This is a genomic window from Flaviaestuariibacter amylovorans (genome assembly GCF_039541815.1).
Taxonomy (GTDB): Bacteria; Bacteroidota; Bacteroidia; order Chitinophagales; family Chitinophagaceae; genus Flavisolibacter; species Flavisolibacter amylovorans.
In genome coordinates this window covers 1-458987 of record NZ_BAABGY010000007.1, presented here as the reverse complement: position 1 = coordinate 458987, position 458987 = coordinate 1, and the positions used below count along the sequence as shown (strand labels likewise).

The window sequence follows — 458987 nt, the reverse complement described above, 5'->3', positions numbered from 1 at the left end:
GGCCACTGGTGCAGCCAATCTTTCATGGGCAGGTCCTGCACCGAGAAATGGAAGAGGCCGCTGTGGTTGTACACCGCATCCTGAATGAGCTTCATGCCCTTTGCGTGCAAGGCATCGGAAAGCCGCTTGTAGGCGAGGTGGCCGCCATAGCGCTCATCTACGTTGTAATGGTTGGTGATGGCATAGCCGTGCTCGGTACGGTTCGGCATGTCGTTCTCCAATACCGGCGTCAGCCAAAGAGCCGTGGCGCCGAGGTCCTTCAGGTAGTCGAGCTTGTTGATCACGCCCTGCAGGTCGCCGCCGTGGCGGTGGTACATGGAGTCGCGGTTGAGCGTCTGGTCTTTGTAGTGCGCGATCTTGTCGTTAGCGGGGTCGCCGTTCGAGAAGCGGTCGGGCATCAGGAAGTAGATGAAATCTTCGGAGCGGACGCCCTGCGCGTAGCTGGTGCCATTGCCTTTGCGGCGGGCCTTCAGCTCGTAGTCGAAGGAGCCCTTCTCCCCTCCCTTGCTCCAGCTGACCTTTACGTTGCCCGGCTTCGCGGTGGGCTTCACCACGAGGTCGAGGAACACGTAGTTGCTGTTCTCTACCTTATTCACCTTTACCAGCTGCACCGACGGGTTGGCTATGCTGTAGGAATAATTTCCGGCCCCGGGTGCATACAGCATCAGCTGCAGCTTCGGGTTCTTCATGCCGGCCCACCAATGGGTCGGGTACACGCCGGTGGGCTTGAGGGGCTGGGCCATCAGGCCGGTGCTCCACAGCAGGAGCGATAAGCCAAGTATTCTTTTCATAACGATCATTACGGTTCTTATACGGAGCGGTTCTCGAGAATTTCCATTTCAGCGACCTGGGTTTCGTCTACGTTTTCGTTCTTCTTTTCCTTGATAAAGGCCACGCAGATGATGGCCGCGAGGATCATGAGGTAACCACCGACCTGCACTGCCAATAGGCGGTCGTTGTTGAGGAGGTTGTTCATGATCCACTTGAAGCCGAGGGATGCGATGATCTCGGGCAGTACGATGAAGAAGTTGAAGATGCCCATGTAGATGCCCACCTTGTGCGGCGGCAGCACGCCACCGAGCATGGCATAGGGCATAGAAAGGATGGAGGTCCAGGCAATGCCAACGCAGGTCATGCAGAGGAACAGCATGTTCTTGTCGTGCACCCAGGCCACGCTGATAAGGCCGAGCGCGCCGATGGCGAGGCAGATGCCGTGTGTCCACTTACGGCCAAGGCGATCGGCGATATTGGGCAGTATGAAGGCAAACGCGAAGGTCACCACGTTATAGAAGGCGAGAGTAAGTCCGGCAAAGTCGCGGCCGTTACCGAACGCGGGATCGGTGTCGCTGGTAGCGCCGAAGATGTTGTAGGCCACAGCCACCGAGTAGTAGAACCACATGAGGAAGAGGCCAGGCCAGGTAAAGAACTGCACCAGCGAAATGATGCGCATCCGCGGGGGCATCGTTGCAATCGAGGAGAAGATCTCGCGCGCACCTGATAGAAAACCACCTTTGCCCTCGGCTTTCCGGCGTGCGAGTTCCTCCTCCGTAGGCGGGTATTCCTTAGAGGAGAAAACCGTGTAGAGTACCGCGGCCAAAAAGAAGAAGGCACCGATATAAAAGGAGTAGCGCACGTTATCGGCGATAATGCCTTTGGCGGCGGTGTTCTTTTTGTCAAAAATGTTGGTCATGATCCAGGGAAGCGCCGATGCGATAGAGCCGCCAAGGCCGATCATAAGGCTTTGCATCACGAAGCCGCGGTTCAACTGGCTGTCGGGTAGTTTGTCGGCCACAAATGCGCGGAAAGGCTCCATGGCTACGTTACCGAACACGTCGAGCACCCAGAGAAGGCCGGCGGCGAACCACAGTGCGGGGCTGTGTGGCATGAAGATGAGCGCGATGGAGCTGAGGATGGCGCCGATGAGGAAATACGGGCGGCGGCGGCCCCAGCGCGGGTGCCAGGTGCGGTCGCTCATATAGCCGATGATGGGCTGCACAATAAGGCCGGTGAGCGGCGCCGCCAGGAACAGCAGCGGGATCTCGTCGGGGTTAGCGCCGAGCACGTCGTAGATGGGGCCCATGTTGGCGCGCTGCAGGTCCCAGCCAAACTGGATCCCGAAGAAGCCTACGCTCATATTGACGATCTGGGAGATGGAAAGCCGGGGTTTGTGGGTGCCGGAGGCAAGCGGTGTGTTCGCAGACATAAGCAATCAATCTTGATGGCCGGAAGTTAGCAACTAATCCCAAACAAATGTGTTTTGCGGACACAATTCCCGGTTTGGTAATCCATATGTTCAAATTCGAGTTTACAGAACGGGCTACTTGCTTGACAAGAAGGAGGCGCCCGTCGGGGCGCCTCCTTCTTGTTGAATCAGATGTATCTAATGCGTCTTTACAGGTCTGGTTCCCGTTACCCGAGCGTAAACCCATTGGGCAGCACCGCTCCCTTCTTGATCACCACGATGCCGTCCTTGATGGTATAGAGCGCATGGTCGCCGTCCTCGAGGTGGGCGCCCCCCATGATGCGTACATCGTCGCCGATGCGGCAATCCTTGTCGATGATGGCGTTCTGTATATGACAGCGCGAGCCGATGCCGAGGATGGGCAGTCCGTGCTGCTGGTCATGCGCGATGTCTTCGAGCGTCTCGAAATAGTCGTTACCCATCAGGTACGAATCCAGGATCACCGTTTCGTGGCCGATGCGCGAGCGGATGCCCACGATCGAGTGCTCGATGCGCGAGGCATTGATGATGGAGCCTTCGGCAATGATGGCCTTGTCGAGGTGCGTGCCGGAGATCTTGGCCGGCGGCAGCATGCGCGCGCGGGTATAAATGGCCTTGCTGTTGTCGAACAGGTTGAAGGCCGGCAGGTCGTCGGTCAGCGCGAGGTTGGCCTCGTAAAACGCACGGATGTTCCCGATGTCTTCCCAGTAGCCCTCGTACTGGAACGAGGCCACCTTATACTTTTGAATGGAGTCGGGGATGATGTTCTTACCGAAGTCGGTCGCCTCAGCGTATTCCTTCTGCAGGAGGTCGAACAGGAGGTTGCGGTTGAAGATGTAGATGCCCATGGACGCAAGGTAGTTGCGGCCTTTGGAACGCATCTCCTCGCCCGTGTCGCTCACCCAGTTCTCAAGTCCGCTCTTGGGCTTTTCGGTAAAAGACGTGATCATGCCGTCGGTGATCTTGAGGATGCCGAAATCGGATGCTTCCTTTTCCGTTACGGGAATGGTGGCCACGGTGATGTCGGCGCCCTTTTGCTTGTGCTCTTCCACCATCCGCACGAAGTCGAGCTGGTACAGCTGGTCGCCGGAAAGGATCAGGATATAGTCGGCCGGGAAGGGCTCGAGGTGACGCAGGCCCTGGCGTACGGCGTCCGCAGTTCCCTGGAACCAGGTGAAGTTGTCGGGTGTCTGCTCGGCCGCGAGGATGTCTACGAAGGCATTGCTGAAGGCGCTGAAGTGATAGGTGTTCTTGATGTGCCGGTTGAGCGAGGCCGAGTTGTACATGGTGAGTACGAACATGCGGCTGATGCCCGAGTTGAGGCAGTTGGAGATCGGGATGTCCACGAGGCGGTATTTACCGGCGATGGGAACGGCCGGCTTCGAGCGGGTGGCGGTCAGCGGGTAAAGGCGGGTGCCGGCGCCGCCGCCCAGGATCACGGACAATACTTCTTTCATAACTCGTTTGTTTCGCTAATTGGGATTGGTTTCCAGATTCTTATATAACAATTATGCCTTGTCTTTTGGTTCATTCCGTAAAGGCCTTTCGATTTAAAGATAGTCACCCGCGCACTTGAAAGCAAGCGCCGCGGTTTAACCGCGCAGTTGCTGGTAGAGCGATGTGTACGCTCCGGCAGAGGCGTCCCAGGAAAAGTCGAGGCGCATCATGTAGCTCCGCATCCATTGCAGCAGGTCGGGTTGCGCGTGGTATAGGCCCAGCGCGCGGCCTACGGAGTAGACGATGTCGCTAACTTCGGCGTTATTGAAGCGGATGCCGTAGCCCTGCCAGTCGCCGAAGTCGCGCACTGTGTCGTGCAGGCCGCCGGTGTTGCGCACCATAGGTACCGTGCCGTAACGGAGGGCATACAGTTGATTGAGGCCGCAGGGCTCCACGCGGCTCGGCATCAGCAGGAAGTCGGCGCCCGCGTACATAAGGTGGCTCAACGCTTCATTGTACCCGATGAAGGTATTCATGTACCCGGCAAACTGGTACTTCAATGTTTCGAGCGAATTCTCTACCGCTGTTTCACCGGATCCCAGGATCAGGAACGAAGCCATACCGTTGTGCTCGTAGATCGACTGGCGGATGGCTTCCGGCAGGATGTCGGCGGCTTTCTCGCCCACCAGGCGGCCGATGAAAACGAAGAGCGGCTTTTCGGGGTCGAGGCCGAAGCGCGAACAGAGTTCTTCTTTGTTGCGGCGTTTCCCTTCCTTCACCGTTTCGGTGCTGTAATTTTTCACCAGCAGCGGGTCGGTCTCCGGATTCCACACCTCCGAATCGATGCCATTGAGTATGCCCGAGCACTTGCCCTGTTCATAATTCATAAGCGCCTCGAGCCCGGCCGCGGACTGGCGCAGCTCGTTCATATACGTTGGGCTCACGGTGGTGACGCGCCAGGCGCAGCGGAGTGCAGAGGCGAGCGGGTTGATGGCGTTGTTCCAGTCGAGCAGCCCCCACTTCCAGGTGTCGTGCGGCGGCAGCAGGTTGATGCGGTCCCAGCCGATCTGTCCCTGGTACTGCGCGTTGTGGATGGTGAAGACCGTTGGGATATTGGCAAGCCGGCTGAACGCGTAGGCGTACTGCATCAGGAAGGGGATAAACCCGGTATGATGGTCGTGGCAGTGCACGACGTCGGGCTGGTGCTCCCAGCGGCTCAGCCAATCGCACACCGCGATCTGGAAGGCCAGGAAGCGCTCCGTGTCGTCGTCGTACCCATAGACCTTCTCCCGGTCGAGCAGGCCGTTGATGTCGATGAGGTACAGGTCGAAGCCGAGCACATTGGTCGGCTCCTTGATGACTGCGTAGTTAAAGTAGCGGCCGCCGATGAACTGACCGCCCTCGTGCACGAGTTCCCACTCGTGGTTATACAGGAATTTAGTGCGGTACATGGGCATCACCACCTTGGCGAAATGCCCCGACGCCACCTGGTATTTGGGCAGCGCGCCCACCACATCTCCGAGTCCGCCGGCTTTGGCCACCGGGTAACATTCTGCCGATACGTGAATTATCTCCATACGATTCAACCTGATTTGAAATTAGGGGAATTTCGATTGCCGCGTCAAAGCAGCGATAAAATTCCCTTCCTGATTTGCCCGGCTTTCAAAAATGGGCTGAGCCTCACCGTGACGCGAGCCAACGCCAGACCGACATTTTTCCAAGTTATTGACACAGAACGCACAAACGCAGCATCTTTTTATCAACAGCGCGCCGTGGCCGTCACCGGTAACAATAAAACGCCTTATTTTGGTTGCCGTAAAGGAATTTTCCCAACAAACCATCAACCCTGGCTCATGGCTACTGCTATCAACTCGTCCACCTCCCGTATCGAAGGGTCCGCCACCACCAATTACGGCGCGCTATCGACCCTCGTTACCGTGTTCTTCTTCTGGGGATTCATCGCGGCCGGCAACTCCGTATTCATTCCGTTTTGCAAGCACTACTTCGGCCTCGACCAGTTCCAAAGCCAGCTGATCGATTTTGCCTTTTACACCGCCTATTATATCGGTGCCCTCGTGCTGTTCGCCTACGGCGCCTTCGGCGGGCAGGACCTTGTTGCCAAATGGGGCTATAAGAAAAGCATCGTGTACGGGCTGCTCTTCTCGGCCCTCGGTGCCGGCGCCATGATCATGGCCGTGAACGCCAACACCTTTGCCGGCATGCTCTTCGGCCTCTTCATTGTTGCGCTCGGCTTTTCGCTGCAGCAAACCGCCGCGCAGCCCTTCGCCATCTCGCTGGGCGACCCGGCTACGGGTACCAGCCGTGTGAACCTGGGCGGTGGCATCAACTCCTTTGGCACCTCGGTAGGACCGCTCATTGTTGCACTGGCGCTCTTCGGCTCTACGGCCGCCATCACCGACGAGCAGATCAAATCGCTGAGTCTCGACAAGGTGATCGTGCTTTACTCCTGTGTGGGCGCGCTCTTCCTGGCGGCCGCCGCGCTGTTCTTTTTCTCGAAAAAAGTGCCTTCCGGCATTTCCACGGAAAAGACCGAGCGCGCCAACAAGGCGCTGTACACGCTGCTCATTCTGACCGGACTGCTGATCGTTCTGTTCGTGCCGGTATTCAACAGCTACAAGACCGATCCCGCCACGCTTGACGAGGCCGGCCGTCACGACCTGGAGAACTTCCGTATGAAGCTCCTGCTGGGCGCGTTCGTGGTGGTGGTTGCAGGCCTGTTGCTGGCAAATGCGAGCGCGCGCCGCCGCCCCGAGGGCTGGGGCGCCATGCAGTATCCCCAGCTGGTACTGGGCATGCTCGCCATCTTCGTGTACGTAGGCGTGGAAGTTACGATCGGCTCCAACCTGGGTGAGCTGCTGCGCCAGCCCGACTTCGGCAACCGCTCCGCCTCGGAGGCGACCCCCTTCATCATCATGTACTGGGGCGGACTCATGATCGGCCGCTGGACCGGCGCCATCAGCGCCTTCAACCTGTCGGAGGGCACCAAGCGCGCCCTCCAGTTCGTGGTGCCGCTGGTGGCCTTCGGCCTGCTGATCGGGATCAACACGCTGGCCAAGTACGACATGCGCCCCCTGTATTATTACGTAGTGTGTGTGATCGTTCAGATCATTGCCTTCTATATCAGTAAGGACCGCCCCGCGCAAACACTGCTCCTCTTCAGCTTGCTGGGCGTTGTGGCCATGATCATCGGCCTCATGACGAAGGGCCAGATCGCTATCTACGCCTTCCTCAGCGGTGGCCTCTTCTGCTCCATCATGTGGCCGGCAATTTTTGCACTGTCGATCGCCGGCCTGGGCAAGTATACCACCCAGGGCTCTGCCTTCCTGATCATGATGATCCTCGGGGGCGGTATCATTCCGCCGATCCAGGGGAAGCTGGCCGACTTCATCCAGACACGGAGCGACGTTGCCGGCGCAGGTATTCATCAGTCGTATTGGGTGGCAGTAGTGTGCTTTGCGTATCTTGCCTTCTTCGCGTTCGCCGTGCGGGGCATCCTGCGCCGCCAGGGTATCGACTACGAAACCCCGGTCCGGGATAAAACACCTGCCACGAACCCGGAAGTTGCTACTGAAGCGTAAACTACCTATCAAGAAGATTATGGATCTATCACATGAACTGGCACTCGGCATCGACATCGGCGGCACCAACACCAAGTGGGGCGTCGTCAATCACCGTGGCGAGATTGTCCAGAAAGGCGACCTCCGCACCGATGCGCACGAGACTGTTGAAGGCTTCATCGACGCCATTTACGACACGCTGAAACCGGTGCTCGCAGGCTTTGGCGACGAGATCACGATCAAGGGCATCGGCGTGGGCGCGCCCAACGGCAACTATTACAAAGGCACCATCGAGTACGCGCCCAACCTGCACTGGAAAGGCGTGATCCCGATGACGCAGCTCATGACACAGAAGTTCGGCCTTCCGTGCTCCCTCACCAACGACGCCAACGCGGCAGCGGTGGGCGAGATGATGTACGGTGCCGCCCGCGGCATGAAGGATTTCATCATGATCACCCTCGGCACCGGCGTCGGTTCGGGCATCGTAGCCAACGGGCAGCTCATTCTCGGGCACGACGGCTTCGCCGGCGAGCTCGGACACACCTGCATCCGGCCCGGCGGCCGCAAGCACTGGGGAACAGGGCTGCATGGTTCGCTTGAAGCGTACTGCTCCGCAACGGGCATCGTGCTCACCGCGCAGGAGCTGCTCGCGAACAGCAACGACGACAGCCTGCTGCGCCAGTTCAGCGAGGAAGACCTCGATTCCAAGAAAGTATATGAATGCGCCGTCAACGGCGACCCGATTGCGGCGGAAACCTACCGCTTTACCGGGCAGGTGCTGGGCGAGGCGCTAGCCAACTTCGTGATGTTCTCCTCTCCCGAGGCGATCATCCTGTTCGGGGGCGTCATCAAGGCCGGAGACCTCCTGATGAACCCGACGCGCCAGCACATGGAGGCCAACCTGCTCCCGATTTTCCAGAACAAAGTCCGCCTCGTGTTCAGCGAGCTCAAGGAAGCCGACGCAGCCATCCTCGGCGCCAGTGCGCTGGTGTGGGAGATCAAGGAATAATTTGAAGTTTGGCGTTTGTTGTTCGAAGTTTTCCGGTACCTACAATATCAAAACGCACTTTCCAATACATATTGAAGCTGCTCCCCTGGAGCGGCTTTTTTATGGTGGGACGTCCATGAAACAGCAAAACGCTCTTTTACACCAACCTTCCAAAACCCTTCAAAACCTTTCAAAACCGTCCAAAACCCTTTCCTACCGGATCACCGTCACCGTACCCTTCAGCTGGTACACCCTGCCTTCCCAGTCGATGGCGTGGAGCATCCACACGAACGTGTCGTTGCCTGCTTCCCTCCCTCCTTTCAAGGCGCCGTCCCAGCCAGCCTGCGGGTCCTTGGTTGCATAGACCAATTCGCCCCACCGGTTGTAGATGCTGAAATTAAGGAGCTCGCGGATGCCTTTGAAGAGGGGGCGGAACCGGTCGTTGCGCCCGTCGTTGTTGGGGGTGAAGGCGTTCGGTACCCAAACGTCAGACCCTTTGAATACCTCTACGAACAGGCTGTCGCGAAGCACGCAGCCCTCCAGGGTGGTCACCGTCATCAGGTAGCGGGCGTCTTCGTTCAGCGTCACCGTCGGGTTTGGGATCGAGGCATTGCTCAGCCCCGTTGCCGGCGTCCAGAGTACCGGGCCATTGGCCCAGCCGTGCAGGAGAGCTGGTCGGTTGGACAGCACCACGGTGTCGCGGCCGGCCGAGCCCCGGGCTTCCGCAAAGCGAACGGTCCGGGAAAGCGTATCCGACGGGCAGCCGTTGTTGCCAAACGCCCAGGTACGCACGGAACGGACGGCGGTATCGCGGAAGACGAGTGTGCCCCCCTGCGCGCCGCTCCGCCTGCCGTCGCCGAAATCCCAGAACCACTGGCGGACCGGCTCGGTACCCGTAAGTGTGGCCGAAAAGGGCCAGGCCTGCTGCACGCACCCATCGGCCAGGTCCTGCGAAAACCGCGGTAGCGGCAGCATAGTGAAGGAGCGGGAGAGCAATTGTGGTGCGCTGCAGCCGTAGAGGGAACGTACCGTAAGCTGCAGCCCGTGCGGTCCTTCGGTGAGGCCATTCAGGAGGGGAAGGCTATCCGTAGAAACAAGGGTTCCGTCGACCCGCCATTCGTACGCAACGCCCACATTGCTGCCCAACGGCTGCACCACCGGCGCCCGCTTGAAGCAGGTATCGCGGATTGAAAAAGAGGCGGTAGCCGGCGAAGCCACCAGGATGGGCCGGTGGAGGGTGTCGCTGCGGCAGCCGTCCATGCCGGTGATGGCGAATTTAAGCTCGTAGGGCCCAGGCGTCGGGTAGATGTGCGGCGGCGGATCTTCGAGCGTAGAGGTGGTCCCATCGCCGAAGTCCCAGAACCAGGCGCTTACGGGTGCAAAGGAGACCGAACTGTCGCGGAACCGGATCGGGGTGCCGACGCAGAACGTATCGCGGGCGAGGCTCGACGTGTAGCCCGGGTTGAGCGCGGTACAAAACTTCTGGATGTTGACGGCCCCACCGGTGGCGGCGCTGAAGCCCCAGTACACCATCGGGTCGCCATTGAAGATGCTGCCCACGAGATCCACCTGTTTTTCCACGCGCGGCGCGCCGTCGAACCAGGTGCGTAGCCAGCGGGTAGACGGGTCCCAGGAGATGCGGAGCTGGTGCCAGTTGCAGTCCTCCACGTTATCGGAAGTGGCCGAGACGGGCACCGGCGGCACCAGGTCGCTGCTGTGGTTGGTGATGCCGTTCGCCTGGATACTGATATGATCAAAGGCCGGGTCATTCTGGGTCGGGTTCTGCCAGGTGTCGAGGGCGATGCCGATGGAAGGCGACACGCCGGAAAAGCCCATCCCCTCGCCGGAAGTGCCGACGGAGGTGCTGAGCGGTTGCAGCATGAACACGATGCCGTCGGCGCCGGTGGCGTCGGAGCAGCCGAGGTACACGTTGAACGTAAAGTCGAAAGGAACCAGCAGCGAGATCTTGTTCCCGTTCCAGACAGAGCCGGACTGCGTATTGCGGTCGGGGGTGAGCAGGTAGCAGTTGCAATTGATCCGCTCTGCCGAGCCGTTGAGGATATACTGGGCCCCGGCGGCATAAAAAAACAGCAACCCGGCCAGGGCCAGCGTTACTGTTTTCCAATACATACCTCTTTTCATGTATGTACCAAAGGTACCGAACTTAGAGTTGCGGCACGCCCGATTTCGAGCGCTCCCACTCGGCGCGGCCGAGGCCGGCGAACACGTGCCGTTCGCTGTGGTACGAGGAACGCACGAGCGGCCCGCTCTCCACGTAGTCGAGGCCCATCTGGTAGCCCGCTTCACGGTATTCGGCAAACTCGTTGGGGTGCACGAAGCGCTCCACCGGCAGGTGGCGTTTTGTCGGCTGCAGGTACTGCCCGATGGTCACCACGTCGCAACCGTTGTCTTTGAGGTCCTGCAGGGTTTGCAGCACTTCTTCTTTTGTTTCGCCGAGTCCGAGCATGATGCCGCTTTTCGTGCGCATGCCGCCTTCCTTGAGGGTTTTGATCACCTCCATGGAGCGCCAGTACTTGGCCTGGATACGCACCTGGCGGGTGAGCCGCTCCACGGTTTCAATGTTGTGCGACACCACTTCGGGTGCGGCGTCGATGAGGCGCTGGATATCGTCCTTCTTGCCTTTAAAGTCGGGGATGAGGGTTTCGAGGGTCGTATCGGGGTTGAGTGCCTTTACGGCCTTGATGGTGTTGTGCCAGATGGTGGAGCCACCGTCTTTCAGCTCGTCGCGGTCTACGGAGGTGATCACGGCGTGCTTGACCTTCATGAGGTGGATGGCTTCGGCCACGCGCTGGGGCTCATCCCAGTCGAGTTCGGGCGGGCGGCCCGTAGCCACGGCGCAGAATCCGCAGGAGCGGGTGCACACATTGCCCAGGATCATGAAGGTGGCGGTACCGGCACCCCAGCATTCGCCCATGTTCGGGCAGTTGCCGCTTTCGCAGATGGTGTGCAGCTTGTGGGTATCCACGAGGCCGCGCACATGTTTGTAGTTCTCGCCGATCGGGAGCTTCACACGAAGCCAGTCGGGCTTATTGCGCTTAATGGGTTGGTCCGAAACTGAGTTACACGACATGTTCTTCATTTAGGGTCCCGTTGCCGGGAATCGCAAAGGTACGGCCCCGGCGTTAAGCGCGCAACCTTCGCATTCACCCGGCTGACCCCTAAGGGGCGCTGGGGGCGAAAATTTTCCGTGGGCCGCAATCCGTACCCAAGCATCCAAAGAAAAGCCCGGACCGCAAAGCGATCCGGGCTTCTTGAAATTGGTTCTTTGAGAAAACCCGGAAACCGTAAAGTATGACCGACCAAAGTTCCCCCTACGGGGGACAGGGGGCTGGGACAGGGGGCCTGGCGATCACTTCGTCTACTTTCTCCCTCCAAAAAGGTAGGCCAGGTGGCCCTGGAAGAACAGCCGGCGGGGCTTTACAAGGGCCATCTGCTGGATGTTCTGGGCATAGCCTTCGAGGCTCACGCCAAGCTGTATGGCCTGAACGCGCTCGTTGTACTTGTTGAAGTCGAAGCGGATGGCCGCCTTTACGTAGGCACCGGGCTGGAGCTTCATCTCGTTCCAGCCTTTTCCAAGTCCCGAGGAGCCGATCACTTCGTCGCCACCAAGGAAGGCAGCTGTATCACCGTCCTGGAACTTAATGGCTTTTTTCGTGTTCCCGTCGCGGATGTCGAGGTAATAAGGGCGCAGGAGGCCGAGCGAAAGGCCGCCCTCGCCCACGGCGATCACCGCTACACCGTTCTTGTTGCCCTTCTGGCCGAGGATATACTGGCGGCCGTAACCAAGCTTCAGGGCATAAAAGTTGTTGATCTTCCCGTAGATATACGAGCCACCGATGGAGCCATTCGAATTATTGCTCTTGTCTTCCTTGGGGTGCTTGGTTTCGGTGAGTTCGGCTGTGTAGATCGCCGTCATGCGCGGCGTCTTCATGCGTCCGAGCTCGAAGAGAATGCCATAGCCGTTGGTGCGCAGCTGGGCTCCGAAGATGGTCTGTTTCCGGTATACCAGCACGCCTTCCTCCTCCTGCCGGATCATGGCGTTGATCTTCTGGCGTTTCTCGTTCCGGCGGGTCGTACGGTCTGTTTTCTCCTGGGCGGCACCGTGCAGCGCCAGCCCGCTAAGGCCAAGTATGAAAGCGATTTTTTTCACAACGATGGAGTGGGTTATTCAGGTAAATTTAGGCACAAATCGAATACACAATGACTTCAACGGTAAGATACGACGGCGTATTGCGTACCACCTGCACGCATTTGCGATCCGGCTCCACATTCGAGACCGACGCGCCCACCGACAACAACGGCAAGGGTGAGCGCTTCTCCCCCACCGACCTGCTCGCCACCTCGCTCGCCGCTTGCATGATCACGGTAATGGGCATCAAGGCCCGCACCATGGGGCTCGATCTCGACGGGGTCACCATCGACGTGGAGAAGATCATGAAGGCGGAGCCCCGTCGCGTGGGGGGCATCAACCTTACGTTTCATTTCCCGGAGGCGCTGCGGAATATCGAGCAAAAGCAAAAAGACATCCTGAAAAATACAGGCCACACCTGCCCGGTGGCACAAAGCATCCATCCCGATCTTGAGGTCAATGTGGATTGGGGCGAGTGGGCATAATCCATTTTCGCCGGCGATCTGCGAGCCCCGACAGCACTGCCGTCGGGACTTTTTCTGTTCAGGCTACAAATCAGGCTACAGTCCCCGTTTCAATAACGCATTGCCAACGGCGCACTCAAGGCAACGCTTCCGGCTGCAGTACTCCTTGAACAGCTGGATCAGCGCCTGTGAATCAGCCGCACCTTCGGTGGCCACGCCAATCGATCGGAACGGGCGCAGCACGCTGTTATCTTCCGGGCCCACGCTGCGCAGCAGGTTCAGGGCCGCGTCTTTCCGCTTCGGGTCGCCGGTGAAATGCCCGTATGCAAACAGTACCGGCACCGCCACGTTGATCAGCAGCGTGTCGATCATGGCGGCGCCCAGCTTCTTTGGCGCAAAGGCCGACGTCTCCTCGAACCGGTAGTGGTAATGCCAGTAGTCGTTGGCCGTTACCTGGAAGAGGCGGTGTACCTCGGAGGGGTTGTCCGCTTCGAGGAGGCGCGTAAAGAGCGATCCGCCCTCCTGCAACAGGGCCGCCAGCTGGGCCAGGCGCACGGTCGGAAACGCAGCCGGCCGCATCCGCAGAAAATGCGGGGCCCGGTGTACGGGCGGCAGCGGGTAGAGGCCTTTCAGGTAGCGGTACTCCCGCTGCAGCAGCAGCGGGTAGTCTTCCGTGAAATGTCCGTGCAGGAGGTTCGCCTGCCCGAGCAGCAGGGCCTCGAGCTTGTGGATGGAGCCACGGTGCCGCGCGAGCAGCGACACCGGCAGCGACCGGGCTACCTCCTCAAAGGCCTCCGCGTTTACCCGCACGCCAAACTGCCGCGCTAGCAGCCACCAGAATACCTCCTCCCAGTTGTTGTGCGACGCTTCCAGGTCGGCACCGATCTTTTTCGTTTTCTGCAGGAGGCGCTCCACCACCAGGCGGTCTTTCCAGGCCGTCCACACAAGTGGCGGCGCCGAAGCCGCGTCGCGGGCGCAGGCGAGCGCATCGCCCTGCTCCATGAGCGCCGCATACCGCTCCAGCAGGATGCCGGGAATATGCGGTTCCAGCTCCAGCACGGGTACGCCCGGCGTCACGCCGGCGCGGTCGTGACGGTACACGACATGCAGGATCACATTGCGGTAATTGGGATCGCCGGCGTGGTGGTGGCGGTCCCAGTCGGAGGTGCGCAGGTGTAGTTCTACGGAACCCGCAAGCACGGCCGGCCCGATGCGCACCCGTGCGTCCAGGAAATCGGGGCCTTCGTTGTGGTTCCAGAGCCCACGGGCCAGGATCTGCACCGGCTCGCCGGTGTCCGTGCTTAGCCCGGAATGGTTGAAATAGCCGTACTGCCACAGGTACTGCAGGAGGCGCTCAGTCATATGCGTAGGTGTTGGTACTCAGAGATCCCTGAGCGCCTGCACCACGCGGCTTACCGGAAGGCCCATCACGTTGTAGAAGTCCCCTTGTATCGACTTGATGCCCACCACGCCGATCCACTCCTGGATGGCATAGGCGCCGGCCTTGTCGTAAGGGCCGTACTTATCCACGTAGAATGCGATCTGCTCCGCCGTCAGCGGGTGAAACTGCACCGCGGTGACGTCGTGGAAAAGCACTTCCTGCTCCCCGTTCTGGATCGCTACACCGGTGATGACCTCGTGCGCCGCCCCACTCAGCTTCGTGAGCGTGGCGATCGCTTCGGCCCGGTTGGCAGGCTTGCCGATGATCTCGGAGCCGAGCACCACGATGGTATCGGCAGCGATGACCGGCTTTCCGGGATACTGGCCGGCGATCACGCGCGCCTTTTCGCGGGCGATGTGCACGGCCACTTCGGATGGCGTGAGGCCTTCGGGGTAGCTTTCGTCGGTATTGGCCACGCGGATCTCGAAATCGATCTCTGCCCACTCAAGCAACTGCTTGCGCCGGGGCGACTGGGAGGCCAGGATATAAGATGCCATAGCTTAAAAGTACAACCGGAGAAACAGCATCGACAAGATCCCGGTGAGCATGATCCATTTCGCGAGGCGGCTCAGGGATGCAAATTCTGCAATGCTGCTGGCTTTCGTATGTTGAAAAAACAGGTAAATCAGGGGAATAATCACGCAAGAAACGGAGTAAAACACCGCCCACCACCAGCGGAATTGCAGTACGTAAAGCTGCAGGATGATGAGCGCCCCGAGCAGCACCACGATCCAGACGGTGGTGTAGATCTTCGTGGCCGGCACCCCGCTCACGATGGGCATCGTGCGGCAGCCGTAGCGCCGGTCGCCCTCCAGGTCTTCGACGTCCTTCACCGCCTCGCGGATGAGTGAGAGGATAAAGGCAAAACCGGCATACAGGAACGCTACCCGGAAGTACTTGACCGTTGCGGCGTCATACGTGGCCCCGAACGCGGCGCGAAACGGCACCTGCGCGAAGAAGAGGATCAGCACGGTCCAGGCGGTGAGGAGCGAGATAAGGATATTGCCCACGAGGTAGCGCTTCTTGAGCGAGGTGGAATAGAGCCAGAGCAGCACCACTACCACCACGTTGGCGACAATGAGGTAGCTTTTGTGCCAGCCCACGGCTTTTACGGTGGCCAGGATCCCGGCCACGCTCAGCACGCCGTGCCAGAGAATGGCCCACCGACGGCCGATGACGCGGTTGATGACGTTCTTGTTCGGCTTGTTGACGAGGTCGATGTTGAGGTCGAAATAATCGTTGATGATATAGCCGGCAGCAGCGATGAGGACCGAGGCGGTGATGAGCCAGAACAGCTTTACGGGTGCGGTGGCCGGATCGTAGAGCGGCACGTACACACAGTAGTAGAACAGCAGCTGCGTGATGGCGATGAACAGCAGGTTCTGCCAGCGCATGAGGCGGAAAAACGCAGCCAGTCGGGTCATAGTCCTTGGTTATCGGGAGGTGATCCCGGTTTCGAAGATCCAGTGTTCGTTGAGGCGCAGCACTTTCTCGATGACGTCGCGCACACAGCCCTCCCCTCCCTTTACCGGCGAGATGTAGGTGGCGGCAGCGCGCACTTCGGACACCGCATCGGCCGGGCAGGCTCCGACTCCCACGGCGCGGATCGCCGGCAGGTCGGGCAAGTCGTCGCCCATGAACAACATCTTTTCAAAGGGAATGTTGTGCTGCGCGCTCCAGGTCTCGAGAAATCCTTTTTTGTCTTTTATGGCCGTGTGCACTTCGGTGAGCCCGAGGTAGCGCATCCGGGTTACTACGGGCTCCGAGTGCGCACCGGAAACGATCAGCACCCGGTAGCCGTGTCGGAGCGCCATCTGCAGGGCCAGCCCGTCCTTCGTATGCATCCGTCGTGCCTGCAGCCCGTTCTCGAGCAGCAGCACCGTGCCGTCGGTGAGCACACCGTCGACGTCGAATACAAACGTGGAAATATTTTGAAAGCGTTCGAGCAACTCCATAGGCGGAATGTGCTAATGAGTTAATGTGCTGATTTGCTGATAGGCAACCTCAGGAACAACAAGCTGCAAGGTGAGGTAAGCGACTCGTGGCGGTTGAAAAAAGATTAGCACATTACCCCATTACCTCATTAGCACATTGCTACTTCTGGTTATCGCGCCACTCGTACACCCACGAGCTCTGGATCATCTCGAGGTGACCTTCGTTGCTCTGCTCGCGGGTGCCCACGAAGCCGGGGATCTGGAGTACCCACTCGAGGAGGTCGGTAAAGCGGATGCGGTAGATGCGGCCTTCATTGAAGTCATCCCCGAAGCGCTCATAGAGCTTCAGGGCGATGTCTTCGTAGTCGTTCCAATGAATGGGGGGCTCAAACTGGCTCATCATATCGGGAGTGCGTTTCGGTGTCATTTATTCGCCCAGGAACTGGGTCTGATCGGGCAGGGTCACCTCTACGGCACCGCTGCCTTCGAGCAGGAGGCACTGGCAACCCAGGCGGGAGTTGAGGCGCGGGTTCACGGCGCGGTCGATGAAGTCCTCTTCGCGGTCGCTCAGCTCCTCGAGGGAACCCTCGCCCTTATTGACGTAAAGATGGCAGGTGCTGCAGGCGCACACGCCCCCGCAGTTATGGTGCAGCTCGATATCGTTCATGAGGGCCACTTCCAGGAGGCTGTAGCCCGGCTTGATGCCTTCCAGGGTAACCGGCTCGAGGCCGGACTGCTCAAAATTGAATTTAACGGTATACATCTGGGTGATTGAAAGTCCTTTCGGCTGCAAAAGTAACGCCCCGCGGTTAGAAAGGCCCGGGTATTTTAAGGCCGATTCAGGCGGACCGTGCCGGATCCTTTCTGCGGTTCAGTAAAGCGGCTTCAGGCCTGCCTGGATGCTCCGCGTCATCAGCACGTAGAGCTCCTTCAGGAGCGGATGTTCCTCGAGAAGTGCCAGGTGTCGCTCCAGGGTCACCGTATCATTACGGAGCGCCGGACCCGTCTGGCTCTCCCTGGGCGAAAGGGTCTGTACCCGCTCGGCGGTCTCCAGGATGAGGGGGCGCAGCAGCGTGAAGTCGAGGCCTTCGCGGGCGCACCAGTCTTCCATGAGGGCATAGAGATGGTTGGTGAAGTTGTTGCAGAAGACGGCGGCGAGGTGCAGGCGCAGGCGGTCGGCGTCGGAGGCGGTGACCACCCGGTCGGAGATGCTGTGCGCGAGCCGCTCCAGCTGGTGCAAAGTGGCTTGATCCGACGCATCGATGATGATCGGCGTTTCGGGCAGGCGGATGCTGTTCTTTTGCAGGCTTTGCAGCGGGTAGAACACCCCATAATGGTCGGCGCTTCCCCGCAACCCGTCGAGCGGTACCGCCGCGGCGGTATGCACCACGGTTCCATCAGCAAACTGCAGCTCTTGCTTGACCTCGTCCACCGCCACATCCGAAACCGCGAGCAGGTACAGGTCGGCGTCGCGGCGCACAACGCTCCAATAGTTGGTAGACTCGGTGTCGAGCTCATAGGCGAGTGCCGAGGCCGCCGCAGCATCGCGCCCGTAGACCTGCAGGATGCCGTGCCCGGCGGCTTTGAGCTTTCGTCCGAGGATGGTTGCGGTATTGCCGGTGCCGATGATGACGATGTTCATGGTTTTGCGCGGAGGTTTCGTTGGTCAATGCCTAGTTTTGGCGGGCAGAAGGAAACCAAGAACTCCGCTGCAAATATCCATGTCTTTCAGCAAACGACTGGCCCTGACCTATATCCGCACCAAGTTCCGCGTACTCAGCGCCGTAGCCCCTAAGAAAGCGGCCCGGGACGCCTTCGCGCTTTTTTGCACGCCGCGCCACCGCAATAAAAAAGACCTGCCGCCGGTCTTTTCCGACGCCGAGGTGCTGCGCTTTACGTTCAAGGACTATCACATCCAGGGCTATGAGTGGAACAAGGGGGGTGCACGCACGGCGCTCATCCTGCATGGCTTCGAGTCGAGCATCGTCAACTTTGATCAATACATCGGGCCGCTCGTAGGGCTTGGCTTCAGGGTGCTCGGCTTCGATGCGCCGGCGCACGGCCGCAGCTCGGGCGATTTCGTGAATGTTCTTTTATACAAGCAGTTCATTGAGCTCGTGCACGAGCGCTTCGGACCCGTGGACGCCTACCTGGCGCATTCGCTCGGCGGCCTTTCGCTCAGCCTCGCGCTGGAGCCGATGCCCGGCACGGAGCGCCTGCGGGTGGCCCTCATTGCGCCTGCTACGGAAACCACGACGGCCATCGCCGACTATTTCCGCTTCCTCCGCCTTCCCGGCTCGCTGCGCCCCGTGTTCGACGACCTCATCGAGGAGCGCAGCGGGCAACGGCCCGAATGGTTCTCGGTAGCCCGTGCAGTGCGGCACCTCAAGGCACAGGTGCTCTGGGTACACGACCAGGACGACGACATGACGCCGATCTCCGACGTGCACCCGGTGCGCAAGGCAGGTCACAACAACGTCCGTTTTTACATTACGAAAGGCCTCGGCCACCGGCGCGTCTACCGCGATCCGAATGTGCAACAGAAGGTACTGGAGTTCCTCGACGGCGTAAAGGCAGGATAAGTATAAGAAGCGTTTTTGCCGCCAAGAAAAGAAGGGGCTAAGGTTTTCGCTAAGCGCCTTCTTTAAATGGTTCGTCGATTGGTAAGCAGGCCAACGGCTGAAACACAAGTACGAAATCGCATCGACAGCTTTATAATAAGGGAGATTTTTGACCGGAGCCCGCCGGCTGCGTTCGGATTTGTAGAAAGCTTGAAATTCGATTCGCCTCCATTTTGGAATCCGTTTCCAACTCTCCGATCCTATCTTTTCGTACCGATTAATCGTGCAGATAATTCGGTCGAGCGCAGAAATCATAGTAAAAGGAAACAGTTCTGCGTCCATCGTATCGATCATAAAAAATCGGCGTTCCTTCTCTGCTCCCCCCAGCACGGTGCCTCACACTGCAGATCTGAAATCTGAGATGTGCGATCCTTCGCACATACCTTAGGTTCTTCTTTTCTTAGCGGTAAACGTCTCTTCGCTATCTTCATCAGTCTTAACCCTTCCGCATGGAAAAACTGTACACCTACCTCGCCCTCGGCGATTCCTACACGATCGGTGAAGCGCTGCCGCTCCCGGAGAGCTTCCCCTACCAGGCCGTGCAATTACTGCGGAAGGAAAAGGTGCACATCGCGCCGCCGGAGATCATCGCCCGCACCGGCTGGACCACCGACGAGCTGGCAGCCGCCGTCAACGCACATACCTTTTTGAAGCACTACGATTTCGTAAGCCTGCTCATCGGGGTCAACAACCAGTACCGCGGCCGCTCCGTGGAAGAATACAATATGGAGTGCGGTCCGCTGGTGGAGCGCGCGGTGGCGCTGGCCCACGGAAAGCCCGAGCACGTATTCGTTTTGTCGATCCCGGATTGGGGCGCCACTCCCTTTGCCGCCGGCCGCAACCGGGAAACTATTACGTCGGAGATCGACCAGTACAACACCATGAACCGCGCGCTCGCGGCACAATACAAGACGCAATACATCGACATCACACCGGGTACCCGGGAAGCACTCGGCGATCCGTCGCTAGTGGCTTCCGACGACCTGCATCCGTCGGCCGCCGAGTATGCGCGCTGGGCCCAAAAGCTGGCCGAAGGTATCCGCGCGCAGCTCAAATAGGCGCGTGCTGCCGGGGCTTCAAAATGATGGGCTTCGAAAAATTTCCGTTACTTGCCCTAATATTGCCGTTGGTTCCGATACCATCCGGAAGCAATCCTTACGCCTTATGCCGAAGAATTTGTTGATTGTAGAGTCGCCTGCGAAAGCGAAGACCATTGAGAAGATCCTGGGAAAAGATTTCGAGGTCAAAAGCTGCTATGGCCATATCCGTGACCTGGAGAAAGGCGATATGGGCGTAGACGTCAAGAACGGTTTCCGTCCCCATTATATCATCTCCGACGAGAAGCAGAAAGTGGTGAGCGAGCTGCGCTCCATCGCCCGCAGAAGCGACGAAGTATGGCTCGCGACCGATGAAGACCGCGAAGGAGAGGCCATCTCCTGGCACCTGTGCGAGGTGCTCGGCCTCGACCCGCGGACCACAAAGCGCATCGTCTTCCACGAGATCACCAAGCCCGCCATCCTGAGCGCCGTGCAGCAGCCCCGCACCGTGAACATGGACCTCGTGAACGCCCAGCAGGCCCGGCGCGTGCTCGACCGCATCGTGGGCTTTGAGCTGAGCCCCGTGCTCTGGCGCAAGATGAGCATGAAGAACAACCTCTCCGCCGGCCGTGTGCAGAGCGTGGCCGTGCGCATCATCGTGGAGCGCGAACGTGAGATCAATGGTTTTAATTCGCAAAGCTCGTTCAAGCTCGAGGCACTCTTTACCGCCAACGACGCCGGCGGCCGCCCCGTGACCTTTAAGGCCGAAGGCTCCAAGTTCAACAATGCCGACGACGCACGGGCCTTCCTGCAATCCTGCATCGGCGCCAACTATACGGTGAAAGACATCCAGGTAAAGCCCACGCGCCGCTCCCCTGCCGCGCCTTTCACCACCTCCACCCTGCAGCAGGAAGCAAGCCGCAAGCTGGGCTACGGTGTGGCCCGCACGATGCTCCTCGCGCAGAAGCTGTACGAGAACGGTCACATTACTTATATGCGTACCGACAGCGTGAACCTGAGTGATACGGCCCGCGCCGAGATCCAGAACACGGTACGCTCCATATACGGCGACCGCTACCACCAGTCGCGCCGCTACAAGAACAAGAACGAGTCGGCACAGGAAGCCCACGAAGCCATCCGCCCGACCTACATGCAGAACACGACGATCGACGACCCCGATACCCGCCGCCTCTACGAGCTGATCTGGAAGCGGACGATGGCATCGCAGATGGCCGACGCAGAGCTTGAAAAAACGATCGCGAAGATCAACGTCTCCACCAACGGCGCCGAGCTCCAGGCCGAAGGCGAGGTGATGAAATTCGAGGGCTTCATGAAAGTATACCGCGAAAGCTCCGACGACGAAGAGGCCGAAGGCGACGACAACGAAACCCAGGAAGGCATGTTGCCCCCGCTCACGATCGGCATGGGACTTCCCCTGCGCGAAATGAAGGCCATCCAGCGCTTTACGCGCCCGCAGCCCCGCTACACGGAAGCCTCGCTCGTGAAGAAGCTCGAGGAGCTCGGCATCGGCCGCCCCTCTACCTACGCACCTACGATCTCGACCATCCTGAAGCGTGGCTACGTGGAGAAGCGCGATAAAGAAGGGGTGCGCCGCGAATACGCCGTGCTTACCCTCGCCGGCGACAGCATCAAGGAAAAGACCGAAGCCGAAAATACCGGCGCCGAGAAGAGCAAGCTCTTTCCGACCGACCTCGGTATGGTGGTGACCGACTTCCTGAAGCAATACTTCGACAACATCATGGACTACAGCTTCACCGCCCGCATCGAAGAAGAATTTGACGAAGTGGCGCAGGGTAAGATGCAGTGGAACAAGATGATCGATACGTTCTACAATCCTTTTAAGAAAGACGTAGACAACACGATCGAGAACGCTCAACGGATCTCCGGCGAGCGCGACCTCGGCCGCGACCCGGTGACCGACAAGCCGATCATCGCCCGCATGGGCCGCTTTGGCCCGATGGTACAGATCGGGAAGACGGAGGACGAGGAAAAACCCCGCTATGCACGCCTGAAGCCCAACCAGAGCATCGAAACGATCTCGCTCCAGGAAGCGCTCGACCTGTTTCAGCTCCCCAAAACACTCGGCGAATACGAGGGACAGGAAGTGTCGGTCAACTCCGGCCGCTTCGGGCCCTATGTAAAGTTCGGCGAGCAGTTCGTCTCCATCCCGAAGGGCACCGACCCGATGGACGTGGATATGGACGCGGCCATCGCGCTCATCACGCAGAAGCAGGAGGCGGATGCCCCGATCGGGCACTACCAGGAACAGCCCGTAACCAAGGGCAAAGGCCGCTTCGGTCCCTTCCTGAAGTGGGGCGACCTGTATATCAACATCCCGAAGGCGTATAATTACGATGCGCTCACGCAGCACGATATCAATGAGCTGATCGGCAAGAAGCTCGAGAAGGAGTCGAACCGCTACATCCAGCAATGGCCGGCGGAGAAGATCTCGATCGAGAACGGTCGCTGGGGTCCCTTCATCAAGTTCGGCAAGAAGATGTTGAAGCTGGGCCGCGGTCCGGAAGGCGAAAAGCTGACGCAGGAGCAAGCCGCCGTGTTGCCGCTGGAGGACGTCAAGAAGATGATCGAGCAGCAGGTGCCCGGTGCCTTCGACAAGAAGGTAAAGGCTGCGGCATCGAAAGCGCCGGCCAAGAAAGCGGCACCCAAGAAAGCTGCCGCCAAAAAAGCCGCTCCGAAGAAAAAGCCCTGATGCTCCGGTTTGACTACGATCTTACGAAGAACGATCACTTCGCATTCCAGGAATATACCGTTTGGACGGCGCCGCACTTCCGTGGGCGCCGTCTTCGTTAGTAGGTAACGTATACGCTCAGGATGTGTATCGGTGTGTTTGCGGGGCTGCGTCTTGGCGTGGGCGACCGTCATTTGTGCTTCTTGCCGTTACACCGGCAGGCTCCGCGCTGTACGCCGTTTTGGAAGCGGCCACCGCATCCGCAAACAGGTGGATGTCTTCTTCAACCTTCCGGGAAACGAATCACTGTTCGAGCAGCGCTGTCTCCGGGTAAGCCCGGAGGGCATCGAGGAAACGAGGACAAACGGGTGGCATTTCCTCGCCTGGCGGGCCATCGTGCGTCGCGTCGATCTCGAAGGCCACTACCTGCTGTATACCCCGGCGCTGTCGGCCGCCATCGTTCCGAAGCGCGTGCTGGTACCTGTGGATAATGAGCGGTTTGAGCGTTTGCTATCCGAGCACCTGCCCCTGCAGGCCGAATTACCCGAGACACGGTGATGCGCGTGGAAAAGTTCCGCTCCTCCCCTTCTCTGCCTTCATTTAACTTGCGGTGGATACCCACACCTCGGCTTGGTATCATATTGGAAGGAATGTGTTTATGGAACAAACGAAGGAGATATCGGCCCTGCTGCACTTGATCGACGACCCGGATGAAGAGGTGTTTGGCGCGGTTTCGAGCCGAATTGTGGAATTTGGACGCACCATCATTCCCAACCTGGAGCATCTTTGGGAAAACACGATCTCCGATTCGGTGCAGGGGCGCATCGAGCTCCTCATCCACCGGCTCCATTTCAATGACCTGCGCGAGGACTTCAATCAATGGTCACTGGCCGGGCACCACGACCTGATGGTCGGCGCCCTGCTCGCCGCCAAGTTCCAGTATCCTGATCTGACCACCGCCCCCATCGTGCAGGAGGTGGAGAAGCTCCGGCGGAACATCTGGCTCGAGCTCAACAACTACCTGACGCCACTGGAGCAGGTCCGCATCGTCACCGGTATCCTGTATGGCTATTACGGGCTCAAAGGCACCGAAACGGCCTATACCGACGTCAACGACTTCCTGATCCACAAGACCTTGGAAGCCCGGCGTGGGAACCAGGTGGGCAATGCGCTGCTGTACCTCATTCTCTGCGAGCTGCTCGACATCCCGGTGCGGGCCATCGGCGTGCCCCGGCAGTTCATCCTCGCCTACTTCAAGCCAGGCTACAGCGCCGAAGACCTGGAGCAGCCCGTGTCCAAGATCGAGTTCTTTATCGACCCCTCCTCCGGAATGGTGTTCACCCATAAGGACATCGAGCTTTATTTCAAGCGCATCCAGGTGCCGGCGGTGCACGCCTACTTCCGGCCCTACAGCAACAAGAAGGTGATCCAGAGCGCGCTCGACGAGATGGCGAAGTGCTTCGACAATGAGAAGGATTATTACAAGCGCGAAGAGCTGCTGGAGCTCACGAACCTGCTCGACTGACACCGCTCTGGAACAGTGCTTCCGCGCCCGGAGCGAATGAACTTTGCAATGCAGTTGTCCGTAGTCTCCGACCATTGCTGCAGTTTTGAAACGCTGTTGTCCGTAGGCTCCAACTACGGACGAAGTTTTATTTATCTTCATCCGATGGAGCATATCTCGTGGAATGACTTCGAAAAGATCGACATCCGTACCGGTACCATCGTACAGGCCGAGCCCTTCGAAGGCACCCGCAAGCCGGCGTATAAGCTACAGGTCGACTTTGGAGCAGAGCTGGGCGTGAAGCGCTCTTCGGCACAGATCACGAAGCACTACAACCCGCTCGACCTCGTAGGCCGGCAAGTGGTGGCCGTTGTGAACTTCCCGCCCAAGCAGATCGCTAACTTCTTCAGCGAATGCCTGGTGCTTGGCGTCTATGATGCTCACAACGACGTCGTGCTGCTCCAGCCCGCACATCCGGTCGATAACGGAAAAAAGATCGGGTGATGATCGCTACCTACCCTACACCCATCGGGATGCTGTACCTGCACAGCGCGGAAGGCCACATTACGGCCATTACGTTTTCCGGCACCGGGGCGCCCGATGTACCGGAGAACGACGAGGCCATTCTGCAATGCCGGCATCAGCTAGACGAGTACTTCGCCGGCTCCCGCCGGCACTTCGACTTCCCGATGCGGCAGCCGGGCACCGATTTTCAGCAACGCGTATGGAAAGCGCTCCTGGCCATTCCGTTCGGAAAGACCTGCAGCTACCGCGACCTGTCGAAGCAGCTGGGTGATGTAAAAGCGATCCGCGCCGTGGGCACCGCCAACGGCCGCAACAACCTTGCGATCGTAGTGCCCTGCCACCGCGTCATCGGCTCCGACCGCTCGCTCACCGGCTATGCCGGTGGCCTGCACCGCAAGCAGTGGCTGCTTGAGCACGAGGCAAAGTGGTCTTGTGGGGTGCAAACCCTTTTCTAATGAAAAAGACGCGCCTGCGCGCGTCTTTACAATACATTTTATTGATGCTGCTCAGCGCAACTCTTCGCTCGTAAAGGCCAGCGGCAGCAGCAGCTTGGCGCTGTCGATCACATACACTACGCCCGTCATGCCACCGAGGATCATTTTGATGGGATGACCAAGGCGCGACTCGAACTCCTGGAGCGACTGGCGGCAGATGCCACAGGGGGAGATCGGGTGATCGGAGGCATGCCCCTCACCTTTGTAGGAGATCGCGATCACGTCCACCGGTACCCGGGGAAATACGGAGGAAGCGGAGGCCAGCAGTACGCGCTCGGCGCAAAGCCCTACCGGGAAGGAGGCGTTCTCCTGGTTGGAGCCGGTGATGATCTCGCCGTTGGCAAGGCGGGCCACCGCACCTACCTGGAAGTGCGAATACGGCGCGTACGCGTTCGCCGTTACCTCGCGGGCCTCGTTGAGCAGCCATTGCTCCTGCTCGTCGAGCTCCTCGATGCTGTCGTATACCTTGTAGTTGAATTCAAATTTTGTTTCTTTCATCTTCTTGTCTTTGGGTTGCCTAATCACATTCTTGTTCACCTACGGAGACAAAAATGCCCTCCGGTTCCCGGAAGGCAGTTAAAAATAAGGCATTTCGGGCAGAATCCGCGGAAAGCACTGAATATATTTCATCAGCCCCCACACGAAGAAGGCCCCGCGGTGCGAGGCCTTCAACTGATGTTTCAACGTATTGCGTGCGTGCTCCTGTTTACTTCACGATGCGGAACAGGCGGCTCCAGCGCGGTCCGCCGTCCCAGCTGAACCAGATCATCCATGCCTTGCCCACCACGCGGTCTTCGGGCACAAATCCCCAGAAGCGGCTGTCCTGCGACTCGTGGCGATTGTCGCCCATCATCCAATAATAGTCCATCTTGAACGTATACGAGCTCGTTTCCTGGCCATTCACATAGAACTTTCCGCCCTTCATCTCGAACTGGTTCTGCTCGTAGGTGCGGATCGCGCGCTCGTAGGTACTGTAGTTCTGCGGGGTGAGCTGTAGCGTAGCGCCCTTCTTCGGGATCCAGACCGGGCCGTAGAAGTCGATCGTCCATTTGTAGGCGGAATCGTAAGGAAACAGCACGTTGCCCCAGTAGCGGGCGTCGGTGCCTGCCGGGGACTCAAGTGTGGGACGTGCGTTGCGGATCCAGCCATCGGCCTGCATTTTCTGCAGTGCTGCCGGCGTGATCATCACCTGGTACATATTGCCTCCCTTCGATTCCCATTGTGAAGGATCGCTGGTCACGATGCCATACGTGTTTCCGATACGGACATCGTCGGCGGGTCGGGCCAGCTCCAGTACGTAGGGCATCTGCGAATGCGGAGGTGGTTCCGATGCTTTGCCGTTGATGAAGACCTGGCCACCGCGCACCTCCAGCGTATCGCCGGCGATGCCCACGCAGCGCTTGATGTAGTTGTCAGACTTGTCGATGGGATGCACCACGATCGGGTACTCCTCCGGGTTGGCAAGCACGTACTGCGACTCGGCGTCGCCAAGTGCGGCGGCGCGCTTCACGTCGTAGTAAGGGCGCTGCGACTGGTATCTTGGATGGTTGATCACCGTGTCGCCGGCGGGGAAGTTAAAGACCACCACGTCGCCCCGCTTCACCGGTGCGGCAAACCAGCGTACGTACGGAAGCTGCACGGCCGTGGTGTACGAGCGCATGCTGCTGCCGGGAAGGTAGTTGTGAACGAACGGAACCGAGAGCGGTGTGTTGGGCAGGCGCGGCCCGTAGCTGAATTTGGAAACGAAGAGGAAGTCGTTGATGAGGAGCGTCTTTTCCATCGACCCTGAAGGGATCGTGTAGGCTTCGAACACGAAGATACGGATGAGGGTGGCCGCTACTACGGCGAAGACCGCGGCGTCGACCCATTCGCGCCAGGCTGCCTTCTTATACAGCTTTACGGTTTCCGGTCCGATGTAGCGCGTTTTCGGGTCGTTGCCGACCACGATAAAGAACAACCCGCCGCTCAGCGCCGTTGCGGCATGCGCCCCGAAGCTATAGCGTCCGTAGACCTTAATGAATTCGATGAAGATGCCGAGGGTGATGAACCATCCCACCACCGGGATGAGCTGCCAGAAAAACCAGTGCTTGCGCCGTTGCGCGATGTCGAGCATGTACCAGGTGTTGTATAACGGCACCAGGCCCTTCCAGCCCGGCACGCCTGCCTTCGGAAAGAGCTTGTAGAGGCCGAACGCAGGCAACACGAAGAGCAGCAGGGAGATTCCGTAAACAACGAGGATATGGGTCAACGACATCCGTATATCTTTAAAGCGGACAAAAATATTATTTTAAATAGGTTGCGGGGCCGATATTACGCAAAGTTTTGCTAATTCGGCCTGGCTGCAAACCACCCCTCACGGCAACTATGCAACGCTTTACGATCAGGGACGTCGAGAACCTGTGCCACATCAAGGCACATACGCTGCGCATCTGGGAGCAGCGCTTCACCTTCTTTCAATCGAAGCGGAAAGAAAGTCTCCATCGCTATTACGACAACGACGACCTCCAGGTGCTGCTGCAGGTGGCCTACCTCTATCACGGCGGTATGAAGATCTCGCACATCGCCACCCTGGACGCCACCGGCCGTCTCGATGCCATCGAGGCACAGCGAAGCCATCAGGAGCCTACCAGCGAGCAGGAAGTGCTCTCCATGCTCGAAGCGGCCGTAACGTTTGACGAAGGCAGGTTCCGGGAGCGCCTCGACTCCGTTATTCGACGGCTGGGTCTGGAGGAGGCTGTGCTGAAGGTGGTGTTTCCGTACCTTCAGCGGGTGGGCCTGCTCTGGATGACCAACCGGATCATCCCGGCACAGGAGCACTTCTCGAGCTACCTGCTCCAGCACCGCATCATTGCTGAAACCGAAACGCTCCCTTCGCCTCCTTCTTCAACGGGTGAAGCCGTATTGCTCTTCACGCCGCGCGACGAACACCACGAGCTCCCCTTGCTTTACCTGAACTACCTGCTGCGCAAATACGGTTGGAACGTCATCTACCTCGGCCCGAACGTGGACGTCCGGGAGCTACCCGAAGCCATCGTGGAGCGCACCAGCACTTTTTACATGCACCTGATCACCAACCTTACCGGTTTCCTGGTCGACGACCTGCTGGAGTCGCTCTGTACCCGCTACCCGGGCAAGCGGATCATCGCATCCGGCAGCGCCGTGCTCGCGGCCCAGCGCTCGTTCCTGAACGTGCACCTGCTGCGCACCGACAACGAGATCCTGCGCTTCGTTCATGCGGGGCCGGGGAGCGTGCATCGTCAATCGTGAATCGGGAACGATACTCCAGCAACTCGATCTTTTTTTGTCGATGGGGATCGGGTAACAGTGAACCCGGTAATTGCCATACAAGCAAAAAGGCCGCACAGGGGCGACCTTTCCAATAAACAACTAAACCAATAGACCAATAAACTAATGCGGCAGCACATAGCTGCGCACGTCATCGGCCGTGATCGTTTTGCCGGAGAGGATGATGAGGCGCTCTACCACGTTGCGCAGCTCGCGGATGTTTCCGGTCCAGTTGTGCTGCTGCAGGGCCTGCAGCGCGGCATCGTCGATGCCCTTCTTGGCCACGCCGTAGTCGGCGCAGATATCCTTTAAAAAGAACTGAACGAGCTGCGGGATGTCTTCGCGACGGTCGTTGAGCGCGGGAACGTGAATAAGGATGACGCCGAGGCGGTGATACAGGTCGAGCCGGAAGCGCTTTTCCTCCACTTCGCGGAGCAGGTCTTTGTTGGTGGCCGCCACTACCCGTACATCTACGGAGATATCCTTGTCGGCACCCACGCGGGTGATCTTGCCTTCCTGCAGCGCGCGCAGCACCTTCGCCTGCGCCGACAGGCTCATATCGCCGATCTCGTCGAGGAAGAGCGTACCGCCGTTGGCCTGCTCGAACTTGCCGATACGCTGCTTGATAGCCGAGGTGAACGAGCCTTTCTCATGGCCGAACAATTCGCTTTCGATCAGCTCCGAGGGGATGGCCGCGCAGTTCACTTCCACCATCGGGCCTTCGGCGCGGGCGCTCTTCTGGTGGATCCAGCGCGCTACGAGCTCCTTGCCGGAGCCGTTCTCACCGGTGATCAGGATGCGTGCCTCGGTGGGTGCCACCTTTTCAATGGTATCCTTGATCTTTTGAATGGGCGCGGATGAGCCTACCATGTCCTGCACCTTTTGTGCGCGGCGGCGGAGGGTCTTGTTCTCCCCCACCAGGTTGTTGCGCTCCTTGGCGTTGCGGATAGTAACGAGGAGGCGGTTCAGGTCCGGGGGCTTCTGGATAAAGTCGTAAGCGCCCTTTTTAACGGCTTCCACGGCCGTATCGATCGTGCCATGTCCGGAGATCATGATGATGGGTACGTCGGGATTGTGCTCGGTGGCTTTCTGCAGAAACTCGAGTCCGTCGAGCTTCGGCATCTTGATATCGCACAAAACAACATCGTAGGTTTTCTTCTGGAAGCACCGGAGGCCTTCCTCTCCGTCGCCGGCCTCGTCGATGGCATAGCCCTCAAAAGAGAGGATCTCGGTGAGGGTCTTGCGGATGGCCTTTTCGTCGTCAATCAATAAAATACTGCTGCTCATGGTAGGAGGTTAGGAAGTGGAATCTTGGGTTACACAAAGATGCGTCAGGGAAGCGATGGTTCCGCGGCATCGTGTATGCCACACCAACTATAAAATTTACGGACCAGCTTGGGAGATCTTTGATCTGTGATCTTGGACCTCAGATTTAGGCCATGCGGCGGCAATGGCTACCGGCTTTCAGGCCTTGGCCGTTCCCGGGTAAAGCTTTTATCTCCGCTATTCTCGCCTCGCTAAGGGGCAAAAAAAAAGGCCGGATAGAAATCCAGCCTCGTGTAAAATCCAATATCCTATGAAAAACCGAGACAAAGATGCGCAGAAAAATGGAAAAACAAAACTTTTGGCGCTGTTTTTTTAGGAAGCAACTGGGTGAAAATGAAAAAGTTGCGCATGGGGTGCGCAACTTTTCCGGTTCATTTGCCCGTTCTGAGGAAGGCTTGCCTCATCGGTATCGTTACTTTTTGAGGTACATCACTTCTTTTACGAGTTTCACCGTGCGGGGCACGTCGGGAAGGGCAGCCGCCACCAGGTTGGGCGCGTAGTGCAGCGGGGCGTCGGCGGCTGTGATGCGGCGGATCGGGGCGTCGAGGTAATCGAAGCCTTCCTTCTGGATACGGTACGTGATCTCGGAGGATACCGATGCAAACGGCCACTGCTCCTCCACGATCACCAGGCGATTCGTTTTCTTGACGCTTTCGAGGATGGTCATCCAGTCGAGCGGGCGGATGGTGCGCAGGTCGATGACCTCGGCGGAGATGCCCTCCTTCTCGAGCTCCTGCGCGGCACCCATGGCCACCTTCATCATCTTGTTGAAGGAAACGATGGTCACGTCGCGGCCTTGCTTCTTCACGTCGGCCTTGCCGAGCGGGATATAGTATTCTTCTTCCGGGACCTCGAACTTATCGCCATAGGCGAGCTCGGCCTCCATGAACATCACGGGATCCTCTTCGTAGCGGATGGCTTGCTTCAGCAGTCCCTTCGCATCGTAACCGTTGCTGGTAGAGATCACCTTGAGCCCGGGAATGTTGGCATAAAGCGATTCGAACGCGGTAGAGTGCTGTGCACCCAGCTGCCCGGCGGAGCCATTGGGACCGCGGAACACAATGGGGCAGGTGATCTGGCCGCCACTCATGGCCAGCATTTTTGAAGCCGTGTTGAGGATCTGGTCAAGCGCCAGCACAGCAAAGTTCCACGTCATGAACTCCACGATCGGGCGCAGTCCATTCTGGGCGGCACCCACGCCTACGGCAGCGAAGCCGAGCTCGGCGATCGGGGTATCGATGACGCGCTTCGGTCCAAACTCCGCCAGCATACCCTGGCTGACCTTGTAGGCGCCATTGTACTCGGCGACCTCCTCTCCCATCAGGAACACCCGGTCGTCGCGGCGCATTTCCTCGACCATGGCTTCCCGGATGGCTTCACGTAAGGCGATTGTTCTCATTAGTAGTAATTAAGCGGTGGCAAATTTAGCAGTATGCGGCCATATATCCTTGCGGGCACCCCAAAAGAGTCTTAGCACCGGTTTTGCAACAAGAGGGGCATGGACACAACCCAGATCGTAGGCATCGTAGCCGGTATCCTGACGGCCTCCTCCCTCCTGCCCCAGGTGATCAAGACCTATCGGGAGAAGAAGGCGGACGAAGTTTCGATCGTGATGCTCCTCGTGCTGATGGCCGGCGTCGCGCTCTGGATCGTGTACGGCTTCCTGCGCGATGATATGCCTATCATCGTAACGAACTGCTTCTCGCTCGCCGTCAACCTGACCATGATCGGGCTGCGGTTGAAATACGGGCATAAGAAGTAAATTGTTTATTGGTTTATCCGTCTATTGGTAAAACAGCCCTTTGTTTCGGCCAGTGCCTCGTTTCAAAAAAATTACGTTTCAGTTGGATACGAGACGCCCGAAATGGTCAGGCGAATGACCGCGCCCGGACCAATCTGAAATCCCAAATCTCAAATGACAAAAGCCCCGCTGACGCGGGGCTTTTGTCGTAGCCAATACCTTAGCTTTCTCTGGCCGCCGTAGCCTCAGCGCAGGCGGGTTTTCTTAGCGGTAGAAATCACTTCTTACCGTTTTTCATCCTTACAGCTTCTCGATCACCATTGCTGACGCGCCGCCGCCGCCGTTGCAGATGCCGGCCGCGCCGTACTTGCCGCCCTTGTGCTTCAGCACGTTCACGAGCGTTACAATGATCCGCGCGCCGCTGCAGCCGAGCGGGTGGCCGAGCGATACAGCGCCACCGTGTACGTTAACCTTGGCGGGATCGAGGTTCATCTTGCGGGTGTTGACGATACCTACCACGGAGAACGCTTCATTCAGTTCTACATAGTCGACGTCGGACATCTGGATGCCGGCGCGCTGCACGGCTACCGGAACGGCAATGCTCGGCGTAGTGGTAAACCAAACGGGCTCCTGCTCCGCATCGGCGTAGCCACGAAGCACGGCGAGCGGCCGGATGCCCAGCTCCTCCGCCTTTTCGCGGCTCATAAGCACCACAGCAGCGGCACCGTCGTTCATCGTAGACGCGTTGGCAGCCGTAACGGTGCCTTCCTTGCCAAACGCCGGCTTCAGGCCCGGGATCTTGTCGAACTTCACATTGAACGGCTCCTCGTCCTTGCTGACCACGATCGGGTCGCCCTTCTTGGACGGTATTTCTACGGGCACCACCTCATCGGCGAACATGCCGTTCTCCCAGGCTTTCTGGCTGCGCTGGTAGCTCTCGATGGCGAAGGCGTCCTGCTCCTCACGCGAGATCTTGTTCTCCGATGCGCAGAAGTCGGCGGCATTGCCCATGGCGGTCTGGCTGTAGCAGTCGGTCAGGCCGTCCTTGGCAAGTCCGTCCACCATATTCGTGTTGCCGTATTTATTTCCCCAACGCATGTTCTCGACATAAAAAGGCACCTGGCTCATGTTTTCCATGCCACCGGCCACTACGATATCGCTGTCGCCGAGCAGGATGCTCTGGGCGCCCTGCGCGATGGCCTTCATCCCGGAGGCACATACCTTATTGACCGTCGTGCACACCACGTTATCGGGAAGACCGGCATAGCGCGCAGCCTGGCGGGCGGGCGCCTGCCCGAGACCGGCCTGAATCACGCAGCCCATGAGCACTTCATTCACCATTTCGGGCTTGATGCCGGCACGCTCTACGGCGGCCTTGATGGCGGTTGCGCCGAGGCGGGTAGCGGGAACGTCCTTCAGCGCGCCGCCAAAGGAGCCCATCGGGGTGCGCACTGCAGAAACGATATACACTTCTTTCTTATTCATATAGCTTTATTTGCGCCGCAAAGATAGGCGAACGCCGGGGATACGGAATAGCGCTCCTTTAACAACGGCATCCGCCGCGGCGCTGCGCCGGATGTCCTACCTTTGCCCTTCGCTTTCTACCCGAATGAGCAACCGATCCGCCCTTCCCGACCTGCGCTGCCTGGTCCTGCTTTGCTGCCTGCTGCTGGCGGCCCGCGCGGGGCATGCGCAGTGCAACAGCACCGTCAGCACCTTTCCGTATGTGGAAGACTTCGAGACCAACGATGGCGGCTGGACCACGGGCGGCAACTTCTCCGATTGGGTCTGGGGAACGCCCGGTAAGCGCGTCATCACGGGGGCTTCGAGCGGCTCCAAGTGCTGGATCACCGGCGGCCTGGCCAATGCGGTGTACAACAACGACGAGAACTCGTACCTGATGAGTCCCTGCTTCGACTTCAGCGGACTCACCCAACCCTACCTGAACTTCCGCCTCTTCTGGGAAACGGAGCGCAAATTTGATGGCGCCTCGCTCGAATATTCGATCGATGGGGGCGGCACCTGGCAGGTATTGGGCAGCAGCGCCGACAACGCGTCCTGCCCGGGCAACAACTGGTTCAACACACAGAACGTGACCACGCTCGGCATGGATGGGTGGTCGGGCAATGTGCAGCCAACGGCGCCCTGCCCGGGTGGCAGTGGCGGTGGCAGCGGCGCCTGGGTAACGGCCGGCCGCGCACTTTCCGCGCTTGCCGGGGAGCCCGTCGTCCGCTTCCGGTTTCGCTTTGCCGCGGGCAGCCGCTGCAACGAATACGACGGCTTCGCCGTCGACGATATCTGGATCGGCAACCTGCAGCCGCTCGGGGCCGAGTTCACGTTCTCCTGCAGCTCGGAGCGGACGGCAAGTTTCAGCCCGGTTACCATGGGCTGCGGCAGCACCTACACCTGGAACTTCGGCGACCCCGCATCCGGCAGCTCCAATACGGCTACCGGTGCTACCGCCGCCCATACCTTCAGTGCACCCGGCGATTACCTCGTACGCATGACGGCGACCGGCTCCAACGGGGCCATCGCCACCGCCACGCGCAACGTCCGCATCCTTGGCCTGTCGTCGGTATTGCTGACACCGGTGCGCTGTAATGGCGGCAACGAAGGACGTGTACAGGTGGTGGTGAACCCCGCGGGCAGCTACAATTACAGTTGGTCAACGACACCCGAGCAAACCGGCGCGATCGGCACCGGCCTCCCCTCGGGCACGTACCAGGTGCGGGTCACCGGCAACGGGGCCTGCGCCGCTACAGCAAGCGTGCTGGTCAACGAACCGCCTGCTATTGTACTCGATGTGTTGAAAGAAGACGCCCGCTGCGGCGGCGCCAATGGCAAGGCCCTGATCCGCTCCGGTGGTGGCACGCTGCCGCATTCCTACTCCTGGAGTCCTGTCAGCAGCAGTACCACCAGCAACGAAAGCCTGCTGCCAGGCAACTACAGCGTTACGGTCACCGACGCGCAAGGCTGCACGGCGCCTGCGGACTTCACGATCGGCAATATCGACGACCTGAGCGTTTCGCTGGGCGCCGACACCGTGTTGTGCGCAGGCGAGACGCTGCGCCTGGAGCCCGGTACATTCGCCACCTATCGCTGGCAGGACGGCTCTACGGCTTCTTCCTACGTCGTAACACAGTCCGGAACCTATTCCGTGCGGGTCACCAGCGCCGAGGGATGCACCGCAGAGGACCGCGTGACCGTAACCGTCGATTGCTCGGACGTATACTTCCCGACTGCCTTCACGCCCAACAACGACGGGCGCAACGACGCTTTCGGACCGGTGGGCAACGTGGCCGCGCTGCGCGACTACCAATTGAAGATCTACGGACGCTGGGGCCAGCTGCTCTTTGAGTCGAACAACCCGTTCCGGCGTTGGGACGGCCGGCTCTCCGGTGATCCCGGTGGTTCGCAGGTCTATGTCTGGATCGCGCAGTACCGCCTGCCCCGGCTGGGCCTCGTTACCCGCAAGGGCAGCTTCGTGCTGATGCGCTGATTCGCCGCGAAGGGCATCCGGCGGCTTCTGGCCCGGTACTACTTTTGGGTTTCCGGATCAAACCTTTCTTCATGACCTTTCTCACGGCTGAATGGCGCAACCTGCTGATGGCGAACTACGCCGTTGACCCGGCGGTGCTCCGTCCTTACCTTCCGCGGTTCACCGAGCTCGACACCTTTGATGGCGTACATTATGCGAGCCTGGTCGGCTTCCTGTTCGACAACACGCGTGTGGCCGGGTTCTCCGTACCCGGATACCGCACCTTCGAGGAGGTGAACCTGCGCTTCTACGTGCGGTACCGCGAAGCCGGCGGCTGGAAGCGGGGCGTCGTATTCCTGAAGGAGATCGTGCCGCGACGCCTCATCTGCGCCATTGCCAATACGCTTTACGGGGAGAACTACGTGCGCTTCCCGATGCGTCATGAATGGAAGCAGCAGGACGACGGTCTTTCCGTAGCCTACGAATGGAAGGTGGACGGTCGCTGGAACCACCTGAGGGCGCTCGTTGACCCGGTGGCGCAACCCGCCGCAGAAGGATCGCCTGAGGAATTCATCACCGAGCACTACTGGGGCTATACGCAGATCTCCGCGCGCTGCACTGGCACCTACCAGGTGGCGCACCCGCGCTGGAACGTGCACGCGGTACGCGAATTCTCTGTTGATTGCGATATCGAGCGCATCTACGGCGCTCCCTTCCGCGAGGCCCTGCAGGATGCGCCGCGTACGGTATTCCTGGCCGACGGATCGCCGGTGCGCGTCATGAGCGGAGACCGTATTTACAAAACCCTGACCCTCTAGATGCCCGACCCAATTACTACAATCACCCTGCTAATCGTTGGCGGCGGCCCCATCGGGATCGCCTGCGCCGTGGAGGCAAGAAGGCGGGGCGTCGACTGCCTGGTGCTGGAAAAGGGCACGCTTGTCAACTCCATATACAATTACCCGGTGAACATGACCTTCTTCTCCACTTCCGAGCGGCTCGAGATCGGTGGGGCACCGTTTGTATCACATGGCCCCAAGCCAACCCGGGGTGAAGCGCTCGAATACTACCGACGCGTGGCCAAAGACAATGCCTTGCCGATACGGTTGTTTGAGCCGGTGACATCGGTGGAGCGCCAGGAAGACGGATTCGTGGTGCAGAGCGACAAGGGCCATTACAGGGCACGGTACGTCATCATCGCCACCGGCTTCTATGATATTCCCTATCCACTAAACGTTCCCGGCGAGGAATTGCCGAAAGTGAAGCACTATTATACCGACCCGCATTTCTACGCCTTTCAGAAAGTACTGGTGGTGGGCGCCCAGAATTCCGCTGTGGATGCGGCGCTCGAGACCTTCCGGAAAGGTGCCGAGGTAACGATGGCGGTGCGCGGCCCCGAGATCGGGCAGCGGGTGAAGTACTGGGTACGACCGGACATCGAGAATCGCATCCGAGAAGGAGCAGTGAAAGCCCATTTCAATACAACGGTGACGGCCATCCGGGAACAGGAGGTGGATCTCGACACACCTGAGGGGCGCATCACGATCGCCAACGATTGGGTGCTCGCGCTCACCGGGTATCAACCGAACCTAAATTTCCTGCGCCGTTGCGGGATCAACCTGAGCAACGACGCCGTTTGCCAGCCACAAGTACACGAAACCACCTACGAGACGAACGTACCGGGACTGTACCTCGCCGGGGTGATCTGCGGAGGCATGAACACGCACCGCCTCTTCATTGAAAATTCACGCGAGCACGCGGTGTGCATTCTGAACGATATCGTTTCCAGGAACCGCAGCGGCGCTCTTTCCCAAAAATGAAGAAAGCCGCACAGGGTGCGGCTTCCAATTTCCTGAGTGTATGTGTTGACGGATTAACCCTGCTTCACCAGCTGGATCTCTCCAAGGATCTTGATGTCATCGCTGACCACCACCTGGCCGGCCTCGGTTACGGCGCTCCAGGTGAGCCCGAACTCCTTGCGGCTGATCTTGCCGGAGATCGTAAATCCTGCCTTTGTCTGACCGTACGGGTCTACCACGATGCCGCCGAACTCGACGTTGATGGTGACGGGCTTGGTAATGCCACGGATGGTCAGGTCACCATGAAGCTGTGCCTCATCGCCGCTGCCTTCGTACTTGCGGCCTGCGAAGGTGATCTGGCCGTGCTCTTCCGCATTGAAGAAGTCGGGGGACTTCAGGTGCGTGTCGCGCTGGGTGTTGTTGGTATCGATGGAATCAACATCAGCGGTAAACTGCACGCGCGAAGCGCTGGTGAAGTCGTCGCTCACGGTTTCCACGTCCACGTCGAACTTTTTAAAATAGCCGGTCACGGTCGTGATCATGAGGTGGCGCACTTTGAATTGGATCTCGCTGTGCGTCGGGTCAAGCTTCCAGGTAATTGCCATAGCTGTGTTTTTTGTGGTGATGGTTACAAATCAATGTTACAACATCAAAGCTAATAAAGAAAACCCATTCCGTGCAAAAAAAATCTCGGAATGGGTTTTCTTTAACGGGCGCCGATCAGCTCCGGTCGGGCTGCGTGCTGGTGTTGCGGTTGCTGTCCTGGTCGCGCTCCTGGCGCATCGGCTCCGAAGGCTGCCCACCGGTTTGCTTGCCGTGATTCATCTTGCCTTGCTCTTTCGGGATCGCCTGACCGCTCTGGTTGCTTGCGCCGGCGCCGGAGCTGCCGTTCTTGTTGTTGTCGCCTCTTCCTGACATAATCGTTTGTTTTGTTGAATCGATCCACACAATTGATGCCATAACCTTCTACCTGATGGGCCTAAAGCACGAGCGCTTTGCCCGCGGCCTTAGGCTGCCGCTTCTTCTGCATCGCCCGCTGCACGATCCCCGCCGCCAGGCCGCCCAGCAGGTAGAGGCCTACCGTCATGAGCTTGGTAGCGGTAGTGCGGCTGCTTGGCGCATCATTCAGCCCCATCTTTTCGGGCAACAAAATAGCACCGACACCGGCCGCCAATCCGAGGAGGGTAGCCCGTAATACGATCTTACGGTTATTGACGCCCCCAAGACTATAATACAGCGCATTGCTGACGAGGTCGCCAGCCATTGTATAATAGAAGAGCCGGGTAGGATTCGGAATGTTGAGGCCGAGCTTATGGAGTCCTTTAGCGAGTGCCTGCATGCCGAGCAGGTCCATCCGCGGCGCCTTGGGCACCGCACGCCGCACCGTTTCGTGCACCAGCGTCAGTAACGTGGCGCCGGCAAGCCCGCCGGCCATTGTATCTGTTGCTCTCATGATCTTGCGTTTCGATTACCAAGCGCAAAACCGTGCCGGGAGCCGCTGAGCGGGTTTATTTGTTTATTGGTTTATTGGCAGCACCTTCCACAGTGCAAGCACCAATTCCTGCCGCTTCAACCGTCGAGAAATGTTTCGCAACCTGACGTGCGCGAGCTAAATCTGAGATCCGAGATCCTACTTGATGATCACCGTCCCCAGCTTTGCCGTCAACTCGCGCTCCATGTCCTTCAGGTGCTTGTGCGTGAGCAGGAAGGTCATTTGCTGCTCAGGCGGCGCCTTTTCCAGGTCGGCGTGGTTCTGCAACAGCAGGCGCCGCACCTTGCGCAGCTTCAGGTAATTGACGGCCGACTCTGCCTCTTCGTTGGTGGTATCCTTTTGGGTGAGCAGGTAGTTGCTCAGCTCGTCGTAGTTGTCTTTGTGCACCAGGCGGGCAAAGGTCTTCCAGTCTTGCTTGAACAGCGATTGCTGGTAACCGGCCGACTGGTTCTGCTCCGATTTCCAGTAGCGGCTTTCCTCATGCGGAAAATAAAGAAGGGCCACGGCCATCGACGAGATCGCCGGGTCGGGGTGATAGATAAAGAAGTTCGGATCCACCGGGCGCTGCACGCTTAGCTGCGCGCGGTAGGCATGGATGATCGAGAGTACGGTTGTGTTCTCGATCAGCTCCTCCTCCGGCAGCTCGTTGAGCACATAGTCGGCGATGAGCTGGTCGTTCCAAACCTTATGTCCGTGCTCGAGCAGCACCCGCGCGATCTCTTTCTCCTGCAGTTCGTCCTTGAACAGCAGCTGGAAGGTCTGGTCGTCGAACGATACCGGCGATGTCTCCGCCTGCTCGGCAAGCGCCTGTGCCTCCTGGAAGGGCACTTTCGACTCCTGCTTCGCGATCCGGTCGCGGATGAATTTGTTGACCAGGTTGGTAAAGCCCGACTCGTCGATGCGCAGCAGCTCGGCGCACTTGCGGATATAATCCTGCTGCTTCGTGAAGTCCTCCGCCTTGTCGATCTTGGAGATCGTTTCGGCGATCTGGTTCACCACAATGGCCTTCCGTGCGGCATCGCTCCCTGCATCGCGGAGCGATACTTCGAGCTGGAACAGCACCACGTCCTTCTTGTTGTGCGCAATGAAGTTGCGGAACTCCTGCGCGCCTACCTTCTGCACGTAGCTGTCCGGGTCCTCGCCGTCGGGGATCAATACCAGCTTCACGTTGAGGCCTTCCTCCAGCGCCATGTCGAGGCCGCGCAAGGCAGCCTTAATACCGGCACCGTCGCCGTCGTAGATGATGGTGAGGTTCTTGGTGAACTTCTTCAGGAGGCGCAGCTGGTCGATAGTGAGCGAGGTGCCGCCCGAGGCCACTACGTTCTCCACACCCGCCTGGTGCAGCGAGAGCACGTCGGTATAGCCTTCGACGAGCAGGCACTCATCGAGCTTGTCCATCGACTGCCTCGCGAAGTAGAGGCCGTAGAGAATCTTACTTTTTACATAAAGCTCGTTCTCCGGCGTGTTGATGTATTTGGGCGCCTTGTCGTTCTTTTTGATGAGGCGCGCGCCAAAGCCAATGACCTTGCCGCTGCTGTTGTGCACCGGGAAGATGATGCGGTCGCGGTAGTTGTCGACCCACTCGTTGCCCCGGTATGCGATGAGGCCGGCCTTCTGCGTGAGCTCGCGGTTATACTGGTTCTTAAAGGCCGCGGTGGCGAAGGCATCGCGCTTGTCGGGGTCATAGCCGATGCCGAATTTCCGTAGAATCGGCTCCTGGAAGCCCCGTTGCGCGAGGTAAGGGAGCGCCACGTCCTTACCCTCGGCGGAATCGAACAGCTGCTGCTCGAAGAACTTCTGCGCAAAGCTGTTGATGATGTACAGGCTCTCGGCGGTCTGCTGCAGTTCCCGTACTTCTGCGGATACCGCGGTCTCTTCCACCTGGATCTGGTAGCGCGCCGCAAGCCAGCGCAAGGCCTCCACGTAGGTGAACTTTTCGTGCTCCATCACGAAGGAGATGGAGTTGCCGCTCTTACCGCAGCCAAAGCATTTGAAGATGCCTTTCGAAGGCGATACCGTGAACGAAGGCGTGCGCTCGTTATGGAAAGGGCAAAGACCCAGATAGTTGGCTCCCCTCCTCTTGAGGCGTACGAAGTTGCCGACGATGTCGAGCACGTCCACACGGTCCTGTATTGCCTGTATCGTTTGCTGCGTGATCATAAGGGAGCGCAAAGATAGCCGCCCCGGGCCGTATCTGGCATTGCCTTTGCGACCTGCACCCGGCCCGGCGGTCTCTCAAAATATACGGGTTCGCACGGGAAAAAATATCTTTTTTTTCGGCAGCGGCAGGCGTATATTTAGAAGACCATCCAAGCGCACCTGAGCGGAAGACAAGAAGCACCTTTCTTAACCCTTAAACTTTCTTCCAATGGTTCAGACCGATCTCGCACAGCTCACTTCAGAAACCGCAGAATGGCGGCAGATCCTGCGCAACTACCGCGAGGAATTCCAGGAATGCAAAAAGCTGCTCCAGGACAATTGCCGCGAAAGCCCGCGCGACCAACTGGTCGACATTGAGCATTTCGACAACCAGTTCCACATCCAGCTGGTCAACATCCACGACCTCAAGCAGGCCATCAAGCAGCATGAGCGCCGCGTGGACTTTGAAAAGGCGCGTCCCGACGGTGTGGGCAACGACACCTACACGGAGCACGAGCGGCTGCTGGACGCCTTCCTGGTTTTGGAGAACCGCCTCCAGCAACTCCGCAGCGAGTTCCGCGATTTCATCAACGCTACCAACTGTTAAGGTAGCGTTGCCTTTTTTAGGACCTGCCTGTCCCGCAAAGTGTGGGGCAGGCTGCTCCTATTCCCCCACACCTAAACCTGTTTTATGGCAGAATTTGATACCGCCCATGTCAAGAACGTCGTTCTGCTGGGCCATGCCGGCGCGGGCAAGACCACGCTGGCCGAATGCATGCTGTTCGAAGCCGGCCTCATCAGCCGCAAGGGCTCCGTTGCCGAGCGCAACACGGTCGGCGACTACCACGAGCTCGAGCACGAGCGCGGCAACTCCATCTTCTCCAAGCTGATGCACACCCGCTGGCGGGGCTATAAGATCAACCTCCTCGACACCCCCGGCTACGACGACTTCGTAGGCGAAGTGGTGTCGGCACTCCGGGTGGCCGATACCGGCGTGATGGTGCTCAACGCCACCGCCGGCGTAGAAGTCGGAACCGACCTGATCTGGGAATACACGGAGCGCTTCCGCACGCCGATGATCTTTGCCGTCAACAAGCTCGATCACGACAGCGCTGACTTCGACCGTACGGTGCAGCAGGCCCGCGATCACTTCGGCAACAAGGTGGTGCTGGTGCAATACCCTTTGCAGGTGGGCGCCGGCTTCCACGAGATCGTGGACGTGCTGCATATGGTGCTCTACAAGTTCCGCGATTCCGGTGGCAGACCCGACAAGCTGCCAATCCCGGAGGGCGAGCGCGCCCGCGCCGAAGCCCTCCACCGCGAGCTGGTGGAAGCCGTGGCTACCGTTGATGAAACCCTGATGGAGCATTACTTCGACCGCGGCGAGCTGGAGGAGGACGAATTGAAAGCGGGCTTCCGCAAGGCGATGATCCAACACGAGCTGTTCCCGCTGTTCTGCCTCAGCGCGGAGCGCAACATGGGAAGCGGACGGCTGATGGGATTCATCGACAACGTATGCCCCAGCGCCAACGAGCTGCCCCCTCAAACCACGAAGGCCGGTGAGGCCCTGGAGTGCCGCTCGGATGGCCCACCTTGCATCTTCGTGTACAAGACCGTGTCGGAGCCGCATGTGGGGGAGCTCTCCTTCTTCAAGGTTTTCAGCGGTACCCTGCGGCCCGGGATGGAGCTGGTGAACGAGTCCAATGGGGTCATGGAAAAGATCAGCAGCCTCTTCCTGATGGAAGGCAACAAGCGCCTGCCGGTGACCGAGCTCGTGGCGGGCGATATCGGCGCCACGCTCAAGCTGAAGAACACGCATGTCAACAACACGCTGCACGTCAAAGGCAGGAACTACGAGCTGCACCCGATCGAATTCCCGGCCCCGAACATGACGGTGGCCATCGAGTCGCTGCGCAAAGGCGAGGAGGAAAAGCTGGCGCAGGCCCTGCACCTGCTGCGCGAGGAGGACCCGACGCTGATCGTGGAAGTTTCCGGTGAGCTGAAGCAGACCCTCCTGCACTGCCAGGGTGATATGCATCTTGCGGTTGCCCGGTGGAAGATCGAGAACAGCGCCCGGCTGGAGGTACGCTTTACCCGGCCCCGGATTCCTTACCGCGAAACGATCCGCAGCAGCGCCGAAGCGAAGTACCGCCACAAGAAGCAATCGGGCGGCGCTGGCCAGTTTGCCGAGGTGCACCTGCGCATCGAACCCTGGACCGAGGGCATGGCCGACCCGGCGGGCCTCAACGTGCGTGGCCGCGAGGAGTACGACCTGCCCTGGGGCGGAAAGCTGGTGTATTACAACTGTATCGTCGGCGGCGCTATCGACGCCCGCTTCCTTCCTTCTGTTCTGAAAGGCGTGATGGAGAAAATGCAGGAAGGGCCGCTGACCGGCTCCTCTGTGCGCGACGTACGGGTGTGCGTGTTCGACGGCAAGATGCACGCCGTGGACTCCAACGACATCTCGTTCAAGATTGCCGGCACCATGGCGTTCCGGCAGGCCTTCCACGATGCTGCCCCGCAGGTGCTGGAACCGCTTTACCAGGTGGACGTGCTTTGTCCTGACGATCTTACCGGCGCCGTGATGGGCGAGCTGCAAAGCCGACGGGGCATCGTAGAGGGAATGGACGCCGAAAGCCATTTCCAGAAGGTGAGTGCCCGGGTGCCGCTTGCTGAGCTGCACGACTTTTCCTCGGCACTCCGCTCCGTTACCCAGGGCCGCGCCAAATTCCGGATGCGCCTGGACGGCTACCAGCCGCTGTCGTACGAGCTCCAGAAAAAACTGACCGAAGCCTACAGCCGCACCGAGTCGGCAACTCTTGCCTGATTGGTCAGCCCCACCTCATGATCTTCAAAGGAACGCGCACCTGAAAAGACGCGTTCCTTTTTTTGGTTGGTTCCGTTACGTGCTTCAACCGCTCAACAGTAACTCCCGGCGTTTGTCGGTAAAAAACGGTGGTTCAACGCTAAAATTTACCATTGAGGCTACATCGATTTGGAAAAAAGCGAATTTGGATTAACTTGGGGAAGCAAGCCCGACAATACAAACAAACTAAATCTGATTTCCTATGCACGCCTATTTTCGCAACCACCAGCTTTACCTGGCCGAAAAGTGCGCCTGGCTCGAACGTCAGACGAGCAAGACCAGCAAGCGCGCGATCATGAAGATCGAAAGCTTGAAGCTGATCCTGCAGGCAGGCGACGACCTCGAGCAGATCCGCCTGGTGGAGAAGCTCGTCAAGGACTCGCTGCTTACCACCATCCCCGGCCAATCGGTACTGCACCGCGAGGGGTTCTACAAGTACAACCTGCGCAACTGATCGCACCCGATAACTGATTGAAGCGTCCTCCACCGGGACGCTTTTTTTTGCGGTTCCGCCAACGAAAAAACCCCGCGGAAGCGGGGTTTGGCGTTATCGTTCAATCAAAGTCAGGCGGGAGTGGCTACCTGCACAGCTGCAGGGTTGGTACGGGCCGCGGCGATGAAGCTTCTCAGGAAGTCCACTTCCTCGGGGCGATAAGCTTCGCCGTTGGCGCGGAAGATGTCGTGGAACCAAAGCTCCGGCTCCTGCTCATAAGGCTTTTGCCAGGAGTCCCACGGGCAGTGCGTCTGCGATTTGCCGGCTACGAAGCCCCAGTTGTAGGCGCCGATGCCGTGCTCCCGGAACAAGGGAAGGATCTCCTGGAACGTGTTGCCGAAAGGACGGGCCATGTACTCCGTGCAGAACATCGGGCGGCCAAAACGGCTCAGCTGTTCGATGCGCTTCTTCATCCCTTCGGCATTGGCGTAGCAATGGAAGGAGATGACGTCCGAATGGGTGAACATATAGTTGTCCAGCACCGACGCCGTGGTATCGGAGCTCCAGTCTTCCACTTCCTGCCACGGTGCCATCGTGATGGGCTGATCGGGGCCGATGCCGCGTACCCAGCGGATAGTTTTCTTCAACAGTTCGAGCGACAGCTCAGCTTTGTGGCGGGAATAGTTGTCGTCTTTATAAGACGCGAGGTTCATGTTGTCGGGCTCGTTGTACAGGTCCCAGATCACCACGCGCGGGTCGTGCTTGAAGTGGTTCACGATGCCGTGCACGTATTCGTACAGGTCATCGTAGCGCTCGGGGCTGTTCAGCACGTCGTAGCCGGGGCATTGCACCCAGCCGGAGTTATGCACGTTGTGTTTCGGCTCGCGCTGCTTGCCCAACTTCGGGTTCGGGTCCCATACGGCGTCAAAGAGCACGAACATGGTCCGGATGCCGTTCTTTTCGGCAATGGAGAGAAAGAGTTCGATGCGCTCGAGGAAGCCTTTGGAGTCCTGCTCCCAAAGGAGGTGGTGCAGGAACACACGGATGGTGTTGAAGCCGAGGCCGGCGGCCCAGCTCAGTTCCTTATCGATAAGGAATGGATCGAAGGTCTCGGCCTGCCACATTTCCAGCTGGTTGATGGCATTGTGCGGCACAAAGTTGCAGCCGACGAGCCAGCCGGTGCGGGCTTGCCATTCGGCGGTTTTCTCGATCGACCAGCGGTAGCTCAGTTCGGGATCCTGCTCCGGTCGGGGAGCGTTGTGGTGGTTCGTTTGCATGGCTGTAAAAGGGTCCGTTTATGTCTGTTAGAATGTGTTACAAAGTAATTGAATAGGAGCGCCGGGGCAGTGTTGAATTCGGGCTAAAGGGGTATTCTTGTCGGTGAAGAAACCTTTTTGCGCGGCGGGTCGGATCGCCCGTTTTTTTGTCTGTAACAACGTACCTTTCAACCCCTTATTGCCTTAACAGAACCTTTAAAGATCGGCTTCATGAATCAACCGGAAATAGCGAAGAAAGTAGCCCGTGTTTATACCGAAAACTGGGGTGGAGAGCCGCTCCTGGCCCGCTCTCCCGGCCGCGTCAACATCATCGGTGAGCACACCGACTACAACGACGGGTTCGTGCTGCCCGCGGCCATCGACAAGGCCGTGTACGTGGCCGCCGGCCGCCGCAACGACGACCGCATCGAGTTGAAGGCCGTCGAATTCAATGATAGCTACAGCACGAGCCTCGATGCCATCGCCCCCCGCGAGGGCCAGTGGACCAACTACATCCTGGGCGTGGTAGACCAGTTCCGCAAGCGGGGACACCAGCTCGGTGGGTTCAACCTCGTGATCGACGGGGATATTCCCTTTGGCGCAGGCCTCTCCTCCTCGGCCGCCGTGGAATGTGCCACCGCCTTTGCACTGAGCGAGCTGTTCGGCCTCAACGTGCCGCGCGAAGAGCTGATCCGGGTGGCGCAGAAGGCGGAGCATGAATTTGCAGGCGTTCTTTGCGGCATCATGGACCAGTTCGCTTCTATGTTCGGGAAGAAAGACCATGTGGTGCGGCTCGATTGCCGGTCGATGGATTACCAATATGTACCCCTGAGGCTCGATGGCTATAAGCTGCTCCTGCTCAACACCAACGTCAAGCACTCGCTCTCGTCGTCGGAGTACAATGTGCGCCGGCAACAGTGCGAGGCCGGCGTCGACATGGTGCGCCAGAAATACCCGGAGGTTAAGAGTCTTCGGGATGTTACCGTGCCCATGCTCGACGAATGCGTGCGCGATACGGATGAGCTGGTATACCGTCGCTGCAAATACGTGGTGGAGGAAAGCGAGCGCCTGCTGGAGGGCTGTGCCGACCTCGAGCGCGGCGACCTTACGGCCCTGGGCATGAAGATGTTCCGGACCCACCGCGGACTTTCCGACGAATACGAGGTGAGCTGCCCCGAGCTCGACTTCCTGGTGAACGCGGTCCGTGAAAACGACGCCGTGCTCGGAGCCCGGATGATGGGTGGGGGCTTTGGCGGCTGCACCATCAACATCGTGCGCGAAGATGCCATTGACGCCCTCGTAAACGAGCTGGCGCCCAAATACAAGGAAGCGACGGGCCTTGAGCTCACCCCCATTATTGCCGGCATCGAGGAGGGAACTTCCAGGCTCTGACCGGGGTTACCTGTTGCTTGCATGAGAAAGGGTGGCTGTTCAAGCCACCCTTTCTCTTCTGTATCGTTGGTCCTTACTTAGCCGCGCCGGGGAAAACAAAATCGGTCCGGCTCTGGAACACCTGGCCGGGCCGCAGGAGCACCGAAGGAAAGCCGGGCTGGTTGGGCGAGTCGGGGAAATGCTGGGTTTCGAGGCAGAAGGCCGAGCGGCGCTCGTCGGTCAAACCGTACTTAAGCGTATGCAGCGACTGCAGGAAGTTGCCGGTATACAGCTGGATGCCCGGCTCGGTGGTATAGACCGCCATGCGGATCCCGCTCTGATCCCCGGTAGCGGCAGCGGCGAGCATCAGCTCCTCCCCCGTGTCCATCAGCACGAAATTATGGTCATAGCCGGCGCCATGCACCAGCTGCGGGTTGTCGTCGTTGATGCGGGCACCGATCTTTTCGGGCTTCGTAAAGTCGAAGGGCGTCCCGGTAACGAAGGCCAGGTCGCCGGTCGGGATCAGCGTTTCGTCAACCGGGGTGAAGTGACCTGCATTGATGAATAGCTCGTGCTCCAGCACCGGGCCACTCCCCTGCCCGTTGAGGTTCCAGTAGGCGTGGTTGGTGACGTTCAGCACGGTTGCCGCATCGGTATTGGCCAGGAAATGGATCTCGAGACGGTCGTCGTCGGCCAGGCGGTAATGCACGGTCAGCGACAGGGTGCCGGGATAGCCTTCCTCGCCGTCGGGGCTGATATACTGGAGCACCAGTTCCCGCTCGCTGGCGGACACCACGTCCCAGACCGCTGCGTTAAACCCTTTTTTCCCGCCGTGCAGGTGATTCGGCGCATTGTTGATGGCAAGCGTGTAATCCCGGCCTTCCAATGAAAAGCGGCCGCGGGCGATCCGGTTTGCATAGCGCCCGACGATCGCTCCGTGATAATCGCCGTCGTCGAGATAGCCCTGGAGTTTGTCGAAGCCCAGCACTACGTCGCGCCAGGCGCCGTCGCGGTCGCGCGTATAGAGGGCTACCAGGCGGGCGCCATAGTTCGTGATCGCCACGTGCAGGCCTTTCCCGTTAGAAAGCCGGTAGAGGCGCGCCTCTTTACCTTCGATCGTCTGTTCGAAGGCTGCGGCGTCCAGCGCGGAACCCGGGTCGTTGTGCGTAAAAGACATAAACGTATTTTATTGATCGAGCAATTCCACGGACCGTATCTTCTCCGCAAAGTAACGATGGAACGCGTTCGGTGCATCGGGAAGCAACGGAGCCTTTTCGGACCCGAGCGCGCTGTGCAGGGGGCGCGCCGCCGCATAGTTCATATGCGCCGCCGGCTGCGGGCGGATGAGGCTTTTATCAAGATCCAGTTTTTCGGCTACCATGTAGGCCAGCTCCGACCAGCGGAAGGCGCCTCCGTTCGCGAGGTGCCACAAGCCGCCCTCGGCGTCGATCAGCAGGTCAAGCGCCGCGTTTACCAGGTCGGGTACGTAGGTAGGTGATACGATCATGTCGTCGGCCACCGGCACCGGGTTAGCGGCCTCCAGGCTCATTTGCACCCAGTGAAAAAAGTTGTACTGATCCCAGGGGCCAAAGAAGGCGCTGGTACGAATGATGAGTGCCTGCGGGTACCGGGCGAGCAATGCCTGCTCGAGCAGGTGCTTGCTGCGGCCGTAGCAGTTGAGCGGGCGGGCAGCGTCGCTTTCCACGTACGCTGATCCTTTGGTGCCGTCGAACACGAGGTCCGAGGAGAAAGCCATGTAGCGGATGCCGCGGTCGCGGCAGGCCAGGCCCAGCTGGAGCGGCCCCTCGAAGTTGTCGCGCAGGCAGGCTTCGGTTTCGCGCTCTGCATCGTCCACCCGCACGTAGCCGGCTGCGTTGACCACCGCCCAGGGCTGGTAGAGCTCCAGGGCAGCAGCCACCGATGGCGCCGAGCTGATGTCGCACTCCTGCCGGCTCAGGATTCGGTAAGGTAGTCCACGCACCTGGCAAATGCGCGCAAAAGCCTGCCCCAGCGTGCCGCGCTTGCCGATGATGAGCAAGGGTTGCTCCTGCCCGGTCTGCGCAGCGCGGATCTCGGTGGCAGGCACCACGCAGGCGTCGAGGTACCGCATCTCGCGCTGCCACCATCCGGCCTGGTTGAGCAGGAAATTGTCGGGCGGCGTGCCGCTGCCCAGCGACTGCACGTACCGGGTGAGCGCCGTGGCCCGCGGCGTACCGCCCCGCAGGTCGAACACGCCAGGCTCATAGTCGCCGCCCGGCTGCGTCAGCAGCCGGTTCCAGCCGCGGGACCCAAAGAGCGCCCAGGCGGTCACTGCCTGTATCCCAACGCCTCTTTCGGCAAGCGCCTGGCACGAACCGTAGATATACTGGAACCACCGCAGCTGCTCCTCCCGCGTGCAGTGGAGGTGGCATTCGGTAACGGCCATCGGGCGCCGGTAGCGCTCCCAGGCCTCTTCGAGCAGCACGGAAACACCGGTCGGCTCGTCCACCGGCACCCGAACCGCCTCTACGTCCACGTAGCGGTGCCGCCCGTTGCCGCCAGCCTTTAGCGGTGCATACTTTTTCGTGTCGTGATCGAGGAAGCGCTCCGAGGTCACATAGTAGTTGAAGCCGAAGGTATCCGGCTGGCAGGGATGCTCCTGGAAGAACTCCAGCAGGCCCTGCGGCAGGTCGAAGCGGGTAACATAATTCCAGAGCGGGTGTCCTTCCCTGAGGCGCCCGCAGAGGACGTCGTAGGTGAGCCAGCGGCGCTCGTTCTCAAACTGTGCCTGGTATGCGAGCCTTTCCGTGCTGTACGTTTTGCCGAGGTCCTCGGTTTGCACCAGCTGCGCTTCCGGGTTCACCGCGCGGATCGCCTGCATCGAAAGCACGACGCCTTTGAGCTGGTGCAGCAGCGCCAGCAAAAAGCTGCGGTCGTCGGTGCGGTGCGGGTACCAGAGCCCGTACAACGCGCTGAAGCGGGCTGTGGTGAGCGGCTCATTCACCGGCGTATAGTAGCGCAGCCAGGGAAACTGAGTGGCCACTTTACCCGCATATTCCGCCAGCAATTCCGGAAAGTCAGGGTCGAGGAGGTTGGTGAACGACGGGCCGCTGCCATGGTGCACGAGCCCTGCGATCACGTCGATGCGCTGGTCGCGGAAAAATTCCAGTTGCCCTTGCGTCCAGCTCCAGTCGATATCGGTGCTGCGCTCCGGCTGGTGGCGTTCCCAGAGTACGGGAAAGCGCAGGCGGCGTAAGCCCAGTGAGGCTATTTCGTCCTTGAACGAAGTCGTATACAGGCCGGCCGCTTCGAGCTGGTCAAAGAACCTGCTGCGCACGCGGTTGATCGTACACTCGATGCCGCCCCAGAGTTCCGGCTTGTAATTCCTGTCTTGTTCCATGGTCCTTCCGTTTGGTCAAAGAAAAAGCCGCCTGCAGTATCGTTCATACCGGCAGGCGGCTTCGCCTGGTGTCAGCGATCACCGTATTTATACGGCCTTCGTGGCGGCGAGGTTTGCCGTCACTTCATTCGTGCTCGTGTTACGGGTACCCATCCGGCTCTCGATATGACCGGCCATTTCGCTCCAGGTGCGGTCCCAGGAGTTGCCGGCGAGGAAGGCATCCACTTCCTGCAGCCAGCCGGCGGAGTCCTGCGTGGCGAGGATCGCGTCCCCGGCCTGCACGAAGGCTTCGGTGGTAGCAGCGATGTGAACCAGCTTGTTGTCGCCATAGGGGGATACCACATCGCGGATCGGCGTCGAGATCACCGGCTTTCCTGCGGCGAGGTACTCCGGCGTTTTCGTGGGGCTGATGAAGCGGGTCGATTCGTTCATGGCAAAGGGGATGATGGCCACGTCCCAGCCAGAAAGGTATTGGGGCAGCTCCTTATAGTCCTTGCCACCGAGGTAATGAATGTTCTCGTTCTTGGGCAGGTGCTCCGGGTCGATCTTCACTACGGGTCCCAGCAGCACGAACTGCCAGTCGGGCCGCATCGTAGCCGCCTCGCGGATCAACTCGATGTCGAAGCGCTCGTCGATCACGCCATAGAAGCCGAAGCGCGGGTGCGGAATGTTGGCCTGGTCGGCAGGATCGAGGCGGCTGCTGCGCGCGGAGGCGAAGTGCTCACGGTCGATGCTGCTTGGGAAGGGATAGATATGCGGATGGCGATCCTTCTTCGCTTCGTAGATGCTGTAGCCCCCCGTGAACACGAGGTCGGCGCGGCCCATGAGGCGTTGCTCGTTGTCTTTCAGCTCCACCGGCGCAAACTTGAACGCAGAGAGTTCGTCCATACAATCGTAAACGATCATCAAGGGTTCGAGGTGATCGCTGAAGGGAAGCGCCATCGGTGTATAATACCAGCTGAAATACTTGTTGATCTCCATCATACCGATAAGCTCGCTTACCAGGTGACGCTGACGCGCGTGTACATCGCTGCCTTCCACGTCCTTCTGAAGGTGCGGCACCACAACGAACACGTTTCTTACCGGCTCGCTGATGTGCAGCTTGTCGGCCTCATCATGCCACATCGGCTCCTCGATAAAGAACACGCGGGTATAATGGGCAAAACGGCTCAGGAGGTGTTGGGGGCGTTGGTAAACGAAGTTCCAGCGAAGGTGGCTGAAGCAGAGCAGGTCGGCCTCGCCGATATGTTGCCACGTGGCGGCAGAGGAGTTGTTGTTGGTATTCATGCCGCTGGATGTACTATTTACATGCCAGCACAGGGAATGCGGTAATTGAACCCGGGGCTTACGCAGGTTCGTCAGGCCGTGTAGAAAAAATTCCTCCCGACTGCCGGGCTGCACCGGCTAACCGATTTATCCACAGCATCTTTGGCAAAAAGAAAAAGCCCCGGCGATGAAACCGGGGCTCTTTGAAGGAATTTATCAGGCGGTTACTGCCTTGCGCTTCTTTGCTTTTGGAGCGGGCTCTTCGGCTACCACGGCAACTTCAGCCACGGCCACTTCCGCACGGCAGAAATTGACGGCATTCCAGACGTGGTCGAGCGTGACCTGCTCGGCGCTTTCATAGCCGGCGCTCAGGAGCTTGTGCCAGCTGCTTTCGCGATTGAGGTCTGTGGCGATCTTCGACGTCGATTTCGGATGCGCTACCCAGAGCCGGGTCTCGTCTTTCATAGCCGGCATAATGTCTTGCAAAATGTTGTTCAGCTGCGTCTCGTTCACTGCAAAAATGAGTGCGAAATCAAGCTTACGGGAGCGCAGCAGCGGCGTGAGATTCTTAGCGAAGGATAATTTGGCGAACTGCTTTTCGATGGAGGACGGGAGGCCTTGAATTAGAATAGTCTTTTCGTTCTTTAACTGTAACTTTTCCAGGATTGTTTGTGACATAGTTTGTTACGCGGTTTTGTGAACAAGCAGTTGAAAAGATTTTGGCAGCGGGTTTTTCACACAAACAGATGCGCAAAAGTAGTAATAAATCGTTAAACGGCCAAGGCGAAAGCAAGAAAAAACCCGCCAGAAGCGGGTTTTGACGGGTTTAATCCTGAATTTCTACGGTTTCCAATGAGATTCTAACGGTTACCGGGCTTGTAATACTTCATCGCCTCCGGAAGCCATCCCTGGATATTCTTGATCCGCGTTGCATCGGACGGGTGGCTGCTCAGGATCTCCGGCGGCTTCTGGCCATTCGATTTCGCGGCCATGCGCTTCCAGAGGTTGAGCGCCTCGTTCGGGTTGTAGCCGGCCATCGCCATCCAGATAAGGCCATAGCGGTCCGACTCGGATTCCTGCTTGCGTGAGAAGGGCAGCGTACCGAGCACCGTGGAGCCGATGCCGAAGGCCTGGAGGAATACATTCTGTGTGGCAGCAGGCTTGTTGCTCACCGCCACCGAGAGCGCGGTGCCGAGGCCCTGCTGCAGCATGCCCTGCGACATGCGCTCGTTGCCGTGCTGGAAGAGGGCGTGTGAGATCTCGTGGCCGATCACGGCAGCAAGGCCAGCCTCGTTTTGCGATACCGGCAGCAGGCCGGTATACACTACGATCTTGCCACCCGGCATACACCAGGCATTCACCTGGTCGTCGCGCACGAGGTTGTACTCCCAGTTGTAGCCCTGCAGGCGGTCCTGGATGCCCTTTTCACGGTAATAAGAGTTGATGGCGGTTACGAGACGCTGGCCTACGCGGCGCACCATCTCGGCGTCACGGTCGGCAGACGGGCTCACCACGCGCGATTGGTTGAGGAATTGGCCATATTGCTGCTTCCCCATCGACTGCAGCTCCGACTCGGGGAGCAGCTTGAGCTGGCTGCGTTTGGTAACGGGGTCCGTAGAACAACCGACGAACAAAGCCGAGCTTACGAGGAGGGCCGAAACGGTCTTCATGATCTTCATGTCTGGAATTTTTTTGCTGTGTTCAAAGATGGTACCAAAGAAAGACAAAAAAGGGGCGCACAGGCTTAATGAGAAAGGCCCCGAAGGGCCTTTATTTACGAATTCTTTGACGTTTTCGGTCGCGGTGCTTGAGGATCGGAACCTTGCTTTCGGAGCCATTGAGGATGCGCCCGATGTTTTTCTGATGCGTCAGCAGCACCAGCATGGCCACCGTTACCGCAAAGATCCGGTACAGGTGCTCGGGCTCGTTGAAGATGATAAGGATGAATACCGGGAAGGCGATGGCCGCAAGGATCGAGCTCAGCGAAATCCAGCGTGTCAGGTACAACACCAGGATGAAGATACCGACGCAGCAGAGCGCCACGTTCGGCTGAATGCCGAGGACCATGCCGAAGAGCGAGGCAACGCCTTTACCGCCGCGAAAGTTGGCCCAGATCGGGAAGATATGCCCGATCACGGCGGCAAGGCCGAGCCCGAGCTGCATGTTCACCAGGTACAGGTCATCCTGCAACGCATAGGGAAGAAAATAGACCAGTTTCACGGCTACGATCGCCTTGATCATATCGACGATCATCACGAACGTACCCCATTTGGAGCCGAGTACGCGGTAGGTATTGGTGGCGCCGGCGTTGCCGCTGCCGTAGTCGCGGATATCGATATTGAAGAAATACCGGCTCGTCCATACCGCTGTCGGTACGGAGCCGACGAGGTAAGCAAGCAGGATAATCAGGATTTCACTCATGTGCGAGGCTGGGTTGAAGTGGGCCAAATTTAGGGCAAATTGCGGGGTGCCACCTGTTAATTCGACGAAAGCTTCAGGATTTGTTCATAAAGCCGAGCGTGATCCAGTTGTTTTTTTCGGTATAGTGTCTGAACTCCAGCCCGGCATTGGCAAAGGCTTTTTCGATGACTTCCCGGTCGCTGACGAGCAGTCCGCTCATCAGCAGGTACCCCCCTGGCAGCAGGGCAGCGGCGAGTTGCGCTGCGTATTGCAGCAGCACGTTGCGGTTGATGTTTGCCAGGATGACATCGAACCGCGCTCCCTGCGGAAATTCCGACGACAGCTGTAGATCAATTCGGCTGCAGCCGTTGCGCTCCGCATTCTCCTGCGCGTTTTCAATGCTCCAGGGGTCATTATCGGTAGCCAGAACGGAAGCGGCGCCCAGCTTCTCGGCAAGGATCGCTAGCACGCCGGTGCCGGTTCCGAAATCGAACACCTTCTTTTCCCGGAAATCGATGTGCTCCATCTGCTGCATCACCTGCCAGGTAGTAGCGTGGTGCCCAGTGCCGAAGCTCATTTTAGGCGTGATGAGGAGCTCGTGGCGCACGCCTGCGATCGGATCATGGAAGTGCGCGCGCACCGCCACAAAGTCATGCACGATCACCGGAGGAAAGTTCTTTTCCCATTCGGCGTTCCAATTGCGCTCCCCCAGCACTTCGGTGGTGTACGAAAAGCCCCTGAGCAGCTCCGTTAGTTCCTCGTGCGACAGGCTGCCCTCTTCCAGGTAGGCTAGGATCTGCTCGTCCTGCTGCTCGAAGCCGGTGGCCACATCCGCCAGCAGGCCGATGATCACCTCCTGCTCGGTTTCGCTGGCAGGTATGTTGATCTGAATATGATTCATGTGAATGAAGATTGTAGAAATACGATAAATGATGGTTCGTCCGGAGCGGATCCGAGATCACAGATCCGCGATCTGAGATAAAAAAAGGCTGTCCTTGCGGACAGCCTTTTGATCGTTAATGCATTATCAGAGGAGGTCGTCCGGACCGAGGTCGGAATGACCTGCCTGCGGGGTGTTGCCCTGCTGCTGCTGGGGCTGCTCCGCCTGCTGGCCACCGTTCTCGCGGGGCTCCGGGTTGTTGTTGCCTTCGCCGTTGCCACTGCGGAACTCGCGGCGCTCTTCGCGGCGGTCGTTGCGGCCATGACGGTCGCTGCTGCCTTCGCGACGGTCGCCACGGTCGCGGCGGTCACCGCCACGGTCATCCCGGCGGTCGCGGTCGCGGCGGTCGCCTCCACGGTCGTCGCGGCGGTCACCACGGTCTTCGCGGCGCTCGCGGCGCTCTTCGACATGGCCTTCGGGCTTCTCAAGCAGGGCCTTGCGGCTCAGCTTGAATTTGCCGGTCTTCTGGTCTACACCAATGAGCTTGATCTTTACCATATCGCCTTCGTTGAGCACGCCGTCGAGGGTCTCGAGGCGCTTCCAGCTCACTTCGGAGATGTGCATGAGGCCCTGCTTGCCGGGCATGAATTCTACGAACGCGCCATAGGGCATGATCGACATTACCTTGCCTTCGTATTCGCCGCCTTCTTCCGGTACTTCTACGATGCCTTTCACCCAGGCGAGTGCTTTGTCCACGCCTTCTTTCACGGCGCCGAAGATGGCCACTTCGCCCTGGTCGTTCTTTTCTTCGATGTTGATGGTGGTACCGGTCTCGCGCTGGATCTGCTGGATGATCTTGCCGCCGGGCCCGATCACCGCGCCGATGAACTCGCGGTCGATGTAGATCTTCACGGTACGCGGTGCATGCGGCTTCACGTCTTCGCGGGCTGCAGGCATACACTGCTCCATGGCTTCCAGGATGTGCATGCGGCCGCGGCGCGCCTGCTCGAGGGCCTGGCGCATCACGTCCATCGAAAGGCCGTCCACCTTGATGTCCATCTGCACACCGCAGATACCATCGCGGGTACCGGTCACTTTGAAGTCCATGTCGCCGAGGTGGTCTTCGTCACCGAGGATGTCGGTCAGCACGGCGAACTTGTCGCCCTTCGTGATGAGGCCCATGGCCACACCCGAAACGTGCTTGCGGAAGGGAACACCGGCATCCATGAGGGCGAGGCAGCCGGCGCAAACCGTTGCCATCGACGAGGAGCCGTTGGATTCGAGGATATCGCTCACTACGCGTACGGTGTAGCTGTACTCGCCGCCGGGCATCATCTGCTTCAGCGAGCGGAGGGCCAGGTTGCCGTGGCCTACCTCGCGGCGGCCGGGGGCGCGCAGGAACTTCACCTCGCCCGTAGAGAAGGGCGGGAAGTTATAGTGCAGGAGGAACTTGGAGTATTCCGACTTGGCGGCGCTTTCCACCAGCAGCTCGTCGAGCGGGGTACCGAGGGTAACCGTCGTGAGCGACTGCGTTTCGCCGCGGGTAAAGAGGGCGGAGCCGTGGGGACCGGGAAGTACGTCCACTTCCATATCGAGGGCACGTACCTCATCGAGCTTGCGGCCGTCGAGGCGCACGCGGTCGTTGAGGATCATGTCGCGCACCGTATGGTACTGCAGGTCGGAGATATAGTTGCTGACGAGCTTTTTGGTAGCATCCGGGAGGTCTTCGCCTTCAGGGAGATTCGCTTCTGCTTTGAGGGCGGCGAGCACTTCGTCCTTAACGGCTTTGTAGGCGTCCTTACGCTGGGCCTTGGGCTGGAAGGCGCGGGCGATCTCGGCCATGCGCTTTTCGCCGAGGGCGTTCACGCGTGCACGGAGTTCCTCGTCCTGCTCGGGCTTCGGATAGTCGCGCTTCGGACCAACGCCGATCATATCGCGGAGTTCTTCCTGCGCCTTGATCTGGACACGGATGGCGTCGTGTGCGAGCTCGATCACCTTGATCAGGTCTTCTTCGGAGCACTCCTTCGCTTCCCCTTCCACCATCATGATGTTCTTCTCGGTGGCGGCGATGATGAAGTCCATATCGGACTGCTCCATTTGGGAGCGCGTGGGGTTGATGACATATTCACCGTTGATGCGGCTCACGCGCGCCTCGGAGATGATCTCCTGGATGGGAACGGTAGAAACGGCGAGGGCAGCGGAGGCGGCCAGGCAAGCCATCGCGTCGGGCATGACCTCGGGATCCGACGAAACGAGGGTGATGATCACCTGCACTTCGCAGAAATAGTCTTCGGGGAAGAGGGGGCGCAGGGCGCGGTCCACCAGGCGGGAAGTGAGTACCTCATAGTCGTTGAGGCGGCCTTCGCGCTTGAAGAAGGAGCCGGGGATGCGGCCGGCGGAGGCGAACTTCTCCATGTAGTCCACGGAGAGGGGGAAGAACGACTGGCCGGGCTTCGGCTCCTCGGTAGCCACTACGGTGGCGAGGAGCACACAGTTGCCCTGGCGTACGGTTACGGAACCGTCGGCCTGGCGGGCCAGGCGGCCTGACTCGATGGTCACCTCGCGGCCACCACCGATATCAAATGTTTTTGAGAATTTTTGCGTCAGCATAGAACAAATGAGTTTAGAGTTTGGAGTGTTGATCAGGGGTTAGCAAGCGTACTCCAAACGGATGAGGGAAACAGGCAGGCACGCGAAAAAAGGCAAGGGTTGCCTTAAAGAAAAAGCCCTCCCATACGGGGAGGGTTGGGAGGGACTTTTAATTTATTTGCGGATGCCGAGTTTCTCGATGAGGGCGCGGTAGCCTTCGAGGTTGTGCTTTTGCAGGTAATTCAGCAGGCGGCGGCGCTTACCTACGAGCTGCATGAGGCCACGGTGCGTGGAGAAGTCCTTCTTGTTCTGCTGCAGGTGGGCAGAGATCTGGGCCATGCGCTCAGTGATGAGGGCAATCTGACCTTCAATGGAACCGGTGTTTGCGGCATTGCCACCGAACTGGGTGAAGATGCCGGCTTTCTTTTCTTTCGTTAATGACATCGCTACGAATTTTGCGGAACCCGAGTTAGGCTCCGTTTCTGTTTACTTAATTTGGCGGCAAAGGTAGGGGATTTCCCGATATGGGACAACTTTCCGGGGCTCTTCTCTTGAGAATCAATGCGAAAAAGCAAGGTTTAGGGGGTTTAGAGGGTTTAGGAGGTTGGTTGGGAGCGCACGTCGGGTGTTCCTATCCCCCTTTTTTTGCCCATCTCCACTCCGGCCGGGTCAATCTCCCAATCGCCCCGGGTCCAACTACCTCGCTACTTTCTAAACCTCCTAAACCCCTAAACCCCTAAACCTCCTAAACCCTCTAAACCTCCTCCCCCCTAAACCTTTAGTTTTGCTCCCATGGAACTTTCGGAAGACACCCGTGCCATCCTTGGCCTCGAGCTCCCCACCGACCCGCGCTGGGTGAACCTGGCGGCTCTGGCGCTCGAAGACATCCTGACCGATCATGCCTGGTGCGAACAGAAAGCCGCCGTTACCTGCATTTCGTTGCTCCAGCACTACAGCGACCGCGAAGCGCTCGTCTTTGCACTGGCGCCCGTGGTAACGGAGGAATGGGGCCACTTCCGGCTCGTGCTGGCCGAGCTCAAAAAGCGGGGCCTGAAGCTCGGGCGCCAGCGCAAGGATCCTTACGTGAACGCCCTCCTCGCCTTCACCAAAAAGGGCGGCTCCCCCGACGAGCGCTTCCTCGACCAGCTGTTGCTGATGGCGCTGATCGAGGCCCGCTCCTGCGAGCGCTTCAAGCGCCTTTCCGAAGGATTGGATGACGAATACCTCCGCAAATTCTACCGCCGCTTTATGGAAAGCGAAGCTGGGCATTATGTGTTGTTTATCGAGCTGGCGGAAACCTACCTACCCAAGGAGCGGGTGCGGAGCCGCTGGAAAGAGTGGCTTGCCTTCGAGCGCACCGTCGTGGAAAGCGCCGAGGTGCGCGGCGACCGGATTCATTAAGGTGGCCTCCGGCCCCCAGCGCTACGCGCGCAACCTTCGCTTCGCTCGGTTGACCCCGAGTGGGGGAACTTTGGTAGTTACTTTTTTCATGGAAGGGAGGCTTTTCTCAAAGCACTGATGGTCGAAGTTGGAATACATAAGGACAGGATCAAATGAGTCCATGAGGTGAGGGAAACCACTTTTCTTCCACCTCAATCGCTCAAGTACTCATATACTCGATTATTCAATTGCTCCCCTCAACCCGATTAAGAGTGAAAGTCCCGCCGGCGGTGGGACTTTCGAATAAACAACATTGAAAGAAAACCCAAGTAAAGAGAAGCAGGTTCCACCTAAGTTCCCCCTTCGGGGGACAGGGGGCCGGAGCCGGGGCCGAAGTATTCGATCTCCTGGCTGAAATCGAGGCCGGGATGAAGTTGCTGCAGCTGTCGTGCCTTTTCAAGATGCGCTGCCAGGAAGCTTTGGTGTGCCACCGTGTCGGGGAAAGCTGGTTTATGCCTGCGGGCGATGTTCAGCTTGCGGATCTCCTCGAGCAGTTTCCGGGTTTCCTCCGAGGTGTATGTCTTTAAGAAGTGCTCCAGCACGAAGTTGGTCGCCGTATAATTTGGATGCACGAGATCTTCCGCATAGAACCGGTAGTCGCGCAGTATATCTACAACCAGTTCATAGCTCGGGAAATAATACAGCTTGTCGAATTTGGCCACCAGGTGGTGCACTGCCTCGATCAGGCGTGCCTTGCTGCGGTTGTTTTCGACTACGCCGTCGCGGATGTGGCGCACGGGGCTGATCGTGAAAATGATGCGCAGCCCGGGATTGAAGCGAAACAGCTGGTGCACGGTATTGTCCAGCGCGGCCACGGTTTCATCGATGGTCAGCAAGTGCTTGCGAAACCAGGCGGCCGGTGCGCGGTGGCAATTGGCGACACCACTGCTCAGGGCCAGCGGCGCCTCGGGCCGCGTGCGCTCTTCCAGCAACCGGTAGCTGAAGGAGGAGCCCAGCGTGATGATGAGCCAGCCGGCCCCTTTTAAAAAATCATGCGCTTCCTGCTGCGCCGCGTTGATGCCGGTAAGCACCGCAGCCCGGTCGGTACCGGAAAAACGGCTATGGTGGTTCCAGCTATGCCACACCTCGCCCAGCGCAAACAGGTCTTGCTCCGTGTACGGAACGGGGTCGATGTACGAAAGCAGGCTGCGGCAAACGCTGGCGGGGTCGAAGAGGATGCCATTCGGATTTTGCAGCACGTTGAACTTAAGGTCACGCAGTGCGGTGCCGATGTGCTCTGTGAAGCAGGACCCGATCGACAGGATTCCCTCGGCGTGCGACAGGCGCACCCCGGGGTCGGGTATCTGAACGGGCAGCATCAGTTCCATCTACACGAAGATTTCGTTGGCGAGGCGCAGGCTCTCCTGCAGGGCGGATTCATCGATACCGAGGTCATGCCCCCGCTCTGTGAAGTAGGCGATGAGCCACTCGGTGTTCATGTTGCCGACGAGCTCGTCCTTCGCCATCGGGCAGCCCCCGATGCCCTTGAGCGCACCGTCGAAACGGCGGCAGCCGGCGCTGTAGGCGGCATCCACCTTCTCGCGCCAGCCATCGGCCGTCGCATGCAGGTGCACGCCGATCTCGGTCTTCGGAAGCGCTTTTACCAGGTAGGAAGTGATCCGGCTGATTCCCTCCGCAGTGGCGACGCCCACCGTATCGGCAACCGACAGGATCGGAACCCCGAGGGCGACGAGCGTGCTGGCCCACTCGAGCACCACGTGCTCGCTCCATGGGTCGCCGTATGGGTTTCCGAAACCCATGGACAGGTAGACCACGAGCTCTTTACCGTTCTTCGTGCACAGCCCCTGGATCTCGCGCACCCGGTCGAGGGCTTCGGCGATCGAGCCGTTGGTGTTGCGTTGCTGAAATGTCTCCGATACTGAAAAAGGAAAGCCCAGGTAACGGATCGACGGCTGCGCCACGGCGCTTTCCGCGCCCCGCACGTTGGCCACGATGGCCAGAAGTTGCGACCGGCTGTCCTGCAGATCAAGCGCGCTCAATACTTCGGGCGTATCGGCCATCTGCGGGATCGCCTTCGGCGATACGTAGGAGCCAAAATCGATCGTATCGAAGCCAACCCGGAGCAGGCTGTTTATATAGGCGATCTTGGTATTGGTCGGGATGTTGGTCTTCCAGCCCTGCATGGCATCGCGCGGGCATTCCACGAGCCGGACCACTGTATTCGTATTCATGGTTTCGAATTAAGAAGTAACGCGCTGCTTCATGGCTTCGTACAGGATCATCCCGGTGGCCACCGACACGTTGAGCGACTCGAAGCCGCTGGGCATAGGTATCCTGAATTGCTCGTCGCAGATTTTGAGCAGGGCGCTGTTGATGCCGCGCTCCTCTCCTCCCATCACGATCGCCACCGGCTCGCGGAAGTTCACGTCGAAGATCGGGGCCTTTGCTTCCATCTCGGATGCCAGCACGCGGATGCCATTGAGCCGGAGCTCGTCCACAGCCTTCATGAGGCTGCCGACGCGGCATACGGGGATCTCCTCGAGCGCACCGGCGGAGGTCAGGATGGCATCCTCGTTGAGGGCGCCAACGCCTTTGTCGGGGATGATCAACGCGTGCACGCCCATACTCCAGGCCGTACGCGCAATGCCGCCGATGTTGCGGATATCCGTGACGCCATCGAGGATCAGGAAGAGCGGCGCCTCCCCTTTATCAACCACCCAAGAGATCACCTCCTGGAGGTCCTGGTACTGCACCCGCGAGCGCAGTGCGACGCAGCCGCCATGGTCGCCCACATTGAACCCGTTGAGCTTCTCCACAGGCACATAATTGAGCGGAACGGTGGTCTTGGCCGTTGCCTGCCGGAGCTCCTGCTGCAGGGCTGCCGGCGCATTCTTTTGCAGGTAGATGCGGTCGATGGCCTGCCCTTCGGAAAGTGCCTGCAGAATGGCGGCACGGCCTACGAGCAACATATTTTTCTTCGGGCGCGATTGGGGACGAAAGTGCTTCACGGCCTAAAGGTAAGCCCCCGGCATTAAAGCGCGGGAATCGTAGCCCCGGTCCCGTTTCGCCGGGATACCGCGGTCCATAACAGGAACGCGGCTACCGCCGCCAGGGCGGCAAACTTGAGTGCAGCGGCCAGGGCTGCGCCCTGCAGCGCCCAGGTACCGCTTCCGCCCAGCACCCGGAAAAGAAGCAGGCCATTTTCCACAACGTCCAGCCCGCCGGCAGCAAGGGCCAGGGCCGCAAATACACCGGGCACTGCCGGCTTGCGGAAGCGTGCCCGCATGTGGCGAGCCGCCGTCCAAAAAAACCAGGTGTAGGCTACTATGAAGAGAAAGTCGAGGTAAAAATTGAGCGTGACTTCCCACGGCTTCCAGAGCGCCATCAACTCGGCGAAACGCGCTTCGGTCCAGGCAAACTCAAGGTCGATAATCCCCCGTTTGCTCACCGGACTGTGCACGAGGGCGGCGCCCTGGTACCGCATTACGAGGAGCATCACGATCGTTGCCAATGCCGGAAAGAACAAGCGTCGTTTCATTACCCCAATATAAAAAAACCTCCGCGGTAGGCGGAGGTTTTCATTTGCTATTTCGATGATCAGAGACCGAAGGCCTTCTTCACTTTGGAAACGTAATCGAGCTTTTCCCAGGTAAACAGCTCCACTTTCTTCTTCACGATCTTACCACCGGGGGCCAAAAACTCTTTCGTCACCACTTCCGGCGTACGGCCCATGTGTCCGTAAGCGGCCGTCTCGCTGTAGATGGGGTTGCGCAGCTTCAGGCGCTGCTCAATGAAGTAGGGGCGCATGTCGAAGATGCCGGCTACGATCTCGGCGATCTCGGCATCACTCATCTCCACCTTGGCGGTGCCGTAGGTATTGACGTTGATGGAAGTAGGCTGTGCTACGCCGATCGCGTACGACACCTGCACCAGGATCTCGTCGCACAATCCTGCTGCCACGAGGTTTTTAGCGATGTGACGCGTGGCGTAAGCGGCCGAGCGGTCTACCTTGGAAGGATCCTTGCCGGAGAAGGCGCCACCACCGTGGGCACCCTTGCCACCGTAGGTATCCACGATGATCTTGCGGCCGGTGAGGCCGGTGTCGCCGTGGGGGCCGCCGATCACGAACTTGCCCGTGGGGTTGATGTGGTACTTAATCTCGCTGTTGAACAGCTTCGCGTACTTCTTGTACTTGGCCTTCACGCGCGGGATCAAGATGTTGATGATGTCCTGCTGGATCTTGTCGGCCATCTTCTTCTCGGTATCGAAATCGTCGTGCTGCGTGGAGACCACGATGGTATCGATGCGCACGGGACGGTTGTTATCGTCGTACTCGAGCGTTACCTGGCTCTTGGCATCAGGACGCAGGTATTTGATCTGCTTGTTCTCGCGGCGCAGCGCGGCAAGCTCGATGAGCAGCTTGTGCGCGAGGTCGAGCGCAAGCGGCATGAAATCCTCGGTCTCGTTGGTGGCATAACCGAACATCATGCCCTGGTCGCCGGCGCCCTGCTCTTCTTTCTTCTGGCGATCAACGCCCTGGTTGATATCAGACGATTGCTCGTGAATAGCGGAGAGGATACCACAGGAGTTAGCCTCGAACATGTATTCGCTCTTGGTGTACCCGATACGGCGGATCACGTCGCGGGCGATGTCCTGTACGTCGAGGTAGGCGCGCGACTTCACTTCGCCTGCCAGCACCACCTGGCCGGTCGTCACCAGGGTCTCACAAGCGACCTTCGACTGGGGGTCCATGGCCAGGAAATGGTCGATCAGCGCATCGGAGATCTGGTCGGCAACTTTGTCGGGATGGCCTTCGGATACGCTTTCCGAAGTAAATAGATAAGGCATGCGTGGCTTAGATTAAAAGTGGTTGTAAAAAGAAACAGGTTGCAAATATAGGGTCCTGTGTTTTAAATCAGTCAGGATCACAGGCGCGAGTAAACGATGCGCAGGCGCATCCGGCGGGCACCGTCGGCAAACGCACCTCCGGTAACCACCACACGGCCCCAGCCCATACGCGGGCCTACGGTGACGTTCCGTTGCCGCGCAAAGAAGCGGGCGTCCTTCAACGTGGTGCGGAAGGGTGCGAAGAGGTAAAGCGTGTCGTTCGGACGGCCATGGGTAATGATGTCCTGCACATGGCGGGTCAGGTTGAACCGGTAAGTGCCGTCGGACAGCAGGTTGCCCCCGAAGAGACCGATGTTGACCGAGCCGCTCGGAACCGTCGCCGTCAGCGAGTCGTCGGTAACGCCGCGCAGCGAGTCCACAGCCGAGCCGCGGGCGAGCAGCAGGTTACGGGGTGCCGGGTAGGTTGTGTTCGGCACGTTCGGCTCCTGTGTTACGATGAGCTCGGCGCGGTGTACCACGCGGTTCGAAAGGGTGTTGAGCGCGGGAATATGAATGGTGGCGCCGGAGCCGGGCTCCGACTGCAGGTACACCAGCTCGTCGTCCGGGTTGCCGTTGTTGAGGGCGGCCAGGAACGGACCGGCATGGGTGCGGCGGATCAGGTTAGCCTGTGTGCCGCGGGGCTTCAGGTCGCTGTTGGAGCCGGTCGTCGATTGGAAACCGGAGCTATAGAGGCCGTGGTAGAAGGGCACCGACGTGGTATCGATCTTTCCGCCACGCTTGATCCGGCAATAAACGATGAGGCGCGACTTGCTGGTGTCGGCGAGCGTGTAATAGCCGATGCTGTTGCTCGCGCCGCTCTGCGTTGTGGTGATGGCGAGGCCGGGTACGAGCTTATAAAAATTCGTATAGCTGGCATAGCCGCCAATGACAGAGTTGGTGAGGGTATCGAAGGAAGCAAGGCGTTCTCCGAAGGAGTTGTTCAGGCGCACCCGGAGCACGTTCGCCACCTTAAAGGTGTCGCGGGCCCGAATCATGCGCACGGAGTCATTCAGCTCGCGGAGCGCGAAGGTCCTCGATCCCAGTGAGGCGCCGGTGGTAAATGCGGGATGCTGTACCGAATAGAGCGAGCTGTCTTTATACAAAGGATCGTTGATCTCCGAAACGTTTACCGTAACATCGGAGGTCGTATCGCCATAGTAGTTGCCGGTATAGGCAAGGCTCAGTACAACAGAGTCAACACCTACTACCGAGTCGGCGTTATTGAACGGGCTGCTCTTGTACGCGCGTGGCCCGATGTTGAAATACAGGTCGGCCTTGGTGGTACCGAAAGTGGCGTCGTTGAGGTAGCCGACAGCCATTTCGTCGGTCACAAATACGCTGCCCGTATCGTTGCGGGGAACATTATTGGACCGCACCTGGAGCACGGTATCGAACGTGTTGATATTGTCGACCGGTGGAACGAGTCCACCACCCAGCTCCGTTGCTTCATTGATCTTACGGCAAGAGGAGATCGCCCAGCCGAACGTAACGAATACTGCCAAGGCCACGAGGGGCCAACTGAATTTCTTCACGAAATGATTTTGAGGTGTTGATGGAGGTTCCGGGCAACAGCGGCCTGCAGAAAAATCCGCTCGCCGCAAACGCGCCACCCTGCTGTATCAAAGCAGGGGATCACTTGCCCGCAAGATCGACATACAACTGTAAATAGTCTGTTAAATCAGACTCTGCATTATAGGGCAAGGTCTTCTTGCCGCGCACCTTGGAGAAGGCATCCAGCAGCGCGGGATCCACCGACTCCGAGCCGAACGTAATGGCATCGGCATGTGTGGCACCGCCCTGGAACAGGCCGGCGTTGTTCGCACCCTTGAAGGCATCGAGGTCCTTCTCCTTGAGGGTCTGGTGAATGAGGGCTTTCTTGATGAAATCGTCGCCGAGGCCTTCTTCAAAGGTATTCTCGCCGATCGTGTATACTACCTTGCTGTGTGCAAACACCGGCTCTTTCTTGTACACTGTTTTCAGGTAAGCCGGAATGAGTGCGGTCATCCAGCCGGAGCAATGGATGATGTCCGGGGGCCAGCCGAATTTCTTCACGGTTTCCAGTGCGCCCTTGCAGAAGAACACGGTGCGGAGGCCGTTGTCGTCGTACCAGGCGTCCTTCTCGTCGTTGAATACGGTCTTGCGCTTGAACAGGTCCTCGTTGTCGAGGAAATAAACCTGCAGGCGGGCATTGGGCAGGGAGGCCACCTTGATCTGCAGGGGGAAGTCTTCGTTGTCGACCGACACGTTGATGCCGGAAAGGCGTACCACTTCGTGGAGGCGGTGGCGGCGCTCATTGATGGTGCCAAAGCGGGGCATGATGCAGCGTACCTCGAAGCCATTATCATTTGCCTTGATCGCCAGTCGGTTGACGATCTCCGAGAATTCTGTCAGCTCCAGGTAGGGCGACATTTCATTGGCTATAAATAAAATTCTTTTCTTTGCTGACATTGGTTAAACCCGGTTTTAGCCTTATAAAAGGTGTGCAAAGGTAACTATTTCTTGCCAAAGCCGCCCCTATAAATGAATACCTGCTGCTTCCATGAACATTTTTAAAACGGCCCGCGAGCTCTCCGCCTACCTCGCGCTCCGCCAGCGCGAAGGGCTGTCGGTGGGCTTCGTACCCACCATGGGCGCCCTCCACGAGGGCCACCTTTCGCTGCTCCGGAAAGCCAAGGCCGAGTGCGGCCTCAGCGTCTGCTCCATCTTCGTCAACCCCACCCAGTTCAACAATCCCGACGACTTCAGCAACTACCCGGTCACCATCGACCGCGATGTGGAGCAGCTCCTGGGTGCCGGTACCGATGTCCTGTTCCTGCCCTCCGTCCGCGAGGTATATCCCGACGGGCATGTGAAGAAGCAGTACGACCTGGGCACGCTGGAAACGGTGCTGGAAGGCGCCTTCCGGCCCGGCCATTTCCAGGGTGTGTGCGAGGTGGTGGAGCGCCTGCTCGAGGTAGTGCACCCCGATGTGCTCTACTTGGGCCAGAAGGACTTCCAGCAGTGCATGGTGATCCGCCGCCTGCTCGAACTGATGGGCGCAACCGACCAAATCCGCCTGTCGATCGAGCCGACGATGCGCGAGGAAAGCGGCCTCGCGATGAGCAGCCGCAACCTGCGCCTCAGTGCCGAACAACGCACGAAGGCCCTCGCCCTCTTCCGCAGCCTCAATCGGGTCCGGGAGGATTTTTTCACGACCGACAACCGTGCCCTTGAGGCCCGTGCCACGCAGGAGCTCGAGCAGGATGGGTTTGCCGTTGACTATGTGGCGCTTTGTCGCCCGGCCGACCTGGCACCGCTGTCCGACAAGCAGCGGCCCGCCGTTGTGCTCGTGGCCGCTTCGATCGGGGGCATCCGGCTGATCGACAATATGGTGATCGAGTGAGCGGGTGAGCCGTGAAAGGCTCAACACAATGAGATAAGTTATTGCCGGACGCCACCCGATTACCAATAAACGAATAGACCAATAGACATCCTACCTTTGCGGCCTTATGACCGTGACCGTTTTAAAATCCAAAGTACACCGCGCCGTGATCACCGAGGCCAACCTGCACTACGTAGGATCGCTCACCCTCGACGAGGACCTGATGGACGCCGCCAACATGATCGAGAACGAGCAGGTGCAGGTGGTGAACGTCAACAACGGCGAGCGCCTCGAGACCTACCTGATCAAGGGCAAGCGCGGCTCCGGCGTGTGCTGCCTCAACGGGCCCGCCGCCCGCAAGGGAATGGTCGGCGACGTGGTGGTGATCATCTCCTACTGCTCGATGCCCTTCGAGGAAGCAAAGACCTTCCAGCCCTTCATCGTATTCCCGCGCGAAGGCAACAAACGATAACGCCAAATACTTGGCCGTTGGCCGTGCCCGGGCTATATTGCCGCATGAAGAAAAAGGTACTGACCGTTGTACAATATCTGTTCTTCCTGGGGCTCGGCCTTTTCTTCGTCTGGCTATCCGTAAAAGACATCCACCACGAGCAGTGGCTACAGATCAAGGATGCGCTGGCCCGCGCCCGCCACTGGCTGATCGTGCCGGCCTTTCTCCTGCTCGTGCTCGCACACTACGTAAGGGCCCTCCGTTGGAAGATCCTCATGGAGCCGCTCGGATACCGCCCTTCCAACTTCAACGTGTTCGCCGCCGTTATGATCGGCTACCTCGTCAACTCCGGCGTGCCGCGCCTCGGCGAGGTGATGAAGTGCACCATCCTCTCCCGCTACGAAAAGCTTCGGGTCGACAAGCTCGTAGGCACCATCGTGATGGAGCGGGCCGTTGATGTGGTATGCCTGCTCATCGCCTTTGCCTGCGCCTTTCTCTTCCAGGGCGACATCATCAGCGCGCCGATCCGCGAGCGCTTCTCGGGTATCGTGTCCGATGGCAGCGGGGAAGCATCGGTTCGGAAGATCGCCCTGATGGCGGGTGGCGCACTGCTCTTCGTAGCCCTGCTCTTTTTCGTGCTGAAGCGCTTCGGGCATATCGACTTTATCGGCAAATTAAAAAACGTGGTGCGCGGTATCGGACACGGTCTTTCCTCCATCCGCTTCGTACAGCAAAAAGGCGCCTTTCTTATTCAAACGATCCTCATCTGGGTCTTGTACCTTGCGGGAACCACGCTCGGAATCTATGCGCTCCGCGAAACGGCGCACCTCGGCATCGGCGGCGGGCTCACCACCCTGGCCGTCGGCTCTGTAGGTATGGTCATCACACCGGGGGGCATCGGGGCGTATGCCGTGCTCGTAGGCAAGCTCATGAGCTGGTACGGGCTCGACGAAAACACGATCGGCGTCGCGCTCGGCTGGCTGCTCTGGGTAGTGCAAACGGTGGTGGTGCTGATCGTAGGCGTACTCTGCTTTTCGCTCCTCTCCCGCTTCAACAAAAACCGCGATCATGAAAGCTCCCCTGTCGTACCGCAATAAGATCCTGCAGCTGCCCGAACTGCTCCGCCGCGCCCAGCAATGGCGCCTCCCCGGGAAAACGATCGCCTTTACCAACGGCTGCTTCGACCTCCTGCACGCCGGCCATATCGACTCGCTCTCCGCCGCTGCCGCCGAGGCCGATTATCTGGTGGTAGGCCTTAACAGCGACGCCTCCGTGAAGCGCCTCAAAGGCGAAAGCCGACCGCTGAATGATGAGCAGAGCCGCGCTATGGTTCTGGCTTCGTTGTTGATGGTAGATGCCGTAGTGCTCTTCGGGGAGGATACCCCGCGCGAACTTATTGCCGCGTTGCTTCCGGATGTGCTGGTAAAAGGGGGCGACTACAAAGTGGAAGACATCGCGGGCGCTGCCGAAGTGCAGGCGGCAGGCGGACGCGTGGTGATCAACCCCATCCGGGAAGGGTTCTCCACAACCGGCATTATTGAAAAGATGAAGCAATAGCAAAGGCCCAACCGGCCTCAAACCATAGACCTCAAGCATGGCCATACCCAAAAAACGCATCATACCACGCGACATCAGCTGGCTTTCCTTCAACGGCAGGGTGCTCCAGGAAGCTGCCGACCCTTCCGTGTCGCTTTCTTCGCGCATCCGCTTTCTCGGCATTTTCTCCAACAATCTCGACGAGTTCTTCCGCGTACGCGTCGCTACGCTGAAGCGCATGATCCAGTTCGGCGCCAAGGCTAAAATGCACCTCGAGCAAAACCCGGAAGGCATCCTCGAGGAGATCCAGATGACGGTGCTCAACCAGCAAAGCGAATTCAACCGCATCTGGGACGGCATCCTGCGCGAAATGCGGGAGCAAAAGGTGTTCCTCGTTACCGAAAAGGACCTGAACGCAGAGCAGCGAAGCTTTGTGGAGGACTACTACGACAACGAGGTGAGTCCGAACGTCATCCCGCTCATGATCGAGAGCATCCCCGACTTCCCGTTCCTGCGCGACAAGTCGATCTACCTGGGCGTGGTGATGTCGAAGCAGGAGAGCGCGTTGAAACGCAAGTATGCCCTCATCGAGGTGCCGAAGCGCTTCAACGACCGCTTTATCCTCCTTCCCTCTCCGGATGGCGAGCAGCACATCATCCTGCTCGAGGACATCATCCGCTTCAACCTGCCGACCATCTTCTCCTACTTCGGGTACGACAACTACCAGTCGAACGTGTTCAAGGTGACGCGCGATGCCGAGATCGACATGGACGCCGACGTATCCACGACGCTGATCCAGAAGATCGAGAAAGGACTCAAGAACCGCCGTAAGGGCAAGCCCGTTCGCTTTGTGTACGACAAGGAAATGGACCCGGGCCTGCTCGAATACCTCATTCGCCGCATGAACCTCACGAAGCGCGACAACCTCATTCCCGGCGGGCGCATCCACAACTTCCGGCACTTTATGGAGTTCCCGTTCCAGGTGCTGAAGGACCAGGGTGCGCGCCGGAAGCCCTTCGACCACCCGCTCCTGCTCGAGCGCCGCATTACCGACGTGGTGCTGGAGCGCGATATCCTGCTCAACTTCCCCTATCACTCCTACAGCCCGGTGATCGACCTGCTGCGCGAATCGGCCATCGACCCTGACGTGACCGCGATCAAGATCACCTGCTACCGGCTGGCGAGGAACTCCAAAGTGATCAACGCCCTCATCAATGCCGTGCGCAACGGCAAGCAGGTGACGGTGATGCTGGAGCTGCGCGCCCGCTTCGACGAGGAGGCCAACCTCGAATGGAAGGAGCGCCTCGAAGACGAAGGCGTGAAAGTGCTCATCGGTATTCCGAATATGAAGGTGCATGCGAAAGTGTGCCTCATCCGCAAGCGCCTCCACGACCGTGTGATCCACTACGGCTTCGTAAGCACCGGCAACCTGAACGAAAGCACGTCGAAGGTGTATGCCGACCACTGCCTCCTCACATCGAACCGGGCCATCATGTCGGACGTAAACCGGCTCTTTAACTATATCGAGCATTATAAGACCGGCACCCACTTCCTGAAAGCCTGCAGTACGCTGATCCCGAGCCCGGTGTTCGCGCGCCGCGAGATCCTGCGGATGATCGACAACGAGGTAAAGAATGCGCGTAAGGGAAAGCCGGCGATGCTTATGGGCAAAATGAACTCGCTATCCGACGAGGAGATCATCGAAGCCCTCTACCATGCAGCCCGGGAAGGCGTGGAGATCAAGCTGATCATCCGCGGCATCTTCTGCATGTTCTCCGAAAGCGAGCGCTTTCAGAAGCCGGTAACGGCCATCTCGATAGTAGATGAATACCTGGAGCATGCGAGGGTCTGGATCTTCCACAACGGCGGCAAGGAGAAGATCTTCATTTCCTCGGCCGACTGGATGACCCGCAACCTGGACCACCGCGTGGAAGCGACCTGCCCCATCCTCGACGAGCGCCTGAAGCAGGAGCTCAAGGACATCATCAACATCCAGTTGCAGGACAATATCAAGGCACGGGTTCTCGACAACAACCTGATTAACGAGTATGTAAGAGCTGATCACCAGCCGCCGATCCGCTCGCAGGTGGAGATCTACAATTACCTGCAGAACAAGAAGGAGCCTGAAGACAGCCATATCGATCAACCTCAAAAGGAAACAGACAGTGAGACTGGCAGCAATTGACATAGGTAGTAACGCCGGGCGCCTGCTCATCAACGATGTGCTGCGCGGACCGAATGCAACGGTAGATTTTATCAAGATGGCCCTCATCCGCGTGCCCTTGCGTCTTGGCTTCGACGTGTTCGAGACCGGGCGCATCTCTCCGCAACGCGAAGAGATGATGGTCAAGACCCTTCAGTCGTACCGACTGCTGATGGAGGTCTACGGCGTGCAGCAATACAAGGCGGCAGCTACCTCCGCGATGCGCGGCGCGGCGAATGCGCAGGAAGTGCTCGAGCGCGTGGAGCGGGAGACCGGCATCCGCATCGACGTCATTGACGGTAACGAGGAGGCGCGGCTGCTGCACGAAAGCCACGAGGCGGAGAAGTTGAGCAGCCAGGACTCTTACCTGTACATCAACGTGGGCGGCGGCTCCACGGAGCTCACCTTTTTTTCCGAGGGCAAGCTGCAGTTCAACGAATCCTTCGACATCGGGACGATCCGCCTGCTGAAAGACCAGGTGGGCAAACCCGACTGGGAGAAAATGAAGGACTTCATCAAAGACCGGACGCGCGGCCTCCACGTCACCTGCATCGGCTCGGGCGGTAACATCAACAAGATCTTCTCGCTCTCCAAGAAAAAAGAGGGCAAGCCGCTCAACCTCGAGCAGCTCCGCAACTATTACAAGGAATTCAGCTCGCTTTCGCTCCGGCAACGCATGCAGCTGTACAAGCTTCGCGAAGACCGCGCCGACGTGATCGTGCCGGCGCTGCTGATCTACATCAACGTGATGCGCTGGGTAGCTGCCGAAGACATCTTCGTACCCAAGATGGGTGTTGCCGACGGCCTGATCCACAGCTTGTTCGAAGAACTCACCAAGCACGAGCCGGAGAAGTGGGTATAACGAATGTGCTAATGGGGTAATGTGCTAATGGGGTAATACATTTTCAGAGGGCTTGGCCCATTCGTTCTTTTATCCGTTTAGCACATTAGCAAATTATCTCATTAGCACATTAATTAACTTGCCCGAAATTTCTGCTATGAGCGCTGCCGCCGAGGTGAAACGCATCACCACCGCCACCCTGCAAAAGATGAAGGCCAAGGGCCAGAAGATCTCGATGCTGACGGCGTACGACTACTCCTTTGCCCGTATCATCGACGCGGCCGGCATCGATGTGCTGCTCGTAGGCGACTCTGCCTCCAACGTGATGGCAGGCCACGAAACCACGCTGCCGATCACGCTTGACCACATGATCTACCATGCGCAGTCGGTGGTACGCGGCGCCCCGCGCTGCCTCATCGTGGTAGACCTGCCCTTCGGCTCCTACCAGGGCAACGGCGACATTGCGCTCGCTTCGGCCATCCGCATCATGAAGGAGACCGGCGCGCATGCGATCAAGGTGGAAGGCGGAGAAGAGATCATCGACTCCGTGAAGCGCATCATATCCGCCGGCATCCCCATCATGGCGCACCTCGGGCTCACGCCGCAGTCGATCTACAAGTTCGGCTCCTACAACGTGCGGGCGAAAGAAGAAGCGGAGGCCAACAAGCTCAAGGCCGACGCGCTGCTGCTCCAGGAAGCCGGCTGCTTTGCGCTCGTGCTGGAGAAGATCCCCGCGGCCCTCGCGCAGGAAGTAACCCAAAGCCTTTCCATCCCCACCATCGGCATCGGCGCCGGCCGCTTCTGCGACGGACAGGTGCTGGTGATGCACGATATGCTGGGCATCAACACCGAATTCCGACCGCGCTTTCTCCGGCAATACCTCAACCTGCACGAGCAGATCACGGGAGCGGTAAAGCAATACATCGATGATGTGAAGGAAGGCGGCTTCCCGACGGATGCGGAGTCGTATTAAGGCACCAGAGGTAAAGAAGAGTTTTTCTACCGCTAAGAAAAGAAGGAGCCAAGGTATTCGCTAAGAACAGGGTCGCGCTGACGCGCGACTTTTTTTTACCGGGGTTCGTCAGCGTTTTCTTCTCCTGTTGTTTCTTGTTGAAGGAAAACCGATCGATAGCTGGTGTCAGCCCAACAACGAAACGCATTCGTCGGACCTTGTCGGTAGTCAACGATGGAACATCGAACAGGAACGTGCCTGCGTAGCCCGATGCGCCTATATTTGCGGCGCTTAAACCACCATCATGCACACCCGTATTTCAGCCACCGCCGCCGCGCTGCTTTCAGCGATCGCCGCCGGTGCGCAGACACAACCCACTGAGATCCAACTCGATCCGGTAACGGTCACCTCCGGCCTGGCGCCAATAAACGCTTCGCGCAGCGGCCGTAACATCCTGGTCATCCCCGGCTCCGCCTTCCACAAACTGCCCGTCAGCTCTATCGACGAGCTCCTGCGCTATGTACCCGGCATCGAGATCCAGGCCCGTGGACCGATGGGTGCGCAAAGCGACATCGTGATGCGCGGCGGTACCTTTCAGCAGGTGCTGGTGCTGATCGACGGCGTGCGCGTCAACGACCCGTTCTCCGGCCACTTCACCACTTATTTCCCGGTGGCGCCAGCCGAGATCGAGCGCATCGAAGTGCTGAAGGGCGCCTCATCGGCACTCTACGGATCCGAGGCGGTGGGCGGTGTGGTGCACATCATCACGAAGTCCTTTGCCGCACGCGCCGGCACCGCGCAGAAGGGCGGCAGCGCGCAGGTATCCGCAGGCTCCTACGGGCTCCGCAACGCGCAGGCGGGGGGCATCTACAGCAACGGCCGCAGCACCATCGGCGGCGGCGTGCTGAGCAACAATGCCGACGGTGTGCAGCAGCGGGGCATCAAAGGCTATTTCCACGCGCATACGGCTTCGCTTTCGGCCGGCCACTTCTTCCGCAATGGCCTCCGCCTCGCGGTGCGCAGCAGCTACGACGAGCGCGACTTTGCGGCACAGAACTACTACACCACCTTTGCCAGCGACACCTCGCGCGAGCGCGTGCGCACCGCCTGGAACCAGTTGGCGCTCTCCTACGAAAAAGGCCGCAACCGCTGGTCGCTCGAAGGCGGCTACCGCCATACCAACGACCGGTTCCTGTTCAACAGCGCTTCGGTGGCCAACCAGAACAAAAGCGGTCTCTGGCAGCTGCTGGCGCGTAACGAGCACCGTTGCTCCGACGCGTGGATCCTAAACAGCGGCATCCAGTATTTCCGCCGCAGCATCCGCTCCAACGACCGGGGCAACCACGTAGAAAGCCAGGTGGCCGGCATCGCCACCTTGCAATATATTTCTGTGGACGGCTTCAGTGTAACGCCGGCGCTGCGCCTCGACTGGCAGGAGCGACGCGGCACCGAGCTGGTGCCCCAGCTGGCACTCTCCTACCGGACCAACGGATTGCAACTCCGTGCCTCGGGCGGCAAAACGATCCGGGATGCGGACTTCACGGAGCGCTACAACAACTACAACAAGGTACTCGTGACGAGCGGGCGCATCGGCAATCCCGCGCTTTCGTCCGAGCGCTCCTGGGCCTGGGAAGCCGGCGCGGATTATTTCCTGGCCAAGGGCTTCCGCGTGTCGGCAACCTTCTTCCAGCGCTTCCACGACGGGCTCATCGACTATGTGCCGACGCCCTACGCGCAGATGCCGCGCCGCGACAACCTTTCGCCCACCGGCACTTACGCACTCGCCCGCAACGTGGCGAAAGTGAACATCACCGGCGCCGAGCTCGACCTGCAGTACCGGCACACCTTTACCGGCACGCGCCGCGAGCTGATGGCCTCCGCAGGCCTCACCTGGGCGCAGGCCGAGAGCCCCAACGGCGCAAAGGGCTTCTACCTGAACTCGTTTGCAAAGTACCTCCTCAGCGGACAGCTCGCCTACAGCACACCACGCGTGGTGCTCGGGCTGACGGGGCTCTACAAGCAGCGGGCGGCCGCGCAAAGCGCTCCGGCCATCAAGGCGGAGCTCTCGAAAGACTATTTTGTGCTGAACGGAAAAGCCCAGTTCTTTGTGCTGCCCGAGAAGCTCGGTGTATTTGTACAGGCCGACAACCTGTTCGACCGCTTGTACAGCGACCTGCTCGGTGCCCCGATGCCCGGTCGTTGGTGGCAGTTCGGCGCGCACTTCAAATTTTAAAAAACGATTGTCATGCAGGATATTTTAGCCGCACTCGGCATCAAAGCCTCTAACGGCGGTGCGAGCACCGGCACCCAGTGGATCGCAGCCGGCGGCCGGGAGCTCCCCTCCTTCTCCCCCGTTGATGGAAAAGAGATCGCAAAGGTTACGCTGGCCGACGAAGCCGCCTACGAGGCGGTGATCGCCAAAGCCCAGGAAGCGTTCCTGGAATGGCGGATGTGGCCTTCCCCGAAGCGCGGCGAGATCGTGCGCCAGGTGGGCGAGGCGCTGCGTAAATACAAAGAACCACTCGGTCAGCTTGTTTCGTACGAGATGGGCAAGAGCCTGCAGGAAGGCTACGGCGAGGTGCAGGAGATGATCGATATCTGCGACTTCGCGGTCGGTCTTTCGCGGCAGCTGCATGGCCTTACGATGCACAGCGAGCGCCCCGGCCACCGCATGTACGAGCAGTGGCACCCGCTTGGCATTGTGGGCATCATCTCGGCCTTCAACTTCCCGGTGGCCGTGTGGAGCTGGAATACGATGCTAGCTTGGGCCTGCGGCGATGTTTGCGTCTGGAAGCCGTCGGAAAAGACGCCGCTTTGCGCCGTTGCCTGCCAGAACATCATCGCCGAAGTATTCGCCGCCAACAACGTACCCGAAGGGGTGTGCGGACTCGTGATCGGCGAAGCCAACATCGGCGAGAAGATGGCCCACGACGGCCGCGTGCCGCTCGTATCGGCCACGGGCTCCACCCGCATGGGTAAGTCGGTAGGAGCTGCCGTAGGCGCCCGCCTCGGCCGCTCGCTGCTGGAGCTGGGTGGCAACAACGCCATTATCATTTCGAAAGATGCCGACCTCGACATCGCGATCGTAGGGTGCGTATTCGGAGCCGTGGGCACGGCCGGACAGCGCTGCACCACCACCCGCCGCCTCATCATCCACGAAGACATCTACGACTCCTTCCGCGACAAGCTCGTGGCGGCATACAAACAACTGCGTATCGGCAACCCGCTCGATCCCAACAGCCATGTGGGCCCGCTGATCGACAAAGGCGCCGTGGAGCAATACCTGCAGGCCATCGAGAAATGCAAAGCCGAGGGCGGCAACTTCCTCGTTGAAGGCGGCGTGCTCGAGGGCGCCGGCTATGAGAGCGGCTGCTACGTGAAGCCCTGCGTGGCCGAGGCGCAACCGAATTTTTCCATCGTTCAGCACGAGACCTTCGCGCCGATCCTGTACCTGATGAAATACAAGACCCTCGACGAGGCCATCGCCATCCAGAACGGTGTGCCGCAGGGCCTTTCGTCGTCCATCATGACGCTGAACCTGCGCGAGGCGGAAACTTTCCTTTCATCGGCCGGATCCGACTGCGGCATTGCCAACGTCAACATCGGCACTTCGGGTGCGGAGATCGGCGGGGCCTTCGGTGGCGAGAAGGAAACCGGCGGCGGCCGCGAAAGCGGCTCCGATGCCTGGCGCGTCTATATGCGCCGGCAAACGAATACCATCAACTACAGCACCGCCCTCCCGCTCGCCCAGGGGATCCAGTTCAACCTGGAGTAGAAACGTTTATTCGTTTACTGGTTTATTAGTCTATTAGTAAGAGGCCGCCTGTGGGCGGCCTTTCTTTTATAATACGGATAGCCTTTACTGGACGAACGTTACCACCCATATGAGTGGGAACTGAATCGGCGAATAGAGTAGCGCTTTTGAAATTGATGCATCGCGAAAAGCTGTAGTACGTCCCGAACAGAAACGCCCCTACCGATAAACCAGTAAACTAATAAAACAATAAACACCTCACTTCGCCAGCTTCTCCTTGATAAAGTAAAAGAAGATGAGCCAGGCGATGCCCTTTAGGAGGAAAAAGAGGAAACCGATCCAGCCGATGCGCTTCAGCCAGGTCCTGAATTTAGATTTCGGACGCGGGGCGGGATCTTGCAGATCCAGGTCATCGTTCGGCGGATGCGGGGCGCTCATCGCGGCGTAAGTTACAGTGCTTTCCGGAATCCGGGGTACCCAGGAGGGCAAAAGAAAAGCGGCCGGAGCCGCTTTAAGAATGATCGCATCGTTACAACTGCGCTGCCGTGCCGGCGCCGCTTTCCTGCATCATGGCCTGCAGGGCTGCCTCGTCCATAAAGGCGATCTCCCATTGGTGGCCATCGGGGTCGGCAAAGCTGTGGGCGTACATCCAGCCATGGTCCATCGGGTCGGCATAGCGGCTGCCGCCGGCCTCGAGTGCGCGCTGCACCATCGTATCCACCGCTTCCCGGCTTTCGGCGTCGAGGCAGAGCAATACTTCGGTGCTTTGCGTGGCGTCGGAGATCTTTTTCTTCGTGAAATCGGCAAAGCGCTCGTGGGTCAGCAGCATGGCGTAGATGTTGTCGCCCAGTACCAGGCAGGCGGCCTCGTGGTTGGTGAACTGCGGGTTGAACGAAAAGCCCAGGTGGGTAAAGAAGTCGATTGATTTCTGGAGGTCCCGCACCGGGAGGTTGACGAAGATCTTGGTTGCCATAAAATTTGTTTTTGCTGGTACAAACCTAACCGATCCTGCCGGAAGCCCCCGCCCCTGCCTGCGTCAAAGAAAGGGGTGATTGCGACAGGCCTCAGCGGCCGTCCACCCAGCGAAGCGCCGCCCCGATCACCTCGGCACTGCGGCGGACCCGGCGCTCCTTACCGTCGACGAGCACGTACTGGTTGAAGTGGTGGTCGTAGTTGGGATACACCTTGTAGGTCAGGTTCTTTTTGCCCAGGCGGAAAAACTCGAGCTGTACGTAGTCGGTGCTCAGCACGTCGCCATTGTCGTCGCGCGAGCCGATGGCGATGTACACCGGGATGCAGAGCCGTGTGTAGCTCTCGATCGGCGGCAGCGCGGCAAACGAGGCCCAGCGCTTGTAGGTGAGGCCATACCACGAGGTATCAGTGCGCTGCGGGGCAGCAAAGAGCCCGCGGTACACGGCAAACAGCGAGTCGACGATCCGCTCCGATTCCTCGTAGGTAATATGTCCCTGTCGGGCCTGTTGCCTTGCCTTGATGAGGGGTGTGTAAAGCTGGTTGAGACCGGACCCGCAGATGTTGATGCAATGCGTGACCCGCTGGTTGAGCACAGCCACCCGGGGTGCCACCTGTCCGCCTTCCGAATTGCCCATCACCACCACTTTCTTCGGATCGTGTGGCACGCGCTTCAACAGATCGTTCAGGATCGACGTGGCGTTGCCGGCCCGCCATTCGAGGCTGAGGTGTTCGTTGTATGCGGGCGGACAAGGGCCGCTTTCGAAGCCGCGGAGGGAGTCGTAGCTGGAAACCCGGATCGTATCGGAAAGCGGGAGGCCCGGCTTTGGAAACAGCACTACGTGGTAGTGTTGCGCCAGCGAATCGATGTCGAGGAGCACAAACCGGTGCTCGATGCAGCAGTTCTGCCCGTCGTCATACAGCCGGAACAGCGGAAAGCAGCCAGACCCTTCGAGGTAGAGCAGCACCGGCTTCCGCTCGGTGAGCCCGCGGGTGCTCACGTAGTAATTTATCTTGCCGTACCTGGCGTCGCGGAACGAGAATTCACTCAGCCCGAAGCCGACCTTTTTCTGTGCGGCTAGCGCGGACGAGAGCAATAACAGGAAGTACAGCAGGAAGCGGCTCATGACAGTATTTATGATGCGGCTAAGATACCGGCTCCGGCTCCCTTCACCTACCGGGTCCGGATGAAGGCGTAAAAACGGCCGATCGGCTGTGGCTCCGCACCGTTACCGCAGACCGGAATAGTTTCGGCGCAGGTACTTTTTGATCTTCTTCTTGTCCGCTTCGAGCCGCTGTATCGTTTGCTCTTTCGTCAGCGAGGAGAAGATCAGGTCCACATCCACATGGTCGCGGAGGTTGGCAGTAAAATAGTCGCGGAGGTTGACGACGTAGAAGTGGATCTTGTGATAAGCCTCGAGTGCAATGTTGCCTTCCGACGGCATTTCGATCTTCCGGAATTTGTTCATCAGGAAATGAAGCAGCCGCACTTCCGAGCTGTCGGTATGTTCCGATTGGATCGAAATGTCTTCCGGGAACCCGGCCGGCCCGATCTTGAATTCGATCGTGCCCTTGATATCACGCTCACGGTATCCGAAGGCCGGCGACAGGGCGTCAAGCAGCCTCAGCATGGTGTTGAACGAACTGTCGAATGTCTTTTTAGGGATGTGGATGCGTGCGGTACGGCCCTCGATCAGGTAGTTGAGCAGCGCCGTTTGCGTGGAATCGCCTTCCAGTGCAAAGAAGGCGTCGTACTGCATCTGCTCCGTCACGCGCAGGTGATCCGAAACAAAAGAGACAGGATAAGAATTCTGCGAATTACGGGTATAGTCTGTTTTGAACGAGCTCCATTTAAAGCCGCCGTCCTTTGCATAGCCTTCACCGAAATCGCCGTACTTCAAGTGCTTCGACCCGTTCATGTGGTCGTACTGCCAGTTCTTTTGCCGCATCCCTTTGTCGAAGCTGCCCCGGATGCGGAAGTAGAACCCGGATCTGGTGTATGGATGGCTGGACCATTCGAAATCGCCCACCCCGTTCTCCAGGGTCGCTTTGCCGGTGCTGTCGCGGTAGGTGATGAACTGGAACGACTGCTCGCCTGACGGGAAGTAGATCGAGGCGCGCTCCTTGCCGTTGGGGTAGTACCATTTCCAGATACCGTGTATGGTGTCGCGCTCAAAGGAGCCCTCGTTGAGCAGGGTCCCTTTGTAATTGTAGAACCGGAAGGGGCCCTCCTTGCGACCGGCTTCCGAATAGTTTCCTTCCATGAGTAGGTGATGGTCCATCGTGTAATCCTTCACCGGCCCGTAAAAGAACCAGTTGTCGGTTGTTCCCGCCAGCACGCCTGCCCGGTAGAACGAGGCGACCGGTTTTTCACAGATCTGCCAACGGGCGTTGTAGTACACCGTGTCGGTGATCTTGTACACTGTTTGCGCACCCGCTTGCAGGGCGGCAAGCGCGAAGAGCAGGAAGAGTGTTTGGCGGGCAGAGGCAGGCATGTTCGTTCTGGTTTGCCCGGAAGTTCCGTTTTCTTTCACATTCCACCAAACCGCAGTTCCGTAGAAACCCGGTTCCCCGGCACCGGCCGCAGGAGAAGCGTTGAATTCAGGCAATGCCTTATTTTCCCAAAAAAAAGACATGGCAAAACAAACAACCCGCATGGTGCTGCAATCGATGATCGCTCTGTCCAGCGCTGCGCTCGGCCTCGTGGCGGCGCTCGCCTGGAACGACGCCATCAAGGAAACGATCAAGCGCCTCCTCGGCGGCGACGAGAGCCTTGCCTCCAAGTATACCTATGCCATACTGGCCACTTTCATCGCGGTGCTGGTAGTGGTGTCGCTTGCGCGCTTGGCCGCCCGGCTGGGTGGAGAAGCCGCGATCAGCCGCGAGGCAGAAGGGTGATGGCGCACAGTTTCCCATGCGGCAAAACATATTTGGATAACGGCAGGAAGTGTTCCCGCTTTGGGAAAGTGGACATTCGAACCCCGGTCAGACGCGCAGGAGGCCCGCTTTATAGAGCGTGTTTACCGGCTTGTTGTCCCAGAACAGCTCGAAGTCCTCGAGCCCGGCCGCCTCGTAATCCGCTTTCACGGCGGTGTAGGTGAGGCCTTTGGGCACATCGACCCCGATGCGCGGCAGCAGCCCTGCCAGCCAGTTACCGGCGGCAGGCTCCACACTGACCGACAGCTCCGAGCGCTGGGTGGCGAAGGTCAGCGTACACACCTCCCATTGCGCCCCTTTTTTCGACTTCATGTAGGTTTCCACCCGGGGCGTCTTGCCCAGCCACAGCACGCGCTGGTTGCCGGAACCCGGCGTAAGTTCCGGCTCCTCGATCGCCTTCCGGATATGGTCGGGAGCGATCGTCGTGCGGGGCACCTTGAAGTCGAACCATTTGTGGAGCGGGTAATCGAAGCAGGCGCCGTGCATGTAGTTAAGCAGCGCCTTCTTGAGCCCGTATCCGAAGGCGGCATGGTCGGCGCCGGTAGGATCTTCGTGCTCGATGTCGTTGTTGGCGAAGGTGCCGACGGCCTCCGACACTTTCCGCACCTTGTATTTCTCCGGGTCGAGCCCGACGGGACTGTGGGCCGTCATCGTAAACAGGTGCCAGAAGGCCGACTGCAGTACGCCGGTCTCGAACAGCTGGCGCACCAGCTCGAGGGAGTCGATCGTCTCCTGCTCGGTCTGGGTCGGGAAGCCGTACATCAGGTAGGCGTGCACCATGATGCCCGCCTCGCTGAAATGCTTGCATACGCGGGCCACCTGCGCCACGGTAATGCCCTTGTCGATCAGCTGCAGGAGGCGGTCGGAGGCCACTTCGAGCCCGCCGCTCACCGCGATGCAGCCCGCTGCCTTCAGGAGGAGACACAGGTCGCGGGTGAAGCTTTTTTCGAAGCGCACATTGGCCCACCAGGTCACCACGAGCCGGCGGCGCAGGATCTCGATCGCCAGGGCCTTCATGAGCGCCGGCGGCGCGGCCTCGTCTACGAAGTGGAAGCCATTCTGGCCGGTCTGCGCCATGAGCTCCTCCATGCGGTCGGCAAGCAGGGAAGCGGTGATCGGCTCGTAGTTGCGGATATAGTCGAGCGAGATATCGCAGAAGGTGCATTTGCCCCAGTAGCAGCCATGCGCCATCGTGAGCTTGTTCCAGCGGCCGTCGCTCCAGAGGCTGTGCATCGGGTTCATCACCTCGATGGCGGAGATGTATTGATCCAGGTAAAAATCACTGTAGTCGGGCGTGCCCACCTGCCCCTGCCGGTAGTCGGTGCAGGCCGTGTTGTTGATATAGGACACGGCGCCGTCCACGAGGGTAAAGGTGCGCTTGAGCCCGTCAATACCGATGTGTCCGTTGACATGCGCGATGAGCTGCTCGATGGGCGCTTCACCGTCGTCGAGCGTGATGAAGTCGTAAAACTCGAACACCCGCGGATCGCTGAGCGAGCGCAGCTCGGTGTTGGCGAAGCCGCCGCCCATCACCACCTTCACGCCCGGGTAGTGCGCGCGGATATACTGGCCGCAGCGGAGCGAGGTGTACAGGTTGCCCGGAAAAGGTACCGAGAGCGCTACCAGCCCCGGCTCCACCCGCGTCATCTTTTCCTGCAGGATGCTGATGAGTATCCGGTCGACATAAGTATACGGACCCTGCAGCGCCGCATAAAGCTCGTCGAAGGAGTTGGCCGAGCGCCCCAGGCTCTCGGCATACCGGCTGAACCCGAAATGCGGATCCACGGCCTCCTTCACGAGGTCGCTGAGGTCCTCGAGATAGAGGGTTGCCAGGTGCTTGGCGAGGTCCTGCGTACCCATCGAGCCGAAAGCCCAGGTGAGGTCGTCGAGCTGTGCGAAGCGGCCGGCTTCGGGCAGGAAAGTGCGGCGGGCGATGCGGTGGGCGAGCGTCGGTAGCCCGCCCTGCAGAAAGCGGATCACGTCGTCGATCGAATCAATATAATCGTCCTTGAGCGCGCGGATCCGTTCCGTGTTGGCAGAATAGGTGTTGCCGAGTTCATCGATATGGGCAAACAGCGCCTGCAGTCCCTTCTTGCAAAACAGCGCCAGCGTCACCTCGATCCCCAGGTCGGCCTGCACGGAGGCGATGCCTTTCGTGTTGAGGAAGCCCTTCAGGTAGGCAGTAGCCGGGTAGGGCGTATTGAGCTGGGTGAACGGCGGGGTGATCAGTAATACAGGCGCTTGCAAATCGGCGATTTAAGCCGCAAAAATACCGCTTGGGCGGGAGAACTCTGGGTGGGGGAAGCCTAAGGGGAAGTCAAAATTCAAAAGTCAAAATTCAAAAATTGGTTGGAACAGTTTCTACTGACGCGACATAGCCCTCGGTTGGAGCGCAAAAATTTGAAGGACTGGTCCGTTTACAGACCAGTTTTTTGATTTTGACTTTTGACTTGTCTAAAAGAAGAGACCTCCCGGTTAATTACTCTCCCATCCCCTCCCCGTCGTCGGTCTTGCTGCTGTCTTTCAGCATTGCCTGGATCGCTTCGATCTCGGCCGGGGTAAAGAGGCGCCACTTGCCGGGTGCGAGTCCGGCCAGTGTGATGTTCATGATGCGGATGCGCTTCAGCGAGCTCACGCGGTGGCCGAGCGCTTCGCACATGCGGCGGATCTGCCGGTTGAGGCCCTGCGTCAGGATGATCCGGAAGCGGTTGGGACCTTCCTGCTTCACGAAGCAGGGCTTCGTTTTGCCGCCCTGGATGCGTACGCCCTCGCGCATCGCCTTTACGAAGTCGAGACCGAAGGGCTCGTCGGTGGTCACGATGTATTCCTTCTCGTGGTTGTTACCGGACCGAAGGATCTTGTTGACGATATCGCCATCGTTGGTGAGAAAGATCAGACCCTCCGAAAGCTTGTCGAGCCGCCCGATCGGGAAGATGCGCTGCTTGTAGCCGATGTAGTCGATGATGTTGCTGCGGTCTTTGAGATCGGTGGTGCAGGTAACGCCTTTCGGCTTGTTGAGCATCAGGTACACCGGCGCCTTGCGTTTCGGTAGCGGCTCGCCGTCTACCAGCACCTTGTCGCCGGGTTTTACGCGCGAGCCTTTCCAGGCGAGCTCGCCGTTGATCGTCACGCGTGCGTCCTCGATGTAGCGGTCGGCCTCGCGGCGGCTGCAAAATCCCGATTCGGAGATATACTTGTTCAGGCTCGTTTCCATCCGCTGCGAAAATACCGCTTATCGGCGCGCTAAAACATCACTTCCTCCAGTACCGCCGTATCCGCCGGCCAATTGATATACCGCACCCGGTTCTGGTCTTGCCCGACCAGCTCGTAGGCGGGCAGCTGGAAATAGCGCCCGAATGTCCAGCCGATCGCATAAGGTTGCCCTTCCACGATGAAGTTTCTTGAATAAGCGAGCGGCGAGAACACTTTCGTGGGAAAGCTTACCCGCACTTTGAAGCGACGGCCAAGGGATGCGAGGTCGATCGGATTGCGGTTCGGAAGGGTGCGTTCAAACCGTAATGTGTCACCCGGCGGCACATTGTACTTCCAGTTCCTGTTAAAATATTCCAGGTTTTCGTCAGTTCCCACCCAGATCATGTCCGGGTGAGCCACATCGTCGGCAAGTGCCATCACCGGGAGCGTTTGGTTGCTGCTATTGATGAGCCGGTATTCGAGTTTGCCGTTATCGATCGGCGGCACTACGGCTTCGGTGGTGCGCTTGCAGGCGGCTACCAAAAAGAGGGGCAGGATGGCAAGAGTGGCATTTCTCATGGTGCAGGTTGAGCAGGTAAGAAGAACCGTAATTTTCTTTGAAACGAATGGCTTCCGGGGAAAGTTACAGCTTAGGGACCGTTTTTGGGAAAGGCTGCGAGTACATTTTTAAGGAAGGTATTTTCGTCGATCGGGTGCTGCCCCATGCGCACCACGATGACCTTGCGCGAAAGGATCACATAAAGTCCCTGCCCACCAAAGCCCTTCGCATAGAACAGGTCGGGCGGCGCATCCGGAAAATGGCGCTCGCCCGGCTTGTCCTCCTTCGTTCCGTTGAGCCAGAACTGACAGCCGTAGCGCTTGTTCGGATCAGCCGGCCCGGGTTGGATCGAAGCGGCCACCCAGTCGTCCGGCAGCAACTGCTCCCCGTTCCAGCGCCCGTTGTTCGCGTACAGCAGCCCGAAGCGCGCGAAGTCGCGGGGCGTGGCATAGCTGTACGAGGAGCCGATATAGGTGCCCGAGGCGTCGGGCTCGAGCAGCGCCGAATACATGCCGATACGGTGAAACAGTGCGCGGTACGGGAAGGCTGCATAGTCCTGCTCCCCGACCGTGTGGCGGATGATGCGGCTCAGGATATTACTGTTGCCGCTCGAATAATAAAAACGCGATCCCGGCGCTTCACGCAGCGGTCGCCTCGCCGTAAAGGCCGCCATGTCGTCGCTGCGGAACAGCATGTTGGTGACTTCACAAGGCTTGCTGTAATCCTCCTCGAAATCGAGCCCCGTAGATTGCTGCAGCAGGTGCCGGAGCGTGATCTTTTCCTTGTCGGTGCCTTTCCATTCGGGCACGGGTGCGGGTGCATCCAGGCGAAGGCGCCCCCCCTTCACGAGCACGCCGATCAACGCGCCCGTCAGGCTTTTCGACATCGACCAGCCGATCTGCACCTGCTCCTTCGTGACGCCTTCGGCATAGCGCTCGCCCACGATCTGCCCGTCGTACAACACCAGGAAGGCACGCGTTAGCGCGGGTTTGCCTTCGGAAGAAGTAGCCGACAGGGCACCGTCAATGGCCGCCTGCAGCCGCTGCGCATTCACAGCCGTAGGAATACTGTCGGCTACCCGCTCTCCCAACGGCCAGGGAAGGCTGTCGGCGCGCGGTGGCGCGGAGGGCAGCATAAAACGCTGCGCGCGGACCGCGCTTTCGGGGAGGTCGTTGAGCAGGGTGCAGCCGAGGCCTTTGCGGTAGATCGCCTTGTGGCGGGCAAAGCCCCACACCGACGCCGACACCGACGAATCCCGCAGATCTACGGTATAGGAGGCCATGGAAAAAGGGAAGCCCGACAGGTCCTCACGCTCGATGGCGGCGGGATCGCGGTGCTGCAGGAACACGGCCGAGGCCATGTTCTTGGCAAAGTATCCGCTGATGATGGGGAAGGCGCGCCAGGCATAGACCGTGCCGCCGACGAGGGCAAGCAACAGCAATACAGAGAGGACGCGGAAGATGGTTTTGCGACGGGAGCGTATGGCCATGGGCACTAATGTACGATCCTTAAAGCGGGATTACCCAGGTTACCTGCTGCCGGCAGTGCGGGCGACCGTCAGGAATCCGATTGTACCGCGGCAGCCGGCCCGGCCTGCAGCACGGTCATCTTTTTGAGCAATGATACCTGGCCCAGGTGGTAATGCGTATGCTCAACGATGCCGGCGAGGTTGCGGTACCAGCTGCCGTATTTACCGTCCAGGAAGGGTGCTTCCAGCTGTGCGTCATCCAGCTGTTCCATCGCCTGGGCAAAGGCATCCGCTTCGGACAGCGCCCGGTCTACCAGCGCTTCCCAGTCGGCTGCGCAGGTGATCACGGGTGGTCCGAAACTCAGTTTGTCGCTGGCTTCCAGGGCGCCTCCCCGCAGCACGCGGAGCACGGCGCCCACATAGTAATTCATATGAAATACGAGTACCGCGATGCTGTTCAGGCCGGGCATTGGCGTTACGGCCTGCTGCCAGCTTACGCCTTCCAGCGTGTCCTTCAGGTTGACCGAGGTCCAGTTGCCACCAAAATGGACGGCGCGGAAATGGGCGGCGAGTTCTTTACTGATCGACATGCCCGAAAGTTACCTTCTTTGCCGGTTTGTTACAACTATCACAGCTCACGGGTACGCGGAGCCGTTTCCGGGGCCTGGCCCGGATTTTTCAACGATCACGCGCGTGCACCAACTACCTTTACAACACTCTCAAAACCGCCCGATGAAAGAGATCCAGGACCAGCTCCGCGAACTGTTCGACCGTATTCCCCGCCGGCATACCACCGACAACGTAAAGGAGATCAACAGCATTCTTGACGCGTACGAGGACCTGCTCACGCAGCTCGAGGCCGATGCCCGATACGAGCAGCAGGTAGCGCACTACTTCGAGGCGCTCGACCCGATCCGCACCGGCGTCAAGAAATCGAACGACGGAAAGCTCTCGAAAAAGGGCAAGGACGACCAGTTTGATGAGGCATCCGGCGCCCTCAAGGACACGATGGAGGAGCTGATGGCCCTCCTGGAAAACGCATGAGCCGCTTCGCCCTCGATCCGCCTCCCACTTCCCCGGCAGGCAAGCCCTTCTATTGCGCGACAAGCCATCCTTGCGGCCGCGCCTTTTTACACGGCCACGTCCGGAGCATTCGCTGTTGATGATGCCACAAGGCCTGGCCGTTGGCACGCCGATCCGTCCAAATAGGGCGTAGGTGGTGGCCCGGCCATACACGCGAATTGCTTTTTCGTCGGAAGTTGACCACCCGTGCGCCCATGCAAGACGCTCGAAACAGGCCTTCGGCGGTTCCAGGTATTTTTTACTTCGTTCCAAAACGCTCATCTGGTTTTTAAGGACTTCGCGAAAACCACTGGCTTACCAGCCGTCACGGTAATCCACCGCCCATGCCAAAACAATGTACCATGTTTTGCCTAATAGCTAGTTTTCCGGTGTATTAGTTATGAACAAATAGCGGCGCCGGCTGCTTTTCCCGAACCAAACCCACTAAAAATGCAAGCACCTCCCGTCATCCGTACCACCGGGCTTTCCTACCATTATGCGCGCGGTGTGCAAACGCTTTTCGACATCAACCTGGAAGTGCCCCGTGGCAGCATCTACGGCTTCCTTGGTCCCAACGGCTCCGGCAAGACCACTACTCTTTCGCTCCTGCTGGGACTGCTGAACAAGCAGCAGGGCGACATCGAGATCTTCGGACAGCACCTGCTCCAGAACCGCGAGGCCATCTTATCCCGCACCGGCTCTTTGATCGAATCGCCGTCGCTCTACGGGCACCTCACCGCCCGGGAGAACCTAGAGGTATACCGCGCTACGTATGGCGCTTCTAAAACACGGATCGACGAGGTGCTCGGGATCGTAGGCCTCGACGATACCGGCAATAAGGTCGTAAAAAAGTTCTCGCTGGGTATGAAGCAGCGGCTGTCGATCGCGCTGGCACTGCTCCCTGCACCGGAACTGCTGATCCTCGACGAACCCGCCAACGGCCTCGATCCGGCGGGCATCATCGAGCTGCGCGCGCTCATCAAACGCCTCAACCGCGACCACGGCATGACCATCCTGATCTCCTCGCACTTGCTCGGCGAGATTGAGCGGATGGTGAGCCACATCGGCATCATTTACAAGGGAAAGATGCTTTTCCAGGGTCCGCTCGCCGAGCTGCAGGGATTGCAGCGGCAACGGGCGCGCCTCCTGCTGCGCACATCCGACAACGAAGCGGCTTGCCGCATCCTGCGGGAGCACGCACCCGAGCTCGGCGAAGAAGGCCTCAGCGTGGTGTACGACGATACCGAGCAGGTGGCCCGAATCAACCGCCGGCTCACCGAGGGCGGGCTCGACGTATACCTGCTTCACCCCAAGGAAAGCGACCTCGAACAATTATTCATCGACCTTACATCCGAACACGCATGAAACTAGCCATTGCCCTCAAAGCAGAAATGCTCAAGACAAAACGTACCGCCTCTTTTTATTTTACCCTCGTGGGCGCAGCCGTCATACCCTTCACCTTCCTGCTGAACCTCATCGTCGACGGGCTGGACGACACGCGCAAGGACCCGCTGAATTCCATCTTCCGGGTAGCTTCGGAAATGAACGGGCTCGTGATCTTCCCGATGTTCGTGATCCTGGTGTGTACGCTGCTGCCGCAGATCGAATACCGTAATAATACCTGGAAGCAGGTGCTCACCGCACCGCATACGAAAGGACGCGTGTTCCTTGCCAAGTTCCTCAACATCCATTTGCTGCTGTTCCTTTTCCTGGTAGCCGACCTGATCTTCATGGGAGTCGTGGTGGTGGCGGCTAACTTCATCGACCCGAGCCTCCACCTGCTTCAAAATCCCTTCGACCTGGGCAAGGTGCTGGCGAAATGGGGCAACATGTACCTCGCCGCACTGGCGATCGGCTCCTTCCAGTTCTGGCTCGGGCTGCGCTTCCGGAACTTTATCATTCCGATCGCCGTGGGACTCGCACTGTGGCTTACCGGCACCCTGATGGTGTTCGAGTACAAGTCGTCCTTCGCTACCTATTTCCCCTATAGCTTCCAGACCTTCTCGTTACTGCCCCGTACGCAGCCCCTGCTTGGGCAGATGGCCTGGACATCACTGGCCTATGCCCTGTTGTTCCTCATACTGGGTTTCGCGGATTTCCGGAACAGAAGGATGACGGCCTGACCCGATACAGGACCGAACATATTTCAATAAGGCAATGCGGCAGGAAGCAGGGAACGCCCCCACTCCTGCCGCTTTTTTTTGCACGATTTTCAACTACTTGCAGGATACGTGGCCTTGACGTACGCCACACTTTGTTTGCTGATCTGCTCCAGTACCTCCAGGTCGAGGTCATCCAGCTTTTTGAAGTAGATGCACGCTTTTCCCATCCTGTATTTCCCCAGTCTCGCCAACAGCTCCGGGTCTTCCTTGCCGGGCACCGTTACATACAGGGAGAATTCGGCCTTGCGGGGCGAGAATCCGAGCAGGGGCGCATCGCCCTCGTGACCGCTGGCGTAGCGGTAGTGGTAGCTCCCGAACCCGATAATGGTCGGTCCCCACATCCGGGGCGGCGCCCCCGTCCACGCCTGCATCAGCGCTACGAGTCGAAAGCTGTCCTGTTTTTTCTGCTCCTTGTCTACGAACGTGTTGATGAAGGCCGTCACATCGGCCGTCGTAGCTGCGGTTTTGTTTTTAGTTGCCATATCAGGTCGATCGGTTTATAAGCTGCACCACCTGCGCCCGCACCCGGCACGCTCCCGCCCATCCAGGCTCCGATCCGAAACGAATCATCCTGACCGGCATGCGGCGCGCCGTTCCGGACCGCTATTTCGTAGCGGTACCGACGCGCTTCGTTTTCCAGCAGGCGGACGTTACCATTCGGTCCGGCTCGTTTTTGGCGTACACCTCGTACACCTCTCCCCTCTTAAACGGGATGCCGCAGCAGACCTTACTTAGGCAAGGCGTTTCGATAAAGAGGGTGCGTGTATACTGCCTTCCTTTGAACCACTCCTGCACCCGGAAATGCACCACATAGCTTCCCCCGCCATTCTCGATGCGGCGCACCCGCAACACCGTGCCTTTGAACGCGACATCAGCCTTATCCAGCCCCCCGGCACCGATACAGTCGCAGGCGCTTGCCAACAAACCACTAAAGCAAAACAGGATCACGAGTACGTACCGCATAAGCTTGATTTAATAAAGCTGGACGCAGGCTGCCGGTTGGTCAGCCACCCTCCAGTGCCCTGAAAGGTACACAACCGGCGCCACAGGCGGGCAACCACAAGTGCCGAACGGGTGGCCGGTCGGAACGCAGGTGCATAAAAAGAGCCCCGGCATTGCGGCCGGGGCGTCTTTTATCAGGAACCAAGATGGTAAGTCCGATCAGAGCTTCACGAGGCTCCGAAGCTGCGATTTCCCGGTAGCGACGTGCTGCAATTGAAGGCGATACATGCCCGCAGGAAGACCTGTCAGGTCAACCGTATGCGTGCCGCCGTTGACGGCAACCGGGCGCCCGATGGCCTGCCCGTAGGCCCCGAGCAACTGCACCGTCCAGGTACCGGGCACCGACCAGCGCACGGTGGCCAGCCCATTGGTTGGGTTTGGCGCCACCCGTATTTCTTCGGTGGCGGCCATGCGTAGCGTGCCTCCCTCCGAAGGCACGTCGCCGCGCCCCGTGATGCAGTCGTTGACCGTATAGGCCACCGCCACCGAAGGTCCGATACATTTATTGGCAGACGGCGTAACGGTAAGCGTACTTGCGGCGGCAATTCCGCTGCCGGCAGGGTTGGGGTTCTGCGCCGTAAAGCCCGGCACCGTGGCGCCGCCCGAGGTGGCATAGAGGCCGATGCTGTTGGACGAGTTCACCCAGTACACGTTGGTACCCGGCACCGGCGTGCTGAACGTCAAAGGCGCCACTGCCGTGCCGCGGCAGAACACCTGCGGACCGGGGTCGATGACCCTTGGCGTCGGAAAGACCGTGATGCGGAAGGTCTCCGGTTTGGCCGAACAAATGCTGGTGCCGTCACCGAGCGCCGTCACCCGAACGAATGCATATATCGGCTCGTCGCCCGTGTTGGTAGCGGTAAACGATGCGATGTTGCCGCTTCCGGCGGCGGGCAGGCCGATTGCCGTATTGCTGTTGACCCAGCTGAAGCCCGTAGCGGTGCCGATGAAGCTGAGCGGCGGTACCGCGGCGCCGTTGCAATATACCGCGTTGGGCACATTGGCCAGGGTAGCGCCCGGCAGGATCGTTACGTTCGTAGAAGCACTATTGGGGCAGCCGCCGCCGGTGTTGGGCACCGTGTAGCTCACCGTATAATTACCGGTGGCGGCACCGGTGAGGCTGAGGGTGCCGTCCCAGGGGCTCACTGTTAGTCCGGCAGGAGTCACACTCCAGGTGCCGTTGCCCGACGCGGTAAGTTGTGCGCGTGCGTTGCCCAGCGCACAGAACGAGGCCGCGGCGTAGGAGAGGCTGGCTGCATGCGGGTGCACCGTATACGAATAGCTAACCGGCACGCCCGGGCAACCACCGGCCAGCGGCGTAACGGTGATCGTGCCCGTCTGAGCAGTCCCGGTATTGTTCTGCACGGTAAACGCAGGGATGTGGCCGCCGCCCGTTGCACGCAATCCGATGGCAGGGTTGCTGTTCGTCCATACGAACGTGACGCCGGTGGCGGTGGAACTGAACGTGACCGGGCTGCTGTTGTTGCCGGCGCAAACCACCTGGTTGCCCACGGGGCTCATCGTCGGTTGCGGGGATACGCGGATCTGGAACACCATCGGCTTGGCCGTACAGCCCGTGCCACCGGTGATGCGCACGTTGATGGATGCGGTTTGCATGACGCCGCTCGTATTCACCGCCGTAAACGCAGGCAGGTTGCCGGCGCCATCGGCTGCGAGGCCGATGCTGGTGTTCGAATTGGTCCAGGCAAAGCCGATACCCGGTGCACCGCCGAAGGCCAGTGCCGGCATCTGGGTGCCGCCGCACACGAGCTGGTTGGGCTGCGACTGGATGAGGGTGGCGGGCCGCACGGCAACCTGGGTGGTCACCGGCACGGCGCACGCACCGGAGAGGTAGGATACCGTATAAATACCGGACGCGGAAGCACCGATGTCGATTGCGCCGGAGGCCGCGTCGATCGCGAGGCCCGCGGGCGATGCGGTGAACGTGCCACCCGTCACTCCCTGCAGTTGCACCGTGCCCGTACCTGTGGTGGTGCACCAGGGGCCGGTGGGATAGGAAATCGTCGTGGTGGTCTGTGCGATCGTGATGTCGGCCCCGTTATCGGCGGTGAACCATTCGGGTGCGGAAGCCACTACCCGCACCCGGTATCCGCTGCCGGAGGGAACCGACGGCATTGGCACGGTAACCGCGCCGGAGCCGGTTCCGTTGACGCTGCCCAGTACGGTCGGGTTCGCAAAGGAGCCGTTTGCGTCAGAAAGTTGCGCGGTAAATGTATTGCCCGCCGCAAAGGCCTGCGTCACGGTCCAGGGCACGGTGATCGAGGTGCCGGTGCAAAACGAAGTGGCGGTCAGGGCACCGAGGGTTGCCTTTGCACCTTTGAGGCGCGCCACGCGGTTGCGTCCGATCCCGTCCACCGAGGTAAACTCACCGCCGATCAGCAGGTCGCCGTTGGGCAGGCCGGTCAGCGCGTTGATCCGCGCATTGACGCCGGCCCCGGCAGAGAAGGAAGGGTCGTTGGTACCGTCGGGGCGCAGGCGAACGATGGCGCGGTGCGCAACGCCATTGACGTTGTAAAAATCCCCGGCAGCCACGATATGACCCGACTCCTGCACGAGCAGCGCGCCCGGCCAGTAGTCGAAATCCGGGTTGAAAGCGGCGTCGCGGGTGCCGTCGGCCCCGATGCGGACGAGGCCTTTCACGGGTGCGTTGTTATACGAGCGCAGGTAGCCCCCGACCACGATGCGGCCGTCGGGCTGCTGGGCCAGCGCCAGCACCCAGCTGTCGAAGCCCGTGCCGCTGTTGAAGGTGCCATCGAGGGATCCGTCGGTGTTGATACGGGCGATATACCTTGCGGAAGTACCATTGTAAGTGGTAAACTCGCCGCCGATGACCACCTTGCCGTCTGCCTGTACTATAGAGGCGCGTACGCGACCGTTCGGACCCGTTCCGGCGTTGAAGTTGCCATCGAGCGTTCCGTCGGTGTTCACCCGTACCAGCGAGCCGGTGGGGGTGCCGCCGTAGGTGCTGAAGGTGCCGCTCACGAGCGCCTTGCCATCCGGCAGCAGCTGAACGTGGTGCACTGTACCGTTCGGACCCGAGGCATAGCCGGTACCGAAGCTGGGATCGCCGGTGCCGTCGGGGTTGATCCGTGCCAGGTTTGCGCGCGGCAGGCCCAGGTAGCCCGTGAACCCGCCGCCGATGATCATCTTTCCATTTGGCTGCAGTGCCACCGAATTGGGCCAGCCGTTGTGGGTGGTTCCGGTGATACCGGCTACCAGGGAGCCGTCGTCGTTGGTCCAGGCCATATACTCTTTGTACTGCTGGTGATAGCCATAAAAGCGGCCGGTTACGAGGTTTTTGCCGTTCGGATGCGCCAGGATCCCAAAAACGTAGGAGGAGGCGCCGCCGCCCGTATTGTAGGTCAGGTCTACCTCTCCGTTGTTCTCGAACCGGACGATCCCGCCGCGCACGATGCCGTTCCAATGGCCGGAGCGGGCGATGGCGAGGTACTTGCCGTTGGCGAGCTGGCGGATGGCATATACGGGGCGCGCCACGAAACTGTTCATACGGGTAAACGTCAGATCGATGGACCCATTGGCGAGCACACGGGTCATACTCTGTACGGAGTAGTTCTGGTAGCCCGTGAAGTCGCCCCCGATCATGATCTTTCCGTCGGCCTGGGGCAGGATGCAGTATACGCCGGCACTGGCCCTCGTGGGCGGCCAGGTGGTGCGTCCTACGAGCGAAGCGTCGCGGGAACCGTCCGGGTTGATGCGTACGAGGTTGTTGGCGGCGGCGCCGTTATAGGAAGCAATGAAGCCGCCGAGAAGGATCTGCCCATCGGCCTGGAAGGCGATGGCGCGTACCTCGCCAAGCCCTTCGGCATGCCCGCTGCCATTGACGCCGGCCGGAGCCCAGGAGGCGTCGGGCGTGCCATCGCTGTTCAGCCTGGCGATACCCGACCGCGGAATGCCATTTATTGCCGGGAAGCGACCACCGATCAGCAGCTTCGCATTCGAAAGCACCTTTACCGTGTGGAGGTAATACGAGGTGGTGCTGCCAAAGGCAGGCAGCGCGAAACTGTTGTCGAGCGTGCCGTCGGCATTGAGGCGAATAAGATCGTCGACCGCCGTGCCGTTGTAATTGGTGAAGTCGCCGGCTACAAGGATCTTTCCGTCGGGCAGCAGCACGATGTCGTTCACCTGGCGGTCCACGCCATAGCCCTGGAAGGTATTGTCGATGGAGCCGTTGGCGTTGAGGCGCAGAATGCCGCCGTGCGGGATGCCGTTGAAATTGTTGAAGTCGCCACCGACCAGGATCTTGCCGTCTGGCTGAACCACAAGCCGGTATACGATGCCGTCTACGGACGAACCGGCATTGAAGGACGGATCGAGCGTGCCATCGGCGTTGAGGAGGGCGAGGCGGTAGCGGTAGGCGCCGTTGTAGGTCACAAAATAACCGCCTACGAGCGTCTGGGTGGGTCCGTAGGGCGCCATGGCATAAATCCCGAGGTCGGGCCCGTCACCCTTGCCGAAGCCGGGATCGTTGCTGTTGTAGGATAGGTCTACGTTGCCGGTCTGTGCAAGTGCTGGCCGGAAAAAGCCCGCCAGCAGGAAGAGGAAAAAGAGGGAGCGTCTCATATTGTTGGTTTTGGGGTGTGCGGAGCCGCACGGTCACCAAGAGACTCACTTTCGGGCACAAACGAAGAGCTTTGGGAACAAAAGGCGGGATTGATGGGAAGAAAAAGAGGGAATAGCGAATAGGGAATAGCGCATACCGGATGGTGAAGCAGCGCGCCTCGCGCCAGCATCCGAACCATTCGAAACCTTCTGAAACCACCAAAACCGCTAAAACCTCCAAAACCTTGTTTTCACAAATCCCTATCAACGCTTCCCCTTAATTTTAGGTCTATATCCAAACGATTTCATGAAAAGAACACATTTTCCCGCCCGTAACCTCCTCCTGCTGGCCCTCTCCGCCGGCCTCGGATTCGACGCCGCCGCACAGGCAGAGGCCGCCGGCACCCCCAAAGGCTGGCACACCCGCGACCGCGCCACCGATGGCTACTACGGCATTTCGCTCGACAAGGCATACGACTTCCTGAAGGGACGCAAGAGCCAGACCGTTGTGGTGGCCGTGATCGACTCCGGCATCGACACCCTGCACGAGGACCTGAAGCCCGTGCTTTGGCGGAATCCGAAAGAGATCGCCGGCAATGGCATCGACGACGACAAGAACGGCTATGTGGACGATATCCATGGCTGGAACTTCCTGGGCGGCAAAGACGGCCGCAACGTGAAGCAGGACTCCTATGAGGGCGCCCGCTTCTACCACCAGTACCGCGCGAAATACGAGGGCGTCGACAGCAACTCCGTTCCTGCCGCGGAAAAGGCACTGTACCGCGACTGGGTGCGTGCCCGGAACAACGTGACCAGCGGCGTAGATCCCAACCAGGTGAAGCTCCTCGAGCGGATGTACCCCATGATCAAGCGCGGCGACTCCGTACTCGCCGTTCGCCTCAACAAGAAAGAATTCACCGGCAACGACCTGAAGGCCTACACCCCTCCCGGTACCGAGCCGATGGAAGTGAACGTGACGCGCCAGATGTACATGCAGATCTTTACCGCCAACAAGAACTTCGACATCACCAATACCCAAATCCTCGGTGAGCTTGAAGGCGGGATCATGAAGGCCGAAGCGATTACTAAGGCTCCGCGCAACTACCGCGGCGAGATCACGGGCGACAACGAAGCCGATATCAACGACCGCAACTACGGCAACAACGACGTCATGGCCGCTTCGCCTTCGCATGGCACCCACGTTTCGGGGATCATTGCCGCGGTGCGTGGCAATGAGAAAGGCATGGACGGCGTGGCCGACAACGTGCGCATCATGAGCCTCCGCGCTGTGCCCGATGGCGACGAGCACGACAAGGACATTGCCCTCGCCATCCGCTACGCGGTCGACAATGGCGCCAAGATCATCAACATGAGCTTCGGCAAGAGCTTCTCCCCGCAAAAGCAGTGGGTGGACGATGCGGTACGCTATGCCCAGGAAAAGGGTGTGATCCTGGTGCATGCCGCCGGCAACGACGCCAAGAACCTCGACCAGGATTACAACTTCCCGAACGCTTCTTTCCTGAACGAGGGCCGCGCCACTACCTGGCTCACCATCGGCGCCTCGGGCGACCCGAAGAACGGTGGCCTTGCTGCCGACTTCTCCAACTGGGGTAAGAACGAAGCCGACCTCTTCGCGCCTGGCCGCGACATCTACTCCACCATCCCTGGTGGCAATACTTACGGCTCCAACTCGGGCACCTCGATGGCTTCCCCGGTAGCTGCCGGCGTAGCGGCGCTCGTGTGGGAGTACTTCCCGACCCTTACGGCCCCGCAGCTGAAGTGGGTGCTCGAGAACAGCGTGGTGAAGCTCGATACGAAGACCGCCAAGCCCGGCGACGTGGAGGAAGTACCGTTCTCCAGCCTGTCGCGTACCGGTGGCATCATCAACGCCTACGAGGCCGTGAAGCTTGCCGACGCCGTAACGAGCGGGAAAGTGAAAGTGAAGATCGAAGACAACAAGATCAAAGTAAAGACCGAGGACGGCAAGAAAACCAAAGTGAAGACCGAAGACAACAAGACGAAGACCAAGACGGATGTAAAATCCTTCTAACGAGCGTCTAGCTGTCGGGCCGACCCTGTCGAAGCACATACTGAGCCAGTCGAAGCACCGACCATAAAAGGAACCCCGCCCGTACCGGCGGGGTTCTTTATTTTGCGGCAAAATACCCGATTATGGCTACGATCGACCTGGACCGCGTTCCGGCCTTTTACCACCGCTACATCGCCCGTGCCGAGGCCCCTACCCTGGCCGGCACCCTTGCCCTCCGCCACGGGGTGCTGCCCCTGCTCCGCGCTTTGCCAGCAGCAAAATGGGACTTCGCGTACGCTCCCGGCAAGTGGACCATCAAGGAGCTTGTGCAGCACCTCATCGACGCGGAGCGCATCTTTGCTTATCGTGCCCTCTGCTTCGCGCGCGGCGAGTCGGCGGCCCTGCCCGGCTTCGAAGAAGACGACTATGTTCGGACCAGCGAGGCCGGGCGCCGCAGTCCCGAAAGCATCCTGTCGGAGCTGGAGCGGCTCTTTGCCTCCACCGACGATCTCTTTGCGTCGCTGAGCGAGGAAGCCCTCGAGCGGAGCGGCAATGCCAATGGAAACCCGATCTATGTACGCGCCATCGGTTATATCGTTTCCGGACACGTGCTGCACCACCGCGCAGTGCTGGAAGAGCGTTACCTGGCAGTGCCGGTTGCTGGATAACAAGCGCCAGGAACGTATCGAGACGCCTCACCCGGCGTCTTTTTTTTGGCCCGCCGCACGCCGTCGGTGCGCCGGCGCCGAAGCTATAGTGCAGGCGTCAAAAGCCTTTGGCGCGGAGGCCGAAGCGGCTCGCTTTTCTCAAAGCGGAAGGCGGGTGTCATGCGGGGACGCCCAGATGCGGAGCGCGCAGGGAATAATGCATGAAGCGACGTCCGCTTCATTGCAAACCACAGCGACGCAATCTCCCCCTTTACGCGGAGTGATCGAGAAAATCTGCCCTATGCGGAATTCTGAGAGGAGAAAGAACCGCGCGGTGCGACGCTCCATCACCTACCGTGTGAAGCCGGCTTTCCTAGCCCCGCATTTTTCCTGTGCATCCTGCGCCTTGGCGTTTACGCAGCCTGTCCCGCCAATTGCGGAATAAAACCCGCCTTAATCTTTAGGAAAGACCTGGCGCTTGCGCCGGTTTCGGGAAACAAAAACCCCGACCAAGGGTCGGGGTTTCATTATTGGTCAGTAACCTTAAAACGTCTTCACCGGCTGCTGCTCTTTTTTGCTCTTGGCGAGCGCCTGCTGGTTGCGGATATCATCGATCACGCGGAGGGCCTGGTCGAGGTAGATATCACGGCTCCGGTCTTTCAGCCAGGCATTATAGCGCTCCTGCTTGTTCTTATCCTGGCCAATACGCTCCTGGTCGGCCGGGAGGTAATTGATCACGAGCTCCTGGTTGGCCTTGATGAGGCTATCGGTTGCCTTCGCAAGGGCACGGATCTCTTTCTGCTCCTGGCGGTACTGCTCGATGTTGAGCGTATACTCTTTATCGTTGCGCTGGGCCAGCAGTTCCGTATTTTTCTTGATCTGCTGGAACACCGGACTCGCCGTCACGCGCGAGTTGCTCAGGTTCTTGATCGTCTGGAGGTCGTAACCACCATTCCAGGAGCGGTAGTTCGCTTTGGAGATCTCGTCCCAGGGGAGTGCGTTCTCGTTGTCGCGCTCGCGGTACTTGAGGAGCTCGTACTGGTCGGGGATCACCACGTCGGGGGTCACACCCTTCAGCTGGGTGGCGCCGCCGTTGATCCGATAGAACTTCTGCAGCGTCAGCTTCAGGGAGCCGAGCTCGGAGTTGTTGCTCATGAAATTATCGGGGTCGAGTCCGATGGCGCGTTGCACGGTGCCCTTGCCATAGGTGCTCGAAGAGCCGATGATGACCCCACGGCCGTAGTCCTGAATGGCGGCGGCAAAGATTTCGGAGGCAGAGGCGGAGAACTCGTTCACCATTACCGTAAGCGGACCGTCATAAAGCACGCCGGGGTCTTTGTCGCGCATCACCATGGGGCGGCCGTCGCGGCCACGCACCTGCACCACCGGGCCGTCTTCGATAAAGAGACCCACCATATCCACCACCGCGGGTAGCGAGCCGCCACCGTTGGAGCGTAGGTCCATCACGATGCCGTCCACCTTGGCCTCCTTCAGCTTCTTGATCTCCATAGCCACATCGGTAGCCGAGTTATGACCGTTCGGATCGTCGAAGGAAATATAGAACTCCGGGAGGTAGATATAGCCGATGCGGGAGCCGTTCTGCTCCACGACGGCGCTGCGGGCAAACACTTCGTCCTGCTGGATCACGTCGCGGGTGAGCGTCACACGCTGCAGGGAGCCGTCCTTCTTCTTGAGCGTCAGGGTCACATCGGTGCCCTTCTTGCCGCGGATCAGCTTCACGGCGTCTTCCACCTCGTAGCCGGCAATATCCTGCGCGGAGTCCTTGCCCTGGCCAACCTTGGTGATGATATCGCCCACTTCCACCTGCTTCGACTTCCACGCGGGAGAGCCGGTGAGCAGGGTAGCGATCTTGATGTTGCCTTCGTCGTACTGGAGCGAGGCACCGATTCCGGAGAAGGTACCGCTGAGCTGCTCTTCGAAATAGCGCTTCTCCACCGGCGGGAAGAACTCGGTATAAGGGTCCATCAGGTTGGTGATGGTGTTGACGTACACGGCAAAGCGCTTGTCCTCGTCAAAAGTCTTGCGGTTACGCTCGTAGATCCGATTCATGGTCTTGCGTACACGGTCGCGGGCCTCGGCCTCAAGCTGGGCATCGGTCTTGCGCACCGAGTCCTTATTCTTGTCGCGGCCTTCCTGCAGGTCCACAAATCGTTCGAGGGCCATATACTTGAGCTTCTTGCGAATGGCCTCGCGGCGCTCGGCTTCGGTGGCGGCAAAGTCGGTCTTCTTCGGGTCCACTACATAGGTCTCCTTCGCGGCGAAGTCGAACGGCTTCGAGAGGATGTCCTCGTATACCTTCTTGGTTTCCTCCACGCGCTTGTCGAAGATCTTGCTGACCTCCTGGAAGAATTCTACGGGTGCTCCCTTCAGCTCGTCGTCCACGCGGGTTTCGTGGCGGCGGAGGCTCTTGAGGTCCTCTTTCAGGAAGATGTTCTTCTCCGGGTCGAGGCCTTCGAAATACTTCGCGTACACCTTCCGGGAGAAATCATCGTTGACGTCTTTGGGACTGAAGTGCCCCTGGCGGATCATCTCGGCCACGTTCTGCAGGATACGCTCATATTTCGAGGGAGGTGCGGCGTTGTCGGATCCGAAGCCACGGATGGCCAGGAAAATACCGATCGCCAACATGGTTAGCAATAAAGGGAGTCTTTTCATACTGAATAGGAATTTATAAGCCGGAGGCATATTGCCAAATTTAAAGCAAAAACGATGCGCGTTCCTGCAGAGTGTTCAACTTAACAAACGTTTTTGATGAAAGGAAAAGGCGGCGTGTTAACAGGTTGTTTCACGTTAATCAACGTTACCGGCTATGCTGCTAAAAAAAGTCTGCCATAAAATTTGACCGTAAAGTGCCTTTTTCCCTATTTTTGCACTCCCCAAGACGGTGGTTATAGCTCAGTTGGTTAGAGCACTAGATTGTGGTTCTAGGGGTCGCCGGTTCGAACCCGGTTAGCCACCCAAAACCCTCGCAACAGCGGGGGTTTCTTTTTGCCCCTGCTTACCGTTCATCCAATTTCAGAACCCTTCTGCATTTGAAAGGTTAATAATGGTTAACAAACGGCTGCTCCACCCCCCTTCTGGTCTATTTTTGCGGCCTCAAACCAATCTTCCGTACATGATCCGACTTTATTACCTCTGCCTAGCCCTCATCCTTAGCTTCTCCGCCGTTGCCCAGCAACGCCCGGCAGGCGGAGGCGGCGCCAACCGCGGCGGACCTTCTATGACCGGCCGCTTTTATGGCCGCGTGGTGGACGCCGGCTCCAACAAAGGCATAGAGGCTGCTTCCGTGGTGCTCGTAACGATGCGCGTCGACACCGTGACCAAGCTGCGCAAAGAATCCATCGTAGGCGGTATGCTGACCGCGGCCAATGGCGACTTCAGCGTAGAGAATGTTCCTGCTATGGGACAGTATACCCTGCGCATCACCGGCATCGGCTATAAGACCCTGGAGCAGAAAGTGCAGTTCCAGCGCCCGCAGGGCGGGATGGACCAGTCAGCCATGCTCAACGCGCTCGACCGCGACCTCGGCAATATCAAGCTCCAGATCAACCAGGAAGAGCTCGCCAACGTAACCGTGTCCGCTACCCGCCCCCAGCTGACCATGGGCATCGACCGTAAGGTGTTCAACGTGGAGCGCAACATCACCTCCGCAGGCGGCACCGCCGTAGACGTGATGCGCAACGTGCCCTCGGTGAGCGTAGACATGGACGGCAACGTCTCCCTGCGCAACAACGCCCCGCAGATCTTCGTCGACGGACGCCCTACCACCCTCACGCTCGACCAGATCCCTGCCGACGCCATTGAAAGCGTGGAGATCATCACCAACCCCTCCGCCAAATTCGACGCCTCCGGCGGCACCGCAGGCATTCTCAATATCGTGCTGAAGAAGCAGAAGCGCGTCGGCTATGCCGGTTCGATCCGTGCCGGCATCGACTCCCGCGGACGGCCCAACGGCGGCGGCGACATCAACATCCGTCAGAACAAGATCAACGTATTCGCGAGCGCCAACCTCATGAGCCGCAAGTCGATCTCCTCGGGCATCACCGACCGTACCACTACGGGCTTCGGCAAGACTTCCGTGCTCCATCAGGAAGACAGCACCACGATGAAAGGCGTCTTCGGCTTCGGCCGCGCCGGTTTCGACTACTTCCTCAACAACCGCAACACCATCACGATCAGCGGCTCCTACAACCGCGGCCAGCCCAACAGCGTCAGCACCACCAACATCTTCACCAACCTGCGCTCGTCCGGCAACCCCGACACGCTCCAGCGCATCTCACGCATCACCGACGCCGAGCGCGATTTCCGCAACGTGGGCGTGCAGGCCTCGTTCAAGCATATCTTCCCGAAGGCCGGGCATGAATGGACGGCCGACGTGACCTATAACAAGGGCGACAACGAGAACATCAGCTATATCAACTCCCAGACGAGCCGTGTATCTCCCAGCCCCGAGAACCAGGGTGGCTACCTCCAGCAGCAGAACGTGGCCGGCACCAACAAGGTGCTCGTATTCCAGACCGACTATGCCAACCCGCTTAGCGACAAGTCGAAGCTCGAAGGCGGCGCCCGCATGCAGATCCGCGACATCATGAGCGACATCGGCTACAACATTGGCGGCAAGAGCTCGGCCACCTTCTTCACCAACGAGGAGCGGATCTACGCGCTGTATGGCAACTACTCCGCCCGGATCAAGAACTTCGGCTACCAGCTGGGCCTGCGCGCCGAAAGCTCCACCAACGAGGGCGTGCTCAACCGCAGCCAGTCGTTCCGCACCGAGTTCCCTGTCAGCCTCTTCCCGAGCATCTTCCTGAGCCAGAAGCTGACCGACTTCAGCGACCTGCAGATGAACTACAGCCGCCGCATCAACCGCCCCAACTTCTGGCAGCTTTTCCCCTTCACCGATTATTCCGACTCGCTGAACATCAGCCGCGGCAATCCTGCGCTCGTACCGGAGTTCACCAACTCGGTGGAACTGTCGTTCTCGCACCAGTTCAAGAACCGCGACAATTTTATTGCTTCGGTCTACTTCAAGAACACCAATAACCTGATCACCGGCTACCAGGCGCCCGAGTTCGACACCTTCCTGAAGCGGGATGTGTTCGTGAACTCGTACATCAACGCCAACCGCAGCTACGTGACCGGCCTCGAGCTCGTAAGCCGCAACAAGATCACGAAGTGGTGGGACCTGACGTCGAACGCGAACTTCTTTACCTCGCAGATCGACGTGGTTGGCCAGCCCGACCAGGATCCTTTCCTCTCCTATTTCTTCAAGGTGAACAACCAGATCCGCCTGCCGAAGAACTTCAGCCTGCAGCTTTCCGGCGACTATACGTCCCGGATCGTGTCGGCGCCCGGCGGCTCCAACAGCGGCGGCGGCCGTGGCGGCGGCGGCGGCATGTTCGGCGGCGGCGGCGGCGGTTCTGCAGCCCAGGGCTTTATCCGCCCCAACTACGGTGTGGACGCCGGTGTACGCTTCGACTTCCTGAAAGACAAGAAAGCGACCTTATCGCTCAACGTCAACGATATCTTCCGCACGCGCAAGTACGACGCGCACATCGAGTCTTCGGGCTTCGTGCAGGACGTGGTGCGTCGTCGCGACCCGCAGATCGCGCGCCTCAACTTCTCGTGGCGCTTCGGCAAGATGGATGCTACGCTCTTCAAGCGCAAGAACACGCGCCAGGAAGATGCGGGTGTCGATTCCGGCGGTATGTAATTCAGACGCTACTTCCTTTGAAAAGTCCTGCCACACGGCAGGACTTTTTTTGCGCCGCGCCCGTTACTTTTACAGCATGTACCAATTCGCACTCGTCGGGTGTGGCCGCATCGGGGCCCGGCATGCCGAACAGATCCAGCAGAAGGGCCGCCTTGTTGCCGTTTGTGATACCGACAGCGCAAAAGCGGAAGCCTTCGGCAACCGTTATGGCGCCCGGACCTACCCTTCGATCGATCACCTGCTTGCTTCGGAGAAAGAGATCGACGTAGTGGTAGTATGTACCCCCAATGGGTTGCACGCGGAGCACTGTATCAAAAGCCTCCAGGCCTACCGCCACGTGCTGTGCGAGAAGCCCCTGTGCCTCACATCGGCAGGCGCCTGGGAGATGTTGAACACGGCGCACTTCTTCCGCCGCAAGCTGCACATTGTAAAACAGAACCGCTACAACGAGCCTGTGCGCTTCGTGAAGGACCTGCTGGAGCGCGGCGCACTCGGCCGCATCCTGAGCTTTCAGCTCAATTGCTTCTGGCAGCGCCCGGAGAGCTATTACAACGGCGACTGGCACGGCGACCCGAACCTCGACGGTGGCCTCCTGTACACGCAGTTCAGCCACTTCATCGACCTGCTCTACTGGTTCCTTGGCGATATCACCTGGGCGCAGGGGCGACGCAGCAACCACGGCCTCCGCGCAAACCTGAAAACCGAAGACAGTGGCGTAGCGCTGCTGCGTACCGAAGGCGGCGTATCGGGCACCCTTCATTACACCATCAACAGCGGTACCCATAACCGCGAGGGCTCCCTGACCCTGTTTGGCGAAATGGGCTCGGTTAAGATCGGAGGTGAATACCTCAATCTGCTTGAATGGAGCTCCGGTATCGATACTTCTGGATACGAGCCGGGCAGCGGTACAGCAAACGATTATGGGGCGTACACCGGCTCGATGAGCAACCACCACCTGGTTTACGACGACCTCCTCCGCGCGCTCGACGGCAGCCCCAATAGCCTGCCCTCCATCCTGGAAGCGGTGAAGGTGGTCGAGATCATCGAGCGGATCTACCGCCATTCCGAACTGGATACGGCTTCATGAGAACGATCGTCTTTACCGTCACCAACGAGTTGAGCTTTGACCAGCGGATGATCCGGATTTGTTCGTCGGTGGCGGAGGCGGGTTACGATGTATTGCTGGTCGGTTTCCGGCGAACGGGCGCCCCGCCGCTTGGTGCGCAGCCCTTCCGGCAAAAGCGCCTGCCCTTATGGATCCAGAAGGGCCCGCTCTCCTACCTCGAGATCAATCTCCGGCTCCTCTTCTTCCTGCTGGTCTGCCGCCTGCACGCGGTGTGCGCCATCGACCTCGATACGATCCTGCCGTGCTGGGCCGCTTCAGCCCTTCGCCGCGTGCCGCGTGTGTACGATGCCCACGAGCTTTTTTGCGAGATGAAAGAGATCGTAACGCGCCCCCGGGTCTACAAAGCCTGGAAGGCCATCGAGCGCTTTTCCGTACCGCGCTTTCCGCAGGGGTATACGGTGAACGAGCCGATCCGCGACATCCTGCGGCAAGACTACGGCGTGCACTACGAAGTGGTCCGCAACATAGCCGTACTCCGGGAGTTGCCACCCGCGGCACCGGAACGCTTTGTGATCTACCAGGGCGCCGTTAACGAAGGGAGATCCTTCGAGACGCTGATACCTGCGTTCAAAGGACTCGACGTGCCCTTCCATATTTACGGCAGCGGCAACTACCTGGAGCAAGCGGGGCGGCTCATCGCGGAGCACGGCCTCGCCGAAACCGTGCAGCTGAAGGGACGGGCCTTACCGGCAGACCTCGCCCGGATCACGCCCCGCGCCCTGCTTGGCTTCACCCTCTTCGACGACCTTGGGCGCAGCAACTACCTTTCCCTCGCCAATCGTTTTTTCGACTATATCCATGCCGGCATCCCGCAGGTCTGTGTCGACTACCCGGTGTACCGCGCCATCAACGAGCAGTTCGAAGTGGCGGTGCTGGTTTCCGATCTCTCTGTGGAAGGGCTGCGCGAAACCTTGCGGCGCACGCTCACCGACGAAGCACTCCTTGAGCGGCTCAGGGCCAATTGCCTGCGGGCGCGACAGGAGCTGAACTGGCAGCGCGAAAGCGAAAAGCTCGTGGTCTTCTACAAAAAACTGTTCGATGGGCGCTGAGCACCTCCATATCGTGTGCCTCGACGCGCCGGCGCCTGCCAACTACGGGGGTGCCATCGACATGTTCTACAAAGTGAAAGCGTTGGCGGAGTCGGGCCGCAAGATCCAACTGCATTTTTTCGAGTACAAGTCAGGGCGGTCGGCCAAAGGCCTGGAGCCCTACTGCGCCAGCATCCGGGCCTACCGGCGCAAGGGACCCGTATCGAGCCTGCTGCAGGGACTACCCTATATCGTCGGCTCCCGTATAAATACGGACCTTGCCGAAGTGTTGAACCGCGACGGGCACCCGGTACTGCTGGAAGGCATCCACTGCGCCGGCCTGCTCCCGCTGCTCCGCCCGGGCCGAAAGCTGCTCGTACGGATGCACAACGATGAGGCCGCCTATTATGCCGGGCTGGCACAGAACGAGCCGGCACTGCTGAAGCGCCTTTTCTTCCTGCGCGAAAGCAGGCAGCTCGCAAAGTACCAGCAGCAGCTTCCGAAGGACGTGCCGCTCGCCTGCGTGGCGTACAACGATATTGAGGTACTCCGACAGCAATACGGGTTCACGCACCTCCCCTTCATCCCATCGTTTACACCCTGGCAAACGCTGGAGGGAAGCCCGGGCCGCGGTACCTATTGCCTGTACCAGGGAAATCTGGAAGTAGCCGAGAACATGGAAGCAGCGCGGTGGCTGATCCGCGAGGTATTCGCCTTCCTGCCGCTGCCCTTCGTCGTCGCCGGCAAGAACATACCGGAGGCACTGGTGCAGGCGGGCGCGCCCTTTTCACATATCCGCTTCGTCTCCAATCCCGACGAAGCAGCCATGGAATTATTGCTCCGCGAAGCGCACATCAACGTACTGCCGTCCTTCAATACCACGGGGTTGAAGCTTAAGATGCTGCACGCCTTGTTCGCCGGAAGGCATTGCGTCGCGAACGGTGCCGGCGTTGCGGGCACTGCGTTTGACAGCGCGGCAGAGATCGCCGAAACACCGGAAGCCTTCCGGGCATGCGTACAAGCTTTGTGGGAAATCCCGTTTACCGAAGAAATACGGGAGCGGCGGCGGCGCCTTGCCGATGTATACAACAACCGGAAGAACGCCGAAGCGCTTAATGCATGGCTATAGAAGCGTTGTCGATCACCTGGCCGAGCTCCGTTCGGAGCATCCGCGCGGGGAATTTATTGATCACGATATAGTCGTGCGTGGCCATGACGATGGCAGTACCGTAGTCGCGCGAGATATGGAACAGCAGCTGCATGATCTCGTCGGAGGTCTCCGGGTCGAGGTTGCCGGTGGGCTCGTCGGCCAGGATCAGCTTCGGCGAATTGAGCAGGGCTCGGGCAACGTCCACCCGCTGCTGCTCGCCACCGCTCATCTCGAAGGGCATCTTGAATCCTTTCGACTTCAGGCCCACCTTATCGAGTACGTCGGCGATCTTTTCGTTCATGAGCTTCTCGTCCTTCCAGCCCGTGGCCTTCAGCACGAATTTGAGGTTCTCGTTCACGTTGCGGTCGGTGAGCAGCTGGAAATCCTGGAATACGACACCGAGGCTGCGGCGCAGGAAGGGTACCTTTTTCCAGTCGAGCTTGCGGAGGTCGTAGCCGGCCACCGTGCCTTCGCCGTCGCGCAGGGGCAGCTCGCCGTAGAGCGTCTTCAACAGGCTTGATTTGCCGGTGCCGGTCTTGCCTACGAGGTACACGAACTCGCCGCGGTTGACGCGCAGGTTCACATTATGCAGCACCTGGTTCTCTCCCTGGTAGATATTCACGTTCCTGAGCTCGATGATGGATTCCGACATAGCCTGTTTTTTCGAAAATAAATTAATAAAGAATCTCCTGGCCGCCCACGCGGAGGGCCAGCTCCTTTTTAACAGAACCTTCTACCCGGCCGATCACCCCTGCCTCAATGCCGTAGTGCCGGGCGGTGGCGATGACGGCCTCGGCGGCCTGCTCGCTGGTATAGACCTCAAGACGTATGCCCATATTGAACACCTGGTACATCTCGCGCTCGTCGGCGCCACTGGCGGCCTGGATAAGGCGGAAGATCTCGGGGGGCGCCGGCAGGTTGTCCTTGACCACCCGCACGCCTTCCGGGAGGTATTTGAGGCACTTCGTCTGTCCGCCTCCGCTGCAATGGATGAGCCCTGACACCTGATCGAAGTGCTCCTGCAGCAGTTGACGCACCACGGGCGCAAAGGTGCGGGTGGGTGAAAGAATGAGCTGCCCGATGTTCATCAGCTCGCCGCTCACGTCGATGCTGTCGGTTAGGCGGTGCTTGCCGATATAGACCACGTCTTCGGCAAGCGTCTCGTCGAAGGTCTCCGGGAAAGATTTGTAATGTTTGTGGAGCACGTCATGCCGGGCGCTGGTAAGCCCGTTGGAGCCGATGCCGCTGTTATAGGATGCCTCGTAGGTAGCACGGCCGTTGGAGGCGAGGCCAACAATGACCTGGCCCGGTGCGATCTTCTCGTTAGTCACGAGGCCGCTCTTCGGCCAGCGCGCGGCCATGGTGCCGTTGACGGCCACCGTTCGCACCACGTCGCCTACGTCGGCCGTTTCACCGCCAAGAAAACCGATTTTCACACCCATCGAGCTCATGCCGTCGAGGAACTCCTGTGTGCCTTCGATGAGGGCCTGGAGCACCTCGCCGGGGATGCGGGCCTTGTTGCGGTCGATGGAGGAAGAGAACAGGAGGTTGTCGTAGATGCCTGCGCAGATGAGGTCGTCGAGGTTCATCACGATCGCGTCCTGCGCGATGCCTTTCCAGACCGACAGGTCACCGGTCTCTTTCCAGTAGAGGTAAGCGAGGATGCTCTTGGTGCCCGCGCCGTCGGCGTGCATGACGCTCACCCAATCGGCGTCGCCGCCCAGCAGGTCGGGGTAGATCTTGCAAAATGCCCGCGGGTAGAGTCCTTTGTCGATGTTCTGGGTAGCGGCATGCACTTCTTCTTTCTGTGCCGATACACCGCGCCGTGAGTAGAGGGACATGCGGCAAAGGTAATGGTCAATTTGTCTATTTGTCTATTGGTCGATTGGTAAAGAGAAGTAAATAGGTGCGTCGTTCATTGCATCGTCCGCAAGCGAGCCAGGAGAGCCAGACACATTCTGTGTTTCGGAAGAAAGGATCGACTGTAAACGACCCATTACCAATAGACCAATAAACCAATAGACTAATAAACGTTTACCTTCGCGGCCATGCAGGTGCATTTTGATCTGGAGCGGTTGCCGGAGTTCCGTAATGCGGTGGTCACCATCGGAACGTTCGACGGCGTGCACAAGGGGCACCAGCAGATCATCGGCGCACTGCGCGCGGAGGCGGCCCGCATCGGCGGCGAATCGGTGGTGATCACCTTCGATCCCCATCCCCGCAAGATCGTGCACCCCGACGTATCGCCCGAACTCATTACCACACTCGCTGAAAAGGAAGCACTTCTCGCAGGTCATGACATCGATCACCTCGTAGTGGTTCCCTTCACGCCAGCTTTCGCCGCGCAGGAAGCAGAGGCCTATGTGTCGGATTTCCTTGTTGGCCGCTTCCGGCCGCACACCCTCATCATCGGCTACGACCACCGCTTCGGGCACAACCGCAGCGGCGGCTACGAGCTTCTCGAGCAGCTCCAGGAACGCTTCGGCTACCGGCTGATCGAGATCCCGAAACACGTGATCAGCGAACTCTCCATCTCCTCCACCAAGATCCGGGCGTCGCTCAAAAGCAGCGACGTGGCCACCGCCAATGAGCTCCTCGGCTACCCCTTCTTTTTCGAGGGAACGGTGGTGCACGGCGACAAGCTGGGGCGCACCATCGGCTATCCGACGGCCAACCTCCAGTATACCGATGGCGACAAGATCCGGCTCGGCGAAGGTGTTTTTGCCGTTCGCTTCCGGGTGGGCGTCCGCAGCGGCGGCGGCATGCTGAGCATCGGCAAGCGCCCGACGCTGCACGACACGATCGAGCGGGTAGAAGTAAACCTGTTCGACTTCCACGAAGAAATTTACGGGGCCACAATACGGATCGAGGTGTTGGCCTACCTCCGCCCACAGGAGAAATACGGTTCGCTCGAAACGCTGAAGGAGCAACTGCACCGCGATAAGGAGGATTCGCTCCGAATTCTGGGCAGTGAGTGGTAAGGGCTGCGCGCGGGTTTATTGGTCTATTCGTCTATTGGTCTATTGGTAAGGGTCGTCTATAGTGGAAAAATGCTCATAAGCTTTAGGCGTCTGTCATTGCAAGCTCCGCCTACTGCGGGGTAGCTCAGCGAAGCACGTCATTGCGAGCGGAGCGAAGCAATCTCCCGCGTTACGCGGAGTGCTTGTCACGCGTAGTCCCAGCGCAAGCGCCTGGCTGTTCCTAAAGCACAACGCGGATTTCACGCAAAGACGCAGGTTGCTATTCAAGTTATCCAGCAAATGGCGCGTTAGTACGTTGCTGAGATCATCTTTGCTCCGAGATCCCCCTGACATGCGCCAGCCTAAATTTGAAATCACCGATCTGAAATCTGCGATCTTTTACGTGCTTCAGCAATAAATCTGAAATCTGAGATCCGAGATCTGACATCCTAATCCATGATCATCTTCACCACGAGCTCCTTCAACAACTCCCCGTCGCCGGAGCCGGCATCGTCTACCCCTACGCTTTTGAGGTTGTATTGATGCAGCAACAGCAGGTTCTTCTCGACGGTATGCGGCGCGTATTGCTTGGCCGCCTGCACATAGTCCTTCAGCTTCCACTCGTTGATGCCGATGGATGCGGCAAGCGCCTTCTCCTGCCCCGGGGGAGCGCTGTGCACCACCTGCAGCTTGCTGAAGAAGCCGTACAGCGACGGAAAGACAAGCGGCAGCGGCGCCGCCTTGGGGTTGTGATCGAAGTAGTTGACGATCCGCATCGCCTTGTAGTAGTCGCGGCGTGCGAGGGCATCCTGCAGCTCAAAGACGTTGTATTCCTTGGAGATGCCCACGAACTGCTCGATGTCGTCGGGGGTGATGGTCTTGCGCCCGGCCAGGTTGAGGGTCATCTTCTGCACCTCGTTGTAGATGCGGCTCAGGTCGTTGCCGATATGGTCGATGAGCAGGTGCAGGGCCTTGGGCTCGATGGTAAAGCCGGCGGCCTTCACCACTTCCTGCGTCCACTCGGGCAGGTCCTTCTCGTACAGCTTCTTGGTGGTGTACAGCACGCTCTTCTCCTTCAGGATCTTGGCGAGCTTGGTGCGGCCGTCGACCTTTTTGCCTTTATAGGCCACGAAGAGCAGGGTGCTCGGGAGCGGCTTCTCGATGTAGGCTTCGAGCTTTTCGATGTCGCGCATCGACTGCGCTTCCCGGAGCAGCACCACCTGCCGCTCGGCGAACATCGGGTAGCGGCGGCAGGCATTGATGACGGAGGCCCAGTCGGCATCGCGCCCGTAAAAGACCGTCTTGTTGAAGCCCGCTTCGCTTTCCGACAAGATGTGGTGCTCCGCATAGTCCATCACCTGATCAATAAAATATTCCTCCTCCCCCTCGAGCCAGTAAACCGGCTTGTATAGCCCTTTCTTCAGCTCCCCGATGATCTTTTGTGCGCTCATTTGTGAATGGTTGTACAGCGGTTTGTTATTATTTTGGCATGGTTTTCGGAGTCGGGTGCGAAAATTGCGTAAGCAGCTAACCGAAAACCCCTTAACACACATTCCTAACCTTAAATCGATTGACGATGGCAGACACGAATTATCCCTCCGCAAATGAGCCTCAGAAAACCACGACCGTCCGCACCACACCGAATAACAACGTCAAAAATATAGTGATTGGCGTTCTGGCAGCCGGTTTATTAGGCACCTGGGCTTATTTTCTGAAGACGAAGAACGAATCCGACACCAAGATCGCTACCACGCAAACGCAGGCCAACCAGGCCATGAGCACCCGCGACTCGGTGCAGATCCTCTACAACGACGCCCTTACCCGCCTCGACACGCTCACCGGCAACAACAACAACCTGGAAGGACAGATCTCGCAAAGCCAGGGGGAGATCGCGAAGCTCCGCTCCGAGATCGACCGCATCGTGAAGAACCGCAATGCCTCGCAGTCCGAACTGCGCCGCGCCCGTGGCCTCATCGCCACGCTGAACGGCAAGATCGCCAACCTCGAAGCCGAAGTGGCCCGCCTCAATGGGGAGAACCAGGAGCTTGCCTCCAACAACGAGCAACTGACCCAGGAGCGCAGCGTGCTGCAGGCAAACCTGCAGACAACGACTTCTGAAAAAGAGGAGCTCGCTAAAACGGTTGATGTGGCCTCCACCTTCTCCGCCTCCAACATCGCCATCAAGCCGATCGACGAGCGCCGCAACGGTAAAGAGAAAGAAACCACCACTGCCCGCCGCGTAAACAAGCTGGTGATTTCCTTCGATGTGGAGAACCGCGTTGCCCGCTCCGGTCCCGCCGATCTCTATGTGATCGTGACCAACCCCGACGGCCAGGTGATCAACGACCCGAACCTCGGTTCCGGCACGCTCACTACCCGTACCGAAGGCGATCGCCCGTTCACGTTCAAGAGCTCCATCGACTACGAGCAGGGTACCCGCAAGCCGGTGTCTGTTCCCCTGCGCCAGGAAAACTTCAAGACCGGCGACTACAAGATCGAAGTATACCAGAATGGCTTTAAGATCGCCGAAGGCATCCGCAGCCTGAAAAAAGGCGGCATCTTCGGTTGATCCGTACGATACAATCCATCCTCCTCCTATAAAAGCCCTGGCCGAACCGCCGGGGCTTTTTTGATCTCAGCTGTGAGATCTTGGATCCTGGATCTATGACGGCCGCAAGCGGCCTTTCTTTTCCTAAAGTACTACGCGGGTTTCTCGCAGTGACGCAAAGGCGCGGAGTACGCAAAGAGCAATGGAATCTTACTACGAATCCAATCGCTACTTCGGATTGCTGCAACCGGCTCAAGCAAGCACTGTGGATCCCCGCTAACGGCCGCTTGCGGCCGTCCCTTAGCGCTCTTGAAAAAAGCCCCGAGTTTCCGCGGATGTCGCTACCTGTTTGCGGAAACACTGTACTTTAAACGACTCCAGACAAAAGCCTTCGCGCCTTTGCGTTAATAAGGAACCCTGCCCGGCCACCAACCCTCATCTATAAAGCCAGCCTGCAAGCCGGATAACAACTGCAAGCAATTGGGCAGTCACCAGCCAATTCCGCTGCGCACTCGGCAAACGTGCAAGGCCTGAAAATCTCAAATCTAAAATCTCAAACCAAAAAGCCCCGGCGCTTTGGCCGGGGCTTTCGTTATCGGTTCGGATCTCACGATCAGAAGATGTTGTAACCGAAGGAAGCATAGTACAGGCCGCCTACATACGGAGAGCCGTAGCCGGAGCGGTAGTACTCGTTGCCGATGTTGGTACCGCCGATGCGGAGCACCGACTTGGTGTTCGGGATGCGGTAGGAAACCTGCGCGTCGAGGGTGCTGAAGGAAGGCAGGGTGCCGGTTACGAAGGTGCCTTCATAGAACACTTCGTCCTGCCATTTCCAGACCACGTTGAAGCCGATGCCCCGGAACACGTTATCGCTGCGCAGGCCGATGTTGGTGCGGTAGCGGGGCGCGTTGAAGGCGGTGGCGGTGTTGGCCGGCACGTCGCGGAGCTCGTCGGAAAACACGTTCGTGTACAGGGTGATGTTGCGGTACAGGTTGAAGTCAGCCTGCACCCCCCAGCCGAGGGCCTTCACTTCCTGGTCGGTGTTCTGGATGTACGACAGGTTGCGCGAAGAGGCAGCGCTCGGGTTCAGCGCGCCGGCGGGCGTGCCCGTCAGCGATTGTACCACGGCCACGCGGCCAAGGAAGTTCTGGTACTGGCTGTAGTACGCGTAGGCATCGAAATACAGGCGCTTGCCGAGCAGACCTTTGTAGCCTACCTCGTAGGAGGTGACCGTTTCCGGCTTCATGGCCTTGAACGTGTACGCCTGCAGCAGCGCCGGGTTATTGGCAGCGCGGGCGGCGGCTACCGACTCGGAGCTATAGCCCGGGTTCGAGTTCAGGTTGTAGAAGGTCTGGAACGAGGGCAGCGCACCGATCAGCAGGCCGGAGCCTACGTTCAGGTTGATGTACTGGTCCTGGTTGGTGGGGAAGCGGTAAGCGGTCTGGTACGACAGGCGGATGTTGTTGTCCTTGGCTACACGTACCACGGCGGTCACGCGGGGCGTGAAGCGGCCTTCGAAGTTCGTATGCTTGTCGTAGCGGCCGGCGGCGGTCAGCGTCAGGAGGTCGTTGAAAAGACGCTTCTTCAGCTGTATGTAGCCCCCTACTTCGGCGGGCTTCAGCTTGCCGGCGGTGTCGGCGAAGAGGGTACCCTGCGAGTTGAGCACGTACTGCTTCCACTGGGCGCCGGCGATTACTTCCACCATGTTGGAGAAGCCGCCGAGGTTCGATACGTTCAGCTGGCCTTCGGCAGCCCAGAGGTCAGACTGGTCGAGGAAGCGGGCCCCGTTCACCTGGGGGTTGGAGCCGATGGGTGCTGCGGCTACGGCGTTCTTCAGGTCGTTGAAGGCCTGCGTGCCCGGCATGGGCATGCCAGCGTCGGCGAGGCTGCGGGCGGCGATGTGCGAGCCGAGGTCGCTGTTACCGGCAAAGCGGTTGCCGGCATAGGCAACGGCATAGGTCGGATACCAGGTCTGGCTCGGCTTGAAGCGCTCGTTCATGATACGACCGAGCACCGTGGCGTTGTAGGAGTCACCGGCATTTTCCTGCGTGGTGTAGCCGCGCACGAACCAGTTGCGGGCACGTACCTCGAGCTTGTGCTGCGCCATCACGAGGTTCTTCAGCGAGTAGCGGTCGGCGCCGGTGTACACGGTGGTACCCGTACCGAGGTAGGTGTTGAAGGAAGCTTCGATCGACGGCGTGATCTTATAGAACAGGCCGGCGGTGCCTTTGAAGTTGATGGTGTTGTAGTCGACAAGGTCGCGCTCCTTATACCCGGTACGCGATACGTTCACGTTGGCAACGGCTCCGTTGCGGTTGGCCAGGTACAGCGGGATGTATTGCTGCAGCGTCGGGCGCAGGGCTACCGGGATCATCGGGTTGCCGAGGAAAGCAGCGAGCTGCGCGGGCGTTGCCGTGGGGAAGGTTGTGATGAAGGCCTGTGCGAGGTTGTTGGGATCGAGCAGCCCGCCTGTAGCACCAAGCACGCCCTGGCGGATACCCGCCTCGGTAGCGGCACTCACGGCTGCGAAGCTTTGCGAGGTCTCGTCGCCATACACGTTCACCCCGTCGTAGTTCGGGTCGGAACTGCGGCCGCCCTTCGTAACGCGGCTGAACACCGAGTTGCGGAGCACGTTATCGTAGTCGTAGGCTGCCCAGTCGGTAGCCTTGATGAACTGGCCGGAGAATTTGAACGCCAGTTTCTCGTTGAAGGCCTTGCCGTAGCGGGCCGACCAGTCGAAGTAAGGCGAGGGCTTCTGCTCGGGGTTCTGGATGTTCATGATACCCTGCTTCACCTGGAAGGAGAAGCCCTGGTATTTGAACGGGTTCTTGGTGTTGATGAGGAGTGTACCGTTCATACCGCCGGAGCCGTAGAGTGCCGAGGAGGCGCCTGCCAGCATCTCGATGTTATCGACGTCGAGCTCGGAGGGTCCGATAACGGAGCCAACGGAGAAGTTCAGGCCGGGAGCCTGGTTGTCCATACCGTCGATGAGCTGGTTAAAGCGGGTGTTACCGGAAGCTACGAAGCCGCGGGTGGTGATGGTACGGAAGGTAAGGCTCGCCGTATGCATGTCAACGCCCTTGAGGTTGCCGATGGCCTCGTAGTAGCTGGGGGCGGGCACGTTGCGGAGCGTGAGGCTGTTCATCTTCTCCACGGTCACGGGCGACTCGAGGATGCGCTCCGGGCTGCGCGTAGCCGACACGATCACTTCCTGGCCCAGCGTGCTGGCGGGCGAAAGCTGTACGTCGACGGAAGCGCCGGAGGTGGAAACCGTGATCTCGCGGCTGTCGAAGCCTACGGAGCTCACAATCAGGGTCACGGGCAGTTTGTTCACCGTAATGCGGAAGTTGCCGTTGTCGTCGGTATACGCACCCTGCGCGCCGCCTTTGACGGTAACCGATACGGCTGGCACGTTCTCGTTCGAAGCAGTGTTTTTCACCTTACCGGTGAGGGTCACGTTCTGAGCCATGACCACCGACGAAGTGAATGCAGTGGCAACCACTAGCAAGCTTTTTCTCATAGATGATTGATTTGGTTTGGATACACACATTATGATACGGTCCAGGCGCGGGGCCTTCCGACCCAAGTGGTGCATCCTGAATTTGGGCGGAAAAATACTATACCCGGCCGAAGTGTTAAAATTTTGTTTTCCACGAAAACCCGCTCCCGTGCAAAGAAACGCGCGTGCGGAATGCGGTACCGTACCTACTTTCGGCCCATGGCGCCCCACTCCTTTCCCGGCCAGACCGGCTTCTACCGAGGCAAAGTCCGTGATGTATATTTTATCGGCGACGACCGCCTAGTCATGATCGCTTCCGACCGGATCTCCGCCTTCGACGTGATCCTGCCCCGCCCTATTCCCTATAAAGGACAGGTGCTGAACCAGCTCGCCGCCTACATGCTCGCCGCCACGCGCGACGTTTGCCCCAACTGGCTGAAAGAGACACCGGCGCCCAATGCGGCACTCGGCGCCCGCTGCACGCCCTTCAAGATCGAGGTGGTGGTGCGCGGCAACCTGTGCGGGCATGCGTGGCGTACCTATAGCAGCGGGCAGCGGATCCTCTGCGGCGCACTCATGGCCGAGGGGCTGAAAGAGAACGACTTCTTCCCGGAACCGATCATCACGCCTTCTACCAAGGCGAGCGAAGGCCACGACGAAGACATCACCGAGAAAGAGCTTCTGGAGCAAGGGCTTGCAACGCCCGGGGAATGGGCGGCGATCCGCCAATATGCGCTTGCGCTGTTTGCCCGGGGCAACGAGCTGGCCCGCAGGCAGGGATTGATCCTCGCCGACACCAAATATGAATTCGGCACCTACGATGGAGCGATTACGTTGATGGACGAGATCCATACGCCGGACTCCTCGCGTTACTTCTACGCCGATGCGTTCGAAGAGCGGCAGGCGCGCGGCGAGAAGCAGCGTCAGCTTTCGAAGGAGTTCGTACGCGAATGGCTGATTGAAAACGAGTTCATGGGCAAGGAAGGACAGACCGTTCCCGAGATGACGGATGAATGGGTAGCCCTGATCTCGCAGCGGTATATCGAGCTGTACGAAAAGGTAACCGGCCAGTCGTTCAAGCCCGAGGACCTCGGCGACGAGGAAACGTACCGCCGGATCGGAGCAGCCCTATCGGGCCGGAAGTGAATCGAAAGCCGGAACGTCCGGGCAGCCGCAATCACAACTCTTCGGGCGAAGCCGTTCCGCTCCTGATTGTTCCTGCCGTATCTGCTCGTCCAGTGCACGCACTTCTTTTGCGTTCTTTGCGTCTTTAACACCGGTCGTTACATCGTCAAGCGCAAGCGCTGCCATCGCCCGGTCGAAGCCGGCCTTGTCCATTTCCTGCATCACCAGCCGCAACTCGTTGTGGTCTGCCACCGTAAAGGCGACCGAGCCGAACAGGATCGTCCCGTTCTTTTCGCTGATGGCAAATGCTATTGCACGAACGCCCAATGGCAAAGGCGCCGTTCCGTCGGTCTTGAAGAAGCCGTACGCATCGTCCTTTCCCTGGAGACGTCCGCCTTCCGTAAAAATGCGGTACTGCGGGATAGCGAGAAACACGTTGTTTTCCGCACTTACCGATTGGTCGATGGCCACAGAAAGATAGCGGTCCTCCACACCTTCCATGCTCACGAGACGATCAATGTTATGCCAGCCAAAGGCATCGATCTTCACATTGTAATAGCGCGCGTCGAAGCGCTCCGCCTGTACCTTGTCGTTCATGAGCAAGACGCCGGCTCCGGAATCGCGACCGCGGCCACCCTCCTGGTGATACTCCAGCTCAACGCGCGACCCATTATCCCGGATCAACGCCTGCTGGCGCTGCTCCAGCTCGAATAGCTTCATTTGCGCTTCTTTGTACGCCGCACAGCTGTCGATGCAGTTCAGCACCGAAGGGTCCGGCAAGGGGGCGGCCTGTCGGTCAACCGACCCGATGTAGTCGGTGATGGCATCGATCTGCTCCGGCGTCAGCTGCGGGAAAGCCTGCATAATGGACCCGTATTTCTGCTGTAGCGCTTTTGCATAGGCATTGCACTGTATGTACAGAGCGGGGTTGTGTATGAACTTGTACAGCTCTCGGCGGTCTGCCCAGGGCCCGCGCGCCGTGAAGCCCCGAAGCGCAGGGCCGGTAAGCTCCTTGTCGACCGCATGACAGGTTGCACAGTTTTGCTGGAACAGTTGCTTTCCCTGCACCACGGCGGGCAGCGGCTGGGGGTCCTTCCAGTCGATCCTCCCCTCTTCTTCCACACCGGAATAAAGCTGCATGGACGGGTCGTACAGGTTCGTCGGGATCGATACAGAGATCGGCCGCTCGATCTTGATGCCATTCTCCTGAGCGCGCAGCTCGATCATGCCCCCGCTCGAAAGAGCCGCTCCCGATGCCTCGGTGAGCAGTCCGCCGGCAACCATATCCGACATCGAGTAGGCCTCGCGCACGAGCAAGGTCACATCGCCGGAGAAGCTCCCCCTTTCGATGCGCAGGAGCGCACCCTTGGCCGTCCGGAGCAGGGTGTCGCGGTCGTTGGTGATGCGGTAGGATTGCACCGGAAGCGCGTCCTTCCCCAGCAGGCCCGCGAACGAATCTTTCTTCGACGCGCAGGAAATGACCAGGATGAGCAGGAAATATGCGATTAACGGACGCAGCATAGTGAATGGTTGATGCTAAAGGTAACGACCACCGCTTCATCAAACATGCCCCCGCAAAAAGATGCCACCAGCGGAACGCGTCACACAAAAAGCTATTCGTTTGCGCCAGCATACATCACGTCTGTATAGCTACCCGGAGCGATCAGTCTAATGAGATTTTCCGGTCTATAGCGTAGGGTCCAGGTCCCCCAGCCGGGGGCGCAGCGAGTGCCGCCCTTTGCTGAATACGTTACGGCCCTTTTCTACCCCCTTGCGTTTCTCCTTCTGGACCTCGATCGGCAGGTGAATGAAGTCCTGGCATTCGCGGCTGCAGCAATGTTCATACTTCGTCTTGCAGGCATCGCACTGGATGAAGAGCAGGTGGCAGGATTCGTTGACGCAGTTGACGTGGGTATCGGCCGGCTCCCCGCATTGGTGGCATTTGGCGATGATCTCGTCGGTGATGCGCTCACCAAGTCGGCTGTCGAACACGAAGTTCTTCCCATGGAATTTGTTGGGCAGCCCCTGCTCCCGCACCTGGTTGGCATAATGGATGATGCCGCCTTCGAGGTGGTATACTTCCTGGAAGCCACGGTGCAGCATATACGCGCTTGCCTTTTCGCAGCGGATGCCGCCGGTGCAGTACATGATGATCTTTTTCTCTTTGGCATCGTCCAGCATTTCCGCCGCCATCGGCAACTGATCGCGGAAGGCGTCGGAAGGCACTTCGATGGCTTTTTCGAAATGCCCCACTTCGTACTCGTAGTGGTTGCGCATGTCCACCACGATCGTATCCGGGTCTTCGGTGAGGCGGTTGAACTCCTCGGCCGATACGTACCTGCCGCGGTTGCTCATATCGAATGCCGGGTCGTCGATCCCGTCGGCCACGATCTTTTCGCGCACCTTGATGCGCAGCACCCAGAACGACTTCCCGTCATCGTCGACCGCCACGTTGAGCCTTAGTCCTGCGAGCGCCGGGTGGCCGTGCAGGAATTCGCGCAGCGCGTCGAAGCGGCTTTGCGGCACGCTTACCTGTGCGTTCACACCTTCATGAGCCACGTAGACGCGCCCGAACACCTTCAGCGCCGTCAGCTGCTGGTACCATTCGTCGCGGAAGGCCTGCGGATCCGGGATCGGGAAATATTGATAAAACGAAAGCGTGGTGCGTGGCTCGGTCTCGGCCAGCATGCGCTGCTTCAGCTCCTCGTTGGAGACGCGGTTGTGTAGTACTGCCATGGGTTGGAAATTTTAAGGACACACGCCGGGTGAACAAAATTTCGGTTCCGTTTCGGAAGGCGCAAAGATAAAGCGCCCGGGTGGAGCCTGCGCCTGATTTTGCGCAGCTTTAAGAGTCGGCGGAAAGGACCAAAAGGAAAGCCGCCCGTTGCCGGGCGGCCATTCGTTTATTCCGGATGCCGGATCGACTTAGCGATTGTTCAGCAGGAGCAGCAAAATACCGAGGAGCAGGAGTACGATCGCGGCCACAGGCGCCACAAAGCAGAGGATCACAACGGCGACACCCAGCAGGATGTAGATCAGCGTGCGGTTGGAGATACCGGAATCGCGGCGGCCGAACAGGGCGCTGAAGCGGGCTTTCACCAATCCCCACATGGCCCGGCGCTTGAGGCGGCGGAGCTGCCGGCGGCTGAGCTGGGCGGCAAAAACGCTCATCATCACGGCTGCCAGGAGCGGCGCGCTGTGGTTGTCGGGCTGGGTCGGAACAGGTACCGGCGTTTCTGCCTGGGGCTGCACGGTGGTTGTGGTCAAAGACATATGCTGTGGTTTTCGGTTAACTGGGTGCAAATCTAAAGCAAAGCCACCGGAACCCGCTCAATTGCCCCCGCCAAATATTCCGCCGGATAGACCAAAGCGGAGCTCGCTGCGGCGAAGCCCGTTACTCTCGATACCGTAGATGTAGTCGACCCGGAAGAGCCGCAGGATGTTCTCTAGCCCCACGAATGGCTCGATGTAATGCCGCCCCGAACCATAGTACAGCGCATTTGCGCCCGCTACCAGGTTCCACTTGAGCTTGCGGATCACGGGGATCTTGTTGGTCAGCAGGCCGTTGAAGTGGTGCTCCAGGAAGAGGGCCGTGTAAAAACGGCTCGCATTGCTGAAGTAGTAGGGAGAGATCAACTGGAACCGCCCCGAATAGGATTCTGCAAAGCGGGTAGCATTGCCCTTGAAGTGAATATAGTCGGGACTTTGCAGCGAGTCGCGGTTCAGGAAACCGCCGAGGTGCACCTGGTATTGAAATCGCCCGCCGAGGTTCAGGTTGACGCTGTGCGCCACGGTGAACTTCCACTTGCTGTACTGCACATCGCCGCCCGCCACACCCTGCAAGGCCTGGGTGTAATTGAGTCCGAATACAGGGTAGCGCGAGCCCACGCTCACGCGCATACCCGGGAACTCCACGTAGCGGGTTCCGGGTTGCCAGCGAAGGTCCAGGTTCACGAGGAAGGCCTGGTGTTGCGTAATGTTCGTGTCGGCAAGCGGCAGGGGATAATTCGGGGTGAACTCGCGGTTCTTATGCGAGCGGAACACAAAGTCGGTGCTGTTCTCTAGCGGGCGTCGGTCCTGGTATTGCAGACCGGCGCTGGCGAAGAAGCCGTTGTTGAAGCCCTTTGAATAACCGAGCCGGAGAAAGCGCGCCTCGTAGATCTTGAGCTGGTTGATCTTGGAGGTCAGCGTCGCGATCGTATTGACGAATTCCGAAACCGGGTTCTCGTTATTGAACTGGAATACGTCCGAGCCACCGGCAACACTCACCGACTGGTGCTGCTGCTTCCCGAACACATACCGGAAGGAGGCGCTGGGGTTGAAATGCCGGTTGCTGAAGCCATAGCGCAGCGAGGTGGTCACGGAATAGTACCGCCGGCTCATGGTTTGTGTATCGAGTCGCTTGCTGTAGGTTACCGAAGGATCGAGCACCAGTCCTTCCACCGTATTGTACTTAATGGTCCCGATCAGCGGCCGCAGCGAAATGGACGAGCGCGCCTTCTGGTTGGAAAAAGATTGGCCCGTCAGGAGCAGCTGCGTTACGCTGACCTTGTTGCGCAACCGATCGATGGAGTCGAGGTAGCGCGGGCTGTTGTGCACCTTCTCGAGGCTGTCTTTTTTCCGGTAGTCGGCGACCTCCTCGTCCTGCAGGGCAATGGGCCGCGTGCTGGTCCAGTAATCGTCTGGCTTTTTGTTCGACGAATCCTTATACCGGAGGATCGTGTTGTCGAAGAATCCTTTCTGGAACGTGGGGTTCAGATCGTAATCGGAATAGACGTTCACAAACGAGCCATACGCGTCAAAGCCGAACATTTTGATGGCCGGGTACAGCACCTGGCTGCGCATCACCCAGGGGCCCGCCCCCACCGGCACATACAGTTGCTGGATCCGCAAGGTGTCGAACGTTTGCAGGCCGTAATCCTTTACGAGGGTGAGGTCGAGCGAGTGGATGCGCCATTCGTCTTCAACGATATTGACATAACCCTGGAAGAGCGGCTCGAAGCGGCGCTTGGGCAGCACGCGGATGCGGTTGATCATACGGCCGTTCTCGGTGAAGGAGCCTTCGTAGCGGAACTGGTAGTAGTGAAGCGCCTTGTCGGCCACCGGCGATACAAAGCCGCGCGGGTTGAGGCCTGCGCCCATCGATACGAGGTTTTCGTAAAGAGTAAAAATGCGTGGTGCACTCAGCCCGAAGCCGTCCGACTGACCGCTCACCTTGGTGGCCAATACTTCCGCCTTCACGTTGCGCGGTGGCTCTACCGAGTAGCGCGTCACCGTTTCGGAGAAATACAGCATCTTCTTCTTCGAGCTGTCGCCATCCTCGAAATCTACCTTCTGCCCCATGAATTTCTTCGGAAAATCGCGGAGTCGCAACTGTCCTTTCGTATACACCTGGGTGCTGAAGCGGCGCAGCTCGTCGCGGTGTGCGGGGCGTTTTTTGATGGCAGCGCGGATGATCTCGTAAGCCGGGTCCTCTCCTTTCTTCACCACTACTTCCGAGAGCGTCAGCTGCAGTACCGGCAACTGGAAGTGCAGCTCCAGGTCCTCGCTGCCCAGGGTGATCGATTTTTCCTGCTGCTGGTAGCCTACGTGCTGGCAAGTGATGGTGTAGTCGCCAGGCGAAAGCTTCAACGTGAATCGCCCTTCGCCGTTGGCGGTGGCGCCGGCCGTCCGGCCCCGCACCTGGATGGAGGCAAAAGGCAGCCGGTTTCCCTGCTGGTCGGTCACGAGTCCGGTGATCTTCTGCGAAAAAGCCCCCAGGGCCGGGAGCAGGAGCAAGAGGAGCAGGGTGTAGTGGCGCATAAGTCAGTTTATCGGTTCGCCCGCAGCGAGGCGCCGCTGAGTGCGGCGAAGCCTCCCACGAGGCCACCCACGAGCGCGGCTACAAAAGCAAGCAGCACCGGAGCGGCTCCGAGCCCGAAGAGGGCTGCGATCTTTCGCGAAAGTACATGTCCGTTACCGATATCCCACCAGAGCGCGAGCGCCGCCCACAGCAAAAAAATTGCTAAAAAGCCGGTGGCGAAACTGCGACCGAGTCCTTGGGGAACGCCCAGGGCCACGGCGAAGCAAACGATGGCAAGGCTCCACCAGGGCAGGTAGCAGCCGGCGATAAAGGCGAAGAGCACGATCAGCAGGAAGGAAACCAGGAAGCGCATAAATCAGGAAGCGGGGTTAAAGGTCATGGTCCAGCGCACGCGGCGGTCGCGTGCTTCGTCGGGGCGCATGAGCCAGAGCGTATAATATTTACCGGCGGCCCAGTCGTTGGTGAAGTTGTCGTAGAAGCGGCTGCCGGGATTGCCGCTCTGCCCGCCGGGGTAGATCCCGTAGGCCACCGTGGGTGTGGAGAGCTCCACGATCATGCGCCAGCTGGGGCCGTGCTTTTGCGTGATGGCGTTGGGCGTATGCCGCCAGCCGCCTACGAGGATGCCGGCGTGGGCCAGCGCCGGCACACTTTCGCGCAGCAGGTGGTAGATCGTGGTGTTCTTGTGCTTGTACCAGATCAGCCCGTTGCTTGCTTCTTCTTTCTGCAGGTCGGCAGCGGCGAGGGTGAATGCCTTGGTGAGCTGGATACCGAGCGTTTCGGTTTCGGGCGTCCGGATGTCGTCGATGAAGCGGCTGGCCGAGTCGCGGAGCAGGAGCGCTATCATGGTTTCCTCATCGGGCAGCACCTTCGGCTCCGGCACGCGGGCAAACTCGTCTTGCCAGATCACGCTTTCGAGGCTGTCCATCACCGTGGCATAGATGGTCATGGCGCGGCTGCCGGCATCGGCGTGAAAGTTCCACTGCTGCAGCTCCGAGAGGTACTTCTGGCCGGCGGCATCCAGCTGCGACGCATCCACGTAACGCAGCATCAGGGGCACTGCGTCTGCCGCGAGGCTGTTGTAGGTATTGTTCTGCAGGGCCATCATTTGCTGCGGCGTCGCGCGCTGCATCCCCGAGAGGGCTTTGTGGATCGTGCGCCCGCGGGAAGTGATATAGTTTCCGGGAATGAAGTAGGGATAGGATGCGTCCACGGGCCGCTGGTTGGCGCTCTGGATAAAGCCTTCGGGCGGATTCACGACATGCGGGTTCTCTTCCTGCGGGATGAAGCCCTGCCAGGCATACGAACTATCCGCTCCCGGCATCACATAGCTCCCCTGCCCTTCCCAGCGCGCCGGGAACTTGCCCTGCTGCCAGAGCGCGATCTCGCCGGTCTTCGCGGCAAAGAGCATATTCTGACCGGGCGTATGCAGGTCTTTGATGGCCGCCAGGTATTCGTCGTAGCTCTTCGCGCGATCCAGGCGGAAGAAGATCCCGGCCTCGTTGGAGCCCTCGTGGGCGGCCCAGCGAACGGCGATGGCGCCGGTGCCGCTGTTGCCTTTCGTAAAGCCGGCGTCATACATCACGGGGCCAAACGATGTGTAGGCCACGCTGTCGTAGAAAGTATCGCCGCCTTTTACGCGGATGGCCTCCACTTTGATGGTGGTCGGTTCCCACTTTCCGTTGTACCAGTATTCTTTTTTCGACGCGTCCTTGAAGCGCACCGAGTAATAATCTTTTACGTCGCGCATGGCATTGGTAAAGCCGAAGGCGATGTGCTCGTTGAAGCCGATGATGACGCTCGGTGCGCCGGGGAAGGTGGCTCCGTATACATTCATCGTGGGTGTGCTCAGCTGCATCTCGAACCAGATGGCGGGCAGCGAAAGCGTCAGGTGCGGGTCGTTGCAGAGGATGGGCGCGCCGCTGGCGGTGCGGCTGCCGGCCAGCGCCCAGTTGTTGGAGCCATTCTCGCGCACGGGCTTATCCACTTCCTGCACGCGCAGCGTCGTATCGTTGCCGAAGTAGGCCGAATCGGCGCCGGCAGGCTTCACGGGTACGATACCGGCCGCAGCGAAGGGCGTTCCTGCCGGCACGATCGCCACCGACGAGTCGTTGATCTCCGGGAACAGCGTCTGCATATCAGCCAGGGAGAAAACCGATTTCTGGTTGGTGAACTCGAGGTCGCGCTCGTAGCCGGCGAGATCCTTGCTCATCACCTTGATGAAGATGGCCGTTTTCAGGTTGGTCCAGGGCTCTGGCTTATATCCTAGCAGCTTGTACTCCAGCGGCAGCTGGCTTGCGGGCAGGTTGCTGATGTATGCGTTCACACCGGCGGTATAGGCATCGAAATAGGCCTTCTGCACGGGGTCGCTTTCCATAGTCTTCAGCGTGTTCTCGGCGGCGTAAACCATGCCCATGCGGCGCTGCTCACGGTCGACACGGAGGAAGCGCTCGTCTTTCCCGAGCACCTCGGAAATGCGGCCCGCACCAAACAGGGTCTGGAATTCCATCTGCCAGAGGCGGTACTTCGCATGCAGGTAGCCCTGCACATAGTACACATCCTGCTCGTTATCGGAAAACACGTGGGGTACGAGGCGCTCGTCGATGTGGACGGTGGTCTTGCCTTTGAGGCCGGGCAGCTTCAGGTCGGCGCTGTGGCTTTCGTTGAGGGGCTCGGCATTCTGCCAGCAGCCTTGCTGCGGGCTGAGAAAGGCGCCCAGCGCGGGCGCGGGCCCGATCCGGACGCTCAGCGCGTACACAAGCGCCCCGGTAACGAGCGTAGAGAGCACAAAAGGAACAATACGCATAATAAGCAGTTCGGGGGAAAGATAAATATTAATGTGCTAATGGGGTAATGTGCTGATGTGCTAATCGGGAAACAGCAGTTATTAATGTGCTGATTTACTAATGGGGTAATGTATTAATAAACTAATATCAATAGGGGAATCGCGGAGCGTCTTTTTTTAGGCGCCCGCAGTTTTGGGGATAGTTTGGCGGGACTGCCATACCCATATCATTTACGAAACCAGGTTCCTTTCAACTCGAGCCAACCCGTTTTCTTACAAGTGGAACCACTTTGCACTGTAATCAGTATCAGCACATCAGCACATTAACTCATTAGCACATTAACTCATTAGCACATTGCTCAACCGTTTTTCCCTTCCAGCATCGGCACGAAGCTGAATTGCTCGAACACTTCTTCAGTGACGGAGCCGTCGGCATTTTTGTGAAGGCGTTTCATGATCTGTACATCGCCCTCACCGGTGGGGATCACCATCATGCCGCCGGGCTTCAGCTGCTGCACGAGCTTGGGCGGGATAAAGGGAGCGGCGGCCGTGATGAGCACGCGGTCGAAGGGACCGAAGGTGGGCAGGCCCTCGAAGCCGTCGCCGTAGAAATACTTGATGTTGGGGTATTTGCGGAGGAAGGCAAAGGTCTTGTTGGCCTCGAAGAGCGGCTTCTGCCGCTCGATGGTGAACACCTGGGCGCCAAGCTCGGCGAGCACGCAGGCCTGGTAGGCCGAGCCGGTGCCGATCTCGAGGATCCGCTGGAACGGCTTCACGTCGAGGAGCTGCGACTGGTAAGCCACGGTGTAGGGATGGGAGATGGTTTGCCCGGTGGCAATGGGGAAGGCACGATCTTCGTAGGCTTGCTCCTCGAACGCCGAGTCCAGGAAATAGTGGCGCGGGATCTTGTTGATGGCTTCCAGTACGGTATCGCTCTGGATGCCTTTGTGACGCAGCAGGTCCACCAGCTTCTTACGTAGGCCCATGTGGCGGTACGTATCCTCAAACTTCCTCATAAGGAAGCAAAGGTAATCCGCCCGGACGGGGTTCGGGCCCGGCGGCAAAACAATATTTTTATACAGTGACGGAACCGCACCTCCTGCTTGCTCTTCTGTGGATCCTGTTCGGAGTTTTCCACAGCGCCCTCGCCAGCGGCCGCTTCAAGCGCTGGCTCTTCGGCCTCGCTAACGGCGCGCGCCCCTACTACCGGGTGGGCTATACCCTTTTTGCCTTCGTCTCGCTGGGCATCGTGCTCTGGTACCAGCTGGCGCTGCCCTCACCAAGGCTGCTCAGCCCGGCTTGGCAACCCCTCGGCTTCGGACTGGCAACACTCGGCGGCGTCCTGATGGCTGTCTGCATCAAGAAATACTTCCTGTCGCTGAGCGGCCTCAAAAGCCTGTTCCGCCACCGCGAGCTGGCACCCGAGCTCCGCATCGACGGCGTGCACCGCTACGTGCGGCACCCGCTCTACCTCGGCACCTTCGTGTTCATCTGGGGCCTGTTCTTCCTGTTTCCTACATTGTCGGGGCTCATCGCCTGTGTGGCTATCCAGGGCTATACGATGATCGGCATCCGCTACGAGGAGGCGAAGCTGCTGCAGGACTTCGGCCCGGCCTACGGCGATTACCAGGCAAAAGTGCCCCGGCTGCTGCCGCTGCGCAGGCCGCTGCCCCGCTCCTGACACCAACAAAAAAGTGCCCCGAAGGGCACTATAGCATGGTCCAGGAACGCGCTGAGTTTAGAGCGCCAGCTCCCTGACAATGGTCTGGATCTTTTCATCCAGCGAAGCATATACGTCATCGAAGCGCTCCGCAGAAGGAAGCGGCTCCTTTACGCTGAAATAGAACTTGATCTTCGGCTCGGTACCCGAAGGGCGGGCCGAGATCTTGCTGCCGTCGGCCAGAACGAACTGAAGTACGTTGGACTTGGGAAGCGAAATGGGCGTGGTAGCGCCGCTGGCAAGTTCGGTGGCCACCTGCTTCTGGTAGTCGAGCAGCTGCGCCACCGGGGAGCCGGCAAGCGTTTGCGGCGGGTTGCTCCGGAAGCGCTCCATCATCTCGGCGATCTCCTGCTGGCCGTTCATGCCCTTTTTGGTGATCGAGATGAGGTGCTCGCGGTAACAGCCGTACTGTACATACAGGTCGATCAGCTTCTGGTAGAGTGAGCGGCCCTTGTTTTTTTCATAGGCGGCCATCTCACAAAGCAGGGCAACTGCCGAAACGGCGTCCTTGTCGCGGATCTGGTCGCCGATCATGAGCCCGTAGCTTTCCTCACCGCCGATGATGTATTGCTCCTGCCCCTCCTTACTGCGGATAAGCTCGGCGATCCACTTGAAGCCCGTAAGCACGTTGTAGCACTTCACGTTGAGCCCCGCGGCGATCTCGTCGATCATGTTGGTCGTAACGATCGTCTTCACCACCATATCGTTGGCGCCGGCAATGCCTTTCTCGCGGCGGCTCTCCATCATATAGTTGAAGGCCAGCACGGCGGTCTGGTTGCCGTTAAGGAGCACCCACCGGCCCTTATGGTCCTTCACGCCAATACCCACGCGGTCGGCATCGGGGTCGGTGCCGCAGAGAATGTCGGCATCGAGCTCCTGTGCTTTTTTCAGGCCGATGCTCATCGCCTCGGATTCCTCGGGGTTCGGGTACACCACGGTCGGGAAGTTGCCATCGGGCGTTGCCTGCTCGTCCACGATCGTGACGTTGGTAAAGCCGAAATCGGCCAGCACGTCGGGCACCATTTTAATCCCCGTGCCGTGGATGGAGGTATATACGATCTTGAGGTCCTTCTGCGCGGCGATGGCTTCGGGGTACACGCTCAGGCCCTTCACCATCTTGCGGTAGGCTTCGTCTACTTCGGTGCCGATAAGCGTGATGTTGCTTTCGCCGCCACTCCACTTCACGTCTTCTACCGACGCGATCTTCTCGACCTCGGTGATCACGTTCTTGTCGTGCGGAGGCACCAGCTGCCCACCATCGACCCAGTACGCCTTATAGCCATTGTATTCTTTCGGGTTGTGCGAGGCGGTGCACACTACGCCGCCCTGGCAGCCCAGGTGGCGGATGGCGAAGGAGAGCTCCGGCGTCGGGCGCAGGCTCTCGAACAGGAACACCTTGATGCCGTTGGCGCCGAACACATTGGCCACGGTCTCGGCGAAGAAGCGGCTGTTGTTGCGCGAGTCGTGTGCGATGGCCACGCGCACCTCGGTGCCGGAGAAGCTTTGCTTCAGGTAGTTGGCATAGCCCTGGGTGGCCATACCCACGGTATACTTGTTCATCCGGTTGGTGCCGATGCCCATGATGCCGCGCAGGCCGCCGGTGCCGAACTCGAGGTTGCGGTAGAAGGCGTCGGCGAGCTCGTCGGGCTGTTGCTGCTGCTGCTCGCGGATCCCTTGCTTCGTTTCTTCGTCAAAGGCCCCGTCGAGCCAGGATTGTACTTTTTGCGCGATTGCTGCATCCATTTTCCGTTGGTTTTCGTTTGTCCTGATAAATGTAGTCGCCGGCTTCACGATGAGCCGGTGGTTGCGAATTTACAGGTGTATGTACATTTGACGCGTGAAGAAGTTCTCCCTTGTTTTTTTTATGCTCCTGCTTGGCCGGGCCTATGCCCAGGACAGTACCAGCCTTACCCGGATCGACTCGCTCCTGCGGGATACGACACCCTTCACCGGCCGCGTGCCCTCGCTCTGCATCGGCTGCGGGCGTGCCAGCGCGGCGGAGATGCTCGCGGCAAAGCCCACCACCAATGCCCACCTCGGCCGCAAGCTGTTTGTCGACGGGCTCGGGGTCGGGATCTACGGCGGGATGCTCGTCTGGCTCAACGGGGCCTGGTACAAGAACTACCAGCGCAGCTCTTTCCACACGTTCAACGACGCCGGGGAGTGGCAGCAGATGGACAAGGCAGGCCATGCCTGGGCGGTGTATTCGATGAGCCATATCGGCTTCGGGCTCTGGTGCTGGTCGGGCTACAGCAACAAGGCGGCCACGCTGCTTTCCGCCGGCTCCGGGCTTGCCTTCATGCTGGGTGTAGAATACCTCGACGGACGCTCGGCCGAATGGGGCTGGAGCTGGGCCGACGTGGGCGCCAATGCCTTCGGGGCGGGGCTTTTCGCCGCCCAGCAGCTGACCTGGCGGGAGCAAAAGATCCGCCTCAAGTTCTCGTCGCATATGGCTTCCTACCCCTCCGACCTCCGGGCACGGGCCCGCGAGCTTTTTGGCTCTTCGGCACAGAATAAGCTGCTGAAGGATTACAATGCCCAGACCTACTGGCTCTCCTTTCCGCTGCCGGAACGGTGGAAGCTCCCGAAGTGGCTCCGGCTCTCGGTCGGCTACGGGGCGCAGGGCATGTTCGGAGGCTATGCGAACGAAGCGAAGGAACCCGATGGCACGGTTACCTTCAGCCGCCCCGACATCAAGCGCTACCGCCAGTGGTACCTGGCACCCGATATCGACCTGACGCAGATCCGCACGCGGAGCAAGTTCCTGCGCTCGGTATTTTACAGCATCAACATCCTCAAGTTCCCGGCGCCGTCGATCGAATACTCGAACGGCTCCTTCAAGGTGCACGCGCTGCATTTTTAGAGGCAGTACGGAAAGAATAAGAAAAATAAGGTCCTGCCTGCGGCAGGACGTTTTGCACGGTGGCGCGGCGAAGGACGGCGCAGCGGTCTATTCTTACGGCGTCCTGTCTCTTTCCGCGTTGCCGGTTACGTGCATAAAGTCCCAACAGCTGATCCAAATACGCTTGACGGAAATCGCTCATCGATGTTAGAACGAAAAAATGATGCGTCGCTGTGCCGCTGCGTCGGCGCGTGCACCGGTGAGCGCAGCGAACCCGCCCGAGCGTGCCATCAATGCAGCCAGGCTCCCGAGATGCGGTCGCAATCCGTTTCCACGGTGATGTGTTCCTGCAGCGTTGTGGAAACCGACAGGCCCACGTAATCCGGCTGCACGGCAAACTGCTTGTGGCTCCGCTCCACGAGCACGAGGGTCTGGATGGTGCGCGGGTTGTGCGCCAGCAGCGGCCGTAGCGCGTAGAGCAGCGTCTTTCCCGAATTGGCGACATCATCCACTACCAGGATCGCCTTGTCATCGAGGCCGATCTCCCGGTCGAGACGCGCATCCTGCGGCGCCCGCTTGTTGACCAGGATCGTAGCGGAGGTCAAGGTGAACGGTGCGATGCCCTGCAGGGCCGCCCGGAGTTGACCGGCAAGCACGGTACCATTGCCTTCGATACCGAGTACGAGCAGCTCGCGCTCGCCCGCATTCTGCTCCGCCACCTGGAAGGCCATACGGCGGATCTTGCGCTGTGCGGCGTCGGCGGAAAGGATCGAATTCTTTGCAACAATATCGGTAGGCATCTGTTACTTTTACGGCGGTTAAATTAGCTAAAAGAACCTCTGACCATGCAATACCTACAGCAGATACTGTTCGTTGTGCTTGCCGCGCTGGCCGTGTGGATCTTCGCCCGCAAGGTAAAGATGATCCGCCGCAATATCAACCTGGGTCGTGATGAGGACCTGAAGGACAACCCCGGCGCGCGCTGGCGCAACATGCTGCTGCTGGCCTTCGGGCAGAAGCGGATGTTCGACAAGCCGCTCGTGGCCCTGTTGCACTTCGTGGTATACGCCGGTTTCGTCATCATCAACGTGGAGATCCTCGAGATCGTGCTCGACGGCATCTTCGGTACGCACCGCCTCTTCGCCCCCTATCTCGGTGGCGCCTACAGTTTCCTGATCAACTTCTTCGAGGTACTAGCCTTCCTGGTGCTGGCCTCCTGCGTCGTGTTCCTGCTGCGCCGAAACGTGACGCGGGTCAAGCGCCTCAATCAACAGGAGCTCAATGGCTGGCCACGCAGCGACGCCAACTTCATCCTGAGCTGGGAGATCGTGCTGATGACGCTCTTCCTCGTGATGAACGCTGCCGACAAGGCGCTCCAGATAAAGGGCAGCGCGCACTATGCGCCGACGTCCGACTTCTGGATCTCCGGCCTCATCACCCCCCTGTTCGCCAATATGTCGGAAGGCACGCTGATCCCCATCGAGCGCGGCGCCTGGTGGCTGCACATCGCCGGCATCTTCTTCTTCCTCAACTACCTCCCCTACTCCAAGCACCTGCACATCATCCTGGCGTTCCCCAACACCTATTTCGCCCGCCTGAAGCCACAGGGCCAGATGGTCAACATGCCGGAAATCCAGCGCGAAGTGCTGTATGCCATGGAGCCGCAGTCGGTTCCCGCGGAAGCGGCCGCAGAAGAAGGCCACAAACGTTTCGGTGCGAAGGACGTGCCCGACCTCACCTGGAAGAACCTGCTCGACGCCTATACCTGCACCGAGTGCGGCCGCTGCACGCAGGCCTGCCCCGCCAACCAGACCGGCAAGCTGCTCTCCCCGCGTAAGATCATGATGGACACCCGCGACCGCATGGAAGCCATCGGCAAGAATGCAGACGCCAACGGCGGCACCTTCCAGGACGACGGCAAGACGCTGCTGCACGACTATATCACAACCGAAGAGCTCTGGGCCTGTACGTCCTGCCAGGCCTGCGTGCAGGCTTGCCCCGTCCTCATCGACCCCTTGCACATCATCAACCAGCTGAAGCGCTACCTTGCCCTCGAGGAATCGAACCAGCCGGCCGAATGGAACGGTATGTACTCGAATGTGGAGAACAACTTCGCCCCCTGGAAATTCAGTCCTGACGACCGCGCCAACTGGGCGGTGGAGCTGAATGAGCAACAGCGTGAATCGTGACCCGAGGCCTCGGGTCGGCAATCGGTAATCGGCAATGCTGACGCCTGATAAAAAACAACGGATGCCTTTGGCATCCGTTGTTTTTTGAAATCGACTGCAACCGAAGATGAGGCGCCTCCTTCACGATGCTTCCGATACGACGTACCCATCAGAGCTGTGCGAAGATGAGCGGCGCGAAGCAGAGCAAGAAGAGGAGCAGCGAAGCGATTCCATCCCACTTGAACGTGCTTTCCGGCAGGTGTGTGGTGGCAAACATCATCACGGTACGGGCCACGAACTGCACCGCAAAGAAACCGAACACCGGAAGACCGAACTCGTTCCATGCACGCCCCTCCGACCAGCGCCCGTGAAGGAAGGCGGTGAGCGAACGCGTAAGGCCACAGGTAGCGCACTCCTTGCCGGTAGCAAGCTTGTAGGCACAGGCCACGGACATGTTGCCGGACGCAAAAAAACCGGCATACAGGAACATGATTCCTATAATGCCGGCGATCAGTGAATTGAAAAGCAGGTAATGCCGACGATCCATCTTATTGAGCGGCCGCAGGGGTCGGCTCGGCAGCATTGTTCAGCGAATCGATGGCTTTCTGGGCTTCCTCAAACGACTTTTCAACGGACCCGTCTTTTACATCGCTGGCCTGAAGCAGCGAATCGGAACTCTTGCGCAGCTCGGTATCGAGGGCTTTGCTGAGCTCTTCAACGCCTTTGGAGATCGTGATGTACTGGTATACGGCAACGCCGGTACCAACAACCGCAAGGCAAAGTGCGGTGATCGCGATCCCTTTACCGCCATTGGCACGGCCTGCCATCACCAGGGCGATCACAGAAAGCACGAGGCCGGCAACACCGGGCCATACGGCATACATACCAAGGCAGGGCACAAAGGAAAATAAGAAAGCGAGGGAGGCAAGCACAAGACCCACGATGCCGACGGTCTTGTACGCGGTGGACTGATTCTGACTCATAGCGTGAACTGGTGTGTTTTGGTGAACGACAATGTTAACTTTTTTAACTCAAAGCTCAGCAATAAAATGGTCGCTATTCCGTAAACAGAGAACGGATGCCCCTGGCATCCGTTCTCTTGTTGCCGCGTAGTGCGGCTTCTCCCTGCACGATTCATCCCTGTTCATCCGCCGTCGGACCATACATTCCCGGCACCGGAACGCCCAGCAGGCGCAGGTACACGGAGAGCTGCCCGCGGTGGTGCACCACGTGGTTGAAGGCATAGGTGCGGATAGTGGCGATGCGCGGCAGGGTGAAATAGACCTGGTCGCCGGCACGCATCGTCCACGGAGCCATCAGCTGTTCGTCGGTAGCCCCTTCAAGAGCCCTGACCGATGCCGCGGTGTTCTTGTCGTGAATGGCCAGGAGTTCTTCCGAATTCGAAGGCCTGGGCGGGTTGTATTTGAATTCGGCCCAGTTGATCTCCGTGGTTTCGAGCGTAAAGGCCGACCAGTTGACGAGGTCGGCTACATGGGTGGCGAGCTCGCCCAGGCTCATGGACTTCTCGTGCGGCTTCCAGCTCCATTTGTCGAAGGGAACACGCTCGAGCATCCGGCGGGTGGAGGCCGCCTCGTACTTCAATTCTGGCAGGAGGGATTGATTCAGCATATTGTAGTTGTTTTAAGAGCTTTGGATATCGTCCACCTCATCTTCGAAGGGACGTGTGTGCTCCTCGGGATGGTCGATCCGGTGCTCCGCGCCTTTGTTGCGCCACATCTTATAGACCTGTACGAGCGCCGTCACCGTAAAAATACCGCCGATGACCCAGTTGAGTATATGCTGGTTGCCGGCGATCTTGCCCGCAAGCAGCTTGCCGCCGAACACGAACACGAAGTTGCCCATCAGCGTACCGAGACCGATGCCGCCGATATAGGTGTTGTAATGATCGTTGCGCGGAAGCAGGATCTTCTTGGTGAACAGTACGGTGCTCCATCCAAACCAGAAGGGGATCTGCACCGGGTTGACGGCGCTCATGATCACCCCGAGCAGGAAAGGGTGCAGCGTGTTCTTCAGGTAGGGCGGCGCCACCGGCTCACCGGCGCCCGGCTGGCTACTGTGCCAGGCAGCCCAGAAGCTCGAGGCGGCAAGCAACAACACGATGCCGAGCGTCACCCATTCGAGTATGCGGAACAGGCGCTTCTGCCGGCGCACCCAGTCCATAGCCACGAGCGAGAGCCGTACATATACGACCTCCACCGCGAGCGAGCCGGACGAAAACCAGAGGGCTGCCGCTACGCCCTTGTAAATGGCGATCTGCGTGGCTGCCACGTTGAGGGTGCCCAGCGGCAGCGAGCCCAGGAAGGAGATGAACATTCCCGTGATGAATATGCGCAGGAGTTTGGGCATGCAACCGGTTGGGGGCCGAAAATAAGGGAATCTGTTGCTACCCGGTGAGAGAAAGAACACGGACCGGACGGGCGGCACCGATCGAAACGGGTTTGATCCGTACGGATTCGCCCGATCGGTGCCATCCGTGTTTCTGGTCTATGCTTCTATACCCGCTCGTCGAGCTCCTTGAGTTTTTTGAAGTGCCGCCCCGCCTCTTTCAGGAAGCGCCAGCCTTTCCGGAGCGCCCAGGGCTCGATGCCCCGCCGGCGGTTGGCGGCGGATATCTCGTAAAGCGCCTTCCAGTGGCGGAGGATTTCCCGGTGGGCATCACGCAGGCGCATCCCGCAATTATACACATGGTTGGGCTCGGCGCCCGAGCCGTTGTACTCGAGCAGCAGGAAGTTACGCCCCGACTTCAGGTCTTCGAGCGAAGCCGCCTTCAGGTCGTAGCGGCCGTAGTAAAACTCCCTGGAGTACTGATTCAGCCCATCCACTACCGACAGCAGCGCTTCGTCAATGGCATCGTGCAGGTTGATGAAGTGCCCGCCGCGGTTCAGGTTGGCGGCATAGGTCAGGAAGCGCTTCTCGCCGGCAGGCAGTATTTCTTCAAGTGTCGCTTCATGCTTGGTAAAGAGTTCGTCGAGCCGGTACTTCGCCTTCGGATGCGCTTCCATAAGCTGCCGCAGCGAACGCTGCCCGTCGCCCGTGACGCTCATCGGCTCCTTTTGCAGGAAGCCCGTGATGGTGCCGCGTTGCTCCCCGGGATAGCGGTAATAAAAGATGCTGTACTCGATGTCGAAAGGTATGAGGGTCTGCACGATGTAGTCGACCGGCATCTGCGCGTGGTAGGCTGCCAGCTCCTCCCAGCTATGGATCTTCCGGAACAGGATGCCGGCCATGCCCACGTCGGGCTTTACGATGAAGGGAAAAGAAAACCCACCGGCCTCCACCTGAGCCTGCACCCCGGCGAAGGGGCGATACGGCTCGATGTAGATGGTGTCGGGAAAAGTACCCGGGGGCAGTTGCTCGTACATCTCGCGCTTGCTCTCTCCCTCGAAGCCGCCGAACGTCAATGTGGGATTGGACGGCGTAAAGAACCAGGGCGTTCCCGAGCGGATACAATACCAGGCCCACATGGGGGTGATGTTGAGGTACCGCATCCAGAACGGCCATTGCTCCCAGTTGGTCAGGCGGTCGAGGAATTTTGTCATGGGCGAGCAAAGATAATGGGCTAATGTGCTAATGGGGTAATGTGCTGATGGCGAATATGCTGATGGGGTAATGTGCTGATGGGCTAATGGGGTGATGGGGTAATGAGGAATGAAGGAGGTTGGGCGGGAGGTTCATGGGGATACCGGTTGGATGACAGTACGGTTTCGATAAACGGTGCGTGGCGAAACAGCTTAACCCTGGACCATCAGACAAACAGACCAATCCACGAATAGCGCTGTTATCCCCTATTTTTGGGCCCAAACGAACATAGGGGTTGCACGGTTGTTTGGATAAAACAGATCTGACATCTGCGATCCTAGATCACTAAATCCTTTCTATGCTGGTACGTACCATGGCCGAACTGACGGCTGCCGGGGAAACGCCCGAAGTGTTGTTCTGGGTCGGCTGCGCCGGCTCTTTCGACGGGCGGGCACAAAAGATCACGAAAGCCTTTGCCACCATCCTGCACAAGGTGGGTGTGTCCTTCGCCATCCTGGGTCCCGAGGAGCTCTGCACCGGCGACCCGGCCCGCCGTGCCGGCAACGAGTTCCTGTTCCAGATGATGGCCTACCAGAACATCCAGACCCTGAACAACTACGCAGTGAAGCGCATCGTGACCACCTGCCCGCACTGCTTCAACATCTTCAAGAACGAATACCCCGTGCTGGGCGGCAACTACGAGGTGGTGCACCACACCACCTACCTGCAGGAGCTGATCAACGCCGGCAAGATCCGCATGAAAGCCGGCGAAACGTTCAAGGGCCGCAAGATCACCTACCACGATTCCTGCTACCTGGGCCGCGGCAACGACATCTATGAAGCGCCGCGCCAGGTGCTCGAAGCCCTCGACGCCGAGCTCATCGAGATGAAGCGCTGCCGCAAGAACGGCCTCTGCTGCGGCGCCGGCGGAGCGCAGATGTTCAAGGAGGAAGAGAAGGGCGATGTGCGCATCAACATTGAGCGTGCGTCGGAGGCCATCGATACCGGCGCCCAGATCGTGGCCGCCGCCTGTCCGTTCTGCAATACGATGCTTACCGATGGCGTCAAGAACCACGAGAAAGAAGGCGACGTGCAGGTGCTCGACGTGGCCGAGCTCGTAGCGGCAAGTATGGAGTAAGCTTGTTTGATGTTGCCTGTTAGCGGCCATTGTGGTGCCGCTTGCTTACTGGAATCACATCAGGTACAGCCATGGGTCACTCGGTTAAGGTGAAACAACAACGATCGCAAAAGGGCAACGGGAGCGGGAAAACGCAGTATGCGCTCCTGATCCTGGTCATCCTGCTGTTCGTGGTGTACCGGCTCTCTGTCCGCATCCACCAGGTAGGCGGCAGCAATTTGTACCGGGCACTGGTCTTTTTCATCCCGGTCGCGACGGGCCTGCTGTTGCTCGGGTACTGGCAACGGAACGCGCTGCTGAAATCCTTCGATGGCCTCAACTGGTTTGAAAAAATCGTCATGGCGTTCCTGCAGCTGGCAAAAGGCGCGGTCGTCAGCTACCTCGTCGTAGGCTTTCCGATCGAGGTAGCCTGGGACCTGGTCAACCGATCGGTGACGGGAGGCCGTCCAACGGAAACGCTGGAGTGTCCGGTCGAATCCTTCTCCACCAGCAAAAACCCGAAGATCTGGTACCGCTTCCAGGGAGGACTCGAGCAGGTGCCCATGGTAAACTCCTGGCGCGAGCTGTACGAAGACGAATCGCCCGAAGGACACTTCATCGTTCTGAAAGCCCGCCCCGCGCTGCTAGGCACCTGGCTCGTGGAGGATTGGGACCTGCAGAGCCATCGCTGAGTGCGGCACGCCACCCATTTGCGGAATCGGCAACTCCTGGCAATCTTCCCGGCACTTGGAAACCCGCAGCGGGAACCGGCCGTACAAGATCTACCCGATATGCATTCCTTATCTAAAAAAGTGCAGCGCGGCCAAAAGGACCGCAATGAAGCCCGGCTCATCCAAACGGTAGATCGCCGGTTCCACTGGATCGTGCTGCTCGCCATCGTTTTTGTGATCGCCTACCAGCGCTTTTTCGGCTACCTCCAAATCGGCGGCAACACCACCTAGTACCTTCTCCTGCACGTGCTCCCCGCCCTGCTCGGAATCCCCCTCCTGCTGCTCTGGCTCCGGTCCGACATCAGCGCGCGCTTTAGGGAAGGAACGCAGCGGGGCAAAGCCTGGACGATGGTCGTCCTGCTCGGCCTGCTTGGTGCCGTGCTCGGGTTCTTTGTGCTTGGAGCGGCCGGCACCGTGCTCTTTGAACGCATCAACCTGCGGGCAGCCGTCGGCGCGCAGCCAAAGTCGTTGGAGTGCCGCGTCGTCCGGTTCCGCCTACGGCGCAACCCCGGGATTGAAGTAGAATTCGAGGGACGCCGTACGGACCTGCCCACGGCCTCCGCATACACGAAACCCTATGGGTCAGAAAATCCTTCGGACTACCGCGTGGTGGTTACTGCACGCCCCGGACTGCTCGGCACCTGGATCGTAGACGACTGGCAGCTCGAACGCCCCTGAGGGATCTCAGATCGCAGATCGCGGATCTCAGATTTTGGATTTCGGATTTAGGATTTGCTTATAGATCTAAGATTTCTTCGTCTACTACGCCCCGTTATTCATGTTACACCTGCCGGACCGGGCAGCGAGTGGAACGATCCTGGAGAGCATGCCCGCACGCAGACGCTACCTTACCAATATACAAATAGACCACTAGACAAATAAACCAATACCTAGCTTTGCGCCATGAACCTTGAATTCCGGCACCTCCTTCCCGAAGACTTCGCCCCCGACTCGCGGGTCTGGATCTACCAGAGCAACCGCCGCTTCTTTATGTCCGAAGCCCTTGAGATGGAGCCTAGGATCGAAGAATTCTGCGCGCAGTGGCGCTCACACGGGGCGAAAGTGAAGGCATACGGCAACCTGCTGTTCGGTCAGTTTCTCGTGCTGATGGCCGACGAGCGCGCGGCGGGCGTGTCGGGCTGCAGCACCGATTCTTCGGTGCATTTCGTACAGGAGCTGGGCAAACAATTCAATGTCGACTTCTTTAACCGCACCCACCTTGCCTTCGTGGTAAAGGAAAAGATCGAGACGATCCCGATGGCGCAGCTGCAGCCCGCCCTCACCGCAGGCTTGATCACGCCCGACACGCTGTATTTCAACAACACGGTAGGTACACGGCAGGAGCTCGAAACAAAATGGCTCGTGCCGGTAAAGGAAAGCTGGCTGGCCACCCGCCTGAAGCTCTATTTGCCCTAGGTTCGATTTCCTAAAAATCTGCCAGAATGTCACTTACTGAGCCGGCATCCGTTATCTTTGCCGCTCAGAAACCGTGTTATGCTGGAATTGACCGAAAAAGTGATCGATGAAGGGCGTCAGGGCGAGGCCTATGCCCCCTTTGCACAGGACCCCAACACCTTTAAGCGCCGTTTTTATATCGAGAGCTATGGCTGCCAGATGAACTTCTCCGACTCGGAGATCGTGGCCTCCATCCTCTCCGAGCAGGGCTTTGGCGCTACCCGCAACTTCGAGGAGGCCGACCTCATCCTGCTCAACACCTGCTCCATCCGCGAAAAGGCCGAGCAAACCGTGCGCAAGCGCCTCACCGAGTTCCGCAAGCTGAAGCAGCAGCGCCCGGCCACCCTCGTAGGCGTGCTGGGCTGCATGGCCGAGCGCCTCAAAAGCAAGTTCCTGGAAGAGGAAAAGCTCGTCGATATCGTGGTGGGTCCCGACGCCTACCGGACGCTCCCCCAGCTCATCGAGGAGGCCGACGGCGGCCAGAAAGGCGTGAACGTGCTCCTGAGCCGCGAAGAGACCTACGCCGACATCGCGCCGGTGCGCCTCAACTCCAACGGCATTACGGCCTTCGTTTCCATCATGCGCGGCTGCAACAATATGTGCTCCTTCTGTGTGGTGCCTTTCACCCGCGGCCGCGAGCGTAGCCGCGACCACGTGTCGATCCTCAACGAATGCCGGGAGCTGCTGCGAAACGGCTACCGCGAAGTGACGCTCCTGGGCCAGAATGTGGACTCGTATTACTATACCCCCGACGGCGGTACACCCGTGACTTTTGCGATGCTGCTGGAAGAAGTGGCGCTGCTCTCGCCCGAGCTGCGCGTGCGCTTCTCCACCTCGCACCCGAAAGACATCACCGACGAGGTGGTGCACACGATGGCGAAGTACGAGAACATCTGCAAGTACATTCACCTGCCCCTGCAAAGCGGCTCCACCCGCGTGCTGCAGCTGATGAACCGCACCTATACACGCGAGTGGTACGCCGCCAAGGTAGACCGCATCCGCGCCATCATGCCCGATTGCGCACTATCGTCCGACGTCATTGCCGGCTTCTGCACCGAAACGGAAGAAGACCACCAGGACACCCTTTCGATGATGGAGCACGCGCAGTACGCGATGAGCTATATGTTCTTCTACAGCGAGCGCCCCGGCACCCTGGCCCAGCGTCGCTACAAAGACGATATACCCGAGGACGTCAAGAAGCGGCGTCTTAAGGAGATCGTAGAATTACAGAACCGCCTCTCGCTGGAGCACAACCGCAAAGACATTGGCCGGACCTTTAACGTGCTGATCGAGGCGCCGTCGAAGCGCAGCGAGGCCGACTGGATGGGCCGCAACTCCCAGAACAAGGTGGTCGTGTTCCCGAAAGGCAACGGCAACCATAAGCCGGGCGACTACGTGCAGGTGCGTGTACTCGAATGCACGCAGGCAACGCTTTTGGGTGAAATGGTGGCTTCCTGAACATCGTGAGGCATCAGAAGAAGGTGCTGGCGCCGGAAACGTCACCTCCCGCCTGACGCTTCACGACCCAGCACGGCCCCATCGAAACAGCGACTACTCTCAGCATAAACCGACAGAATGGATCAGCAAAGCATCAAGAACAGATTCGGCATCATCGGCAACTCGCCCGCGCTCAACTACGCCCTGCAGGTAGCTACCCAGGTATCAAATACCGATCTCACCGTGCTCATTGTAGGCGAAAGCGGCGTGGGCAAGGAAGCGTTCTCTCATATCATCCACTCGCTTTCCGCGCGCAAGCACAATCCCTTCATTGCCGTTAACTGCGGCGCCATCCCCGAAGGCACCATCGACTCGGAGCTGTTCGGCCATGAGAAGGGTTCCTTTACCGGGGCGGTCGACAGCCGGAAGGGCTATTTCGAAACTGTCAACGGCGGCACCATCTTCCTCGACGAGATCGGCGAGATGCCGCTCGGCACCCAGGCCCGCCTGCTGCGCGTGCTGGAGACCGGCGAGTTCATCCGCGTGGGCTCCTCCAAAGTGGTGAAAACCGACGTGCGCGTCATTGCCGCCACCAACCGCGACCTGCTGCAGCAGGTGCAGGCCGGAAAGTTCCGGGAAGACCTGTACTACCGGCTCAACACCGTGCCCATCCGCGTGCCCGCCCTGCGCGACCGTAAAGAAGACATCCCCCTGTTGTTCCGCAAGTTCGTGGTGGATTTTGCGGAGCGCTATAAGACCACGCCCGTGCAGCTCGACGAGGCCGCGCGCCACCGCCTCGTGTCGTACACCTGGCCAGGCAATGTGCGCGAGCTCAAGAACATCGCCGAGCAGATCTCGGTGCTGGCCTCCGACAAGAATGTGAACGCCCAGGAACTCACCCGCTTCCTGCCCGAGGCCACCATGAACCGGCTCCCGGTGCTTGCATCGGGCGGCAATGGCGGCGGCGGTGAGTTCGCCAACGAGCGCGAGATCCTGTACAAGCTGTTCTTCGACATGAAGCGCGACGTGACGGAGCTGAAGAAGCTGTTCGCGGAGATGCTCCAGAACCCGGGCGCGGCGGCGCAGCATGGCGCCTTGTTCCGCGAGCTGCAGGAAGTGCATCCGCACCACGACGATGCGCCGCTGCAACCGGTGCTGGTGCCGCACAACCCGAACCTTGCCCCCGGCAGCCCGGTGATCGTGCACCACGACGGCATCCACGAGCACGAGGAGGTAGACGAGAGCCTCAATATCATGGACAAGGAAAAGGAACTCATTATCAAGGCGCTCAAAAAGCACAAGAACAAGCGTAAGGATGCAGCCGCCGACCTCGGCATCTCCGAACGTACGCTTTACCGCAAGCTGAAGGAATATAATATCGATGAGTGAATGGCGAATGGTCAATGGTGAATGGTCAATAGGCACCACACAATTAGGGCTTCGTTAAGAAAAGCGTCGTTTAGCTTTGGAAAAAATTATCGGCAAATACATTTTATAAACGATATGTTGAACGGGAAGAAAACGCATTCACCATTGACCATTCACCATTCGCTGAAACGCTGGTCCCCGGTGCTCGCGCTCGTGCTGTTGCTGGCGATCGCGTTCACGAACAGCTCCTGCGGCGTTTACAGCTTCCGCGACGTGGCGATCCCCGACTCCATCAAGAGCATCCGCATCCAATACATCGACAATAAGGCGCCTTATGTGAACCCGCAGCTGAGCCCCGCCCTCTCCGAGCGCCTTCGCCGCAAAATCCAGGGCCAGACGCGCCTCTCGCTCACCAATGCCGACAACGCCGACTACGACGTAAAAGCCGTCGTGACCGATTACGCCGTGACGACGTCAGGTATTTCCAACAAAGAGGCAAACCTGAACCGCCTCACCATCACGGTCCACATTTCCCTCACCAACAACCGCAACCCGAACAGCCCTCCGGTCGAATATGACATCAACCGCCCGTTCGACTTCGGCGCCTCGCTTTCCCTGCAACAGGCTGAAGCTGCGCTGTCGGAAGAAATAATCCGCAACCTGACGGACGATATTTTCAACCGCCTGTTTTCGAATTGGTAAATGAATGTAATTTGGCGGCATGGCAGCGCCGATGCAAGCACTTACCGAGCCCCTTCTGAACAAGTCTTTTGCCGACTGCAGTCCCGGTGAGCTGCGCCAGCTGACGGAGCAATATCCCTATTTCGCGCCCGCGCACTTCCTGCTCCTCAAGAAACTCGACCCGGCCTCCGAAGAGTACCGCATCCAGTACCAGAAGGCCATCCTGTATTTCCACGACCCGTTGTCGTTTGAACTCCTGCTCAACCGCGAGCTTGTGCCCGGCACAACGGCACCGGAGCCAGACGCCCCTTCTGGCATCGCCGCGGCTGAGCCGGAAGTTACCCAGCCTGAGCCTGCCGGGATCACCGCGGAGGAAGGCGCCTTACCGGTGTCGTCAGAAGAGCACGAGGGGGCCGAACCGGTGGCCCTTGAAATGCCGGAAATTCCAGAACCCGACGCGCAAGTGGCGCCGCCGCTGCTCTCCGATGAGCTGACCGAGGGCAGGGACGAGATCGCAGACGAAGAGGTAGCCGCACCGCCTCCGGCTGACGAGCCGGCCTCCCTGCCGTCGTTTTCCATCGACCTCAGCGCGCCGCCCAAAGGCGACCTTAGCTTTGAGCCCTTTCACACGGTAGACTACTTCGCCTCCCAAGGCATCAAGCTTACCGCCGCGGAAGAAGTGCCGCGCGATAAGTTCGGCAAACAGCTCAAAAGCTTTACCGACTGGCTTAAGACCATGAAGCGACTGCCCGAGGCGGCGACGCCCGATCCACTCGACACAAAGACCGATGAAAAGGTGGACCACCTTGCCGACGACTCCGTGCAGCAGGCTGATATCGTCACCGAATCGATGGCGGAAGTGTGGCTGAAGCAGGGAAACAAGCGCAAAGCGGCGCAGATCTACCGCAAATTAAGTTTGCTCCATCCCGCAAAAAGCGCTTATTTTGCAGACAAAATCAATAGCCTCAACGACTAATCTCGCTTTATGACCACCTTGTTCCTGATTCTGATCATCATCGCCGCTGTGATTCTTGGCTTTATTGTGCTGGTGCAAAACCCGAAAGGCGGTGGCCTGGCCGGCAACGTGGCCGGCTTCAGCAACCAGTTCATGGGCGTGAAGCAAACTACCGACGTGCTCGAGAAAGGCACCTGGATCTTTGCCGCCGTTATTGCGGTACTGTGCCTCACCTCCACGTTCTTCATCTCCGGCACACGCAACGTCGCCGGCGACGACATCAAGCTCGAAGCGCCTGCACAGCGTACCAACACTACCACTTCCGGCAGCCAGCCCCAGGTACCGACGCCCGCAGCTCCGGCGCAGCAACGCTAAGGGCAGGCCCTAACAAATCATTAAGAATCACCCTGCCACAGCGGCAGGGTTTTTTTATTTACTTTACCCGTATGCGACGCATCCTGCTTATCGTTCTCGGACTCGGCCTGCTGGCCGGCCTCGTCATCGGCTGGATCCTGTTTGGGTCCGGCACCGGATTCAGCGGCCGGAAGGCGACCCTCTACATCTCCTCGAAAGCAGCCACGCGCGAAGCCGTGCTCGACTCGCTGCGCAAGAACGAGATCGTTAGCAATGTGTCGGCCTTCGAGTTCCTGGCCAACCGCCTCGGCTACTGGGACCATATCCGCCCCGGCAAATACGAGTTTCCGAAGGGCACCGGCCTCCTGCGCATCGTACGCACGCTGCGCAACGGTGCACAGACGCCCGTCAAGCTGACGATCACGAAATACCGCACCCTCGGCGATTTCGCGGGCGACGTGGGCCGCAAGTTCGAATGCGACTCAGCCGACATGATGGCTTTCCTCGCCTCGGCCGACTCGCTCCGCCCCTTCAATGCGACGCCCCAGACGGCCATGACCCTGATCTTCCCGGATACCTATACCTACTATTGGAACAGCTCCCCCCGGCAGGTGTTGCGCAAGCTCGCCGATGTTTCGGCGGGTTACTGGACGGCAGCCCGGACCGGCAAAGCGAAGGAGCAGGGCCTTTCGGCCCACGAGGCCTATACCCTCGCTTCCATCGTGGAAGAGGAAACGAATGCGCAGGCCGAGAAAGGCACCATCGCGTCTGTGTACCTGAACCGCCTCCGCAAGGATATGAAGCTGCAGGCCGACCCTACGGCCAAGTATGCCGTTGGCGACTTTACCATCAGGCGGGTGCTGCACGAGCATATCGCCGTTGCCTCGCCGTACAACACCTACTATGTAAAAGGGCTACCACCGGGCCCCATCTGCACGCCACAGCGTAAAACGCTGGATGCCGTGCTGGATGCGCCCCGCACCAACTATTACTTCTTTGTGGCCAACCCCGACAAGCCGGGCACGCACCTGTTTACGGAGACCTACGGCGAGCACCTGACGAACGCGAAAGCTTACCACGAGAACCTCAACGAGCGTGCCCGCCGCAACGCCAACACTTCCCGCTGATGCCCACTCCCTCGCTGAAGCGCCAGTTCCTGACCCGTACGCCCCTCCGCCATGTGATCGAGGGGAGCAAGCATGCATTCGTGCCGGGGATCCGGCATTTCAGCCTCTATGAGCTGACACGTGCCTTTCGCCGGCAACTGGGGCGCACCAGTCTACCGGAGCGGGCGTCCGCCATCTCGTTCAACGTGTTCATGGCCATCCCGCCCACGTTCCTGTTCCTCTTCACACTCGTGCCCTACCTGCCCATTTCCCGGCAGTTCATCCGCGAGCTGTTCGGCATCATCCGCGACGTGATCCCGGGCGAAAAGAACCACACCGCCATCATCGGCTTCCTGCGCGATCTGCTGCTGCGCCCCCGGGGCGGGCTCCTCTCCTTTGGTCTGTTGCTGGCCGTCTTCTTCTCGAGCAATGCCATGATGGGTATCTTGCGTTCCTTCGACAAGAACTATGAAGGCTTCCGTAAAACTACGGGGCTACAAAAGCGCAAGCTGGCGCTCCGCATGACGCTCATCCTGCAGTTCCTCGTCTTCACAGGCATCGCACTGCTCGTGGCCCAGGGCCAGGTGCTAAAATTCATCGGCATCGAAAGCGCCCAGGTGCGCGAGATCATCGCTACCACGCGCTGGGTGGCCATCGTACTGATGGTGTTCTGGTCGGTGTCGTTCATCTACCGGCACGGTCCGGCCGTATCGCAGAAATGGCCCTTCCTGACGCCGGGCTCGGTGTTTGCCACCTCGCTGATGGTGCTGGCATCGGGCATTGTTTCGTATTGGGTCAACAACTTCTCGAGCTACAACAAGCTGTACGGCTCCATCAGTGCCGTCTTTATCCTGATGTCGCTCATTTTCATCAACGCCCTCCTGCTGCTGATCGGCTTCGAGCTCAACGTGACGCTGATCAACCTGAAGCGGGAAAAAGAAGTGGCGCACTTTGGCGTGGCCGGTCCGGTGCCCGACACGGAAGACGGTAAAACCAGTGCAAAAAAGGACGAGCGGTGAACAACGGCGGCGGAACTTTCCGAACTTAGGGTCACAAAAAAACACGCATATGAAAAAACTGGGCTTCCCCCTCCTTTTGGCCGCACTCGTCGGCCTTTTCGCCTTTACCGAGGTGCTGCCCATCGGCGCATCAATGCCGAAGGCGGAACTTAAGATGACCGACATCAGCGGCAAGCAGGTATCGCTGAAGGATGCTGTTGGCACCAACGGCCTCCTGGTCATGTTCTCCTGCAACACCTGCCCGTTTGTGGTGAAATACCAGGAACGCACGATCGAGTCTAGCAATTATGCGCTTGGGAAAAAGATCGGCGTCATCGTGGTGAATTCGAACGAAGCGCAGCGCGGTGCCGACGACTCGTTTGACGCGATGAAGGAGTACGCAAAAACGCAGGGCTACAAGTGGAATTACGTGGTGGACAAGAACTCCGAGCTGGCTGACGCCTTCGGTGCCAACCGCACACCCGAGTGCTTCCTCTTCGATAAGTCGGGCAAGCTCGTATACCACGGCGCCATCGACGACAACGCCAACGACGCCGCAGCGGCTACCCGCAAGCACCTGAAAGAAGCGATGGACGAACTGACCTCCGGCAAGGAAGTGTCAGTGAAAGAGACCCGCTCCGTAGGCTGCACGATCAAGCGTGTGAAGTAGTCAGAAAAGAATGGATAGAAAAAGCCCCGACGCTAACGTCGGGGCTTTTTCTATGGCTTCGGAGCAACCAGTTTTTTAAGTTCCTGGTGGAAACGTTCTTTCGATAATCCTTCCTCGTAAAACGCCCGGTAGCCGGTGGCCGGATTGAGAAACAGGGTGGCCGGAATCGACCCGGACCATTTCGGATCAACGGGCGGGCAGAAGCGGTCGGCGTTGGTTTCGTCGAGGAAGACGATCGGTGCCGTGAAGCCACGTTTTTTGGCAAAGGCCGGCAGCTTCGGGTAAGCTTCGGTGAGGTCGAGGCTCACGAGCAGCAGGCGCACGCCGGCGCTGTCGTAGCGCTTCACGAGCTCCTGGAAATACGGTATCTCGGCGATGCAGGGCTTACAAAACGTAGCCCAGAAGTTGATGACCGTGGGACGGTCGGGCGCCGCCATAGCCGCTTCGAGGTCGGCGAGCTTCCATTTCGGGATCGCCTTTCCCTGCGCACTTGCCCCGATGGAGCCGCACACAAAGGCAGTTGCAAGTACCAGTTTATTGATCGTTTTCTGCATAAAGTCCCCATTGTTGTGCCAGCGCGCCATAATGCGCATCGGGCAGTTGTTGCTGCGCATAATGACCGGCGACGCTTTTCTGGCGGTAGGCCTCGTAGAGGGTGACCGCGCAGGCCACCGAGATGTTGAGCGACTGGATCATGCCCACCTGCGGAATGATGAAGTTGCCGTCGGCCTGCTCACGGAATTCGTCGCTGACACCGGCGTGCTCATTGCCAAAAACGAGGGCCGTGGGCACGGTGAGGTCGCAGTCGTATAAACTTACGGCATCGGTCGACAAGTGGGTTGTTAAAATGCGCCCGTACTTGCCGCGGAGCTTGCGGAAGCATTCGGCCGCATCCGTGAACTGGTGCACTGTGAGCCATTTGGCGGCACTGCTCGATGAGCGGGCGCCCCACTTTTTATGGCGCGGGATCTTGGTATTGAGCACGTAAATCTCCTGCACACCAACGGCGTCGCAGGAGCGCATCACGGCGGAGATGTTATGCGGGTCAAACACATTCTCCAGCACAATGGTCAGGCCGGCCTGTCTTTTGGAAAGTACGGCTTCGATTTTTTCGCGTCGTTCGTTGGTCATATGCCCTGCAAAGAAAATCTTTGTCGCCTGATTTTGAATATACTATTTCCCTTAAATTTGCACCCCGTCGCGGAAACAACGCAAGGCGTTTCTTCGATTCCCCGGTACGGGTGGTGGCGCAGCCCGGTAGCGCACTTGCATGGGGTGCAAGGGGTCGCTGGTTCGAATCCAGTCCACCCGACTTTAAGAAAAGCCTCAGACGAAAGTCGGAGGCTTTTTTCATTACCTATAGTCCGGTAGCGCATCCCGCCCGTTGGGCGGGAAAGTCGCTGTCCCGGGGCTTCGGGGCGAATCCAGTCCACCCGACTTCAAGAATAAAAGCCTCAGACCGAAGCCACGCGACTTTTTTCTTGTTGGCTGATCGCAATGCGGCGCATCGCGTCATGGCAAGAATGGTTGGATTGCGACGTCAGCACTGGTGCGCCATAACGAACCTTCCGACGCGTTGTGATCACGTGCATCAGGTCATAATCGATTGCCGTATAGAAGCGCAACGATCCGTCGACTTTTCTTACATCGCACGACACGCCCAAGCAACCAAATTGATTGCCTTCAGGAAGATTTTTCATCCACGGTACTTCGCTTCAATACGCTGTCAGTGCAAGTGCTCCCCGGAACGCCTGGTACCGGCACGGATGGCCCTGCACCGGGTCGCAATAGACCTCGACATAAAAATCGTAAAGACGGTAGCACTGCACGAGGTAGCCCTTCACCACCTTCTCTGCGACCGGTTGTGCCCAAAGTTCCAGCTCTTCGGCCTTCGCCGCCAGGGTGAGTCCCGTAAATTCTCGGAGTGTCATGACCTTGTTTTTATTGCTGTTATGAACGTTGGATTACAGGTAGGGCTTCAGCCCGACCGGGCTCCGGAACTTCCGGCTCGAGAGGATCCGGTCGCCCTTGCTGGTAAAGTAGACTTCTACGAACGTGGCGCGTAGCTGGAAAAGCAGGATGTGCTTGTTTTGCTGGATCCGCTCCCCGATACAGGCGCCATTCAGGAGCAACCCCCGGAGCTGCTGATGGGCATTCAATGCCTGAAACTGTCGTGCTTGCATAGATGACGAATGGACGGGAGCACGCACAGGAATGGTGCCATAAGCGCCTAGCGCCGTGCTTCCAAAGCAACAAAATGTTTATCGACATCACCATACGCACCACAATCTCCTCAACAAAAAAACGATGCCCGCTGCGGCAATGCCCCAGAAGTGCGGCCGGGCGAACTTTTCCGTGTCCCTTGGCCGCGGCACTGGCTTTGCACCTATGGCAGTGGCCGCGATCACTGGGAAATGGTCGCCGGCCTGGCGTAGAGGCGGCTTCCGGGAGAGGTCGCCTTTTTTTTCAATACGCCGCATCCGTATTTTCACGGCACCAAAGCACTGCCATGATCACCGATGCCCAAACCAATTTGCTCTACCTTTCCGACCGGCTCAGTACCAAGCAAAAGCCTTTCTACGACCGCTTCACGGCACTCCTGGAAGCAAACGGGCTCCGGTATGCAGCGTTGCCCGCCACCCGCGACATCTGGGCCCGCGACTATATGCCGGTACAGGTGGCCCAGCAGAAATTCGTCCGGTTCGTCTACGATCCCTCCTACCTGAAAGCTCAGAAATGGCGGCTCACGATCACCGATGCGGCGGAAGTCTGTGCCGCGATCGGCATCGAGGCAGCCGCGGTGCCGATCGTGCTCGACGGCGGCAACGTCGTCAAGGACGCGCAGCAGGTGATCGTGACTACGCGTGTGTTCGAAGAAAACCCACAGTACACAGAAAAAGAGCTGCTGCGCGCGCTCGAAGCGGCACTCGAGGTGGAACGCGTGATCGTGGTGCCCCGGCAGCCCTACGACTATACCGGCCATGCCGACGGCATACTGCGCTTTGTCGATGCACACACCGTGCTGGTGAATGCGTATAAAGCCGGTGAGAACGCGACCTTTCTCCGGAACCTCGCCCTCTCCCTCCACAACGCCGGACTGAAGACCGAAGAGATACCCTACGCACCCGGGGACCTGCTGCAAAAGCTCACGGGTGCCGGCGGCCTGTATATCAACTACCTCCACCTGGGCGATACGATCGTGCTCCCGGTGTTTGGCATTGCGGCCGACGAGATCGCAGAGCGCCGGATGCATGCCCTTTTTCCGGGCCACCGCATCTTAACGATCGACTGCCGCGAGCTGGCTCCCGAGGGCGGGTTGCTGCATTGTATCAGCTGGAATATCCTGCAGTAATCGATGTGGCCCGTGTTCCGGAGATTCTATAAATTTTTTATGGTTGATTGAAACTCATTTCGTTATTTTGCACCTCCCCAACGGGATGTAGCGCAGCCCGGTAGCGCGCTTCGTTCGGGACGAAGAGGCCGCTGGTTCGAATCCAGTCATCCCGACAAAGCCCTGAGGTATTCCTCGGGGCTTTCTCTTTTTCACCACTTGATGCCCCGGCTGATTAGCTTTACCTGGAAAGATCCTTGTGCTTCGGAATAGCCAACCGGAACCAGTGCCACCATTGCCTCTTCATGGAATCAACAAAAGCACCGATAGCTTTCCTTTTCCCGCCGCCAAGCTCAAACTTCCGTCTCCCTTTCTGCTTTCTTATCTTCGCGACCCATGGACATCCTCATCCGGCACGCCACCATCGTTGACCCGGCTTCGCCGCACCACCTCCAGAATGCCGACCTGCTGCTGCGCGACGGCCACATCAGTCGCCTGGCGCCGTCGCTCACCGAAACGGCCGCCCAGGTCATCGACCTCGAGGGACTGCACCTCTCCCCCGGCTGGATCGACCTCTTCGCCCACTTTTGCGACCCCGGCCAGGAGCAGCGTGAAACGATCGGCACCGGCACTGCCGCCGCGGCTGCAGGCGGTTACACCGACGTGCTGCTGGTGCCCAACACCGCTCCCTGCGCGCACAACAAATCCACCATCGAATACATCCGGGCCAAAGGGGCCGCGTCGCCCGTACAGGTGCACCCGCTCGGCGCCATCAGCAAAAACACCGAGGGGAAAGAGCTCGCCGAGATGTACGATATGCACGCAGCCGGCGCCCCCGCCTTCACCGACGGGTGGAACCCGGTGCAGTCGGGCGGACTCATGATGAAGGCACTTCAATACGTGCGGGCGATCGACGTGCCCCTCATCCAGGTGCCCGACGACCGCTCCTTCAACCCCGGCGGCCTCATGCACGAAGGGATCGTATCGACGCAGCTCGGGCTACCCGGCCGGCCTGCGCTTGCCGAGGAGCTCATGATCGCGCGCGACATTGAGCTCGTACGCTACACAGGCGCCCGCCTGCACTTCACCGGTATTTCCACGGCCCGCTCCGTGGCCCTCATCCGGGCGGCAAAGGCGGAAGGGCTCCCGGTTTCCTGCTCGGTTACCCCCCTACACCTGCTGTATACAGAAGATGATCTCCGCAGCTACGATACGAACCTGAAGCTCGTGCCGCCGCTCCGCACCGCTGCCGACCGCGACGCGCTATGCGAGGGCCTGCGCGACGGCAGCATCGATTGCGTGGCGGCGCACCACCTGCCGCAGGATACCGACCATAAGATCGTGGAGTTCGAGTATGCCGGTCCGGGCGCCATCGGTCTCCAGACGACCTTCGGGGCGCTGCGCACCGCGCTGCCGGAGCTGGACGTCACGCAACTTTGTGCCTTGCTCGGTGCCAATGCGCGCCGCCTGTTCGGGCTACCGCCGTTCCCGATCCGGGAAGGCGCCCCGGCACGCCTCACGCTGTTCGTTCCGGACGCCACCTGGTCGTTCATGGAAGCCGCAAACCGGAGCCGCTCGGCCAACTCGCCATTTTTTGGAAAAGCCTTAACAGGACAGCCCGCCGGTATTATTACCACGGGGGGTGTATTTTTGAATACTTTTTAAACTGCTTATGCCCACCGTAAAGCCCATCTCCCAGGTTGTTGCCGGACTGATCATCGCAGCGGCCATGATCGCCGCCCACATCGGGATCCATGTGTCGGGGAACTTCCTCAATACGACGGCTGTGTACCTGGGCTACCTGCCGCTTCCGCTCGGCCTGCTGTACTTCGTGCGCCGGCACGCACACGCGCAAGGCACAGGCGCCACCTTCGGCAACCTGTTTGCCTACGGCTTCCGCATCACCGCGGTCGTGATCGTGATCATGGTGATCTATGCCGCCCTCTTCTACACCGTGCTTCCGCAATACAAAGACCGCATCATGGAAGCGAGCATGAAAGCGCAGGAGTTCGGTAACAAGCAAACCATCGACGATGAGGCCGGCACCGAAAAGCTCGCCCGACGCGATGACCACTTCATCCAGTGGACCGTTTCCTTCACCCTCTTCCGCTTACTTTTCATCGGAGCGCTCTCCTCGCTGCTGGCTGCCGCCGTCAGCCCGAAGCACGCCAAATCCTAAAGCATCCTATGGACCTTTCGATCGTAGTGCCCCTGTTCAATGAAGAAGAATCGCTGCCCGAGCTCTGCGCCTGGATCGACCGGGTATGCACCGAGCACCAGTTCAGCTACGAGGTGATCCTCGTGGACGACGGCAGCACCGACGACTCCTGGGAGGTAGTGACGCGGCTGCGGGCGAACGACGACCGGATCAAAGGCATCCGCTTCCAGCGCAACTACGGCAAGTCGGCGGCGCTCAACGAGGGCTTCAAGGCCGCCTCGGGCGACGTGGTGATCACCATGGATGCCGACCTGCAGGATTCGCCCGACGAGATCCCGGGCCTGCGCCACATGATCCTCGTGGAAGGGTTCGACCTCGTGAGCGGCTGGAAGAAGAAGCGCTACGATAACAAACTGACTAAGAACCTGCCGTCCAAGCTGTTCAACGCAGCCACGCGAAAGGTGTCGAGTATCCACCTGCACGATTTCAATTGCGGCCTCAAGGCCTATCGTCGCAAAGTGGTGAAGAGCATCGAGGTGTACGGAGAGATGCACCGCTACATCCCCGTGCTCGCCAAGTGGGCCGGCTTCCGCCGGATCGGCGAGAAGGTCGTGGAGCACCGGGCCCGTAAATACGGCGTCACCAAGTTTGGCTGGGAGCGCTTCGTCAATGGTTTTCTCGACCTCATGTCGATCACCTTCGTGGGCAAGTTCTCGAAGCGGCCGATGCACTTCTTCGGGCTTTGGGGTTCGCTTTTTTTCCTGGTCGGCTTCATCCTGACGCTGTTCCTGCTGATCTCCAAGATCGCCGACCCGGAGGCACACCCACTCACCAACCGCCCCGCGTTCTACCTGGCGCTCACCTCACTCGTGATCGGCATGCAACTGTTCCTGGCGGGCTTCGTATCGGAGCTCGTGGCGCGCAACGCACCGGGCCGCAACTCCTACCTGATCGAAGAAAAATCCGGACTCTGATGGCCAGCATCGTGATCATTGGTCCCGCCTGGCCGCTGCGCGGCGGACTCGCCACCTTCGACCAGCGCCTCGCTACCGAATTTCTACGGGAAGGGCACGACTGCTCGCTCCTCTCCTTTTCGCTGCAATACCCGTCGGTGCTCTTTCCCGGAAAGACGCAGTACAGCGACGAGCCCGCTCCGGAAGGCTTGCGCATCCGCTCCCTCATCAACTCCGTGAACCCACTCAACTGGCTCTCCGTGGGCCGTCGCCTGCGCCGCGAGCGCCCCGACCTCGTGGTGGTGCGCTACTGGCTGCCCTTTATGGGGCCCGCGCTTGGAACCATCCTGCGGCAGGTACGCAAGAACCGGCATACCCGGGTGGTGTGCATCGCCGACAACGTAGTGCCGCACGAAAAGCGCGCCTTCGACACCGCGTTTACCAAATACTTCCTGCCGTCCTGTGATGCTTTTGTAACGATGAGCGACAAGGTGCTCCGCGACCTGCGCATGTTTGAAGGCAGCAAGCCCGCGGTGCTCGTGCAGCACCCGCTCTACGACAACTTCGGCAGCAAGCTCCCGAAGCGCGATGCGCGCAAGCACCTCGGCCTTCCCGAAGGCGACCGCATCATCCTCTTCTTCGGCTTCATCCGCAAGTACAAGGGCCTCGACCTCTTGCTGCAGGCGATGAAGGAAGCGCCCATCCGCGAGCAGGGAATCAAGCTGCTGGTGGCCGGTGAGTTTTATGAAGACGAGGCGCCCTACCGGGAGCTCATGGCGCAGGCGGGCATCTCGGCGTCGGTGATCCTCCATACAAAGTTCATCCCCGACCCGGAGGTCCGCTATTACCTGTGCGCCGCCGACTTTATCGTGCAGCCTTACCGCAACGCCACCCAGAGCGGAGTGACGCCCCTCGCCTACTACTTCGAGCGACCGATGGTGGTGACCAATGTAGGTGGACTGCCCGACCTCGTACCCGATGGCCGCTGCGGCATCGTGTGCGCGCCGGAGCCCGCCGCCATCGCCGCCGCGGTTGCCGAATGCTACCGGGTGGGCGAAGCGCATTTCATCCCGCACCTGCAGGAAGAGAAGAAAAAATATGCGTGGAGCCACCTGACGCGCGCAATCCTCGAAGTGGCCCACACTCCAAAGCCCTAAGCACATGTATCCCGGAAGACCCAGCATCGTTATTCGCCTCGTGTCCATAATCCTCGATTATCTGTTCGTGACGATCCTGTTCGCGACAGTGATCGTACTGTTTCGCAAAGACCTCCTCGCCGACCCGAAGCTCCTGATGCAGCCGAAGGACGATGCGACGCGCATGTTCGCCTGGGGCATGATACTCGTGTTCATGCTGAAGGATACGATCGGTGGCCGGAGCCTGGCGAAGCGCATGCTCGGCCTCCACATCATCGACAACAAGGGCGGCTACCGAGCGCAGGCCGTGCAGTGCTTCGTTCGCAACATTCCCATCATGGTCTGGTTCGTGGAGGTAGTCGTGTTGCTGTTCAGCCCCGACCGCCGCCTCGGCGACCTCATGGGCGGTACCCGTGTGGTGACCGACGAATACCTGCATGAGCAGGAGCGCCTCAACAGCCTTACGGAGGATAGCGGCCCCTTCTAAGGCGCGGCTCCGATTTTCCACCTAACTTGCCCAGGGCGCAGCATGCCCCTTCACACATGATCTACAGAAGCAAAGCACCGCTCCGCATCGGCCTCGCCGGTGGCGGCACCGACGTAAGTCCGTACAGCGACCTGTACGGCGGCACCATCCTCAACGCCACCATCTCGCTGTACGCGCATGCCTCCATCGAGCCGCTGCACGAGCCGAAGATCATCCTCGAAACGAACGACCGCAGCGAGCGCCTCGAGTACGATTTTGCAAAAGAGCTTCCGATCGACGGCCAGCTTGATCTGCTCAAAGGCGTGTACAATGCCGTGCAACGCGATTACGGCTCCATCAACGGCGGCTTTCGCCTCTCCACCTTTGTAGACGCGCCTGCCGGCTCCGGCCTCGGCACGTCTTCGACGCTGGTAGTGGCCATCATCGGCGCCTTTGCCGAATGGATGCGGTTGCCACTCGGCGAGTACGACATCGCGCACTATGCCTATGCCATCGAGCGCAACGAGCTGAAGATGGCCGGTGGCAAGCAGGACCAGTATGCCGCGACCTTCGGAGGCGTCAACTTCATGGAGTTCTACGAGGGCGACAAGGTGATCGTGAACCCGCTCCGCATCAAGCAGCATTACCTCTTCGAGCTCGAGAACAACCTGGTGCTGTATTATACCGCTACGAGCCGCGAGTCGGCGAAGATCATCGAACAGCAGACAAAGAACGTGGTGGCAAAGAAAGAAGGCTCCATCGAGGCCATGCACCAGCTGAAGCAGCAGGCCCAGATGATGAAGGAAGCGCTGCTCAAGGGCCGTATCCACGAGCTCGGCGAGATCCTCGACTATGGCTACCAGCAAAAGCGCCTCATGGCCGAGGGCATCTCCAACCCGCTGATGGAAGACATCTACGACACCGCGAAGAAGGCAGGCGCCACCGGTGGAAAGATCTCCGGCGCCGGCGGCGGTGGCTTCATGATCTTCTACTGCCCCGGCAACACGCGCTTCTCCGTTATCAAGAGCCTCGAGCGCTTTGGCGGCGTGCATCGTCCCTACCAGTTCGTGGAGCACGGAATGAAAAGCTGGTGCCTTTAAGCGGATGGGGTAATGGGGTAATGGGGTAATGAGATAACCAAACTGCCCGGATCGCATCGCGATCCGGGCAGTTTTTTTTGAACGGATTACTTTAGAGAACCAGTACTGCCGTAAGGACGCTAAGTCCTAAGTTCCCCCTACGGGGGACAGGGGGCCGGGGCCGGGGCCGGGCAAACTGTCGAATAGAGCCCGTAAATTCGCTGCCTGTTCAAACACAATACATGGAAAAGATCAGGAACATCATACAGGCGTCGATCGATGTAAAGCAGCAGGTGCTCGAAAACGAATCGATGCTGCAGACGGTGGCCACCATCGCCAACGAGATCGTCGCATCGCTCCAGGCCGGCAACCGCATCTACTTCTGCGGCAACGGCGGCTCGGCAGCCGATGCGCAGCACCTCGCCGCCGAATTCTCGGGCCGTTTCTACACCGACCGCAAGGCGCTTCCTGCGGAGGCGCTCCATTGCAATACCTCCTACCTTACTGCCGTCGCCAACGACTACAGCTACGACGTGATCTACGCCCGCCTCGTGGAAGGCATCGGCCGGCCGGGCGACGTGCTCATCGGGCTTTCCACATCGGGCAACTCCGCCAACATCGTGCGTGCCTTTGAAACCGCGCGCCATATCGGCATCCGTACCGTCGGCTTTACCGGGCAGGCCGGGGGCCTCATGCGCGGCCTCTCCGACCACCTGCTCAACGTTCCCTCCTCCGACACGCCGCGCATCCAGGAAAGCCATATCCTGCTAGGACATATCATTTGCCAATTAGTAGAAGAACAGTACTTCACGCACGAGGGCAACTAACTATTTCGGACCTCAGATTTTTGATTTTTCGGGGAACTGGTCAAATCTGAAATCTGAAATCTGAAATCGCAAATCTGAAATCCAGATGATTCAAATAACAGAAGCTGTTGTGCTCGCCGGAGGCCTTGGCACGCGGCTCCGCTCCGCGGTGCCCGACCTGCCCAAGTGCATGGCTCCCGTGGCCGGCCGGCCCTTCCTGGGTTATGTGATCGACTCCCTGCGCCGCGAAGGGGTGCAACGTTTCATCTTTTCGCTTGGCTATATGTACGAGGCGATCGAAGCCTGGCTTTCCGAGGCTTATCCTACGCTCGATTACGTATCCGTCATCGAAGCCGAGCCACTGGGCACCGGGGGCGGCATCCAGTTGGCCCTGCGCGCGGCGGTTTCGGAACAAGTGCTGGTTGCGAACGGCGACACGCTGTTCGAGGTGAGCGTAGCCGACCTGGCTGAAGTGCATGCCCGCACTGGTGCCGAATGCACGCTTGCACTGAAGCCCATGACCGATTTCGACCGCTACGGCGTGGTGCGCATCGACGGCGCGGGGACCGTGATGGCATTCGAGGAAAAAAAACAATATGCCGAAGGGTTGATCAACGGCGGGCTGTACCTGGTCAACCGGGCAAGCCTGCTTGCTCTGGGGCTACCGGAGAAATTTTCGTTTGAAAAAGAATACCTGGAGCCGTCCGTAGCACGTCGTGCCCTTGCAGGTGCGGTGCAGGAGGGTTATTTCATCGACATCGGGCTACCCGGGGACTACAGCCGCGCACAGACGGAGCTGCAGCCAAAAACGCTCGACCTGGCAGCCGTGGACAATAGCTGGACCCTCTTCCTCGACCGCGATGGCGTCATCAACGACGAGATCGTGGGTACCTATGTGCTGAGCTGGGAAGGCTTCCGCTTCAGCACCGGCGTACTGGAAGCGATGCCCCTATTGGCCAGCAGCTTCGGGCGCATTGTGCTCGTAAGCAACCAGCGCGGTGTGGGCCGTGGCCTTATGAGCGCTGCCGACCTCGACCGTATTCATACGGAAATGAGGAGCAGCATCGAAGCGGTCGGCGGCCGGCTCGATGCGGTCTATTTTTGCACGGAGAAAGAGGAGCGCTGCTTCTTCCGGAAGCCCAACCCGGGCATGGCCGTGCAGGCGCGGGCCCAATTCCCCGATATCGATCCGAAGAAATCCATCATGGTCGGCAACAAGCCGAGCGATATGCGCTTTGGCCGCGCCGCCGGGCTCTACACGGTATTTGTCACCACCACCAATCCCGGTCAGCCCTTCCCCCACCCCGACATCGACCGGATTTATCCAACGCTATTGGACTTCACCCGGGACCTCGAGCGTGCGAAGGAACGCTGACTCCTATGATCATACGACCTACGCAGATTTGCTTGCGCACGGGCTTGGACCGGATCGTTGAGTGTTCGCCGGTCGGCTAGCGGCATTACGTACGGAACGTGCCCTTCGCGAAAAGTCAGTGCCAACCGTATAAAATCATAAAAATCTGCGTTCCTTCTCTCCGGCCCCAATCTTAAGATACTTTTTAAACGCTTTTACCGTTCTTAGAGGTGCCCAAAAAGCACACCGTGAAGAAACCGTTCCTGTTACTTTTTATACTGGCCGCCCTTGCATCCGGCCTATCGGCTCAGAAGATCGCCGCTTCCGACCTTCGTACCTTACGTGCGAAGGAAGATTCGCTGAAGCAACTGGCCATCAACCTCCATACCGACACCTTACCGGAAGGCCGCCTCCGCAGCGACTCGATCTTCATCCGTACGCTGGTTCGCAGCCTGCAGACGAAAAACTCGTTCTACTATCCGTTCGATTCGGTACTCGGCGTGTCGCGGCTGTATGCGCCCGATAGCGCCTTCCGCATCTTTACCTGGGCCGTAGAGCTCCCCAACCTCGGCTACCAAAGCCGCAAGCGCGGGGCCATCCAGATGCGCACACCCGACGGTTCGCTCCGCCTCATCCCGCTTCGCGACGTTACCGGGTACACCGAAGGTCCGTCCGACTCGGTACGCGGCAAGGACAACTGGATTGGCGCCGTATACTACAACATCGTCAAAACATCGTGGAACGCGAAGCCCCACTACACCCTCTTCGGGCTTGATGTATACGGCCCCACCAAGCGTAAGTGGATCGAGGTGCTGACCTTCGACGAGCGCCAGCAGCCCCAGTTCGGTGCTACCGGTGGTCTGTTCGACTTTACGCAGGATTCGATCCCCGGCAAGGCCCGCGACCGCTTCTACATCGAGTACAAGCGCGAGGCCAGTACGCTCGTCAATTACGTCGACGAGCAGAAGATGATCCTCTACGACCACCTCGTCTCCGAATCCAACCAGCCCGACCTTCCGTATACCATGATCCCGGACGGCGACTCCGAAGGCTTCAAGTGGGAAAGTGGCCGCTGGGTGCACGTGAGCAAGGTGTTCGACTACAAGATCGATATGAACGGCGCCGACCCCCTGCTGGGCAAGCCGCCTGTGGGCGATGCCCTCCTAGACCGCGATGGTAACGTGGACGAAGAAAAGCTCCAGCAAAGCACCGATCGCAACACAGGCGACGACGGCGCCAAGGAAGATGCGAAAAAGAAAAAGAAGAAAAAGGGCGAGTAGCCCTTTTTTCATGCCGGTTTAGCCCTACGGGCGCGAAGGGCATTCCCCTATCTTTATCGCCCAAACACCCTTGCCCATGCCCCTCGAGATCGAGCGTAAGTTCCTGGTAAAGAAAGACGAATGGGCCGCCTGGCCGAAAGAAGCCCCGCATTACCTGCAGCAAGGCTACCTCACCAAAGACCTCATCAAGACCGTCCGCGTGCGCGTCAGCGATGAAACCGGCTACCTGACGATCAAAGGCAAAGTGCAGGGCATTTCCCGCGACGAATTCGAATTCGAGATCCCGCGGCCCGAAGCGCTCGAGCTGCTGCACAAGTTCTGCGATACCGTGGTCAGCAAGAACCGATTCATTATTCCCTACGAAGGCAAGCTCTGGGAGGTGGATGAATTCCTCGAAAAGAACGATGGCCTTATCGTAGCCGAGATCGAGTTGTCCGCTGAAGACGAAACCTTCGCACTTCCTCCTTTCATCGATCGCGAGGTGACGGGTGAAAAGAAATATTACAACGGGCAACTGTCGCGCGTTCCGTATTCGGAATGGCCGGTGGAAGAACGGTGACCCGCAGACAAGGCTTCGCGCGCAATAATCACCTTCAGTCATTTATATTCAGCGCACTTTTTTTTGAAGCCTCCGTGATGCGGGGGCTTTTTTGTCATTGAGAACCACGTGCTCTTTCGCAAACTTCCCGACAATTCGGGAGTTTGCTTCGCTTCGCTCGCAATGACCGCAATGCGCGGTAAGGCTTCTCCACGAAATAGGAAACGATAAAAAAGAAAAAGGTCGCACAGAGGCAACCTTTACTAATAAACTAATAGACCAATAGACTAATAAACCCGTTAGTCATCCAGCTTCAGCACGGCGAGGAAGGCCTCCTGCGGCACTTCCACGTTGCCGATCTGGCGCATGCGCTTCTTGCCTTCCTTCTGCTTTTCAAGCAGCTTGCGCTTACGGGAGATGTCGCCACCATAACACTTCGCGGTCACGTCCTTGCGGATGGCCGAGATGTTCTCGCGGGCGAGGATCTTGGCGCCCACGGCCGCCTGGATGGCGATCTGGAACTGCTGGCGCGGCAGGAGCTCCTTCAGCTTTTCGCACAGCTTGCGGCCGAAGTCCTGGGCACGGCCGCGGTGTATGAGCGCGGAAAGGGCATCTACCTTGTCGTTGTTGAGGAGGATGTCCATCTTCACGATGTCGGCCTCGCGATAACCGATTGGGTTATAATCGAACGAAGCGTAGCCGCGGGTCTGGCTCTTCAGCTTGTCGTAGAAATCGAAAACGATCTCGGTCAGGGGCATCTCGAAAATGAGCTCCACGCGCGTGGTGGTGATGTAGCTCTGGTTGATCAGGATGCCGCGCTTGCCAAGGCAGAGCGTCATGATATTGCCGACGTACTCACCTTTGGTAATGATCTCGGCGCGGATAAAAGGCTCCTCGATGCGGTCGGTCTTTACCGGCTCAGGCATCTCGGCCGGGTTGTTCACGATCACCTTCTCACCCTTAGTGGTATAGGCGATGAACGATACGTTCGGAACCGTGGTGATCACCGTCTGGTTGAACTCGCGCTCCAGGCGCTCCTGGATGATCTCCATGTGGAGCAGGCCGAGGAAGCCGCAACGGAAGCCAAAGCCGAGGGCCTGCGAGGTCTCGAGCTCGAAGGTGAGCGAGGCGTCGTTGAGCTGGAGCTTTTCCATGCAGTCGCGCAGCTCTTCGAAGGCGTCGGTTTCCACTGGGAAAATGCCGGCGAACACCATCGGCTTTACTTCCTGGAAGCCCTTGATCATTTCCTGCGTGGGTCGGGAAGCGGTGGTCAGCGTATCGCCCACTTTCACTTCCTTGGCGTTCTTGATACCGGTGATGATATAGCCTACGTCGCCGGCGCACACTTCCTTCGTGGGCGAAGGCTTCAGCTTCAGCACACCCACCTCACTAGCTTCGTACTCCTGGCCGGTGCTGACGAACTGTACCTTTTCGCCGCTGCGGATGGTACCGTTGAGTACGCGGTAGTAGACGATGATGCCACGGAAGGAGTTGAACACGGAGTCGAAGATCAGCGCCTGCAGCGGGGCCTCGGGGTCGCCCTTTGGTGCGGGTATGCGCTCTACGATGGCTTCGAGGATACCGTCGATGCCGATGCCGGAGCGGCCGGAGGCAAGCAGGATATCCTCGGGCTTGCAGCCGATGAGGTCAATGATCTGGTCCTTCACCTCCTCGATCATCGCGCCGTCCATATCGATCTTGTTGATGACCGGGATGATCTCGAGGTCGTTCTCGAGGGCGAGGTAGAGGTTGGAGATCGTTTGTGCCTGGATACCTTGGGTGGCGTCCACCAGCAGCAGGGCGCCTTCGCAGGCAGCCAGCGCGCGCGACACCTCGTAGGAGAAGTCGACGTGGCCGGGTGTATCGATCAGGTTGAGCACGTATTTCTCACCCTTGTGGACGTGGTTGATCTGGATCGCGTGGCTCTTGATGGTAATGCCTTTTTCGCGCTCAAGGTCCATATCGTCGAGCACCTGGTCCATCATTTCGCGCTCGGAAATGGTGTTGGTGGTCTGGAGCAGGCGGTCGGCCAGGGTACTTTTACCGTGGTCGATGTGGGCGATGATACAGAAATTACGGATATTCTTCATTGCAAAACCCTCCTTTGGGAAGGTCGGCAAAGGTAACAAAAAGCCGTGGCCCTCAATGAATTTGCTGTTAATTCCTATCTTGACGGCCCCGCTTTTCGACCAGCGGGTGCCAATGCGCCATGAAACAGGCCTTCAAGCGGTTCCTGCACAGCCGCGGCCTCTATGAGCCGCTCAAATACAGCGCCCTGTTCCGCGCCTGGCAGCGCCTGTTCAAGCCGGCGGTGATCGCGGCCGAACGCCACGAGATCGCCTTCTACCAATCCTTCGTTCCGCCCGGCGCGCTCATCTTCGACATCGGTGGCAACGACGGCCACAAAACCGAAGCCTTCCTGCACCTCGCCCGAACGGTGGTGACCTGTGAGCCTGACGCGCAGAATGTGCACACGCTGCGGGTCCGATTCCGGAACCGGCGGCAGCGGGTGCACATCGAGCCCGTTGCCCTGGGCGCCGCGCCCGGCACCCTCCCCCTCCAGGTGCACCACCCCGGCTCGGCCTTTAACACGCTCAACCCGAAGTTCCGCGCCATCACCGAGGCCGACCGCGCCACCCGCTGGAACGAGGAGATCGCCTTTACGGGTACTACCGACGTTCCGGTCACAACGCTCGACGCCCTCATTGAAAAATACGGCGTACCGACATTTGTAAAGATCGACGTAGAAGGCTATGAGCTCGAAGTGGTGAAGGGCCTCTCCCGCCCCATCGCCTTCCTGAGCCTCGAATGTCTCTTCCCCGAGTTCCGTGACGAGCTACAGGAGAGTCTTTCCCTGCTTACCGGGCTCGATGGCAGCTGCACCTTCAACCTCTCGGTGCACGAAAAGCTGATCTACCCTCGTTGGTTGTCGCGCACCGGGCTCCAGCAGGTGCTCGATACCTGGACGGAGCCGCATTTCGAGCTCATCGTGCGGATGCCGTCTGCGGACTGAGCTGCATCCTGAAACATCACTTGTTGTAAGGGCAAAAGTCAAAATTCAAAAACGCTTAATATGATAACATAGCCCTTCGGCGATGACCACCGGTACAGAGCTTTTGACTTTTTACTTTTGAATTTTTACTTTCCTAATTACCCTAGATCCGCAAGCGCATCCAACAGGCAGCGTCCCGTAGAAATACGTTCCGCCAGCGGTTGCATCCGGTTCCTCATGGCTGCATACTTTACATCCGTCATTCCGGCGATTCGCGCGCCGATATTGGAAAGCGACGGTACCGAAAAACCGATGCCGTACCTGGCGACCAGCGCTGCGGCCGCACTTTCGTCGTGGCAGATGATGGGTAGGCCGGCCAGTATGAACAGCGAAAGCTTGTGTGGACTGATATACCGCGCATAGTCGCCGAGCGGCCCCTTCAACTCCGTGCTGCTCTCCCCGTCCCAGACGAGCCCGAACGATCCAGGCAGTAATGCCGGAAGCCGGGCCGGCTCATGGGCGCCATGGTACACGCAGTTGCGTGCCTGCGGCAGCAACGACGATGCCTCGCCAAACAGGTGAAAGGTGAGCGTGTTGTAACGGGGCAGTTCCTGCAGGAAGCCGCTTTTGAACAGGTTGCCGGCAAAGACGATCTCCATGCTTTTGGCGCGGCCCGACCCGGATGGCAGGGCCCTGAAATCGAAGAAGTCGATGGTGGCGATGCAGGCTTCGGGGAAGTGCTCCTGTAGCCACGCCCGCATGGTAGCGTTGTGCGCGATGAAGCGGTCGAACATGCGGAAGCAGGCAAGCTCGCGCCCGAGCAGTTCGGCATTTCCATCCTTGATGCCGTTGATGTCGGTAACATAGCAGATAAAGCGTACGTCTTTCCGGAACCGTTTCAATGTCTGCAGCAGCAGGCGATTCATCCGTGCATAGAGCGGCCATTGCAGCAGTACCTCAGCACCGCGCGGCAAGGTGCGCGCCAGGTGTCCCAGCTGCCAAAGCCGGCGAAACTTCGCCGCAGCAGAGAAGTTGTGATGATCACGGAAGCGCAGTTGGCTCCAGCCATGCTCCAGGAGGATCGACTCGATGTCTTTATTGCCGATGCCACCGTGCAGCACGGGTTCGCTCAGGAGGTGCTCCTGGATAAAGAAACGGAACTGTTTGTTTTGCTCAGGCGGCACCGGCAGCGGGTTTAGAACGAACAAAGGAAAGCGCCATCTGCCACACTTCGGGGCGCAGGGCCCAGAGCAGCAGTACATACACAAGGGCACAACCGGCGACCAGCAGGAGCAGCTCGGGCATCGGAAGCAGGTCGGCCAGGGCCACGCAGGCACCAATGGCTGCGAACAGCAAAGGTGTCAGCGCAACCACGAGCAGCACACGTGGCCGTATTTTTACGGGCTTCCATCCGCCGCGTCGGGCAAGCAGCAACAGCACCAGCAGTACCGTTGCCTCTCCGGCCACCAGGCTCCATGCCGTACCAAGACCACCGAAGCGCGGCATCAGCAAGCAGGCGGCGGCAACGAAAACGAGCGCCCCGGCAAGAAGTCCCTTCAGTACCGAACGCTCCCCGTTACGCGGCATCAGCACCTGCTTGTTCAGGAAGAGGGCGGAAGCATTGATCAGCGGAAACAGCGCAAGCACCCGCAGGTGCGGGCCCACCGGGCTGTAGTCGGACCCGAAATAGACCGCCGTGAAGACGTCCGCCACCACCCAGATGCCGCAGCATACGGGTACGGCAAAGAGGAGCAGCCCTTCGGCCGAGAGTTGCAACCCGCGGGCTGCCGCGGCCTCACCTTCTTCCTGTAACGCGACACTGCGCGGGTAGAGCACCAGGAAGGCATCGGTGACGAGCGCACCCAACAGCCGCACGATCTTCGCCGCAAGGGCATAAAAGGCCACCGCGGCGCTGCCTGCCAGCACGCCGAGCAATACGTTGTCGAGCAGCAGGGGAACACTGTATACCAGCGAGATGCCGTAGGTGACCCGCGTCACACGAAGGTGCCGCTTCCAGTTCAGCGCCCGAAACGAGACGCCGGTCTCGCGCAGCATCCGCGCCAGGTTGAGCAGCAGTATGGCGGCCGCAGCTGCCACCATGATGCCGTAATAATACGGATAATGTTCCGGTGCGCGTACCAGCACAAACAAGGCGGCCAGCGCCAGTGCCCGTACCGCGAGCGAGCGGAGCGCGATGTACCGAAAGTTCTCGGTGCCCCAGAAATACCATTCGCAGGCAAAGCTGTTGAGCAGCAGGAACATAATGCCGCAGGCCAGGAGGCGCCCGTCGCCGATGCGATCGTACAGGAAGTAGAGCGCGATGCCGTAGCCGGCCATCGAGATGATGGAGGTGACCAGGTGCAACGACAAGAGCTCGCTCACGAGTGCACGCATGCCTTCGGGGGCGCTGCGCTGGCGGGCCACGGCGCGCACGGCATGGGCAACGATGCCGGCTTCGGCAAGCGCAATGAAGAAATACGTAAGGCTGTCGACGACCTGCACCCTTCCGAGGCCCTCCGGGTCGAGTACGCGCGAGATCCAGGGTATCGAAACCAGGGGGAACAGCACGCCGCCCATCGACAAGAGGAAGTTATATGCCAGGTTCTTTTTGACGCTCACGGGCGGGCAATGGGGCGGATTTGGCACCGCGTACCTGCAAACATATATATTTAGCCCGCTGTAATGACGATCGTCCTTTACGATACCGAGCATTTCGAGACCGTTGAGACCCAGGTGCGGCTGCTCAACACGGGGGGCCACCGCATCATCGTGCTGGCGCCTGAGGCCGTGCAGGTGCAGCTGGTGGCCGCCGGTGTCATCCCCGGAGCCCATATCCATTTCCGCACGCTCCCGGCCCGCACCTGGGAGCATCCGGGCGCTGTGTACCGTACCTGCCGTACCGAAAAAGCGGGGCTCCTGATCCTGGCCACGGTGTCGTATCAACACCTGCTCTTCGCCCGTGCCTGCCGGCGCCTGCGCCCACTGAAAATACTCCTGGGCGTGCATGACCTACACGACCTCTTCGCGCCGGTGCGCAAGGCCAGCCTCCGCGGGATGGTCCAATACGTAGGCCGGAAGCAGCTTTCCTCCGCTGTTTCGGGCTACGTAGTGCTGCTCGATGAGCTAAAGACGCTTCTGCGAAAAAAATTCGGGGTGCGGAAGCCGGTGCACGTTATTCCAGGGAGTTTCTACCGCCCGGCCCCTCCCGCCGACCTGGATGCCCCCCTGCGCATCGTGGTGCCGGGCTCCATCGACCCGACGCGGCGCAACTACAACGATGTGCGGCAGCTGGCCCGCGCCCTCCACCGGGAGGTACCGGCAACCATCACGGTGGTTGGTGGCAACCCCGACGGCTGGCGTCCCTCCTGGTTCAACGACTACGAGGGCACCCTGCAGGTACATTCCGGCACCTTCGTGGAAGCGGAGGTATACGAAAGGGAGCTCGCCCGGGCCGAGATCGTGCTGGCACCCTTGCCCGAAGTGTTCCGGCGGTCCGGTCACCCCGACGAGCGCTACGGGGAAAGTAAAAGCTCCGGCAGCTTCTTCGATGCGGTGCGGCACGGGAAGCCGCTGCTGCTGCCCGCTGGTGTGCCGGTGCCTGAATTGCTGGCGCCCATGACGCTTTCCTATATCGACCACGAACACCTGTATTACCTCGTGCTGGCGCTCCTGCAGAACCCCGCAGCGCGGGCCCGGCTTCGTGACGTGGCCGCGGCACACGCTGCAGCGCAGACGCCGGAGGGAGTACGCGCACGCCTCCTCCCCGCATTGACCGGCAGTTCCTAATTTTAGCGCATGGCCTTCTACCGACAAAAATTCAAAAGCGAGCTCACTACCGGCTTTGGTACCAACAGCGGCACGGGCCGCTTTTACCGAAAAGACGGATCCGCCAACGTAGAGCGCCGCGGCGTACCCCTCCTGAACCGGTTCAGCTGGTTTCATACGATGCTGTCGATGCCGTCCTGGAAGTTCTGGACCTACCTTATCGGCTTCTACGCGGGCATCAACCTGTTGTTCGCATTCGTTTACTACTGCATCGGCGTCGAGCATCTCAACGGCACGCAGGGTGGGTCGGCCCTTCGCCAGTTCGTGGACGCCTTTTTCTTCAGCGCGCAGACCTACACCACCGTCGGCTATGGGCATGTTAGTCCCAGCGGCTTACTCACCAGTTGTGTGGCAGCATTCGAATCCTTTCTCGGGGTGATGACGCTGGCACTCGCGAGCGGTATCTTCTTCGGCCGCTTTTCGATGCCCCGCGCCTATCTGCGTTTCAGCTCGGTGGCCCTGTTGTCGCCGTATAAGGGCGGGCAGGCGCTTATGTTCCGCATGGTGCCGGAAAAGAACAACCAGCTCACCGACGCCGAAGTAAAGCTTACGCTCGCCATGCAGGTACCCGATGGAACCCGGAAGAAAAACGAGTTTTACAGCCTCGAGGTAGAATTCAGCCGCATCAATACGCTGGTACTGAACTGGACCGTGGTGCACGCCATTACGGAAGACAGCCCGCTACATGGCCTTTCGCTCGTTGAACTGCGCGACATGCAGGCAGAGCTGCTGGTATTTGTACGGGCCTATGATGAAGTGTTCGCCAACAGCGTGGTGGCCCGCACTTCCTACACGGCGGATGAATTCGTGCCGGACGCCCGCTTTCAGCCGATGTACCACGCTCAGGACGGCACCACGATCCTGCACATCGACAAGCTGGACGATTATGAGCCGGAACCGCACCCCCGGCACCTCTCCGGGGGAGAGGTCCGGGGCCGGGGGTGAGGTCACACCGGCTGAAAACGCAGGAAGGCCTTGCGGTTGATGTAATAGAGAAAGAGGAAATAGAGGATCGGCACGAAGCTGAAGAGCATCAGGAAAAAAGTGCCTGACGTAAGGCCGATGATATAAAGCAATCCAAGGAGCACGAGGCCGGCAATGAGCTGGTCGTCCTCGATCACGCAACCCACCTTGAAATAGTACGTTTGCTGCTTCAGGTTCTTGAGCACAAAGGGCTGGGTATGATGATACCCGTCGGTCGCAACCAGTAACGGCTTATGCGGACCAACGGGTATCACCGCGGGTATCTTCTTGTCCAGCAGGTAAATAGCCATCCCGTCCACCACTACCCGGACTTTCAGGAACCGAAGCAGGAACTGGTCTTTCCGGATCAGGACGATGCGGTATGGCTGCTGTACGTTGTTTATGATTTCAGAGCTTTAATGATCTGTACGAAATCCTGTGCCACAAGCGCTGCGCCGCCCACGAGGCCACCGTCCACATCTGGCGATGCGAAGAGCTCTGCCGCATTGCCGGCTTTTACCGAGCCGCCGTACAGGATCGGGACGGCATCCGCTGTTTCTTTTCCCCATTTCCCGGCCAGCACGGAGCGGATGTGCGCATGCATTTCCTGGGCTTGCTGGGCCGATGCCGTCTTGCCGGTACCAATGGCCCAGATCGGCTCGTAGGCGATGATCACCTGGCGTACCTGCTCGTCGGAAAGCTGGAACAGCGACTCCTCGATCTGCCGCTGCACATACGCATTCTCCGTTCCGGCTTCGCGGATGGCAAGCGCCTCGCCGCAGCAAAACAGCGGCTGGATGCCGTATTCAAGACACAGTTCGACCTTGCGGGCAAGCTGCTCGTTGCTTTCGTTGAAATACTCCCGGCGCTCGCTGTGGCCAAGAATACAATATTTGATACCGATCGATTGCAGCATCTCCACCGACACCTCCCCGGTGTAGGCGCCATTTACTTTCGAATAAGCGTTCTGTGCGGCGATGGCGTAGCCGTGCACTTCGTCCACTTCGCTCTTGGCCAGCACCAGGTACGGGAACGGTACGGCAAACAGCACCTGCTGGTCGGGGCCGAGGGCAATCTTCTCCTGCAGGATCTCGTCGAGCAGGCGCTCGGCCTGCTGGTAGGTCAGGTTCATCTTCCAGTTCGCGGCGGCAATTTGTTTCCTCATGGTGAAAGGTCTATTGGTCTATTGGTTAATTGGTTTTTTAATGAGGGTCGCCCCTGTTCATCTGGACGCCAAGGATCGACCTTCCATTCTGTGCCGCAACTTATTGAATAAACGCGAAGTACGCAGCGCTTTAGTACGAATGGCCCCTGAGAATTCCGGAGCCGGGAACTTGCCGGCGTTAGCGAACTACAAACTGCAAACTGCTTCAATAACGCGCATGCACCGCCCGTAGTATCTCGATCTCGCGGGCGGAGAGCTCCTGCCCTTTCATCTTTTTCCAGTTGCCGATATGCTCCAGCGCCTTCTCGATCTCGTAGCGCTCGATGCCATCGTGGCTCCAGGAAAACGAGGGAATGTATTTGGGCGGGATGCCGGTGCCGTACACATTGCAGCAGGCGCCGATGACCGTACCGGTGTTGATCGACGTGTTGATGGCGGTGCGGCTGTAATCGCCCATGAACATGCCGCACTTGGTGCCCGCCTCACGGATGCCCACCGGGGTGTATACGCGGATCACCGATGCGTTGTTCTTGACGTTGGAATTGGAGGTGCCGGCGCCGAGGTTGCACCACTCGCCCAGCACCGAGTCGCCGAGGTAGCCGTCGTGGGCTTTGTTGGAATAGCCCGACAGCACCGAATTCTTGATCTCGCCGCCCACCGTGCACCAGGGCCCGACGGTGGTAGCGCCATAGATGCGGGTGCCCATCTTCACGGTGGCCCCCTCCCCGATCATCACCGGCCCGCGCAGGAGGCTGCCCTCCATCACCTGAGCGCCATTGCCGATATAGATCGGCCCTTCGGTGGCGTTCAGGATGCAATGGTCCACACGTGCGCCTTTTTCGATGAAGATGCGCGCGGCATTGACCATGGAGGTGGTGCGCGGAGCGCCCTGGCTCTTGCGCTTGGCGGTTAGCAGGTTGAAGTCCTGCTCGATGGCCCAGGCATTGTGCTTCACGATGTCCCAGGGATACCAGAGTTCCCGGAAGTCGGCACTGACCTCCACGGCCTTGTCCAGCCTGATGCGGGCCGGATCGAGCACCTGCTTGCGGGTGATGCAGCAGATGAAATACTCCTTTTCGGGCAGGCTAAGAAATTCGCCCGGCCGCAGGCCATGCACCTGCTTGGCCAGCGCCGGCGAAGGCAGGATGTTGCCATGAATGAGGTAGATCGTGTCCTTACCGATGCTTTCGTCGATGACGAGGGCTCCTTCCCGGGCTTTGTAGTCGCCCTCCTGTTTGTCGAACGAAGGGAAACCAAGGAGGCGCTCCCACTTTTCGCGGATCGTGAGCAGGCCCACCCGGAGGTCCTGGATGGAGCGGGTGAGGGTGAAGGGAAACAACTGCTCCGGCCGGCAAAACTCTTCCGTAAAAACGATCTTCTCCATGGTCAGGGTTAAAGGCTAAAAATAAAAAATCCCCCCGGCAAAAACACGGGGGGACTAAAAGAGGGGGGCCGAAGCGGTTAGGCTTTCTTGGCGTATTTCTTCTTGAATTTGTCGATACGACCGGCGGTATCCACAAGAACGTTCTTACCGGTGTAGAAGGGGTGCGAAGTAGAAGAGATCTCCAGCTTGATCAGCGGATACTCGTTCCCATCCTCCCACTGAATGGTTTCCTTGGTAGCGGCGGTGGAGCGGCTCAGAAAGGCGTGGCCGTTACTCATATCTTTGAAAACCACGTAACGGTAATTCTTAGGATGAAGGTCCTTTTTCATAATATCTTGTTTTAAAGCGGCGGCTGTATTTTTATCAATTCGACGCGCAAAAGTAAGGAGAAAGTCGATCCGGGCCAAAGATTCCGCTGTTAAAATTTTAGGAGCGCATGTTCTCGAACTGGAGCGGGATCCCGAGGTCCCAGCCCTTGGCTGCCTGTATAACCGATTGAAGGTCATCGATCTTCTTACCGGTAACCCGGATCAGGTCGTCGTTGATAGCCGCCTGTACCTTGAGGCCGGAGTCCTTGATCTGCTTTACGATCTTCTTGGCGTCCTCCTGCTTCAGGCCGTTCGACACCGACACCTCTTGCTTCCACACCTTCCCGCTCTGGAACCCCTCTTTCGTCGTATCGAAAGCCTCCGGGGCAATGCCCTGCTTGTGTGCCCTGCTGATGAGCACATCGATGAGCTGGTTCATTTGCATCTCGGAGTCGCACTCAAGGGAGATCTTGAAATCCTTCTTGTTGAGGTCGATAACGACGTGCGAATTCTTGAAATCGAAGCGGTTGGTGATCTCCTTCCGGGTCACGTTCACGGCGTTGTCGAGCGCCTGGGCGTCCACCTTGGACACGATGTCGAATGAAGGCATTGGGAGTTGGTTTCGGGCAAAGATAAGAGAGAGGATCTCAGATGTCGGATGTGATGATCTCAGATTTCTTTCCGTGCGGACTCCCCGCGCCTTCGGACACTTGCTTCGGTTGATTCGGTTCGTAAGGGCAACACATCGTGCATCATCACATCTGAGATCCGACATCTTCCATAAAAAGGCCCCCTTGGAGAAGGGGGCCGATATGCACATGAGAAACTAAAGACTATTGTGGATCTCAGATCTGAGATCTGAGATCTTACTGTTGGCCGCCGCCGACGCGATTCAGCTCGTCCTGGGCGGAGGAGGTGCGGCGCTTTTGCTGCGGCGCATTCTGGCCCTTGCTGAAGCGGTAGGAGAACGACAGGCCCACGCGGCGGTTATCCCAGCGGTTCTGGATCGAAGTGCTGATGTTGCCGAAGTTGATGTTGCCGCGGAACTGCTGGAGGAAGAAGGGATCCGATACATTCAGCTTCAACGTGCCCTGGTTCTTCAGGATGTTCTTGCTTACCCCGAACGATACCACGCCCATCGGCTCGGCGAGCATGAGGCCGCCTTCCTGCGATTTCGAACGGAACCAGCCGCTCTGCTCGATCGTCCAGCCCTTGTTGAGGCGGAACTGCTGGCTGAAGTTGACCATGAAGGCCGTAAAGGAAACATCCAGCGGGCGCTCGTTCACAATGCCCTTGAACTGGTTGTTGAATACGTTGGTATATAGGTTCACGAACCACCACTTCTTCACCGGCATGTTGAGGCTCACGGCAAGGCCGATGTTGCGGCGCGACGCGATGTTCTCACGGGTCTGGAAAGTCTTCTTCTCCGCATCGTTCTGCTTCAGCACCTCGGAGATGATGTCGTCGGTGTAGCTGTAGTTCAGCACCGTGTTGAGGGCGCCGCGGAAGTTGTGGCTCAGCTCCACGTTGTGCGAGAACTGAGGCGTGAGGTACGGGTTGCCCTGCTGGTAGGTATACTGGTCAAGTATACGCTGAAAGGGGTTCAGGTCCTGGTAGTTGGGGCGCTCAAGCCGGCGGCCGTACGAAAGGCCGAAGGTGTTCTTGTCGTCCACCTTGTAGTTCACGAAGGCAGTCGGGAACAGCTGCACATAGTCGCGCGTCACCTTGTTGGCGAGGGCCACCGACGTACCTACCGAGTGCGTATGCTCGAGGCGCAGGCCCACCTGGTAGCTCCACTTCTTCAGCTGCTGGCTCCAGTTGGCATAGGCGGCGTTGATGTTCTCCTCGTAGATGAAGTGGTCGCTGCGCTTGTCCGTCGTGTCGATCTTGCGAATGTGGTCAAAGGATTTATACGGTGCGTTGTTGTCGGTCTTTACATAGGAGCTCTTGGCGCCGGCCTCGAACTTGCCTCCCTTGGCCGTCGGGGTCACGAAGTCCATCTTGGCGCTCAGGATGTCGATGTTCTGCGTGAGGGTGCCGTGCAGCAGGTACGGGATGCCGGTCGGGTTCTTGGCGGCGTCGAACTCGTTGTTGTCGGAAACCTGGCGGCTCTCGGTGCGGTACAGTACATAATCGGCGTCGGCGGAGAACTCGGCGCCCTGCTTCTTCAGCTGCTTGCGGAAGTTGACGTTACCGCCGAAGTTCTTCCACTTGTCGCGGTTGCCCGAAAGCGCTTTGTTGGTGCGCACCAGGTTGCCGTTGCCGGCGCGGATGTCGGAGATCGACTCCGCGTTGTGGCCGCGCGGGTTGGTACCGCCGTTCACCATGAAGCCGATCGACGTCTTCTTGTCGATGTTGTAGTCGAGACCGAGGCGGGCGTTGTAGTTCTCACCGTACCAGCGGCCGCGGCTTTGCTGGATGAAGGTGGTATCGAACACGCCGGCGCTGTTCTTGAAGCGGCGTGTCAGGTCAAGCTCGTTGTACCCTTCGAAATACGAGGCACTGAGGCTGCCGAACATATTGACCTTGCCGGTACGGTAGTTCAGGTTGAAGGAGTTCGGTGTCTTCGGGTGACGGCCCTGTACATACGAAAGGTTGATCGATCCGTTGAGACCTTTCTGCAGTCCCTTCTTCGTACGCAGGTTCAGCACGCCGGAGTTGCCCGAAGCGTCGTATTTGGCCGAGGGCTGCGTCATGATCTCGATCTGGTCGAGCTGAGCGGCCGGCATGTTGCGGAGCATGTTGCTCAGATCCTGCCCGGAGAGGAAGGTTTGCTTGCCGTCCACGAGCACGATCACGCCCGACTTGCCCTTGAGCGAGATGTTGCCGTCGCGGTCGAGGGTAATGCCGGGCGACTTCTCGAGCACGTCGAGGGCGCTGCTGCCGGCATTGGTGGGCGATGCGTCCACGTTCACCACCATCTTGTCGAGGCGGGCCTCCACCAGGGGCTTGCGCGACTGCACCGTTACGCCGGCCATGGCCGTAGAAGTACGGGAGAGGGTGGCCACGGGCACATCAACGGAAGTGTTCGCGTCGAAGGCGGGAACGATCAGTTTGTCGTGCCCGACGGAGGTGATGGAAAGCAGGTAGCGGCCTTCCTTGATACCTGTGAACTCGTAGTGACCGTTCTTGTCGGAAACGGCGAGCTTGGCGAGCGAGGAGTCTTTGACGCGCAGCAGGGAAACCGTAGCAGCGGCCATCGGCTTGCCTTCACTGTCCTTGACGGTACCGGCGATGCGGGCACCGGTCTGTGCCTGTGCGGAGATCGCTACGGTGGCGGCCAGTAAAGTGAGCAACTGTTTCATGATTTTGGTATTGAAGGTGTAAAACTCAGACGTTTGCCGAGTCTGTAAAATGGGTTGATGCTTGAATTGAGAGAAAGCCGTTACAGATCGCAGATCTGAGATCTCAGATCTTATTGTGCTCCCTTGACGCGGTTCTGCTCTTCGGAGGCGCCCCCGCTGCGGCGACGCTCGCGGCCGTCCTTGATCGGCTTGCCGAAGCGCCAGGTGAAGGAGACCGATGCCTGGCGGGTGTCGCGCGTCTGGAAGAAGCGGGCCTCGGTGCCGTCAAAGTCGATCTCGCCCTTCACCTTGTTGGTGAAGAAGATGTCGCGCATATTCGCCTTCAGGGTACCCTTTCCTTTGAGCACCGTCTTGCCGAAGCCGGCCTGCATCGCGCCCATCGGCATGATCACCAGCTGTCCTTCGACGCCGCGGGTGCGGTACCAGCCACTCAGTTCCGCGGTCCAGCCCTTGCCGAAGTTGAACTGGTTATTGATGTTGGTGGTGAGGTTCGTAGCCTCCATGTTGATCAGCGCGCCGTCCTGGTTGAGGCGGCCGGAGAACTTGTTGTAGTTGAAGTTGGTATACAGCATCGCCGTCCACCACTTGCGCACGGGCACCTGGGCGTTCACCGAGATCCCGGCCGACTCGCGGCGCCCGATATTCCCGTCGCGCACGATCGTGGCGTACCCGTTGCCGCCATTGGCAACACTGGCCTGCTCGAACGTCTCGCTCATCATATCACGGGTACTGCTGTAGTTCAGCGTCGTGGTCAGGAACCCTTTGAAGGTGTGCCCAAGCTCGAAGTTGTGGGTGAACTGCGGACGCATGTAGGGGTTGCCCTGCTCCAGCGTATATCGGTCGATGAAGAACAGGAAGGGATTCAGGTCCTGGTAGTCGGGCCGGTCGATGCGGCGGCCGTAAGAGAAGGAAAGCTGGTGGCTCTTGCTGGCGGCGAAGCTGACGAAGGCCGTCGGGAAGAGGCTCCCGTAGTCGCGCGAGAACGAAGAGTCAGGGTGCAGCACCTTGTCGGGCGAGCCGTACTGGTGACCGCGGTACGAAGTAAGCTCGTAGCGAAGGCCGGCCTGCAGGCCCCACTTACCGATCGTCTTGTTCAAATTGAGGTAGGCGGCACCGATCTTCTCCTCGTAGCGGAAGCGGTTCGTTTTGCCCGTGTCCACGTACTCGGTGTTGTCGAAGACGTTGTAATAAAGCGCGCTGTTCACGGTGCGCACGTAGGACCCCTTCAGTCCGCCCTCGAGCTTGGCGCCGCCTTTCAGGGGCTGCACGTAGTCAATCTTGGCGGAATAGATGTTGATGTCCACGGGCAGGTCGCCGCGCAGCAGGTCGGCGGAACGCTTTACCCAGCTCGGATCGTAGGCGCCGTTGGTGAATCGCTGGTCGTTGCCGGTGCGGTACGATACGACATCCACGTCGGCGCTCAGCTCGCGGCCGGTGGAGTCGAACTGGTGCCGGAAGTTCAGGTTGACGGCCTTGTTCTTCCAGGTTTCGCGGGTCACGCTTTCGGCCGTCACGATGGAGTCGGTGACGCCCTGCGCATCCTGCAGGAAGCTGGTCGAAACGCTGCGGCCCTTTTGCGGGTTGGTGCCTCCGGAAAGCACGATGCCCAGGGTGCTGCGCTTGCTCAGGAAGTAGTCGGCACCCAGCTTCAGGCCCAGGTAGTTGTTGTGGCCGCGCTGGCGGGTTTCCTGCGCAAAGATGGCGGTGGTTTGCCCGTTATCGCGGAACCGGCGGTTGATGTCGAGGTTTTGGTGGCGCTCGAAGTAGCTGTGGCTGCCGTTGAGGAACAGGTTCACCTTGCCGGTGCGGTAGTTCATGTTCAGGCTGTTGTTGGAGCGCGAAGCTTTGCCGCGGCTGCCGCCAACGGTTACGGAGCCGTTGAAGCCTTTTACTTTGTTCTTCTTCGTTTTGATGTTGATGATCCCGGAGTTGCCGGCCGCATCGTAGCGTGCCGACGGGTTGGTCATGATCTCCACCTGGTCGATCGCCGTGGCGGGCAGGCTCTTGAGGTAGTTGGCCAGCTCCGTGCCGGTGAGGTAGGCGGGACGGCCGTCCATCAGCACCAATACGCCCTGCTTGCCTTTAAGGGAGATGCCGCCATCCTTATCCACGGTAACGCCCGGCGATTTTTCGAGTACCTCGAGCGCCGAGGTGCCTGCGTTGGAGGCAAAGGCGTCCACATTCACGACCATGCGGTCGGCCTTTTGCTCGATGAGCGGGCGGCGGGCTACCACGGTTACACCGGTCAGCGACTTGCTGGCGGGTTGCAGCACGAGCGCCGGCACATCGGAAGTGGCACTGTTTACGTCCAGGGGAGCGCTCCACGTCTTGCTGTGCCCGGCGGCGGAAACGGCAACGAGGTAGCGACCGGCGGAGAGGCCTTCGAAGGCGTAGCGACCGCTTTTGTCGGCAGCCGCCAGCTTCAGCACAGCAGAGTCGGTTGCGCGCAGGAGGCTTACCGTGGCCGATTCGACTGCCTTGCCGCCGGCGTCGGTCACGGAGCCACGGAGCGCTCCGGTACGGTCCTGGGCGAGGCCGAAAAAGGAGGCGAGCAGGAGGGCGAAGAGTAGGGCGATGCGTTCCATACGTATATATTTAGTACTTGTTCTTAATAATTACAGGACGAAAGTAGGTACTATGGTATGCATAGTACATTGTTTTGTAATCAAACGGTATAAATCAGGGATGACCGGCGCAGGTGGGCTACCCGATAAGACGCGCCTGCGGCAGGGAGGTTACAGGGGCTGAAGGGCATTGGATAAGCGGAAAGAAGAGGCGATGACCGGAACCTGCCGCCGTCGGCGGCTCCTCCGGGCTGCCTATATTTGGAAACACTAAACTGCCTCCCATGCGCATCGCCTCCCTCCTCCTCTGCCTCCTTCACTCGCTTTGCGCCGGCGCCCAGGAGCGGGTGGATGCGGCATCGCTCCAGCAAATGAGCTGGCTTGTGGGTTCGTGGAAGGGCACCGCCAACAAGAAACCGTTCTACGAGGCCTGGCGCTTCGCCAACGACTCCACCATGGTCAATTTTTCCATCGAAGTGACGGGCACCGATACGTTGGTGAAGGAAAGTGGCGCGCTACGCGTACGGGGCGGGCTCCTTTACCTGGGCGCAGCGCCTACCCAGTGGACGGCCACCCGCCTCCGGGCCGGCGAACTCGTGCTCCGCAACGACTCGCTCCGGTTCTCGAACACCATTATCTGGCTTCACAGCCCGGAAGACCATTGGCTCACCATCCTGGAGCACCCGAAAAGCACCGTGTTCTACGATATGACCCGCGATGCCACCCTCGACCGCAAGGTCACCGACTGGATCGCGCAGCGCCGCGGTCGCTGAAAGTGTCGGCCGCAAGCGCCCTTTACCATGCGGCCACGCAGCGCCCCGAAGCCGCGTCCGGCGGCGTGCGGCCGGTCATTTCAAACGTTGAGGTGGAGCGTTTTAATTTGAACCGCTTCTGATCTTACCGCAAAGCACCCGCCCACGCGCGCCCGCGTAAATCTGAAATCCGAAATCGGCGATCTGAGATCCCTCCTCCGGGTTATTTTTGGGGCATGACGATTGATTTCCGTTCCGATACCGTTACGAAACCGACCCCGGCGATGCTGGAGGCGATGATGCGTGCCCCCGTGGGCGATGATGTGTATGGTGAAGACCCCAGCGTGAACCGCCTGGAAGCCCTCAGCGCCGAGCTATTCGGGATGGAGGCTGCGCTCTTCTGCCCTTCCGGTACGATGACCAACCAGATTGCCATCAAGGTGCATACCGTGCCGGGCGACGAGGTGATCTGCGATTTCAATGCACATATCTATCAATATGAAGGGGGCGGCATTGCTTTCAATGCCGGTGCCTCCGTGCGCCTGCTCCACGGCGACCGCGGCCGCTTTACATCCATACAGGTCGCTGAAGGCATCAACGCCGACGACGTGCACAAGGCCCGCACGAGCCTCGTTTGCCTCGAGAATACGACCAACCGCGGCGGCGGCGCCTGCTATGAGCTGAAGGACGTCGAAGACATCCGCGCCCTCTGCGACCGCCAGGGCATCGCCCTCCACCTCGACGGCGCCCGCCTCTTCAACGCACTGGTGGCCAAGGGGCAGAGCGCCAAAGACTACGGGCGCCTGTTTCACACCATCTCCATTTGTCTCAGCAAAAGCCTGGGCGCACCCGTGGGCTCGCTCCTGCTCGGACCGAAGGATTTTATCCGCAAGGCCCGCCGCGTGCGCAAGGTATTCGGCGGGGGCATGCGCCAGGCCGGTTTCATCGCTGCCGCCGGTATTTACGCGCTGGAAAACAACATCGACCGCCTTTCCGAAGATCACGACCGCGCCGCGCAGATCGCCTCGGCCCTCGACGGCCTCTCCTACGTGGAGCGCGTGCTGCCCGTGGAGACCAACATCATCATTTTCGAGGTAAAGGCGCCGCTTACCGCGGCGGCCCTCGTGGAGCAGATGAAAGGTGCCGGCATCCTGGCTTACGCTATCGAGCCCCTGAAGGTGCGCCTCGTGCTGCACCTCGACATCACTCCCGAAATGGTGACCCGTACCATCGACGTACTCTCCGGGCTCAATCCGGCGTCATGATGCAGGACCGGTACGGAGGCGCCTACGGTTTTCACCGGCACCACTTCGCCAACAACATCCTGGTGCGGTGCCCGCGCTGCCACCGGCAGGCCTTCGTGTGTCAGCGGGAGGCGGAGCGGATGGCCCGGCTTTCCTGCGCGCACTGCGGCTACAACCGGCAAACCAGCTCGAAAAAGAAATTCTTTGTGGTGGGCACCATCCATATGGGGGCGCTGCCCGAATGGTCGGTGCAGCACTTTGGCGGCCCCTACGACCCTTTTTTCCGGCAGGAGCTCTGGCTGTGCGCCCCGTTCGAGGGATAGTATCTCTGGGCGTATAATGCCGCCCATCTGGACGTGCTGGAGCAGCACGTGGCAGCCCTCCTGCGCGACCGCTCCAACCTTCCAAAGCGGAACGGATCGATCGGGAGCCGGCTGCCGGGCTGGATGACGGCGGCGCACAACCGGAAGCCCGTGCTCAAGCTCATTGCGCGGCTGCGCGAAACGGTCTGATTCGGCGTAAGTTTACGCCGCCTTTTCAAGCGATAAACCCATACCATGTTCCCTCGTATCAATCCCACTACGACCTCCGCCTGGCAACAGTTGCAACAGCACGCCGACGGCCTGCGCGGCACCCACCTCCGCGACCTCTTTGCCGCCGATCCGGAGCGCTTCAATAAGTTCTCCCGCTGCCTCGACGAGCTCATGATCGACTTTTCGAAGAACCGCCTCACCCAGGAAACACTCGACCTCCTGCTTCAATTGGCGGAGCAGTGCCGCCTGAAAGACGCGATCACAGCCATGTTCGAAGGAGACTATATCAACGAGACCGAAGGCCGCTCGGTGCTCCACGTGGCCCTGCGCAACTTCTCGGGCCGCCCGATGTACGCCGGCGGGAAGGATGTGATGCCGGACGTGCAGCGCGTGCTGCAGCAGATGCGCGACTTCTGCGACCGCATCCACAGCGGCGCCTGGCGCGGCTATACCGGCAAGCCGATCCGCCACATCGTCAACATCGGCATCGGGGGCTCCGACCTCGGTCCGCTGATGGTTACGGAAGCACTCCGCCCCTATTGGAAGGAAGGCATCCAGGCGCACTTCGTCTCCAACGTAGACGCCAGCCATATCGCCGAAGTGCTGAAGAAGGTGAATGCCGAAGAGACGCTCTTCCTCATTGCCTCCAAGACGTTTACCACCCAGGAAACGATGACCAATGCCGGCACTGCCCGCGCCTGGTTCCTCGAAACGGCGAAAGACGAGGCACACATCGCGAAGCACTTCGCGGCACTGTCCACGAACGGCAAAGCTGTTACCGAGTTCGGGATCGACAAGGCCAATATGTTTGAATTCTGGGATTGGGTCGGCGGCCGCTACTCGCTTTGGAGCGCCATCGGGCTTTCCATCGCGCTCACCATCGGCTACGATCAATTCGAGGACCTGCTCCAAGGCGCGCACAGTACCGACGAGCATTTCCACAAAGCGGAGTTTAGCGAGAACATCCCGGTGCTGATGGCCCTCATCGGCATCTGGTACACCAACTTCTTCGGGGCGCAGACCGAGGCCATCCTCCCCTACGACCAATACCTCCACCGCTTCGCTGCTTACTTCCAGCAGGGCAATATGGAAAGCAACGGCAAAAGCGTGGACCGCAACGGCGAAGCCGTGACCTATAGCACCGGACCAATCGTGTGGGGCGAGCCGGGCACCAACGGACAGCACGCTTTCTACCAGCTCATTCACCAGGGCACCAACCTCATTCCCTGCGACTTTATCGCACCCGCGCAATCGCACAACCCGATCGCCGACCACCACGCGAAGCTGCTCTCCAATTTCTTTGCGCAGACCGAAGCGCTCATGAACGGCAAAACCGAGGAAGAGGTGGAGGAGGAAATGCTCGCTGCCGGCAAATCGGCAGAGGACATCGCGCGCCTCGCGCCTTTCCGGATCTTCGAGGGGAACCGTCCCACCAACTCGATCCTGCTGAAGAAGATCACGCCGCGCTCGCTGGGTTCGCTGATCGCGCTTTACGAGCACAAGATCTTTACGCAGGGCGTCATCTGGAACATCTTCTCCTTCGACCAGTGGGGTGTGGAGCTGGGTAAACAGCTCGCCAACCGCATCCTGCCCGAGCTCGAAAGCGAAGAGCCCGTGACGGGGCACGACGCCTCCACCAACGGGCTCATCAACGCGTATAAGAAAATGCGCTAGACCGAAGGAGCCGGATCGAGCTCCGTATAGGTTCTCAGGGTACGGTAAAAGGGCCTGACGCCAGCCTTACCCTGGATCAGGATTGCCCCCGCCGCCACGCGCGCGGGGGCTTTTTTGTGCCCGTCGAACGGAACGAGCTCCAGCTGCCAGAGGTAGTTGCCCGCGGCCGCACGGCGCACGATCGGGAGCCCGCCCTCTTTCGTTTTTCCAACGTTCAGCTCAGTAACCCGGGTGGCAGCGATCGTATAAATACGGCCACCACGCCAGGCGTAGCCCCAGTTCATTTTGGTGGTGCGCGTTTCCGCCACGATCGTCCAGGCCGAGTCGACCCCGCGCCGCATCGGGTTGCCGGCATCATCCACCGGAATGGTACCCGGGTAGCGGATGGCGAGGTAGGCATCGAGCCGGCGCACCTTCGAGGGTGCCTGGGCACTGGCGAACAGTGCGGTGCAGCAGAGCAGCAGGGACAGGATCGTTCTCATGCGCATAAAGATCGTTTGTTATAGGATGCGCCACCCCTGTAAAGGGATGCAGCCGCATAAAAAAAGCCGGTCGCAAGCGACCGGCTTTAACATGTTCAATAGGATCAGTATTTCACGAACCGCAGCGTTCCGGCATTTCCTTTCGCCGTGGTGCCTACCAGCAGGTACGTACCGGCGGCCAGGCGACCGAACTGCACCGGCAGGTCGTTCACACCGGCGCTTACGGACTGGTTGAAGCGGAGTACGGTGCGGCCACGGCCGTCCACGACCTGCCAGTCGATCCGCATGGCGCGGCGGCTGCGCACGCGCAACAGGCTTTGCGACTGGATGCGGTTGGGCATCAGCGTGGCATCCGAGATGTCGGCATCACGGGTGGGGGCTGCCGTAGTACAACCCGGGCTGTTGTCGAGGGTCAGCTGGGCAACAGCCGACGTTACTACTCCGCAGGAATTGGTTACCGTTACGCTGTAGCTGCCGATCGTCAGGGCTGTGGTCCCCGGTACGGTGTACGATGCCGAAGTGGCGCCCGGGATCAGCGAAGAGCCGTGCCACCACTGGTACTGAAGGCCTGTGCCGGTTGCGGAAACGGTGAACGTTGCCGGAGCGGTATTGCACACTGCCTGCGACGACGGCTGCGTCGTGATCACCGGGGCACTGGCGCTGCAGGTATTGACGATGCCCACACCGAAGCCCGAGAAGCCGGTACCGAAGGTATAGGTGAGCGTATAGTCGTTGCCGAATCGGCCGTGCACCGGGCGCACCACCTCCACCGGCGTGCCGTCAGGGTTAGGCGTGGCCACGGTGTAGTTCGAGATCGCGCTCTTCACCTTGATGATCCGGACGCTGTCCCACAGCTTGCCGGTGGCGGCTTCCCAGCCTACCTTTTCTGCTTCCGTATAGTACAGCGTGATCTGGTACTGCCCGTTGGGGAAGTTGGTGGCCGGCACTACCTTATAGGTCTTGGATGCTACAAAGGTGGCGGCAGTGCTTTCGTTGAAGGGCAGTGCCGTGGTGCCGGCACGGTCGATCGATACTTCCGTACAGCCGTAGTTGATGCCGCCCGGGTTTTTGAGGCTCGCGAGGATCTTACCGGAAGGGGTGTAATAGTGTACCATGCCCCCGCCGTGTGTAAAGGTCTGCGTGCGGGTGGCGCCCAGCGCCGTTTCGGTGGGGTTGCCTGCCAGCTGGCCATTGAGGCGCACATCGGGGCGCAGGTAGGTACCCCCGACGTTGGTGTACTGCGCCGCCAGGCTGCAGCCGGTGCCGGTAGCTGCGCGGTTCCAGATGCCCTTCATGTCGGGCGTGGCGCTCGACATCACGTTGTCGCCGCCTCCGCCCGGGATCGAGGTATTGTCGTAACAGAACTCCACGAGGATATTCGACACGCCATCCCAGTTGAACGGAGTCGTGAACGTGAACGTATTCAGCCCTACGAAGCTGCTGTAATTGGCAGAGTAGCAGGTCTGCGCCCCGTCTTCGAAGGTGGTGGTGGTGAACGAGGAGGCCGTGGTGTGCTTAAGGGCGATGCGGAAACCGCTGAAGGAGATGAGGCTAGTCTTCGACGTTACATTGAGCCCGAGCGAAGTGATATTGCCCGCGCCAAAGCCCGCTGCACGCAGCTCGGTGGCCAGGTAGATATACTGGCTGCGCGCTTTCTCATAGCCGCTGCGCAGGGGCTGGATATAGCCGCCGTAGGACCCATCCCCTACCGTAGCCGCACCGGCGCCGGGCACCACGGGGTTCTTGTCATTGTCCTGCAGGGTGAGCTCCATTTTATTGTACGCGCCCTGCATCGCATTGGTTGTACCCGACAGGTAACCCGATACCGTGAAGGACACGCGGAAGAACTCGGTCGGCTCTACCTCGGCATCGTCGTAGATACGTACGGTCAGCGTTTTCGGGGTCGTAGCGCCGCTTGCGAAGATGTGTTGGTTGGTGGGACTGGTGAAGCTGCCATTCGCGGTGAAGTCGTAGTCCACTCCCTGGATCGCCGAGCCTGCTTCGATGGAATAGGTCGCGACCGCGTCGCCCGTAGGCGCGCTGGTGATGCCCACGCTGTAGGTGTATTCTTTGTACGGGCGGCAATCCACCGTGCCGGTGCTGCTCTCCGTGTAGTTCGCGTAGCGCGACGAAAAGCGCACCTCGGGTGCCGACGGCAGCTGGGCCGTGAACAGGCCGCGGCCGTGGGTGGCGGCCACGATCGTGTTGTCGCTCAGGCGCAGCTTCAGCATATCGGTACGTACCATCGGGAAGTTGACGTCGTTGGTCCAGGAGGTGGCAGCGCCGCTGATCGCTTCCGTGTAATAAATGCCCGCCTCTGTGGCGAGGTACATTTTGGAGTTGTCTTGCGGATCGATGAGGGCCCAGCGCACCGGTATGTCGGGGAGGTTGCCGCTGATATTGGTCCAGTTGCCGCCGCCGTTGACGCTGTACCAGACATGCTGTACGCCGTAGTTGGAGAAGGTGGCCACGAGCACGTCATCGGTGTTCCCCGTGTTGACACAGCTCACGTAGGCATTGGGCAGCTGGGTGCCCGACACGTCGGTAACCGATGCGTTTACGTTGCCGGTGGTCACCGTGCTGGCATTGTCGAGGCGTACTACCTTACCGTTGCTGCCGCCGATGAACACGCGGTCGCGGGTGTGGTTCGACACCTTGAAGGCGGTGGCGTTGCCGGCAGATCCGCGCGTCAGCGCAGCAATGGTGAGCACCGTATTGGTGCCGTTGGCGTGTGCATTCGCCCAGCGGTTGATCTGGCTGGCCGGGGTCGTGGCGTTGCTCGCGTAGAGGATGTTCAGCGCGTCGTCGTAATCGAAGGGGTTTACGAAGTAGCCGTTGTCGCCGAGGCTCTGGGAGCGCCACGTGTTGCCGCCGTCTGTAGAAATACGATACGTGTTGTAAACGTACGATCCGAACTGGATGTTGGGGTCCTGCTGGTTGATGTGCACGAAGCAACCGTCGCCGCCGTATACCTCGTGGGAGTAGCTGAGGCCGGGATTGGTCAACCGGTGCACGCCATTGTCCTGCGCGCCAGCCAACAGCACGGGGGATCCTGCGTTGGGGTGGATGGCCGCGGAGTAAAACTGCTTGATGTTGAGGTTGCGGTTACGGTCGGTAAAGCTGGTGCCGCCGTTGTTGGACAGGAAGAGACCACCGTCGCAGCCGATCACCATACGGCTCTGGGTACCGGCTTTCCACCACTGGATGAAGTGGTGGTCGGCATGTACATAAGGGGCGGTGCCCACCCAGTAGGTCATGCGGGTCGGCGCTGCGGTGCCGCTGGAGCCAAACCGGTAGGCGTCCAGGCCACCCACGATGAACTCGTTGCTGTTGTCGGGGTTGATGGCCAGCGTCAGGTTGTACCAACCCTGCCCGTTGAGTACGCCGGAGGGATAAGCCGACGTGTTCTGCTTGGTCCAGGTGGCTCCACCGTCAACCGACTTGTAGGCGCTGTCGAGGTTGTTGGCAGCTACGGTGACCCCGTACATCACATTGCCCTGCGTAGCCAGCTCGAGGCGGTAGGCCGAAGCGGTGGACAGGCGGATGCCACCGCTGGCCGTCCAGCTGCCGTTCGAAACGTTGGCGGGGTCGTTGGTATAAAGGTGCTGCACGCGGGTGCCGGCATAGCCGAAGGAAGCGTGCATCCGGCCGTTGCTGCTGAACTCGATGTCGGTGCAGATGCTGTTGGAAGCGGTGAGGCCACTGGGCGTGATGTTCTGCCAGGTGCTGCCGCCGTCTTTGGAGCGGTACAGGCCTGACGCAAAGGAGCCGGCCAGGTTGGAGCTGCGGTTGGCGACGTAGATGTTGCCGGCCGCGTCGCAAACAATTTTGAATGCGCGTTGGAAGCCGATGCTCGAGGGCAGGCGGTTCCAGGAGTCGCCCCCGTTCTCCGACTTCCAGATACCGGCGCCATATACGGCGTCGGCGTTGCTCGTCGGCTCGCCGGTGGAAAAGTACAGGCGCACCGGAGCGCTGGGATCCTGGCAGATGGACGACACGGCCAGGTTATCGAAGCGGTCGTCGGCATGCGTCCAGTTGGGAACGGCCGCCGACATAAAGTTGGTGCATTTCCAGAGGCCACCGGCCACGCCGCCGGCGAACACGGTGTTGCCGGTGATGTCGCGCAGGGTATCGATCAGCACGCCGCGGATCCGGCCGGAGGTATAAGCACTGCCGGGACGGCTGTTGCCGCTTGGGCCTACGGAGTCGTAGCTCGGGCCGCGCTCCGTCCAGGTGAGGGGCGACTGCACGCGGCCGCCAAGGCGGGCCGAATGGTTGGCCTCGAGGGCGCGGATCATACGCTCGCCGGGCACGTACCCGAGAGAGGGGTCCTTGATCCGTTCGAACTCGAATTCATCGCGGCTGGCGGCGCCGTCGTAGCCGTCTTCCTCTTCGTTGAGGTCTTTTTCCGTGTAGGCGACGTCGGAAAGGCCGATAACCGGGGTTTGGGTGGTACGTTTCAACAGGAGCAGTGAAACAAGGGCAATGCCGGCAACCGGCAGTAATAAGGTCTTTTTACGCATGAGTTTTGGTGTGTGGCTGGTGGGGCCGGGCTTTGTGCCGGCTTCGCGTAAAGTTACGGAAAACCGGTGGGCGAACCGGCTCGTAAGGGGGTACTATTGTGTCATTTAAGCAGTTCCCTTTACCCGGGGCCAACTGGATGCACCTGTTGGCACCCGCTGGCTATTTCCGGCACGGACCCGAACCCGGTGTTCCCAGTGGATTAAGTGGCACCCGGCCTGTGCGCATGATGCGAAGCATCTTCCGAACGATGGTGCGCGCTTTCGGTGCCGGGAAGCATGGCCTCTGCCGGATCATACAGGAAGCATAGCCACGAAAAAGCCCCTCACCAGGGAGGGGCCGTATTGAAGTTCGTAGGGATTACCATTTGTCGGTTTCCTCGGGAGCAGCGGCTGCTGCGGTGGGAAGCGTCACTTCGGGAGCTGTGGCGGTCTTGATCGATACCACCGGCGCGCCGTCGATATCGGAGTGGACGTGGTGCTGATGGTCCATCTCGTCGCCATCGTGATCGTCGAGCACATCGTCGTGGTTGAAGGCGTCGAAGTCGAAGTCGGGCATCAGCTCGGTCTTCACATGGTCCACGGCTTCGATCAGTGCCTTGATGAACTTGTTGAAGTCCTCTTTGTATAGGAAGATCTTGTGGCGGTCGTAGCCGTTGTCGTTGAAGCGCTTCCGGCTTTCGGTGATCGTGAGGTAGTAGTCATTACCCCGGGTAGCCCGTACATCGAAAAAATAGGTACGACGTTTCCCCGCACGGATCCGTTTGCTGTAGATGCTGTCCATCTTCTTGTCGTTGTTTTCGTACGCCACGATCAGAGTTTTTACAGTGAGCTAATAGGTTAGTGAAATACGCTCTTACAAATATAATTATGTTTTTGGATCAGCCAAATTTGCCTAAATGGCCGTCCGGTCGTCCTGCGCAAGCTGACTGCGGTACATTTCGGCGTAGATTCCGTTCTGCTTCAGGAGGCTGTCGTGCGTGCCGCTTTCGGCGATACGGCCCTCGTCCAGCACCACGATCTGGTCGAAGCCGGAAAGGCTCAGCACCTTGTGGGTGATCACGATCGACGTGCGCTCCCTGAGGTAGGCCTCGATGTGGTCGAGGATGGCGCGCTCGGTGCGCGTATCCACGGCGCTGAGGCTGTCGTCGAGCACGAGGATGGGGGATGGCTTTGCCAATGCCCGGGCAATCGACACGCGCTGCTTTTGCCCGCCGCTCAGCGTCACTCCCCGCTCCCCTACCAGCGTTTCATAGCCTTTCGGGAAACTCATGATCTCGTTGTGCACCGCGGCGGCCGTAGCGGCCGAGCGCACGCTTTCCATATCCACCGTTCCGGAGCCGAAGGCGATGTTGCGCGCCACCGAATCGGAAAAGAGGAAGCCGTCCTGCGGCACGTAGGAGATCCCGCCACGGAGGTGCGCCAGGTCGATCCGGCGCAGCGGCACGCCGTCTACCAGCACCTCGCCACCGGTAGGGTCGTAGAGGCGGAGCAGCAGTTGCACCACCGTACTTTTACCCGAGCCGGTGCGGCCTACGAGGGCCACCTTTTCGCCGGGCCGGATGCTGAGGCTAAACTCGTGGAGGGCCCGGATGCCCGTATTCGGATACACAAAGCTGACGCTCCGGAATTCGATCGCCCCGTGCAGGGCCGGCTTCTGTGCCTCCTCCGGGTTTACGATCAGCGGCTCGGTGTGCAGGAACTCATTGAGGCGCTTCTGCGAGGCGGCCGCCCGCTGGATCATGGAGGCCGTCCAGCCGATGGCGCTCACGGGGAAGGTGAGCATGTTGATGTAGATCACGAACTCCACGATGGTGGCGAGGCGGATCTCCCCGCTGATCACCTGCAGGCCACCGATCATGATGGTAAGCAAGGTGCTGATGCCGATGAAGAGGGCCATCGACGGGAAATAGAGTGATTCGATCTTGGCCAACTCGGTGGCGTCGCGGCGGTACTTCTCGCTGTTGGCCTCGAAAAAGCCTTCCATCGCCCGCTCCTGAACGAATGATTTGATGACGCGGATGCCGCTGTACGATTGCTGCGCGTTAACGGTGATGGCAGAGAGCGTCGCCTGCAGCGCTTCGCTGCGGCGGTGGATCACCGTATTTACGCGGTAAATGGTGAACGCAAGCAGCGGCAGCGGCGACAGCACGTACAACGTAAGCTCCGGGCTGCGCTTGTACATGAAGAAGACCGTCATGGCGATCAGGGCTACGAGGTTGGTGAGGTACATGATGGCCGGGCCGGTGAACATCCGCACGCGGCTCACGTCTTCGGCCATGCGGCTCATGAGGTCGCCGACGCTGTTGGCCTTGTAAAAGCCGGCGTCGAGCTTCTGGTAATGCGCATACACTTCGTTCTTCTGATCGTACTCGATGCGCCGGCTCATCACGATGATGGTCTGCCGCATGAAGAACATGAACAGTCCGCGCAGCAGGGCCAGCACGAGGATGGTGACGCCTGCGATGGCCACGATGGTACCCACGGAGTATTCGCGCCCTTCGACCGTATCGATGAACCGCTGCACCAGCACATCGTAATTGGCGGCTTCCGCCTTTGGCTGGTAGCCGGGCAGCTTCAGGGCACGCTGCACATAGTCGATGATAAAGCCCGTAACCTGGGGCGCCAGCACGCCAAAATAGTTGGACACCAGGATGAAAAAGATGCCCACCGCGAGCCGCCAGCGGTACCGGACGAAATATTTGCGCAGGTGCCTGAGATGCTTCAAATGAGAAATTTGGGCAAAAATACGGATAGGGCGAGGGTTCTGCGGGCGTTGATTACAAGGGCCAACGCTTCCTTGTTTCCTGTTTCTTATTCCTTGTTCCCACGACTAAAGTCGTGGGCTGGTACCTATCGAAAACCCACGGCTAAAGCCGTGGGCTGGTTGTTGTCTTGCTATTTCGAATTCAAACGCGTTCGCCAATCATCCCATTACCCCCTTAGCACATTAGCAAATTATCCCATTAGCACATTAATAAGCATTCTCCTCGCCCTTGATGATATTGTACACCGTAAGGAAGATGATCTTGACGTCGAGCCAGAAGTGCCAGTTCTCCATGTACCAGATGTCGCGCTCGATGCGGCCTTCCACGTCCTTGAGCTCCTTGGTTTCGCCGCGGTAGCCGTTCACCTGGGCCCACCCCGTGATGCCGGGCTTCAGGAAGTGGCGGATCATGTATTTGTTGATCACCTGCTTATAGGTGTCGTTCATCTTCAGCGGGTGCGGCCGGGGCCCGCAGATGCTCATGTCGCCGAGCCAGACGTTGAAGAACTGCGGCAATTCGTCGAGGCTGGTCTTCCGGAGGAAGGCGCCCACTTTGGTAATGCGGTCGTCGTCCTTGGTGGCCTGCTTGTACTCGGCGTCCTTCTCCGCCACCTTCATGCTCCGGAACTTGAAGACCTTGATGATCTTTTTGTCGCGCCCGAGTCGGTTCTGGGTAAAAAAGACCGGACCTTTCGAATCCCAGCGGATCACCAGCGCAATGATGGGCACGAGCCAGCTGAGCAGGAACAGGATCACGCAGGTGCTGAACACGAGGTCGAAGGCGCGCTTCTTGATCTTGTTGCCCAACTCCGTCAGCGGCTCCTTGCGGATAGAGAGTACCGGCACGTCTTCAAGGAAGTCGACGTGCATGGTACGGTTGATCAGGAGGTTGTAATCGAGCACGAATCGTACCCGGATGAAGTTGTCTTCGGCCACCTCGGCAAGCTCGTAGAGGTATTCGTTGTCTTTTGGCAGCAGCGTGGAATAGATCTCCGACACTTCATGGGCGATGGCGTAGTCGAGGCAGTCGCGCAGGTTGCCCAGGATCGGGTACATCGAAAGCTCCTGCACGCGCTCCTCGTCTTCGAAATACCCGAGGATGCTGGTGTTGCGGGCCTCGGCCGAGAGCATGTTCGCAATCTTTTTCCCGATATCGTTATAGCCCAGGATGACCACTTTCTTCACCAGCCGCTCCTCAAAGTCGACATAGCGGGCGATCCAGATGTAGAGCAGGCGCGTAAGCAGCAGGATGCCCCCGAAGCCGAGCAGGCTGGTGACCAGGAAGGCCCGCGAGAACTCGTAGCTGTAAAAGAACATGAACAGCACCACGAGCTGGAGAAACAGAAAATAGGCCTTGGCGGTAGACCGGATGAAGTTTTCCGTACGGAAAAAGGTACGCTCCGAGTAGATGGAGAACAGGGAGCAGCTGATCACCCAGGCCAGGTTGACGAAAAGAAACAGGAGCAGGTAGGCCCGGTCAAGCTGCTTGCCGGTGTCGTACGAAAACAGGTACAGCACATAAGCGATGTTCAGTGCGGCGAGGTCGAGAAAGGAAAACAGGAACTGAAAAGCACTGAAAGGTCGTTTATTCATCTTTTTGTCGGTTGGTTAAGTTAATTGGCACTCCTCTTGCATAATGCATTCTGAACACTAGAACACAGCCTTAACCGTTAAAAAATTTGTGCCGTCCGACATAGCCCTTCAGAGGCCGGTTTGCTCTGCCTTAACGGGCATCAGCCTCCCCAACCGATGTATGCGGTCGTGTCGCTCAGCACCTCACCTCTCAACGAAACCTTGTATGACACCGCAAACCTCCACTCCCATGATCAGAAAGAACAATTGGATGCTCGCCCTCGCTGCCGCCAGCACGCTCCTTTTTGCCTGCAGCAAGAAAAAAGATGACCCCGATGCCGGAAAGGCGACCATCAATTACCAGGTAACGAGCTCCAATGCCTCCAGCACCGACTTTACCTTCACCTCGGCGAAGGGCTCCGGAAAGCAGATCGCCTTCAAGGGCGACGGCTCCACCCGCGTAGAGGAGTACCTGCTCAACTTCAATAACGTCGATTTCTTCAGCAACGGCGCCGCCGGCGCCATCGCCTCCATTAAGGTGCCTGCCGGCTCCTACACCAACGCGCAGTTCAACTACCAGATGATCCCGTCGCGCAACCCCGCCCTTGAGATCCGCGGCACCTACAATGCCAACGGTACGCCGGTGCCGGTACGCATCAACCTCGACCAGTTCGTGGAGATCTCCACGAAGATGCCGAGCGTTACCCTCGAAGCCGGCAAGACCTATACCGCTACGCTCAATCTCGACCTGGCCAAGGTAGTGGAAGGCATCACCGCCAGCCATATGACCAACGCCACCCGCACCAACGGCGAGGTCGTGATCGCCTACTACTCCAACCCGGCGCTGCTGCAGACGGTGGTCAACAACATCAACAACGTGATCCAGCACAGCGTCACGATCCAGTAACGGCTTCACCCTTCAACCATCAACCCCGGAAGACGCAGCTTGCTGCGTCTTCTTTTTTTACCCACCCGTACCGACAAAAAAAAGACGCACCGTGGCGTCTTCGTTGATTCCTTGCTGCATGCGCGCTTACAAGAACTCCTCGATCGAGTGCAGGAGCTGCGCCGATGCATGCGCGGCGATGGCCGGGGCCGCGCGCAGGTTGCCGCTCAGAAACCGGCCGATCGCGCTGCGGAACTCCTCCGCCGTTTCCGCACCCGCCACATAGCCCTGGCGCACGAACGCGTGCATCGTAGCCACCTGGTGGTCGTCGCGGGTCTCGCGAAAGGCGGCTTTCCGTGGAAATACGATCAGCGGCTTCTCCAGCTCCAGCACCTTAAGCATGGTGCCGATGCCTGCATGGCTGACGATGAGATCAGCCTCCTCGATGTATTTCCGGAATTGTGCGGGAGGAATGAAGTCGAGGATGTGGATGTGCTTTGCCGCGAAGCCGCCTTTGGTTGTTTGCGCCACGAAAGACACACCAGGGAATTCCGGCGCCAGGTTGTCGGCGATTCGCAACAGGCGATCGAAGGGCTCCTGGCTGCCGATGGTGATGAAGATGTTCATAGTACAGTGCCTTGATAGATGACCTTACCTCCGGCCAGGTGCGGCCATTGCGTATACACCCGGTCGCAGAACCGGAGCGCCATCCGGCCTGAGAGGGAGATCTTCTCGGCATGGCAAACACTTTCGATCCAGATGGTACGGGCGCCCAGCATTTTGCCCACGAGCAGCCCAAGCAGGCCCGGGGCGGCGCCAGTAGAAATGACTACCGACGGCCGGATGCGCCGGAGGATGCGGGCCATCTGCCACATTACCGGGATCACCCTGCCTTTGTTCCAGCGGCTTACCTCGGGTACGAGGTGAAATGGCTTGCCTTCGACGGTGGCGGCAAAACCTTTGTTGGTGGAGAAGTACTCCACGTCGTGCTTGTCCAACAGGGGGCGAAGTCGAACCAGTTCAATCCAGTGCCCGCCACCCGACGCAACGGCGGCGATCTTTTTCTTGGTTTGCATATGAGGACGTTTTAAGTTGGTTAAGATGCGTCTTGGTTGGGCTAGCCCCTCGCCCACCGGAACCGTAGCTCCGCTACGCGTAGCAGGAAGAGCACGTTCCCGATGATGTACCGGCGGAACATACGGCGTGGCTCGAGGCGCAGCCGGTACACCCACTCCAACCCGGCGCGGCGCATCCAGAGCGGCGCCCGCGACACTTTTTCGCCCAGGTAGTCGATGATGGCACCGCCGGAGATGAGCAGGCAGGGAAAATCCAATTGTTCTTTCAGTATCGCGGCCACCTTCTCCTGCTTGGGGTTGCCCATGCCCAGCACTACCACGTCGGGTCGTACCGAGCGTAGCTGCGCCACGTATTCCCCGGCTTCCAGGAAGCCGTGCTCGAGGTGAACGACGTCTACGCCCCTTTTGGCGAGCACGGCAGCCGCCCGCTCAAGGTAGGGCGCCTGGGTGCCGAGCAGCGCCACGCGCTTTCCTGCGAGGTGCTCGAGCACGTACGGGATGAAGTCGGTGCCACAGAAGTTCTGGGCCGGCGCCTGCCCCATCGCCTTATAAAGGAGCGACATCCCCGCACCGTCGCGGAGGATCATGTCGGAGCGCAGCAGCGACTGTAGAAACACGGGATCGGTATGACACAGATTGAACCCGTGCGCGTTGATGAACGACAGGATATATGGGCCCCGGGCCCGCTCCAGCTCGGATCGCAGTCCGGCAAGGCCTTCCTCAAACGAATCGAAAAGAGAAACCCTGCCGGCGATGACCGCGGGTGTTTCAAGCGTTGCACTGATTTTCATGGTAGCTATACGAATATTGATGGTGCCCTACCAGTCCACTGACGTGTCAGGCGGGTTGTCCGAAATAAAGGTTCTTAATCGTTTTCACACGCTCCTCCCAGGAGTTGCTTTGCGAGAGCCCGAGACGCTGCTGCGAAAGAGCGTCCGTATCTTCCTGGTAGGCCCGGCGGCAGGTCTCAACAAACTCCTCGTTGGCACATTTATACACCGTACCCTCCGGGAACTTCCAGCTGCGGATGTTCGGGATGTTGGTGACCACCGCCGGCTTGCCCATGGCGAGGTAGAGCCAGAGCTTGTTGGGCGTAGCGCCCTTGTTGATTACGGCTTCGTCGTAGGGAGCGATGCAGACGTCCACTTCCTGGAGCGCCTCGTAGAGCGCCTCTCCCGTTTTTACACCAAGAAATCGGGCATGCGGGAAGCGACCGAGCCGCTCGCGGTTGGCCGGACTTACCGGCCCGATGAAGTGGACGATGAATTCCTGCAGCAGGCTTTCGAGCAACGGGTAGTCGAGGTTGGAATCGAGGTAGCCTACGAGGCCCAGTACCGGCGTGCCTTCGCGCGGACGCGGCGGCCGGGCGCCATGGTATATGAGGCTGGGCGCTCCGAGGGGTACCACATGCGTGGCGGGATTGTACTTGTTGATCTTGCCCTGCATGTAATCGGAGGTCACGATGCAGAGGCGTGCCTTCTCGGCTACGAGGCGCTCGGTGCGCGTGTGGTAGCGGTTGATGAAGAAGGGATTGAACTTGCCGAAGCCCACGTTGTCGTCGGCGCAGTAGAAGATCACGTTCTTGAAAAAGGAATGGATCGCCGGCGCCGTATAGTCGAAGCAGATCACAAGGTCGAACTGGGGCCCGAGGGCCTTGATCTTCGTAAGGAGCCAGCGATGATAGAGCTCGTTGAGTCCGGGGGTGCGGTAGCGCACCTTGTAGTTGACCGGGAAATACGGCGTCACTACGTAGATGCCCGGCTCCGCGAGGCGCACCTCCACACGGGGCATGCCCGTGCGGTTCTTTTCCACAAAGTAGACGTCGCCGTCTTTCTTGAGCTCGTGGGCCACCTGGTGACGGGCGCGGGGCGGCTCGTCCCAGCAGGTGACGGTCGGGTAGATCAGGTAGTTATTCGGTTTCATAGCGGATCGGTTCAATTACTTTGTTGCAGCAACGGTGCCTCGGACTTTCGCTTGCGCATCGTATGCACGAAGCCTTCGAGGCGTCCGCGGAACATGTTGTAAAAATCACCGGAGCGCTTCCGGTTCATCGAAAGCACCATCTTTACCAGCGGCGCCATCATCCCCTTCAGGATCACGTGGTAGGGAATGTCGTAAGCGGCGTAGACCATGCCCATGCCCCGCTGGCGGGCGCGGATCACATCGGCCTGGCGGGTAAGCACCGGGATGTAATAGTGGTTTACGCGGATGTCGGCATCGAAAAAGATCCGGTAGCCGCGCTGCATGGCGCGGAAGGTCAGCTCGCTGTCTTCGCCGCCGCCGATGAACTGGCCGATGCCGACGTTCTCGAGGAAGCCGCCGAGCTCATGGAACACGGCGCTCCGGTAAAACTGAACGTACGTAACATAGCCCACCGAGCGGAAGGAGAACAGCTCCTTTTGCGTCACGAGGCGCGACACGCGCTGGGTAATGGGGCCCTGCACCCAGTTGATGATCAGCAGGTCGGCCGCCTTCGGGCTCTCGAAATGGCGCTGTACGGCCTGGAGGGCGCCGGGATCGAACCAGCAATCGTCGTCGGGGAAGCAAATGACATCGTACCGTGCCGCCCGGGCGCCGAGGTTGCGGGCCTTCGACTGGTTGGCTTCTTCCATCTTGATGTGGCGCAGGGTCAGCAACGGCGTGAATTCGGCAATGAGGTCGTCGAGCAGGCCATCACGGTTCTGGTCCACGATGATCAGCTCCAGGTCTTTGAGGGGGTACGCGAGAATGGAATCAAAAAGTCGCCGCAGCTCCTTTTTGCGCTTGTAGGTTGCTACAACGGCAGAAATACCTTTCATAAACGGGGTCGGTTGCACGGTTGAGGGTTGAATTTCTACACCTTAAGTGTCGTTCATCCTAGTACAAAAGGCGCTCCGGAATGGCCGGGAAGTGGTAGCCCTGCCGGGAAAACTCGGAAAGAAGCCTCGGTAAAGCGGCGCGCAGGTTGGCTTCGGCCGCATCGTTATCGTGCAGCACCACGATCGAGCCTGGCCGCAGGTGGTCGGCCACGTTGCGGAAGCATTGCTCCGCAGAGGTTTGGGGGTCAAAATCCCCACTCATGATGCTCCACATGACCACCTGGAACTCGTAGCCGCGGGAGCGGAGGCGCCGCACCTGGAAGGGAGTTACGTGGCCGTGCGGCGGGCGGAACAGCCGCGACCCGATCAGGCCCGCAGCCTGCTGTACGTTGGCGTAATACCGCTTGTTGGCCGTACGCCATCCATCGAGGTGATCGTGGGTATGGTTGCCGACGCCGTGCCCTTCCGCCCGGATGCGCGCGTAGATCTCGGGGTACCGCTCGATGTTGGACCCGATACAGAAGAAGGTTCCTTTCGCCCCGTACTTTGCCAGCTCATCCAGCACAAAGGGGGTCAGCGAAGGGTGCGGACCGTCGTCGAACGTGAGAAAAGCTTCCCTGCGTCCGGTATCGAGCTCCCAAATGCAAGGCCCGTAGAGCTTCCGCATCCAGCGCGGCTTGCTGACCATATACTGCATACACGAATGATTTATGCGCCCTGAACCTGCAGGTTGCCACCTGGTACCAACCGGGCGCTTGCGCGGGCCGATTGGGCGGCCCTATCCAGAAAGAGGTACCAGAACACCAGCATGAGCAGTACGAAGTAGAGGTGCTTCTCCCGGAAGAGGCTTGCCTCCGTGATGTTGTTGAGCAGCAGGATCAGCGACAGCAGGTAGACCACCGGCTCCGAGTAATCGACTCTCCGGAAGAGGCTCCCGATCATCCAGGCAAGAAAGATCAGCACGAGCACGAGCCCTACGATGCCGGTGTTCACCATCACGTCCATATAGCCGTTGTGCCCCTGCCCGGGCGACCATTCGAGCTCGCTGATGGTGGAATACGGATTATATCCTTCGCCCGGGAGCCAGTACCCGCCCGACCCGAAACCTGTAGTGAGGCGGTCGCGGGCCTTGAGGTCCATCATCATGATCTCCCAAACATCGGTACGGCCTGTAAAGGTCATGTCGCGGTTATTGATGCCGATAGAGGCTGTGGAGGGTCCAAGGATCGCATTCAGGTGCGGCACGATGAGGCCGGCGGCGATAATGACCAAAAAAAGCGGGCGGAGCAGGAACTTGAACTGGTAGCAGATCGAGACCAGGATACAGCCCGTAAGCGAGGTCATGGAGTCGCACTTGAAGAGCTGGAACACGATCGCAGCATTCAGCCCCAGCCACACGTGGGTAGAAAGGGCCTTTCGATTCACAAAGTTGACGACGATGAAGGCAAAAGCAAGGAACTGTCCCATGTTGTTTGGCGACGAGAACATGCCCTGCGTGCGGCTGGCATCGTCCATGAACCAGGCGGCCTTCGACGGGAACAGGAAGATAAAGGCGAGGTTGGCGAGGGCCGTCACAATGGCAATGCCTTTCAGCGTCTTGAAGAGTTCCTCGCGCCCGAGGATGTTGACGATCACGAAGGCCTGGAGTACCGTGAAGATGGTGCGCATCGTCACGTGCGAGCTATGGCTCTTCATGGCGGGCAACACCCATATGGTAGACAGGGCCAGGAAAGCGAGGAACAGGAAGAGCGGGAAGGCGCCGCGAAGCGACACCTGGATCTGGTCGGAGAAAAGCACATAGGCCAGGGAGCCGACAATGCCGACAAAGCTCAGCACATTGGCCAGCTTTTCCACCGGGGCGAGGCCAGGGAAGGCCATCACCAACGAGGTGAGCGGGAATATGAACAGGATGAGCTGCAATTTCCCCAACAGGAAGGATACGGGCTTGCTCGTAACGAAGTTCATGCGGCGAACGATTCGGTTTTGTAGGTTTCGCGGACCTGTACTACAAGAACCCTGCCTTTACGCCGCTTTCCCCAGGCTATTTTCCCCAGGCCCCTCCTTCCGGGCGTTCAGCTTCCGGATGCTGGTCTTCTCCGCGTTCAGGTACACCTCGCGGTACTGGTCGCTGGAGAGAGCGGCCACAATGGCCTTTGGAGAGAGGTGGTGCTCATAATAGGTCTTCACATTCCGGACGAGCTCGTTCACCTTTTCCTCGGGGTAGGTCAGGGCCTCCTGGAGCCGCTCGGTAAAGTTGTCGTTATTGTAGAGCACCGCGTTACGGCCGTGCTCCAGCGCCGGGGCAAAAAGCTGCGCATATTCCTCGTGGATGATGGGCACCGTTCCGACCGACATGGCCTCGTACACGTTGTGCGATTGGGGCATGAACACGCCCGGGCAGGCGATGAAGAACGAATAATTGGCAATGACGCTCCGGAGGTCGCTTTGCTCCACCACAAAGTTGCCCTTGTCCACGATGTCGATGGAGCCGTGCTTCGCGCCACCCTTCAGCTCGTCGAACGACTTGGGGAAACGGGTCTGCTCCATCGTCAGGAGCTGCTTCTGCAGCTCGAGGCGGTCGATCATCTTGAATTTCCGGGACGACGAGAAGATCTTGTAGTCATTAGGGTCGAAGTTGCCGGCGAAAAATACGGAGCGCTTCCGCTGCGACTCGTCGTAGGGCGCGTTCCACCAGCCGTATTTGTACATATGCGGGTGCATCCCGATGGGTACATGGTAGCGGTGCGAGCCGGTGTCGGGGGTATGCAGGAAGTAATCGTTCGACAGCTTGCGGCGCACGCGGCTATTGGAAACCCGGTCGGTAAAAGCGATAGCACCCTCAGGCACTTTGGAGGAGAAACGCACGAATTCCTCTTCGATCAGGAAGCGGGAGTAGTCGTCGCCCAGGCTCAGCAGGAAGCGGGGGTTCTCGCTCAGGTACACCTGGTAGCCTTCGGCCTGGAAGTATTTGACGAGTATATAGAGGTAGCGTACATAGGAATTGTCGTGCAGGTCGATCCACACGGCCTTTTGCCCGGGTGCGGGGCGGGGCGTGCGGCCACGGCGGCTCAGGTAGGCGCGGAACAACTCCACGTCGCGCAGCTTTTTCTTCAGCTTACGCTTCACTTTGAACAGCAGGCGGGATAAGGAGTCCATGGGAGTAGGTCGGTTTACGGTTATCGTTTCGAGGGTCTCAGCTTGAGTGCGTTAAGGTAGAACTGGCGGGGCTTGTAGTATTCGAGGTCGATGATGCGCACGCCCTTATGATGCAAATACGCGGCCTTCATCAGCAGGATGCACAGCTCGGCGATGGGCCAGGCGGCAGCGGTGCCGGCAAGACCGTACAGGTGATGCAGCCAGAAGAGCAGGCCGATATTGGCGGCAAAGCCGGTGACCATGATCCGGATATAGACCGCATCGAGCCGCAGGTTGAGCATCACGTGCTGGCCGAGGGCCGTGTTGAGATTGGAGAAGAGCAGGCCAAAGGCAAAGATGCGGAGCAGGCCTGCGGCGCCGGCGAACTCGCGCCCGAACACAAAGCCGATGAGGGGCTCGGCGAAGAGCAGCACGAATACCGACATGCCGAAGGTGATCGCGAATACGTAGGGCAATGTTTTGCGCAGGCGGTCCATCCCGTTCTCGTGGGAGCCGGTGAACGCTTCTCCTACATATGGAAAGAGTACCGTGTTGAGCGGCATCGCGATGATGCTCTGAACGATGATCACGATACGGAGCGCCGCGGTGTAGAAGCCGGTGTCGCGGATGCTGAGCATGGTGCCAGCGATGATGATGTTGGTGAGGTGGGCCTGGTTGCGGATGAGCTCAATGAAGGAGATGTGGCGGATGTCCTTGAACGTCTCCCCGATCGCACGTGCCTTTGCCCAATGAACCTTGATACCATAGCGGCGCAGGGCATAGCGCAGCGATATCCACGATACGCCAACGTGTGCCAGCGAGGTGATGAGCGGGTGGTAGATATAGTCGCTCCGCTCCTGGATCGACAGCACGATCGCAACCGAGAAGAACAGCTTCGAGAAAAAGCTGAACACGGCAAACTTGCGGGTCTCCTGTTTCGAATGGTATACCCAGCTCGGGTTGATGACCCAGCCGAGGCAGTACAGGTAGGCGAACAGGCTCACGAGCTTTTCGCCCGATAGCTGCGGCACTGTAAACACCAGCACCGTGAACACGATGGTGCACACGGTGAGGATATACGTTTTCGCTACGAGGATGCGGCTTACGATGCTGTCGATGGCGGGTTGATCGCCTTTAGCTGCCACCATCTGGCGCACCCCGTAGAGATCGAACCCCGCATTGATAAACAGCACGAAGTAGTAAACGTAAGCGAAGATGTAGTTGATCACCCCGTAGTTCCCCGGGCCGATGATCCGCGATACCAGGGGCAGCGTGATCATGGGCAGTACGAAGTTGCCGATCTGCAGCAACGACAGGGATAGGATGTTGGTCAGTATCTTTCGCTTGTTTCCAGCGGGCGTGTCCATCTTTTTGCGGGGGTCGGTTTTGGGTGCGGGCTTTTATTAGCCGGCATCGGTATAACGGAAATACGGGTAGATCATCGGCACTTCGCGGGCAGGTACTGCCTTCGGCTGCTGCACAGGTGCTACCAGCATGTAACCAAGGGAGGCAAGCAGCACGCGCTCGGTGTTCTGAACGTGGGCCACTTTGAGGTCGGCGGCGGCCGTTACGGCGGAGCGGTCGTTGCTGTCCGACATACGCACCGGAACGTGTACGGTCTGCACCTGGTTGTGACGGGAGAGGAACTCGCGGATACCGGCGATGTCCTGCTGGCTGATTACGGCGGGGGCGTTGAGCCAGTAGAGGAAATTCACAACACCCTTGGTGCGGCGGATCTCATCGAGCTGCTCCTGCGAAGCCCGTACAAATACTATAGAGGAAAAGAGCGCTTCCTGCTCGGTCTTCCGGAGGAAGCTCCAGGAAGAAGATACGGTCTTAACGGGGAGGAAGGTTTCAAAGCGGTTGCGGGACAAGGTAGAGGCTACTTTCTTTTCGCACTTAGGACGCGTGCATACGGCGTACCATTGAACAACGGGTAAATTGGTGTTCATAATCACAGGTTTTGTAGGTTAGCAATACTGCCAAGTAGCAGTAGTATATTAAGTGAGGCGGTTCTTTTTTCGGACGTTGGATTTTACCCTATGTGGTGTCGGAGGCGGTGTTCTTGTGATTACTATTACAATCTTCAGGCCTTTTTTAAGCCTTTTTTCTGAAAAGATAGCTGGCGGAGAAATTTTTTCAGTCGGCTGTCGCCGGCTGCATCCTGTCCGTAGCGCATCTCGTGCCCGTAGCCGTAGCCATAGCTGCCCGATCCGAAGCCGCGGGGCTTCACATCGTTGAAGACGATGGCCAGGTTGTTCAGCGCCTTGATGCGGTTGTTCGCATCCAGGTTCTGCACAAAAGCTTTCGGCGTGTAGGCATGGCGCACCACGTACAGGGTCAGGTCGCTCCATTCCGTGAGGAAGTAGGCGTCCGTCGCCGGGTGTACCGGGGCGGCGTCCATGATGATGAAGTCGAAAGCTTCTTCCAGGTAATCAAAGAGCGGGGCCAGTTTTCCATTCAGTAACAATTCCGTTGCATTCGATTCGGTAGTGCCGGCGGAAACGAGGTAGAGATTCTTATACTCGGTGCTCTTGATAATTTCGTAAGGCTCTACTTCGTTCTCCAGGTATTCAGCGAGACCCATGGCCTGGGGCGCTCCGAAGTTCCTGGAAGCCTGCGGGTTACGCAGATCCATATCTAATAAAACAACTTTCTTGCCAGAGAGCGATAAATTAACAGCAAGATTGGAAGCAACGAAGCTTTTGCCTTCACCGGCGACACTGGACGTTACGAGGAGGCGTTTTTTGGGGTTGCTTTTGCTGAAAAGTCCAGCAGCGACGCGCAATTGGCGGAATTCTTCCCCGACGCGGGCATCCTTCTGTGCCGATAATAATTTTCCTTTCAAATGGTCTACATGGGCAATTTCGGCAAGCACGGGCACACCCGTATAAGTACCGATCTCGTCCCGGAACAGCACGTTACGGCTGAAGCCTTCCTTCCACGCTACATACGCTATGCTGAGGAGCAGCGCGAACGCGATGCCGGCGCCGAGAATAAAGGGCTTATTGGGGCCAACCGGCAACACCGAGGCACGCGCCGTCTCCACCACCTTGCTGTCGGGGATATTCGACGCCACGGCGATGGCCGTTTCCTCGCGCTTCTGCAGCAGGAACGAGTAGATGCTGTTCTTGATCGACTGCTCACGGCTTACATCGAGCAGCTCGCGCTCCTTTTGGGGAATCGTGTTCAGCATGCTGTTGTACGCCGAGTTGGTCGAGGCCAGGTTGCGCTGCGAGGCGCTGAGGGCCGAGCGCTGGCTGCGGATGTTGTCGAGGATCCCGGGACGGAGTTTCTCGATCTGCTCGTCGAGAGCCAGCATAACGGGGTGATTCTCGGCCGTGGTGCGGCTGAGGCGGTCGCGCTCGAGGTCGGCCTGGTAGAGCTTCTCCAGCAGCCCGGAAAGCAGCGGGTCTTCGATTCCCAACGTGGAGGGAACGAGGGAGCCGTCGCGCTGCTTGGCAGACACGTATTGCTCCACCTGGCCCAGCACGGCCATCTTCATGTTCACCTCGGCCAGCTTCTGGTCGATCTCGCCCACGTTCTTCAGGTAGAGCTTGCCCTGCTCCGAAAGGTCCACCACGTTGTTGCGGGCCTTGAAGCTCTGGATCTGCTTTTCCACGGCGTTGAGCTCGCGCTGCACGATGCGCATGCGCTCGTCTACAAAAGCTATGGTATTGCGGGCAACCGAGTTCTTATAGTCGATGGAAGCGGCGTTGTAATCACGCACCAGGTTGTTGAGGATGTCTTCGGCGCGCTCCGGCGATTCGTCGGAGTACTTGAGGCGCACGATGCTTGACAGCTTGCCGGCGGGCGCTACGTCCAGCTTTTTTTGGAGACCGGCAGCCACACTCTTGGGGTCGACAAGGCGGAAGTGGAACGGACCGTTACTGCCGGGCTTGTAGCGCGGGTTGGGCGAAAAGGTAAGCGAGCCGTAGGGCGTGGCCACGAGCTGGTCGAGCGGGTAGGCCGCGCCTCCAACGAGGACCTTGCGGGCAGCGGCATCATAGGTGAACGGGATGTCCTGGGTCGTTTGCACCTGGTCGAGGTTGAATGCGGTCACCACGATGGGTGAGCTCGTATAAGCGGTGCGGTTGCCTAAGCGGCCCGATTCCGAAATGGGGGCATAAAGGCGCAGGCCGGCCACGATCTTATCGGCCAGGTTCCGCGACTGGAGCACCACGACCTCGTTCTCGACGATCTTCTTGGAGCTCAGCACGTTCATCGACTCGGAGAGGGAGCTTTCTTCGGCGCCTTTCTTCTCATCCTTTATCAGGATGGTGGCGTTGGCTTCATATACGGGAGTAGCGTAGCGCAGGTAACCGACCGAAAGGGCGGTAAAAATGACGGCCAATACCGCAAAAAGGGGCCAGTAAGGCAGGTAGCGGTATACGAATGCCTCTACGAAAGGCGTGTTTTTCTGGTCAGGACGGTTGTTCATGGTCACGGTTTTCTTATCGCGTGGCGCGATCGAAGATGATGGCAACAAACGACAGGCCACTTAATATGATGGGAAGCAACTGCCGGGAGTTGGTAGCGCTGGCCACTTTTGCCTTGTTGGGCTCGGCATAAACGATGTCGCCATTGCGGAGGTAGTAGTACTCGGAGGAAAACAGGTCTTTTGAGTTTAAATTGATGCGGTGCATCGTCCGTTGCCCCCCCTCTTCACGGATGAGCAGGATGTTGTCGCGCCGGCCGAAGATCGTCAGGTCGCCGGCCATGCCGATGGCTTCCAATAACGAAATTTTTTCATTTGGTACCGGCACTACGGTCGGGCGGGCCACCTCGCCGAGCACGGTCACGCGAAAATTGAGGAATCGGACGGCCACAACGGGGTCCAGGAGCAACTTTTTGTCTATGAGCTGGTTACGCAGCGTGTCGGTGAACTCCTTTTTGGTAAGCCCGGCGGCCCTGATCCGGCCCACGAGGGGAAACTGAAGGTAGCCATCCGAATCAACGAGGTAGCCGGTCGTCTGCTGGTTGTTGGTGCCGGCCACGGTCGTCACCCCCGGGGCATTGAAGATGGCCGTCGCCTCCGGGTTCGGGCTGGTGACCTGGATGTTGAGGATATCGCTCGGGGCGATCCGCTGCTCGATGATCGGGGGAGCGTTCATCACGAGGTGCGCCGGGACATCGTTGAGGTAGGTGACCTTCTTCGTATTGACACAGGAGCAAAAGGTGGCAATGAGGAGCAAGGCCAGGCAATGAGGGGCGGAAGCAAAGCGAAAAGACATGGCTGTAGGTTTAGGCGGCCGGTGGCCGGTTCATCTGTATGGGCGCATTTTTACAATTGCTGTGCCACCGGCTCATCCGTAGCGAGCTGTCTCCGTTTCGCAGCAATCGCGCCCCGGAAGCCCTGCCATAGCCCAGTTGTTTAATATATAGCCAATGGTTGTAAAACAAGCCGCCGGTTTTGGACGGCCCGATGGCGCTCCGTTACTTCGCGTACCAATGAAAAAAGCCGTCGCCATTTTCCTGTTGCTCCTCTTGTGTGTGCAGGCCATCCCGGTCGCACACTGGCTGGAGGCTGCCGACGGTGTCCTCTTTACCTGCGTAGACGAGGACAAGCCCGGTGAGCCGGAAGCAAAGGCCAAGAAAGTAGTGAAGGAATACCTCGCTGCGGCACCTGCTCCTGTTGTCTTTACTGATTGTCCCCTCCCCTGGGCCCGGCTCGTCGTACGGTTTAACCCGCCGCCGGACCTCGACACCCACACCCCTCCTCCCGACCGCGCCTGTTAGCCAGCCTCTGATTCCCTATCTTTCACGCTAACAACTCTGCTTTATGGTTACCAAACCCGGCCCCGCCGCCCGGATCTGGAACCTGCTGCGGGAAGAACGCTCGGACATCACCCCGATCTATGTGTATGCGACCCTGAACGGTCTTATCCAGCTTTCCCTGCCAGTAGGCATCCAGTCCATCATCGGCTTCGTGCTCGCCGGCACCCTGTCGGCCTCCCTCGTACTGCTTATTTCCCTCATCGTCACCGGCGTGTTGCTCGTCGGCGCCCTCCAGATCGGGCAGATGCGGGCCATCGAAAAGATCCAGCAACGCCTGTTCGTGCGCTACGCCCATGCGTTCGCCACCCGCATCCCCCGCCTCGACCTCCAGAAGGCCGACGGCGTCTACCTTCCCGAGCTCGTCAACCGCTTCTTTGAGACGGTATCGCTGCAAAAAGGCTTCTCGAAGCTGCTGCTCGACCTGCCCACGGCGCTCATCCAGATCCTGTTCGGCCTTATCCTGCTTTCCTTTTACCACCCCTCTTTCATCCTCTTCGGCATCGTGCTGGTGCTGCTGCTTTGGGCCATCTTGTGGGCCACCGGCGAATCCGGCCTGCACAGCAGCCTGGAGGAGAGCCGGCATAAGTATGCCGTAGCCAGCTGGTTTGAAGAACTGGCCCGGGTGGTAAAGCCGTTCAAGTTTGCCAGTGGCGGCCTACACCTCCGCAAGGCCGACGAGCATACCGTGCGTTACCTCGGCTCCCGTACCCGGCACTTCCGGGTGCTGCTCGCGCAATACCGCACCCTGGTTGTCTTCAAGGTGGGCATCACGGCCGCAATGCTCATCGTGGGTGTGGTGCTGCTCCTGCGCCAACAGATCAACATCGGCCAGTTCGTAGCCGCCGAGATTATCATACTTACGGTCATCAATGCCATCGAAAAAATCATCATCAACCTCGACAGCGTCTACGACATCCTGACGGCCGTTGAAAAGATCAGCAAGCTCACCGACAAGCCGGTGGAAGCCTCCGGCACTTACATGCCCGACCCCGGCCAGGGATTCCGCGTTGAGGCGAGCGGGCTCCGCTTCGGGTACGAGGGCCGCCAGGTCCTCAACGGGCTCAGCTTCCGGGTGGAAGCCGGCGAAAAAGCCTGCCTGCTCGGCCCCGAAGGCGCCGGGCGCTCCACCCTGCTGAAGCTGCTGGCGGGCCTCTACCCGCGCTACAACGGCGCCCTCACCATCAACGGCGTGCCGCTCGGCAACTACGACCTGCCCGCCCTACGGCAGCACCTGGGCATCTTTCTGCAGCACGAGCAGGTGTTTCACGGCACCCTCTGGGAGAACCTGACCATGGGCCGCGAAGTTGACCGTGCCTATCTCCAGCAGCTCATCGCCGAAACGGGCCTGCAATCTTTTGTGCAGAGTCTCCCCGAAGGCTACGACACCGAGCTCGACCCGACGGGGCGGCGCCTTGCCGGCCATGTGGTGCAAAAGATCCTGCTCGTGCGGGCGCTCGCGCACCGCCCCCGGCTCCTGCTGCTCGAAGAGCCCTGGCGCGGCATCGAGGAGCCGTACAAAAGCCGCATCCGCTCCCTCCTGCTCGGCCTCGAAGGCACCACTGTGGTGCTGAGCACCGCCGACCCCGAATTTACCGCAAGGGCACAGCGCGTCATTCAACTCTAACGGAAAAACACAAACGAACTTTATGGAACCCGAATTCTCGGCTTACCGGCATGTGTACGGCCACCAGATCCCGCGGCACCTGCGCCGCTGGCTACTGTTCCTGCTTTTCTTATGCATCGTGCTCCTCCTGCTCCCCTGGACCCAGAACATCCGTGCCCGCGGCACCGTAACGGCGCTCCGCCAGGAGCAGCGGCCGCAGGAGATCAACAGCATCATCGCCGGCCGCGTGGAGCAGTGGTACGTGAAGGAAGGCGACTACGTGCGTCGCGGTGATACCATCGCCCGTCTTTCCGAGGTAAAGGCCGACTACCTCGACCCTGCCCTGTTGACGCGTACCGGCGAGCAGATCAGCGCCAAGAAAGCGGCGATCGACTACTACGGCGGTAAGGTATCCGCTGCCGAAAGCCAGATCGGCGCCCTCGGCGGCGCCCGGAGCGCGAAGCTGCAGCAGCTCACCGGCAAGCTCCTGCAGCTCGAGGCCAAGCTGCGTGCCGACAGCATGGACGTTCAATCGGCCAACAACGACTGGAGCATCGCCACCGCCCAATACAACCGGCAGCGAGCGCTGCACGACAGCGGCCTCGTTTCGCTCACCCAGCTCGAAAGCCGCAATGCGGCGCTGCAGCAGGCGCTCGCCAAAAAGACCGGCGCCGAGAACAGGCTTCTCGCCACCCGCCAGGAGATCGGCATCGTGCGGATCGAGTTCAACGCCGTTCAGCAGGAGTACCTCGAGAAAAAGGCAAAGGCGGAGAGCGACCGGCTCGGATCCCTCTCGCAGATCGCGGGCGGGCAGGGCGAGATCGCGAAGCTGCAGAACCAGTACGCGAGCTACGTGATCCGCAACGGCATGTACGCCATCCTCGCTCCGCAAGACGGGCAGGTGGTGAAGGCGCGCGCCAGCGGCATCGGTGAGATCCTGAAAGAAGGCGACATGCTGGTGCACATCGTTCCCACCAAGATCGACCCGGCCGTGGAGCTCTTCGTGCGCCCGGTAGACCTCCCGCTGGTATCGGTGGGCCAGAAAGTACGCTTTGTATTCGACGGCTTTCCCGCCATCGTGTTCAGCGGCTGGCCTTCTGCCTCGTTTGGCACTTTCGAAGGCATCGTGTCGGCAGTGGAAAGCGACGTAAGCGCCAACGGCACCTTCCGCGTGCTGGTGCGCGAGCACCGCGACTACCGGCCCTGGCCGCCCGAGCTCCGCATCGGCACGGGTGCCAACGGCATCGCCCTGCTCAAGAACGTACCGGTATGGTACGAGCTGTGGCGCAACATCAACGCCTTCCCGCCGGATTATTACAAGCCGTCCGGGCAGGACAAAAACAGCAAGAAATGAGAACGTCGCTCCTGATCCTGCTCCTGGCGCTTTTTGGGCCGGCAACGGCACAAACGGTGTTCCGGGAAAGCGAGCTCCTGGCGGTGGTGCGGGAGCAGCACCCGGTAGCGCGCGTGGCGCGCACCGAGGTGGCCGTGGCCCGCGCGGGGCTGCTTTCGCGGCGCGGCGCCTTTGACCCCGTTATCGGTGGCAGCAGCAACCAGAAGGACCTTGTGGGAACCACCTACTACGACCGCTGGCAAACGGAGCTGAAAGTGCCCACCTGGTATGGCATTGACGTAACGGCTGGCCTCGAGGAGGCGCGCGGATCCCGGCTGAATCCGGAGGTGACGCCGGGCGCCCTCAGTTATGTAGGCGTGTCGGTGCCGCTGGGGCAGCGCCTCCTGTTCGATAAGCGGCGGGCCGCACTCCGCACCGCACAGGTGCTCGTGGAGGCATCGGAGGCCGCGCGCCGCGAGGCGCTCAACAACCTTCTTTACGACGCACTGACCGCCTACTGGCATTGGTGGGAAGCCTATACCGTGCTGCAGCAGTCCGACAGCGCGCTCGACCTCGCGGCGCAGCGGCTCCGCATGGTGCGTACCTACGTGCAGCTTGGCGACCGTGCGGCGCTCGACACGGTGGAAGCAGCTACGCAGGTGCAGGCCTTCGCCTTTGCCCGCGAGGAAGCGCTCCTCCGCCTGCAGAAGGCCCGCCTCGAGTTGGCGGCCTACCTCTGGAAGGATGGAACAACACCCGTAGAACTACCGTCGGACGCCGTGCCCCAATTACTCTCCCCGGGCACGCCCCCACCCCTCAACGACCTGCAGCAACTGCTCCCCGATCACCCGGGGATACTCCAATACCGCTTCAAGCTGCAGGCACTGCGGATCGACCGGCGGCTCAAGTTCCAGTCGCTGCTCCCCGAGGTGGACCTTAAATATCAATGGCTGTACAAGGGGCACGATATCGGTAAAACGTTCAACGCTCCGCTCCTCGCCAACGACTACCGCTTCGGCTTGCGCGTCTCGGTACCGCTCCGCCTTTCGGAGGGCCGTGGCGCCTGGCAGGCCGCGCGGCTCAAGCTACAGCAGGCCGAGCTCGAAGCTGCCAACAAGCAGGTGCAGCTGCTGACGAAACTGCGCCAATACGATGCGGAATGGCTGCAGACGGGCCGCCTCCTTACGCAGCAGCAGGCACTGCTGAATTCGTACGTGGCCCTGCAGCGGGGTGAAGAGCTGCGCTTCCGCAACGGCGACGGATCGCTCTTTCTGGTGAATGCGCGGGAGCAGAAAACCTGGGAGGCGCGGCGAAAAGTGGCGGAGCTGCAGGCAAAAAAAGAACGTGCGCGTATTTCTGTAATTTGGGCCGCAGGACGTCTGCCCGGATGATTTTTGAGTGTTGCCTGAACTTTGTGCGGCGCTCCGTGTTATCCGGACGTCACTTCTTCCACAAAACGACGCAACATGCCAGGATCCGCCATCCGCCGCTACCGGGAGCTCAAGAATTATTCGCAGAAATACGTGGCCACGCAGATGGGCATCTCGCAGAATGCGTACAGCAAGATCGAGAACAACCTCACCCAGCTGACGGTGCACCACGTAAAGCAGCTCTCCGAGATCCTGCAGGTGCCGGTGACCGACCTGCTGCGCGACGACTTCGAGATCCACAAGCCCCTGCTGGTACCGGGCAAACCGATCCATAAGGACGACGTGATCCACCTGTGCGAGCACCTGATCGAAAAGCTGAAAACAAAGCATGCCGCCAGGCACGATTCCTACCTGGTCAGCGCATCGCTACTGCAGACCGTCGACAACCTCATTACGCACGTGTACTAAAGATCGTACGCACCAGTGCGGCAGGACTATTCGTAGGCGGTGGCCCGGTATCAAACAACGAGCGCCCGTTAGCATGCGCCCGCAAGACAGCGATCATTTCCGGCGCATCCCGGCATCCGGCTGATCGGCGTCAACGAGGGATGTACTGCGCGAGATGCCGATGCAGCCACGCTTTTCTATTCCGGAGGCCAGGTCTCTTTCCAATAGAGCACCGGCTTTTCGTCCTCGAAGGTGATCGGCAGCCAGATGTATTTCCCTTCGGCGGCATTGTCGGGCGTCCACCGGTCGCCCAAGTAAACGAATGCATCCTTCTTTCCGGCAACCTTCAGCACATAGGTGCTTTGTGAGCGAAAGGTCGTGGCCCGCTCCTGCTCCGTGCCGCGTACGGGATTGCCCAATGAATGCCAGGGACCGTACAGCGACGTAGCTACAAAGGACCGGCCCGGGTTCGGATCCCAACCCGTAGTACCGGATGCGACCAGGTAGTACTTGTTCCGGTGCCTGAAGATGGCTGGTGCCTCATTGCTTTGCCCGGGAAGGATGCGGTGGTATTCGCCGGTGAAGCCGGTATAGTCTTCCGTGAGCCTGGAAACGTGCAGGGTCTGGTTATCCTCGGAAGAGGCAACGTGGTAAGCGGTACCATCATCATCTACGAACAAGGTCATATCCCGCGACATCTGGCCCTTTTCAAAGTCTCGGCGCACCAGCATTCCCTCGATCACCTTCCCTTGCCAACCGGAGTCTTTTCTTTTCAGCAACGTGTAATCCAGCGCACGCTTCTGGTCTTCCGGGAAGTTGGCAGGCCATACATTCCTGTTGGGCCGCAGGCTTTTGACATACCGGTACGGCCCGGAAGGATTATCGGCAATGGCTAGGCCGGTCAGCGCCGCGCTGTAGCCCTGGCCTTTCAATTCGTGGTGAAACCACATCACAAACTTCTTTGTCTGCGCGTTGTAGATCACCTTGGGTCTTTCGAGCACACAACCGGGCTGCAAAAGACTATTCGTATCGGCGATCATCTTCAGGGCCATGCCCTCGTTTTTCCAATTGACCAGGTCGCGCGACGAATAGCAACTTACGCCATCCATCGCCAGGTTACCGTCTTTCCCCGTACCCTTGAACTCACCGAACCAATAATAGGTATTCTTGTGATAGAGCATGCCGCCGCCATGCGCGTTGATCATCTTGTTTTCCGAATCAAACCACAGCTCACCGAGCTTTTTAGGCTGTGCCGATGCCGCAGCGCCAAGCAGGCAGGTGAAAGCGCATAAAAACAGGAATCGTCGCATCAGGTTATTACAGTTGGATAGAAACAGTGAAAGCCATGTGAGGGTAGGCCGGTTGCTGCTGTAACCCCGGCCGGGCACAGCTCACCACGGCGGTAAGCGGGCATCCGGTCGTCTTCAAAAAAGTACAGAAAGCGGGCTACGGCATCACTGCCAGGCGGGGTTCTGGGTAAGATTGGAATTCGCATCCAGCTCACTCTGCGGGATGGGGAAGGTCGAAGACTTCAGTCCGCGGTATACGATGTTCCGGTAGTTCACCACGTTATCGGCGGCTGCAGCCTGGAAGGCCTGCTGCACCGTGCCCCAGCGCTTCAGGTCGAAAAAGCGCAATCCCTCCAGCGCCAGCTCCACCCTCCGTTCGTGCCGGAGTATGTCGCGCAGGGCCGCTTGTCCCAGGTTGGTGCCTTCCACTGCCTGGATACTGGGCATGCTCACCCTTGCGCGAACCTGGTTGATCAGGTCGTACACGGGCGTGCCCAACTGGTTCAGCTCGATCAGCGCTTCGGCGCGCATGAGCAACACATCGGCATAGCGAAGCACAATGAAATCCTGGCCGCCCGGGTTGAACACCGCCACACCGGCTGCGGACGTGTTGAGGGTTCTCAGGTATTTCTTCAGCCCATAGGTCGTAGAGGTGTTGCCCATGAACACCCGGTTGATGTCCGTAAGGAACACATCGTTCCGGAAATAGACCGAAGCTGCCAGCCGTGGATCCCTGTTGTTTTTCGGATTGGCAGCGTTGTACAACGGCGAGGTGGTGATCGGCTTGCCATCGGTGCAATAGTAGTCGCGGACCAGGTTCGGCATTGGCTGGGAATTGATCTTCGGAATCCCATTGAACGTGGCGGAGAACAATTCTCCATTTGCCGTTACGTTGTTGTCCTGGAAGAAGCGCACGGAGAACAGAATTTCCTTGGAGTTCTCGCCGGCCTCGGTGAACAGCTGGGCATAGTTGCTGTTCAGTACATACCCTAAGGTGAGGATGGAGGCGGTGGCGTCCAGCACGCCCTGGTAATCCTTGTTGTACAACTGGAACCGCGCCAGCAAACCCAACGCCGCTCCCTTCGTGGCGTACCCGTACTGAGCCGGAGGGTAGGACGCTGGCAGCAGGTCGGCCGCCTCTTTCAGGTCCCGGACCACCTGTGCGGCCACTTCCTGATAGGTATTCTTCCTGACGTAAGCTTCCTCCAGTGATTGCACCTTGAGGATCAGCGGCACATCCTGGTAATAGACCGCCAGGTTCATGTAGAACAACGATCTCAGGAACAGCGCCTGGCCGTGCAATACTTTCTTCTTCGCCTCGGAAATGGCCGACGCGGGCATTTTCGCGATGTTCTCGATGGCTACGTTGGCCCGGGCAATACCCTTGTAGGAGGATACCCAAAGTGGCGTGAACAGGTTGCGCGCGCCGTCCGAAGGATCGAGGTTTCCCTCCATGTAATTTCCCGGGCCTTCGAACTTGTACGAGTTAAAGCAGTTGTCACCGAAATTGTCGTACATCGGAAAGCCGGTAACGCCGTTCAGGGAGCCGCTATACATACTCCTGTCCTGCAATACATCATAGATGCCGTTGATGCCGAGCAGCGCATCGGCTTCGGATTTCCAGAAATTATCTGCGGCAATCTGGGTCAGCGAATGCTTGTCGAGAAAGTTCTTGGAGCAGCTGCTGATCGCAAACACAAAGGATATAAGGATCAATTTTTTCATCGCAGTCAGAATTTGAGGTTTACGCCCAGGGTATACACTTTATACAGGGGAGTCAGCTGGTCGGTGCCCGCACCCCGCGCCCGCTCGGGGTCGAAGTCTTTCATTTTCGTAAACGTCAGCAGGTTTTGACCGCCGGCATAGAACCTTAGTTTGGACACCCCGAACTTCTGGGTGAACGAGACGGGAATGGTATACCCGATCTCCAGGTTCCGGAGCCTCAGGTAGGATGCGTCCTGCACGTAGAAGGTGGAAACGAGGGCGTTGTTGACGCCTCCAAGCCGGGGCAGCTTCGCAGACGGGTTCTCCGGCGTCCACCGGTCCACCCAATACGCGAGGGCATTGTTCCGGTCGCCCTCCATCGGTAGCTGCCCGTTGTCGTTGAGGATGCGATCCAGGCCACCGATCCCTTCAAACTGGACGCTCATGTCGAAGGCCTTGAACGAAAGATTGGTATTGAAATTATAAATCAGCTCGGGGTATGGGTTACCGATGATGGTCCGGTCAAACGCGTCGACCACACCGTCGGGTACGTCCTTGGGTCCGGAGATATCCGCGTACCGCAGGTCGCCCGGCGCCGTTCGGGTACTGCCGAATTGCCTGGGCGCCGCGGCCACCTCGGCGGCCGTCTGGAATACGCCCAGCACCTGGTACCCGTAATACGCATTGAACGGAGCCCCCAGCCGGATGATGCTTTGGCCACCGATCGTTTCGAGGCCCCGCTCGCCCAGGCTCGTGACCTTATTGGCGCCAAATAGGGTGAGGCTGCCGCCGAAGCTGTAGTTAAATGTTTTGACCTTTCCGCGGAAATTAGCGGCGAGCTCCACACCGCTGTTCACCATCGCGGCGGCATTCTGCGCGGCGAGGTTGGGCACCCCGATGGTGCTGGGGATGGGATAATTGCCGTACAACAGGTCGGAACTGGAGCGCTTGAAGTAGTCGGCGGTGATCGAAAGGCGGTTCCTGAACAGGCTCGCATCGAGGCCGATGTCGTACTGCTCCACTTTCTCCCAGCTGATGCCCGGGTTGGCAAGCGACGTGATGGCAACGGCGCCGACCACGCCGGTGCCGAGGTAGTAATCGATGCCGGCGTTGTAGGTCTGGTCAAAAATGTAATTGCCGATGTTGTCATTCCCCGTGATCCCCCAGCTGGCGCGCACTTTCAGGTCGGAGATCCAGCCTACCTTGTTGAGGAAAGGCTCCTCGCTGATCTTCCACCCGGCGGAGGCAGAGGGGAAGGTACCATAGCGGTTCGACTCCCCAAACTTCGACGAGCCGTCTCTCCGTACGTTGAATTCAAAAAGATACTTGTTGTTCAGGATGTAATTGATCCGCCCGAAGAACGATTGTACGGCTTCTTCCGTTGCGCCGCCCGAGACATTCGGATTGAGGACGCCCCCCGCATTGAACTCCTGCAGGCTATTCGACGGAAAGCCCTGTAACGAACCGGCAAATCCGTCGTTCCGGTTATAGTTCAGCGAGTGGCCGAGCAGCACCGAAACATCATGCTTGTCGCTGAAGACACGGTGGTACCGCAGCAGGTTCTCGTTGAGCAGCCGGTAGTTGAAGTTGGTACTGTTGCTCAACGCATTCACCGGTGTCGTGTTGATCAGGTTGCCTGCCCAGTCGAAGGTGCTGTTGGTAGGGCTGAAATTGGAAACCATGTCATAATTCAGGTTCAGGCTCCCGCTTGTTTCGAGTGAAAGGTTCTTCGTAATGTCGGCTTTGATCTCAAAGCGGTTCGCGACGTTCAGGTCGTCGCTCGTGTAATCGCCCAGCTCGCCCCGCTGCAAGGGATTGGTGGCGGGAAAGCTGAAATTCACATTCTGGTAGGACCCATCCACGATGCCGTAGTTGCCGTTGGAGTAGTAAGCCGGAATGGTGGGCGCCGAGCGCTGGAAATGGTTGATGATCCCGGTCTCGCCCGTGATTGCCGAGGGTCCCCCGAACGGGCCTTTGAACCGTGCCCAGTAGGCGTTGGTGACGTTCGAAATGGTCAGCCAGCTCTTCACCTTCGAGCTCAGGTTCATGCCCAGGTTGAACCGGTCGGATTTGAACTTGCCGCGCACCACCGCCTCCTGTCCCAGGTAGCCCAGCGAAACGCGGTACGTCGTCCTGTCGTTCCCACCGGAAAATGCCAGGTAATGATTCTGGATCGGCGCCCTCCGAAGGATCTCCTTCGCCCAGTTGGTGTTGGCATACCGGTCGCGGTCGGTGCCGTTGATGATGGCCTGAATATCGGCGTCGGAATACCGGATGGAGGCAGTGGGACCGTTCAGGTTGATGTACTTCTCCCGCATGAGGCGGGCATAGTTTACGGCATCCAGGTATTTGGGCACTACCGTCACTTCCTGAAAACCGGTGTAGGCATTATAGAGCACGCTCATCGCCCCGTTCTTACCCTTTTTGGTCGTAACCACGATCACGCCGTTGGCGCCGCGGGCGCCATAGATGGCACTCGCCGAGGCATCTTTCAGAACGGATATCGTTTCGATGTCGGAAGGGGCCAGGTTGTTGAACGCGGTGAGGCCGATATACTGTATGTTGTCGATCACCACCAGCGGGTTGGTGGAACCGAAGGTGCCCACGCCCCTGATGATGACACTCGAGGCATCATTGCCGGGAAGCCCGCTGCCCTGGGTGATCTGGACTCCGGAGAATTTACCGTACATCAGCTGTCCGGAGTTGGTGACCGGCTGGTTCACGGCGTCATCGAACTTCACCGTTTGCGTGGAGCCGGTCTGGTTCACTTTCTTCTGCACGCCATAACCCACCACTACAACGTCCTGCATGGTGGTAGCGGAAGGCTCCAGTTTGATGCCAATGGGCGACGCGCCGTCCCAGGTAAAGGTATAGGGCTGATACCCGATATTGCTGAACGTGATCACCGGTTGAGCGGAAGACACGCGCAAGCTGAAGGCGCCCTTTTCGTTCGTGGTTGTTCCGCCCTTTGACCCCTGCTCCACCACCGACACCCCGGCCAACGGCGCATTGTCGGCACCGCCAACAACCGTTCCGGTAACCACCGTGCCTTGAGCAAATACTTGTGCGCCGAGCAAAAGCAACAGGCCGAGGAGGCCAAGATGGGTAAGCAATCTTTTTTTCAACACAAGCATCGTGGAAGTTTTAGTTGTTCGGTAATGGTTGGTCTAAGTACGCATTATTCATTGATAAGGCAGGTCGGCGTCCGATTCAATAATACGGTGCGTTTCATTCAGCATTGGGCCCGGCAAACGGCGGCGCACGGCGCGTGTCGGCTCCTCACTGAAACCGCCGCTTGCGAACGACCTTCGGCGCCCAAAAAGAACGAACCGGAAGCGGGTGCAAGAAGGCCCGGGCAACGGCAGCCAGCAGAAATTTACCGGTTTTTCCAATTTGTACAAATACGGTCACTTCGGAAGCGGTTTCGCTGCGGACGCCGGATTCGCTACGTAACCCGGGTTCTTTGCTGGCCGGGCCGCACGGTGCGCATCCAGCCATTGAAACAGCTTCCGCTTCAGCCTGCCGGCGATGCGCCGGTGGGTAGTGGCAAGGTCCTTTTTTTCAGCGATATCCGCATCGATGTTGAACAGTTCTATCGCATCTTCTTCGTAATGATAAACAAGCTTGAACGCACCTTCCCGGATCGCCGCGCCGGGCCTGCCGCCCTGGTTGCTGTAGTGCGGGTAGTGCCAGAAAAGCGGACGGCTTTTGGACGCTCCGGGCCGGGTGAGCAGCTCAAACAGGTCCTCGCCATCGATGCCCGTTCCTTTCCGGTTCCGGGCGTTGATGGCCTTTGCAATGGTCGTGAACAGGTCGGCGCTGTTTACAGGTAGCTCCGACACGGCGCCCGCTTCGGCCCTGCCCTTCCAATACACGATGAGGGGCACACGGATCCCACCTTCATACAGCCAGCCTTTGCCGGCGCGCAACGGCGCGTTGGTGGTGGGGCTTCCCTCGGCCGTGCTGAGCCCGCCGTTGTCCGACGTAAAGATCACCAGCGTATTGCTATCGAGCCCGGAAGCGCGGAGCTTGTCGATCAGGCGGCCGATGTTCCAGTCCATGTTCTCGATCATGGCCGCATACGCAGGGTGGTCCTGCACCCGCCTACGACGCCACCCGCTTTCGTGCCGCATCCAGTCTTCATCCTTCGCAAAGCGGTCGTTGGCCGGAATCCCCAGCGCTTTTTGCCGCGCGGCATATTTCGCGATCAACGGCTTAGGCGCCTGCAGCGGGTTATGCACGGCGTATAAGGAATAGAACAGCAGAAAAGGCTGTTGCTTGTGCTCTTCGATAAACTGCAGCGACTCCGCGGTCAGCGGTCGGTAAGGTATTCGCCAGCGGGGCCGTCGGTGAGCGTCGGGTTGGCGTAGGGCGTGAAAAAGCCGCCCGTGCTGTCGTTGATCCTTCCTGTCGGGGCGCCGTTGCTCCACCCGCCTTTGTTGACCTGGAAACCCTGCGCCGCGGGCCAGTACGCTTCCTCTTCGCCCAGGTGCCACTTGCCGGCAAAAAAAGTCTGGTACCCTTGTTCCCGTGCGGTTTCCGCCAAGGTTTTCTCCTCCAGCGCAAGTTGATAGGCTGTTTGTTGGGCCACCAGCTTTTCGAAAGGCCGAGCCACTCCTGCCTCCTGCCGGCCGCGGATCCAATCGGTAACCCCCGTTCTCACCGGGTACTTGCCGGTGAGGATGCTGGCGCGGGTAGGGCTGCACACGGGGCTGGTGGCATACGCTTGTGTGAACCGGGTGCCGGCCGCTGCCAGCCTGTCGAGGTTGGGTGTTTCATAAAAGCTGCTTCCATAACAACCCAGGTCCTTCCAGCCAAGGTCGTCGGCCAGGAGCACGATCACGTTGGGCGCACGGGTATTGCCCTGCGCCCCCGCCCGGGCAGCGGTCAGCGCAACCAACAGTAATAACAAAACGGGCTTCCACATATATATGCATTTGGTTGAGTGCTTCCACGGCGTCGTTGCCGCGCTCCCTAACGATTTTCGGAGGGGCCTACGACGTTCCCACGCTTCCGGCCTGCATCCGTTGGCAGCGCGAACAGCGCCCTGATCAGCAACAACATTGTTACCTGCGCTTAGGTTTTGAGTACAGCTCGATGGCCCCGATATCGGGCAACCCGCTTACCGGGTTGCCGAGAAAGTCGCGCGCTACGTGCAGTCCGGGGAACAGCCCTTTGCTGTCGCCGGGTATTTTCCGGATCATGATCCCTTTGTCCTTTATGAGCGACCCATCGACGGGTATATAGTGCTCCGGATCAAGTCCGCCGCTCTTGACGAACTTCAGCGGACCGATCGAGGGCAGGCTATCCACGAACAGCTGCTCCGGCCATGCCGACCTCCGCAGGAAAAAATTGTTTGTGAATACCACGTCCGCTGCATATTGACTGGCGGCCTCATTCTTCTTCTGGTCGCCGGTAACAATGATCGCATCCCTCCCGAAGTAGAACAGGTTGTTGGCGATCAGGATGCCCCTGGCGCTGCTGCTGATCGAGATCTTCGGCGTGATCGTCGTATCCACGAAAACGGTATTGTTGTAGAAATAGCTATTGAAAGGTCCATGTGGCGTTTTCTTTTCGCCCTGGTAGCCGCTTAGCCAGAACACCTTGCCCTCCTGGAATGCGCCGTTCTGCCCTTTGATGCGGAACCCGTCGTTCACGCTGATGTTGTACCGGTAGGCGCAGTTGTAGTTGTTACCGAGGATCTCGCAGAATCCACCCGCATTGTTTGCGCTGAAATTATATTGTACGATCACGTCGCTGCAGTTGAAGTCGATGTGCACGCCGGCCGAATCGCCGGGTCCGTTGGCATGCTCAAACCGGTTGTGCTCGATCAGGATGTTGCTGCAGCTCCAGGTCCACAAGCCACTACCCCGCCCCCAGTTGCGGCTATCCTGCACCGAGCCGGAATGGTCGATTCTGTTGTGATGGAGATGCCCGCCGGTGACCCCGGATAACTGCATGCCTGGCCCCCCGGTGTGGCGCACCCTGCAATGGGCGACCACTACGTGCTGCAGCCCGCCGGCGGGCGCGGTAAACTTGAGCCCGGTATGACTGACGTTGTAGATCTCCGTATTGGTGACCTTGATGTGGGTTAGCTTTCCGCCGGTGCTGTTGTTGATGAACCGCACGCCCCAGCCATAGCTTTGCGTGCCATTGGCTGTCCTGATCTCTTCTGCCGAACGCCTGAACCCGAGTGGATGGAAATACACGTCGTGGATCAACAGGTTGTCGAGCTCGATGTTGCGGTGCTGCTCGTTTCTCGTGAGCTCCACCAGGATGCCGCAGCGCATCAGGTTGGTGCCGGCCGGATGCACCCCTCCGTACGGAACGCGGGCCGTGATCTCAAGTCCGGTGATCTTCAGGTACGACGAGTGGCGCACCAGTATCGTGTACAACGAATCGCCGGCGTCCAGCACGGGCCGGCGTTTGCTCCCGCCAAAGAAATAGCTGCCGATCACCACCGGTCTCTTTTCGCGGGCCACTACATTTTCCAGGTACAACATACCGGTGAAGGATTGTCCCGTCGCAAACAGCACCGAGTCGCCGGGCTTCAGTTGAACCTGCTTCAAAGGAGCCGTCGTTTTCCACGGGCTACGTTGGTGCGTGGCCTTATTGGCGTCGTTACCGAGCACCGAATTGATATAGTAGTTCGTGGCCCCGGCGTCCTGCTGCTGCAGCAGGAGCAGCAGTAAAGCGAGCCACCTGGTCAGCGGTTGCCGGCGCCCGGCGCTGCGCATCGTATTCATGGTCGGAAGCAGTTTGTTGATGGAGCCACTAAATTCTCGGTCCCGGTTCAAAGTTGCAGGGAAAATGTGACTGCCGGTGGCCCTGGTTGCAGGCTGGTTTTGCTCCGGCAGCTTGTTCCTTTGCTGGATGGGGTAAAGCTAAACCGGACTCGTCAGCGGCGGGCCTGCGAGCCGCGCAATAAACAGGTACTGTTGTGTCAAGAACAGGCCCCGCTCCCACACAGGCCGGGGAACCCGCCGGAAGATGCCCGCTTTAGGGAACAGCTGCTGTGCGCGAAGTGGATACCGGTCGGCAATCATCTGGACTTGGTGGCCTGAAAAATACAACAGCCCCCATTTTTTAACTTGTTTGCCCCCTCCGCAAAATGAGGAAGCCGGATAGCTTTATCGGATCAATTGATAAAAATTCCGCATGCCCGTTTAGAGAACGCGTTGAGACCAGAACAGCAGTCCCAGGCTCAAGTGCTAAAGGGCACAGTCCCCGGGCCTGTAAGAACCGATGATCATTTGCCGATACGATCGTTATGAAAGCAACACCTATGACCGACCCGCTGCTGCACCAGGAACCCGCCGACAGGTCCGGACATGAAACAGCCGCCGCACCGCTTCTTTCTGACGACGACCCGCTACTATTTTATCCGTTCCCGGTCATCGCGGATAGTCCTTGCATATTTGCCCTGAACGCCAGCGCAGCTATCAAAGGAGAAATCGAGGTGAGCATTTCCGATGCGTGTGGAACATTGATCCTTAGCAGAAAGCTGAATCGGGCGAATAATGTTGCGGTAAGACTGAACGATGGCCTGGGCAGGGGATCTTACCAGATCACGATCGTACAGGGCAGGGAGACGATCATAAGAAGATTAGCTGTATGTTAGACACCATCACTTTTCCACTTTTCAAAGCAATCGTTGCCGGGTCCTCTTTCTAGGGGACTTTCTTTTGCACGGGCGTTCATGTACGCCGGATGCGACTGTTGCACAGGCTTCGCGGCGAATCAAAAAGAAGCTAAACGGGGTTCCTCTTGATTTTCGAAGCATTCCCTATGGCTTCTGGTATACGCGAACGTAGTCGACTTCGAAGCGGTTCGGAAATCGCGTGGCGTTCATGGGACCTCCGCGTTGTCCGCCCATCGCCAGGTTCAGCAGCAGGTAATGCGGCTGCCGGAACGGATTGACCCCACTGCCGTCTTTGTTCACCAGCTTGTCCAGTTCCACCCGGTTGAGGAGTTGATCGTCGACGTACAGTTCGATGGCCGAGGAGTCCCAGTCCATCCGCCACACGTGAAACCGCGACGCCCAGGCCGCTCCGCCCAGGGAGTCGGTATTAAAAGTATTACTGTACCACTCGGCTTTCCGATCGGGCCCGAGACAGGCCACATTGGCCAGCAGCTTGCCGCTGTAATATTCCATGATGTCGATCTCCCCGTTCGCCGGCCAGCGGCCCGATGTACCAAGCGTCCACCACGCCGGCCACAGGCCGGGGCCGATGTCGATTCGTCCCCGCATCACAAAGCGCCCGTACTGCCACGCATGTTTACCATTGGTATGAATACTGGACGCCGTGTAATCGATCGACTTTCGCCGCTTGCGCCAGTCCTGGCTGCCCTCTTCATAAAGCGGGTTTGGCAGGCTTGCTTTTCTTCCTTCGATCACCAGCAGTCCGTTGGCACACCAGGCGTTTTCCTCGGTGTACCACTGCGCTTCGTCATTGCGCACAAAACCCTTTTCGTAACGCCAGTTGCTGGCATCCGGTTTCCCTTCCCGGTTGAATTCGTCGGCCCACACCAACCGGTAGCCTTCGCCCCGGAATGCTGTCTCCGTATGGGCGCTGCCGCCGATCGGCCGGCAACCGCTTTGCGCCACTACGATGCTACCCAGGAACAGGGCCCTTGCTATGTTCATGATCGCTCCCATGTTCTAATAGTCTTTGGTTTACCGAAAGCCCAAGCTGATGCCCTGAGCCGGTTATCGCTCCAGAAAACGATACATTTCGCAGGCGGCCAGGAGAAAGGCGCCTACGCCGAAATTCGACGTGGAGTTTTGATTCACGACCTGTCCCGGGATGGCCCGTTCGCCGATCGGCTGCACGTATCCCACTTTGCCGCCGGCCTGGAGTGCCGTGCGGGAGAGGTAGTTCCAGCTTCGCTGTACAACCGGCAGGTAGTCTTTTGCCTCTAAGTAGCCGTTATTGACGCCCCAGAGCAAGCCATAGGTGAAGAACGCGGTACCGCTTGTTTCGGGACCGGGTGCATGCGCCGAATCCAGCAGGCTGCGTGTCCAGTAGCCTCCCGGTTGCTGCGTTGCCCTGATGGCCACGGCCATACCTTTGTACTTCGCAATATATTCGTCGCGGTGCTTGTCCGTAGCGGGTAGGTCGCGCAGCACCTTGGCCAGGCCGGCAAATACCCATCCATCTCCACGCGCCCAGAAATCTTTCTTTCCGCCGGTGCTCTTATGCTTCGGATAAACGTATTTGGCATCGCGATAATACAGCTTCGCTTCAGGGTCGTATATGATGCTGTTGGCATAGGTGAAATATTCGTGAAGCTTCTCGAGGTAGAGAGGGTTGCCGGTGAGCTTATGGAGCTTCGTCATCACCGGCATCACCATGTACAGCCCGTCGGCCCACCACCAGTAGTCGTTGCGGGCTGTGCTCATCTGGTATTCCATCACCTCCCGTGCCCGGGCCACCCTGGTCGAATCCGGTTGAAGGGTATAGAGATCGACATAGGTCTGAAAGCAGATCTGCCAGTCGCCAAACAGCACGTAGTCGTCCTTCTCCCCGTACGTGAATTTCCATTCCGACTTGTTATCACTCTTCGCTCCTTTCCATTCGTTGTGGGTTGCCCATTCTTCGGAATACCTCCGGTAGGCCTCTTCCCTGGTAAGGAAATAGGCCTCCATATTGCCGGTGTGGTAGGCCGCCACATCCCAGAACGATCGCTGCTTCGGCGAATTGCCTGCCTGCCAATGATCATTTACCTGCCGGATGATGCCCAACACCTCTTCTTTCGACGTGCCCATGGTTTGCCGGGCCGCGTTTTTTTGCACGGAACAGGAGGCCAGCGCCATCAACACCGCCATAACACCGAAATAGAATCCTCTTGTGCGCATCTGTTTGAACGTTTAAGTCTGGTCATAAAATTGGCTCGCCGGCTACTTCGTCACCACATCCTTCACGCACCGGAAGCCCGTATGCTCGAGGCCCGTATCCGGACTGCTTTTCATTCTGCGGGCCACGCGGTAGCCGGAGCAGTAGCTGTCGTTGCACAAAAAGCTCCCGCCGCGTAAGACCCTTTTTGCAGCGTAAGGATCCTGCGGGTCGTGGCTTTTTTCCGGGCCGGCGGGGTTTACGCTTGTCCGGCCCGACAGCGCTTGGTAATGGTCTGCCGCGTACCAGTCGTTGCACCACTCCCATACATTGCCTGCCATATCGTACAAGCCCAGTTTGTTGGGCGTGTAGCGTTTTACCGGGGCCGAGGTGACGTAGCCATCCCGCTGCTCGTTGAGATAGGGAAACTTCCCTTCCCAGCTGTTGGCCTTCGGTGCACCGGCATGCACGTGCTCGTTACCCCAGGGATAGACCTGGCTTTCCTGCCCTCCCCTCGCGGCATACTCCCATTCCGCTTCGGTCGGCAACCGCTTGCCTGCCCACTTGCAATAGGCAAGGGCATCGAACCAGCTCACATGTACCACCGGGTACTCCTCTTTTCCGTCGATGGAGCTTCCTGGTCCTTGCGGATGCCGCCAATCGGCGCCGGGCACCCAACTCCACCAACGCGAAAAATCGTTGAGGTCAACAGGGCCGTTGCCGGGCCGGAAGACCAATGAAGCCGCCACCATAATGCTGTCGGGTGGTCGTTGCGCGCCGGCTGGGAGGGTTTTCTTCAGCTCTTCCCAAACCGGCCTTTGTTCAGCGGTAGTGATATAGCCGGTTGCGGCAACAAACGCCCGGAACTGTGCGTTGGTGACCTCCGTGGCATCCATATAAAATGCAGATACCTGCACCCGATGCTTCGGGAACTCGTCGGCGGAGGCCTGGCTGTTGTCACCGCCCATGTCGAAGCTTCCGGCAGGTATCAGGACCATTCCCGCAATAGAGGTATCGTTTCCCTGGGCCAGATCCATGGGAACGGGTCCGCCTGCAAACCGCGCGGGTGCGGCCATACACGAAACAGTGGAATCGTGCGTTGCCAGAGCCTGTTGGTCTCGTCGGTCGGCCTGACAGGCCGGAGCACCGGCGATCAATATCCAAAACACGAATACATATACTGGATGGAAATGCTTCACTCGGGTCAGCCGGTTATGATCAGAAATCTTGTTTTGAAAATGCTACCTGTTCTGCCTGATGTTTTCGAGCAGGGCTTTCATCTCCGCTACTTTACCAGCATGCGACGCAGCGAGGTTCGTGGTTTCGCCCGGGTCTTCGGCCAGGTTGTAGAGTTGCGGCTCCGGCAGGTTGCCCAATTCCGTGTTCGTTTCCTTGTTTATTCTCGGCCCCTTCGAAGGCTCGATGTACTTCCAGTGCCCGACGAGAAGCGAGAGCGTGGAATGGAGCGATTGCTCCACCAGAAACGCCCGTGGCTGCTGACTTTGGTTCAACAGAACCGGCAGGCTGTTCTTACTGTCCGGAGCCTGGCCGTTGTCGACGGCTACGCCAGCCAGGGCCGCCAGCGATGCATACAGGTCGACCTGGCTGAACAGGGCATCGTTCACTTTTCCGGAGCCGATCGTTCCTTTCCAGCTTACGATGAACGGAACCCTCGTTCCGGCCTCGAAGGCGCTGTATTTACCACCCCGGTAGATGCCGCCGGGCCGGTGACCACCCAGCCGGTCCACCGCCTCGTCTTTGTACCCGTCGTCGACCACCTGCCCGTTGTCGCTGGTAAAAATGACGAGCGTATTTTCCAGCAGCCCGTTTCTTTTCAGTATTTCTTCGATCTGCCCAACGGTCCAATCCAGCTGCAGCAATACGTCGCCCCTCGGACCGAACCCGCTTTTATTGGCAAAGCGTTCGTGCGCGATCCGGGGCACATGTATGTCGTGCGTTGAGAAGTAGAGGAAGAACGGGTTAGCCTTCTGCTCACTGATGAAGGCAGCCGCTTTTTGTACGAGCACATCCGCGAAGTCCTCATCCCTCCACAACGCCGACTTGCCGCCGCTCATGTACCCGATCCGACTGATACCATTGACGATCGTCATGTCGTGCCCGTGCGAAGGGTGCAGCCGCAGGATCTCTGGATTTCCTTTGCCCGTCGGGGCAGCCGGATCTACCGGTGTCTTGTAGCTGACGGTGATCGGGTCGTCCTTGCTCAGGTTCTGCACCCGGTGATTCTCGACAAAGACGCAGGGCACCCGGTCGCCGGTGGCCGGTATCAGGAATGAGTAGTTGAACCCGATCTCCAAGGGACCCGGTGCGATCTTCCCGTTCCAGTCGGGCCCTTTCTCGTCGCCAAGTCCCAGGTGCCATTTTCCTACCACCGCGGTGCGGTACCCGGCTTTCTGCAGCATTCCGGGAAGTGTGGTGGTGGTAACCGGTATCAGCAGCTTTGCATCGCCCGGTGCGATTCCCGTCCCCTCTTTCCGCCAGGCATATTTGCCCGTCAGCAGCGAATAGCGCGAAGGCGTGCAGGTAGCCGCGGTAGCATGGGCATTGGTGAACCGCACGCCCTGCTTCGCCAGCCGGTCGATATTGGGTGTCGGAATGGCCGAAGTGCCGTAGCTGCTCACGTCGCCATATCCGAGGTCATCGGTATAGATCAGGATGATATTGGGCTTTTTCCGCTTGCCGGCCTGTGCCTGCACCGTGTGGGCAATGCCCAGCGCCATCCACACCAACAAGAGGCGGGTCACTGTTTGCATATAGTTAGTTTGAGAGCGGCTCGATGATGTAGCTATACGTGTACCTGGGCTTCGTAAGCAGGTAAGGCTGATGGGGAGGCGCGCCCCAGCTGTTATCTCCCCCAACGCCGCGCTGCGCGAGGTCGATATGCACCGACGTGAATTTGCGCTCGTTGAGGTTGGACGGATGCTGCTGCTTCTTCGTGACACCGGGATCCAGGTCTTCGGCCAGGTAGGGCAGCGCGCTGAAGCAAATGGGCTGCAGGCCGGTGATCTTTAGTCCCCTGTTCTGCGCATCATACAACTGCACCCAGCGGATATCGGTCTTATACCCGTTCTCCTGCGGGCGGACGTAATTGGCCACGAATTGCTCGCCGGCCTTCTGCCGGTACCTGCCCACAAAAGCGGCGGTGTTGCGATCGCTGTAGTTTTCCCAGGGGCCCCTGCCGTAAAAGTCAATTTGCTCGTAGCTTTTCGGAACGGAGAGCCGCATACCGAAGCGGGGCATCTCCGGGAGCTTTTTGTCTCCCATATCGATGGAGGCCGTCACCTTGATCGCGCCGTTGTTCAGGAGCTGGTACACGAGGCTATACGGTACGGAGGTGGCTTGCATCAGGTACCGGCACTCAATCCGGAGGCCGTCGTTGTCCTGTTGGTGCACGATCACGGTATCGAGTTGCAGCAGTCCATGAGCGCTGCGCCAGAAACCGAGCCTGGCGGGCATCTGGCTGCCGAAGTCGTTGTCGGTGGGCGCCCGCCAGAAGTACGGCTCGGGGAAGCCTGCCATCACGGAATGATTCCCTGACCGGTACGCGGTCAACTTGCCCTGCCGGGTATCGAAGCTGCCTTCGATGCTGCCCGACCTGAAATGGATCCGGTTATCCGCCTGCCGCACCTCCAGGGTGCCTTTTGCCGCAGCGACACCGGCAAAGAAAGAACGGCTGCTGCTTCCAAACTGTTCCCGCGCCACTTCATGGCCAGCCGGAATCATCTCGGTCGGCGCTTTCGCCATCGCAAAAACATTGAGCATATACTCGCCGTCATTTCCCATCACCGGCAGCTTCACGGTCACCTCCGACGAAAGGCCCGGTGCGGTGGACAGGGAGAACGTATCCGAGGAAACCGGCAATCCATCTTTCAGCAGTTGCCATTTGAACCCGTAGCCGGACAAATCGGTAAATGCAAAGTTGTTCTCCACGAGCAAGCGTCCGTTCCGCCAGTCTACATCTTTGAAGATGATATCCTGGTAGACCTTTTTCACCTCGTAGATGCCGGGGTGCGGACTACGGTCGGCGGCCACCAGCCCGTTGGCGCAGAAGTTCTCGTCGTTCTGCAGATGGCCCGCGCCGAAGTCGCCTCCATAGCCCCAGAAGGCCCGTCCATGCTGATCCTTGGTTTTGATTCCCTGATCCACCCAATCCCAGATAAAGCCGCCCTGCATGTGCGGACTTGCCTTGATAATATCGAAGTAGGTCTGGAAATTACCGCTGCTGTTGCCCATGGCGTGCGAGAACTCGCACATGATGTACGGCCGGCTCTTCGTCCTGTCGTTGGCGTATTTCTTCATGTGCTGGATCGAGGGGTACATCGGGCTCACGATATCCGTATTCCAATCTTCGTCTGACTGCTCGAACAGCACCGGCCGCGCCGCATCGCGGCCCTTCATCCACAGGTAGGCATCATGAAACACCTTGCCGTTGCCGCACTCGTTGCCCATGCTCCAGATGACCACCGATGCGTGGTTCTTGTCCCGCTCCACCATGCGCACGATGCGGTCCATGATCGACGGTGCCCATTCGGGCAGGTATGCCGGGTGCACGGTGGTGTCGAAATTGCGTTGCGGCAGCACACCCATACCGTGTATCTCCACGTTTGCCTCGTCGATCACGTACAGCCCGTACTCGTCGCACAGCTTCAACCAATAGGGATCGTTGGGATAGTGGGCCGTACGCACCGCGTTGATGTTGTACTGCTTCATCAGCCGGATGTCTTTCAGCATCAGCTCCCTTGTGGGCACATGACCTAACAGCTCGTCGTGCTCATGGCGGTTCACCCCATGCATCATCACCTTCTTCCCGTTCACCAGTAGCTGGGCATTCCTGATCTCTACTTTACGGAACCCGACCTTGGCAGCGGTGCTTTGGATCACTTTGCCGGACGGTTGCTGCAGCGTGAGCACGCAGTTGTATAAATGCGGCGTTTCCGCACTCCATTTCAGGGGATTCGGGATGCTGGCGCTAAAGGCAACGGAAGCGGACTTTTCGCTGCCGGCTTTTACGCGCTTCTTCTGGCTGAACATCAATTGGCCTTGGGTATCGAACAACTCCATCAGTACGTCCGCATCGCCGGCCACTCGGTTGTCGAAATTCCGCAGCACGACATCGGCAGACAACGTTCCGTTCCGATAGCGGGCATCCAGGTCGGCTTTCACGAAGAAGTCCCAAAGAGAAAGGGAAGGCAAGGCATACATGAATACGTCGCGCTCGATACCGCTCAACCGCCAAAAGTCCTGGTCTTCGAGGTAGCTGCCGTCGTGCCACCGGAATACCTGCACCGCCAGTACGTTCCGGCCCTTTTGCAGGTAGGGAGTGATATTGAACTCCGCTGCCGTTTTCGACGCTTTCGACATACCGGCTTTCTGCCCGTTGACATACACGAAGGCGCAGCCGGTTATCGAACCAAAATGCAGCAGCACCTGCTTCCCGCTCCAGCCTTCCGGTACGGTGAATTCTTTCCGGTAGGATCCTACCGGGTTATCGTTGCCTACGAACGGGGGGTTCTTCGGAAACGGGTAGATGATGTTGGTATAAATGGGCAGCCCGAAACCCTGCAGCTCCCAGTTGGAAGGTACCGGCAGGTTGCTCCAGGCAGCATCGTTGAACCCCGGCGCGTAAAAGTCGACGGGCCGCCTGCGGAAATCATCCGTGTATAAAAATTTCCAGGTCCCGTTCAACGATTGAAAAAAGGGTGACCGAGCGACGTCTCCGGCAAGTGCGTCGGCTTTGTTGGCATAGACCATAAAGGGCGCATGGGCCGCCTCCTTACCTTGTTCAAACAGCTGCGGGTTCTCCCAGTCGGCATGCTGCCCGTTGCCTTCCTTGGAAAGTAATAATCCAGGAAGGATCAGGACAAGTGTGAGGATCCGCGAAGCATGCAATCGAAGGCGCGTGGTCATCGTCTGGAGTTTTAAGTTCCTGCAATGCCAGCGGATGGTTGCATCCGATCAACAAGCAAAAAAAATGGCGGGAGATGCACCGGCAGGAGACGCGACTAAATTAGGACAACCGGGTCGCGGCGCTATTTCAAAATGAGGGGTGTAAACGTGCAAACTCCATCCGATAGAAATCGAACCTATTTTTTGTATTCCGAAGGAGAAACACTGAATTGCTCCTGGAAGCGTTTCCGGAAATACTTGATGTCGTTGAAACCCGCTTCGTATGCGGCATCCGTCACGGAGTACTTGCCGCTTTCCAGCAGCTTGACGGCATAGTTCAACCGGGTTTTCCGGATAAACTCGTTCCCCGACATACCCGTAACTGCTTTCAGTTTCCGGTAAAAAGTGGAGCGGCTCATGAACATGAGGCCCGCCAGTTCGTCGTTGTTGAAATTGCTGTTCGAGATGTTTTCCTCCACCAGCTTCATCAGCTTGTGCAGGAACTCCTCCTCGAAGGTTTGAATTTCGAAATTGCCGGTGCCCAGGAATACCTTTTTCGCATACAGCTCCTTCAGCTTGTTCCGGGAGTTGATCAGGTTGTGCACGTGCACCAGCAACAGTTGCGAGTTGAACGGTTTCGGCAGGTACACATCGGCGCCCTCGCGGATGCCCTGAACATGGTGCGTCATGTCGGACAGTGCCGTGAGCAGGATAATGGGGATGTGCGAGGTCAGCTTATCCGACTTCAGCTTGCGGCACAACTCGATGCCATCCATTTCGGGCATCATGATATCGCTGACAATGAGGTCCGGTACAATCTCGAGCGCTTTCTCCACCCCTTCCCTTCCGTTTGCCGCCGTTACTACCTCGAATGAGGTGGACAGGATCTCATAAACGTACTGCTGGATGTCCGCATCGTCTTCCACCACAAGGATGATGGGCTGCTCGGGAGCAGCGTTCACAGGCAGGTTCTCTTCGTACATAATTCCAGTATTTAGCAGGTTTTCATTATGTTGACTTGCAGGTTGAATCGGTGTGGGCACGCTAACCGTGGCGACCTCCGGTTCGAGCGTCGCAGGCAGCGTCAGGGTGAACAGGCTGCCCGAGCTCCCGTTGCTTTCGGCGCGGATGGTGCCCCCATGGAGCGTCACCAGCTCGCGAACAAAGGAGAGACCGATGCCGGTGCCGGAGATCGTGGTGCTGTCCTCTTCCTTACCCCGGTAAAACCGGTCGAAGATCCGGTTCAGCTCATCGGGCGGGATCCCCTTTCCGGAATCGTGGACGCATATCTCGCAGTCGCCGTTCTCCGTTCTGCCGACGCAGACCTTGATGCTGCCTCCGTTTGGCGTGAACTTGAATGCGTTGGATAGGATATTGAACAGGATGATCTCCAGCTTATTGGGATCGAAGGTTACCGAATGGAACTTTTGTTGGGTCTGGAAGCTGTAGGCGATGTTCCGGCGGCTTGCCTCGTCGGCAAACAGCAGGTACACGTCGCGGCAAAAGGAGACCATTTCACCCGCCTGCAGCGAAAGCTTCAGGCTTCCTGCCTTGGCCTTCTGGAAATCGAGCAGCTGGTTCACCATACGCAGCATCCGCTTCGATTGCTTTTGAATGAGGCGCAGGCTTTTCTCCACCGGCCGCTCCAGTTGCCTGGTTTGCAGCAGGTCGTCCACCGGTCCGAGGATCAGCGTCAGCGGCGTCCGGAACTCGTGGGAGATATTCGTGAATAACCGCTCTTTGAAATCGGCCAGCTCGTTCTCCTGTTGCCGGGCCAACTTACTCAGCGAGAGTTGGTTCTTCAGCGCTACCTGCCGCAGCCCGAAATAGCGGGTGAGCCAGAGCAGCAGGGTAAACACTGCGACGTAGATGCTGTAGGCCCACCATGTTTTCCACGGCGGCGGGATGATCACGATGCGGAGCTCGTGCGGCGCAGGGTTCCAGATCTTATCGCTGTTGGTGGCCTTCACCTTCAGCGTGTAGGTGCCCGGCCGCAGGTTGGTAAAGGAAACCGAACGGCTGTTGCCGGCATACACCCACCCGGTATTGAACCCTTCGAGCTGGTACATGTACTCGTTCTTGTCGGGCGCCCGGAAATCGAGTGCCGCAAATTCTATTTCAAAAATGTTTTCCCGGTAGTCGAGAGCGATGCTCTCGGTTTCATAGAACGGTTTCACCAAGATACCCGTATCGGTTTGCACCTGCCTGAATTCATAAGGCTGGTTATTGACCTTGAGGTTGGTGAAATAGATCGGCGGCGCAAAGCGGCTGATCGAGATGCTGTCTGGCAAAAACCAGGTGACGCCCTCAACCCCACCGAAAAGGAACCGGCCGCTTTGCTCCCGGAAGGAGGCATTCTCGGCAAAAACGTTCGACTGGATGCCATCACGCTTGTCGAAAACAGAGACCGCCTTGCTGTTCCTGTCGAGCCGCACAATGCCCTTGTTGGTGCTGGCCCACACATTCCCCCGGTCGTCCGGGATAATGGCATGAATATAATCATTCGGCAGGCCTTCGCGGGTGGTGTAGTGCTGCACCACAAGCTTGTTGCCGTCCACCCCCGAGATCTTGTTCAGCCCGTATTGGGTGCCGGCCCATACGTTGCCGAACCGGTCTTCCGCAAGGGAGAGGATCGTGTTGTTGCTGAGCGTTCTTCCCTGCTCGCCCGTTTGCAGGAACATGCGGAAATTATCGGCGGAAGCATCGTACAGGTAAAGCCCTTTATACGTACCCACCCAGAGCCGGTTTTTTGAGTCCACCAGCATGGCGCTGACGCGTGCATTCTGCAGCGCTCCCTTGATGCCAAATCCCGGCAAGTAGTTCCGGAACACGGGCCTGTTTCGCTTGTCGAACCCGGTGATACAGCTCAGGCCGTTCTCCTGGGTACCGATCCAGATCTTACCGCTCCGATCCTTGACCAATACATTGATCTTCCGGTCGCCGATACTGTTGGTACTGCTGTCGGGAACAAACAGATCCTGCGGTACCGGAACGCCGCCTTTATTCCGGACGCGCAACAACCCTTTGATGGTGCCGATCCACAGGTCATCGCCGTCCTGCAGGAACGCGCGGCTCAATATGCTGTTCGAAGGCACGGCAACGGTGGGTGTAACGGTTAAGGTGTTGAAAGTTTTCCAGTCGGACGAGTACAGGATCCCGCCGCCTCGTGTTCCCAGCCACAGCTTCCGGGCCGGATCCACATACACCGACAATACGTGCGTGCCCCCGTGCAGCTCGCCACCCTTTGCGCCGATATTGTTGAAGGGCTTCTGGTGAAGGTCCAGCTTGAACACGCCGGCGCCGTCGGTACCGATCCAAAGCAGGCCCGATGCATCTTCCTTGATGGCCAATATGATCTTGCTGTCGTGGGTGAACAGCCCCGGGGTATTCAGGTCGATCCGTTCAAACGAGCTGTCGGCCCGCCGGAACTTGTTCAAACCCTGGCCCCAGGTTCCCACCCACAGGGTTCCCCGCGAATCAAGCGCGATCCGGTAGGCGTTGTTGGAGCTCAGCGACGCCGGGTCATTGTCGTGGTGGCGGTAGTTGACGAACCCTTTGGTTTGCGTGTCGAACCGGAACACCCCCTTTTCCCAGGAGCCGATCCATAAGCAGCCCGACGACGAATCGGCCACGATACAGGTAATGTCCAATCCAGGGATACCGAAGTCGTAGGACCGGTCGTTCACCAGGGCCTGGTTTAGGTGCTTCAGCCCGCTATCGGTTGCGAGCCAGTAGCCCTTCTTCCCGTCGGGCTGAATATCGAATGTTTTCCAGGCGCTGTTTAGAATATGGAATCTCCCCGTTTTCTTATCGAGGTATTGAAAGCCCTTCCAGGTACCAACGAACAATTTCTCGCTGTCGGTATCCAGGAGCGAAAGGATATAGTCGGCATCGAAACCGCCTTTGTTTGCATGGGTGTTCGGGTAGTTGGTGATCATCCCGGTTTCGAGATGGTAGGCGCTGAGGCCACCCGACTTGGTGCCGATCCACAGGTTGTTGTCCTTCCCGTTGTGCAGTACTTCTACGGATTGGCTCAGCAGGTTGTTGCCCTTTCCGATGTCGTACTTAAGCAGCTTTTTCTCGTACCCGTCGAAGCGTTGCAAGCCGCCCCTGGTGCCGAACCAGGTGAACCCTTTCCTGTCTTGTAGTATGGACGTGACCTCGTTGTGCACCAGGTCTTCGGACATGCTGATGAACGAGCTGGCCTGCTGGGCGTAACCGGCAGCGGTTACCCAGAGAAGCATAAGCAGGCAAAGGTATTTTCTATTGGTAGCGGGCAAGCCCTCGTAAATTAAGCATTGTTGTGAATCGAACACGGCAATTGCCGCTTCGTTCATTCTTCCGGCGAAAAAAGCCGTTTTTGCTATAACAAAAACAGCAACACAATAAAGATCAGCAACAGCATGGCATAAATGAACAACAGTTTGAAGCCCAAACGCCGGGTGTCCTTTTCGATCGGATCGCTCTTTTCACTCGATATCATGGCTGATTTTTTGGGATTTGGGTAGTTGGTGTTGCGTGCGTAGTTGCTCCAGTTCACCGGGATTGGTGACGCGTATCCTGCGATTGTTCATGAGGTCGTCGTGGATCATCAGGGTAATGGTATCCCAGGTGGCGCCTTCGGTCCAGCGTGGGACCGTCTTGTCTTTTTCCCATTGCTCCAGCTTCCTGGCCAGCAGGCCGAAGGTCTCCGGCTTTTGGAAACGCAGGTCGTTCTGCTCTTGCGGGTCCGTTTCCAGGTCATACAGCCGCTCGCCTAGCCCCCTCACGCGGATCATCTTATACTGGTTGAACCGGATCGCAGCTTCCGCGTCTTTGCGCCAGGCCAACTCCGCGTGCGGTGCGTCCGCCCGCGGCTTTGTCAGGAAGGGCAACAGGCTCACGCCATCCAGGGAACGCGGCTTTCGGGGAAGGCCAGCTGCATCGAGGGCCGTAGCAAAAACGTCCAGCGAGGAGGTCAGGCCACCGAAGTCTGCGCCGCCGCGGAACTTCCCCGGCCAGCTTACCAGGAATGGCACCTTCAACCCGCCTTCATACTTGTTTCCCTTGAACCCTTTGAGCGGACCATTGCTTGATTGATTGTTGTATGCACCGCCGTTATCACTCAGGAAGAAGAGCAGCGTGTTGTCGTAAATGCCTTGCTGTTTCAGCTCGGTGATGATTCGGCCTATCGACCGGTCGAGGGCATAGGTCATGGCCGCCAGCTTCTGGCGCGGATGTTTTTCGAACAGCTTGAGGTCTTCCGTGGTGGCCTCCATCGGTGTGTGCACGGCATTAGGCGCCCAGTACAGGAAGAAGGGATGTTCCTTGTTTTGCCGGATGAAGCCCGCGGCCTTATCGCCCAACACATCCGTCAGGTAGCCCTCGAAGCGCACGGGCTTCCCGTTTTCCTCGAGCGCGTTCCGGTCGCCCTGCCGGTCGTCTTTGGCGGGATGGTAGAAATAGCTCCGGCCGCCGCTCAGAAAACCGTAGTAGTAGTCGAATCCCTGTTGCAACGGATGCTGTGCAGGTTCGAAGCCCAGGTGCCATTTACCGAACGCAGCGGTTTTGTAGCCGCTTTCCCGAAGCACGCTCGCCAGGAGGGTCTGCGTGGTATCGATCCCGGTATAGCCCGCTCCTTCGTTGCATTCATAGCCGAAGCGCTGCTGGTACCTGCCGGTGAGCAGGCCAGCCCGTGACGGACTGCAAACGGAAGCGGTAACATAGGCATTGGTAAACCGGACGGAGCGGGCAGCGAGCGCGTCCAGCTGGGGCGTTGGCAGGTCTTTGGAGCCCATAAAGCCAAAATCGACGTAGCCAGCGTCATCGATCAGGATAACGATGATATTGGGTTTCCGGCTACCGGGCTGCCTCGAGAAGCCGGTGCTGAGCAGCAGAAACCCGGAAACGGACACAGCGAACAGTACCGGGAAGATGCTCTTCCCGATGCGCTGGCTCGGTTTCCTGGAACTGCGTTTCATTCGATCGGATTTTCGGTGAGGCAAAAGTTGGTTAAGGGCACCGCCTGCTGGTTCTGTGTACGATCGTGCGCCGGTAGCTGCGGCAGACGAAGGTTTAAGGCGATTCAATCGAAGGATTAAAGCTACCACCCGTATCCCGAGCCCGCTGTAAGGATGCCTTCAAAAAAGGGTGTCATTTCAGTCAAAGCAATTAAACATGGTATTTCCACCATCATGTGCGCGCACCGGATGCCCTACTGTGCTAGCTAACCGGTTCAAATTGTGTGAAACAATTACGCTCAGAGCCTTCTTGTTTGTAATCCTGATCAAGGCAGGCAGTAAAAACAAGCAGAAAAAAAATTGCCGTATCGGCATTTGCAAAAAGACAACCTCATTGAGAAACGGATACCGCTCTCCATCTGGCCAGGATTTGATGAACGTATCAGAAAATGAACTCTCGTTCTGCTGACCTGATCCCCTTTAGCGCTGAGTTCCTATCATCGGCTTGCGTTGCTTTATTTCTACTGTTTGCGATCCGCGTGTTCAGACTTGGTGTGTAGCTTCGACGGCAAACGCGATTTTACCCACCTCCGCTTCGTGCCAAAACGATGGCTTAAGAAGGAAACAACGGGGACAGAGTTGTGCAAATAGGCGCTCGAACTTCTTCTTGCAGCAGCAGGCTGTTCCGACACAAAAAAATTGTAAACGATTCCCGCAGAATGGTTCCATGGCGAAAACGTTCGCCCAGTTGATTGCACGGGAATAGTTCGCGTCTGGTTGCTTTACACCGCTTTTCTGGTTGATCTGTCACCACTACTGCGGCAACACTTTAATAGTTTGCTTATGGAAGCTATTGTGCGATTGCGCCATCAAAACCACTACCACCTTTTAATCCAAGTTTATGCTGCAGCTATTGAATCCTGGAAACCACAGGCTGGGTTTTCCAAAATCTGCCTTTTGCTCTTCATTCATAAAGTGCTGTTCAACGCTTGTTTGCCTGCTGCTTGCGGCAACCCTGTACGCACAGGCGCCGCTGGTATCGTTGCAGAATAACAGGCTGGTGTATAACAAATATGCAAACCGGGGCCAAACAAACCTTGTCAACCAGATCCCTGATTTCTCCAACGCAGGATACAAGGGCGGAGGTGTAAGGCTTCCCGATATCCCGGTGGCCGAAACCGTAACGGCCATACCGGGTGATTGCCGCCAGCTGATCCAGGATGCGATTGACCGGGTGTCGGTGTTGGCGCCGGATGCAAATGGCTACCGCGGTGCGGTATTGTTGAAAGCCGGTATCTACCCGGTAGAAGGGAGTTTGACGATCAAAGCAAGTGGCGTGGTGCTGCGGGGCGAGGGAAATGGTGTGAATGGAACCGTATTGATTGCCACGCAAAAAACACAACACGACTTTATCCTTATGGAAGGAACCGGCAGTGGCTATGCCGCAGTAAGCGGTTCCAGATTCCGCCTTGCCTCCGCATATGTGCCCACAGGGACCAAGATCGTTGAAGTGGTGGCAGGGCATAATTTCCAGGTGGGAGACAACGTGGTGTTGCAAAAAACGCCCAATGATGCCTGGATCAACGTATTGAATATGGCCCAGTATGGCTGGACCGCCTCGGCTTACAGAACAACCTATGAGCGTAAAATCGTTGCCATCGAGGGAAATACGCTGACGCTGGATATTCCGGTGATGGATCCCATCGAGCCACAATATGGCGGTGGTGAGGTCTATAAATCCAATGTCACCGGCCGCATCAATAATTGTGGTGTCGAGAACATGCGGATCGAGTCGTACTTCGCAAGCCGCACCGATGAAAGTCATGGATGGAGCGCAGTGCTGCTGAGCAGGGTGGAAAACAGTTGGGTACGCAATGTGGTGGCTAAGTTTTTTGGCTTTGGTGCGGTCAACATCACCAACATGTCGCGATTCAACACGATTGAAGATTGCGCCATGATCGACCCGGTATCACAAACGACCGGTGGACGGAAATACTCCTTCAACCTTGAATCAAACAGCACCAGTAATCTTATTCAGCGTTGCATGGCATGGGGCGGCCGGCACGATTACGTAAGCGGCTCAAAAGTGCCGGGCCCCAATGTATTTCTTGACTGTGTAGCCGATAACACCTTCGACGATATTGGTCCTCATCACCGATACGCAACCGGGCAGATTTATGATAATATCTATGGCGGGCAGATCCGTGTGCAAAACCGGGGCGCCTCGGGAAGCGGCCATGGATGGGCAGGTGCGCAGGTGCTGTTGTGGAATTGCCGGTCGTATAAAAGCGATATCGAAGTGGAAAGTCCGCCAACGGGGAGAAACTGGGGTATTGGCTGCATTGGCCTCACTCAAACAAACACCGGCTATTGGGAAAGCTGGGGCACGAATGTGTTGCCGCGCAGCCTTTATTTACAACAATTACAGGATCGTCTTGGGGCATCGGCTGTTACGCAGATCGCGACGGCCGATCAAATCAATAACGTACTGCGGCAAAAATTACTGACCCGTGGCAGAGCCATTGCTGCCGAACCACAAGTTTTCTACAATGCCAACGCCAATACAGGTGCCTTTGACCTGACGGACAATGGCGGCATATTGACGGCGCAGTATACGACAACCAGCCGCCCGGATCAAACCTATGAGAAGATCATCGATAACGATTACACTACGGCTTACTACCAGAGCGGCAGAAATGCCTTATGGGTGCAATACCGCTCTTCCGTTCCCGCTGTCGTTACCCGCTATACCATCACGTCATCATTCGAGGTACAGGCAAGGGACCCGGTAGACTGGAATCTCCAGGGATCAAACAACGGCACAAGCTGGACAACGATTGACACAAGAACAGGTGAGGTTTTTCCCACGCGCTCACTAACACGCACGTTCCAGATCAACAACACCCAGTCGTTTACCTTCTACCGTCTGAATATCACGAAGAACGCCGGTAATGCGAATACCCAGTTCAACGAATGGGAATTGTTCCAGCGAAAACAACAACAGATCAGTGTCGGTGCGCTGCCGCCGCTACATTATGGCGATGAACCGGCAGAGTTGATTGTAAGTGCCGGATCCGGATTGCCCGTTACGCTGGCAGTCGTATCAGGCCCGGGCTCGATCGTTGACAGCAATTTTTTAAAAATAGAAGGAACGGGCAATATTCTTATTCGCGTAACACAAGCAGGTAATGAGAACTATTTTCCGGCAACGAAAGATTTTACAGTCGTTGTAAACAAAGGCGATCAAGCCATTGAGTTTCCGGCGCTATCCGCTAAAGTCTACGGCGACCCTGATTTTGATTTAAGTGCCACGTCGGATTCGAAGCTGCCCGTTACGTACACCAGCAGTGATCCATCGATAGCGTCTATTACCAGCGGCAACAAAGTGCACATTTCAAAGGCAGGCCAGGTTATCATCACCGCCACGCAGGCTGGCTCACCATTGTATAACGCCGCAGATCCGATTGCGCAACTTCTGATCATTGACAAGCGCGCTTTGACCATTACCGCGTTGCCGCAGGAAAAGGAATACGGTTCAGCGAATCCGGCCCTGACCGCAAGCTTCGAGGGCTTTGTTGATGGGGAGGATGCCCAATCACTCACCGCGCAGCCAGTGCTTGCCACCGATGCAAATGCCGCCTCCCCTGTCGGAATTTATCCCATCTCTGTTTCCGGAGCCGCTTCACCCAACTACGCGATTACCTTTGAGGATGGAACACTGACCATTAGGCCGAAACAATTGGTGGTTACTGCAGACAACAAGCAAAAGCAATACGGCTCGCCCAATCCTACACTGACGGCAAGCTATGATGGTTTTGTCAATGGTGATAGCGCAGCAACACTGACAGCGCAACCCGTGCTTGCCACCGTGGCCGACCCTTCATCGCCGGTTGGGCAATATCCGATCACCCTATCGGGCGGTATATCCGGGAATTATTCACTGGTGTTGCAAGAGGGTGTCTTAACCGTCACCAAAGCTTCATTGACGATATCAGCCGAGGATAAAAACAAAACATACGGTTCCGCAAACCCACCCCTCACTGTGGCTTATGAAGGCTTTGTCAACGGCGATGATGCTGCTTCTTTAACGGCCCAACCTATTATAACTACAGCCGGTGATGAAACGGCTCCGGTTGGCCAGTATCCAATCACTGTTTCGGGAGCAGCGTCTGACAATTATGAGATCACCTATGAGCCGGCTTCATTGAGCATCACGCAGGCGGGCCAATCAATCAGCTTCAGCGCTATCGCTGACCGCTTTGAAGGGGACCCGGCATTCGACCTGGACGCTTCCAGTACCTCCGGGCTTCCGGTGAGCATTATTTCGTCCGATCCCTCGGTTGCTTCCGTTTCCGGAAAAACGGTAACCATCCATTCGCCAGGCACGGTAACCTTTACGGCGGGCCAGGACGGTAACAACAATTTCGCCGCCGCTCCGGATGCAGCCCAGACCCTCACAGTAGCGGCGTTGCCTGTGCCCACGATTACGGCGACCGGTCCGGTATCGTTTTGCCCCGGGGGGTCGGTGCTGTTGACTTCATCCGAGGCCGCTTCCTACCGGTGGCTTCTTGATGGATCAGGTATCAACCAATCAGAGCGCACCCTCACCGCTACAAGTTCCGGCAGCTACCAGGTAGAAGTGACCTACAGCAACGGGCTGAAGAAGACATCAAGCCCCTTTGCAATTGTAGTGAACGATGTCGACCCACCCACGGTAGTAGCAAAGAATGTCACGGTGGTGCTCGATGGTGGCTCTGCTACCGCTTCGCCTTCGGACCTTGACAATGGCAGCTACGACAACTGCTCGGCTTTGACGTTTACGCTTAGTAAAACGAATTTTGATTGCTCGAACATTGGAGAAAATACGGTTGTGCTGACGGCAACAGATGCAGCCGGCAATAGCTCCTCGGTTACGGCTACCGTTACCGTAGCCGGAACGGTACCGACGCCCGTAATCGCCATTACGAAGTCAAACACGACATTCACAGGCCTGGCAGATAATACGATCGCGTTAGGATACGGAGCGCAGACCCTTATATTGTCGTCTCCTTCCGGTGCCAATACCTATATCTGGAGTGGATCGTCGTCGCTAAGCGCAACCAGCGGCAATGCTGTTGGTTTCGCGCCCACATCAGCCGGAAACTACACGATCGTTTTAACAGCTGTCAGTCCATCCGGCTGCTCTGCTTCCACGTCCACGGTTGTCGAGGTTCTGGACGTTCGGTGTGGTAATAAACTGGAAAAAGTGGTCTTGTGCAAGCGGACCGGATCCGGCACGAATTCATTTGTGGAACTATGTGTCGGAGCGGCTGCTGTCGAGGCCCATTTAACTCAAGGTGCCACACTCGGCACCTGCACGCAGGCGAACGGCGCTACTACGAAAACAACGCAGCTGGTTGGCGCAGATTCGCCATTGGCAAAACATGGCGAGCGGGCAATTCCTGTCGATGAAGAAAAGAAAGACGACGTTCCAATCGTCATTTATCCGAACCCGACCCAGGGCGTATTTAGCGTAAAGGTCGAAGACAGAAAAGATTTGCCTTATCGATTCATTCTTTTTGATGCGCTAGGCCGTCAAATCAAAAGTGCTTCGATGCAACAAAATCCAAAAACGTCGGGAGTTTCATTCGACCTCGAAGGGAGAACGCCTGGGCTGTACTTTCTGTATGTGTCAGACGGGAAAAATGTCTGGGTAAGAAAGATTACAAAAATGTAACCCTATCGGTTCACGAACATTAGCTCAAGCTATTGCTGTTGCAACGGAAGTCATCGAGAGTAACCGAAGGATCGTAGCCGTTCGCGATGGTTTCGTTCGTTCAGGTTTTCGAGGTTTGAGGGCTCGGAACTGCAAGTGGCTCTTCGGTGCTGATCATTGACCTGGCAACGGATACAGCGAAAAATGAAAAAGGGACAAATCATACCAGTGATGATTTGTCCCTTTTTTGCGGAGAGAGAGGGATTCGAACCCTCGATACAGTTGCCCGTATTCCGGTTTTCGAGACCGGCCCATTCAACCGCTCTGGCATCTCTCCGGGGCGGCGAAAATAAGGCAGTTCGCCCAATCTGCGAAATCTCTTCGGGAATACCCGCTGGCAGTAGCTTTCGCCGCATTTGTGCAGGCATTTTGCAGTGCTGCTCGCCCGTTCTGCCACAGGAGTGCCCGAAAGGCGCTCCGGCACAGGATTTGGCCCTGTTTACCGCACCGGTTCCAAACAGCGCGGTTGCCCGCTTCTATGCGCACAAAGAAAGCTCTTGCCGCACCGGCACACGACACTCCGGAAAACCGTGAATTCGTACGCCTCATACACGAGCGTCTTTCCGAGGTATACGGGCGTAGCATCAAGTATTTCCACGACCTCGACCCGCTTTCCGAGCTCGTATCGGCCCTGCTCTCCCACCGTACCAGGAACAGCGATTCGGGCCGGGCTTTCCGCCAGCTGGTGGCCACCTTCGACAGCTGGGAAGCCGTGCGCGATGCGCACACCGCCGACGTGGAGTCCGCCATCGCCCCCTGCACCTGGCCCGAGCAGAAGGCGCCGCGGATCCGGCAGGTGCTGCAGCTCATCACCGAAAAATGCGGTAGCTTATCGCTGGATTTTCTCGCCGACATGGACGTACCCGCGGCCCGCCAGTGGCTGGAGGAACTGCCGGGCGTTGGCCCGAAAACGAGCGCGGCGGTGATCTCGTTCAGTACGCTCCGCGGAAAGGCCCTGCCGGTAGATTCCCACCACTTCCGGGTGGCGGTACGCCTCGGGATCATCGACGAGCGCATCGGGGAAGCGAAGGCCAACCGGGTGCTCGAAAGCCTGCTCCCTCCCGACTTTACCGCACAGCAAGTGTACGACCATCACCAGGTGCTGATGCGGCACGGGCAAAAGGTCTGTTTTCACTACCGCCCCGACTGCCGCAACTGCGCCGTACTTGACCTCTGCCCCACCGGCAAGGCGCTCCTGCAAAAGGACGGAGAAAAGGGAGATGCGTCAGCCGGCAGCTGACTGGGGCCTACTGCTGAAACAGCACCTAACCAGTTGGAACAGAACTTTTTTTGCGAAATGGGGCGCCCCCCCTACTTTTGCCGCGGAGAGATGGCAGAGCGGTCGATTGCGGCGGTCTTGAAAACCGTTGAGGGTTACACCTCCGGGGGTTCGAATCCCTCTCTCTCCGCTTAGCCCCGGCAACACGCCGGGGCTTTCTTTTTTGCCCTCCCTAAATCCACCAGCACCTGCATTTCCCGTGACCGGCAGGAAAACAAAAAGGCTGACGCATGCGTCAGCCTTTTTGTTTTCCCGGGTGAATGGGTCAGTTATTGAAGATATACCGCAGTCCGAGCTGGATCTGGTAGCGGGAGCCTTGTCCGGTGCTGCTCTGGAAGGTCGAGGTCAGCGGGATCTGGCTGGCCGCATCGAGGTACGGATAGCTGAATCGCGGCTTGCCCTGGTTCGGACCGGCAGCTGTTTCAATACCCTCGTAGCGCAGGAGGCCGGTACGGTTGGTGGTGCGGAAGGTGCCCCAGTTCTTGTTCAGCAGGTTGCCAAAGTTGAAGATGTCGGCGGTAAAGCGCAGGATGTTGCGGTACTTGCCGGCCTTCACCATGAAGTCCTGCGTGAAGTTCAGATCGAGGCGCTTATAGAACGGAAGCAGCAGTCCGTTGCGCTCGGCATACTGTCCCCGGCGGGTGCTCAGGTAGGGGTCCTGGTTGATATAGGTATTGAGCTGGTTCCACAGCACCTGGGCACTGCGCGTATCGCCCGTGGGCGCTACCAGCAGAATCTCGCTCTGGTCACGCGGTACGTAGATCAGGTCGTTCACCTGGCCATCGTTGTTCAGGTCGTTGCTGTACACGTAGCTCGCCGTACCACCGTTGGCGGCCTCGAACGTGAAGCCGAGCGAGGTCGCGAAATATTTCTTGTACTCCTTCCGGTAGAAGGCAGCAGCCACGACGCGGTGGGGCTGGTAGAAGCTGGAGAACGAGGTCGTGTTCTCGTTGGGGTCGTTGGAAACGAAGCGGTCTCTCCAGATGGATTGCGCAATGGAGCCTCCGTCGTTCACCGAGCGGCTGTCGCCGTATGTATAGGCGATCATCGTATACAAATTGTTCACGTTGCGCTGCAGCTGCAGGGTGATGTTGTAGGAATAGCCCTTCGACGTGTTCGTCATCAGGATGGCATCGGTAATATCGGGGTTCGACAGCGTGGCTCCGCCAGCGCCGCTGTAGATCTTCGCGGAATTGAAGCGGAAGCGGTTGTCGGGGCCACGGAAGCGTACGGCAGCGCTGGTGTCGGGCAGGTTGATGTTCTGGTGGTACACCGCGTTGATATCCTTGGTGTAAATACCTTCCAGGGTCGCCGTGATGTCCCAGAAGATCTTGCGGTCTACGGCCACGTTGGTGCGGAACACCTGCGGGAACTTGAAGTTGCGGTCGGTGATGGCCAGGTTGTACTGGGTGTTTGCGACGGCATTGGCCGGGCGGTAGGCATTCACATCGTCGTCGAAGGTGACACCTGTTGTACGTACAAAGGAGCCGAAGTCCACGCCGTTATTGCTCGCCTGGTTGGAGATCCACACAAAGGGCGGAGCACCTGCGAAGATGCCGAGGCCGCCGCGCAGCTGTGTTTTCTTGTTACCGTCCACATCCCAGTTGAAGCCCACCCGGGGCGACCAGAGTACGCTCGTCTTCGGGCCTTGCCCGGTCTGGATGCGCACGCCGCGGCGCCAGGTCAGCGAGTCGGCAACGCGATTCTCGTTGAAGATGTCCTCGAAGATCGGAATGTCGGCGCGGAGGCCTGCCGTGAGGGTGAAGTTGTTGGTCACGTTCCAGCGGTCCTGGGCGAAGAAGCCCAGCTGCCAGGAAGCGATATCGGCATAGGGGAACGCGCCGTCCTTGCGGGCTGAGTAGCGAAGCTCGTAGCGGCTGCCTGCAGGGCGACCGGTGTTGACGGCATTGTAGAACGAGTCGATATTGCGGAAGCGATAGGCACCGTAATAATTCGGGGCAAAGCCGTTGCGGAACTTGTTGTAGGTGTTCTGCGTTCCGAAGGTGAGGGTGTGCTTTCCTTTGAACACGCTCACGATATCGTTGAACTGCCAGGTGTCGGTGCTGAGGGTGTTGAAGGCGGTAAACGGCTCGTAGCCAAAGGAGGTCAGCGACGCTCCGGCGTTGTTCTCGATGTCCACGAAGGGGAACACGCCGCCGGGGCTGGAGCGGTAGTCGCGCAGGCGGTTGTAGCCCACCTGCAGCTTGTTGCTCCACTTGCCGAAGCGGCTGTTCAGCTCGGCGATCACGATGTTGAAATCGTTGTTGATCACATAGGAGCCAGCGAAGAAGGGCAGCGCGGTGTTGCTCGCCTGGCGGCCGCCGGCGGGCGATCCGCTGTTGCTCGGAGGCACGTTGCGGAAGGACTTCAGGTAGTAGTAGTTGACGTTCAGCGAGTGGCGGGTATTGATATTCCAGTCGACGCGGGTCGTCACCTTGTCGCTGTACGTCTCGAAATTATAGTTCTCGTAGGCGCCCGGGTCGTAGTTGAAGCGATCGATCAGGAAGGTGCGCAGGCTGTCGAGCTGCTCCCCTCTCGCCTGCGATACGTTACCACCGGCCGACTGGGAGCCGCGACGTGCTGTGAACGAGGTAGCCGGAGTCGATTCGCGCTGCTGCTCGCCGCTCACGAAGAAGAACAGCTTGTTCCTGATGATCGGGCCGCCGAAGGTCACCCCGCGGTTGTTAAAGTCGAACTGCTGGCGCGGAACCGTAAACGTGCCGACCTTGGTGCCCGTGAGATCCGGACTTTTCCAATAGTAATACAGGGAGCCGCGGAAGTCGTTGGTGCCGCTCTTCGTGACCGAGTTGATGCCGGCGCCGGTAAAAGAGCCGAGGGTTACGTCGTAGGGGGCAATGTTCACCTGGATCTGGTCGAGTGCATCGATTGAAATGGGTTGCGAGTTGGTCTGGCCGCCAAGTGTTCCGCTGAGGCCGAAGGTATTGTTGAAGGAAGCACCGTTTACCGTCAGGTTGTTGTATGAGCCGCTGCGGCCGGCAAACGAACTGCCGTTAGCCGAGGGCGTCAGCCGGGTGAAGTCCTGGATGCTGCGGTTGATGGTGGGCAGGCGATCGAGCTGCTGGCGGGTGATCACCTCCGAAGCGCCGGTGCGGCTGCGGCTGAACACGCGGTCGCCGCGGGTGCTGACTACGGTCACCTCGGAGAGGCCGCCGCTGGCGGAAACCAGCGCGAAGTCAGCCTTATAAGCCGTGCCGAGCGCGGTAACGACATCGGTCTGGCGGCCGGCCTGGTAACCAACATAGGACACCTGGATGTCATAAGGGCCGCCGACGCGCACGTTGGGGAGATTATAGCGCCCGTCTTTCCGGGCCAGGGTACGGTATACGGTGCCGGTAGGCAGGTGGGTGGCGGTTATAGTCGCCCCCTCGAGCCCGCTGCGGTTGTCGCCACGGACCACGCCGTTGATCTCGGACGTGGTTTCCTGTGCAAAGCCGGCAAGCCCGGAGAAAAGAATCAGTAGAACAGACAGTAGTGTCTTGAGCCTCATAGATCGTTTTTTGATTTCGGGCGCAAAGATTCACCGTTACAGCCGGCGCGCGGCTGAATTTGTATTATCAATTCGTTAACGCAGGCCACCTGGCGCGTACTTGCAAAGCGGCATACACTACTGTTGTACAAAGAAGAGCCGGGAACGCGAAAAGGTCGCACAAAACTGATCCTTAACCCATCCTTATCCTCGCCCTGGGGCCCACGGCAAGGTGTCGTTCAATGTCGAAAGGAAAGCAATCAGCTGCTGCTGCTCCTCCCCCGTCAGGCGCAGCGGTTCGGCTGGCAGCGTCTGGTTGGGCACTTCAATTCCGCTCCCGGCCCCGCCGCCCTGGTCGTAGAATTCGATCACCTCTTCGAGCGTTGCGAACACCCCGTTGTGCATATAGGGCGCCGTGCGGGCCGCATTACGCACCGTTGTGGTCTTGAAGGCATGCAGGAAAGGAGCCACCGGCGTCAACGCATAGCGACCGGGGTCGGGATCGGGACGCCGCCCTCCCTTTTGGTCCGGAACACCCAGCACCTCGGATTCAATCTTCTGAAACGAAGGCGGAACCGTGCCGTTGAACAGTGGCAGAAAATGGCAGGTGCCGCAACGCGCTTTGCCGAGAAAGAGGTTGAAGCCCTTACGCTCCTCCACGCCCAGCACAGCTCCGGGCTCCCCGCGCATATACCGGTCGAAGCGGCTGCTGAGCGTGCTGAGCGATCGCACATATACGGCCAGCGCATGCTGCAGGTGCTGCTCCGTATACACGTCCACACCGGGAAAAGCATGACCCATCAGCTCGGCATAGGCCGGGGTGGCGAGCAGCGACTTCAGCGAGCGCGCCAGGTTGCCGTGCATCTCCTCAGGGTCGCGGATGACCGCGGCCGCCTGGTTCTCCAGATTGGTGGCGCGCAGGTCGTAAAAGTAGCCGGGCTGCAGCGCGGCGTTGAGAAGGGTGGGTGTATTTCTACGGAGCCGGCTCCCCGACAGGCCACTATTGCGCGCAAGGCCATCGGCGAAGCCTTTGTCGGGCCGGTGGCAGGAGGCGCAGCTTCGCTTGCCGTCGCCGGAAAGCACCGGGTCGTAGAACAGGCGCTTGCCCAATTGTGCCTTCAGCGGCGTGCTGCGCAGTTCGCTGCCGGCCACGAATGCATCGGGATCGAAAGCGTCGGCGTCGAAGAGCGTGGCCGCCTGCGGCCGCAGCAACCGGTTGTCGGCAAGAAAAGAAATGCCCTCCCGCAGCTGCCATTGGAGGAGGGCCCGCGACAGCGGGCTGCACCGCTCGCGGATGAAGTGCAGACGGTCAAACCCATCCAGATTTCGGACGCCGGCCAGCTCGGCATCTGCCGCGCGGAAAAACGGCGCGGCAAGCGACTGCTTATCGAGCAATTGCACCAGCTCCGCCACCGACCCCAACGCGGCCCTTGCCTCTTCCACCGTAGTGCCGGCGAGCGGCGCGTCAAAGCCACTGATCCCGAGCGTCGTGACCCGGAACACCTCGAGGCGCAGCGCGTCGGCAATCTGCGGGAGCCCGAGCGGCAGCTCGCTCCAGTACTTGCGGTAGTACGTGCTACGCGCCAGGAGGAGCCGCACCTGCCGGCTCAGTTCCGCCCGGTCAGGGATGTTGCCGGAAGCAGGGTAAAGCAAGGCCTCAATCACCTGCAGTCCTTCCGGCGCCTGTACCTTCTGCTCTTCCACTTCCACTTCGGGCACCGGCGGGCCGTTCACGAAGCGGGTAGTGTTGCCCATAAAATACTCGGCCGCCCACTCGACGCTCTTGAAGCGAAGCCGCGTTTGCACAAAGCAGTGGCGAAGGCGCTCCGGTGAAGCGCCCCCCTGCACCACCGGGAGCATACTATCGGAGAGGTAGTAATGAAAAGCTTCGAAGTGAGCGGCACATCGTTGACGCACCTGCTCCTCCGGAGCCATAGGAGGCGCGCAGCGAAACAAGAGGCCCAGGACGATCAGGAACACAGGTATAAATACGGTGGTGGTCTTTTTCATATCCACAGCAGCATTACGGAAGAAGCCTCCCCGGCAGGGAGGCCCAGATTGGTTCATGGGGAAGCGCATCAACGCGGCACACCGGTGAGGATCATCGTTTGGCCGCCTTCCCGGTTGGTGGTGAGCCCGCTGCGGTCGGCATTCGCGAACGCAGGATTCTGCCACGTGTGCGGGTGGATGTTGAGCAGGAAGGTGTTGGGTTTGCCGATCGCGTCCGAAATGTCGATCATCGCACCCCATTCCCAGCTGCCCTTGCGCATTTCGCCGGTGGTATTGAATTTTGCGTTCCAGGCGGCATCCGTACGGTTGTGGGCGGGCACGATCCAGGGCTTATACTGGCCGGTACGAAGATCCATCTGCCACACGTACGAATCGTGCTGCGCCGCGGCATAATACGAGTCGCCATCCTCCTGGATGTACATATAGTTCTCGGTCACGCAGATATTGTCTGGGTTGATCAGGTCCTGGCCCGGGTTACTGTCGCCCTCGGCCACCACCTGCAGCTTGCCCTTTGTGGGGTTGGCGGCGTCGAGCTTCAGGCTGTACACGCGGCCCCACATCGTATAGCCGGGCTCGGGGTTGGCGCCGCCCACGGCTTGCCCGGTGGCGGTGAAGAACACCTCGCGGTTGTTGGCGGCGCTGCCTTTGCGGTAGTCCACATCCTCCACCCGCGAGAAGCGAATGGCGCCGAGTCCGTTCACGATTGTGTTGATCTCGGCGCCGGTTTTGGAGCGGATGTTCGGCAGCTTCACGAACTCGACATCGTATTCGCTGCCTTTGCTCATGTTCATCTCAACCTGGTCGCCGCCCATGCGCTTCAGCGCATAGAGCTCGCCCGTCTGCAGGTCGCCTACGATGTCGCTCAGGTACATCAGGAGCTGGCCGGCACTCTGGTGCCCCGCGGAGTAGGATTGATCCTCACCAATAAAAACGACGGTGCGGCCCGGGTAGGCGGCTTTGGGGAGCGGCACCGCGTTCTCCATATTGGCTTTGCCGAGCGCCGGCAGCGTGCGGTCGTTGCGGCTGCGGTCGGATACCGACCCGAAGGGATTGATGGCATGCACCATGCTCTCCTGGCTCGACTCGCCCGCTGTTAGAAATACGGGACCGAAGCCGTGCTCGTCCATGGTGGCCATCGTGGCGGAGCAAAGGCGCATACCGCCACCGGCGGCATCCACCAGGTATTCGCCCTGAACGGGCTTGAAGCTGTTATCGAGGTGCACGCGCGAAACGGAGAAGATGATCTCGTGGTTGTTGAGCAGCACGTAGCCGGTGCCGTCGGGCTTGCGCAGGAGCCCGGCGCCATCAGGCTGCGGACCGAATACAAAGTCGGGAGAAGCAGCCAGCCGGTCTTCGCTGCTTAGCAGGGGCAGGATGTCGACGCCGGTAACACCCGGTGCGGTGGCGGCCAGGGCGGCAGTGACCGAGTGCGCCTTCAGCTGCACGGGGCTGACGGGCTCCGGGGTGGAGTCGCTGTTGGTTTTTTTACAGGCCGGAACGAGAGAGAGGCCGGCTGCGAGCAGGCAGGCAGAGCCGAGCGGGAACAGGTATTTCATGCCAGAGATTTTGTTGGCGCAAAAATGCCCGGGCCCGGTTTCCAAATCGTTACCGCGCGGTGAACACAACATGAAGGAATTGTAACCCGAATGCGTCGCCGCTCCCCGCTCCCGACCGATGATCCCGCAGCTACCGCCCGTGGCGGCACAATACCGTCAGCCCCAAAGCCGTTTCCCTTATCGTCATTCCCCGTAACTTAATGCACGAAAGGGGTTTGCCGCGCAGGCTGCCGGCGCCCTTCGCCTTCTAACCAGCTACTGCCCATGCGAAGCACACCGCTCCTCCATCTGCTGATCCTGCAGCCCCTGCTGCTGGTGGCGCTTGCCGGCCAGGGGCAACTGCAGAAGATCTACCTGCACCCCAAAGCTCCCGGTACCGAGCGGCAGTCCGCGATCATCGACTCACTTTCTTTTCTGCCCCTTGCGCACAAAGTCAGCTTGAGTAAAGGCGGCAACCAATACCTGATGCTGGCCACCGACCACTTCCTCATCACCGACTACCCCGAAAAGGCGATCCATGTATTTACGAAGGAAGGCGCTTTCGTAGGAACGATTGATTACGGGAAAGCAGACGGCCTCTCGCCTGCCTATGAGGCGGCGGGCAACCGGGTGGTGTTCTATGGCGACAACAAGCAGTTCAGCCTCACGCGCAAAGACCGGATCCAGATCGCGCGCGACTGGGCACGGCCGGGCAACCGCAAGTATTTCCGGAAGTACTGCGTCAGCCTCAGCGACCCGCAGCTCGCGCTTCGGCCCGAAACGCCAACCGGGCAAGACCTGCTCCAGACGCGTCCTCTCTACGACGGACTCTCTTGGAGCGGGCAGATCACGACGAGCTCGTTGTACGACGACAGCATTGCCTATGAGCTCAAGCTTTACAGCGGCGACCAGTTCCTGAAAGGCTACTTCCCCTACAACCCGGAAGATGAGCCCTGGTATCGCTACACACAGGAAAACCTCGCGCTCACCGCCCTGGGCGGGAAGGGGCACTACCTGCTCACCCGCCCTTATTGCGATACCGTGTACCGGATGCAAGGCGACAGCATCGTTCCCGCCTACCAGCTGGTGCTGCCGCTGGAAAATTCGCTCCCCGCTTCCTTCTTCAGCAAGTCATTCCGCAACAGGACGGAGCGGGAGAACTTCATGCGCAACAATGGCTGGATGCTGCGCCAGCCGTATATCTACGAAGAGACGCCGCGCCAACTCTATTTTGCCGTGCGTTACCTGGCTAACTTCGACACCTATGTCTATAACAAGCAAACGGGAACCACCTGGAAGGCAAAGAACATCCGGGCCGACAGCAGCCACTACAACGTGAGCGTGTTTGGCGGGCAGGGCCTTCCCCGGAGCGGCAGGCGCTTCTACAAGTTGCTGCGTGCCGGTGAGCTCGTCCAGTTTTTTGAGAAGCATAAGTCGGTGCCGGTGCCCGCGCCATTGGAGCGCTTTCTCGCGGGCCGGCCGGATGCCGAAGCGCCGGTGATCGTTTCCTTTACCTTCAAAGACTGACCCGATGAGATTCCTGTTGTCCTTGCTGATGATGATCGGGTGCGCAGTTTCTGCGCTGGCCCAAAATGGGAAGCTCTCGGGGCGTGTGCTGGATGGCGACACCCGGGCAACGCTGGAGCTGGCCACCGTAAGCGTTCACGGACCGGATTCCGCGCTCGTCACCTACCAGCTCACGGATAAGCAGGGCGCCTTTGCACTTGGCAATCTGCCGCTTCGCCGGAGGCTGCAGGTGAGCGTGTCCTACGTCGGTTTCAGCCGGCGCGATACCGTGGTCGTGCTCGCCAATGACAAGCCCGTCACCCTTGCATTCCTGCTTACCCCGAATCGAACCGATACCAACGCAGTAGTAGTGACCTCGACAGTGCCTGTGCGCATGAACGGCGACACGCTGGAGATCAACCCGGCGGCCTTCAAGTTGAAGCCGGGCGCAGTGGTGGAAGAATTGCTGAACGCGGTGCCCGGTATCACCATCTGGTCGGACGGCACCATCACGGTGAACGGACAGAAGGTGCAAAACCTTTTTGTTGACGGCAAGCCTTTCCTGGGTTCTACCGACCCGCGCGTAGTGACGCAGAACTTCCCGAAGACCGCCATCGAGCGGATCCAGCTGTACCAGGAATACGACCGGAGCAGGATGGGACAGCAAGGACAGCAGGGCGTACCCGAAGACTCGGTGCTCTCGATGAACATAAAACTCAAGGAAGACAGCAAGAAGGGATACTTCGGCAAGGCCGGCGCTGGTTATGGCAGCTCCGACCGGTTCGAGGCCGACCTTTCGCTGCAGGCATACAACAAGAAAAGCAGCCTGGGTATCGGCGGGGGTATCAACAACATCAACAAGCAGATCGGAAGTATCCAGGATATGTTCCGAAACAATACGTTCCGGAACCAGAATCCCAACCTGTACCACGCAGGTCGTTTCGGGGCAAGCGGCATCAACCGGAACCACGCTGCCGGCGCCCTGTACACGCACAATTTCGACGAGATCGCCAACAGCCGTCAGAACAACCGGATGACGGTGAACTATATGACCTCCGGAACCAACTCCTACACCACCGACCTGCACCTGCAAGCACGTACCACACTAAATAATCCGCAACAGGTGCGCGAGGAAGGTGTCCAGGAGGGCCGGGGTAGCCGGCACGACCTGGGCATCGGCTACACCCGTACGAACAGCTACAACGACAACTTCCACGTGAGCGGGTCGGCAGGCAGCGGCACCGACGAGGGGCAGTCGACGCGTTTTTCCGAAGTGCGCGATCCGTCGGGGGTATCGCAGAACACGAACCGGATCCGCACACAGCACCGCCGCCGTAATGAAAGTGCGTCGCTGGGCCTCAACTATTCCCGGAACGATTACGAGGAGCCGCTGCAGAACTTCAGTTTCCAGGCAAATGCGCGTCATACGAAAGGATCATCGGAACGCTTGGTCAGCAGCGTCTTTCAGTCGCTCACCGACCCGGGGCGGAATACGTCCCACGACCGGCGCTACAGCACTGCCAACAGCGCCACTACCCTCAATGCCACGCTCGACTATTCCGGCTTCAAGCGGCTCCTCTTCGGCCGCTTCAACCTGTTCGGCATTAACCTGAGCTTCAGCCAGTACCTGAATCTTTCCCGCATAGCCGACGAGAGCCTGGTGAGCGACTACGATACCACCGCGAAGCAGTACCGCGCCAACATATCTATTTCCAACCGGAACGAACGGCACTATTTCGAATATGTGCCGTCGTTGTCGTTGTCGAAAGGGTTCTCGAAATGGAACGGGACCTCCACGCGCTATGGGCAGGTACAGGTACGGCTTCAGGAGGAGTGGAAGAGCGACAAGATGGGCTCGTCGGTAGCCAAGCGGAACCTCGGGCGCAGCTTCAACTTTTTCCGCTACGAGGGAAGCGCCTCCTTCGGCTACCACCGGCGGGAGCGGTACCAGTATAATCTGTCGGTGAATTACAGCCGGAACTTCGATTACCCTTCGATCGAGCAGCTCTATCCGGTGGTGGACGATATCAATGCCTACGAAGTGCGCGTTGGCAACCCGAACCTGCGCAACCGGGTCAATCACCGCACCAATGCCCATCTCTCCTTCCAGACGCAGAACCCCCGGTCTTTGTACACCGTGAACGGCTCTGTGAGCGGGGGCATCGGCCATACGGTGAACCAGGTCACCGACAGCGTCATCAACGACCCATCCGGAAAGCGGATCACCTACTACACCAACGCCGGTGAAGGCAGGCAGATGAACGTCAACTACAACCTTAATGTCGCGCGGCGGCTCGCGAAAAGCCAACTGCAACTCCAACTGAACGGGCAGTTCACCAACAGCAATAACCCCAACTACATCGACGGCGCCTATAACTCCAGCACCAACCGCAATGCCTCGCTGCAAGGCTCCCTCCAGTTCTCGCTTCGCTCCGTGCTTATTCTGAACGTGGGTCAGCAATACCAGCGCTTCACGACACGGCAGACGGCCGCCGGATTGAACGCCTTCTCAAACGCAACGGGCAGCACACGGGTCGGACTGACGGTAAACGCGCCGGAGCACTTCAGCTTCGGCAGCACGATAGACCGGGTGGGCAACAGCTCCCTCGACCGGCCTACGGTGCTCTGGAACGCCTTCGCCACCTGCCGCTTCCTGAAGCAGCAGGGAGAGCTCCGGTTCTCCGCAATGGACCTGCTCAAGAAATACCAGAACATCAGCAATAGCGCCAACGCCTACGGTACGAGCACCCGCATCACCAACGGGCTGCAGCAATACTTCCTGCTGACGCTTTCGTACTACCCGCGCCGCTTCGGCAAAACGGAGATCAAGGCGCAGGAAGGAAACCGTTAGTATGTGCCGATGAGAACGGCAACAACTACCTGCCGATAATCACCGTGGCGTGCTGCCTCCCGGTACCGGTACTCACCTCCAGGAAGTAGAGGCCCGGGCGATAACCGTCGCCAAGACGGAGCGGGCTGCCGCTGGGCACCGCTGCACGCTGCTCCACGAGCTGACCGAGTGCATTGAGCACCCGCACCTGCATCGTGGGCCGGCGGGGCGCGGTCAGCCGCACGTAGAACGCGCCGCGGGTTGGGTTCGGGTATACCAGCAAGGCTCCGTCGAGGCCGTTCCTGCTGCTGACGGAGGTAAGGGCGGCCACCTGGCGTACCTCGGAGCGGCGGCTTTCATTATGAAAGCGGTCGAGTGCCGTCACGGCGTAGAAGTAGCCGAAACCAGGACCGCCCGGGATCGTTGTATCGCGGAAGCGGGTTACATCGCCATTCACGATCCCAACGAGCTGACCCGGATCGCTGGTATCCACGGCTGCCGTAGTATTACGGTAGATGGCGTATTGCCGCACCTGTTGCAACGGATCCGCTGTGGCAGGTGGCGCCCCCCATGCGAAGATGATGGAATCACCCTCAAGCAATGCATAACCTGCTGTTGGCGGCTCGGGCCCCACCTCATCGCGCCAGGGCATCCGCGGCTGCAGCGCAGGCCGCTTGAACAGGTCGTTCTTCAGAGAGTCGCGGTGGCCAAGGGCGTTGCCGATCAGGTGCTGTGTGCGGAAGAAGAGACTGCCGTGCACGTTCGGGTACAGCGCGCTCCGGTTCATGCGCACCTGCCCCGGCAACTGCGCCGGGTTGGCCCAGTTGGCTCCCTGCGCCGGATCGTTGACCTTGTAAGACGCCACGCCGATGTAAATATGCCGGCCGAAGGCGTTGTTGTTCCACCAGGGCACCAGTACGTCGTAGTCGGAGCCGGTTTGCCCGCGGTACCAGTATAACTGCGGTGCGATATAGTCGACCCACCCCTGCTGCAGCCATTTCTTACTGTCGGCAAAGTAGGCGCTGTAATGCTGGAGCGCGCCGGAGGAGGTGTTGGAGCCGATGTTAGGATCCGTGCTGCTGCGGTAGATGCCGGAGGGCGAAACGCCGAACTTGACCCAGGGCTTGATCGTACGCACCGAATCGTACACACCCTGAATGAACAGGTTGATGTTGTCGCGGCGCCAGTCGGCGCGGCCTGCCGTAGTATTGGGAAACCCGCGCGGATCGGCCGTATAGGCAGCGTCGTCGTTAATGGTGCCCGAAGGATAAAAGTAGTCGTCGAAATGAATGCCGTCCACATCGTAGCGGCGGAGGATATCGGTGATGACCGAGAGGATATGCGCGCGGGCAGCGGGGATGCCGGGGTTGATGATCTGCACGGTGCCTACGGTGAGCATCCAGCCCGGCTGCGTGCGCGAGATATGGCCAGCCGAATAGAGCGTATTGTTACTCGCATTGGCGGTATTGGCCACCGCCCGGAACGGGTTGATCCAGGCGTGGAACTCAAAGCCGCGCTGCCGCGATTGCTCCAGCGCAAACTGCAGCGGGTCCCAGGCCGGGTTCGGCGCCACGCCCTGGGCGCCGGTAAGGTCGTACGACCAGGGCTCCAGTGTGCTCGGGTACATTGCGTCGCTCTGGCTGCGCACCTGGAAGTAGACGGTATTCATACCGGTGGCGCGGTGATGATCGAGCTGGGTCAGGAGTGCCGCCCGCTGCTGCGTCGGCGTCTGCGTGCGCACTGGCCAGTCCAGGCCTGCATAGGTCGTGATCCAGGCGCCGCGGACCTCGCGCTTCAGCGTCTTTTGCGCGTGTGGGGAGAAGGTAGCCAGCAACAGGGCCAGCGAGCAAAGCAATCGCAACATGGTAACTTGGTTTTGGGACCGGCCGGGCCGGGATACCGCTAAAATACCGGATGCAGCGAAATTCACGCAGAAACCTGCAGGATTTCTGCAAAAACCGCAAGAAAAAGCCGCAGCAGGTGCTGCGGCCGGTCCGGTTATCTGTCTTGATGAGTCAGTGCACCTCAGCCATCCTCCCCGTCCTTTTCCTTCACCAGCACGAGGTTGGCCAGGTCTACCTGCATGGGCAGCAGCCCGATCTTGACCACGGCGCGCTTGCCCCGCAACTCGAGCACCTCTCCCACCTGCAGGTTCTTTTTCATCTTCACCTTGTCGCCCACCTTGATGGCCTCATCCTGCAGCTCCTGGTATTTCTCGTTGAGCTGCTTCTGCTTTTTGCTTGCTGCTTTCGTTTCGTTCTTCCGGAACAGGAGCGCCGCCATTTCCTTCATCACCTCGTTCTTGTTTTCGGCCTTGCGCCAGTCGAGGGTGAGCTGGCGGAGCTTACGCTCCATGTCTTTAAGGTAGGCAATGCGTTCTTCGGATATGCGGTTCTGCTCCCGGAGCAACTCCACCTGCTGGCGGTGCTTCTCCTTGTCGAGCGCCTGCTCCATCTCGCGCTTGAGGCGCTCGTTGTCTTTCAGGAGCTTGTTCAGGTCCTTCTGTTTCTGTTCCACTACGTGCAGGTCTTGCTCGGTGCGGTTCAGGAGCTTGTCCAGCTGAAAATGATTCTCATCCACGAGGCTGCGCGCGCGATTGATGAGGCGCTTGTCAAGCCCGATGCGCTCGGCTATGGAAAACGTATACGATGAGCCGGGCTTGCCCACGATCAGCTTGTACTTTGGCAGGAGCGCCTGCTCATCGAAGGCCATCGCGCCATTGAGGATGCCTTTCGTTTTGCCAGCCATCACCTTCAGGTTCAGGTAGTGCGTCGTTACGATCCCAAAGGCATGCTTGCGCGCAAGCTCCTCCATGATGACCTCGGCAAAGGCGCCGCCCAGGTTAGGGTCGGAGCCGGAGCCGAGCTCGTCGATAAAAAAGAGCGTGCGGCCGTTGGCGGTCTCCATGAAGTGCTTCATGCTGAGCAGGTGCGAGCTGTAGGTACTGAGCTCGAACTCGATGCTCTGCGTGTCGCCGATGTGGATCATGAGCTGCTTGAAGATGCCGAAGGTGGACGACGGATGCACCGGCACGAGCAGTCCGCTCTGTACCATGATCTGCAGCAGGCCCACGGTTTTCATCGTCACCGTCTTACCGCCCGCGTTCGGGCCCGAGATCACGAGGATGCGCTGGTCGCCGTCGAGGGTGAGGTCGGTGGGGATGGTCTTCTTGCCCGAGCGCTGGTTGTATAAATACAGCAGCGGGTGGTAAGCGCTCACGAGGTTGATGTGCGGTTTGTCGTGCACCACCGGGAACTCGGCATACAGCGCTATCGCGAGCTGCGCCTTGCCGAGGATAAAGTCGTACTCGCCGGCGATGCCGTGGTACACCGTAAGCAATGGCGCATACACCGAAAGCTGCTTCGTGAGGGTCTTCAGGATGCGGTACACCTCCTTGCGCTCGTCGCTTTCGAGCTCGTAGATCGAGTTGTTCAGCTCGATGGTCTCTTCCGGCTCGATAAAGGCGGTGCGGCGGCTGTCGCTCTCGCCGTGGAGGATGCCTTTCACCGTACGCTTCTGCTCGGCAAAAACGGCGATCACGCGGCGGCCGTTCATAAAGCTTTCCTCGATGTCGGCGAGGTAGCCGTTCTTGTTCATCTTCGACACGATGCGATCGAACACGCGGCGCAGCTCCTGCCGCTTCCGGAAGAGGCTCATGCGGATCTGCTGGAGCTCCGGGCTGGCATTGTCCTTCACGTTGCCGGTCTCGTCGATCACCTCGTCGATCAGTTCCTGGATAGTCTTCTCGTAGTAGGTACCGGAGATGACGGCCGACAGGCCTGGGAAGGCGGTACGGCGCTCCGTATCGAACCAGCGGAAGATGCGCTCCATCATGATGGCCAGCTTGCGCAGGCCCGTAAGCTCCTCACCTCCCAGCATGGAGCCTTCGATCGCCAGGAGGCGAAGCTCGCGGCCAAGGTTGAGCACGTAATCGTTCGGGAAATACTGGGCGTTCTGCACCAGTTGCTTGTACTCGTGCGTCTGCAGGAGCTCCAGCTCGATGATGTCCTTCTTGGTATGGATACGCAGCTGCAGCGCTTTTTGCCGCGCCCATTCGGACCGGCAGCGCTCGTGCAGCAATTGGCGGATCTTATCAAATTCCAGCTGCACCGGGGCCGACTCTGGATATAACTTCATTGAGTAATACAGTCTTATGTAAGTGTGCAAAGGTACGAAGCCCGTTTTGCTTGTCTTAAAAGAAAGCCAAACAACGTGGAAAACCCTTGTTAAAAAAGACGTTTTGCACTTTATTTGTCGCACCTTCCGTGAAATTTGCAGGACAAGTGACCCCCAGCATGTACCATAGAATCTTTGCCGCGTTCCTTTTCTTCGGGGCCATCATCGGCTGCGTTGCCGAAACGCAATCGAATAAAATGAGTGCATCCATGACGAATTTCGCAGAACGGACCGATACCGCCACGTTTGCCACCGGTTGCTTCTGGTGCACCGAGGCCATCTTCGAGCAGCTCACCGGGGTGCTCCGTGTTACCTCGGGCTATTCGGGCGGCAAGAAGCCCAACCCAACCTACGAAGAGGTTTCCACAGGCGAGAGCGGCTATGCCGAATGCGTGCAGGTCGTTTATGAGCCCGACAAGATCTCGTACGACGAGCTGGTGAAGGTCTTTTACGAGGTGCACGATCCGACCTCGCTCAACAAGCAGGGCGCCGACGTGGGCCCGCAGTACCGCAGCGCCATCTTCTACCACGACGCCGCGCAAAAGGAAAAAGCCGAATACTACCGCACCGAGCTCGATAAGAGCGGTGCCTACAACAAGCCGATCGTGACCGAGATCGTTCCCTTCGCCCGCTTCTATTCGGCTGAAGATTACCACCAGGATTATTACCAGAACAACAAATACTCGAACCCCTATTGCGCCATGGTGATCCGACCAAAACTGGAGAAGTTCCAGAAGGTCTTCGCCAAAAAGCTGAAGACGGCGAATTAAACAGCTTGCCGTCTGTTGTTTGAAGTCCGCTGTCGACGATATTTTCTCTTCCACCGGTCCCGCCCAATGGCGGGACTTTTTTTTCGCTACAGACCGTTCCCTGTTCCCTGTTTCTTGTTCCCTGTGACTTGTTCCCTGTTCCTTGTTCCTTGTTCCTTGTTCGGTACCAGGAGACGCATATGATGCGTCTCTACGGGTCTCCACGATGTTCGATATTCGCCATTCAATATTCGTTATTCAATTTTCCCCATTCCTATCTTCCCCTCATGAAACCTTCGCTCCTCTTCTTCCTGCTTCTCCTTGCCCTGGGTGCGCGCGCACAGTCGGATTCTTTTTACCTGCTGAAGCCGGCACGCGTATTCGACGGCGAGGCGATGCACACCGACTGGATCGTGCTGGTGCAGGGCGACCGGATCGTCGAGGCCGGTCCGATGCGCTTCAAGCTACCGGCCAATACGCGTGTCGTGGACTTACCGGGCACAACACTGCTTCCGGGACTCATTGAAGGGCACTCCCACCTGCTCCTGCACCCGTATAACGAGGTCTCCTGGAACGACCAGGTACTCCGGGAGAGCCGTGCCGAGCGCACCGCGCGGGCCGTGGTACACGCTGCGGCCACGCTGCGCGCCGGCTTCACCACCGTGCGCGACCTCGGTACCGAAGGCGCGGCGTACGACGATGCGGGGCTCAAAGCGGCGATCGAGAAAGGCGTCATTCCCGGCCCACGGATGATCATCGCCACACGCGCCATCGTGGCCCGCGGAGCCTACGGACCTTCCTACGCCAACGCCGACATCGACCTGCCGCAGGGAGCGGCCGAGGTAAGCGGTGTGGAAGAGATGCAGCGCGAGGTGCGTACGCAGATCAGCCGTGGTGCCGACGTAGTGAAGCTGTATGCCGACTACCGCTGGGGCCGCGACCGGCAGGCCGCGCCGACACTCACCGAGGAAGAGATCCGCGCGGCCGTGACGATTGCCCGCGCCGGTGGCCGCCCGGTGGTGGTACACGCTTCCACCAAGGAAGGGATGCTGCGGTCCATCCATGCTGGCGTCTCCACCATCGAGCATGGCGACGACGGCGACGAGGACCTGTTCCGGCTCATGAAAGCCAAAGGGGTAGCCCTTTGCCCGACCATTGCCGCCGGCGACGCCGTGACGCAGTACGCCGGGTGGAAGAAGGGTAGCGACCCGGAGCCTGCGCGCCTTGCAGGCAAGCGGCGCAGCATGGCCGCCGCGCTGCGCGCAGGCGTCACGATCTGCATGGGCGGCGATGCCGGTGTGTTCGCTCACGGCGACAATGCACGCGAGATGGAGCTGATGGTAGAATATGGCATGAAGCCGCTCGAGGTGCTGCGCTCGGCCACCTCGGTCAACGCCGACGTTTTCGGGTATGCCGACCGCATCGGACGTGTCCGGAAAGGCCTGCTGGCGGACCTTGTTGTGGTAGCCGGTGACCCTTCGGCAACGATCAGCGACCTGCGCCGCGTACACCTGGTCATGAAAGGCGGAAGGATCTTTTAATCTAACCGGCACTTTCTTATGGCGCTGATGTTCATTTTCCTGATCCCGACCGCGCTTTTTGCGGCCTTCACTTATTTCGAGTTCTTCCGATACCTGTGGTCGGGTCCGGAGCCGGGACGTGTATTGCTCCCGAAATATGTGGAATGGTGGATGGTAGTGCTGCTGCCGCTCGTTTTCCTTTCTTCTTTTGATCTACCGGAGAAGAATAATTGCTGCACCGACAGTGCCGTATTTGCACCAGGTGACCGGGCGGGTATCTACACCCTGATCTTCTGCTGTATAGCGGCCTACGTCTACAGCACCTTCCGCAGGCGGATCGCACCGCCGATCCCCGAGCTGCTGGTCAACACGCTGTTACTGATCGGAGCCGGGCTCAACGTGTTCCTTTCGATCCATATGTACGCGGTCGAACTGGGAAGCGCCTTTTGCGTTCTCGGCACGGTGCCCATCCTCCTGCTGTTCTGGATGCGCCTGCACCGCAACCAGCGGGCCGTTCTCGAAGAACTGCGCACCAACGAGCGTGCGCGCCCCGCACACAACCTGCTGCACTCTGTATTCCGCAACCAGGCTACCGCCACCGCTGCGCTCCTGCTGCTGGCGCTCCCGCTCACCCTCCTCTTCACCCTGATCCTGTACCTGTTGGGGCAGGAGCCCGACACCCTTTCACGAGCGTTCAGCGAAACGTATAAACACGGGTTCTCCCGGCTCGACCACGAATGTGCCAACGTCGATTGCGGCGGGCATTATCTCTGCTCGGTAGCGGCACTGGGTCATCCCCGGCTCGTGCGGCCACTACGCTATGGGTGGCGCCGGGGCGGCCGGATCATTTGCAACCGGCAGTTGCTGGTTTCCAATGCGTTCGAGGAGCTGGTAGCCGAGCGGGCGCCTTCCCTTCACCGGGCGGTCCGGCGTCGCTACGACCGCGTCGGCAGCCTGATCCACCGTCATTACGGGATCTTCCGCGTTCGCCTGGTATCCGATGCCGTGTACCTGCTGATGAAGCCCCTCGAATGGAGCTTTCTGTTCGTGCTCTACTGCTGCGACCATGCACCCGAGCGGCGGATTGCCCGGCAGTACCGGGAGCAACGCTGATTTAGTAAAAGCTTAACGCGAAACTCCCAGGGCGTCGTTGCAGTGACCGGGAGTATCGATTAATTTGGTTGCAGCCGTCATCACTAGCTGGCACACGCATATGCGCAAACGTAAATGGCTCCTGTTCGGTTCCGTACTTCTGGGCACCGCCCTCCTGCTGATTTTTTATTGCGACCATGCCGTCCGTTCGGCGGCCTCGGGGCGCCTCTACCACGATGAGTCCCAGGTTCCCTACCGGAAAGTAGGGCTGTTGCTCGGCACCAGCAAGCAGCTCTCGAATGGGAATGTCAACCTCTACTACCGGTACCGGATCGAAGCGGCAGCACGGCTCTGGAAAGCGGGAAAGGTGCGCTACCTCGTAGTTAGCGGCGACAACGGGCGCACAGACTACAACGAGCCGGAGCTGATGCGGCAGGACCTCATCGCGGCGGGGGTCGACTCGGCCTCGATCTTCCTGGATTTTGCCGGCTTCCGCACCTTCGACTCGATGCTGCGGTTGCGGGCCATTTTCGGGCAGGATTCAGCTACGGTGATCTCGCAGCCTTTTCATAACGAGCGGGCACTGTATATCGCGGAACGCGAAGGGATTGCTGCCATCGGGTTCAACGCCCGCGACGTAGGCAGCCGCTACGGCTTCCGGGTGCAGGTGCGCGAAAAGCTTGCCCGCGTCAAGGTCTTTGCCGATTACTGGTTCCGGAAAAAGCCGAAGTACCTCGGCAAGCCGGTGGCACTTCCTTCGTAGTTCCTTTCTACATTAAGGCATGCGCCTTACAAGCCTGTGCCGAACGCCATCGCTGCCGGGCTTCTCCCCTCACGCCTGACGACCAAGTGCGGAATGATCCGATCAAGGACAATTTCTATTCCGCCGCCTCGGCGGCCGGCTGGTTTGCCATTGCATGCTCGAGCAGTGCGGAGAGCAAGGCTACCTGGGTGGCACGGAAAAAGAACGTTTCGCGTTGCATCACCGTGGCCAGCTCGTAGAAATACACCGCGCTGCGGAGGTCTTTCTCCCGCAGGCTGCGCAGCGTGCGCACCAGGAACGCATCAAACAGCTCGGCCAACGTTGTATTATGCGCGGCGCCCGGCGTGAGCGCTTCGGCGTACAGGGATGCAAAACGGGCCTCCGGCTCCTCGGCGGCGAGCAATTGCCGCAGCAGGATCGTCAGCTGCGCCAGCGGGTACTGATCAACCATGCCTTCGATAAGCTCGGCTGAGCGCTCGAACGCCTTCTTGAGCTCCTCGCTATAGCTGCGCTCATACATCTCCACCACTACGAGCGGGTTGGCCGCAAACTGGTTGAGGTGCTTCAGGAACATCGGTTGGCGCTTGCGCTTGTCTTTCATTTCTGCATCCTCGGCAGCCACATACAGCACCTGTAAAGCCTCCAGTGCCTCTTTCTGCTGCTCCGGTGCGACACCTACCGGGAGTGCCGTGGCGGCCTCGATCAGTTGGTATTCGGGCCGGGCCTCCGTTGCCGAAGCATCGTACAGGTCCGGGAACTGGCGGCCCAGGTTACGCACCAGGAGCTCTACCTGGATGGTCACCTGCTCCTCCATCGTGCGCGCTTCTACTTTATCCTTATCGATCAGGTCTTCGGTAGCAATGAACTCCACCTCGTAAGCGCTCAGCTGCCCGGTCGGAATATCGTCCAGGCGCCCCAGCGACTGTTCTTCCTCCTCTGCCGGGCCCACCTCTTCTTCGTCGCTGCCCGGCACCGGGAGCACCGTATAGTGATAGTTGCCTTCGCCGGCATTCTTCCTGAGCTTACCCAGGGCATCGGCGAACTCCCCGGCACGGAACTCGATCAGGTGCGGCAGCCCGTCCTCGCGGTCGCCCACCTCGATCTCGATCACCGGAACGGCATCCGTATCCGGCTCCAGGATGTACCTGGTCAGGCTAAAATCCGCGTGCGGTGCGATGCCAAATTCAGCCGCGAACTCCACGCCGGCATACACGATGTTGTGTGCGAGGTCGTAAGGGATCTCCTCGGTTTCGGTGCCGTAGTAAGGCAGCTTCGGCACCACTTCCGTTTCCTCCACGTTGAAGAACTCGAAGGTGCGCTTCACGCCGGTGCAAAGTAGGTCCACCACGTAAAAAGCGCCCGTAACGCGTCCGTTCACATGACGCCGCGTTACGGTGACCGATGCCATGCCGGCTTCCTCCCAATCTATGTTTACGAGGCACTTGTATACGGGCAGGCTGCGGGCTTTCGACTGGATGTATTTCTTCGGAGACAGCTGTGTCATGTTCACGTTTTTTGATGCACGCCCTTGGTGTTTGGCCGGCGGCAGGGGGCCGAAATTACAAAACCCCTTTGGTTGACGGAAGGTAATCCTTCAACGGATCCTTTTTTACGGCCATCTTCAGCGCTTTCGCAAAGGCCTTGAAGATCGCTTCGATCTTGTGGTGCTCGTTATCGCCGCGGCATTCCACGTGCAGGTTGCAGCGAGCCGCGTCCGAGAAAGACTTGAAGAAATGATAGAACATCTCGGTCGGCATATCGCCCACCCGCTCGCGCCGGAATACGGTATTCCACACGATCCAGTTGCGCCCGCCGAAGTCGAGCAGCACTTTCGCTTCGGTTTCATCCATCGGCAGCGCAAAGCCATAGCGCTCGATCCCGCGCTTGTTGCCCAGCGCCTTCGAAAACGCTTCGCCCAATGCGATACCGGTGTCTTCGATGGTATGGTGCTCGTCGATGTGCAGGTCACCGGCTACCTTGATGGAGAGGTCCATGCCGCCGTGCCGGGCGATCTGGTCGAGCATATGGTCGAAGAAGCCGAGGCCGGTATGGATGTCGGCCTTGCCGGAGCCCTCGAGGTCGATGCGGATGTCGATCTTCGTTTCGGACGTCTTGCGCTCATGGGTGGCGCTCCGCTCCTGCCGGCGCAGGAACTCGTAAATATCTTTCCACTGCGTGGTGCTCAGTGCCGTCACTGCCTCCAGCGCACGCTCGTCGTCGCTTACCTCGGCGCCACCCAGGCTCGGGTCATTGCGCAGCCAAAGCGCCTTGCAGCCCAGGTTCTTGGCCAGCTGCACGTCGGTAATGCGGTCGCCGATCACATACGAGCCCGGCAGGTCGTATGCAGGGTTATCGATGTAGTTTCCGAACATACCGGTTCCCGGCTTGCGCGTGGGCAGCCCCTCGTGCGGGAAGCTCCGGTCGATGAGTTCTTCCTTGAAAATGATGCCCTCGTTGGCAAAAGCGCCCATGATCAGGTTATGCGGCGGCCAGAAATCGGCTTCCGGAAAAACGTCGGTGCCGAGGCCGTCCTGGTTGGTCACGAGCACGAGCTCGTACTCCAGCTCGCGCACGATACGGCCCAGGTAATGGAATACCTCCGGGTAGAAGGAAACCTTCGTAAAGGCATCGATCTGGTACGTAGGTGGGAACTCGGCGATGAGCGTTCCGTCCCGGTCGATAAAGAGGACACGCTTCTTATTCTGTGTTGCGTCAGACATGGTTGAATTCTTTTAAGGCGGTAAGGAGTTGCGCATCCTGCTGCGGCGTACCCACGGTGATGCGGAGACAGTCGTCGCACAGCAGCACGTTGCTGCGGTTGCGCACGATGATGCCGCGGTCGCGCAGGTATTCGTATACGCGGGTAGCCTCGCGGATCCGCACCAGCACGAAGTTGGCATCGGTGGGAAAGACCCGCTCCACGCCGGGCACTTCGGAGAGGCCGCGCACGAGCACGTCGCGCTCCTGCACCGTTTCGCGGATCATCAGGTTCACCTCGTCGAGCTTGTCGAGTGCCTTCAGGGCGAGCTCCTGCGTGGCTTCGTTGATGTTGTACGGCGGCTTGATCTTGTTGAGCACGTCGATGATGTCGGTGGATGCATAGGTGATCCCGAGGCGCAGCGCCGCAAGGCCCCAGGCTTTGGAAAAGGTCTGTAGCACCACCAGGTTCGGATAGTCCTTCAGCTCCGAGAGAAAGGAGCGCTGGCGGCTGTAGTTGATGTACGCTTCGTCCACCACCACGAGCCCGTCGAAGTTGTTGAGGATCGCCTCGATCGCTTCGCGGTCAATGCTGTTGCCGGTGGGATTGTTGGGCGAGCAGATCCAGATGATCCGGGTGGCCGGGGTGAGCGCATCCTCGATTCCTTCCAGGTTCAGCTGGAAGTCGGGCAGCAGGGGCACTTCGGTCACGCGCACGTTGTTGATGCGCGCGTACACCTCGTACATGCCGTAGGTGGGCGGGCAGATGACGATCTCGTCCACCGCGGGCTCGCAAAAGGCGCGAAGAAGCAGGTCGATGCATTCGTCGGAGCCGTTGCCCAGCAGCATGCCTTCGGCCGGCACGTTCTTGATCGCCGCAATCTTTTTTTTCAGGTCCCATTGCAACGGGTCGGGGTAGCGGTTGTACCACTTCGTGAGCGGCGACCCAAAAGAGTTCTCGTTGGCGTCGAGGAACACACTGGCGGAGCCGCTGTATTCGCTGCGCGCCGACGAATAGGGCTTCAGGTCGCGGATGTTGGGGCGTATGAGCTTATTGAGGTCGAACATCGGAGGAATGTGCTAATGGGTTAATGTGCTGATATGCTAATAGGGTTCTTGGGCTCTGGCTTCGCCCGCCGTTCTACCGAGGCTGAGGGATCAACGCAGGCGCACGCGCACGGCTTCGGCATGGGCGCGGAGGCCTTCGGCCTCGGCCATCTCCGTCACGGTTGCCGCGATGCCTTCGAGCCCTTCGCGCGATAGTTGCTGGAAGGTGATCTTCCGCACGAAGGAATCGACGCTCACACCGCTGTAGGCGCGGGCATAGCCATTGGTGGGCAGCGTGTGGTTGGTGCCGCTGGCATAGTCGCCCACGCTTTCCGGCGACCAGGGCCCGATGAAGACCGAGCCTGCGGAGCGCACCTGCGTAGCTACCTGCTCCGCGTCGCGACACTGCAGGATGAGGTGCTCCGCGGCATATGCATTGGCGAGCTCCATCGCTTCGTCGAGGTTGCGGAGCAGCACCAAACGGCTGCCACCGAGCGCTTTGAGGGCCACGTCGGCCCGCGGAAGCGCTGCGAGCTGACGCCCGAGCTCGGCCTGCACCGAGGTAAGCACCGCTTCGCTGTCGGTCAGCAACAATACCTGGCTATCGGCACCGTGCTCGGCCTGCGACAGGAGGTCGGCAGCTACATATGATGGATTCGCGTCGGCGTCGGCCACCACGCATACCTCACTGGGCCCCGCGGGCATATCGATGGCCACGCCTTCCTGCTGCACGAGCTGCTTGGCCGCGGTTACCCACTGGTTTCCTGGTCCGAAGATCTTGTGCACCTTCGGAATACTTTGTGTACCGTAGGCCATCGCCCCCACCGCGCCGGCGCCGCCCGTGCGGAACACGCGGCTGATGCCACAAACATGGGCGGCAAAAAGGATCGCAGGGTGTACGCTGCCGTCTTTCGCAGGCGGCGTGCACAGGAGCACCTCGCGGCAGCCGGCAAGGCGGGCGGGAATGCCCAGCATCAGCACCGTCGAAAAAAGCGGCGCCGAGCCTCCCGGTATGTAGAGCCCGACCTTGTCGATGCCCACTCCCTTGCGCCAGCACCGGATGCCGGGCCGTGTTTCTACAACCTGGCCGGCTTCGCGCTGCGCGGCATGAAAGACTTCGATGTTCTGCGCCGCGTCGCGGATGGCCGCTTTCAACTTTTCAGGAAGTGCCGCGGCCGCGGCCGCGAACGCTTCTTCCGGCACTTCGAGTACATCCAGCTGCGCCCCGTCGAATTGCTGTGCGAAGCGCAGCAACGCCGCATCGCCGTCGCTTTGTACCTGCTCCAGAATGTTTTTCACCGACGCCAGCAACGAACGGTTGTCGTGGTAGGGCCGCTCAGTGATCGAAGGCCACTGCTCCGGCAAAGGATAACGAACGATTTGCATAAATGCTCTTCTAATAAAAACTGGAGAGTAACCCGATCTTCCGGGCACTTCATGAATCTGAAATCATAAATCTGAAATCCAAGATCTGAGAGCTGACATCCGAGATCTGAGATCTCCCTATTGGATCATTTTCTCGATCGGCACCACCAGGATGCCTTGTGCGCCGGCGTACTTGAGCGCTTCGATCTTTTCCCAGAACTCCTCTTCCGGGAGTACGCTGTGCACGGAGCTCCAGCCTTCCTCGGCCAGCGGCAGCACGGTAGGGCTCTTCATGCCGGGAAGCAGGGCAAAAATCTCATCGAGCGCGTCGTTGGGCGCGTTGAGGAGGATGTACTTGTTGCGGCGGGCTGCCTGCACCGAATCGATCCGGAACAGCAGCTTGCGCAGGATGATCTCCTTCGAGTTTTCGAGCTCCGTGTTCTTGACGAGCACCGCCTGGCTTTCAAGGATGGTTTCCACTTCCTGGAGCCCGTTCATAAAGAGCGTGGAGCCACTGCTCACCAGGTCGCACACCGCGTCGGCGAGGCCGATGCCGGGCGCGATCTCCACGGAGCCGGAGATCTCGTGGATCTCGGCTTCCACGCGGTGCTGGCGCAGGAACGATTCGAGGAGGAAGGGGTAGCTGGTGGCAATACGCCGGCCTTCGAGCGAGGCTACCGAGCCGTACTCGACGCCACGGGGCACGGCCAGCGCCAGCCGGCATTTCCCGAAGCCAAGCGGCTTCACCACCTCCACATTCTTGCACTTTTCATACAAGACGTTCTCACCCACGACGCCGATGTCGGCAACGCCGTCCTGTACGTACTGCGGGATGTCGTCGTCGCGGAGGAAGTAGACCTCTACAGGAAAATTCTCGGCCTGTGTGCGCAGCTTGCTGCCGGCGCTTTTTACAGAGATGCCGCAGTCGTTGAGCAGCCGGAGGCTGTCTTCCGAGAGGCGTCCCGATTTCTGGATCGCAATTCTAAGGTTCATGTTCCGGAATTAAAAAAGGCCTACCCCTTCAGGTAAGCCTATTCGTTTTATGGTTATGCACAAAGCACCGGCTCACCTGGGTAAGGAGGACAGATGGTGGTGGCTATGTGCGTTCAGGATCGTCATTGCGGGACAAATGTACGGGAGAAACCAAAAGACGGAAATCCTTTTTTTACCATTGGTTTCAAAATTCTGTTAAGGGGGCAACCTTTAACGCAGGTGCCTCCTCTATTTGTGGAACTTTACGCTATGAAGAAAGGCCTTTTGCTGCTCGCGCTCGCAGTCGCTTCGGGCACCCTCGGGGCGCAGGGCGTGTCCCGCTTCGATTTCAACCTGTATACCGACAGCCTGAAAAAGGGCTTTTACAACTATATCAACGTGGATGCGCAGCTCACCGACGGCTCCTGGCGCCCGCTCGACTCGACGCAGCTCCGCTTTACGGCCAATACAGGCTTCTTTAAAGGCAATGACCTGTTTATCGATTCGAGTTACCACGGCGACTCGGTGCGCGTGCGCGCCGAGCTCCGCAGCGACCCGAAACAATCGAAGGAGGTCATCATCTACATTCGCCGCCGGCCGTTTGAAGCCCTGCCCTCCGAGCGCGAGGTGATCGACCGGGTGCCGGGGAAGCAGCGTGAGGCGTGAGGCGGGAATCGGCAATCGGGAATCCGCAGATGATTACGCAATGTCTTCCTGACTCCAATACTGGAATATTGTTCATGCATTAAATAGATACGACCGCCAGTACAATTGGCGGCCGTATCTATTGTGACACCTTTCTTACGAGGTTGATTTGTAAAACTGCACCAAACGCCGAGACTCTACATCAGGGCAAACATTGCCGATTCCCGATTGCCGATTGCCGATTCCCGATTGCCGATTGCCGATTCCCGATCAAGCGAACTTCTTCGCATCCTCCACGAACTTGGCCAGGCCGATGTCGGTAAGGGGGTGCTTCAGGAGGCCGAGGATCGACTCGAGCGGCGAGGTGATGACATCGGCACCCATCTCGGCCGCCTTTACGATGTGGTTCACCGAGCGGATGGAGGCGGCAAGGATCTCCGTCTCGTAGCCTTGAACCGCATAAATACCGGCGATCTGCTCGATGAGCTGCATGCCGTCCCAGCCACCGTCGTCGATGCGGCCGATGAAGGGCGATACGTAGGTGGCACCGGCCTTGGCGGCAAGGATGGCCTGGCCGGCCGAGAACACGAGCGTGCAGTTGGTGCGGATGCCATTGTCGGAGAAATGCTTGATGGCCTTGATGCCGTCCTTGATCATCGGCACCTTCACCACGATGTTGGGGTGAATGGCGGCGAGCTTCTTGCCCTCGGCGATGATGGCGTCGTAATTGGTGGAGAGCACCTCGGCGGAGATGTCGCCGTCCACGAGCTCACAGATGGCCTTGTAGTGCGCGTGCACCGCTTCTTCGCCGGAGATACCCACTTTCGCCATCAGGGAGGGATTGGTGGTCACACCGTCGAGGATGCCCAGCTCGGCCGCTTCCTTGATCTGGGCCAGGTCGGCCGTATCGATGAAAAATTTCATTTGGTTGAATTTGCCGCGAAGGTACGGCCCCGGAGCGTGGGGTGCGGCGGCCGCCCGCCAAGAATTATCAAGACCCTGTGGAAACAAAAAAGCCCCTTTCGGGGCCTTTCAATAAGTTGGCAGGCTACTTACATCGCACCGCTACAACCGCCTACCCTTGCTACCTTCCGATCCTGGGGGAGTTCAGCAGGAGCTGGTCGTGCAAGACCTGCCGGTGCAAATATAGGGGAAGTTGAGAAGTGAACTAGTTGATAAGTTGATAAGTTTTTTTCAAGGCTTCAAACCTTTACTGGAAATGGATACCTCACCTTGCCTCCGACCGCGGACTTCAGCCGGTCGCGTTACCAACTGATCCGGTTACCGGCTGCGAACTGATTCCCTTATAAGCCGGCTAACGCAGGAACTGAGCAACTTATCAACTACATTTGAGCCATGCGCCGCATCATCGAGATCACCGGGAGTAGCTTTCGCATGGCCCTGCAGGAGCTGTGGAAGAACAAGCTGCGCACCTTTCTTTCCCTCTTTGGTATTACCATCGGTATCTTCTGCATCATCGGGGTGCTCTCCACGGTACAGAGCCTCGAGCGCAACCTGCAGAACGAGATCAAATCGCTCGGCTCCAACAGCATTTATATCGACAAGTGGGATTACTCGGCTGGCGGTGGCAACGACTATCCCTGGTGGAAATACGTGAAACGCCCCTCACCCAAGATTGAGGAGCTGGCAGCCATCAAGGAGCGCACACCCACGGCCAAATACGCGTCGTTCGAGATCAACGTCCAGGACAAGGTGCAGGTCGGCGATCAGGCGCTTAAGGGTGTCACGATATACGGGGTTACCGAGGATTTCGCAGCTACCCAATCGCTGGAAGTACGGTTTGGCCGGATGCTAAGCGACGCCGAGTATAGCCGCGGCATCAACAGCGTGCTCGTGGGCTACGAGGTGGCCGAAAAGCTTTTTCCCGCCCCCGGGCGGGCCGTGGGCGCCCCCCTGACCGTGCGGGGCAAGAAGTGCGTGGTAACCGGGGTCATTTCGAAGCAGGGCAAGCAGATGATCGGCGGCTGGAACTTCGACCAGAGCGTGGTGATGCCCTACCGCTTTGCCCGCAGCCTTATGGACGAGCGCCGCGCCGACCCGCTCATCATCGTGCAGGCCAGGGACGGCGTGAGCACCAAAGCCCTGCAGGACGACCTCCGCGCCGTGTTGCGCGCGCAGCACCGCCTCAGCCCACGGCAGGAAGACGATTTCGCCCTCAACGACATCAACGACTTCTCCTCGTCGATCTCCGACGCCTTCGTAGCCGTGAATACCGGCGGCTGGGCCATCGCGGCCCTTTCGCTCATCGTAGGTATGTTCGGCGTGGCCAACATCATGTTCGTGACTGTAAAGGAGCGCACCCCGCAGATCGGACTCAAGAAAGCCCTGGGCGCCAAAAGTGGTGTGATCCTTACCGAATTCCTGCTTGAGTCGGCTTTTCTCTGTGTCATCGGTGGCGCCATCGGCATCGCACTCGTATTCGGGCTCACCACCGTCATCAGCGCCGTGGCCGACTTCCCCATTTCCATCTCGAGCTCCCTCCTGCTCCTCGCCATCGGCATCTGCATCAGCGTCGGCCTGCTCGCCGGCATCATCCCCGCCTACCGCGCCGCGAAGCTGAATCCGGTTGTGGCCATACGATCTTAGCAAATGTGCTAATGGGTCAATGTGCTGATGTGCTAATCGATAAAGGCGCCGAACGACAATTATAGGGAGCTGTCACGTGAAAAAGATCACGGCGATCGAGGTGCGAGAGCAGCCCGACAGGAACTCATTAGCACATTAACTCATTAGCACATCAGCACATTACCTTTGCGCATGCCCACGATCCTCGCCATTGAGTCTTCCTGCGATGAGACCTCCGCCTCGGTGTGCCGCGACGGCGCCATCCTCTCGAACCACATCGCCAACCAGGCCGTGCACGAGCAGTACGGCGGGGTGGTGCCCGAGCTGGCAAGCCGGGCCCATATGCAACACATCGTGCCGGTGGTGGATATAGCGCTGAAGCAGGCGGGCGTCACGCTTTCCGACCTGGACGCAGTTGCGTTCACACAGGCGCCGGGGCTGATTGGGTCGCTGCTGGTGGGCGCGCAGTTTGCCAAATCATTGGCGCTCGCGCTCGGCAAGCCCCTCCTCTCTGTGCACCATATGCAGGCCCATGTGCTCGCCAACCTGATTCCCGAAGAGCGCCCCGCTTTTCCCTTCCTGTGCCTCACGGTGAGTGGTGGCCACACACAGATCGTACGCGCCGACAGCCCCACGGAGCTCACCGTGCTCGGCGAAACGATCGACGATGCCGCGGGCGAGGCCTTCGACAAATCGGCCAAACTCCTCGGACTCCCCTACCCCGGCGGCCCCCTTATCGACAAGTATGCGAAAGAAGGCAACCCGAAGCGCTTCGCCTTTGCCGAGCCGCAGATCGAAGGACTCGACTTCAGCTTCAGCGGGCTCAAGACCTCCGTGCTGTACTTCCTGCAGCGCGAGCGGGCGCAAGACCCCGATTTCACGGAAAAGAACATGGCCGATATCTGCGCATCGCTCCAGGCCACCATCATCCGTATCCTCCTCCGAAAATTGAAGCGCGCTGCCCAGGACACGGGCATCACCGACCTCTGCATCGCCGGCGGCGTATCGGCCAACAGCGGGCTGCGCAATGCCTTCACCGAGCTCGGAAAAGAGCAGGGCTGGCGTACGTTCATCCCGGCCTTCCAGTACTGTACCGACAATGCCGGCATGATCGCCATCACGGCCTACCACAAGTTTCTTGCGGGCGACTTTGCCGACCTGGGTGTATCCGCTACGGCCCGCTCTGAATGGTCCTGAACATGGCGCAGCCTTTTTTCCGCTTCAAGCAGTTCACCATCCGGCACGACCGCTGTGCCATGAAGGTGACCACCGATGCCTGCCTGTTCGGCGCCTGGTGCGCCGAGGCGCTGCGCAGCGGACCACCCGTAGAATTACTGGACATCGGCACCGGAACCGGGCTACTCTCGCTCCTCATCGCCCAGCAGTGCGACGTGCGCATAGACGCCGTGGAGATCGACCCGGAAGCCGAGGCTCAGGCCGCTGAGAACATAGCTGCCGCACCATTCGGCGCGATCCGGATTATTGGGGGAGATATATTGGCGACGCCGCTTCCGCAGTATGGAGCGATCGTAAGCAACCCACCGTTTTATGAATCGGAGATAGAGCCGGAAGGCGGAGCGCGTTCCATAGCGCATCACTCGGGCGGCCTCCGCTGGGCGCCACTGTTTGCGTTCCTGAAGGCGCATCTCAAAGAGTCAGGCACCGCATTTCTACTGCTGCCCTACAAGCGCCGGGGCGATCTCGCACGGCTGCTGCAGGAGCAGGATCTTTCGGTACAGGCAGTAGCTACCGTGCACCCAACGCCGGGGCACGAAGCCGCGCGCCTGATGGTGCGCCTTGGCCACGAGTCAGCGACGGTGCAGGAAGAAGTGATCTACATCAAAGAAGGCGATGGGTACTCACCCCGGTTCGTGGATCTGCTTCGGCCATACTATCTCTACCTCTGAAATGCCGGCTATACCCCTGCGGCATAATCCGACAGGTAGGTATACGGCTCCGTCAGTCCGCCGCCTTCGGCAATAGTGGCGCGTTGCAGCACCGTCGAAGTGCCGCGCAGCAAGTCGGGCAATACGTACTTGATCAGCTGCTCGCCGAAATAGCGCGAGGCATCGCGGGGCAATTCGTTGGGCAGGTTGCCCACCGCCATGATGTCGACCGATGTGGGCAGGTAGGGCGCCGTACGCTCCAGGCTTTGCTTATCGACACCGTATACGGGATCCTCGATGGGCTGGTCGCCGAGGTTGATGGGCACCGACCCGTTCGTATCATCGGTAATATCAGCAATTACCTGCAGGCGGAAACCCGGCTCCTGAACGGCTTCGCGCTCAAAGAGGCGGGGCACGAACTGGTCCCAGTACACCCCGTTCATGAGGATGTCGGCAGCAAAAGCGTACCGCCGGAAGCAGCTTTCGTACTCCGACGGCTGTTGATGAAAGTCCTGCCGATGATAGGCCCCGCCGTCCTTTCGGCGGTACAGGTCGCTGCCCTTGAGGTGTACATATACGGGATAGCTGAACTCGCGCTCGAGGAATTCTTCGGGCTCGACCTGCCGCACCTGCATCAGGTTCATGATTTCGAGCGCGCCCTGCGCCACGCGGCCCGAGCCCGTCACCACGGTCTTTACATTGGGCAGGAGCAGGCCGAAGTAGGTATGCATCAGCTTGCGAAAGGTCTTGTGCTGGTGCACCCTTCCGAGCGAGAAGGTACCGGTACGGTTGCCATACACCATCATCCCGTTGTGCGCACCCACGATACCGGCGAAAAAGCCGAAGCCGATGATCCGTTGTCCGTCGTCATGCAGCAGGCATTCGTAATCGATCAGGCGGATCTTGTTCTTAAGTACCGCCTGAAGCAGCTTCTGGTTATGCGGCTGCTTCTTCTTGGTATGCGAGAAGAACAGGTAGGTCTTGCCGGGGATCAGCGCCTCCACCGGCACTTCCTTGATACCAAGGAGGATGTCGGCATCGGTGAGGTCCGCCACCACTTCGATTCCCGCGCGGCGGTACTCGGCGTCGGAGAAGCAGCGGGTAGGCGCCGATTGCACCTTCACCTGCACACCCGGGAAGTGGCTGCGGATCCATTTGCACTGGGAGGGCGTCAGGGGCACCCGGTTATCGGGGGGTGTTTTTCCTTCGCGGATAATTCCGATGGTGATCATAGCAAGGGCCGCAAAATAGCTTTTTCCGCTACACGGCCGACGGAAATCCTGCAACCCGTCTCCTACGGGCTTCCTGGCCAGGTCCCGGGTCGAACCTGAAGCATTTGGTTGTCGAACCAGCGGCGCCGGATTCCGCGTAGCTTTGTACCTCTTTATGAACTACTTCGAACTTTTCGGCCTTCCCGTGCAGCTGCGCACGGATAAGGTAGCCCTACGGAAGCGTTTTTTCGAGCTCTCGCGGGCGGCGCACCCCGACTACTTCGCCCAGGCCGACGCCGCCACGCAGGCCGATGCGCTCGACCGATCGGCGCAGCTCAACAAGGCGTATAAGACCCTCGGCGATGACGACGCACTGCTGGGCTATGTGCTGCAGGAAAAAGGCCTGCTGACACCGGACGAAAAGTACGCGCTGCCGCCCGACTTCCTCATGGAGATGATGGAGCTCAACGAGTCGGTGCCGGAAACACAGGCAGACGATGCTGCGCGTGCGCGCCTGGCGGAGCAATTGAATCAATGGCAAAACGAGATCTATGCGCCTGTTGCGAACATTGTGGAAGGTTATCAGGAAGGTGTTACTTCCGAAGAAGAGCTGCTGCAGGTAAAAGCCTATTACTACAAGAAAAAATACCTGCAGCGCCTCGCCGCGCAGTTAGGCCAAAAGCCGTAATATTGCCGCCCTGCCCCGGTGGCGAAACTGGTAGACGCAGCAGACTCAAAATCTGCCATTGGCAACAATGTGCCGGTTCGATTCCGGCCCGGGGCACCTGCCTCCAAAGCCTTACCCCACAAGGCTTTGGAGGTTTTTCAAACGAGAATTTAGAACCTCTAGCTGGTAGCATTTTTCAGGCACAGTACACAAAATCGTACACACCGTAAATGCTACTGAAATGAAGGACTTACCCAATGGCTGCTTCCGCAGCGAGATCGTAGTGACCCCAAAGGACTGGAAAAAGTCCGCTAAGTCGGTCAAAAAGGACTGGCGGATTTACTACCGCTTCTACGACCCTACCAACCGGGACGAGCGCGGCCGCATCAAGCCGATGCTGGTGCAACTGAAGCACGGCGTCAACCGTTACAAGGACGTGATCGAGCGCCGGATCGCGGTCGACGAGATCATCAAGGACGAGGCCCACAAGCTCGACGTGCTCGGATTCAACCCGATCACCGGCCAGTATGCCTACGGTGCCCCGGAGATCATCTACGAGATCGACCCCTACTCCAAGTTTATTCCGGCCCTCCGTGCGGCCCTGGTACGCCTGCACCTTGAGGAGCGCACCCGGAGGGATATGAAGTACGTCATCGATGCAGTAGAGAAGGCAGCCAAACAGCTGCGCTACTGGGAGCTTCCCATTTCTCAAATCGCCCGGCGGCACATCAAGACCATCCTCACCCACCTCGGCGCCGCCCACAAACCGGACGCGCCAAAGGGCCTGACGAAGATCACGAAGGCATGGACGGCCACTACCTATAACCGGTACCGGGCCTACCTGATGATGCTCTTCAAAGAGCTCGTCGAATGCGAAGCCGTGACTGCCAACCCGGTGCGCGACGTGTCAGAGATGAAGATCTTCAAGAAGCTGCGGGCCGTGCTCACCGACGAGCAGCGGACCCTCATCGATGAGCACCTAGCCAAGGTGGCGCCACGCTTCCACATGTTCGTGAACTTGTTTTTTCATTCCGGCGGCCGTCCGAAAGAGCTGCTCCAACTGCGCGCAAAAGACGTGGACCTGTCAAGGCAGGTATACCGTTCTGTTGTGAAGAAGGGGCGCAGCGCCCGGGAGGTGGAGCGCACGATCAAAACCGTGTCACTCCCCTTCTGGCGCTTTTTCCTCGAGGACTGTGCGCCGGAGCAATTCCTTTTTTGCTCCGCCCGTGGGCGCATCAGCTTTGTGCCGGGCGACAAGGCGATGACGGACAATATCCCCGGCGACTGGTGGCGCCGGCATGTGAAGGCGAAGCGCGAAAAGGGCGGCCTCGGAATAGATATCGACCTGTATAGCCTGAAGCATCTGAACGCCTCGGAAACGGTCACAGCCGTGGGCGAAGAGGCAGCGGCCGAGCAGATGGGACACCTGGGCACCGACATGGTTCGAAACGTGTACGACGTGACCAGAGAGAAACGGGAGCATGCCCGCCTGAAAGCCGTACGTAATGCGTTCGCCCCGAAGGCGCCGGAACAAGGCGAAGGCGGAAAGGCTGCTGCCGGCTAAAGCAGGTAGACCCTTCCGGCGCTGTCTTTCAGGATGCGGCTAAACACAACGCTTTTGAGGTAGACGATCAACGCCGCCTCGACTTTGCCGGCGGCTCGGTGCAGCAGATCAGTCTTCGGGAGGTCGGCACCGTGTTCGATGAATGGTGCCAAAGGGCTCAGGTCGACGGCCTCAGGATGTAGATCAATGGCTGGACGCATGGGAGGGGTTTACACCTCTGGTGCAAAAACCGGGCAATAAAAAGCCCGACCACGTTTGCACCGTGCCGGGCGTGTGAAGCGTTGCGGGTCGCTTCCAGGATGCCAATAACGGTATGAAGGTACAAAAAGCCCCGGGAGAAATCCCGGGGCGTGCTTGCCCTTAACCGTACATGGCCAGAAAAACTATTTGAACAGCTCTGAGGCTTGCTTATACATGCTGGTGATGGTTGCCTTGTTCGCCTCGGGCACCGCAGCTTTCGCATTGCCGGTCACCCATTCGCGGTAATAAGCCAGCGCCAGATCCTCCACCGTCTTCACACGGAGCTTCGTGATCTTCCAGGTGGTGCCGCCTACGTAGAGGCCACGGGCCTGCAGCCGGTGCGACAGGAAGCCCAGGAAGCTCGCCGTGTCCTTGAAGGCAAGAAAGAGACGATCCTTCTGGGTGGTGTTCTCCTTCAGCGCCACGGTGCCTTCAAAGAGGTGATCGTACTCCGCGCCCCAGCGGCCGCTGTCGGCCTGCACGCCGCCGTAGTTGTTATTGATGCCCTTGGTGCCGTTGGCGGATTCGATGCGGAAGATCACGTACGTGGCGCGTTTCACCTCGTTGGGCAGCGGCATGTTGCGCAGGTGGCAGATCACCTCCGCCATCTCCACCTTCGTCTTCATGTATTTCAGAGTGGGCAGATTGGGGTATGAGTTCTTTACGGACATAGCTTACATATTTTGGGCGCCGGAATTGGACATATTCCTGCGCGGGTTATTGGGGTAATGGGCTATCGGGCTATTTGTCTATTGGGCTTATTGGGGGAGTTCCGGAAGGTCCACCGTTTGCCCGGCGAGCGCATGCGTACAGTCGCTGAGGAATTGGATCCGACCATCGGTCACGAAAGAGTGGCAGACCTCGCATCTTGAGGGAGCCGGTTCTCGGAAACGCTGTTCGTAGTCGCACCAACATAGTCCGGGGCCCTCGTTTTCCTTAGCGTAGTGCCCGGAGCGAACGAGAACCGACGGGGTGAATGTGGGGCGAATAAAATCATTGTTGAAGCCCCAGAAATATTTGTTTGTCATCACACCTCCGTTGACGTGCACCGCGTGCTCTTCACCGCATCCGGGACACTCGAATGCGACGATTCTGGCCTGACCTTCTTTTTCTAGAATAGTTCGGAGTCGGTTCATTGGTACATGCATTGGGGCAGAATCTTTGACAAATTCCAGCCGGATTTATTAGTCTTCATTTCAAATCGAATATCACCGATTGTTTGGCGGCCCCGAATCCACACCCATGCATACTTCAGGTTTAGCAATAGGTGCTGCAGGTAGGTCATGCCTTCATAATGGCAGGTCCTTTCGTACAGCTGCCACGGCATCAGCCCATGGTACAGGCAGTTTGCTATTGCACGGAGGGCAAGTAATCGCCCCGACCATTTTCGCGATATGATATGGCGCCGCGACTGGCTCGATCCACTTGCGAATGTGGTACGGGAGTGACGCCTTGCCGGGCTTGTAGTTGTTACGCATGTCATTTAGAATCGAATGAGGTTACGAGAAAGGCCAACGCCCACGTACGGTGCCGGCTGGGCCCCGAGTTGATAGCCGTATCCCACCTGCAGGCCGATGCCCCAGCGCTTTGGTTTCGGTGCCGGGAGCTGCACTGTATTGGTAACGACGGGGATCTTGAAGTTGGCAGTGACGCTCCTCGTGGCCACGCGGTTGTACTGCAGCCGCTCCGAGAGGTGCACGGGACCATACTTGGTCTCGTAGATCGTGTCGTACTCCCTGGTGTTCAGCCAATCGAGATAGCCCTGCACGATGGCAGCGCTGTCGACGCGGATCCGCACGGTGTCGTACACCGTCACCCGGTTCGTGTCACGCTTCACAGTACCGCCGGCGGGCAACCAGGCACCTTGCAGCGGCGGCAGTGTCACGCTTCGTGGTACAGGTGACGCTTGACCGCGGCCGGTGAGCAGGCGCCCGCCTTCGATTGCGGCAGCGAGATCCGCCGGGGGCGTTGTGCTCTTTTCATTAGGTACATGGTCGCCAGTGTTCGCGTGCACGTGATCATAGGCCGTGTCGCTGGCAATCACGGTATAATCGGCTGACGAGGTGCAGGCGTGGTAACAGGTTGCCACGCAGAAAAGCAGCACTACGGCCGTGAAGACGTAGATGCCGAAACGGATGATGGGTTCGCGTTGCATATAACTCAATTTTTGTTGTACGAGGGTCCTCTCTTTGGGCCATGGAGCACCGGCCGCGGGCCGCTTGCGCGCGCCGAGCGGGGGTGTCGCTCCGGTCGCAGGCTCGAAGAGGCCGCCGTGAGCAAGGCGACGAGCGCCGAGAGCACGAGCTCGTTCCAGGTAAAGGAGCCGGACTGGTGCACATTGGTTACAACGCCGGCAAGCGTGCCCAGAATACCCGTCACGGTCACGCCCCGCCCCTTCCACTGATTGGCGATCGCACCGAGTACTGCAATAAACACGGCGAAGCCCACGACCTTCAGTGAGGTTTCTTTCTGGGTGAGCAGCTGCTGCAGCGTTAGCACGACGGCCGAGAGCACGGCGGAGAGCAACACTTGGTTGCGCTGGATGAAACTTTTCATGGATTGCGTTTGAGGAGTTTGGCAATAGCCCGGACGGCAAGACGGTATATGATCTTACAGAGCTGTGTAGTGGCCCAGCCAGCGGCGGCACAAAGCGACGCAGTGACAATAGCCGGTCCCAGCTTTGCCCACATTTCTTCCCACACTGTGCCTGCATTCACCTGCAGGAGCCCGCCGCCTTTAAATAGGCCGTAGGCGCCGGCAAGGCCGGTTCCGACATAAGTACCCCATGAAGGGCTGTTATTGTTGTCCATTGGTCGTTTGTTGCGCCAATGGCCCGTTTCTTGATAAGAAACCATTGGTCGAATTCATTTAAGATATCAGCGGTCGGGCGGTGCTTTTGCGCCGCCTTTTTTTATCGTGGTGTCGTGAACACACTCTGCACCTGCATGTAGTCAGCATCGATGGTCCGTGACGTAGTGCCCAGGCTTTTCTGGACGTAGATAGCAAAGCCGGTAGCAGATGTGGGAATGGTCCCGGTATGTGTGCCCGCGAGCGTACCGTTCACGTAGAACAGCACCTGTGAAGCAGCGGCGTTCACTTCGATACGGAGCTTGTACCAGGTGGCCGTGGAGGCCGTCACCGGCGTGTGGCTCTGGTTGAAGGTCCGCGAGGACGATGCAGCCGTCACCGTCTGCCAGTAGCCGGCGGCCGTCGATCCCGTAGAAACCCCGCCTTCGTCGTAAAGAAAGTACGCGCCGTCCGTTTGGTTCACCGTATTGACCGCGCCAAGGAAGCCCACGAGCAGCTGGTACCGGTCGGTGGCATCCGAAGCCGTCGTGATGCGAACGGCTGTTTCCAGCGACCAGGTGCCGCCGCCGAAGGTGCTGGTGTTGGAAAGCCCGCCGTGGACGGCGTAGCGGCCGGTGGCCGTAGATCCCGTCGATAGGCGGATGACGCCCGGGCGGTTCACCGGCGAGTTCACCGCCGTCACGCTGCCGCCAGAGCTCGTCACCGTCCACTCGCCGGCGGTGGCGTTGAAGTCGGTGAAGTAATCGTACCTGCGGCTCCTATTGAGGGCAGGGATAAGCGCGGAAAGGCTGTCGGCTACCTGCATGACGCGGAGGCGCGTGGCCATGGCGGCCGTGTCAACGGTTACGCCGCTCGAGACCCCGGCAGCTACGCTATCGACATAGCCCTTATCTACAAGGCTGCGTGCAGTGAACCCGGAGCCCTGGTTGCTGTAGTATTCCGCCGGCTTGAAGAAGGTGGCGGAGCGGTTCGTATTGCTGTCGGCTGTTGCTTTACCCGGCAAGTAGGGGAAGCCGAAGAAGGTCTGCCCCTCGAATGTGTTCACGTCGCTGGCGCCGGCCTGCCAAAAGCCCACCGGCCAGTTGCCCACCTCGTTGTACTGCTCCCACTTGGGATAGGAATAGAATCCCACCGCCGTGTCAATCTTTGAGTCTGCCAGGATCGTCGCCTTGCTGTGGCTGGTGCCGTAGGGCCGCTTGTAGGAAACACCAAGCGAGTAGAAGTCGGTCACCTGCCCCACCGACGAGCCGCGTGCAGCCGGCGACCCGGATTGCGCGCTCTTATACATTCCGATGAAGTTGGCGATGCCCTGCTCGCCCGTGAAGATCCGCTGCTTCCCGTCGAGGTTCCGGTCGAAGTCGATGTCGGACACGAAGCCGGCGGCAAGGGGTGTTGGCCGTGTGGCGCTGCCTTGGTAGGTGCGTACGATGTAGTTGCTGTCGGTAGCGAAATCAAAGGTGCTGTGGTAGTTGCCCGCGTTGCGTCCCTGGATGCCGAGCCATACCTGCACATCGGTAGTCGGTCCGAATCGGTAGACCGAATTGAAGCCGCCGGACTGGAGCGTGGGCATCTTCATCACACCGCTGCCCGTGTTGTAACGTGGGTTAGCGTGGTCCATATACAGCGCTGTGAAGGAGCTCAGGGAGGCGTTGTATTGCACCGACGCGCTGTCGCCTTCAGAAAAGTAAAACTCCCGGTTGAGGCTCAGCAGCGTGGAGTTGCCCCTACTCGTCCAGTAATACCAGCCATTCTTCGCCATGTCCTGCTCCCGCGTGCGGTTCGAGATCACAAACGAATTGGCCCAGCGGGTTGTCGTCTGGCCCGTGCTTGCCTTTACAGGAAGGTAAATGTGGTTGATGGTGTCGGTGAGTTGCCCGTTCAATCCTCCCAGCACGTTGAGGCGTAGGGCCTTCAGCGAATCGAGGTAGGCATTTGCAGGTTGCTTCGTCGTGTATTGGTTCTGAATCACGCTATCGGTCAACGCAACCCTGCCCGAGCCGTTCGGCCACAGGATCTGCCGTGTGCCGGTGGCGAGGTTACCCGTTACATAGGTCCAGTGGCCAGCATCGGAGCGGAAGCCTACTGTGCCGTGGTTGTCTTCGGGGTAAAGCCCCAGCACGTCATCGGCGCCCACACGGATGTTGATGTCGTTGGTAGTGCCGTTGCCGCCGTCGGTAGTTTCCTGGAGGTTCGAGGCGCCGGCAGGCGGTCGCCGCCATTTCTGGCCGTCGGTGCTCCACACGTACAGTGTGTCCCCTTTCGAGGAAAGCCAGGGCAGGTGCCGAAGCGTAGCGGGAACCATGAATGTGTCCTTCGGAATGCCGAGGCTGTCGATGATGGCCAGGCGGAATTCGTACCAGGTGCCGTTCTTCTGGGGCACCTGAGCGGCGGCCGTGAGGCTCACAAAGCAGAAAAGCAGGGTCAATAGTCGTTTCATAAATGATGATCGTGTTAGTATTTTATGGCCCAGTAAAACCCGACGTTTGCCATGCGGGTCTTCGTGCCGTGTACCGTCGTTCTGTTCTTGAATTCGGTCACACCGGGGCTCCCGGCGGTATATCCGAGGCCGGTCGAAGTGCCGGTGAGGCCGTCCTGCCCGCCCATGTCGGTCGTGGTGAGCCCAACGCCCGCCGCCTGGTAGCCGCCCGGCTTATTCAAGGGACGGAGCGGGTCGGTGCCGGACTCTGAGAGCACACCGGCGAGCGCCACGTCCATGAGGTCCGGCAAGCGGAAGGTGGTGGAGCCGTCGCCGGTTGAGAAGCAGCCGCGGTACGGGCGGTCGACCCGCTCATGCGCGACACCCGCGCCCGGCGCCGTGGTAGTCCATCCGCCGCTGTAGTAGTATTCCGTGGCCGTGTTCCACTTAGCGTCCGACACGAGCGAGGAGCCGAGCGTCTGCACGTACTCCCACAGGCGCGGGTATGCGGCGCGCGACAGCAGCTGACCTTTGCAGAGCAGGTCGCGGGGGCCGATCTTGAACGTGGGGAATACGGTGCCCAGGGCATCGTAGGAGCGCCAGAAGTCGCCAAGCACGTACCAGCCATCGGTGCCGCGATATAGCCACACCACTTCGCCCGGAGATACGTAGATCGAGTTGTACGACGATCCGCCCAGGCAGATGAACTGCCCGCCGGTGGTCGTGATCTTGTGCTGCACGGAATTATTGATCGTGGCCTCAAACGGGATGATCCCGTTCTCCGGCCAGTCCCCGAGGTCAGGCAGGGTGAAGGTGAGCTGCGTCGAGAGCCCGCGGATCTGTATCAGCTTGCCGGCGTGCGTCGTGGCGTTGAGCGGCAGGTTGGATGGGGCTGTGATAGCCCCTGTGATTAGCGCGGAGCCTGAGCCCGTCCCACCGCCGCTTCCGCCGGTGGTCGACTGCAGCTCGTAGAACTCAAGCAGGTACCGCTCATCCTGACCCAGCGCATCCCCCGGCTGGAGGAGCTTAAAGCCGCCGGCATCGAGGATCTCGTATTCGGCATCCGCACGCGGATAGCCCGGATCCGTAACCGGCAGCTGTGGCTTCAGAGGGCGGCCGCCACGGGTGAGGTGAAAATCGAGGCCAGCAGCTTCGGGGATAGTGGCCGTATCGGTGCCCACTTCGGCCGGCTCGGGCTCGTAGATCAGTTGATCGCCTGTCAGCACCGGCGCATGAGTACCGCCTCCGCCGCCTGTACCGATAAAGGCGAGGAGCTGCTGCAGGGACGCCTTTCGGGTTTTCCCGTCAGCGTTCGTCCAAAGCGGAAACATGTCGTTTAACGACAGGTCTACGACGGGTGAAGGAAGCTCGTTGATGCGTACTGTAGCCATGCGATATCGAAGCTAAAAAGCCCGCTCAGGGCGGGCTTTGTTAATCTGTGAACGCGGCCATCCGTTCACAGATTAAACCTTCCGATAGAGCTTTCCGGTGCTGTCTTCGACGATCAGATCGGAAAAGCCGGAGCCACCGGCCGATGTGGGCAGGCTCTGAAAGTTGAGCGAGCCGATCACGTTGCCGTTCAGAAGGGCGTTGTTCTGCACGGAGGCCTGCAGCTGCGCGATGCCCCGGTCTGCCTCGTACTGCGCGGCCATGATGCGCGCGAGCGTGCCCGGAGTCACCAGGTCGGAAAGTTCGACCGTGTAGCTCGTCTCCTGCAGCAGGTTCCGCGTTGTTTTCACAATCCGGATCTTCCGCTCGACGTTCAGGTGCGGGTCTGCGATCATCACCTCCTGCCCGATGACCAGCGTGATGCCGTACCGCTTCACGTACGTCGGATCGATGGTCACTGCATACGACAGCTGCGGGGTGGCCAGTTGCTCGAGCAGGGCGTCGGCGCGCGCCTTCAACTGCTCCTCAGCCCGGTCGATGTACACCTGCGGCATGGCGATGTCGGTAAGCACGTACTGATCGCCGATGGCGGGCTTCATCGAGGCGTTCGGCAGCTCGAGCACGCGCTCCTCATCATTTTTCAAGATCACGAAGGTCTTGGTGGCATTGTCGAACGAGGAAACCTTGAAAGAGTAACCCGCCAGGTTCCCGGTATTGAACGTAAGGCGAGCCGTGAGGCCGGGCAGCAACTGGTCATTCACGTCGAAGTCGATTGTCGAATCCACGAACCGGTAGATGTTACCTGGATCTACGGCCGTGACCTTCCCGGTCCGCTGCGGGTACACATCGTCGAAGACCTCCGATCCCTCGAGCACCCCATAGTTGATCTGGCCGTTCAAAGAGGCAACAAACACGTCTCCGCCGGGCAGCGTCAGCCGGCGGGCGCCGCCGCGGTAATCAGCCGGCAGGTTCTTATCCGAGCCGCTGGCGTAGAGAATGGTGCACAGGGACGAATTGTTGAAGTTCGTGCGCACGATCTCATACAGCCCCCGGTTGCGGCCGACCTCGAAACGCAGTGCCGTGTCGATGCGCCGCTTAGTGAGGTGGATCGTCGTACCCTCGATCCAGAACTCCGTATCGAAGGCCTCGGCGATCCGTGACAGCGCGTTGTAGCAGTTCTCTTTCGAGAAGGACAGCGCCTTGAAAGGACCTGCGATCACCTGCCCGATCTGCCAAGAAGAGGACGGCAGCCGGGAGGCGTTCTGCAGGAGCAGCGCCATGAACGTGGCCGGGTCGCCCATCAGTGAGAAGTCGCTTTCGAGCAGGCTGTTCGAAGGGTTCAGGAACAGGAACTGTGCCTTTGCGAGGTCCGCACCCACGGCCTCCATCGTGATCGTATACTGGAAGGCATAGGTGCCGGCCTTCTTGATCACCGGCAGCTGGTTGATCTTATACACCTCACCGAAAACGGAGGCGGTATCACCCACGGTGAAATCGATGTATCGGCTCATCTCGAAGTCAAGGCGCAGGACGTTTTCGCCCATGATCTGCTTGCTCTGCACGGCGTTGCTTCCCGGTTGGATGGTTGCCAGCAGGTTGCCGCCGCGGTAAATGTCAAGTGTATCCATATTGGGGTGCTGTGCTTAGGTGATGAGGAAGCGGCCAGTCTCGTCTACGATAAACGTGTTGGTGTTATCCAGTTGCGGCTCGTTTTCGACGAGGTTGAGCGTGAACTTGATGCCAATCAGGTCCGAGTCTTTGATCTTGGTGAACCGGCCGAGGCTGCTCACGTCCTTGTAGTACACGTAGAAAGAGCGATCGCCAAACTCCGCCACCTCGATGCGCCGCTTTTCCGGCTTCATCAGGTGGTTGAGCAGGGCTTCGTACTTGAGCCAGAATTCAGCTTCACTGGCCACGAGCATACCGCACTTGAGCGAGATATTACGGCCCGCGAGGAACCGGCGCGAGAGATCCACGTCGACCCCGTGAGCGTCGGTCCAGTCGTGGGAAATGCCTTCCTTGGCTGCGGCATACTTCAGGAAGTCATCCGACCCCCCTTCCACGAAAAGGCTGTAGACCGTCCACAGATCCATGCCGTCCATAAAGTGCTTCCCTGTTAGCAATGCGTCGTAGTTCATTGTTTCTTTTTGAAGATGTTAGCGATGATCTCAGCTTCCGGAAGGCCGATGCTGTTGTAAAAAGAGATTTCTTCCAGCATTTGGAAATAGGACTGGCCCGCTGCGCGCAACGTTCGGACAATTGGTACGCCTAGTGATGATAGACGCAGGTAGCCATTTCGTACTTCCAGTGCGGCTAATACGTGCAGATTAAGCCCTGGCTCCGGCCACGCCTGGCGGAGGATCGAAGCAACGAAGGTCGGCGCTGTATTGATGGTCTCGGGTGAGATAGGTTTGAGCATCCGTGCCGCATCAGCAACCAAATCACGATCCGGTCCCTTAAGCGCCGCCGAATATTTCGTTTTGAAGAAAACAGTGAATTCTTGAAAAAGCAGCCTAAGAAAGGCTTCGTCATCGGTGTCAGCCGGGACACGTCCAGACAACGGGAGGGCAAAACTTGTGAACTCGAGCGACACGCATAGTGTGTCTGCTGCTTTTTTGATCTCGTGAAGTATGATGTGCTCCATTAGGCAATTACATTGATTTTAGATTGACCGGTCTCGTATCGATCAAAGCGTTGGTTTAGCCGCCTCAATTCAATAACAGTGTTTCCGGTATTTGCAACAATATCGTTTAGGTTGCCTTGCGCTGCACGATGCATCCCCAGCATTTCATTCATCATCATTTGGATCGCTCCGATACGACCTGCCAGAATACTTCCAGTTTCTTCGGTCAGGTTTTTTACTTCACCGGTAAGCGTACGTGCCGCTGCGCCGGCACCACTGAAGTTGAGGCCAGTAAGCTGCTGTAAGCTCTGAAATTGCTGCGAAGCACCGTTGATGATGTCGTTGTACATCCCTTGCAGAGCGGCGATCTCGGCGGAAGTCAGCTGACCATCGGATTCGGACGCGGCTGCGAACTCCGCGTAGAAGTCCTTCAGCGGACCCTCGAGGTATTTGAACTTGAGGGAATTCAGGATGGCCTGCTTCATCATGTCCTCGAAGGAGGACGCGAAGTCTGCCGCCCCGGAAAGCCCGTTCTGAAAGCCTGAAATGATGGTGTCGGCAATCGAGGTTTCGGTAGTGCCGGTGAAAAGCTCCATCGCCTGGCGCTTGTTTTCCTCGAGCATGCGGTCGATGTCGACGCCCTCCTGCTTCAGTTCCTGTAGCTGCTCGAAGAGAGCGCGCGCGTTGTCTTGCAACTGGCCACGGACGAAGAGCTGCTCAAGCTCCTCATAGGACTTGCCAGCGAGCGAAAAGTCTTCAATGAAGCTCCTTACTATGCCGAAGCCGAAGTCTACCCTCTTCGTACTCTTGCCGGTGTGCTTTTGAAGCTCGCCCAGCAGAAAGGCAAACTGCTGCTGCGCCGCGACCCGCTGCTGTTGAAGCAGGGCCTTCTCCGCGTTGAGTGCGTCGATGGTGAGCTTCCCGCGCTTCACGGCCTCGCGTGTGCGCTCGCGCTCAAGCTCCAGCAGATCCTGGGCCCCTAGGAACATGTCGAACTGGAACTGGCGGGCTTCCTGCTCCCGGCGGCGCTCCTCCTCGCGCGCAGCGCGGCCGATGCCCAGTGCTTTGCCGATGCCGCCGATGACTGACGTGACACCTCCAAGGATGTTGCCAGATGCAAACTGCGACACTGCGGTAAACACATCTTGCCCCACACTCGCCATTTGAGACATCGTGTCGAGGACAGAAGCAAGCTCCCCATCGAAGTTGGCCGCGATACCGGACAGGCCGGACATGATGCCCGACACCTGTCCCAACTTATCGGCCATCTTCCCGAATTCCTTGGCCGCTTCACGGGCTTCCGGGCTGATCTTGCTCTGGTCGTAGATCTCCTGCAGGCTGTCGCGCTGGGCCTCGAGCTGCTTCCGCATCACAGGCGACAGGTCTTTACCCGTGAGGAGCCGCTTGATCGCATCGATTTGACCCCTGATCGCTTCACGCGAATAGAAGGTGATGTCCTTATTGAGCTGCTTGTACGCCTCCGATTGTTTATTTACGCTGTCCTGCACTGCGTCGAGCTCGTCCTGCCGTGCCTGGTCAAGCAACTTCTTGCGCTGCTCGAACTCCTCGCCGGCGTAGTTGGCCTGAAGGATCGCGAGATCCTTTGCATATTTGTCTTCGATCTGCTGGCGTCGCGTGGCAGCGGTGGCCGTAGCGGTGACCACCCTCACAATGTTGTTGATTTGCTGCTCGGCCGATTGCGTTCCGATGGCTGTCAGCTTTTTCACCACGTCCTCGAACTTTAATTGCTCAGCGATGTTTGCCACGCCGGCCTTGATCTTCGGCTGCAGCTTAGCGAATTCCATCATCAGGAACTGCTCGTACGACTCAAAGCCCTGAATCTGCTCGCGGTAAAGCTCCGCGGCCTTTACGGAACCGATCTGCTTTTTCGCCTCCTCGTACTTCTCAAAGACGCTCTTCATCTCGTCGAGGTGGGTCTTGTATTTCTCAGCGTCCTCCTTGAAGCCGACGTTTCCGACCTCCTGGGTGCGGGCGTCGTTGATCTTCTTTAGAATATCCTGCCCGATGAGTGGAAGGTTGGTCTTGTGCTCCTTATTGAATTTGCGGATGTACTCGTTGTACTCGGCTACCAGTGAAAGACGCTCGTCCCACTTAGCGTTGACCTTATCCATCTCGGACGCTTCCTTCACCATACCGGTGCGATCGGCTTCCCGCTGCCAGCCGGCGATATCCTCAAGTAGCTTCGTACGCTTCTCGAGCGCCGCGTTGGCCTTGTTTTCCTCGGTTTGCTGCGCTTTCTGCTGCGTTTTCGATTTTCCGACGATGCGCTCGCGCTCCGCTTCGAGTTTCGCGATCGTTTCCTGGTAGGCCTTGTATTGCGCAGATGAAGCAGAAAACTGCTGCTGCTTTTCCTTCTCCGCCTTGATTTCTTTGTCGATCACCTCCAGCGTGCGGGCAGGAGCGTCTTCTTTCTTACCTGAGCGCAGCTTTGCGAGCTGGTTATTCAGCGATGTGATCTGGGCCGCGTACTCCTTGTAGCGCTCGGAGTTGGTGCCAAACATCGCCTGCTCCTTTTGCAGCACCGCGATGCGATCGGTGATGGCCTGCTCGGTATTCTCGACCGAGCTCTTGATCTTGCGCTCGACGTCGAGCACCACTCTATCCGCTTCCCGGAACGCCTTTACAGCTTGCCCATACTCAGTGAGCTCGGACACTACTGTTGCGGCAGCACCCTGCACCCGCGTTGTCGATTCCTGGTTGCTCCCACCCTGCCGCTTGCGCGCCGCCTCAGCAAGCGCAAAGGCATCCTCTCGCTGCTTCCGGGCAGCCTTGTACGCCTCTTGGTTCGCTTCCAGATCGAGGCGCTGACGGAGCGATGCGATGTAGACGTTGGTGGCGTCGGTCAGGTCGGTGGTCTTCGCTGCCTGAAACGTCAATTGGCCGATGATGTCGGGAGCTATGTTCTTCAGTTTCGTATACGCATCGAGGCGCGCCTGCTCGGAAAGATTCTGATTCTTCAGCTCCTCCACGTATCCGCGGATGGCCCCCTCCTGCTCGGCGAACTTCGCCGACGCATCGGATTGGGCATCGTTGAGCAGATCCTGCGCCTGCCTGGCTTCCGTCGCAGAATCCTTGAAGAATACAAGGTAGCTGATCAGTCCCGCAACAGCCGCAGCGACGAGGCCAGCAGGGTTTGCCTTCATCGACAGGTTGAGCGCGTCCATGGCGCGCTTGGAAATAGTTGTGGCGGTTGCCTGCAACGTCTGCGCGATGGAAAGCCCGCGGGTGGCCACGCTGTACTGCACGGTGATCACCGAGTTGGCGATCATGGCTGCACGGTACGCGCCGTAGCTCAGGACGAGGGTTTTCAGGATGTCGACCACCGTACGGTAGTTCTCGACAAGAGAGGTAGCGGCAGCGATCGCAGTAGAGAACACCCCCTCCCCGCTCTGGCCTACATCATTGAGCATGCGGGTCCAGGCGTCGCGCAGATTGGAGATCTGGCCCTCGAGGGTTGCTGAAATTGCAGCTGTGGCGCCGGCAACGCCTTCCACCTTGCCGAGGCTCACCAGGTAGTTGCGGATGGCCTCGTTGGAGTCCTCTACCACCGTCTTCTGGTCGCGGAAGGTGAAGGTGATCCGGTCGCCCTCTTTCGAAGCACGCACGCCGAACTCCTTCAGGCGCTCGAACTCACCGGTCTGGGCGTCGATGATGGCCTCGGCGAGCTGGTCGAACTGCTTGCCGGTGCTGGCGGCCAGGTCGCCGATGGAGGCGATCTCGTCGCGCGTCGGCTTGAAGCCTTGGTTCACAAGCTTCACGTACGAATCCGCCACTTCCTTGAGCTCGAAGGGCGTCCGGGCGACGTACTCCGAAATCATCTGCAGCGACTCTTGGGCAGCCCCCTTCGAGCCGAGCGAATTGGTGAGCACGGCCTCGAGCTTCTGGAACTCGCCGCGCACAGCGATCACATCCGAAAGGAAAGATCCCATTGAGGCGAGCGAAGCGTAGGCGGCGATGGCAGCCACTGCGTCCGATACGAGGCTGTTGGTATCTCCGAAGGCCCCGTTGATCTTCTGCACCTCTTGCTCCACTCCCTGAATGTTCTCCCGCAGCGCCTTGCCGATGTCGCTATCGCGGTCCACGGCAGCAAGGGCGGCATACTCGTTCTTCAAGCGGCTCAGCGTGGCCATCTTTTCATTCAGCGACCCCGCGGCATTGGCGGCTATAGCTTGGAAGGAGCCGTTCAGCGTCCGCACCTCGGCATCGATCTGCTGAATGTTGGCGAGCATGCCGCGGCCGACGCTGCTGTTGCGGTCTGTTTCAGAGAGCGCCGAGTACTCTTCCTTCAGCTTTGACAGCGCTTCGAGGCGGGCATTGATAGAGCCGAGGGCATTTTTCTGCACCGACTGCATTCCTGCATTCACGGCACGCACTTCCTCGTCGAGCGCCTGAATGTTGGTAAGCAGCTTACCGCCGATGTCGGCATTGTTACGGTCAGCCTCAGAAAGGGCGACGTATTGCTCTTTCAGATTGGCAAGCTGCAGCGATTTCTCGAGCAGCGAGCCCGTGGCCGCGCGCATAATGGCGTCGGAGGTTTCCATCTGCTTCGATACCTGACCGATGGCGGCGCTTAGCTCCCGCTCCCTGGCCACGAGGGCGGCCATGCTGCTGTTGGCTGTGTCCGTTCCGATGAGCCCGAGTTCTTTGCGCTCGCTGAGGAGATCCTGAGCCTCCTTCACCTTCGCAAGCTCCGACTGCAGGCTCGTGAGCTGCTTAATCTGCCCCTGCACGCCGGCATCGAGGGCCTTGAAGGCCTGGCCGGTCGAAACGATCATCCGTGAGTACTCAGCCTGCGCCTTCTCAGCCTCCTTGTTCGCCTCGATCTGGCGGCGCACACTCGCCTCTATGCCTTGCTCCAACTTCTGAAGCGATGCGTTGAAGCCCTTGTCATCGATGGCGGCTGTGAACTCCAGCGGCGCTCCGTTTACGTTTACGTTGCCCATTTGGTGGGTTATAGGTTTAAGAATGAAGCGAGATCTTCGAAGCCTTTATCGGGTCCACCCTGAGCCGGCTCTTCGTCCTTTTTCTTTTCGGCAGGCTCGTAGACCGGGATGGTGGCAAGTAGCATCGTGAGGTTCTGAAACGAGAGCTCCCACAGCAGGTAGTCCGGCGTCAGCCGGAAGTACTTCACTGCGCCGCCGAGGGCATGCCAGGGGCTATCATCTCCGCCGGCGTCTCTGGGCTCGTCTCCTCCCTTTTTTCCAGCAGGTTTAGGCCGCGGATGGAGACGATAGCAGTCGTAAAAGACTTGATGTCGAGCTGGTGCATCACGATACCCAGCGTCTGCACGAGTGCTCCGGGGCTGAACTGCTCCAGAATGAACCGCTCCAGGCCTGCTGAAGGCAGCGCGCGCCGGTTGGTGACGGCCAGAGCAATGATGCGTGCAATCGTCGGCGCATGCTTGTCGGCCAGTTCGTAGGACCCGCTCAGCATGCCCTTGCGCAGTGCCTCCTGGTCGATCGTAAGTACGAGGGCAGAGATCCGCTGCAGGGTGCCCAGGGTTGCCGGGCGGATGCAGAGGGTACGCTTTCGCGGCGCCAAGCGCAGGCGCTGCAGCAGCGCATGAAACCGTCCTTGCGGCGTGATATCCACGGTAAGCGTGATCGGATCCTGTACGACGGCTTGGGCCGCGTCCCGGAGCGTTTCCTTGAGGTTGATTTCTTTTTTCTGTTCCATGGTGTGGGAGTAAGAAAAAAGCCCCGAAGCCCGTATCGGCTCGAGGCTCTTTCTCTGTTTGGAAATAGGGTACGGATCTTAGGCGTATGCCACAGTCATCCGCTTGGTGCCGCTCTTCAGCGGCTGCAGGACGTTCACCGTCACGTCGAGCTGGCCCAGCTTCGTTTTCGAGAGGCCGAGGTTCAGCTTTGCGATCACCTTGCCGCGGGGGATGGTGATGACGTTGCCCTTCTTGTCGGTCAGCCGCACGGACTGCTCGATCTCGGGCAGCGTGTCGCCGAGCTCCCACTTGCTCGTGATGGCGCTCACCACGACAGCGAAGCCAGAGCCGGTGCCGCCGATGTTTACGGCTGCTGCAGAGAGCGAGTTGCCCGCAACGTATCCGGAGCCGGCTTCCGTGAGGGTGACGGAAGTAACCACGGTGCCGGCAACCACGATGGTGGCCTTAGCGCCCGTTCCCGCGCCGCCGGTGAGGGCCACGTTGGTGTAGGTGCCGTTGGTGTACGAGGAGCCCGGCGTGATGGTGCCGAAGGTCTTGACGAGGCCTGTGGTCTCGGAGCCGCCAAAGAGCTTCTCGAGCACTTCAGCGCTCACGTCGTAGGTGGAGAAGGCGAGCGAGATCTGCGCCGGCGTGGAAACGATCGTTTCGATCGGCGAGTCGCTCTGCTCGGTGTTGAAGTCGGTGGTCTGCGGATCGGTGGAAGTCAGCGCCATCGAGTCCGACACGGTGTCGCCCACTTCGGTAAACGATGTGGCCACGCCACCATCGCTTTCGATGTCGCCAAATTCGACCTTGGCGAGGCCATAATTACGCTTTGCCATTTTGCTTATTGCTGTTTAAGAGTTGATGGAATAGAATTCTAATCGGATGTTGACGAAATGACCCCCGCCCTCATCGTCCTTGAACACGTTCTGCTGCTGCACATCCCAGGTCCACTCCCCTGCCTCGTCCCAGGTGTCCTGCAAGATGCCGATGGCCTGCGCCGCCAGCTGCTGGAGCCGGGTGTGATGGGGCTGCCCGCCGGTTACCTCGTTGGCCCGTACCGGGAGATCCGGCACATGGATGTTGACGTTTACGACCGCGCCCTGCAACGCCAGGTTATTGACCGGAAGCGACACGATGACCACATCCTCGACCTTCGAGTTCGACGGCCGCTGCATCTTGTAGATGCCACCGGTGAGCGCCGCCTTGAGTGCGGAGCCCGCCAGGTGCTGCCAGATGAGGGTCTCTATTTCGAGGGTTGTCTTCATGTCAGTTTCGCTCCTTTGCGTGCGATGGCGGCCAGTGCCTCGCGGAGTTGCTTTTCAGCGATCTTGCCGGAAGCGGTGATAACGTCCTTGCCTTTTGCCTCCACTGCTGCCGCGTACTCCATGCCGGCTACTACGATGAGGACGTAGCCTGCAGGCACCCGGGTCTTCATGTCGGCGATAGCGTCCTTTATGGCGGCCTCGGCGGCTGTTTTGGCCTCCTTGGTCCCTTCGAGCTTCAGATCGATCTGCTCCCCGTTTTTCAGAATCACGTAGCCGATCGAAGCTCTGAGGTTGCCAGTCTGGTCAGTGTAGGTGCCGTTTGTCCGGGCGTTCGCCACGTAAGTTTCACCTACCCGCTTTAGCCTGAGCAAGATCGCCTGCTCAATGCGCGCGACCCGCTCCAGCATCATGGCGCGGAACTCCGCCGGCTTGAACTTGGGCGTAAGCTTTACAGCCATACCCGTGCGTTGTAGGTTCCAGCGAGCGCCAGCTTTACCGTATCCTCCAGCATCGGGTTACCGCTCGCGTCGAGCACCGTGACCTTCGTCCCGGGTGTAATCGTCGCGGACAGCGCCGGCAGGTAGAGGATCCAGGTGAAGTTGATGGCTACGCCGTCGGCGGTTTTAACCGGATCCTGAGCGGTCCTGATCTCGGCGCGGCAAGGTGCCTCCAGCTCGTTGTGCGTGCCGGGCTCCATATCGCCGGTGTCCGGATCCTGCGTGCCGTCGCTGTACCCATGGAAGGTGGCAGTATGGGGATACTGGCCTACCATTTTGCGGAACCGTCTTTAATCGTGGGGCCAGCTTTCACCGGCGCCACGACCGCCAGCACTTCGGTGACCTGGTGCTTTGTGGCAAGGAACAGGAGACGGGCCTCGAGCTTGCGGAAGATGTCCGGGTGGGACTTGCTGTAGTCGCCTTCCTTCACGTCCGGCCTGGTATACATCCGGTACAGGCAGTCGATCACGCACAGGTCCACATCCTTCGCATATTCCTCAGGGGCGTAGGTAGTCGCACCGTTGAGGCCACGATCCAAAAGGGTCTTCTGGATCGTGGCCGCTGGTACGGCGACTTCATCGAGCTCGGCTACAAAGGCTTCCTGGATCGTCATGTTCAATGAGTCAAAGAGCGTTCAGTTTAGGCGTGCACCGCCACGAGGATGAAGGTCGCGTCGATGGCTTCGAACGCCGGGAAGGCGTTGAGCTCGGCGGCCGTGATCTCGCTCCACGGGTTGTTGGTGCTCCACTTCGAGATCAGCGTGGCGCCCAGGGTTGCGTAGGCAACGCCGGCAACCGGCTTGATCTGCTCGATAGCGATTGCGTTCTTGATCACGCCGAGGGGGCCTGCGGGCACAAACGACACGTTCTCGGTCTTGAAGGGGCTGATCGTCTCGATCACGCCGTCCTTCTCGATGCCGATCACCTCGTCCACCAGCTCGATCACAGGGAAGCGGTTCGCCTGCAGGAAGGTGTTGATGTTGTCGAGGGTGGCCAGGATGGTGCCCGATTGCTTGAAGCCGAGGAAGTTGGACAGTAGGTTCTTCACCTCCGTAATCTTTTGGAAGTTGATGAACTGCGTCGGCGTCATCAGCATCTTGGCGAAGGTGACGCCTTTAGCGCGGCCGGTGGCAACGATGCCCGGGATGTCGACAGTGAGCGGCGTAGCGCTCGCGCTGTCCCAGGATACGGCGGAATTCACCTTGTTGGCCGAGGGCATCAGCAGGTCGATCGTGCCGGCCACGATACCGTCGGGGTTGTTGGTGGCGGAGAGGTCTACCTGGCCGGTGGAAACGGCCTGAAGGCACATGATGTCCAGACGCTTGGCGGTGGAGCTACCCACCTGCCGGATGTCGTTGAACATGAAGGCCAGCAGCTGCGCCTTCTTGGCTTCCTCGGCCACGGGCATGTTCTGCATGGCCAGGAAGTCGCGCATGTCGCTTTCCTGCATCTTCATACCCTCCTTGATGGCGGGGATGGAGCCGGAGAGCTTAGCGAGGCCTGCACGGCTACGCAGCGGGATGCCGGCGTTGCGGTCCACCACGGATGCCGCGGCTTCGATGCGGCTCTGGCCGATGACGGACTCGAAATTGAGGCTTACCTGCGCAGGGGCCTGCGTGAAGTAGTTCTGGTGCCACGTAGGGGCGAAACGGTCGAGGCTGTTGTCGACCATCACCTGCATTTTGTCGGCGTAAGAGCCGAAGATGGATTTTAAGCGTTCCATTGTTTATTCCTCCTACGGGGTTTAGAAGCTTTTTGAGAAAATGATGTTCGGAATGCCGGACTTTACAGCCGACGGGATGGCCGGAATGCGACGCTCGTACACGGTGCCGCGGATAACGGCCGACAGAGGCGCGTTTTCCTCGACGGTGATGCCTTCGTACACCAGGCCGTTGGGCGTAACCATGAGAGCTGCGGCGGAGGCACCGGTGGCGGAGGACTGGAAGAGCGCGTCACCGGCTACCAGTGCAACGCCGAGCGTGGTGCCGACGGTGAAAACGTCGTAATTGGCATTTGACGTGTCGATGGCGGTGATGGGGTACGCCTTGCCGCCGATTACGGCGCCGAAGTTGTCGCCCACCTTGAAGTGGTGGCCTTTCTCGACGTTGTAGGTCGTGGCCACGTTGGTGGCGTTGGCGGCGAGCTTGGCCGTCTTCAGGACGGTAGCTGTGCGGGTGGCCTCATCGAAGGCCACGGGCGTGCCGGCAGCGACGGTGGCAGCAGCGAGCAGGGCATAGCCAGCAAGTGCGAAGCCGCCGGAAGCGGTCTCCGGCTGGCGCTGCCACACCGGTACACCGGCGGCGACTGAAGTCTTTTTCGGTTGAAGAGACATAAAGAGTTTTTGGAGGTGAGTGCCTTATTTTTTCGGGTTATTCTTTTCCGCCCATGCCTTGATATCGGCTTCCGCTCCTGCTGCGGGCGTGCTCTCGATTCCCTTCGTCGGTGCCCCTTGCTGTACCAGGCCCTGGTTGGTCAGTTCCTGCAGGTAGGCGGTGTGATCGGCTTCGATCTCCGCTACTACCGCGTCGAGGTCTTCCGGTTTTTCGATCATGCGGCCTTTCGCCAGTGCAGCCGGGATTTTCTTCTCGGCGAGCTTGGCGTGAAGCTGCTGGGTGAGGTTACCCTGCACCTTTTCTGCCTGCAGCTGCGCGATGGTCTTGTTCTGTTCCTCGACCTTCGTAATGAGTGTCTTGGCCCAGGCGGGTGCATCATCGGGCACGGGATCGACTTTGGGGGGATCGCCAGCCGGCTTGGGATTTTTCTTCTCCCACTCCTTCTGAGCGTTTGATACCCGACGGTCGGATTCCTTTTGCAGCAGGTCTGCTTGATCTTTCAAAGAGAGGGGGAGCTTTTCGAGTTCGCTTACAGCGCCCTCAATGGCCGATTCTTCTGTTACAGTGGCGGCGAGCTTGTCGGCATACTGGCCCAGAAGGAATTCAGGCAGCCCTGCGAATTTCTTGCGCAGTTCTGCGAGGATTTTTTCACGCATAGTGGTAAAAGAGCTTTTGTGACTTCGAAACTATAAAGCCCTTAAGGAGGTGTGAATTCTCATTTGTGAACTGTGGCAAGCGTTCACAAATTGGCTACGTTTGGAGGAAATCAACGCGAATGATCCACTTCTGGGGCTCCCTCATGGCCATGGGGCTCGGCGAAAAAGCCCGCGAGCGCATCTGGCTGTACGAGCGGCCCGGGCAGGAATTCTGCCTCGTACCCTTTTGGGATATGGAGAAGGGTCGGAAGCGGTTTGTGAAGTTTCAGCGCATGCTGGATCAATGGGTGTTCGTCGATCTGGTCGACATCAAGAAGGAGAAGAAACCGAAGCCCCCGAAGAAGGGCAAGAAGTAGGGCTCAGAGCTTCGCGTACTCCTTATTCTGCCGCACCCAATACGGCTTGTTCTTCCACCCCTTGATACGCTCGCGGTTCTCCTCCACGTATGCCGCGAAATCCGCGTGCGGCTCGGTGATCGGGTCGATGGTTGGCTCCTCATCGGAAAGCCCCAGCAGCTGATCCTCGATCTTCTCGTACTCAGCGTCGCTCACCTGCTCCGGCGTCGCAAAGCAGCGGCAGAACGGGTGCCAGCCGGTAAACACAAAATCCTTCGGATACAGGCCCGCCAGCCGGTCGCAGATGTCGTAGACCGGGTGGTTGTTGGATAGGCTCACGCGGATGCCGCGGATGAACGGCAGCGTCTGCCATCGGGCATGATCAGCGGAGCGGTAGGCGATGTTGGTTTCGGTCGCGGAAAGGCGCAGTGCATTCTTGTACGACGATCGATACACGCCCTGGCCGGGGTGGTAGTTCTTGGCGGCTTTCGATAGCCCCAGCGACCCATCGTCTCGGCGCACGCGGCGAAAGAGCTTGTCGGGGTTCACCAGGTGCTGCTTCAGGTCGCGGGCCATGGCGGCCGCGCTCTTGCCCTCGCTGATGCCGGCGCCGAGGCTCAGCTCCAGCTCATTGCGAAAGGGCTCGAGCGTCTTCCATACCCGATCGCTCAGGTCGATACCGGCGTCCTTCCGCTTCTTGAAGGCCTCAAGGGCGCCTGCGTTGGGGTCGTAGAGGATCTGCTGCAGCTTTGGCGGCAGCTTCTTATCCTTCAGCTTCCCGTTTGCGATGCGACGGTCGACGAGGATATCGTTCTTCTCGTTGGAGAGGCCCCAGCTGGTTTCGATGCCGTTGAGCACGCCCGCATAGAGGCTGCCGTGAAGCTTCTTCATTGCCGCCTCCACTTGGCGCTGCAGGGTCGGATACTTGTCGATCCGGAACACCTTCCCCTGATACTTTACGAGCTTAGCCTGCAGCACAACCTCCACGATCGCGCGCTCGTAGGCACGCAGGATCCGCTTCGCGTTGCGGCGGATGGTGCCCCGGAGCTTTTGTTCGTATCGATCGTGGAGGTCGGGCATGGGTTACTCCTCGGCTGCGGCGGCCGTGAAAGGGCTTTCGATGTGAAGGGATACCGGTGGCGTGCCCTGGCCGATCACCATGAGGTACACGCAGCCGGTCTGCTGAATCAGCTCCATCTCCTCCTTGTTGAGACGCCAGCAGCTGACTATGACGGGCGTGCCGTCGGGGTATGCCCCTTCGAAAACGGGTAGGTCGCTGCACTGCTCGTCCGTCCATCCTGCGGGCTTGGTGTACACGAAGTTGCTTTCGGGGAACGTAGTGGGTAGCATGGGAAAGTGTTAGTTAGGCGAAACGGTTACGATTGGTGTGCATGGCCGCACGATCGGCTGCACCGGCTTCGTGGAAGTCAACGTCATCATGGTCGACGCTCTTCGGCTGCGGATTCACCGGCAGCTTGAAGTACTCGGCGGTCTTGCGGGCGATCTTCGCAGGCGCCCACCGGGGATTCTTGGCGAGCATGCCGATGGCATAGTCTACCACTTTGGAGAGCTTCTCTTCCGGCACGAGGTAGCCGGCGGCGAGCGCTTCGGCTACAGTTTGGCCGGCGTTGTTGAAGGTGCGGCGAGATTGCTCGAGGGCGCCGTTGCGCAGGCCAGCAGGGCGGGGTTTCAGTTCGGGTTGTTTACTGGGGGACATATCGGTTACTGGGTTTTGATGACGGGATCGGGTTCAGGGGTGAGCTCGAATTCATAGTGGTGCGATACGCCAGCGATGTAAGACACTTCGTACACGATGCCGCCGCCGGGCTTCACCTGGATCTCGGTGACCTGGCGCGCATGCTGGTCGGGGTCTGTGACCACGTAGACCTTCTGGCCAAACTCGTATTTGTTGTCAATCACCATCATGCTATCAGGCTATTGGCTTATTAGCTTACTGGGGAAGGTCAACCGAGCTCGGCATCAAGAGCGCTGGCGCTGTTGGCTTCCTCCTCGATAGCTTTGATCTCTGCTTCCGGATCCTGCACCAGCGGGTTCTGCGCCACCGCCGTCTTCTGGCTGATGATCGCCTTACCGCCGGCGGCCGTTGAGAGCATGTCGACCTTCTCAGCATCGTTCTTCGGCAGGAAGTACTCGAAGTGCGGCTTGATGGTCAGGAGCGTCGCAGGCTGGAGCTTCAGCTGCAGCACGGCGAGGGCCGATTTCAGGAAGTTGATGCGGCGCTGCACGCCTTTGCCGAAAATCTCCTCCTTATCGGCAGCCTTCATGTGAGCGCCGAGAAACAGCATCTTCAGCGCGATGCCGGAGAACGTACCGAGGCCCTTCATCTGCTCGAAGGAGATGTCGGGCGTATCGGTCATATCATAGATCAGGGAGCGCAGGTTTTGCAGCTCCATCTTCACCGACTCCGGCGCGTTGTCCCACGACATGTACGAGGCCTCGGCATTCGGGTCCAGCTGCAGCAGCTTGCCGGTCTCGCCCTTTTTGGCAAACGACACGATATCGCCCTTGACAAGGATAGTCGGGTCGCCGTTGTAATCATTCGTATCGGCATGGCGGGAAAGGCGCAGCTCGAAGCGGTCGATCATAGCCTGCACGTCGTGCCACTCCGGGGCGTCCTGCCGATAGTAGATCACCGGGATCTTCTTCAGCAGGTTTGGAATGGCGGTGGCCACCCAGCCGCCTTCTCCCTTCTCGCCCTGGTAGATGGTTGTGGCGGTGTAGAGGTCGAAATGCTCCTCTTTCTTGCCGGCATTGTCTACGGTGTAGCCGCGGCCAAAGGCCACCATGTCGCCGTACTTGTTGTAGACCGGGTTGAGGGTATCGCCGAGCGAGCCGGCCAGCACCTGCATCCGCATGCGCAGTTTGGCCCCGTCAGCGGCCGTGCCGGCCCAGAAATCAGCCTCTTCCTGTGCCAGCTCCTCCGGGTACCAGAGCTCCGCCACCTCGCACTCGGCCATCATCAGCTTGGCCAGGCGCTTCGATTCGTAATCGAGCTTGTTATCGTCCCACGTCTTCTGCACTACGGCGAGGAGCCCCCGCTGCAGGTCATCAGCAGGTGTCGCCCGCAGCACGATAGGGTTACCGCACAGGAACTGAGCCGCACGCGACACGATTCGCTTTTGCAGGGGCACGGGGATCTTGGCTACCGTCACGATCTCCGTGCCGGTGTCGGTGGTCACGGTCTTGTCCTGCCGCTTCGTCACGGCGTGCTCCTTCGGGTCCCATTGCTTGCGGGCATCCTCGGGCTCGATGGCGCGTGCCGGCTGCGCAGCGGTGATCTTCTTCTGCAGCTCTTCGTAGTTGCCGACGCCGGCTACAATTTCATCAAGTTCCATATCTGAGAGTTTCGTTTATCAGTTATCGAAAGAAGTTCGCGAGGTTCTTCTTGGGCTTTTGAGTCGGGTCTACATCGGGCACCGGGTAGAAGGTGTTGGCCAGGCCGTCGGCCTTATCGGGCGAGCGGCCGAGGCGCTTCTTGATCTCGTCCTTCTTCTCGATCTGGATGGTACCGTCGGAGCGGAAGAACCAGGTGATCTGCAGCAGCTCCTCGGCGAGTTCGGTGTCCGGGGGAAGCATACCCTTCTCCTTGCCGGCCGGGTTCAGAAACTCCCGGATCCGCCAGAACAGGTAGGCGCGCATGTTCAGGAAGCGGTAGCAGCCGGTAGCGTCGGTGAGGTCCTGCTCGTGCCACTTCGCCCCCTCGGTGCCTTCGGAGAACTTGACCGAGAAGACGCCCTTCACGGCCTGCTCCTCGAGGCGGGAAAAAACGCCTGCGCCCTCGCCGATGGTGTCGATGAAGGCCTGAGCTGTCTTGCCTGAGGCAGCGTCCGTTTCAGCCGCCAGCGTCGCTTTGATGCGCCCGGCCACCTGCATGTGGTTGGTCGTGCCGCCGCTGCGGATCATATCGATGGGACCCACCCAGGAGCCTCGGCGGGGCACAAAGGCGCTGTTGTCGCGTCCCCAGCCGGCCACGTCGACGCCGAGGCGGAGGGCAGGCAGCAGCGGGAAGCCGTTGGCTTGGTGCTCCACCCAGCGCTGCTGCGCGAGCTCGACCCACTCCGGCGGCACGAGGGCACCAGAGGCGACCTTTGGCGCCATGCCGCGCACTTTCACGCGGAAGGGATCATTGGGACGGTAGCAGTGCTTTCCGTCCTCGTTCTCCCACCAGAAATCCCCCTCCTCCTCGCGGAAGTCCTCAGGGGTGATCACTGTGCACCAGTCGCGCACGCGACCGTCCACCCAGTTCCAGTCCACCTGTCCCGGGATCTCGAGGCGCTTGCACTCGGCTTTGGTGAGCTCACCGCGGCGCATACGGGCGTGGTTGACCACGTTCGGGGCGTTAAGCGAGTCGAGGCGAAAGGCCTTCCAGCCCTTCTTGCGCATGGCGCTCGCGGCATAGCCGGTACCGGAGTTGTCGTTGAAGACGAGCAGCAGTCGGCTGTTGCCCTGCAGGTTACCCTCGATGGCCGTAAACACCTCTTCGGGAATGCCCGAGGCCTCGGTGACGGCAAACATGACGTTGACGGCGTGGAAGCCGGTCCATGCCTCCTGCTGGTGCTCGTCGGCCTTGAATCCGGTCAGGAACCATTCCTTGTCGGGCATCCGCACGTCGGAGCCCACGAGGCGGCCAGGCAGGTCGAAGCCGCGGGCACGAGCGCGGTTGATGAGGCGCACCACCTCCGGGTACATGATGTTCTCCACCTGGCGGCCGGTGGGCGCGGTCATAGCTACCTTGGTATTGCCGGTAAGCTCGCCCTGCTCGGACCATTCCGGGGTGAAGTAAAGGAAGCAGCAGCACGCCACGGCGGTGATGAAGTCCTTGCCGCGGGCGGTGCCGCTCTTCACGATGGTCTTGGGGTTGTGCTGCACGGAGTGGAGGATGGCCTGCTGTTCCTCGTCGAGGTACACGCCGAATACTACCTCCGCGGCGCGGGGCCAGTCGGCGAGGATCTCCTCAGTGAGCTTGAGGGCATCGGCGGTGAGGTTTTCAGATGCGTTGCTCATTTTACGGTGCGCGGTTTTACCTCATAGCTGCACGGGAAAGCAACCTTGAAGTGGTTGGTGTCATGGTTGACCCAGTAACGTTCTTCATCGGTGAGGGGCCGGATGTATTCGAAACGGGTAAGTTCCAGGATACCATCGCGTGAAGGATGCGGATCGTGGACCATCACACCGTTCTTCCAAATCGTCACATGCGACACGCCTCGCGCGGAAAGCCCTGAGACGAAATAATATTCATGCTTGAGCTCGACACGGAGTCGATAGTAATGCTCCGGCGTCTCGATCTTGGCGTCAATAGCTTCGCCAAAGCATTCCCATTCTGCTTCAGTCATGTGGAAGACGCGAAACCGATGATCAGTGTCCAGCTTCATTCCTTTTTTCAGGAGGAATCGATCGGTCAGGTACCACCAAAGTCCGTCCTCCCATTCATACCAGACCTCAAAGTTGGGCACTTCTGAAAGGGGCAACTCGAGGATAGATGCAATAGCAGTCGCCCAGCAGTTACCGTGCTGTACCCACTCGCCGGCGGCGTTCTTGAGGCTGAATTTTGTTTGTGTAAGCGGGATCATTAATTCCGTTTCAATTTTTCAGTTTCTTGATAAATGGCCCCTGCGGCGTGAAGGTGGCACGGCCGTTTACGATGTTCACACCTATTGCTGCTTTCTCATAGTTGCTATCCATGAGAATCCGCATAGCGTTGAAAAGACTGTCGGTTGCTTCAACCGTTACTGTCTCGCCATTCTCCAGGCGCTCGAATAGCTTTCCTACTGTCATTGGTTACCTCCTTCTTGCTTTTTCATGCGCAGCTGGCGCACCAGGTCATAAAATCCCTTGTTCGTGCTCTCGCCGTCCGACGTCACGTCCTTCTTGTCAACGAGGCCGAGCAGGCGGGCGATGATGTTGGCGTTATAGGCCCCGACGGATGCCCCTTCGAGCTGGTTGGTGGCGATTGCTTCCCTCACGTACGCGATGACGCTGAGAAATTCGCAGGCTTCGGCGCGCGCTTTTTCAGTCGCCCCTTCTTTCTCCTGCGCCTTCATTCGGCTTTCCAGGTCGAGTATAAACTGCTGATTGAGAGCATGATACACAGCGAATCCGGCAAGCGAATACGGGCGCTGCGTGGGCACCTGCACCATGTAGACCCACTCCATCTGGCCCTTGAGTGGTTGGCCGCTCTTCCCGAGCTTCGGACGCTGGTAGGGCTTCTTGAGGGCTTCGTTCTTTAGCCATGGGTTGGCGTCGGCCCACTCGAAGTAATCGAGGGCGCCCTGCAGGAGGTCTTCGGGGGTGGCGAAGGCACGGGGCCTGCCCACCTGCGGCTTCGCCGGGGGTTTAGGCTTGCGTGCTGTCATGGGAAAGGATTTGGTGAACGATTTGGTCCGCGCGCTCCTCGAGGCTTCCGTAGGTGCTGTCCCAGGGGGCTAGGATCACTTCATGGATGGTACGGGAAACTCCGTTCTTGCCTTGGCGGAATAGCTCGGAGATCGCTTTGGTGAGTCCTGGCGGCATCGTCACCAGCTCGGTTGTATGCGCAAGCGCCTGCGGGTAGTAGAGCCGAAGGATAACTGCGATGAAGAGGCGCCGCACGTCCACCAGCTTCGACTTGCGAAGCGGCCCGATGTAAGCCTTCGGGTCGAGGCCGTGCAGGGTGCAGAAGGTAGTGAAGTAGGTGGGGATGAGGGAATAGTCCGATGCGACCGGCTTGGCCTCGAGGAGCGCGGCGGCAAGCAGCTCTTGGGCAAGCTCCGGGCTATGCCGCAGGAGCAGGCGCCCGAGCAGGGCATACGGGCGTTTCCCGATGTGAGGAGTGGTGGTCGAAAGCATGAAGGACGGCGGTAAGCTTCAAAGCTACTCTGCCGTGTCCGTTGCGAAATTTCTTCGCAAAGGTCATTCGCTGATGCGCTGCGTGAGCAGCACTTCGATGGGCGTGTCTGCGACTTCCGCGACGCGCCGCACGAAGAAGATGGGCGGGAAGGCCTGGCGCTCTTCCCACTTCTGGTAGCGGGGCAGGTTGAGTCCGTGGCCGAGCAGATCGACCATTTTTTGCTGGGTGAGCTTCAGCCGCACCTCGCGGATCATCACGAGGTTGAGCAGGAAGGTCTCCTCGTCCTGGCGTTCAATTTTTCCGATGCTCATAAATCCTTCTCTTTTTTCTTGTTCGTAGGTCGGTATTTGGCTGATGGCGGCAGGGCTTTGTAACTCCATGCGATCGGCCTGCCACAACCGCTGCAAAACCGGTGATCGCGCATTATCTCGGGCCAGCTGCAGGAGGGGCAGAAGTACCCTGCCTTTCGGAAGTGAGAGGAGCGCTCGGTGTATCGCTCTGCGAAAATCGTTACCGGTTGAGGCATCAGTTTTTCCTCGCTGGCACCTATTTCCAGCATGATGCGTTCGGCTTCTTCGGCACAGGCTTCAAGCACGCTACGCAGCAAAAGAGAAGCGCCGCCGAAGCGAGACTCCATACGTTCGCGGATTTCATACCGTGTCGGTATGGGGCTCGGCAACAATAGCGGTTGCTTCTTTTTGACAGTGTCACTCATAACCAGGTTGCGTGTGCGTTGACGTTGAAAATTTTGTTGCTCGTGATGTCACCGACTGGCCAGGTGCGGGGCTCGTCTTTGGGGTTGGAAAGCTTTTCGCCCGGTGCCGGGTTCGGGCTCGTGTTCAGGTGCGGCAACAGGCCTTCGGCGCAAAGCCAATCCCGAACGGTGTTGTGGTGGACGTGAAGCGCCCGGGCGATGTTCCTCCGGCATTCGCCAGCTTCGAACAGGCGTACCGCCTCCGCGATTTTAAGCGCGTGGTCTTCGGGTTCCTGCTTCTGCACGGTGACATCGGAGACAATCTCCCGCACGCGAGGAAGAGAGCCTCCGAATTGGGAGGCGATCGCTCGGAGGCCTTTTCCCTGTTCCCGGGCGGCGCGCATGCGGGTCTTTTCGTCTTCGGAGATCTCGATCGGGCGTCCGGGCTTCCGGCCGCGGCGCGGGTACTCTGTGGTGGGTAGTGGGATCATTGCTGCCATGGGGTCAGGCTTTTTCGATGAGGGTTGAGGTTTCGAGCGTCGGCCGGCCGGTGGTGCTCAGCACCTTGAAGGACACGACCCAGTTTTCGATAGCCGCTCGCTGCTCCTCGGTTCTGTAGTCTGCCGTACTGGCCTGCTTCCGTTCATTACACTTGCGACATAGAGGTTGGAGATTTTCGACTGAGTGCATCCCACCGAGGGCCAGCGGCACAATGTGATCCCATTGCACGCTTTTAGCGGAACCACATTTCAGGCAAGAATCGCCAAGAAGAACCCTCAGTTGGTCGTAGTCAGCTTTACGTACGATGCCGCGTACATTGGCCTTCCGGGCCCGCCTTGTCGCTTCCGCAGCACGCTTCGAAGCATTTGCCTTCTCGCGATCGCGTGTGGAAACAGACGTACGCCCGTGGCATTCTTTGCACTGAGCTTTCAGTCCATTAGGTGTTCGCTTGTCTTTGTGATACTCGGCAGCCGGCTTCGGCAATTTGCAGGTACAGCAAACAAAGCACTCAACTCCGTTGACTGAGACGGGCTTTTTGTGGCGCTTCTTATTTTGCTGCATAGTAGCAGCACGTTTTGCTTTGTGCTCCTTCGTGAAGGGCTTTCCTTTTGGCCAGGGCATATTCAAATATTTGGTTTACCAGTTGTAGACAGAACTTTAAAACTTATGCGCCACACCCACGGGTTGGCGTCCCAAGATTCGGGGCCGTTGATGGATTGCCAGAGGCTGCGGAAGGAGCCGGTAGGATCTTCGAGATATTGGTATGGGTCTGCCGCGTTGTAGTTCCGGAAGCAATTGTGCTCTACAAGCTCGATCCCCTCCGCCTCTGCGTCCGCTTCGCTGATGTCCTGCAGGCGCTCCACGCGCACGTCGGTTACCTCGAGCCAGATGCGGGCGGCTTCCTTCGGCATGAAGAGGCTGTTGCGCTTATACCAGCCTTCCAACATGCTGCCGGCAGGTTCTACGGGCAGCTCGAAACGTTTGCCCAGGCCGGTGACGAATTTTTCAAAGCAGTAGTAATCACTGTACGGGTCGTAAGCGCCTTCGCCAGACGAAACGAACTTTTTCCGAAGCTTGCCGGTCTTCTTGGTCACGCCGTCGTATACCCATTTGCCATAGGCATAGTGCTCTTCCCGCACGTAGAGCAGGTCGCCCGGCTTGCCGTAGGGGCAGCGGACGCTTCCATACTCATCTCCGATCACCTGCTGGAAAATTGCCCGCAGTGACCCGTCAGGGTATTCTTGGAATCGGACAAATTCCACATTATCGGGGTTTGCGTTTACTTCTTCGAGCCCGCGCGTGCGCCGGGTCTTGGTCTTGCGCCCGTCCTTGGTGGCCTGCACCATCGAGGTGCTGAACAGGAGGGGGATTTCTTTTTGCATCAGTATGCGGATTTTGAAAGTGAGGTATTGATTTGCGGCCGGGCCAGGTTGGCGCCGAGCCAGAACAGATCGATGGCGCAATGCTCGAGCACCATCACCCGCACGGTGGCGCCGCCCGGCAACAGATGGTAGCTCATGCCGTAATGCTTGCAGCCTGCCAAAAGGCGCGCTTTCGTTTCGGCGTCGGGGATGGGGATGTCAACGGTGATCATATTTAAAACTTGATGAGGGGTGAATCGGATGGGAGGTATAGCGGATGCTTCGGGTGGCCGGCGGCAGTCTTGCCGAGGCAATAGAGCGCACCGGGGGTAAGAACCTGGAGCACTTCTGCTGCACGCTCCTTAGCCTCGGGGAAGGCGCCCCAGCAGAGCACCACCTTCGGGTACAGCGATACCACAGCGAGCCACTTCCACCCGTCAGGGCCCAGCGGATCAGGATGGGTAAGCAACACCTTGGGATCAGGACTGACCACGTTGAACAAGTTGTACATGGATACGCCGCCGTAGCCTTCGCGCTTGGCGAAGCCGATCACCCTGCGGATGGTGGGGTCGTCCGTCTCCGCGTTGGCCGTCGAGGGGTTGAGGCCCATGAAGGCGATGATGGGTCGACTGCGATCCCAGATTCGCTGCAGCCGGTACCGGTACTGGCCACATGGCGAGAAGTCAGCGGAGCGGATGGGCTCGAAGAGTGTTTGGGTCATTGTTGGTGAGTTAGTGGCCCCCGGAGGGGCCGGTTAAATGTTACTGCCATTCGGGAAGCGCGTCGATCTCCTCCCTGGTCATGCGGCGCACGGTGATCGTGTAGGTGAGTTCAGCACCGTCCTTCATATCCTGCATCTCGGGACGAATCCAGTCGAGGATGACCTGCTCATGCTCAGAAAGAAGATTGGTGTCACCGAAATCCAGCTCGTACACCTTGTACCTGCCTTCGGCGTCGGGCAGCGGCGAAGGGACTGGTTGCGATCGTCCTTCCAAGGCCTGCAGGCGATCGATCTCTGCGGCGATGAAAGCGCCGGCCACGCGCAGCTGCTGCACGCGGTCCTTTGCGAGGATCTTGTCGCGGAAATGTTCGCTCCAGCCATTAGGCCAGGTGAAATACTGGGAGTCGAGGCAGAATGCCGCCGCCCGCAGTAACTCGCCGTTGCCGTAGTCGGCATCGTTGGAGGCATCCCAGCCGTGTTTGTGGATCTGTTCATAACGCTCTTGGGCGATGTGCTGGGCGCCGGTGAGCTGACCTCCTTCAGAGGCAAGGGCGATAGATGCCTCCTCATTCAGCTCCTTCAGCAGATCAATAACCGATTCGTACCAGGCTGCCTTCGTGAGTTTCTCCATGGGGTCGAGGTCAGAGTCGGCAACCTGTTGCTGGATGGCCTCGAGCAGGGCGATGTCGAAGGGTACGGATCCGGGGACGGGCGTGGCCGAGGCTGCAATGCGCGAGAGCGCGGTCTGTAAGTTCTTCGCCATGCCCTCTGCATGGTCTCTATCCCTGAAATCGCCCCAGATATAGAAAGATTGGTTGCCTATGCTGAACTCGGGCCGCAGTCCGTCCCATTGCACAACAGCAACACTGAACGAATTCAGGGCGGGCTGCGCAGACTCTTGCAAGTGGCGCTCGGCGCTATCGGCAATAAGGCCTATAGCGTATTCATCTCGGAAGGGGTCAGGGGCGGGTTGCCCTACTGGCGTGATAATGTATTTTTCCTTTAGTTTTTCAGCAGTCTCCTTGTATGAAGCACAGGCCGCATTGTCCTTTTCAACTGTTTCAACCACCTTCATGTAGATACTATCGTAAATATCCCCGCTTACAGGTTCCCGCTCTACGAGTTGGGCCGGGGAGCCGCTGGCCTCTCCCTTTACCTCTCCTTGGGAGGCGGCGGATAGCACGCAGCGTAGGTCAGCGACCAATGCAGCATCGTTGTGCCAATCTGCAAACTTCTGAAGTCGCTCTTTTGCGGCTTGAAGTTGGGCGGCTGAATACAGGGGTGTAGATTGTTCGTTATTCATAACCTGGTGCCCGGTACCGCCGGGCGGCGGATTTAGATTTCTTGGATGTCAATGCCGTGTATCTGGAGCATCAGCTTCTTCTTGAGCCGGTAGGTCGGCAGCTTGCGGGTCACCTTCGACTTCACGTCCTCCACCACCAGCTCGCCCGCGCGGTAGTACTGGAAGTCGGCCACGTACCTGGCCACCACCTTACCCTCCACCTCGAGGTCGTACTCCACCTGCATACGCAGGTCCTTGATCTCCTTGGTGATGGCGAGCATCTTCAGCTCGGTGTAGCGACGGGCCTCCTTTTGCGAGTCGAACTCGATGCCGTCGATCAAGGTTTTCTTGGCGCCGTACTTGTTCGCGCGCTTCTCAGGCTTGCTGGCGCCAGCTGGTGCCGGCGCGCCGATCTCCTGCCACCCGCGGATAGTGCCCTTCGCCTGCAGCCGCTCGAGGTCTTTTTCGCTGAATCCCATCAGAACGGCCCTCCTTCGAGTTGATCGTCGATTTCAAGTCGCGCACCGGGGTTGAGGTAGGATCCGTTGGTGCCCACAGGCTTCCAGCTACCGCCTCCCAGTGTGGCCGCCATGTTTCGGTTGGTCTGGAAAGTGCGAAACTGCTCCACTGTCATCCAGCGCTGCACCTCGAGCACAGTGTGCATCGGCACCTTCTCAAGCGCACCGTTGCGGTTTTTCTTGAAATGGATGTCGGCCATGTTCTTCAGCGCCGGATCGACGGTGAGCTCAGTTTCTCCGTAATCCTCCCGCGTTAGGAAAGCCACCACGTCCGCATCCTGCTCAATAGCGCCGGACTCCCGCAGGTCGGATAGCATCGGTTTGCTGCCGGCACGCTTCTCGATCTCGCGCGAGAGCTGCGAGAGCGCGATGATCGGCACCTTCAGCTCCTTTGCAAGGCCCTTGAGCCCGCGCGTGATCGTGGCGATCTCCTGCTCCCGGTTGCCGCCCTGGCGCAGCGAGCCGCTCATAAGCTGGAGGTAGTCGATGATGATGAGGCCGATTGCGTGCAGGTTCAAGAGGCGGCGGCACTTGGCGCGCAGCTCGAGAAGGTTGAGGCTGTGCGAGTCATCGATGAAGATGGGATACTGCGCCAACTTCTTCACCCCGTTGTCGTGCAGCGCCTGCAGGCCCGGCTCGTCGAGCTTACCCTTCACGATGCGCTCCAGGTGGATGCCGCTTTCTGCACTAAGCAGGCGGTCGGTGAGCCGCTCCGTGCTCATCTCCATCGAGAACACGGCTACAGGCGTCGGCTTGAACCGGTCGGCGGCAGCATTGCGGGCCAGGTTGAGGGCAAAGGCAGTCTTACCTACCGAAGGCCGTGCAGCAAGGATGATCAGGTCCGTGTCCTGCCAGCCGCCGGTAACCTTGTCGATGGAAGGAAACCCGGTGGGCACGCCCGTAAACTCCACCTCCCGAGTGGTGAGATCCTGAATGTGCACAAACCGGTCGATCACCACGTCGCGCACATGGCGCGCATCGGCCTTGACGCCATGCGTTGCCAGCTCGGAGAGCTCCGAATTCACATGGTCGAGCCCTTCGAAGGCATCGATGCTCATGTCGAAGGCAGCCGCGAGCCCCTCGCCACAGATGCGGATCTGCTCACGCTTCAGGTACAATTCGTGGAGGATGTGGGCGTGCTGCTCGATGTTAGTGGAGCGCACCACGTTCAGCGTCAACTTCGTGATTCCGTAAGGGCCGCCCACGGCTTCGATTTCGCCGCTCTTCGTAAGCTCGTTGTAAAGCAGCACCTCATCGACCTTGCCGCCAGGCAGGGCACGCAGCCGCAGGATGCCATCGTACACCCGCTGGTGCGCATCAACGTAGAACGATTCTTTGCGAAGGATCGGTGTGACGATATCCACGGCCTCCTTGTCGATGAGGCAGGCCCCGAGTACGGCGGCCTCGGCCATCGGGTCGTGCGGCGGCACTTTGCCATACACCAGCGCGCCAGGGTCTGTTTCGATAGGGCGCTGCCCTTTTCTGTTCGTCTTGCTCATGCCTGTCCGTGTTTTCTGTTGAACGCATCGAGATCACGCTGGCGCGCGGCGAGATAATCATCAGCCCGGTCGCCGCCAAATGGCAACGTGCCGGCAGCTGTATTCAGGTTCTCGGGTTTGAACCAGACAGCGATCATCTTCTGCTTCCAGTTCTTGACCGGGTTACCGCGGCTGTCTTTCCATCCAGCCGTTGAATAGTACTCGTGTGCTTTCCGGGCAGCGGCCTTGCTGTACCCCTTCTCCTCGAAGAAAGCTTCGACCTCCTGGACTGGTGGTGGAACTAAAACGCCCTTCTTCTGCTGCCCTTGGTCGGACGAGGGCGGCGGCGAAGCCGGCGGTTCTCCTCCCTTCCTTTCCTGTTCCCTTCCCTTCCCTTCCCCTACTTTCACTAGACTATCATTAGTCGACTCATAGTCTAGTGTTCGAGGAGGCGGAATTTCAGAGGGTTTTTCGTTGGTTTTGTCAATCTTCTGGTGCTCCGTGAACGTAAGGATCTGGATGACTGCCAATTCTTTTACAGGCTGCTCTGGGGTCGATACCCTGCCGTCGGCATTCACATCGACCTTGTACCTGAGGATGAACCCGGCTCGCTGCAAAGCGTCCAGCCCTTTGTCCATATCGTAGTTCTCAAAAGGAAAGATTTCGGCCTTCAGACGCTTTGGCCTGTCGAGCAGCCGGCCCTCCCGGTCAGCTTGCGTCCAAAGCCCGATGAAGAGCAGGCGCGCCATCGCTGGGAGTTCAGCGAGCTCCTCGTTGAAAAAAAACTGCGGTTTGATTGTTCGGATGCGTGCCATTACTATTCTCGTCTATATGTTATCGTTTGTGCATTTCCGTTAAGCGGTTAGCATTTCTTAACAGGCCGGGGCCAAAAAAACGCGGATCGCCCGCTGGTGCTTTTCAGTACGGCCCCTGCTCCGGGTCGCCGCGCAGGTGCGCCTCGCACTTCCTGGCCGCCTCCTCCCACTCGCTTGCCCCGGCCGAGTGATACTGCTTCCGCTTCAGGAACGACCCGTAGAACTCCGTGTTGGGCGGGTACACCATGTAGCAGTCGCCGTCGCGCGACAGGTGCTCCAGCTTGCCGGCGCCGCGGCGGGTGCCGGTGGTATGCCGGTACAGGAAGTCCCGGTCCTGGTAGTAGCTCACGGTAGGCATGTCGAGGGCGGGCGTGGTCAAGGAAAGCGGTTGCTGGTGCATGCTGCAGGTTTTAAGCGGTAGCGGATTTAATGTGGTAGGCTGCCGGCATGGCGTTGTGCTCCACGCCGTCGAGGCGGCGGCCGGCGACCTTCTTGCCGACGTTGTACATGTCGCAGTAGGCCTGTCCCGGGTGGGCAGTGAACGTGTGCTTCCGCCTGGCAGCACGGAAGTCGCGCTCTGCCCAGTTTCCCCACTGCTTGAAGAAGAAGTCGACGCCGGCGGCTGCGCACTGATCACGGAGGGTGCGGGCCCAGTCGGGGTGCATGGGTCGGGCGCCGGGGCCACTCTCGCCGCCGCAGATCACCCAGTCGATGGCTATGCCTGCTTGATAGGGGAACAAGCGCCCTTCCGGCATCTTCCGCGCGTTGAACTTATGGCTACCGCACCAATACCCAGTGCGGCCGCAGTCGGGGCAGGCTTCGTTATAGTCGCCTCCGAAGTAGCCGCGGCACCCGGAGCATTGCCAATCGATCTTCAGCCAGCGGGAGACATCCACCGGTCCCAGCAACGGCTCGCAGCTGAGGAAGCGAACGGCTGCAGGCGTGCGCAGCAGATGCGGGATGCGGGCGTCGGCTGCCTTCTGGTCCTCTACGGACACGCCGAGCCAGACGTTGGGGATTGCGCCTCCTTCGAGCATCTGCGCTTTGGCGTGGAATGCTTTTTTCAAAATGGCGCCGCTCTTCTTCCCAAAGAGGACTTTATCCATTTCGTGCATGATGTTGGCGATCGTGCAGGGCTTTGCGAAATACGCCTCCATCCGCTTCGCCCGCTTCGTAAGCACTTGGTACGTGTGGTCGGTGAGCGCCATTACCGCGAAGGCGCGATCGAGGACAGCATCGGGCACCGACTCGTGGAACAGGTCGCTCATGGAGTTGACGAAAACGAAGTCCGGCTTCTTCCACGAGAAGGGTAGTAGCATGCGGTCTTCGATCACGTTGATCTGGCCGGTCCAGTTACGGGCACCGCTGGCGGTCTTTTCCACGGTACCGTCGAAGATGCCAGCCATCAGCGGGTTGTGCAGCCGGATCCAGGCGGTGTGAATAGCGTAGCAGTTCTTGCAGCCGGCAGATACCTTGTCGCAGCCGATAAGGAAGTTCCAAGTCTTGCCGGTCCATTCGATTGAGGAGTTGTCGCTCATAAAAAGAGGTTGTAGGTTATCGTTTGCTTTGTTCACGGTTGAAGTAGATCATCGCCTGCTGGCCAGCCCATCGTCCCATGTGCACCGGCACCGCGTTGCCAATGAGCTTGTAGGAGCTGCGGGCGTTCTCGAAGTGGAAGTCATCGGGGAATCCCTGCAGGCGAGCATACTCCCGGACCGTGAACGGGCGTACACCATGCGGGGCGGCCGGGTCTTTCACGAGGCGGGTGCCAAGGTCCTTTGCATAGTGGGCTACGCAAGTAGGCGCCAAAGCTGCCGGGTCGGCCGGATCGACGATGATCGGTCGGTCACGGTATTTGCCTGCGAGCCGGTGGTGCACGTAGTCGGGCATGTCGTATACGGGATCGTTCTCGATGATATCCCGGAGCCGAATGCGATTGCCGGGCACCGGCGGCTGGATGAAAAACGGGCGGCGGGTACCCACCAGCAGAAGACGCTTGCGGCGCTGAGGCAGCCAGTAGGCGGCATCCACCGGGCAGAACACATTCACGAAATAGTCGGGCAGCTGCGTCATCGCCTCCATCACTACCTGGAACTTCTTCATGCCGGGTACGTTCTCCACCCAGTACATCTCCGGCCGCTCGATGGCCACATGCCGGAAGAAGTGCAGGAATAGGTCATCGCCGGTGCGAGTGCCGTGGATATCCGCAATGGTGCTGTACCGCTGGCAAGGATAGGTGCCGAGTATGATGTCGCTCTTTGGCTGCTCCTTCACGGTCTTGTCCTTGATGTCGGCGCGCAGCACCTTATGTCCGAAGTAGCGAGGGTTTGCCTCCATGCAGTCGGTGGCATCCTTGTCGAGGTCAAGCGACTGAATCATCTCCACGCCCGCCTCCATCATCCCGATCTCCATGCCGCCGCCGCCGCTGAAATATCCTTTTGCTGTGGGCTTGTACATTATGCTTTGTTGTATTTGTACTCCGTCCAGGAGCAGCTTTTGAATGTTGCGCGGTGATTCACCCACCGCGTAAAGGCTTTTTGGTAAGGGTCGCTCTTGTTGTACGGCATCACATAGGGCATGCAGCCCATATCGGCCAGCGTCATAACCCTTTCGAGGTCCTCCTCAGGCGTCGTATCGAATCCGATCAGGACAAAGAATTGCATCCGTGTGCAGGGGATGCCGGCGGCGTTGCAGCGCTGGATGCCCTCTTTCACGATCCGGCCGTCCTTGTACTTATCCCACGCGAACGTGAGGTATCGCTGGTTGAATCGTGAGTTGTAGTAGCGCACGGTGGCCAGCAGCTCCGCCTGCTCTTCGGTGATAATCCGGATGTTCAGGCCTTGGATAAAGCATACCTTCAAGTTGAGCTCGCGGATGCGCAGCAGGTTGGCTTTCCACTCGGGACCGCCGAAGAAGTCGTTGTCGAGCAGCATCAGCCGGTCGCCGCCTTTCGGATTGAGCAGCAGGCCGTCGATGGTGCTGTTCAACTTGGGGCGGCCTTCCTTCTGGGGCACGCAGCAGAACTTACACACGAAGCGGCACCCTTTCATTGAAAACCCAATGTGGTAGTCACAGGCGGGGTACAGCGAGTAGGAAGGCACACACTCCTCGATCTCGGCCGGCAGCCGGTTCTTAAAGTCGATCCCGGTACCTCCCACCAGCGTTTTGCCCGTCGGCAGTTGCGGCATTTCCGAAAACGAGAAGATCTTCGAGGCATAGATGCGGTCGTACTGATCATCCCACAGCGGCCCCTGGTACCACTCAACGAGGTGTCCCTGCGCCTCGTGAAAGGTCGCCACCTGCATGAGGGCCAGATTCGGGTATGCTCCGTCGACTTGTACCATGCCTATACGCATTGCGCGGGGTCATTTGAGGGGTCAAATAATTCGGTCTGGCCTTTCGTGCGGCCGGCGATCACGTCGCGGATCGGTCCGCCCTGGAACATCGTAAAGCCGATCTGCTGCTCGATGCCGTCGATGATGGCTACCGCTTCAGGGTCGTGCTTATCAACCTGGCGCAGGTCGTGCACCGTCATGTAGATGCAGACGCGGCAGGAGAAACGGCGCAGGTGCTGGTACACCGGATGCAACGGGATGCTGCGCGCGGAGAGGTAAGCCAGCACTTCCACCTCCGTCCAGTCCTTGATCGGGTTCCACTGCCACACGGTGCGCTTCGAGTTCTGCTGGATGCGGCGCAGCTTCGACAGGCGCTTCCGGCCGGTACTTTCTTCGGAGCGGATGCCCATGCAGCTGATCACTACCGGATCCGTTACGTTCCTACGGATCCACGTTTCGATGGGGCCGCGCTTCAGGTCGCTCGTGCACTGGCGCGTCTGCATGCCGGGGAACTTGCCGCGGCGCTCGGCCATCGTGAGGAGGGTCTTGTTCGGGTTGCGGCACACGTCGAGCTCAAGGCCGGAGATCTGACGCACCATATCGCGGCACCACTGCTCGGTGCCCGGATGCTCCCAGCCGGTGTCAGCGAACACCACGCGCTTCGGCATGTCGGGGTAGCGCTCACACAGGTAGGCGAGCATCGCGCAACTGTCCTTTCCGCCGGAGAAGTTGATTACGAGGGTCATTTCAGTATTCAGTGTAAGCGGTGAGAAGAATGATCACATAGCCTTCGTCGCACACGCCTACAACAGCGGTATTGCCCGACCAGCTGGGCTGCGCGACCCATAGGGGCGTATCCACATCCATGAGGAACTCGCCGCCCTTCCATCCAATGAGGCGCTTACCCACCGTCTCTTTGAGCATGGTGAGAAAGGCTGACAATTTGGGTGCTTCGGCTCCGGTGTCGATATCGGCGCAGAAGTCAAGAGCGAGCTCGGCATAGAGGCCACGCCATGAATGCACGCCGTTCGGGAATGAGTAGGCAAAGTCGAATCGCACTTCTGCCTCTTCGCGACCCTCCCGGTTGTATTGATGGTAGTTAGCGATGCGCTCGAGGTGTTCGATAAGGCCACCAAGCGTGAGCTGCGGGAGGCCGCCGGGTTCAGTTATTCTGTTCATCAGGCTGCAGGTTCATTGGTGAAGAGATCGTCGATTAGGAGTAGCTGGTTCTTGCCCTCCTTCGCCGCCTTATGGTTCTTGATGTTGAGGTCGAAATAGGAAGCCTTGAGCTCCATGCTGATCGACTTACGCCCCATCTTGATGGCTTGGAAGCCTTCAGAGCCGATGCCGCCAAAGGGGCTCAGTACCCAGTCACCTGGATTGCTCCACAGGTGCGCAGCGCGCTCAATGGTGGGGAGCTGTAGCGGGCAGATGTGCTTTTCGTCACGGTCACCGCGACCCTTCCTGCCGTTGAGCGTATCACCGTAGTCGATGTCCATCCAAACCGGAGAGGCGTACTTCTGCCACAGATCGACCGGAATATTGCATCGGACGGGGTGCGCGTGCTCACCTGGCTTACGGAACACCATCAGATAGTCCGGCAGCCCGACCCGGCTCATGGCCGCATCCTTCTTCACCTGCTTATGCAGCAGCCCCAGCGCCTTGGTGCGTTGCATCTCCACAACGGGATCTTTCCAGATAGTGACCCGTGAGTGAAAGATGAAACCGGCCCGCTCGAATGCCTCCCGGATCATGGCCGGGAAATCGCGGAGGCCTATGTAGCCCTCCTTTCCCTTCTGCACCGGAAGATCCATACAGTGCACTGCGACATTGCGACCGCTCCAAAGCACCCGGTACAGTTCTGGCACCAGAAAGGAAAAGGCGGTAAAGAACTCGTTGTAGTCTTTGCTGTTGCCCATGTCCTCTAGTTCGTCGGAGTAGGTGTAGAGCTCAGCGAAAGGGGGAGAAAAGATCGAGAAGCCGACCGATTCATCCGGGATCTCTTTGATGCGACGAACGCAGTCCCCCTCCATCAGCCACATATCGGGCGCCTGGATGGTGCGCTTCGGCGTCAGCACGCGGGTCACTTCTTCGGTGAAGCACCCGTTCATGTGCTTTTGCATGGCCTGCTGCATTTCCTCATGCCGCGATTGCTTACGGCGAATCGAGTCGCGCACGTTCTGCATCGTATCGCTCGTGATCAAATGGATGTTGACCGCCTGCGTCTGACCGAAGCGGTAGGAGCGCCGAATCGACTGATACAGCCCCTCAAAGGAAAAGTCAAGGGACGGGAACACCTGGTTACGGCAGTGCTGGTAGTTGAGGCCAAACTGTGCGATGCGTGCCTTCGTGATTAATACCCGGAAGGCACCGGCCGCGAACGCAAGCAGGTTCTTTTTCTTCACTTCCGGCTTGTCCGATCCGCGCACTTCCACTGCATCGGGAATGAGGCGGCGCAGGGCATCGCCCTCCGGATCCTGCTTGATCCAGACGATGAACGCTTCCGAAGACCCGTTCACCAGCTCCGCGACCTTTGCCATCCGCGCATCCATCGTGGCCCGGAGCTCCGCGTTGTGATCGCCGGCCGAGACCGCCTTATCGTTGTACAACTGGCCGTTGTCGCGCTTTTCAGTGATGATCTGGTGCTCATGATATACCAGATCTGGCAGCACGTACCCTTCATCCGAAAACCCGATGTCGGAAGGCCTTGAAAGCATGATGGCCCACGTGCTTACGAACTGCCAGAAGCGATCCTGAGCGTGGCCTTTCAAGCGCCATTGGGAGGTGTCGCCACCGTCATGGATGAAATACATGGCGAGCATCTCCGCGCGGCTCATCACGCCAAGGAATTCAGAATGGTTACCCAGCTCCATCGGGTCATTGGGCGAGGGCGTAGCGGTGCAGCACAGCTTGTAAGGCGTGTCCGAAAAAAGTTCGATGATCAGGTTTCGGGTGGCGCCCTCTTCGTTCTTCAGGATGGAGCTTTCATCGAGTACAATACCGGCGAATAGGGAGGTGTCGATGTTTCCCAGTTGTTCGTAGTTGGTGATGTAGATGCCCGGCTGCACTGTCAGGCCGTCCGCCGCCGGCGGGCATTCCACAACCGGCCCAAGGCCGAAGCGATCTGCCTCCCCTTTCGTTTGCTCAGTGACCGCCAAGGGTGCGAGGATGAGCACGGGCTTTTCGGTATGTGTTACGACTTGGCGAGACCATTCCAGCTGCATCAGAGTCTTGCCGAGGCCGCAATCGGCGAAGACAGCGAAGCGGCCTTTCTTGAGAGCGATCGGTACGATATAACGCTGAAAGGGGAAGAGTGCAGGATTGAGTTGCATGGCTTCTACCTCGAAGCCGCAGTCGATGTGGGCCTTCACTTTTGAGGCCAGGAATTCGTCGTAGGTCTTGTATTTTACTTGCTCCATGGTATGCTTATTCTTTGTCTTCGAGAAAGGCGGTGATGAGGGCGATGAAAATGAGGACGGCGGTGATCGGTCGCTGGAAGCTGATGCCGGTCTCGTCGTAGCGCATCTTGCCGACGAAAAGGGAGGTGATCAGCGCCAAGCCAACGATGAGCGCGTATGTCCAGAAGGGATAGGGCTTCATGTTATGCTGCTTTTGTAAAGGGTACATTGGTAAGCTGGCGGCCGTTGCCATGCTTCACACGTACCGGAAAGAGGTTTTGTTTGGTCGATCGCCGTTCAGGTAACGGCGCAGGTATTGCGGATTGATGCCGGCCACGTCGGCGGCCTCACCAGCGTAGTCGTAGAAGATCCCGGTTTCGAGGTTGAGTACCAGGCGTGCCCGGTTATTGGCAGCGCCTACTCCCTTTGACTTCCCCTGCATCTTGCGCCGGGTCTCCTCCGTGTGCTTCCTACCGAAAAACGGGTTCTGCTGCCCTTTCAGTTCCGGCTTTATGCGCCCTTGCTGGTAAGCTCTGCGAAGTCCTGCGGCGATACTTTGACGATGGTCCTCTGAAAGGGTGCTACCGCTTCGGTGCTGGCTGAGTAAGCGCTTGGTCTCTTCGCTGCGCTTTATACCTCTGGAACTCGATGCCGTGGGACTGGCGTTCACGCAGGTTTCCCAATTGAAGAAGCAGTCAAGGTAGTGCTGCTCCTTGGTATCAAGTTCCTCGGGCAGGCAAGTGCAGAGTATTGTGAGGAAAGGCTGTCCATGCTTATTGTAAACCCGTTGCAGAAAGGTGTTATCGTGATCGCCACGCTTCAGGGCACGCAGGTGCTGGGACCACCGGACGCGGATATCCACACTTTGACCGATGTAGAAGTAATCCACTTCCGGAAGGTCCCAGCCGATTGCGTATATACCTGTTTGCTTTTGCATTGGAGGTCGTTGTTCTTAGGGTAGCAACAGAAACGGGATTACTGCGTGATCACCACGAAGCCCTCGCAGGCTTCGAGCTGCGCGTTGAAGATTTCATCCGTGCGGCGCTGCATCAGTTCGTGCAGCTCCACCGATTCAAACCAGAAGCGAGCACCACCGTCGGTCACGTCGAGGCAGATCTCCACGCGAAAGCGCTCAGGATCCTCGCCTTTGAAAACGGGGATGTTCAGAATGAACTCGGTCGGCACGTTCGTGTTCACCGTCTTCTGAAGGTTGTTCGTTCGGTTGCCTCGGGTATCGCTTGCTTGCTGCATGTCCGTGCTCGCCTGGGCATTGAAGGCCATGTAAGAGGCGAGGAGGCTAGCGTGCTTGTCCGCGTCATTGTCGAACCAGACCTTATTGAAGCGGATCAACTTCACCAAGGCTTCACGGGTAAACGTGGTGGTCGTGTTGATGCCGAATTGCTTCAGCTCGTCGGAAACTTCGAGGCGGGCAACCACTTCGGCGCCATAAGCGTCTTCGGGATCGAGTTCGAGGCGGATCGTGAGGTCCTTTTTGTTCACGATCACGATGGCTTTGGAGAGGTCGACATTCTGGTGGCCGTGGCCACTCTGCCGGCGTACGCTCAGAAAGTCCGATACTGCGGTAATGTTGCCGGCGATCCTGATACTGCGCGGCGGCTTGGGCTCGAGGGCGACCCCTTCCCGGATGACGATCTCGCCTGCCGGAGCGTTGATTTGGAGTTCTGTTTTCATGATTATCCGTTTGCGGTTTTAGGAATAGTGAAGAGGACCTGGCGGCGCTCGTTCGGGCGAAGGCGACGCGATCCTACGAGCTCGCCGTTCTCGTCGTAGGTCTCCATCATACCTTCCTCGTGGTTGGCCATGTGATAGAGTTGTCCGAACACTTTCGCCTGGCGGGTTTTGATCTCGGTGAGCAGCGCCTTGTTAGCCTGCGCCAGCGGATCCATATCACGCTTGAATTCGGCCATCACTTCTTTTTTTTTGTCCTCCATTTCGGAGAGCTTGATGGCGTTGTCGGTGAGGGTCTCGCGTTTTAAGTCGAGCTCCTCCGGGGAGAGCGGCTTGAGATACTCGGTCACTTCGATGCTGTCAGCGTTCTGCTGCATCAGCTGTTTCCTTACTTCCGGGGAAACGTCCGGCATGAAAACTTTGCTCATGGGCTTTAATTATTGGGGGTTTGATGTAGCGGGTTAGAAATCGTTGTCGAAATCATCGGTGTCACGGCCAACAGGAACCTCAGCACCCATGCCGAGGGAGAGGCGCATCTGCGTGTTCTTTTCGAGCATGCTCTTCACGTCCCACGACTCGATTGGCTTTGACTGCAGGCGCTCCGCATAGGCACGCGCCGTTACTTCATCCACGGGATTGATCGCGTAGATAGCAGAGGAGCCCAGGAGGCGGGTGAAAGGCGGCTGCGTGGCCGTTTCAGGCACATCCACGCGGAGCATGTTGGTACCGGCTACGTTCTGCTCAGTGCAGCGGCCGGCAATCTTGGAGTGGCCGAAGAGTTCAACGACGCACCAGAGGTCGAATTTTTCCTGTTGCATATTAAAAAGGGGTTTTACCGAAGTCAGGAATTAGAGCGCGGGCACGGTTTTCGTTGCCGTGAGGCTGTAGGTTTTCAGCTCCTCCACGGGATCCAGCCCCATACGCTCGATGTTGGAGCGGAGCTCGCCCTCATAGTCGCCCCACATCTCGGCGAGCAACTGGCGGCACTTCGTGATCCGCTCCTGGAGCTGCGCGATCTTCTCCTCGCAGTGCGCCACATCCCATACACGGAAGCGAGCGAAGAGCGGCATGCCGTCGTAGTTGTTGCGGTAGCGCAGTTCGTCACAGGCCTCGAGGTAGTCGGGGTCCTCGATCGAGAGGTAGTTGCCGGCATAGAAAAGCTTTTTCTCCTCCGCCACGAGCAGGTGCTCCGGCATGTTGTTGAGGCAGTAGAACAGCGAAGCTTTCTCTTTTGCCCACAGCCACATGTACCCGCGCAGCTGCCACTCGTACTCCCAGGTGAGCGAGGCCTTGCCGAACGTGAACCGATCCCAGGCGTTCTTGATGTCGTACACGATGCCGTCCGGAGCAATGCAATCGGCCTCGCCGTGGATCCAGCCGTTGTGCTTCCGCTCTTTGTTCTTAACGAGCAGGCGGCCGGCATAGAGGGACGCATTGAGCAGCGTGATGCCGTCCTCCTCCATATACTTGCCTTTCTCAAAGTACTTGCTATTGATCTCCTTGCGTATGCCGTTGATCTCGCCGATGAAGAGCTCGTGCAAGTAGGTCTCGTTGGATTGCGTCCACTTGCCCGAAGGGCTCATGATCTTGCCGAGGGCGGAGCAGCGGAATTCGTAGTTGGAAAAGTTCATACGGTAGCGGTTGACGGGGTGATCAATTCGGGGTTCTCGTAGATGTTGCCGACCACTGTCATGGTCAAGACCACAGTCAGTAGAGCCCATCGCCAATTGTTATTTACACATCGGGCAACGTATTGCCCCTTTTCAAATTCCACGATGTGAGCAGGCCCCTTTTCGGTTCGGATGATATCCCCCTCGTAGATCTCGCGGCCACTCCATTCCAAGGGCGTCTTGCCGCTGCGTGTCCAGGCGTCGCATTCGGCCTCTGACAGTTGCTCCCATTTGGTCGCATCCTTGAGTCCGGTGTACTGCATGAGCACTTCGCCATCTATGCCGGCCATGTTTTGAGGAGGTACTTTGACGCCGCCGCCGCTTGCTGCCGAATACATCGTGTGGACGCCTTGCATGCGCCCGTCGCGCCACATCCTAAATTTTATTTCCCTGTTCATTTAAGTAGGTTGAAATGGGCAACTGCCCAGTGAGAAAAGGTTTTGAACGTCTTATTGATGGCCCTAATCTGCCGAGACAATCCTTCTTCGCCGCTGATTACCGGTATCGAGTGTGCTTCGCAATACATATCCATGATGAACTGCTGCAGCTCATGATCTTCCACCGGCACCCCGCGCTTGATGAACCATCGCTGCAGGTGGTAAGCTGCGTGATGGTGCCGGTCGGAGCTTAGGTGAGGATTGGGCAAGCATCGATCGTACATCACGTTGCTTTGAGGTCAAGCACCTTTTGGTTGTACGTCGCCTTCAGGTCCTCGTCGAGCGTAGAGGGATCGATGTCTTCGAGCTGGGCGAGCGTCGTGGCCGCGCCGATGAATTCGGCGATACGCTGGCGCTCCTTCTCGGCGCTGGCCTCCTCGGAGGTGGGCGTAGTGTTGTCGATATACTCCACGTCGAGCGTCTCGGCGTCGCGGATGATGCTTTGATCAGCCAGAGCGGCAGTCTGCATCTCGATGGAAAGCGGCGCGAACTTGGAGAGCAAGGCCTTCAGCACGGTCTTCGTGGCCATGGCGTCGAAGTTGTCCTGCCACATGCCGAAGCCTTTTTTGAAGGTCTGCGAGTACTTCTTGCCGTGGGCGTTGAGCTCCTCTACGGTAGCGTAGAGGGTCTTCTCGAAACCGTTGAGCAGTTGGAAGGAAGCGGCATAGCCCACGATCTTCGTGCCCTTCTTGGTGAAGTCGAACCGAAAGCCGGTGAGCGGGTTCTGCTCGACGATCTGGCCCTCGTAGATGGGCGTGGCTGCGATCGTGCGGAACTGACCGGAGCGCTGGGCCAACTGGATAAAGCCCTTGTACCCCATCTGGAACTGCGCCACATCGACGTACTGGCCGTTCTTCTTTTGCTTGTACGGCACGATATACGCAAAGCCCAGGTTATTGTTAAGGGGAAGATCCAGGGTGGCTGCGACCGCCGCTGCCTGATAAATACTGGTCGGGTCGCAGTTACGGAGCAGGTCGTTCTGGGCTACGATCTGGAGCACGGAGGTGATGAAAGCCGGGGCGCGCTTGCCGAGCATCTCGGCGAACTTGGCCTTAACGTCCTCGCGGGAGAAAAGGCCTTTGACGCCTTGGGGTTGGGTTGTTGTGAGTTCTGTGGACATATTACTGATTTACTGAGTGATGGTTTGCGTGAGCGAAGCGTCGTGCTGACGGGCGAAATGGCGGATCGTAGCCTCTTCGATATCGTCGAGTTTCTCGGTATAGGCTAGCAGATCCTTTACGTCCGCGCCGTTCCAGGCGACGGACTCGAGGTCCACGCTGTAGCGCTCGTACACGTCGATCGGTGATGCACTGGGATCGAAGTAGCCGACGAAGCCGATGTGCAGCTCGCCGATAGTCTCCTCAACTATCTTGAGGTCGCGTACGATCTTGTGCTTGAGCGGCAGTATAAATACCTGCTCCTTAAATTCTTGCTTTTGCATAACTTTATGCTGATTAGTAAATGATCGATGTAAAGCCCCCGGTGTCGCGCTGCAAGCTCACGGGGGCTTTGCTTTTACTCCTCTCCCTCCCCTTCGCCTTCTTCCTCGTTCTCACCAGGCGGCAGGTCTGCCGGAGGTGCGCCAGCGCCTTCGTGGGGGATGGTGCTTTCGGCAGCGGGGGCCGTTGCGGTTTCAGTGTCGGCAGTAGATGTGTCCTGCTGCAGATCTTCGTCGTGCGTACGGTTCTCGTCCATGGGTATTACCGGGTGCCAGAGCCGGCGTGGTTAAATCTTTGTGCTGTCGATATTGTAGTCGCCGCGCAGTTTGAATGCTGCGTGCTCGTCGGGCATGGCATCATCCATCTTCCGCAGTGCGCTGGAGAGGTCACGCAGGCCGGTGCGCATCTGGTTCCAGGTGTTCTTCTCAGAACTGAGCGCAGCATCGCGCAGGCCGCCAGCGTTGTCGTAGAGCGCTTCGATCACGGCGATTTGGATTTGAACAGCTTCGCGATAAGTCATTGTTGGCCGGTGACCGTAGCCGGTGCGGTTTAAAGAAGGTGGCTGCTGCGGGAACTCGTGTATAGTAAGCGGGTGTAGCCCGTTGTCTTGGTGCAGCAGCCAGCCGGTACAGGTTTACTTCATAATTGATAGCCCTCCTGCAGCGGCCTGATATCGTTAAGCAGAGTAGTTGTAGAAACACTGGGGTAGAAACCCCGGTGTGTTGCAACCAAAACTAACTGCATGTGAAATCGTCAAAGAGCGTTGAAAGATGCCGGTCTGTTCCCGGCTGTCAAACCGCTCCACACTCGCTGGAGCACTGCCTTATGAGGTTTCCCCCACGTCACGGAATTGCACCGTGTCCTTCACTCGATCTCGGTTAGCGAGCAGAGTTGCACTGCCTGCGTGGACCCCACGGAATCGAACCGCGATCTTCGACTGCGGAACCAACCAACCGCAACCGACGCTCTACCATTGAGCTATAGGCCCTTCTACCTTCACCGCCCAAACCTGCTGCACGGGGAATCCCTTTGGATCGATGAAGGTGTGCAGCCTCAGATTGGTGTGCTCGGCTGCCACGCACGTATGTTGAGTCAAAGAACTTCGGAGAGAAAGGCCAGCGTCGACACACCAGCCGGGTCGGTAATGCTTGCTTATGAAAAGAGGTTGACTACCATAGCGCCGTTCCTGCGCTTCGCTTCCCGCTCCAGCATCCGGAAGGCCTTGGCAGTGATCTGTGACCGCAGCCCGTCCGGCGCCTGCTGCACATCCTGCAGCAGCTCCTCGACAATCTGGCGGAAGATCTTGTTACCGGGATCGGGACCAAGCAGCAGCGGATGGTAGGCCGCCATTTTGATCTTCGTGAAGTCGGATACCATCAACTGCATGTGCAGCTCCAACTCCCAGGCGTTCAGGTCGCCCGGCTCGCCTTTACGCACGTTGCGCATCGGAGAGCGCCGCCCAGCAGCGATTACGACAGCCATCAACGCGACAATGAAAAAGATCTCAAGCGGTGTAGGTTCGGTATACATCTGGATGGATTTAAGAAGTTGCGGGGTTCGATCAATACAGTTTGCGAACGAAACGGGTGGAGGTCCGTACCGGGCAACGGCCGCGAATTTGTCGGCGCGTCAACGCATCTTCACGCATCACGTGAATCAGCAACAGCATAGAAACAAGGGCGAAGCCATATATAACGCGGGCTATCCGGGAATCGAGATTGTAGATGTCTTCGGAAAGAGTCACCTTAACGGCTTGCCTCTTGGGGCGCTCAGCTGCGACCGGAGCGATCGGCGCGTAGAAGGTCGGGGTAAGCAGTGCCATGGCAGTTAGAAGTGGTGGCGCTCGGCGATCTTGCCGCCAGGGATGCCGGTGATTAGGATGATGTTGAAAGCGATGCCGCTGTAGCAGGGGCGCATCAGGCGGCCTGCGATCTGCTGCTGCAGGCTGTAGGCGGACAGCTCGCGGCTGTAGTCCAGCGATGCGGCATGCTTCACCGCCGCCTCTTCAAGCTTCCAGGCGCTGCCTACAGCTTGCAGGTGCTTCCAGATGCATTCGGTGCCGTTACCGGTCGTTACCTTTTTGATCTTCACGCCGAAGGAAGGGCCGGCGCCAGGGAAGCGGTTAGAGGCGGTGCGAATAGCCTCAGCATGGATCACGTACTCGACCTGCTCAGCCTGCACCTGAAGCCCGGCAGCGATCGTAGCGAGCGGCAAAGTGCACCGATACGTGAACTTTTTTTCTACCTTTGACATCGTAGTTGATTTTGATGTTATCGAAGCCCGCAGCTGAACCCTGCGGGTTTTTTCATTTCACGCGGGTGATAGGGATAGACCACTCACGAAGCACCTGACCAACTTCGAGTTCGTCAATAGCATCAGCCAGGCGAGCGAGATCCTCTTTGTCCATACCATCATAGTTGGCAGAAATGATTTCACCGAGCGTGGCTTCGTGACCGTCTACTTCAAAAAGGCGTTTCATAACAGTGTTGATTTTGATTGGTTTTTATGAACTCTGCGGGATCTTCTATGAGGCTACTTTCAGGTGGCGCTTGTTGTTCTTAGCGCGCATCTCGGCCCGGATCTCGGCCTCGCGTTCGACGCTCACTTTTCCCCGGGGGGAGCTGACCGACGCCCCCACGGCCCCGGTCAGCAGTTGCTCCTCTAGCTGAGTAGCTCCTTCAAGCGCTGCCTGAGCATTGGCCAGGGCTGTCTGCGCACTGGCTTTGATCACGGCGAGCTGCTTCAATATTTTTTTGGAATCCATAACAGAGCGTTGGGAAGGTTTTAAGAGGTTGTGTCGGAATCTTTACGCCGCTGCAAGCTCTCGCTCCCGCTCCTCGATGCGTCTCCGGAAAACCCGTATGAGACCGACCGCCGTATCCAAATCCTTACCCTTGCCCTTTAGGTAGATGAATACAGTCTGCCTGGAACCGATCTGCAATTCCTGCATCGCCGCCTTCCTGTCTGCTGTAGTCACCTGTGCCGCAAGCGCTACCAGTGTAGCGTTTGCTTTGTCCAGTTGGGTGATATTTGTATTTTGTGCGTCCATTGGTAGTAATATGGGTGTCGTGTGTCTGTAAATCTGGTGTAAAATTACAGTCCAATTTCAGACCACAAAATATTTCTGAAATTTTTCTGTAACTATTTTTGCAACAATGTCGCAAAGCGAAGAAAATTCAATAGGGGAAAGGCTTTTAGAGGTTCTGGCGGTACTTAAGCGCAACCGGAAGCTGAAAAATGACATGGACTTGGCCGAGCTGGCGGGCTATAGAACTGCATCGGCTATTACAGAAATGAAGAAAGGAAGGATGGAAGTTTCAGAAAAATTACTGGATGCGTTACAGAAGAACTTCGCGGTCAATCCAGATTACATCCTCTTGGGAGAGGGTTCGATATTCAGTAACGAGGAGCAGCCAGCGTCTTTCATCGAAGCACGTAGGAATGCAAGTGTGAACAAGGATCCATCAATGGTTCCTTTTGTTCCGATAAAAGCGCAAGCTGGCTACATACGGGCATACGATCAAACGGTATTCGTGGACACGATGGAGAAGTATGCGCTGCCCCCTGGCGTTAATCCGCATGGGGCTGTTTGGCGATACTGGGAGATTGAGGGAGAAAGCATGGAGCCGGCATTTTACAAGGGCGACATTATACTCACCAGCCAGGTGCATCAAATGGACTGGGAGAACCTCCGCAATTTTTACCTATACGTGATTGTGACCGAAGACAAGGTGATGCTAAAAAGGGTCTTTTGCAAAACCGCTTTTGAATGGGTGCTGATCAGCGAAAACGAGGAGCAGTTCCCACAGCAGCTGATTACCATTGACAAGGTGAAAGAGGTCTGGGTTTTCAGGAGGAGCATCTTGAGCAATGCCAAGCCGACCAAGGTTTTCGAGATTAAAGTGTAACCAAATACCAACTATATGAACATCTGGATCATTGTTGCCGTTGTCGTCGTACTAGTCTTTGCTTTATGGGTTCTCATCGCCGGTAGTACAGCTGCCGCCGATCGCGAACAGGCCTTGAAAGATGAAATAAAAAGGCTGGCTGATGAAGGCTTCACCTTTACCAATATTGCTTCAATGGGACATAGTGCCCTTGCCTGGGACACACAGGCTCGAAAGTTGGCAATCATTCGAACCAATGTCAACAAAGGCTTTAGCACCATTGTAGATTTCGATACGATACGCAACTGCGAGATTGTTAAGAATGGTCAAACCATAACGTCAAGATCGGCTACCAGGACGATCGGAGGAGCCTTGGTTGGAGGCGCCTTAGCGGGCGGCGCAGGGGCCATTATAGGTAGCTTTTCAGGAAGCACAAAAAGCGAGGAAAAGATCACTGCACTGGGGTTAAAAATTTATTTCAACAGTTTAGAGCGCCCGTCTGAAACTTTCCCATTCATCGACGACCTGACGTTAGAATCGGAGAAGCCTGAAAGAATTCGGGTTGCGGAACTTTGGGCAGACAGAATTATGGCCGTGGTGAGTGAACGCGACATTGCTGCTCAAAAAGAATTAGCTGGAACTGTTAGGCCACAACTGCAGGCCCCAATCAGTCAGGCCGATGAACTCAAGAAGTATAAGGAGCTGTTGGACAGTGGCGCGCTCACCCAGCAAGAATTTGACGCGGCCAAAGCCCGAATTCTACAAGCGTAGTATCGTAGAGTGCGCAGCTTTGCAAGTTTTTCAAAGCCGCTAAAAATCGTACACAAGGCATTTGCGCAACCCACCTCCCAATCAAAACCCCATCCGCCAAAACCCGCTACCAGACTGAGTTCTTAAAATTCGCGCCTCAAACCGGGCATTCTCAAAATCTGCCATTGGCAACAATGTGCCGGTTCGATTCCGGCCCGGGGCACCCATTGGTGCGAACGCCCTGACCTTCGGTCGGGGCGTTTTGCTGCCAAGCCCGGCAGCGCTGCCGTAGCAAGGTTGCGCTTTAACCAGAAATGCATTCGTGTAACTTGCATGGAAACTACCCTTAACCCAAGCATGGAAAATTCGTTTGACCGGAACATCATCCCCCATAACGAGGAGGCAAGGCAGGAGGCACTACAGCGGTATCAGCTGACCCAGGGACTTCCGTCAGGATATTTCAACAACCTCGCCCATATCATCGCGCAGACCTTCCAGACGCCCATCGCGCTGGTATCGCTGGTGCATGCGGACCAGGTCGAGTTTGCCGGCAACGTGGGCATGGAAGATACCGCCTCGGCACCCCGGGGCATCAGCCTCTGCTCGCTCGCCATACTGGAGGAGCATCCAACCGTGATACCGAACGCACTGCAGGATCCCTGCGTACTCAGTAACCCGCTCGTCACCGGCGACTTCGGGCTTCGCTTTTATGCGGGGGCGCCGATCGTGACGACCGACGGGCTGCCGCTGGGCACGGTATGCGTGGTGGACAGGGAGCCGCGCAACTTTACCGACACAGAACGTACGATGCTGAAGGAGTTCGCACGCACGGCCATGGAGGAGATCGAGATCCGTCACCGCATGCTGTATACGGGCGCAGCCTGAGCCCTTCGGCGCCCGGGCAGCCCCGGCACGCAAAGCCCTGATGCCGTAATCATACTGGCACTTTTGCCGTAAATTGCGCCGATGAACAGTCCTTACCAGCCGGAGGCATACTGGAACGAGGTGGCCGGGCAGATCGCCGGCCGCTCCGATGTGCGCGTGATCGCCGGTGATGATGAACCTTATTACCGCTACAAGCGCCGGCGCTTCCTGGAACTGCTCGACACGCTCGACTTCAGCGACCGCTCCGTGCTGGAGATCGGCTCCGGCCCCGGGGGCAACCTGGCGTATTTATACGGGAAAGGATACCGCCGCCTTGCAGGCGCCGATATTTCCGAGCAGATGATCGCCCTTGCAGGTCAGAACCTCGCAGGCAAGAACATCCCGATCACCAAGACGAATGGCCGCGACCTTCCGTTTGCCGACGCTGCCTACGACCTCATCTTCACGTCCACCGTGCTGCAGCACAATACCGATGAGGCCCAGCTCCTGCACCTGATGGGCGAGATCGCCCGGGTCGCGAAAAACGAGGTGTTGCTGTTCGAGCGCATCGAGTCGCGCATCAAGGGCCACGAGAGCTGTCTTGGTCGCCCGGTATCCTATTACGCCGGGATTATGAAACAGCATGGGTTTGAGCTCGAGCGGACGAAGGCCCTGCCCCTGCAGGCGAGCTACTATACCTGCGGCGCCATCCGCAAGCTGTTCAACCCTCGCACCCGCAAAGAAGGCGAACCGTTTACGAAACTGGCGCTCCTGCTCGAAAACGTGACCCTGCCCGTCACGCGCCTGCTCGACCAGGTCATTCCGAGTAAAAGAGACGTGATGCTGCTGCACTTCAAAAGGAAGTAGGCCTCCTGTCCCCGCGAGCTGGCAGGGAACGCAAGTCGAACTTTCCGTTCTTCAATTGTGCTTTTCTCAAAGGTGTTTTATACGAAAGCCCCGACTAAGTCGGGGCTTTCTACTTCAGGAGGATTGAATAGAATACCCGAGCATTTGAATACATGAGCAAACGAACAATCGAGGGGGCTGGCGCCTGCTTTCTATTCTGCTTCCTGTATTTATTTGCTTGTATATTCTCATTTCCGCTCCCGGCGAAAAGAATGGTCGATAGTATAAGTACAGCCCCACCCTAGGTTCTCCTGCCAGCTGGCGGGGACAAGGGGACGGTGGACTCACAAAACAAGTTCCCTGTACAGGCGGTCCAGGGTTTCTACGGGGTCGTTGCAGAGGCCCGGGTGTACTTTGGAGCATTGGAGTACCGTGCTGCGGGTGGCGGTGAGCCAACGAAAGCGGGAAGCGGCGTCGAGGGCAGCAATCGGCCCGGCCCCTGGCTCCCCGTGGCAGATGCGGGCGAAGGCATCGAGGAAGGCACCTATGTTCCCCGCATCGGCGGCGGGAGCCAGCGCCAGCAGGCGCCGCTCGTCGAGGTGAATGCGCACTTCCAGCGAGCGCCGCTGGCGGCAATACAGCACCACGCCCACATTGAGGAATTCCTCACGTTCTACCCGTGGTACCGCACGGAGCACCGCGTATTCATAAAGCAGCGTTCCGGGCATGCAGGGCTTCGTTTACAAAGTGAGAAGAGGTAGCGATGCGCTCGTTGAGGAAGGCGGTATAGGCCGCCCGCATGGTTTCGGGATCTTCTTCCGGGAACGCCACCTGCAGCCATTCGGCGGGGAGCAGGCCGGTTACCGCGGAAATACGGTCGGGTGTCAGCAGGGCGCGGCCTTCGGCGTCGGCTTCCGCGAGCCGCGCCGCCTGGGGCAGCAGCACATGGTCTTTAACGGGCGTAAACGGACGCGAGGCCTGTCCGCTGAAATCGGCGCCCGCGTGGTGGAAGTAAAGAGCGGCACCATGGTCGATGAGCCAGAGCTCCTTTTGCCACATCAGCATATTGGTATTGCGCGCCGTACGGTCCACGTTCATCAGCAGGGCGTCGAGCCAGACGATGCGCGAGGCTTCCTCCTCCCCGACCGGGTTTACCGCGGGATCGTAGGTGAGGGAGCCGGAGAGATAGTGAAGGCCCATGTTAAGCCCTGCGCTTGCCTTCAGCAGGTCCTGGATCTCCTCGTCGGGCTCCGTGCGGCCAAAGGCCGGGTCCACCTCGGCGAATACGAGCTCGGGCACCCGGAGGCCCAGGAGGCGGGCCACTTCGCCACCCACCAGCTCTGCGATCAGGGCCCGCACGCCCTGTCCCGCACCACGGAATTTCAATACGTAGAGGAAGTCGTCGTCACCCTCGGCCAGCGCCGGCAGGGAACCTCCCTCGCGCAGCGGCGTAACGTAGCGGGTAACGTGAATGGTGCGCAGGGTGAGCGACATAGGGGCAAATGTAATGTGCTAATGGGGTAATCGGGTGATGGGGTAATGGGAGAATGGGATGATGGGGGAATGGGGTGATGAATTTCATGCGATAACGTGGACCCGACGCTTTGGCCAGGAAACAGGCCGGAGCGTCCGCAACACAGCGAATGGACAAATCGTTGCGAACGGCCCCTTCACGATTGACGATTCACGATTGCCGATTTTATCCACATTGCTAAAAAGCTTAGTTCTTCTTCCGTACTTTGCCGCAAACCGCATCCCTTCATGCCTACCCATATCAACTGTCCCAGCTGCAACTCCAAGATCGACGTGGACCAGGTGCTTTCCGCCGACGCCGAGCAGCGGATCAGGATCCAATATGAGAAAGAGCAGCAGAAGAACGTAGCTGCCCTTGCCGCCGAGAAGAAGAAACTTGAAGATGAGCAGCGCTCCTTCGAGGAGAAGCGCCGGCGTGAGAACGAGATCTTCCAGGAGAAGCTGAAGGCCGAAAAGCAAAAACTGGATGAGGCGATGAAGGCGGAAAAGCAGAAGATTGAGCAGGAGTTCGTTGCGGAAAAACGACGGATCGAGAGCGAGCTGCAGCAACAGCTGAAGCAAAAGATCTCGGCGGACTTTGAAAACCAGCTTCGCCTGCTCCAGGATTCGGCTACCGAGAACGAGGCTAAGCTGAAGGAGGCGCGCCGCAAGGAGCTCGAGTTCCTGCAGCGCGAGCAGCAGTTGAAGACCAAGGAAGCCGAGCTCGAGATAGAGTTACAGAAGAAATTGCTCGCCGCGCGCAACGAGCTTGCCGAGCAGATCCGTAAAGACGAGGCGGAACGCATCCAGATCAAGGACAATGAGCATGCATTGAAGATCCAGGAGCTCGAGAAGAAGCTGGAAGACCAGCGCAAGCTCGCCGAGGAGATGAAGCGGAAGGCCGAGCAGGGATCGATGCAGCTCCAGGGCGAGGTGCAGGAACTGCTGCTCGAGTCGCTCCTGCGCGAGCACTTCCCGACCGACACGGTGAGCGAAGTGGGTAAAGGCGTGGAGGGGGCCGACTGTATTCTTACGGTACAGAACCGCCTCGGCCAGGAAAGCGGCAAGATCATCTTCGAAAGCAAGCGTACCAAGGCCTTCAGCAACGGGTGGATCGACAAGCTGAAGACCGATATGCGGGGCCAACAGGCCGACGTGGCCATCCTGGTGACCTCGGTGTTCCCGAAGGACATGCACTGCTTCGGTGAGCGCGACGGCGTCTGGATCTGCACCTTCTCGGAGGTGATCGCACTGACCAACGCCCTGCGGCACACCATCCTGCGGGTGTCGGAGGCGCGGAAGTCGGAAGAGAACAAAGGCGACAAGATGAACCTTCTTTACGGCTACCTCACCGGCACCGAGTTCCGCCAGCAGATCGAAACGATCGTTGAAGGCTTCCTGTCGCTCAAGAACAATATCTCCCGGGAGCGCATCCAGATGGAGAAGATGTGGAAGGAGCGCGAGAAGCAGCTCGAGAAAGTGCTGATCAGCACCTCGGGCATGTACGGCTCCATCAAAGGCATCGCAGGCGCCTCTATCGGCTCTATCCCGCTGCTGGATGATGCGGAGGAAGCCACCGCCCTCGAAGAGTGATCACCTATGCGTGACCGCTGCGTTCCGCAATGCCCGAAACGCCGCTTCGAGGCGGGCGGCGTCCCGATCAGTGAGCTGGGAAGCCGGAGCTTCTTTCCCGTAGAAATCCAGGATGTTTTGCCGGAGGGGACCGTCGAGTCCTTTGAAACCATCGTCGTACAGGCGGAGCAAGAGCCTTCTGTAAGTGTCGTCGGCGAGAGCATAGCCTCCTTTTTTTGTCGGCTCGCCCGTATCGAAGTCGTAATTCGGTATCGAGGGGCGGCCGGAATGGACGATGGCGGCCATATCCCTGCCGAGGAAATGCGTCACCGTATCGAAGCTTTTTACAAACAGCTTTTCCGCTTCCCGCCCCGGTACGCGGAACTTTAGCGGCTTTAGGGGGCCCACCTTCGGCAACAGCCAGATCAATCCGGCAAGCATCCGTACACCGAACCCGGGACGGTCCTTTTTTCCGCCGAAGGCTTTCTGGTATTCCTTGCGGCGCATCCGGTAAGCAAAGCTGCGGGCCGTAACGCCGGGCCGGGCCGCGCGGATCTCCGGCTTCCGGTTTTGCCAGGCGGCCCGGGTGATGAGCGGGAAAAGACTGCGCACGCAAAAACGAAGCGTGTTCACCGACCGGGCAAACTGCGGGTACACGTCTTTCAGCTCGAGTCCATAGGTGCTTCTGAAGGCGCGCCCCAGCAGGCTGTCTTCCACCCGGAAGCCGATGAAATCGTGGTACGCCTCGGAGGCATAGTTGCCGCGTGCGGTTTGCAACACATCGAAGCCGAATTCGACACGCTGGTGCGCGATCGGGTCTTCTTCGTAGGTAACACTCCGGCGGTCGTGGTGGTGTTTCGGGTAAACGATCGGTACGGATTGGTTGGTACCGATGCCATGCCCCCAGCGGTCAGCATGGTAGTGACTAAGGACCCCGAGCGCAAACGCATATTCCTGGATGCTGTGGGCTTCGCGGAGCAAGGCTTGCACAAAGTCGCCGCTCCGGGTATAGTGCACGAGATTCGTAAACAATTTACTGCCGCCCGGGTAGTAGCCGATGTCGGGAGTGAGTGCCCCTCCGTAGGCGGCTGCCCGCGCTTCCTTCCAGGCATCGGCGCCTGCATCCGGGAACCGGGCCCGCAGCAACGGACGCATGCTGCTTTCCCAAACCGCATCGATGATGGCCTGGTGGGTAAGCACGGAATAGGCCTCCGCCCGGGCGGGAGCGAGCAAGAGTGCCAGGAACAGTGCAATCAGCGGCAGGCGTGGACTGGAGGTCATACCACAGCTGTGCAAAAATGAAGCCCATCCGGTCAGTCCGCAATGAAGCTCAGGCAAAGCCCATCAAAAAGGCGTCCCTGTGCAATGAGTGGCTGCTCCAGCTCCTTTCCAAACCGGAGACCTACGGTGAAGTGACCGTCTGCGTCTAGGGACAAAGCCTGCACCGGCATGTCGGCGCGGAAATCCACGTTGCCTTTCCCGTACCACTTGAACGCCGCTTCCTTGGCGCTCCAGACCAGGGTAGCCAGCTGCACGGGCGCTAAAACATCCCCGGGGGCGGCAATACGGGCCTCCTCCCCTTCCGACAGGAATTTATGGCGGATGCGCTGCACCTTGTTGGTGGGGAGCTCGATGTCAATGCCCACGCGGCGCACGGGGCTCACGATGGCCGCCGCATAGTCGCCGCAATGCGACACCGAGAAGTGGAAGGCCTCGTCGTCGAGAAAGGGTTTGCGGGTATCGGCGATCCGGATCAGGTCGAGCGGGAATTCCGGGCAGAGCAGGCGAAGCAGGTAGCGGCCCGCGAGGTGCTGCCGCCGCTTGTGCGGGTGGGTGATGGCGCGCTGCAGGGGCACGTCGAAGAAGGCCTCGTCCTCGGTGAGGTGCCATACCGCAAGCTGCGTGTCGTTATCCACCGCCTGTTGATAAAAGAGGGGCATCCGGAAGGTTTCGTTTATTTGCGGCGACCAAAGTACGCATAACTTACGCCCCAAAAACCAGCGCCGCATGATCCTGTCCGACACACGTATCCTGGAAGAGATCGACAAAGGCACGATCCTCGTGCGCCCCTTCGACCGTGCCTGCCTGGGCAGCAACTCCTACGATGTGCACCTCGGGCGCACACTGGCCACCTACAAGAACCATATCCTCGACGCCAAGGTCCACAACGAGATCGAAAGCTTCGAGATCCCCGACGAAGGCTTCGTGCTATACCCGCATATCTTCTACCTCGGCGTCACAATGGAGTACACCGAAACCCATGCGCACGTGCCCTTCCTGGAGGGCAAATCATCCACGGGTCGCCTCGGCATCGACATCCATGCCACGGCCGGCAAGGGCGACGTAGGCTTCTGCGGCCACTGGACCCTCGAGATCTCCGTGAAGCAGCCGGTGCGCGTGTATGCCGGCATGCCGGTGGGCCAGCTCATTTACTTCCCCGTCGACGGCGAGATCGAGATCGCATACAACAAAAAGGCAAACGCCAAGTACAGCTACCAGAGCGACAAACCGGTGGAGTCGATGATGTGGAAGAATAAATTCTAGCCCCGGCCCCCTGTCGCCCAAAGGGGGAACTTAGACCGAGGCTTTCCCTACCTTAGTTGTCATTCCTAAAAAGGATAATAATCAACATTCAATGCTCAATATTCAAATGGATTCTCCGTGAGCATTGAGCGTTGAACATCAAGCCTTGCATACGTTGAAGTAGAAAGCCCCCGACTGTGTCGGGGCTTTCGTATGATACAACTTCGAAAAAAGGTCGAAACAAGAAAGGTAAGTCCCACCAAAGTTCCTCCTTCGGGGACAGGGGGCCGGGCCGCGCTAGCGGTTCATCAGGTAGATCGCGTAATTGAGAAAGCCTGCAAACGTGACCCAGGCGATGTAGGGCAGGAGCAGCCAGGCGGCTGTTTTTTGCATGCGCGAGAAAACGTAGATGGTCAGGAGGAGGAACAGCCAGAGGAGGGCGAGGTCTACCAGCGCCGTGCCGATCATATGGGCCCGGAAGAAGAGCAGCGACCAGCAGAAATTGAAAAAGAGCTGTACCGACCAGAGCAGGATGCCGGTGCGCTTCAGCGAAGTATTGCGCGCGTTCTTCCAAACCAGGAACAGGGAAATGCCCATGAGCACATACAGCAGGGTCCACACGGGCCCGAAGACCCAGTTGGGCGGGTTCCAGGACGGTCTCCGGATCTCCTGGTACCAGCTGCCGGTACCGGTTACCGTAAAATAGGCACCTGCCGCCGCCACGGCCTGCGGCACCACGAGGGAGATCAGCAGCTTCCATCCGTTTTTCATAATTGCTTCAACAAATAAACGGCGGTAAAGATCCAGGAAGATTTGGGATCTCAGATCTTTGATCTCAGATGTAGGATCTTTGATCTCGTGTCCGGCATAAACAGATTCAGCGGTGTGTTCTCCATACAGCCCATCCGCACATCTTCCCTTTATTTTCTTATTAGCATATGAGCATATTAACCCATTAGCACATTCCCTAAATGGCTGCTTCCCCGTATTTTCTCATATAGGCCAGGAGCCAGAGCACGACCTCGTCGTAGGTTTCAATGCCGTGGGCCTGCTGGTTCATTTTGAGGTATTGGTCGTATACCCGCGATACGAGCGGCTCCATCCGGTTGCGGTGGGCATGCAGGTAGGCAAGGTAGGCCCGGTAGTCTTTCCGCACCTGCGGATGGGCCGTACGCCGCAGCGCGACCGCCTTTAAAGGGTCGGCGGCCGCGAGCTCGCGCAGCGTATAGAGGTACATCTCATAGTAGGCGGAATAGCGGAACTCCGGATCGGTAGAATGGCGCGCCGCCAGGAAACCCACGAAGTTGGCCTCGTTCTCCTTTCCATAGCCGAGCTGGTGCGCCACCTCATGACAAGCCACGAAGGGCCGGAGGAACACGGGAACAGCGGTATTGACCTGGGCTTCGCCGGAGAAAGGGTTGTAGTAACCGGTGAACCCAAAAAGGTGGCCGACACCAGAATAGAGCGATGGCTTCAGGCAAGGGTTGCGGTAGCGCAGGAAAGGGAAGCGGCTTTCCGTGTTCCGATAGCTCGCTATGGTGCCGGCGAACAGGGAGTCGTTGTGCTCCAGGCGAAGGCGCCGTAGCGAGTCCACCCGGTCGCCCCAGGTGCAGAGGCGCGCCTGCAGCAGCTCGGCCAGGGCCTCCAGGCGGGCGGTATCTGCCCGCGCCGGTAGCAGATCGAGCTGCCGGGCGATGCCCTCCCGGCTGTAGTTGAGCCCCCAGAAGGCCTGGAACACGAGGTAGACGATCAGCCCGCCTTTGAGCCCCCGCACCAGGAGCGGCCACCCGAGCCGGGACCGCAACTGCCGGCGCCAGGCGCTGCGGAAGAGCCGGAACAGCCCCCAGGCGATTAGGGCGCCGGCGGCGAAATACAGCAGGTCGCCGAGAGAGAACGGAAGGGGAGAAAGAACGGCGCGGAGGGCACGGCTGAAGGGCGGATAGATCCCGTTGCTGTACATTTGCTCTACCCGGGCGGGGCTTTCCGCGAAGATCTTGAAGGCCAGCACCAGCCCAACCAAAAGGAGCAGCCAGGGATCGCGGAGCGGGTGTTTCTGCATGAAAAGGAACCGTATTCGTTAAAATTCTTGGGGCAAAATATGCCATTTTGACCTTTTTGCCTTACCTTTGCGCTCCGAATTTCATAGACTTAAATACGGAGCATGCATCACCGGCGGGAGTTTGAAATAGCGTTTGTAGGACTGAAGCCCGGGATCCATGAGTTCCAGTACGCGGTCGATGATTCGTTCTTTGAGGAGTATGGGGCGCAGGATTTCCGCGCGACGCAGGCCCAGGTAAAACTGTTCCTGGAGAAGAACACCGGCTTTATGCGGCTGCGCTTCGAGGTCGGCGGAAAGACAGAGGTCAACTGCGACCGCTGTGCGGCGGACCTCCCCTTCCAGTTGTTCGACGAGTTCAACCTCACCGTGAAAATGGTGGAGGAGCCGGAGCTGATGAACGACCAGGAAGAAGACCCGGACGTGTACTATATCTCGCGCGGCGAAAGCCACCTGGATGTGAAGGGCTGGATCTACGAATTCATCAACCTGAGCATCCCGATGCAAAAGACCTGCGAGTTCGAGAACATGGACGGACCGCACTGCAGCGCCGAAGCCCGCAAGCTCCTGAACGAGCTGCGGCCCGACGACCACAAGGAGAACCCGCTCTGGAAAGGCCTGGAGAAATTCAAGGACCTCGACGAGGGCGACAACAAATAAAGATTCAAGTAACCCGTGAAGCGGTGGAAAGCAGACATTCGTTTACACCACACCGTTACTCACGATACCGATAACACAGATATAAAATAACGAGTTATGCCTAATCCTAAACGCAGACATTCGCAGCAGAGAAGCGCCAAGCGCCGCACGCACTACAAGGCTTCCGCTCCCACGCTTTCCACCGATAAGACCTCCGGCGAAATCCACGTGCGCCACCGCGCCCACGTGAGCGAAGGCAACCTGGTGTACAAAGGCCAGGTAGTAGTTGAAGGCTTCAAAAAGTAAGCGGGCAACATTTTTACACATCCATAGTTCCACTGACCGGTGGAACCATGGATTTTTTATTTTTGGCGCTGCATGAAGATCGGAATTGATTTAATGGGTGGCGACCTCGCCCCCCTCGAAGCGGTCAAAGGCGTACGGCAGTACCTCGCGCAAAGCCCGGAGGCGCACCTGCTGCTGCTCGGCGACGAGGCCCAGGTAGCTCCCCTCCTCGCGGAGCACGACCTCCCGGCCGGCGCCTACACCTTCGTGCACACCCCCCAGGTGATCGATATGCATGAGCACCCGACGAAGGCGCTCCGGGAGAAGCAGCGCTCTTCCATCGCGGTCGGCTTTCACCTGCTCGCCACCGACAAGATCGACGCCTTCATCTCGGCCGGCAACACCGGGGCCATGCTCGTCGGTTCCCTTTATTCCCTGAAGCCCCTCGAAGGCATCCTTCGTCCCACCATTTCCACAATCATCCCCAAAGAGAACGGAGGCACCGGCCTCCTCCTCGACGTGGGCCTCAATTCGGACTGCAAACCCGAACAGCTCAACCAGTTCGCACGGATGGGCTCTATCTATGCCGAGACCATCCTGGGCATCGAAAATCCGCGCGCCGCCCTACTCAATATCGGGGAGGAAGAAAGCAAGGGCAACCTGCTCGCACAGGCCGCCTATCCCCTGCTGAAAAGCAATCCCGCTCTGAATTTCACGGGCAACGTGGAAGGCCGCGACATCCTGCTCAACCGGGCCGACGTGATGGTGTGCGACGGCTTCACGGGCAACATCATCCTGAAGCTGTGCGAATCGCTGTTTGGGATCACGCAGCAGAAAGGGATCGACCACGACTACTTCCAGCGCTTCAATTTCGAGAACTACGGCGGCACCCCCGTGCTGGGCATTTCCAAGCCCGTCATCATCGGTCACGGGATCTCCCGGGAGCACGCATTCCACAACATGATATTGTTGGCACAGAAAATGATTTATACAGGAGTAATGCAGCAGATGTCGATTTGATCTTGTGAGGCCGGGCCGCTGCAGACACACCTAAATCATACAACCGTGAAACACCTCCTTTCCTGCATGCTTGTAGTATGCAACGTGTCCCTGCTGTCCGCACAAAACCTCGAAACCACAACCCTGACAGCAACTTCTTCCAATGCCGCTTTTGCACCCGTGACCACCGCCCTTGCCGTTGAGGCGCCGGCTACTGAAAAGACCGCGGCTAAAAAATCCTTCAGCTTCTCCCAGCGCAAATCGTACTTCCGCCTCGGTGAGCGCGTGGTGGCCCTCCAGCGCCAGGTTACCGAAAAGGAAACCCCCTTCGTACTGGTATCGCTGCACAACAACGAAAACAACGTTTCTACCGTTGCCCGCAAATACATCGCTGAGAACGGCGGCGAGTTCTTCGAGCTGCTCAACGGCGGTGAGCGCGATATCGTATTCACGCTTTTCGAAAAGGAGATCAACGTGGATCCGAACTGCATCTTCACCCCGAGAGGCCGCAACCAGGACCTTTCCATCAACCGCAAGACCGACATCGTGATCTCGCACCAGATCAATGGATTCGCGCAGTTCATTCTCAACGAGCTTCCTCACGAAAAAGCACTGGTGTCGCTCCACAGCAATGCACCCGGTGAGTACTCGATGGACGATTACAAGAAAGGCGGCGACCGCTTCCGCGATGCCTGGATGATGCACCGCAACCCGGCACAGCCCGCGTCCGATTTCTTCGTAACCACCAGCCGCCCCGTGTATGACCTGCTGAAGGATAAGAACTACAACGTAGTGCTGCAAAGCAGCCGCTGCGGCGACGACGGCTCACTGGCAGTATTCTGCGGACGCACGCGCCGTACCTATATCGGTATCGAAACAGACCGCTCCAACAGCGCCGCGCAGGAAGAGATGATCCGCGTCGTGTCGAGCCTTTTCGAATGAACAGAAAAAATTTTTTCACTTTCGTTGCAAAATATTTGGCCACTTTCGAGTGGCCTCTTATTTTTGCACTCCCAACGCAAACGGGTTGATGCTCAACGGTAACGAAACGCATCAAAAGATCTGGTAGCTCAGTTGGTAGAGCAATACACTTTTAATGTATGGGCCCTGGGTTCGAGTCCCAGCCGGATCACAGACAAACAGTCAAAACCCCTTAAGTATCAATACTTTAGGGGTTTTCTCTTTGTTAGCCGTTACCCGAATCGTTACCCCTTTTAAAAAAAGCCCCTCGGTTGCTCCCTTTTCTACCGCTCTAGGAACGTTAGTAACATTGGTAACAATAGTAACGGGTGTTACTATCTGTTACTAGTTTCGGCGGCCCCTTGCGCGCGCGCGTACATCTGCGAAAACCCTTTGCGGGTTGATCACCCCCCTCTTGCTTATTCTATTCCGCACTATTTTAGAATGGGTACCGCGCTGCCTCGCTGGAATTATAGCACCACCCGGAGCCCGAAAAGAAAAAGGGCTTTGGTAGCTTTGGGGATGCTTGAATTAAACGAGGTTACCGCTACCCTAGAAAAAGCGATCTCAGACAGCGAAAGAACAACCGGGCGCACCCCGGAGTCGGCGTTTCTTGCTCCCGAATATTGGCGCCTGCTCTGTAGTTCATTCCCAGCACCTAATCGGCCATTAACCTCGATTGATTACGGCGGCACTACAGTCCAGGAGGGCAAGGAGGGGCAGGCGGTGCCGGTATTGGTCCCGTAGCGGTTTAAGCCATCTGCCGTCACTAGTGGGACAGGTGATGGAGTAGTAGTTCGATACACAAAATGAGCATTTCTCTGCGCTCGGAATCAGAAAGAAAACACACAATTCTATTATACATCTTCATAGCGGGGGCGCCGCCCTTTTAGGCATGCCCTTTAGGTGTGGTGGCTGGCTCATTTGTGTGGAGTTCCCAATAACTTTTTTTGGAGCGGTGGTATAAGCTTGCATACCCGTACAGTGTCCCGCCCTTCGATATTGTTCCGTTTAGAACCTCGCAATCGTAACAGCCTATTAATCCTGCCCGGATTCAAACCTATGATCCTGCGGCTCCGGAGGTTCGAGGGTGAAACTCTAGCCCCCGGACAAAGCCTCGCTAGGCGCGGCCGTTCGAATCCATACTTGTACTTTATCGGGTCGCCGGTTCGAATGACACTTGGATTCGAACCTGAATCCGGGAAGGATTCAAACCTGTGATCCTGCCGAGGGGGCACAAAAAAGCCCGGCTCTAGTCCGGGCTACCCCATTACGCAGCCTGGTGGTTCCAGGGGATCAGCCCGGCCGGACACGCAACAGCAGCGGTGCTAAGGTAGAAAGAGTTTGGAAAGACCTGTTTGGACACAGGTTAGAACACCTGCGGGATTGGAACACCGACCGGGGCGACTTGTGCCCTAGCCCGGAGTCTAACTGAAAGGCCCTCGCTGAACGGCTATATTGTTTTTTCGCAAACCGTTTATCCTTTTGGAGAAATTGCCCTAGATTGTCCTACACATTAGATAAATAGCAACTATGGCCGGTACTAAAATCTACTATGTGGAAGATGATAGGGACGACGCAGAGATCGTCGCGGAGGCTTTCGCCGGTCACGGCTACGAAATCCACGTATTCAATAATCCCGTGGAGCTATTCCACCAGCTGCATCTCGACGAGTTCCTCCCTACCCTCATCATCCTGGATATCAACCTTCCCCTAATGAACGGATTGGAGGCGCTGCAGCTCCTGAAGGCGGAGCCCAAGTTTAGCCGCATCCCGGTCAGCCTCCTGTCCACCTCGGAGCCGGGGGTAGGGTTTGATGGTAAGGACCTGTATTTCCTAAAGCCTACCCAATACCACGATTATGAAAAGATCGTAACCCGGCTGCTTGAACATTCTAAGCGGGCAGCAAGCGCGGTTTCTCAGGTGCGACGGGTGCCCGATGACCTAAAGGATCATCCCAACATAATGCGGCTGAAAGCGAAGTTAAAAGAGGATCTCGCCCGACTCCGAGATACCAAAGACTCCCGCTCCTAGCCCTTATGGGATTAGAACCACGATTTCCTTTAAGGCGGGTGAGGGTTTTAGAATAAAGCACCGGCCGTTATTCCAAAGCAGGCTAGATTACATAGTTCGTTGTAACCGCGTTTTACAGCTGAAATTGTAGATGGCGCTGGCGACGTCAAAACCAATTAGTTGAAATATTTCATCCTTGGTTTCTTAATTTTCGGAAGGGCTGCTATGATTACCGTCGCGCGTACCTGACGCAACTTGTTGCTTTCAAAGTAGTCGCATGGCCCGCTCTATCGTTGCCAGTCTTGCCCGCAGTCTTCTAAAGCTTTAAAAGCGTCTTATGATAAATGATAACAACAAATCAGTGCTGTACTTAAAAGCCGAGATCGATGCAATTTTGGGAGATATTCCCGATACCTATGTAGCATGTATAGACGCAGCTTATATCGACGAAGAAACAACCCGATTGCGATTTGAATTCCCAGCCTATTTTTATTACATTGAGACGCCACATGCGCTTGGTTTAATGGAGTATTATTGGAAGAGGGGTGTACGAAGGTTCTACGAACATGGCTACTCCCAAGACGCCATCGTTGTCTATGCCGTCGCAAGGGCAAAAATGCAAGAACGCGACAAAGACCTAGCGAAAAACAACGGCTGTGTTGAATGGCCTTGGGCACTTCTATCCTTTTTCACTTTATAAAATATTGACCGGGCGCAACGCTTCCGAGCTATACTGAATGTTCAAAAGATCCTTAAAACGACCTGTAGGTCAATCGGGCCCGAGCACCGTTTTTTGCTTGGGCTTCTTTTTTATGGGCGCTGAGTCAAAACCGCACCTACAATGACGGGATCGTGAATCTCAGGCCTTGGCGGGTTCTTCCGGTCCCTGTTGATCGGGTGGGGAACGGTCCAGGAGATCCGCTTGTCTTCGGCCCTCACAAGGCGCTGGTAGATATCTGTCTCAGAAGCTTGGTAGGTCATTATAGCAGCCGCCAGCTTAGATACGACGCCCCGGGTGGGTGTGCTGTATCCTTCCCCTTCTAAGGCGCCCCATTTGCCCCTGAAGTGCACGAGCAGGTAGCAATACCCGTTACCGAAGTCCACCTCCCAGGAGGGCAGCATCTTGGTCCTGCCGATGCGTACAGAGGCCTCTTTAGGGCCGGTGTGAGAAAATACGCTAATGCGAAAGGAAGGCATTAAGCAAATCTAGAGTAACACCGCCTTAGTTTGCCTGGCCGCCCAGATATCTTAGTAGTCTAGTCTATAACTTTGAATAAATCTAAACTTAAGTTACACAAGCTCAGCGAGTTCTTGAGCAAAATTGTGCTTGACAAGTTTGCCAGCAGCCTTCTCGGACATATACTCTTTGACTAAGCGCTTAGCTTCACCGGACGGCATGTCTAGCATTCCCAACTTTCCGCGCTTAGGATACATGTGGAGTAGAGCAACTTCGTTTGCAGCAGTATCACACCGAACAATCAGCCGAAACCCATCAGCGCCGCTAAGGTTCTGCTTTGAGTTCTGCACTCGTATTTTGATAAGCGCAACTGCGCCGCCTCCGCCAAGGCGATAGTTCATTCCGAAGATGTCCTCAATACTCTTTTCATTGAGTTCGGAGCAAATGTCTTTAAGGCACGAATCATAGAGATACGCTGGCCTTTTGCAAAGGCCTTGTATGGCGTTGCGAAATGTAGATGTAGAAACAAAATTCACCGGACACCTATTTACCCGCTAAAAGCTCCTCAAGCTCCGCGTCTGGATGAATCCGGTAGTGCTCGAGATCGTAGATGAATTCCCGCAGATTTTCTGTGCCGTGAGTTAATGCTCGCGCCGTTGCTTTAATGTCATTGTAGAGGCCGCAGTCGTGCATCCGAGCAATCAATTGGAGAAGCTGACGGTAGATATCTTTCAGATCAAGCATTCCGCTCTGTATGTCCTCTAAAGGGCTTGTGTTGCTAAGCGGAATAATTTCAAGCAGAAAATTATTGAGATTAGCAGTCAAAGATTGGATCTTAGGCTTTATAGAAATAATAAAGTCTAGATGTTCATCTGACCCCCTGTTAATAACATTGGTAGTTGCTTCAGCCTCATGGTGGAAGGTTGCTACTTTTTCTTGAAAAGCTACCATAATTTAGATCGGTTTGCTAGGCATTTCTACTTAGTCAAGAGAATCCTAGATATGCAAGTATAGGCAATAATCATACTAGAATGATAGCGCTATGATAATTTTTTGATATCACCAACACCTCTGCGCTATCTGCATCAGGTACAAAAACTCCAGTTAGCTCTAAGATATATCGTTGGCAAATCAGACTCAAAATCAATGAAAAAAACCTCCCTTCTCCTCATCATTTTCTGCACCCTTTTTGCCGGTCGCGCCTTCGCTTGGGGCCGGGAAGGGCACACTATAATCGCCCAAATGGCTTACCGCCTCCTTACCCCTAAAGCGCAGGAAGCGGTCCTAAAAGTCCTATGATCTAGGGGAGTTCATAGAAACAAAAAGCCCCCGTAGACACAGGAGCTCGTAACCAAAACTAACTGCATGACAAAAAGGACTCCCTTTTGCTTTGCGCTGCAAGTATACTAAAAGCCGGCAGGTGTTGCAAGCAACCCGGAGTTTTATTGAAAATTATACGGGTACCCGAAAGCCTTTGCCAATTTTCGGCTGTCTACCTTCGCAATATGACTTTAAGAATAAGAGTGAAGGCCTCGTACTTCGAGGAAAGTGAAAGCAATTATTGGCCGCTGGTGCACGTCGTCTTGGGCTTGAATGCTAGCGTGTATCGCTTCGTTAACAGAAGGGGTCAGGACTTTGCCGAGTCGGTAAAAAAAGCAATCCCGGGCTCGACCCCCGTGGCGCGGGTAACCATCGAGCGGTACTAGGTGTTCGCTACACGATGCCGGCAATGTTTATGCCTTCCAGGTAGGGCGCCAGAAGGTCCGGGTTGGTGAAGCATTGATCATCCCACGCCCCAAGCGCCCCCTATTTGTTCATCCTAGGCCCTGCCGAAGTAGATGTAGATGTATTGCCTTTTCGTTAGATTTGGTAAAACTAAAACTACTACTTATGGACTTCAAAGACCACATCAAGGTTCTTTCCGAACGGGTTGCCAAGCTAAAAGACCAAATACAGACTGAGGAGGCTACAAAAAACGCCTTTATAATGCCGTTTATTCAGGCGATGGGGTACGATGTATTTAACCCGCTTGAAGTTGTTCCCGAGTTCGTTGCTGATATCGGCATTAAGAAAGGAGAGAAAGTTGATTACGCTATCATCAAGGACGGCCACCCTATTATGCTCGTTGAGTGTAAGCACTGGTCCTTTGACCTAAACCCGCACAACAGCCAGCTATTCCGTTACTTCCATACTACGAAGGCCAAATTCGGCATCCTAACAAATGGTATCAATTACCGCTTCTATACCGATCTGGTTGAGGCGAACAAGATGGACGAAAAGCCCTTCTTTGAGTTTCGTATTGATGAAATGAAGGATGTTCAGATCGAGAAGCTCAAGGAGTTCTCCAAGTCGAATTTCAACATTGACAGCATCATTAATACTGCAAGCGAGCTAAAGTATATGTCAGAGCTGCGCAACTTGATTCATAAGGAGTTAGGAGAACCCTCGGACGACTTTACCCGGTTGTTTGCTAAGACCGTTTACCCGTCGATGGTCACCTCGAAGGTGCTTGATCAGTTCAGGGGCCTCGTCAAAAAGTCTTTTAGCCAGTACATTAATGATACAATCAATGACCGCCTGAAGACTGCACTCTCTACAGAGGAGGAAAAGGTCTACCAGCAAGAGAAAGAGGAGGCTGCCCCCACAGAAGAATCAAAGGTTGTAACAACAGCCGAGGAGCTGGAAGGTTTCAATATTGTTAGGGCAATCGTTTCCGCGAAGGTCAAAGCTTCTAGGGTTTGTATGAGGGATGCACAATCGTACTGCGCAATCCTTCTGGATGATAACAACCGAAAGCCGATCTGCCGCCTTCACTTCAACGGGAAGAAAAAGCAGGTTACGTTCTTTGATACTGAGAAGGAGGAAAAAATAGAATTGGATGAGATCACGACTTTGTTTGAACATGCACCCCGGCTGCTCAAAACGGTCGAACAGCATGAAATGGCCGGCACTAAGACAACTGCGTAACTGAGTCTGATAAACGATTAAGCCCCTTAACTGGGGCTTTCTTATTTGTACCGCTAAATGACTACGATACTTCGCCGATGTCAATTTGATCTAGGTAAGGTGCTAGGAGGTCCGGATTAGTGAAGGTGCGGGCATACTTCCACCCGTTGCCGCCTCGCTCGTACTCGGCATAGAATCCCGCTATCTGCCGGCATACGATAGCCTCCCCGCGCTCTCCCAAGCGCCGGCCTATCTCAGCACTTTGTAGCCAGATCTTGAGCTTTTCCGGGGAAGTAAGGCTATTGAACATGTAGATATTCACGGTAGCGCACGTTACGTTAGCTAATGTGGGTGCTTCTGAACTTGGCGGCACACTCGTAGCCCTTTTGCTGCAGGGCATCCTTTAATGTCAAATCCCCGTCCCGTAGTCCAGGGTGGTGAGAAAGGATCTCGTTGGCGCGGCGCATCAATGCGTCGTTATATTCTCCGAACTTCTCATTGAGGGCCGCAACCTTGGCCCCGAAGCGCGAAAAAGTCCCCAGCGCCTGCGACTCATGGGCGGCGGGCGCGTACTCTTGTATAGCCGCCAAGGCAAACGCCTCAAATTCGCTAACAAGCTCCTGAATCGTACTCATATAGTTGGATTTTGGTATCCGGTATTAGCCTCGACAAGGGCAAGCCATAGGCGCGCATCATTTAGGGCGCTCACCATTTCCCGGCCGGCCTTCTTTTGCTCGGCTGAAAGCATCCCTTCGGGCACTTGCTTATGGGCTAGCCGGTAGGTATTAACGGCAGCCTGCAGGGCGTCCCGCTTTGCGGTCAATAGTTCTACCATAGCGGCCCGGCGTTCAGGTTCGGCGGTTATAGCGGCTAGGCATTCCCGGTAATAGTGCAGGGTTTCGTCTGAGGTGCCCCGCTCTTCTAGTTCGGCTAGATCCGTGCGCAGATCGGCAACGTCTGCCGGCGTGAAGGTTAGGCTGCCGGACCTGGTTCTTATCATGGGGCTACTTTATGGGAATAGGGCCGTGTTTGGCCTCGTATGCTTTAATGGCCTTGCTAAAGGTGTCGTTCGCAAATTCAGACGCGGATTTGCCCTCAATAGCAATGAGGACCTTTAGCTTTCGATCTACTTCTTTATCGAGGTAAAACTTTCTTTGAATGGTGGTCTCTCCTTTGGGTTTTTCTTCGTTAGGCATATAAGCAAATATAACCTTTTGCCCCGAAGGCCCAAGGGTACTAAAGCCCCTATTTGCCGAATAGCTTGTTAAGCTGTTTTGCGGTCAGGGTGAAGTATCCCCCGCCGGCAGTCGTTACCATTACACGGTCTTGATTCAAGGAGGCGCGAACGGGGGTAACGGTTACTTCCTCGGCTCCAATGGTAACCCGCTGGGGCTGCGGCGCTACCTTGGCAAACATGGATCTAAGGACGTTATAAAGGGCCTCCACGGCGCCCCCGGTGTTGCGAAAGCTCAGGGTCCCGCCGTCTGCAATGTGGGCGTATTGCTCGTTAATATATCCCAAGTGGTAAACTGTATCCCCGGCCTGCACTATATAGGCAAGGGTAGCCGCTTTGTCCTTCACCATGCCGATAACTTTGTGGGCTGGGACTGCTGCAGGCGTGGCGGATACCTGGGCCTGAGCGGCGCCGGCTACGGCAAGGGCGACAAGGAGTAAAAGGGGCTTCATTACTTCTAACTTTACCCCGAATATACCGCCAATGGTGAGAAAAAGAAAAGGGCCGATGTTGAAACATAGCCCTGTTACCAATCGCACCCTTTCGCAGGGAGCGGATACAAAGATACTTTAGCAAAACCTTACCCTGCCTTTGCGTTTTCGTTATGAGGTGCGGCGGGTATTTTTGAACCTCTTAAACCGTCGCCAATGCTTTCCGCTGAAGCCTTTAACCGCCTTCCCCTCCCCCGCCGCTGGGCAATCTTAGAGGACTACGGCACGCACTTGCATTTAGTGCGCTTCTCCGGGCGCCGGCAGCTCAATCTTTTTGCCTTAGATTCCTTTTACTGTGAGGTGTCTTATAACGCGGATCTCGACAAGCTCCTAGGGGCTCAGGCTTTCCGGGTTGAAGATGCCCGGCTCGATCAATACCTGCAGGATGTGAATATTGCCGGATTACTTGCGGGGGTTTAGGCGCCCGCTTCATAGGTTACACTAGACAGGTTGAGATCCCGGAATACCATTGCCTGTATCTCTCTGCTTTCGGTAGTCACTTCTTCATCCTCCCCGACAATCGGGTGCGCGTACTCTTCCCCATCCGGGGCTACTTCGATCAAGCTAAGTGTAACAGAATGCGCCGCACCTTCCCCCGGGGTAAAGTCACTAGCGGCGACAAAAGGAAGGTTATGATACCCGCCCCGCTGCTCGAGTGTTTCGACTGTTTTTTTGTAATAGGCAAGCGCCTTGTTATGCAGGTCTAAAAGCGTTTCCCCGCTCTCTGCTTTAAATTCTTCGGTGTGACTGAAGGAGGGCTGCTCCTTCTTAAATGTGGTCATAAAGAATGACACGGCATAGTAATATTCCGTACCCGTCTGTTGCATGGTAAAATGTATTTGGTGGGTTCTCAATATAGTATTTATCAGGATGCCGGGCGCCTACTTTGGCGGGCGGCGTGGCCTCCTTTCCTGTTCCTTAAAAAGGTGGCGGGCGGTGTAGTATTCCGCTATGCTGGTGTCTATGATCGGCGCAAAGGCTGCAGGGTATGCTATAACCATTACCCGGCCTTGCGGCTCTATGGATTCAACCCGCCCCAGGCGCGTCCCCTTGCTTATTGGGTGCTGATACCATGCCCGGCACACCAAACGCCTCAGCTCTTGCCGCTGCTCCAATGTGAGGCGCAGGGCCCCGGGGGTTCGCTTACGGTAGCTTACTAGCTGTAGATAAACGGTTGCCATAGTAAAGTGGGTTAGGTGTACCATGAGCCCGGCAGGCAATGACAGACAAGGCCGGCAAGGGAAAGGGCTGACAGTAGGAAGACTAAAGCCTGCCCGTTAGGGCTGTTGGGTTGTAGGTGCTTCATGCGTAGAATGGTTACGAGTATGGGAAAAGGGTGAAGCCTTGCTATCGGCAGTCAGGGGGTAGATAAAAGGTATAGGGCTGCGCCTGTTTGCGATCCTTGGGCCCTTCCTGCTCCTTCGGCGGATCGGGCGGCTCTTGCTGCCGTGCCGGTTCCTGGGGCTCAGGAAAGAGGCTTATTTGCTGCGCTCCATGTGTGGGCGGTGTTGCTTGCTTCATCGTGAGGGGTTAAGGCCCCACCGCAGCGGGGCCGGTGATAGTCACGCGATCAATACGCGGCCCATGCCCTCCCGGCGGAGGCGGGCTTTCTCCCGATACTCCCGGATATACCCGGTTAGGTCTTCGCGGTTTCTTTGTTCGTCCCTGCCATCTCCCACGTTATGAATGTCTGCGCGCAGCATACCAGCGGCGGCGCCCATATCGTTCTGAATGAGTCCGAAAAACTCGATAAGGCGGGGCAGAAAATCCAGAAGGTCGGAATAGTGGCCGGAAAGCATTGCAGCGCGCAGCGGGGTAGCGATTTCAGGAATAGCAAGGGCGCAAAGGAGCCGGGACGCAGCCTCCCCATAGTGCCAGGCGCGGCTTTGCCATTCGTCCCCGCCAAGCATCCGCAATACGAGGTCTTCAACCGTAGCGCCGTCCTTATCGCTTTCGAGGTAGTCCCCGATGGCTGCGCGAAGCTCTTCCCGCAGTTCGGGCACGGTCAGGGCTTCGAGGTCTTGCAGTTCGGACAACTCTGCCTCATAGGCGATAAGATCTCGCACAATCTCGGAGGCGCGGCGTTCTTGTTCGTCCGGGCCGGTAACCCAAGGAGGGAAGACAAACCTGAAGCCGTGAGCCTGCGCAACGTTGCACAGGTGGGCGGCGTGGGCGGTGTCTTCAACCAATACGGGGCCGTTGTAGGCGGTCGGATGCAGGGCGTAGACCGTTGCTCCGATGTGATCCGTAAAGGGCAACATATTCCAGGGCGTGAGCTGCAGGATCTCCCCCTCTGTGATGTACCGGCGCTTCCGGTAGGTAACTGCGGCGAAGGGGAACGGGTTGTTGGGGATCGGGTCCACCATTGCAGCGGCCCTTTCCTCCCATTCGCTTACGAGGTCTTCCCCGGTTTCAGCCGTAGCGAAGCGGTAGAGGCGTTGGGCTTCGTGGAGCTTCGCGGCGTGGGCTTCGTCAGTTACGGGAACAAAGCCCGCCCACTCTACCGGGTAGCGGCTTAGGATGTTTGCCAGCTTGTCGGGGTACGCGAATACCTGCCGGCCCACCTGGTTCGTGAACCATGCCAGCGGGCGGGGAGCGTAAGGGGCTCCGGCCACCTCAGGGGAAGGGGCAAAGCCGTCGATTCGTTGCATGGTAAACCCTTCTGCGTCGGAGGTCAGGAGGTGGAATCCTCCCGGGGCCTGCGGGGCTTTCTGCTTCGGTGTTGCTTTCTTCGCGGTTGTCTTCACGGCGGCTTTGATCTTCGATCCGGTTGAGGTTTTGGCGGCGGTCTTTGTGCGGGTCATATAAGTGTTTTTGAAGTGTTGAGGTGATAGCCCCACCCGTGAAGGCGGGGCCGGTTAGGTTAATTGTTGCGCTCTTCCCAGGCTTTAGTGCTGGTAAGGTGGCAAAGGGCGTCATAGGAGGCGCGGCGGAAGGTTGCCGCCTTTCGTGTAGTCGTGTCCCCGGTGCGGAGGTCTTTCGGAATGAGCTTATGAATCCGGGGGCAATAGTGGCCCTTAGCCTTTTGGATGGCATCGGGGCAGCGGTCAGCGAAGGGGCAGGTGCTGCAGGTCTTGAGCTGGGCTTTTAGTTCGCGCTCGTTATGCGCTTCGAGCTTGCGGGCAACGCCCTCGAGGATGGCGTCGGCCATTTTATTCGTCTTGCGCAGGTGTTCGCGGGAGCGCTCGAGGGTCTTGCGGGATTCCTCTAGCCGGGCCTCGGATTCCCGGAGCATCTTTTCGGATGCCTCGGCGCTGTGAGCGGGGCAGAGGAGAGCGTAGTAGTCGCGCTTGTCGGCGGGCGCGGTGCGACAGGTGCAGCCTTTCTTCTTGCGGTACATAGCAGGAGTATTTAAAGCCCCCGGAGGGGCTGTTAGTTGATTAGTTGGCTGAGATCCGGGCAAGGGTCTTGTCGGCGTCAAGGAAGGCGAGGGTATGCTTTCCGGTGGCCTTGTAGCGGGCCGGGAACCGCTCACGGTGGGCGTAGGATGCCGCTAGCGATTGGATGCCTAGGCTAATGCGGATAGCCTTGGGCTTGCCGGTAGCGCGGGGAGCTGCTACGGGGGCCGTAGTGTCGGCCGGGGCTTCGAGATAACCGCACTCCGATACGGGGCGGGCGGGATTTGTCCAAAAACGTCCGTGTTGATCTACGGCGCGGCCTGTGGCGGTACACCATTCGAGGTGATACCAATAGCCGCCGATGTGAAACGACTGCTTTTTCATGCGAAAGGGGTTTTAATTGCGATTGGTAGTGCTAAAGTAGTCCATTAGTACTAAAGTGCAATTAGTACTACTAACTTTATTTTATACACACCGTTGCAAATAGCCCTCTCCTATTGCCGGAGCAGTAACAAAGAAGGGCCCCCGAAAGGGAGCCCCGTCTAATGGAAAAAGAAAGGTGTTTTTCATAGGTAAGCACTTAGCCTAACTGTTTCCTTGGATGCGTTTTTTAAACCAATCATCTATTACCCAGCCCTCCCGAATCTTCCCGCGCGGCTTTACGCGGTTGTAGTGCCGGTTGTCCTCTTTGATCTGTTCGAGCGTTGAGGCGGTGCGCTTCAGGAGCCGGGTTTGATCGGCGCCGTAGGGGTTGGAGTAGTTCGCAGTAAGTGAGCCCGGGGCGTATCCCTGCGCCCACTTCGGGTTATGAATGAGGGCCTTTGCGTCCGGCAGTACTATATCCCCCTTCCTCATGTAGGTAAGGCGCGGGGTATTGCCGCCTATCTCGATCTCCCCGGTACGGCGCAGCACCACTTCCGGGGCGCCCCCTTTGCCGCTGGGACCATCGTCTACCCATGCCGGGCCCTCGTAGGGATCGGAGGCAGAGCGGCCCTTAAAATACTTCGGGATAGGTGTAGCGGCTACCGCTGCCAGCCTTATAGCACCTATGGCAATCGTGAGCGGGATTTGTGCGGCTACTTTTGCGGCTGCGGCTGCTGCTATCGGAAAGTAGGGCGCGGTAAGCGGGTTGGCGAGTACGGCGGCGGCCTGGGCCTTCGCGGTTGCTGCGGCTAGTGAGATCTTAGCAACCGCCTGCGCGGTTTCAACGCCCACCGCAAAAAGGTTCATTGCCTTTATGATCCTCGCCTTTCGCACCTCGTTCTGCTCTTGCTGCTTTTCGAGCTGTACCCGGCGCGCTTCGGCCCGAGCGTCCGCTTCCGCTATCGCCTGCTCCCGCTGTTGCTGGTTCGTTATCGTGGCGTTAGCTATTTCGATCTCCCGTTCCCGCTTCTGCTCGTTAAGCTCCATTTGCTCCCGCACGGCATCGTCTTGCCTTTGGTAGAACCCTTCCACAAGGGTTTGACCCAAGGCTATAAGCTCCCCGACTAGCTGCTTTCGCAGGTCGGCTAACTTCACCTCTTCGGCCATGCGTTGGTCTATATAGGCCTTATTCAGGGCGGCACGGGCATCCAATAACTGCCGCTCTAATGCTGTCTTCTTATCCGCGTCCGATTTGGCCCGGGCCAGTTCCTCCTGAGCGATTGCAAGACGCTGATTAAGTGCGCGACGTTCCCCATCCGTGCGCGCCTGCGTGAGCTGCTCGGACAGTTCATTAACCTTCGCTTGCGCTTCGGCTTTCTTTGCCTCTGCATTCTTGAAATAGGAAAGCTCTCCTTCGATTGCGGCGATACGGTTAGCCCGTGTCTTAGCCAGAAAAGCGGCGTCGGCTTTGGCCACGGCGCGGCGGTATCCTTCGTAAGTAAGCTCCCCGGCCCTCAGTTGGTCGGCTAGGTCTTTCTGCTGCTGCGCGTTGGAGCGGGCGGCGTCAAGGTCCAGGCCCTCGTATATGCGCTTTACCTCTTCTAAGTTTTCATTCCGTAAGGCGGTCTGCTTCGTCAGGGCGGATTTTAAGATAGCCTGCTGCCGGTCTATGCTCTCAACGGCCAGGGTGTTGCTCTTTACCTCGTAATCTGCCTGAATGGCTAGCAATTCCTCTGCGGTGATCTTCTTACCCTGTATTTGCACCTGCTGCCCCGTGCGTACCGCCTCTACCTCGGCATCGGTGAAGCCGGCAGACTTCAGGCGAAAAGCTAAGTCGGCCTCGATTGCCTCCCGTTGCTTGGCAATGAACCCGGCGAGGGCTTCCATACGATCCGAAAAGGAAACGTTATCGGCGTGCAATACGTCCTCCTTTAGCTTGATCTCTTCCTGCCGGCGCAGGTCGGCCGACTCCTTTAAGGCTGTTAGTTCCCGCAGCCTAAAGTCCTCCGATACCTGCAGGCGGTTGCTATTCGTTTCCAGTTCGAGGGCTAGGATCTCCCCGGCAGCCTTCCGGCGCGCTATTACCCGGTCTGCGTCGCTTGATTCGGGATCATTAAGCACATCGTCCCGCTCTGCGTCGATAACCCGCTTACGAGCCGCCGCAATGCGTCCCAAGGCGTCTAACTGTTCCTGCATGGTGGAACGGTCACTATTGAGGATTTGGGTATTCTTATTAACTACCGTGTCCGATTCTATCCGGGCCGTTTCGAGGGCGAGCTTTCGGCGTTCATCGGCGCTAAATTTGGCCTCTTCGGCTGCGAGCTGCTGCACGGCGCTATCCTTGTCGCTTGCGTTCTGAAGGATGGCGGAGTAGGTGTCGTATTGGTTCTTTTCCGCTGTGGCCATTGCATTAACCGCGTCCAGGCGCTTCTGTGCCGATTCGATGGCATCCTTATCCCCCTTCGTCTGAGCGGCGGCAAGGTCTTTAATCGCGTTCTTTTGGCTTTCGAGGCTAGAGCCGGCAAAGCGCAGCATATTAAGCAAGGCTTCCCGACCCTTCACCCCGTTGCTTACGTTAATATCCTCGGCCTCGGCTGCCTTGATGGCGTTAGCTAACTGTTGCTGGGCAATGGTGCTTTCTTCCGCTGCGAGCTTCTTACGGAGGGCAAAGAGGCGCGTTTGCTGGGAGCCGCTTTTCTCGGCTAAGTCGATCTCCGACTTTAGCGCGTTAAGCCGCTCTTCCCGGGTCTGCCGGATTAGATCTATTTGGGCCTTGGTAACGTCGTTCAGCTCGCTAGTGGTCTTGTATAGTGCCTTCTGAGCATCGTTATACTTGTCCGTTGCTGCCTTGGTGCTGGTAAGGTTCGATACCATCGTTACCAATTCCTTACCGAACATTTGCAGGGCAAGGAAAGCAATAGGCAGGAGGCCCGCAAAGGAGAATACCGACGCGGCAAGGGTCTTGAATATCGGGATAGGCTGCTGCCCGGCTGCGACAAGTTCCAGGTTTGCCGCCTTCAACTTCCCGATTTCGTCAATGAGTACCGGGATGTTATTGCCGATTGCGGAGATACCCGTAGCGAAAGAGTTAGCGAAAGCCGGCGCCTCTCGCAATACCTGGTTAAGGGCCATTGTAGCATTACCGTACTGCCCGACCATGCGCTGCGACTGCCCTACCGCCGTTTCCAGCTTGATAAGTTCCGCGTAGTACTTGTTAGCCTCGGCGGTAATATCCCGGTACATTTGAGATTGCGTACCATAGGCGGCGCCGAATCGCTTGCTTTGATCGGCGGCGTCCTTATACTTTGCCTTTAGCTGCTCGTAAGCATTCTCTAGGCGCTGCTGCTCCTTTACCTCCATCTCTGCGGCCTTGCTTACCTTATCCTTTTCCTTGGCCAGGATAGCGGCGTAGCGGGCCTCTACTTCCTTCGCCTTGGCGTTTTCTACGGTGGCCTTAGCCTCGTTTAACGCGGCTTTGCTTTGGCGCTCAGCTGCGGCTGCCGTCTCCTTCTTCGCCTTGGCTGCGGCAAGGTCGGCATCGGCTGCGGCGCGCTGCAGGGTGGTGTAGTTCTTTACGGAGGCCTCCAACGTCTTAAGGGAGGCATTCATTTCGGCAACCGTGGCCTTTAGTTGATTGTTGGTCTTGACCTTGCCAAGATCCACTTCGAGGGTGCGCAGCTTATTAACCGCGTCGATAGCCTCCTGCACCTGCTTTATAAAGTCGGTGGTCTGCTTCCCGGTCTTCCCCAGGTCTATGTAATCGTCTAGTTTGATTGTTTCCATAGGTGTTTTTTATAGGTTATTGATAGGTTACAAGGTTATGGCACTAGGGCCGCATTTGGAGCCGTATAGCGTCCACGAAAGCCGTGCGTAGCGCCCCGTCTACATACATCCGCTTACTCTCGCCAAAGAGGCCGTAATTCTTGCCCGTTTCGAGGTATTCGGCCTTGGGGTCGGTGGAGCCCATCGTGATCGAGGTGCCGGATACCTTGGCATAGATTCCTCGGGAGTAGGCGCCGGTAAGGTATAGGTCCTTATTCCCGTATCCAGGCAGGCCATTCATGCCGTTTTTCATCCGGGCATATGATGGGTTAACATACCGCCCCAGCTTGCCGCCTTCGGAGTTGTTGCCCTGGTATAGTTGGGCCTGATTCAGGCGCACCAATTCGTCGGTAGTCTTGCTTACTGCCTCACGGCCGGCCGCTTCCACGTTGATCCGCTGAGCTGCTGTTAATATGATGTCTAGGGTCATCGTTTGGGGCTTTGTTGTTGTTGTTCAATCGCTTTGTTTAGTCCCTTCACTCTTACGCAATACTCCTGTACGGTGGTATTGTCTTTTGTTATGTGGGTGCCGGAATGGTTGCTTAGGTTCACGAATACCGTAGTGAAATACTCGCGGGTGGGCGCGCTCTGCTCCCTTGCTGCTAGCCTCGCCTCTAGTCCATTCATTTCAATTTCAACGGCCCTTTCTTTTAGGCTGGGGGCGGCTCTCTTCTCATGGCGGGCAAGGTTCTTAGCGTATTCAACCGGGTTTGCCGGATCGAGCTTTGCCGTGAGCCCGGTAAGGCGCTGCAGGTACTTTTCGAGATCGGGGACGTACAATGTGCGCAGGATCTCTATAATAGGCTCGGTTTGCATCCTCCGGGCCCTAAGCGTGCAAAGCTCCCGGGTCTTGGCTAATAGGTAAAGGGAGGCGGTATCCAGGCTTCCTAATGCCTCGTTATACTCGCTCAGGATCTTATCGAAGGCCTCCAATAACTGAGGCTCGGGCACTTCTCCGGATATGATAAGAGCGGAAAGATCGGCGTCAATTATGGCCCTCTCGAAAAGCGTAAAGGGAAGGGTACCGATTGTAGAATGATAGCGGCCAATGGTGGCCGGCTGGGGTTGTGGTGCTTTCTTTTTCCAATTCATAGGTAGAGGCTTGATTTAGTGAGATACGTCGCCCCTTTCAAGATACTAAAAAGGGGCGACGTATCGGCTAGGCATTACCGTTATTTTTTACCCTTTTCGGGCTGTGTCCCTCCATGCGTTTACGGTGGCATTGATGGCAAGGAAAGAGAGGTCGGAAGGGATCTCTACCGGGCCGGGATTGGGGTAGCTTGCCAGGATAAAGTCTACCACTTCCTCGGCCTTCCCTTGGCGGAAGAGGCTAAGGATACCTTGCAGGGCGCAGGACTCTAAAAGCTCCTGGTCGTCGGGCGGCATGGGGTTGTTTTCATACGGGGCCACAATTGCGGCTAATTGTCTTTGGATGGCGGTCTTGTTTTCCATTTTTCTATGTTTGATGTTAATCGAATGAGGATTTAAGCCGGTTGTCCCGGCAGGGCTTGATATTGCGCAGCGGGGGCCTCCTGAGGGAAAAGGGAAAGGATCGTTTCGAGCTGGGCCCGGGTGCCCTCGGGGAGGGCTAACACCTGCTCCCGGGTAATGGTCAGGCCGTTCACCTGGATAAAGTTGTTCTGCTGGTTCCGTATATTCTGCGGAGTGCTTGCTATTGGGGCGGTAGCCTCTAAGAACACCTTTGCGGCCCTTACGTTGCCCTTCGTGGCCTCCCGGTAAACACGCTGCAGAACGGTTTCCCTCATTGCAATAAGGTTGTCCGTGCGCTGAAGGTGTAGGAGGCTGCCGATATACTCCTTCATGTGCTTTTGTACCGTTGTCCGGCTTAGGCTCGTTTCCCTTGCTATCTCTTCGAGGATCGGGAATCTGTTGTATTCAATCGTTAGGGCGTGGATGGCGTTGGAAATAATAACATAATTGCGCTCCCATGTGGCGTTTCGGGTTTCTTCGGGCAGCAACTCCTTTACCTGCTCGTTAAACCTATCCAGGTCCCGGTCTCCCAAATTATTAATTCCCTCCACCACTACCGTTATTAGTGCCCGCTTCTCTTCTGCGCTAAGGGCGTTATAGTCTTCCTTTCTCAAAGGGTCGCCGTATAGAATATCCCGGATAGCGGCGGCGGTTCTTGCGTCAAAGGGGGCGCAGTCTTTGCGCATATCCAGCGGGCTAGTGTTCTTGCTGCCCCGTGCGTTTGATAACTTTTTACAAGTTTTTACGGTGTTCATTATAGGTTGTATTTGGTGTGAATCAATAGCCTAGGGCATTCATAAGGGCAAGGAGATCAAGGGGCTCTATATACTTCTTCCCCCTGTTGGTGCGTCCGACCTTGTAGATCTTACCGCCGTGTTGCAGCTCTCCTTCGTAAGCGACGTACTCCCCCTTTCCTGAGGCGTTAGGGATTGGGCGGAATGCCACCCCACTAAATAGCCGGTCAATTTCAATCTTTAGCCTACTCATGGGACGCGACTTTGCCGGCCGAGGCTGCTGCCCCTGCCGCGTTTAGGATTAGTTGTTGTACTTGGGCCTGCACTTCAAGGGGGAGGCTGTTTAACGCTTGCTGGGTGATGGCCTGCCCGTTGTTGAATTGCAGGAAGTTGTTTTGCGTGAAGTTGTTCACGGTACCGGGTCGGGGGGCGCCGGAAAGGACCGCTACTGTTTCGAGGTATAGGCGGGCGGCCTTCATATCCCCTTGCGTTGCCTGCTGCGCAACCTTTCCGAGCACGCGGGTCGAGTAGTATCGGAACTTCTGCAGTTCTGTCTCGTACATGGGGTGCTTGTCGTACTCCTTTAGGTGCTTTGCTATGGTCTTGCGACTTAGGCCGGTATCCTTCGCCAGCTTGCTATGGGAAGGGAAGCGGGCATAGTCTTCGAGGTGCTGGTACATGGCATTGGTTATGATCCTATGGTTCTCCTCCCAGGTTTGGTTTTTCGTCTCTTGGGTAATCAATAGATCCCATTGCTCGTTAAGCCGCTCGAGTTCTTCTCCTTTCAAGGTGGTACCTAGCTTGGAGATATGTTTAGCCAGGGCGTCCCGATCTTGGGGCCGGATAAGGCGGTTCACGTCTTCGCGGGTTACCACGGGGATAGCCATGATTTCGGCAATTCGGCTTTTCGTAGTTGCTACCTTTTGTAACCCCTTGCCGGTGTTTATTGTGTTGCTCATGGGTTAGTATTTAATCGGTGTTTTTGCTCTTTTAGGGACGGTTGTTGTTTTGCGTGCCTTCGTAGCCTTCGGGGTTTCGGGACCCAGGACAAGGGCGGTAATGGCATCGGCGTCGATCTTGGGGCCGTACCATACCCGGATAACTCGATGCTTGACCCAGGAGGCGCGGCGAACGTGCTTTGTCTGTTCAATCTTCCGGCAGGCGGTGATCTCATCGGCTGCGGTCGGCAATGTGATTTCTACACTCTTCATGCTCTTTTGCTTTTGAGGGGTTTGAATTGACTAGGGCGCCCGGTCTTCACGATAAGTTTCGCTAGGCAGCGTTTAGGTTCGTAGAGTACCGAAAGCCCGGCCTCTGTTTCGGTGATACCCACAATGCCCGGGAGGTAGCGGAGGCGGATCTTTGCGGCCTCTTTATTGTGGCAGGCAAAGGCGATTGTTTCCAGCAACGGCGCCGGGGCTTCCGCTTTCGCTAGGGAGGGGTGGGTATAGGTTTGGATCTGAGGGCTCCCGGCCTTGTATTGGGCCACAAGGGAGGCGGTGTTTTTCTTTTTGGGGGTCATAGGTTGGTGTTAATTGCATTGGTGAATGAGGCAGGGGGCGCCGTCTATTGCGCTTTGCCGGAAGGTCTTGCCGCTGAAGGCTTCGAGGTGCTGCACTTGGGGCCCGTAGGTGGCGGGCATCCCTTCGGCGTCGTAAAGGGGCTCGATCCATTCCCCGGACTTGCTCAGGAAGTGGGCGAGGATGAGGCCGCCGAACTGAGGGAAGGCGGTGGAGCCGGTGAAGCGGTCCAGTTCTTCCGATTTGATCCCCACGGCGCCGGCTTGTGCCCGTCTGCGGTCCAGGATGTAGTCGGCTAGGTCGTAGCCTTGCTCCTTCTGTTCCGGGGTTGTGTTGTCCTCTAGGACGCGCTCAACGTGGAACTCCGCAAGATCCGCCAGCTCTCCGGCCCGTTCGCTCCACAGGTCCCAACAAGTCTTTCCGGTGCGCGGGTTGAGAATGCCGGTATCGGGGAAGAGATGAACGCGGCGGCCAGCAAGCACCCGGCACCTTTCGCGGGTCAGGTAGGAAAGCGAGGTCGTTGCCACCCATACCATGCCCGGGTATTCAAGGGCTCCGATAATTGCGCTCTTAGGAGCTTCCACTACCGCCACCGGCTTACCCGCGTACTTTTTTAACAGGTGAGCCCCGTAAAGGCACGTTACCTTCTCCCCTGCTTCATAGTCGGCATACCATTCGGGCAGGGGCTCCCCCTTGGCCTTGCATTGGCGTTTTATGACCCGGTGCATCCAATAGGCTTTTAGGGTATGCTCTCCCATCTGTAGGGCTACGGTCTTGCAGGCCTCGTTAAAGATCTTCACCTGCCCGGCCCGGATGGCGCCGGCTGCGTTGATGAACCAAAACACGGCAGGGAGATTGTCGGGCGCCTCTTCTGCAAGGCCTGCGGCCGTAGTGCCGATTAGGTAGTCTCCTACAACCTTCTCGATACGCTCCGCCGGGTACAAGGGCAGCAGGGCCTTTACAAACGAATTGCGGGCGTAGTTGCTGAGGGTTGGGGTAAGGATACTACCCGGAAGATCTACGGGGCACTTCTCGGGCGCTATCGGGGCTATATTGGGCGTGAACGCTGGGCGGCTGTCGGGGTGCTGCGCGAAGTACTCCCGGGGCTTCAGGTGGTAGCCGCATTTGTTCTCTCTTTGGCACCTTCCAACGGTTTCATCTAAGGGGAGGCCGGTGGCAGTGTCGATATAGAGCTTCAGACTCTTCTTCCCGCCGCAAACATGGCAGTTAATGGTCTTCTTTTGGAGCTGGTATCGGTGATCCATAGTAATGCTTTTCGGTTAGGAACATTGGTAACACTTGGTAACACCCGTTACGGTGTTACTAGTTGTTACTAAGCGGCTGCCTTAAGCCGGTTTACTATTCGGGTTATTTTGACTTTGAAGGATTGGAATTGGTGCTCATCCCCGGTGTGTAGCTTCTTGGCGATGGCGTAGGCGGAGATTTCCGGCTCTATATCCAGGATAGCCCGGACCTGCTCGTCTACCTCGTTGCGTTCGCGCTCTTCGATAATCCGCAGGTGTTCAGATTCATTGGCGAAGGACAAAAACTCATAGTGCAGGAAGTTTGTAGGCTTCACTACGTTGCAAAGGATAACATTGTCTGCGTCGTAATCCTTCTCCCCGTTGCGGGTCTTGAGCTGCTTAATATACCGGATGCTCTTGTCTATTGAGCTTTGCCCGATGGCGAAAATGGCGTCCGCGAAGTTGGAAAGCATCTTGGAGCCGGAAAGGTCGTTTACCGTGATCGGGCGGCTGCTGTCTCGTTTCGGAGTGTGGGCTAGGGCAAGGATGGCAACGCCGTACTTTTTCTTAATGGCGTTTAGCTTCTTCATAAGCGGCAGCGCGTCCTTCGCCTTTTCCGTTTCGTTGCTCAGGTAGGTTATGTTGTCGATTATGATAAACTCGGCCCCTGTTTCCTGAATCTCCACCTCCAAAGAGTGAACTAAGTGATCCTCGAAGCTCGCAAAGCCTACCGGCAACTCTGCTTCCGGGTTAAGCTCGACACGATAGAAATTTTCGTGAAAGCGGTAGTGATTGGTGAAGTTTTGGGAGCATCGGTTCTCGAATTGCTTATCGGAAAGCTCAAAGTCTACGAAGAGCGTAACGAGCGGCCCGGCCTCATTCTTTAGGACGGTTGCCGTGCCCTTTCCCCGACTAACATTGTCGGCCATCTGTACGGCCAGGATCGACTTTCCGACACCCGTATCTGCAAAGAGGATTGTTAGCTCTCCTTTGTAGGCAAGGGAGCCGCAGATTTGAGCGGGGGCCTCTCTCATCTTCGCATCATCCAGGCACTTGTTTCCGGTCTTCCGAATAAGAAGGCGCCCGTCGTTGGCGGCTTTCGCTATCGCCTCGCCTACCGGATCGGCTAAAAATTCATGGTCGAAACGCGGGTTAATTACGTCCAAATTGGTACCTTTACCCTGTTGGTACTCATTGGTGAGCGCGGCCCCGGTAAGGCTTGCGCTTTTTTCATTGGTGGAATTCATTGATGGTGTTTAGAGGATGGGGAAAGGTTAGGCGGCTACTTTATCGCGGGAGAACTTCTTTAGCGTCTTGGCGGATTCGATAATCTCCCCGTACTTGTACCAAACCCGGCCTCCGAGGCGGTGGCGATTGATGTACCCCTTGTTAGCCCAATCGTTGAGGGTAACGAGAGAAACGGCCGGCACAAAAAGTTTGCGGGTTTCCTCGGGGCTTAGGAACTTTTCCATTAGTTCTTCCTGCTGTTTTTCACGAATTGCCTTCTGGACGCAGGTGTCAATAATTGCCTGTAAATCCTCGATCGGGACAAATACAACAGGATTGGGTGTGGGGGTTAATGCGTGCGACATTGCTTTGATGTTTTATTATTAGGCTTTCGGGGCAACGGTTTCGCTAAGGTTTTCCGGTCGCGACTTCGGATTACTTATGCGTTTCGCCCGTCTGACAACAAAGCAACTAAAGCGAGATAGGGTGACCAAGGAATCGGGCGCCGCTATACTAGCATTATACTAGCATAATAAAAAAGCCCCGGGATTAGCGGGGCTCAGAGAGAGAATCCAAAAGGGGTTCAGGCTACTTTCACTAACTTATTCTCCCAGCGGTTACGCTGGTGGGCGGCAAGGCGCTTGGCTGCATCGAGCTTTGATACTTTGACGTATAATAAAAAGCTTTTCTCCGTTTTATGCCCCGTTATTTTCATTATATCGAGGGTCGGAAAGCCTTGTAAGTACAAGTTGCTTGCAAAACTTCTCCGCGCCGTATGACTCGAAGTAACGTCACAAAGACGGGCGGCGGGGTCGGTGCTGAGGCGGCCTGTTTCCGTAAGGCCGGCAAGCTCACAGGCCTCTTTCAAATACTCGTTAAAGCGCTGCCCGCTAATGGCTCGGGGCAGGCGGTTGGGGCTGTCTTTGTACTTCTCAAAGATCTCCAATACTACCGGGTGGCACGGGATCACCACAAGTTCCCCGGTCTTCTTCGTTATGATTTTTACAAATTGCTGCCCTTCGATTGTTACGATGTTCTCCGGCTTCACGCTTGATGCGTCCGAGTACCTGAGGCCTACATGGCTGCTAAATATGAAAAGGTCGCGCACGGCCTCTAAGCGTTTATTGTCGCTCAGGTTGTGGCGGTAAAGCTGGTTCAGCTCGGCCTCGGTAAGATATACGGCGTCCGTTTCTTCCGTATCCATTCTAAAGCCCTTTTTCTTAAATTCCTGGTTATCGGTCTCCCCCCGTTCAACGGCTTCATTTAGGAACGTCTTTAGGATTGTGAACGCCTTAGCGATAGTGTTAGCCTTTAGGCCCTTCTGCACCTTCCTTTCTCCCGAGCGGGCGACGGTGACAACCTCCCGCTTTTTTAGGTAGCTGATTAGCTTATCCCGGAAGTCATAGTTAATAGTATCATAGTCCACCCGGTAGCCGGTGGCCTTCTCAAACTCTTTGAGGTGGTTGTATATCGTTTGATACTTTGTCCGGGTGCCGATGCCCCGATCCTTCCCCCGGTGGCGGATCTCCCCCGAGATAAACCGCTCGATAAGTCCGTAGAGGGTTTTCCCGGTGGCCGGGGTCTCTTCCCCGTCCCGGTTCTTTCGGATGTAGGCCTTTAGGTGGTCCCGTAGTACCTGGGGCTCCGGGATGCCGTTTTTAAGCTCTGATTTGTACTTCTGCAGGCATTGCTCCCGAAGGGCGCCTAGGAAGTCATTTAATGAATAGTCCCCGTTGGCCGTTGTGGCCTTGTTGCTCTTTACCCGGTCCTTTTCCTTGTCCCAGGTCTTCGGGTCGATGTTTTCCCCGGTAGAGAAGACTAGCTCTTTGCCGCGATACTTAAATTTCAAAATGATGAGGGACCGGCCGCTTTTGGCCTCGGGCTTTTTTAGGAAGTAAATAACGTTAGGCATAGGTGCGCGATTGGTAACCGCAATATAATGAACTCCGCCCGTAGTTACCCGAATCGTTACCCCTTTTTCTTTTCCTAACTTAATAACAGCACCAAAGCTAATAAAGGAAATTCGAGCGATACCCGCATCCCTTGTACGTTTCCCTCTGCGCGCATTAAGCCCGGTTAAGTTAGTTCTAGTTCCAGCCGGATCACCTGATGGGACAAGTCGAAAGACTTGTCCCATTTTCTTTTTGAACCCTGTAGCTGTGAATAGATTAGGCTGGTTCGATAATCTGAAAGCCCCTCTTTAACTCTACTGCTTTTTGAGCAAATATTTGAAATCATCGAAAAGTTCTATTTCGAAGCTACCATCGCTGCCGACATGGATATAGTCTGAAATTGGCTGTCCGTCAATGACCTTGGTTCTATTATCTTTTTTCATCTGGTACATAATGACTTGGCTGAGCTCGACGTGACCTTTTTCAACTAAATGATTAGGCATAACGACACATGTTCCTCTGTGCCCGGTTTGAACACTCGAATAAAGTAAACTGACATCATCGTTATAAACGACGCGAAGAGCATGGTAGAATGCCGTCGTAACCATATAATCCTTCCGGCTTGGCTTCCTGTGAGCGGCTTTTTCTGAAAGATAGCGTAGAAATCCGCCGAACAATTCTGCAGACTCTGGATTCATTGACCTTAATATGACGTTTCGCGAATACTCATTTGATCGTCTGAAAAACGGTGAATTCGCCTCGGCAGCGTCATGGTAGACTAGAGGCACTAATATAATTGGCTTGCGGATTTCCCACATGCTAATGGTCATGTTGAATTCTGCTGTGTCATCGTCATGGTCAATTATCTCCTTACAAACCTCAAGATTTGCGGTGAACGAAGCTGTAGCCGATGGATCATCAGATATTGGACAAGAACAATAGAATACAGTCTCAGCATCCGAATTGAATCTACCCCAACCCGACGGGGTTCTATTAAAACTCACTTCGGTTTTCTGATTAAATATTTCCAATTTTCCCTCCTTAAAACGATTTCGGCGAGCTCGAACAAAATGTCCCGTTGTAAACTCGGTACGGGGCATCGGAAAGCATTTCATCAATTCGACAAAAAGAAAGACTAGTTGTGGAAAATTCTCGGATTCGGTCTCCCAGTCTATCCGGCGAAGTATATCCTTTATTTCTTCTTTGGGGGTATTAAGGACTAATTCTCCACCATTCATAAGTTCTTCGAAATCCACAGTTCTATACTCTCCCATTAGACGTGAGTTTTAAGTGTAAACCAGTAACATAAAGGTACGGAAGAGTCTAGATATTATATAATTTTATCTATGTATCAGGCGGCTTCTTCAAAGATTATTCTATGGAGCTTGGCCAACCGGAATAGGTCGGAAAAGAAAAGGTTCGAGAAACGTACCAGGTGGTTCACGAAAAAAGCCTCCTCCGGGAGGCTTTTTTGTTGCAGGTACGCACCGCCTCCGCCACCGTCTTCATTCCCGCGTCTTCTCGTTATGTTTGCGCATCAACGAATCCCTATGGCTGACTTCTTTCACAAAAAGGTGGTGGTAGTAACCGGCGGCAGCGACGGCATCGGGCGCGCCCTCGTGGATGCCCTCCTCGCCCGCGGCGCCTCCGTGGCCACCTGCGGCCGGCAGCACGACAAACTCTACGATCTGCAGGCACGCTACCCATCGCACCCGCTGCATGTGCACGTGGCCGACGTAAGCAACGAGAACGACTGCCGCAACTTCATCCAATCCACCCTTAAGGTTTTTGGCGGCATCGATATCCTGATCAACAATGCCGGCATCTCGATGCGCGCGTTGCTGAAAGACCTCAACACAGAGGTGCTGCACCGGGTGATGAACGTTAATTTTTTCGGTGCAGTGTACTGCACCCGCTACGCGCTCGACTCGCTCCTCGAACGAAAGGGAACCATCGTGGGCGTATCGTCGATCGCAGGCTACCGCGGGCTGCCCGGGCGCAGCGGCTACTCGGCGTCGAAGTTCGCGCTGCAGGGCTGGCTCGAAGCCATTCGCACCGAGCTGCTCGCGAGCGAGGTGCACGTGATGTGGGTGTGCCCCGGCTTCACCACTTCCAACATCCGGAATGTGGCCTTGAATGAGGAAGGCGCACCCCATGGCGAAAGCCCGATGGATGAATCGAAGATGATGTCGGCCGAGGAGTGCGCCGCGCAGATCCTCTCGGCGATCAAAAATCGCGAGCGCACGCGGGTGATGACCTTCACCGGCAAGCGCACGGTTTGGATGAATAAATTCTTCCCGGGCTGGGCCGACCGCCTTGTGCAAAAGTTCTTCTTTAAAGACGGAAAGCTCGTGAAATAGCGGGTTTCCGGCTACCTTGATAACTTATCGGCCGACGGGATTATGTATTGTGGACTTTAATGTAGAATTTTACCGCCGCTCCCACCACCACCATGCCGCTTGTCACCCTCACTTCTGATATTGGCCAACAGGATTACCTTGTTGGAGCGATCAAGGGTCGTCTGCTGCGCATCAACCCCGAGTTCCGGATCATCGACATCTCGCACTCCCTCTCTCCCTTCAATTACCCGCAGGCCGCCTACGTGTGCCGCAGCGCGATCAAGAACTTCCCCGAGTTCACCTTCCACATCGTGCTGATCAACCTCTTCGAGTCGAAGCCGGACCAGCTGCTGTTCGCCTTTCACAACAACCAGTATGTGCTCTGCGCCGACAACGGCCTGCTGGAGATGATCCTCGAGGAGAAGCCGGAGATGGTGATCGGCATTCCCTTCGACAAACCCGCGATCAAGAACACGCTTTACTGCATCGACGTGGCGGCGAAGGCCATCACGCAGCTCGTGAACGGCGAGCCGGTGCAGAACATCGGTACCCCCGACGCCTCCTACATCGAGAAGAACCCGTTGCGTCCCCTGCACGGCGAGGGCTGGATCGAAGGCCACATCATCTTCATCGACAATTTCGAGAACGTGGTGGTGAACATCACCCAGGAGCAGTTCGAGCAGCAGCGCCGCGGGCGCCGCTTCAAGATCGTGTTCAAGCGCGATGAGGTGATCGAGCGCATCTCCGGCTCCTACGCCGACGTACCGCAGGGCGAAAAGCTGGTGCTCTTCAACAGCGCGGGCTATATGGAGATCGCCATCAACAAGGGGAATGCGGCCGGTCTCTTCGGCCTGCGCGGTTACAACGACAAGAACCCCGGTACCATTACCCAGAACCGTTTGTTTTACCAGACCGTAAAAGTATTTTTTGAATCATGATCCTTCGAATCGTAAAACTGAGCTTCCGGCCCGACGAGGTCGCCAAGTTCGAAGCCTATTTCGAGGAGCGCCGGCACCGTATCCGCCACTACCCGGGCTGCACGCACCTGCAGCTGTGGCAGGACCGCCAGGATCCTTGCGTGTTCTTCACCTACAGCCACTGGGAGTCTGACGAAGCGCTCGACGCCTATCGTCACTCCGAATTCTTCGGCAACGTATGGAAGACCATCAAGCCGATGTTCGCGCAAAAGGCCGAAGCCTGGTCGTTGAACAACATTCCCGCCCCCGTGGCCGTTCCTGCCGGCTGATCCACGCCGCGCTACTCCTCCCCCCCGATCGCTTGCTTTTTCCTGCTTTTTTTTAACGACGGACCGCATCCGCCCGGAAGCCCCTTGCCCTGACCGCCGATTTCCGTTGCCCGCCCTACATCCCTTTTAACAAATACGCAGGGCAATCGGGCTTAATTTAGCCCCTTCCCTATATTTTTGCGACTACCCCGAAAAAGCGTTCGGGGTCAAACCAATCATAACTCTCTATGAACTTTAAAAGAGTGAACGACCTGACCGGCTGGGTCGTGTGTATCATTGCCTGCCTGGTGTATGTACTGACTGCTGAAAAATCCGGGAGCTTCTGGGATTGCGGCGAATTTGTGGCAGCTGCCTACAAGCTGCAACTTCCGCACCCTCCCGGCGCGCCCGTGTTCACCATCCTGGGCCGCTTCTTCATCGTGCTGTTTGGAGGCAGCCCGGACTCCGCCGCCAAGGCCGTCAACATCATGAACGCACTGGCCTCCGGCTTCACGATCCTGTTCCTCTTCTGGACCATCACGCACTTCGCCCGCAAGCTCGTTAGCGGCCTCGCCATCGAGCCCACGCGCGCACAGACGGCCACCATCATGGGCGCCGGCATCGTGGGCGGGCTCGCCTATACCTTCACCGACTCGTTCTGGTACAGCGCCGTTGAAGGCGAAGTGTACGCGCTTTCCTCCTTCTTCACCGCACTGATCTTCTGGGCAATGCTGAAATGGGAGCGCGCCGACGTAGCCGCCGGCACCGACCGCCAGCTCCGTAATTATGCGGATCGCTGGATCGTGTTCATCGCCTTCATGACCGGCCTCGCCATCGGCGTGCACCTGCTCGGGCTGCTGACCATCCCGGCGCTCGTCATGATCTATTACTATCGTCGCTACGAGTACACCCGCAAGGGCGCCATCTACGCCTTCCTCATCGGCTGCGCCATCACCGGCGTGGTACAGGTGGCCGTGATCCAGTGGACGGTGAAGTTCGCCGGCAAGTTCGACATCTTCTTCGTCAACAACTTCAACCTGCCCTTCTTCTCCGGGTTCATCTTCTTCTTCGTACTGCTTGCCGCCGGCATCTGGTGGGGCCTCCGTGCCGCCCGCAAGAACGGCTGGTCGTTCCTGCGCCTCGCGCTCTGGTCGGTCACCTTCATGATGCTCGGCTACTCGCTTTATGCCACCACGCTCCTTCGCTCCGCGGCCAACCCGTCGATCGACATGAACAACGTGGACAACCCGATGAGCCTGAACTACTACCTCGGTCGCGAGCAGTACGGCTCCGCGCCGCTGGTAAAGGGCCCCTATTTCACGACACCGGTGCTGCGCGACGAGAGCGGCCAGGCCGTGTATAAGGAGGGGGATATGCGCTACTCCAAGAGCAACGGCCGCTATGTAGCGCTCGGCCGCAGCCAGGACGTCGAATACGAAAGCGAAGTGCTCTTCCCCCGCCTCTGGGACCGCAGCAACGACCAGGGTCATGCCGACTTCTACGTTGACTGGCTGAACCTCAGTCGCTCCCAGGATGCGCAGTCCGGCCAGACCGTGTACGAGCAGCCCACCTACGGCGACAACATCCGCTGGTTCGTGACCTACCAAATGGGGCATATGTACTGGCGCTACTTCATGTGGAACTTTGCCGGCCGCCAGAACGACATCCAGGGCTTCGGCAACAAGCGCGATGGCAACTGGATCTCGGGTATCTCCGTCATTGACAACATGCGCCTCGGCGACCAGAAGATGCTCCCCGAAAGTATCCGCAACAACAAGGCCTCCAACAAGCTGCTGCTGTTGCCCCTTCTGCTCGGCGTCTTCGGCTGCGTGTACCACTTCCTGAAAGACCGCCGCGACTGGGTCGTTTCCTTCCTCCTCTTCTTCTTCACCGGTCTCGCCATCGTGCTGTACCTCAACCAGCCGGGCAACCAGCCGCGTGAGCGCGACTACGCCTTTGCCGGCTCCTTCTATGCCTTCGCGATCTGGATCGGCCTGTCGGTGGTGGGCTTCGTGCGCCTCGCCCACGAGCACAGCGACCGCAAGACCCTATTCAATGCACTCACCTACGGCGCACTCACGACGCTGATCATCACCCTTATGGCCAACACCACCACCACGGCCGGCGGCGCCATGGGGTCCGCAGTGCTGGCGGGGCTGATCTATGCCGCGGTGATCGGGCTTATCTATTTTATCGTGAAAGCCGTGGCCGGCAAGAGTGAAGTGCTGAAGACATCTTCCGTTGCACTCGCCACGCTCCTTTGCCTGTCGGCGCCTGTGCTGATGGCCGCGCAGGAGTGGGACGATCACGACCGCAGCAACAAGACGCTGGCGCCTGACCTCGCCCGCACCTACCTCGAAGGCTGCGCCAAGAATGCGATCCTCTTTACGTTCGGCGACAACGACACCTACCCGCTCTGGTATGCCCAGGAAGTGGAAGGCGTGCGCCCCGACATCCGCATCATCAACACCAGCCTGCTTGGCATCGACTGGTACGTGAACCAGCTGCGCTACAAGGTGAACGAAAGCGCGCCCATCGACGTCATCTGGGACGCCAACCAGATCACCGGCTTCAACGTGCTCTTCTACCAGCCCCAGGGCGACCAGACCGGCTTCCAGCCCCTGTACCCGCTCATGAAAGACCAGGTGGGCCGCCAGCTGATGAATGACGACAAGACCCAGGTGCAGCCGGTGATCCCCACCAAGCGCCTGTTCATCCCTGTAGATGTGGACGCCGTGCGCCGCAACGGCACCGTGCAGCCCGGCGACTCCGTGATCTCCGGCATGCCGCTCGAGATCCAGCTGGTGCAGGACCGCTACATCGGCCTCGACCGCGTGGCCATCCTCAACATCATCGCCGCCAACGCGCAGAAAGGCTGGGAGCGCCCGATCTACTTCACGAGCCCGATGGGTGACCTCGGCTTCTACCAGTACCTCCGCAAAGACGGTATGGCCCTGCGCCTCGTGCCGGTTGAAGGCAAGTTCCCGCAGCAGAACTGGGTCACCTTCATGGAGACGCGCAAGAACCGCATGGGCGGGGTGAGCATCCACGACAACAACGACGCTGCGATCTTCCAGAACGCCATGAAGTTCCGCGCCGGCGGCGCCAACCTCCCCCGCAACTACTTCGACGAGGAGAACCGCCGCCACCTGCTCGACATCCGCGGCCTCATGACCGAGATCGCCGGCAACTATGCCGACAAGGGCAAGAAAGCCGAGGCGGTGCAGATGCTCCGGCAGATCGACCAGATCATCGCCGAGCGCAACCTGCCGGTAGCTATGGCGAGCCGCTATGCATCGCACAACGTGAATGCCCTGCAGTTCCTCGAGGCGGCCTACAAGGCCGGCGACCTCCAGCGCGCCACGCGCCTGCGCAGCCTCATCGAAAAAGACTTGCAGGAGCAGAAGCGCTATTACGATTACCTCCGCGAAGAGCGCCCCGACCTGTACCAGAGCGAGGGCCAGGACGAGTACCAGAACAACGTGCTGCTCGAGAAAGTGCTCCCGGCCATCGTGCGCCAGTACGACCCGGCGGCACGCCAGGCAGCACCGGAGAACGTGACGCCCCAGCAAGCCCCGCCGGCAACGCAGCAGGCGCCGGCTACGGCTCCTGCAGGCGGCCAGTAAGCTTCCGAAACACTTGAAAGACCCTCCCCGCCGGAGGGTCTTTTTTTATGCCGGTTGCCGGTTTCTTAACACTCCCGTTTGAACAACCGGCCTGGCTTTATTGTACATTGTATCCCTTATGCGTGGTTTTCAGTTTACCCGGTTTGATCCCAGCGAGCAAGGGAAGACCCGCTTCGAGCAACTGCTCGACCTCTTCCTGCAACTACTCACCTACACCAGTGGCGACGTGGGCGAAGCCCTCCAATGGCTCAACGAGCTCGACAAGCAATATGAGCTCACCGACGACGAGTATGGCATGGGCGACTTTATCGAAGACCTGAAAGGCAAGGGCTACCTTACCGACAACAACGAGGCCGGCGAGATCCGCATCACCCCTAAGACCGAGCAGGGCATCCGCAAGCGGAGCCTCGAGGAAATCTTCGGGAAGCTCAAGAAGTCGCGCGCCGGCGACCACAATACCTTCAAGCCGGGCCAGGGCGACGAGCAAAGTCCGAACACACGACCCTTTCAGTTTGGCGACATGCTGGAGCAGATCGACTTCACCGAGTCGATCCGCACGGCGCAGATCAACCATGGACTCGACTCGTTTTCGATGAGCGAGGACGACCTGCAGATCCGGGAGAACGACTTCAAGGCGCAAACGTCCACGGTGCTCATGATCGACATCTCGCACTCGATGATCCTCTATGGCGAGGACCGCATCACCCCTGCGAAAAAGGTGGCGATGGCGCTCTCGGAGCTCATTACGACGCGCTACCCGAAAGACACGCTCGACATCGTGGTGTTCGGCAACGACGCCTGGCCAGTGGAGATCAAGGACCTCCCCTACCTGCAGGTGGGCCCCTATCATACCAACACGGTGGCGGGACTCGAGCTGGCGATGGACATCCTGCGGCGCCGGAAAAACCCGAACAAGCAGATCTTCATGATCACCGACGGCAAGCCTACCTGCCTCAAGATCGGGAAGCGCTATTATAAGAATTCCTTCGGCCTCGACCGCAAGGTGACGAGCCGCTGCATGAACCTGGCCGCGCAGTGCAAGAAGCTGAAGATCCCGGTCACGACCTTTATGATCGCCACCGATCCGTACCTGCAGCGCTTCGTACAGGAATTTACGGAGACCAATAACGGCAAGGCCTTCTTCGCCTCGCTCGACAAGCTGGGCGCCTTCATCTTCAAAGACTTTGAAAGCGGGAAGCGTAAAACTCTTTATTAACACGGTAAGGACGCATCAACGATGCGTCCCCACGATCATCTAAATACCAACGCCTCGTGATGCGTCGCCCGAGAAAAGATATGGCACAAGACAAGAAAGCAATGGATATCAAACGGATCAACACGATCCGGGAGCTGAAAGAGAGCGGCTACCGGCCCAGGAGCATCAAGGAAGAATTGCGCGAGAACCTGATCAAAAAGCTGCAGGCCCAGGAAGAGACGTTCTCGGGTATCGTCGGCTACGAAGAGACGGTGATCCCTGACGTGGAGCGCGCGCTCCTGAGCAAGCACAACATCCTTTTCCTCGGCCTCCGCGGGCAGGCCAAAACGCGGATGGCCCGCCAGATGACCGCCCTGCTTGACGAATGGATCCCGGTGGTTGCCGGCTCCGACATTAACGACGACCCGCTGGCGCCCCTCTCCCGCTACTCCAAAGAACTTATTGCCGAAAAGGGCGACGACGCCCCCATCGAATGGATCCACCGCTCGCAGCGTTATGGCGAGAAGCTGGCGACACCCGACGTGACCGTGGCCGACCTGATCGGCGACGTGGACCCGATCAAGGCCGCCAACCTGCGGCTTTCCTTTGCCGACGAGCGGGTGATCCACTACGGCATCATTCCGAAAAGCAACCGCGGCATCTTCGTCATCAACGAGCTGCCCGACCTGCAGGCGCGCATCCAGGTAGCGCTGTTCAACATCCTGGAAGAAGGCGACGTGCAGATCCGGGGCTTCAAACTGCGCCTCCCGCTCGACATCCTCTTCGTATTCACCGCAAACCCGGAAGACTATACGAACCGGGGATCGATCGTGACGCCGCTGAAGGACCGCATCCAGAGCCAGATCCTGACCCACTACCCGAAAAGCCTCGAGGATGCCCTCGCCATCACCGAGCAGGAAGCCGACCTCGGAGACCGCCAGAAAGAATCGGTTGCCGTCAGCGACCTCGTGAAGCGCCTCATCGAGCAGGTAGCCTTCGAGGCGCGTGCTTCGGAGTTCGTGGACAAGAAAAGCGGCGTGTCGGCCCGACTCACGATCTCGGCTTTCGAGAACGCCGTTTCGGCGGCCGAGCGGCGCGCGCTCGTAAACCGGGAAGACAATACGCAGGTCTGGATCTCCGACCTGGTAGGCATCATCCCCTCCATCACCGGCAAGATCGAGCTGGTATACGAAGGCGAGCAGGAAGGCCCGTACCAGGTGGCGATGAACCTGCTCAACAAAGCCATCCGCACCCAGTTTGCCCAATATTTCCCCAACCCGGAAACCCTGAAGAAAAGGGCCCCGCGCAAGGGCGCGGCGCCCGAGCCGGTGGAGAACCCCTACAAGGCTATCACGGGCTGGTTCGACAAGGGTAACCACCTGAACCTGCTCTTCGGTCTCAACGACCGCGATAAGATCAATGCCCTTTACGCGGTAGACGGGCTGCATGCCCTTGTGAAAAAGACCTTCGGGCACGCCAATGAAAAAGAAGCGGCGCTGCTCATGGAGTTCGTGCTGCACGGCCTCGCCTCCTATTCGCTGATTTCGAAAAAGATCCTGGATACTTCGGTTGAGTTCAAAGACCTCATGGGGAGCATGTTTACGATGCCTACGGCCGCCGACGAGGAAGATGAAGAAGAAGATTTCAACTGATCACCCCCGTTCAAGGCTACACATAGAAAGCGCTCCCGGCTACCGGGGGCGCTTTTCCATTGGAGACGCCAGCCAACGTTCAACCCGTAGAATTACAGGGTCGATGGGTGGTCACGACACTAAACCGGAAAGGAGCCCGATCGATACGACCGTGACTAGCAAGCCGCCGTTTGGGATGCCTTTATACGGGCGCACTTAATTGACTACCACCGTATCGGCCTTGAACAGGGAGTTGCCGCTGTTGTAATAGCGAACGATGTGCTGTCCGGGCAACCCCGGCTTGATGGTGACGGTCGTGTCGACGCGGTAGAGGGCCTGGGCACAGGCGCCGCCCTGCTGCACCGACCCGATGGTGCGAACGGCCCACTCCCGCGGTGCGGTAGAGTCCACATGCATGCGCTCGAAGCGGTAACACAGGTTGGCACCTGTGGCACGCACCCGCGCGGTGAAGGCAGTGTTGAGCGTTGCCGCGGCCGGTGTTTTCGTGGAGTCGATCGTGAGCAGGGTTTCCACGCGGGTGCTGTTGTTGTCTTTCTTACAGCTCGCGAGCCAAAGCACGCCGAGCACGAGCAGGGAGGTCTTGTACATGGTGTTTCGTTTCCTCTTCGACACAGCAGGAGGCATTACCGCTGCACGAGGCCCCCGCTTTTGCAATTTCTTTAGAAATGAAGCGCCGCCACCAGATCATGCGGACCGGTTGCCTACAAAAGCAAAACGCAACCCTGGGGCTGCGTCCACTCCTGACGGGGCAGATCCCGCTTTAATTAACCAGTACCGTATCGGTCCGGAACAGCACGTCCTTATTGTAGAAATTCAGTGCGTAGCGTCCCGGCGCCTGCGCGTTGATGGAAATGACGGAATCGGGAAGGGCGAGATAGTCCTGGCAGACACTCCTGCTTTCATAGAATCCCTTTACACGGATATCGAAGGCGCTCGCCCGCGAACTGATGTCGAAGCGGTCGAAGCCGTAGCAGGAGCCGGGAACGGCGTAGCGTACGTGTGCTCGGATGTTCCGGCCTTGTACGGATCCATCGGGCAAGCCGGCATCTACGATTTCGAGGTCAACCGGACGCTGATCGTTTTCGCAGTTCTTGGTACAGCCAAACAGGAGCACGGCGGCGAGGCTCAGGGTCGGAAACAGGCGCTTCATGATTGTGTGTTTGTGCTCTGACCCCTTTGCGGGATGCCACGTTGCACCTGCAAGAAAAAATTCCTAAACGACATTCACTTCGCGCTCGAGCGTCACGCCGAACTTTTCTTCCACCGAGGCGATGATCTCGCTGCTGAGCGCGAAGATCTCGCCGCCGGTAGCCCCGCCGTAATTGACGAGTACGAGCGCCTGTTTCGGGTAGCAGCCGGCATCGCCGCGCCGGAACCCCTTCCAGCCGCACTGCTCGATGAGCCAGCCTGCGGCCAGCTTCATCCCGGCATCCTGCGGAAACGCCACGATCGATGGGTGGGCGGCCTTCAGTGTCGCGTAATGCTCCATCGGCACCTGCGGGTTCTTGAAAAACGAGCCTGCGTTGCCCACCTCGCGCCAGTCGGGGAGCTTGGAGCTGCGGATGTTGATGACGGCCTGCGAGATGGCCCCGATGCTGAGTTCCTGTACGCCCATACGCGCCAGCTCCTCGCGGATGGCGCCGTATTCGGTATGGAACCGGGGTGTTTTCCGGAGGCGGTACGTAACAGAGGTGATGACGTACTGTCCTTTATAGACGTTCTTGAATACACTCTCGCGGTACCCGAAGCGGCAGTCTTCGAGGGTAAAGGTGTCGAGCCTGCGCTCTCGGATATGGAAGGCTTCGAGCTCATGAAAGACGTCTTTGATCTCCACGCCGTAGGCGCCGATGTTCTGCATCGGGGAAGCGCCCACGCTGCCCGGGATCAGCGACAGGTTCTCGACGCCGGCAAAGCCGTTGGCCACGCAATGCAGCACGAAGCCGTGCCAGTTCTCCCCGCCGCCGGCCCGTACATATACGTATTCGGTGTCCTCGGCAATCGTTTCGATGCCGGTGATCCCATTGTGCAGTACGAGGCCTTCGAAATCGCGCGTGAACAGCACGTTGCTGCCGCCGCCCAGCACCATCAGGGGGGCGTCGCCCTGGTGGTCGAGCAGGGCCTTGAGCTCATCGAGGTTCGCAAACGGTGCGTAATAACGGGCGCTCGCCGCTACTCCAAAGGTGGTAATCGGCTTCACGGAAACATGCTCCTGCAGGATCGACATGCGGTAAAGCTACGGCAAGGAAGGCTTTGCGAAGCGCTTCGGACCGGATGGAGTGAAACCGGCCGCCAGGCCCTACTTTTACGGGCAGCACGAATCCACAAACAACACACTCCGGCTATGACCACCACACTCATCGGCGCCACAGGCCTCATCGGCGGCCACCTGCTCGAAGCGCTACGGGCCGATCCTGCTTTCGGAACGATCCGCGTACTCCTGCGCCGGCCGGTGCCGTTCGACGGACCACGCACGGAGCTCCGGATGGTCGACTTCAACGACGCGGCCGCGTACCGCAATGCCATTGCCGGCTCGGACCTTATTTTTTGCGCGGTCGGAACCACGCAGCAAAAGGTGGGTGGCGACAAGGAAGCGTACCGCAGGATCGATTTCGACATTCCCGTGAATGCGGCACGCCTCGGACGTGAAACCGGGTGCCGGCACCTCCTGCTGGTATCGTCGGTGGGCGCCGATGCGTCCAGTAGCAACTTCTACCTCCGCCTCAAGGGCGAAACCGAAGACGCGGTGCGCGCCGCCGGGCTGCCCGCCACCTCCATCTTCCGTCCGTCGATGCTCCTCGGCAACCGCCGCGAGGTGCGCGTCGGCGAACGCATCGGGCAGGTGCTGATGAAGACGTTTTCGTTCGCGCTTGCCGGCGGCCTGCGCAAATACAAACCCATAGAGGCCGCCGATGTGGCCCGCGCCATGGTCGCCAAAGCGAAAGCAGACGCCCGCGGAAATGAAGTACTGGAATACGATGCGATGTTTGAACTGCGCAAGTCCCGGCAAACCTCGCTGTAAAGCCGGTAGACAATCGAAAAATCGTTTAATTGGAAGGAAAGAATGATCCAGCCTAAGTTCCCCCCTCGGGGGACAGGGGGCTAGACCGCATCCACATCCGGCACCACGATCACCTTTTTGAACTTTCCTTCGTGGTGGAGCATCGCGGTGTAGCGCTGGATATCGTCCTTGCAGCGGGAAAGCAGCTGGCTGTCACGCGGCAGCTTCAGCATCAGCTCCATGAGGTACATATTGCGTACACGCGGCACCATCGGCTCGGCCGGCCCTACCAGATAATTGCCATAGGCCGGCTGCATGAGGCGCGTAAAATGATGGGCCGCATCGTTCACCACGTCGCGCTCCTTGTGCTTGAAGTGGAGCAGCACCACGCGCGAGAACGGCGGGTAAAAGAACTGCCGGCGCTTGTCGAGCTCCTCCAGGAACATCCCGACGTAATCGTGGCGCAGCACGTGCTGCAGCAGCGGGTGGTTGGGCAGGTTGGTCTGGATCAGCACATCGCCTACCCCATCGCGCCGGCCCGCGCGTCCGCTCACCTGCTCCATCAGCTGAAAGGCCCGCTCATTGACGCGGAAGTCCGCAAAATGCAGCAGTCCGTCGGCATCGATCACACCCACAAGTTCCACATTGTCGAAATCGAGTCCCTTTACCACCATCTGCGTGCCCACCAGGATGTCGATCTTGCGCTGCTCGAACTGCTGGATCAGCACGTCGTGCGCGTTCTTGTTGCGGATGGCATCGAAGTCCATGCGCGCGATCTTGGCATCGGGCAGGTGTTGCTCGAGCTCCTCCTCGATTCGCTCGGTACCAAAGCTTTTCTGCACCAGCTTGTCCGACCCGCAGCCACGGCAGGTAAGTACCGGCGGGTAGATGTTGCCGCAATAGTGGCATTTGAGCTTGTTGGAGAACTTATGGAAGGTGAGCGATACGTCGCAGTGCTCGCATTGCGCGATCCAGCCACAGACCGTACATAGGTGGAAGGGCGCATAGCCCCGCCGGTTCTGGAACAGGATCGCCTGCTTCTTGCGCGCCACGGTCTGCTTCAGCTCTTCGAGCAGGTGCACCGAAAACATCACTTTCTCCCCCGGCTTGCGCGGCACCGCCCGCAGGTCCACGAGCTGCATCGTCGGCAGCTTTACGTCGCCATAGCGCTCCGTAAGTCCGGCGAGCCCGAACTTGCCGCTGCGAGCATTGTGGTAGGTTTCGAGCGAGGGCGTGGCGCTGCCCAGCAACACCTTGGCGCCAGTGAGGCCCGAGAGGTAGATCGCGGCGTCGCGCCCATGGTACCGCGGCGCGGGATCCTGTTGCTTGTACGAGGGATCATGCTCCTCGTCGCAGATGATGAGGCCAAGGTCCTGGTAGGGCAGGAACAGCGAGGAGCGGGCGCCGAGCACCACCTTGAGCTCCCCGCTTTTGACCTTGTTCCAGATTTCCACGCGCTCGTTGTGGCTGAAGCGGGAATGGTAAATGCCGATGTGTCCGCCGAAGTATTTCTGGAGGCGGCGGATGATCTGCGCCGTGAGCGCGATCTCGGGCAGCATATACAAAACCTGCCGGCCCTTGCGGATGTATTGCTCGATGAGGCGGATATAGAGCAGCGTCTTGCCGCTCGAGGTCACGCCATGCAGCAGGCAGACCGGCTTCTCTACAAAGGCCGTCTCCACCTGTACAAAGGCTTCTTCCTGCGCCGGCGTCAGCGTAAAATCGATGTGTATGTCTTTTGGCAGGTACTGGATGCGGTCCACGCTGCGCTTTTCCGTGCGCAGGATGCCCTTTTCCACCAGGCCCTTGAGCTGTGCATCGGTGGCATTGGCCTTCTTGAGGAGGCTTGCCTTGATTACCTCGCCCTCCGTTTTCAGGAGGTGCAGGTAGCCGAGGAGCAGCTCCATCTGCTTCGGCGCGCGGCTCCAGTTGTTCAGCAGCTCCGACAGCCGGTCTTCGTTGCTGTATTCGGGCTCCAGCAGTACGAAGGTCTCCTTGCGCGGAGCAAACTTCTCCTTCAGCGACTCCCACACGAAGCACACCTTCTTGCCCATAAGGCGGTTCACGATCGGGTACACGTGGGTGCTGTCGAGAATGCCCTGCACCTCGGTGAGGCGCAGCTCCTGCTTCATCAGGAGCGCTTCGGCCACGAGGTATTCTTCGGAATCGAGCGTCGAGAAATCGTCGCCGAACTCCTCGTTGAACACCAGGATCGTTTCGCTGGAGAGCTTGAAGTGCGCCGGAAGGGCGGCGGCCATCACCTCACCTTCGGTGGCCATGTAATAGTCGGCGAGCCATTCCCAGAAGCGCAGCTGCCAAGCATGGATCACGGGCTCATGATCAAGGACGTTGAGGATCTCCTTTGTTTCGAAGCCTTTCGGCTTGTCGGGGTGGATCGCCTTTACGATACCGGAGTACTTCTTGTGCTTGCCCAGGTTCACTTCCACGCGGCAGCCGATCCGCAGTCCTTCCTGCAGGTGCGCGGGGATCTCCCAGGTGTAATTCTTCGGTAGGGCAAGTGGTATGACGATCTCAGCAAACATGCACGGGAAGGGTGCAAGTTAATTGAGAGAAAAGGGAAAGACGCGGTATTTTTTGTTGGTCAGGCGTTTCTGCTGGAAGCGCGCCGCACCGAAGTTGAGGAGCAGGCCGGTGCGGAGGTTGAAGTAGTGCAGCAGGTTGTCCATTTGCGCGTGGTGCGACTTCCCCATGCGGGCGTCGGTGCGCAGCGTCACCACGATATCGTTGTCGAGCGCGAAGTCGAAGCGGTGCTCGCCTACGAGTTCGCCTTCGTAGCGCACGGGAAGTGCATGATCGCGGGTGAAGGTAAGCGGGGTGCTCTCGAGCTCGAGGTAGAGCGCCTCCTGGTACACCGAAGCCTCGAAGCCGGGTCCCAGGATCTCGTGTACGCGCCGGGCGCAGGTGATAATGATACGGACCGCCCTGTGGAGTTCTGTCTGTGTCATTGGAAAAGGGTTGCTTGTTGACGAAGTAACGGGATTACCGCAACCCCGCAATGCGGGAAACCCGGGAAAATGCACCTGTTTTCCTGCTTTTTTTCCGGTAGCACCCGGCCTTTTTTCCGGCCTGCCCGGCAACTCACTGAGCGTCTTTCGTTTACAAGGATACCGGCGCGCCCGATCACGTACGGAGCGCATCGGGGCCAACCGTGCCTTTGTGGAAGCGATCACGAGCAACCTTTCACAAAAAAGCGACTGTGCCGGCTTACGAGTCAGCGGGTGGCTTCCCCGGAGCCTCCTCCCCGATCCATTCGGCACCCAGCTCGATGAGGCGGCGCTCCATGCGGTCGAACACTTCCTGCTTCAGGCGGCCGATGTCGTCGAACCCGAGCCCGTCCACCGGCACCGGTTCGAGAAAGATGGCGCGGTTGCGGCCCGGTGTGAGCGAGAACACCGACCGGTAGTGCATCCGACGGTAGGTATCGGGCATCAATACCGGCTGGATCGGCGTGCCGGTTTCGATGGCGATGCGGAAGGCGCCGTCGTAAAACGACTTGAGGGGCTTGCCCGTTTCATTGAAGGTGCCTTCCGGAAACACAAGCACCGAGATGCCTTTCTGGAGGGTCTGCTTGAGCAGGCGCACGCTGCGCGCGCGGTTTTCGGGCGAGCTGCGGTCTACGGTCACGATGGTGTTGCGGTAGATAAGGCCGAAGATGGGGACCTTTGCCGTTTCCGCCTTCCCAAGGGGGCGCACCGGCCGGCGAAAGGTCTTGACCAGTGACGGAATATCGAAATACGAAATGTGGTTCGACACATAGATGTACGCCGCCTTGCGGTCGGCATTGGTCTCGTAGATGTTGCGGTGCCGGACGCCGATCAGCACGAACCACACATCGCCCCAGAGCGTGCAGGCCGGGTAGATCAGGTTGCCCCGGTCGCCGCGCCCGAGCAACAGCACCAGCAGCGCCCACACGAATACCGGGATCATCAAAGCGATAAACGTGACGATGGCATAAAGGGAATACAGTAACTGGAAAGGTTTCAGCAGGAAGCGCATCAGCGGTGTTTTTTTCGTTCGTCGCCCGGGCAGTGGCACTCAAAATCCTGCTTCAGGTTGTAGGTGGTGATCACGCGGGTTTCATCGCTGCACTGGGCAAAGATGACGCGGATGGATTCGCCGCCTTCCGTGGTGCCTTGCAGGGCATAGGTGGGGCAAGGCTTGTCGCGCGGATCGCTCTTCGCGAGGTTGATGATGCCCTTGTTCATGATCTCGCGGATCTCCGACTCGGAGATGTGGCGGCAATCCATACGGCAGCGGGCATGCTTCGTAAGCGTAAGGCGGCTCGGGTGGCGGTCGAAGGCCTCGCGCGCGGCGGGCTCCTGCCAGCGGCGGCGCAGGAAAAATCCGGCTACCAGCAGCAGCAGGAACAAGGTGGCGATCACATTACGTGCTTTCATCGGCGGGAAGTTAAGAAGACCGGGCCGATCGAGGTTTTGTTGTTCATGCCACGAAGAAAATCTCTTCGCGGCTGCCGCTTTTTGACATGCATCAAAAAGGCGGGACCGGCAGCCCCTTTTTTCACAAATTCTTAAATAATACGCCCAAATCTGAGATCATCACATCTGACATCTGCGATTCCTGTGTCGTACCTTTGCACGCTATGTCCACACAGCGCACCGTTGCCTTTCATACGCTGGGCTGCAAGCTCAACTTCTCGGAAACCTCCACGCTTTCGCGCCACCTGGAGGCGGAAGGTTTTCTGAAAAAGGAGTTTGAGGAGGCGGCCGACGTGTACGTCATCAACACCTGCTCGGTCACCGATAATGCCGACAAAGAATGCCGCCAGCTGGTGCGCCGCATCCAGCGCCGCGCGCCGGAGAGCCTCGTGGTGATCACGGGCTGCTATGCGCAGCTGAAGCCGAAGGAGATCTCCGAGATCCCGGGCGTGGACCTCGTGCTCGGCGCCGCCGAAAAGTTCAACCTGGCCACGCACCTCCGCGAGCTAACGAAGGGCAACTCCTCGAAGATCTCTTCCTGCGACATCGACGCCGTTACCGGCTTTCATGCCTCCTGGTCGGTGAACGACCGTACACGCACCTTCCTGAAAGTGCAGGACGGCTGCGACTACACCTGCTCCTTTTGCACCATCCCGATGGCCCGCGGTAAGAGCCGGAGCGACAGCATCGAAAACGTGCTCGGTCATGCCCGGAAGCTCGCCGAAGGCGGCGTAAAGGAGATCGTGCTTACGGGTGTAAACCTCGGCGACTTTGGCAAAGGCCCCGATGGCGCGAAGCGCCACGAGGAAAGCTTCTACGACCTGGTGCAGGCGCTCGACGAGGTGGCCGGTATCGAGCGGTACCGTATTTCTTCGATCGAGCCCAACCTGCTCACGGAAGACATCATCAGCTTCGTGGCCGGATCAAAGAAGTTCATGCCGCACTTCCACATCCCATTGCAGAGCGGCTCCAACGACATCCTCGGGCGTATGCGCCGCCGCTACCGCCGCGAGCTGTATACCGAGCGCGTGGAAGCGATCAAAAGCCGGATGCCGCACTGTTCCATCGGCGTGGACGTGATCGTGGGCTTCCCGACCGAATCCGACGCACACTTCCGCGAGACCTTCGACTTCCTGCACGGGCTCGATGTATCGTACCTGCATGTGTTCACCTACTCGGAGCGCGCAGGCACGGGCGCCCTGGAGCTGAAGCCGGTGGTGCCGGTGCCCGTACGCAACGAGCGCAACAAAACGCTCCGCAACCTGAGCTACCTGAAGCAACAGCACTTCACGCAGCAGCACGCCGGGCAGGTACGCCCGGTGCTGTTCGAAGGACACGAGAAGAACGGCCTCATGGAAGGCTACACCGACAACTATATCCGCATCAGCACCCCGTACCGCGCCGAGTGGGCCAACGCTATCGTCGACTGGACAGTTCAGTAAACGTGCTAATGTGCTAATGGGTTAATGTGCTAAAGGGGAATTGGGTAATGGGGGTAATCAGAGGACGAAGCAGAGAAAATACAGTGAAACGGATTACTTACGGATAAGACCGGTAACAAATTACAAATAGACCAATAGACAAATAGACACGCTACTTTCCTGATGAAGAAATACCAGGCCATCATCCAGTTTGAGTGGAGCGACGAAGCGATGTCGGTGATTCCGGAGCACCGCGCCTACATCAACGAGCTCATCGACGAGCAGATCATCGAGCACTATGCCGTAAGCATGGAGACGCAGCAGGTATGGGTGACCATGAACGCCGACAACAAGGAGCAGGCCCGCGAGGTGCTGGACCAATCTCCTTTTGCGCGCTTCTGGACGATGGAGGTGCACGAGCTGTTTCTTTGGGACGGCCACAACTACCGGCTACCTGCGGTGCGCCTCAACTGAAGACGCCGTTTCCTTATCTTTGATAGGAAACACGTCATCAGCCAACCCGTAACCGCTAACTGCCCATGAGAAAGTCCTTTGAGCGCCTCCGCTATTGCTTCCTCCTGTTGCTGCTCCTCCTTGCTACCCGTGCACATGCCCAGACCTGGGACTGGGCAAATACGGCAGGTAACTTCGGACCCACCACCAACACATGGGGCTATGTGACCAACCACGGTCTTGCCCAGGATAATTCTGGTAACATCATTGTTTATGGTGAATTCTTCGACAGTCTTCGGATTGCTGATACGTTCATCGTAACGCGCACCGGGGCGGATCATTTCAAAAGTGTTTTCCTGGCGAAGTTCGCCCCTTCCGGCGCGCGCCTCTGGACGCGGGTTTACCGCCATGCGGAGGGCGCCTGGTCGGGTAGTCTGTCGAGCCAGGTGCAGGTTGATACGAATGGCGACATCATTCTCGCGGGACGTGCGGACACCGGGTTCGCAGGCCAATCCGTTCCGAATAAGCATTTCGTTTGCAAGATGCGCGACGATGGGCAGCTGCTCTGGATGAAACTCTTCGACAATGCGCCGGCATTAACGATCGATGCTGCCGGTAGCGTGTATGTAGCCGTTACCTACTACAGCACGTTTACGACGTCCTTCGACAATATACCGGTGCCTGGCGCGAACCAGCTGCTGCTGGGCAAATTGTCTGCAGGCGGCAATGCGCTCTGGCTGAAGCGCTACCCGATGGACGACATCGGCAACAACTGGATGAAGCTTCAGGTGAGCCCGTCCGGCTCGGAGCTGCTGATGGCGGGCGTGCATTCCAAAAGCCTCACAATCGACGGGATACCCCTTACGATGGCGGCAACGGACAACTGGAAAGGGTTCGTGGGACGATTCTCGGTAGCTGACGGGGCCGTCAAAAAAATCATTCCTGTTTATTACTTCGGCAATTCGTTTTTTGAGCTGGCGAACGCACGTTGGGTCGGCAACAACCGGATTGTGTTTACCGGCGCCAATAACAGCTTCCCGATGCAGCTTGTCGTAAACGGCGTTACGCTGGATGGAGGATTTCACCCGACCAATAAATTCGTCTATACGACGCTGATGGATACGGCCGGCACGGTGGCATGGTTCAAAGTGATCAAGGCCGCGAACCCGGTCAACGGGTTCAATACCACCTATAGCAGGGCGCTCGAGGTTGCCGGCAACTACATTTATGTAGCCGGCGCCGCCGCCACTAACAGCACCATCAACGGCTCGAACATCAACCCGACCTATGGTCTGTCCAGCAGCTTCGTGGCCTGCTATGACCTCTCGGGCAACGTAGTCGGCTTTACGAACGGTGGTTTTACGCACAGCGACAACATGATCGTTTACATGGTTTTCACCCCACAGCAGAAGCTGTTTGTAAGCGGTACCCACAGGGGGTGGATTCCGGGCAGCATGACCCCGGCATTCAACAACCTGCCCGTTCCGCAAACCGGCAACAATATGCTCCTGTTCGGCCGCCTGACGGCACCCGGCGTCTTCACCTCCGTTCCCGCACTGGATGCCGATACCCGCGTCACACTTTACCCCAACCCGGCCCGCGACCGGATGCAGGTGACCATTATAACCACGAAGCCCGCTGCCACACGACTCGAAATCATTAACGGTGTCGGGCAACCGGTCTTGGGCTACGAGGCCGGCGTACCGTCGCTGCGCTACTCCCAGCAGGTAGGGCTGAACGGGCTTCCGCCGGGTATTTATTACCTGAAGGTCACGATGGGAAAAAGCAGCAGCGTACAGGCATTTGTGCATACGCGCTAGGAATGTATGTTGCTACCTCTTTCTAAGTGGGAGCTGACGGGTTCGAACCGCCGACCCTACCGCATGTAATGCGGGATGCGCTGAACCGGCTGAACATTTTAAAAAGAGGCCGAATTGTTTGCCTCGATCAACGCCTGGATACGCTTGCTGCTTTTCCATGCGGTGATTTCGCGCTCGCGCCGATCAGCGGCAGTTTCATCCGGGTATGGTTTCATCCAAACGAGCCTACAATCGGGAGACCGGCCCGTAAATCCTTTGTGGTTGGTGTTATGCTTTTGCAGCCGTTCTTGAACCTCGCCACAGGTGTGGCCGATGTAATATTTCCGCAACGTCTCTGAGAACAGAATGTAGGTACAGCACGGCATTGACGGAAATTAAAAAAGTCTCAACGAAAGTTGAGACTTTTTAAGTGGGAGCTGACGGGTTCGAACCGCCGACCCTCTGTGTGTAAAACAGATGCTCTGAACCAGCTGAGCTAAGCTCCCAATGATATGTCTTTACCTTCTCCGGAGCACCGCTACTTCATCGTTTTCGTTCAACTGGTTCGCTGACCCTTCCGCGTCAAACGCGGAATGCTCTGAACCAGCTGAGCTAAGCTCCCATCGAAACTACCGTTCCTGAGGTAAAAGGAAAGCCTCAACTTGCGTCGAGGCTTATTCGGGTGGGAGCTGACGGGTTCGAACCGCCGACCCTCTGTGTGTAAAACAGATGCTCTGAACCAGCTGAGCTAAGCTCCCTTTTGAAGAACTGTCCCGCAGCGGTTACCGCGACGGGAGTGCAAATATAGGCGGCTTTCCATTTTCCCCAAAAAACAAAGGAACTATTTGAAAAAAAACTTTCGGTGGCGCCCGGTGTCCCGCATCCAGGTGATGGCACAGTTTTATAGCCGGCTCCATCAATGACCCCGTTTCGCCGCTTCGTGCTCTCCACCTTGCTCCTGGCCGTACTCAGTGCCGGCGCGCAGGATCCGGTGCTCCCGGCCACCGTGCCCGTGGTAGCCGGCGCGGAGCACGACGCCTCGCGCTTCCACCGCTTCCTGTTCGGGCGCAACTGGCGGGCCGAATGGACCACGCCCATACAGGCACCGGTGGTCCGGCTCGACACCCTGTACGGCGGCCTCATCCCCTACCAGCGCAGCGGCGGCGGCGAGAGCCGCTCGCTCCGCCTGCGCTCGCGCGCCGGCAAGGAATATGTACTGCGCTCCGTCAATAAGACCCGCAGCAACCTGCTCCCCGCACTTCTACGGAACAGCGCCTACGGATCGCTCGTACAAGACGGCGTGTCGATGTCGCATCCCTATGCCGCGCTGGCGCTCCCCGCCATGCTCACGGCTGCCGGCATCCCCCACCCGGCGCCCCGCCTCGTATTCGTGCCGGAGCAGCCCGCACTCGATACCTTCAATGCCGTTTACGCAAATGCCCTTTACCTCCTCGAGGAGCGCCCTTCGGGCAACTGGAGCGACGCGCCCCACCTGGGCGGCTACCGCCAGTACCTGGCCACCACCGACGTCAAGGAAAAAATGCGCGCCGACAACCGCCTCCGCGCCGACGGGCGTGCCTTTATCCGCGCCCGCCTTTTCGATATCCTGATCTCGGATGTGGACCGCCACGAAGGCAACTGGCGCTGGGGCGTTCCGGACAGCGGCGCCTACCGCTTTGTGCCGGTGCCCGTCGACCGCGACCAGGCTTTCTTTACTTACAACGGGCTGCTCACGAAGCTCACGCTCGCACTCACGCGCCGGCGCCTCATGCAACGCTTCAACTTCGGCATCCGCAACGTGACCACCCTCACGAGCCACGACCAGCTGCTGGACCGGTTTTTCGCGAACGAAATGACCGAAGCCGACTGGCTCGAGGCCGCCGCTCACCTCGAGCGCACCCTTACCGATTCCGTCATCAACGTATCGCTGCAGGCAATGCCCGCGGAGATCGTTGCGCTTTCGGGAACAGCCATCTGCGAGCGCCTCGTAGAGCGCCGCGCACGACTTCGCTCCTTTGCCTCGCGTTACTATGATGCACTCGCCCGGAAGGTGGAAATCCACGGCAGCACCGGCGCCGAGCAGTTCGATGTGCGCAGGCTGCCCGACGGCACTGTATCCGTGACCGTGCACCGGCTCGATGCCTCCGGGCAAAAAGAAGGCGCGGCATTTTACCAGCGGGTGTTCCGCGCTTCCGAAACGGGACGCATCACACTTTACGGGGCGGGCGGAAACGATGTATTTGCTCTGGAAAAAGGAATCCGACGTCCGAAAGTGATCGTCGAAAAAGGGACCAGCAAGGAGCAGTACCCGTAGAAACTCAGTCGGCCGCGGAATAGCTTAGCCGCAGTAGCCGGGTGGTTCCATCATCGTTGTCCCCGATTGCCAGGAGCTCCAGTTGCCCGTCAGCCGCCCGCTTCAGCACATCCACCGACTCCAGTTTTTCCACGAGGGGATTTCCCGCCGCATCGGCAAGCAGCCGGACCGAAGACAATTTCCCGGTGCGTGGATCCCAGATGCCGATAAAGCTACCGAGCACAGGCCCGTCTTTGGTCCAGTCGTCGGTGTCTTCTACAGAAGCGCAGAATACGATCCGGCCATCGCCGGTGGCACTGGCGCCGGAAATACGGGCCTCCCTGCCCTTGATCCCCAATAGACTGAGGCGGCGTCCATCCACCGCAGGCAGTGAGGTCGTTCTGCCCGTTACGAATCCGAGCACCTGCGCTGCGTTGCAGCGGATGATCGTGTTGGTGCCGCGATTGAAAAGATACAGGTCTTCTCCCAATAAGGCAGCGCCCTCGATGTTCCAGGATCCCGGAGGAATGTCGAGCTGCTCCCGCAAACCGGAATAGAAGGGTGCAGCCGGGAAGCTTTGCTGCGCCTCGCTCCCTGAAAGCGGGTGAACGAGGACGCTGTCGCGCATCGGCGCCTTGCTCCCCGAACCGAAGGCCACCAGGTAGAGGTCATTGCCTCTGGGGAACACAGCAGAAGCCTCATAGTCGGGTTTACGCTCCCTGGGAATACGGTATTCGCTGATGTCCGCCCCCGCGAGGGGCAGCTTCCGGTAGCCGCGGCCGGTAAGCGCCAGGTGGTAAATGCCGGTCGCATCGTCGCCCACGATGTACGCACTGTCGCCGCGTACGGTCAGGGCGGATCCTGAAGGCACATCGCGCAGCACCTCCACCGAAAGCACTTCCAGCGAAGGACGCGCCTCCCCGGAGCAGCGCCAGGCCAGGGTGGCCAGTAAAACGGGGACAATCAACGGTAATCGCATAGCAAAGGTGCCGGGCCGAGCCGACCCGGAGCAGCAAGCTACAGAGATGCCGCCTTCGCGCCGGAATAATCCCGTTTCGACGCTCCGGTACGGGTGCACCGCCCCCTTTTGTTTGGCTGGCGAGGGCAGCGAGCTGCCGGAATTTTCCACAAAAACGAGTACCTTACCTGTAAAACCAGAACGTATGCGACTGCCGGGGATTCTTCTTTCCGCACTGCTGATCGCGGGTACTTTTACCGCAGCGGGCCAGAACCGCGACAGCCTGTTGCAACTCGTGCGCACACTGCCCGAAGACACTGCCAAGATCGATGCGTATTACGCCTACGGCTATGCGCTGGAGCTCGATGGCGAGCAACCGGAAAGTGCGGCTCACTTCTACCGGAAAGCCTACGCCCTGGCAGTCAAGGGCGGGCATATCAAAGGACAGATCAAGTATGCGAGCTACTACAGCGCCCTCCTCAACTACAAGGGACAGCTCGACTCCTCCTACGCGCTCAACCTCGCCGCGCTGCGCCTCGCACTCGACCATAAGCTGCCCCTCGAGTCGGCAAAGGCCTATGCCAACGTGGCCAACGTACTCAACTACCAGGGGCGCTACGATTCGGCGGTGTACTACTACACCCACGCAGCAGCGCTGTTCGAGAAGATCGGCGACCTGCGCTTCCTCAATATCATCTACCAGAACCTCGGCACCGTGTTCGACGAGCTGCGCCAGTTCGACAAGGCGATCGCCTATGCCGATAAAAGCATCACCCTCAGCCGGGCGCGCAAGGACAGCGAAACGCTTACGGCCGCATATGCCAATAAGGGCGGCTCGCTGACCTCGCTGAAGCGGTATCCCGAAGCACTGGATGCCTTCCAGCAATCGCTGGCCATCAGCCGGGCTGCCGGCTCTGCGTACAATACGCAGGTGGCGCTCATGATGCTCGGCGAGCTCTTCGCAAAGCAGCAGCTGTACCGGCGCTCGATCGGCTACTTCGAGCAGTCGCTCGCCCTCTGCCGGGAAAATGATTTCGACGCCAATATATCCACCTGCCTCAACGGCCTCGCCATGAACCACTTCTACCTGGGTGCGCTCGACCGGGCCGACAACTACGTACAGCAGGCCATCGCCATCAGCCGCTCCACCGGCGTCTTCACCGACCTGACGCAACAGTTCAAGCTCGCCGCCGACATCAAGGCCGGCCTGGGACAGCACGCGGCCGCATACCGTTACCTGCAGGAATATACTCGCCTCAGTGATTCCCTTACCAATGCCACGGTGCGCCGCAATGCAGAAGAGCTCGACAAAAAATTCGAGACGGCCCAGAAAGACAAAGCCCTTCTCGACAAGCAGCTGCAACTCGCGCGCAGCAAAGAAGACCTGCGCGAGAAGCAGGCACTGCTGGTGGCCGTACTCGGCGCCCTTTCGCTCCTGCTGCTTACCTTTTTCTTCTCGTACCGCAGCGGCCGGCATAAGCGTGCGCTCCAGCAAAAACAGATCGAGGCATTGGGCCGCGAGGCCGAGGTCATCCGCCTGCGCGCCACCCTCGAGGGCCAGGAAGAGGAGCGCCGCCGCATTGCCCAGGAGATCCACGATGAACTCGGCGCGGGCCTCACCAGCATCGTGTTCCTGAGTGCCGGCGATACCGGCAACGGGCCGCGCATCGGCACGATCGCGCGTGGGCTCGTAAGCCAGATGAACGAGATCGTGTGGAGCATGAACACCGGCCAGGACCAGCTGCAGGAGCTCGTTTCGTATATCCGCCACAACATCGGAGAGCTGCTCGAAACTGCCGGCATCGCCTATGTGTTCCACATCCCCGATGAGATCCCCGACCGCAGCCTGCCCGGTGTGCAACGCCGCCACATCTACCTGACCGTGAAGGAGGCGGTGCACAACAGCATCAAGCATGCCGGCGCAACACAGGTGACCATCAGCATGGACTTCAGCGACGGCATTGCCATTACGGTGGAAGACGACGGGCGCGGCCTGCAGGAGGAGGCGCCGAAGCGGAAAGGCAACGGCATGACCAATATGGAACAGCGCATGGAGCGCGCCGGCGGCACCTTCCGGATCCTGAGCCGCCGGCCAGTAAAGCTGCGCCTCGAAGTACCCGCTACCGTGGAGGCCTAACATTCGTTCTATTGCGCGCCCTCGCCGGCGCCCCGAACTTTACCACATGAACCCGATCGCCGTTTGCATCGTTGAAGACCTGGAGGAGATCCGCGAAGGCCTCGTCCGGATCCTGGAGCAAGACCCCGGTTTCCTGGTGCTCGGCGCCTTCGGCTCAGCGGAGGCAGCACTGGAAGGCATCCCGGAAGCACAGCCCGACGTGGTGGTGATGGACATCAACCTGCCCGGACTCTCCGGCATCGACTGCGTTTCGCGCCTGCGCCCGCTTTGCCCGGCCACGCAATTCACCATGTTCACCATCTACGAGAACAGCGAGCAGGTGTTCGAGGCGCTGGCGGCCGGGGCCACCGGTTACCTGTTGAAGAACACGCCGCCGGACCGCATCCGGACCGCGCTTACCGAGTTGCACGCCGGCGGCGCGCCCATGAGCGCGCACATCGCCCGCAAGGTGGTGGCCTCCTTCTGCGCGCCCACGGCCGCGCCCGACAGCACCAGTCTCTTGTCGGCCCGCGAGCGCGAAGTACTCGACTGGCTGGCCAAGGGATTTCTGTACAAGGAGATCGCCGCGCGGATGGGCCTCAGCACCGGCACCGTACGCCAGCACATACACCATATCTACCGCAAGCTGCACGTGCAGAACCGCACGGAGGCCCTCAACAAGATGTTCGGCAAAGGCTGAGCACACGGACCCGTAGAACTACACCCCTCCTAACTTTTGTTCTATTGCCCCGGCTTTCGGGCCGGTCTACTTTTAACGTACAAAACCTACAACATGACACACGCGCTTTCCCCGGCCCGTAGCGGCCGCCTGTCCCTGCTTGCCCTCTTCCTGCTCCTTGGCGCCGGCCTGCAAAAGGCAAATGCCCAGTTCAACGTCGGCGACCGCATCAAAGAAAAAGTACAGCAGCGCGCCGAGGAAAAGGTCGACAAGGGTATCGACGACGGGCTCGATGCGGCTGAAGAAGCTGCCAAAAAGAAAGGCAAAGGCAACGCCAATAAAAAATCCGGCACCGGCGCCACACCGGCTGTGCACACCACAGGCGGCTCCACCACAGTCAGTTCCACCACCGGGGCCACACCGGCAGCGTCGCTGCAGTCGTTTTCGCGCTACGATTTCGTGCCCGGCGAGAAAGTGAGCTTCTTCGAGGACTTCTCGAAAGGCGCCGCCGGCGATTTCCCCGTAAACTGGAATACGGGCGGCAGCGGTGAGCTCGTAACGGTGAGCAATGTGCCCGGGCGCTGGCTCAAATGGAGCGCCGGCGTGGGTTATGCACCCGTGTTGAAAGAAGTGTTCCCGGACAACTTCACACTCGAGTTCGACATCCTGATGACCGAAGTGGACGAAAAAGAGAAGCCGTATTTCGGACTCAACATCTACTCCGCCGGGAAAGATGAATGGGAAAATACCGAGGGCATCGGTATTGCCGGCGTCTTCCTGATGACGCAGGGCGAGTGGGAGGTAACGAAATGGAGCACGGCAGGTGGCGGCGAGAAGGCAGGCGGCACGCACCAGGTGCAAAACAGCCAACTGTACAACAAGGTGGCACACGTGTCGGTATGGGGACAAAAGCAGCGCCTTCGCGTGTATGTGAACGAAACCAAGGTACTCGACCTGCCCCAGGGACTTCCCGCCGCAAAATTCAACCGCATTAAGTTCACGAACAACCCGGGGCTGAACTACGGCAACGACGACATGGCGCCGGTGTACCTGTCGAATGTCCGGATCGCCACCGGCCAGCCCGACATGCGGAGTAAGCTGATCACCGAAGGAAAGCTGGTCACCCGTGGTATCCTGTTCGACGTCAACTCCGACAAGATCAGGGGCGAATCCTACGGCACCCTCAAAGAGATCGCAGCGGTGCTCAAAGAGAATCCCGGGATCCGGGTGAAGGTGATCGGGCATACCGACAGCGACGGCGCCGATGCCGCCAACCTGGACCTGTCGAAGCGCCGCGCCGCCGCTGTGAAAGCCGCCCTGGGCGCCGATTTCGGGGTGGATGTCAGCGGTATGATCACCGATGGCAAAGGTGAGTCGGAGCCCGCCGCGCCCAACACCAGCCCGGAAGGAAAAGCCAACAACCGCCGCGTTGAATTCATCAAACTCTAAACCGACAATCATGCAACGCATTCTTCTGTTTTTTGCCTGCTGCCTGTTCCTGTTGCCTTCCCGCGCACAACAAAAGCCGGCAGCCTACTACTGGGCCCAGGTACCCGCCTTTCCTTCATCTGCTTCGCAGCAAGCCTTCCGCAGCTTCCTCGAGTCCGTGGAGGACCTCCGGCGCACGATCGACGAAGATGCCCAGGCACAGGAAGCCGCCGTTGCCGCCAAAGCATCCACGGCCACGCCGGCGATCTACCAGAACCCACAGAACGCGAGTCAGGCAGAGATACAGGCCCTGATGAAACGCACGCAGGACCGGGTACAGCTGATGGAAGACCTGAACAGGCGTGGAGGGCAAATCAACGCGCGCTTTGAAAGCACAGACAAGGATTACCAAAGCGAGCTGAAGGCTAAAGTGCGCAGCATCGAGGAATGGATGACCCGTTGCCCGTCGGGACAGGTAGGAGCGCGCGACCAGGCGCTGGCTGCGCTCTGCGACCAGAAGGGAAAAGAACTCGAGGCGGCGCGGGCGGCGATGGCGACGAAGTGGTTTCTTTCCGGCACCGCTCCCTTCAAAGGCTACCTCGCCGATTACGCGGCCTTTCTCAAAAGTTCCGAGCCCAGGATCGTGAAGTCGTGGCAGGATTCGTTCGTCGGCACCGGCATCAACATAAAAGGCACCGCCTGTCCGGAGTCGATCAAGCAGGTGGTCTTGTACCTCAACCAGGTGCACGCGGTGTTCACCAAGGCCCTCGAAGACGGCCTGCTCAAGCCCTGACCGGCTGCAGCGCCTCCACTTTTCCTCACACACGCAAAACCTGCGATCATGTACCGCATCCTCTTCGTGCTGTGCTGCTTTCTCCTTTCCGAAGGCAGTGCGCGCGCACAAAAAACAGCAGCCTACTACTGGGCCCAGGTCCCCGCCTACCCTGCCCAGCCCACGAAAGCGGCCTTCGGCAAATTTCTGAACGACATCGAGAAGCTGATCAAGTCGATTGAAGCGGAGGCCGAGCGCCAGGACGCTGTTGCAGAAGCACGACCGGCCACCGGCCCGCATATCTTTTACCAGAACACGCGCAACCTGAGCCAGGCAGAGAACCTGGCCCTAATGAAGCGCGCCCAGGAACGGGCCGACCTGCTGGCGGCAATAGGTAACCAGAAGGCGCCCTATATCCAGCGCTCTGCCAGCCTCCAGCAAACCTACAAGCGCGAGCTAGAGGCGGGACGCACGGCGGTGATGCAGAAATGGTTCCTTGCCGGATCCTCCCCGATCAAAGCCTACCTGGCAGCATACGCAGGTGTTTTGAAAAGCGTGGAGCCCAAGCTGGTGAAGCTTTGGGAAGACGGGTACGAGGACAAGGGCGTAAATGTGAAAGGCCTTCCCTGTCCGGAAACGATCCGCCAGGTGACGGAATACCTCTGGGAGCTGCATTCGCTGTTTCACCTCGCCATCGACGATAACCTGCTTAAACCCTGAGTCATGACCCGAATCCTGTTCCAGCTACTTGTAGTATTACTGATCACGCCCGAGGCCAGGGCGCAGCAGGCGGGCCGCACGGCCTTCCCGATGCAGCTTACGGTGACCGCGATCACGGTGCGCAAGCAGCTCGACGCGCAAGGCCAGGTGCAGCTGCGCGAAGTAACCGAAGAGCGGTACAGCGTGCCCCACGGCCTTCAACTGAACCGCTCCCTGCTCAACCGCATGCAAGCCGGCACGCAGCGCCTGGACGTTTGCACGTCTGAACAGATGTGCGTGCTCCTGAGCGGGAGCAGCAACGCCCTCGGCGAGCGGCAAGCGGTGGACTATCGTGTCAGCCGCAACACCTGGACGCGCTGTGACGACGAGCTGGTGAAGACCGCCATCGCCGAAGGCAACGGCACCCTGAAGGACTATACACTGAGCTCGGTGGTGAGTGTACTGCGGCGCCCGCCCGCAGGCTGGGAGCCCGACCCGGTGTCGCTGGTCCGCAACCGCGCCGACCTCAGCGAGATCGAGTCCGTACCGCTGGTGCACCCGGAACGCTACATCCGTCTTTTCGTGGCGGTGGGCGGCATCACGCCGAACATCAATGCAGCAGCTCCGAAGCTGGCGGTGCGCACCTACGATTGCAACAGCAAACAATGGACGGCCGCCGCGCCGGAGAAATACGGGCTCAGCGTTCCCGATTACGGGGTGCTAACGGGCCTGCGGCGCAACCGGAACGATAACGGAATGATCGAATCCTACATCCACCCGGTATTCCCCGAAAAGGAATTGCTGCGGTTCCTGAACGACGGCAAAGGAGGACAGTCGTTTACGCTGAAGGCCCGCAGCTGTAGTCACTCCGAAGGCGAAGAACAGCAAACCGACCTGTATATCGAACTCGCATTCAAATAAAAAAACGCCCGTCAATGTGTATGACCAACCGCTTCTACTGTCTCCTGGCTTGCCTTCTGTGTGCCGTGTCTTCGAGGGCGCAGGGGGAGCGCGAATACCTGCAACAAAAGTCGGGCGCCTATACCTACGCCTATCGGGTAGACGAGCACAGCAGGGAATACCGCCTCACGTCGGCAGAAGCGGCTGCGTTCGACAAAAGCTTCGCTGCGCTGGAAGCGGTGCTTCGCCGCCACCCGGTGCTCGTTGCCCCGAAGGGCTTCGACGTACGCTTCAAGGCGCGCCCCCTGTTTGCCTTCGAGCACGACAAGCATCCGTATAACTACGGTATCGCCGGCGAGGCCGTGATCGAATTCCAGGAATGGTTCCGGTATGGAGGCGCCGTACAAAAGCAGCAACTGGAGCCGCCCTCCCTGCTGGTGGACATCAATGCGCTGGGCGCCACCATCGCAAATGAGGCCAACCGCTTCGAGGGTGACGGCTACGACGATGCCCTGCACGCAGCCGCCCGGCGTCTCAACGAGTTCTTCGGTGCGCCCCGCCTCGTGGCGGAGCTCGATACGGGCGTACACCTGTATGCCAACAACATCATCGTGGTAGCGAAGCCGGGAAGACCGTATTGGATACCAGTGACCGTGCAGCAATACTTCGATGCGCTGTTTCGATATTATGAGCTCCGCCTCAGAAAGGCGCCGGCAGAAAGCGGGGTGCTCGAGCTTATCCGGAACGAGTACGCCGCTATCCCGCCGGCCGAACGGTCGGGTCCTGCCTTCGGCGCCACGGAGTCGATCTCGGGCATCACGGCCTCGGCAAATGAGTTTCCCATAATGACCTTCAACCCGGGCTATTTCGACCGTAAGCTGCCCCGAACCGCGATCCAGCTGCTGACCCTCAGAGACCACTCCACGCTGGGCCTTTCGGAGCCCGACCCCGAGATCGGGGGCGATGGCCCGGCGCCGAAGGCGATCCGCACCCTGCTGCGCACCCTCGATACCGGCGCCCTGCGCCGCCTGCTGCGGTAGAAGCGGAAGCTAAGCCACTGGCTCCCAGCCTGATAACCGCGAAGCACCCTCCTGGCCTGCGGGCAACGTCCTCATCCATTGAGGTCCCGGGAAAGGTGCTACCTTTGCGGAAGGAAAACCGGTAACTATGCCTTTCTCAAAAGAAGCTGCGCAAACGCAGGAACAACTGGAAATCGATGTGCTTACGGACGAACCGTGCCGGCTCATCGTGTGGAACGACGAGGTGAACACCTTCGAGTGGGTCATCGAAACACTCGTTGACATTTGCGGCCACAGCCAGGAGCAGGCCGAGCAGTGTGCCTACATCATCCACTTCCGCGGCAAGTACGCCGTGCAGCAAGGCCCCTTCGACGACCTCAAGACCAAAGCCGAGGCCATCATCGATAGAGGCATCAATGCTACTGTCGAGGGAGTTCCGGCGTAGTCCTGCACCCTGTCCCCCAAAGGGGAACTTAGATGGATCATTCTTTTTAATCTTGACTTTTTCTCAAAGCAATACGTTCAAGCAAAAGGCCCGGATCGCGAAACGATCCGGGCCTTTCTTATAGCAACACTTAAGTACGTTCGGAAAATGTTCCTCCCGTAGGAAAACATCGGCCTAAGTTCTCCCTTCGGGCGACAGGGGGCCGGAGCCAGGGGGCCTAAAACCGGCTCCCGATATAGTGCGGCAGCACGGCCCGCCAGGTTTCCCAGTCGTGCTTCCATTCGGAGCCCCATACGTCGAGTTCATAGTTGATGCCCTTGCCGTACAGGATGCCCGCGAAGGAGCGCGCAGCGTTCGGATCCTCGTAGGGACCGCTCCCGGAGAAGATATGGATATGGTGGCTCCGGCGGATGCCTTCGAGGTGGTTGTGATCACCCAGGTTGGGCATGTAGTGCTGCGGCGAGTTGAAATATACGTCGTCGTCCCAGTACCCCTTCGTGTACTCAGTCAGGTCATAGACGCCACTCATGGCGAGGACGCCGTTGATCAGGTCGGGACGCTTCAGGAACAGGTTCATGCTGTGCAGGGCGCCAAAGGATGCACCGCAGGTATACACGGGCGTGTCGGGGCTTGTATGGGTCTTGATGAAGGGGATCACCTCCTCGTACACGTAGCTGTTGAACTGCTGGTGGCGGATGGCCTTGTGGCGCGGGTCCATGCTGTTGTTCATCCAGCTTTCGTTATTGATCGAGTCGATCGAAAACACTTTGAGCTTGCCTGCCTCGATGAAGGGGCGGAGCCGGTCGATCAGCTGGAAGCGCTCATATTCTAGAAAATCAGCAGCGGCCGTGGGCACCAGCAGAAGGGCAAAGCCATAGTGGCCGTACATCGCAATGGGCATCTCCTTATTGAGGCGCTCGCTGTACCAGGAAGTCAGGTATCGGTCCATAGTTTCTTTGGTTGATCGGCACACAAGTAACACAAAAAAACCGCGCGCCCCTTCAGCAGCCCCGCCTTTTTTTGCTCGACCGAAGAACGTAACTTTACCGGACGCAGCGCCCTGCGCTGCTTTCGGTTCAACCGCTGCCTGCGGCGACCGTATTCCGAACCCTTTCTCATGATCCCTGCTACTGAACAAGCCTCGCCCTTCAACGATGAGCGCAATCTTCTTTACCTCCTGTACAACAACACGGAGGAGTACTTCCTGCTGATCGACCCCGAGCTGCGGGTCTGCATGTACAACCGCAACACCTTCGACCAGGTGCGCCTGCATATGGGCATCGAGCTGCGGCGCGGCATGCCGGTGCTGGAGCTCAGCGAACCCGAGACGCATGACGCCCTGCGCGAACTGTACCGCGATGTGCTCAATGGCACCGTACGTGAGACCGATCGCCTCATCCACTCGCGCCTGGGCGAAACCCGCACGCTGCACAACCACTTTCGTCCTGCCCGCGACCAGGAAGGCCGCATCGTGGCCATCATGATGATCGCCCACGACATCACCGAGCAGAAAAAGATCAGCGAGAACCTGCGCCGGAACGAGGAAATGTGGCGCTTCGCCCTCGAGGGCAGCAACCTGGGGGTGTGGGACTCCGACCTGGTAAATGGCAGAATGCACTTTTCTCCGTCGTACGAGCGGCTCTACGGCTTCGCGCCCGGCTCCCTCAGCAACGACCGCGCCGTGTGGCGCCAGCGGGTGCACCCCGATGATCTTCCCCGGATCCGCATGGCCGTAGACGCCCACCTGACCGGACAGGTGCCGCATTACGAATGCAGCTACCGCATCCGCGACGTCAACGACGAGTACCGCTGGGTGCAGGCGCGCGGCCGCGTGGTAGCCTGGGACGCCGACGGACGCCCGACGCGGATGCTGGGCACCCATGCCGACATTACCGACAAAGTGACTGCAGAAGAAGCGCTCCGCGCGAGCAACGAACGCTACCGGCTTACCACCCGCGCTACCTCCGATGCCATCTACGACTGGGACCTGTGCAGCAACAACCTGTACTGGGGGGAAGGCATGCACACGCTCTTCGGATACCAAGGTGCCGACGTAACCATCGACAAGTGGGAACAATTCATCCATCCGGCTGAGCACGCGGTGGTAACCGCGAGCCTGGACCTGGTCATGGCCGACCCGAAGCAGGAATTCTGGAAATTCGAATACCGCTTTCGCCGGAAGGACGGCGCCTGGAGCGACGTGCTCGACCGCGGCTACATCCTGCGCGACCCGGAGGGCAAAGCGCTGCGGATGATCGGCGCCATGCAGGACATCACGACGCAAAAAGCCCGTGAGCGCGCCCTCACCGAAAGCAACGAGCGCTTCGACATGGTGCTGCGCGCCACCAACGACCTGATCTGGGACTGGAACCTCGTCGACAATTCCTTTTACCGCGACGCCGACGGCCTCCGCCGCATTTATGGCGTCAACGACGCGAACGGGATCGGCCTGTTCGAGAACTGGCTCGAGCGGGTGCATCCCGAAGACCGGGAGGCCCTGGCCACCGATATCGCCGGCCTCCTGGCTTCTATCGACCGCGACTCCTTCGAATCGGAATACCGCTTCCGGCGCGATGACGGCCAATACGTGTACATCTACGACCGCGGTCTCCTGCTGCGCGATGGCTCGGGGCGGCCCACCCGCCTCATCGGTGCGGCGCAGGACATCTCCGAGCGTAAGAAAATGGAGCAGCAACTCGTAGCCCGGGAGCTCACCCGGCAGAAGCTGATCAGCAAGGCCACGCTGGAAACACAGGAGCGCGAGCGGGCAGAGATCGGGAAGGAACTGCACGACAACGTCAACCAGGTGCTGACCACCACGAAGCTGTACCTCGATCTTTCGATGAGCACGCCCGAGCTCCGCGAGGACCTCATCCAGAAATCATCGCGCAACATCATCTACGTCATCAACGAGATCCGGGCGCTCTCGCGCTCCCTCATGAACCCTAGCCTGGGCGACCTGGGCCTAGTGGCAGCCATACAGGACCTCGTGGAAAGCGTCAACCTGACCGGCAAGATCGAAGTCGGCTTCACGGCCGATGCCGCGCTGGAGCGGGACCTCGACGAGCAGCAGCAGCTGATGGTGTTCCGCATCCTCCAGGAGGCGCTCAACAACGCGTTGCGCCACTCGGGAGCGCGCCATTTGGAGATCCGCCTCCGCGAGGTGGGCGGCGATCTGCAGCTCGTGGTGCGCGACGATGGCGTTGGATTCGACCCGGCCCAGGTAAAGAAGGGCTCCGGCCTCCGGAATGTAGAAAATAGGGTATATTTGGCGAACGGCTCCCTGCGCGTGGAAAGCCAACCACAGCAGGGCTGCACTCTGGTTATTCAACTTCCAATGAAAACGAAACACTCCTAAAGCATGGATAAGATCACGATCCTGATCGCAGACGACCACACCCTTGTACGAGAAACCTGGAGCTTTATCCTCAACACCGACCCGCGGTTTACCGTAGTGGCGGAAAGCGGTTCGGGCGAAGAAGCGGTAGAACTGGCCAAAAACCTCCGTCCCAACATCGTCATCATGGACATCAACCTGCCCGGCATGAACGGCATCGAGGCCACCCAGCTCATCCGGAAGTTCTCCCCCGGCTCCAAGGTGCTGGGCGTTTCCCTCCACACCCAGCCCACCTACGCCCGTAAGATGATGCAGAAAGGCGCCATGGGCTACGTCACCAAGAACTCCTCTCGCGAAGAAATGTTCAAGGCCATCATGGAGATTCAGAACGGCAAGAAATACATCTGCGACGAGATCAAGAACATCCTCTCCGAGCAGGTAATCTCCGGAGAAGACCAGCAGACCGGCCTCAACTCCCTCTCCCAGCGCGAGATCGAGATCATCTCCTTCATCAAGAAAGGCCACTCGTCCAAGGAGATCGCCGACGCGCTCAACATCTCGGTAAAGACCGTGGAAGTGCACCGCTACAACATCCTCAAGAAACTGAATCTGAAGAACGCAGCTGCGCTCGTCAACTACATCAATAACAGCCAGCTCGATTTCGATAACTAGGTAACGATTGCTTGCTAGACCGAATGGTGTGCCGGATGAACTATCTTCGCACACCATTTTTGTTTATATCAAGACCGCGTCATGAACACAACGCTTTCGAAGAATTACGAGCCCGGCCAGGTAGAGGAATCCTGGTACGCCCACTGGGAACAGAAAGGCTATTTCCGCAGCAAACCCGACGGCCGCCCGCCGTTTACGGTGGTGATTCCGCCACCGAACGTCACCGGCGTTCTCCATATGGGCCACACGCTCAACGAAACGGTGCAGGACGTGCTGGTGCGTCATGCCCGCATGAGCGGCTTCAACGCCTGCTGGGTGCCCGGCTCCGACCATGCCTCCATCGCCACCGAAGCCAAGGTGGTGCAGATGCTGGAGAAGGAAAAAGGCATTAAGAAAAGCGAGCTCTCCCGCCCGGAGTTCATGAAGTACGCCTTCGAATGGAAGGAGAAGTACGGCGGTATCATTTACCACCAGATCAAAAAGCTCGGCTGCTCCGTCGACTGGGACCGCGTGTCCTTTACGATGGACGACCATTATTACGCCGCCGTGATCAAGGTGTTCGTGGACCTGTACGAGAAAGGCCTTATCTACCGGGGCGCCCGCATGATCAACTGGGACCCGTCCGCGCAGACGGCCCTTTCCGACGAGGAAGTGGAATACCGCGACATCCAGGGACACCTGTATTACGTACGCTACCAGGTCACCGGCACCGACGAGTACATCACCATCGCCACCCAGCGCCCGGAGACCATCATGGGCGACACGGCGGTGTGCGTGAACCCGACCGACGAGCGCTATGCCCACCTGAAGGGGAAGACCATCATCGTACCCCTCGTGAACCGCGAAGTGCCGATCATCTTCGACGAATACGTGGACCCCGCCTTTGGTACGGGCGCGCTCAAGGTGACGCCCGCACACGACATCAACGACTATAACCTCGGTCTCAAGCATGGCCTGCCTACCATCGACACCCTGAACGCCGATGGCACCCTGTCGGCCGCTGCACAGGTGTTCGTAGGCATGGACCGCTTCGAGGCACGCAAAGCGGCCGTGGCGCAGCTCCGCGCCGAGGGCAGCCTCGTGAAGGAAGAGGAATACAGCACCCGACTCGGCTTCTCGCAGCGCACCAACGCCGTGGTGGAGCCCCGTATCTCGACGCAGTGGTTCGTGCAGATGCGCCACTTCGCCGACCTCGCGCTGGAAGCCGTTACGAGCGGCGAGGTGAAGATCCACCCCGAAGAGCGCTTCCTGGCTACGTATAAATACTGGCTCGAGAACATCAAGGACTGGTGCATTTCGCGCCAGCTGTGGTGGGGTCAGCGCATTCCGGCCTGGTACGACGCCGACGGAAAATTCGTCGTTGCGGCTACAGCCGACGAAGCGATCGCTAAATTCAAGGAGCAGCACAACATTGACCATTCACCATTGACCATTCGCCAGGACGAGGACGTGCTCGACACCTGGTTCTCGTCCTGGCTCTGGCCCATCGAGGTCTTCAACGGCATCACGCAGCCCGGCAACCCCGACATCAACTACTACTACCCCACCAACGTGCTCGTGACCGGCCAGGACATCATCTTCTTCTGGGTGGCGCGCATGATCATGGCGGGACAGGAATACAAGAACCAGCGCCCGTTTGAACACGTGTACTTCACCGGCATGGTGCGCGACAAGCAGGGCCGCAAGATGAGCAAGAGCCTCGGCAACTCGCCGGATCTCCTTGACCTCATCGACCGCTTCGGCGCCGACGCTGTGCGCTTCGGCATCCTCATCTCCTCTCCCGCCGGCAACGACCTTCTCTTCGACGACTCCAGCTGCGAGCAAGGCCGCAACTTCAATAACAAGCTGTGGAACGCCCTTAAGCTCGTTAAGATGTGGGAGGGCCGCCAAGCGACGGATGGCTCCATTGCCGATTCCCGATTGCCGTTTGCCGTTGAGTGGTTCGGCCAACGCCTGGCGCAGGTAAAGGCGCAAGTCGAAGACCTGTACAAAGGCTTCCGGCTTTCCGAAGCGCTGAAGACAGTCTACTCGCTCATCTGGGACGACTTCTGCTCCTGGTACCTCGAATGGGTGAAGCCCGGATTCGAACAGCCGATCGACAACGCGGTATACGCGAAGACCATCGAATATTTCTCCGAGCTGATGCAGTTGCTGCATCCGTTTATGCCCTTCATCACGGAGGAGATCTACCACCAGCTCGCCGAGCGTACCGATGACCTTTGTGTAAAGCAGTTCACCAAGGGAGCTCCCGCCGATGCGTCCGTGCTGGCGCAGGGCAGCCTCCTTCAGGACGCCATCTCCGCGCTCCGCGACGCCCGCGTCAAGAACAACCTGAAACCGAAAGACCCGGTAACCGCTTCGATTCAAACAGACGCCCGTAGCCAGTTCGCTCCCATCGCAGCCATCCTGGGCAAGCAGGTGAATGCCGAGGTACAGTTCGTGGACGATGCCGTTCCGGGTGCCATCACCGTGGTGCTGGGCACGCAAAAATTCTATTTGTCGTCCGAGCAGGCAGTGGATACCGGCGTGCAGAAAGAGCAGCTTCTGAAAGACCTCGAATACCACAGGGGCTTCCTGGCCTCGGTGGAGAAGAAGCTCGGTAACGAGCGCTTTGTGGCGAACGCGAAGCCCGACGTAGTGGACGCCGAGCGCAAGAAGAAAAAGGACGCCGAGGAAAAGATCGAGGCCATCGAGAAGAGCCTTGCCTTGCTAGGTTAAACGGGTGAAGACGCATTCAGGTGCGTCTGCGCTGATACTACAAAAAAGAGACGCACGGTGTGCGTCTCTTTTTTGTCTGTGCGGATGATCGGGAACGAATACCCATAGCTGAAGCTATGGGCTGGTTGAAATCGAAAACCCACGGCTGAAGCCGTGGGCTGGTAGGGACCAACCTTTCAAAATCCGCCGAAACCTAATAGAAAATGCCCCGGGATAGCCGGGGCATTTTCTATAAAAAAACCTTGAATTAGTGCTTGGCCAGCGCCTTCTCGTTGCGGGTCTTTGCGGGCTCCTCAACGGTGGGCAGGGGCTCGCCGAGGGGCTTCTTGCCACCGAGGTCCACAAGGATCGGGGCGGCAACGAAGATCGAGGAGTAGGTACCGGTGATGACACCGATCAGCATCGCGAAGGCGAAGCCGCGGGTTACTTCACCACCTACCAGGAACAGGATCAGGATGGTTAGGAACACCGTGAGCGAGGTCATGATCGTGCGGCTCAGCGTTTCGTTGATGGCCTTGTTGATGACCACCTCCTTGGGGGCGCCCACCATCTGGCGACTCATCTCGCGGATCCGGTCGAACACGATCACTGTATCGTTCATCGAGAAGCCGATCACCGTCAGTACGGCAGCGATGAAGTGCTGGTCGATCTCGAGCGGGAAGGGAACGATCTCACGGGCGAAAGAGAACACGGCCAGCGTTACAAGCACGTCGTGTGCAAGGGCCACGATCGTACCGGCGGAATAGCGCCAGTCGCGGAAGCGGATGAAGATATACAGAGCGATGATCAGTACCGACCAGAAGGTGGCCCATTTGGCACCGTTCTTCAGGTCGTCGGAGATCGTCGGCAGCACCGTGGTGGAGCCGAGCTTGTACCTGGTCTGGAACTGGTCGTAGGTGAGGCCGGCGGGCAGGTGCTTCTGCAGGCCTTCGAACAGCTTCGCCTGTACCGCGTTGTCGGTAGCGGCACCGGTCTGCGTAATGAGGTACGAAGTCGTGATGTCGAGCTGATTGTCGGCACCGATCGTCTTGATCACCGGGTTCTCGCCGAAGGAGGCCTTCAGGTCGTCGCGCACCGCGTCAACATTGGCGGGCTTGTCGAAGCGCACCACGTAAGAGCGGCCGCCGCGGAATTCCACACCATAGTCGAAGCCATGGAACAGGGAAGCGATACCGAGGGCAAGCACCACGAACGAGATGCCGTAGGCTACCTTACGGTATTCGATGAACTTATAGGCGGCATGCTTGAACACGCGCTTCGACACACCCGTGAAGTACTCGAGGTGACGGCCTTTGCGCATGAAGATGTCGGACACCCAGCGGCTCACCAGGATACCGCAGAACAGCGACAGGAGGATACCGATGATCTGGGTGGTGGCGAAGCCTTTTACGGGGCCGAGACCGAAGGAGAACAGGATGATGGCGGTGAGGAGGGTCGTAACGTGGGCGTCGAGCACCGGCGGCAGCGAGCGGCGGTAGCCCTCATTGACAGCCTGCTGGTAATTCTTGCCTTTCGTCAGCTCTTCCTTGATGCGCTCGTAGATGATCACGTTCGTATCCACGGCCATACCGATCGTCAGTACAAGACCAGCAATACCCGCTGCGGTGAGGGTGGCGCCGAGGCCCGTGAGTACACCGATGGTGAAGAGGAGGTTGAGGATCAGCGCGATGTTGGCCACCCAGCCCGACGTGTTGTAGTACACGAGCATGAGCAGGAAGATCACCACGAAGGAAAGGCCGAAGGCATACATACCGCCTTTCACGGCGTCTTTACCGAGGGTGGGGCCTACCTGCTGGAAGGCAACGATCTTGGCGGGAGCAGGCAGCTTACCGGCCTTGAGGATGTTGGCAAGGTCCTTCGCCTCGGTGATGGAGAAGCCACCGGAGATGGAAGAGGATCCACCTTCGATCTTGTCGTTCACCACGGGGGCGGAATACACGATGTTGTCGAGCACGATGGCGATGAAGCGGCCTTTGTTGGCACCCGTCATGTCGGCCCAGAGGCGGGCGGCGGTCGGGTTCATCTTCATGGTCACTTCCGACTTACCGGAAACCTGGTTGAAGTCGTTGCGGGCATCCACGATGCCTTCGCCCTCGATCTTGGCCTTGGCGCGGCCGTAGGTCTTGAGGCCGTAGAGCGGCACGAAGGCAGAGGGCTGTGTTTTGTTGTTGCCGGCCTCGGGCATACCGTAGGCGAACGCGATGTCGGCCGGGAAGGCCGCGCGAACGGTCGGCATGTTCAGGTACTGGCGCACGAGGCTCGTGTCGTTGGTCGACACCATGCCCACGATGCCGTTGTCCTGCTGCAGGGGAATGAGGTAGCGGAACAGGGAAGGAAGGTTGGCGGAGTCGATCTTCTTGCCGCCCGTGGTATCGGTGTTGCCACCCATGGCTGCTACAAAAGCCTTGTCGGCAGCCTGCAGCGAGGTTACGAGCTCGCTCAGGTTGTACACTTCCCAGAACTGGAGGTTGGCGGAGGATTGCAGGAACTTGCGTACACGCTCTTCGTCCTGAACGCCCGGAAGCTCTACGGTGATGATGCCGCGCTGCTTGTCGGGGTTGATGTTGGGCTGGGCCACACCGAACTGGTCGATACGGGTCTGCAGTACGCGGAAGGTACGGTCGAAGGCATCGTTGGCCTCGGTACGGATGGCGCTCACCACCTGGTCGTCGGTAGCGTTAGGCTTGATCCGGTCCTGGCCGGCAACGGCAAACAGGGTAGCGAGGCGGCCGTTGGGGTTCAGTTTCTTATACTCGTCGCGGAACAGGGTCACGAAGTCGGCGTCGGAGTTGGCCTTACGCTTGTCGGCGTTCTGCAGCGCCTGCAGGAACTGCGGGTCGCGGCTGTTGTTGGCCATCGACTGGAGGAGGCCGGCCAGCTCTACTTCGAGGGTGACGTTGATACCGCCCTGGAGGTCAAGGCCGAGGTTGAGTTCGTTTTGCTTGGCCGTCTGGTAGGAAATAGCACCCGTGGGGCCATAATGTACGGTCACGTTTTTCGTGCTGTCCTTCAGGCGCTTCAGCCGGTCTGCAAAAGCCTGGTCTTTGGTGGCTTTGTCGGCATTGCGGTAGTTGAAGTTCACAAAGCTCTGCGCTTTTGCCTCGAGTTTTTTCTCGTGGCTGCGCACCACCCAGGTGAAGGATAATTCATAGAATGAGTACAGGATCAGCAGGATCGTGAAGAAACGGACCAGGCCTTTCAATTGCATACACGGTTTTTTTAAAGAGGGGCAAATATAGCTTTTTCGGCTTACATTCATGCGCTTTCTTCGCACGCTCCACCGCGCATAAACGGGCGTTGGACAAGGCATTGCGCCACTTTAACGATATGACGACCCGGATCACCCAATTCGGCCGGCTGGCGGCCCTCGGCGGCGCCCTGCTGCTCGCCGCCTGCAGCGCCTCCCGCAAGGCGGCCCCGCCCCCCCCTGCCACGCAGGCACCTGCCGACACCCTTCTCGCCGGCCTCCTCCGCCAGCACCCCGCCGACTTCGACTCCGTGCTCCGCAACGCCGCCACCTGGGGCGTGCAGGTGCTCTATACCCGCATCGACCGCGACGCGGCCAACCGGCCCCGGCTATCCCACCACAGCTACGCGCTGAACCCGGACCGCTATTTCTACCCCGCCTCCACCGTAAAGCTGCCCGTGGCCGCACTCGCGCTGCAGCGGCTCCAGGAGCTGAAAGGAACCGGCGCCGACCGCAACAGCACCCTGATCACGGAGGCGGCCACGCCCCGGCAGACCGCCGTGTACAACGACCCCTCCTCCCCCGACGGCCGCCCCACGGTGGCGCAGTATATTCGGAAGATCCTGCTGGTGAGCGATAACGACGCCTACAACCGCCTTTACGAGTTCCTGGGGCAGGAATACATCAACCGCGAGCTGCAGCGCCGCGGGTACGACTCCGTGCAGATCGTGCACCGCCTCAACATCTTCCTGCCGGAAGCAGAAAACCGCGCCGCCAACCCGGTGCGCCTCCTCGACTCCTCGGGCCGGCTCCTGCACCGCAAGCCGCTGGAACGGAGCGGTATGGTGTACCACGTCCGCCACGACTCCGCCGGCACCGGCTTCTACCGCGGCGACTCGCTGGTGCGGGCGCCCTTCGACTTCTCCAAAAAGAACCGCCTCCCCCTCCGCGACCTCCATTCGATCCTCATCAGCCTGATCCTGCCCGAAGCCGTGCCCGAGCGGCAGCGCTTCCGCATCTCCGAGGACGACCGTGCCTTCCTGCTCGACTATATTAGCCGCTGGCCGCGTGAGTCGGACTACCCCGCCTACGACAGCAGCTACAAAGACACCTATTCGAAGCTGCTGCTGTATGGCGGCGAGGCACCGGCCATCGACGGGGTGCGGGTTTACAACAAGGAAGGCGACGCATACGGCTTCCTGATCGATGCGGCCTATATCGTAGACAAGGCACAGGGCATCGAGTTCTTCCTGAGCGCCGTCATCTCCTGCAATCCCGACGGCATTTACAACGACGACAGGTATGCCTACAGAGTTGGCTTCCGCTTTTTGCAGCGGCTCGGCGAAGTGCTGCTGGAGCACGAGCGCGCCCGTCCGCGTGAACGCAAGGCCGACCTGGGTGGCTTGCCGCGGTGAGACAGTTTGTCGTTTGAAGTTTGTAGCTCGCTGGTGCCCGTGAGAAGTTTTGACGCTACCGGCGGGCCATGACCGTTCCGACTGCCCGGCAGACCATGCCGTGTGGCAATTACATGAAGGGTTGCGCAGGAAACGTATTTCCTTACTTTTGCCCCTTTCCCATACATCATGGAACTTGCTTCACGATTGCTGCTGTTTAACGAACCCGAGACATTACGTATGGCCAAGCTGGGCCGCGAGCTGCGCGCGCAGGGCGTGGACCTGGTAGACCTGAGCCTCGGGGAGCCCGACTTCGATACGCCCGAACACATCAAGGAAGCCGCCAAGGCGGCCATCGACGACAACTGGAGCCACTACACCCCGGTGGCCGGCTACCTTGACCTGCGTGAGGCGATCTGCGGCAAGTTCCGCCGCGACAACAGCCTCGAATACACACCTGACCAGATCATCGTGTCCACCGGCGCCAAGCACTCCCTCGCCAACGCCGTGCTGGCCGTCATTAACAAGGGCGACGAGGTCATTATCCCGACGCCGTTCTGGGTCACCTACGAGGCGCTGGTTAACCTCGCCGAAGGCACCGTGGTGAAGATCCCCGGCTCTATCGACAACGACTACAAGATCACACCCGAACAGCTCGAGGCAGCCATCACGCCCAAGACGCGCCTGTTCATGTTCTCCTCCCCCTGCAACCCCTCCGGCGCCGTGTATTCGCGGAAAGAGCTCGAAGGCCTTGCCGAGGTGTTTCGCAGGCACCCGAACGTACTCGTGATCTCCGACGAGATCTACGAATACATCAACTATTGCAACTGCATGGAAAGCATCGCGCAGTTCGAGTGGATGAAGGACCGCACCATCATCATCAACGGCCTTTCGAAGGGCTTTGCCATGACCGGCTGGCGCTTGGGCTACCTCGCCGCACCGAAGGAGATCGCCAAGGCCTGCGAGAAGCTGCAGGGACAGTTCACGAGCGGCACCAATGCGATCACGCAGCGTGCCGCCATCACGGCGCTCACCGCACCGCTGGACGCTACAAAGGCCATGGTGGCCGAGTTTGCCCGTCGCCGTGCGCGGGTGCTGGAGCTGATGGCGGAAGTGCCCGGGTTCCGCTTCTCAAAGCCCGACGGCGCCTTCTATGCCTTCCCTTGCGTGGATCACTATTTCGGCAAACGCGATGGCGACGAGGTCATCGAAAACGCCAGCGACCTGGCCATGTACCTCCTCAACAAAGCCCACGTCAATACCGTTACGGGCTCCGCTTTCGGCGACCCGCAATGCCTGCGGCTTTCTTTTGCCAACAGCATGGAGAATATCGAAAAGGGCTTTGCGCGGATCAAGGAGGCACTGGCGAAGCTGCAATAAGTCAAAAGTCAAAAGTAAAAAGTCAAAAGCCTTTCCTTCCCGGAGAGGCTTTTTATTTCGAGTTCCTGCTTCCGACGAAACCTTTCAAAACCTCCCGAAGCTTCGGGACAAAACCATTGAAAACCTATCGTGCTGCAAGCTGAAGAATTCTCTGGTGTAAGGCGATGACCTGCGGTATGAGAAATTGCTGCTCGTCGTTGTGCACCACGAAGTCGCAGAGCCGCATCTTGATCCCTTCATCGATCTGGCGGCGCATGCGGTCCTGGATCGCTTCGCGGGTGGCGCCGTCGCGCTGCATGGCGCGCTGCAGCCGGATATGCTGAGGGGCCGAAACGCCGATGATGTGATCGAGGCCGGCGGCAGAGCCGCTCTCGAACAGCAGGGCCGCTTCCTTGATGACATAGGGGGCCCGTTGCCGCGCCATCCAGGCCTCGGCATCGGCGATCGTGGGCGGGTGTGCGAGGCTGTTGAGCAGGGCGAGCTTTTCGGGATCTCCAAACACGAGGGCGGCCAGCTTCGCGCGGTCGAGTTCCTGACCGATATAGATGTCGGCGCCAAAATGCTCCTTCAGCGCGGCCTGCAGGCCGGCATGGGTGGCGTATAGCCGCTTTGTAGCCCCGTCGGCGTCGTACACGGGTACGCCCAGCAACCGGAAGATCCGGGCCACCGTGCTTTTTCCCGAGCCGATACCACCTGTGAGTCCGATGCGCAGCATAAAAAAATCCGGAGTGCAACCTCCGGATCAAAAATAACGTTCGTCGACTGCGCGCGCGCTTATTTCTTGTCGGCCACGGCGGGCGTAACACCCTTCTTGAGGGCCTGCGTCATTTCCATGGAGATGGAGGAGCGCTCCATACGCATCGTGTAGCCGCGGGCCACTTCGAGCTCGAAGGTGGTGCCGTCTTCGTTGAGGCGGCTGATACGGCCGTGGATGCCCGCGATGGTCACCACCTGGTCGCCGGGCTGGAGGTCGCTGATAAAGGTCTTTTGCAGTTTCTGGCGCTTCGCCTGCGGGCGGATGAAGAACAGCCAGAACACGAGGATCATGCCGCCGATGAGGATGAACTGGGAATATCCGGCACCGGGAGGGGCTTGTAATAAGAACATGAATGGTGGTATTTGGTTATTGATTCTTTGCTACTTCTACTTTGAAACGGAGGTCGTGCAGCTGCGGCAGCGTGTTGGCGATCACCGTGATGTTCTTGTCGTTGGTGCCCACGCGGCCCTCGCTGTTGAAGGTGCCTACGATGCGGCCTTCGGCTCCGGGCGCGATCGGGTCGTTCGGCTTTTCGGCCACCGTGCAGCCACAGGTCGCGTTGGCCGACTGGATGATGAGCGGCTTCGTGCCTGTATTGCGGAAGCGGAATGCGACCTCCACCTTGCCGCCTTCCATCACGCGGCCCATATCCTGGTAGGTGGAGTCGAGCCACTGGATCGTGGTGGCGTTGGCGGAATCCGCACCGGGAGCCACGCTGGCGGTGGCGAGCGAATCTTTCTGGGCGCCGTTATGCTTCGCGTCGTCGCTGGTGCAGGCGGCAAAAAGTACGAGTGCGGTGCAGGCGGTGAGCAGGTGCTTCATGTGCTTCTGTTAAGGCCGCAAAGTTATTGGTTACGCGCCTTTTTTGAAATCTGTTTTGTGCAGCTTGCCCTCGCCCGCGAGTTCCTTGTGGATGTTGTCGAGGATGCCGTTCACGAACTGGCCGCTCTGGCCGGTACTGTACTCCTTGGCAAGCTCGATATATTCGTTGATGGTGACCTTCGGCGGGATCGTTTCGAAAAAGAGCAGCTCGGCTACGCCCATCTTCATCAGGATCATGTCGAGTGCGGCAATGCGCTCGGCGTCCCAGTTCTTCAGCTTGGGGTGAATATAGGAATCGAGTTGCTCGCCCTTTTCCAGCACCGTCGCCAGCAGGCTTTTGGCAAACTGCAGCTTGTCGGGGGATACGAAGGGATCGATGCGGAAGGAGCCCGGCTTCGTGAGGTATCCCTGCACCAGTTGCACGACCATCTCGCCGTCGTCGTCCCAGTTGGAATACAGCTCCTCGATGTGACTGATAAAGTCTTCGTTGGGCAGCAGCAGGGATTCGAAAATGTACTCGAGGATGGCGCGCTCGCCCTTCTTGTCGCGCTCGCCGGTGGCGATATAGCTGCGGTACTCCTCGGATTCGGTGAGCTGCACGTACACGCGGCGAAGGAGGTCGCGGTCGATGCGGAGGCCCGGCTTCATGGCTTCCCATTCGGCCTTCAGCGAAGGATCCTCGCGCAGGGTCCAGAGGAGCTCGTTGCCGGAGATCTTGGTGTTGACGTTGAGGTCTTCGGCCGACGGCAGGTGCTTGGAGCGGCGCTGGTACGAATCGGTCTCAGCATAGGCGGCTACCTCGGTCAGAAAGTACAGCACATACTGGAGCAGGTCACGCGACTGGTCGAAGTGCTTCTGGAGGAGGCGCTGCGCGTCTGCCGTCTTCGCACCATCGCCCATCGTACTCATTGTATACAGCGCCTGCATCACCTTCACCCGGATATTCCTTCTGCTGATCATCGTTCAAGACTTTAGAGCCGGCAAAGATAGCGGAAAAGATGTCAGATCTCAGATGTGAGGATGTCAGATGTCGCTGACGCACGCCATTCTAAGATTTCAGATCTTGGATGTGATGATCTCAGATCTCGCTGCCGCACGCCAACTTGCGATCTCAGATCTCAGATGTGACGATGTCAGATCTGGCTTGCGCACGCAAGATCACAGATCCGAGATCACAGATCTGAGATCACTTGTAGAGACCCGCGGCTGTTTTCTCCGCAAGGCCCTTCGGGAAGAGCCAGACGAGGAAGGCGCCGACTTTGTTGATGAGGCCGGTGATGACCTCGGCCTTGCCTTTTACCATGCTGTCGACGGCCATGCGGGCCACTACCTCTGGTGTCATGTTGACCTTCTCGGCGGCCTTCAGGGCCTTCTCCCCCACCTGGGCCACGTTGGCGAACTCGGTGTCGGTAGCGCCCGGGCACACACAGGTGACCGATACCGACGTGCCCCTCAGCTCGTAGCGAAGGCCCCGGGTAAAGGTGAGCACAAAGGCCTTGGAGGCGGCGTAGACCGACAGGAAGGGCACGGCCTGGTAGGCTGCCGAGGAGGCGATGTTGAGCAGGTAGGCCTTTTTCTGTGCCTTCAGCACGGGCAGGAAGTGGTGCGTCAGGCTCACAAGGGTGTTCATGTTCACCTGCATCATGGAGAGCTGCTCGTCGAGCGGTACCGCGTCGAAGGCGCCCGAGGCGCCGAAGCCGGCGTTGTTGATCAGTGTATCCACCACGTAGCCCTTTTCGTGGCACCAGTAGAACACGCGGGCGGCAGCTGCCGGGTCCGACAGATCGGCGGCCAGGTAGTCGGCCTGCACCTTGAACTCGCTGCGGATGGCCTCCGCCTCGCGGGCCAGGATGCTCTCGCTGCGGGCCACCAGCAGCACGTTATGGCCGCGGCCGGCCCACTCGCGGGCAATGGCCCGCCCGATGCCGCGGGAGGCACCGGTGATCAATGCATAAGTCATGGGAATATCGAATAATGAATGGCGAATATCGGGGGAATATCGAATAGCGAACAAGGAATAAAGAAGGAAGAAACGACGCTAAAGCCGTAAAGACGCATTCATTTGCGTCTCTGATAACACAGAGGTCATCATCGTACTCCAGTAACGACGCATAACTATGCGTCGCCGCTACCGAACAGGGAACAGGGAATAAGGAACAGGGAACACACAAGTAAGCGCAAACAAAAGAAAGGAGCAATGTCTGCACACTGCTCCTTTCGTTGATTATTCTAAATTCCTTGTTCTGTATTCGATATTCCCTAGTTCTGAACCGTGCGGGCCAGGCGGTGGTAGAACGGCGTCTTGCTGTTCTGGTCCTTGGGCATGTACTTACCGGTAACCACCGGCACGTACATCACGCGGCGGCGGCTTGCCTCGCCGTAGTGGGGCGACTGCTGCACGCGGTGCCAGAGGCGGCCGTCGTGTACCGTGAGGTCGCCGGCGTTGATGTCGAAGCCTACCTCGCGCTTGTCGGGGCGGTGATCGATAAAGTATTTCTTCCCGAAGAGCAGGCGCAGGATGCCCTGCGTGTGCGTGCCCGGCAGGATGCGGAGGCCGCCGTTCTCAAACGGACAGGTATCCAGGTGGATGCCTACGTTGAGCATCGGCATGATGCGCTGGCCCATAAAGAGGTCGCGCGGGGAATCGGTATGCCAGCCCATCTGTGAGAAGGCGCTGTTGGGCGTGCGGATGTAGTTGTTGACGACGAGCCCGTCTTTTTCGTCCTCGCCGATGCGGCCTTCGAAGGGCTTCACGAGCTCGGTGAGCGCCTGCAGGCGCGGGTCGCGGAGCAGCTCCTGGAGGATGATGCTGTAGTTGGAGGTAAAGCACATACGCTGGATGGTCGCGTTACCGTGCTCGTCCTTACCGAACTTCAGGGGGATGCCATTGATCTTCTCCACGCCTTCATCGAGCAGGTGGCGCTCGATGCGGCTGATCTCGTTCTTGATTGTCTCTACGGTCTCTACAGGGATGAAGTTGCGGAACATGAGTACGCCGTGCTTCTGGAAAAACGACAACTGCTCCTCCGTGATCTTCTGCCCCAATACAAAGTCTGGGATATGGAATTTCCTCATTGCAGTACGAAAGTTTATTTAAAGGGCGCCTTTCCCTTAAACAAAAGGGCAGGGATTCCCATTCTATCGGCGATAAAAAAACGCATTTTTATGCTCTTGACCAAAGGTTTTTAGTCAAACAAGACCTTTTTCGCGGCGAAATAGCATAAATACGTAAGGAAGGGCGCTGCAAGCACATCAATGCTGTAGTGCACATGCTGCACCAGCACCAGCACCCCCACCGCCGTTCCGGCCGCCGCGGCAAGCCAGCGCTCCCACTTTTCCGGCAAACAATAGGCAAACAAAAACACTGTAGCCGTGTGCCCGGAAAAGAACAGGTCCCGGGTCACGAATTCCTCGCCGTAAAACCGGTTGGCAATGGGATCCACCAGGGGAATAAGCCCTTCGGGCGGCTCCAGGCTGGTCATATAAATGGTGGCCATACGCAGGAGGGTCAGGGGCACGTAGCTTCCCAGGAACAGGTACACGAACCGGGGGCTTTTGACGGCCCGGCGGATCCCCAGGAGTACCACGCCCCAGATGCAGGCGAAGATCGGTACCGATACATCGGCGGGGCCAAGGTACTTCAGAAGGGGGTCCTGGATATGGCGGCCGCCCCGCGCCTCGATGACCTGGAAAAAAGGCGGCAGGGCGGCGAGCACCCCGAGCATCAGCACGACGGCCACGATCAGGCGCTTCCGGAAAGGCCGGTCCTCCCAGGCTTCCCGCCATGACCGGTCGGCCTGCGTCAGTTCATGCTGCTTCATCGCCGCAATGTTACAGACATTCCGGAAAAGGCGTTTGGAGTTTGACGATTGGGGTTTGAAGTCTTGTTCCGGAAGACGTGCAATCCGACCAGCCGTTTCCGCGGCTTTTTCGAACCGGCCCGGATCTTTCGGCCAATGCGGGAAAGGAGCAAACGCCCCCGGATTCAAGCCAGCGCATGGTGATCGGACTGGTGCGCCACGCCCATCAGGCTGAGCTGGAGACCTGACAGAATTGCCAGAACCTGACAGCTTTAACAGGCTTTTGACAGGCGGGGCCGACAGAAACTGCAAAAATTTCGGGTTCCGGGTGGTGGCACATTATTCGATCAGGGATGCGCACCGCAGGCGAAGCAATTCCGCGTACCTTGCGGCCCTTCTATCTTCTAACTTAAACCAAAATTCATATGTCGAACAAAGTGAATGTCACCCCCCTGCACGACAGAGTGATCGTGAAACCCGCCGCCGCTGAAGAAAAAACGGCTGGTGGTATCATCATCCCCGACACCGCCAAGGAAAAGCCCATGCGCGGCGTAGTGGTAGCGGCCGGTCCCGGCAAGAAGGACGAGCCCGTCACCGTGAAAGAAGGCGACACCGTGCTTTATGGCAAATACGCCGGTACGGAGATCTCGATCGAAGGCGCCGACTTCCTGATCATGCGCGAGAGCGATATCCTGGCGATCGTTTAATGCTGACCCGCCTTTCTGACGAAGTCAAAAGGCAAAAGTCAAAAAACAAAAAACCTTAGGGTCAGAATGCGTGCTCAAGCGCTTTTGAATTTTGAATTTTTAATTTTTAATTGAAATCACAATGGCAAAACAACTGTTTTTCGAAACTGATGCCCGTAATAAGATGAAGCGCGGCGTGGACGTACTGGCCAACGCCGTAAAGGTCACCCTCGGTCCGAAAGGCCGCAACGTGGTGATCGAGAAGAAATTCGGCGCCCCCGCCGTAACCAAGGACGGTGTGTCCGTAGCCAAAGAGATCGAGCTCGAGGACGCCATCGAGAACATGGGTGCCCAGATGGTGAAGGAAGTGGCCTCCAAGACCGCCGACATCGCCGGTGACGGTACCACTACCGCTACCGTGCTCGCCCAGGCCATCATCACCGAAGGCCTCAAGAACGTAGCCGCCGGTGCCAACCCCATGGACCTGAAGCGCGGTATCGAAAAGGCCGTGAAGGCCGTTGTTGCCAACCTGAAGGAGCAATCCCAGACCGTAGGCAACGACAACCAGAAGATCGAGCAGGTAGCTACGATCTCTGCCAACAACGACTCCGAGATCGGCAAGCTGATCGCCGAGGCGATGGCCAAGGTTTCCAAGGACGGTGTGATCACCATCGAGGAAGCCAAAGGCATCGAGACCACGGTGGACGTGGTGGAAGGGATGCAGTTCGACCGCGGCTACATCTCCCCCTACTTCGTTACGAACTCCGAGAAGATGCAGGCTGAGCTCGACCGCCCCTACATCATGATCTACGACAAGAAGGTGTCTTCGATGAAGGACATCCTCCCCATCCTCGAGAAGGTGGCCCAGCAAGGCGCTCCCCTGCTGATCATCGCCGAGGACCTCGAAGGCGAAGCCCTCGCTACCCTCGTGGTGAACAAGCTGCGCGGCACCCTGAAGATCGCTGCCGTGAAGGCCCCGGGCTTCGGCGACCGCCGCAAGGAAATGCTCCAGGACATCGCCGTGCTTACCAAGGGTATCGTGATCTCCGAAGAGCAGGGCTACAAGCTCGAGAACGCCGACCTCACCTACCTCGGCCGCGCCGAGCGCGTAGTGGTGGATAAGGACAACACCACGATCGTTGGTGGCGTTGGCGAGAAAGAAGCCATCACCGGCCGCATCAACCAGATCCGCGCCCAGATCGAGAACACGACCTCCGACTACGACCGTGAGAAGCTCCAGGAGCGCCTCGCCAAGCTGAGCGGCGGTGTGGCCGTGCTGCACGTAGGTGCCGCCACGGAAGTGGAAATGAAAGAGAAGAAGGACCGCGTGGACGACGCCCTGCACGCTACCCGCGCTGCCGTTGAAGAAGGCATCGTTCCGGGTGGTGGTGTGGCCTATGTGCGCGCCATCGAGAGCCTGAACAATATCGAGACCCTCAACGGCGACGAGGCCACGGGTGTTCAGATCATCCGCCGCTCGCTCGAAGAGCCCCTGCGCCAGATCGTGACCAACGGCGGCATCGAAGGCTCCGTAGTGGTGAACAAGGTGCGCGAAGGCAAAGGTGACTTCGGTTTCAACGCCCGCACCGAGCAATACGAGAACCTCATCGCCGCCGGTGTCATCGACCCGACGAAGGTGAGCCGCATTGCCCTCGAGAACGCCGCTTCCATCGCCGGTATGCTGCTGACCACGGAATGCGTGGTGGCCGACAAGCCCGAGCCGAAGTCTGCCGCCGGCGCTCCTGCCGGTATGCCGGGCATGGGTGGTATGGACTACTAAGCCGATGTCAGAACTCAGATCTTTTGATCTCAGAGCTAGATCTGAGATCACCGATCAGAGATCTCCAGATAAAAGTGCCGGGCTTGTGCCCGGCACTTTTCATACAGGCATTGCCGTTAAAGCGCTCCAGCCCTGCCGGTGCCAAAAAATCCCTAAAAAAAATCTAAACCCTGCTGTTCGTTGTACGGGAAGATTTCCTAACTTGTTGGAAGTTACTTTGAACACATAGCCACCACCACCCTTTGGCCTGGAGTTTGCACAAGCACCTACCCTCTGAAAATCAGCCTTTTCGTTAACTTTTAAATGTATGTGTTATGCTGTCAAAGATGTTCAACTGGTTCCGCAACCGATTCACGAAAGCTAACGGAAAAAGCAAGAAGGCGGGGTTCAATTACGATAACCCGTTCCTGATTCTCTGATGTCAAAAGTCTGACAGGTAATCCTGCCGCCTCTGGCCGCAGGGGATGTGCCACAACCCGAAGCCGGGCTTGTTTGAAAATTCCGATTTTTCTTTAAATTAGTCCTATCGATCCAATACCTGTTGCGACCTGTTAATCGTGCCGTGAAGAACCACGTCCTTGCCGGCACGTATCAGCCCCCGCGGGATGATTCAGGCTGAAGCCATGCTGCTACAAAACGTTCGGGCCCCGACAGAAATGCCGGGGCCCGCCCTTTGGCAAAACATTTGCAGCAGAGCTGCGCAAATTCGGCGTATGAAAAATCTGACCTTGCTCCCCGGCCTGCTCGCCGCAATCCTGCTGGCAGCACCCGGAGGCACGCGCGCCCAGCAGATCCGGGGCGGCGTAAACTTAGCCAACGTTTCCACCACTTCCGACGGCCGCGTCGACCGTGGCTCTTCCCTTACATCTTTCCAGGTGGGCCTTATCGGCAACTGGAAACTCGGCACGAGCCTTATTGCCCTCCAGCCCGGCATCGTGTTTACCGGCAAGGGCGCGCAGGTGCAGTACCGCGAGCCGGGGCAGGTGGGGTATTTCCGCCAGCGCCTCAACCCTTTCTATATCGAAGTACCGGTGAACCTCGTGGCCAAGCTTCCGCTCGGGGCCAGCAGCCGCTTTTTTGTGGGTGCCGGGCCCTATGCAGCCGTCGGCATTGCCGGCAAGGTCACCACGGAAGGAAGCGCGCTCGTAGGCGTCAATGGCAAGCGCAGCATCCAGTTCTCCAATGACGACCCGACCACCTTCAACCAGGAAGAGGGCACCGGTCTTGGGGTGCTGCGCCGCTTCGATTATGGCTTCAACGGCACCGCGGGCTTCGAAGGCAGCACTACCGTGATCGGCGTCAACTACGGCCTCGGCCTTGCCAAGCTGCAATCCGGCGCCAACTCTTCCGCCGACGACGCCAACAAGCACCGCGTGCTGAGCTTTTTTATCGGGTTTAAATTCTAGCCGGGAATCGGCAATCGCTAATCGGCAATAAGAAATCCCTGGCGCTGCCAGGGATTTTTTATTCATTGCAAAAGCATTGCCGATTAGCGATTGCCGATTCCCGAACTCAGACCGCAAACGAGCTACCGCAGCCGCAGGTATTGGAGGCGTTGGGGTTGCGGAAGATAAAGCCGCGGTTGTTGAGGCCGTTCTCCCAGTGCACTTCCACACCAAAGAGATAAAGCTCATGCGAGCGGTCCATGATGAAGGGGATACCGCCTACCTCGTAGGACGCATCGTTGTCCTTACGGTCGTCAAACTCAAGCACATAGGAAAGGCCCGAGCAGCCACCGCCCTTGACGCCGATCCGCAGCGGCTTGCTGCTGTCGAAGCCGGGCTCGGCCATGAGGCGGCGCAATTCGGAAGTTGCGCTTTCGGTAAAGGTTACCGGTGAAAGGGTCGTCGTTTCCATACGGTAAAGGTACAAACGGTATGCGGGAGCCACCATCAGGCCGTTAAATAATGGCAGTAGTTTGACATCTTCTTTATTTTTGACGCCTATGGATATGGATATGTCAACCGTTTCGCTGCTGGTAGCCGCCGTGGCACTCGCCGTAGCGCTCGTAGCGCTCTTCCGCAAGTCGGCCCCGGCACCCCCCGCCGCTGTACCGGCGCACAACAGCCAGTTGCTGCCCCTGCAACTCCAGGCCTACGAGCGCCTCGTGATCCTGTGCGAGCGGATCTCGCTGCCCGCCCTCATCAGCCGCACCGCCGCAGCCGACCTCAGCGCCCAGGAGATGCGCTATGTGCTGATCGAAAATATCAAGCAGGAATTCGACTACAATGCGTCCCAGCAGATCTATGTATCGGCCGCCGCCTGGGACGCCGTGCGCAGCCTCCGCGACCAGAACATGCTCGTCATTAACCAGGTTTCCAACGTGCTCGCGCCCACGGCCCGCGCCTCCGAGCTTAACAAGCAGCTGCTCGAGGTGCTGATCGGGCAGGAAGGCAAAGCCCTCCACAGCGCCGCACTCGAAACCCTGAACGACGAAGCGAAGCGGATCATGCGGTGACCTCGCCCCCAGCCCCACTCCAAAGGAGAGGGGAGTTCGAAACTACATCCATCGTGACAGGTGCGCCTATTCACGATTCACGATTGACGATTCACGAATGAAGCCCCTCCACACCGACTCCGGCATCGAGATAAAGCCGCTCTATACGCAACAGGACCGCCCCTCTCCCCTCACGGAGCCGCCGGGGGAATTTCCGTTCACCCGCGGCGTGCAGCCCGATATGTACCGCGGCAAGCTCTGGACGATGCGGCAGTATGCTGGTTTCTCCACGGCCGAGGAAAGCAACAAACGCTACCACTACCTGCTCTCGCAGGGCGTGATGGGCCTTTCCGTGGCCTTCGACCTGCCCACGCAGATCGGCTACGACTCCGACCACGCGCTGGCGGAAGGCGAAGTAGGCAAGGTGGGCGTAGCCATCGACTCGCTCGAAGACATCGGTATCCTCTTCGACGGTATCAGGCTCGAAGAGGTATCCACGTCCATGACCATCAACGCCACGGCCTATATCCTCCTCTCCTTCTACGTAGCGCAGGCCAAGCGCCAGGGCGCCGACCTCAAAAAGATCTCGGGAACGATCCAGAACGACATTCTCAAGGAGTACGCCGCCCGCGGCACCTATATCTACCCGCCGAAGCCCTCGATGCGCATCATCACCGACATCTTCGAGTGGTGCAGCAAGGAGCTCCCGAAATGGAACACGATTTCGATCTCCGGCTACCACATCCGCGAGGCAGGCTCCACCGCCGTGCAGGAGATCGCGTTTACCCTTTCCAATGGCAAGGCCTACGTGCAGGCCGCCCTCGCGAAAGGCCTCGACATCAACGTATTCGGCAAGCGGCTCTCCTTCTTCTTCAACGCGCACAACAACCTCTTTGAGGAAGTGGCCAAGTTCCGCGCTGCACGCCGCATGTGGGCCCGCATGATGAAGGACCTCGGCGCCACCGACCCCAAGGCCATGATGCTGCGCTTCCATACACAAACAGGGGGCTCCACCCTCACCGCGCAGCAGCCGCTGAACAATATCTCGCGCGTCACCATCCAAACGCTGGCCGCCGTACTGGGCGGCACACAGTCGCTGCACACCAACGGCTACGACGAGGCGCTGAGCCTGCCTACCGAGGAAGCGGCCCGCATCGCGCTGCGCACGCAGCAGGTGGTGGCCTTTGAGAGCGGCGCCCCCGATACCGTAGATCCACTGGCGGGCTCCTACTTCGTGGAAGCACTCACCGACGAAGTCGAAGGCAAGGCCTGGGAGCTGATCGGGCAGATCGATGCGCTCGGTGGATCGGTGCCGGCCATCGAGCAGGGCTTCATCCAGGAAGCCATCGCGCGTAGCGCTTACGACTACCAGCGCGGCATCGAAAGCGGCGAGAAGATCATCGTGGGCGTCAACAAGTTCACGGTCGACAAAGAATCTCCGGTGCCGGGGTTTCGCATCGACGACTCGATCCGCGAAATGCAATCAGAAAAGCTGCGCACGCTGCGCGCGCGCCGCAATGCGGTGGCGGTAGCGGGCTGCCTCGAGCGCGTGCGCCAATGTGCGACTGACGGAACGAACCTGATGCCCGCCGTCATTGAATCGGTGGAAGCCTACGCGACCCTCGGCGAGATCGCCGACGTGCTGCGCGGGGTGTACGGGGAGTACCGGGGATCGTGAGTAGCGCTGCGCGCGTTTATTGGTTTACTTGTCTATTGGTTTATTGGTAAGGGTCGTTCACAGCGGGAGACTTACCAGAGTGCGCCGGGCGGTGTTACTGAAGGAAAGGTTCGGATAATGTTACCTGCTCCGTCACAAAGCTTCGCGACGTGCTGTTCGGCCGGTGCAATCGAGTACCGTACCAGTGCTCACCCGCGCATCCACTCACGCGCTCACCCGCTCACGAAAAAGACGCGCCACAGGGCGCGTCTTTTCTGAACTCTATTTCCAAAACCAAAAACTACTTGATCGCTTTGTTGATGGCAGTGGCGCTGTCCTTGTGCATCTTCAGCGCGGGCAGCATCTTGGCGGCCCAGGCCTTCAGGTCGGGATCGTTGGCGCCGCTGGCGGCTTTCTCGAAGTCGGCGATGGTCTTGCTGTGGTCGTTCACCATCATGTCCATATAGTGCTTATCGAATGCCTTGCCCTGCATCTTCTGCATGGCCGTCATGTGCTGCTGCATCTTCGCGTCTACCGAGTCGGTGAGCATGAGGCCGCGCGACGTGGCCAGCTGCTTCAGCTCGTTGTTGGCGTTCGTGTGGTCGTTGACCATCATCGAAGCAAATGCCTTCACGCGCTCGTGCTGACCGTTCTGCTGGGCTACCTGGCCGGCCTGCACTTCCATGGTGCCGCCCATGGCCGCCTTGCGTACGAAGGCCTGGTCGGCCTCGTTGAGCGGCGTGCCGGTAGTGGTGGTGGCGCCGGCATTCGAAGTACCAGGACCGGTAGACGTGCTGCCCGTATCGGTGCTGTTGGTGGTGGTGGTGCTGACCGTCGTGTCCGTGCTGCCGTTGCTGGAGGCACCGTCGCCGTTACAGGACGTGAACGCGATCGCCGCGATGAGGGCCGGCAAGAGAAGCTTTTGTTTCATAAACTTTTTGTTGGTGAGGAATGCCTTTAACCTGAAAATCTTATGCCAGCTACGGCCGGGCTATACCACGGCGTACGATCAGGCGCGCCACCGCAAGTTGCCGCTCAGCAATATGGCGGCCCGCCTCAAATAGGGAATTCCCGTATTTTACGGTCCATAACCCACCTGATGAAAAAGATCATTGCTTTCTGTTCCCTGTTGACCCTGGGCAGCACCGCCGGCGCCCAGGCGCCCGCCTTCGTCTCCGACTCTTTCGACCGCTATGTGCAGCAGGGCCTCAAGGACTGGGACATTCCCGGCCTGGCCGTGGTGATCGTGAAAGACGGACGCGTGGTGCTGCAAAAAGGCTATGGCGTGCGCAATATCGAAACACGCCAACCCGTGGACGCGCAAACGCTCTTCATGATCGCGAGCAACACGAAGCTCTTTACCGGAACGGCGCTGGCGCTCCTCGAGCAGCGCGGCAAGCTGCGCATCGACGACCCGGTCTCGAAATACTTTCCCGATTACCGGCTGTACGACCCGATCTCGGCGCAGCTCGTCACCTTTCGCGACCTGCTGGCGCACCGCATCGGCACCAAGACCTTCCAGGGCGATTTCACCTTCTGGAACTCGAAGCTCTCGCGCGAGGAGGTGATCCGGCGGATGCGGCTGCTGAAGCCTTCGGGCCAGTTCCGGCAGGACTACGGGTACTGCAACAGCTGCTTCCTGACCGCCGGCGAAGTAGTACCCCGCGTTACCGGCCGCAGCTGGGAAGACTTCGTACGCGACTCCATCGTGCTCCCTGCCGGCATGAAGCAAACGCTCATGCTCTCGACCGGCATCGACAAGCAGCCAAACGTATCGGCGCCCTACACGAGCTCTTTTACCGGCACCCTGCAGCGCGTTCCCTACGACAACTGGAATAACCTCGCCCCTGCCGCCAGCATGGTGAGCAACGTGGAAGACCTGGCCCAGTGGCTGCGCCTCCAGCTCGACAGCGGCCGCGTCAACGGCAAGCAGGTGTTGCCCTTCGCGGTGCTGCAAAAAACCCGCGACGTCAACATCATGACCGGGAGCCGGCGCTCCGGGGCCTTCCCGACGCATTTCCGCGGCTATGGCCTCGGACTTTTCGCCACCGACTACAACGGCCGGCAGGTATACTGGCATACCGGCGGCGCCGGCGGTATGGTCAGCAACGTGTGCTTCGTGCCCGAAGAGCGGCTTGGCATCGCCATCCTCACCAACAACGACAACCAGAATTTCTTCGAGGCCCTGCGCTACCAGGTGCTTGACGCGTATCTCGGCGTGCCTTGGGTCAACCGGAGCCAGCAGTTCCTGCCCTCGTTCCGACGCGATATGGACGGACAGCTGAAAGAGATCGCCGGCTGGCGCGCCCGGGTAAAAGGCGTTGTTCCTCCGCTTCCGATCGCCGAGTACACCGGCACCTACCAGAACCCGCTGTACGGCAATATCCGCATCACCAATGAAGGCAGCGGGCTCCAGATCCGGTTTCTCAACCACGACGACCTGCGCGCGAGCCTTACCTACATGGACAACGACGAGTGGCTGATGGAATACAACAATATCGAGTTCGGGATCTTCGCCATCAAGTTCGACGCCATCAAAGGCAAGGTGAAATCAGTGACCACCAGGCAAAACGAATATGCCGAGCAGGACCCGTATGTGTTCATAAAAAAATGACCCGGCCCCCTGTCCCCCGAAGGGGGAACTTAGGCTGGTGATACTTTTCTATTTCACACCTCGCCCAGAGCTTTACCCTCAAGCAAAAGGCCCGGATCGCTACGCGATCCGGGCCTTTGCCATTACCCCATTAGCACATTACCCCATTAGCACGTTATACCTTTTTTTGCTCTTTTGCCCAGGCGTCTTTTAAGCCGACGGTGCGGTTAAAGACAAGGCGCCCGTAGGTGTCCTTATTGTCGAGGGTGAAGTAGCCCTTGCGGAGAAACTGGTAGCGCTCGTTGATGCGCGCGTTCTTGAGCGCGGGCTCGGCATATACCGTCGACAGCACCTCGAGGGAGGCCTCGTTGATGTAGTCCTTGAAATCGCCTTCTTCGCTCGACGGGTCTTCGACTTTGAACAGGCGGTCGTAGAGGCGCACTTCGGCGGTGATGTTGTTGGTTGCCGATACCCAGTGCAGCGTGCCCTTTACGTTGATGCCCGACGTGTCGGAGCCGCTACGGCTTTCGGGAATATAGGTGCAGTGCAGCTCGGTGATGTTGCCGTCAGCATCTTTCACTACGTCTTCGCACTTGATGATATACGCGAACTTGAGGCGCACCATGCCGCCGGGGAACAGGCGGAAGTATTTCTTGGGCGGATTCTCGAGGAAGTCGTCGCGCTCGATGAAGAGCTCGCGGGTGAAGGGCAGCTCGCGTGTCGGGCTGTTCGGGTCCTCCGGGTTGTCTTCCCCTTGCAGCAGCTCCGGACCGTTGCCTTCCGGGTAGTTGGTGATCACCACTTTCAGCGGGTCGAACACCACCATGCGGCGCAGCGCGATCTTGTTGAGGTGCTCGCGCACGCAGAATTCCAGCAGGCCTACGTCGATCAGGTTCTCGCGCTTGGCGATGCCCACGCGGTCGCAGAAGTCGCGGAAGGCCTCGGGGGTGTAGCCGCGGCGGCGCATGCCGGAGATGGTGGGCATCCTGGGATCGTCCCAGCCGTCGACATGCTTTTCTTCCACGAGCTGCTTCAGCTTGCGCTTGCTCATTACGGTATAGGTCAGGTTGCGGCGTGCAAACTCGTACTGGTGCGAGGGGAAGATCTCCAGCTTATCGATGAACCAGTCGTACAGCTCACGGTGCGGCACGAATTCCAGCGTGCAGATGGAATGCGTCACGTTCTCGATAGAATCGCTCTGCCCGTGCGCGAAATCGTACATCGGGTAGATGCACCAGGCGTCGCCGGTGCGGTGGTGGTGCGCGTGCTTGATGCGGTACATCAGCGGGTCGCGCATCAGCAGGTTCGGGTGCGCCATATCGATCTTCGCGCGCAGCACCTTATCGCCGTCCTTGTATTTCCCGGCACGCATGTCGGCAAAAAGCTGCAGGTTCTCCTCGATGGAGCGGTCGCGGTGCGGGCTGTTCTTACCCGGCTCGGTATGGGATCCCTTGGTGGCGGCGATCTGCTCGGAGGTGAGGTCGTCGACGTACGCATAGCCCTTTTTGATCAGGGTAACGGCATATTCGTAGAGCTGCTCGAAGTAGTCGGACGCATACACCTCGTTCTTCCACTCCACGCCGAGCCACTTCACGTCTTCCTTGATGGAGTCTACGTACTCGGTCTCCTCGGTGGTGGGGTTGGTATCGTCGAAACGGAGGTTGGTATAGCCCGGGTATTTCTGCGTGAGGCCGAAGTTGAGGCAGATGCTCGTGGCATGACCGATGTGCAGGTAGCCGTTCGGCTCCGGCGGGAAGCGGGTGACGATGCTCTTGTATTTACCTTCCTTCAGGTCCTTCTCGATGATCTCCTCGATGAAATTCAGGGATTTTTCTTCTGACATAGGGGGACAAAAGTACGGGTTCCGGGGTTCAGGAAGGTTTAGGGGTTTAGGAGGTTTAGAAGGTTTAGGAGGTTTAGAAGGTTTAGGAGGTCAGGCATTCCTGAACCAACCTCTAAACCGTCTAAACCTTCCCAAAAATTTACCTTCGCCTGTAACTCCTGCCTTCCGGCGGTAGTCTTACCCACTGAATGCACACCGAAACGGCTGATATAGCGATCATCGGGCAGGTGCTCCGCGGCGATTCCGGCGCTTATGCCGGACTCGTGGAGCGCTACCAGGGCTTCGTGTTTACCGTCGTGCTCCGGTATGTCAAGAGCCGCGAAGACGCTGAGGAAGTGGCCCAGGATGTGTTCGTGAAGGCCTACCGGTCGCTCGCCGACTTCAAGGGGGCTTCGAAATTCAGCACCTGGCTGTATACGGTGGCCACCACGAGCGCGCTCACCTGGCTCCGGAAAAAGCGGGTGGACACGCAGTCGCTCGACGACGAGGCCGTTTATGCGCGTGCCGACAACCTCGACGGCGGGATGAGGGCCGATACGGTGGAGCAAAAATCGAGGGCCGGGATGGTAAACGCAGCGATCCGCCTGCTGGCCCCTGACGACGCCCAGATCCTCACGCTTTTTTACAAGGGCGAGCAGAGCCTCGACGAGATCGCGTCGGTCATGGGCATCACGGCCAATAACGCCAAGGTAAAGCTGCACCGCGCCCGCACGCGGCTGAAGGAGAAAATGGAGACGCACTTTGCGGCGGAGGTGCGCGATATTCAGGAACATTAAAACGAAAGAGCTATGGACAACGGGATGGAAATGGAAGAGCGCCTCTGGTCCTATATCGACGGGGGCGGGAGCGACGAAGAGCGAAGCGCCATCGATCGGCTCATCCGCGAAAACAGCGCCTGGCGCGCTCAATATGCCGAGCTGCTGGAGCTCAACCGGCTGCTCAGCGCAGACCTCGAACTCGAGGAGCCGCCGATGCGCTTCACCCGCAACGTCATGGAGGCCATTGCCCGCGAGCAGATCGCACCTTCCACCCGCAACTATATCAACAAGCGCATCATCTGGGGCATCGCCGCCTTCTTCGGCGTGTTGCTCGTCGGCTTCCTGGTTTATGCGATCGGGATGATCAACTGGGCGGCGCCCGCCGGCAGCAGCAACCCGCTCGGCCTTGAGCTTCCCAAGACCGACTTCAGCCGCATCTGGAGCAACGACTTCGTCAACGGGTTCCTTATGGTAAATGTGCTGCTGGGCCTCCTGTTGCTGGAGCGGTTCCTGGCCCGGAAGAGCCGCGAGCGGCTCGAGCGGCTATCCTGACCAAAAGGAAAAAGCCCCCGACAAGATCGTCGGGGGCTTTTTTTGCGCCGGAACCGCGCGGAGCGGGCGGTGCGGAAAGCTTAGCGACCACCGCCCGAAGGAGTAGTGCCACCACCGGTGGTACCGCCGCCCGTGGTGCCGCCACCCGAAGTGCCGGTGCCCGTGCCCGTACCGGAGCCCGAAGTACCCGTACCGGATCCGGAAGTACCAGTGCCGGAACCAGATGTGCCCGTGCCGGTACCGCTACCGGAAGTACCCGTGCCGGTACCAGTGCCTGTTCCGGTTCCTGTTCCGGTGCCGGTACCCGTACCTGTTCCGGTGCCGCCCGACATCGTGTCGCCACCGGGCATCGTGCCGGTGCCGGTGCCCGACGCGCCGGTTGTGTCGGTGCCCGTGGTTGTGGTCGTCGTGTTCGTTGTGGAGTCTGTGCTCGCGTTATTTCCCTGGCCATTGTCGGCGCAGCTGATCAGGGCGATGGCGATACCTGCAGACAGCAAGATCTTTTTCATACTCGTTTTTGTTTGTTGGAAATAATTGGTTCGGGGTTCGGGCAACAATTACCCTACCAAGCCGCAAGTGCGCTTTAGCAGAATGCGCAGCTTCGGTGCGGCCGGTCGGACCTGTTGCATCTTCACCCCTTTTCCGGGCGCGGCAGGCGGGGCTGCAGCGGCGAACCGACGAGCTGCGCTTATCCCCATCCGTAAGTGCGCCGGGCAACGCCTGACAAAAGGCGATCATGTGTATTGCCGGCAGCGTGGGCCGGGGCGGTCGGTAAAACGCGCCTTCCAAACCTTTCCAAAATCGTACCTTGCGCCCTCAAACCGCTATATGGATGTAAAGAACAACATACTGGAGACCATCGGCAATACACCGCTTGTGCGCCTCAACCGCATCGTGAAGGACCTCCCCTGCACCGTGCTTGCCAAGGTCGAGTATTTCAACCCCGGCAACTCCACCAAGGACCGCATGGCCCTCAAGATGATCGAGGTGGCCGAGGCCGAAGGCCGCATCAAGCCCGGCGCTACCCTCATCGAAGGCACCTCCGGCAATACCGGCATGGGCCTCGCCCTGGGCGCCATCGTAAAGGGCTACAAGTGCATCTTCGTCACCACCGACAAGCAGTCGCAGTCGAAGGTCGACATCCTGCGCGCCCTCAACGCCGAAGTGATCGTGTGCCCCACCAACGTGGAGCCCGACGATCCCCGCTCCTATTATTCCGTGGCCGCCCGCCTCGCCAGGGAGATCCCGAACTCGTTCCACTTCAATCAATACGACAACCTCGCCAACCGCCTCGGCCACTACGAAACCACCGGCCCCGAGCTATGGGAGCAGACCGACGGCACCATCACGCACTTCCTCACCACCGCGGGTACAGGCGGCACCATCACCGGTACCGCGATGTACCTGAAGGAGCAGAACAAGGATATCCAGGTGTGGGCCATCGACGTGGAAGGCTCGCTCCTGACCAAGTACTACCGCACCGGCGAGGTCGACATGAACGAGGTGCATCCGTATATCTCCGAGGGTTTCGGCGAAGACTTCGTTCCCGGCAACTACGATATGAGCGTGATCGATCATTTCGAGCAGGTGTCGGATAAGGAAGGCGCGGTGTGGGCCCGCAAACTCGCCAAGGAAGAAGGCCTCTTCTGCGGCTACAGCTCCGGCTCCGTAATGGCCGGCCTCATGCGTCTTAAAGACAAGCTGAAGCCGACCGACGTTGTGGTGGTGCTGCTGTGCGACCACGGCAGCCGCTACGTAGGCAAGATCTACAACGACCAGTGGATGGCCGAGCGCGGCTTCTTTGAGGTGAAGACCTTCAAGGACCTTGTGAGCGCCCGCGGCCGCCAGCGCCTCATCACCATCGAAGCCACCGAACCCGTGTCGGCCGCTGTGGAGCTGATGAAGAAGTATGACATCGAGCACATCCCGGTAGCCGATGCCTCCGGCGCCCTGGTGGGCTCCATCTCCGAGAACGGACTGTTCCAGAAGGTGTTCGCTAACCCCGACATCCGCACCCATAAGGTAGAGCAGGTGATGGAAGGCCCGCTGGCCGAAGTGGCCCTCGATACGCCGGTGGAAAAGATCGGCTCCCTCATCTCCAAGGAGCAGGGCGCCGTGCTGGCGAAAGACGAGAGCGGAAATTACCAGATCGTAACAAAATATGATGTGTTGCAGGCCCTCGCCTGAAGCACCTGACTCGGAATAAGGCCGCCTTCGGGCGGCTTTTTCGTTTCCGGACCGGTAAAAAGCGGCTCCAGGCGCGGGATTCGCTGAAAATGTACGGCTACGGCGCAGTTGTGTTTCTACCGCTACACCTCGTAAAGTCCGCAAACTGCACCCTCGTATTTTTCCTACGCGATAACTGGAAGCTTACGAGCCGGATGGTAATAACCGAAGTTGCGAAAAAGGGCGTTTTTGCACTTGTGCGCGCTACCCGCTACCGCTACTTTTGTGTTGTTACCGGGAAGCAAACGGCCGTTTGGAAAAAATAACCGGCATCCCGGAAAAGATCTTTGAAAATCCGATCCTATCGATAAATCCAAGTTGAATCCATTTTCGTAATTGATGAAAAACCTGTCCAATCCTAAGTAAAACCGTCCTGATCCAATCCAACCGAAAAGCCAGATCCAATCCTTAGAAAATCCAACCAGAATCCAGTCCGAAGAAAAACCAGATCCATCCTTTGAAAACCGTCCTGATCCAGTCCAACGAAAAACCAGATCCAATCCTTTGAAAGCAGCCCGTTTGTAATCCGTATCCGAACAACCACTGCCTATGACTTCCACCAAGAAAATGTGATTCACGTCACCAACTTCCGATTCCCTAGAAAGCCATCTAAAAGGAGTAGTACCCTCCTGTTGTTATTTTGATTCCCTACAACATGAGGTTGGTGATACCAAAAGCCCCCGACGATTTTGTCGGGGGCTTTTTTTTGCCCGTTCCGCAACGTAGCGTCGATATCTTGCGGCCATGCGTCCGCTTTACGACCCCTTTGGCCGCCCCCTTTCCCTGCCGCACCCACCGCAGCGCATTGTGTCGCTCGTGCCTTCCCAGACCGAATTGCTGTACGACCTCGGGCTCCGGGACGAAGTGGCCGGCATCACCAAGTTCTGCATCCATCCCGACGAATGGTTCCGGGGCAAGACGCGGGTGGGCGGCACCAAGACCGTGCATGCCGACCGCGTGGCCGCCCTGCAGCCCGACCTGGTGCTCGCCAACAAGGAGGAGAATGTGCGGGAGCAGGTGGAAGCGCTGGCGCAGGACTACGCTACCTGGGTGTCCGACATCGAAACGCTGGACGATGCACTCGACATGATCCGTTCCATCGGCGCCCTCGTGCACCGTGCAAGGGAAGCGGAGATCATCGCCCGGAAGATCCGCGGCCGGTTCGACCGACTGGAGCCGGTACAAGGGCCGAAGAAGCGGGCCGGTTACCTGATCTGGAAAGACCCCTACATGTCGGTAGGGCACGACACCTTCATCCACCACATGCTCGGCTATCTCGGCGTGGAGAATGCCTTCGCCGACCGGGGGCGCTATCCCGAGGTATCGATCGAAGACCTGCAGGGCTGCGACGTCATCCTGCTGTCATCAGAGCCGTATCCCTTCGCCGAAAAGCACGTAGAGGAATTATTGCAAGCGGTGCCCGGTGCTGCCGTCGCCCTCGTCGACGGGGAGCTGTTCAGCTGGTACGGCAGTCGCCTCCTGCATACGCCGCCTTATTTCCGGAACCTGCGCACGGCGATCGCGGGTATCGACTAAATTGGGCCCATGCAGCTCGAATCCGACAAGCCCTCCCGCAAGAAGCCGTTCTTCCCGATCAACAAGAACCTGCGGAACTACCTGCGGCAGCACGGTCGCGAGATCGCCCTGCCCATCGCGTACAACGACCTGCTCAACATTTCCTACTCCATCCCGCTCAAAGACAAGCAGGGCCGCGATACGCTCTGGGAGAAGGCTTCCTACGATATGCGCGACTGGGAATACCTGCGCGAAAGCCTCATCCAGGTGTACGCCATCCTGAAAACGGAGGGCGACTATACCTTTACGAAGCACCTTGATGTAGCGCGGATCGACTATTGCACCTTCGGCAACTCCAACCCGTTCCGCATCCGCATCGTCAACCGCTTCAACGACAACTACGACCATTATTACATTAAAAAGGAGGACGCCTCGCGCGTGTACGGACTCGAGTTGGAGCACATCCTCTCGCCCAACCGCATCACCTTCCTCACCGGCAACGATACGCTCATCGAGGAGCACATTCCGGGCCTGCCGGGCGACGTATTCATCCAACAGCACCTCGAGCTGCCGGAAACCAACAAAATCCGGCTGGCGAAAGAATTCGTGAAGTTCAACGAGCGCTGCTTCGTGCGCCTGCTGGGCGATATGCGGAGCTACAATTTCGTGGTGAACGTAACCCCCGATATCGAGGACTACCAGTACCGCATCCGCGCCATCGACTTCGACCAGCAATCCTACGAGGGCCGGAAGAACCTGTATTTCCCGCAATTCTTCAAGGAGAACTACCCATTGGTGGAGCTCGCGTTGCAGCACCTGAACCCGGAAAGCATCGCGCAATACCAGGCCGAGGAGCGCACGCTGATGGCCTTCCGCGTGAGCGTGGAGCGCCGCCGCCTCCTCGAGCTGCTTACCATCATGTCGGGCGATACGATTTCCACCGATGAGAAACGTCGTCAGCTGCGCGAGCAGCTCGGCCAGCATTTCGACAACCCGCAATTCCTACGCTGCCGCACCATGGGCGAAGTCGTAAAGCTCACGCTCCGCCAGTGCCTGAAGCCGCACATCGCGCGCATCCACAAGCACCAAGGAAGGATAATCTAAAGATCTATGATCTCAGATCTGAGATCTACGCTTTCCGTACCGAAAGATCACAGATCCGAGATCACCGATCTGAGATCATCTCGGTATGAGGTTCACCGGGAAGAGAAACTCGAATACATGCTGGTTGACGTTGCCGACGCGGCGCGCGTCGATGAGGTAGCTGTAGCGGAAGGTCAGGGTCACCGGGTAGGAGTTCCACCATTTGGTATCGAGGTAGAGCTCGCCGCCGGCGGAGCGCAGGTCTACGGTGCGGGTCTTGTCGTCGGAGTAGAACCGGCTCATGTCGTAAAATAGGTTACCGCGCACGCGGAGCAGGTACACGATATTGGCCAACCCGCGATCGGGATTCAGGATCGGGAAATGGTAGTTGCCCGAGTAGCGCCACATCCGCGAATTGAAAAAGTCGGTATAGCCACGGCTGTTGGCAAACCGGTTCGAGAAGAGGACGTTGTTGGTATCCACCTGCTGGAAGGAGCCCGAAAGCACCAGGCTGTGGTTGCGCATGATGCCCGGCAGGTACAGCGACGAGCTCGCGAGGAACTGGTAGCCCGGCTCGTCGAGGCGGTGGCGGTAGTTGCCGCTGATGAAGTAGCCGAGGCGCGGGTAGATATGCTGCCGGGCCTGGGGCAGCTGTTGGGCCCAGCTTACCGTATGACTGAGGTACGTTGCCGAGAAACCCTGGTAAAACAACTTGGTGGCACCTGTAGGCCGGGTTTGGTTGACCACCACATCGCTACCGAACCGCAGCGACTTGAGCGTTTTGCCCTGCGAAAAATTCAGGGGAACATAATAACCGAGGCGCAGGTCGGTGCTGCTCAGGGTAAAGGTCCGGTTGGGCAGGCGCACCGTGCGTTCGAAGGTGTGCTCGGCACCGGCAGTGAGTACCGGGAACAGTCCTCCGTACGCGAGGTTGATACCGGCGCCGTGGGCATCCTCGTTCTGGTTGTAGCGGTAGAACAATTCGCCGCTGAGGGTATTGAGTACGTTATCGCTGTACACCGAGAAGGTGAACTCGGGGTCCTGGTAATAGGGCCGCCAGCTGTGCGGGTTCACGAGGCCGGTGGCGCCCTTGTACCGGGTAACGGGCCTTGCTTCCACCGGTGCATCCAGTATTTGTACGGCACTGTCGGCACCGGCCACGGCGAAGGGCTCCTGCTCCAGGCCCCATTGCCCGATGGGCACTTCAATGCGCGGCAGCGAGTCGAGCGCGGCATGCGTCATCCGGAAGCCCATCGTGGAGAACTGCGACCAGGTGAGCACGCTGTCGCGCACGCTCGGGAAATAATGGCCGACGCCACCCGTGGTGAGCCGGTTCACGGCACGCGTGGCGAGCGAGATCTCGTACAGATCGTCGGTGCCGTTGAGCGATGCCGTGAAGTACACCTTGTCGCCTGCCGGGTAGAAGAACCCGATCACCGCGTTGGTAGGTGGCAGCAGCTGCGTGAATTTCAGCGTCTCGGTATCGAAGGTATTGAGGGTCACTTTTGCATTGGCATGCCGGATGGCGAGCACGATCGTCTTCCGGTCTACGAACTGCGGGTGAATGAAAAAGGCGCGGGCCGGCGTCTGCCGGCGCAGCAGCAGCTTGCCCTCGCGCGACAGGAGGTGCAGCTCGCTTTGTAACGAATCGTTGATGTTCACCGCCACCAGGGTGCTGTCGAAGGGCGACAGCGACGGGGTAAAATATTTTTGCTTCCGGGTGATGCGGTGCTCTCGGCCGGTAGCCACGTCGAGCAGCACGATGTCGCTGTAGTTGACGAGCGACCAGCGGGGATGCGTGCTGTAGGCGGTGTAGGCCACGGTGCCGTTGCGGTAGTTCAGCCACTCCTCGTTGCTGATCGACGAAAGCGCGATCCGCCGTTCTCCTGCCGGGGTACGCAGGTAAAAGGCAGGGATGGATCGGTAGCTGTCTTTGAGGTACAGCATCGAATCGGTGCCGATGGCCTGCGGGAAGTAAAAGTTGGTAACCACGGTACGGTCGTTCAGCTCGTCGCGGCGCCGGCTTACCTCGTGCCGGTAGGAGGCGAGCGCTTCGGTGCGAAACTGTTTGAACGAGACGCCCGAATGGCGCTGCACCGCTTTCTGGAAGGGATAGAACAGGCCTTTGAAGGCGCTGGCGTCGCGCACCACCTTACCCCAGAAGTCGGCACCGTATTTCTGGTAGCCGTAGTTCACCAGCAGGTAGCCCAGTGGGTAGTGGTTGGGCACAAAGTCTTTGTACGAGCCGTTCCGGAGCTTCATCCAGCTATAGTTGCGGCCGCCTTTCCAGAGTGCGTTGAAGCCGTTGAAGAAATACGGCATGCGCCCGCGCCCGCCGGGCGTGAGCACCGTTTCGGCATATACGGCGTCGCCTTCGAAGAACCAGTCGGGCACGGAGAGGGCATTGGCGAGGGCCCTTCCCTCCTGCCCCAGCAGCACGCCCGACGCGCGGCTCAGGCCGCGGTTCATGTTGTTGTATTGCTGCACGTGACGGTACTCGTGGATGGCGAGCTGCTCGTGCCAGGGAAGGTTTCCGAAGTCGAAGATGTTGGCGCCGGGAATCAGGTAGAACTCGCTACGCCACGGGGCAAGTCCGACGTAGCCGTTGGCAAGCGTGGTGTTGCCGTGGAGCACGACGTTGATCTTCTGCAGCGAGGGGCCGAGGCCGCTGGGCGTTGCGGCAAGCCGGTGCAGGATGGAGGCCACCCGCTGGGCCTGGGGCGCCGCCGGTGCCGTGAAGATGATGCGTGCGGTGTCGGTGTTGATCTGCTGCCAGCGCGTAGCCGGCGGAAAGCCGCCAAATTGCTGGGCCCCGAGGGTTCCGGAAAGCAGCAACAAGGAAGAAGAAAGAGCCAGTCGGAAGTTCATAGAGAAAAGATAGGAAGATTGCAAGAAACATGCCCCGGACAGAGATCTCAGATCGGTGATCTCAGATCTGAGATCTGGTGTTAAAAACCTGACACGTTAGATCTTAGATCCTACATCCGAGATCTGCGATCCCCCTGCCTATCTTCGTTTCAAATGAGTGTATGCTGCTGTTAGCTCTGGCCGCGGCGCCAGGACTGGCGATCTGTCTTTATGTGTTCAGCCGCGACGTGCACAACCCTGAGCCGGTGCGCTACCTGGTGGCGAGCTTTGCCCTGGGCGCGGCCTTGACGCTGCCCGCCTACTTCATCGAGAAAGGCGCCTCCTCCCTGCTGGCCGCCGATGTGGCGGGTATCCTCCTGCAGTCGTTCTTTGCCATCGCGCTGGTAGAAGAAGCCCTCAAGTTTCTCGTGCTGCGCTACTTCTGCTTCCGCCTCCCTTCCTTCGACGAGCCGCTCGACGGCATCATCTACAGCGTCATGGTGAGCATGGGCTTCGCCACCATCGAGAACGTGGCCTACACCTGGATCCACGGCGCCGACGTGCTGCTGGGGCGCTCACTCACAAGTGTGCCGGCCCATGCCTGCTTTGCGGCCATCATGGGCTATTACGTAGGCCTTGCCCGCTTCGAGCCCGCACGCTGCGGGGCGTTGCTGCGCGCAGGCCTCGGGCGTGCCGTGCTCTTTCACGGCTGCTACGATGCCTTCATCCTCCTCACCGAGAACCGCTGGCTGACGCAGTATGTATCGGAAGCGCTCCTGCTTACCGGCGCCATCTATTCGCTGTTCGTGGCACTGCGCCTCAGCCGCCGCCTCTTCCGGCAACACCGGCATACCTCCCGGCAGCTGTTCGTATCCGACCCGGCGCTGACCCTCCGCGTGGCCGACGAGCGCGACCTGCCCATGATCGAAGCGTTGGCCCGCGACACAGGGCCCGATGCATTCGGAGGCTTTCTTCCGGAGGCACAGATCGCGCAACTCCTCGACACCGGGTACAGCACCACCGCCTTGCTGCAACAAATGAAGGAGGGACACCGCTTCCTGCTGGTCAGCAATGCCGGCCTCCCGGTGGGCTTTGCCGCCTATGGCGCGCTCGACGAAGACCGCTTCCAGCTTTACAAGCTGTACGTGCTGCCGGGCCACCAGGGCCGGGGTGCGGGACGCGCACTGCTCGAGGGCGCGCTGCGCCAGGCCGCCGACGAAGGGGCAAGCGAGCTGCGCCTGCGCGTCAACCGGAGCAATGCGGCCGTCGGCTTCTACGAGCACCTGGGCTTCCGGATCCTTCGCAGCGAAGACATCGACAGCGGTAACGGCTTTATCAAAAATGATTACGTGATGGTGCGGGAGATCGAAGATCGTGAGGCGTGAATCGTCAATCGTGAAGGCGGACGCCGGACATCGTGAATCGTCAATCGTGAATGCTGACGCCAGTCAACGAAAGAACGGATGCCAAAGGCATCCGTTCTTGGAGCCGCGCATCGCGGATTCACGATTCACGTATCAAAATCGCGGGCAGTGCATGGCATTGAGCGAGGAGTTGTCGCGCTGCGTGAAGCCGACGAAGGTGAGCGAGAGCTCGAACCCGCCCTGGCCGTAGCTCGAGGTCTTGAGCTTCGAGATGTTCACGTCGTAGCTCAGTCCCATCGAAAGTCCCTTGTAATCGAGCTTAACAGTAGGAATAAGGGCGTCGTTGAGGCGCAGGAAGCCGCCGGCAGAGAGGGCCACGTCCGGCGTCTCGAAATCGGGACCGAACTTGATACTGTACAGGAGGCCGGCGATGATCTCGCGGAAGTTGTCCTGCATCGTATAATCACCGTGGAAGACCACGTTGGTATTCTCGGTCATTCCCAGTTTCACGGCGCCGCTGATCACATACTTCGGCTTGATCTCGATGGCGGCACTGCGGTAGAACGAATTCTTCGGGCGGGTGAGGTGGTGCATGGCGGCGCCGATCAGGAAGCTGTTGTCGGCATTCTCGCCGAAGTCGCCGTTGAGGCTGAGGCCGGCGCTGCCGTCGAAGTAGCGATAGCCGTTGGTGGCCAGGTTCTCGCCATCGGTGCCGTTGTCGTAGGTGTTGTTCGTAGTGATCTTGCTGCGGTCGATCGTGCGCTGCACTACACCCCCCATAAAGCCGGCGGAGAGATACAGGTTGCGGGTGCCCGAGATCGACTTATGAAAGTTGATCGCGGGAAGCACGTGCGTCGTCTTCATGCCGCTGGATCCGGCCTCGTCATGAAACAGCTGCATGCCCAGCGTTGCATAGTTGTCGCCGCCGCCCACCTGCAGCTTGTATTCGGCATTGGCCGAGATGGTCTTGTATGCGTTGGAGATGCTGTTCCATTGCGAGCGGTATACGGCCTGCACGCGGTAATCGCCGTTCACGATGCCTGCGAGTGCCGGGTTGCGGAACAGCGGCGTTTCGTAGAACTGCGAGAAGTGGATGTCCTGCGCCTGCGCGGTTCCCAGCACACCGGTTAGCAGTACAAGGGTCGTATAGTGTCGGAGCTTTCTCATATGGGTGTTTTCAATTGGATTTATTGCAATAAGGTTACGTCGCCTTTGATGGGCAGGAGCTCGTTATTGGAGCAGAGCACCTCCAGGGTATAGACATATACATCGGCGCTCGCCTTCTTACCCTTGAACATACCGTTCCAGCCTACCAGCACATCGTTGGCCTTGATGTTGGTGCGCTCGTACACCAGCTCGCCCCAGCGGTTGAAGATGCGGAACGAGCGGATGTTGGCGATGCCGGTGCCGCGGGGATAGAACACGTCGTTCATGCCGTCGCCGTTGGGCGAGAAGGTGTTCGGAACGAAGATGTTTCCACTGCCGCAGAGCACGGTCACGTTCATGTCGTCGTAGCTGGTACAACCGCCCTCGTTGCGCACCATCACGCGGTAGAGCGATGAATGGCGGGCGGTGACGATCGGCGAGGGACAGGTGGCGCAATTGAGCGTGCCGGCCGGGGCCCACTGCCAGGTCGTTACGTCGGCCGAGCTCGTGGTGCGGATGGTGGCGGTATCGCCGGCGGGCAACACGAGGTCGGGACCAGCGTTCACCGTCGGGATGGGGTATACGCGGAGCGTGATCTTTGCCGAGTCGATATAGCAGCTCGAGCTGTCGCGCACCACCACCGTATACGTAATGGTGGTATCCGGTGTCGCGGTCGGCGTCGGGCTATTGGGATTATCGAGGTAGGTGGCAGGCGTCCAGGTGTAGAAGTCGGCGCCGCCGGTACGGAGCTGCAGGCGCTCACCGCGGCACAGCGTATCCCGCAGGGCGGGTCGGATCATGGAGAATCGTTGCTTCACCTCGATCCGTACGGAGTCGCGGGCAGAACAGCCGAAGCCGTCGGTACCCGTCACCCAGAACGTCGTGCTGGTGAGCGGGTTGGCTGCCGGAGCCGGGCAGTTGAGGCAGCTCAGGGCGCTGTTCGCGTCCCACTGGTAGTTGAGGGCGCCGGTGGCGGTCAGCGTGATGCTGCTGTCGCGGCAGAGGCGGACGTCGTTGCCGGCGTCGACCACGGGCACGGGGCGCACCACTACCTGGCGGTCGGTGGTATCGGAGCAGCCGTTGCTGTGGGTGAGGATGAGGCGTACCGTATAATTACCAGCCGCCGTGTAGACCTGTGCCGCGGGGTTCTGCGTGGCCGCGGTCTGGCCGTTGCCGAAGTCCCACTGCCAGCCAAAGGTGCCGCCACCGGGGTCGCGTTGCACCTGCCCGCCGAAACTGAAGGTTGCCGGCGCGCACGCGGCCGCCACCGGGGGTACGATATTGCTTTGCGGCGATACGTTTACGGTAATGGGCAGCGACGTGACCGTAGCACTACAGCCGGCCTGCCCGTTGGTAACCAGCGTAACCGTGTACGTGCCCGGCGTGGTATAATTATGAACCGGGTTCTGCTCGTTGGACGTGTTGCCATCGCCGAAATCCCACTGCCACGAGGTGATGACGCCGTTGCTGGTGGAGAGGCCGCTGAACTGCACGCGGCCCGAGTCGCAGAGGTTGTACTTGTCGGCTTCCATCTTTCCGTACACGCGGTAAGCGAAAATGGTGTCGGCGCCGGTGATCGGCACGGAGCAACCGAGCGCCGTATCGATCAGGATGATCCGGGGCACGAAGCGGCCGGTATCCGAATAGGTATGGCTCGTGCTCGAAACGATATCCCATTGCGTAACGCCGTCGCCGAAATCCCAGATGAGGGAGTCGCGGTGGGACGTGTTGGAGTTGAAGTTGACGGTGAGGGGCTGGCAGCCGGTGACCGGGGTATAGCTGAAGGTGCCGGAGGGGCCTTTCACCACCACGGGGCGAGAGATCTCGTCGGTGCAGCCACTCGGGCCGGTGACCTTGAGCTTCACCACGAAATTGCCGGGTACGCTGTAGATGTGCGAGGGTGCCGGCAGCGTGGACGAAGAGCCGTCGCCGAAGTCCCATACCTGCGACGTATAGGCGCCCGACAGGTTGGTAAAGGTCACAACCAGCGGCGGGCAGTTGGCCGAGGAGTCGGACATGCTGAACTGCGCGTACGGGAATGCGACGGTCACATAGTTGGTGCGCGTCGTATCGGAGGTACAGCCGTACGTGTCGGTCACTGTGAGCTTCACCGTATACACCCCGTTTGCCGGATAGGTATAGGAGGGCGACTGCTGCGTGCTGGTGCCGACGCCGTTGCCGAAGTCCCAGGCATAGGTGAGCGGCGCATTGCCGGTCGACGCGTTGGTAAATGCCACGGGGAAGTTGGTGCAATTGAGGGTATCCGTGGTGCTGAAGGAAGCCGTCGGCTTCGATACGATCGCGGCGGCGGGCATCGTAAAATATCCGTAGCAGCCGGCGGCGTCGCGAATGGTGAGGTTCACCGTGTAATTGCCGACGCTGGTATACGTATGCTGGTAAGGCGTGGTGCCGGACGAATCGAGGTCGGACCCGTCGCCCCAGTTCCAGATCCACTTTACGATCGGGTTCACACCGTCGGAAACGGAGTTGTCGATGAAGGTGAACGTGTTGCCGCCGGGCTGGAGGCAGGCGGGGCCTGCGGGCTGGCTGAAGGTGGAGAAGGGACCGTTCACGCGCACCGGCTGTGTGAAGGTTTCCACGCACCCATTGACGTCGGTAGTGGTCAGCGTCACCGAGTAGTTACCCGACGCGGTGTAGACATGGGTGGCTGTGCCGGGGGTGCTGGCCGTGTTGCCGTCGCCGAAGTTCCAGGCCCAGGAGATGATGTTGGCGGGGTTGGCCGTGGCATTGAACTGCATCGGTGCGTTCGTACACACGCTGGGCGTAGCCGGCGCGAAGGTAGCGTCGTCGGTAACGATCTGCACGGTGCGCACGCTCTCATGCGTACAGGTGCCGTTGGTGACCCTGAGGCGCACCGTATACACACCGGGGGCAGCGTAGGTATGCGTGGGTGCAGCCACACCGGAGGTGTTGCCGTCGCCGAAATCCCATTCCCAGGTAAGCGGCAACAGCGCGGGGTCCACGGTCGAATTGTTAGTGAAGGTGCGTACCATTTTGCTGGCGCAGGTAGCCTCCGGGGTAAAGCGCGCGATCGGCGGGAGCACGCGGATGATCTGCTCGAGGCGCAGGGTATCGTTGCAGGTGAGGTTCGATACGATGAGCTGGACGGTGAACGTGCCGGTGTCGGCATATTGGTAAGCCGGGTTTTGCGCGCCCGACGTACCGCCATCACCGAAATTCCATTGCCAGCCGGTGATGGTGCCGGTGCTGTTGTCGGTAAAGTTCACCACGTTGGTGGCGCACACGTTGGCCGGGTTGAAACTGAATGCGGCACTCGGACGCGTGGCGGCACGCACGGCATTGGGCAGTACCAGCGTATTGGTACAACCACTGGCAGTGGTCACGGTGAGCGTAACGGTGTATTCACCGGTGGTCGTGTATGTATAGGTCGGGTTCTGCAGGTTGGAAGTAACGCCGTTGCCGAAATCCCAGGCCCAGCTCGTAACGGCCTCATTCGTCTGCACGGTGGGCACGGGTGTGATGGTGAGCGGCGCGCAGCCGGTCTTCGGGAGGCCCGCGATCGAGATCTGGGGCTTTTGCACCTGGATATAAGCGGTACGCACCTGCGTGTCGGTGCAGCCGCTGGCATTCGTCACCTTCAGGGTCACGGTGAACAAGCCGGTAGCCGTGTAGGTATGTACCGGGTTTTGCTGGGTAGACGTGTTGCCATCGCCGAAATCCCACTCATAGGTACCGGCGCCCGTGGAGGTGCTCGTAAACGTCACCGTCATGGGAGCCGAGCACGACACCGTGTTATTGGCAGTAAAGGCGGCAACCGGCTTCGGGAGCACCGTCACCGTGCGGGTGACCACGTCGGAGCACGACCCGAACTGGTTGGTCAGGCGAATCGTGTAGGTGCCGGGGGTGGTGTACGTTTTTACCGGTGTGAAGTCGGTGGAGGTAGTGGCGTCGCCGAAATCCCAGGCCTGGGAGGTGGGCACAGGGGCGCTTCCGTTGTTGATCGTGATGGGCGTGCCGGCGCAAACCGGGGATCCCACCGTAAAGGTGGTGGTAGAGCCTACGCGCACGAGGGCGGTCTTCACTTCGGTATCGGTACAGCCATTGCCGTTGGTCACCACCAGGGTAACGGTATAGGTGCCGGCGGTTGTATAGGTATGCGCCGGGCTCGTTTGCGTGGAGGTGTTGCCGTCGCCGAAATTCCACTGGTAGGTGTTACCCGTTCCGGTGCTGGTGTTGGTAAAATTGACGGTATGGGGCGTGATGCAGTTCACCGGGTTCGACTGGGTGAAGGCCGCCACCGGCTTATCGGCCACGTTCACGAACTGCGGCTTCGTGATGGAGCGCGTACAGCCGTTGTTATTGGTGACGAGGAGGGTTACGTTGTAGAGGCCGGATACGGTGTAGGCATGGCTCGGGTTGGCCGTGGTGGCCAGGTTGCCGTCGCCGAAGTCCCAGTTCCAGGTAGTGATGTTGCCGATGGTCGTGGTCGCGTCGGTGAACTGGACGTTGAGCGGGGTACAGCCGGTGTTGTTGACGGCTGTAAAGTCGACCGTAGGGCTCGGCAGAACCGTGATGAAGTCCACCTTGGTCACCGAGTCCTTGCCCTGGGCGTTCTCCACAACCAGTTTCACGGCGTAGGTGCCCGGTATCACGTAGGTGGTCGAAGGGCTTTGCTGCGTGGAGATCACCCCATTGCCGAGGTCCCAGCGGTAGGTAGGGTTGCCCGAGGTCGTCGACATGTTGATGAAGTTGACGAGCATCGGGGAACAGCCGGTTCTTGGGGCGGCGTTGAAGTCGACCGTAGGCTGAGCCATTGCGGGGAGGGCGCATCCGAGCAGGAGGACGAAGGCCAGGGTGTACTTTCGGGATAAGCGCATTGCGTACGACATAAGGTTAGTTTGGTGTTTTCCGGACGTAGTGGCCACCAACGCTTTTCGTTTGCGACCGCCTTAACTTCGGTGTTCCACCACCAAAGGGTCCCTTGCCCACCGGGCTTTACACAAAAGCCAAATATACCCCAAAAGGGTATATTGGCACCCCCAGAATACGGCGGGAACCGCAATTCCCGGGATGAATTGTACCAGATCGGCTACCGGGCGCGGCCGGGCTTTGCGCCCGTTTCGCCCCTCCTTTCTTACCACGCGCGTCATTGCAGCAGGGTCAGGTCGCCTTTTACCGGCAGTACCTGGCTGTTGCTGCAGATGACCTCGCAGGTATAGATATACACATCGGACGCTGCCCTCCTACCCTTGTAGGTACCGTCCCACCCGAACAGCGGGTCGTTGGCCTTGAACTCCGCGCGCTCATAGACCAGCTCGCCCCAGCGGTTGAAGATCCGCAGGGAGCGGATGCCGGTGATACCGGTTCCCCGTGGGTAAAAGCGGTCGTTCATCCCGTCGGCGTTCGGTGAGAAGGTATTTGGGAAGAACAGGTTGCCCCCGTCGCACAGCACCGTCACGTTCACCTCGTCCTGGCTCCGGCAGCCGCCGTCGTTGCGTACCTGGAGGCGGTAATGCGTCGTCTGCATCGCCGTCACTACCGGCGCAGGGCAGGTAGTGCAGCTCAGCTGGCCCGCGGGCGACCATTTCCAGGAGCTGATATCCGGTGATCCCTGGGCACGGAGCACCACCGTATCGCCGGCCTTCACGCTCCGGTCGGCACCGATATACACCTGCGGGATCGGGTACACGCGGATCGCGACCTCTGCGGAGTCGCGGAAGCAGCCAACGCTGTCGGTAGCGATCACCTTGTAGGTCGTGGTTGCTGAAGGAGCGGCGGTGGGTGCGGCGGCCTGCGGGTTGTCGAGGCCGGTGGCCGGCGACCATCGGTAGCGGTCGGCGCCGCCGGCTGCCAGCTGCACCCGCTCTCCTACGCAAAGGGTGTCGGCTACCGGCGGACGCAGCATCCGGAAGGGCTGCTGCACGCGGATCCGAACCGAGTCGGAGCCTTTGCAGCCGAAGGCGTCGGTGCCGGTCACGAAAAAGGTCGCATCTACGCGGGGCCGGGCCAGCGGTGTGCTGCAATCCGTACAGCTCAGCGAGGCATCGGGTATCCAGGAATAGGTAGAGGCGCCGGAAGCCTGGAGGCGCAGGGAGGAATCCCGACACAGCAGGCGGGTGCTGCCGGCGTCCACCAACGGGAGCGCCCGCACCAGAACGGAGCGCGTCACCGTGTCGCCGCAGCCGTTGCCGTGCTGCACCCGGAGGGTCACGGTATAGGTACCGGCCAGCGGGTACTGCTGTGGACCCGGCGCCTGCACGGTGTCGGTGCGTCCGTTGCCGAAATTCCAATGCCAGGAAAGGGTGCCGGGAGGCGCGCTTTGCGTGCCTCCGGAAAAGCCGAAGGTGGCGGGCACACAGGCCGCGTCGACGGGTACCCGCAAGGTAGCCACAGGCGAAGCGAGTACCGTAATGAGCAGGGTTCGGTCTTCGGCACTGCAGCCCCGCAGCGACGTGTTGCGCAGCACCACGCGGTAGGTGCCGGGACTGCGGTACTGGTGGCGGGGATGTCGCTCGGTGCTGCTGCTGCCATCGCCGAAATCCCACTGCCAGCCGGTTAGTATGTCGTTACTTACCGAAAGTCCGCGGAACTGCACGAACCCCGAGTCGCAGAACCGGAGACGGTCGGCCGCAACGGCAGGCAAGATCTCGTAGGTGCGTACCGTATCGGGGCCGGTCACCGGCACGGTGCAGCCCGTGGCGTCGATGAGGATGAGGCGCGGTGTAAAGCGCCCGCTGTCGGCAAACACATGCTGGAGTATGGAGTCACGCCCCGCCTTCAGATGGCCGTCGCCAAAGTCCCAGATCAGCGAGTCGCGGTTGCGGGTGCGGGCCACCAGGTTCACGGTGAGCGGTGCGCACCCACTGAGCGGGCTGTAGGAGATCGTTCCCGACGGGCCTTTCACGGTTACCGTGCGCAGCAGCGTGTCGGTGCAGCCGCCAGGGCCGGTTACGACGAGGCGTGGGCGAAAGGTGCCGGCCTCCGTGTAGAGGTGCGCGGGCTCTGCAAGCGTTGAGGTATTGCCGTTGCCGAAGTCCCACACCTGCGACAGAATGTCGGTGGAGTTGTTGCGGAACTGCACCTGCAACGGCGGGCAGGAGGCTGCCGAATCCGAAAGCGCGAAGCGGGCTACGGGACGGCTGATGCGGATGTATTGCGGGCGCACCAGGCTATCGGTGCAGCCCTGGGCGTCGGTGACCTGTAGTTTTACGGTATAGGTTCCGGTGTGGGCATAACGGTGCGTCGGGGCAGGCAACACCGAGGTGTGGCCATCGCCAAAGCTCCAGCGCATCGAGAGCGCCCCGCTGCCGGCGGAGGTGCTGCGGAAGGCTACCGGGCGGTCGGTGCAGGTAAGCGTGTCGGGCGAGTGAAAGGCCACTACCGGCGGCGCCGAAAGGCGCACTGCGGCAGGCCGCGTATAATAGCCGTAGCAGCCACCGGCATCGCGCACCCGGAGCGACACGCTGTAAGCGCCGCTATCGCGGAACACGTGCGTGATGGGGAGCGCCCCCGAAGAGTCGATGGTGCCGTCGCCAAAGTTCCAGGTCCACTGCTCGAGGGGATTCACCCCGTCGGGGATCGAGCCGTCGGCGAAGGCCACTGGCACGCCTCCGACCGTGAAGCAGGAGCGTTCAAGGCTTTGCGAAAAGATCACCTCGGGTCCCCGTACTTCTACAGGAAGCGAATAGGTGCTGGGGCAGTCGTATAGGTCGCGGATCGTCAGCGTCACGGTATAGTTGCCGGCGCGGGCGTATACGTGGCGGGCGGCGCCCGGTGTCGCGTCGACGTGTCCGTCGCCGAAATCCCAGCTCCACGAAGCAATGTTGGCCGCGTTGATCCCCTGCGCCGTCACCGCGTATTCGGCGCCTTTGCAGAGTGAAGAAGTGTTTGCCGTGAAGCGCGCCTTCTCGTCGATCACCACCACGGTCTTGACGCGGGTGTGATAGCAGGCCCCGTTGGTGACGCGGAGCACCACCACATAGGAGCCCGGACCAGGAAAGCGGTGTACCGGGTTGCGCTGCGTAGAGGTAGTACCGTCGCCGAAATCCCAGGCCCAGGTCTCGGCCACGGCCGAGCGGTCGCGGAATGATTTCGTCAGGCGGTCGTCGCAATGGTTGTCGATCACAAACCGGGCGATGGGCGGGCGCACAAAGATGATGCGCTCCTGGCGGACCGTGTCGCGGCAGCCGCCATTGGCCACCACCAGCTGCACCGACATCCAGCCGATGTTCTGGTACTCGTGCAGCGGGTGCTGCTGGGTGCCCCCGTCGCCGTCGCCGAAGGTCCAGAAATAAGTAGTGTTCGCATTGGTTCCGGTGCTCGTGTTGGTGAACTGCACGGCTTGCATGGCGCAAACGTCGGCGGGGTTGAACGTAAAGCCGGCCGTCGGCTTATGGTCGGCGCGCACGGCAGCCGGGAGGCGGAGCGTTTCGGTGCAGCCGCTCGCCGTGGCCACGGTAAGGGTGACGTCGTATACGCCGGCAACCGTATAGGTATGTGCTGGGGAAGCGCTAGTAGACGTGGTACCGTCGCCGAAGTTCCAGAGGTAGCTGACCACCGGGTCGGGGCTCTCGATGGTGGCTACCGGCGCTACCGAAAGGGGAAGACAGTTTGCCAGGCCAAGTCCCGCAATGCTGATGACCGGCTTACTGATTTTGATATACCCGGTCCGCAGCAGGGTGTCGGAGCAGCCCTCGGCATTGGTTACGATGAGGCGCACATCATAGGCGCCGGGAGCCGTGTATGTATGCTGCGGGGCGGCAAGCGTGGAGGTGGTGCCGTCGCCGAACTCCCAGGCATAGGCGACCGCGCCGGCGGAGGTGTTGGCGAAAGAGGCCGTAAAGGGCTGCAGGCACGATGCGGTGACCGGCGCCGAGAAAGCCGCTACCGGCCGCGGCAGCACGGTAACGACCTGCGTGGACGAGTCGGCACAACCCGAAAATACGTTGACCAGCTTCACCGTATAAATACCGGGCGCCGTGAACACCTTCACCGGGCTCACGTCCGTGGAGGTGCTGCCGTCGCCAAAACTCCAAAGCTGGGTGCTCGCTGCCGGCGCCGTGTTGTTGATGAACGCCAGCGGCGTGTTCACACAGGCGCTTGCGGGGGCTGTAAACTGCGACGAAAAGCCCACGTTTACGAGGCCTGCCTTCAGCACCGTGTCGCGGCACCCATTGGCGCTGGTAACGATCAGCGAAACCGAAAAACTACCGGTGCTGTTATAGCTGTGTACCGGATTCCGTTCCGTAGAAGTGCTGCCGTCGCCGAAGCTCCAGAGGTAGCTGTGCCCGTTGCCCGGGGTACCGTTGGTGAAGTGCACGGCATGCGGCGCCGCGCAGGATGCAGGGTTGGAATAGGTAAAGGCTGCTTCCGGACGTGGAGAAACGCGGATCAGCTGAGGCTTGCTTACGGTGCGGCTGCAACCCGCGCTGTTGGTTACTTTGAGCGACACCGTATACGTACCTGCGTTGGCATAGGTATGTGCCGGGTTGACGGTCGTGGACGTATGGCCGTCGCCGAAATCCCAGGTGCGTGTGATGATCGAACTGTCGCTTGTGCTCTCGTCGCGGAACGTGGTCGTAAACGGGGCGCACCCTGCCGAATCCGATGCGCTCAGGGCGGCTACGGGCAGGCCCACCACGGTGATATAGGCTGTTTTGGTGACCGAGTCGGCGCCGGAAGCATTCCGGATCCGCAGTCGAACGGTATAGGTACCGGGGTTGAAATAGGTGGTGGAAGGGTGCTGCTGGGTGGAAACCGTTCCGTTGCCCAGGTCCCAGCTCCACTGCGTCGGACTGCCGGTGCTGGCATCGGTAAAGCGAACCACAAGGGGGGCGCAGCCGCTTCGCGTGGATGCAGTCAGCTCAGCCGTAAGTGCGGTCGTGCGGCCTGTTTTGACCTGTTGAGCGCCGGCAGTGCCGGCAAGTAAGAGCAGCAAGCCGACAAGAAGAGCCTGTCGGGCCGTTGGTTTAGGGTGTCGGGATGGGTTGGTTTTCATAAGGCGAACGCTCCCTTTGCTACGGCCGTGCTGGTAGGTGCTTTCCGGTAGCAGGCCCCTAAGTGTAGGTGCTTACCGTCCGGAATCCTTGCCCACAGCGGCTTTCAGCGCATCGAAGCGAATGTGAAGATACCGGGTCCGGGGTCGGTTTGGGGCCGGATTCCGGCGGGTACGTCAAAAAGGCAGACGAACGGCAGGAAAATGGGCGACAGCGCTACAGCAGCGGTGCAGCGGGGATTCCTTACCTTTGCGCCTCAAATCCAGAAATAAATGAGTACGATGACCCGTTCCAACATCAACTTTAGCCTTCCCTACAAGGTGAAGGACATGAGCCTGGCCGAGTGGGGCCGCAAGGAAATCCGCCTCGCCGAGGCTGAGATGCCCGGCCTGATGGCCATCCGCGCCGAATACGGCCCGAGCCAGCCGCTCAAGGGTGCCCGCATCGCCGGCTGCCTGCACATGACGATCCAGACCGCCGTGCTCATCGAGACGCTGGTGGCCCTGGGCGCTGAAGTGAAGTGGAGCTCCTGCAATATCTTTTCGACCCAGGACCATGCCGCCGCTGCCATCGCCGCCGCCGGCATCGGTGTCTTCGCCTGGAAAGGCCAGACCCTCGAAGAGGCCGACTGGTGCATCGAGCAGACCCTCTTCTTCGGCTCCGCCGAGAAGCCCCTCAACATGATCCTCGACGACGGCGGTGACCTCACCAACATCGTACTCGACAAATACCCCGAGCTGGTGCAGCACGTGAAAGGCATTTCGGAAGAAACCACCACGGGTGTACACCGCCTCTACGAGCGCATGGCCAAGGGCACGCTCCCCGTTCCCTGCATCAATGTGAACGACTCGGTGACCAAATCCAAGTTCGACAACAAGTACGGCTGTAAGGAATCCCTCGTGGACGCCATCCGCCGCGCTACGGACGTGATGATGGCCGGTAAGGTGGCTGTTGTGGGCGGCTACGGCGACGTGGGCAAAGGCTCCGCTGCTTCCCTGCAGGGCGCCGGCTGCCGCGTGATCGTGACCGAGATCGACCCCATCTGCGCCCTCCAGGCCGCCATGGACGGTTTCGAGGTGAAAAAGATGGAGCACGCCGTTGCCGAAGCCGACATCGTGGTGACCGCCTCCGGCTGCCGCGACCTCATCACCGAGAAGCATTTCCGCAAGATGAAGGACAAAGCCATCGTCTGCAACATCGGCCACTTCGATATCGAGATCGATATGGCCTGGCTGAATACCGCTTATGGTCATACGAAAGATACCATCAAGCCGCAGGTAGATATCTACAACGTGGACGGCAAGGACATCATCGTACTCGCTGAAGGCCGCCTGGTGAACCTTGGTTGCGCTACCGGTCACCCCTCGTTCGTGATGTCGAACTCCTTCTCCAACCAGACGCTCGCCCAGATCGAGCTGTGGGTGAACGGCGACAACTACGAGAACAAGGTATACGTGCTGCCGAAGCACCTCGACGAGAAGGTGGCCCGCCTGCACCTTTCCAAGATCGGCGTGGAGCTCGACGAGCTGACGACCGAGCAGGCCGAGTACCTCGGGATTACGAAGGAAGGTCCGTTCAAGCCGGAGCTGTACCGCTACTAATTCAAAAGTCAAGTCAACATTTAAAAGCCCCGACGGTACCGTCGGGGCTTTTTTTTTAGAAAAAACGGTCTCCCGCTGCCAGGAAGCTGTTTGTATCCATATACGTTTCTGCATTCTCCGAATTGATAGGCCGCAGGCGGCGCTACCGAAGCTTCAAGAGACGCGACGGCGCGACGATGAAATGCATGGAAGAATTTTCAGCACGTAGCTACTTCGCTGCGCCGCCACCCGCTGCGTCGCCGCGTGAAATAGGCCGCTTGCGGCCAGGCCGGTCCATTGATCAAATCAGGCTGTCGCTAAATCCTTTCAATCAATTCCTCCAGTTGTTCGGAGTCGCTGACGTTGAGTTTTTTGCGCAGGCGGAAGCTGACGTTCCGCAGCGCTTCCGGGCCAACGCCCAGGATGGCCGCCATTTCCTTAGGCGTCAGTTTCAGCTTCCGGAGCAGGATGTACCGGGTTTCCGCCTGGGTCAGGTTCGCGTGGGCATGCGTCAGCTTGACCAGAAAACCGGGATATACCGCCTCGAACTTTATCTTGAAGCCGGCCCAGTCGTCGTCGGTAAGAATGACCGAACTACGGATCTCCTCCAGCCGCTTCAGGTGCGCATCCGGAACGGGAAGGTCACCAGCCCGGAGCGCGTCGATCTCAGTCTGCACCAGCCCAATCAATTCCTCTTTTTCCTCCACCAGCCGCGCCTGCGTTTTAAGGTCCGAGAGGGCGCTGTTCAATTTTTCTTCGGCCAGCTTTCTGGTGTGTTCGAGCTCCTCCCGCCGGATGCGATACCGCAGCTTCTGCCGCTTGACGATCAGGATGAGGAGCATGACCACGAGCAAACCGACCGCAATCACCGACCACAGGCGCAGCGTTGCCTGCCGCGCACGCTGTTCGGCGACCTCGGAAGCCAATGCCTGGTGCCGCACTGCCATCCTTGCTTCGGCAAGATCCTTTTTGTCGCGGGAGAACACCCGCTCCTGCCTCGATTCGTACAACTGCGCGGAATCAGCAAAACGTGTGTACCCTTGCTTGTCGTTGCGCAGGAGACTCAGTTGCGACTGCAGGCTGAAATACCCGATGAACGCGGGAAACGGGTTCATCAGCGGGTTGGTTTCGGTTTGGCGGTAGATGGCGCTCTTGGCCAGTTGCAACAGGGAATCTGTCTTCGAAACCTGACCCGTTTTCAGGTAGCAGTCCGCGAGCGCCACGGACAGCATCGCCACATTGTCCCACAGCTTGTTTTCGACGCAAAGCGTCAATCCACGCTCCAGAAACGGAACGGCCTCGTCCCAATGATTGCGCCAGTAGGGAAGCATTCCGAGGTAGCCCGACGCTATCCCGAGCCATACCTTATTCCGGGTAGCTTCCGCGAGCTGGTAATTGATCTGAAGATAGCGCGCCGATGAATCGTGCTGGCCGGTTTTTGCGAACGCCACACCGGCGAGGTTGGAGCTTGCCTTCGGAAACCATTCCGCGAGGATCTGGAATTGCCCGTTGGCGTTCAGGTGATAGGCACGGCTGGCCCACAGAGCGGCCGACTCAAAGTCGTTGAAACAGTAGTAATCGCACGCAATGCGGTAGAGGCACCAGCTTTGGTCGTAAAAACGGCCGGTTGGGTCGGTGCTCAGCTCATCGAGGCAGTACAGCTTGTTCTCAAAGGCGAGCACCGGGTTAAACCGGATGTTGGCTGCCTCCCCCAGCGTATAGAAAAGATCGGCGCGCAATACATGATTGCCGGTAGCGCCCAACTCCCTGAACACGCTGTCTGTGAGCTGTTTTACCGCCGTGTAGCCGTCCTTTCTCGCGTCCGGGAACCCGGTCTGGTGCAGCCGCACCTTGTAGTTTAAATAGATCTTGTCTTCGCGGGTGCCTTTTGCTTCGAGGTAGCGTTGCACCCGGTTGAATTCCGGCGACCCGATGCCGACGTGATCTAAGTAGATCGACAGCCGGCCGGTGCGTTGCCATCCGTCCAGCTTCATGAGTGAGTCCAGGTTCAACTGCGCCGCAGCCTGGCGACAGAATGTCAGCATCAGGAGCAGCATATAAAGGAGTATCGCTCTGGTGGTCGGATGAAGCCGGGGCACGGAATAAGTGTGGTTTTAGCTAGTTCAAAAGAACGCAATCGCGCGGAAACCGCCGAAGAAAACTTGGGTATGAAAGCGAAAAACGCCCTCTAACGTTTTTCAAACGCCCCTGTTTACCCACTTTACCCTGATCACTGTTTCTTCGGTGTGCTTTGGCGCAACGATCTCTTAACCCTTATCAAGACACATGAGAGCTTTTTTCCTCCGCTTCCCGACTTTGTTGACAACCGCCTTATTGTCAGTTTTATGCGGATTTTCGGCGTCCGCCCAAACCGGTAGCAACCTGATCTTCGATGGCAACGACTACCTGAGTGCGGGCGCCCGCACCGCCTTCGATTTTACCACCGGAACCGTTGAGCTTTGGGTAAAGCCAGCGGCGTCCGGTAACAACCGGGCGCTGGTGTCGAACCGAACGGCAGCCAATGGCACTCAAACGCGGTGGAGCCTGCACCTCAACCAGGGAGGCGGAACCGTAGGTATTTACAACGGATCCGCCTTCACGACCCTTTCGGTGGGCGCCATTACGGCCAACACCTGGTACCGCTTCACATTTGTCCTTACCACATCAAGTGTGACGGTTTACCGGAATGGAACATTGGCGGGTACGATCAACAGCGGCCTCAATGCCGCCTCCACCGGAAACCCCTTACTGATCGGCGCATCGGACCCGAACAATGCCTACCCGGGTGAATACTGGCTGGGAAGCATCGACGAGGTGCGTATCTGGAACGTGGCGCGCACCGCCACCGAGATCAGCAATTCCGCTTGCCCGATCGTGGGCAGCGCCACCGGCCTGATCGCCTATTACCGGCTCGACCAGGGCACGGCGGGCGGAGCCAACAGCGCCATCACCACGGCAACGGATGCGTCGGCCAGCGGGTTCCATGCCACCCTTGTCAATTTTGCCCTTACGGGCACTGCGTCCAACTGGGTCAGCGGAGCTGCCGTGGTTGCGCCACCGGAGGCCGCGGCTTCCCAAACCTTCTGCCCTGCCGCTACGCTTGCCAACGTCTCGGTGACCGGAACCTCGGTCAAGTGGTATGCTGCCTCCTCCGGCGGAAGCGCGCTCGCGGCTTCAACGGCGCTGGTGAACGGCACGACGTACTGGGCCTCCCAGACGGTGAGTTGCGAAAGCAGCCGCACGCCCGTGACCGTGAGCGTGGGCGCGCCCGCAGCACCGACGGCGGCAACGCAGGACTTCTGCGGATCCGCCACCGTCGCGAACCTTTCGGCGACCGGAACTTCCATCGCGTGGTATGCGGCGAGCTCGGGCGGAAGCGCACTTGCCTCCACAACATCCCTTTCGAGCAGCACGTACTATGCCTCGCAAACGAACGCCGCCGGTTGCGAAAGCGGTCGAACGGCCGTTACGGTCAACGTATACAGCCTTCCCTCCAACCCGAACGTACCAACTGCCCAGTCGTTTTGCGCCAACACCAACCCGACGGTGGCCAGCCTGACGGGTGTGTCGGGCGCGAAATGGTACGCGGCCGCCTCCGGTGGCAGCCCGCTGGCTACAACGACAGCCCTCACCAGCGGCACCTCCTATTACGCTTCCCAGACCAACGCGAATGGCTGCGAAGGGACGCTTCGCACGCAGGTCACCGTCACGATCAATGCCGTACCCCCCGCCCCGACGGCCGTTTCGCCCCAACAGTTTTGCGGAAACCCGCAATACATTTCCAGTCTTTCCGCAACCGGGAGCATTATCCAATGGTTCCCGTCGACATCGTCCACGACGCCATTCAGCCCTTCCAACACCCTCAACCACGGAAGCACCTACTATGCAGCCCAGACCGTGAACGGATGCCGCAGCACGGGTCGGGCGGCCGTAACGGTCTCGATCCGGGTCACCGCAGTACCGACAGGTAATTCGAGCCATTCTTTTTGTCAAGGCGCTACGATCGCCTCGATCCCGGTCACCGGCACCGACCTGCGTTTCTACAACGTTTCCGCCGGCGGGTCGGCACTCGCCACATCGACGGTGCTGGCTTCGGGCACGTATTACGTCACCCAAACCGTTGATGGGTGTGAAAGCGCGCGCAAGAGCCTTTCGATTACGATCAACGCCAACCCGGCCGCCCCGGCCGCAAGTCCGAACCAGGTCTTTTGCGGGTCGAATCATATGGTAGCGAACCTGGTGGCATCGGGGTACAACATTAGATGGTACACCACCGCCACCGGCGGAAGCGCCCTCGCCGGCAACACCGCCCTCAGCAATGGAACCTACTACGCCTCCCAAACCCCAGGCAGCTGTGAAAGCAGCACGCGGACGGCGGTAAACGTAGTGATCCAATCCTGGCCGGCCGCGCCGTACGCACCCGCGAACCAAACTTTTTGCCACCCCTCCACCGTAGCGGACCTGCAGGCTACGGGCGATAACCTGCAGTGGTTTTATGCGGCAGCGGACGTTAGCGCGTTGTCCCCCACCACGACCCTCAGCAGCCGGCAGTATTACGTGTCGCAGACCGTGAATGGCTGTGCAGGCCCGCGTACTCCCGTCACGGTAGTGGTCAATAATCCGGCTGGGCCCTCCGCATCGAATCAGACCTTTTGCGGAAGCGCTACCGTGGGCGACCTTGTTGCTACGGCGACCGGCACGGTCTCCTGGTATAGCTCCTATTCGGGCGGCAGTCCCTTGAGCGCCACCACACCGCTGCTGACCGGATCTAACTGGTACTTTGCGGCGCAAACCGTGAATGGCTGCACCAGCAGTAACCGTACAGGAGTCTGGGTGCACCTTTACAATCCGGCGGCACCCACCGCTTCTCCCACCCAGTCCTTCGTCAATCCGGCAACGGTCGCCGATCTGCAGGCCACCGGCTCCAATATCCGGTGGTATGCGGCGGCCTCCGGGGGCACCGCGCTGGCAAGCTCCGATGCGTTGACCAATGGCAGCACCTACTACGCTACCCAAACCACAAACTCGTGCGAAAGCGCGCGAACACCGGTTACTGTTAGCCTCAGCGCGCCGCCTTCTGCTGGCAGCGCCACGACACTCGACTTCAACGGCGTGGACAATTATATCAACTGCGGCGCCCGGCCCGAATTCGACTTCATGGCAGGAACGGTCGAGTGCTGGGTGAAGCCGGCGCCCTCCGGCGACAACAAAACACTGGTCGCCAACCGTACCGACGTCTCGCAAACGCGTTGGAGCCTGCACCTGAATCAGTCCGCCGGAACGGTGGGGCTCTGGAACGGCATCGACTTCCATACCCTGAGCGTCGGCGCCCTGGATCCGTCCACCTGGTACCGGGTCACCTTCGTTATGGATGGGGCGTCTACCGATGTTTTCCTGGATGGCGTCTTTAAGGGCACGCTGGGTATCGGACTGAACACTGCTTCCTCGGGCAACGCGGTGCTGATCGGCGCTGCCGACCAGATCAATGCGTATCCGAGCGAGTACTGGGCCGGGCAGGTGGACGAGGTACGGATCTGGAACCGAAAGCTCACCGATACGGAGATCAACAACACCCGGTGCGGGCTTTCGGGAACGGAAGCGGGCCTCGTAGCCAACTACCGGTTCGACCAAGGTATTCCGGGGGGTAACAATACGTCGGTGACCTCGCTGGCAGATGCCGGGCCCGCCGGTTTCAACGGAACGCTCATGAATTTCCTGCTGACCGGAACGAGCTCCAACTGGCTGGGCGGCTCCAGCCAGCTCACTGCGCCGGTGGCCGACACCACCATCACCAATTGCGTGAACACCAGCGTGCAGCTTACCCCGAGCGGCGCAAATCTCCAATGGTATACAAGCCCCAGCGGCGGCACTCCGTCACTCACGGCGCCGGTGGTGGACAGCTCCGTTGCGGGCACCACCACCTATTATGTAAGCCAATCGTTCAATGGCTGTGAAAGCCCCCGGGCGCGCTTCGACGTGGTGTTCACCGGCGGCCCCGCCCCTACTACGGCCGCGCAGACTTTCTGCGGCAACGGAACGGTAGGCGACCTTGCCGCCAGCGGCTCGTCGATCAAATGGTACGGCGCGGCTTCAGGAGGCACGGCCCTGCCGGCTACCGACGTTCTGAGCTCCGGCACCTATTATGCCACGCAAACGGTTTCCGGCTGCGAAAGCGCGCGCACCCCCACGACCGTAACCGTCGGCCCGGCGCTTTCGGCCCCTGCGGCAACGTCGCAAAATCTTTGTGAAGGATACAGCTTTTCGCACCTGTCGCCGGAGCCGTCGGCCACGACGCGCTGGTACGCCACCGCCAGCGGCGGGTCGGCCATCCCTGGCTCGCAAACAGTGGTTCCAGGAACGTACTACATCGCCACACACGACCCTGCTTCGGGATGTGAAAGTGCACGCACCCCCGTGGACATCACGCTCGGGTACCTTCCGCCAATAACCTTCGGTCTAAATGAAACCCAGTCGGTGAATGGCCCGACCGTATTCAGCAACAACTGCGGCGGCATCATCGCAGCCGTTGCACCTTCCGGATCGTCGCCCGTGAGTGCGAACGTGTCCGTAAGCGTGTGGCTGCAAGCGACCCAGCCCGACCAGTTTGTGCGCCGGCACTACGAGATCACGCCGGCCGTCAACCCGAACACCGCCACCGGCACCATCACCCTGTATTATACGCAGGAGGATTTCGACAGCTTCAATGCAGGTACCAGTCGCAAGCTGCCCATCGGCCCGTCGGACGCGGCCGGCATTGCCCGCCTGCTGATCGAAAAACGCAGCGGCACCAGTTCCGACGGGACCGGACTGCCCGCCACGTATAGCGGCACGATCATTACCATCGATCCGGACGACAACAACATCGTTTGGAACGCTTCGGCAGCGCGTTGGGAGGTGACCTTTCCCGTATCCGGCTTCAGCGGCTTTTTTGCAAAAACGGTCGGCACGCCACTGCCCGTGACCTGGCTCCAGGTTACGGCATCGCTGAACCGAAACAAGCAGGCCCAGATCGATTGGAAAGTGACCGAAAGCAACGTGCGCAACTATGTTGTGCAGCGCAGTCATTCGGGACGAGACTTCGCCGACATCCAGACCGTGAACGGATTGGGCGACGGCACGCACCAGTATCGCTTCACCGATCCGCAGCCGGTCCGGACGCAGACCTTCTATCGCATCCGCCAGCAAGACCGCGATGGCACGACCTCCTATTCTGCCACGCTCCGCTTGCGCAGCCTCGACGGAGGTCTATCCGAACTATACCCGAACCCGACTACCGGAAAGGTGTTGCTCCGGGTAAGCAACGACCTCGTTGGCACCGCAGCCGTGCTGACCGACCTTTCGGGCAAACAGGTCAAAGTGGTAGCGATCGACCGCAACGACACATGGCTGGACCTGGATAGCCTGACGCCGGGCGTGTTCGTACTCCAACTTGCCAACGGCGAGATGCGTAAACTGGTGAAGTTGTAGCAACGTTACCCGATCGCTGCACACCAGGAGTGGGTGCGCAGATTGTTGCTCCCTGAAAAACCCCGGCTCTCTGGCCGGGGTTTTTTGACCAGGTTCGGTTGTGCGGAAGGATGGCCACCCGGAGAAGCAGCACCGTACGAAGGTGGGATCAAGGACAACGTGCGTATCCTGCAGACCTGATGGCCCTGTTGGTTGGCCGCGGCGAATTGGTTGCTAGCTCCGTGCCGCCCGCATCCGGGCAACCCGGCCTCCAGGCCCTCAATTACGAACACAGCGCCGCTTTCAGCTCCGCCGACCCCAACCTCTAAAACCTCCAAAACCCTTAAAACCTCCAAAACCTTCTCTTTGGCACAGCGTTTTAAGCGATCTCCTCCTAAACAGGAGAACCACATGTCGATCGTAACCATGACGGAAGAGCAGCGGCAGGAGTCGCGGGCCTTTTACCGCGAAGCCCTGGAGTTATTGCACCAGACAGGGACCAATTTTATGCTGGGCGGCGCCTTCGCAATGTTTCACTACACAGGTATTTACCGCGACACGAAGGACCTCGACGTGTTCTGCAAGGCCTCCGAGGCCACCAAGATCATGAAGTTCTTTGGCGAGCGCGGGTACCGTGTTGAGAATTACGATGTGCGCTGGCTCGCAAAAGTGCACAAAGACCCCTACTTCATCGACCTCATCTTCGATACGGTGAACAATATCTGCCGGGTAGACGATACCTGGTACGAGCGCGCGCCCGAGACGATCTTCTGCGACGTGCAGGTGCGGATGATCCCCGCCGAGGAGCTCAGCTGGTGCAAGATGTACGTGCAGAACCGCGAGCGTTACGACGGGGCCGACATCAACCACATCTGGCTCAAGTGGGGCCGCAATATGGACTGGAAGCACGTGCTCTTCCGGATGGAGCAGCACTGGCACATCCTCCTGCAGCACATCATTTCCTTCCAGTTCTGCTATCCCTCGGAATTCCACGAAATCATCCCGCGCTGGCTCTTCGACGAGCTCATCCAGCGTGCAAAGGACCAGTACGATGTGCCGCCGCCGATGGAGAAAGTGTGCCGTGGGCCGGTCATCGACCAGACGCAGTACGCGGTTGACATCAAGGATTGGGATTATAAGGCGCTGACGATCAAAACGGTATAACTATGGAACAGAACGGACAAACGGTACGCGTGGCCGCCGTGGGCGACATCCACGTGCGCGAAGGCGACGCCGGAAAGTGGGGCGATTTTTTCAAGCAGGCCTCGCAGGAGGCCGATGTGCTCGCGATCGTGGGCGACCTTACCGATACGGGCGACGAAGGTGAGGCCGAGGTGCTTGCCAACGAGCTCAAGAGCTGCAGCATACCCGTGGTGGCGGTGCTCGGCAACCACGACTACGAAAAAGGCCGGCACAAGCTGATCCGGAGTATCCTGATGAAGGCGCATGTACACGTGCTCGACGGGGAAGGCGTCGTGATCAGGGGTGTGGGGTTCGCAGGCGTCAAGGGCTTCGGCGGCGGCTTCGACCGGCACCTGCTCTCCATGTTCGGTGAGGGGGCAATGAAGTCGTTTGTGCAGGAAGCGGTAGACGAGGCGCTGCACCTCGAGCGGGCGCTCTCGCGCCTGGAGCAGGACTACCAGGTAGAAAAGAAGATCGCCCTGATGCACTATGCCCCGATCAAGGAAACGGTGGTGGGCGAGCCGGAGCAGATCTTCCCCTTCCTCGGCTGCTCGCGGCTGGCAGAGCCGTTGAGCCGGCACCGCGTGGTGGCCGCGTTTCACGGTCATGCGCATGTGGGCACGCTCGAAGGACATACGCCCGACGGCATACCCGTATACAATGTGGCCAAGCCCATCCTCAACAAACAGGGCAAGCCCTTCTACATTTTGGAGGTATAGCGGGGCAGGCCCCCCAGTGTTCCAAAGAAAGGATAAAGCATGCTGAATATTTTATATATAAAGGCACGGTTTTCGTGATATGGATTGCGTTATTTATTGATCATTAAAACGTGCTATATGAAAAACAGCAATCAACAGCAGGGCAACCGCCCGATGGAGCAGGATTCGATGGGTATGGGTCGCCAGCAAGGACAGCAGGGACAACAGGATCAGAGCCTGCAGCAGGACGTTTCGAACAGCCGCTCGGGCAGCCAGCAGCAGCGTGGCAGCCAGCAGCAGTCCGGTGGCCTCAGCGAGCGCAGCCAGGGCAGCGGCAGCAGCCGTAGCAGCGAAAGCCTCGACCAGGAGGAATTGTAAGGCATAGCCGAACGATACGCAGAACGGGCACCCATGGGTGCCCGTTCTCTTTTGCGGCCGCGGTATGGAATTTGGCCTATAGCGGTATATGAAGATCACGTTTCATGGCGCAGCCGGCACCGTCACCGGCTCCAAGCACCGCGTAATCCTGAACGACGGGCGGCAGTTCCTCCTCGATTGCGGCATGTTCCAGGGCATGGGCCGCGATACCGACGACCTCAACCACAACTTCGGATTCAACCCCTCGGAGATCGAGGCTCTCATCCTCTCCCATGCGCATATCGACCATTCGGGGCTTATTCCGAAGCTGGTGAAGGACGGCTTCAGCGGGCCGATCTTCAGCACGCCGGCCACGCGCGACCTCACGGAGATCCTCCTTTACGACAGTGCCGAAATCCAGACCTACGAAGTAGAGTACATCAACAAGCGCCGCGCGAAGCGCGGACAGCCGCCTTACGAGCCGCTCTACACGTCGGAAGATGTGACAAAGACCATGGAGCTTTTTCTCACCTTCGAGTACGAGGAATGGTTTACCGTGGGCCGTGGCGTGAAGGCATTCTTCACTAACGCCGGCCACCTGATCGGCTCTGCGGCCGTAACGCTGCATGCCGACGAGGACGGACAGGTGACGCGGCTTCTGTTCAGCGGCGATATCGGGCGGCAGCGCTCCGTATTACTACCGCCCCCCGTGCCGGCGCCGCAGGCCGACCATATCATCCTTGAAAGCACCTACGGCAACAAGCACCACGACATCCGCTTCAACACCATCGAAACGCTGCAGGAGTGGATCAAGAAGATCTGCCTCGACAAAGGCGGCCAGCTGGTGATCCCGGCCTTCAGCGTTGGAAGAACACAGGAGGTGCTGTACGCACTCAACCAGCTGAGCCTCGAAAAGCGCTTGCCCGACCTCCCCTACTTCGTGGATAGCCCGCTGAGCCTTAAAGCCACGCAGACCATCAAGAAGTATAAAGACCAGTTCAACGAGCGGCTGCAACAGGTGCTGGCCATCGACGACGATCCCTTCGATTTCCCCGGGCTGCAGCACATCGAGTCGGTGAACGAAAGCCGAGAGCTCGTCAAGTTCAAGGAACCCTGCGTCATCATCTCCGCTTCGGGCACGGCCGATGCGGGCCGGGTGCGGCACCACATCAACAACATCCTCGCCGACGAAAAGAACGGCGTGCTCATGGTAGGCTATTGCGGCGTGCGTTCCCTCGGCGGGCAGCTGCTGGCCGGCGAGAAGGAAGTGGAGATCTTCTCCGACCCGCTGCCGGTAAAGGCCGATATCGGGCAGGTGCCCGGCATGAGCGCCCACGGCGACTGCGACGACCTCTGTCATTTTCTTTCGGCGCAAGACCCCGAGGCAGTGAGGTCCATCTTCCTCGTACACGGAGAGCCCGAAGTACAAAAAGCGTTCACCGGCCGACTCGAGCTCAAGGGATTCCGAAATATCGTCACACCCACGCAGCACCAGGAAGCCGACCTGACGGCTCCCGACACGGCTGCGGCAGCATAAATACACATGGAACTATTTGATTGCATCATCATCGGCGGCGGGCCCGCGGGCCTCAACGCAGCCGTGGTGCTGGGCCGCTGCCGCCGCAACGTGCTCGTCTTCGACACCGAGAAATACCGCAACCGCTGGTCGCACGGCATGCACAACTACCTCACGCGCGACCATGTGCCTCCTTCCGAATTCCTGCGGCTCTGCCAGCCCGAGCTGGAGAAATACGGGGTGCGCAAGCTGAATAAGATGATCGTACGCGCCACCCGCAACCACGACGACGTTTTTGAAGTGACCGACGCCGAAGGCACGATGTACTTCTCGAAAAAGCTGCTCGTGGCCACCGGCCTTCGCGACAATGTGCCGGAGCTCGAAGGCTTCCAGGAGATGTACGGAAAGTCGGTGTTTCACTGTCCGTATTGCGATGGCTGGGAAGTACAGGACAAGCGGCTCGCCGTATACGCGAAGGTCAAGGACGGCTCCGAGCTGGCGATGTCGCTCAAGACCTGGACCGATACCGTAACCTACTACACTGATGGCGCCCGCATCAAACCGGTGACGCGGGAATACCTGGAGGCGTGTGGCGTCACAGTGATTACGGAGCCGCTGGAGAAGCTCGTGGGCGAAGAAGGACAGATCCGCGCCGTGCGGATGCAGGACGGCACCGAGTACCCCTGCGATGCCCTCTTTTTCGTCAACGGCTTCACGCAGGCCTGCGACCTCGCCGAGGCTTTCGGGTGCAACGTGGGCCGTAAGGGCGCCGTCATCACCAACCGGCAGCAGCAGACCAACATCCCGGGACTTTACGTGGCGGGAGACGCTGCGCGCGATGTGCACTTCGTAGTGGTGGCCGCGGCCGAAGGCGCCAAGGCCGGTGTCCACATCAACAAGGAGTTGATCAGGGAAGGCATTGAAAAAGGCATGCGTACGTTGAAGGAAGACAAGGGAGAGATGGCAGCGTAATGTGCTAATGGGGTAATGTGCTAATGGGGTAATGGGGTGATGGGGTGATGGGGTGATGCGTTAAAGGTTCAGGAGGGTTCAGACGGGTCAAAAGGTTGATGCACCAGGCAGCCACGCGCCTCCCGGAACCCTCCTGAACTTTTCTGATTTTTTTTGAGCCCTCTTGCTACTCAAACGAGCCGTTGTATTCCCAGAGCCCCAACGTTCCCTTCACCGGGAGCCACGCGGGCAGTTCCCGCGCATCGGTAAGGTGCCAGGCAAAACGTCCCGGGGAATAGTCGTCGAACGCAAGCTCCTGCGGCCAGTGGATGTCGTCGAAGAGATGCTGGTGCTGGGGAACCAGCCATTCCGTTGAGTGGATGTCGACGAGTGTTACCTGCCCGATGAGCGCGCCGTAGGGCAGGTGCTCCATGTCCGGTACAAAACGCCCGAAATAAGGAGCCGATTCGAAGTAGAACTTTTCGCGCCGGGTGGGCTTGCGTGCCGATGCATGAATGAGCAGCGGGCCGCGGTGGGCGGTTTGCCAGCTGCGGCACTCGATGCGCTTTTGCCCCAGCACCACCAGGGTTGCCCAGGGCTGCAGCAGGCTGAGCACCTTCATGAGCGGAGGGCTTCAAAGAAATACTTCGATTCACTCCAGAAGGCATCGAGCGCGATGATTCGCGGCTTGAAGAAGGAAATAATCTCCGGCCAGTCGGGGCGCCGCAGCACCAACAGATCCTCCCGTACCGTATAAATACGAGCGCTCACCGCGCCCCACTCATCGTAATATTCCGGTTGCCAGGTCCACTCCTCCCCCAACGCGCTTTCGAGCGACGGCCGCAGCGCCGCGAACTGCTCGTAATAAAGCTGCCGCAGCCCGGCATCCTTATGCGACAGCACGATCCCGATCTGTACGTCGCGGTCGCCGGTCTCCATGCGGAAGGCGATGTCCTTCTCCCCGGTCTTGTAGTTGATCCAGTTGATCCGTTCGCCTTCTGCCGAGAGCACCGGCTGCACGTATTGGCCGAACGTGGTCCAGAAGGCCTGCCGCAGTTCTGACGCTTCCTTGCGCGTAAACATAGGGGTAAAATTAAGGCTGAGCCCTTATTGTGCGGGTCAACGGCTGCGCTTATCTTGGCACTGTTGCCCGACATCCACATTTATCCCGATTCAACCAATATCCACAGGGAAAACGAGCGGCTTTTCAATTGGCACGTTTTTCCTTTTTATTAACCTTATAAAAACCGATGTTATGAAAGATGTGATGAAGCGGATGAGTGAGGTAAACCGATCACACGAAGGGTTCAACCTGGGCACCATGATCGTAATGATCCTGTTGTTCCTCGCCTTCTGGGGTGTGAGCTTTTATATTCTCCTGAACAGCTACGCTTAAGTAACCCAACAACTTTTTCATACGCCCTCCCCGCGAGGGCTTTTTTGTGACCTCCTCCATTCACCGACGATCCCTATCTTCGAAAAAACCAGCGACCGCATGAGTGCCTCGATCACACTGGCAACAACCACGGATATCCCTTCGCTTCTCGCGCTTGTCAATGCCGCCTACCGGGGCGAAGCCGCCCGCGCGGGGTGGACACACGAGGCCGACCTGATCGAAGGCGCGCAGCGTACCGACGAGGCAGAACTGGCCGCTAAGATCGCCCATCCCGACGCGGTCATCCTCAAATACACCGATGCCGACGCCGGCCTCCAGGCCTGCGTATACCTCGAGAAGCGGGGCTCGGAGCTCTACCTCGGCATGCTCTCCGTAGACCCACGCCAGCAGGGCAGCGGCATCGGCAAGCGGCTGCTGGAATCGGCCGAAGTACACGCCCGCCGCGTGGGCTGCACATCAGTGGTCATGAGCGTCATCTCGGTGCGCACGGAGCTCATCGACTGGTATGCCCGCCAGGGCTATGTGCCCACCGGCGACACCGAGCCCTTCCCCGAGGAGGAGCGCTTCGGCAAGCCCCGCCAGCCGCTTCACTTCATCTGGCTGCGGAAGGAGATCAATTGAAGACAAAGGTTCAGGAGGGTTTAGAAGGGTTTAGATGCAGTAGTTAAGAGTTGATCTGACACTTGGGTATTTTTAAGTAACCACACTTTCAAACCCCAAAATGTCAGATCATGAACTCTGAGACAAAAGTAATCA

Annotated in this window: 410 protein-coding genes, 10 tRNA genes and 1 other RNA gene (1 of these 421 running past the window's edge); 165 read left to right on the top strand and 256 right to left on the bottom strand. The window is 58.8% G+C overall.

Annotated features, from left to right (window positions below):
• The 4 genes from ABD937_RS10495 to ABD937_RS10480 all read right to left on the bottom strand — a co-directional run.
• Window positions 1–791, bottom strand: partial view of a glycoside hydrolase family 13 protein gene (locus tag ABD937_RS10495; protein ID WP_345255620.1) — the 5' portion only. Its footprint begins 1114 nt before the window's first position; 791 of the gene's 1905 nt are visible here — the first part of the coding sequence; its start codon is at window positions 789–791; its stop codon lies off the left edge, out of view.
• Between the two features lie 17 nt (window positions 792–808).
• On the bottom strand, window positions 809–2203 hold the full coding sequence (locus tag ABD937_RS10490) for an MFS transporter (protein ID WP_345255618.1): 1395 nt from the start codon (window positions 2201–2203) through the stop codon (window positions 809–811).
• Window positions 2204–2409: 206 nt separating this feature from the next.
• Complete coding sequence (locus ABD937_RS10485; RefSeq protein ID WP_345255617.1) at window positions 2410–3678, bottom strand: glucose-1-phosphate adenylyltransferase; 1269 nt, start codon at window positions 3676–3678, stop codon at window positions 2410–2412.
• Window positions 3679–3813: 135 nt separating this feature from the next.
• Entirely contained in the window at window positions 3814–5235 is a 1422-nt protein-coding gene (locus ABD937_RS10480) for a glycogen synthase (RefSeq protein ID WP_345255615.1), read from the bottom strand.
• Between the two features lie 276 nt (window positions 5236–5511).
• On the opposite strand from ABD937_RS10480, the gene ABD937_RS10475 reads away from it, so the two are divergent.
• Window positions 5512–7257: an MFS transporter gene (locus ABD937_RS10475; RefSeq protein ID WP_345255614.1), complete on the top strand. Its 1746-nt coding sequence runs from the start codon at window positions 5512–5514 to the stop codon at window positions 7255–7257.
• 19 nt (window positions 7258–7276) lie between these two features.
• The gene (locus tag ABD937_RS10470) at window positions 7277–8245 is read left to right on the top strand and encodes an ROK family protein (RefSeq protein WP_345255611.1); all 969 of its coding nucleotides are present in this window, start codon (window positions 7277–7279) and stop codon (window positions 8243–8245) included.
• Window positions 8246–8437: 192 nt separating this feature from the next.
• On the opposite strand, the gene ABD937_RS10465 is transcribed toward ABD937_RS10470, so the two are convergent.
• The 3 genes from ABD937_RS10465 to ABD937_RS10455 form a co-directional block, all read right to left on the bottom strand.
• A complete protein-coding gene (locus ABD937_RS10465) occupies window positions 8438–10354 on the bottom strand; it encodes a lectin-like domain-containing protein (protein WP_345255609.1) in 1917 nt (638 codons plus the stop codon).
• A 34-nt stretch (window positions 10355–10388) separates the two neighbouring features.
• Window positions 10389–11315: a lipoyl synthase gene (gene lipA / locus ABD937_RS10460; protein ID WP_345255607.1), complete on the bottom strand. Its 927-nt coding sequence runs from the start codon at window positions 11313–11315 to the stop codon at window positions 10389–10391.
• A 288-nt stretch (window positions 11316–11603) separates the two neighbouring features.
• Window positions 11604–12395 carry a hypothetical protein gene (locus ABD937_RS10455; protein WP_345255606.1) on the bottom strand — a complete coding sequence of 264 codons (792 nt, stop codon included), beginning with the start codon at window positions 12393–12395 and terminating at the stop codon, window positions 11604–11606.
• Window positions 12396–12445: 50 nt separating this feature from the next.
• Here ABD937_RS10455 and ABD937_RS10450 point away from each other — a divergent pair, with 50 nt between their 5' ends.
• Complete coding sequence (locus tag ABD937_RS10450; RefSeq protein WP_345255604.1) at window positions 12446–12859, top strand: OsmC family protein; 414 nt, start codon at window positions 12446–12448, stop codon at window positions 12857–12859.
• A 75-nt stretch (window positions 12860–12934) separates the two neighbouring features.
• Here the strand turns inward: ABD937_RS10450 and ABD937_RS10445 are convergent, their stop codons facing one another.
• The 7 genes from ABD937_RS10445 to ABD937_RS10415 form a co-directional block, all read right to left on the bottom strand.
• Entirely contained in the window at window positions 12935–14200 is a 1266-nt protein-coding gene (locus tag ABD937_RS10445) for a DUF2851 family protein (protein WP_345255603.1), read from the bottom strand.
• Window positions 14201–14218: 18 nt separating this feature from the next.
• Window positions 14219–14776 carry a Maf family protein gene (locus tag ABD937_RS10440; protein ID WP_345255601.1) on the bottom strand — a complete coding sequence of 186 codons (558 nt, stop codon included), beginning with the start codon at window positions 14774–14776 and terminating at the stop codon, window positions 14219–14221.
• Between the two features lie 3 nt (window positions 14777–14779).
• Entirely contained in the window at window positions 14780–15703 is a 924-nt protein-coding gene (locus tag ABD937_RS10435; protein ID WP_345255599.1) for a geranylgeranylglycerol-phosphate geranylgeranyltransferase, read from the bottom strand.
• Between the two features lie 9 nt (window positions 15704–15712).
• Window positions 15713–16234, bottom strand: a complete 522-nt coding sequence (locus tag ABD937_RS10430) for a KdsC family phosphatase (protein ID WP_345255598.1) — start codon at window positions 16232–16234, stop codon at window positions 15713–15715.
• A 139-nt stretch (window positions 16235–16373) separates the two neighbouring features.
• The gene (gene iscX, locus ABD937_RS10425; protein ID WP_345255597.1) at window positions 16374–16616 is read right to left on the bottom strand and encodes a Fe-S cluster assembly protein IscX; all 243 of its coding nucleotides are present in this window, start codon (window positions 16614–16616) and stop codon (window positions 16374–16376) included.
• A gap of 24 nt (window positions 16617–16640) precedes the next feature.
• A complete protein-coding gene (locus ABD937_RS10420) occupies window positions 16641–16976 on the bottom strand; it encodes a 2Fe-2S iron-sulfur cluster-binding protein (RefSeq protein ID WP_345255596.1) in 336 nt (111 codons plus the stop codon).
• A gap of 108 nt (window positions 16977–17084) precedes the next feature.
• On the bottom strand, window positions 17085–17855 hold the full coding sequence (locus ABD937_RS10415; protein WP_345255595.1) for a Rossmann-like and DUF2520 domain-containing protein: 771 nt from the start codon (window positions 17853–17855) through the stop codon (window positions 17085–17087).
• A 79-nt stretch (window positions 17856–17934) separates the two neighbouring features.
• Here ABD937_RS10415 and ABD937_RS10410 point away from each other — a divergent pair, with 79 nt between their 5' ends.
• From ABD937_RS10410 to ABD937_RS10380, 7 genes are all read left to right on the top strand, one after another.
• Entirely contained in the window at window positions 17935–18795 is an 861-nt protein-coding gene (locus ABD937_RS10410; RefSeq protein ID WP_345255593.1) for an alpha/beta hydrolase, read from the top strand.
• A gap of 488 nt (window positions 18796–19283) precedes the next feature.
• A complete protein-coding gene (locus ABD937_RS10405) occupies window positions 19284–19892 on the top strand; it encodes an SGNH/GDSL hydrolase family protein (protein ID WP_345255591.1) in 609 nt (202 codons plus the stop codon).
• A gap of 106 nt (window positions 19893–19998) precedes the next feature.
• On the top strand, window positions 19999–22602 hold the full coding sequence (gene topA / locus ABD937_RS10400) for a type I DNA topoisomerase (RefSeq protein WP_345255589.1): 2604 nt from the start codon (window positions 19999–20001) through the stop codon (window positions 22600–22602).
• A 249-nt stretch (window positions 22603–22851) separates the two neighbouring features.
• Window positions 22852–23139 (top strand): YcxB family protein, encoded by a 288-nt coding sequence (locus tag ABD937_RS10395; protein WP_345255588.1) that lies wholly within the window; start codon window positions 22852–22854, stop codon window positions 23137–23139.
• A gap of 100 nt (window positions 23140–23239) precedes the next feature.
• Window positions 23240–24106: a transglutaminase family protein gene (locus ABD937_RS10390; RefSeq protein ID WP_345255587.1), complete on the top strand. Its 867-nt coding sequence runs from the start codon at window positions 23240–23242 to the stop codon at window positions 24104–24106.
• Window positions 24107–24250: 144 nt separating this feature from the next.
• Window positions 24251–24589 (top strand): tRNA-binding protein, encoded by a 339-nt coding sequence (locus tag ABD937_RS10385; protein ID WP_345255586.1) that lies wholly within the window; start codon window positions 24251–24253, stop codon window positions 24587–24589.
• Window positions 24589–25065, top strand: coding sequence for a methylated-DNA--[protein]-cysteine S-methyltransferase (locus ABD937_RS10380; RefSeq protein WP_345255584.1), 477 nt, complete (start codon window positions 24589–24591; stop codon window positions 25063–25065). Before ABD937_RS10385 ends, ABD937_RS10380 begins: the two co-directional genes overlap by 1 nt.
• Before the next feature lie 51 nt (window positions 25066–25116).
• Here ABD937_RS10380 and ABD937_RS10375 read toward each other — a convergent pair whose 3' ends face one another.
• Window positions 25117–25602 (bottom strand): cytidine deaminase, encoded by a 486-nt coding sequence (locus tag ABD937_RS10375; RefSeq protein WP_345255583.1) that lies wholly within the window; start codon window positions 25600–25602, stop codon window positions 25117–25119.
• 208 nt (window positions 25603–25810) lie between these two features.
• On the bottom strand, window positions 25811–27358 hold the full coding sequence (lepB, locus tag ABD937_RS10370) for a signal peptidase I (protein WP_345255582.1): 1548 nt from the start codon (window positions 27356–27358) through the stop codon (window positions 25811–25813).
• 110 nt (window positions 27359–27468) lie between these two features.
• On the opposite strand from lepB, the gene ABD937_RS10365 reads away from it, so the two are divergent.
• A complete protein-coding gene (locus ABD937_RS10365) occupies window positions 27469–28371 on the top strand; it encodes a MerR family transcriptional regulator (protein WP_345255581.1) in 903 nt (300 codons plus the stop codon).
• A gap of 141 nt (window positions 28372–28512) precedes the next feature.
• On the opposite strand, the gene ABD937_RS10360 is transcribed toward ABD937_RS10365, so the two are convergent.
• Both ABD937_RS10360 and ABD937_RS10355 read right to left on the bottom strand, forming a co-directional pair.
• The gene (locus tag ABD937_RS10360) at window positions 28513–29676 is read right to left on the bottom strand and encodes a sigma-54-dependent transcriptional regulator (protein ID WP_345255580.1); all 1164 of its coding nucleotides are present in this window, start codon (window positions 29674–29676) and stop codon (window positions 28513–28515) included.
• A 451-nt stretch (window positions 29677–30127) separates the two neighbouring features.
• The gene (locus ABD937_RS10355; protein WP_345255579.1) at window positions 30128–31114 is read right to left on the bottom strand and encodes a pyruvate dehydrogenase complex E1 component subunit beta; all 987 of its coding nucleotides are present in this window, start codon (window positions 31112–31114) and stop codon (window positions 30128–30130) included.
• Window positions 31115–31213: 99 nt separating this feature from the next.
• Here ABD937_RS10355 and ABD937_RS10350 point away from each other — a divergent pair, with 99 nt between their 5' ends.
• Complete coding sequence (locus ABD937_RS10350) at window positions 31214–31477, top strand: SemiSWEET family sugar transporter (protein ID WP_345255578.1); 264 nt, start codon at window positions 31214–31216, stop codon at window positions 31475–31477.
• A 279-nt stretch (window positions 31478–31756) separates the two neighbouring features.
• Here the strand turns inward: ABD937_RS10350 and ABD937_RS10345 are convergent, their stop codons facing one another.
• Window positions 31757–32941 carry an acetyl-CoA C-acyltransferase gene (locus ABD937_RS10345; protein WP_345255577.1) on the bottom strand — a complete coding sequence of 395 codons (1185 nt, stop codon included), beginning with the start codon at window positions 32939–32941 and terminating at the stop codon, window positions 31757–31759.
• A gap of 124 nt (window positions 32942–33065) precedes the next feature.
• Between ABD937_RS10345 and ABD937_RS10340 the strand changes: the two genes are divergently transcribed.
• From ABD937_RS10340 to ABD937_RS10330, 3 genes are all read left to right on the top strand, one after another.
• Window positions 33066–34955, top strand: coding sequence for a PKD domain-containing protein (locus ABD937_RS10340; RefSeq protein ID WP_345255576.1), 1890 nt, complete (start codon window positions 33066–33068; stop codon window positions 34953–34955).
• 71 nt (window positions 34956–35026) lie between these two features.
• Window positions 35027–35752: a YqjF family protein gene (locus tag ABD937_RS10335; protein WP_345255575.1), complete on the top strand. Its 726-nt coding sequence runs from the start codon at window positions 35027–35029 to the stop codon at window positions 35750–35752.
• Window positions 35753–36754 (top strand): YpdA family putative bacillithiol disulfide reductase, encoded by a 1002-nt coding sequence (locus ABD937_RS10330; protein ID WP_345255574.1) that lies wholly within the window; start codon window positions 35753–35755, stop codon window positions 36752–36754.
• Window positions 36755–36807: 53 nt separating this feature from the next.
• Here ABD937_RS10330 and ABD937_RS10325 read toward each other — a convergent pair whose 3' ends face one another.
• The 4 genes from ABD937_RS10325 to dnaG all read right to left on the bottom strand — a co-directional run bounded on the left by ABD937_RS10325 (window position 36808) and on the right by dnaG (window position 40385).
• Entirely contained in the window at window positions 36808–37338 is a 531-nt protein-coding gene (locus tag ABD937_RS10325; RefSeq protein WP_345255573.1) for a YceI family protein, read from the bottom strand.
• Between the two features lie 115 nt (window positions 37339–37453).
• Window positions 37454–37651: a hypothetical protein gene (locus ABD937_RS10320; RefSeq protein ID WP_345255572.1), complete on the bottom strand. Its 198-nt coding sequence runs from the start codon at window positions 37649–37651 to the stop codon at window positions 37454–37456.
• 61 nt (window positions 37652–37712) lie between these two features.
• Complete coding sequence (locus ABD937_RS10315; RefSeq protein WP_345255571.1) at window positions 37713–38186, bottom strand: hypothetical protein; 474 nt, start codon at window positions 38184–38186, stop codon at window positions 37713–37715.
• A gap of 177 nt (window positions 38187–38363) precedes the next feature.
• Window positions 38364–40385 carry a DNA primase gene (gene dnaG, locus ABD937_RS10310; RefSeq protein ID WP_345255570.1) on the bottom strand — a complete coding sequence of 674 codons (2022 nt, stop codon included), beginning with the start codon at window positions 40383–40385 and terminating at the stop codon, window positions 38364–38366.
• Between the two features lie 208 nt (window positions 40386–40593).
• Here dnaG and ABD937_RS10305 point away from each other — a divergent pair, with 208 nt between their 5' ends.
• The 3 genes from ABD937_RS10305 to ABD937_RS10295 all read left to right on the top strand — a co-directional run bounded on the left by ABD937_RS10305 (window position 40594) and on the right by ABD937_RS10295 (window position 43684).
• Window positions 40594–40971 (top strand): hypothetical protein, encoded by a 378-nt coding sequence (locus tag ABD937_RS10305; RefSeq protein WP_345255569.1) that lies wholly within the window; start codon window positions 40594–40596, stop codon window positions 40969–40971.
• Between the two features lie 84 nt (window positions 40972–41055).
• Entirely contained in the window at window positions 41056–43191 is a 2136-nt protein-coding gene (locus ABD937_RS10300; protein WP_345255567.1) for an elongation factor G, read from the top strand.
• Window positions 43192–43432: 241 nt separating this feature from the next.
• Window positions 43433–43684, top strand: coding sequence for a hypothetical protein (locus ABD937_RS10295; protein ID WP_345255565.1), 252 nt, complete (start codon window positions 43433–43435; stop codon window positions 43682–43684).
• A gap of 110 nt (window positions 43685–43794) precedes the next feature.
• Here the strand turns inward: ABD937_RS10295 and ABD937_RS10290 are convergent, their stop codons facing one another.
• On the bottom strand, window positions 43795–44940 hold the full coding sequence (locus tag ABD937_RS10290; RefSeq protein WP_345255563.1) for a cellulase family glycosylhydrolase: 1146 nt from the start codon (window positions 44938–44940) through the stop codon (window positions 43795–43797).
• 210 nt (window positions 44941–45150) lie between these two features.
• Between ABD937_RS10290 and galK the strand changes: the two genes are divergently transcribed.
• A complete protein-coding gene (gene galK / locus ABD937_RS10285; RefSeq protein ID WP_345255561.1) occupies window positions 45151–46311 on the top strand; it encodes a galactokinase in 1161 nt (386 codons plus the stop codon).
• A 73-nt stretch (window positions 46312–46384) separates the two neighbouring features.
• Here galK and ABD937_RS10280 read toward each other — a convergent pair whose 3' ends face one another.
• From ABD937_RS10280 to rpsO, 9 genes are all read right to left on the bottom strand, one after another.
• Window positions 46385–47467, bottom strand: coding sequence for an aldose epimerase family protein (locus tag ABD937_RS10280; RefSeq protein ID WP_345255560.1), 1083 nt, complete (start codon window positions 47465–47467; stop codon window positions 46385–46387).
• Window positions 47468–47476: 9 nt separating this feature from the next.
• Window positions 47477–49669: a sugar nucleotide-binding protein gene (locus tag ABD937_RS10275; protein WP_345255559.1), complete on the bottom strand. Its 2193-nt coding sequence runs from the start codon at window positions 49667–49669 to the stop codon at window positions 47477–47479.
• Between the two features lie 87 nt (window positions 49670–49756).
• Entirely contained in the window at window positions 49757–50956 is a 1200-nt protein-coding gene (locus ABD937_RS10270; protein ID WP_345255558.1) for a glycosyltransferase family 1 protein, read from the bottom strand.
• Window positions 50957–51151: 195 nt separating this feature from the next.
• On the bottom strand, window positions 51152–51613 hold the full coding sequence (locus tag ABD937_RS10265; protein ID WP_345255556.1) for a hypothetical protein: 462 nt from the start codon (window positions 51611–51613) through the stop codon (window positions 51152–51154).
• Between the two features lie 182 nt (window positions 51614–51795).
• On the bottom strand, window positions 51796–52614 hold the full coding sequence (locus tag ABD937_RS10260; protein ID WP_345255554.1) for a M48 family metallopeptidase: 819 nt from the start codon (window positions 52612–52614) through the stop codon (window positions 51796–51798).
• Between the two features lie 91 nt (window positions 52615–52705).
• Window positions 52706–53356 carry a glycerol-3-phosphate 1-O-acyltransferase PlsY gene (gene plsY, locus ABD937_RS10255; protein ID WP_345255552.1) on the bottom strand — a complete coding sequence of 217 codons (651 nt, stop codon included), beginning with the start codon at window positions 53354–53356 and terminating at the stop codon, window positions 52706–52708.
• A 73-nt stretch (window positions 53357–53429) separates the two neighbouring features.
• Entirely contained in the window at window positions 53430–54236 is an 807-nt protein-coding gene (prmA, locus tag ABD937_RS10250; RefSeq protein WP_345255550.1) for a 50S ribosomal protein L11 methyltransferase, read from the bottom strand.
• 126 nt (window positions 54237–54362) lie between these two features.
• Window positions 54363–56825 (bottom strand): polyribonucleotide nucleotidyltransferase, encoded by a 2463-nt coding sequence (gene pnp / locus ABD937_RS10245; protein WP_345255549.1) that lies wholly within the window; start codon window positions 56823–56825, stop codon window positions 54363–54365.
• 153 nt (window positions 56826–56978) lie between these two features.
• Window positions 56979–57248: a 30S ribosomal protein S15 gene (gene rpsO / locus ABD937_RS10240; protein WP_345255547.1), complete on the bottom strand. Its 270-nt coding sequence runs from the start codon at window positions 57246–57248 to the stop codon at window positions 56979–56981.
• Between the two features lie 348 nt (window positions 57249–57596).
• On the opposite strand from rpsO, the gene ABD937_RS10235 reads away from it, so the two are divergent.
• Window positions 57597–58205, top strand: a complete 609-nt coding sequence (locus ABD937_RS10235) for a MiaE family protein (RefSeq protein WP_345255545.1) — start codon at window positions 57597–57599, stop codon at window positions 58203–58205.
• Between the two features lie 329 nt (window positions 58206–58534).
• Here ABD937_RS10235 and ABD937_RS10230 read toward each other — a convergent pair whose 3' ends face one another.
• The 7 genes from ABD937_RS10230 to ABD937_RS10200 form a co-directional block, all read right to left on the bottom strand.
• The gene (locus ABD937_RS10230) at window positions 58535–59572 is read right to left on the bottom strand and encodes a GSCFA domain-containing protein (RefSeq protein ID WP_345255544.1); all 1038 of its coding nucleotides are present in this window, start codon (window positions 59570–59572) and stop codon (window positions 58535–58537) included.
• Entirely contained in the window at window positions 59573–60436 is an 864-nt protein-coding gene (locus ABD937_RS10225) for a hydroxymethylglutaryl-CoA lyase (protein WP_345255542.1), read from the bottom strand. It abuts the gene before it with no gap.
• A gap of 9 nt (window positions 60437–60445) precedes the next feature.
• On the bottom strand, window positions 60446–61213 hold the full coding sequence (gene rlmB, locus ABD937_RS10220) for a 23S rRNA (guanosine(2251)-2'-O)-methyltransferase RlmB (protein ID WP_345255540.1): 768 nt from the start codon (window positions 61211–61213) through the stop codon (window positions 60446–60448).
• Window positions 61214–61236: 23 nt separating this feature from the next.
• Window positions 61237–61743: a hypothetical protein gene (locus tag ABD937_RS10215; protein WP_345255538.1), complete on the bottom strand. Its 507-nt coding sequence runs from the start codon at window positions 61741–61743 to the stop codon at window positions 61237–61239.
• 59 nt (window positions 61744–61802) lie between these two features.
• The gene (metK, locus tag ABD937_RS10210; protein WP_345255536.1) at window positions 61803–63053 is read right to left on the bottom strand and encodes a methionine adenosyltransferase; all 1251 of its coding nucleotides are present in this window, start codon (window positions 63051–63053) and stop codon (window positions 61803–61805) included.
• A 77-nt stretch (window positions 63054–63130) separates the two neighbouring features.
• A complete protein-coding gene (locus ABD937_RS10205; RefSeq protein ID WP_345255535.1) occupies window positions 63131–64624 on the bottom strand; it encodes a DUF4270 family protein in 1494 nt (497 codons plus the stop codon).
• Window positions 64625–64724: 100 nt separating this feature from the next.
• Complete coding sequence (locus ABD937_RS10200; RefSeq protein ID WP_345255533.1) at window positions 64725–65540, bottom strand: glycogen/starch synthase; 816 nt, start codon at window positions 65538–65540, stop codon at window positions 64725–64727.
• Window positions 65541–65631: 91 nt separating this feature from the next.
• Here ABD937_RS10200 and panC point away from each other — a divergent pair, with 91 nt between their 5' ends.
• The 9 genes from panC to amaB all read left to right on the top strand — a co-directional run bounded on the left by panC (window position 65632) and on the right by amaB (window position 76211).
• Complete coding sequence (gene panC, locus ABD937_RS10195) at window positions 65632–66474, top strand: pantoate--beta-alanine ligase (RefSeq protein ID WP_345255532.1); 843 nt, start codon at window positions 65632–65634, stop codon at window positions 66472–66474.
• A gap of 106 nt (window positions 66475–66580) precedes the next feature.
• Window positions 66581–66925: an aspartate 1-decarboxylase gene (gene panD / locus ABD937_RS10190; protein WP_345255530.1), complete on the top strand. Its 345-nt coding sequence runs from the start codon at window positions 66581–66583 to the stop codon at window positions 66923–66925.
• 44 nt (window positions 66926–66969) lie between these two features.
• On the top strand, window positions 66970–68001 hold the full coding sequence (locus ABD937_RS10185) for a lysylphosphatidylglycerol synthase transmembrane domain-containing protein (protein WP_345255529.1): 1032 nt from the start codon (window positions 66970–66972) through the stop codon (window positions 67999–68001).
• The gene (gene rfaE2 / locus ABD937_RS10180) at window positions 67973–68461 is read left to right on the top strand and encodes a D-glycero-beta-D-manno-heptose 1-phosphate adenylyltransferase (protein ID WP_345255528.1); all 489 of its coding nucleotides are present in this window, start codon (window positions 67973–67975) and stop codon (window positions 68459–68461) included. Before ABD937_RS10185 ends, rfaE2 begins: the two co-directional genes overlap by 29 nt.
• A gap of 37 nt (window positions 68462–68498) precedes the next feature.
• Window positions 68499–70625: a polyphosphate kinase 1 gene (ppk1, locus tag ABD937_RS10175; protein WP_345255527.1), complete on the top strand. Its 2127-nt coding sequence runs from the start codon at window positions 68499–68501 to the stop codon at window positions 70623–70625.
• Window positions 70606–71505 carry a Ppx/GppA phosphatase family protein gene (locus ABD937_RS10170; protein ID WP_345255526.1) on the top strand — a complete coding sequence of 300 codons (900 nt, stop codon included), beginning with the start codon at window positions 70606–70608 and terminating at the stop codon, window positions 71503–71505. Before ppk1 ends, ABD937_RS10170 begins: the two co-directional genes overlap by 20 nt.
• A gap of 136 nt (window positions 71506–71641) precedes the next feature.
• Window positions 71642–72457: a 3-methyl-2-oxobutanoate hydroxymethyltransferase gene (gene panB, locus ABD937_RS10165; protein ID WP_345255524.1), complete on the top strand. Its 816-nt coding sequence runs from the start codon at window positions 71642–71644 to the stop codon at window positions 72455–72457.
• A 283-nt stretch (window positions 72458–72740) separates the two neighbouring features.
• The gene (locus ABD937_RS10160; protein WP_345255522.1) at window positions 72741–74669 is read left to right on the top strand and encodes a TonB-dependent receptor plug domain-containing protein; all 1929 of its coding nucleotides are present in this window, start codon (window positions 72741–72743) and stop codon (window positions 74667–74669) included.
• A gap of 12 nt (window positions 74670–74681) precedes the next feature.
• Window positions 74682–76211, top strand: coding sequence for an L-piperidine-6-carboxylate dehydrogenase (gene amaB, locus ABD937_RS10155; protein WP_345255521.1), 1530 nt, complete (start codon window positions 74682–74684; stop codon window positions 76209–76211).
• A gap of 237 nt (window positions 76212–76448) precedes the next feature.
• Here amaB and ABD937_RS10150 read toward each other — a convergent pair whose 3' ends face one another.
• The 4 genes from ABD937_RS10150 to ABD937_RS10135 all read right to left on the bottom strand — a co-directional run bounded on the left by ABD937_RS10150 (window position 76449) and on the right by ABD937_RS10135 (window position 79654).
• The gene (locus ABD937_RS10150) at window positions 76449–76628 is read right to left on the bottom strand and encodes a hypothetical protein (protein WP_345255520.1); all 180 of its coding nucleotides are present in this window, start codon (window positions 76626–76628) and stop codon (window positions 76449–76451) included.
• A gap of 91 nt (window positions 76629–76719) precedes the next feature.
• Window positions 76720–77163 (bottom strand): VOC family protein, encoded by a 444-nt coding sequence (locus ABD937_RS10145; RefSeq protein WP_345255518.1) that lies wholly within the window; start codon window positions 77161–77163, stop codon window positions 76720–76722.
• 91 nt (window positions 77164–77254) lie between these two features.
• Window positions 77255–78286 (bottom strand): alpha/beta fold hydrolase, encoded by a 1032-nt coding sequence (locus tag ABD937_RS10140; RefSeq protein WP_345255517.1) that lies wholly within the window; start codon window positions 78284–78286, stop codon window positions 77255–77257.
• Window positions 78287–78388: 102 nt separating this feature from the next.
• Window positions 78389–79654 carry a toxin-antitoxin system YwqK family antitoxin gene (locus tag ABD937_RS10135; RefSeq protein WP_345255516.1) on the bottom strand — a complete coding sequence of 422 codons (1266 nt, stop codon included), beginning with the start codon at window positions 79652–79654 and terminating at the stop codon, window positions 78389–78391.
• A 139-nt stretch (window positions 79655–79793) separates the two neighbouring features.
• Between ABD937_RS10135 and ABD937_RS10130 the strand changes: the two genes are divergently transcribed.
• A complete protein-coding gene (locus ABD937_RS10130; RefSeq protein WP_345255514.1) occupies window positions 79794–80057 on the top strand; it encodes a DUF5654 family protein in 264 nt (87 codons plus the stop codon).
• Between the two features lie 87 nt (window positions 80058–80144).
• Here ABD937_RS10130 and ABD937_RS10125 read toward each other — a convergent pair whose 3' ends face one another.
• The 5 genes from ABD937_RS10125 to ABD937_RS10105 all read right to left on the bottom strand — a co-directional run bounded on the left by ABD937_RS10125 (window position 80145) and on the right by ABD937_RS10105 (window position 85905).
• A complete protein-coding gene (locus ABD937_RS10125; protein ID WP_345255513.1) occupies window positions 80145–82343 on the bottom strand; it encodes a B12-binding domain-containing radical SAM protein in 2199 nt (732 codons plus the stop codon).
• Between the two features lie 232 nt (window positions 82344–82575).
• Window positions 82576–83310 (bottom strand): pseudouridine synthase, encoded by a 735-nt coding sequence (locus ABD937_RS10120; protein ID WP_345255511.1) that lies wholly within the window; start codon window positions 83308–83310, stop codon window positions 82576–82578.
• Between the two features lie 29 nt (window positions 83311–83339).
• Complete coding sequence (locus tag ABD937_RS10115; RefSeq protein ID WP_345255509.1) at window positions 83340–83867, bottom strand: hypothetical protein; 528 nt, start codon at window positions 83865–83867, stop codon at window positions 83340–83342.
• A 71-nt stretch (window positions 83868–83938) separates the two neighbouring features.
• Window positions 83939–85336 (bottom strand): serine hydrolase domain-containing protein, encoded by a 1398-nt coding sequence (locus ABD937_RS10110; RefSeq protein WP_345255507.1) that lies wholly within the window; start codon window positions 85334–85336, stop codon window positions 83939–83941.
• Between the two features lie 68 nt (window positions 85337–85404).
• Entirely contained in the window at window positions 85405–85905 is a 501-nt protein-coding gene (locus tag ABD937_RS10105; RefSeq protein ID WP_345255506.1) for a DinB family protein, read from the bottom strand.
• A gap of 142 nt (window positions 85906–86047) precedes the next feature.
• Between ABD937_RS10105 and ABD937_RS10100 the strand changes: the two genes are divergently transcribed.
• From ABD937_RS10100 to ABD937_RS10090, 3 genes are all read left to right on the top strand, one after another.
• A complete protein-coding gene (locus tag ABD937_RS10100) occupies window positions 86048–86359 on the top strand; it encodes a hypothetical protein (RefSeq protein WP_345255505.1) in 312 nt (103 codons plus the stop codon).
• Window positions 86360–86827: 468 nt separating this feature from the next.
• Window positions 86828–87742, top strand: coding sequence for an ATP-binding cassette domain-containing protein (locus ABD937_RS10095; protein WP_345255503.1), 915 nt, complete (start codon window positions 86828–86830; stop codon window positions 87740–87742).
• Entirely contained in the window at window positions 87739–88500 is a 762-nt protein-coding gene (locus tag ABD937_RS10090) for an ABC transporter permease (protein WP_345255501.1), read from the top strand. The genes ABD937_RS10095 and ABD937_RS10090 overlap by 4 nt, the downstream gene beginning before the upstream one ends.
• 89 nt (window positions 88501–88589) lie before the next feature.
• Here the strand turns inward: ABD937_RS10090 and ABD937_RS10085 are convergent, their stop codons facing one another.
• The 3 genes from ABD937_RS10085 to ABD937_RS10075 form a co-directional block, all read right to left on the bottom strand.
• Window positions 88590–89021: a DUF1801 domain-containing protein gene (locus ABD937_RS10085; protein ID WP_345255499.1), complete on the bottom strand. Its 432-nt coding sequence runs from the start codon at window positions 89019–89021 to the stop codon at window positions 88590–88592.
• A 121-nt stretch (window positions 89022–89142) separates the two neighbouring features.
• Window positions 89143–89502, bottom strand: coding sequence for a hypothetical protein (locus tag ABD937_RS10080; protein WP_345255498.1), 360 nt, complete (start codon window positions 89500–89502; stop codon window positions 89143–89145).
• Window positions 89503–89700: 198 nt separating this feature from the next.
• Complete coding sequence (locus tag ABD937_RS10075) at window positions 89701–94143, bottom strand: PKD-like domain-containing protein (protein WP_345255497.1); 4443 nt, start codon at window positions 94141–94143, stop codon at window positions 89701–89703.
• A 286-nt stretch (window positions 94144–94429) separates the two neighbouring features.
• Between ABD937_RS10075 and ABD937_RS10070 the strand changes: the two genes are divergently transcribed.
• Together ABD937_RS10070 and ABD937_RS10065 are read left to right on the top strand one after the other, a co-directional pair.
• Complete coding sequence (locus ABD937_RS10070; RefSeq protein ID WP_345255496.1) at window positions 94430–96172, top strand: S8 family peptidase; 1743 nt, start codon at window positions 94430–94432, stop codon at window positions 96170–96172.
• 122 nt (window positions 96173–96294) lie between these two features.
• Window positions 96295–96819 carry a DinB family protein gene (locus ABD937_RS10065; protein ID WP_345255495.1) on the top strand — a complete coding sequence of 175 codons (525 nt, stop codon included), beginning with the start codon at window positions 96295–96297 and terminating at the stop codon, window positions 96817–96819.
• Window positions 96820–97341: 522 nt separating this feature from the next.
• Here ABD937_RS10065 and ABD937_RS10060 read toward each other — a convergent pair.
• Window positions 97342–99474 (bottom strand): carboxy terminal-processing peptidase, encoded by a 2133-nt coding sequence (locus ABD937_RS10060; RefSeq protein WP_345255494.1) that lies wholly within the window; start codon window positions 99472–99474, stop codon window positions 97342–97344.
• Between the two features lie 229 nt (window positions 99475–99703).
• On the opposite strand from ABD937_RS10060, the gene ABD937_RS10055 reads away from it, so the two are divergent.
• From ABD937_RS10055 to ABD937_RS10035, 5 genes are all read left to right on the top strand, one after another.
• Window positions 99704–99777: transfer RNA gene (locus tag ABD937_RS10055), tRNA-His, on the top strand.
• A gap of 157 nt (window positions 99778–99934) precedes the next feature.
• On the top strand, window positions 99935–102532 hold the full coding sequence (locus ABD937_RS10050; protein WP_345255493.1) for a TonB-dependent receptor: 2598 nt from the start codon (window positions 99935–99937) through the stop codon (window positions 102530–102532).
• Window positions 102533–102608: 76 nt separating this feature from the next.
• A complete protein-coding gene (locus tag ABD937_RS10045) occupies window positions 102609–103619 on the top strand; it encodes a Gfo/Idh/MocA family protein (protein ID WP_345255491.1) in 1011 nt (336 codons plus the stop codon).
• Window positions 103616–104707: a glycosyltransferase gene (locus ABD937_RS10040; RefSeq protein WP_345255490.1), complete on the top strand. Its 1092-nt coding sequence runs from the start codon at window positions 103616–103618 to the stop codon at window positions 104705–104707. The genes ABD937_RS10045 and ABD937_RS10040 overlap by 4 nt, the downstream gene beginning before the upstream one ends.
• Complete coding sequence (locus tag ABD937_RS10035; protein WP_345255489.1) at window positions 104697–105815, top strand: glycosyltransferase; 1119 nt, start codon at window positions 104697–104699, stop codon at window positions 105813–105815. Before ABD937_RS10040 ends, ABD937_RS10035 begins: the two co-directional genes overlap by 11 nt.
• On the opposite strand, the gene ABD937_RS10030 is transcribed toward ABD937_RS10035, so the two are convergent.
• Window positions 105799–106488 (bottom strand): cell division ATP-binding protein FtsE, encoded by a 690-nt coding sequence (locus ABD937_RS10030; protein ID WP_345255488.1) that lies wholly within the window; start codon window positions 106486–106488, stop codon window positions 105799–105801. The genes ABD937_RS10035 and ABD937_RS10030 overlap by 17 nt on opposite strands.
• A 22-nt stretch (window positions 106489–106510) precedes the next feature.
• On the bottom strand, window positions 106511–107677 hold the full coding sequence (locus tag ABD937_RS10025; protein WP_345255486.1) for an AIR synthase-related protein: 1167 nt from the start codon (window positions 107675–107677) through the stop codon (window positions 106511–106513).
• A 207-nt stretch (window positions 107678–107884) separates the two neighbouring features.
• Between ABD937_RS10025 and ribF the strand changes: the two genes are divergently transcribed.
• A complete protein-coding gene (gene ribF / locus ABD937_RS10020) occupies window positions 107885–108817 on the top strand; it encodes a riboflavin biosynthesis protein RibF (RefSeq protein ID WP_345255484.1) in 933 nt (310 codons plus the stop codon).
• A 428-nt stretch (window positions 108818–109245) separates the two neighbouring features.
• Here ribF and holA read toward each other — a convergent pair whose 3' ends face one another.
• The gene (gene holA / locus ABD937_RS10015) at window positions 109246–110247 is read right to left on the bottom strand and encodes a DNA polymerase III subunit delta (RefSeq protein ID WP_345255482.1); all 1002 of its coding nucleotides are present in this window, start codon (window positions 110245–110247) and stop codon (window positions 109246–109248) included.
• 125 nt (window positions 110248–110372) lie between these two features.
• Between holA and ABD937_RS10010 the strand changes: the two genes are divergently transcribed.
• Window positions 110373–111365 (top strand): hypothetical protein, encoded by a 993-nt coding sequence (locus ABD937_RS10010; protein WP_345255481.1) that lies wholly within the window; start codon window positions 110373–110375, stop codon window positions 111363–111365.
• A 592-nt stretch (window positions 111366–111957) separates the two neighbouring features.
• Here the strand turns inward: ABD937_RS10010 and ABD937_RS10005 are convergent.
• The gene (locus ABD937_RS10005) at window positions 111958–114864 is read right to left on the bottom strand and encodes a TonB-dependent receptor (RefSeq protein ID WP_345255479.1); all 2907 of its coding nucleotides are present in this window, start codon (window positions 114862–114864) and stop codon (window positions 111958–111960) included.
• Between the two features lie 198 nt (window positions 114865–115062).
• Between ABD937_RS10005 and ABD937_RS10000 the strand changes: the two genes are divergently transcribed.
• The gene (locus ABD937_RS10000) at window positions 115063–115989 is read left to right on the top strand and encodes a phosphoribosylaminoimidazolesuccinocarboxamide synthase (RefSeq protein ID WP_345255478.1); all 927 of its coding nucleotides are present in this window, start codon (window positions 115063–115065) and stop codon (window positions 115987–115989) included.
• Here ABD937_RS10000 and ABD937_RS09995 read toward each other — a convergent pair.
• The 7 genes from ABD937_RS09995 to ABD937_RS09965 all read right to left on the bottom strand — a co-directional run bounded on the left by ABD937_RS09995 (window position 115972) and on the right by ABD937_RS09965 (window position 125569).
• Window positions 115972–117489 carry a c-type cytochrome gene (locus ABD937_RS09995; protein WP_345255476.1) on the bottom strand — a complete coding sequence of 506 codons (1518 nt, stop codon included), beginning with the start codon at window positions 117487–117489 and terminating at the stop codon, window positions 115972–115974. The genes ABD937_RS10000 and ABD937_RS09995 overlap by 18 nt on opposite strands.
• Window positions 117490–117654: 165 nt before the next feature.
• Entirely contained in the window at window positions 117655–118704 is a 1050-nt protein-coding gene (gene trhO, locus ABD937_RS09990; RefSeq protein ID WP_345255475.1) for an oxygen-dependent tRNA uridine(34) hydroxylase TrhO, read from the bottom strand.
• A 189-nt stretch (window positions 118705–118893) separates the two neighbouring features.
• A complete protein-coding gene (locus ABD937_RS09985; protein ID WP_345255474.1) occupies window positions 118894–119241 on the bottom strand; it encodes a hypothetical protein in 348 nt (115 codons plus the stop codon).
• Window positions 119242–119298: 57 nt separating this feature from the next.
• Entirely contained in the window at window positions 119299–121770 is a 2472-nt protein-coding gene (locus tag ABD937_RS09980) for a DUF5686 and carboxypeptidase regulatory-like domain-containing protein (protein WP_345255473.1), read from the bottom strand.
• Between the two features lie 8 nt (window positions 121771–121778).
• Window positions 121779–122123 carry a hypothetical protein gene (locus tag ABD937_RS09975; protein WP_345255472.1) on the bottom strand — a complete coding sequence of 115 codons (345 nt, stop codon included), beginning with the start codon at window positions 122121–122123 and terminating at the stop codon, window positions 121779–121781.
• 3 nt (window positions 122124–122126) lie between these two features.
• Window positions 122127–124574 (bottom strand): penicillin acylase family protein, encoded by a 2448-nt coding sequence (locus tag ABD937_RS09970; RefSeq protein ID WP_345255471.1) that lies wholly within the window; start codon window positions 124572–124574, stop codon window positions 122127–122129.
• A 338-nt stretch (window positions 124575–124912) separates the two neighbouring features.
• Window positions 124913–125569, bottom strand: coding sequence for a protein-L-isoaspartate(D-aspartate) O-methyltransferase (locus ABD937_RS09965; RefSeq protein ID WP_345255469.1), 657 nt, complete (start codon window positions 125567–125569; stop codon window positions 124913–124915).
• Between the two features lie 65 nt (window positions 125570–125634).
• On the opposite strand from ABD937_RS09965, the gene ABD937_RS09960 reads away from it, so the two are divergent.
• Window positions 125635–126234, top strand: coding sequence for a methyltransferase family protein (locus ABD937_RS09960; RefSeq protein WP_345255468.1), 600 nt, complete (start codon window positions 125635–125637; stop codon window positions 126232–126234).
• 57 nt (window positions 126235–126291) lie between these two features.
• Here the strand turns inward: ABD937_RS09960 and ABD937_RS09955 are convergent, their stop codons facing one another.
• Window positions 126292–128016, bottom strand: coding sequence for a phospho-sugar mutase (locus ABD937_RS09955; protein ID WP_345255467.1), 1725 nt, complete (start codon window positions 128014–128016; stop codon window positions 126292–126294).
• Between the two features lie 94 nt (window positions 128017–128110).
• On the opposite strand from ABD937_RS09955, the gene ABD937_RS09950 reads away from it, so the two are divergent.
• The gene (locus ABD937_RS09950) at window positions 128111–129136 is read left to right on the top strand and encodes a DUF2279 domain-containing protein (protein ID WP_345255466.1); all 1026 of its coding nucleotides are present in this window, start codon (window positions 128111–128113) and stop codon (window positions 129134–129136) included.
• 269 nt (window positions 129137–129405) lie between these two features.
• Here the strand turns inward: ABD937_RS09950 and ABD937_RS09945 are convergent, their stop codons facing one another.
• The gene (locus tag ABD937_RS09945; RefSeq protein ID WP_345255464.1) at window positions 129406–129915 is read right to left on the bottom strand and encodes a phosphoribosyltransferase family protein; all 510 of its coding nucleotides are present in this window, start codon (window positions 129913–129915) and stop codon (window positions 129406–129408) included.
• Between the two features lie 45 nt (window positions 129916–129960).
• On the opposite strand from ABD937_RS09945, the gene ABD937_RS09940 reads away from it, so the two are divergent.
• Complete coding sequence (locus tag ABD937_RS09940; RefSeq protein WP_345255463.1) at window positions 129961–131304, top strand: 4Fe-4S dicluster domain-containing protein; 1344 nt, start codon at window positions 129961–129963, stop codon at window positions 131302–131304.
• A gap of 148 nt (window positions 131305–131452) precedes the next feature.
• Here ABD937_RS09940 and ABD937_RS09935 read toward each other — a convergent pair whose 3' ends face one another.
• The 5 genes from ABD937_RS09935 to ABD937_RS09915 all read right to left on the bottom strand — a co-directional run bounded on the left by ABD937_RS09935 (window position 131453) and on the right by ABD937_RS09915 (window position 134843).
• Entirely contained in the window at window positions 131453–131773 is a 321-nt protein-coding gene (locus tag ABD937_RS09935; RefSeq protein WP_345255461.1) for a DUF2752 domain-containing protein, read from the bottom strand.
• Between the two features lie 58 nt (window positions 131774–131831).
• Window positions 131832–132266: a hypothetical protein gene (locus ABD937_RS09930; RefSeq protein WP_345255459.1), complete on the bottom strand. Its 435-nt coding sequence runs from the start codon at window positions 132264–132266 to the stop codon at window positions 131832–131834.
• Between the two features lie 151 nt (window positions 132267–132417).
• A complete protein-coding gene (locus tag ABD937_RS09925) occupies window positions 132418–132912 on the bottom strand; it encodes a DinB family protein (protein ID WP_345255458.1) in 495 nt (164 codons plus the stop codon).
• A gap of 12 nt (window positions 132913–132924) precedes the next feature.
• Window positions 132925–133650 carry a LysE family translocator gene (locus ABD937_RS09920; RefSeq protein ID WP_345255457.1) on the bottom strand — a complete coding sequence of 242 codons (726 nt, stop codon included), beginning with the start codon at window positions 133648–133650 and terminating at the stop codon, window positions 132925–132927.
• A gap of 146 nt (window positions 133651–133796) precedes the next feature.
• Window positions 133797–134843, bottom strand: a complete 1047-nt coding sequence (locus tag ABD937_RS09915) for a hypothetical protein (protein WP_345255456.1) — start codon at window positions 134841–134843, stop codon at window positions 133797–133799.
• A 338-nt stretch (window positions 134844–135181) separates the two neighbouring features.
• Here ABD937_RS09915 and ABD937_RS09910 point away from each other — a divergent pair, with 338 nt between their 5' ends.
• From ABD937_RS09910 to ABD937_RS09850, 13 genes are all read left to right on the top strand, one after another.
• Window positions 135182–135961 carry a (Fe-S)-binding protein gene (locus ABD937_RS09910; RefSeq protein WP_345255454.1) on the top strand — a complete coding sequence of 260 codons (780 nt, stop codon included), beginning with the start codon at window positions 135182–135184 and terminating at the stop codon, window positions 135959–135961.
• Between the two features lie 89 nt (window positions 135962–136050).
• Window positions 136051–136632, top strand: a complete 582-nt coding sequence (locus ABD937_RS09905) for a hypothetical protein (protein WP_345255453.1) — start codon at window positions 136051–136053, stop codon at window positions 136630–136632.
• Between the two features lie 99 nt (window positions 136633–136731).
• The gene (locus ABD937_RS09900) at window positions 136732–136902 is read left to right on the top strand and encodes a hypothetical protein (protein WP_345255451.1); all 171 of its coding nucleotides are present in this window, start codon (window positions 136732–136734) and stop codon (window positions 136900–136902) included.
• Between the two features lie 15 nt (window positions 136903–136917).
• Entirely contained in the window at window positions 136918–137349 is a 432-nt protein-coding gene (locus ABD937_RS09895) for a hypothetical protein (protein WP_345255449.1), read from the top strand.
• 225 nt (window positions 137350–137574) lie between these two features.
• Window positions 137575–138087 (top strand): hypothetical protein, encoded by a 513-nt coding sequence (locus tag ABD937_RS09890; protein ID WP_345255448.1) that lies wholly within the window; start codon window positions 137575–137577, stop codon window positions 138085–138087.
• Between the two features lie 78 nt (window positions 138088–138165).
• Entirely contained in the window at window positions 138166–139584 is a 1419-nt protein-coding gene (gene miaB / locus ABD937_RS09885) for a tRNA (N6-isopentenyl adenosine(37)-C2)-methylthiotransferase MiaB (RefSeq protein WP_345255447.1), read from the top strand.
• A gap of 117 nt (window positions 139585–139701) precedes the next feature.
• Window positions 139702–140952: a sigma-54 interaction domain-containing protein gene (locus tag ABD937_RS09880; RefSeq protein ID WP_345255446.1), complete on the top strand. Its 1251-nt coding sequence runs from the start codon at window positions 139702–139704 to the stop codon at window positions 140950–140952.
• Window positions 140953–141096: 144 nt separating this feature from the next.
• Window positions 141097–141633: an LptE family protein gene (locus tag ABD937_RS09875; RefSeq protein ID WP_345255444.1), complete on the top strand. Its 537-nt coding sequence runs from the start codon at window positions 141097–141099 to the stop codon at window positions 141631–141633.
• Between the two features lie 19 nt (window positions 141634–141652).
• Window positions 141653–142588: a hypothetical protein gene (locus tag ABD937_RS09870; RefSeq protein WP_345255442.1), complete on the top strand. Its 936-nt coding sequence runs from the start codon at window positions 141653–141655 to the stop codon at window positions 142586–142588.
• A 9-nt stretch (window positions 142589–142597) separates the two neighbouring features.
• Window positions 142598–142942, top strand: coding sequence for a preprotein translocase subunit SecG (gene secG / locus ABD937_RS09865; protein WP_345255441.1), 345 nt, complete (start codon window positions 142598–142600; stop codon window positions 142940–142942).
• Between the two features lie 71 nt (window positions 142943–143013).
• Window positions 143014–144048, top strand: a complete 1035-nt coding sequence (mltG, locus tag ABD937_RS09860; protein ID WP_345255440.1) for an endolytic transglycosylase MltG — start codon at window positions 143014–143016, stop codon at window positions 144046–144048.
• On the top strand, window positions 144048–145046 hold the full coding sequence (locus tag ABD937_RS09855) for a YihY/virulence factor BrkB family protein (protein ID WP_345255439.1): 999 nt from the start codon (window positions 144048–144050) through the stop codon (window positions 145044–145046). Before mltG ends, ABD937_RS09855 begins: the two co-directional genes overlap by 1 nt.
• A 49-nt stretch (window positions 145047–145095) precedes the next feature.
• Complete coding sequence (locus tag ABD937_RS09850) at window positions 145096–145695, top strand: redoxin family protein (RefSeq protein WP_345255437.1); 600 nt, start codon at window positions 145096–145098, stop codon at window positions 145693–145695.
• A gap of 50 nt (window positions 145696–145745) precedes the next feature.
• On the opposite strand, the gene ABD937_RS09845 is transcribed toward ABD937_RS09850, so the two are convergent.
• Window positions 145746–146249 (bottom strand): TlpA family protein disulfide reductase, encoded by a 504-nt coding sequence (locus ABD937_RS09845; RefSeq protein ID WP_345255435.1) that lies wholly within the window; start codon window positions 146247–146249, stop codon window positions 145746–145748.
• Window positions 146230–146826: a TrmH family RNA methyltransferase gene (locus ABD937_RS09840; protein ID WP_345255434.1), complete on the bottom strand. Its 597-nt coding sequence runs from the start codon at window positions 146824–146826 to the stop codon at window positions 146230–146232. Before ABD937_RS09840 ends, ABD937_RS09845 begins: the two co-directional genes overlap by 20 nt.
• 107 nt (window positions 146827–146933) lie before the next feature.
• Between ABD937_RS09840 and ABD937_RS09835 the strand changes: the two genes are divergently transcribed.
• A tRNA-Pro gene (locus ABD937_RS09835) sits at window positions 146934–147007 on the top strand.
• 142 nt (window positions 147008–147149) lie between these two features.
• On the opposite strand, the gene ABD937_RS09830 is transcribed toward ABD937_RS09835, so the two are convergent.
• Genes ABD937_RS09830 through ABD937_RS09820 form a run of 3 tightly spaced genes read right to left on the bottom strand, consistent with a single transcriptional unit; the run spans window position 147150 to window position 147878 of the window.
• Window positions 147150–147395 (bottom strand): hypothetical protein, encoded by a 246-nt coding sequence (locus tag ABD937_RS09830; RefSeq protein WP_345255433.1) that lies wholly within the window; start codon window positions 147393–147395, stop codon window positions 147150–147152.
• Between the two features lie 15 nt (window positions 147396–147410).
• Window positions 147411–147626 carry a hypothetical protein gene (locus ABD937_RS09825; RefSeq protein WP_345255432.1) on the bottom strand — a complete coding sequence of 72 codons (216 nt, stop codon included), beginning with the start codon at window positions 147624–147626 and terminating at the stop codon, window positions 147411–147413.
• 33 nt (window positions 147627–147659) lie between these two features.
• A complete protein-coding gene (locus tag ABD937_RS09820) occupies window positions 147660–147878 on the bottom strand; it encodes a hypothetical protein (RefSeq protein ID WP_345255431.1) in 219 nt (72 codons plus the stop codon).
• Window positions 147879–148204: 326 nt separating this feature from the next.
• On the opposite strand from ABD937_RS09820, the gene ABD937_RS09815 reads away from it, so the two are divergent.
• From ABD937_RS09815 to ABD937_RS09760, 12 genes are all read left to right on the top strand, one after another.
• Complete coding sequence (locus ABD937_RS09815; protein WP_345255429.1) at window positions 148205–149047, top strand: agmatine deiminase family protein; 843 nt, start codon at window positions 148205–148207, stop codon at window positions 149045–149047.
• A gap of 81 nt (window positions 149048–149128) precedes the next feature.
• A tRNA-Pro gene (locus tag ABD937_RS09810) sits at window positions 149129–149202 on the top strand.
• A 220-nt stretch (window positions 149203–149422) separates the two neighbouring features.
• Window positions 149423–150691, top strand: a complete 1269-nt coding sequence (locus ABD937_RS09805) for a dihydroorotase (protein ID WP_345255428.1) — start codon at window positions 149423–149425, stop codon at window positions 150689–150691.
• A 7-nt stretch (window positions 150692–150698) separates the two neighbouring features.
• Window positions 150699–151205 carry a DUF4199 domain-containing protein gene (locus ABD937_RS09800; RefSeq protein ID WP_345255426.1) on the top strand — a complete coding sequence of 169 codons (507 nt, stop codon included), beginning with the start codon at window positions 150699–150701 and terminating at the stop codon, window positions 151203–151205.
• An 8-nt stretch (window positions 151206–151213) separates the two neighbouring features.
• A complete protein-coding gene (locus ABD937_RS09795; protein WP_345255424.1) occupies window positions 151214–152158 on the top strand; it encodes a glycosyltransferase family 2 protein in 945 nt (314 codons plus the stop codon).
• Window positions 152158–153294 carry a glycosyltransferase gene (locus ABD937_RS09790; RefSeq protein ID WP_345255423.1) on the top strand — a complete coding sequence of 379 codons (1137 nt, stop codon included), beginning with the start codon at window positions 152158–152160 and terminating at the stop codon, window positions 153292–153294. Before ABD937_RS09795 ends, ABD937_RS09790 begins: the two co-directional genes overlap by 1 nt.
• 4 nt (window positions 153295–153298) lie before the next feature.
• The gene (locus ABD937_RS09785) at window positions 153299–153760 is read left to right on the top strand and encodes an RDD family protein (protein ID WP_345255422.1); all 462 of its coding nucleotides are present in this window, start codon (window positions 153299–153301) and stop codon (window positions 153758–153760) included.
• A 56-nt stretch (window positions 153761–153816) separates the two neighbouring features.
• A complete protein-coding gene (locus ABD937_RS09780) occupies window positions 153817–154839 on the top strand; it encodes a GHMP family kinase ATP-binding protein (protein WP_345255421.1) in 1023 nt (340 codons plus the stop codon).
• 221 nt (window positions 154840–155060) lie between these two features.
• Window positions 155061–155645 carry a D-sedoheptulose-7-phosphate isomerase gene (locus tag ABD937_RS09775; protein WP_345255420.1) on the top strand — a complete coding sequence of 195 codons (585 nt, stop codon included), beginning with the start codon at window positions 155061–155063 and terminating at the stop codon, window positions 155643–155645.
• Window positions 155646–155730: 85 nt separating this feature from the next.
• The gene (locus ABD937_RS09770) at window positions 155731–156999 is read left to right on the top strand and encodes an HAD-IIIA family hydrolase (RefSeq protein ID WP_345255419.1); all 1269 of its coding nucleotides are present in this window, start codon (window positions 155731–155733) and stop codon (window positions 156997–156999) included.
• Window positions 157000–157226: 227 nt separating this feature from the next.
• A complete protein-coding gene (locus ABD937_RS09765) occupies window positions 157227–158258 on the top strand; it encodes a hypothetical protein (RefSeq protein ID WP_345255418.1) in 1032 nt (343 codons plus the stop codon).
• 76 nt (window positions 158259–158334) lie between these two features.
• Window positions 158335–158817: a CYTH domain-containing protein gene (locus tag ABD937_RS09760; protein ID WP_345255417.1), complete on the top strand. Its 483-nt coding sequence runs from the start codon at window positions 158335–158337 to the stop codon at window positions 158815–158817.
• 278 nt (window positions 158818–159095) lie between these two features.
• Here the strand turns inward: ABD937_RS09760 and lepA are convergent, their stop codons facing one another.
• Window positions 159096–160886 carry a translation elongation factor 4 gene (gene lepA, locus ABD937_RS09755; RefSeq protein ID WP_345255416.1) on the bottom strand — a complete coding sequence of 597 codons (1791 nt, stop codon included), beginning with the start codon at window positions 160884–160886 and terminating at the stop codon, window positions 159096–159098.
• Between the two features lie 119 nt (window positions 160887–161005).
• Between lepA and ABD937_RS09750 the strand changes: the two genes are divergently transcribed.
• A complete protein-coding gene (locus tag ABD937_RS09750) occupies window positions 161006–161809 on the top strand; it encodes an FkbM family methyltransferase (protein WP_345255415.1) in 804 nt (267 codons plus the stop codon).
• Between the two features lie 137 nt (window positions 161810–161946).
• On the opposite strand, the gene ABD937_RS09745 is transcribed toward ABD937_RS09750, so the two are convergent.
• Window positions 161947–162972, bottom strand: coding sequence for a glycosyltransferase (locus tag ABD937_RS09745; RefSeq protein ID WP_345255414.1), 1026 nt, complete (start codon window positions 162970–162972; stop codon window positions 161947–161949).
• Window positions 162962–164407, bottom strand: coding sequence for an oligosaccharide flippase family protein (locus ABD937_RS09740; RefSeq protein ID WP_345255413.1), 1446 nt, complete (start codon window positions 164405–164407; stop codon window positions 162962–162964). The genes ABD937_RS09745 and ABD937_RS09740 overlap by 11 nt, the downstream gene beginning before the upstream one ends.
• A 63-nt stretch (window positions 164408–164470) precedes the next feature.
• On the opposite strand from ABD937_RS09740, the gene ABD937_RS09735 reads away from it, so the two are divergent.
• Window positions 164471–165574 carry a glycosyltransferase family protein gene (locus ABD937_RS09735; RefSeq protein ID WP_345255412.1) on the top strand — a complete coding sequence of 368 codons (1104 nt, stop codon included), beginning with the start codon at window positions 164471–164473 and terminating at the stop codon, window positions 165572–165574.
• Between the two features lie 9 nt (window positions 165575–165583).
• A complete protein-coding gene (locus ABD937_RS09730) occupies window positions 165584–166558 on the top strand; it encodes an ion channel (protein WP_345255410.1) in 975 nt (324 codons plus the stop codon).
• A 2-nt stretch (window positions 166559–166560) separates the two neighbouring features.
• Here ABD937_RS09730 and ABD937_RS09725 read toward each other — a convergent pair whose 3' ends face one another.
• The 7 genes from ABD937_RS09725 to ABD937_RS09695 all read right to left on the bottom strand — a co-directional run bounded on the left by ABD937_RS09725 (window position 166561) and on the right by ABD937_RS09695 (window position 175323).
• Window positions 166561–166887: a hypothetical protein gene (locus ABD937_RS09725; protein ID WP_345255408.1), complete on the bottom strand. Its 327-nt coding sequence runs from the start codon at window positions 166885–166887 to the stop codon at window positions 166561–166563.
• Window positions 166888–166976: 89 nt separating this feature from the next.
• Window positions 166977–167741: a triose-phosphate isomerase gene (gene tpiA, locus ABD937_RS09720; RefSeq protein ID WP_345255407.1), complete on the bottom strand. Its 765-nt coding sequence runs from the start codon at window positions 167739–167741 to the stop codon at window positions 166977–166979.
• Between the two features lie 205 nt (window positions 167742–167946).
• The gene (locus tag ABD937_RS09715; RefSeq protein ID WP_345255406.1) at window positions 167947–169125 is read right to left on the bottom strand and encodes a putative sugar nucleotidyl transferase; all 1179 of its coding nucleotides are present in this window, start codon (window positions 169123–169125) and stop codon (window positions 167947–167949) included.
• A gap of 77 nt (window positions 169126–169202) precedes the next feature.
• The gene (locus tag ABD937_RS09710) at window positions 169203–169532 is read right to left on the bottom strand and encodes a type B 50S ribosomal protein L31 (protein ID WP_425475028.1); all 330 of its coding nucleotides are present in this window, start codon (window positions 169530–169532) and stop codon (window positions 169203–169205) included.
• Between the two features lie 19 nt (window positions 169533–169551).
• Window positions 169552–170043 (bottom strand): YajQ family cyclic di-GMP-binding protein, encoded by a 492-nt coding sequence (locus ABD937_RS09705; protein ID WP_345255404.1) that lies wholly within the window; start codon window positions 170041–170043, stop codon window positions 169552–169554.
• A gap of 256 nt (window positions 170044–170299) precedes the next feature.
• Window positions 170300–172738: a TonB-dependent receptor domain-containing protein gene (locus tag ABD937_RS09700; RefSeq protein WP_345255403.1), complete on the bottom strand. Its 2439-nt coding sequence runs from the start codon at window positions 172736–172738 to the stop codon at window positions 170300–170302.
• A 110-nt stretch (window positions 172739–172848) separates the two neighbouring features.
• Window positions 172849–175323: an outer membrane beta-barrel protein gene (locus tag ABD937_RS09695; RefSeq protein WP_345255401.1), complete on the bottom strand. Its 2475-nt coding sequence runs from the start codon at window positions 175321–175323 to the stop codon at window positions 172849–172851.
• 263 nt (window positions 175324–175586) lie between these two features.
• On the opposite strand from ABD937_RS09695, the gene ABD937_RS09690 reads away from it, so the two are divergent.
• The 5 genes from ABD937_RS09690 to pgi all read left to right on the top strand — a co-directional run bounded on the left by ABD937_RS09690 (window position 175587) and on the right by pgi (window position 179505).
• Window positions 175587–176075, top strand: coding sequence for a hypothetical protein (locus ABD937_RS09690; protein WP_345255400.1), 489 nt, complete (start codon window positions 175587–175589; stop codon window positions 176073–176075).
• Window positions 176076–176290: 215 nt separating this feature from the next.
• The gene (locus ABD937_RS09685) at window positions 176291–177319 is read left to right on the top strand and encodes a threonine aldolase family protein (protein WP_345255399.1); all 1029 of its coding nucleotides are present in this window, start codon (window positions 176291–176293) and stop codon (window positions 177317–177319) included.
• The gene (locus ABD937_RS09680; protein ID WP_345255398.1) at window positions 177316–177621 is read left to right on the top strand and encodes a hypothetical protein; all 306 of its coding nucleotides are present in this window, start codon (window positions 177316–177318) and stop codon (window positions 177619–177621) included. The genes ABD937_RS09685 and ABD937_RS09680 overlap by 4 nt, the downstream gene beginning before the upstream one ends.
• Before the next feature lie 33 nt (window positions 177622–177654).
• Window positions 177655–177810: a hypothetical protein gene (locus tag ABD937_RS09675; RefSeq protein ID WP_345255396.1), complete on the top strand. Its 156-nt coding sequence runs from the start codon at window positions 177655–177657 to the stop codon at window positions 177808–177810.
• Window positions 177811–177855: 45 nt separating this feature from the next.
• Window positions 177856–179505 carry a glucose-6-phosphate isomerase gene (gene pgi, locus ABD937_RS09670; protein WP_345255395.1) on the top strand — a complete coding sequence of 550 codons (1650 nt, stop codon included), beginning with the start codon at window positions 177856–177858 and terminating at the stop codon, window positions 179503–179505.
• On the opposite strand, the gene ABD937_RS09665 is transcribed toward pgi, so the two are convergent.
• The 5 genes from ABD937_RS09665 to ABD937_RS09645 form a co-directional block, all read right to left on the bottom strand.
• The gene (locus ABD937_RS09665; RefSeq protein WP_345255393.1) at window positions 179502–179987 is read right to left on the bottom strand and encodes a hypothetical protein; all 486 of its coding nucleotides are present in this window, start codon (window positions 179985–179987) and stop codon (window positions 179502–179504) included. The genes pgi and ABD937_RS09665 overlap by 4 nt on opposite strands.
• Before the next feature lie 104 nt (window positions 179988–180091).
• Entirely contained in the window at window positions 180092–184510 is a 4419-nt protein-coding gene (locus tag ABD937_RS09660) for a hypothetical protein (RefSeq protein WP_345255392.1), read from the bottom strand.
• A gap of 358 nt (window positions 184511–184868) precedes the next feature.
• A complete protein-coding gene (locus tag ABD937_RS09655) occupies window positions 184869–185318 on the bottom strand; it encodes a DUF3276 family protein (RefSeq protein ID WP_345255390.1) in 450 nt (149 codons plus the stop codon).
• 84 nt (window positions 185319–185402) lie between these two features.
• Window positions 185403–187235, bottom strand: a complete 1833-nt coding sequence (locus tag ABD937_RS09650) for an ABC transporter ATP-binding protein (RefSeq protein ID WP_345255389.1) — start codon at window positions 187233–187235, stop codon at window positions 185403–185405.
• Window positions 187236–187481: 246 nt separating this feature from the next.
• The gene (locus tag ABD937_RS09645) at window positions 187482–188867 is read right to left on the bottom strand and encodes an undecaprenyl-phosphate glucose phosphotransferase (RefSeq protein WP_345255388.1); all 1386 of its coding nucleotides are present in this window, start codon (window positions 188865–188867) and stop codon (window positions 187482–187484) included.
• Window positions 188868–189096: 229 nt separating this feature from the next.
• Here ABD937_RS09645 and ABD937_RS09640 point away from each other — a divergent pair, with 229 nt between their 5' ends.
• Window positions 189097–189753 carry a hypothetical protein gene (locus tag ABD937_RS09640; protein ID WP_345255387.1) on the top strand — a complete coding sequence of 219 codons (657 nt, stop codon included), beginning with the start codon at window positions 189097–189099 and terminating at the stop codon, window positions 189751–189753.
• 126 nt (window positions 189754–189879) lie between these two features.
• Here ABD937_RS09640 and ABD937_RS09635 read toward each other — a convergent pair whose 3' ends face one another.
• From ABD937_RS09635 to ABD937_RS09580, 12 genes are all read right to left on the bottom strand, one after another.
• On the bottom strand, window positions 189880–190359 hold the full coding sequence (locus tag ABD937_RS09635) for a glycosyltransferase (RefSeq protein WP_345255385.1): 480 nt from the start codon (window positions 190357–190359) through the stop codon (window positions 189880–189882).
• Complete coding sequence (locus ABD937_RS09630; RefSeq protein WP_345255384.1) at window positions 190356–190808, bottom strand: oligosaccharide biosynthesis protein Alg14; 453 nt, start codon at window positions 190806–190808, stop codon at window positions 190356–190358. Before ABD937_RS09630 ends, ABD937_RS09635 begins: the two co-directional genes overlap by 4 nt.
• A 41-nt stretch (window positions 190809–190849) precedes the next feature.
• Window positions 190850–191599 (bottom strand): WecB/TagA/CpsF family glycosyltransferase, encoded by a 750-nt coding sequence (locus tag ABD937_RS09625; RefSeq protein WP_345255383.1) that lies wholly within the window; start codon window positions 191597–191599, stop codon window positions 190850–190852.
• A gap of 46 nt (window positions 191600–191645) precedes the next feature.
• On the bottom strand, window positions 191646–192731 hold the full coding sequence (locus ABD937_RS09620; protein WP_345255382.1) for a glycosyltransferase family protein: 1086 nt from the start codon (window positions 192729–192731) through the stop codon (window positions 191646–191648).
• A gap of 11 nt (window positions 192732–192742) precedes the next feature.
• On the bottom strand, window positions 192743–193606 hold the full coding sequence (locus ABD937_RS09615) for a glycosyltransferase family 2 protein (protein ID WP_345255380.1): 864 nt from the start codon (window positions 193604–193606) through the stop codon (window positions 192743–192745).
• Window positions 193607–193664: 58 nt separating this feature from the next.
• Complete coding sequence (locus ABD937_RS09610; RefSeq protein WP_345255379.1) at window positions 193665–194303, bottom strand: polysaccharide deacetylase family protein; 639 nt, start codon at window positions 194301–194303, stop codon at window positions 193665–193667.
• Window positions 194304–194314: 11 nt separating this feature from the next.
• Complete coding sequence (locus ABD937_RS09605; RefSeq protein ID WP_345255377.1) at window positions 194315–195571, bottom strand: O-antigen ligase family protein; 1257 nt, start codon at window positions 195569–195571, stop codon at window positions 194315–194317.
• Between the two features lie 57 nt (window positions 195572–195628).
• Window positions 195629–196762, bottom strand: coding sequence for a glycosyltransferase (locus tag ABD937_RS09600; RefSeq protein WP_345255375.1), 1134 nt, complete (start codon window positions 196760–196762; stop codon window positions 195629–195631).
• Window positions 196763–196782: 20 nt separating this feature from the next.
• Entirely contained in the window at window positions 196783–198108 is a 1326-nt protein-coding gene (locus ABD937_RS09595; protein ID WP_345255373.1) for an oligosaccharide flippase family protein, read from the bottom strand.
• Between the two features lie 36 nt (window positions 198109–198144).
• Window positions 198145–198693 carry a transcription termination/antitermination NusG family protein gene (locus tag ABD937_RS09590; protein WP_345255372.1) on the bottom strand — a complete coding sequence of 183 codons (549 nt, stop codon included), beginning with the start codon at window positions 198691–198693 and terminating at the stop codon, window positions 198145–198147.
• 134 nt (window positions 198694–198827) lie between these two features.
• Window positions 198828–201182: a GumC family protein gene (locus ABD937_RS09585; protein ID WP_345255371.1), complete on the bottom strand. Its 2355-nt coding sequence runs from the start codon at window positions 201180–201182 to the stop codon at window positions 198828–198830.
• 13 nt (window positions 201183–201195) lie between these two features.
• On the bottom strand, window positions 201196–201975 hold the full coding sequence (locus ABD937_RS09580) for a polysaccharide biosynthesis/export family protein (RefSeq protein ID WP_345255370.1): 780 nt from the start codon (window positions 201973–201975) through the stop codon (window positions 201196–201198).
• A gap of 217 nt (window positions 201976–202192) precedes the next feature.
• On the opposite strand from ABD937_RS09580, the gene ABD937_RS09575 reads away from it, so the two are divergent.
• The 5 genes from ABD937_RS09575 (at window position 202193) to ABD937_RS09555 (ending at window position 207293) form a co-directional block, all read left to right on the top strand.
• Window positions 202193–202480 (top strand): hypothetical protein, encoded by a 288-nt coding sequence (locus ABD937_RS09575; protein WP_345255369.1) that lies wholly within the window; start codon window positions 202193–202195, stop codon window positions 202478–202480.
• A gap of 43 nt (window positions 202481–202523) precedes the next feature.
• A complete protein-coding gene (locus tag ABD937_RS09570; RefSeq protein WP_345255368.1) occupies window positions 202524–204143 on the top strand; it encodes a peptidase domain-containing ABC transporter in 1620 nt (539 codons plus the stop codon).
• A 22-nt stretch (window positions 204144–204165) separates the two neighbouring features.
• A complete protein-coding gene (locus tag ABD937_RS09565; protein WP_345255366.1) occupies window positions 204166–205476 on the top strand; it encodes an HlyD family secretion protein in 1311 nt (436 codons plus the stop codon).
• Complete coding sequence (locus tag ABD937_RS09560; protein ID WP_345255364.1) at window positions 205473–206846, top strand: TolC family protein; 1374 nt, start codon at window positions 205473–205475, stop codon at window positions 206844–206846. The genes ABD937_RS09565 and ABD937_RS09560 overlap by 4 nt, the downstream gene beginning before the upstream one ends.
• 75 nt (window positions 206847–206921) lie before the next feature.
• Window positions 206922–207293, top strand: a complete 372-nt coding sequence (locus ABD937_RS09555) for a helix-turn-helix domain-containing protein (protein ID WP_345255363.1) — start codon at window positions 206922–206924, stop codon at window positions 207291–207293.
• Window positions 207294–207469: 176 nt separating this feature from the next.
• Here ABD937_RS09555 and ABD937_RS09550 read toward each other — a convergent pair whose 3' ends face one another.
• From ABD937_RS09550 to ABD937_RS09525, 6 genes are all read right to left on the bottom strand, one after another.
• Window positions 207470–208582 carry a glycoside hydrolase family 43 protein gene (locus ABD937_RS09550; RefSeq protein ID WP_345255362.1) on the bottom strand — a complete coding sequence of 371 codons (1113 nt, stop codon included), beginning with the start codon at window positions 208580–208582 and terminating at the stop codon, window positions 207470–207472.
• Between the two features lie 144 nt (window positions 208583–208726).
• The gene (locus ABD937_RS09545; protein ID WP_345255361.1) at window positions 208727–210286 is read right to left on the bottom strand and encodes a RagB/SusD family nutrient uptake outer membrane protein; all 1560 of its coding nucleotides are present in this window, start codon (window positions 210284–210286) and stop codon (window positions 208727–208729) included.
• A 5-nt stretch (window positions 210287–210291) separates the two neighbouring features.
• Window positions 210292–213399 (bottom strand): SusC/RagA family TonB-linked outer membrane protein, encoded by a 3108-nt coding sequence (locus ABD937_RS09540; protein ID WP_345255359.1) that lies wholly within the window; start codon window positions 213397–213399, stop codon window positions 210292–210294.
• A gap of 273 nt (window positions 213400–213672) precedes the next feature.
• Window positions 213673–214695 carry a sulfatase-like hydrolase/transferase gene (locus ABD937_RS09535; protein WP_345255358.1) on the bottom strand — a complete coding sequence of 341 codons (1023 nt, stop codon included), beginning with the start codon at window positions 214693–214695 and terminating at the stop codon, window positions 213673–213675.
• Window positions 214578–215192: a sulfatase-like hydrolase/transferase gene (locus ABD937_RS09530; RefSeq protein ID WP_345255356.1), complete on the bottom strand. Its 615-nt coding sequence runs from the start codon at window positions 215190–215192 to the stop codon at window positions 214578–214580. The genes ABD937_RS09535 and ABD937_RS09530 overlap by 118 nt, the downstream gene beginning before the upstream one ends.
• Before the next feature lie 139 nt (window positions 215193–215331).
• Window positions 215332–217011: a right-handed parallel beta-helix repeat-containing protein gene (locus ABD937_RS09525; protein ID WP_345255355.1), complete on the bottom strand. Its 1680-nt coding sequence runs from the start codon at window positions 217009–217011 to the stop codon at window positions 215332–215334.
• Window positions 217012–217550: 539 nt separating this feature from the next.
• Between ABD937_RS09525 and ABD937_RS09520 the strand changes: the two genes are divergently transcribed.
• Entirely contained in the window at window positions 217551–217886 is a 336-nt protein-coding gene (locus tag ABD937_RS09520) for a hypothetical protein (RefSeq protein WP_345255354.1), read from the top strand.
• 165 nt (window positions 217887–218051) lie between these two features.
• On the opposite strand, the gene ABD937_RS09515 is transcribed toward ABD937_RS09520, so the two are convergent.
• The 7 genes from ABD937_RS09515 to ABD937_RS09485 all read right to left on the bottom strand — a co-directional run bounded on the left by ABD937_RS09515 (window position 218052) and on the right by ABD937_RS09485 (window position 231965).
• Window positions 218052–218912 carry a glycoside hydrolase family 16 protein gene (locus ABD937_RS09515; protein WP_345255352.1) on the bottom strand — a complete coding sequence of 287 codons (861 nt, stop codon included), beginning with the start codon at window positions 218910–218912 and terminating at the stop codon, window positions 218052–218054.
• A gap of 63 nt (window positions 218913–218975) precedes the next feature.
• On the bottom strand, window positions 218976–220124 hold the full coding sequence (locus tag ABD937_RS09510; protein WP_345255351.1) for a glycoside hydrolase family 88/105 protein: 1149 nt from the start codon (window positions 220122–220124) through the stop codon (window positions 218976–218978).
• Window positions 220125–220166: 42 nt separating this feature from the next.
• Window positions 220167–221099, bottom strand: a complete 933-nt coding sequence (locus ABD937_RS09505) for a formylglycine-generating enzyme family protein (protein WP_345255349.1) — start codon at window positions 221097–221099, stop codon at window positions 220167–220169.
• A gap of 243 nt (window positions 221100–221342) precedes the next feature.
• Window positions 221343–222872, bottom strand: coding sequence for a sulfatase family protein (locus ABD937_RS09500; protein ID WP_345255347.1), 1530 nt, complete (start codon window positions 222870–222872; stop codon window positions 221343–221345).
• A 4-nt stretch (window positions 222873–222876) separates the two neighbouring features.
• Window positions 222877–226026 (bottom strand): beta-galactosidase, LacZ type, encoded by a 3150-nt coding sequence (gene lacZ / locus ABD937_RS09495; RefSeq protein WP_345255345.1) that lies wholly within the window; start codon window positions 226024–226026, stop codon window positions 222877–222879.
• 176 nt (window positions 226027–226202) lie between these two features.
• Window positions 226203–230249: a hybrid sensor histidine kinase/response regulator transcription factor gene (locus tag ABD937_RS09490; RefSeq protein ID WP_345255344.1), complete on the bottom strand. Its 4047-nt coding sequence runs from the start codon at window positions 230247–230249 to the stop codon at window positions 226203–226205.
• Between the two features lie 225 nt (window positions 230250–230474).
• Window positions 230475–231965 carry a sulfatase-like hydrolase/transferase gene (locus ABD937_RS09485; RefSeq protein WP_345255343.1) on the bottom strand — a complete coding sequence of 497 codons (1491 nt, stop codon included), beginning with the start codon at window positions 231963–231965 and terminating at the stop codon, window positions 230475–230477.
• An 880-nt stretch (window positions 231966–232845) separates the two neighbouring features.
• Between ABD937_RS09485 and ABD937_RS09480 the strand changes: the two genes are divergently transcribed.
• Window positions 232846–237660, top strand: coding sequence for an MBG domain-containing protein (locus tag ABD937_RS09480; protein ID WP_345255342.1), 4815 nt, complete (start codon window positions 232846–232848; stop codon window positions 237658–237660).
• 229 nt (window positions 237661–237889) lie between these two features.
• Here the strand turns inward: ABD937_RS09480 and ABD937_RS09475 are convergent.
• Window positions 237890–237976 (bottom strand) — tRNA-Ser (locus tag ABD937_RS09475).
• Window positions 237977–238177: 201 nt separating this feature from the next.
• Here ABD937_RS09475 and ABD937_RS09470 point away from each other — a divergent pair.
• Together ABD937_RS09470 and ABD937_RS09465 are read left to right on the top strand one after the other, a co-directional pair.
• The gene (locus ABD937_RS09470) at window positions 238178–238939 is read left to right on the top strand and encodes an endonuclease III domain-containing protein (protein WP_345255341.1); all 762 of its coding nucleotides are present in this window, start codon (window positions 238178–238180) and stop codon (window positions 238937–238939) included.
• Between the two features lie 84 nt (window positions 238940–239023).
• Window positions 239024–239108, top strand: a tRNA-Ser gene (locus ABD937_RS09465).
• A 135-nt stretch (window positions 239109–239243) separates the two neighbouring features.
• Here the strand turns inward: ABD937_RS09465 and ABD937_RS09460 are convergent.
• The 3 genes from ABD937_RS09460 to ABD937_RS09450 all read right to left on the bottom strand — a co-directional run bounded on the left by ABD937_RS09460 (window position 239244) and on the right by ABD937_RS09450 (window position 246031).
• Window positions 239244–242486, bottom strand: a complete 3243-nt coding sequence (locus tag ABD937_RS09460) for a TonB-dependent receptor (RefSeq protein ID WP_345255340.1) — start codon at window positions 242484–242486, stop codon at window positions 239244–239246.
• A 183-nt stretch (window positions 242487–242669) separates the two neighbouring features.
• Window positions 242670–244475: a cytochrome-c peroxidase gene (locus ABD937_RS09455; protein ID WP_345255339.1), complete on the bottom strand. Its 1806-nt coding sequence runs from the start codon at window positions 244473–244475 to the stop codon at window positions 242670–242672.
• Between the two features lie 68 nt (window positions 244476–244543).
• Window positions 244544–246031, bottom strand: coding sequence for an alkaline phosphatase PhoX (locus tag ABD937_RS09450; RefSeq protein WP_345255338.1), 1488 nt, complete (start codon window positions 246029–246031; stop codon window positions 244544–244546).
• 264 nt (window positions 246032–246295) lie between these two features.
• Between ABD937_RS09450 and ABD937_RS09445 the strand changes: the two genes are divergently transcribed.
• Together ABD937_RS09445 and ABD937_RS09440 are read left to right on the top strand one after the other, a co-directional pair.
• Window positions 246296–247537, top strand: a complete 1242-nt coding sequence (locus ABD937_RS09445) for a hypothetical protein (protein WP_345255337.1) — start codon at window positions 246296–246298, stop codon at window positions 247535–247537.
• 4 nt (window positions 247538–247541) lie between these two features.
• Window positions 247542–250367, top strand: coding sequence for an outer membrane beta-barrel protein (locus ABD937_RS09440; protein ID WP_345255336.1), 2826 nt, complete (start codon window positions 247542–247544; stop codon window positions 250365–250367).
• 25 nt (window positions 250368–250392) lie between these two features.
• Here ABD937_RS09440 and ABD937_RS09435 read toward each other — a convergent pair whose 3' ends face one another.
• Window positions 250393–252210: a family 10 glycosylhydrolase gene (locus ABD937_RS09435; RefSeq protein WP_345255335.1), complete on the bottom strand. Its 1818-nt coding sequence runs from the start codon at window positions 252208–252210 to the stop codon at window positions 250393–250395.
• 161 nt (window positions 252211–252371) lie between these two features.
• Window positions 252372–254483, bottom strand: a complete 2112-nt coding sequence (locus ABD937_RS09430; RefSeq protein ID WP_345255333.1) for an endonuclease MutS2 — start codon at window positions 254481–254483, stop codon at window positions 252372–252374.
• A 248-nt stretch (window positions 254484–254731) separates the two neighbouring features.
• Here ABD937_RS09430 and msrA point away from each other — a divergent pair, with 248 nt between their 5' ends.
• The 4 genes from msrA to ABD937_RS09410 all read left to right on the top strand — a co-directional run bounded on the left by msrA (window position 254732) and on the right by ABD937_RS09410 (window position 258646).
• Window positions 254732–255292 carry a peptide-methionine (S)-S-oxide reductase MsrA gene (gene msrA, locus ABD937_RS09425; protein ID WP_345255332.1) on the top strand — a complete coding sequence of 187 codons (561 nt, stop codon included), beginning with the start codon at window positions 254732–254734 and terminating at the stop codon, window positions 255290–255292.
• Window positions 255293–255558: 266 nt separating this feature from the next.
• Window positions 255559–256812 (top strand): metal-dependent hydrolase family protein, encoded by a 1254-nt coding sequence (locus ABD937_RS09420; RefSeq protein WP_345255330.1) that lies wholly within the window; start codon window positions 255559–255561, stop codon window positions 256810–256812.
• An 18-nt stretch (window positions 256813–256830) separates the two neighbouring features.
• Window positions 256831–257904 (top strand): DUF6688 domain-containing protein, encoded by a 1074-nt coding sequence (locus ABD937_RS09415; RefSeq protein ID WP_345255329.1) that lies wholly within the window; start codon window positions 256831–256833, stop codon window positions 257902–257904.
• Window positions 257905–258004: 100 nt separating this feature from the next.
• On the top strand, window positions 258005–258646 hold the full coding sequence (locus tag ABD937_RS09410) for a SanA/YdcF family protein (protein ID WP_345255328.1): 642 nt from the start codon (window positions 258005–258007) through the stop codon (window positions 258644–258646).
• 115 nt (window positions 258647–258761) lie between these two features.
• Here ABD937_RS09410 and ABD937_RS09405 read toward each other — a convergent pair whose 3' ends face one another.
• The 5 genes from ABD937_RS09405 to hisG form a co-directional block, all read right to left on the bottom strand.
• Window positions 258762–260150, bottom strand: coding sequence for a hypothetical protein (locus ABD937_RS09405; RefSeq protein WP_345255327.1), 1389 nt, complete (start codon window positions 260148–260150; stop codon window positions 258762–258764).
• Between the two features lie 55 nt (window positions 260151–260205).
• Window positions 260206–261366: a bifunctional histidinol-phosphatase/imidazoleglycerol-phosphate dehydratase HisB gene (gene hisB, locus ABD937_RS09400; RefSeq protein WP_345255326.1), complete on the bottom strand. Its 1161-nt coding sequence runs from the start codon at window positions 261364–261366 to the stop codon at window positions 260206–260208.
• Window positions 261359–262411: a histidinol-phosphate transaminase gene (gene hisC, locus ABD937_RS09395; protein ID WP_345255325.1), complete on the bottom strand. Its 1053-nt coding sequence runs from the start codon at window positions 262409–262411 to the stop codon at window positions 261359–261361. The genes hisB and hisC overlap by 8 nt, the downstream gene beginning before the upstream one ends.
• A 90-nt stretch (window positions 262412–262501) precedes the next feature.
• Complete coding sequence (gene hisD / locus ABD937_RS09390; protein WP_345255324.1) at window positions 262502–263776, bottom strand: histidinol dehydrogenase; 1275 nt, start codon at window positions 263774–263776, stop codon at window positions 262502–262504.
• Window positions 263777–263893: 117 nt separating this feature from the next.
• Complete coding sequence (gene hisG / locus ABD937_RS09385; RefSeq protein WP_345255323.1) at window positions 263894–264748, bottom strand: ATP phosphoribosyltransferase; 855 nt, start codon at window positions 264746–264748, stop codon at window positions 263894–263896.
• A 249-nt stretch (window positions 264749–264997) separates the two neighbouring features.
• Here hisG and ABD937_RS09380 point away from each other — a divergent pair, with 249 nt between their 5' ends.
• Window positions 264998–265393, top strand: coding sequence for a hypothetical protein (locus ABD937_RS09380; protein ID WP_345255322.1), 396 nt, complete (start codon window positions 264998–265000; stop codon window positions 265391–265393).
• 249 nt (window positions 265394–265642) lie between these two features.
• Here ABD937_RS09380 and fsa read toward each other — a convergent pair whose 3' ends face one another.
• On the bottom strand, window positions 265643–266296 hold the full coding sequence (gene fsa, locus ABD937_RS09375) for a fructose-6-phosphate aldolase (protein WP_345255321.1): 654 nt from the start codon (window positions 266294–266296) through the stop codon (window positions 265643–265645).
• A gap of 114 nt (window positions 266297–266410) precedes the next feature.
• Window positions 266411–266510: signal recognition particle sRNA small type (ffs, locus tag ABD937_RS09370), an RNA gene on the bottom strand.
• A gap of 218 nt (window positions 266511–266728) precedes the next feature.
• Between ffs and ABD937_RS09365 the strand changes: the two genes are divergently transcribed.
• The 3 genes from ABD937_RS09365 (at window position 266729) to ABD937_RS09355 (ending at window position 269865) form a co-directional block, all read left to right on the top strand.
• Window positions 266729–267979, top strand: coding sequence for an ABC transporter permease (locus ABD937_RS09365; protein ID WP_345255320.1), 1251 nt, complete (start codon window positions 266729–266731; stop codon window positions 267977–267979).
• A gap of 171 nt (window positions 267980–268150) precedes the next feature.
• Complete coding sequence (gene tsaD / locus ABD937_RS09360; protein WP_345255319.1) at window positions 268151–269155, top strand: tRNA (adenosine(37)-N6)-threonylcarbamoyltransferase complex transferase subunit TsaD; 1005 nt, start codon at window positions 268151–268153, stop codon at window positions 269153–269155.
• A 2-nt stretch (window positions 269156–269157) separates the two neighbouring features.
• Window positions 269158–269865, top strand: coding sequence for a tRNA1(Val) (adenine(37)-N6)-methyltransferase (locus ABD937_RS09355; RefSeq protein WP_345255318.1), 708 nt, complete (start codon window positions 269158–269160; stop codon window positions 269863–269865).
• 8 nt (window positions 269866–269873) lie between these two features.
• Here the strand turns inward: ABD937_RS09355 and ABD937_RS09350 are convergent, their stop codons facing one another.
• Window positions 269874–271076, bottom strand: a complete 1203-nt coding sequence (locus ABD937_RS09350) for an NAD(P)-dependent oxidoreductase (RefSeq protein WP_345255317.1) — start codon at window positions 271074–271076, stop codon at window positions 269874–269876.
• Window positions 271077–271230: 154 nt separating this feature from the next.
• Between ABD937_RS09350 and ABD937_RS09345 the strand changes: the two genes are divergently transcribed.
• The 3 genes from ABD937_RS09345 to ABD937_RS09335 all read left to right on the top strand — a co-directional run bounded on the left by ABD937_RS09345 (window position 271231) and on the right by ABD937_RS09335 (window position 273286).
• On the top strand, window positions 271231–271743 hold the full coding sequence (locus ABD937_RS09345; protein ID WP_345255316.1) for an iron-sulfur cluster co-chaperone HscB C-terminal domain-containing protein: 513 nt from the start codon (window positions 271231–271233) through the stop codon (window positions 271741–271743).
• A gap of 12 nt (window positions 271744–271755) precedes the next feature.
• Window positions 271756–271839: transfer RNA gene (locus ABD937_RS09340), tRNA-Leu, on the top strand.
• Between the two features lie 124 nt (window positions 271840–271963).
• Window positions 271964–273286 carry a site-specific integrase gene (locus ABD937_RS09335; protein ID WP_345255315.1) on the top strand — a complete coding sequence of 441 codons (1323 nt, stop codon included), beginning with the start codon at window positions 271964–271966 and terminating at the stop codon, window positions 273284–273286.
• Here the strand turns inward: ABD937_RS09335 and ABD937_RS09330 are convergent.
• The 21 genes from ABD937_RS09330 to ABD937_RS09230 all read right to left on the bottom strand — a co-directional run bounded on the left by ABD937_RS09330 (window position 273283) and on the right by ABD937_RS09230 (window position 293195).
• The gene (locus tag ABD937_RS09330) at window positions 273283–273486 is read right to left on the bottom strand and encodes a hypothetical protein (RefSeq protein WP_345255313.1); all 204 of its coding nucleotides are present in this window, start codon (window positions 273484–273486) and stop codon (window positions 273283–273285) included. The genes ABD937_RS09335 and ABD937_RS09330 overlap by 4 nt on opposite strands.
• Before the next feature lie 183 nt (window positions 273487–273669).
• Window positions 273670–274152 (bottom strand): hypothetical protein, encoded by a 483-nt coding sequence (locus tag ABD937_RS09325; RefSeq protein WP_345255312.1) that lies wholly within the window; start codon window positions 274150–274152, stop codon window positions 273670–273672.
• Window positions 274153–274284: 132 nt separating this feature from the next.
• Window positions 274285–274662 (bottom strand): ubiquitination-like system serine protease family protein, encoded by a 378-nt coding sequence (locus ABD937_RS09320; RefSeq protein ID WP_345255310.1) that lies wholly within the window; start codon window positions 274660–274662, stop codon window positions 274285–274287.
• Between the two features lie 347 nt (window positions 274663–275009).
• A complete protein-coding gene (locus ABD937_RS09315) occupies window positions 275010–275681 on the bottom strand; it encodes a DUF6808 domain-containing protein (RefSeq protein WP_345255308.1) in 672 nt (223 codons plus the stop codon).
• Window positions 275682–275686: 5 nt separating this feature from the next.
• Entirely contained in the window at window positions 275687–276082 is a 396-nt protein-coding gene (locus tag ABD937_RS09310) for a hypothetical protein (protein ID WP_345255306.1), read from the bottom strand.
• Window positions 276079–276336 carry a hypothetical protein gene (locus tag ABD937_RS09305; protein ID WP_345255304.1) on the bottom strand — a complete coding sequence of 86 codons (258 nt, stop codon included), beginning with the start codon at window positions 276334–276336 and terminating at the stop codon, window positions 276079–276081. The genes ABD937_RS09310 and ABD937_RS09305 overlap by 4 nt, the downstream gene beginning before the upstream one ends.
• Window positions 276337–276437: 101 nt before the next feature.
• Complete coding sequence (locus tag ABD937_RS09300; RefSeq protein ID WP_345255303.1) at window positions 276438–278771, bottom strand: hypothetical protein; 2334 nt, start codon at window positions 278769–278771, stop codon at window positions 276438–276440.
• Between the two features lie 14 nt (window positions 278772–278785).
• Window positions 278786–280141 carry a hypothetical protein gene (locus tag ABD937_RS09295; RefSeq protein ID WP_345255302.1) on the bottom strand — a complete coding sequence of 452 codons (1356 nt, stop codon included), beginning with the start codon at window positions 280139–280141 and terminating at the stop codon, window positions 278786–278788.
• A 72-nt stretch (window positions 280142–280213) separates the two neighbouring features.
• A complete protein-coding gene (locus tag ABD937_RS09290; protein ID WP_345255300.1) occupies window positions 280214–281767 on the bottom strand; it encodes a phage tail family protein in 1554 nt (517 codons plus the stop codon).
• A gap of 15 nt (window positions 281768–281782) precedes the next feature.
• On the bottom strand, window positions 281783–282277 hold the full coding sequence (locus tag ABD937_RS09285; protein WP_345255299.1) for a hypothetical protein: 495 nt from the start codon (window positions 282275–282277) through the stop codon (window positions 281783–281785).
• Window positions 282274–282783: a hypothetical protein gene (locus ABD937_RS09280; protein ID WP_345255297.1), complete on the bottom strand. Its 510-nt coding sequence runs from the start codon at window positions 282781–282783 to the stop codon at window positions 282274–282276. The genes ABD937_RS09285 and ABD937_RS09280 overlap by 4 nt, the downstream gene beginning before the upstream one ends.
• A complete protein-coding gene (locus ABD937_RS09275; RefSeq protein WP_345255296.1) occupies window positions 282783–287726 on the bottom strand; it encodes a hypothetical protein in 4944 nt (1647 codons plus the stop codon). Before ABD937_RS09275 ends, ABD937_RS09280 begins: the two co-directional genes overlap by 1 nt.
• A 184-nt stretch (window positions 287727–287910) precedes the next feature.
• The gene (locus ABD937_RS09270; protein WP_345255294.1) at window positions 287911–288459 is read right to left on the bottom strand and encodes a hypothetical protein; all 549 of its coding nucleotides are present in this window, start codon (window positions 288457–288459) and stop codon (window positions 287911–287913) included.
• Between the two features lie 78 nt (window positions 288460–288537).
• Window positions 288538–289281 (bottom strand): hypothetical protein, encoded by a 744-nt coding sequence (locus tag ABD937_RS09265; protein WP_345255292.1) that lies wholly within the window; start codon window positions 289279–289281, stop codon window positions 288538–288540.
• Window positions 289282–289296: 15 nt separating this feature from the next.
• Window positions 289297–289710 carry a hypothetical protein gene (locus tag ABD937_RS09260; RefSeq protein WP_345255291.1) on the bottom strand — a complete coding sequence of 138 codons (414 nt, stop codon included), beginning with the start codon at window positions 289708–289710 and terminating at the stop codon, window positions 289297–289299.
• Window positions 289707–290168: a hypothetical protein gene (locus ABD937_RS09255; protein ID WP_345255289.1), complete on the bottom strand. Its 462-nt coding sequence runs from the start codon at window positions 290166–290168 to the stop codon at window positions 289707–289709. The genes ABD937_RS09260 and ABD937_RS09255 overlap by 4 nt, the downstream gene beginning before the upstream one ends.
• Window positions 290159–290482 (bottom strand): hypothetical protein, encoded by a 324-nt coding sequence (locus ABD937_RS09250; RefSeq protein WP_345255288.1) that lies wholly within the window; start codon window positions 290480–290482, stop codon window positions 290159–290161. The genes ABD937_RS09255 and ABD937_RS09250 overlap by 10 nt, the downstream gene beginning before the upstream one ends.
• Window positions 290476–290820 carry a DUF6706 family protein gene (locus ABD937_RS09245; protein ID WP_345255287.1) on the bottom strand — a complete coding sequence of 115 codons (345 nt, stop codon included), beginning with the start codon at window positions 290818–290820 and terminating at the stop codon, window positions 290476–290478. Before ABD937_RS09245 ends, ABD937_RS09250 begins: the two co-directional genes overlap by 7 nt.
• A 26-nt stretch (window positions 290821–290846) precedes the next feature.
• Window positions 290847–291929, bottom strand: coding sequence for a major capsid protein (locus ABD937_RS09240; protein ID WP_345255286.1), 1083 nt, complete (start codon window positions 291927–291929; stop codon window positions 290847–290849).
• Between the two features lie 21 nt (window positions 291930–291950).
• Window positions 291951–292538 carry a hypothetical protein gene (locus tag ABD937_RS09235; RefSeq protein WP_345255285.1) on the bottom strand — a complete coding sequence of 196 codons (588 nt, stop codon included), beginning with the start codon at window positions 292536–292538 and terminating at the stop codon, window positions 291951–291953.
• Between the two features lie 24 nt (window positions 292539–292562).
• A complete protein-coding gene (locus ABD937_RS09230; protein WP_345255284.1) occupies window positions 292563–293195 on the bottom strand; it encodes a hypothetical protein in 633 nt (210 codons plus the stop codon).
• A gap of 119 nt (window positions 293196–293314) precedes the next feature.
• Between ABD937_RS09230 and ABD937_RS09225 the strand changes: the two genes are divergently transcribed.
• Window positions 293315–293551: a hypothetical protein gene (locus ABD937_RS09225; protein ID WP_345255283.1), complete on the top strand. Its 237-nt coding sequence runs from the start codon at window positions 293315–293317 to the stop codon at window positions 293549–293551.
• A gap of 3 nt (window positions 293552–293554) precedes the next feature.
• Here ABD937_RS09225 and ABD937_RS09220 read toward each other — a convergent pair whose 3' ends face one another.
• The 46 genes from ABD937_RS09220 to ABD937_RS08995 all read right to left on the bottom strand — a co-directional run bounded on the left by ABD937_RS09220 (window position 293555) and on the right by ABD937_RS08995 (window position 322764).
• Window positions 293555–294610, bottom strand: a complete 1056-nt coding sequence (locus ABD937_RS09220; protein ID WP_345255282.1) for a hypothetical protein — start codon at window positions 294608–294610, stop codon at window positions 293555–293557.
• 3 nt (window positions 294611–294613) lie between these two features.
• Window positions 294614–294880, bottom strand: a complete 267-nt coding sequence (locus ABD937_RS09215) for a hypothetical protein (protein ID WP_345255280.1) — start codon at window positions 294878–294880, stop codon at window positions 294614–294616.
• Between the two features lie 13 nt (window positions 294881–294893).
• Window positions 294894–295247 (bottom strand): hypothetical protein, encoded by a 354-nt coding sequence (locus tag ABD937_RS09210; RefSeq protein WP_345255278.1) that lies wholly within the window; start codon window positions 295245–295247, stop codon window positions 294894–294896.
• A gap of 5 nt (window positions 295248–295252) precedes the next feature.
• A complete protein-coding gene (locus ABD937_RS09205) occupies window positions 295253–295456 on the bottom strand; it encodes a hypothetical protein (RefSeq protein ID WP_345255276.1) in 204 nt (67 codons plus the stop codon).
• Window positions 295457–295494: 38 nt separating this feature from the next.
• Window positions 295495–296886: a phage portal protein gene (locus tag ABD937_RS09200; RefSeq protein WP_345255274.1), complete on the bottom strand. Its 1392-nt coding sequence runs from the start codon at window positions 296884–296886 to the stop codon at window positions 295495–295497.
• 22 nt (window positions 296887–296908) lie between these two features.
• On the bottom strand, window positions 296909–298555 hold the full coding sequence (locus ABD937_RS09195) for a hypothetical protein (RefSeq protein WP_345255273.1): 1647 nt from the start codon (window positions 298553–298555) through the stop codon (window positions 296909–296911).
• Entirely contained in the window at window positions 298552–299121 is a 570-nt protein-coding gene (locus tag ABD937_RS09190) for a hypothetical protein (RefSeq protein ID WP_345255272.1), read from the bottom strand. Before ABD937_RS09190 ends, ABD937_RS09195 begins: the two co-directional genes overlap by 4 nt.
• Window positions 299122–299131: 10 nt before the next feature.
• Entirely contained in the window at window positions 299132–299326 is a 195-nt protein-coding gene (locus ABD937_RS09185; protein WP_345255270.1) for a hypothetical protein, read from the bottom strand.
• On the bottom strand, window positions 299323–299904 hold the full coding sequence (locus ABD937_RS09180) for a terminase small subunit (protein WP_345255269.1): 582 nt from the start codon (window positions 299902–299904) through the stop codon (window positions 299323–299325). Before ABD937_RS09180 ends, ABD937_RS09185 begins: the two co-directional genes overlap by 4 nt.
• The gene (locus tag ABD937_RS09175) at window positions 299885–300376 is read right to left on the bottom strand and encodes a hypothetical protein (RefSeq protein ID WP_345255267.1); all 492 of its coding nucleotides are present in this window, start codon (window positions 300374–300376) and stop codon (window positions 299885–299887) included. Before ABD937_RS09175 ends, ABD937_RS09180 begins: the two co-directional genes overlap by 20 nt.
• Before the next feature lie 63 nt (window positions 300377–300439).
• On the bottom strand, window positions 300440–300688 hold the full coding sequence (locus ABD937_RS09170; RefSeq protein ID WP_345255266.1) for a hypothetical protein: 249 nt from the start codon (window positions 300686–300688) through the stop codon (window positions 300440–300442).
• Window positions 300685–301014 (bottom strand): hypothetical protein, encoded by a 330-nt coding sequence (locus ABD937_RS09165; protein ID WP_345255265.1) that lies wholly within the window; start codon window positions 301012–301014, stop codon window positions 300685–300687. The genes ABD937_RS09170 and ABD937_RS09165 overlap by 4 nt, the downstream gene beginning before the upstream one ends.
• Before the next feature lie 74 nt (window positions 301015–301088).
• Window positions 301089–301571, bottom strand: a complete 483-nt coding sequence (locus ABD937_RS09160; RefSeq protein WP_345255264.1) for a helix-turn-helix domain-containing protein — start codon at window positions 301569–301571, stop codon at window positions 301089–301091.
• 4 nt (window positions 301572–301575) lie between these two features.
• Window positions 301576–302193, bottom strand: coding sequence for an HNH endonuclease (locus ABD937_RS09155; RefSeq protein WP_345255263.1), 618 nt, complete (start codon window positions 302191–302193; stop codon window positions 301576–301578).
• 2 nt (window positions 302194–302195) lie between these two features.
• Window positions 302196–302954 carry an ASCH domain-containing protein gene (locus tag ABD937_RS09150; RefSeq protein ID WP_345255262.1) on the bottom strand — a complete coding sequence of 253 codons (759 nt, stop codon included), beginning with the start codon at window positions 302952–302954 and terminating at the stop codon, window positions 302196–302198.
• Entirely contained in the window at window positions 302954–303166 is a 213-nt protein-coding gene (locus ABD937_RS09145) for a hypothetical protein (protein ID WP_345255260.1), read from the bottom strand. Before ABD937_RS09145 ends, ABD937_RS09150 begins: the two co-directional genes overlap by 1 nt.
• Window positions 303167–303168: 2 nt before the next feature.
• On the bottom strand, window positions 303169–303654 hold the full coding sequence (locus ABD937_RS09140; protein WP_345255258.1) for a DUF1643 domain-containing protein: 486 nt from the start codon (window positions 303652–303654) through the stop codon (window positions 303169–303171).
• 40 nt (window positions 303655–303694) lie between these two features.
• Entirely contained in the window at window positions 303695–304957 is a 1263-nt protein-coding gene (locus tag ABD937_RS09135; RefSeq protein WP_345255256.1) for a hypothetical protein, read from the bottom strand.
• A 32-nt stretch (window positions 304958–304989) separates the two neighbouring features.
• A complete protein-coding gene (locus ABD937_RS09130) occupies window positions 304990–305415 on the bottom strand; it encodes a DUF1064 domain-containing protein (RefSeq protein WP_345255254.1) in 426 nt (141 codons plus the stop codon).
• Window positions 305415–306953: a replicative DNA helicase gene (gene dnaB / locus ABD937_RS09125; RefSeq protein ID WP_345255253.1), complete on the bottom strand. Its 1539-nt coding sequence runs from the start codon at window positions 306951–306953 to the stop codon at window positions 305415–305417. Before dnaB ends, ABD937_RS09130 begins: the two co-directional genes overlap by 1 nt.
• Window positions 306950–307747 carry a hypothetical protein gene (locus ABD937_RS09120; protein ID WP_345255251.1) on the bottom strand — a complete coding sequence of 266 codons (798 nt, stop codon included), beginning with the start codon at window positions 307745–307747 and terminating at the stop codon, window positions 306950–306952. Before ABD937_RS09120 ends, dnaB begins: the two co-directional genes overlap by 4 nt.
• 103 nt (window positions 307748–307850) lie before the next feature.
• The gene (locus tag ABD937_RS09115) at window positions 307851–308147 is read right to left on the bottom strand and encodes a hypothetical protein (RefSeq protein WP_345255250.1); all 297 of its coding nucleotides are present in this window, start codon (window positions 308145–308147) and stop codon (window positions 307851–307853) included.
• A gap of 10 nt (window positions 308148–308157) precedes the next feature.
• Window positions 308158–309285: a DUF5131 family protein gene (locus tag ABD937_RS09110; RefSeq protein ID WP_345255249.1), complete on the bottom strand. Its 1128-nt coding sequence runs from the start codon at window positions 309283–309285 to the stop codon at window positions 308158–308160.
• Between the two features lie 16 nt (window positions 309286–309301).
• Window positions 309302–310204: a DNA cytosine methyltransferase gene (locus tag ABD937_RS09105; RefSeq protein WP_345255248.1), complete on the bottom strand. Its 903-nt coding sequence runs from the start codon at window positions 310202–310204 to the stop codon at window positions 309302–309304.
• Complete coding sequence (locus tag ABD937_RS09100; protein WP_345255247.1) at window positions 310204–311091, bottom strand: radical SAM protein; 888 nt, start codon at window positions 311089–311091, stop codon at window positions 310204–310206. Before ABD937_RS09100 ends, ABD937_RS09105 begins: the two co-directional genes overlap by 1 nt.
• A 2-nt stretch (window positions 311092–311093) precedes the next feature.
• Complete coding sequence (locus ABD937_RS09095; protein WP_345255246.1) at window positions 311094–311828, bottom strand: phosphoadenosine phosphosulfate reductase family protein; 735 nt, start codon at window positions 311826–311828, stop codon at window positions 311094–311096.
• 1 nt (window position 311829) lies between these two features.
• The gene (locus tag ABD937_RS09090; RefSeq protein WP_345255245.1) at window positions 311830–312261 is read right to left on the bottom strand and encodes a hypothetical protein; all 432 of its coding nucleotides are present in this window, start codon (window positions 312259–312261) and stop codon (window positions 311830–311832) included.
• The gene (locus tag ABD937_RS09085) at window positions 312261–314501 is read right to left on the bottom strand and encodes a DNA methyltransferase (RefSeq protein ID WP_345255243.1); all 2241 of its coding nucleotides are present in this window, start codon (window positions 314499–314501) and stop codon (window positions 312261–312263) included. Before ABD937_RS09085 ends, ABD937_RS09090 begins: the two co-directional genes overlap by 1 nt.
• A gap of 7 nt (window positions 314502–314508) precedes the next feature.
• Window positions 314509–314682, bottom strand: coding sequence for a hypothetical protein (locus ABD937_RS09080; RefSeq protein ID WP_345255241.1), 174 nt, complete (start codon window positions 314680–314682; stop codon window positions 314509–314511).
• A gap of 54 nt (window positions 314683–314736) precedes the next feature.
• The gene (locus tag ABD937_RS09075; RefSeq protein ID WP_345255239.1) at window positions 314737–315417 is read right to left on the bottom strand and encodes an NUMOD3 domain-containing DNA-binding protein; all 681 of its coding nucleotides are present in this window, start codon (window positions 315415–315417) and stop codon (window positions 314737–314739) included.
• 38 nt (window positions 315418–315455) lie between these two features.
• Window positions 315456–316172, bottom strand: coding sequence for a hypothetical protein (locus ABD937_RS09070; RefSeq protein ID WP_345255238.1), 717 nt, complete (start codon window positions 316170–316172; stop codon window positions 315456–315458).
• 2 nt (window positions 316173–316174) lie between these two features.
• Entirely contained in the window at window positions 316175–316597 is a 423-nt protein-coding gene (locus ABD937_RS09065; protein WP_345255236.1) for a hypothetical protein, read from the bottom strand.
• 33 nt (window positions 316598–316630) lie between these two features.
• Window positions 316631–316987, bottom strand: coding sequence for a hypothetical protein (locus ABD937_RS09060; protein ID WP_345255233.1), 357 nt, complete (start codon window positions 316985–316987; stop codon window positions 316631–316633).
• 30 nt (window positions 316988–317017) lie between these two features.
• The gene (locus tag ABD937_RS09055; RefSeq protein ID WP_345255231.1) at window positions 317018–317800 is read right to left on the bottom strand and encodes a hypothetical protein; all 783 of its coding nucleotides are present in this window, start codon (window positions 317798–317800) and stop codon (window positions 317018–317020) included.
• Window positions 317797–318237: a YopX family protein gene (locus tag ABD937_RS09050; RefSeq protein WP_345255229.1), complete on the bottom strand. Its 441-nt coding sequence runs from the start codon at window positions 318235–318237 to the stop codon at window positions 317797–317799. Before ABD937_RS09050 ends, ABD937_RS09055 begins: the two co-directional genes overlap by 4 nt.
• 262 nt (window positions 318238–318499) lie before the next feature.
• Window positions 318500–319396: a recombinase RecT gene (locus ABD937_RS09045; RefSeq protein ID WP_345255227.1), complete on the bottom strand. Its 897-nt coding sequence runs from the start codon at window positions 319394–319396 to the stop codon at window positions 318500–318502.
• A gap of 9 nt (window positions 319397–319405) precedes the next feature.
• Entirely contained in the window at window positions 319406–319717 is a 312-nt protein-coding gene (locus ABD937_RS09040; RefSeq protein ID WP_345255225.1) for a hypothetical protein, read from the bottom strand.
• Between the two features lie 74 nt (window positions 319718–319791).
• A complete protein-coding gene (locus ABD937_RS09035; RefSeq protein ID WP_345255223.1) occupies window positions 319792–319971 on the bottom strand; it encodes a hypothetical protein in 180 nt (59 codons plus the stop codon).
• A 30-nt stretch (window positions 319972–320001) separates the two neighbouring features.
• Window positions 320002–320235, bottom strand: coding sequence for a hypothetical protein (locus ABD937_RS09030; protein WP_345255221.1), 234 nt, complete (start codon window positions 320233–320235; stop codon window positions 320002–320004).
• 385 nt (window positions 320236–320620) lie between these two features.
• Window positions 320621–320703 (bottom strand) — tRNA-OTHER (locus ABD937_RS09025).
• Window positions 320704–320867: 164 nt separating this feature from the next.
• Window positions 320868–321245 carry a hypothetical protein gene (locus tag ABD937_RS09020; protein WP_345255220.1) on the bottom strand — a complete coding sequence of 126 codons (378 nt, stop codon included), beginning with the start codon at window positions 321243–321245 and terminating at the stop codon, window positions 320868–320870.
• Window positions 321246–321276: 31 nt separating this feature from the next.
• The gene (locus ABD937_RS09015; protein ID WP_345255219.1) at window positions 321277–321537 is read right to left on the bottom strand and encodes a hypothetical protein; all 261 of its coding nucleotides are present in this window, start codon (window positions 321535–321537) and stop codon (window positions 321277–321279) included.
• Between the two features lie 5 nt (window positions 321538–321542).
• A complete protein-coding gene (locus ABD937_RS09010; protein WP_345255217.1) occupies window positions 321543–321968 on the bottom strand; it encodes a hypothetical protein in 426 nt (141 codons plus the stop codon).
• A 52-nt stretch (window positions 321969–322020) separates the two neighbouring features.
• On the bottom strand, window positions 322021–322194 hold the full coding sequence (locus ABD937_RS09005) for a hypothetical protein (protein WP_345255215.1): 174 nt from the start codon (window positions 322192–322194) through the stop codon (window positions 322021–322023).
• Between the two features lie 45 nt (window positions 322195–322239).
• On the bottom strand, window positions 322240–322479 hold the full coding sequence (locus ABD937_RS09000) for a hypothetical protein (RefSeq protein ID WP_345255214.1): 240 nt from the start codon (window positions 322477–322479) through the stop codon (window positions 322240–322242).
• A gap of 42 nt (window positions 322480–322521) precedes the next feature.
• Window positions 322522–322764 (bottom strand): hypothetical protein, encoded by a 243-nt coding sequence (locus ABD937_RS08995; RefSeq protein ID WP_345255212.1) that lies wholly within the window; start codon window positions 322762–322764, stop codon window positions 322522–322524.
• A 106-nt stretch (window positions 322765–322870) separates the two neighbouring features.
• Between ABD937_RS08995 and ABD937_RS08990 the strand changes: the two genes are divergently transcribed.
• The 4 genes from ABD937_RS08990 to ABD937_RS08975 all read left to right on the top strand — a co-directional run bounded on the left by ABD937_RS08990 (window position 322871) and on the right by ABD937_RS08975 (window position 326083).
• Window positions 322871–323623, top strand: a complete 753-nt coding sequence (locus tag ABD937_RS08990) for a S24 family peptidase (RefSeq protein ID WP_345255210.1) — start codon at window positions 322871–322873, stop codon at window positions 323621–323623.
• Between the two features lie 15 nt (window positions 323624–323638).
• Window positions 323639–324373, top strand: coding sequence for an SHOCT domain-containing protein (locus tag ABD937_RS08985; protein WP_345255208.1), 735 nt, complete (start codon window positions 323639–323641; stop codon window positions 324371–324373).
• Between the two features lie 336 nt (window positions 324374–324709).
• Window positions 324710–325237: a GAF domain-containing protein gene (locus ABD937_RS08980; RefSeq protein WP_345255206.1), complete on the top strand. Its 528-nt coding sequence runs from the start codon at window positions 324710–324712 to the stop codon at window positions 325235–325237.
• An 81-nt stretch (window positions 325238–325318) separates the two neighbouring features.
• Entirely contained in the window at window positions 325319–326083 is a 765-nt protein-coding gene (locus ABD937_RS08975) for a class I SAM-dependent methyltransferase (protein ID WP_345255204.1), read from the top strand.
• A gap of 323 nt (window positions 326084–326406) precedes the next feature.
• On the opposite strand, the gene ABD937_RS08970 is transcribed toward ABD937_RS08975, so the two are convergent.
• The gene (locus ABD937_RS08970; RefSeq protein ID WP_345255203.1) at window positions 326407–326790 is read right to left on the bottom strand and encodes a DUF3037 domain-containing protein; all 384 of its coding nucleotides are present in this window, start codon (window positions 326788–326790) and stop codon (window positions 326407–326409) included.
• Complete coding sequence (locus tag ABD937_RS08965; protein ID WP_345255201.1) at window positions 326768–327556, bottom strand: HipA family kinase; 789 nt, start codon at window positions 327554–327556, stop codon at window positions 326768–326770. Before ABD937_RS08965 ends, ABD937_RS08970 begins: the two co-directional genes overlap by 23 nt.
• 267 nt (window positions 327557–327823) lie before the next feature.
• Between ABD937_RS08965 and ABD937_RS08960 the strand changes: the two genes are divergently transcribed.
• Complete coding sequence (locus tag ABD937_RS08960) at window positions 327824–329167, top strand: DUF2130 domain-containing protein (RefSeq protein WP_345255200.1); 1344 nt, start codon at window positions 327824–327826, stop codon at window positions 329165–329167.
• Here ABD937_RS08960 and ABD937_RS08955 read toward each other — a convergent pair whose 3' ends face one another.
• Entirely contained in the window at window positions 329168–330427 is a 1260-nt protein-coding gene (locus ABD937_RS08955) for a zinc dependent phospholipase C family protein (protein ID WP_345255198.1), read from the bottom strand.
• Window positions 330428–330459: 32 nt separating this feature from the next.
• Entirely contained in the window at window positions 330460–331086 is a 627-nt protein-coding gene (locus tag ABD937_RS08950) for a 4'-phosphopantetheinyl transferase family protein (protein ID WP_345255196.1), read from the bottom strand.
• Between the two features lie 67 nt (window positions 331087–331153).
• Here ABD937_RS08950 and dcd point away from each other — a divergent pair, with 67 nt between their 5' ends.
• Complete coding sequence (gene dcd, locus ABD937_RS08945) at window positions 331154–331690, top strand: dCTP deaminase (RefSeq protein WP_345255194.1); 537 nt, start codon at window positions 331154–331156, stop codon at window positions 331688–331690.
• 276 nt (window positions 331691–331966) lie between these two features.
• Here dcd and ABD937_RS08940 read toward each other — a convergent pair whose 3' ends face one another.
• Both ABD937_RS08940 and ABD937_RS08935 read right to left on the bottom strand, forming a co-directional pair.
• Entirely contained in the window at window positions 331967–332440 is a 474-nt protein-coding gene (locus ABD937_RS08940; protein ID WP_345255192.1) for a TspO/MBR family protein, read from the bottom strand.
• 196 nt (window positions 332441–332636) lie between these two features.
• On the bottom strand, window positions 332637–333728 hold the full coding sequence (locus ABD937_RS08935) for a DUF3810 domain-containing protein (RefSeq protein ID WP_345255190.1): 1092 nt from the start codon (window positions 333726–333728) through the stop codon (window positions 332637–332639).
• 102 nt (window positions 333729–333830) lie between these two features.
• On the opposite strand from ABD937_RS08935, the gene ABD937_RS08930 reads away from it, so the two are divergent.
• The 7 genes from ABD937_RS08930 (at window position 333831) to ABD937_RS08900 (ending at window position 339321) form a co-directional block, all read left to right on the top strand.
• Complete coding sequence (locus ABD937_RS08930) at window positions 333831–334385, top strand: YceD family protein (protein ID WP_345255189.1); 555 nt, start codon at window positions 333831–333833, stop codon at window positions 334383–334385.
• A 96-nt stretch (window positions 334386–334481) separates the two neighbouring features.
• On the top strand, window positions 334482–334670 hold the full coding sequence (rpmF, locus tag ABD937_RS08925; RefSeq protein ID WP_345255187.1) for a 50S ribosomal protein L32: 189 nt from the start codon (window positions 334482–334484) through the stop codon (window positions 334668–334670).
• Window positions 334671–334742: 72 nt separating this feature from the next.
• Window positions 334743–335669: a phosphate acyltransferase PlsX gene (gene plsX / locus ABD937_RS08920; protein WP_345255185.1), complete on the top strand. Its 927-nt coding sequence runs from the start codon at window positions 334743–334745 to the stop codon at window positions 335667–335669.
• A 45-nt stretch (window positions 335670–335714) separates the two neighbouring features.
• Complete coding sequence (locus ABD937_RS08915) at window positions 335715–336590, top strand: hypothetical protein (RefSeq protein ID WP_345255183.1); 876 nt, start codon at window positions 335715–335717, stop codon at window positions 336588–336590.
• A 117-nt stretch (window positions 336591–336707) separates the two neighbouring features.
• Window positions 336708–336780: transfer RNA gene (locus tag ABD937_RS08910), tRNA-Lys, on the top strand.
• A 1361-nt stretch (window positions 336781–338141) separates the two neighbouring features.
• On the top strand, window positions 338142–338642 hold the full coding sequence (locus ABD937_RS08905; protein ID WP_345255182.1) for a response regulator: 501 nt from the start codon (window positions 338142–338144) through the stop codon (window positions 338640–338642).
• A gap of 316 nt (window positions 338643–338958) precedes the next feature.
• A complete protein-coding gene (locus ABD937_RS08900; protein WP_345255181.1) occupies window positions 338959–339321 on the top strand; it encodes a hypothetical protein in 363 nt (120 codons plus the stop codon).
• A gap of 590 nt (window positions 339322–339911) precedes the next feature.
• On the opposite strand, the gene ABD937_RS08895 is transcribed toward ABD937_RS08900, so the two are convergent.
• Entirely contained in the window at window positions 339912–340199 is a 288-nt protein-coding gene (locus ABD937_RS08895; RefSeq protein ID WP_345255180.1) for a hypothetical protein, read from the bottom strand.
• Window positions 340200–340341: 142 nt separating this feature from the next.
• Window positions 340342–340749 carry a hypothetical protein gene (locus ABD937_RS08890; RefSeq protein ID WP_345255179.1) on the bottom strand — a complete coding sequence of 136 codons (408 nt, stop codon included), beginning with the start codon at window positions 340747–340749 and terminating at the stop codon, window positions 340342–340344.
• A 939-nt stretch (window positions 340750–341688) separates the two neighbouring features.
• Between ABD937_RS08890 and ABD937_RS08885 the strand changes: the two genes are divergently transcribed.
• On the top strand, window positions 341689–342765 hold the full coding sequence (locus tag ABD937_RS08885; protein ID WP_345255178.1) for a type I restriction endonuclease: 1077 nt from the start codon (window positions 341689–341691) through the stop codon (window positions 342763–342765).
• A gap of 317 nt (window positions 342766–343082) precedes the next feature.
• Here the strand turns inward: ABD937_RS08885 and ABD937_RS08880 are convergent, their stop codons facing one another.
• From ABD937_RS08880 to ABD937_RS08870, 3 genes are all read right to left on the bottom strand, one after another.
• On the bottom strand, window positions 343083–343379 hold the full coding sequence (locus tag ABD937_RS08880; protein WP_345255176.1) for a hypothetical protein: 297 nt from the start codon (window positions 343377–343379) through the stop codon (window positions 343083–343085).
• Window positions 343380–343748: 369 nt separating this feature from the next.
• Window positions 343749–343940, bottom strand: a complete 192-nt coding sequence (locus ABD937_RS08875) for a hypothetical protein (protein ID WP_345255175.1) — start codon at window positions 343938–343940, stop codon at window positions 343749–343751.
• A gap of 49 nt (window positions 343941–343989) precedes the next feature.
• Complete coding sequence (locus ABD937_RS08870; RefSeq protein ID WP_345255172.1) at window positions 343990–344430, bottom strand: hypothetical protein; 441 nt, start codon at window positions 344428–344430, stop codon at window positions 343990–343992.
• A 195-nt stretch (window positions 344431–344625) separates the two neighbouring features.
• Between ABD937_RS08870 and ABD937_RS08865 the strand changes: the two genes are divergently transcribed.
• Window positions 344626–344889: a hypothetical protein gene (locus ABD937_RS08865; protein WP_345255170.1), complete on the top strand. Its 264-nt coding sequence runs from the start codon at window positions 344626–344628 to the stop codon at window positions 344887–344889.
• Here the strand turns inward: ABD937_RS08865 and ABD937_RS08860 are convergent.
• From ABD937_RS08860 to ABD937_RS08780, 17 genes are all read right to left on the bottom strand, one after another.
• A complete protein-coding gene (locus tag ABD937_RS08860; protein WP_345255169.1) occupies window positions 344886–345296 on the bottom strand; it encodes a hypothetical protein in 411 nt (136 codons plus the stop codon). The genes ABD937_RS08865 and ABD937_RS08860 overlap by 4 nt on opposite strands.
• 735 nt (window positions 345297–346031) lie before the next feature.
• Window positions 346032–347273 (bottom strand): hypothetical protein, encoded by a 1242-nt coding sequence (locus ABD937_RS08855; protein WP_345255168.1) that lies wholly within the window; start codon window positions 347271–347273, stop codon window positions 346032–346034.
• 59 nt (window positions 347274–347332) lie between these two features.
• The gene (locus ABD937_RS08850; protein ID WP_345255166.1) at window positions 347333–347809 is read right to left on the bottom strand and encodes an ATP synthase subunit B family protein; all 477 of its coding nucleotides are present in this window, start codon (window positions 347807–347809) and stop codon (window positions 347333–347335) included.
• A gap of 40 nt (window positions 347810–347849) precedes the next feature.
• On the bottom strand, window positions 347850–348191 hold the full coding sequence (locus ABD937_RS08845; RefSeq protein ID WP_345255164.1) for a hypothetical protein: 342 nt from the start codon (window positions 348189–348191) through the stop codon (window positions 347850–347852).
• Window positions 348192–348392: 201 nt separating this feature from the next.
• Window positions 348393–351953: a hypothetical protein gene (locus ABD937_RS08840; protein WP_345255162.1), complete on the bottom strand. Its 3561-nt coding sequence runs from the start codon at window positions 351951–351953 to the stop codon at window positions 348393–348395.
• 43 nt (window positions 351954–351996) lie between these two features.
• Window positions 351997–352422, bottom strand: a complete 426-nt coding sequence (locus tag ABD937_RS08835; protein ID WP_345255161.1) for a hypothetical protein — start codon at window positions 352420–352422, stop codon at window positions 351997–351999.
• A complete protein-coding gene (locus tag ABD937_RS08830; RefSeq protein WP_345255160.1) occupies window positions 352419–353084 on the bottom strand; it encodes a hypothetical protein in 666 nt (221 codons plus the stop codon). Before ABD937_RS08830 ends, ABD937_RS08835 begins: the two co-directional genes overlap by 4 nt.
• 87 nt (window positions 353085–353171) lie before the next feature.
• Window positions 353172–353444 carry a hypothetical protein gene (locus tag ABD937_RS08825; protein ID WP_345255158.1) on the bottom strand — a complete coding sequence of 91 codons (273 nt, stop codon included), beginning with the start codon at window positions 353442–353444 and terminating at the stop codon, window positions 353172–353174.
• Between the two features lie 32 nt (window positions 353445–353476).
• On the bottom strand, window positions 353477–354238 hold the full coding sequence (locus ABD937_RS08820; protein ID WP_345255156.1) for a hypothetical protein: 762 nt from the start codon (window positions 354236–354238) through the stop codon (window positions 353477–353479).
• A 224-nt stretch (window positions 354239–354462) separates the two neighbouring features.
• On the bottom strand, window positions 354463–355176 hold the full coding sequence (locus ABD937_RS08815; protein ID WP_345255155.1) for a hypothetical protein: 714 nt from the start codon (window positions 355174–355176) through the stop codon (window positions 354463–354465).
• 3 nt (window positions 355177–355179) lie between these two features.
• On the bottom strand, window positions 355180–355428 hold the full coding sequence (locus ABD937_RS08810) for a hypothetical protein (RefSeq protein ID WP_345255154.1): 249 nt from the start codon (window positions 355426–355428) through the stop codon (window positions 355180–355182).
• Complete coding sequence (locus ABD937_RS08805) at window positions 355425–355739, bottom strand: hypothetical protein (RefSeq protein WP_345255152.1); 315 nt, start codon at window positions 355737–355739, stop codon at window positions 355425–355427. The genes ABD937_RS08810 and ABD937_RS08805 overlap by 4 nt, the downstream gene beginning before the upstream one ends.
• Window positions 355740–355748: 9 nt before the next feature.
• Complete coding sequence (locus tag ABD937_RS08800) at window positions 355749–357002, bottom strand: DUF6371 domain-containing protein (RefSeq protein WP_345255151.1); 1254 nt, start codon at window positions 357000–357002, stop codon at window positions 355749–355751.
• Between the two features lie 68 nt (window positions 357003–357070).
• Window positions 357071–358228, bottom strand: coding sequence for an AAA family ATPase (locus tag ABD937_RS08795; protein WP_345255150.1), 1158 nt, complete (start codon window positions 358226–358228; stop codon window positions 357071–357073).
• A 27-nt stretch (window positions 358229–358255) separates the two neighbouring features.
• Window positions 358256–358573, bottom strand: a complete 318-nt coding sequence (locus ABD937_RS08790) for a hypothetical protein (protein ID WP_345255148.1) — start codon at window positions 358571–358573, stop codon at window positions 358256–358258.
• Window positions 358574–358791: 218 nt separating this feature from the next.
• On the bottom strand, window positions 358792–360120 hold the full coding sequence (locus tag ABD937_RS08785; protein ID WP_345255147.1) for a site-specific integrase: 1329 nt from the start codon (window positions 360118–360120) through the stop codon (window positions 358792–358794).
• Window positions 360121–360414: 294 nt separating this feature from the next.
• Window positions 360415–361374, bottom strand: a complete 960-nt coding sequence (locus tag ABD937_RS08780; RefSeq protein WP_345255145.1) for a hypothetical protein — start codon at window positions 361372–361374, stop codon at window positions 360415–360417.
• 276 nt (window positions 361375–361650) lie between these two features.
• Between ABD937_RS08780 and ABD937_RS08775 the strand changes: the two genes are divergently transcribed.
• The 6 genes from ABD937_RS08775 (at window position 361651) to ABD937_RS08750 (ending at window position 370137) form a co-directional block, all read left to right on the top strand.
• Window positions 361651–362460 (top strand): SDR family oxidoreductase, encoded by an 810-nt coding sequence (locus ABD937_RS08775; protein WP_345255143.1) that lies wholly within the window; start codon window positions 361651–361653, stop codon window positions 362458–362460.
• Window positions 362461–362552: 92 nt separating this feature from the next.
• Window positions 362553–363377: an SAM hydrolase/SAM-dependent halogenase family protein gene (locus ABD937_RS08770; RefSeq protein ID WP_345255141.1), complete on the top strand. Its 825-nt coding sequence runs from the start codon at window positions 362553–362555 to the stop codon at window positions 363375–363377.
• On the top strand, window positions 363374–363685 hold the full coding sequence (locus tag ABD937_RS08765; protein ID WP_345255139.1) for a putative quinol monooxygenase: 312 nt from the start codon (window positions 363374–363376) through the stop codon (window positions 363683–363685). Before ABD937_RS08770 ends, ABD937_RS08765 begins: the two co-directional genes overlap by 4 nt.
• Window positions 363686–363912: 227 nt before the next feature.
• Window positions 363913–367290 carry a glycosyltransferase family 117 protein gene (locus ABD937_RS08760; protein ID WP_345255137.1) on the top strand — a complete coding sequence of 1126 codons (3378 nt, stop codon included), beginning with the start codon at window positions 363913–363915 and terminating at the stop codon, window positions 367288–367290.
• A 118-nt stretch (window positions 367291–367408) separates the two neighbouring features.
• On the top strand, window positions 367409–368506 hold the full coding sequence (locus ABD937_RS08755; protein WP_345255135.1) for a vWA domain-containing protein: 1098 nt from the start codon (window positions 367409–367411) through the stop codon (window positions 368504–368506).
• Between the two features lie 101 nt (window positions 368507–368607).
• Window positions 368608–370137 (top strand): magnesium chelatase, encoded by a 1530-nt coding sequence (locus ABD937_RS08750; protein WP_345255133.1) that lies wholly within the window; start codon window positions 368608–368610, stop codon window positions 370135–370137.
• 195 nt (window positions 370138–370332) lie between these two features.
• Here the strand turns inward: ABD937_RS08750 and ABD937_RS08745 are convergent, their stop codons facing one another.
• From ABD937_RS08745 to murB, 3 genes are all read right to left on the bottom strand, one after another.
• Window positions 370333–370725, bottom strand: a complete 393-nt coding sequence (locus ABD937_RS08745) for a hypothetical protein (RefSeq protein ID WP_345255132.1) — start codon at window positions 370723–370725, stop codon at window positions 370333–370335.
• A 172-nt stretch (window positions 370726–370897) separates the two neighbouring features.
• Window positions 370898–371287 (bottom strand): hypothetical protein, encoded by a 390-nt coding sequence (locus ABD937_RS08740; protein ID WP_345255131.1) that lies wholly within the window; start codon window positions 371285–371287, stop codon window positions 370898–370900.
• Between the two features lie 63 nt (window positions 371288–371350).
• Window positions 371351–372361 (bottom strand): UDP-N-acetylmuramate dehydrogenase, encoded by a 1011-nt coding sequence (gene murB / locus ABD937_RS08735; RefSeq protein WP_345255130.1) that lies wholly within the window; start codon window positions 372359–372361, stop codon window positions 371351–371353.
• A 117-nt stretch (window positions 372362–372478) separates the two neighbouring features.
• On the opposite strand from murB, the gene ABD937_RS08730 reads away from it, so the two are divergent.
• A complete protein-coding gene (locus ABD937_RS08730) occupies window positions 372479–373156 on the top strand; it encodes an NAD(P)H-binding protein (RefSeq protein ID WP_345255128.1) in 678 nt (225 codons plus the stop codon).
• Between the two features lie 80 nt (window positions 373157–373236).
• Here the strand turns inward: ABD937_RS08730 and priA are convergent, their stop codons facing one another.
• From priA to ABD937_RS08710, 4 genes are all read right to left on the bottom strand, one after another.
• Entirely contained in the window at window positions 373237–375678 is a 2442-nt protein-coding gene (priA, locus tag ABD937_RS08725; protein ID WP_345255127.1) for a replication restart helicase PriA, read from the bottom strand.
• 18 nt (window positions 375679–375696) lie between these two features.
• The gene (locus ABD937_RS08720) at window positions 375697–376101 is read right to left on the bottom strand and encodes a GxxExxY protein (protein WP_345255126.1); all 405 of its coding nucleotides are present in this window, start codon (window positions 376099–376101) and stop codon (window positions 375697–375699) included.
• Between the two features lie 259 nt (window positions 376102–376360).
• Window positions 376361–377152, bottom strand: a complete 792-nt coding sequence (locus ABD937_RS08715) for a lysophospholipid acyltransferase family protein (RefSeq protein ID WP_345255125.1) — start codon at window positions 377150–377152, stop codon at window positions 376361–376363.
• Entirely contained in the window at window positions 377152–377553 is a 402-nt protein-coding gene (locus ABD937_RS08710) for a DUF4258 domain-containing protein (protein ID WP_345255123.1), read from the bottom strand. Before ABD937_RS08710 ends, ABD937_RS08715 begins: the two co-directional genes overlap by 1 nt.
• Window positions 377554–377756: 203 nt before the next feature.
• Here ABD937_RS08710 and mtaB point away from each other — a divergent pair, with 203 nt between their 5' ends.
• The 3 genes from mtaB (at window position 377757) to ABD937_RS08695 (ending at window position 381286) form a co-directional block, all read left to right on the top strand.
• Window positions 377757–379034: a tRNA (N(6)-L-threonylcarbamoyladenosine(37)-C(2))-methylthiotransferase MtaB gene (gene mtaB, locus ABD937_RS08705; protein ID WP_345255122.1), complete on the top strand. Its 1278-nt coding sequence runs from the start codon at window positions 377757–377759 to the stop codon at window positions 379032–379034.
• A gap of 162 nt (window positions 379035–379196) precedes the next feature.
• Entirely contained in the window at window positions 379197–379487 is a 291-nt protein-coding gene (locus ABD937_RS08700) for a YciI family protein (RefSeq protein ID WP_345255121.1), read from the top strand.
• Window positions 379488–379552: 65 nt separating this feature from the next.
• Window positions 379553–381286, top strand: coding sequence for a T9SS type A sorting domain-containing protein (locus ABD937_RS08695; protein ID WP_345255119.1), 1734 nt, complete (start codon window positions 379553–379555; stop codon window positions 381284–381286).
• A gap of 98 nt (window positions 381287–381384) precedes the next feature.
• On the opposite strand, the gene ABD937_RS08690 is transcribed toward ABD937_RS08695, so the two are convergent.
• From ABD937_RS08690 to ABD937_RS08680, 3 genes are all read right to left on the bottom strand, one after another.
• Window positions 381385–381651: a GIY-YIG nuclease family protein gene (locus ABD937_RS08690; protein WP_345255117.1), complete on the bottom strand. Its 267-nt coding sequence runs from the start codon at window positions 381649–381651 to the stop codon at window positions 381385–381387.
• 45 nt (window positions 381652–381696) lie between these two features.
• Window positions 381697–381771 (bottom strand) — tRNA-Val (locus ABD937_RS08685).
• Window positions 381772–381948: 177 nt separating this feature from the next.
• Window positions 381949–382023: transfer RNA gene (locus ABD937_RS08680), tRNA-Val, on the bottom strand.
• 161 nt (window positions 382024–382184) lie between these two features.
• Between ABD937_RS08680 and ABD937_RS08675 the strand changes: the two genes are divergently transcribed.
• A complete protein-coding gene (locus tag ABD937_RS08675; protein WP_345255116.1) occupies window positions 382185–383579 on the top strand; it encodes a hypothetical protein in 1395 nt (464 codons plus the stop codon).
• Between the two features lie 4 nt (window positions 383580–383583).
• Here the strand turns inward: ABD937_RS08675 and ABD937_RS08670 are convergent, their stop codons facing one another.
• On the bottom strand, window positions 383584–384537 hold the full coding sequence (locus ABD937_RS08670) for a DUF6929 family protein (RefSeq protein WP_345255114.1): 954 nt from the start codon (window positions 384535–384537) through the stop codon (window positions 383584–383586).
• 184 nt (window positions 384538–384721) lie between these two features.
• Here ABD937_RS08670 and ABD937_RS08665 point away from each other — a divergent pair, with 184 nt between their 5' ends.
• The 8 genes from ABD937_RS08665 to ABD937_RS08630 all read left to right on the top strand — a co-directional run bounded on the left by ABD937_RS08665 (window position 384722) and on the right by ABD937_RS08630 (window position 392574).
• Entirely contained in the window at window positions 384722–386653 is a 1932-nt protein-coding gene (locus tag ABD937_RS08665) for an ATP-binding protein (RefSeq protein WP_345255113.1), read from the top strand.
• Between the two features lie 46 nt (window positions 386654–386699).
• Complete coding sequence (locus ABD937_RS08660) at window positions 386700–387332, top strand: response regulator (RefSeq protein WP_345255112.1); 633 nt, start codon at window positions 386700–386702, stop codon at window positions 387330–387332.
• A gap of 93 nt (window positions 387333–387425) precedes the next feature.
• Window positions 387426–388760, top strand: a complete 1335-nt coding sequence (locus ABD937_RS08655) for an OmpA family protein (protein WP_345255111.1) — start codon at window positions 387426–387428, stop codon at window positions 388758–388760.
• Between the two features lie 10 nt (window positions 388761–388770).
• Complete coding sequence (locus tag ABD937_RS08650; RefSeq protein ID WP_345255110.1) at window positions 388771–389532, top strand: hypothetical protein; 762 nt, start codon at window positions 388771–388773, stop codon at window positions 389530–389532.
• 48 nt (window positions 389533–389580) lie between these two features.
• A complete protein-coding gene (locus tag ABD937_RS08645) occupies window positions 389581–390231 on the top strand; it encodes a hypothetical protein (RefSeq protein WP_345255109.1) in 651 nt (216 codons plus the stop codon).
• A gap of 3 nt (window positions 390232–390234) precedes the next feature.
• The gene (locus tag ABD937_RS08640; RefSeq protein WP_345255108.1) at window positions 390235–391131 is read left to right on the top strand and encodes a hypothetical protein; all 897 of its coding nucleotides are present in this window, start codon (window positions 390235–390237) and stop codon (window positions 391129–391131) included.
• 20 nt (window positions 391132–391151) lie between these two features.
• Window positions 391152–392150: a hypothetical protein gene (locus ABD937_RS08635; protein ID WP_345255107.1), complete on the top strand. Its 999-nt coding sequence runs from the start codon at window positions 391152–391154 to the stop codon at window positions 392148–392150.
• Window positions 392151–392277: 127 nt separating this feature from the next.
• Complete coding sequence (locus tag ABD937_RS08630; RefSeq protein ID WP_345255106.1) at window positions 392278–392574, top strand: ATP-dependent Clp protease adaptor ClpS; 297 nt, start codon at window positions 392278–392280, stop codon at window positions 392572–392574.
• Window positions 392575–392791: 217 nt separating this feature from the next.
• Here the strand turns inward: ABD937_RS08630 and ABD937_RS08625 are convergent, their stop codons facing one another.
• Window positions 392792–393523 (bottom strand): esterase family protein, encoded by a 732-nt coding sequence (locus ABD937_RS08625; RefSeq protein WP_345255105.1) that lies wholly within the window; start codon window positions 393521–393523, stop codon window positions 392792–392794.
• A 168-nt stretch (window positions 393524–393691) separates the two neighbouring features.
• On the opposite strand from ABD937_RS08625, the gene ABD937_RS08620 reads away from it, so the two are divergent.
• From ABD937_RS08620 to ABD937_RS08610, 3 genes are all read left to right on the top strand, one after another.
• Entirely contained in the window at window positions 393692–395932 is a 2241-nt protein-coding gene (locus ABD937_RS08620; protein WP_345255104.1) for a PAS domain-containing sensor histidine kinase, read from the top strand.
• 3 nt (window positions 395933–395935) lie between these two features.
• Window positions 395936–396583, top strand: a complete 648-nt coding sequence (locus tag ABD937_RS08615; protein ID WP_345255103.1) for a response regulator — start codon at window positions 395936–395938, stop codon at window positions 396581–396583.
• 81 nt (window positions 396584–396664) lie between these two features.
• On the top strand, window positions 396665–399301 hold the full coding sequence (locus tag ABD937_RS08610; protein ID WP_345255102.1) for a valine--tRNA ligase: 2637 nt from the start codon (window positions 396665–396667) through the stop codon (window positions 399299–399301).
• 247 nt (window positions 399302–399548) lie between these two features.
• Here the strand turns inward: ABD937_RS08610 and secD are convergent, their stop codons facing one another.
• On the bottom strand, window positions 399549–402509 hold the full coding sequence (secD, locus tag ABD937_RS08605) for a protein translocase subunit SecD (protein ID WP_345255101.1): 2961 nt from the start codon (window positions 402507–402509) through the stop codon (window positions 399549–399551).
• Window positions 402510–402628: 119 nt separating this feature from the next.
• Here secD and ABD937_RS08600 point away from each other — a divergent pair, with 119 nt between their 5' ends.
• A complete protein-coding gene (locus tag ABD937_RS08600; protein ID WP_345255100.1) occupies window positions 402629–403903 on the top strand; it encodes a serine hydrolase in 1275 nt (424 codons plus the stop codon).
• A 219-nt stretch (window positions 403904–404122) separates the two neighbouring features.
• The gene (locus ABD937_RS08595) at window positions 404123–405262 is read left to right on the top strand and encodes a pyridoxal phosphate-dependent aminotransferase (RefSeq protein WP_345255099.1); all 1140 of its coding nucleotides are present in this window, start codon (window positions 404123–404125) and stop codon (window positions 405260–405262) included.
• 124 nt (window positions 405263–405386) lie between these two features.
• Here ABD937_RS08595 and coaE read toward each other — a convergent pair whose 3' ends face one another.
• The 7 genes from coaE to ABD937_RS08560 all read right to left on the bottom strand — a co-directional run bounded on the left by coaE (window position 405387) and on the right by ABD937_RS08560 (window position 410662).
• On the bottom strand, window positions 405387–405977 hold the full coding sequence (gene coaE / locus ABD937_RS08590; RefSeq protein WP_345255098.1) for a dephospho-CoA kinase: 591 nt from the start codon (window positions 405975–405977) through the stop codon (window positions 405387–405389).
• Between the two features lie 59 nt (window positions 405978–406036).
• Window positions 406037–406369, bottom strand: a complete 333-nt coding sequence (yajC, locus tag ABD937_RS08585; protein WP_345255097.1) for a preprotein translocase subunit YajC — start codon at window positions 406367–406369, stop codon at window positions 406037–406039.
• 16 nt (window positions 406370–406385) lie between these two features.
• Window positions 406386–406841, bottom strand: a complete 456-nt coding sequence (locus ABD937_RS08580) for a DUF1573 domain-containing protein (protein WP_345255096.1) — start codon at window positions 406839–406841, stop codon at window positions 406386–406388.
• 30 nt (window positions 406842–406871) lie between these two features.
• Window positions 406872–407801, bottom strand: a complete 930-nt coding sequence (gene nusB / locus ABD937_RS08575) for a transcription antitermination factor NusB (RefSeq protein WP_345255095.1) — start codon at window positions 407799–407801, stop codon at window positions 406872–406874.
• A gap of 226 nt (window positions 407802–408027) precedes the next feature.
• Window positions 408028–408801 carry an SDR family NAD(P)-dependent oxidoreductase gene (locus ABD937_RS08570; RefSeq protein WP_345255094.1) on the bottom strand — a complete coding sequence of 258 codons (774 nt, stop codon included), beginning with the start codon at window positions 408799–408801 and terminating at the stop codon, window positions 408028–408030.
• A gap of 299 nt (window positions 408802–409100) precedes the next feature.
• On the bottom strand, window positions 409101–409916 hold the full coding sequence (locus ABD937_RS08565; protein WP_345255093.1) for a phytanoyl-CoA dioxygenase family protein: 816 nt from the start codon (window positions 409914–409916) through the stop codon (window positions 409101–409103).
• Window positions 409917–410026: 110 nt separating this feature from the next.
• A complete protein-coding gene (locus ABD937_RS08560) occupies window positions 410027–410662 on the bottom strand; it encodes a phosphatase PAP2-related protein (protein WP_345255092.1) in 636 nt (211 codons plus the stop codon).
• A 404-nt stretch (window positions 410663–411066) separates the two neighbouring features.
• Here ABD937_RS08560 and ABD937_RS08555 point away from each other — a divergent pair, with 404 nt between their 5' ends.
• The 3 genes from ABD937_RS08555 (at window position 411067) to ABD937_RS08545 (ending at window position 414513) form a co-directional block, all read left to right on the top strand.
• Window positions 411067–411348 carry a co-chaperone GroES gene (locus ABD937_RS08555; RefSeq protein ID WP_345255091.1) on the top strand — a complete coding sequence of 94 codons (282 nt, stop codon included), beginning with the start codon at window positions 411067–411069 and terminating at the stop codon, window positions 411346–411348.
• Window positions 411349–411469: 121 nt separating this feature from the next.
• Window positions 411470–413107 (top strand): chaperonin GroEL, encoded by a 1638-nt coding sequence (gene groL, locus ABD937_RS08550; RefSeq protein ID WP_345255090.1) that lies wholly within the window; start codon window positions 411470–411472, stop codon window positions 413105–413107.
• 713 nt (window positions 413108–413820) lie between these two features.
• Window positions 413821–414513 (top strand): outer membrane beta-barrel protein, encoded by a 693-nt coding sequence (locus tag ABD937_RS08545; RefSeq protein WP_345255089.1) that lies wholly within the window; start codon window positions 413821–413823, stop codon window positions 414511–414513.
• Window positions 414514–414619: 106 nt separating this feature from the next.
• Here ABD937_RS08545 and ABD937_RS08540 read toward each other — a convergent pair whose 3' ends face one another.
• Entirely contained in the window at window positions 414620–414964 is a 345-nt protein-coding gene (locus tag ABD937_RS08540) for a HesB/IscA family protein (protein WP_345255088.1), read from the bottom strand.
• Window positions 414965–415058: 94 nt separating this feature from the next.
• On the opposite strand from ABD937_RS08540, the gene ABD937_RS08535 reads away from it, so the two are divergent.
• Together ABD937_RS08535 and ABD937_RS08530 are read left to right on the top strand one after the other, a co-directional pair.
• Complete coding sequence (locus ABD937_RS08535) at window positions 415059–415565, top strand: DUF7935 family protein (protein WP_345255087.1); 507 nt, start codon at window positions 415059–415061, stop codon at window positions 415563–415565.
• Window positions 415566–415662: 97 nt separating this feature from the next.
• Window positions 415663–417222, top strand: a complete 1560-nt coding sequence (locus tag ABD937_RS08530) for an acyl-CoA mutase large subunit family protein (RefSeq protein WP_345255085.1) — start codon at window positions 415663–415665, stop codon at window positions 417220–417222.
• A gap of 280 nt (window positions 417223–417502) precedes the next feature.
• On the opposite strand, the gene ABD937_RS08525 is transcribed toward ABD937_RS08530, so the two are convergent.
• Complete coding sequence (locus ABD937_RS08525) at window positions 417503–418132, bottom strand: DUF4142 domain-containing protein (RefSeq protein ID WP_345255084.1); 630 nt, start codon at window positions 418130–418132, stop codon at window positions 417503–417505.
• 168 nt (window positions 418133–418300) lie between these two features.
• Between ABD937_RS08525 and ABD937_RS08520 the strand changes: the two genes are divergently transcribed.
• Window positions 418301–419815, top strand: coding sequence for a serine hydrolase (locus ABD937_RS08520; protein WP_345255082.1), 1515 nt, complete (start codon window positions 418301–418303; stop codon window positions 419813–419815).
• Window positions 419816–419969: 154 nt separating this feature from the next.
• Here the strand turns inward: ABD937_RS08520 and ABD937_RS08515 are convergent, their stop codons facing one another.
• Window positions 419970–421637 carry a glutamine--tRNA ligase/YqeY domain fusion protein gene (locus ABD937_RS08515; protein ID WP_345255080.1) on the bottom strand — a complete coding sequence of 556 codons (1668 nt, stop codon included), beginning with the start codon at window positions 421635–421637 and terminating at the stop codon, window positions 419970–419972.
• Window positions 421638–421825: 188 nt separating this feature from the next.
• Between ABD937_RS08515 and ABD937_RS08510 the strand changes: the two genes are divergently transcribed.
• Complete coding sequence (locus tag ABD937_RS08510; RefSeq protein ID WP_345255078.1) at window positions 421826–422413, top strand: RNA polymerase sigma factor; 588 nt, start codon at window positions 421826–421828, stop codon at window positions 422411–422413.
• Between the two features lie 12 nt (window positions 422414–422425).
• The gene (locus ABD937_RS08505; protein WP_345255076.1) at window positions 422426–422947 is read left to right on the top strand and encodes an anti-sigma factor family protein; all 522 of its coding nucleotides are present in this window, start codon (window positions 422426–422428) and stop codon (window positions 422945–422947) included.
• Window positions 422948–423027: 80 nt separating this feature from the next.
• Here ABD937_RS08505 and ABD937_RS08500 read toward each other — a convergent pair whose 3' ends face one another.
• Window positions 423028–423456 carry a hypothetical protein gene (locus ABD937_RS08500; protein WP_345255074.1) on the bottom strand — a complete coding sequence of 143 codons (429 nt, stop codon included), beginning with the start codon at window positions 423454–423456 and terminating at the stop codon, window positions 423028–423030.
• Window positions 423457–423775: 319 nt separating this feature from the next.
• On the opposite strand from ABD937_RS08500, the gene ABD937_RS08495 reads away from it, so the two are divergent.
• From ABD937_RS08495 to ABD937_RS08485, 3 genes are all read left to right on the top strand, one after another.
• Window positions 423776–425134, top strand: a complete 1359-nt coding sequence (locus ABD937_RS08495) for a pyridoxal-phosphate dependent enzyme (protein ID WP_345255073.1) — start codon at window positions 423776–423778, stop codon at window positions 425132–425134.
• Window positions 425135–425917: 783 nt separating this feature from the next.
• Window positions 425918–426709 carry a helical backbone metal receptor gene (locus tag ABD937_RS08490; RefSeq protein WP_345255072.1) on the top strand — a complete coding sequence of 264 codons (792 nt, stop codon included), beginning with the start codon at window positions 425918–425920 and terminating at the stop codon, window positions 426707–426709.
• Between the two features lie 9 nt (window positions 426710–426718).
• Window positions 426719–427792, top strand: a complete 1074-nt coding sequence (locus ABD937_RS08485) for a hypothetical protein (RefSeq protein WP_345255070.1) — start codon at window positions 426719–426721, stop codon at window positions 427790–427792.
• Between the two features lie 75 nt (window positions 427793–427867).
• Here ABD937_RS08485 and ABD937_RS08480 read toward each other — a convergent pair whose 3' ends face one another.
• Window positions 427868–430639, bottom strand: a complete 2772-nt coding sequence (locus ABD937_RS08480; protein WP_345255068.1) for a TolB family protein — start codon at window positions 430637–430639, stop codon at window positions 427868–427870.
• 161 nt (window positions 430640–430800) lie between these two features.
• On the opposite strand from ABD937_RS08480, the gene ABD937_RS08475 reads away from it, so the two are divergent.
• Window positions 430801–432003: a GNAT family N-acetyltransferase gene (locus ABD937_RS08475; RefSeq protein WP_345255067.1), complete on the top strand. Its 1203-nt coding sequence runs from the start codon at window positions 430801–430803 to the stop codon at window positions 432001–432003.
• Between the two features lie 132 nt (window positions 432004–432135).
• On the opposite strand, the gene ABD937_RS08470 is transcribed toward ABD937_RS08475, so the two are convergent.
• The 3 genes from ABD937_RS08470 to ABD937_RS08460 all read right to left on the bottom strand — a co-directional run bounded on the left by ABD937_RS08470 (window position 432136) and on the right by ABD937_RS08460 (window position 443047).
• Window positions 432136–433149 (bottom strand): PorP/SprF family type IX secretion system membrane protein, encoded by a 1014-nt coding sequence (locus ABD937_RS08470; RefSeq protein WP_345255066.1) that lies wholly within the window; start codon window positions 433147–433149, stop codon window positions 432136–432138.
• Window positions 433150–433169: 20 nt separating this feature from the next.
• Window positions 433170–437999 (bottom strand): PKD domain-containing protein, encoded by a 4830-nt coding sequence (locus tag ABD937_RS08465; RefSeq protein WP_345255065.1) that lies wholly within the window; start codon window positions 437997–437999, stop codon window positions 433170–433172.
• Between the two features lie 257 nt (window positions 438000–438256).
• A complete protein-coding gene (locus tag ABD937_RS08460; RefSeq protein ID WP_345255063.1) occupies window positions 438257–443047 on the bottom strand; it encodes a PKD domain-containing protein in 4791 nt (1596 codons plus the stop codon).
• A 339-nt stretch (window positions 443048–443386) separates the two neighbouring features.
• On the opposite strand from ABD937_RS08460, the gene ahcY reads away from it, so the two are divergent.
• Window positions 443387–444706 carry an adenosylhomocysteinase gene (gene ahcY / locus ABD937_RS08455; protein ID WP_425185808.1) on the top strand — a complete coding sequence of 440 codons (1320 nt, stop codon included), beginning with the start codon at window positions 443387–443389 and terminating at the stop codon, window positions 444704–444706.
• 296 nt (window positions 444707–445002) lie between these two features.
• Here the strand turns inward: ahcY and ABD937_RS08450 are convergent, their stop codons facing one another.
• On the bottom strand, window positions 445003–446742 hold the full coding sequence (locus ABD937_RS08450; protein ID WP_345255059.1) for a hypothetical protein: 1740 nt from the start codon (window positions 446740–446742) through the stop codon (window positions 445003–445005).
• 277 nt (window positions 446743–447019) lie between these two features.
• On the opposite strand from ABD937_RS08450, the gene ABD937_RS08445 reads away from it, so the two are divergent.
• From ABD937_RS08445 to ABD937_RS08415, 7 genes are all read left to right on the top strand, one after another.
• Window positions 447020–452152, top strand: coding sequence for an Ig-like domain-containing protein (locus ABD937_RS08445; RefSeq protein ID WP_345255057.1), 5133 nt, complete (start codon window positions 447020–447022; stop codon window positions 452150–452152).
• 179 nt (window positions 452153–452331) lie between these two features.
• Complete coding sequence (locus ABD937_RS08440) at window positions 452332–452460, top strand: hypothetical protein (RefSeq protein WP_345255055.1); 129 nt, start codon at window positions 452332–452334, stop codon at window positions 452458–452460.
• A gap of 82 nt (window positions 452461–452542) precedes the next feature.
• On the top strand, window positions 452543–453295 hold the full coding sequence (locus tag ABD937_RS08435; protein ID WP_345255053.1) for a nucleotidyltransferase: 753 nt from the start codon (window positions 452543–452545) through the stop codon (window positions 453293–453295).
• 2 nt (window positions 453296–453297) lie between these two features.
• Window positions 453298–454032, top strand: a complete 735-nt coding sequence (locus ABD937_RS08430; RefSeq protein WP_345255052.1) for a metallophosphoesterase family protein — start codon at window positions 453298–453300, stop codon at window positions 454030–454032.
• Window positions 454033–454149: 117 nt separating this feature from the next.
• Entirely contained in the window at window positions 454150–454389 is a 240-nt protein-coding gene (locus tag ABD937_RS08425) for a hypothetical protein (protein ID WP_345255050.1), read from the top strand.
• Window positions 454390–454477: 88 nt separating this feature from the next.
• Window positions 454478–455905 (top strand): MBL fold metallo-hydrolase RNA specificity domain-containing protein, encoded by a 1428-nt coding sequence (locus tag ABD937_RS08420; RefSeq protein WP_345255048.1) that lies wholly within the window; start codon window positions 454478–454480, stop codon window positions 455903–455905.
• Window positions 455906–455911: 6 nt separating this feature from the next.
• Window positions 455912–456856, top strand: coding sequence for an NAD(P)/FAD-dependent oxidoreductase (locus ABD937_RS08415; protein WP_345255046.1), 945 nt, complete (start codon window positions 455912–455914; stop codon window positions 456854–456856).
• A 166-nt stretch (window positions 456857–457022) separates the two neighbouring features.
• Here the strand turns inward: ABD937_RS08415 and ABD937_RS08410 are convergent, their stop codons facing one another.
• A complete protein-coding gene (locus ABD937_RS08410; RefSeq protein WP_345255044.1) occupies window positions 457023–457457 on the bottom strand; it encodes an ASCH domain-containing protein in 435 nt (144 codons plus the stop codon).
• Window positions 457454–457918, bottom strand: coding sequence for a DUF4268 domain-containing protein (locus ABD937_RS08405; protein ID WP_345255042.1), 465 nt, complete (start codon window positions 457916–457918; stop codon window positions 457454–457456). The genes ABD937_RS08410 and ABD937_RS08405 overlap by 4 nt, the downstream gene beginning before the upstream one ends.
• A 172-nt stretch (window positions 457919–458090) precedes the next feature.
• Between ABD937_RS08405 and ABD937_RS08400 the strand changes: the two genes are divergently transcribed.
• Together ABD937_RS08400 and ABD937_RS08395 are read left to right on the top strand one after the other, a co-directional pair.
• A complete protein-coding gene (locus tag ABD937_RS08400; RefSeq protein WP_345255040.1) occupies window positions 458091–458231 on the top strand; it encodes a hypothetical protein in 141 nt (46 codons plus the stop codon).
• Window positions 458232–458330: 99 nt separating this feature from the next.
• On the top strand, window positions 458331–458852 hold the full coding sequence (locus ABD937_RS08395; RefSeq protein WP_345255038.1) for a GNAT family N-acetyltransferase: 522 nt from the start codon (window positions 458331–458333) through the stop codon (window positions 458850–458852).
• Window positions 458853–458987 lie beyond the last annotated feature (135 nt).

Excerpts from the sequence above, each read along its gene's own strand:
- ABD937_RS10490 (WP_345255618.1), bottom strand. The coding sequence starts at position 2,203 with ATGTCTGCGAACACACCGCTTGCCTCCGGCACCCACAAACCCCGGCTT.
- ABD937_RS10485 (WP_345255617.1), bottom strand. The coding sequence starts at position 3,678 with ATGAAAGAAGTATTGTCCGTGATCCTGGGCGGCGGCGCCGGCACCCGC.
- ABD937_RS10480 (WP_345255615.1), bottom strand. The coding sequence starts at position 5,235 with ATGGAGATAATTCACGTATCGGCAGAATGTTACCCGGTGGCCAAAGCC.
- ABD937_RS10475 (WP_345255614.1), top strand. The coding sequence starts at position 5,512 with ATGGCTACTGCTATCAACTCGTCCACCTCCCGTATCGAAGGGTCCGCC.
- ABD937_RS10470 (WP_345255611.1), top strand. The coding sequence starts at position 7,277 with ATGGATCTATCACATGAACTGGCACTCGGCATCGACATCGGCGGCACC.
- ABD937_RS10465 (WP_345255609.1), bottom strand. The coding sequence starts at position 10,354 with ATGTATTGGAAAACAGTAACGCTGGCCCTGGCCGGGTTGCTGTTTTTT.
- lipA (WP_345255607.1), bottom strand. The coding sequence starts at position 11,315 with ATGTCGTGTAACTCAGTTTCGGACCAACCCATTAAGCGCAATAAGCCC.
- ABD937_RS10450 (WP_345255604.1), top strand. The coding sequence starts at position 12,446 with ATGACTTCAACGGTAAGATACGACGGCGTATTGCGTACCACCTGCACG.
- ABD937_RS10445 (WP_345255603.1), bottom strand. The coding sequence starts at position 14,200 with ATGACTGAGCGCCTCCTGCAGTACCTGTGGCAGTACGGCTATTTCAAC.
- ABD937_RS10440 (WP_345255601.1), bottom strand. The coding sequence starts at position 14,776 with ATGGCATCTTATATCCTGGCCTCCCAGTCGCCCCGGCGCAAGCAGTTG.
- ABD937_RS10435 (WP_345255599.1), bottom strand. The coding sequence starts at position 15,703 with ATGACCCGACTGGCTGCGTTTTTCCGCCTCATGCGCTGGCAGAACCTG.
- ABD937_RS10430 (WP_345255598.1), bottom strand. The coding sequence starts at position 16,234 with ATGGAGTTGCTCGAACGCTTTCAAAATATTTCCACGTTTGTATTCGAC.
- iscX (WP_345255597.1), bottom strand. The coding sequence starts at position 16,616 with ATGATGAGCCAGTTTGAGCCCCCCATTCATTGGAACGACTACGAAGAC.
- ABD937_RS10420 (WP_345255596.1), bottom strand. The coding sequence starts at position 16,976 with ATGTATACCGTTAAATTCAATTTTGAGCAGTCCGGCCTCGAGCCGGTT.
- ABD937_RS10415 (WP_345255595.1), bottom strand. The coding sequence starts at position 17,855 with ATGAACATCGTCATCATCGGCACCGGCAATACCGCAACCATCCTCGGA.
- ABD937_RS10410 (WP_345255593.1), top strand. The coding sequence starts at position 17,935 with ATGTCTTTCAGCAAACGACTGGCCCTGACCTATATCCGCACCAAGTTC.
- ABD937_RS10405 (WP_345255591.1), top strand. The coding sequence starts at position 19,284 with ATGGAAAAACTGTACACCTACCTCGCCCTCGGCGATTCCTACACGATC.
- topA (WP_345255589.1), top strand. The coding sequence starts at position 19,999 with ATGCCGAAGAATTTGTTGATTGTAGAGTCGCCTGCGAAAGCGAAGACC.
- ABD937_RS10390 (WP_345255587.1), top strand. The coding sequence starts at position 23,240 with ATGGAACAAACGAAGGAGATATCGGCCCTGCTGCACTTGATCGACGAC.
- ABD937_RS10385 (WP_345255586.1), top strand. The coding sequence starts at position 24,251 with ATGGAGCATATCTCGTGGAATGACTTCGAAAAGATCGACATCCGTACC.
- ABD937_RS10380 (WP_345255584.1), top strand. The coding sequence starts at position 24,589 with ATGATCGCTACCTACCCTACACCCATCGGGATGCTGTACCTGCACAGC.
- ABD937_RS10375 (WP_345255583.1), bottom strand. The coding sequence starts at position 25,602 with ATGAAAGAAACAAAATTTGAATTCAACTACAAGGTATACGACAGCATC.
- lepB (WP_345255582.1), bottom strand. The coding sequence starts at position 27,358 with ATGTCGTTGACCCATATCCTCGTTGTTTACGGAATCTCCCTGCTGCTC.
- ABD937_RS10365 (WP_345255581.1), top strand. The coding sequence starts at position 27,469 with ATGCAACGCTTTACGATCAGGGACGTCGAGAACCTGTGCCACATCAAG.
- ABD937_RS10360 (WP_345255580.1), bottom strand. The coding sequence starts at position 29,676 with ATGAGCAGCAGTATTTTATTGATTGACGACGAAAAGGCCATCCGCAAG.
- ABD937_RS10355 (WP_345255579.1), bottom strand. The coding sequence starts at position 31,114 with ATGAGAACAATCGCCTTACGTGAAGCCATCCGGGAAGCCATGGTCGAG.
- ABD937_RS10350 (WP_345255578.1), top strand. The coding sequence starts at position 31,214 with ATGGACACAACCCAGATCGTAGGCATCGTAGCCGGTATCCTGACGGCC.
- ABD937_RS10345 (WP_345255577.1), bottom strand. The coding sequence starts at position 32,941 with ATGAATAAGAAAGAAGTGTATATCGTTTCTGCAGTGCGCACCCCGATG.
- ABD937_RS10340 (WP_345255576.1), top strand. The coding sequence starts at position 33,066 with ATGAGCAACCGATCCGCCCTTCCCGACCTGCGCTGCCTGGTCCTGCTT.
- ABD937_RS10335 (WP_345255575.1), top strand. The coding sequence starts at position 35,027 with ATGACCTTTCTCACGGCTGAATGGCGCAACCTGCTGATGGCGAACTAC.
- ABD937_RS10330 (WP_345255574.1), top strand. The coding sequence starts at position 35,753 with ATGCCCGACCCAATTACTACAATCACCCTGCTAATCGTTGGCGGCGGC.
- ABD937_RS10325 (WP_345255573.1), bottom strand. The coding sequence starts at position 37,338 with ATGGCAATTACCTGGAAGCTTGACCCGACGCACAGCGAGATCCAATTC.
- ABD937_RS10320 (WP_345255572.1), bottom strand. The coding sequence starts at position 37,651 with ATGTCAGGAAGAGGCGACAACAACAAGAACGGCAGCTCCGGCGCCGGC.
- ABD937_RS10315 (WP_345255571.1), bottom strand. The coding sequence starts at position 38,186 with ATGAGAGCAACAGATACAATGGCCGGCGGGCTTGCCGGCGCCACGTTA.
- dnaG (WP_345255570.1), bottom strand. The coding sequence starts at position 40,385 with ATGATCACGCAGCAAACGATACAGGCAATACAGGACCGTGTGGACGTG.
- ABD937_RS10305 (WP_345255569.1), top strand. The coding sequence starts at position 40,594 with ATGGTTCAGACCGATCTCGCACAGCTCACTTCAGAAACCGCAGAATGG.
- ABD937_RS10300 (WP_345255567.1), top strand. The coding sequence starts at position 41,056 with ATGGCAGAATTTGATACCGCCCATGTCAAGAACGTCGTTCTGCTGGGC.
- ABD937_RS10295 (WP_345255565.1), top strand. The coding sequence starts at position 43,433 with ATGCACGCCTATTTTCGCAACCACCAGCTTTACCTGGCCGAAAAGTGC.
- ABD937_RS10290 (WP_345255563.1), bottom strand. The coding sequence starts at position 44,940 with ATGCAAACGAACCACCACAACGCTCCCCGACCGGAGCAGGATCCCGAA.
- galK (WP_345255561.1), top strand. The coding sequence starts at position 45,151 with ATGAATCAACCGGAAATAGCGAAGAAAGTAGCCCGTGTTTATACCGAA.
- ABD937_RS10280 (WP_345255560.1), bottom strand. The coding sequence starts at position 47,467 with ATGTCTTTTACGCACAACGACCCGGGTTCCGCGCTGGACGCCGCAGCC.
- ABD937_RS10275 (WP_345255559.1), bottom strand. The coding sequence starts at position 49,669 with ATGGAACAAGACAGGAATTACAAGCCGGAACTCTGGGGCGGCATCGAG.
- ABD937_RS10270 (WP_345255558.1), bottom strand. The coding sequence starts at position 50,956 with ATGAATACCAACAACAACTCCTCTGCCGCCACGTGGCAACATATCGGC.
- ABD937_RS10265 (WP_345255556.1), bottom strand. The coding sequence starts at position 51,613 with ATGTCACAAACAATCCTGGAAAAGTTACAGTTAAAGAACGAAAAGACT.
- ABD937_RS10260 (WP_345255554.1), bottom strand. The coding sequence starts at position 52,614 with ATGAAGATCATGAAGACCGTTTCGGCCCTCCTCGTAAGCTCGGCTTTG.
- plsY (WP_345255552.1), bottom strand. The coding sequence starts at position 53,356 with ATGAGTGAAATCCTGATTATCCTGCTTGCTTACCTCGTCGGCTCCGTA.
- prmA (WP_345255550.1), bottom strand. The coding sequence starts at position 54,236 with ATGAATCATATTCAGATCAACATACCTGCCAGCGAAACCGAGCAGGAG.
- pnp (WP_345255549.1), bottom strand. The coding sequence starts at position 56,825 with ATGCTGACGCAAAAATTCTCAAAAACATTTGATATCGGTGGTGGCCGC.
- rpsO (WP_345255547.1), bottom strand. The coding sequence starts at position 57,248 with ATGTCATTAACGAAAGAAAAGAAAGCCGGCATCTTCACCCAGTTCGGT.
- ABD937_RS10235 (WP_345255545.1), top strand. The coding sequence starts at position 57,597 with ATGGAACTTTCGGAAGACACCCGTGCCATCCTTGGCCTCGAGCTCCCC.
- ABD937_RS10230 (WP_345255544.1), bottom strand. The coding sequence starts at position 59,572 with ATGGAACTGATGCTGCCCGTTCAGATACCCGACCCCGGGGTGCGCCTG.
- ABD937_RS10225 (WP_345255542.1), bottom strand. The coding sequence starts at position 60,436 with ATGAATACGAATACAGTGGTCCGGCTCGTGGAATGCCCGCGCGATGCC.
- ABD937_RS10215 (WP_345255538.1), bottom strand. The coding sequence starts at position 61,743 with ATGAAACGACGCTTGTTCTTTCCGGCATTGGCAACGATCGTGATGCTC.
- metK (WP_345255536.1), bottom strand. The coding sequence starts at position 63,053 with ATGCCTTATCTATTTACTTCGGAAAGCGTATCCGAAGGCCATCCCGAC.
- ABD937_RS10200 (WP_345255533.1), bottom strand. The coding sequence starts at position 65,540 with ATGTCAGCAAAGAAAAGAATTTTATTTATAGCCAATGAAATGTCGCCC.
- panC (WP_345255532.1), top strand. The coding sequence starts at position 65,632 with ATGAACATTTTTAAAACGGCCCGCGAGCTCTCCGCCTACCTCGCGCTC.
- panD (WP_345255530.1), top strand. The coding sequence starts at position 66,581 with ATGACCGTGACCGTTTTAAAATCCAAAGTACACCGCGCCGTGATCACC.
- ABD937_RS10185 (WP_345255529.1), top strand. The coding sequence starts at position 66,970 with ATGAAGAAAAAGGTACTGACCGTTGTACAATATCTGTTCTTCCTGGGG.
- rfaE2 (WP_345255528.1), top strand. The coding sequence starts at position 67,973 with ATGAAAGCTCCCCTGTCGTACCGCAATAAGATCCTGCAGCTGCCCGAA.
- ppk1 (WP_345255527.1), top strand. The coding sequence starts at position 68,499 with ATGGCCATACCCAAAAAACGCATCATACCACGCGACATCAGCTGGCTT.
- panB (WP_345255524.1), top strand. The coding sequence starts at position 71,642 with ATGAGCGCTGCCGCCGAGGTGAAACGCATCACCACCGCCACCCTGCAA.
- ABD937_RS10160 (WP_345255522.1), top strand. The coding sequence starts at position 72,741 with ATGCACACCCGTATTTCAGCCACCGCCGCCGCGCTGCTTTCAGCGATC.
- amaB (WP_345255521.1), top strand. The coding sequence starts at position 74,682 with ATGCAGGATATTTTAGCCGCACTCGGCATCAAAGCCTCTAACGGCGGT.
- ABD937_RS10150 (WP_345255520.1), bottom strand. The coding sequence starts at position 76,628 with ATGAGCGCCCCGCATCCGCCGAACGATGACCTGGATCTGCAAGATCCC.
- ABD937_RS10145 (WP_345255518.1), bottom strand. The coding sequence starts at position 77,163 with ATGGCAACCAAGATCTTCGTCAACCTCCCGGTGCGGGACCTCCAGAAA.
- ABD937_RS10140 (WP_345255517.1), bottom strand. The coding sequence starts at position 78,286 with ATGAGCCGCTTCCTGCTGTACTTCCTGTTATTGCTCTCGTCCGCGCTA.
- ABD937_RS10135 (WP_345255516.1), bottom strand. The coding sequence starts at position 79,654 with ATGCCTGCCTCTGCCCGCCAAACACTCTTCCTGCTCTTCGCGCTTGCC.
- ABD937_RS10130 (WP_345255514.1), top strand. The coding sequence starts at position 79,794 with ATGGCAAAACAAACAACCCGCATGGTGCTGCAATCGATGATCGCTCTG.
- ABD937_RS10120 (WP_345255511.1), bottom strand. The coding sequence starts at position 83,310 with ATGGAAACGAGCCTGAACAAGTATATCTCCGAATCGGGATTTTGCAGC.
- ABD937_RS10115 (WP_345255509.1), bottom strand. The coding sequence starts at position 83,867 with ATGAGAAATGCCACTCTTGCCATCCTGCCCCTCTTTTTGGTAGCCGCC.
- ABD937_RS10110 (WP_345255507.1), bottom strand. The coding sequence starts at position 85,336 with ATGGCCATACGCTCCCGTCGCAAAACCATCTTCCGCGTCCTCTCTGTA.
- ABD937_RS10105 (WP_345255506.1), bottom strand. The coding sequence starts at position 85,905 with ATGTCGATCAGTAAAGAACTCGCCGCCCATTTCCGCGCCGTCCATTTT.
- ABD937_RS10100 (WP_345255505.1), top strand. The coding sequence starts at position 86,048 with ATGAAAGAGATCCAGGACCAGCTCCGCGAACTGTTCGACCGTATTCCC.
- ABD937_RS10095 (WP_345255503.1), top strand. The coding sequence starts at position 86,828 with ATGCAAGCACCTCCCGTCATCCGTACCACCGGGCTTTCCTACCATTAT.
- ABD937_RS10090 (WP_345255501.1), top strand. The coding sequence starts at position 87,739 with ATGAAACTAGCCATTGCCCTCAAAGCAGAAATGCTCAAGACAAAACGT.
- ABD937_RS10085 (WP_345255499.1), bottom strand. The coding sequence starts at position 89,021 with ATGGCAACTAAAAACAAAACCGCAGCTACGACGGCCGATGTGACGGCC.
- ABD937_RS10080 (WP_345255498.1), bottom strand. The coding sequence starts at position 89,502 with ATGCGGTACGTACTCGTGATCCTGTTTTGCTTTAGTGGTTTGTTGGCA.
- ABD937_RS10075 (WP_345255497.1), bottom strand. The coding sequence starts at position 94,143 with ATGAGACGCTCCCTCTTTTTCCTCTTCCTGCTGGCGGGCTTTTTCCGG.
- ABD937_RS10070 (WP_345255496.1), top strand. The coding sequence starts at position 94,430 with ATGAAAAGAACACATTTTCCCGCCCGTAACCTCCTCCTGCTGGCCCTC.
- ABD937_RS10065 (WP_345255495.1), top strand. The coding sequence starts at position 96,295 with ATGGCTACGATCGACCTGGACCGCGTTCCGGCCTTTTACCACCGCTAC.
- ABD937_RS10060 (WP_345255494.1), bottom strand. The coding sequence starts at position 99,474 with ATGAAAAGACTCCCTTTATTGCTAACCATGTTGGCGATCGGTATTTTC.
- ABD937_RS10050 (WP_345255493.1), top strand. The coding sequence starts at position 99,935 with ATGATCCGACTTTATTACCTCTGCCTAGCCCTCATCCTTAGCTTCTCC.
- ABD937_RS10045 (WP_345255491.1), top strand. The coding sequence starts at position 102,609 with ATGTACCAATTCGCACTCGTCGGGTGTGGCCGCATCGGGGCCCGGCAT.
- ABD937_RS10040 (WP_345255490.1), top strand. The coding sequence starts at position 103,616 with ATGAGAACGATCGTCTTTACCGTCACCAACGAGTTGAGCTTTGACCAG.
- ABD937_RS10035 (WP_345255489.1), top strand. The coding sequence starts at position 104,697 with ATGGGCGCTGAGCACCTCCATATCGTGTGCCTCGACGCGCCGGCGCCT.
- ABD937_RS10030 (WP_345255488.1), bottom strand. The coding sequence starts at position 106,488 with ATGTCGGAATCCATCATCGAGCTCAGGAACGTGAATATCTACCAGGGA.
- ABD937_RS10025 (WP_345255486.1), bottom strand. The coding sequence starts at position 107,677 with ATGTCCCTCTACTCACGGCGCGGTGTATCGGCACAGAAAGAAGAAGTG.
- ribF (WP_345255484.1), top strand. The coding sequence starts at position 107,885 with ATGCAGGTGCATTTTGATCTGGAGCGGTTGCCGGAGTTCCGTAATGCG.
- holA (WP_345255482.1), bottom strand. The coding sequence starts at position 110,247 with ATGAGCGCACAAAAGATCATCGGGGAGCTGAAGAAAGGGCTATACAAG.
- ABD937_RS10010 (WP_345255481.1), top strand. The coding sequence starts at position 110,373 with ATGGCAGACACGAATTATCCCTCCGCAAATGAGCCTCAGAAAACCACG.
- ABD937_RS10005 (WP_345255479.1), bottom strand. The coding sequence starts at position 114,864 with ATGAGAAAAAGCTTGCTAGTGGTTGCCACTGCATTCACTTCGTCGGTG.
- ABD937_RS10000 (WP_345255478.1), top strand. The coding sequence starts at position 115,063 with ATGGCGCCCCACTCCTTTCCCGGCCAGACCGGCTTCTACCGAGGCAAA.
- ABD937_RS09995 (WP_345255476.1), bottom strand. The coding sequence starts at position 117,489 with ATGCTGCGTCCGTTAATCGCATATTTCCTGCTCATCCTGGTCATTTCC.
- trhO (WP_345255475.1), bottom strand. The coding sequence starts at position 118,704 with ATGGCAGTACTACACAACCGCGTCTCCAACGAGGAGCTGAAGCAGCGC.
- ABD937_RS09985 (WP_345255474.1), bottom strand. The coding sequence starts at position 119,241 with ATGTCTTTGACCACAACCACCGTGCAGCCCCAGGCAGAAACGCCGGTA.
- ABD937_RS09980 (WP_345255473.1), bottom strand. The coding sequence starts at position 121,770 with ATGCGCCACTACACCCTGCTCCTCTTGCTCCTGCTCCCGGCCCTGGGG.
- ABD937_RS09975 (WP_345255472.1), bottom strand. The coding sequence starts at position 122,123 with ATGCGCTTCCTGGTTTCCTTCCTGCTGATCGTGCTCTTCGCCTTTATC.
- ABD937_RS09970 (WP_345255471.1), bottom strand. The coding sequence starts at position 124,574 with ATGCGTATTGTTCCTTTTGTGCTCTCTACGCTCGTTACCGGGGCGCTT.
- ABD937_RS09965 (WP_345255469.1), bottom strand. The coding sequence starts at position 125,569 with ATGAGGAAGTTTGAGGATACGTACCGCCACATGGGCCTACGTAAGAAG.
- ABD937_RS09955 (WP_345255467.1), bottom strand. The coding sequence starts at position 128,016 with ATGGATGCAGCAATCGCGCAAAAAGTACAATCCTGGCTCGACGGGGCC.
- ABD937_RS09945 (WP_345255464.1), bottom strand. The coding sequence starts at position 129,915 with ATGCCTACCGATATTGTTGCAAAGAATTCGATCCTTTCCGCCGACGCC.
- ABD937_RS09940 (WP_345255463.1), top strand. The coding sequence starts at position 129,961 with ATGCAATACCTACAGCAGATACTGTTCGTTGTGCTTGCCGCGCTGGCC.
- ABD937_RS09935 (WP_345255461.1), bottom strand. The coding sequence starts at position 131,773 with ATGTTCCTGTATGCCGGTTTTTTTGCGTCCGGCAACATGTCCGTGGCC.
- ABD937_RS09930 (WP_345255459.1), bottom strand. The coding sequence starts at position 132,266 with ATGAGTCAGAATCAGTCCACCGCGTACAAGACCGTCGGCATCGTGGGT.
- ABD937_RS09925 (WP_345255458.1), bottom strand. The coding sequence starts at position 132,912 with ATGCTGAATCAATCCCTCCTGCCAGAATTGAAGTACGAGGCGGCCTCC.
- ABD937_RS09920 (WP_345255457.1), bottom strand. The coding sequence starts at position 133,650 with ATGCCCAAACTCCTGCGCATATTCATCACGGGAATGTTCATCTCCTTC.
- ABD937_RS09915 (WP_345255456.1), bottom strand. The coding sequence starts at position 134,843 with ATGACAAAATTCCTCGACCGCCTGACCAACTGGGAGCAATGGCCGTTC.
- ABD937_RS09910 (WP_345255454.1), top strand. The coding sequence starts at position 135,182 with ATGCTGGTACGTACCATGGCCGAACTGACGGCTGCCGGGGAAACGCCC.
- ABD937_RS09900 (WP_345255451.1), top strand. The coding sequence starts at position 136,732 with ATGCATTCCTTATCTAAAAAAGTGCAGCGCGGCCAAAAGGACCGCAAT.
- ABD937_RS09890 (WP_345255448.1), top strand. The coding sequence starts at position 137,575 with ATGAACCTTGAATTCCGGCACCTCCTTCCCGAAGACTTCGCCCCCGAC.
- miaB (WP_345255447.1), top strand. The coding sequence starts at position 138,166 with ATGCTGGAATTGACCGAAAAAGTGATCGATGAAGGGCGTCAGGGCGAG.
- ABD937_RS09880 (WP_345255446.1), top strand. The coding sequence starts at position 139,702 with ATGGATCAGCAAAGCATCAAGAACAGATTCGGCATCATCGGCAACTCG.
- ABD937_RS09870 (WP_345255442.1), top strand. The coding sequence starts at position 141,653 with ATGGCAGCGCCGATGCAAGCACTTACCGAGCCCCTTCTGAACAAGTCT.
- secG (WP_345255441.1), top strand. The coding sequence starts at position 142,598 with ATGACCACCTTGTTCCTGATTCTGATCATCATCGCCGCTGTGATTCTT.
- mltG (WP_345255440.1), top strand. The coding sequence starts at position 143,014 with ATGCGACGCATCCTGCTTATCGTTCTCGGACTCGGCCTGCTGGCCGGC.
- ABD937_RS09855 (WP_345255439.1), top strand. The coding sequence starts at position 144,048 with ATGCCCACTCCCTCGCTGAAGCGCCAGTTCCTGACCCGTACGCCCCTC.
- ABD937_RS09850 (WP_345255437.1), top strand. The coding sequence starts at position 145,096 with ATGAAAAAACTGGGCTTCCCCCTCCTTTTGGCCGCACTCGTCGGCCTT.
- ABD937_RS09845 (WP_345255435.1), bottom strand. The coding sequence starts at position 146,249 with ATGCAGAAAACGATCAATAAACTGGTACTTGCAACTGCCTTTGTGTGC.
- ABD937_RS09840 (WP_345255434.1), bottom strand. The coding sequence starts at position 146,826 with ATGACCAACGAACGACGCGAAAAAATCGAAGCCGTACTTTCCAAAAGA.
- ABD937_RS09830 (WP_345255433.1), bottom strand. The coding sequence starts at position 147,395 with ATGAAAAATCTTCCTGAAGGCAATCAATTTGGTTGCTTGGGCGTGTCG.
- ABD937_RS09825 (WP_345255432.1), bottom strand. The coding sequence starts at position 147,626 with ATGACACTCCGAGAATTTACGGGACTCACCCTGGCGGCGAAGGCCGAA.
- ABD937_RS09820 (WP_345255431.1), bottom strand. The coding sequence starts at position 147,878 with ATGCAAGCACGACAGTTTCAGGCATTGAATGCCCATCAGCAGCTCCGG.
- ABD937_RS09815 (WP_345255429.1), top strand. The coding sequence starts at position 148,205 with ATGATCACCGATGCCCAAACCAATTTGCTCTACCTTTCCGACCGGCTC.
- ABD937_RS09805 (WP_345255428.1), top strand. The coding sequence starts at position 149,423 with ATGGACATCCTCATCCGGCACGCCACCATCGTTGACCCGGCTTCGCCG.
- ABD937_RS09800 (WP_345255426.1), top strand. The coding sequence starts at position 150,699 with ATGCCCACCGTAAAGCCCATCTCCCAGGTTGTTGCCGGACTGATCATC.
- ABD937_RS09795 (WP_345255424.1), top strand. The coding sequence starts at position 151,214 with ATGGACCTTTCGATCGTAGTGCCCCTGTTCAATGAAGAAGAATCGCTG.
- ABD937_RS09790 (WP_345255423.1), top strand. The coding sequence starts at position 152,158 with ATGGCCAGCATCGTGATCATTGGTCCCGCCTGGCCGCTGCGCGGCGGA.
- ABD937_RS09785 (WP_345255422.1), top strand. The coding sequence starts at position 153,299 with ATGTATCCCGGAAGACCCAGCATCGTTATTCGCCTCGTGTCCATAATC.
- ABD937_RS09780 (WP_345255421.1), top strand. The coding sequence starts at position 153,817 with ATGATCTACAGAAGCAAAGCACCGCTCCGCATCGGCCTCGCCGGTGGC.
- ABD937_RS09775 (WP_345255420.1), top strand. The coding sequence starts at position 155,061 with ATGGAAAAGATCAGGAACATCATACAGGCGTCGATCGATGTAAAGCAG.
- ABD937_RS09770 (WP_345255419.1), top strand. The coding sequence starts at position 155,731 with ATGATTCAAATAACAGAAGCTGTTGTGCTCGCCGGAGGCCTTGGCACG.
- ABD937_RS09760 (WP_345255417.1), top strand. The coding sequence starts at position 158,335 with ATGCCCCTCGAGATCGAGCGTAAGTTCCTGGTAAAGAAAGACGAATGG.
- lepA (WP_345255416.1), bottom strand. The coding sequence starts at position 160,886 with ATGAAGAATATCCGTAATTTCTGTATCATCGCCCACATCGACCACGGT.
- ABD937_RS09750 (WP_345255415.1), top strand. The coding sequence starts at position 161,006 with ATGAAACAGGCCTTCAAGCGGTTCCTGCACAGCCGCGGCCTCTATGAG.
- ABD937_RS09735 (WP_345255412.1), top strand. The coding sequence starts at position 164,471 with ATGACGATCGTCCTTTACGATACCGAGCATTTCGAGACCGTTGAGACC.
- ABD937_RS09730 (WP_345255410.1), top strand. The coding sequence starts at position 165,584 with ATGGCCTTCTACCGACAAAAATTCAAAAGCGAGCTCACTACCGGCTTT.
- ABD937_RS09725 (WP_345255408.1), bottom strand. The coding sequence starts at position 166,887 with ATGGCTATTTACCTGCTGGACAAGAAGATACCCGCGGTGATACCCGTT.
- tpiA (WP_345255407.1), bottom strand. The coding sequence starts at position 167,741 with ATGAGGAAACAAATTGCCGCCGCGAACTGGAAGATGAACCTGACCTAC.
- ABD937_RS09715 (WP_345255406.1), bottom strand. The coding sequence starts at position 169,125 with ATGGAGAAGATCGTTTTTACGGAAGAGTTTTGCCGGCCGGAGCAGTTG.
- ABD937_RS09705 (WP_345255404.1), bottom strand. The coding sequence starts at position 170,043 with ATGCCTTCATTCGACATCGTGTCCAAGGTGGACGCCCAGGCGCTCGAC.
- ABD937_RS09700 (WP_345255403.1), bottom strand. The coding sequence starts at position 172,738 with ATGAAACAGTTGCTCACTTTACTGGCCGCCACCGTAGCGATCTCCGCA.
- ABD937_RS09695 (WP_345255401.1), bottom strand. The coding sequence starts at position 175,323 with ATGGAACGCATCGCCCTACTCTTCGCCCTCCTGCTCGCCTCCTTTTTC.
- ABD937_RS09690 (WP_345255400.1), top strand. The coding sequence starts at position 175,587 with ATGCGCATCGCCTCCCTCCTCCTCTGCCTCCTTCACTCGCTTTGCGCC.
- ABD937_RS09685 (WP_345255399.1), top strand. The coding sequence starts at position 176,291 with ATGACGATTGATTTCCGTTCCGATACCGTTACGAAACCGACCCCGGCG.
- ABD937_RS09680 (WP_345255398.1), top strand. The coding sequence starts at position 177,316 with ATGATGCAGGACCGGTACGGAGGCGCCTACGGTTTTCACCGGCACCAC.
- pgi (WP_345255395.1), top strand. The coding sequence starts at position 177,856 with ATGTTCCCTCGTATCAATCCCACTACGACCTCCGCCTGGCAACAGTTG.
- ABD937_RS09665 (WP_345255393.1), bottom strand. The coding sequence starts at position 179,987 with ATGAGAACGATCCTGTCCCTGCTGCTCTGCTGCACCGCACTGTTCGCC.
- ABD937_RS09660 (WP_345255392.1), bottom strand. The coding sequence starts at position 184,510 with ATGCGTAAAAAGACCTTATTACTGCCGGTTGCCGGCATTGCCCTTGTT.
- ABD937_RS09645 (WP_345255388.1), bottom strand. The coding sequence starts at position 188,867 with ATGAATAAACGACCTTTCAGTGCTTTTCAGTTCCTGTTTTCCTTTCTC.
- ABD937_RS09640 (WP_345255387.1), top strand. The coding sequence starts at position 189,097 with ATGATCAGAAAGAACAATTGGATGCTCGCCCTCGCTGCCGCCAGCACG.
- ABD937_RS09635 (WP_345255385.1), bottom strand. The coding sequence starts at position 190,359 with ATGAACATCTTCATCACCATCGGCAGCCAGGAGCCCTTCGATCGCCTG.
- ABD937_RS09630 (WP_345255384.1), bottom strand. The coding sequence starts at position 190,808 with ATGCAAACCAAGAAAAAGATCGCCGCCGTTGCGTCGGGTGGCGGGCAC.
- ABD937_RS09625 (WP_345255383.1), bottom strand. The coding sequence starts at position 191,599 with ATGAAAATCAGTGCAACGCTTGAAACACCCGCGGTCATCGCCGGCAGG.
- ABD937_RS09620 (WP_345255382.1), bottom strand. The coding sequence starts at position 192,731 with ATGAAACCGAATAACTACCTGATCTACCCGACCGTCACCTGCTGGGAC.
- ABD937_RS09615 (WP_345255380.1), bottom strand. The coding sequence starts at position 193,606 with ATGAAAGGTATTTCTGCCGTTGTAGCAACCTACAAGCGCAAAAAGGAG.
- ABD937_RS09610 (WP_345255379.1), bottom strand. The coding sequence starts at position 194,303 with ATGCAGTATATGGTCAGCAAGCCGCGCTGGATGCGGAAGCTCTACGGG.
- ABD937_RS09605 (WP_345255377.1), bottom strand. The coding sequence starts at position 195,571 with ATGAACTTCGTTACGAGCAAGCCCGTATCCTTCCTGTTGGGGAAATTG.
- ABD937_RS09600 (WP_345255375.1), bottom strand. The coding sequence starts at position 196,762 with ATGGACTCCTTATCCCGCCTGCTGTTCAAAGTGAAGCGTAAGCTGAAG.
- ABD937_RS09595 (WP_345255373.1), bottom strand. The coding sequence starts at position 198,108 with ATGGACACGCCCGCTGGAAACAAGCGAAAGATACTGACCAACATCCTA.
- ABD937_RS09590 (WP_345255372.1), bottom strand. The coding sequence starts at position 198,693 with ATGAACACCAATTTACCCGTTGTTCAATGGTACGCCGTATGCACGCGT.
- ABD937_RS09585 (WP_345255371.1), bottom strand. The coding sequence starts at position 201,182 with ATGAACAACCGTCCTGACCAGAAAAACACGCCTTTCGTAGAGGCATTC.
- ABD937_RS09580 (WP_345255370.1), bottom strand. The coding sequence starts at position 201,975 with ATGTCTTTTCGCTTTGCTTCCGCCCCTCATTGCCTGGCCTTGCTCCTC.
- ABD937_RS09575 (WP_345255369.1), top strand. The coding sequence starts at position 202,193 with ATGAAAAAAGCCGTCGCCATTTTCCTGTTGCTCCTCTTGTGTGTGCAG.
- ABD937_RS09570 (WP_345255368.1), top strand. The coding sequence starts at position 202,524 with ATGGTTACCAAACCCGGCCCCGCCGCCCGGATCTGGAACCTGCTGCGG.
- ABD937_RS09565 (WP_345255366.1), top strand. The coding sequence starts at position 204,166 with ATGGAACCCGAATTCTCGGCTTACCGGCATGTGTACGGCCACCAGATC.
- ABD937_RS09560 (WP_345255364.1), top strand. The coding sequence starts at position 205,473 with ATGAGAACGTCGCTCCTGATCCTGCTCCTGGCGCTTTTTGGGCCGGCA.
- ABD937_RS09555 (WP_345255363.1), top strand. The coding sequence starts at position 206,922 with ATGCCAGGATCCGCCATCCGCCGCTACCGGGAGCTCAAGAATTATTCG.
- ABD937_RS09550 (WP_345255362.1), bottom strand. The coding sequence starts at position 208,582 with ATGCGACGATTCCTGTTTTTATGCGCTTTCACCTGCCTGCTTGGCGCT.
- ABD937_RS09545 (WP_345255361.1), bottom strand. The coding sequence starts at position 210,286 with ATGAAAAAATTGATCCTTATATCCTTTGTGTTTGCGATCAGCAGCTGC.
- ABD937_RS09540 (WP_345255359.1), bottom strand. The coding sequence starts at position 213,399 with ATGCTTGTGTTGAAAAAAAGATTGCTTACCCATCTTGGCCTCCTCGGC.
- ABD937_RS09530 (WP_345255356.1), bottom strand. The coding sequence starts at position 215,192 with ATGTGGAAGCCCGTTTTGTTATTACTGTTGGTTGCGCTGACCGCTGCC.
- ABD937_RS09525 (WP_345255355.1), bottom strand. The coding sequence starts at position 217,011 with ATGAATACGATGCGCAGCGCCGGGCGCCGGCAACCGCTGACCAGGTGG.
- ABD937_RS09520 (WP_345255354.1), top strand. The coding sequence starts at position 217,551 with ATGACCGACCCGCTGCTGCACCAGGAACCCGCCGACAGGTCCGGACAT.
- ABD937_RS09515 (WP_345255352.1), bottom strand. The coding sequence starts at position 218,912 with ATGAACATAGCAAGGGCCCTGTTCCTGGGTAGCATCGTAGTGGCGCAA.
- ABD937_RS09510 (WP_345255351.1), bottom strand. The coding sequence starts at position 220,124 with ATGCGCACAAGAGGATTCTATTTCGGTGTTATGGCGGTGTTGATGGCG.
- ABD937_RS09505 (WP_345255349.1), bottom strand. The coding sequence starts at position 221,099 with ATGGTCCTGATACCTGCCGGAAGCTTCGACATGGGCGGTGACAACAGC.
- ABD937_RS09500 (WP_345255347.1), bottom strand. The coding sequence starts at position 222,872 with ATGCAAACAGTGACCCGCCTCTTGTTGGTGTGGATGGCGCTGGGCATT.
- lacZ (WP_345255345.1), bottom strand. The coding sequence starts at position 226,026 with ATGACCACGCGCCTTCGATTGCATGCTTCGCGGATCCTCACACTTGTC.
- ABD937_RS09490 (WP_345255344.1), bottom strand. The coding sequence starts at position 230,249 with ATGCTTCTCTGGGTAACCGCTGCCGGTTACGCCCAGCAGGCCAGCTCG.
- ABD937_RS09485 (WP_345255343.1), bottom strand. The coding sequence starts at position 231,965 with ATGAAACGCAGTTCCAGGAAACCGAGCCAGCGCATCGGGAAGAGCATC.
- ABD937_RS09480 (WP_345255342.1), top strand. The coding sequence starts at position 232,846 with ATGCTGCAGCTATTGAATCCTGGAAACCACAGGCTGGGTTTTCCAAAA.
- ABD937_RS09470 (WP_345255341.1), top strand. The coding sequence starts at position 238,178 with ATGCGCACAAAGAAAGCTCTTGCCGCACCGGCACACGACACTCCGGAA.
- ABD937_RS09460 (WP_345255340.1), bottom strand. The coding sequence starts at position 242,486 with ATGAGGCTCAAGACACTACTGTCTGTTCTACTGATTCTTTTCTCCGGG.
- ABD937_RS09455 (WP_345255339.1), bottom strand. The coding sequence starts at position 244,475 with ATGAAAAAGACCACCACCGTATTTATACCTGTGTTCCTGATCGTCCTG.
- ABD937_RS09450 (WP_345255338.1), bottom strand. The coding sequence starts at position 246,031 with ATGAAATACCTGTTCCCGCTCGGCTCTGCCTGCCTGCTCGCAGCCGGC.
- ABD937_RS09445 (WP_345255337.1), top strand. The coding sequence starts at position 246,296 with ATGCGAAGCACACCGCTCCTCCATCTGCTGATCCTGCAGCCCCTGCTG.
- ABD937_RS09440 (WP_345255336.1), top strand. The coding sequence starts at position 247,542 with ATGAGATTCCTGTTGTCCTTGCTGATGATGATCGGGTGCGCAGTTTCT.
- ABD937_RS09435 (WP_345255335.1), bottom strand. The coding sequence starts at position 252,210 with ATGTTGCGATTGCTTTGCTCGCTGGCCCTGTTGCTGGCTACCTTCTCC.
- ABD937_RS09430 (WP_345255333.1), bottom strand. The coding sequence starts at position 254,483 with ATGAAGTTATATCCAGAGTCGGCCCCGGTGCAGCTGGAATTTGATAAG.
- msrA (WP_345255332.1), top strand. The coding sequence starts at position 254,732 with ATGACGAATTTCGCAGAACGGACCGATACCGCCACGTTTGCCACCGGT.
- ABD937_RS09420 (WP_345255330.1), top strand. The coding sequence starts at position 255,559 with ATGAAACCTTCGCTCCTCTTCTTCCTGCTTCTCCTTGCCCTGGGTGCG.
- ABD937_RS09415 (WP_345255329.1), top strand. The coding sequence starts at position 256,831 with ATGGCGCTGATGTTCATTTTCCTGATCCCGACCGCGCTTTTTGCGGCC.
- ABD937_RS09410 (WP_345255328.1), top strand. The coding sequence starts at position 258,005 with ATGCGCAAACGTAAATGGCTCCTGTTCGGTTCCGTACTTCTGGGCACC.
- ABD937_RS09405 (WP_345255327.1), bottom strand. The coding sequence starts at position 260,150 with ATGACACAGCTGTCTCCGAAGAAATACATCCAGTCGAAAGCCCGCAGC.
- hisB (WP_345255326.1), bottom strand. The coding sequence starts at position 261,366 with ATGTCTGACGCAACACAGAATAAGAAGCGTGTCCTCTTTATCGACCGG.
- hisC (WP_345255325.1), bottom strand. The coding sequence starts at position 262,411 with ATGTTCGACCTCAATAAGCTCATACGCCCCAACATCCGCGACCTGAAG.
- hisD (WP_345255324.1), bottom strand. The coding sequence starts at position 263,776 with ATGCAAATCGTTCGTTATCCTTTGCCGGAGCAGTGGCCTTCGATCACT.
- hisG (WP_345255323.1), bottom strand. The coding sequence starts at position 264,748 with ATGAACCTTAGAATTGCGATCCAGAAATCGGGACGCCTCTCGGAAGAC.
- ABD937_RS09380 (WP_345255322.1), top strand. The coding sequence starts at position 264,998 with ATGAAGAAAGGCCTTTTGCTGCTCGCGCTCGCAGTCGCTTCGGGCACC.
- fsa (WP_345255321.1), bottom strand. The coding sequence starts at position 266,296 with ATGAAATTTTTCATCGATACGGCCGACCTGGCCCAGATCAAGGAAGCG.
- ABD937_RS09365 (WP_345255320.1), top strand. The coding sequence starts at position 266,729 with ATGCGCCGCATCATCGAGATCACCGGGAGTAGCTTTCGCATGGCCCTG.
- tsaD (WP_345255319.1), top strand. The coding sequence starts at position 268,151 with ATGCCCACGATCCTCGCCATTGAGTCTTCCTGCGATGAGACCTCCGCC.
- ABD937_RS09355 (WP_345255318.1), top strand. The coding sequence starts at position 269,158 with ATGGCGCAGCCTTTTTTCCGCTTCAAGCAGTTCACCATCCGGCACGAC.
- ABD937_RS09350 (WP_345255317.1), bottom strand. The coding sequence starts at position 271,076 with ATGATCACCATCGGAATTATCCGCGAAGGAAAAACACCCCCCGATAAC.
- ABD937_RS09345 (WP_345255316.1), top strand. The coding sequence starts at position 271,231 with ATGAACTACTTCGAACTTTTCGGCCTTCCCGTGCAGCTGCGCACGGAT.
- ABD937_RS09335 (WP_345255315.1), top strand. The coding sequence starts at position 271,964 with ATGAAGGACTTACCCAATGGCTGCTTCCGCAGCGAGATCGTAGTGACC.
- ABD937_RS09330 (WP_345255313.1), bottom strand. The coding sequence starts at position 273,486 with ATGCGTCCAGCCATTGATCTACATCCTGAGGCCGTCGACCTGAGCCCT.
- ABD937_RS09325 (WP_345255312.1), bottom strand. The coding sequence starts at position 274,152 with ATGAAGACGAAGGTGGAGATGGCGGAGGTGATCTGCCACCTGCGCAAC.
- ABD937_RS09320 (WP_345255310.1), bottom strand. The coding sequence starts at position 274,662 with ATGAACCGACTCCGAACTATTCTAGAAAAAGAAGGTCAGGCCAGAATC.
- ABD937_RS09315 (WP_345255308.1), bottom strand. The coding sequence starts at position 275,681 with ATGCAACGCGAACCCATCATCCGTTTCGGCATCTACGTCTTCACGGCC.
- ABD937_RS09310 (WP_345255306.1), bottom strand. The coding sequence starts at position 276,082 with ATGAAAAGTTTCATCCAGCGCAACCAAGTGTTGCTCTCCGCCGTGCTC.
- ABD937_RS09305 (WP_345255304.1), bottom strand. The coding sequence starts at position 276,336 with ATGGACAACAATAACAGCCCTTCATGGGGTACTTATGTCGGAACCGGC.
- ABD937_RS09300 (WP_345255303.1), bottom strand. The coding sequence starts at position 278,771 with ATGAAACGACTATTGACCCTGCTTTTCTGCTTTGTGAGCCTCACGGCC.
- ABD937_RS09295 (WP_345255302.1), bottom strand. The coding sequence starts at position 280,141 with ATGGCTACAGTACGCATCAACGAGCTTCCTTCACCCGTCGTAGACCTG.
- ABD937_RS09290 (WP_345255300.1), bottom strand. The coding sequence starts at position 281,767 with ATGGATACACTTGACATTTACCGCGGCGGCAACCTGCTGGCAACCATC.
- ABD937_RS09285 (WP_345255299.1), bottom strand. The coding sequence starts at position 282,277 with ATGAACTACGACGCATTGCTAACAGGGAAGCACTTTATGGACGGCATG.
- ABD937_RS09280 (WP_345255297.1), bottom strand. The coding sequence starts at position 282,783 with ATGGAGCACATCATACTTCACGAGATCAAAAAAGCAGCAGACACACTA.
- ABD937_RS09275 (WP_345255296.1), bottom strand. The coding sequence starts at position 287,726 with ATGGGCAACGTAAACGTAAACGGAGCGCCGCTGGAGTTCACAGCCGCC.
- ABD937_RS09270 (WP_345255294.1), bottom strand. The coding sequence starts at position 288,459 with ATGGAACAGAAAAAAGAAATCAACCTCAAGGAAACGCTCCGGGACGCG.
- ABD937_RS09265 (WP_345255292.1), bottom strand. The coding sequence starts at position 289,281 with ATGGCAAAGCGTAATTATGGCCTCGCCAAGGTCGAATTTGGCGACATC.
- ABD937_RS09260 (WP_345255291.1), bottom strand. The coding sequence starts at position 289,710 with ATGAAGACAACCCTCGAAATAGAGACCCTCATCTGGCAGCACCTGGCG.
- ABD937_RS09255 (WP_345255289.1), bottom strand. The coding sequence starts at position 290,168 with ATGGCTGTAAAGCTTACGCCCAAGTTCAAGCCGGCGGAGTTCCGCGCC.
- ABD937_RS09250 (WP_345255288.1), bottom strand. The coding sequence starts at position 290,482 with ATGGTAGGCCAGTATCCCCATACTGCCACCTTCCATGGGTACAGCGAC.
- ABD937_RS09245 (WP_345255287.1), bottom strand. The coding sequence starts at position 290,820 with ATGACGATCCAGGAAGCCTTTGTAGCCGAGCTCGATGAAGTCGCCGTA.
- ABD937_RS09240 (WP_345255286.1), bottom strand. The coding sequence starts at position 291,929 with ATGGAACGCTTAAAATCCATCTTCGGCTCTTACGCCGACAAAATGCAG.
- ABD937_RS09235 (WP_345255285.1), bottom strand. The coding sequence starts at position 292,538 with ATGTCTCTTCAACCGAAAAAGACTTCAGTCGCCGCCGGTGTACCGGTG.
- ABD937_RS09230 (WP_345255284.1), bottom strand. The coding sequence starts at position 293,195 with ATGCGTGAAAAAATCCTCGCAGAACTGCGCAAGAAATTCGCAGGGCTG.
- ABD937_RS09225 (WP_345255283.1), top strand. The coding sequence starts at position 293,315 with ATGATCCACTTCTGGGGCTCCCTCATGGCCATGGGGCTCGGCGAAAAA.
- ABD937_RS09220 (WP_345255282.1), bottom strand. The coding sequence starts at position 294,610 with ATGCCCGACCTCCACGATCGATACGAACAAAAGCTCCGGGGCACCATC.
- ABD937_RS09215 (WP_345255280.1), bottom strand. The coding sequence starts at position 294,880 with ATGCTACCCACTACGTTCCCCGAAAGCAACTTCGTGTACACCAAGCCC.
- ABD937_RS09210 (WP_345255278.1), bottom strand. The coding sequence starts at position 295,247 with ATGTCCCCCAGTAAACAACCCGAACTGAAACCCCGCCCTGCTGGCCTG.
- ABD937_RS09205 (WP_345255276.1), bottom strand. The coding sequence starts at position 295,456 with ATGATGGTGATTGACAACAAATACGAGTTTGGCCAGAAGGTCTACGTG.
- ABD937_RS09200 (WP_345255274.1), bottom strand. The coding sequence starts at position 296,886 with ATGGAACTTGATGAAATTGTAGCCGGCGTCGGCAACTACGAAGAGCTG.
- ABD937_RS09195 (WP_345255273.1), bottom strand. The coding sequence starts at position 298,555 with ATGAGCAACGCATCTGAAAACCTCACCGCCGATGCCCTCAAGCTCACT.
- ABD937_RS09190 (WP_345255272.1), bottom strand. The coding sequence starts at position 299,121 with ATGATCCCGCTTACACAAACAAAATTCAGCCTCAAGAACGCCGCCGGC.
- ABD937_RS09185 (WP_345255270.1), bottom strand. The coding sequence starts at position 299,326 with ATGACAGTAGGAAAGCTATTCGAGCGCCTGGAGAATGGCGAGACAGTA.
- ABD937_RS09180 (WP_345255269.1), bottom strand. The coding sequence starts at position 299,904 with ATGACAGCACGCAAGCCTAAACCCCCGGCGAAGCCGCAGGTGGGCAGG.
- ABD937_RS09175 (WP_345255267.1), bottom strand. The coding sequence starts at position 300,376 with ATGCTTTCGACCACCACTCCTCACATCGGGAAACGCCCGTATGCCCTG.
- ABD937_RS09170 (WP_345255266.1), bottom strand. The coding sequence starts at position 300,688 with ATGAGCATCGGAAAAATTGAACGCCAGGACGAGGAGACCTTCCTGCTC.
- ABD937_RS09165 (WP_345255265.1), bottom strand. The coding sequence starts at position 301,014 with ATGGAGTCTCGCTTCGGCGGCGCTTCTCTTTTGCTGCGTAGCGTGCTT.
- ABD937_RS09160 (WP_345255264.1), bottom strand. The coding sequence starts at position 301,571 with ATGGCAGCAATGATCCCACTACCCACCACAGAGTACCCGCGCCGCGGC.
- ABD937_RS09155 (WP_345255263.1), bottom strand. The coding sequence starts at position 302,193 with ATGCCCTGGCCAAAAGGAAAGCCCTTCACGAAGGAGCACAAAGCAAAA.
- ABD937_RS09150 (WP_345255262.1), bottom strand. The coding sequence starts at position 302,954 with ATGCAAAAAGAAATCCCCCTCCTGTTCAGCACCTCGATGGTGCAGGCC.
- ABD937_RS09145 (WP_345255260.1), bottom strand. The coding sequence starts at position 303,166 with ATGATCACCGTTGACATCCCCATCCCCGACGCCGAAACGAAAGCGCGC.
- ABD937_RS09140 (WP_345255258.1), bottom strand. The coding sequence starts at position 303,654 with ATGACCCAAACACTCTTCGAGCCCATCCGCTCCGCTGACTTCTCGCCA.
- ABD937_RS09135 (WP_345255256.1), bottom strand. The coding sequence starts at position 304,957 with ATGAATAACGAACAATCTACACCCCTGTATTCAGCCGCCCAACTTCAA.
- ABD937_RS09130 (WP_345255254.1), bottom strand. The coding sequence starts at position 305,415 with ATGGGATTCAGCGAAAAAGACCTCGAGCGGCTGCAGGCGAAGGGCACT.
- dnaB (WP_345255253.1), bottom strand. The coding sequence starts at position 306,953 with ATGAGCAAGACGAACAGAAAAGGGCAGCGCCCTATCGAAACAGACCCT.
- ABD937_RS09120 (WP_345255251.1), bottom strand. The coding sequence starts at position 307,747 with ATGGCACGCATCCGAACAATCAAACCGCAGTTTTTTTTCAACGAGGAG.
- ABD937_RS09115 (WP_345255250.1), bottom strand. The coding sequence starts at position 308,147 with ATGCACCAGCAACCGCTTTCCTTGACCACGCCCGCCCTCGACATGCCT.
- ABD937_RS09110 (WP_345255249.1), bottom strand. The coding sequence starts at position 309,285 with ATGAGCGACAACTCCTCAATCGAATGGACCGGCAAGACTTGGAACTTC.
- ABD937_RS09105 (WP_345255248.1), bottom strand. The coding sequence starts at position 310,204 with ATGTACAAGCCCACAGCAAAAGGATATTTCAGCGGCGGCGGCGGCATG.
- ABD937_RS09100 (WP_345255247.1), bottom strand. The coding sequence starts at position 311,091 with ATGGTACAAGTCGACGGAGCATACCCGAATCTGGCCCTCATGCAGGTG.
- ABD937_RS09095 (WP_345255246.1), bottom strand. The coding sequence starts at position 311,828 with ATGACCCTCGTAATCAACTTCTCCGGCGGAAAGGACAGTTGCGCGATG.
- ABD937_RS09090 (WP_345255245.1), bottom strand. The coding sequence starts at position 312,261 with ATGAACAGAATAACTGAACCCGGCGGCCTCCCGCAGCTCACGCTTGGT.
- ABD937_RS09085 (WP_345255243.1), bottom strand. The coding sequence starts at position 314,501 with ATGGAGCAAGTAAAATACAAGACCTACGACGAATTCCTGGCCTCAAAA.
- ABD937_RS09080 (WP_345255241.1), bottom strand. The coding sequence starts at position 314,682 with ATGAAGCCCTATCCCTTCTGGACATACGCGCTCATCGTTGGCTTGGCG.
- ABD937_RS09075 (WP_345255239.1), bottom strand. The coding sequence starts at position 315,417 with ATGCAAAAGCAAACAGGTATATACGCAATCGGCTGGGACCTTCCGGAA.
- ABD937_RS09070 (WP_345255238.1), bottom strand. The coding sequence starts at position 316,172 with ATGAAAACAGAACTCCAAATCAACGCTCCGGCAGGCGAGATCGTCATC.
- ABD937_RS09065 (WP_345255236.1), bottom strand. The coding sequence starts at position 316,597 with ATGAGCAAAGTTTTCATGCCGGACGTTTCCCCGGAAGTAAGGAAACAG.
- ABD937_RS09060 (WP_345255233.1), bottom strand. The coding sequence starts at position 316,987 with ATGCAACAGGAAAAATTCGACCTCTGGTGCGTCGTTGAACTCTTCGGC.
- ABD937_RS09055 (WP_345255231.1), bottom strand. The coding sequence starts at position 317,800 with ATGAACTTTTCCAACTACGAATTCCGCTGCTCCGCCCTCGGCAAGATC.
- ABD937_RS09050 (WP_345255229.1), bottom strand. The coding sequence starts at position 318,237 with ATGAACAGGGAAATAAAATTTAGGATGTGGCGCGACGGGCGCATGCAA.
- ABD937_RS09045 (WP_345255227.1), bottom strand. The coding sequence starts at position 319,396 with ATGTCCACAGAACTCACAACAACCCAACCCCAAGGCGTCAAAGGCCTT.
- ABD937_RS09040 (WP_345255225.1), bottom strand. The coding sequence starts at position 319,717 with ATGCAAAAGCAAGAATTTAAGGAGCAGGTATTTATACTGCCGCTCAAG.
- ABD937_RS09035 (WP_345255223.1), bottom strand. The coding sequence starts at position 319,971 with ATGGACGAGAACCGTACGCACGACGAAGATCTGCAGCAGGACACATCT.
- ABD937_RS09030 (WP_345255221.1), bottom strand. The coding sequence starts at position 320,235 with ATGACTTATCGCGAAGCTGTTCAAATCCAAATCGCCGTGATCGAAGCG.
- ABD937_RS09020 (WP_345255220.1), bottom strand. The coding sequence starts at position 321,245 with ATGTATACCGAACCTACACCGCTTGAGATCTTTTTCATTGTCGCGTTG.
- ABD937_RS09015 (WP_345255219.1), bottom strand. The coding sequence starts at position 321,537 with ATGGCACTGCTTACCCCGACCTTCTACGCGCCGATCGCTCCGGTCGCA.
- ABD937_RS09010 (WP_345255217.1), bottom strand. The coding sequence starts at position 321,968 with ATGTCAAAGGTAGAAAAAAAGTTCACGTATCGGTGCACTTTGCCGCTC.
- ABD937_RS09005 (WP_345255215.1), bottom strand. The coding sequence starts at position 322,194 with ATGAAACGCCTTTTTGAAGTAGACGGTCACGAAGCCACGCTCGGTGAA.
- ABD937_RS09000 (WP_345255214.1), bottom strand. The coding sequence starts at position 322,479 with ATGGATTCCAAAAAAATATTGAAGCAGCTCGCCGTGATCAAAGCCAGT.
- ABD937_RS08995 (WP_345255212.1), bottom strand. The coding sequence starts at position 322,764 with ATGGACGCACAAAATACAAATATCACCCAACTGGACAAAGCAAACGCT.
- ABD937_RS08990 (WP_345255210.1), top strand. The coding sequence starts at position 322,871 with ATGTCGCAAAGCGAAGAAAATTCAATAGGGGAAAGGCTTTTAGAGGTT.
- ABD937_RS08985 (WP_345255208.1), top strand. The coding sequence starts at position 323,639 with ATGAACATCTGGATCATTGTTGCCGTTGTCGTCGTACTAGTCTTTGCT.
- ABD937_RS08980 (WP_345255206.1), top strand. The coding sequence starts at position 324,710 with ATGGAAAATTCGTTTGACCGGAACATCATCCCCCATAACGAGGAGGCA.
- ABD937_RS08975 (WP_345255204.1), top strand. The coding sequence starts at position 325,319 with ATGAACAGTCCTTACCAGCCGGAGGCATACTGGAACGAGGTGGCCGGG.
- ABD937_RS08970 (WP_345255203.1), bottom strand. The coding sequence starts at position 326,790 with ATGCCCGGAACGCTGCTTTATGAATACGCGGTGCTCCGTGCGGTACCA.
- ABD937_RS08965 (WP_345255201.1), bottom strand. The coding sequence starts at position 327,556 with ATGTCGCTCACCCTGCGCACCATTCACGTTACCCGCTACGTTACGCCG.
- ABD937_RS08960 (WP_345255200.1), top strand. The coding sequence starts at position 327,824 with ATGCCTACCCATATCAACTGTCCCAGCTGCAACTCCAAGATCGACGTG.
- ABD937_RS08955 (WP_345255198.1), bottom strand. The coding sequence starts at position 330,427 with ATGACCTCCAGTCCACGCCTGCCGCTGATTGCACTGTTCCTGGCACTC.
- ABD937_RS08950 (WP_345255196.1), bottom strand. The coding sequence starts at position 331,086 with ATGCCCCTCTTTTATCAACAGGCGGTGGATAACGACACGCAGCTTGCG.
- dcd (WP_345255194.1), top strand. The coding sequence starts at position 331,154 with ATGATCCTGTCCGACACACGTATCCTGGAAGAGATCGACAAAGGCACG.
- ABD937_RS08940 (WP_345255192.1), bottom strand. The coding sequence starts at position 332,440 with ATGAAAAACGGATGGAAGCTGCTGATCTCCCTCGTGGTGCCGCAGGCC.
- ABD937_RS08935 (WP_345255190.1), bottom strand. The coding sequence starts at position 333,728 with ATGCAGAAACACCCGCTCCGCGATCCCTGGCTGCTCCTTTTGGTTGGG.
- ABD937_RS08930 (WP_345255189.1), top strand. The coding sequence starts at position 333,831 with ATGCATCACCGGCGGGAGTTTGAAATAGCGTTTGTAGGACTGAAGCCC.
- rpmF (WP_345255187.1), top strand. The coding sequence starts at position 334,482 with ATGCCTAATCCTAAACGCAGACATTCGCAGCAGAGAAGCGCCAAGCGC.
- plsX (WP_345255185.1), top strand. The coding sequence starts at position 334,743 with ATGAAGATCGGAATTGATTTAATGGGTGGCGACCTCGCCCCCCTCGAA.
- ABD937_RS08905 (WP_345255182.1), top strand. The coding sequence starts at position 338,142 with ATGGCCGGTACTAAAATCTACTATGTGGAAGATGATAGGGACGACGCA.
- ABD937_RS08900 (WP_345255181.1), top strand. The coding sequence starts at position 338,959 with ATGATAAATGATAACAACAAATCAGTGCTGTACTTAAAAGCCGAGATC.
- ABD937_RS08895 (WP_345255180.1), bottom strand. The coding sequence starts at position 340,199 with ATGAACTATCGCCTTGGCGGAGGCGGCGCAGTTGCGCTTATCAAAATA.
- ABD937_RS08890 (WP_345255179.1), bottom strand. The coding sequence starts at position 340,749 with ATGGTAGCTTTTCAAGAAAAAGTAGCAACCTTCCACCATGAGGCTGAA.
- ABD937_RS08885 (WP_345255178.1), top strand. The coding sequence starts at position 341,689 with ATGGACTTCAAAGACCACATCAAGGTTCTTTCCGAACGGGTTGCCAAG.
- ABD937_RS08880 (WP_345255176.1), bottom strand. The coding sequence starts at position 343,379 with ATGAGTACGATTCAGGAGCTTGTTAGCGAATTTGAGGCGTTTGCCTTG.
- ABD937_RS08875 (WP_345255175.1), bottom strand. The coding sequence starts at position 343,940 with ATGCCTAACGAAGAAAAACCCAAAGGAGAGACCACCATTCAAAGAAAG.
- ABD937_RS08870 (WP_345255172.1), bottom strand. The coding sequence starts at position 344,430 with ATGAAGCCCCTTTTACTCCTTGTCGCCCTTGCCGTAGCCGGCGCCGCT.
- ABD937_RS08865 (WP_345255170.1), top strand. The coding sequence starts at position 344,626 with ATGCTTTCCGCTGAAGCCTTTAACCGCCTTCCCCTCCCCCGCCGCTGG.
- ABD937_RS08860 (WP_345255169.1), bottom strand. The coding sequence starts at position 345,296 with ATGCAACAGACGGGTACGGAATATTACTATGCCGTGTCATTCTTTATG.
- ABD937_RS08855 (WP_345255168.1), bottom strand. The coding sequence starts at position 347,273 with ATGACCCGCACAAAGACCGCCGCCAAAACCTCAACCGGATCGAAGATC.
- ABD937_RS08850 (WP_345255166.1), bottom strand. The coding sequence starts at position 347,809 with ATGTACCGCAAGAAGAAAGGCTGCACCTGTCGCACCGCGCCCGCCGAC.
- ABD937_RS08845 (WP_345255164.1), bottom strand. The coding sequence starts at position 348,191 with ATGAAAAAGCAGTCGTTTCACATCGGCGGCTATTGGTATCACCTCGAA.
- ABD937_RS08840 (WP_345255162.1), bottom strand. The coding sequence starts at position 351,953 with ATGGAAACAATCAAACTAGACGATTACATAGACCTGGGGAAGACCGGG.
- ABD937_RS08835 (WP_345255161.1), bottom strand. The coding sequence starts at position 352,422 with ATGACCCTAGACATCATATTAACAGCAGCTCAGCGGATCAACGTGGAA.
- ABD937_RS08830 (WP_345255160.1), bottom strand. The coding sequence starts at position 353,084 with ATGAATTGGAAAAAGAAAGCACCACAACCCCAGCCGGCCACCATTGGC.
- ABD937_RS08825 (WP_345255158.1), bottom strand. The coding sequence starts at position 353,444 with ATGGAAAACAAGACCGCCATCCAAAGACAATTAGCCGCAATTGTGGCC.
- ABD937_RS08820 (WP_345255156.1), bottom strand. The coding sequence starts at position 354,238 with ATGAACACCGTAAAAACTTGTAAAAAGTTATCAAACGCACGGGGCAGC.
- ABD937_RS08815 (WP_345255155.1), bottom strand. The coding sequence starts at position 355,176 with ATGAGCAACACAATAAACACCGGCAAGGGGTTACAAAAGGTAGCAACT.
- ABD937_RS08810 (WP_345255154.1), bottom strand. The coding sequence starts at position 355,428 with ATGAAGAGTGTAGAAATCACATTGCCGACCGCAGCCGATGAGATCACC.
- ABD937_RS08805 (WP_345255152.1), bottom strand. The coding sequence starts at position 355,739 with ATGACCCCCAAAAAGAAAAACACCGCCTCCCTTGTGGCCCAATACAAG.
- ABD937_RS08800 (WP_345255151.1), bottom strand. The coding sequence starts at position 357,002 with ATGGATCACCGATACCAGCTCCAAAAGAAGACCATTAACTGCCATGTT.
- ABD937_RS08795 (WP_345255150.1), bottom strand. The coding sequence starts at position 358,228 with ATGAATTCCACCAATGAAAAAAGCGCAAGCCTTACCGGGGCCGCGCTC.
- ABD937_RS08790 (WP_345255148.1), bottom strand. The coding sequence starts at position 358,573 with ATGTCGCACGCATTAACCCCCACACCCAATCCTGTTGTATTTGTCCCG.
- ABD937_RS08785 (WP_345255147.1), bottom strand. The coding sequence starts at position 360,120 with ATGCCTAACGTTATTTACTTCCTAAAAAAGCCCGAGGCCAAAAGCGGC.
- ABD937_RS08780 (WP_345255145.1), bottom strand. The coding sequence starts at position 361,374 with ATGGGAGAGTATAGAACTGTGGATTTCGAAGAACTTATGAATGGTGGA.
- ABD937_RS08775 (WP_345255143.1), top strand. The coding sequence starts at position 361,651 with ATGGCTGACTTCTTTCACAAAAAGGTGGTGGTAGTAACCGGCGGCAGC.
- ABD937_RS08770 (WP_345255141.1), top strand. The coding sequence starts at position 362,553 with ATGCCGCTTGTCACCCTCACTTCTGATATTGGCCAACAGGATTACCTT.
- ABD937_RS08765 (WP_345255139.1), top strand. The coding sequence starts at position 363,374 with ATGATCCTTCGAATCGTAAAACTGAGCTTCCGGCCCGACGAGGTCGCC.
- ABD937_RS08760 (WP_345255137.1), top strand. The coding sequence starts at position 363,913 with ATGAACTTTAAAAGAGTGAACGACCTGACCGGCTGGGTCGTGTGTATC.
- ABD937_RS08755 (WP_345255135.1), top strand. The coding sequence starts at position 367,409 with ATGCGTGGTTTTCAGTTTACCCGGTTTGATCCCAGCGAGCAAGGGAAG.
- ABD937_RS08750 (WP_345255133.1), top strand. The coding sequence starts at position 368,608 with ATGGATATCAAACGGATCAACACGATCCGGGAGCTGAAAGAGAGCGGC.
- ABD937_RS08745 (WP_345255132.1), bottom strand. The coding sequence starts at position 370,725 with ATGTACAAGACCTCCCTGCTCGTGCTCGGCGTGCTTTGGCTCGCGAGC.
- ABD937_RS08740 (WP_345255131.1), bottom strand. The coding sequence starts at position 371,287 with ATGAAGCGCCTGTTTCCGACCCTGAGCCTCGCCGCCGTGCTCCTGTTT.
- murB (WP_345255130.1), bottom strand. The coding sequence starts at position 372,361 with ATGTCGATCCTGCAGGAGCATGTTTCCGTGAAGCCGATTACCACCTTT.
- ABD937_RS08730 (WP_345255128.1), top strand. The coding sequence starts at position 372,479 with ATGACCACCACACTCATCGGCGCCACAGGCCTCATCGGCGGCCACCTG.
- priA (WP_345255127.1), bottom strand. The coding sequence starts at position 375,678 with ATGTTTGCTGAGATCGTCATACCACTTGCCCTACCGAAGAATTACACC.
- ABD937_RS08720 (WP_345255126.1), bottom strand. The coding sequence starts at position 376,101 with ATGACACAGACAGAACTCCACAGGGCGGTCCGTATCATTATCACCTGC.
- ABD937_RS08715 (WP_345255125.1), bottom strand. The coding sequence starts at position 377,152 with ATGCGCTTCCTGCTGAAACCTTTCCAGTTACTGTATTCCCTTTATGCC.
- ABD937_RS08710 (WP_345255123.1), bottom strand. The coding sequence starts at position 377,553 with ATGAAAGCACGTAATGTGATCGCCACCTTGTTCCTGCTGCTGCTGGTA.
- mtaB (WP_345255122.1), top strand. The coding sequence starts at position 377,757 with ATGTCCACACAGCGCACCGTTGCCTTTCATACGCTGGGCTGCAAGCTC.
- ABD937_RS08700 (WP_345255121.1), top strand. The coding sequence starts at position 379,197 with ATGAAGAAATACCAGGCCATCATCCAGTTTGAGTGGAGCGACGAAGCG.
- ABD937_RS08695 (WP_345255119.1), top strand. The coding sequence starts at position 379,553 with ATGAGAAAGTCCTTTGAGCGCCTCCGCTATTGCTTCCTCCTGTTGCTG.
- ABD937_RS08690 (WP_345255117.1), bottom strand. The coding sequence starts at position 381,651 with ATGCCGTGCTGTACCTACATTCTGTTCTCAGAGACGTTGCGGAAATAT.
- ABD937_RS08675 (WP_345255116.1), top strand. The coding sequence starts at position 382,185 with ATGACCCCGTTTCGCCGCTTCGTGCTCTCCACCTTGCTCCTGGCCGTA.
- ABD937_RS08670 (WP_345255114.1), bottom strand. The coding sequence starts at position 384,537 with ATGCGATTACCGTTGATTGTCCCCGTTTTACTGGCCACCCTGGCCTGG.
- ABD937_RS08665 (WP_345255113.1), top strand. The coding sequence starts at position 384,722 with ATGCGACTGCCGGGGATTCTTCTTTCCGCACTGCTGATCGCGGGTACT.
- ABD937_RS08660 (WP_345255112.1), top strand. The coding sequence starts at position 386,700 with ATGAACCCGATCGCCGTTTGCATCGTTGAAGACCTGGAGGAGATCCGC.
- ABD937_RS08655 (WP_345255111.1), top strand. The coding sequence starts at position 387,426 with ATGACACACGCGCTTTCCCCGGCCCGTAGCGGCCGCCTGTCCCTGCTT.
- ABD937_RS08650 (WP_345255110.1), top strand. The coding sequence starts at position 388,771 with ATGCAACGCATTCTTCTGTTTTTTGCCTGCTGCCTGTTCCTGTTGCCT.
- ABD937_RS08645 (WP_345255109.1), top strand. The coding sequence starts at position 389,581 with ATGTACCGCATCCTCTTCGTGCTGTGCTGCTTTCTCCTTTCCGAAGGC.
- ABD937_RS08640 (WP_345255108.1), top strand. The coding sequence starts at position 390,235 with ATGACCCGAATCCTGTTCCAGCTACTTGTAGTATTACTGATCACGCCC.
- ABD937_RS08635 (WP_345255107.1), top strand. The coding sequence starts at position 391,152 with ATGACCAACCGCTTCTACTGTCTCCTGGCTTGCCTTCTGTGTGCCGTG.
- ABD937_RS08630 (WP_345255106.1), top strand. The coding sequence starts at position 392,278 with ATGCCTTTCTCAAAAGAAGCTGCGCAAACGCAGGAACAACTGGAAATC.
- ABD937_RS08625 (WP_345255105.1), bottom strand. The coding sequence starts at position 393,523 with ATGGACCGATACCTGACTTCCTGGTACAGCGAGCGCCTCAATAAGGAG.
- ABD937_RS08620 (WP_345255104.1), top strand. The coding sequence starts at position 393,692 with ATGATCCCTGCTACTGAACAAGCCTCGCCCTTCAACGATGAGCGCAAT.
- ABD937_RS08615 (WP_345255103.1), top strand. The coding sequence starts at position 395,936 with ATGGATAAGATCACGATCCTGATCGCAGACGACCACACCCTTGTACGA.
- ABD937_RS08610 (WP_345255102.1), top strand. The coding sequence starts at position 396,665 with ATGAACACAACGCTTTCGAAGAATTACGAGCCCGGCCAGGTAGAGGAA.
- secD (WP_345255101.1), bottom strand. The coding sequence starts at position 402,509 with ATGCAATTGAAAGGCCTGGTCCGTTTCTTCACGATCCTGCTGATCCTG.
- ABD937_RS08600 (WP_345255100.1), top strand. The coding sequence starts at position 402,629 with ATGACGACCCGGATCACCCAATTCGGCCGGCTGGCGGCCCTCGGCGGC.
- ABD937_RS08595 (WP_345255099.1), top strand. The coding sequence starts at position 404,123 with ATGGCCAAGCTGGGCCGCGAGCTGCGCGCGCAGGGCGTGGACCTGGTA.
- coaE (WP_345255098.1), bottom strand. The coding sequence starts at position 405,977 with ATGCTGCGCATCGGACTCACAGGTGGTATCGGCTCGGGAAAAAGCACG.
- yajC (WP_345255097.1), bottom strand. The coding sequence starts at position 406,369 with ATGTTCTTATTACAAGCCCCTCCCGGTGCCGGATATTCCCAGTTCATC.
- ABD937_RS08580 (WP_345255096.1), bottom strand. The coding sequence starts at position 406,841 with ATGAAGCACCTGCTCACCGCCTGCACCGCACTCGTACTTTTTGCCGCC.
- nusB (WP_345255095.1), bottom strand. The coding sequence starts at position 407,801 with ATGATCAGCAGAAGGAATATCCGGGTGAAGGTGATGCAGGCGCTGTAT.
- ABD937_RS08570 (WP_345255094.1), bottom strand. The coding sequence starts at position 408,801 with ATGACTTATGCATTGATCACCGGTGCCTCCCGCGGCATCGGGCGGGCC.
- ABD937_RS08565 (WP_345255093.1), bottom strand. The coding sequence starts at position 409,916 with ATGAGGAAATTCCATATCCCAGACTTTGTATTGGGGCAGAAGATCACG.
- ABD937_RS08560 (WP_345255092.1), bottom strand. The coding sequence starts at position 410,662 with ATGAAGCAGCATGAACTGACGCAGGCCGACCGGTCATGGCGGGAAGCC.
- ABD937_RS08555 (WP_345255091.1), top strand. The coding sequence starts at position 411,067 with ATGTCGAACAAAGTGAATGTCACCCCCCTGCACGACAGAGTGATCGTG.
- groL (WP_345255090.1), top strand. The coding sequence starts at position 411,470 with ATGGCAAAACAACTGTTTTTCGAAACTGATGCCCGTAATAAGATGAAG.
- ABD937_RS08545 (WP_345255089.1), top strand. The coding sequence starts at position 413,821 with ATGAAAAATCTGACCTTGCTCCCCGGCCTGCTCGCCGCAATCCTGCTG.
- ABD937_RS08540 (WP_345255088.1), bottom strand. The coding sequence starts at position 414,964 with ATGGAAACGACGACCCTTTCACCGGTAACCTTTACCGAAAGCGCAACT.
- ABD937_RS08535 (WP_345255087.1), top strand. The coding sequence starts at position 415,059 with ATGGATATGTCAACCGTTTCGCTGCTGGTAGCCGCCGTGGCACTCGCC.
- ABD937_RS08530 (WP_345255085.1), top strand. The coding sequence starts at position 415,663 with ATGAAGCCCCTCCACACCGACTCCGGCATCGAGATAAAGCCGCTCTAT.
- ABD937_RS08525 (WP_345255084.1), bottom strand. The coding sequence starts at position 418,132 with ATGAAACAAAAGCTTCTCTTGCCGGCCCTCATCGCGGCGATCGCGTTC.
- ABD937_RS08520 (WP_345255082.1), top strand. The coding sequence starts at position 418,301 with ATGAAAAAGATCATTGCTTTCTGTTCCCTGTTGACCCTGGGCAGCACC.
- ABD937_RS08515 (WP_345255080.1), bottom strand. The coding sequence starts at position 421,637 with ATGTCAGAAGAAAAATCCCTGAATTTCATCGAGGAGATCATCGAGAAG.
- ABD937_RS08510 (WP_345255078.1), top strand. The coding sequence starts at position 421,826 with ATGCACACCGAAACGGCTGATATAGCGATCATCGGGCAGGTGCTCCGC.
- ABD937_RS08505 (WP_345255076.1), top strand. The coding sequence starts at position 422,426 with ATGGACAACGGGATGGAAATGGAAGAGCGCCTCTGGTCCTATATCGAC.
- ABD937_RS08500 (WP_345255074.1), bottom strand. The coding sequence starts at position 423,456 with ATGAAAAAGATCTTGCTGTCTGCAGGTATCGCCATCGCCCTGATCAGC.
- ABD937_RS08495 (WP_345255073.1), top strand. The coding sequence starts at position 423,776 with ATGGATGTAAAGAACAACATACTGGAGACCATCGGCAATACACCGCTT.
- ABD937_RS08490 (WP_345255072.1), top strand. The coding sequence starts at position 425,918 with ATGCGTCCGCTTTACGACCCCTTTGGCCGCCCCCTTTCCCTGCCGCAC.
- ABD937_RS08485 (WP_345255070.1), top strand. The coding sequence starts at position 426,719 with ATGCAGCTCGAATCCGACAAGCCCTCCCGCAAGAAGCCGTTCTTCCCG.
- ABD937_RS08480 (WP_345255068.1), bottom strand. The coding sequence starts at position 430,639 with ATGAACTTCCGACTGGCTCTTTCTTCTTCCTTGTTGCTGCTTTCCGGA.
- ABD937_RS08475 (WP_345255067.1), top strand. The coding sequence starts at position 430,801 with ATGCTGCTGTTAGCTCTGGCCGCGGCGCCAGGACTGGCGATCTGTCTT.
- ABD937_RS08470 (WP_345255066.1), bottom strand. The coding sequence starts at position 433,149 with ATGAGAAAGCTCCGACACTATACGACCCTTGTACTGCTAACCGGTGTG.
- ABD937_RS08465 (WP_345255065.1), bottom strand. The coding sequence starts at position 437,999 with ATGTCGTACGCAATGCGCTTATCCCGAAAGTACACCCTGGCCTTCGTC.
- ahcY (WP_425185808.1), top strand. The coding sequence starts at position 443,387 with ATGACCCGTTCCAACATCAACTTTAGCCTTCCCTACAAGGTGAAGGAC.
- ABD937_RS08450 (WP_345255059.1), bottom strand. The coding sequence starts at position 446,742 with ATGCTGCTCCTGATGCTGACATTCTGTCGCCAGGCTGCGGCGCAGTTG.
- ABD937_RS08440 (WP_345255055.1), top strand. The coding sequence starts at position 452,332 with ATGGCCCTGTTGGTTGGCCGCGGCGAATTGGTTGCTAGCTCCGTGCCG.
- ABD937_RS08435 (WP_345255053.1), top strand. The coding sequence starts at position 452,543 with ATGTCGATCGTAACCATGACGGAAGAGCAGCGGCAGGAGTCGCGGGCC.
- ABD937_RS08430 (WP_345255052.1), top strand. The coding sequence starts at position 453,298 with ATGGAACAGAACGGACAAACGGTACGCGTGGCCGCCGTGGGCGACATC.
- ABD937_RS08425 (WP_345255050.1), top strand. The coding sequence starts at position 454,150 with ATGAAAAACAGCAATCAACAGCAGGGCAACCGCCCGATGGAGCAGGAT.
- ABD937_RS08420 (WP_345255048.1), top strand. The coding sequence starts at position 454,478 with ATGAAGATCACGTTTCATGGCGCAGCCGGCACCGTCACCGGCTCCAAG.
- ABD937_RS08415 (WP_345255046.1), top strand. The coding sequence starts at position 455,912 with ATGGAACTATTTGATTGCATCATCATCGGCGGCGGGCCCGCGGGCCTC.
- ABD937_RS08410 (WP_345255044.1), bottom strand. The coding sequence starts at position 457,457 with ATGAAGGTGCTCAGCCTGCTGCAGCCCTGGGCAACCCTGGTGGTGCTG.
- ABD937_RS08405 (WP_345255042.1), bottom strand. The coding sequence starts at position 457,918 with ATGTTTACGCGCAAGGAAGCGTCAGAACTGCGGCAGGCCTTCTGGACC.
- ABD937_RS08400 (WP_345255040.1), top strand. The coding sequence starts at position 458,091 with ATGAAAGATGTGATGAAGCGGATGAGTGAGGTAAACCGATCACACGAA.
- ABD937_RS08395 (WP_345255038.1), top strand. The coding sequence starts at position 458,331 with ATGAGTGCCTCGATCACACTGGCAACAACCACGGATATCCCTTCGCTT.